The 461,373-nt window shown below is 44.5% G+C and carries 406 protein-coding genes, 10 tRNA genes, 3 rRNA genes, 4 pseudogenes and 1 riboswitch (1 of these 424 cut by a window edge); of the genes and pseudogenes, 250 read left to right on the plus strand and 173 right to left on the minus strand.

Going from position 1 to position 461,373, the window contains the following annotated elements:
* From dmpG to AC3IT7_RS01590, 3 genes are all read left to right on the plus strand, one after another.
* Positions 1-4: the final stretch of a 4-hydroxy-2-oxovalerate aldolase gene (gene dmpG, locus AC3IT7_RS01580; RefSeq protein ID WP_475653820.1), read on the plus strand. It extends 1,016 nt beyond the left edge of the window; the window shows 4 of its 1,020 coding nt (coding positions 1,017-1,020); its start codon lies beyond the left edge, outside the window; it ends in the stop codon at positions 2-4.
* 433 nt (positions 5-437) lie between these two features.
* Positions 438-1,700 carry an OprD family outer membrane porin gene (locus AC3IT7_RS01585; RefSeq protein WP_489249161.1) on the plus strand — a complete coding sequence of 421 codons (1,263 nt, stop codon included), beginning with the start codon at positions 438-440 and terminating at the stop codon, positions 1,698-1,700.
* A gap of 281 nt (positions 1,701-1,981) precedes the next feature.
* A complete protein-coding gene (locus AC3IT7_RS01590; protein WP_475653818.1) occupies positions 1,982-2,839 on the plus strand; it encodes an alpha/beta fold hydrolase in 858 nt (285 codons plus the stop codon).
* 390 nt (positions 2,840-3,229) lie between these two features.
* On the opposite strand, the gene hcaR is transcribed toward AC3IT7_RS01590, so the two are convergent.
* Positions 3,230-4,138: a DNA-binding transcriptional regulator HcaR gene (gene hcaR, locus AC3IT7_RS01595; RefSeq protein ID WP_489249162.1), complete on the minus strand. Its 909-nt coding sequence runs from the start codon at positions 4,136-4,138 to the stop codon at positions 3,230-3,232.
* Positions 4,139-4,419: 281 nt separating this feature from the next.
* On the opposite strand from hcaR, the gene hcaE reads away from it, so the two are divergent.
* The 8 genes from hcaE to AC3IT7_RS01635 all read left to right on the plus strand — a co-directional run bounded on the left by hcaE (position 4,420) and on the right by AC3IT7_RS01635 (position 12,574).
* Positions 4,420-5,787: a 3-phenylpropionate/cinnamic acid dioxygenase subunit alpha gene (gene hcaE, locus AC3IT7_RS01600; RefSeq protein WP_489249163.1), complete on the plus strand. Its 1,368-nt coding sequence runs from the start codon at positions 4,420-4,422 to the stop codon at positions 5,785-5,787.
* Positions 5,784-6,302, plus strand: coding sequence for a 3-phenylpropionate/cinnamic acid dioxygenase subunit beta (hcaF, locus tag AC3IT7_RS01605; RefSeq protein ID WP_475654413.1), 519 nt, complete (start codon positions 5,784-5,786; stop codon positions 6,300-6,302). Before hcaE ends, hcaF begins: the two co-directional genes overlap by 4 nt.
* A complete protein-coding gene (gene hcaC, locus AC3IT7_RS01610; protein ID WP_005095433.1) occupies positions 6,302-6,628 on the plus strand; it encodes a 3-phenylpropionate/cinnamic acid dioxygenase ferredoxin subunit in 327 nt (108 codons plus the stop codon). Before hcaF ends, hcaC begins: the two co-directional genes overlap by 1 nt.
* A 2-nt stretch (positions 6,629-6,630) precedes the next feature.
* On the plus strand, positions 6,631-7,446 hold the full coding sequence (gene hcaB / locus AC3IT7_RS01615) for a 3-phenylpropionate-dihydrodiol/cinnamic acid-dihydrodiol dehydrogenase (protein WP_489249164.1): 816 nt from the start codon (positions 6,631-6,633) through the stop codon (positions 7,444-7,446).
* A gap of 178 nt (positions 7,447-7,624) precedes the next feature.
* Positions 7,625-8,590: a 3-carboxyethylcatechol 2,3-dioxygenase gene (locus AC3IT7_RS01620; RefSeq protein WP_489249165.1), complete on the plus strand. Its 966-nt coding sequence runs from the start codon at positions 7,625-7,627 to the stop codon at positions 8,588-8,590.
* Between the two features lie 5 nt (positions 8,591-8,595).
* Positions 8,596-9,822, plus strand: coding sequence for a 3-phenylpropionate/cinnamic acid dioxygenase ferredoxin--NAD(+) reductase subunit (gene hcaD / locus AC3IT7_RS01625; protein WP_489249166.1), 1,227 nt, complete (start codon positions 8,596-8,598; stop codon positions 9,820-9,822).
* Between the two features lie 289 nt (positions 9,823-10,111).
* Entirely contained in the window at positions 10,112-11,020 is a 909-nt protein-coding gene (locus tag AC3IT7_RS01630) for a DMT family transporter (RefSeq protein WP_489249167.1), read from the plus strand.
* Between the two features lie 498 nt (positions 11,021-11,518).
* Positions 11,519-12,574 (plus strand): MBL fold metallo-hydrolase, encoded by a 1,056-nt coding sequence (locus AC3IT7_RS01635; protein ID WP_475654418.1) that lies wholly within the window; start codon positions 11,519-11,521, stop codon positions 12,572-12,574.
* Here AC3IT7_RS01635 and AC3IT7_RS01640 read toward each other — a convergent pair.
* The 3 genes from AC3IT7_RS01640 to AC3IT7_RS01650 all read right to left on the minus strand — a co-directional run bounded on the left by AC3IT7_RS01640 (position 12,564) and on the right by AC3IT7_RS01650 (position 15,022).
* Positions 12,564-12,980, minus strand: a complete 417-nt coding sequence (locus tag AC3IT7_RS01640) for a DoxX-like family protein (protein ID WP_489249168.1) — start codon at positions 12,978-12,980, stop codon at positions 12,564-12,566. The genes AC3IT7_RS01635 and AC3IT7_RS01640 overlap by 11 nt on opposite strands.
* Positions 12,961-13,404, minus strand: coding sequence for a thiol-disulfide oxidoreductase DCC family protein (locus AC3IT7_RS01645; protein ID WP_489249169.1), 444 nt, complete (start codon positions 13,402-13,404; stop codon positions 12,961-12,963). The genes AC3IT7_RS01640 and AC3IT7_RS01645 overlap by 20 nt, the downstream gene beginning before the upstream one ends.
* A 97-nt stretch (positions 13,405-13,501) precedes the next feature.
* The gene (locus AC3IT7_RS01650; RefSeq protein ID WP_489249170.1) at positions 13,502-15,022 is read right to left on the minus strand and encodes a catalase; all 1,521 of its coding nucleotides are present in this window, start codon (positions 15,020-15,022) and stop codon (positions 13,502-13,504) included.
* A gap of 638 nt (positions 15,023-15,660) precedes the next feature.
* Between AC3IT7_RS01650 and AC3IT7_RS01655 the strand changes: the two genes are divergently transcribed.
* The gene (locus tag AC3IT7_RS01655; RefSeq protein ID WP_475653892.1) at positions 15,661-15,840 is read left to right on the plus strand and encodes a DUF7230 family protein; all 180 of its coding nucleotides are present in this window, start codon (positions 15,661-15,663) and stop codon (positions 15,838-15,840) included.
* Here the strand turns inward: AC3IT7_RS01655 and AC3IT7_RS01660 are convergent.
* The 3 genes from AC3IT7_RS01660 to AC3IT7_RS01670 form a co-directional block, all read right to left on the minus strand.
* The gene (locus AC3IT7_RS01660; protein ID WP_475653893.1) at positions 15,837-16,337 is read right to left on the minus strand and encodes a hypothetical protein; all 501 of its coding nucleotides are present in this window, start codon (positions 16,335-16,337) and stop codon (positions 15,837-15,839) included. The two genes, AC3IT7_RS01655 and AC3IT7_RS01660, sit on opposite strands and share 4 nt — an antisense overlap.
* Positions 16,338-16,379: 42 nt before the next feature.
* Positions 16,380-18,677, minus strand: a complete 2,298-nt coding sequence (ptsP, locus tag AC3IT7_RS01665; protein ID WP_489249171.1) for a phosphoenolpyruvate--protein phosphotransferase — start codon at positions 18,675-18,677, stop codon at positions 16,380-16,382.
* 88 nt (positions 18,678-18,765) lie between these two features.
* Positions 18,766-19,248: an RNA pyrophosphohydrolase gene (locus AC3IT7_RS01670; RefSeq protein WP_475653895.1), complete on the minus strand. Its 483-nt coding sequence runs from the start codon at positions 19,246-19,248 to the stop codon at positions 18,766-18,768.
* Between the two features lie 182 nt (positions 19,249-19,430).
* On the opposite strand from AC3IT7_RS01670, the gene AC3IT7_RS01675 reads away from it, so the two are divergent.
* Positions 19,431-20,081: an HAD family hydrolase gene (locus AC3IT7_RS01675; protein WP_489249172.1), complete on the plus strand. Its 651-nt coding sequence runs from the start codon at positions 19,431-19,433 to the stop codon at positions 20,079-20,081.
* Between the two features lie 161 nt (positions 20,082-20,242).
* Positions 20,243-20,491: a DUF2789 family protein gene (locus AC3IT7_RS01680; RefSeq protein ID WP_475655200.1), complete on the plus strand. Its 249-nt coding sequence runs from the start codon at positions 20,243-20,245 to the stop codon at positions 20,489-20,491.
* Positions 20,492-20,534: 43 nt separating this feature from the next.
* On the opposite strand, the gene ovoA is transcribed toward AC3IT7_RS01680, so the two are convergent.
* From ovoA to AC3IT7_RS01695, 3 genes are all read right to left on the minus strand, one after another.
* The gene (ovoA, locus tag AC3IT7_RS01685; protein WP_489249173.1) at positions 20,535-22,709 is read right to left on the minus strand and encodes a 5-histidylcysteine sulfoxide synthase; all 2,175 of its coding nucleotides are present in this window, start codon (positions 22,707-22,709) and stop codon (positions 20,535-20,537) included.
* A gap of 150 nt (positions 22,710-22,859) precedes the next feature.
* Positions 22,860-23,735: a LysR family transcriptional regulator gene (locus AC3IT7_RS01690; RefSeq protein WP_489249174.1), complete on the minus strand. Its 876-nt coding sequence runs from the start codon at positions 23,733-23,735 to the stop codon at positions 22,860-22,862.
* 191 nt (positions 23,736-23,926) lie between these two features.
* Positions 23,927-24,163: a DUF2061 domain-containing protein gene (locus AC3IT7_RS01695; RefSeq protein ID WP_475654105.1), complete on the minus strand. Its 237-nt coding sequence runs from the start codon at positions 24,161-24,163 to the stop codon at positions 23,927-23,929.
* A 262-nt stretch (positions 24,164-24,425) separates the two neighbouring features.
* On the opposite strand from AC3IT7_RS01695, the gene leuC reads away from it, so the two are divergent.
* From leuC to leuB, 4 genes are all read left to right on the plus strand, one after another.
* Positions 24,426-25,859, plus strand: a complete 1,434-nt coding sequence (gene leuC / locus AC3IT7_RS01700; RefSeq protein ID WP_489249175.1) for a 3-isopropylmalate dehydratase large subunit — start codon at positions 24,426-24,428, stop codon at positions 25,857-25,859.
* Between the two features lie 114 nt (positions 25,860-25,973).
* Positions 25,974-26,624 carry a 3-isopropylmalate dehydratase small subunit gene (gene leuD, locus AC3IT7_RS01705; RefSeq protein WP_489249176.1) on the plus strand — a complete coding sequence of 217 codons (651 nt, stop codon included), beginning with the start codon at positions 25,974-25,976 and terminating at the stop codon, positions 26,622-26,624.
* An 87-nt stretch (positions 26,625-26,711) separates the two neighbouring features.
* Positions 26,712-27,275, plus strand: coding sequence for a hypothetical protein (locus AC3IT7_RS01710; RefSeq protein WP_475654108.1), 564 nt, complete (start codon positions 26,712-26,714; stop codon positions 27,273-27,275).
* A 42-nt stretch (positions 27,276-27,317) separates the two neighbouring features.
* Entirely contained in the window at positions 27,318-28,397 is a 1,080-nt protein-coding gene (gene leuB / locus AC3IT7_RS01715; RefSeq protein ID WP_489249177.1) for a 3-isopropylmalate dehydrogenase, read from the plus strand.
* Between the two features lie 85 nt (positions 28,398-28,482).
* Here the strand turns inward: leuB and AC3IT7_RS01720 are convergent, their stop codons facing one another.
* A complete protein-coding gene (locus AC3IT7_RS01720; protein WP_489249178.1) occupies positions 28,483-28,887 on the minus strand; it encodes a hypothetical protein in 405 nt (134 codons plus the stop codon).
* A gap of 655 nt (positions 28,888-29,542) precedes the next feature.
* On the minus strand, positions 29,543-29,764 hold the full coding sequence (infA, locus tag AC3IT7_RS01725; protein WP_001284370.1) for a translation initiation factor IF-1: 222 nt from the start codon (positions 29,762-29,764) through the stop codon (positions 29,543-29,545).
* 231 nt (positions 29,765-29,995) lie between these two features.
* Here infA and AC3IT7_RS01730 point away from each other — a divergent pair, with 231 nt between their 5' ends.
* Positions 29,996-31,003 (plus strand): AraC family transcriptional regulator, encoded by a 1,008-nt coding sequence (locus AC3IT7_RS01730; protein WP_475654111.1) that lies wholly within the window; start codon positions 29,996-29,998, stop codon positions 31,001-31,003.
* Between the two features lie 128 nt (positions 31,004-31,131).
* Here AC3IT7_RS01730 and truA read toward each other — a convergent pair whose 3' ends face one another.
* The 5 genes from truA to asd form a co-directional block, all read right to left on the minus strand.
* Positions 31,132-31,929, minus strand: a complete 798-nt coding sequence (truA, locus tag AC3IT7_RS01735) for a tRNA pseudouridine(38-40) synthase TruA (RefSeq protein WP_475654112.1) — start codon at positions 31,927-31,929, stop codon at positions 31,132-31,134.
* 15 nt (positions 31,930-31,944) lie between these two features.
* Positions 31,945-32,913 carry an asparaginase domain-containing protein gene (locus AC3IT7_RS01740; RefSeq protein WP_489249179.1) on the minus strand — a complete coding sequence of 323 codons (969 nt, stop codon included), beginning with the start codon at positions 32,911-32,913 and terminating at the stop codon, positions 31,945-31,947.
* A gap of 47 nt (positions 32,914-32,960) precedes the next feature.
* A complete protein-coding gene (locus AC3IT7_RS01745; RefSeq protein WP_489249180.1) occupies positions 32,961-34,280 on the minus strand; it encodes a fimbrial protein FimV in 1,320 nt (439 codons plus the stop codon).
* A gap of 68 nt (positions 34,281-34,348) precedes the next feature.
* Positions 34,349-35,956, minus strand: a complete 1,608-nt coding sequence (locus AC3IT7_RS01750) for a type IV pilus assembly protein FimV (protein WP_489249181.1) — start codon at positions 35,954-35,956, stop codon at positions 34,349-34,351.
* Between the two features lie 123 nt (positions 35,957-36,079).
* On the minus strand, positions 36,080-37,198 hold the full coding sequence (asd, locus tag AC3IT7_RS01755; protein WP_489249182.1) for an aspartate-semialdehyde dehydrogenase: 1,119 nt from the start codon (positions 37,196-37,198) through the stop codon (positions 36,080-36,082).
* A gap of 188 nt (positions 37,199-37,386) precedes the next feature.
* On the opposite strand from asd, the gene AC3IT7_RS01760 reads away from it, so the two are divergent.
* Positions 37,387-38,517 carry an endonuclease/exonuclease/phosphatase family protein gene (locus AC3IT7_RS01760; RefSeq protein WP_489249183.1) on the plus strand — a complete coding sequence of 377 codons (1,131 nt, stop codon included), beginning with the start codon at positions 37,387-37,389 and terminating at the stop codon, positions 38,515-38,517.
* 431 nt (positions 38,518-38,948) lie between these two features.
* Here AC3IT7_RS01760 and AC3IT7_RS01765 read toward each other — a convergent pair whose 3' ends face one another.
* Both AC3IT7_RS01765 and AC3IT7_RS01770 read right to left on the minus strand, forming a co-directional pair.
* Positions 38,949-39,884 carry an LpxL/LpxP family acyltransferase gene (locus tag AC3IT7_RS01765; protein WP_489249184.1) on the minus strand — a complete coding sequence of 312 codons (936 nt, stop codon included), beginning with the start codon at positions 39,882-39,884 and terminating at the stop codon, positions 38,949-38,951.
* Between the two features lie 107 nt (positions 39,885-39,991).
* A complete protein-coding gene (locus AC3IT7_RS01770; protein WP_489249185.1) occupies positions 39,992-41,896 on the minus strand; it encodes an ATP-binding cassette domain-containing protein in 1,905 nt (634 codons plus the stop codon).
* 33 nt (positions 41,897-41,929) lie between these two features.
* Here AC3IT7_RS01770 and AC3IT7_RS01775 point away from each other — a divergent pair, with 33 nt between their 5' ends.
* The 10 genes from AC3IT7_RS01775 to AC3IT7_RS01820 all read left to right on the plus strand — a co-directional run bounded on the left by AC3IT7_RS01775 (position 41,930) and on the right by AC3IT7_RS01820 (position 52,379).
* Positions 41,930-42,175: a SlyX family protein gene (locus AC3IT7_RS01775; protein WP_475653590.1), complete on the plus strand. Its 246-nt coding sequence runs from the start codon at positions 41,930-41,932 to the stop codon at positions 42,173-42,175.
* A 273-nt stretch (positions 42,176-42,448) separates the two neighbouring features.
* Positions 42,449-43,447: a hypothetical protein gene (locus AC3IT7_RS01780; RefSeq protein ID WP_489249186.1), complete on the plus strand. Its 999-nt coding sequence runs from the start codon at positions 42,449-42,451 to the stop codon at positions 43,445-43,447.
* A gap of 70 nt (positions 43,448-43,517) precedes the next feature.
* Positions 43,518-43,967, plus strand: coding sequence for an ammonium transporter (locus tag AC3IT7_RS01785; RefSeq protein WP_475653593.1), 450 nt, complete (start codon positions 43,518-43,520; stop codon positions 43,965-43,967).
* A gap of 30 nt (positions 43,968-43,997) precedes the next feature.
* Positions 43,998-46,640 (plus strand): type I DNA topoisomerase, encoded by a 2,643-nt coding sequence (gene topA, locus AC3IT7_RS01790; RefSeq protein ID WP_489249187.1) that lies wholly within the window; start codon positions 43,998-44,000, stop codon positions 46,638-46,640.
* Positions 46,641-46,739: 99 nt separating this feature from the next.
* Positions 46,740-47,495 (plus strand): hypothetical protein, encoded by a 756-nt coding sequence (locus tag AC3IT7_RS01795; protein ID WP_489249188.1) that lies wholly within the window; start codon positions 46,740-46,742, stop codon positions 47,493-47,495.
* 65 nt (positions 47,496-47,560) lie between these two features.
* Positions 47,561-48,706: a glycerate kinase family protein gene (locus AC3IT7_RS01800; RefSeq protein WP_489249189.1), complete on the plus strand. Its 1,146-nt coding sequence runs from the start codon at positions 47,561-47,563 to the stop codon at positions 48,704-48,706.
* 270 nt (positions 48,707-48,976) lie between these two features.
* Entirely contained in the window at positions 48,977-50,965 is a 1,989-nt protein-coding gene (locus AC3IT7_RS01805; RefSeq protein ID WP_489249190.1) for an ATP-dependent helicase, read from the plus strand.
* 83 nt (positions 50,966-51,048) lie between these two features.
* The gene (locus AC3IT7_RS01810) at positions 51,049-51,300 is read left to right on the plus strand and encodes an RNA recognition motif domain-containing protein (protein WP_489249191.1); all 252 of its coding nucleotides are present in this window, start codon (positions 51,049-51,051) and stop codon (positions 51,298-51,300) included.
* Positions 51,301-51,491: 191 nt separating this feature from the next.
* A complete protein-coding gene (locus AC3IT7_RS01815; RefSeq protein WP_475653598.1) occupies positions 51,492-51,995 on the plus strand; it encodes a DUF6586 family protein in 504 nt (167 codons plus the stop codon).
* Between the two features lie 105 nt (positions 51,996-52,100).
* Positions 52,101-52,379, plus strand: a complete 279-nt coding sequence (locus AC3IT7_RS01820) for a hypothetical protein (protein ID WP_004278462.1) — start codon at positions 52,101-52,103, stop codon at positions 52,377-52,379.
* 223 nt (positions 52,380-52,602) lie between these two features.
* On the opposite strand, the gene AC3IT7_RS01825 is transcribed toward AC3IT7_RS01820, so the two are convergent.
* From AC3IT7_RS01825 to AC3IT7_RS01840, 4 genes are all read right to left on the minus strand, one after another.
* Positions 52,603-54,318: a cation:proton antiporter gene (locus tag AC3IT7_RS01825; RefSeq protein WP_475653599.1), complete on the minus strand. Its 1,716-nt coding sequence runs from the start codon at positions 54,316-54,318 to the stop codon at positions 52,603-52,605.
* Positions 54,319-54,452: 134 nt separating this feature from the next.
* A complete protein-coding gene (rpmG, locus tag AC3IT7_RS01830) occupies positions 54,453-54,608 on the minus strand; it encodes a 50S ribosomal protein L33 (protein ID WP_001205031.1) in 156 nt (51 codons plus the stop codon).
* A gap of 12 nt (positions 54,609-54,620) precedes the next feature.
* Positions 54,621-54,857 (minus strand): 50S ribosomal protein L28, encoded by a 237-nt coding sequence (gene rpmB / locus AC3IT7_RS01835; protein ID WP_000048256.1) that lies wholly within the window; start codon positions 54,855-54,857, stop codon positions 54,621-54,623.
* Between the two features lie 165 nt (positions 54,858-55,022).
* The gene (locus AC3IT7_RS01840; RefSeq protein ID WP_489249192.1) at positions 55,023-56,471 is read right to left on the minus strand and encodes a coniferyl aldehyde dehydrogenase; all 1,449 of its coding nucleotides are present in this window, start codon (positions 56,469-56,471) and stop codon (positions 55,023-55,025) included.
* 114 nt (positions 56,472-56,585) lie between these two features.
* Between AC3IT7_RS01840 and AC3IT7_RS01845 the strand changes: the two genes are divergently transcribed.
* The 5 genes from AC3IT7_RS01845 to AC3IT7_RS01865 all read left to right on the plus strand — a co-directional run bounded on the left by AC3IT7_RS01845 (position 56,586) and on the right by AC3IT7_RS01865 (position 60,249).
* Positions 56,586-57,317: a TetR/AcrR family transcriptional regulator gene (locus AC3IT7_RS01845; protein WP_475653476.1), complete on the plus strand. Its 732-nt coding sequence runs from the start codon at positions 56,586-56,588 to the stop codon at positions 57,315-57,317.
* 48 nt (positions 57,318-57,365) lie between these two features.
* A complete protein-coding gene (purU, locus tag AC3IT7_RS01850) occupies positions 57,366-58,232 on the plus strand; it encodes a formyltetrahydrofolate deformylase (protein ID WP_489249193.1) in 867 nt (288 codons plus the stop codon).
* A gap of 193 nt (positions 58,233-58,425) precedes the next feature.
* The gene (locus tag AC3IT7_RS01855) at positions 58,426-59,196 is read left to right on the plus strand and encodes a TonB-dependent receptor (protein WP_489249194.1); all 771 of its coding nucleotides are present in this window, start codon (positions 58,426-58,428) and stop codon (positions 59,194-59,196) included.
* Between the two features lie 25 nt (positions 59,197-59,221).
* Positions 59,222-59,845, plus strand: coding sequence for a MotA/TolQ/ExbB proton channel family protein (locus AC3IT7_RS01860; protein ID WP_475653473.1), 624 nt, complete (start codon positions 59,222-59,224; stop codon positions 59,843-59,845).
* Entirely contained in the window at positions 59,845-60,249 is a 405-nt protein-coding gene (locus AC3IT7_RS01865) for an ExbD/TolR family protein (RefSeq protein ID WP_489249195.1), read from the plus strand. Before AC3IT7_RS01860 ends, AC3IT7_RS01865 begins: the two co-directional genes overlap by 1 nt.
* A gap of 79 nt (positions 60,250-60,328) precedes the next feature.
* On the opposite strand, the gene msrA is transcribed toward AC3IT7_RS01865, so the two are convergent.
* The 6 genes from msrA to AC3IT7_RS01895 form a co-directional block, all read right to left on the minus strand.
* Entirely contained in the window at positions 60,329-60,853 is a 525-nt protein-coding gene (gene msrA, locus AC3IT7_RS01870) for a peptide-methionine (S)-S-oxide reductase MsrA (RefSeq protein ID WP_489249196.1), read from the minus strand.
* 102 nt (positions 60,854-60,955) lie between these two features.
* On the minus strand, positions 60,956-61,420 hold the full coding sequence (locus AC3IT7_RS01875; protein ID WP_489249197.1) for an META domain-containing protein: 465 nt from the start codon (positions 61,418-61,420) through the stop codon (positions 60,956-60,958).
* A 101-nt stretch (positions 61,421-61,521) separates the two neighbouring features.
* Complete coding sequence (locus tag AC3IT7_RS01880) at positions 61,522-62,568, minus strand: Lnb N-terminal periplasmic domain-containing protein (protein WP_489249198.1); 1,047 nt, start codon at positions 62,566-62,568, stop codon at positions 61,522-61,524.
* Between the two features lie 26 nt (positions 62,569-62,594).
* On the minus strand, positions 62,595-63,107 hold the full coding sequence (locus AC3IT7_RS01885) for a dihydrofolate reductase (protein ID WP_489249199.1): 513 nt from the start codon (positions 63,105-63,107) through the stop codon (positions 62,595-62,597).
* A 198-nt stretch (positions 63,108-63,305) separates the two neighbouring features.
* On the minus strand, positions 63,306-64,148 hold the full coding sequence (thyA, locus tag AC3IT7_RS01890; protein WP_489249200.1) for a thymidylate synthase: 843 nt from the start codon (positions 64,146-64,148) through the stop codon (positions 63,306-63,308).
* A gap of 213 nt (positions 64,149-64,361) precedes the next feature.
* Positions 64,362-64,853, minus strand: a complete 492-nt coding sequence (locus AC3IT7_RS01895) for a lipocalin family protein (protein ID WP_489249201.1) — start codon at positions 64,851-64,853, stop codon at positions 64,362-64,364.
* Between the two features lie 409 nt (positions 64,854-65,262).
* Here AC3IT7_RS01895 and AC3IT7_RS01900 point away from each other — a divergent pair, with 409 nt between their 5' ends.
* Entirely contained in the window at positions 65,263-65,778 is a 516-nt protein-coding gene (locus AC3IT7_RS01900) for a CHAP domain-containing protein (RefSeq protein WP_489249202.1), read from the plus strand.
* A gap of 16 nt (positions 65,779-65,794) precedes the next feature.
* Here the strand turns inward: AC3IT7_RS01900 and AC3IT7_RS01905 are convergent, their stop codons facing one another.
* From AC3IT7_RS01905 to lgt, 3 genes are all read right to left on the minus strand, one after another.
* On the minus strand, positions 65,795-66,181 hold the full coding sequence (locus AC3IT7_RS01905) for a hypothetical protein (protein WP_489249203.1): 387 nt from the start codon (positions 66,179-66,181) through the stop codon (positions 65,795-65,797).
* Positions 66,174-66,566, minus strand: a complete 393-nt coding sequence (locus AC3IT7_RS01910; RefSeq protein WP_489249204.1) for a hypothetical protein — start codon at positions 66,564-66,566, stop codon at positions 66,174-66,176. Before AC3IT7_RS01910 ends, AC3IT7_RS01905 begins: the two co-directional genes overlap by 8 nt.
* Positions 66,567-66,656: 90 nt before the next feature.
* Complete coding sequence (gene lgt / locus AC3IT7_RS01915; protein WP_489249205.1) at positions 66,657-67,466, minus strand: prolipoprotein diacylglyceryl transferase; 810 nt, start codon at positions 67,464-67,466, stop codon at positions 66,657-66,659.
* A 93-nt stretch (positions 67,467-67,559) separates the two neighbouring features.
* On the opposite strand from lgt, the gene AC3IT7_RS01920 reads away from it, so the two are divergent.
* On the plus strand, positions 67,560-68,342 hold the full coding sequence (locus AC3IT7_RS01920) for an NRDE family protein (protein WP_489249206.1): 783 nt from the start codon (positions 67,560-67,562) through the stop codon (positions 68,340-68,342).
* A gap of 51 nt (positions 68,343-68,393) precedes the next feature.
* On the opposite strand, the gene AC3IT7_RS01925 is transcribed toward AC3IT7_RS01920, so the two are convergent.
* The 4 genes from AC3IT7_RS01925 to AC3IT7_RS01940 all read right to left on the minus strand — a co-directional run bounded on the left by AC3IT7_RS01925 (position 68,394) and on the right by AC3IT7_RS01940 (position 72,266).
* Positions 68,394-70,646: a PhoX family protein gene (locus AC3IT7_RS01925; RefSeq protein ID WP_489249207.1), complete on the minus strand. Its 2,253-nt coding sequence runs from the start codon at positions 70,644-70,646 to the stop codon at positions 68,394-68,396.
* Positions 70,647-70,842: 196 nt separating this feature from the next.
* On the minus strand, positions 70,843-71,619 hold the full coding sequence (gene tatC / locus AC3IT7_RS01930) for a twin-arginine translocase subunit TatC (RefSeq protein WP_475653461.1): 777 nt from the start codon (positions 71,617-71,619) through the stop codon (positions 70,843-70,845).
* On the minus strand, positions 71,616-72,038 hold the full coding sequence (tatB, locus tag AC3IT7_RS01935) for a Sec-independent protein translocase protein TatB (protein WP_489249208.1): 423 nt from the start codon (positions 72,036-72,038) through the stop codon (positions 71,616-71,618). Before tatB ends, tatC begins: the two co-directional genes overlap by 4 nt.
* Positions 72,039-72,047: 9 nt before the next feature.
* A complete protein-coding gene (locus AC3IT7_RS01940; RefSeq protein ID WP_159123604.1) occupies positions 72,048-72,266 on the minus strand; it encodes a Sec-independent protein translocase subunit TatA in 219 nt (72 codons plus the stop codon).
* A 186-nt stretch (positions 72,267-72,452) separates the two neighbouring features.
* Here AC3IT7_RS01940 and AC3IT7_RS01945 point away from each other — a divergent pair, with 186 nt between their 5' ends.
* On the plus strand, positions 72,453-73,334 hold the full coding sequence (locus AC3IT7_RS01945; protein ID WP_489249209.1) for an AEC family transporter: 882 nt from the start codon (positions 72,453-72,455) through the stop codon (positions 73,332-73,334).
* A 178-nt stretch (positions 73,335-73,512) separates the two neighbouring features.
* Here AC3IT7_RS01945 and rdgB read toward each other — a convergent pair whose 3' ends face one another.
* The 8 genes from rdgB to AC3IT7_RS01985 all read right to left on the minus strand — a co-directional run bounded on the left by rdgB (position 73,513) and on the right by AC3IT7_RS01985 (position 84,380).
* A complete protein-coding gene (gene rdgB, locus AC3IT7_RS01950) occupies positions 73,513-74,139 on the minus strand; it encodes an RdgB/HAM1 family non-canonical purine NTP pyrophosphatase (protein WP_489249210.1) in 627 nt (208 codons plus the stop codon).
* 103 nt (positions 74,140-74,242) lie between these two features.
* A complete protein-coding gene (locus tag AC3IT7_RS01955; RefSeq protein ID WP_005172763.1) occupies positions 74,243-74,833 on the minus strand; it encodes a tetratricopeptide repeat protein in 591 nt (196 codons plus the stop codon).
* The gene (gene metW / locus AC3IT7_RS01960) at positions 74,830-75,423 is read right to left on the minus strand and encodes a methionine biosynthesis protein MetW (RefSeq protein ID WP_005095565.1); all 594 of its coding nucleotides are present in this window, start codon (positions 75,421-75,423) and stop codon (positions 74,830-74,832) included. The genes AC3IT7_RS01955 and metW overlap by 4 nt, the downstream gene beginning before the upstream one ends.
* Positions 75,423-76,583, minus strand: a complete 1,161-nt coding sequence (gene metX, locus AC3IT7_RS01965; RefSeq protein ID WP_489249211.1) for a homoserine O-succinyltransferase MetX — start codon at positions 76,581-76,583, stop codon at positions 75,423-75,425. The genes metW and metX overlap by 1 nt, the downstream gene beginning before the upstream one ends.
* Before the next feature lie 112 nt (positions 76,584-76,695).
* Positions 76,696-78,393 (minus strand): 2-isopropylmalate synthase, encoded by a 1,698-nt coding sequence (gene leuA / locus AC3IT7_RS01970; RefSeq protein ID WP_475655086.1) that lies wholly within the window; start codon positions 78,391-78,393, stop codon positions 76,696-76,698.
* 430 nt (positions 78,394-78,823) lie between these two features.
* Entirely contained in the window at positions 78,824-79,507 is a 684-nt protein-coding gene (locus AC3IT7_RS01975) for a Fe2+-dependent dioxygenase (protein ID WP_489249212.1), read from the minus strand.
* Between the two features lie 79 nt (positions 79,508-79,586).
* The gene (locus AC3IT7_RS01980; protein WP_489249213.1) at positions 79,587-81,818 is read right to left on the minus strand and encodes a TonB-dependent receptor; all 2,232 of its coding nucleotides are present in this window, start codon (positions 81,816-81,818) and stop codon (positions 79,587-79,589) included.
* Positions 81,819-82,130: 312 nt separating this feature from the next.
* Complete coding sequence (locus AC3IT7_RS01985) at positions 82,131-84,380, minus strand: TonB-dependent receptor domain-containing protein (protein ID WP_489249214.1); 2,250 nt, start codon at positions 84,378-84,380, stop codon at positions 82,131-82,133.
* Positions 84,381-84,646: 266 nt separating this feature from the next.
* On the opposite strand from AC3IT7_RS01985, the gene tig reads away from it, so the two are divergent.
* From tig to AC3IT7_RS02005, 4 genes are all read left to right on the plus strand, one after another.
* The gene (tig, locus tag AC3IT7_RS01990; protein ID WP_489249215.1) at positions 84,647-85,978 is read left to right on the plus strand and encodes a trigger factor; all 1,332 of its coding nucleotides are present in this window, start codon (positions 84,647-84,649) and stop codon (positions 85,976-85,978) included.
* A 193-nt stretch (positions 85,979-86,171) separates the two neighbouring features.
* Positions 86,172-86,777 carry an ATP-dependent Clp endopeptidase proteolytic subunit ClpP gene (gene clpP / locus AC3IT7_RS01995; protein WP_004647427.1) on the plus strand — a complete coding sequence of 202 codons (606 nt, stop codon included), beginning with the start codon at positions 86,172-86,174 and terminating at the stop codon, positions 86,775-86,777.
* Positions 86,778-86,806: 29 nt separating this feature from the next.
* On the plus strand, positions 86,807-88,117 hold the full coding sequence (gene clpX / locus AC3IT7_RS02000; RefSeq protein WP_475655264.1) for an ATP-dependent protease ATP-binding subunit ClpX: 1,311 nt from the start codon (positions 86,807-86,809) through the stop codon (positions 88,115-88,117).
* 172 nt (positions 88,118-88,289) lie between these two features.
* The gene (locus tag AC3IT7_RS02005; RefSeq protein WP_489249216.1) at positions 88,290-89,006 is read left to right on the plus strand and encodes a DUF2846 domain-containing protein; all 717 of its coding nucleotides are present in this window, start codon (positions 88,290-88,292) and stop codon (positions 89,004-89,006) included.
* 70 nt (positions 89,007-89,076) lie between these two features.
* Here the strand turns inward: AC3IT7_RS02005 and AC3IT7_RS02010 are convergent, their stop codons facing one another.
* Positions 89,077-90,603, minus strand: a complete 1,527-nt coding sequence (locus AC3IT7_RS02010; protein WP_475655262.1) for a fumarate hydratase — start codon at positions 90,601-90,603, stop codon at positions 89,077-89,079.
* An 806-nt stretch (positions 90,604-91,409) separates the two neighbouring features.
* Here AC3IT7_RS02010 and AC3IT7_RS02015 point away from each other — a divergent pair.
* Positions 91,410-91,649, plus strand: a complete 240-nt coding sequence (locus AC3IT7_RS02015) for a DUF2171 domain-containing protein (protein WP_005107915.1) — start codon at positions 91,410-91,412, stop codon at positions 91,647-91,649.
* 265 nt (positions 91,650-91,914) lie between these two features.
* Here AC3IT7_RS02015 and pta read toward each other — a convergent pair whose 3' ends face one another.
* The 3 genes from pta to AC3IT7_RS02030 form a co-directional block, all read right to left on the minus strand.
* The gene (gene pta / locus AC3IT7_RS02020) at positions 91,915-94,053 is read right to left on the minus strand and encodes a phosphate acetyltransferase (protein ID WP_489249217.1); all 2,139 of its coding nucleotides are present in this window, start codon (positions 94,051-94,053) and stop codon (positions 91,915-91,917) included.
* Positions 94,054-94,107: 54 nt separating this feature from the next.
* On the minus strand, positions 94,108-95,328 hold the full coding sequence (locus AC3IT7_RS02025) for an acetate/propionate family kinase (RefSeq protein ID WP_489249218.1): 1,221 nt from the start codon (positions 95,326-95,328) through the stop codon (positions 94,108-94,110).
* A 443-nt stretch (positions 95,329-95,771) separates the two neighbouring features.
* A complete protein-coding gene (locus AC3IT7_RS02030; RefSeq protein ID WP_489249967.1) occupies positions 95,772-97,037 on the minus strand; it encodes a glutamate-5-semialdehyde dehydrogenase in 1,266 nt (421 codons plus the stop codon).
* Between the two features lie 322 nt (positions 97,038-97,359).
* Between AC3IT7_RS02030 and AC3IT7_RS02035 the strand changes: the two genes are divergently transcribed.
* A complete protein-coding gene (locus tag AC3IT7_RS02035) occupies positions 97,360-98,697 on the plus strand; it encodes an alpha/beta fold hydrolase (protein WP_489249219.1) in 1,338 nt (445 codons plus the stop codon).
* A gap of 25 nt (positions 98,698-98,722) precedes the next feature.
* Here the strand turns inward: AC3IT7_RS02035 and AC3IT7_RS02040 are convergent, their stop codons facing one another.
* Positions 98,723-99,589 carry a class I SAM-dependent methyltransferase gene (locus AC3IT7_RS02040; protein ID WP_489249220.1) on the minus strand — a complete coding sequence of 289 codons (867 nt, stop codon included), beginning with the start codon at positions 99,587-99,589 and terminating at the stop codon, positions 98,723-98,725.
* Between the two features lie 124 nt (positions 99,590-99,713).
* Complete coding sequence (gene nagZ / locus AC3IT7_RS02045; protein ID WP_489249221.1) at positions 99,714-100,736, minus strand: beta-N-acetylhexosaminidase; 1,023 nt, start codon at positions 100,734-100,736, stop codon at positions 99,714-99,716.
* A gap of 199 nt (positions 100,737-100,935) precedes the next feature.
* On the opposite strand from nagZ, the gene AC3IT7_RS02050 reads away from it, so the two are divergent.
* From AC3IT7_RS02050 to AC3IT7_RS02080, 7 genes are all read left to right on the plus strand, one after another.
* On the plus strand, positions 100,936-103,122 hold the full coding sequence (locus AC3IT7_RS02050; protein WP_489249222.1) for a carboxy terminal-processing peptidase: 2,187 nt from the start codon (positions 100,936-100,938) through the stop codon (positions 103,120-103,122).
* A gap of 433 nt (positions 103,123-103,555) precedes the next feature.
* The gene (locus AC3IT7_RS02055; RefSeq protein WP_489249223.1) at positions 103,556-105,181 is read left to right on the plus strand and encodes a putative bifunctional diguanylate cyclase/phosphodiesterase; all 1,626 of its coding nucleotides are present in this window, start codon (positions 103,556-103,558) and stop codon (positions 105,179-105,181) included.
* A 292-nt stretch (positions 105,182-105,473) separates the two neighbouring features.
* Positions 105,474-107,066, plus strand: coding sequence for a peptide chain release factor 3 (locus AC3IT7_RS02060; RefSeq protein WP_489249224.1), 1,593 nt, complete (start codon positions 105,474-105,476; stop codon positions 107,064-107,066).
* Positions 107,067-107,177: 111 nt separating this feature from the next.
* Entirely contained in the window at positions 107,178-108,002 is an 825-nt protein-coding gene (locus tag AC3IT7_RS02065; protein WP_489249225.1) for a hypothetical protein, read from the plus strand.
* A 49-nt stretch (positions 108,003-108,051) separates the two neighbouring features.
* Positions 108,052-109,017: an RsiV family protein gene (locus tag AC3IT7_RS02070; RefSeq protein ID WP_489249226.1), complete on the plus strand. Its 966-nt coding sequence runs from the start codon at positions 108,052-108,054 to the stop codon at positions 109,015-109,017.
* A complete protein-coding gene (locus tag AC3IT7_RS02075; RefSeq protein WP_489249227.1) occupies positions 109,014-109,838 on the plus strand; it encodes a TatD family hydrolase in 825 nt (274 codons plus the stop codon). Before AC3IT7_RS02070 ends, AC3IT7_RS02075 begins: the two co-directional genes overlap by 4 nt.
* 127 nt (positions 109,839-109,965) lie before the next feature.
* Positions 109,966-110,772: an enoyl-ACP reductase FabI gene (locus AC3IT7_RS02080; RefSeq protein WP_475653810.1), complete on the plus strand. Its 807-nt coding sequence runs from the start codon at positions 109,966-109,968 to the stop codon at positions 110,770-110,772.
* Between the two features lie 234 nt (positions 110,773-111,006).
* Here AC3IT7_RS02080 and secB read toward each other — a convergent pair whose 3' ends face one another.
* The 4 genes from secB to rsgA all read right to left on the minus strand — a co-directional run bounded on the left by secB (position 111,007) and on the right by rsgA (position 113,339).
* The gene (gene secB, locus AC3IT7_RS02085; protein ID WP_004647439.1) at positions 111,007-111,465 is read right to left on the minus strand and encodes a protein-export chaperone SecB; all 459 of its coding nucleotides are present in this window, start codon (positions 111,463-111,465) and stop codon (positions 111,007-111,009) included.
* A 38-nt stretch (positions 111,466-111,503) separates the two neighbouring features.
* Entirely contained in the window at positions 111,504-111,758 is a 255-nt protein-coding gene (grxC, locus tag AC3IT7_RS02090) for a glutaredoxin 3 (RefSeq protein WP_004278388.1), read from the minus strand.
* A 21-nt stretch (positions 111,759-111,779) separates the two neighbouring features.
* Positions 111,780-112,187 carry a rhodanese-like domain-containing protein gene (locus AC3IT7_RS02095; RefSeq protein ID WP_475653812.1) on the minus strand — a complete coding sequence of 136 codons (408 nt, stop codon included), beginning with the start codon at positions 112,185-112,187 and terminating at the stop codon, positions 111,780-111,782.
* 93 nt (positions 112,188-112,280) lie between these two features.
* Positions 112,281-113,339 (minus strand): ribosome small subunit-dependent GTPase A, encoded by a 1,059-nt coding sequence (gene rsgA, locus AC3IT7_RS02100; RefSeq protein WP_489249228.1) that lies wholly within the window; start codon positions 113,337-113,339, stop codon positions 112,281-112,283.
* Between the two features lie 125 nt (positions 113,340-113,464).
* Between rsgA and orn the strand changes: the two genes are divergently transcribed.
* Positions 113,465-114,022, plus strand: a complete 558-nt coding sequence (gene orn, locus AC3IT7_RS02105; RefSeq protein ID WP_004278381.1) for an oligoribonuclease — start codon at positions 113,465-113,467, stop codon at positions 114,020-114,022.
* 36 nt (positions 114,023-114,058) lie between these two features.
* On the opposite strand, the gene AC3IT7_RS02110 is transcribed toward orn, so the two are convergent.
* A complete protein-coding gene (locus AC3IT7_RS02110) occupies positions 114,059-114,307 on the minus strand; it encodes a hypothetical protein (RefSeq protein WP_489249229.1) in 249 nt (82 codons plus the stop codon).
* Between the two features lie 171 nt (positions 114,308-114,478).
* On the opposite strand from AC3IT7_RS02110, the gene AC3IT7_RS02115 reads away from it, so the two are divergent.
* Entirely contained in the window at positions 114,479-115,249 is a 771-nt protein-coding gene (locus tag AC3IT7_RS02115) for a tRNA threonylcarbamoyladenosine dehydratase (protein ID WP_489249230.1), read from the plus strand.
* A 98-nt stretch (positions 115,250-115,347) separates the two neighbouring features.
* On the plus strand, positions 115,348-117,183 hold the full coding sequence (locus AC3IT7_RS02120) for a tetratricopeptide repeat protein (protein ID WP_489249231.1): 1,836 nt from the start codon (positions 115,348-115,350) through the stop codon (positions 117,181-117,183).
* A gap of 69 nt (positions 117,184-117,252) precedes the next feature.
* Here AC3IT7_RS02120 and AC3IT7_RS02125 read toward each other — a convergent pair whose 3' ends face one another.
* From AC3IT7_RS02125 to AC3IT7_RS02135, 3 genes are read right to left on the minus strand one after another with little or no spacing between them, the layout of a single operon-like run.
* The gene (locus tag AC3IT7_RS02125; RefSeq protein WP_489249232.1) at positions 117,253-118,671 is read right to left on the minus strand and encodes an efflux transporter outer membrane subunit; all 1,419 of its coding nucleotides are present in this window, start codon (positions 118,669-118,671) and stop codon (positions 117,253-117,255) included.
* Positions 118,672-118,681: 10 nt separating this feature from the next.
* Positions 118,682-120,658: a MacB family efflux pump subunit gene (locus AC3IT7_RS02130; RefSeq protein ID WP_489249233.1), complete on the minus strand. Its 1,977-nt coding sequence runs from the start codon at positions 120,656-120,658 to the stop codon at positions 118,682-118,684.
* 2 nt (positions 120,659-120,660) lie between these two features.
* The gene (locus tag AC3IT7_RS02135; protein WP_489249234.1) at positions 120,661-122,025 is read right to left on the minus strand and encodes a MacA family efflux pump subunit; all 1,365 of its coding nucleotides are present in this window, start codon (positions 122,023-122,025) and stop codon (positions 120,661-120,663) included.
* A 603-nt stretch (positions 122,026-122,628) separates the two neighbouring features.
* Here AC3IT7_RS02135 and AC3IT7_RS02140 point away from each other — a divergent pair.
* Entirely contained in the window at positions 122,629-123,078 is a 450-nt protein-coding gene (locus AC3IT7_RS02140; protein ID WP_489249235.1) for a bacteriohemerythrin, read from the plus strand.
* Here AC3IT7_RS02140 and holA read toward each other — a convergent pair.
* The 4 genes from holA to AC3IT7_RS02160 all read right to left on the minus strand — a co-directional run bounded on the left by holA (position 123,075) and on the right by AC3IT7_RS02160 (position 128,024).
* Positions 123,075-124,073 (minus strand): DNA polymerase III subunit delta, encoded by a 999-nt coding sequence (holA, locus tag AC3IT7_RS02145; RefSeq protein WP_489249236.1) that lies wholly within the window; start codon positions 124,071-124,073, stop codon positions 123,075-123,077. The genes AC3IT7_RS02140 and holA overlap by 4 nt on opposite strands.
* Before the next feature lie 9 nt (positions 124,074-124,082).
* Positions 124,083-124,616, minus strand: a complete 534-nt coding sequence (locus tag AC3IT7_RS02150; protein ID WP_489249237.1) for an LPS-assembly lipoprotein LptE — start codon at positions 124,614-124,616, stop codon at positions 124,083-124,085.
* A gap of 313 nt (positions 124,617-124,929) precedes the next feature.
* Positions 124,930-127,551, minus strand: coding sequence for a leucine--tRNA ligase (gene leuS, locus AC3IT7_RS02155; protein ID WP_489249238.1), 2,622 nt, complete (start codon positions 127,549-127,551; stop codon positions 124,930-124,932).
* Positions 127,552-127,673: 122 nt separating this feature from the next.
* On the minus strand, positions 127,674-128,024 hold the full coding sequence (locus AC3IT7_RS02160) for a DUF4124 domain-containing protein (protein ID WP_489249239.1): 351 nt from the start codon (positions 128,022-128,024) through the stop codon (positions 127,674-127,676).
* Between the two features lie 687 nt (positions 128,025-128,711).
* Here AC3IT7_RS02160 and AC3IT7_RS02165 point away from each other — a divergent pair.
* The 20 genes from AC3IT7_RS02165 (at position 128,712) to AC3IT7_RS02260 (ending at position 150,203) form a co-directional block, all read left to right on the plus strand.
* Complete coding sequence (locus AC3IT7_RS02165; protein WP_489249240.1) at positions 128,712-130,439, plus strand: acetolactate synthase 3 large subunit; 1,728 nt, start codon at positions 128,712-128,714, stop codon at positions 130,437-130,439.
* On the plus strand, positions 130,436-130,927 hold the full coding sequence (gene ilvN, locus AC3IT7_RS02170) for an acetolactate synthase small subunit (protein ID WP_004813125.1): 492 nt from the start codon (positions 130,436-130,438) through the stop codon (positions 130,925-130,927). Before AC3IT7_RS02165 ends, ilvN begins: the two co-directional genes overlap by 4 nt.
* 107 nt (positions 130,928-131,034) lie before the next feature.
* The gene (gene ilvC / locus AC3IT7_RS02175; protein ID WP_180040569.1) at positions 131,035-132,051 is read left to right on the plus strand and encodes a ketol-acid reductoisomerase; all 1,017 of its coding nucleotides are present in this window, start codon (positions 131,035-131,037) and stop codon (positions 132,049-132,051) included.
* 1,455 nt (positions 132,052-133,506) lie between these two features.
* Positions 133,507-134,016, plus strand: a complete 510-nt coding sequence (locus AC3IT7_RS02180) for a hypothetical protein (protein ID WP_489249241.1) — start codon at positions 133,507-133,509, stop codon at positions 134,014-134,016.
* Between the two features lie 110 nt (positions 134,017-134,126).
* Complete coding sequence (locus tag AC3IT7_RS02185; protein ID WP_489249242.1) at positions 134,127-134,828, plus strand: fimbrial biogenesis chaperone; 702 nt, start codon at positions 134,127-134,129, stop codon at positions 134,826-134,828.
* 40 nt (positions 134,829-134,868) lie between these two features.
* Positions 134,869-137,199 (plus strand): fimbria/pilus outer membrane usher protein, encoded by a 2,331-nt coding sequence (locus AC3IT7_RS02190; protein ID WP_489249243.1) that lies wholly within the window; start codon positions 134,869-134,871, stop codon positions 137,197-137,199.
* Between the two features lie 8 nt (positions 137,200-137,207).
* Positions 137,208-137,618 (plus strand): hypothetical protein, encoded by a 411-nt coding sequence (locus AC3IT7_RS02195; RefSeq protein WP_489249968.1) that lies wholly within the window; start codon positions 137,208-137,210, stop codon positions 137,616-137,618.
* 261 nt (positions 137,619-137,879) lie between these two features.
* Positions 137,880-139,151: a glycosyltransferase family 4 protein gene (locus AC3IT7_RS02200; RefSeq protein WP_489249244.1), complete on the plus strand. Its 1,272-nt coding sequence runs from the start codon at positions 137,880-137,882 to the stop codon at positions 139,149-139,151.
* Positions 139,152-139,181: 30 nt separating this feature from the next.
* Entirely contained in the window at positions 139,182-139,733 is a 552-nt protein-coding gene (locus AC3IT7_RS02205; RefSeq protein WP_489249245.1) for a phosphatase PAP2 family protein, read from the plus strand.
* Between the two features lie 87 nt (positions 139,734-139,820).
* Entirely contained in the window at positions 139,821-140,021 is a 201-nt protein-coding gene (gene iscX / locus AC3IT7_RS02210) for a Fe-S cluster assembly protein IscX (RefSeq protein WP_005095666.1), read from the plus strand.
* Positions 140,022-140,131: 110 nt separating this feature from the next.
* The gene (gene ndk / locus AC3IT7_RS02215) at positions 140,132-140,563 is read left to right on the plus strand and encodes a nucleoside-diphosphate kinase (protein ID WP_004647460.1); all 432 of its coding nucleotides are present in this window, start codon (positions 140,132-140,134) and stop codon (positions 140,561-140,563) included.
* Positions 140,564-140,685: 122 nt separating this feature from the next.
* On the plus strand, positions 140,686-141,921 hold the full coding sequence (gene rlmN / locus AC3IT7_RS02220) for a dual-specificity RNA methyltransferase RlmN (protein WP_489249246.1): 1,236 nt from the start codon (positions 140,686-140,688) through the stop codon (positions 141,919-141,921).
* 14 nt (positions 141,922-141,935) lie between these two features.
* The gene (pilW, locus tag AC3IT7_RS02225; protein WP_475653990.1) at positions 141,936-142,736 is read left to right on the plus strand and encodes a type IV pilus biogenesis/stability protein PilW; all 801 of its coding nucleotides are present in this window, start codon (positions 141,936-141,938) and stop codon (positions 142,734-142,736) included.
* On the plus strand, positions 142,727-143,518 hold the full coding sequence (locus tag AC3IT7_RS02230; protein ID WP_475653989.1) for a helix-turn-helix domain-containing protein: 792 nt from the start codon (positions 142,727-142,729) through the stop codon (positions 143,516-143,518). The genes pilW and AC3IT7_RS02230 overlap by 10 nt, the downstream gene beginning before the upstream one ends.
* A gap of 23 nt (positions 143,519-143,541) precedes the next feature.
* Positions 143,542-144,663: a flavodoxin-dependent (E)-4-hydroxy-3-methylbut-2-enyl-diphosphate synthase gene (gene ispG / locus AC3IT7_RS02235; protein ID WP_475653988.1), complete on the plus strand. Its 1,122-nt coding sequence runs from the start codon at positions 143,542-143,544 to the stop codon at positions 144,661-144,663.
* Positions 144,664-144,666: 3 nt separating this feature from the next.
* Positions 144,667-145,962, plus strand: coding sequence for a histidine--tRNA ligase (gene hisS / locus AC3IT7_RS02240; protein WP_489249247.1), 1,296 nt, complete (start codon positions 144,667-144,669; stop codon positions 145,960-145,962).
* Positions 145,963-145,992: 30 nt separating this feature from the next.
* A complete protein-coding gene (locus AC3IT7_RS02245) occupies positions 145,993-146,688 on the plus strand; it encodes a YfgM family protein (protein WP_475653986.1) in 696 nt (231 codons plus the stop codon).
* Positions 146,685-147,833, plus strand: a complete 1,149-nt coding sequence (gene bamB / locus AC3IT7_RS02250) for an outer membrane protein assembly factor BamB (protein WP_489249248.1) — start codon at positions 146,685-146,687, stop codon at positions 147,831-147,833. The genes AC3IT7_RS02245 and bamB overlap by 4 nt, the downstream gene beginning before the upstream one ends.
* Before the next feature lie 168 nt (positions 147,834-148,001).
* Positions 148,002-149,411, plus strand: a complete 1,410-nt coding sequence (gene der, locus AC3IT7_RS02255) for a ribosome biogenesis GTPase Der (protein WP_475653984.1) — start codon at positions 148,002-148,004, stop codon at positions 149,409-149,411.
* Positions 149,412-149,555: 144 nt separating this feature from the next.
* On the plus strand, positions 149,556-150,203 hold the full coding sequence (locus AC3IT7_RS02260; RefSeq protein WP_489249249.1) for a 4'-phosphopantetheinyl transferase family protein: 648 nt from the start codon (positions 149,556-149,558) through the stop codon (positions 150,201-150,203).
* A 24-nt stretch (positions 150,204-150,227) separates the two neighbouring features.
* On the opposite strand, the gene AC3IT7_RS02265 is transcribed toward AC3IT7_RS02260, so the two are convergent.
* Positions 150,228-150,998 carry an SDR family oxidoreductase gene (locus AC3IT7_RS02265; protein WP_489249250.1) on the minus strand — a complete coding sequence of 257 codons (771 nt, stop codon included), beginning with the start codon at positions 150,996-150,998 and terminating at the stop codon, positions 150,228-150,230.
* 90 nt (positions 150,999-151,088) lie between these two features.
* On the opposite strand from AC3IT7_RS02265, the gene mazG reads away from it, so the two are divergent.
* The 12 genes from mazG (at position 151,089) to AC3IT7_RS02325 (ending at position 163,530) form a co-directional block, all read left to right on the plus strand.
* On the plus strand, positions 151,089-151,901 hold the full coding sequence (mazG, locus tag AC3IT7_RS02270) for a nucleoside triphosphate pyrophosphohydrolase (RefSeq protein ID WP_489249251.1): 813 nt from the start codon (positions 151,089-151,091) through the stop codon (positions 151,899-151,901).
* On the plus strand, positions 151,861-152,277 hold the full coding sequence (locus AC3IT7_RS02275) for a ComEA family DNA-binding protein (RefSeq protein ID WP_489249252.1): 417 nt from the start codon (positions 151,861-151,863) through the stop codon (positions 152,275-152,277). Before mazG ends, AC3IT7_RS02275 begins: the two co-directional genes overlap by 41 nt.
* Positions 152,278-152,413: 136 nt before the next feature.
* Positions 152,414-153,886 (plus strand): polynucleotide adenylyltransferase PcnB, encoded by a 1,473-nt coding sequence (gene pcnB, locus AC3IT7_RS02280; RefSeq protein WP_489249253.1) that lies wholly within the window; start codon positions 152,414-152,416, stop codon positions 153,884-153,886.
* The gene (gene folK / locus AC3IT7_RS02285) at positions 153,883-154,368 is read left to right on the plus strand and encodes a 2-amino-4-hydroxy-6-hydroxymethyldihydropteridine diphosphokinase (RefSeq protein WP_489249254.1); all 486 of its coding nucleotides are present in this window, start codon (positions 153,883-153,885) and stop codon (positions 154,366-154,368) included. The genes pcnB and folK overlap by 4 nt, the downstream gene beginning before the upstream one ends.
* 52 nt (positions 154,369-154,420) lie before the next feature.
* Positions 154,421-155,230, plus strand: a complete 810-nt coding sequence (panB, locus tag AC3IT7_RS02290) for a 3-methyl-2-oxobutanoate hydroxymethyltransferase (protein ID WP_253101008.1) — start codon at positions 154,421-154,423, stop codon at positions 155,228-155,230.
* A 1-nt stretch (position 155,231) separates the two neighbouring features.
* Positions 155,232-156,080 (plus strand): pantoate--beta-alanine ligase, encoded by an 849-nt coding sequence (panC, locus tag AC3IT7_RS02295; protein WP_489249255.1) that lies wholly within the window; start codon positions 155,232-155,234, stop codon positions 156,078-156,080.
* 19 nt (positions 156,081-156,099) lie between these two features.
* The gene (rapZ, locus tag AC3IT7_RS02300) at positions 156,100-156,951 is read left to right on the plus strand and encodes an RNase adapter RapZ (protein ID WP_475653981.1); all 852 of its coding nucleotides are present in this window, start codon (positions 156,100-156,102) and stop codon (positions 156,949-156,951) included.
* The gene (locus tag AC3IT7_RS02305) at positions 156,948-157,217 is read left to right on the plus strand and encodes an HPr family phosphocarrier protein (RefSeq protein ID WP_034438008.1); all 270 of its coding nucleotides are present in this window, start codon (positions 156,948-156,950) and stop codon (positions 157,215-157,217) included. Before rapZ ends, AC3IT7_RS02305 begins: the two co-directional genes overlap by 4 nt.
* Positions 157,218-157,219: 2 nt before the next feature.
* Positions 157,220-157,753: a ribosome biogenesis factor YjgA gene (yjgA, locus tag AC3IT7_RS02310; RefSeq protein WP_475653980.1), complete on the plus strand. Its 534-nt coding sequence runs from the start codon at positions 157,220-157,222 to the stop codon at positions 157,751-157,753.
* A 722-nt stretch (positions 157,754-158,475) separates the two neighbouring features.
* The gene (locus AC3IT7_RS02315) at positions 158,476-159,744 is read left to right on the plus strand and encodes a sensor histidine kinase (protein ID WP_489249256.1); all 1,269 of its coding nucleotides are present in this window, start codon (positions 158,476-158,478) and stop codon (positions 159,742-159,744) included.
* A gap of 84 nt (positions 159,745-159,828) precedes the next feature.
* Complete coding sequence (gene glnE, locus AC3IT7_RS02320) at positions 159,829-162,579, plus strand: bifunctional [glutamate--ammonia ligase]-adenylyl-L-tyrosine phosphorylase/[glutamate--ammonia-ligase] adenylyltransferase (protein WP_475653978.1); 2,751 nt, start codon at positions 159,829-159,831, stop codon at positions 162,577-162,579.
* A 24-nt stretch (positions 162,580-162,603) separates the two neighbouring features.
* Positions 162,604-163,530, plus strand: a complete 927-nt coding sequence (locus tag AC3IT7_RS02325) for a branched-chain amino acid transaminase (protein ID WP_475653977.1) — start codon at positions 162,604-162,606, stop codon at positions 163,528-163,530.
* Positions 163,531-163,577: 47 nt separating this feature from the next.
* On the opposite strand, the gene AC3IT7_RS02330 is transcribed toward AC3IT7_RS02325, so the two are convergent.
* Positions 163,578-164,747, minus strand: coding sequence for a nucleotide sugar dehydrogenase (locus tag AC3IT7_RS02330; protein ID WP_489249257.1), 1,170 nt, complete (start codon positions 164,745-164,747; stop codon positions 163,578-163,580).
* Positions 164,748-164,941: 194 nt separating this feature from the next.
* On the opposite strand from AC3IT7_RS02330, the gene AC3IT7_RS02335 reads away from it, so the two are divergent.
* The 5 genes from AC3IT7_RS02335 (at position 164,942) to AC3IT7_RS02355 (ending at position 169,434) form a co-directional block, all read left to right on the plus strand.
* The gene (locus AC3IT7_RS02335; protein WP_475653976.1) at positions 164,942-165,712 is read left to right on the plus strand and encodes a glycosyltransferase family protein; all 771 of its coding nucleotides are present in this window, start codon (positions 164,942-164,944) and stop codon (positions 165,710-165,712) included.
* A gap of 150 nt (positions 165,713-165,862) precedes the next feature.
* On the plus strand, positions 165,863-166,495 hold the full coding sequence (locus AC3IT7_RS02340) for a hypothetical protein (RefSeq protein ID WP_489249258.1): 633 nt from the start codon (positions 165,863-165,865) through the stop codon (positions 166,493-166,495).
* Positions 166,496-166,497: 2 nt separating this feature from the next.
* Positions 166,498-167,310 (plus strand): glycosyltransferase family 25 protein, encoded by an 813-nt coding sequence (locus AC3IT7_RS02345; RefSeq protein WP_475653974.1) that lies wholly within the window; start codon positions 166,498-166,500, stop codon positions 167,308-167,310.
* Between the two features lie 6 nt (positions 167,311-167,316).
* The gene (locus AC3IT7_RS02350) at positions 167,317-168,375 is read left to right on the plus strand and encodes a glycosyltransferase (protein ID WP_489249259.1); all 1,059 of its coding nucleotides are present in this window, start codon (positions 167,317-167,319) and stop codon (positions 168,373-168,375) included.
* Between the two features lie 21 nt (positions 168,376-168,396).
* Positions 168,397-169,434, plus strand: a complete 1,038-nt coding sequence (locus AC3IT7_RS02355) for a glycosyltransferase family 2 protein (protein ID WP_489249260.1) — start codon at positions 168,397-168,399, stop codon at positions 169,432-169,434.
* Positions 169,435-169,470: 36 nt separating this feature from the next.
* Here the strand turns inward: AC3IT7_RS02355 and AC3IT7_RS02360 are convergent, their stop codons facing one another.
* The 4 genes from AC3IT7_RS02360 to AC3IT7_RS02375 form a co-directional block, all read right to left on the minus strand.
* Positions 169,471-170,352, minus strand: coding sequence for a lysophospholipid acyltransferase family protein (locus AC3IT7_RS02360; protein ID WP_489249261.1), 882 nt, complete (start codon positions 170,350-170,352; stop codon positions 169,471-169,473).
* A gap of 18 nt (positions 170,353-170,370) precedes the next feature.
* On the minus strand, positions 170,371-170,592 hold the full coding sequence (locus tag AC3IT7_RS02365; protein ID WP_286380156.1) for a hypothetical protein: 222 nt from the start codon (positions 170,590-170,592) through the stop codon (positions 170,371-170,373).
* Positions 170,593-170,706: 114 nt separating this feature from the next.
* The gene (gene aspS, locus AC3IT7_RS02370) at positions 170,707-172,491 is read right to left on the minus strand and encodes an aspartate--tRNA ligase (RefSeq protein WP_475653425.1); all 1,785 of its coding nucleotides are present in this window, start codon (positions 172,489-172,491) and stop codon (positions 170,707-170,709) included.
* A 163-nt stretch (positions 172,492-172,654) separates the two neighbouring features.
* Positions 172,655-173,419: a DUF4184 family protein gene (locus AC3IT7_RS02375; RefSeq protein WP_489249262.1), complete on the minus strand. Its 765-nt coding sequence runs from the start codon at positions 173,417-173,419 to the stop codon at positions 172,655-172,657.
* Between the two features lie 135 nt (positions 173,420-173,554).
* Here AC3IT7_RS02375 and znuD point away from each other — a divergent pair, with 135 nt between their 5' ends.
* Both znuD and AC3IT7_RS02385 read left to right on the plus strand, forming a co-directional pair.
* Positions 173,555-175,684 (plus strand): zinc piracy TonB-dependent receptor ZnuD, encoded by a 2,130-nt coding sequence (gene znuD / locus AC3IT7_RS02380; protein WP_489249263.1) that lies wholly within the window; start codon positions 173,555-173,557, stop codon positions 175,682-175,684.
* A gap of 105 nt (positions 175,685-175,789) precedes the next feature.
* Positions 175,790-177,253, plus strand: a complete 1,464-nt coding sequence (locus tag AC3IT7_RS02385) for a phospholipase D-like domain-containing protein (protein ID WP_489249264.1) — start codon at positions 175,790-175,792, stop codon at positions 177,251-177,253.
* 81 nt (positions 177,254-177,334) lie between these two features.
* On the opposite strand, the gene AC3IT7_RS02390 is transcribed toward AC3IT7_RS02385, so the two are convergent.
* Positions 177,335-177,787, minus strand: coding sequence for a hypothetical protein (locus tag AC3IT7_RS02390; protein WP_489249265.1), 453 nt, complete (start codon positions 177,785-177,787; stop codon positions 177,335-177,337).
* A 180-nt stretch (positions 177,788-177,967) separates the two neighbouring features.
* On the opposite strand from AC3IT7_RS02390, the gene AC3IT7_RS02395 reads away from it, so the two are divergent.
* A complete protein-coding gene (locus AC3IT7_RS02395) occupies positions 177,968-178,420 on the plus strand; it encodes an RcnB family protein (protein WP_489249266.1) in 453 nt (150 codons plus the stop codon).
* A gap of 196 nt (positions 178,421-178,616) precedes the next feature.
* Here AC3IT7_RS02395 and AC3IT7_RS02400 read toward each other — a convergent pair whose 3' ends face one another.
* Positions 178,617-179,114, minus strand: coding sequence for a phosphate-starvation-inducible protein PsiE (locus AC3IT7_RS02400; RefSeq protein WP_489249267.1), 498 nt, complete (start codon positions 179,112-179,114; stop codon positions 178,617-178,619).
* 176 nt (positions 179,115-179,290) lie between these two features.
* On the opposite strand from AC3IT7_RS02400, the gene AC3IT7_RS02405 reads away from it, so the two are divergent.
* Positions 179,291-179,497 (plus strand): hypothetical protein, encoded by a 207-nt coding sequence (locus tag AC3IT7_RS02405; RefSeq protein WP_004278311.1) that lies wholly within the window; start codon positions 179,291-179,293, stop codon positions 179,495-179,497.
* 63 nt (positions 179,498-179,560) lie between these two features.
* On the opposite strand, the gene AC3IT7_RS02410 is transcribed toward AC3IT7_RS02405, so the two are convergent.
* The 3 genes from AC3IT7_RS02410 to AC3IT7_RS02420 form a co-directional block, all read right to left on the minus strand.
* Positions 179,561-181,342: an acyl-CoA dehydrogenase C-terminal domain-containing protein gene (locus AC3IT7_RS02410; protein WP_475655260.1), complete on the minus strand. Its 1,782-nt coding sequence runs from the start codon at positions 181,340-181,342 to the stop codon at positions 179,561-179,563.
* Positions 181,343-181,510: 168 nt separating this feature from the next.
* A complete protein-coding gene (locus tag AC3IT7_RS02415; RefSeq protein ID WP_489249268.1) occupies positions 181,511-183,313 on the minus strand; it encodes an acyl-CoA dehydrogenase C-terminal domain-containing protein in 1,803 nt (600 codons plus the stop codon).
* Positions 183,314-183,616: 303 nt separating this feature from the next.
* Positions 183,617-184,222: a hypothetical protein gene (locus tag AC3IT7_RS02420; RefSeq protein ID WP_489249269.1), complete on the minus strand. Its 606-nt coding sequence runs from the start codon at positions 184,220-184,222 to the stop codon at positions 183,617-183,619.
* 135 nt (positions 184,223-184,357) lie between these two features.
* Between AC3IT7_RS02420 and baeS the strand changes: the two genes are divergently transcribed.
* Positions 184,358-186,010: a sensor histidine kinase efflux regulator BaeS gene (gene baeS, locus AC3IT7_RS02425; protein WP_489249270.1), complete on the plus strand. Its 1,653-nt coding sequence runs from the start codon at positions 184,358-184,360 to the stop codon at positions 186,008-186,010.
* Between the two features lie 13 nt (positions 186,011-186,023).
* A complete protein-coding gene (locus tag AC3IT7_RS02430) occupies positions 186,024-186,710 on the plus strand; it encodes a response regulator (RefSeq protein ID WP_286412975.1) in 687 nt (228 codons plus the stop codon).
* A gap of 235 nt (positions 186,711-186,945) precedes the next feature.
* Here AC3IT7_RS02430 and AC3IT7_RS02435 read toward each other — a convergent pair whose 3' ends face one another.
* The 6 genes from AC3IT7_RS02435 to AC3IT7_RS02460 all read right to left on the minus strand — a co-directional run bounded on the left by AC3IT7_RS02435 (position 186,946) and on the right by AC3IT7_RS02460 (position 194,494).
* Complete coding sequence (locus AC3IT7_RS02435; protein WP_489249271.1) at positions 186,946-187,719, minus strand: sulfite exporter TauE/SafE family protein; 774 nt, start codon at positions 187,717-187,719, stop codon at positions 186,946-186,948.
* A gap of 238 nt (positions 187,720-187,957) precedes the next feature.
* On the minus strand, positions 187,958-189,403 hold the full coding sequence (locus tag AC3IT7_RS02440; RefSeq protein ID WP_489249272.1) for a protein adenylyltransferase SelO: 1,446 nt from the start codon (positions 189,401-189,403) through the stop codon (positions 187,958-187,960).
* A 133-nt stretch (positions 189,404-189,536) separates the two neighbouring features.
* Positions 189,537-190,703 (minus strand): acyl-CoA desaturase, encoded by a 1,167-nt coding sequence (locus AC3IT7_RS02445; RefSeq protein WP_489249273.1) that lies wholly within the window; start codon positions 190,701-190,703, stop codon positions 189,537-189,539.
* A 435-nt stretch (positions 190,704-191,138) separates the two neighbouring features.
* The gene (locus tag AC3IT7_RS02450; protein WP_489249274.1) at positions 191,139-191,852 is read right to left on the minus strand and encodes a glycerophosphodiester phosphodiesterase; all 714 of its coding nucleotides are present in this window, start codon (positions 191,850-191,852) and stop codon (positions 191,139-191,141) included.
* 142 nt (positions 191,853-191,994) lie between these two features.
* Entirely contained in the window at positions 191,995-192,579 is a 585-nt protein-coding gene (locus AC3IT7_RS02455; RefSeq protein WP_475654628.1) for a cob(I)yrinic acid a,c-diamide adenosyltransferase, read from the minus strand.
* Between the two features lie 91 nt (positions 192,580-192,670).
* Entirely contained in the window at positions 192,671-194,494 is a 1,824-nt protein-coding gene (locus AC3IT7_RS02460) for a TonB-dependent receptor plug domain-containing protein (RefSeq protein ID WP_489249275.1), read from the minus strand.
* Between the two features lie 37 nt (positions 194,495-194,531).
* Positions 194,532-194,741: riboswitch (cobalamin riboswitch) on the minus strand.
* A gap of 144 nt (positions 194,742-194,885) precedes the next feature.
* Here AC3IT7_RS02460 and AC3IT7_RS02465 point away from each other — a divergent pair.
* Together AC3IT7_RS02465 and trpB are read left to right on the plus strand one after the other, a co-directional pair.
* Positions 194,886-195,530 carry a phosphoribosylanthranilate isomerase gene (locus AC3IT7_RS02465; protein ID WP_489249276.1) on the plus strand — a complete coding sequence of 215 codons (645 nt, stop codon included), beginning with the start codon at positions 194,886-194,888 and terminating at the stop codon, positions 195,528-195,530.
* Positions 195,511-196,755, plus strand: a complete 1,245-nt coding sequence (gene trpB / locus AC3IT7_RS02470; RefSeq protein ID WP_489249277.1) for a tryptophan synthase subunit beta — start codon at positions 195,511-195,513, stop codon at positions 196,753-196,755. The genes AC3IT7_RS02465 and trpB overlap by 20 nt, the downstream gene beginning before the upstream one ends.
* 121 nt (positions 196,756-196,876) lie before the next feature.
* Here the strand turns inward: trpB and AC3IT7_RS02475 are convergent, their stop codons facing one another.
* A complete protein-coding gene (locus AC3IT7_RS02475) occupies positions 196,877-198,517 on the minus strand; it encodes an acyl-CoA synthetase (RefSeq protein ID WP_489249278.1) in 1,641 nt (546 codons plus the stop codon).
* A 233-nt stretch (positions 198,518-198,750) separates the two neighbouring features.
* Between AC3IT7_RS02475 and AC3IT7_RS02480 the strand changes: the two genes are divergently transcribed.
* The 4 genes from AC3IT7_RS02480 to infC all read left to right on the plus strand — a co-directional run bounded on the left by AC3IT7_RS02480 (position 198,751) and on the right by infC (position 203,923).
* Positions 198,751-200,037, plus strand: coding sequence for a D-arabinono-1,4-lactone oxidase (locus AC3IT7_RS02480; protein WP_489249279.1), 1,287 nt, complete (start codon positions 198,751-198,753; stop codon positions 200,035-200,037).
* Between the two features lie 10 nt (positions 200,038-200,047).
* A complete protein-coding gene (locus tag AC3IT7_RS02485) occupies positions 200,048-201,217 on the plus strand; it encodes an alanine racemase (protein ID WP_489249280.1) in 1,170 nt (389 codons plus the stop codon).
* 226 nt (positions 201,218-201,443) lie between these two features.
* Entirely contained in the window at positions 201,444-203,366 is a 1,923-nt protein-coding gene (gene thrS / locus AC3IT7_RS02490) for a threonine--tRNA ligase (RefSeq protein ID WP_489249281.1), read from the plus strand.
* Between the two features lie 5 nt (positions 203,367-203,371).
* Positions 203,372-203,923 carry a translation initiation factor IF-3 gene (gene infC, locus AC3IT7_RS02495; protein ID WP_475653891.1) on the plus strand — a complete coding sequence of 184 codons (552 nt, stop codon included), beginning with the start codon at positions 203,372-203,374 and terminating at the stop codon, positions 203,921-203,923.
* 116 nt (positions 203,924-204,039) lie between these two features.
* Here infC and AC3IT7_RS02500 read toward each other — a convergent pair whose 3' ends face one another.
* The gene (locus AC3IT7_RS02500) at positions 204,040-204,591 is read right to left on the minus strand and encodes a hypothetical protein (RefSeq protein ID WP_489249282.1); all 552 of its coding nucleotides are present in this window, start codon (positions 204,589-204,591) and stop codon (positions 204,040-204,042) included.
* A 103-nt stretch (positions 204,592-204,694) separates the two neighbouring features.
* Positions 204,695-205,150 (minus strand): Hsp20 family protein, encoded by a 456-nt coding sequence (locus AC3IT7_RS02505; RefSeq protein WP_489249283.1) that lies wholly within the window; start codon positions 205,148-205,150, stop codon positions 204,695-204,697.
* 274 nt (positions 205,151-205,424) lie between these two features.
* Between AC3IT7_RS02505 and AC3IT7_RS02510 the strand changes: the two genes are divergently transcribed.
* The 7 genes from AC3IT7_RS02510 to AC3IT7_RS02540 all read left to right on the plus strand — a co-directional run bounded on the left by AC3IT7_RS02510 (position 205,425) and on the right by AC3IT7_RS02540 (position 208,837).
* Positions 205,425-206,045: a glutathione S-transferase family protein gene (locus AC3IT7_RS02510; RefSeq protein WP_489249284.1), complete on the plus strand. Its 621-nt coding sequence runs from the start codon at positions 205,425-205,427 to the stop codon at positions 206,043-206,045.
* Positions 206,046-206,119: 74 nt separating this feature from the next.
* A complete protein-coding gene (locus AC3IT7_RS02515; RefSeq protein ID WP_489249285.1) occupies positions 206,120-206,410 on the plus strand; it encodes a hypothetical protein in 291 nt (96 codons plus the stop codon).
* A gap of 7 nt (positions 206,411-206,417) precedes the next feature.
* The gene (locus tag AC3IT7_RS02520; protein ID WP_489249286.1) at positions 206,418-206,840 is read left to right on the plus strand and encodes a YqaA family protein; all 423 of its coding nucleotides are present in this window, start codon (positions 206,418-206,420) and stop codon (positions 206,838-206,840) included.
* Positions 206,841-207,034: 194 nt separating this feature from the next.
* Positions 207,035-207,229 (plus strand): 50S ribosomal protein L35, encoded by a 195-nt coding sequence (gene rpmI / locus AC3IT7_RS02525; protein ID WP_004278281.1) that lies wholly within the window; start codon positions 207,035-207,037, stop codon positions 207,227-207,229.
* 11 nt (positions 207,230-207,240) lie between these two features.
* Positions 207,241-207,600 (plus strand): 50S ribosomal protein L20, encoded by a 360-nt coding sequence (gene rplT / locus AC3IT7_RS02530; protein WP_005095799.1) that lies wholly within the window; start codon positions 207,241-207,243, stop codon positions 207,598-207,600.
* 145 nt (positions 207,601-207,745) lie between these two features.
* A complete protein-coding gene (locus AC3IT7_RS02535) occupies positions 207,746-208,228 on the plus strand; it encodes a GNAT family N-acetyltransferase (RefSeq protein ID WP_489249287.1) in 483 nt (160 codons plus the stop codon).
* Positions 208,229-208,306: 78 nt separating this feature from the next.
* Complete coding sequence (locus tag AC3IT7_RS02540; protein ID WP_489249288.1) at positions 208,307-208,837, plus strand: P-loop NTPase family protein; 531 nt, start codon at positions 208,307-208,309, stop codon at positions 208,835-208,837.
* On the opposite strand, the gene AC3IT7_RS02545 is transcribed toward AC3IT7_RS02540, so the two are convergent.
* Positions 208,834-209,859: a hypothetical protein gene (locus tag AC3IT7_RS02545; protein ID WP_489249289.1), complete on the minus strand. Its 1,026-nt coding sequence runs from the start codon at positions 209,857-209,859 to the stop codon at positions 208,834-208,836. The genes AC3IT7_RS02540 and AC3IT7_RS02545 overlap by 4 nt on opposite strands.
* 159 nt (positions 209,860-210,018) lie before the next feature.
* Between AC3IT7_RS02545 and pheS the strand changes: the two genes are divergently transcribed.
* The 3 genes from pheS to AC3IT7_RS02560 all read left to right on the plus strand — a co-directional run bounded on the left by pheS (position 210,019) and on the right by AC3IT7_RS02560 (position 213,849).
* On the plus strand, positions 210,019-210,999 hold the full coding sequence (gene pheS / locus AC3IT7_RS02550; protein WP_475653879.1) for a phenylalanine--tRNA ligase subunit alpha: 981 nt from the start codon (positions 210,019-210,021) through the stop codon (positions 210,997-210,999).
* A 175-nt stretch (positions 211,000-211,174) separates the two neighbouring features.
* Positions 211,175-213,556, plus strand: coding sequence for a phenylalanine--tRNA ligase subunit beta (pheT, locus tag AC3IT7_RS02555; protein WP_489249290.1), 2,382 nt, complete (start codon positions 211,175-211,177; stop codon positions 213,554-213,556).
* The gene (locus tag AC3IT7_RS02560; protein WP_004278269.1) at positions 213,553-213,849 is read left to right on the plus strand and encodes an integration host factor subunit alpha; all 297 of its coding nucleotides are present in this window, start codon (positions 213,553-213,555) and stop codon (positions 213,847-213,849) included. The genes pheT and AC3IT7_RS02560 overlap by 4 nt, the downstream gene beginning before the upstream one ends.
* A gap of 100 nt (positions 213,850-213,949) precedes the next feature.
* Here the strand turns inward: AC3IT7_RS02560 and AC3IT7_RS02565 are convergent, their stop codons facing one another.
* From AC3IT7_RS02565 to trxA, 3 genes are all read right to left on the minus strand, one after another.
* Positions 213,950-214,237: a hypothetical protein gene (locus tag AC3IT7_RS02565; RefSeq protein ID WP_004647530.1), complete on the minus strand. Its 288-nt coding sequence runs from the start codon at positions 214,235-214,237 to the stop codon at positions 213,950-213,952.
* 402 nt (positions 214,238-214,639) lie between these two features.
* Positions 214,640-215,908, minus strand: a complete 1,269-nt coding sequence (rho, locus tag AC3IT7_RS02570; protein WP_475653877.1) for a transcription termination factor Rho — start codon at positions 215,906-215,908, stop codon at positions 214,640-214,642.
* 322 nt (positions 215,909-216,230) lie between these two features.
* Complete coding sequence (trxA, locus tag AC3IT7_RS02575; protein ID WP_004278266.1) at positions 216,231-216,557, minus strand: thioredoxin; 327 nt, start codon at positions 216,555-216,557, stop codon at positions 216,231-216,233.
* 261 nt (positions 216,558-216,818) lie between these two features.
* Between trxA and ppx the strand changes: the two genes are divergently transcribed.
* Genes ppx through AC3IT7_RS02600 form a run of 5 tightly spaced genes read left to right on the plus strand, consistent with a single transcriptional unit; the run spans position 216,819 to position 221,938 of the window.
* Positions 216,819-218,339, plus strand: a complete 1,521-nt coding sequence (gene ppx / locus AC3IT7_RS02580; RefSeq protein ID WP_489249291.1) for an exopolyphosphatase — start codon at positions 216,819-216,821, stop codon at positions 218,337-218,339.
* Positions 218,340-218,369: 30 nt separating this feature from the next.
* Entirely contained in the window at positions 218,370-219,194 is an 825-nt protein-coding gene (locus tag AC3IT7_RS02585) for an acetyl-CoA carboxylase carboxyltransferase subunit alpha (protein ID WP_475653875.1), read from the plus strand.
* The gene (tilS, locus tag AC3IT7_RS02590; protein WP_489249292.1) at positions 219,131-220,507 is read left to right on the plus strand and encodes a tRNA lysidine(34) synthetase TilS; all 1,377 of its coding nucleotides are present in this window, start codon (positions 219,131-219,133) and stop codon (positions 220,505-220,507) included. The genes AC3IT7_RS02585 and tilS overlap by 64 nt, the downstream gene beginning before the upstream one ends.
* 2 nt (positions 220,508-220,509) lie before the next feature.
* Positions 220,510-221,349, plus strand: a complete 840-nt coding sequence (proC, locus tag AC3IT7_RS02595; protein WP_475653873.1) for a pyrroline-5-carboxylate reductase — start codon at positions 220,510-220,512, stop codon at positions 221,347-221,349.
* A 19-nt stretch (positions 221,350-221,368) separates the two neighbouring features.
* Positions 221,369-221,938: a YggT family protein gene (locus tag AC3IT7_RS02600; RefSeq protein WP_005095820.1), complete on the plus strand. Its 570-nt coding sequence runs from the start codon at positions 221,369-221,371 to the stop codon at positions 221,936-221,938.
* 340 nt (positions 221,939-222,278) lie between these two features.
* Here AC3IT7_RS02600 and polA read toward each other — a convergent pair whose 3' ends face one another.
* Positions 222,279-225,041: a DNA polymerase I gene (polA, locus tag AC3IT7_RS02605; protein WP_489249293.1), complete on the minus strand. Its 2,763-nt coding sequence runs from the start codon at positions 225,039-225,041 to the stop codon at positions 222,279-222,281.
* Positions 225,042-225,202: 161 nt separating this feature from the next.
* On the opposite strand from polA, the gene AC3IT7_RS02610 reads away from it, so the two are divergent.
* Complete coding sequence (locus AC3IT7_RS02610) at positions 225,203-227,911, plus strand: DUF2339 domain-containing protein (protein WP_489249294.1); 2,709 nt, start codon at positions 225,203-225,205, stop codon at positions 227,909-227,911.
* 97 nt (positions 227,912-228,008) lie between these two features.
* On the opposite strand, the gene AC3IT7_RS02615 is transcribed toward AC3IT7_RS02610, so the two are convergent.
* Both AC3IT7_RS02615 and AC3IT7_RS02620 read right to left on the minus strand, forming a co-directional pair.
* Positions 228,009-228,932, minus strand: coding sequence for a mechanosensitive ion channel family protein (locus AC3IT7_RS02615; protein WP_489249295.1), 924 nt, complete (start codon positions 228,930-228,932; stop codon positions 228,009-228,011).
* 9 nt (positions 228,933-228,941) lie between these two features.
* The gene (locus tag AC3IT7_RS02620) at positions 228,942-229,721 is read right to left on the minus strand and encodes a DUF432 domain-containing protein (protein ID WP_262458235.1); all 780 of its coding nucleotides are present in this window, start codon (positions 229,719-229,721) and stop codon (positions 228,942-228,944) included.
* Between the two features lie 144 nt (positions 229,722-229,865).
* Between AC3IT7_RS02620 and gspE the strand changes: the two genes are divergently transcribed.
* Positions 229,866-231,353 (plus strand): type II secretion system ATPase GspE, encoded by a 1,488-nt coding sequence (gene gspE / locus AC3IT7_RS02625; RefSeq protein ID WP_489249296.1) that lies wholly within the window; start codon positions 229,866-229,868, stop codon positions 231,351-231,353.
* A 49-nt stretch (positions 231,354-231,402) separates the two neighbouring features.
* Here the strand turns inward: gspE and AC3IT7_RS02630 are convergent, their stop codons facing one another.
* From AC3IT7_RS02630 to AC3IT7_RS02655, 6 genes are all read right to left on the minus strand, one after another.
* Complete coding sequence (locus AC3IT7_RS02630) at positions 231,403-231,795, minus strand: DUF4951 domain-containing protein (RefSeq protein WP_489249297.1); 393 nt, start codon at positions 231,793-231,795, stop codon at positions 231,403-231,405.
* Between the two features lie 179 nt (positions 231,796-231,974).
* A complete protein-coding gene (locus AC3IT7_RS02635) occupies positions 231,975-232,400 on the minus strand; it encodes an organic hydroperoxide resistance protein (RefSeq protein ID WP_489249298.1) in 426 nt (141 codons plus the stop codon).
* Positions 232,401-232,502: 102 nt separating this feature from the next.
* Positions 232,503-233,330: a carbon-nitrogen hydrolase family protein gene (locus AC3IT7_RS02640; protein ID WP_489249299.1), complete on the minus strand. Its 828-nt coding sequence runs from the start codon at positions 233,328-233,330 to the stop codon at positions 232,503-232,505.
* A 20-nt stretch (positions 233,331-233,350) separates the two neighbouring features.
* Positions 233,351-233,869 carry an anti-anti-sigma factor GigB gene (gene gigB, locus AC3IT7_RS02645; RefSeq protein ID WP_475653618.1) on the minus strand — a complete coding sequence of 173 codons (519 nt, stop codon included), beginning with the start codon at positions 233,867-233,869 and terminating at the stop codon, positions 233,351-233,353.
* A gap of 112 nt (positions 233,870-233,981) precedes the next feature.
* Positions 233,982-234,950: an RsbU family protein phosphatase GigA gene (gene gigA, locus AC3IT7_RS02650; protein WP_475653619.1), complete on the minus strand. Its 969-nt coding sequence runs from the start codon at positions 234,948-234,950 to the stop codon at positions 233,982-233,984.
* Between the two features lie 102 nt (positions 234,951-235,052).
* On the minus strand, positions 235,053-235,943 hold the full coding sequence (locus AC3IT7_RS02655; protein WP_489249300.1) for an MlaA family lipoprotein: 891 nt from the start codon (positions 235,941-235,943) through the stop codon (positions 235,053-235,055).
* Positions 235,944-236,484: 541 nt separating this feature from the next.
* Between AC3IT7_RS02655 and AC3IT7_RS02660 the strand changes: the two genes are divergently transcribed.
* The 5 genes from AC3IT7_RS02660 (at position 236,485) to rrf (ending at position 241,829) form a co-directional block, all read left to right on the plus strand.
* A 16S ribosomal RNA gene (locus AC3IT7_RS02660) occupies positions 236,485-238,022 on the plus strand.
* Positions 238,023-238,082: 60 nt separating this feature from the next.
* A tRNA-Ile gene (locus tag AC3IT7_RS02665) sits at positions 238,083-238,159 on the plus strand.
* A gap of 46 nt (positions 238,160-238,205) precedes the next feature.
* A tRNA-Ala gene (locus tag AC3IT7_RS02670) sits at positions 238,206-238,281 on the plus strand.
* A gap of 346 nt (positions 238,282-238,627) precedes the next feature.
* Positions 238,628-241,524: ribosomal RNA gene (locus tag AC3IT7_RS02675) — 23S ribosomal RNA — on the plus strand.
* Positions 241,525-241,714: 190 nt separating this feature from the next.
* Positions 241,715-241,829, plus strand: a 5S ribosomal RNA gene (gene rrf / locus AC3IT7_RS02680).
* Together the 16S, 23S and 5S rRNA genes with 2 tRNA genes alongside form the textbook arrangement of a ribosomal RNA operon.
* Before the next feature lie 362 nt (positions 241,830-242,191).
* On the opposite strand, the gene AC3IT7_RS02685 is transcribed toward rrf, so the two are convergent.
* From AC3IT7_RS02685 to rplM, 5 genes are all read right to left on the minus strand, one after another.
* Positions 242,192-242,839, minus strand: coding sequence for a hypothetical protein (locus AC3IT7_RS02685; protein ID WP_475654099.1), 648 nt, complete (start codon positions 242,837-242,839; stop codon positions 242,192-242,194).
* A gap of 18 nt (positions 242,840-242,857) precedes the next feature.
* A complete protein-coding gene (locus AC3IT7_RS02690) occupies positions 242,858-243,286 on the minus strand; it encodes a ClpXP protease specificity-enhancing factor (protein WP_489249301.1) in 429 nt (142 codons plus the stop codon).
* 9 nt (positions 243,287-243,295) lie between these two features.
* The gene (locus tag AC3IT7_RS02695) at positions 243,296-243,949 is read right to left on the minus strand and encodes a glutathione S-transferase N-terminal domain-containing protein (protein ID WP_489249302.1); all 654 of its coding nucleotides are present in this window, start codon (positions 243,947-243,949) and stop codon (positions 243,296-243,298) included.
* Positions 243,950-244,285: 336 nt separating this feature from the next.
* Positions 244,286-244,672 (minus strand): 30S ribosomal protein S9, encoded by a 387-nt coding sequence (gene rpsI / locus AC3IT7_RS02700; protein WP_005007735.1) that lies wholly within the window; start codon positions 244,670-244,672, stop codon positions 244,286-244,288.
* 13 nt (positions 244,673-244,685) lie between these two features.
* A complete protein-coding gene (rplM, locus tag AC3IT7_RS02705; protein ID WP_004281682.1) occupies positions 244,686-245,114 on the minus strand; it encodes a 50S ribosomal protein L13 in 429 nt (142 codons plus the stop codon).
* Between the two features lie 305 nt (positions 245,115-245,419).
* Between rplM and pdxA the strand changes: the two genes are divergently transcribed.
* Genes pdxA through AC3IT7_RS02720 form a run of 3 tightly spaced genes read left to right on the plus strand, consistent with a single transcriptional unit; the run spans position 245,420 to position 248,086 of the window.
* Positions 245,420-246,388, plus strand: coding sequence for a 4-hydroxythreonine-4-phosphate dehydrogenase PdxA (gene pdxA / locus AC3IT7_RS02710; RefSeq protein WP_489249303.1), 969 nt, complete (start codon positions 245,420-245,422; stop codon positions 246,386-246,388).
* A gap of 33 nt (positions 246,389-246,421) precedes the next feature.
* A complete protein-coding gene (gene rsmA, locus AC3IT7_RS02715; RefSeq protein ID WP_475654102.1) occupies positions 246,422-247,234 on the plus strand; it encodes a 16S rRNA (adenine(1518)-N(6)/adenine(1519)-N(6))-dimethyltransferase RsmA in 813 nt (270 codons plus the stop codon).
* Between the two features lie 6 nt (positions 247,235-247,240).
* Complete coding sequence (locus AC3IT7_RS02720) at positions 247,241-248,086, plus strand: symmetrical bis(5'-nucleosyl)-tetraphosphatase (protein WP_489249304.1); 846 nt, start codon at positions 247,241-247,243, stop codon at positions 248,084-248,086.
* A gap of 57 nt (positions 248,087-248,143) precedes the next feature.
* On the opposite strand, the gene AC3IT7_RS02725 is transcribed toward AC3IT7_RS02720, so the two are convergent.
* From AC3IT7_RS02725 to AC3IT7_RS02760, 8 genes are all read right to left on the minus strand, one after another.
* Positions 248,144-248,590, minus strand: coding sequence for a DUF2147 domain-containing protein (locus AC3IT7_RS02725; RefSeq protein ID WP_475655392.1), 447 nt, complete (start codon positions 248,588-248,590; stop codon positions 248,144-248,146).
* A gap of 148 nt (positions 248,591-248,738) precedes the next feature.
* A complete protein-coding gene (locus tag AC3IT7_RS02730) occupies positions 248,739-249,188 on the minus strand; it encodes a DUF2147 domain-containing protein (RefSeq protein WP_489249305.1) in 450 nt (149 codons plus the stop codon).
* A 59-nt stretch (positions 249,189-249,247) separates the two neighbouring features.
* Complete coding sequence (locus tag AC3IT7_RS02735; protein WP_475655394.1) at positions 249,248-249,697, minus strand: DUF2147 domain-containing protein; 450 nt, start codon at positions 249,695-249,697, stop codon at positions 249,248-249,250.
* 198 nt (positions 249,698-249,895) lie between these two features.
* The gene (locus AC3IT7_RS02740; protein WP_489249306.1) at positions 249,896-250,342 is read right to left on the minus strand and encodes a DUF2147 domain-containing protein; all 447 of its coding nucleotides are present in this window, start codon (positions 250,340-250,342) and stop codon (positions 249,896-249,898) included.
* A gap of 86 nt (positions 250,343-250,428) precedes the next feature.
* Positions 250,429-251,103, minus strand: a complete 675-nt coding sequence (locus AC3IT7_RS02745; RefSeq protein ID WP_475655396.1) for an LrgB family protein — start codon at positions 251,101-251,103, stop codon at positions 250,429-250,431.
* A gap of 8 nt (positions 251,104-251,111) precedes the next feature.
* The gene (locus AC3IT7_RS02750) at positions 251,112-251,483 is read right to left on the minus strand and encodes a hypothetical protein (protein ID WP_074383504.1); all 372 of its coding nucleotides are present in this window, start codon (positions 251,481-251,483) and stop codon (positions 251,112-251,114) included.
* Between the two features lie 35 nt (positions 251,484-251,518).
* On the minus strand, positions 251,519-252,859 hold the full coding sequence (gene hflX, locus AC3IT7_RS02755) for a ribosome rescue GTPase HflX (RefSeq protein ID WP_489249307.1): 1,341 nt from the start codon (positions 252,857-252,859) through the stop codon (positions 251,519-251,521).
* A gap of 77 nt (positions 252,860-252,936) precedes the next feature.
* The gene (locus tag AC3IT7_RS02760) at positions 252,937-253,068 is read right to left on the minus strand and encodes a hypothetical protein (RefSeq protein ID WP_282549712.1); all 132 of its coding nucleotides are present in this window, start codon (positions 253,066-253,068) and stop codon (positions 252,937-252,939) included.
* A gap of 189 nt (positions 253,069-253,257) precedes the next feature.
* On the opposite strand from AC3IT7_RS02760, the gene AC3IT7_RS02765 reads away from it, so the two are divergent.
* The gene (locus AC3IT7_RS02765; protein ID WP_489249308.1) at positions 253,258-254,067 is read left to right on the plus strand and encodes a lysophospholipid acyltransferase family protein; all 810 of its coding nucleotides are present in this window, start codon (positions 253,258-253,260) and stop codon (positions 254,065-254,067) included.
* 303 nt (positions 254,068-254,370) lie between these two features.
* Here AC3IT7_RS02765 and AC3IT7_RS02770 read toward each other — a convergent pair whose 3' ends face one another.
* Positions 254,371-256,005, minus strand: coding sequence for a phospholipase D family protein (locus AC3IT7_RS02770; protein ID WP_489249309.1), 1,635 nt, complete (start codon positions 256,003-256,005; stop codon positions 254,371-254,373).
* Positions 256,006-256,106: 101 nt separating this feature from the next.
* On the opposite strand from AC3IT7_RS02770, the gene AC3IT7_RS02775 reads away from it, so the two are divergent.
* Positions 256,107-257,117, plus strand: coding sequence for a metallophosphoesterase (locus tag AC3IT7_RS02775; protein WP_489249310.1), 1,011 nt, complete (start codon positions 256,107-256,109; stop codon positions 257,115-257,117).
* Positions 257,118-257,140: 23 nt separating this feature from the next.
* Here AC3IT7_RS02775 and AC3IT7_RS02780 read toward each other — a convergent pair whose 3' ends face one another.
* From AC3IT7_RS02780 to trhA, 3 genes are all read right to left on the minus strand, one after another.
* A complete protein-coding gene (locus tag AC3IT7_RS02780; RefSeq protein ID WP_489249311.1) occupies positions 257,141-257,542 on the minus strand; it encodes a hypothetical protein in 402 nt (133 codons plus the stop codon).
* A gap of 132 nt (positions 257,543-257,674) precedes the next feature.
* Positions 257,675-258,982, minus strand: coding sequence for an MFS transporter (locus AC3IT7_RS02785; protein ID WP_475654637.1), 1,308 nt, complete (start codon positions 258,980-258,982; stop codon positions 257,675-257,677).
* Between the two features lie 142 nt (positions 258,983-259,124).
* Positions 259,125-259,769: a PAQR family membrane homeostasis protein TrhA gene (gene trhA, locus AC3IT7_RS02790; protein ID WP_489249312.1), complete on the minus strand. Its 645-nt coding sequence runs from the start codon at positions 259,767-259,769 to the stop codon at positions 259,125-259,127.
* A 103-nt stretch (positions 259,770-259,872) separates the two neighbouring features.
* Here trhA and AC3IT7_RS02795 point away from each other — a divergent pair, with 103 nt between their 5' ends.
* On the plus strand, positions 259,873-261,096 hold the full coding sequence (locus tag AC3IT7_RS02795; RefSeq protein ID WP_489249313.1) for a class I SAM-dependent methyltransferase: 1,224 nt from the start codon (positions 259,873-259,875) through the stop codon (positions 261,094-261,096).
* Positions 261,090-261,521, plus strand: coding sequence for a GNAT family N-acetyltransferase (locus AC3IT7_RS02800; protein WP_489249314.1), 432 nt, complete (start codon positions 261,090-261,092; stop codon positions 261,519-261,521). The genes AC3IT7_RS02795 and AC3IT7_RS02800 overlap by 7 nt, the downstream gene beginning before the upstream one ends.
* Before the next feature lie 76 nt (positions 261,522-261,597).
* Here AC3IT7_RS02800 and AC3IT7_RS02805 read toward each other — a convergent pair whose 3' ends face one another.
* The 4 genes from AC3IT7_RS02805 to AC3IT7_RS02820 form a co-directional block, all read right to left on the minus strand.
* On the minus strand, positions 261,598-261,945 hold the full coding sequence (locus tag AC3IT7_RS02805; RefSeq protein ID WP_489249315.1) for a hypothetical protein: 348 nt from the start codon (positions 261,943-261,945) through the stop codon (positions 261,598-261,600).
* A 158-nt stretch (positions 261,946-262,103) separates the two neighbouring features.
* Entirely contained in the window at positions 262,104-264,239 is a 2,136-nt protein-coding gene (locus tag AC3IT7_RS02810) for a 3-hydroxyacyl-CoA dehydrogenase NAD-binding domain-containing protein (protein WP_489249316.1), read from the minus strand.
* An 11-nt stretch (positions 264,240-264,250) separates the two neighbouring features.
* Positions 264,251-265,456: an acetyl-CoA C-acetyltransferase gene (locus tag AC3IT7_RS02815; protein WP_489249317.1), complete on the minus strand. Its 1,206-nt coding sequence runs from the start codon at positions 265,454-265,456 to the stop codon at positions 264,251-264,253.
* A gap of 168 nt (positions 265,457-265,624) precedes the next feature.
* The gene (locus AC3IT7_RS02820) at positions 265,625-266,635 is read right to left on the minus strand and encodes an AraC family transcriptional regulator (RefSeq protein ID WP_475654644.1); all 1,011 of its coding nucleotides are present in this window, start codon (positions 266,633-266,635) and stop codon (positions 265,625-265,627) included.
* 213 nt (positions 266,636-266,848) lie between these two features.
* On the opposite strand from AC3IT7_RS02820, the gene AC3IT7_RS02825 reads away from it, so the two are divergent.
* The 4 genes from AC3IT7_RS02825 to AC3IT7_RS02840 all read left to right on the plus strand — a co-directional run bounded on the left by AC3IT7_RS02825 (position 266,849) and on the right by AC3IT7_RS02840 (position 271,621).
* On the plus strand, positions 266,849-267,970 hold the full coding sequence (locus tag AC3IT7_RS02825) for a CaiB/BaiF CoA transferase family protein (RefSeq protein WP_489249318.1): 1,122 nt from the start codon (positions 266,849-266,851) through the stop codon (positions 267,968-267,970).
* Between the two features lie 255 nt (positions 267,971-268,225).
* Positions 268,226-269,869 (plus strand): nitrite/sulfite reductase, encoded by a 1,644-nt coding sequence (locus AC3IT7_RS02830; protein ID WP_475654646.1) that lies wholly within the window; start codon positions 268,226-268,228, stop codon positions 269,867-269,869.
* On the plus strand, positions 269,862-270,347 hold the full coding sequence (locus AC3IT7_RS02835) for a DUF934 domain-containing protein (RefSeq protein WP_489249319.1): 486 nt from the start codon (positions 269,862-269,864) through the stop codon (positions 270,345-270,347). The genes AC3IT7_RS02830 and AC3IT7_RS02835 overlap by 8 nt, the downstream gene beginning before the upstream one ends.
* A 287-nt stretch (positions 270,348-270,634) precedes the next feature.
* The gene (locus AC3IT7_RS02840) at positions 270,635-271,621 is read left to right on the plus strand and encodes a diaminopimelate dehydrogenase (RefSeq protein WP_489249320.1); all 987 of its coding nucleotides are present in this window, start codon (positions 270,635-270,637) and stop codon (positions 271,619-271,621) included.
* A 157-nt stretch (positions 271,622-271,778) separates the two neighbouring features.
* Here AC3IT7_RS02840 and AC3IT7_RS02845 read toward each other — a convergent pair whose 3' ends face one another.
* Both AC3IT7_RS02845 and AC3IT7_RS02850 read right to left on the minus strand, forming a co-directional pair.
* Entirely contained in the window at positions 271,779-272,954 is a 1,176-nt protein-coding gene (locus tag AC3IT7_RS02845) for a thiolase family protein (RefSeq protein ID WP_489249321.1), read from the minus strand.
* A 110-nt stretch (positions 272,955-273,064) separates the two neighbouring features.
* Positions 273,065-273,586 (minus strand): GspH/FimT family pseudopilin, encoded by a 522-nt coding sequence (locus AC3IT7_RS02850; RefSeq protein WP_489249322.1) that lies wholly within the window; start codon positions 273,584-273,586, stop codon positions 273,065-273,067.
* A gap of 375 nt (positions 273,587-273,961) precedes the next feature.
* Between AC3IT7_RS02850 and omp38 the strand changes: the two genes are divergently transcribed.
* Positions 273,962-275,029 (plus strand): outer membrane protein Omp38, encoded by a 1,068-nt coding sequence (gene omp38 / locus AC3IT7_RS02855; RefSeq protein ID WP_489249323.1) that lies wholly within the window; start codon positions 273,962-273,964, stop codon positions 275,027-275,029.
* A 103-nt stretch (positions 275,030-275,132) separates the two neighbouring features.
* A complete protein-coding gene (locus tag AC3IT7_RS02860; protein WP_489249324.1) occupies positions 275,133-275,666 on the plus strand; it encodes a peptidase C39 in 534 nt (177 codons plus the stop codon).
* 52 nt (positions 275,667-275,718) lie between these two features.
* Here AC3IT7_RS02860 and AC3IT7_RS02865 read toward each other — a convergent pair whose 3' ends face one another.
* From AC3IT7_RS02865 to AC3IT7_RS02875, 3 genes are all read right to left on the minus strand, one after another.
* The gene (locus AC3IT7_RS02865) at positions 275,719-277,182 is read right to left on the minus strand and encodes an amino acid permease (RefSeq protein WP_489249325.1); all 1,464 of its coding nucleotides are present in this window, start codon (positions 277,180-277,182) and stop codon (positions 275,719-275,721) included.
* On the minus strand, positions 277,182-278,216 hold the full coding sequence (locus tag AC3IT7_RS02870; RefSeq protein WP_489249326.1) for a methyltransferase: 1,035 nt from the start codon (positions 278,214-278,216) through the stop codon (positions 277,182-277,184). The genes AC3IT7_RS02865 and AC3IT7_RS02870 overlap by 1 nt, the downstream gene beginning before the upstream one ends.
* A 66-nt stretch (positions 278,217-278,282) precedes the next feature.
* Positions 278,283-279,653 carry a uracil-xanthine permease family protein gene (locus tag AC3IT7_RS02875; protein WP_489249327.1) on the minus strand — a complete coding sequence of 457 codons (1,371 nt, stop codon included), beginning with the start codon at positions 279,651-279,653 and terminating at the stop codon, positions 278,283-278,285.
* Between the two features lie 174 nt (positions 279,654-279,827).
* Here AC3IT7_RS02875 and typA point away from each other — a divergent pair, with 174 nt between their 5' ends.
* Positions 279,828-281,666 (plus strand): translational GTPase TypA, encoded by a 1,839-nt coding sequence (gene typA, locus AC3IT7_RS02880; RefSeq protein WP_489249328.1) that lies wholly within the window; start codon positions 279,828-279,830, stop codon positions 281,664-281,666.
* Between the two features lie 184 nt (positions 281,667-281,850).
* Positions 281,851-282,291, plus strand: coding sequence for a large conductance mechanosensitive channel protein MscL (gene mscL, locus AC3IT7_RS02885; RefSeq protein WP_489249329.1), 441 nt, complete (start codon positions 281,851-281,853; stop codon positions 282,289-282,291).
* A 140-nt stretch (positions 282,292-282,431) separates the two neighbouring features.
* On the opposite strand, the gene AC3IT7_RS02890 is transcribed toward mscL, so the two are convergent.
* Together AC3IT7_RS02890 and mutM are read right to left on the minus strand one after the other, a co-directional pair.
* Positions 282,432-282,716, minus strand: coding sequence for a peptidylprolyl isomerase (locus AC3IT7_RS02890; RefSeq protein WP_489249330.1), 285 nt, complete (start codon positions 282,714-282,716; stop codon positions 282,432-282,434).
* Positions 282,713-283,573 (minus strand): bifunctional DNA-formamidopyrimidine glycosylase/DNA-(apurinic or apyrimidinic site) lyase, encoded by an 861-nt coding sequence (gene mutM, locus AC3IT7_RS02895; protein ID WP_489249331.1) that lies wholly within the window; start codon positions 283,571-283,573, stop codon positions 282,713-282,715. Before mutM ends, AC3IT7_RS02890 begins: the two co-directional genes overlap by 4 nt.
* Positions 283,574-283,988: 415 nt before the next feature.
* On the opposite strand from mutM, the gene AC3IT7_RS02900 reads away from it, so the two are divergent.
* From AC3IT7_RS02900 to AC3IT7_RS02910, 3 genes are all read left to right on the plus strand, one after another.
* Positions 283,989-284,183 carry a carbohydrate porin gene (locus AC3IT7_RS02900; RefSeq protein WP_489249332.1) on the plus strand — a complete coding sequence of 65 codons (195 nt, stop codon included), beginning with the start codon at positions 283,989-283,991 and terminating at the stop codon, positions 284,181-284,183.
* Between the two features lie 92 nt (positions 284,184-284,275).
* Positions 284,276-285,385: an NADH:flavin oxidoreductase/NADH oxidase gene (locus tag AC3IT7_RS02905; RefSeq protein WP_489249333.1), complete on the plus strand. Its 1,110-nt coding sequence runs from the start codon at positions 284,276-284,278 to the stop codon at positions 285,383-285,385.
* 59 nt (positions 285,386-285,444) lie between these two features.
* Positions 285,445-286,371 (plus strand): AEC family transporter, encoded by a 927-nt coding sequence (locus AC3IT7_RS02910; protein ID WP_489249334.1) that lies wholly within the window; start codon positions 285,445-285,447, stop codon positions 286,369-286,371.
* Positions 286,372-286,451: 80 nt separating this feature from the next.
* Here the strand turns inward: AC3IT7_RS02910 and AC3IT7_RS02915 are convergent, their stop codons facing one another.
* Entirely contained in the window at positions 286,452-287,249 is a 798-nt protein-coding gene (locus AC3IT7_RS02915) for a tetratricopeptide repeat protein (protein ID WP_489249335.1), read from the minus strand.
* A 262-nt stretch (positions 287,250-287,511) separates the two neighbouring features.
* On the opposite strand from AC3IT7_RS02915, the gene AC3IT7_RS02920 reads away from it, so the two are divergent.
* Positions 287,512-287,763 (plus strand): hypothetical protein, encoded by a 252-nt coding sequence (locus AC3IT7_RS02920; RefSeq protein WP_489249336.1) that lies wholly within the window; start codon positions 287,512-287,514, stop codon positions 287,761-287,763.
* 50 nt (positions 287,764-287,813) lie between these two features.
* On the opposite strand, the gene AC3IT7_RS02925 is transcribed toward AC3IT7_RS02920, so the two are convergent.
* Entirely contained in the window at positions 287,814-289,250 is a 1,437-nt protein-coding gene (locus AC3IT7_RS02925; protein ID WP_489249337.1) for an NCS1 family nucleobase:cation symporter-1, read from the minus strand.
* A gap of 194 nt (positions 289,251-289,444) precedes the next feature.
* Between AC3IT7_RS02925 and AC3IT7_RS02930 the strand changes: the two genes are divergently transcribed.
* Positions 289,445-290,149 carry an aspartate/glutamate racemase family protein gene (locus AC3IT7_RS02930; RefSeq protein WP_489249338.1) on the plus strand — a complete coding sequence of 235 codons (705 nt, stop codon included), beginning with the start codon at positions 289,445-289,447 and terminating at the stop codon, positions 290,147-290,149.
* 59 nt (positions 290,150-290,208) lie between these two features.
* On the opposite strand, the gene ygfZ is transcribed toward AC3IT7_RS02930, so the two are convergent.
* Positions 290,209-290,934 carry a CAF17-like 4Fe-4S cluster assembly/insertion protein YgfZ gene (gene ygfZ / locus AC3IT7_RS02935; protein ID WP_489249339.1) on the minus strand — a complete coding sequence of 242 codons (726 nt, stop codon included), beginning with the start codon at positions 290,932-290,934 and terminating at the stop codon, positions 290,209-290,211.
* 128 nt (positions 290,935-291,062) lie between these two features.
* A complete protein-coding gene (locus AC3IT7_RS02940) occupies positions 291,063-293,180 on the minus strand; it encodes a multicopper oxidase family protein (RefSeq protein WP_489249340.1) in 2,118 nt (705 codons plus the stop codon).
* Positions 293,181-293,942: 762 nt separating this feature from the next.
* On the opposite strand from AC3IT7_RS02940, the gene acnD reads away from it, so the two are divergent.
* The 16 genes from acnD (at position 293,943) to AC3IT7_RS03020 (ending at position 309,950) form a co-directional block, all read left to right on the plus strand.
* On the plus strand, positions 293,943-296,561 hold the full coding sequence (gene acnD / locus AC3IT7_RS02945; protein ID WP_489249341.1) for a Fe/S-dependent 2-methylisocitrate dehydratase AcnD: 2,619 nt from the start codon (positions 293,943-293,945) through the stop codon (positions 296,559-296,561).
* A 119-nt stretch (positions 296,562-296,680) separates the two neighbouring features.
* Positions 296,681-298,180 (plus strand): P-loop ATPase, Sll1717 family, encoded by a 1,500-nt coding sequence (locus AC3IT7_RS02950; protein ID WP_489249342.1) that lies wholly within the window; start codon positions 296,681-296,683, stop codon positions 298,178-298,180.
* A 132-nt stretch (positions 298,181-298,312) separates the two neighbouring features.
* Positions 298,313-298,456, plus strand: coding sequence for a zinc ribbon-containing protein (locus AC3IT7_RS02955; protein ID WP_180001537.1), 144 nt, complete (start codon positions 298,313-298,315; stop codon positions 298,454-298,456).
* 165 nt (positions 298,457-298,621) lie between these two features.
* A complete protein-coding gene (locus AC3IT7_RS02960; RefSeq protein ID WP_489249343.1) occupies positions 298,622-298,843 on the plus strand; it encodes a hypothetical protein in 222 nt (73 codons plus the stop codon).
* Between the two features lie 113 nt (positions 298,844-298,956).
* Complete coding sequence (locus AC3IT7_RS02965) at positions 298,957-299,220, plus strand: hypothetical protein (RefSeq protein ID WP_489249344.1); 264 nt, start codon at positions 298,957-298,959, stop codon at positions 299,218-299,220.
* 527 nt (positions 299,221-299,747) lie between these two features.
* Positions 299,748-299,996, plus strand: coding sequence for a DUF6868 family protein (locus AC3IT7_RS02970; RefSeq protein ID WP_489249345.1), 249 nt, complete (start codon positions 299,748-299,750; stop codon positions 299,994-299,996).
* A 97-nt stretch (positions 299,997-300,093) separates the two neighbouring features.
* On the plus strand, positions 300,094-300,807 hold the full coding sequence (locus tag AC3IT7_RS02975; RefSeq protein ID WP_489249346.1) for an SIMPL domain-containing protein: 714 nt from the start codon (positions 300,094-300,096) through the stop codon (positions 300,805-300,807).
* An 80-nt stretch (positions 300,808-300,887) separates the two neighbouring features.
* Positions 300,888-301,553 (plus strand): pseudouridine synthase, encoded by a 666-nt coding sequence (locus AC3IT7_RS02980; protein WP_489249347.1) that lies wholly within the window; start codon positions 300,888-300,890, stop codon positions 301,551-301,553.
* 589 nt (positions 301,554-302,142) lie between these two features.
* Positions 302,143-303,075, plus strand: coding sequence for an SNIPE associated domain-containing protein (locus AC3IT7_RS02985; RefSeq protein ID WP_489249348.1), 933 nt, complete (start codon positions 302,143-302,145; stop codon positions 303,073-303,075).
* Between the two features lie 260 nt (positions 303,076-303,335).
* Positions 303,336-303,725: a ribonuclease E inhibitor RraB gene (locus tag AC3IT7_RS02990; protein ID WP_489249349.1), complete on the plus strand. Its 390-nt coding sequence runs from the start codon at positions 303,336-303,338 to the stop codon at positions 303,723-303,725.
* A 244-nt stretch (positions 303,726-303,969) separates the two neighbouring features.
* Positions 303,970-304,416, plus strand: coding sequence for an SRPBCC domain-containing protein (locus AC3IT7_RS02995; RefSeq protein WP_489249350.1), 447 nt, complete (start codon positions 303,970-303,972; stop codon positions 304,414-304,416).
* Positions 304,417-304,544: 128 nt separating this feature from the next.
* A complete protein-coding gene (locus AC3IT7_RS03000) occupies positions 304,545-304,883 on the plus strand; it encodes a zinc ribbon domain-containing protein YjdM (RefSeq protein ID WP_064097130.1) in 339 nt (112 codons plus the stop codon).
* Positions 304,884-305,005: 122 nt separating this feature from the next.
* Positions 305,006-305,371 carry a 5-carboxymethyl-2-hydroxymuconate Delta-isomerase gene (locus tag AC3IT7_RS03005; protein WP_489249351.1) on the plus strand — a complete coding sequence of 122 codons (366 nt, stop codon included), beginning with the start codon at positions 305,006-305,008 and terminating at the stop codon, positions 305,369-305,371.
* Positions 305,372-305,895: 524 nt separating this feature from the next.
* Positions 305,896-306,336, plus strand: a complete 441-nt coding sequence (locus tag AC3IT7_RS03010) for a YybH family protein (protein WP_489249352.1) — start codon at positions 305,896-305,898, stop codon at positions 306,334-306,336.
* 117 nt (positions 306,337-306,453) lie between these two features.
* Positions 306,454-308,895, plus strand: coding sequence for an AI-2E family transporter (locus AC3IT7_RS03015; RefSeq protein ID WP_489249353.1), 2,442 nt, complete (start codon positions 306,454-306,456; stop codon positions 308,893-308,895).
* The gene (locus AC3IT7_RS03020; RefSeq protein WP_489249354.1) at positions 308,895-309,950 is read left to right on the plus strand and encodes a DUF1176 domain-containing protein; all 1,056 of its coding nucleotides are present in this window, start codon (positions 308,895-308,897) and stop codon (positions 309,948-309,950) included. Before AC3IT7_RS03015 ends, AC3IT7_RS03020 begins: the two co-directional genes overlap by 1 nt.
* Positions 309,951-310,037: 87 nt before the next feature.
* Here the strand turns inward: AC3IT7_RS03020 and AC3IT7_RS03025 are convergent, their stop codons facing one another.
* Positions 310,038-310,805 carry a hydroxymethylpyrimidine/phosphomethylpyrimidine kinase gene (locus AC3IT7_RS03025; protein WP_489249355.1) on the minus strand — a complete coding sequence of 256 codons (768 nt, stop codon included), beginning with the start codon at positions 310,803-310,805 and terminating at the stop codon, positions 310,038-310,040.
* A gap of 98 nt (positions 310,806-310,903) precedes the next feature.
* On the opposite strand from AC3IT7_RS03025, the gene AC3IT7_RS03030 reads away from it, so the two are divergent.
* From AC3IT7_RS03030 to AC3IT7_RS03055, 6 genes and pseudogenes are all read left to right on the plus strand, one after another.
* Complete coding sequence (locus AC3IT7_RS03030) at positions 310,904-311,551, plus strand: HAD family hydrolase (RefSeq protein ID WP_489249356.1); 648 nt, start codon at positions 310,904-310,906, stop codon at positions 311,549-311,551.
* A gap of 519 nt (positions 311,552-312,070) precedes the next feature.
* Positions 312,071-312,427: pseudogene (locus AC3IT7_RS03035) on the plus strand (BapA/Bap/LapF family prefix-like domain-containing protein); the annotation flags it as partial.
* Positions 312,428-312,496: 69 nt separating this feature from the next.
* Positions 312,497-321,724, plus strand: a pseudogene (locus AC3IT7_RS03040) (Ig-like domain-containing protein); the annotation flags it as partial.
* Positions 321,725-322,103: 379 nt separating this feature from the next.
* Complete coding sequence (locus AC3IT7_RS03045) at positions 322,104-323,753, plus strand: poly alpha-glucosyltransferase (protein ID WP_489249357.1); 1,650 nt, start codon at positions 322,104-322,106, stop codon at positions 323,751-323,753.
* 1 nt (position 323,754) lies between these two features.
* Positions 323,755-325,260, plus strand: a complete 1,506-nt coding sequence (locus AC3IT7_RS03050; RefSeq protein WP_475655164.1) for a glycosyltransferase — start codon at positions 323,755-323,757, stop codon at positions 325,258-325,260.
* A gap of 137 nt (positions 325,261-325,397) precedes the next feature.
* Positions 325,398-326,315 (plus strand): annotated as a pseudogene (locus AC3IT7_RS03055) (IS5 family transposase).
* A 259-nt stretch (positions 326,316-326,574) separates the two neighbouring features.
* Here AC3IT7_RS03055 and AC3IT7_RS03060 read toward each other — a convergent pair.
* The gene (locus tag AC3IT7_RS03060) at positions 326,575-327,075 is read right to left on the minus strand and encodes a hypothetical protein (protein WP_253602704.1); all 501 of its coding nucleotides are present in this window, start codon (positions 327,073-327,075) and stop codon (positions 326,575-326,577) included.
* Between the two features lie 949 nt (positions 327,076-328,024).
* Between AC3IT7_RS03060 and AC3IT7_RS03065 the strand changes: the two genes are divergently transcribed.
* Both AC3IT7_RS03065 and AC3IT7_RS03070 read left to right on the plus strand, forming a co-directional pair.
* The gene (locus tag AC3IT7_RS03065) at positions 328,025-330,136 is read left to right on the plus strand and encodes a TonB-dependent receptor domain-containing protein (protein ID WP_489249358.1); all 2,112 of its coding nucleotides are present in this window, start codon (positions 328,025-328,027) and stop codon (positions 330,134-330,136) included.
* Positions 330,137-330,575: 439 nt separating this feature from the next.
* Positions 330,576-331,166 carry a DUF4142 domain-containing protein gene (locus AC3IT7_RS03070; protein ID WP_489249359.1) on the plus strand — a complete coding sequence of 197 codons (591 nt, stop codon included), beginning with the start codon at positions 330,576-330,578 and terminating at the stop codon, positions 331,164-331,166.
* 84 nt (positions 331,167-331,250) lie between these two features.
* Here AC3IT7_RS03070 and AC3IT7_RS03075 read toward each other — a convergent pair whose 3' ends face one another.
* From AC3IT7_RS03075 to AC3IT7_RS03090, 4 genes are all read right to left on the minus strand, one after another.
* Positions 331,251-332,534, minus strand: coding sequence for a ribonucleotide-diphosphate reductase subunit beta (locus AC3IT7_RS03075; RefSeq protein ID WP_489249360.1), 1,284 nt, complete (start codon positions 332,532-332,534; stop codon positions 331,251-331,253).
* Between the two features lie 112 nt (positions 332,535-332,646).
* Positions 332,647-332,883, minus strand: a complete 237-nt coding sequence (locus AC3IT7_RS03080; protein WP_489249361.1) for a CRISPR-associated protein Cas2 — start codon at positions 332,881-332,883, stop codon at positions 332,647-332,649.
* A gap of 327 nt (positions 332,884-333,210) precedes the next feature.
* Positions 333,211-333,339, minus strand: a complete 129-nt coding sequence (locus AC3IT7_RS03085; protein ID WP_489249362.1) for a hypothetical protein — start codon at positions 333,337-333,339, stop codon at positions 333,211-333,213.
* A 143-nt stretch (positions 333,340-333,482) separates the two neighbouring features.
* Positions 333,483-336,320 (minus strand): ribonucleoside-diphosphate reductase subunit alpha, encoded by a 2,838-nt coding sequence (locus tag AC3IT7_RS03090; RefSeq protein WP_489249363.1) that lies wholly within the window; start codon positions 336,318-336,320, stop codon positions 333,483-333,485.
* A 566-nt stretch (positions 336,321-336,886) separates the two neighbouring features.
* On the opposite strand from AC3IT7_RS03090, the gene bfmR reads away from it, so the two are divergent.
* On the plus strand, positions 336,887-337,603 hold the full coding sequence (gene bfmR / locus AC3IT7_RS03095; RefSeq protein ID WP_004280782.1) for a response regulator transcription factor BfmR: 717 nt from the start codon (positions 336,887-336,889) through the stop codon (positions 337,601-337,603).
* 41 nt (positions 337,604-337,644) lie between these two features.
* A complete protein-coding gene (gene bfmS, locus AC3IT7_RS03100) occupies positions 337,645-339,312 on the plus strand; it encodes a sensor histidine kinase BfmS (RefSeq protein ID WP_475653698.1) in 1,668 nt (555 codons plus the stop codon).
* A gap of 67 nt (positions 339,313-339,379) precedes the next feature.
* On the opposite strand, the gene AC3IT7_RS03105 is transcribed toward bfmS, so the two are convergent.
* A complete protein-coding gene (locus AC3IT7_RS03105) occupies positions 339,380-339,736 on the minus strand; it encodes a hypothetical protein (RefSeq protein ID WP_489249364.1) in 357 nt (118 codons plus the stop codon).
* A gap of 574 nt (positions 339,737-340,310) precedes the next feature.
* Here AC3IT7_RS03105 and ndhC point away from each other — a divergent pair.
* The 17 genes from ndhC to AC3IT7_RS03190 all read left to right on the plus strand — a co-directional run bounded on the left by ndhC (position 340,311) and on the right by AC3IT7_RS03190 (position 358,027).
* On the plus strand, positions 340,311-340,856 hold the full coding sequence (gene ndhC, locus AC3IT7_RS03110; RefSeq protein WP_005265979.1) for an NADH-quinone oxidoreductase subunit A: 546 nt from the start codon (positions 340,311-340,313) through the stop codon (positions 340,854-340,856).
* 6 nt (positions 340,857-340,862) lie between these two features.
* Positions 340,863-341,543, plus strand: coding sequence for a NuoB/complex I 20 kDa subunit family protein (locus tag AC3IT7_RS03115; protein WP_005265978.1), 681 nt, complete (start codon positions 340,863-340,865; stop codon positions 341,541-341,543).
* A gap of 90 nt (positions 341,544-341,633) precedes the next feature.
* Positions 341,634-343,421 carry an NADH-quinone oxidoreductase subunit C/D gene (nuoC, locus tag AC3IT7_RS03120; RefSeq protein ID WP_005265977.1) on the plus strand — a complete coding sequence of 596 codons (1,788 nt, stop codon included), beginning with the start codon at positions 341,634-341,636 and terminating at the stop codon, positions 343,419-343,421.
* A gap of 14 nt (positions 343,422-343,435) precedes the next feature.
* The gene (nuoE, locus tag AC3IT7_RS03125) at positions 343,436-343,945 is read left to right on the plus strand and encodes an NADH-quinone oxidoreductase subunit NuoE (protein ID WP_004280775.1); all 510 of its coding nucleotides are present in this window, start codon (positions 343,436-343,438) and stop codon (positions 343,943-343,945) included.
* On the plus strand, positions 343,942-345,273 hold the full coding sequence (nuoF, locus tag AC3IT7_RS03130; protein ID WP_489249365.1) for an NADH-quinone oxidoreductase subunit NuoF: 1,332 nt from the start codon (positions 343,942-343,944) through the stop codon (positions 345,271-345,273). Before nuoE ends, nuoF begins: the two co-directional genes overlap by 4 nt.
* 11 nt (positions 345,274-345,284) lie before the next feature.
* Positions 345,285-347,963, plus strand: a complete 2,679-nt coding sequence (nuoG, locus tag AC3IT7_RS03135) for an NADH-quinone oxidoreductase subunit NuoG (RefSeq protein WP_489249366.1) — start codon at positions 345,285-345,287, stop codon at positions 347,961-347,963.
* Between the two features lie 3 nt (positions 347,964-347,966).
* On the plus strand, positions 347,967-348,983 hold the full coding sequence (nuoH, locus tag AC3IT7_RS03140) for an NADH-quinone oxidoreductase subunit NuoH (protein WP_489249367.1): 1,017 nt from the start codon (positions 347,967-347,969) through the stop codon (positions 348,981-348,983).
* An 18-nt stretch (positions 348,984-349,001) separates the two neighbouring features.
* Positions 349,002-349,544: an NADH-quinone oxidoreductase subunit NuoI gene (nuoI, locus tag AC3IT7_RS03145; RefSeq protein WP_489249368.1), complete on the plus strand. Its 543-nt coding sequence runs from the start codon at positions 349,002-349,004 to the stop codon at positions 349,542-349,544.
* Positions 349,544-350,062 carry an NADH-quinone oxidoreductase subunit J gene (nuoJ, locus tag AC3IT7_RS03150; protein WP_489249969.1) on the plus strand — a complete coding sequence of 173 codons (519 nt, stop codon included), beginning with the start codon at positions 349,544-349,546 and terminating at the stop codon, positions 350,060-350,062. Before nuoI ends, nuoJ begins: the two co-directional genes overlap by 1 nt.
* Positions 350,062-350,370: an NADH-quinone oxidoreductase subunit NuoK gene (nuoK, locus tag AC3IT7_RS03155; RefSeq protein ID WP_004280769.1), complete on the plus strand. Its 309-nt coding sequence runs from the start codon at positions 350,062-350,064 to the stop codon at positions 350,368-350,370. The genes nuoJ and nuoK overlap by 1 nt, the downstream gene beginning before the upstream one ends.
* Positions 350,367-352,262, plus strand: a complete 1,896-nt coding sequence (nuoL, locus tag AC3IT7_RS03160; protein WP_489249369.1) for an NADH-quinone oxidoreductase subunit L — start codon at positions 350,367-350,369, stop codon at positions 352,260-352,262. Before nuoK ends, nuoL begins: the two co-directional genes overlap by 4 nt.
* 1 nt (position 352,263) lies before the next feature.
* Positions 352,264-353,877 (plus strand): NADH-quinone oxidoreductase subunit M, encoded by a 1,614-nt coding sequence (nuoM, locus tag AC3IT7_RS03165; RefSeq protein WP_489249370.1) that lies wholly within the window; start codon positions 352,264-352,266, stop codon positions 353,875-353,877.
* Between the two features lie 3 nt (positions 353,878-353,880).
* Complete coding sequence (gene nuoN, locus AC3IT7_RS03170) at positions 353,881-355,425, plus strand: NADH-quinone oxidoreductase subunit NuoN (RefSeq protein ID WP_489249371.1); 1,545 nt, start codon at positions 353,881-353,883, stop codon at positions 355,423-355,425.
* A gap of 123 nt (positions 355,426-355,548) precedes the next feature.
* Positions 355,549-356,184, plus strand: coding sequence for a uracil phosphoribosyltransferase (gene upp, locus AC3IT7_RS03175; RefSeq protein WP_475654863.1), 636 nt, complete (start codon positions 355,549-355,551; stop codon positions 356,182-356,184).
* An 85-nt stretch (positions 356,185-356,269) separates the two neighbouring features.
* On the plus strand, positions 356,270-356,563 hold the full coding sequence (locus tag AC3IT7_RS03180) for a cold shock domain-containing protein (protein ID WP_005097911.1): 294 nt from the start codon (positions 356,270-356,272) through the stop codon (positions 356,561-356,563).
* Between the two features lie 204 nt (positions 356,564-356,767).
* Positions 356,768-357,127, plus strand: coding sequence for a hypothetical protein (locus AC3IT7_RS03185; RefSeq protein ID WP_489249372.1), 360 nt, complete (start codon positions 356,768-356,770; stop codon positions 357,125-357,127).
* A 165-nt stretch (positions 357,128-357,292) separates the two neighbouring features.
* Complete coding sequence (locus AC3IT7_RS03190; RefSeq protein ID WP_489249373.1) at positions 357,293-358,027, plus strand: cold shock domain-containing protein; 735 nt, start codon at positions 357,293-357,295, stop codon at positions 358,025-358,027.
* Between the two features lie 41 nt (positions 358,028-358,068).
* Here the strand turns inward: AC3IT7_RS03190 and gigC are convergent, their stop codons facing one another.
* Positions 358,069-358,947 carry a LysR family transcriptional regulator GigC gene (gene gigC / locus AC3IT7_RS03195; protein ID WP_475655322.1) on the minus strand — a complete coding sequence of 293 codons (879 nt, stop codon included), beginning with the start codon at positions 358,945-358,947 and terminating at the stop codon, positions 358,069-358,071.
* An 85-nt stretch (positions 358,948-359,032) separates the two neighbouring features.
* Between gigC and AC3IT7_RS03200 the strand changes: the two genes are divergently transcribed.
* Complete coding sequence (locus tag AC3IT7_RS03200) at positions 359,033-359,794, plus strand: ferredoxin--NADP reductase (RefSeq protein WP_489249374.1); 762 nt, start codon at positions 359,033-359,035, stop codon at positions 359,792-359,794.
* Positions 359,795-359,870: 76 nt separating this feature from the next.
* Here AC3IT7_RS03200 and AC3IT7_RS03205 read toward each other — a convergent pair whose 3' ends face one another.
* From AC3IT7_RS03205 to AC3IT7_RS03225, 5 genes are all read right to left on the minus strand, one after another.
* Complete coding sequence (locus tag AC3IT7_RS03205; RefSeq protein WP_475655339.1) at positions 359,871-360,596, minus strand: amino acid ABC transporter ATP-binding protein; 726 nt, start codon at positions 360,594-360,596, stop codon at positions 359,871-359,873.
* Positions 360,597-360,610: 14 nt separating this feature from the next.
* Positions 360,611-361,294, minus strand: coding sequence for an ABC transporter permease subunit (locus AC3IT7_RS03210; RefSeq protein WP_489249375.1), 684 nt, complete (start codon positions 361,292-361,294; stop codon positions 360,611-360,613).
* On the minus strand, positions 361,294-362,037 hold the full coding sequence (locus tag AC3IT7_RS03215) for an amino acid ABC transporter permease (protein WP_489249376.1): 744 nt from the start codon (positions 362,035-362,037) through the stop codon (positions 361,294-361,296). The genes AC3IT7_RS03210 and AC3IT7_RS03215 overlap by 1 nt, the downstream gene beginning before the upstream one ends.
* Positions 362,038-362,099: 62 nt before the next feature.
* On the minus strand, positions 362,100-363,032 hold the full coding sequence (locus AC3IT7_RS03220; RefSeq protein WP_475655326.1) for a transporter substrate-binding domain-containing protein: 933 nt from the start codon (positions 363,030-363,032) through the stop codon (positions 362,100-362,102).
* 308 nt (positions 363,033-363,340) lie between these two features.
* Entirely contained in the window at positions 363,341-363,763 is a 423-nt protein-coding gene (locus tag AC3IT7_RS03225) for a hypothetical protein (protein WP_489249377.1), read from the minus strand.
* A 411-nt stretch (positions 363,764-364,174) separates the two neighbouring features.
* Between AC3IT7_RS03225 and AC3IT7_RS03230 the strand changes: the two genes are divergently transcribed.
* The 4 genes from AC3IT7_RS03230 to AC3IT7_RS03245 all read left to right on the plus strand — a co-directional run bounded on the left by AC3IT7_RS03230 (position 364,175) and on the right by AC3IT7_RS03245 (position 367,119).
* Positions 364,175-364,474: a hypothetical protein gene (locus tag AC3IT7_RS03230; RefSeq protein WP_489249378.1), complete on the plus strand. Its 300-nt coding sequence runs from the start codon at positions 364,175-364,177 to the stop codon at positions 364,472-364,474.
* 202 nt (positions 364,475-364,676) lie between these two features.
* A complete protein-coding gene (locus AC3IT7_RS03235; RefSeq protein WP_489249379.1) occupies positions 364,677-366,608 on the plus strand; it encodes a mechanosensitive ion channel in 1,932 nt (643 codons plus the stop codon).
* A gap of 68 nt (positions 366,609-366,676) precedes the next feature.
* Positions 366,677-366,844 (plus strand): hypothetical protein, encoded by a 168-nt coding sequence (locus tag AC3IT7_RS03240; RefSeq protein WP_475655329.1) that lies wholly within the window; start codon positions 366,677-366,679, stop codon positions 366,842-366,844.
* Positions 366,845-366,966: 122 nt separating this feature from the next.
* Positions 366,967-367,119 carry a hypothetical protein gene (locus AC3IT7_RS03245; protein WP_489249380.1) on the plus strand — a complete coding sequence of 51 codons (153 nt, stop codon included), beginning with the start codon at positions 366,967-366,969 and terminating at the stop codon, positions 367,117-367,119.
* Positions 367,120-367,147: 28 nt separating this feature from the next.
* On the opposite strand, the gene AC3IT7_RS03250 is transcribed toward AC3IT7_RS03245, so the two are convergent.
* The gene (locus AC3IT7_RS03250) at positions 367,148-368,347 is read right to left on the minus strand and encodes a BaiN/RdsA family NAD(P)/FAD-dependent oxidoreductase (protein ID WP_489249381.1); all 1,200 of its coding nucleotides are present in this window, start codon (positions 368,345-368,347) and stop codon (positions 367,148-367,150) included.
* A gap of 190 nt (positions 368,348-368,537) precedes the next feature.
* On the opposite strand from AC3IT7_RS03250, the gene AC3IT7_RS03255 reads away from it, so the two are divergent.
* Positions 368,538-368,861, plus strand: coding sequence for a DUF4870 family protein (locus AC3IT7_RS03255; RefSeq protein WP_475655332.1), 324 nt, complete (start codon positions 368,538-368,540; stop codon positions 368,859-368,861).
* On the opposite strand, the gene AC3IT7_RS03260 is transcribed toward AC3IT7_RS03255, so the two are convergent.
* Positions 368,858-369,739, minus strand: a complete 882-nt coding sequence (locus tag AC3IT7_RS03260) for a 1-aminocyclopropane-1-carboxylate deaminase/D-cysteine desulfhydrase (protein ID WP_489249382.1) — start codon at positions 369,737-369,739, stop codon at positions 368,858-368,860. The genes AC3IT7_RS03255 and AC3IT7_RS03260 overlap by 4 nt on opposite strands.
* 180 nt (positions 369,740-369,919) lie before the next feature.
* Here AC3IT7_RS03260 and AC3IT7_RS03265 point away from each other — a divergent pair, with 180 nt between their 5' ends.
* Positions 369,920-370,102 (plus strand): NF038215 family lipoprotein, encoded by a 183-nt coding sequence (locus AC3IT7_RS03265; protein ID WP_489249383.1) that lies wholly within the window; start codon positions 369,920-369,922, stop codon positions 370,100-370,102.
* A 103-nt stretch (positions 370,103-370,205) separates the two neighbouring features.
* Positions 370,206-370,829: a LysE family translocator gene (locus tag AC3IT7_RS03270; protein WP_475655335.1), complete on the plus strand. Its 624-nt coding sequence runs from the start codon at positions 370,206-370,208 to the stop codon at positions 370,827-370,829.
* Between the two features lie 68 nt (positions 370,830-370,897).
* On the opposite strand, the gene AC3IT7_RS03275 is transcribed toward AC3IT7_RS03270, so the two are convergent.
* Both AC3IT7_RS03275 and AC3IT7_RS03280 read right to left on the minus strand, forming a co-directional pair.
* Positions 370,898-372,085, minus strand: a complete 1,188-nt coding sequence (locus AC3IT7_RS03275) for an ammonium transporter (RefSeq protein ID WP_489249384.1) — start codon at positions 372,083-372,085, stop codon at positions 370,898-370,900.
* A gap of 448 nt (positions 372,086-372,533) precedes the next feature.
* Entirely contained in the window at positions 372,534-373,514 is a 981-nt protein-coding gene (locus AC3IT7_RS03280) for an MBL fold metallo-hydrolase (protein WP_489249385.1), read from the minus strand.
* A gap of 268 nt (positions 373,515-373,782) precedes the next feature.
* Between AC3IT7_RS03280 and AC3IT7_RS03285 the strand changes: the two genes are divergently transcribed.
* The gene (locus AC3IT7_RS03285) at positions 373,783-373,899 is read left to right on the plus strand and encodes a hypothetical protein (RefSeq protein ID WP_475655338.1); all 117 of its coding nucleotides are present in this window, start codon (positions 373,783-373,785) and stop codon (positions 373,897-373,899) included.
* A 433-nt stretch (positions 373,900-374,332) separates the two neighbouring features.
* On the opposite strand, the gene AC3IT7_RS03290 is transcribed toward AC3IT7_RS03285, so the two are convergent.
* Together AC3IT7_RS03290 and metG are read right to left on the minus strand one after the other, a co-directional pair.
* The gene (locus tag AC3IT7_RS03290) at positions 374,333-375,739 is read right to left on the minus strand and encodes a DUF2971 domain-containing protein (RefSeq protein ID WP_489249386.1); all 1,407 of its coding nucleotides are present in this window, start codon (positions 375,737-375,739) and stop codon (positions 374,333-374,335) included.
* Positions 375,740-375,963: 224 nt separating this feature from the next.
* The gene (gene metG / locus AC3IT7_RS03295) at positions 375,964-378,024 is read right to left on the minus strand and encodes a methionine--tRNA ligase (RefSeq protein WP_489249387.1); all 2,061 of its coding nucleotides are present in this window, start codon (positions 378,022-378,024) and stop codon (positions 375,964-375,966) included.
* 225 nt (positions 378,025-378,249) lie between these two features.
* Between metG and AC3IT7_RS03300 the strand changes: the two genes are divergently transcribed.
* The 9 genes from AC3IT7_RS03300 (at position 378,250) to AC3IT7_RS03340 (ending at position 390,010) form a co-directional block, all read left to right on the plus strand.
* On the plus strand, positions 378,250-379,059 hold the full coding sequence (locus AC3IT7_RS03300; protein WP_489249388.1) for a hypothetical protein: 810 nt from the start codon (positions 378,250-378,252) through the stop codon (positions 379,057-379,059).
* A 288-nt stretch (positions 379,060-379,347) separates the two neighbouring features.
* Complete coding sequence (locus AC3IT7_RS03305) at positions 379,348-380,178, plus strand: hypothetical protein (RefSeq protein ID WP_489249389.1); 831 nt, start codon at positions 379,348-379,350, stop codon at positions 380,176-380,178.
* Positions 380,179-380,497: 319 nt separating this feature from the next.
* Positions 380,498-381,763 carry an iron-sulfur cluster carrier protein ApbC gene (gene apbC / locus AC3IT7_RS03310; RefSeq protein WP_489249390.1) on the plus strand — a complete coding sequence of 422 codons (1,266 nt, stop codon included), beginning with the start codon at positions 380,498-380,500 and terminating at the stop codon, positions 381,761-381,763.
* 264 nt (positions 381,764-382,027) lie between these two features.
* Positions 382,028-382,621, plus strand: a complete 594-nt coding sequence (locus AC3IT7_RS03315; RefSeq protein WP_489249391.1) for a LysE family translocator — start codon at positions 382,028-382,030, stop codon at positions 382,619-382,621.
* 123 nt (positions 382,622-382,744) lie between these two features.
* Positions 382,745-383,314 (plus strand): dCTP deaminase, encoded by a 570-nt coding sequence (gene dcd / locus AC3IT7_RS03320; RefSeq protein ID WP_004280726.1) that lies wholly within the window; start codon positions 382,745-382,747, stop codon positions 383,312-383,314.
* A 237-nt stretch (positions 383,315-383,551) separates the two neighbouring features.
* The gene (locus AC3IT7_RS03325) at positions 383,552-385,639 is read left to right on the plus strand and encodes a hypothetical protein (RefSeq protein ID WP_489249392.1); all 2,088 of its coding nucleotides are present in this window, start codon (positions 383,552-383,554) and stop codon (positions 385,637-385,639) included.
* 12 nt (positions 385,640-385,651) lie between these two features.
* Positions 385,652-386,374, plus strand: a complete 723-nt coding sequence (locus AC3IT7_RS03330; protein WP_489249393.1) for a hypothetical protein — start codon at positions 385,652-385,654, stop codon at positions 386,372-386,374.
* Between the two features lie 33 nt (positions 386,375-386,407).
* Positions 386,408-388,693 (plus strand): DUF6160 family protein, encoded by a 2,286-nt coding sequence (locus AC3IT7_RS03335; RefSeq protein WP_489249394.1) that lies wholly within the window; start codon positions 386,408-386,410, stop codon positions 388,691-388,693.
* 21 nt (positions 388,694-388,714) lie between these two features.
* Positions 388,715-390,010: a hypothetical protein gene (locus AC3IT7_RS03340; protein WP_489249395.1), complete on the plus strand. Its 1,296-nt coding sequence runs from the start codon at positions 388,715-388,717 to the stop codon at positions 390,008-390,010.
* A 55-nt stretch (positions 390,011-390,065) separates the two neighbouring features.
* Here the strand turns inward: AC3IT7_RS03340 and AC3IT7_RS03345 are convergent, their stop codons facing one another.
* The 4 genes from AC3IT7_RS03345 to AC3IT7_RS03360 all read right to left on the minus strand — a co-directional run bounded on the left by AC3IT7_RS03345 (position 390,066) and on the right by AC3IT7_RS03360 (position 396,836).
* The gene (locus AC3IT7_RS03345; RefSeq protein ID WP_489249396.1) at positions 390,066-391,781 is read right to left on the minus strand and encodes a proline--tRNA ligase; all 1,716 of its coding nucleotides are present in this window, start codon (positions 391,779-391,781) and stop codon (positions 390,066-390,068) included.
* Between the two features lie 96 nt (positions 391,782-391,877).
* Positions 391,878-394,985: an efflux RND transporter permease subunit gene (locus tag AC3IT7_RS03350; protein ID WP_489249397.1), complete on the minus strand. Its 3,108-nt coding sequence runs from the start codon at positions 394,983-394,985 to the stop codon at positions 391,878-391,880.
* A gap of 24 nt (positions 394,986-395,009) precedes the next feature.
* Positions 395,010-396,137, minus strand: coding sequence for an efflux RND transporter periplasmic adaptor subunit (locus AC3IT7_RS03355; protein ID WP_489249398.1), 1,128 nt, complete (start codon positions 396,135-396,137; stop codon positions 395,010-395,012).
* A 51-nt stretch (positions 396,138-396,188) separates the two neighbouring features.
* Entirely contained in the window at positions 396,189-396,836 is a 648-nt protein-coding gene (locus tag AC3IT7_RS03360; RefSeq protein ID WP_489249399.1) for a hypothetical protein, read from the minus strand.
* Positions 396,837-397,122: 286 nt separating this feature from the next.
* Here AC3IT7_RS03360 and pilG point away from each other — a divergent pair, with 286 nt between their 5' ends.
* The 6 genes from pilG to AC3IT7_RS03390 all read left to right on the plus strand — a co-directional run bounded on the left by pilG (position 397,123) and on the right by AC3IT7_RS03390 (position 405,642).
* Complete coding sequence (gene pilG / locus AC3IT7_RS03365; protein ID WP_005097851.1) at positions 397,123-397,506, plus strand: twitching motility response regulator PilG; 384 nt, start codon at positions 397,123-397,125, stop codon at positions 397,504-397,506.
* Positions 397,507-397,531: 25 nt separating this feature from the next.
* Positions 397,532-397,900 (plus strand): response regulator, encoded by a 369-nt coding sequence (locus AC3IT7_RS03370; RefSeq protein WP_005097847.1) that lies wholly within the window; start codon positions 397,532-397,534, stop codon positions 397,898-397,900.
* A gap of 5 nt (positions 397,901-397,905) precedes the next feature.
* Positions 397,906-398,442 (plus strand): chemotaxis protein CheW, encoded by a 537-nt coding sequence (locus tag AC3IT7_RS03375; RefSeq protein WP_100534902.1) that lies wholly within the window; start codon positions 397,906-397,908, stop codon positions 398,440-398,442.
* 46 nt (positions 398,443-398,488) lie between these two features.
* Positions 398,489-400,561, plus strand: a complete 2,073-nt coding sequence (locus AC3IT7_RS03380; RefSeq protein WP_489249400.1) for a methyl-accepting chemotaxis protein — start codon at positions 398,489-398,491, stop codon at positions 400,559-400,561.
* Between the two features lie 167 nt (positions 400,562-400,728).
* Positions 400,729-405,180, plus strand: a complete 4,452-nt coding sequence (locus tag AC3IT7_RS03385; protein ID WP_489249401.1) for a hybrid sensor histidine kinase/response regulator — start codon at positions 400,729-400,731, stop codon at positions 405,178-405,180.
* A gap of 3 nt (positions 405,181-405,183) precedes the next feature.
* Positions 405,184-405,642, plus strand: a complete 459-nt coding sequence (locus AC3IT7_RS03390; protein ID WP_475653569.1) for a hypothetical protein — start codon at positions 405,184-405,186, stop codon at positions 405,640-405,642.
* A gap of 65 nt (positions 405,643-405,707) precedes the next feature.
* Here AC3IT7_RS03390 and dapE read toward each other — a convergent pair whose 3' ends face one another.
* The 3 genes from dapE to AC3IT7_RS03405 all read right to left on the minus strand — a co-directional run bounded on the left by dapE (position 405,708) and on the right by AC3IT7_RS03405 (position 408,108).
* The gene (gene dapE / locus AC3IT7_RS03395) at positions 405,708-406,844 is read right to left on the minus strand and encodes a succinyl-diaminopimelate desuccinylase (RefSeq protein ID WP_489249402.1); all 1,137 of its coding nucleotides are present in this window, start codon (positions 406,842-406,844) and stop codon (positions 405,708-405,710) included.
* A 123-nt stretch (positions 406,845-406,967) separates the two neighbouring features.
* Positions 406,968-407,120: an entericidin A/B family lipoprotein gene (locus tag AC3IT7_RS03400; RefSeq protein WP_475653571.1), complete on the minus strand. Its 153-nt coding sequence runs from the start codon at positions 407,118-407,120 to the stop codon at positions 406,968-406,970.
* A gap of 112 nt (positions 407,121-407,232) precedes the next feature.
* Positions 407,233-408,108: a DUF1853 family protein gene (locus AC3IT7_RS03405; RefSeq protein WP_489249403.1), complete on the minus strand. Its 876-nt coding sequence runs from the start codon at positions 408,106-408,108 to the stop codon at positions 407,233-407,235.
* Positions 408,109-408,195: 87 nt separating this feature from the next.
* On the opposite strand from AC3IT7_RS03405, the gene AC3IT7_RS03410 reads away from it, so the two are divergent.
* The 11 genes from AC3IT7_RS03410 (at position 408,196) to AC3IT7_RS03460 (ending at position 411,107) form a co-directional block, all read left to right on the plus strand.
* Positions 408,196-408,651, plus strand: coding sequence for a YbaN family protein (locus AC3IT7_RS03410; RefSeq protein ID WP_489249404.1), 456 nt, complete (start codon positions 408,196-408,198; stop codon positions 408,649-408,651).
* Positions 408,648-409,181 (plus strand): cell wall-recycling L,D-carboxypeptidase ElsL, encoded by a 534-nt coding sequence (elsL, locus tag AC3IT7_RS03415; protein ID WP_489249405.1) that lies wholly within the window; start codon positions 408,648-408,650, stop codon positions 409,179-409,181. Before AC3IT7_RS03410 ends, elsL begins: the two co-directional genes overlap by 4 nt.
* A gap of 494 nt (positions 409,182-409,675) precedes the next feature.
* Positions 409,676-409,751: transfer RNA gene (locus AC3IT7_RS03420), tRNA-Val, on the plus strand.
* Between the two features lie 28 nt (positions 409,752-409,779).
* Positions 409,780-409,856: transfer RNA gene (locus AC3IT7_RS03425), tRNA-Asp, on the plus strand.
* 48 nt (positions 409,857-409,904) lie between these two features.
* Positions 409,905-409,981, plus strand: a tRNA-Asp gene (locus AC3IT7_RS03430).
* Between the two features lie 21 nt (positions 409,982-410,002).
* Positions 410,003-410,078, plus strand: a tRNA-Val gene (locus tag AC3IT7_RS03435).
* 14 nt (positions 410,079-410,092) lie between these two features.
* Positions 410,093-410,169: transfer RNA gene (locus AC3IT7_RS03440), tRNA-Asp, on the plus strand.
* A 70-nt stretch (positions 410,170-410,239) separates the two neighbouring features.
* Positions 410,240-410,315, plus strand: a tRNA-Val gene (locus AC3IT7_RS03445).
* 12 nt (positions 410,316-410,327) lie between these two features.
* A tRNA-Asp gene (locus AC3IT7_RS03450) sits at positions 410,328-410,404 on the plus strand.
* Positions 410,405-410,501: 97 nt separating this feature from the next.
* Positions 410,502-410,577 (plus strand) — tRNA-Val (locus AC3IT7_RS03455).
* Positions 410,578-410,648: 71 nt separating this feature from the next.
* Positions 410,649-411,107, plus strand: a complete 459-nt coding sequence (locus tag AC3IT7_RS03460) for a DUF2750 domain-containing protein (RefSeq protein ID WP_489249406.1) — start codon at positions 410,649-410,651, stop codon at positions 411,105-411,107.
* Between the two features lie 10 nt (positions 411,108-411,117).
* On the opposite strand, the gene AC3IT7_RS03465 is transcribed toward AC3IT7_RS03460, so the two are convergent.
* The 4 genes from AC3IT7_RS03465 to yccS form a co-directional block, all read right to left on the minus strand.
* The gene (locus AC3IT7_RS03465) at positions 411,118-411,921 is read right to left on the minus strand and encodes a YdcF family protein (protein ID WP_489249407.1); all 804 of its coding nucleotides are present in this window, start codon (positions 411,919-411,921) and stop codon (positions 411,118-411,120) included.
* A gap of 99 nt (positions 411,922-412,020) precedes the next feature.
* Positions 412,021-414,600 (minus strand): PepSY domain-containing protein, encoded by a 2,580-nt coding sequence (locus AC3IT7_RS03470; protein ID WP_489249408.1) that lies wholly within the window; start codon positions 414,598-414,600, stop codon positions 412,021-412,023.
* A 169-nt stretch (positions 414,601-414,769) separates the two neighbouring features.
* Positions 414,770-415,330 carry a YcxB family protein gene (locus tag AC3IT7_RS03475; protein WP_005097830.1) on the minus strand — a complete coding sequence of 187 codons (561 nt, stop codon included), beginning with the start codon at positions 415,328-415,330 and terminating at the stop codon, positions 414,770-414,772.
* A gap of 85 nt (positions 415,331-415,415) precedes the next feature.
* Complete coding sequence (gene yccS, locus AC3IT7_RS03480; protein WP_489249409.1) at positions 415,416-417,590, minus strand: YccS family putative transporter; 2,175 nt, start codon at positions 417,588-417,590, stop codon at positions 415,416-415,418.
* A gap of 139 nt (positions 417,591-417,729) precedes the next feature.
* Between yccS and AC3IT7_RS03485 the strand changes: the two genes are divergently transcribed.
* Positions 417,730-418,947, plus strand: coding sequence for a multidrug effflux MFS transporter (locus tag AC3IT7_RS03485; RefSeq protein WP_489249410.1), 1,218 nt, complete (start codon positions 417,730-417,732; stop codon positions 418,945-418,947).
* A 67-nt stretch (positions 418,948-419,014) separates the two neighbouring features.
* On the opposite strand, the gene AC3IT7_RS03490 is transcribed toward AC3IT7_RS03485, so the two are convergent.
* Positions 419,015-419,722 carry a nitroreductase gene (locus AC3IT7_RS03490; RefSeq protein WP_489249411.1) on the minus strand — a complete coding sequence of 236 codons (708 nt, stop codon included), beginning with the start codon at positions 419,720-419,722 and terminating at the stop codon, positions 419,015-419,017.
* 814 nt (positions 419,723-420,536) lie between these two features.
* Here AC3IT7_RS03490 and gltS point away from each other — a divergent pair.
* Positions 420,537-421,775, plus strand: a complete 1,239-nt coding sequence (gene gltS / locus AC3IT7_RS03495; RefSeq protein ID WP_475653581.1) for a sodium/glutamate symporter — start codon at positions 420,537-420,539, stop codon at positions 421,773-421,775.
* Between the two features lie 44 nt (positions 421,776-421,819).
* The gene (locus AC3IT7_RS03500) at positions 421,820-423,295 is read left to right on the plus strand and encodes an alanine/glycine:cation symporter family protein (RefSeq protein ID WP_489249412.1); all 1,476 of its coding nucleotides are present in this window, start codon (positions 421,820-421,822) and stop codon (positions 423,293-423,295) included.
* Positions 423,296-423,348: 53 nt separating this feature from the next.
* Here AC3IT7_RS03500 and chrA read toward each other — a convergent pair whose 3' ends face one another.
* The gene (gene chrA / locus AC3IT7_RS03505; RefSeq protein ID WP_489249413.1) at positions 423,349-424,557 is read right to left on the minus strand and encodes a chromate efflux transporter; all 1,209 of its coding nucleotides are present in this window, start codon (positions 424,555-424,557) and stop codon (positions 423,349-423,351) included.
* A 123-nt stretch (positions 424,558-424,680) separates the two neighbouring features.
* Here chrA and AC3IT7_RS03510 point away from each other — a divergent pair, with 123 nt between their 5' ends.
* The 7 genes from AC3IT7_RS03510 (at position 424,681) to AC3IT7_RS03540 (ending at position 430,592) form a co-directional block, all read left to right on the plus strand.
* Positions 424,681-425,673, plus strand: coding sequence for a patatin-like phospholipase family protein (locus AC3IT7_RS03510; RefSeq protein WP_489249414.1), 993 nt, complete (start codon positions 424,681-424,683; stop codon positions 425,671-425,673).
* A 358-nt stretch (positions 425,674-426,031) separates the two neighbouring features.
* Positions 426,032-426,208 (plus strand): hypothetical protein, encoded by a 177-nt coding sequence (locus AC3IT7_RS03515; RefSeq protein WP_171304300.1) that lies wholly within the window; start codon positions 426,032-426,034, stop codon positions 426,206-426,208.
* Positions 426,209-426,490: 282 nt separating this feature from the next.
* Positions 426,491-427,012 carry an acyl-CoA thioesterase gene (locus AC3IT7_RS03520; protein ID WP_100329120.1) on the plus strand — a complete coding sequence of 174 codons (522 nt, stop codon included), beginning with the start codon at positions 426,491-426,493 and terminating at the stop codon, positions 427,010-427,012.
* A gap of 140 nt (positions 427,013-427,152) precedes the next feature.
* Positions 427,153-427,716 (plus strand): TetR/AcrR family transcriptional regulator, encoded by a 564-nt coding sequence (locus AC3IT7_RS03525; RefSeq protein ID WP_489249415.1) that lies wholly within the window; start codon positions 427,153-427,155, stop codon positions 427,714-427,716.
* Between the two features lie 31 nt (positions 427,717-427,747).
* A complete protein-coding gene (locus AC3IT7_RS03530; RefSeq protein WP_489249416.1) occupies positions 427,748-428,947 on the plus strand; it encodes an MFS transporter in 1,200 nt (399 codons plus the stop codon).
* A 2-nt stretch (positions 428,948-428,949) separates the two neighbouring features.
* The gene (locus tag AC3IT7_RS03535; RefSeq protein ID WP_475653586.1) at positions 428,950-429,843 is read left to right on the plus strand and encodes a LysR substrate-binding domain-containing protein; all 894 of its coding nucleotides are present in this window, start codon (positions 428,950-428,952) and stop codon (positions 429,841-429,843) included.
* A 131-nt stretch (positions 429,844-429,974) separates the two neighbouring features.
* Positions 429,975-430,592, plus strand: coding sequence for a glutathione S-transferase family protein (locus AC3IT7_RS03540; RefSeq protein ID WP_489249417.1), 618 nt, complete (start codon positions 429,975-429,977; stop codon positions 430,590-430,592).
* Between the two features lie 71 nt (positions 430,593-430,663).
* Here the strand turns inward: AC3IT7_RS03540 and AC3IT7_RS03545 are convergent, their stop codons facing one another.
* Positions 430,664-432,268: a bifunctional 3-(3-hydroxy-phenyl)propionate/3-hydroxycinnamic acid hydroxylase gene (locus tag AC3IT7_RS03545; protein WP_475653532.1), complete on the minus strand. Its 1,605-nt coding sequence runs from the start codon at positions 432,266-432,268 to the stop codon at positions 430,664-430,666.
* A gap of 349 nt (positions 432,269-432,617) precedes the next feature.
* Positions 432,618-432,839, minus strand: coding sequence for a hypothetical protein (locus tag AC3IT7_RS03550; protein WP_489249418.1), 222 nt, complete (start codon positions 432,837-432,839; stop codon positions 432,618-432,620).
* A 391-nt stretch (positions 432,840-433,230) separates the two neighbouring features.
* Between AC3IT7_RS03550 and AC3IT7_RS03555 the strand changes: the two genes are divergently transcribed.
* The 5 genes from AC3IT7_RS03555 to AC3IT7_RS03575 all read left to right on the plus strand — a co-directional run bounded on the left by AC3IT7_RS03555 (position 433,231) and on the right by AC3IT7_RS03575 (position 438,049).
* Positions 433,231-434,238, plus strand: a complete 1,008-nt coding sequence (locus AC3IT7_RS03555) for a CobW family GTP-binding protein (RefSeq protein WP_489249419.1) — start codon at positions 433,231-433,233, stop codon at positions 434,236-434,238.
* Positions 434,239-434,338: 100 nt separating this feature from the next.
* Entirely contained in the window at positions 434,339-434,869 is a 531-nt protein-coding gene (locus AC3IT7_RS03560) for a YaeQ family protein (protein WP_475653535.1), read from the plus strand.
* Between the two features lie 85 nt (positions 434,870-434,954).
* Complete coding sequence (locus AC3IT7_RS03565; protein ID WP_489249420.1) at positions 434,955-435,578, plus strand: MgtC/SapB family protein; 624 nt, start codon at positions 434,955-434,957, stop codon at positions 435,576-435,578.
* An 84-nt stretch (positions 435,579-435,662) separates the two neighbouring features.
* Positions 435,663-436,001: an FKBP-type peptidyl-prolyl cis-trans isomerase gene (locus AC3IT7_RS03570; protein WP_475653537.1), complete on the plus strand. Its 339-nt coding sequence runs from the start codon at positions 435,663-435,665 to the stop codon at positions 435,999-436,001.
* A 230-nt stretch (positions 436,002-436,231) separates the two neighbouring features.
* Positions 436,232-438,049, plus strand: a complete 1,818-nt coding sequence (locus AC3IT7_RS03575) for a sensor domain-containing diguanylate cyclase (protein ID WP_489249421.1) — start codon at positions 436,232-436,234, stop codon at positions 438,047-438,049.
* Here the strand turns inward: AC3IT7_RS03575 and AC3IT7_RS03580 are convergent.
* A complete protein-coding gene (locus AC3IT7_RS03580) occupies positions 438,031-438,498 on the minus strand; it encodes a GNAT family N-acetyltransferase (protein WP_489249970.1) in 468 nt (155 codons plus the stop codon). The two genes, AC3IT7_RS03575 and AC3IT7_RS03580, sit on opposite strands and share 19 nt — an antisense overlap.
* Positions 438,499-438,880: 382 nt before the next feature.
* Between AC3IT7_RS03580 and AC3IT7_RS03585 the strand changes: the two genes are divergently transcribed.
* Positions 438,881-439,366, plus strand: coding sequence for a hypothetical protein (locus AC3IT7_RS03585; protein ID WP_489249422.1), 486 nt, complete (start codon positions 438,881-438,883; stop codon positions 439,364-439,366).
* Positions 439,367-439,443: 77 nt separating this feature from the next.
* On the opposite strand, the gene AC3IT7_RS03590 is transcribed toward AC3IT7_RS03585, so the two are convergent.
* Positions 439,444-439,644 carry a hypothetical protein gene (locus AC3IT7_RS03590; protein ID WP_489249423.1) on the minus strand — a complete coding sequence of 67 codons (201 nt, stop codon included), beginning with the start codon at positions 439,642-439,644 and terminating at the stop codon, positions 439,444-439,446.
* Between the two features lie 166 nt (positions 439,645-439,810).
* On the opposite strand from AC3IT7_RS03590, the gene AC3IT7_RS03595 reads away from it, so the two are divergent.
* Both AC3IT7_RS03595 and AC3IT7_RS03600 read left to right on the plus strand, forming a co-directional pair.
* On the plus strand, positions 439,811-440,128 hold the full coding sequence (locus AC3IT7_RS03595; protein WP_489249424.1) for a hypothetical protein: 318 nt from the start codon (positions 439,811-439,813) through the stop codon (positions 440,126-440,128).
* A gap of 123 nt (positions 440,129-440,251) precedes the next feature.
* A complete protein-coding gene (locus tag AC3IT7_RS03600) occupies positions 440,252-440,749 on the plus strand; it encodes a DUF2505 family protein (RefSeq protein WP_489249425.1) in 498 nt (165 codons plus the stop codon).
* A 118-nt stretch (positions 440,750-440,867) separates the two neighbouring features.
* Here the strand turns inward: AC3IT7_RS03600 and AC3IT7_RS03605 are convergent, their stop codons facing one another.
* The 9 genes and pseudogenes from AC3IT7_RS03605 to sdsA all read right to left on the minus strand — a co-directional run bounded on the left by AC3IT7_RS03605 (position 440,868) and on the right by sdsA (position 452,428).
* On the minus strand, positions 440,868-441,542 hold the full coding sequence (locus AC3IT7_RS03605; RefSeq protein WP_489249426.1) for a DUF1345 domain-containing protein: 675 nt from the start codon (positions 441,540-441,542) through the stop codon (positions 440,868-440,870).
* Between the two features lie 209 nt (positions 441,543-441,751).
* Entirely contained in the window at positions 441,752-442,201 is a 450-nt protein-coding gene (locus AC3IT7_RS03610; protein WP_475654664.1) for a YbjQ family protein, read from the minus strand.
* A 3-nt stretch (positions 442,202-442,204) separates the two neighbouring features.
* The gene (locus AC3IT7_RS03615) at positions 442,205-442,561 is read right to left on the minus strand and encodes a YbjQ family protein (protein WP_489249427.1); all 357 of its coding nucleotides are present in this window, start codon (positions 442,559-442,561) and stop codon (positions 442,205-442,207) included.
* A gap of 107 nt (positions 442,562-442,668) precedes the next feature.
* The gene (gene adeK / locus AC3IT7_RS03620; RefSeq protein WP_489249428.1) at positions 442,669-444,141 is read right to left on the minus strand and encodes a multidrug efflux RND transporter AdeIJK outer membrane channel subunit AdeK; all 1,473 of its coding nucleotides are present in this window, start codon (positions 444,139-444,141) and stop codon (positions 442,669-442,671) included.
* Positions 444,141-447,317: an efflux RND transporter permease subunit gene (locus AC3IT7_RS03625; RefSeq protein ID WP_489249429.1), complete on the minus strand. Its 3,177-nt coding sequence runs from the start codon at positions 447,315-447,317 to the stop codon at positions 444,141-444,143. Before AC3IT7_RS03625 ends, adeK begins: the two co-directional genes overlap by 1 nt.
* Positions 447,318-447,330: 13 nt before the next feature.
* A complete protein-coding gene (locus AC3IT7_RS03630; RefSeq protein WP_489249430.1) occupies positions 447,331-448,596 on the minus strand; it encodes an efflux RND transporter periplasmic adaptor subunit in 1,266 nt (421 codons plus the stop codon).
* 35 nt (positions 448,597-448,631) lie between these two features.
* A pseudogene (locus AC3IT7_RS03635) lies at positions 448,632-449,233 on the minus strand (phosphatase PAP2 family protein).
* 159 nt (positions 449,234-449,392) lie between these two features.
* Entirely contained in the window at positions 449,393-451,435 is a 2,043-nt protein-coding gene (locus AC3IT7_RS03640) for a site-specific recombinase (protein ID WP_475654670.1), read from the minus strand.
* A 15-nt stretch (positions 451,436-451,450) separates the two neighbouring features.
* A complete protein-coding gene (sdsA, locus tag AC3IT7_RS03645; RefSeq protein ID WP_489249431.1) occupies positions 451,451-452,428 on the minus strand; it encodes an All-trans-nonaprenyl-diphosphate synthase in 978 nt (325 codons plus the stop codon).
* A 445-nt stretch (positions 452,429-452,873) separates the two neighbouring features.
* On the opposite strand from sdsA, the gene rplU reads away from it, so the two are divergent.
* The 8 genes from rplU (at position 452,874) to AC3IT7_RS03685 (ending at position 459,696) form a co-directional block, all read left to right on the plus strand.
* Positions 452,874-453,185: a 50S ribosomal protein L21 gene (gene rplU / locus AC3IT7_RS03650; RefSeq protein ID WP_005097776.1), complete on the plus strand. Its 312-nt coding sequence runs from the start codon at positions 452,874-452,876 to the stop codon at positions 453,183-453,185.
* Positions 453,186-453,204: 19 nt separating this feature from the next.
* Positions 453,205-453,459: a 50S ribosomal protein L27 gene (gene rpmA, locus AC3IT7_RS03655; RefSeq protein ID WP_005097774.1), complete on the plus strand. Its 255-nt coding sequence runs from the start codon at positions 453,205-453,207 to the stop codon at positions 453,457-453,459.
* A 250-nt stretch (positions 453,460-453,709) separates the two neighbouring features.
* Positions 453,710-454,405 carry an outer membrane lipoprotein periplasmic chaperone LolA gene (lolA, locus tag AC3IT7_RS03660; RefSeq protein ID WP_218209285.1) on the plus strand — a complete coding sequence of 232 codons (696 nt, stop codon included), beginning with the start codon at positions 453,710-453,712 and terminating at the stop codon, positions 454,403-454,405.
* 218 nt (positions 454,406-454,623) lie between these two features.
* Positions 454,624-455,337, plus strand: a complete 714-nt coding sequence (locus tag AC3IT7_RS03665; protein ID WP_489249432.1) for a DUF3298 domain-containing protein — start codon at positions 454,624-454,626, stop codon at positions 455,335-455,337.
* 100 nt (positions 455,338-455,437) lie between these two features.
* A complete protein-coding gene (gene serS / locus AC3IT7_RS03670) occupies positions 455,438-456,709 on the plus strand; it encodes a serine--tRNA ligase (protein ID WP_489249433.1) in 1,272 nt (423 codons plus the stop codon).
* A gap of 73 nt (positions 456,710-456,782) precedes the next feature.
* A complete protein-coding gene (gene cysG / locus AC3IT7_RS03675) occupies positions 456,783-458,165 on the plus strand; it encodes a siroheme synthase CysG (RefSeq protein ID WP_489249434.1) in 1,383 nt (460 codons plus the stop codon).
* A 519-nt stretch (positions 458,166-458,684) separates the two neighbouring features.
* Positions 458,685-459,161, plus strand: a complete 477-nt coding sequence (locus tag AC3IT7_RS03680; protein ID WP_489249435.1) for a tRNA (cytidine(34)-2'-O)-methyltransferase — start codon at positions 458,685-458,687, stop codon at positions 459,159-459,161.
* A gap of 139 nt (positions 459,162-459,300) precedes the next feature.
* Entirely contained in the window at positions 459,301-459,696 is a 396-nt protein-coding gene (locus AC3IT7_RS03685) for a hypothetical protein (protein WP_489249971.1), read from the plus strand.
* 69 nt (positions 459,697-459,765) lie between these two features.
* Here AC3IT7_RS03685 and AC3IT7_RS03690 read toward each other — a convergent pair whose 3' ends face one another.
* Positions 459,766-461,160 (minus strand): APC family permease, encoded by a 1,395-nt coding sequence (locus tag AC3IT7_RS03690; RefSeq protein WP_489249436.1) that lies wholly within the window; start codon positions 461,158-461,160, stop codon positions 459,766-459,768.
* Positions 461,161-461,373: the final 213 nt, after the last annotated feature.

Here is a 461,373-nt window from a genome sequence, read left to right on the forward strand (position 1 = left end):
TTAATCGTTTCATATGCTTGGTATTAAAATAAGTTTGATAAAAAAGCATCCAATCTGGATGCTTTTTTTATTTTAAATGGCGTTCATTGATATATTAAAACTCTGGAATGAGACGTTTTACTTATAGTGTGATACAGGGATTATTCTGACACTTTATTTTCATTAAACATAAAAACGATAAATAAAAAAAGCCCATTTAAAAATTTTATTTTTTTTTGGCTTATTAATAGAAGAAACAAAAGATTAGATTAAATATTTGGTCAATTTTTTATTTGAATTAATCGTTTTAAAATCTAAGCCATTTGCTGGACCAGCAGAGGTACGCAAGATAGAGCACCAAAAGCAAAAAAAGTTTAATACTGTGGTCGGATTTTTTATTTAAATCGACTTGCGCATGATGGCCGCATGGATTTTATCAGTTCAATAGGGAAATCATGATGCGTCGTCAAAATTTATGGATGGCAATATTTGCTGCGACAGCAACTTTAGGGACAACTGCAACCAATGCAGATTTCATTGATGACAGCAATGTGCAATTAAAATTTAAAAATTTCTATTTAGACCGCCAGTATCAAGATGACTATTCATCACGTAACTGGGGTTCTTGGTCACAGGCTGTGACCCTAGATGCTAAGTCCGGTTATCACGATATCGGGGCTGGTATTCAGGTGGGTGCCGACGTGCTTGTTCAGCATGCGGTCAAACTTAAAGGTCGTGATCAGAATCCGGATTGGGTTTTACCGCACGATGGCACAGAATCAAAAGACCATTATGGTAAGGTCGGTGCAACTTTAAAGGCCAAAGTATCTGAAACTGAACTGAAAGTGGGTGAATTATTGCCTATGTCACCTGTGTTGTTTTTCGATCCATCACGCCAGTTACTCACCACTTATAGTGGTGCCTGGTTAGAATCGAAGGATATTCTGGAAAATACTAAATTCACCGTGGCTTATATTGATCGGATTAACAATCGTTATGACAACCAGTTCCGTGATTTAACCAAATTTAATCCACCGCAATTTGATAATGGTGCTGAAGCAAACGGTATGTGGATTGCCGGTGTAGATCACCAGCTGAGCAAAGAACTGGGTGCAAGTTATTGGTACGCGGATGCTCGAGATATTTATCAGCAGCACTATCTGGGTTTGAGTTACAAAACCAGTTTAAGTGAAAAAACCCAGTTAGATAGCCATGTGCGTTATTTTGACAACTCGGAATCTGGCGATAAATTATATGGTGAAATTGATAACCAGGCCTTATCTGTAGGGGCCAAAGTAAAGCATGGTACACATACTGTAGGTCTGGGTTATCAGCAAATGTTTGGTGATTCTGCATTGCCTACATTGGGCGGGTGGGTGCCACAACCTTATTTGGTCAACTGGGGTGTAGCAACCTTCACTGCACCAGAAGAAAAATCATGGAATGTTTCTTATGGTTATGATTTTTCCGAGTTGGGCGCCAAAGGTTTGAGTGCAACAGCGGTGTATTTCAAGGGCTATGATCAGAAAGGAACTGGGGCATATCAAGGTCAGAACTTCAATACGGATGAAGTGAATGCCATCGTCAATTACACTGTGCCAGAGGGTAAATTAAAAGGTTTGGGTGTACAAGGCATGTATATCGATGTGAATTTTGCCAACCCAACCAAGCCAGATCTACAGGAATACCGCGTAGCAACAACTTATACCTATAAGTTTTAAAAGTGAATCCAGAGGGTGGATAGAGCAGTTGGTTGCAACTGCTCTCTTTTTGACTAAGGAAGAAACACAGAAAAAATGTAAGGGATTATTTTTATTTTACACATAAATATCAATAACTTAAATTATATATATTTTGTAGTGTGCAATCGTAATTTTGTATCAGTTTGCTGTCGTTGAACAGGTAATATAAGGGTGTAAAAAAGTCATTTTAATGAGTCAACTTGACGTCGAATTCTTGGAATAGAGGGACACGCAAGCTAAAGACTGTAAGAGGAAGTAATATGAGCACTGTTCAAATCCCTGACTATCAAACAGATCCATTCTTTGGCTTAGAAGACAAATGGATTGAAACTGCTGAAGGCGAGTTGACCCATTACCACGAAATTGGTGAAGGTACGCCAATCCTGTTTTTACATGGTTCAGGTACAGGCGTATCGGCTGCTGCCAACTGGTGGTTAAACCTGCCACAAATTGGTGAGCAAGCACGTTGTATCGCGATTGATACCATCGGTTATGGCCAGACTGTAGTAGCACCAAATACAGCTTATGGTATTCGTGCCTGGGTAGATCATGCAATTCGTACTCTTGATGCATTAGGCATCGAAAAAACCTGGTTGGTGGGTAACTCTTTAGGTGGCTGGTTGGCATTCCAGTTGGCACTGGATTATCCAGAGCGTGTATTGGGTATTGTTTCTATGGGTACTGGCGGTGCGAAGCAAACTGCTGCATTGAAAGCGCATGCAAACCCGGTATTAACAGAAGAAGGTATCAAAAAGACACTTTCTATGTTCGTTGTGAACAAAGACTTGATCACTGATGAATTGGTTAAAGTACGTTTTGCCTCTGCTGCAAATGACTATGCATCAAACCGTTTGATGGATGTTGTGGGCGCACGTGACCGTGACCGTTTCGAATTCCCACTCGACTTTGACAAAATGAAAGACATTACAGTTCCTGTATTGCTGATTCATGGCACACAAGACGTGGTAATTCCTGTTTCACGTACTTGGGATATTCTAAATGTAGTTCCAAATGCTGATGCACACATTTTTAGCCAGTGTGGTCACTGGTCACAAGTAGAAAGAGCAGACGAGTTCAACACTGTGATCAAAAACTACTTAGCGGTACACATGGCGTAAAATAATCGTCCTAACATCTTTAAAAAAAGGGATGGCTTAGACCATCCCTTTTTTATGGTGAAAAATATCTAGCTGATGTATTCAATTGAGGATGATTATCATTTGTTTGGGCTAATCTGAAAATCCTACTATTTTTAAATGCTTACTAAAATACGGACAAGAAAAAACCAACCTGAATTTTATTAGACTTAAGTTGTAAATAGCGGCTATTTTGGGTGGAAAACAAGCACTTTAGTTCAGTCCAGATTTAATGTTTCAACACTAAAACCCAATTCCTTATCAATAAATCTATTTTAAAAAGGATTACTTAGCAGAAAATGATAAAACAAAAAAAAGCACATGCCGATCAAAAGTTGAAGGGCATATGCTTAATCAGGGAATGCAACAGGATTAACTCTGTTCGGTGCGGTTAATATCCAGATAGAACACCCGGGTTAATAGCTCAAGGAATTTGCTGACCGCATAGGATTTGTTGTTTTTACTATAACTGGCATACAGGTCCAAATATGGCAATTCCACGTCCAGCGGACGAATGACGGTATTGTCCATGGTCAGTGGTGCAATATAGCCAGGTAAAATGGTACAGCCCAAACCTATGCCAATCGAGTTGATATTAAATAAAATATTGTCAGCCTTTTGTACAATATTAAATTCAATGCCATTGGTTTTGGCAAAATCCAGAATCGCATGATGCAGGGTAAAAGATTCTTCTGCTGATGGGATAATAAAATCTATACCATTCAATGCTTTAACTGGGATTCTTTCGTATTTGGCCAGTGGGTGATCTTTAGGCAGAATAAAGATCAAAGGCTCACGAATCACGAACTGGCTTTCGATTTCATCACTATGAAAATTATGGCGGGTAAAGGTTAGATCCAGATCGCCTTTTTTGAGCAGGCGCATTTGCTCATTATTGTTCAGGCTGAGCAGTTCAATTTTTAAATCCGGATTTTGCACGCGCAGATTCGGCAAAATATAGGGGAAAATTTTCATTTCTGCGACCGGTACAAAACCAATGCGCAGCATCTGCTGCTTGGCTTGTGAGACCTGACGTGCCATGGCGATGGCTTTGTCGGCCTGTGCCAGGGTCAGCCGGGCCTGTTCCAGAAATACCGCGCCTTCTTCAGTCAGCTCTACTTTACGTTTGGTACGGTTAAGCAACTTCACGCCGACATCTTCTTCCAAATCTTTGATTTGCTGACTGAGCGAGGGTTGTGCAGTAAAAAGTTTAAGCGCTGCCTTGCTGAAGTTAAGCTCTTCAGCAACAGTAATAAAGTAACGAAGATGTCGTAATTCCATATAACCAGCCTAATGAGTAATCCAAAAAATGTCTTACTATAATTTCACAGAAGTATAATCTATAAACAACTATGTCGTGAAGGTTATTTTGCTATTTAGAAAGTAAATGCGCTGGAGGTATGTATTAATGTTTTAATACAAAAAATAAGTGTCCAGAATAATTGTTTAAAGGTCTTAATTAAAACAAAAAAAATATTTCCCCAAAATCGTTCCAAAATCCATTATCCATTCGAATTGAGTCTATTTACTTTGTGCCTTGATGGGTCACAGGAGAGCTTTTCATGAGTGGAAAAATTGATGTGCGTGAAATCGACGCTTTAGTCGATGCACAAAATGGGCGTATCACTCCATCTATCTATACAGATCCAGATATTTACGAATTAGAACTTGAACGCGTTTTTGGCCGTACTTGGTTATTCCTTTGTCATGAAAGCCAGATTCCAAAAGCGGGTGACTTCTTCAACACCTATATGGGTGAAGATCCGATCATCGTGGCACGCCAAAAAGATGGCTCAATCAAAGCATTCTTAAACCAGTGCCGTCACCGTTCGATGCGTGTCAGTTTCGCAGACTGTGGTAATACCCGTGCGTTTACTTGCCCATACCACGGCTGGTCATACGGTATTGACGGTTCACTGAAAGACATCCCGCTTGAAGAGCGTGCTTTCCCGCAGGGTGCGTGTAAAGAGCAATGGGGTCTGGTTGAAGTTAACCGTGTTGAATCTTACAAAGGTTTAATCTTCGGATGCTGGGATGAAACAACACCAGATCTTAAAGAATACATGGGTGATATCGCCTGGTACCTAGATGGTGTTTTAGATCGTCGTCCAGGTGGTACAGAAATCATCGGTGGTGTACACAAGTGGGAAATCGAGTGTAACTGGAAATTTGCAGCTGAACAGTTCGCATCTGACCAATACCACGCGTTGTTCTCTCACGCTTCTGCAATTCAAGTGCTTGGCGCGAAACCAGACGATGAATCTTCGAAGAAATTAGGTGCTGCACAAACCGCGCGTCCGGTATGGGAAACTGCGAAAGATGCAATCCAATACGGTTCACGTGGTCACGGTTCAGGCTTCTTCTTCACAGAAAAACCAGATGCAAACGTATGGGTTGATGGTGAAGTTGCTAACTACTTCCGCGAAACTTACGAAGAAGTGAAAGAACGTCTGGGCGATATCCGTGCGTTACGTCTTGCCGGTCATAACACCATGTTCCCGACATTGTCCTGGTTGAATGGTACTGCAACACTTCGCGTATGGCACCCACGTGGTCCAAACAAAACTGAAGTGTGGGCATTCTGTATTGCGGATGCTGAAGCGTCGCAAGAAGTCAAAGAAGCATTTGAACGCTCTGCAACACGTGCCTTCGGTCCAGCCGGTTTCCTGGAGCAAGATGACTCTGAGAACTGGATTGAGATCCAAAAAGTTCTTCGTGGTTACAAAGCACGTAAAAATGCACTCATTATGGAAATGGGTAAAGGTAACGAGAAAGTACGTGAAGATGGTATCCCAGGGATCACCAACTACATCTTCTCTGAAACTGCAGCACGTGGTATGTACCGCCGTTGGGCAGATTTATTGATCCATGAAAAATGGGAAGACGTGGAAAAAGCGGCTGACGAATACGAGAAGGAGCTTATGAAATGAGTCAAGTGAGTTTAGAACTTCATCATCAAATTAGTCAGTTCCTGTATCGCGAAGCAAAATTGCTGGACGACTGGAAATTCCGCGATTGGTTAGATACGTTAAGCGAAGATATTTCTTATACGCTACGTACCACGCCAAACGCACAAACTCGTGACCGTCGTCGTTCGGTTGAACCACCAACGACTTGGGTGTTCAACGACACGAAAGATCTTTTAGAGCGTCGTGTTGCTCGTCTTGAAACTGGTATGGCCTGGGCTGAAGAGCCTCCATCACGTACCACTCACATGGTGAGCAACGTGATCGTAGAAGCAACTGAAGTTGAAGGCGAATACGACGTGTATGTAACTTACTTGTTATACCGTACGCAAAAAGAGAAAGACGTGGTGATTTACTGTGGTAAACGTCATGACAAGATCCGTAAAGTTGAAGGCGGCTTAGGCTTCCAGATCTTCAACCGTAAGATCACCCTTGATCAAGTGACCTATAGCTCACACAACCTGAGTGTATTCTTCTAATGAATAAGATTTTTGTTTGCCAAGTTGACGAATTAGACGAAGGCGAAGCGCTAAAAGTAGATTGCGGTGTCAATGGTATTGATGCGCTGGCCGTCTTCAACAACGGTGGCGAATTCTTCGCAATGAACGACCGTTGTTCACATGGTAATGCGTCTATGTCTGAAGGTTATCTTGAAGACGACGGTACCGTGGAATGCCCACTTCATGCTGCACGTTTCTGTTTGAAAACCGGCGAAGCACTTTGCTTGCCGGCAACTGATCCAATTCAAACATTCCCGGTAGTGGTTGAAGACGGCGCATTATATGTAGAGATGGCAGGAGAGTAATCATGGGTTGGCTACAAGGCGAAGTTGCACTGATCACTGGTGGTGGTTCAGGTTTAGGTTGGGCTTTGGTTGAGCGTTTCTTGGAAGAAGGTGCACAAGTTGCAGTTCTTCAGCGCTCACAAGAGAAAGTCGATGCTTTAAATGAACACTTCGGTGGCCGCGTGCTGGCAATCGCTGGTGATGTAGCCAGCTATGCAGATAACGTTCGTGCAGTGAATGCCACTGTAGAACGTTTCGGCAAACTTGACTGCTTCGTCGGCAATGCCGGGATCTGGGATCATTATGCTGATATCGTCAATACATCAGGTGAGCAGCTGGAAAAAGCCTTTGACGAGATTATGGCAATTAATACCAAATCTCTGATCCTCGGCGCGAAGGCTGCACTGGATGCATTGATCGCTTCTGAAGGTTCTATCATATTTACTTTGTCTAATTCAGCACTGTACTCTGCTGGTGGAGGCCCTGTATATACTGCCTCTAAGCATGCCGGTGTCGGGATTATGAAAGAATTGGCCTATGAGCTTGCGCCTAAAGTACGAGTGAATGCTGTTGCACCCTCAGGTATGAATGTGAATATCAAAGGCGCGGCGTCGCTCGGTCAGGAAAATCTTGGCCTGCTCGATGCACGTGATCCTGAGAAAATCGCACGTGGTATGCCACTGAACTTCTTGCCTGAACCGGAAGAAATGGCCGGTTCATACGTGCTGTTGGCATCTCGTCAAAATAACCGGCCTTTGACTGGTGTTCTGATCAATGCAGAATGTGGTCTGGGGATTCGCGGTTTACGTCAACCACGTGCCGGTTTCTTTGACGAATAAAATTCTTTGCTTTTGGTTTCTGAAAAATGATTCACATGCTGCAAACCGCTTTCCCTTGAGGAGCAGTGTTCCTTCTCTTGATACAACCGGAGAATCCTGACTTTAAGCAGGCAGGGCATAAAGGTTGAAGCAGCGTGTGAATATTTCCAGGATCGAACTTCCTTTCAAGGAGTCTCTCATGGCCGTTAAACTTATTTGTGCATCGCACAGTCCTTTAATGGAATTTGCTTCACCTCAGGAAAAGCGTAAAGAACAGGTGGTTCGTGATGCTTTTATCAAACTTGCGGCTGAAGTGGAAGCGTACGACCCGACCCTGATCATTACCTTTGGTCCTGACCATTTTAATGGTTTCTTCTATGACCTGATGCCAAGTTTCTGTGTCGGCATTCGTGCCAAAGCCGCCGGCGACTGGGATTATGGTAAAGACAATGACCACATTGATGTTCCTGAAGATAAAGCGCTAGCGCTGGTTCGACGTGTGCTGGATGAAGGTGTTGACGTTGCATATTCATATCGTATGCAGGCGGATCATGGGGTGACTCAGCCATTACATTTCTTATGTCATGGCAAGCTGGATCGTTATCCAACCATTCCGATTTTTATTAATGGCGCTGCAGCCCCAATGCCAACCACCAAGCGTACCGTTGCCTTGGGTCGTGCTGTCGGTCAGTACATCAAATCATTAAACCTTGAAAATGAGCGTGTGCTCATTCTCGGTACCGGTGGTCTGTCGCATGATCCACCAACACCACAAATGGGTGCCGTTCCTCCTGAAGTGGAAGAATTCCTGATTGCAGGTCGTAACCCGACGATTGAGGCACGTAATAACCGTCAGGCAAAAGTGATTGCTGTAGGTCAAAAATTGGCAGCAGGGGATACCTCGGTTGCAGTTCCGCTCAGTCCTGAGTGGGATCGCGCACTGCTTGAGACCTTCGCCAAAGCAGACTTTAAGAGCATTGAAGCCATGACTGAAGCTGAAATTCGTCGTGATGGCGGTCGTGGTGGTCAGGAAGTCCGTTCATGGATGGCGGCATTTGCAGCCTTGAGTGAAATGGGCGAATACGAGATGACAACACACTGCTATGAAGATATCAGTGAATGGATTGCCGGTTTCGGCATCGTATCTGCAGAGTTAAAAGGTTAATTTACATGAGCAACATCGAAACCATCGTGATTGTAGGTGCCGGTCAGGCAGGTGCAAGCGCGATTTTAGAACTTCGTGCAAACAAGTACGAAGGTAAAATCATTCTGATTGGTGATGAAACGCATCTTCCTTATGAGCGTCCACCCCTCTCCAAAGACGTGATTCTAAAACCTGAAGAAACCAAGATTGAAATTCTGTCCGAACAGAAACTGGCTGATCTTGGCGTGACAACGATTCGTGGCAATGGCGTGACTCAAATCAACGCGGCTGCGAAAACGGTCGAGCTTCAAAATGGTGACCTTGTTGCTTATGACAAATTACTGCTCGCAACAGGCGGTGCAGCGCGCCGTTTGCCAAATTTTGATGCATTGGGTAAACACGTTTATACCTTGCGTAATCTTGAAGATTCACAAGCGCTGGTTCCGGTCCTGCAAGCGGGTCAACGTATCCTGCTGATCGGTGGTGGCGTGATCGGTCTTGAACTGGCATCTTCTGCGCGTTACAAAGACTGTCAGGTAACTGTGATTGAGCAGGGGCCAATGGTGATGGGTCGTTGTTCACCACAGATCCTGAGTGAATTCCTGCTTGAGCAACACCGTCTGGCAGGCGTAGATGTTCGCTTGAATACCAAAATTACAGACTGCCGTCTGGACGCTGAAGAAGTTGTAGTGACTTTAGGCGATGGCGAAGAATTACGTGCTGATGCTGTGGTTTACGGGATCGGCATCGTACCCAATGCCCAGCTTGCAGTGGCAGCCGGTTTGGACACTGATCTTGCGATCAAGGTCAATGAAAACTGCCAGACATCAAATGCCGATATTTATGCGGCCGGTGATGTCGCTACCCAGCTTCGTGCCGATGGTGAATTCCGCCGGGTTGAAACTTGGGAAAATGCCAATCTTCAGGCGGGGATCTTTGCTCGTCATGTCATGGGTGTTGAACATCCGAAAGCCAATCCGGCCTGGTTCTGGACCGATCAGCTCAATATCAACTTCCAGTTCGTCGGTGATATGGCAGCAGCTCAATGGCTGGTTCGCGGTGACATGGATGCAGCCAAAGCTGCAGACAATTCATTCGTGATGTATGGCGTGACAGATGGTCAAATCGTTGGCGGAATTACCGTAAATGCTGCCAAAGAAATGCGTCATCTGAAAAAAATGATCAGTAAAAATACCGCTTTTGAGGCTGAAAAACATCTGGATCTGGCACAAGACTTACGCAAAATTGCTTAAGTTATATTGAGATATCTTGGAACAGGCCTATGTTTTGCATAGGTCTGTTTTTTTATGTCTTTGCCTTCATTGCCATGACCTCATGTGTCATTGTGATTTAATATATTTTCGTATAGGTGATTCTTACTTTTCAGAGATGAAAAGTAACAAAAATCTTCTGTGATGCTGAGGGGGTATCCTTATCCCCCAGCACCACAGGCGGCATCCATGCCGCCATCAGTGTTGTTGATTGCGGATTTGAACATAAATTTGGTTCGCTTCTTTTTGGTAAATTTTAATTGAGCAGTTTATGAGTTCAAATTCATCTTCCATGATGGTCACGGCAAGTATTTACGCTTTACTGGTGCTGATCTGGGCCGCCACGCCGCTTGCGATTGTCTGGAGCGTGGCCGAGATTCACCCGATGTGGGTGCTGATCATCCGTTATTTCGGTGCTTCAATAATTGCACTGTTCCTGCTGAAAATCATGCGTGATCCTTTGCCTTTTGACAGCACCTCAATGAAAAGCTATCTGGCAGGCAGTCTGAATTTAATCGGTGCACAGCTGTTTATTTACCTGGCGGCCAATTATCTGACCTCAGGCCTGATGGCACTGATTTTCGGTTTTTCACCGCTGATTGCGGGTTTGATCGGGCATGTCATTTTAAAAACCCATAAGCTGGTCGGATTGCAATGGCTCGGCATGGCTGTTGCTGTAGCGGGCCTATGTTTTGTCTTTGCCGATTCGACCAACACTAAGGTGAATCCTTGGGGTGTGGTGCTGATGCTGATCAGTATGGTGTCTTATATCAGTTCCATTTTCTGGGTCAAACAGATTAATGCATCTTTAAGCCCGATGTCACAAGCCACTGGTTCATTGCTGGTATCAGCCACTGGTTCACTCCTGTTGTTGCCGTTTATCTGGCAGCATATGCCGACCCAGTTGCCTGGCACACAGGCGCTGATCGGTTTTGTCTTTACCATGATCATGTCCTCAATTGTGGCCATGCTGTGTTACTTCTGGCTGATTCGCCGTTTAAATGCTTCCACGGTATCTTTGAGTAATGTCATGACCCCGGTCATTGCACTGCTACTCGGTGCAACTCTGAATAATGAAATCATCAGCAGTCATGCTTTTGCCGGAATTGCCGTCGTCATGTTCGGGATCGTGATGTATTTCTGGAAGGAATGGCGCCAGCAATACTTTTCCAGGTGCTAGATCCGTACAGAATCAAAAGGGCGAAAGCCCTTTTTTTATACTTTAAATTTTTTGGATGGATAAATCTTGCTGATATATCCGCTACCGAAATTTGAATCAGGCTGATTCAGAGGCATGGCTCAAGGCGACAAGGATTGAACTATGATTCGCTGCCTGAGTGATGGTGCAACTGTAGAAGCTCGGATCAAAACATGAGCTCATGAAGACCAAGGCTTTGGCCAGAATGCGGTAGCGTGAATCTGGCTATCGTTTTTGCTTTTGGACAGCAGCACAGGCTCAGGATTTTTCCAGACCATCCAAGGGTGCAGCAAGCCACAAGACAGATAAAATGTCATTTTTTTGCTAAAATAACAAAAACATACATGATTATCTGTAATGGATTTCATACTATACTCAAGTGTGCCTGTTTTAGTTTGTATGCTAATTAAAAGATGCATCGCCTGACCATTTCAAGCGGTTGCTGTCTTGCATATAGCGAATAATAAATAGTGGATATTTATGCAAGATCTTCTCAAAACTAAAAAATTCCAGTTAACCACGGAGTCCAGTTGGAAACATCTCTGGTCTAAACCAGTATTTGAGTATCTGCATTCAGATCATTTCGATGGACAACAGTTTCGTAATCTTGAGCATCCTGTTCAGGCACGCAGCCGCTTTGATTTATATAAATGGCTCATTACCCGTAAGTCCAAAACCTGGAATGTGAATCTTGACCAGGAACGTGCCGAGTTTTTTTCTCGTCCGCGCGCATTGCCGCAGCAGCGTCCAGATGCACCTCTGGATGACTGGCAAATCTGGTTTATTGGCCATGCGACAACGCTCATCCAGATTGGACCTTATAATTTCCTCACCGATCCGGTCTGGGCTGAATATGCCAGCCCTTCGGCTTCTACTGGCCCGCAGCGGGTGATTCCGGCCGGTATTGCCCTGGATGAGTTGCCTCATATTGATGCGGTTCTACTGAGCCATAATCACTATGATCATATGGATCTGGCCAGTCTGGAATGGTTGCATAGCACTTTTCAGATGCCAATTTATACCGGTCTGGGCAATGCCTGGTATTTGCCAGAGAACTATACCGTGCATGAAATGGACTGGTGGGAAAATGCATTTTTTGAAGAGATCCGCATTGTCTATACCCCGGCGCAGCATGCTTCAGGTCGTGGCATGCGGGATCAGAATTGTGCCTTGTGGGGCGGCTTTTCGCTCTTGTATGGCAAGGAACATTGTTTCTTTGCAGGAGATAGCGGTTATGCCTCGCATTTTAAAGAAGTTCGCAAACGTCTGGGTGCCCCGCGAATTGCCTTACTGCCGATCGGTGCCTATGAGCCGCGTGAACTGATGCGTGCGATTCATATGAATCCGGAAGATGCATTTCATGCGCATCAGGACTTGCAGGCCAAATGTTCACTGGCAATTCATTACCGGACCTTTCAGCTCACTGACGAAGACCGGGATGCACCGGAACATGAATTGCATGAAATTATCAAACATTCTTCCAAGCTGATTAATCCGTTTTACTGTGTACGTGAAGGCAAACGGATTATTGTCTAAGAATTTGCTGCTCCTGTTGAATCAGTTGTATAGCAAGCACAGAAAGCGTCAACATGGCGATATTCATCACCACAGGATTGAAGGCTGCGCCAAGTTGTAAGGGAGCAGTAATTGCAATCAATAGCAGTAATCCTGCAAGACCTGTGATATTCAAGCCATGCAGTAGCATTGATCTGTTCCATTTCAGAAAGCATAAACCAAACAGCATTTCAGCTATGCCAGAACATCCAACCAGGACTTTGGCCAGTGCCAGTTCAACGCCCAGGTTTTGCCAGATCAGGATCTCAGCAGGCGACTGAAACATTATTTTGGGAATCAGTCCTTGATAGAGCCAGAGCATTGCCAAGGTCAGTTGAATGGTACGAAGCACTTGAGTAAAGACCGGCTTAGGATTCACGAATAGCATGTTCCAGAAAATGCTGTTTATTTTCGCTGGATGGAATCAGACAATCATTGGTTTTACCAAACAGCTGATAGCGGTTTAACGCGACCCGACGATACAGAAAATCGCGGATCAAGCGCGGAATGCAATATCCGGCAGCCATTAAATTAAACGGAAAACCGAGATGCTGCAGCACCTGCAGTAATGCCGTCGATTCGGTATAAAGGGTGCCATCTTGAATGACCAGCATGCTGGTATAATATTCAGTGGACATCTGATAATGCTCGAGCAGGGCAACACCTAAAGGAGATTGGGCAGAGACCAGTTTAAACTGTATCTTTTTATCGTATTGAATCAAGAAACGTGCCCAGCCAGTACAGATCACACATACCGCATCAAATACAATGATATCGTGTTGTTGAATGATCTCTTTAATATCTTTGCCCATCGTTCTATTTTTTCTGGTGACATGTTATTGGTATATTGCTTGATGTCGCACTAAAAAACCACCCGAAGGTGGTTTTTTTATATCTCGTTCATGTAGCTTAAAGCAAGCTAGGCAAGCCTTTGGCCGGATCGGTTTCACGTGCCGCCTGAGCATCTGCTACCGTCATGCCGAGTGCCTGTGCTACACCTTCACCATAGGCTGGATCGCAGGCATAGCAGTTACGGATATGACGGTACTTGATGAAATCAAGTGCATCGCCCATCGCGCCCGCGGTGTTATTAAACAGCGCCTGTTTCTGCTGATCATTCATCAGGTTAAACAGGGCACGCGGCTGGCTAAAGTAATCATTGTCATCTTCACGATAATCCCAGAAATCGGCAGCCCCAGTGATTTTAAGCGGAGGCTCTCTGAATTCCGGCTGTTCCTGCCACTGGCTGAAACTGTTCGGTTCATAGTGCGGCAAGGCACCATAGTTGCCATCCATACGGCCCTGGCCATCACGGCGGTTCGAATGTACAGGACAACGTGCAGCATTGACCGGAACCTGTGAATGATTCACCCCGACACGGTAACGTGCTGCATCGGCATAGTTGACCAGACGGGCCTGTAGCATACGGTCTGGTGAATAGCTGATTCCCGGTACCAGATTGCTTGGTGCAAAGGCCGCCTGTTCTACATCCTGGAAGTAGTTTTCCGGATTGCGGTTCAGTTCAAATTCACCAACTTCAATCAGCGGATAATCTCCCTTCGGCCAGACTTTGGTCAGGTCAAACGGGTGATAAGGAACTGTTTCGGCTTCCAGTTCCGGCATGATCTGCACGTACATTTTCCATTTTGGATAGTCGCCACGTTCGATGGCATCAAACAGGTCGGTCTGGCTGCTTTCACGGTCTTTGGCAATCAGTGCTTCAGCTTCGGCATCGGTCAGGTTCTTGATGCCTTGCTGGGTACGCATATGGAATTTCACCCAGAAGCGTTGATTATTGGCATTGATAAAACTGAAAGTATGGCTGCCGAAGCCATGCATATGACGGTAACCATCTGGAATACCACGATCCGACATCACAATCGTCACCTGATGCAATGCTTCAGGCAGTAGCGTCCAGAAATCCCAGTTATTGGTGGCACTGCGTTTATTGGTTTTCGGGTCGCGTTTTACGGCTTTGTTCAGATCCGGAAACTTGCGCGCATCACGCAGGAAAAATACCGGAGTATTGTTGCCGACCAAATCCCAGTTACCTTCTTCGGTATAGAATTTCAGGGCAAAGCCACGAATATCGCGTTCTGCATCGGCAGCACCACGTTCACCGGCGACGGTCGAAAAACGGGCAAACATTTCGGTTTGCTTACCCACTTCCGAGAAAATCTTCGCACGGGTGTATTGGGTAATATCGTTGGTCACGGTAAAAGTACCGAAAGCACCTGAACCTTTGGCGTGCATACGACGCTCTGGAATCACTTCACGAACAAAATTGGCCAGTTTCTCATTTAGCCATAAATCCTGGGCAAGTAAAGGTCCACGGGCACCTGCCGTCATACTGTTCTGGTTGTCGACCACAGGCGCACCGGCCTCAGTGGTCAGGTGGGTGACAGGACATTTTTTAAAATCTTGGCTCATCTTTCCTCTCCAAGTTTTGAGTATCTTGTAACGTTATTTCAGGATTAAAAATTAATATCTTCAGCTACGGAAATAACGGTTAACCCCATTTTCAGTATCTCTGAATAAAGCGTGCTATAGCGCAGGGCCAGATTCATACAATAGACGTAATTTATGTAACCTATAAGAATATTTTAAAAGTTAATAAAGATAAGATAATGAAAATTAGTTGTTATATTTGAAAGTAGAGTATTTATCCGAATCTTACAATGTCAAATTATATATATCTGTTGAATTTTAAAAGCATGACATTGGCTGAAAAAAATGGAGCAAATTGCTGTGAAGTCCTCATTTTTAAAGCATAAAAACTGGGAATGATATTTAAATATTTAAGTTTAATTGATAAGTCTTTTATTTTTAATATTTTTTTAAATGGGAATGGTCTTAGATAAAAACATTAGTAACAGGGATCTAAGCAATAAAAACCTGTTTTCAATAGCATGAGAAGTTTGAAATAAAAAGCCCAGCATCAACATGGGATTTATTTATAAAAATGCACTGGCAGATGTGCTTGAAAATTGCACAAAAAACCCTATTATTACAGTACCTATTTATTCAGTAGGAACTCACTGCGATACATTGAAAAGGTGAAGAGCAAAATGGCCAAGAAAAAAGCAGTCGTTGATGTGGTGATCCATAATTTTGTGGCAAAACACATGCATGAAGTCAACAAAAGCCAGGTGTTTGTAGATCGGAAGAAAAATGCGAAACGTGGCTATAACAAGCACAGACAAGGGCGATATTCCATGGAAGATCGCCCTTTTTTAATGGCTGCTTAAGGCTTGAATGGTGGCTGCGGATGTCGAGAGGGCTGTTTGGGATTGGTTCGTAGCGGAGAAACCGGGGCAACAGGGCGGCTGCTACGATTTTGCGTATTGTGAGTGGAGCGCCGCGATGAGTTTGCTGGCTCATCTCGTATAAAATCATTGAATAATTTATTCAGTCTTCCCTGATTTGGCTGTCCATAATGTGCAGGTTGAGGTTCAGTTCTGGATTGCTGGAAACTGGCAAAGTGATCTTTTTGCTGACGATAGAGTTTGGCCGCAATCACAGAGGGATCATTCCTGCCCAAACGCCGTCGTTGTGATGCCGAGATTTCAATGCCCAATAGCGGGGACATCTTGGGACGATCAGTATGAGCAGTAGCCCGGCTGCTACTGGCGCGTGGGTGAGATGAGCCGGAATATGGTCTGTCTTTCCGGGCACGTAGGGCAGGTGCGATAATCACCACATAAAGCACCGCAACTATCATAAACAGGATAATCAGAAATTCCATAACCACCTCCACATTCGTCGAGGGACTGGAAAAAGTCCCGGATTAGGCACTCATCATACGTGTTGCTGATTTCACCATATCACCTAAACCATGAGTTCTGAAATAATATTCCAGCCAGCTTTTTACCATGAGCGGATTATCCATCTTTAACACATGTTCCAGCAGTTCCTGTGCATCGCTCATTGGCACATGACAAATGGTTTTGCGTACCCGTAAAATATTACTTGAACTCATCGACAGGGTATCGAAACCCATGGCCATGAGTAATACCGCAGACAGCGGATCACCGGCCATTTCACCGCAGATGCTGACCGGTTTCTGATTGCGATGACAATCCTGTACCAGACGGGTCAATGCGCGTAAAACTGCAGGATGTAAATGTGAATAGACATTGGCTACACGCGGGTTATTACGGTCCACCGCCAAAAGATACTGGGTCAGGTCATTCGAGCCGACCGAGAAGAAATCGACCAGTTCCGAAAATTCATCAACCTGATGCAGCACACTCGGTACTTCGACCATGATGCCGAGTTTCGGCTTGTTGATTTTGACCTGTTCTTCTTCCTGAATCGCGCCATGATCGCGCTCCAGCAAGTACAATGCTTCTTCTACTTCACTGACACTGGTCACCATCGGCAGTAAAATATGCAGGTTGTTCAGTCCAATACTGGCCTTGAGCATGGCCCGGATTTGTGCGGAGAAAATTTCCGGATGATCCAGGGTGAAACGAATACCGCGCCAGCCAAGTGCCGAATTTTCTTCTTCAATCGAGAAATATGGCAGGTCTTTGTCTGCACCGATATCCAGGGTGCGCATCACCACCGGTTTATTGGCAAAATGACTCAATTGCTGACGATAAATGGCACGTTGTTCCTCCTCCCCTGGAAAGCGGTCACGTAACATAAATGGAATTTCAGAGCGGTATAAGCCCACGCCTTTGGCACCGCGCTGTACCCCACGCACCACATCGATCATCAGGCCGGTATTTACAAACAGCGGCACGGCAATACCGTCCGGGGTCAGCGCATCCTTGGTTTCATACTGGCGCAGGTCTTTGGCAAGCAGTTCTTCTTCTTTCTGAATTTCTTTATAGCGACTGCGCAAACGGCGTGGCGGATTGATAAAGATCCGGCCCTGATGCGCATCAACGATCATTTCCACATCATCGAGGGTGTTGATAGGAAGTTCAGTCACACCGACCACGGTAGGAATGCCAAGAGCGCGCGCCACAATCACCATATGCGAGTTCATCGCACCTTCGGTGGTGACAATCGCGGCAATTTTATCGACTGGCAGTTCCACTAGGGCGGCAGTCGAAATTTCCTCCCCGATCAGAATGCTTTCATCGGTCAATTCACGGTGACTGGCATCAGCTTCCTGTAAGCGTGCCAGAATACGCCGGCCCAGATCTTTGAGGTCTGCAACCCGTTCACGTAAATAATCATCTTCCATCTGGGCAAACTGTGCCACATGATTGTCAATCACGATGCGCACCGCACCCTGCGCCCAGTGACCCTCACGAATAAAGGCCTTGATTTCTGCCGGCAGGGCATTTTCATCCAGCATGCGCAAGAACACGCTAAACAATGCGCGCTCCTCAGCCATCAGTGCATCCTGCATCTTGTCATCTAGTGACTGGATTTCCTCACGGACTGAATTGAGTGCGCTGTCTAATAACTGCAATTCTTCGCTGATATCATCCGCTTCCCGGTCAGGTACGGCGGCCAGATCTGCTGGCGGGTAGAGAATCACTGCACGGCCCAGAGCAATCCCTCCTGAACCGGATACTCCCTGAAAGGTTTTATAAGCGGGCAGGTTGCTCGGCTTACGGAAGACATCTATATTGCCCACCGCATGGGCATGGGCAATCACGCCAGAGAGCTGTGCACAGAGGGTTACCAGAAATGACTCGGCCGCTTCAGAAAAATCCTGGGATTCTTTATTCTGAACCACCAGCACTCCCATGACCTTGCGGCGGTACATCACCGGAACGCCCAGAAAAGAGTTATAAAGCTCTTCACCGGTTTCAGGCAGGAACAGGAAGCGTTCATGTTTCGGGGCATTGTCCAGATTGACAATTTCTTCACGCTGACCAACCAGTCCGACCAGACCTTCACCCGTCTGCAAGGAAACATGGCCTACCGACTCGGCATTCAGACCCTTTGACGCCATCAGCAGATAGCGCTGGTTACGTTCATCCAGGAGATAGATGGAGCAGACGTCGACATGCATGGCTTCCGCCACATGTTTGACCATGATGTCGAGCGATTCATGCAAACTGGTAGACGCATTGATCTCTTGAACAATACGTCTCAAAGTGTCCAGTTGCATATTCGACATAAGGTCTGCTCCGTCTATTTAGAATTTCAGTGATACGTTTATTTATAACAATAGCCGACCAAAAAATCTGCATAATTTATGCGATTTTTTAAGGTTTTTGCCGGGGAAGCTGCTGACACAATTCCACCAGGGCTTTACGGTAAACATCACGTTTGAAATTCACGACTTGACCTAATGGGTACCAGTAACTGACCCATTGCCATTGATCAAATTCCGGCGGATCAGACAGATTCAACTGAATATGCTGAACGGGGGCCGTGAGTTTGAGTAAAAACCACTTTTGTTTTTGACCGATACACACCGGATCAGAGTCCGGTCGTATGTATCGATGCGGCAAACGATAGCGCAACCAGCCTTTGGTTTGCGCGACTATCTGGACGTGTTCGGGCAATAAGCCAACTTCTTCTCTCAGCTCACGATAGAGTGCCTGCTCAGGGGTTTCTCCATATTGGATCCCGCCTTGTGGAAATTGCCATGCATTATGACCAATGCGTTTTGCCCATAAAACCTGTCCAGCATCGTTTGCCAAAATGATCCCGACATTCGGTCGGAAACCCTCAGAGTCGATCATTTGGCTACCTAAAAATTGTTTAATTTATGCCTTTGCCATCGGGGAGCATTATTTCTTTATCCAACTCGAAAAAAGCAAAGTTTAAAAATGTTAAAATTGCTATGATCTTAACGAATTTCTATCGACTAGCGGAGATAGATTTACAATTTTTTTCTTAAATTTCAGTTTTTACGAGTATTTTCATGAAATTGGCGCTATTTGATCTCGATCACACCTTGTTAAATACAGATTCGGATCATTCCTGGGGAGAGTTTTTGGTCAGTGAGGGCCTGGTCGATCCAGTTCAGCATCGCGCCATGAATGACAAGTTTTATGAGGATTATAAAAAAGGCCAGTTAGACCCCTATGCTTATAATGAATTTGTATTCCAGTTTCTGACCCAACATGACAATGCTTATTTAACCGAACTCCATCAGCTGTTTATGCAAAAGGTGATTCGCCCGCAAATGCGTCCCGAAGGTTTCAAGGCCATTGAGCGCCACCGTGAAGCGGGGCATGCCTTGGTGGGAATTACTGCAACTTCAGACTTTATTACCGCACCGATTTTTCGTGAATTTGGCATTACTGAAATTATTGCCACCAATGCCGAAGTGATTGATGGCAAATATACCGGTAAAGTCACCAACACCGCGTGCTATCAACAGGGCAAGCTGGTGCGTCTGGAACAATGGTTACAAGGTCGTGAGGTGAGCGAGTCCTGGGCCTATTCAGATTCGATCAATGACCGGTTCTTGCTGGAATATGCCGATCATGCCATTGCGGTCAATCCGGATGAGCGTCTGGCAGCTTTGGCCCAAGCACAGGGTTGGGAAATACAGGACTGGTCAATCTAAGGCGACATTTTTATTGATCTGACTAGTCCAGCACAACTCCGGTTGTGCTTTTTTATTGGTCTAAATTGAATATTAATGTTTTTTCACAGTCCGGCCGAATCAGACATGCTATGCTCGAAAAACAGGACATGATAACAATAGTAGATTCTGAGGTATGAGATATGACTCACGTTCGACCGCGTATGACACATCTGTTTCAGCAGCTTGGCTTGGATGCCACTCAGGAAGGCATTGAAAAGTTCATTCATGAACATCAACTGCATAAAGATCTGACCTTGCTCGATGCACCCTACTGGTCAGACGCCCAACGTCAATTTTTAACCGAAAAAATTGCATCTGATGGTTCATGGGCAATTGTGGTGGATCAACTCAATGAATCCCTGCATGAAGACTCAACCAGTGAGGGATAAAATAAAAGCCAATCGAAGGATTGGCTTTTTTAGTTCAAAAGCTTTAGTAGATCCGTCGCCAGATGGTGACTTGTGACAAGCTATGTTGATATTTTCTGGCGGTCTCACGAATCACAAAGGGCACATCCTGAGGTGCTGTCACTAGCTCAAAATGGATCTTTAATATTTCCGAAATTCCTTCTAGCGTAGTGACCTCTTTGTCTGCATGCTTGAACCCGCCCAGCCATTCATCACGCGCAGTATGTTCTTCCAGCCAGGTATAAGGCGAACTGAGCAGTAAAATTCCGCCCATATTTATCCGTTGATGGATCTGCGTCAAAAAGTCTTGGGGATGATGCAGCCGGTCAATCAGATTGGCCGCCAGAATAAAATCATAACCGCTAAAATGTGCTTTCAGATTGCAGGCATCGGCCTGAAAAAATGCCACTTTCGCAGCAAGCTGATCCAGGGCAAAATCCTCAAGCGAACAGATTTTCTCTTGGCTCAATTCACCTTCTACTGGTAGCTGATAACGGAGGCTGTGACCTTGTGCCAGAAAGACGGCTTGCTGGATAAAGCGTGCTGAAAAATCCAGTCCGGTAACCTGATCAAAATATCGTGCCAGTTCAAAACTGGCGCGGCCGGTGGCACAGCCAATATCCAGCGCACGCTGACAGGCGGTTTCCTGAAAATATGGCTTTGCCAGCTGCACCAGTGCGTGGGCAAAATTGGCAACACCGAAATATTCTGCGCCGTACTGAAACTCCAGATATTGTGACACCAGCTGGTCGCTTTCATACTGCGATGGAAATTGTTGCAATGCCTGATCAGAGGCAACATAGCGGAAGCCGGCATGCTGAAAGAAATGTCGCCTGAAAGCATAACGCGAGCTGTATAAGGCTTCATTGCCTGCCGAAATCCAGGAGCCACCTTTCATAATATTATGCCGTCCATCAAAGGTAGGCGCGCTGAAATCATCATACAGCGGATGTACCTGAAAACCCTGAAATGGATAGATCGGTGTTTCAGTCCATTGCCAGACATTGCCCTGAATATCATAGAAGTCGCCCTGCCGAAAATGATCGACCGGGCAGGAGCTGGTGCCGTATTTCAATTCGATATTGGCCTGTTCGGGACTGGGTAAATCTGGATTCAGGCCGGAAACCGCATACAGATGATACCATTCATCTTCAGTCGGCAGGCGGATAGTCTTGCCAAGCTGCTGCGATTTCCACTGACAAAAAGCCTTGGCTTCATGATAGTTCACTTCTACTGGCCAGTCCCAGGGCATGGGGACTTGTTCCAGCATCAGGCGCAATGACCAGCCGAGTTCAGTCTTATGCCAAAAACACGGATGAGTCGCTTGTGAAAATTGCAGCCAGCTCAAGCCTTCTTCATTCCAGTATTGTTCGCTCTGGTAGCCATGGGCTTCAACAAAACTTAAAAACTCCTGATTGGATACCAGATATCTGGATGCTGCAAAGGCTGCAACTTCGGCTTCATACTGGCCGTATTCATTGTCCCAACCATAAAATGGATTCGTGAAATCCTTCTGTAGATGTACCTTGCCTTCAGGCACCTTAATTAGACTATTTCCCGGGGCAATGCCGGTAATGATATTGGCACGCCACTGCGGGTGCTGATGTACATATTCCAAAGCATGCTGACGAATCAGTACCGATGAGGTTTCCAGATGAATTCGTTCATGCTCGATTCCCATAATCAGCGTCCACCACGGATTGTGCCAATCCAGTGGCAGATTAAGCGGCGCATGCTCAATCAGGTTTAAAACCAGAGCACGTACCTGATGGCGATAATCACGGACTTCCTGCACGCTGGGCCAGTCATAATGGATATCATTGAGATCATCCCAGCTCATCTCGTCTACACCGATGGCAAAGATGCTTTCAAAATGCGGATTCAGACGTTCGCTCAGCAGTTTGCTGAGCAGCAGTTTATTGACAAAGAACGTTGCGGTATGGCCAAAATAAAAAATCAGCGGGTGACGCAGGCTAATCGGCTTGATGAAAAAAGCCTCTTCATGCTTCAGGCATTCAAACAGTTGTTCGTAGGTATCAAAAGTATTTAGAAAATATTCACGCAGGCTATGGCGCGCTGTCTGTTCATCAGTGAAATCAAGTGCAGGCGTAGGCAGCAGCACCGGTTTGGCCGACAGCCATAGACTGCTGGTATCTGTTTTTTCTGTAGCGGGGGATTTGAGGGGAGAATCGAGCTGCATCCGTCAGGCTCCATCGAATAATTTTAACTATTGCTTTGCATTGCAAAAGAATAGATCTGTCTTAAAAATACTCGAAAGAAATCGCCAGATGGGGTGTATTTAGGTAACAAAATGCTGCACTACTTTGAATGCAGCAGATTTAAAAAACAATTAAACAGGCACAGAGGCACTTTGCATAAGCTGAACCAGCGCTTGCGCTGCTTTGGACTGGGTGCGGCCAGGATGCCAGACCATGCCCAGACGTCGGTTCATTTCCAGATTGATATCCAGCTGGTGCAAGTCATGATTGACCAGGGTCTTGGGCAGCACCGACCAGCCCAGACCAATCGATACCAGCATGCGGATTGATTCTAGCGGGTTGTTGCTCATGCTGACTTTCGGTTTAATGCCCTGTTTTTCAAATTCGGCCAGCGTAATCTGCGAAGTATAGGTTTGTGAAGAAGGCAGCAGGCTCGGATAATTCAGCAAATCTTCCAGACACAGGTTTTTTTGCTGCGCCAGTGGATGAAAGGGTGCAACCACAAAGACCAGAGGATCATTCCAGATGGTTACATAATTCAGACGCGCATCGCCCCGCGGTGGCAAGGTTAAAAATGCCAGTTCCAAATCACCGGCAATCACCTGCTCATGTGCCTGCTCGGAATCGACAAAATGTACATCCAGGGTTACTTCCGGATATTCCTGTACATAACGGCGTAAATGGCTCGGCAGATGATGCAGGCCAATATGGTGACTGGTTCCAACTTTCAATTTGCCCTGCACCTGACCCTGTTCATGGCTCAAGGTATAATGAATATCGCCGAGTTCATTCAGCCAGTTTTTCACTTTTGGCAACAGCGAATGCGCAGCATGCGTGGCCTGTACCCCACGTCCGGCCGATTCAAACAGTTTGACCCCAAAGTATTCTTCCAGACTGTGAATACGTTTGGTCACTGCTGGCTGGGTAATAAAAAGCTGATCTGCGGCCAGAGAAATCGAACCGGTTTCCATGACTTTCACGAAGGCTTCAAAGGCTGCCAGATTCATCTTAATCACCTATAAAGAATTTTTATGTGTAAACATATTATTGTTATATTTTAAGAATAAATCAAAGTATAATTGGTTTATCTCCAAGGCATTGTTGCATTACTAAACATTTTCAAAGTATTGCTATTCGCTAGCACAAAAAAAGACCATCTTTATCAGATGGTCTTGCATCAGGAACATCGACAGAAATCTTAGGCGCTAATGTCCTCACTCTGCTGTTCGCTATTGCGCTCCCAGATTTTTTCGTGGAAGAAGAACGCTACTGCCTGTACGGTGGGTTCCAATAAACTTAAGGCAATTGCCATGCTTAAGCTGCCAGTCACCAAATAACCCACAATCATTGCCACAGTAATGTGCATAATGTAATAACTGAAGGTCTTTTTAAACATACGCTGGTTATTGTCTACAAAACGCTGAATATGTGCCATGTCGAAGTTCCTTGAAAATATGAATTGCTGTCTATGCAGAAATAATAATAATTCTCATTTAATTTGTAAAAACGAATATTTTTAATGAAATGATCGGAAAATTAGATGTATCTAAATATAGCGCAGGCATGATTTCATTCAGCTTTTAAAAGATTCCAAAAAGTTTTTTAACTAATAAAAATGATAAATTAGATTTATGTGATTGCAGCGATATAATCAAAATTAGAGAAAGAATTTACCCAGTCCAGTGGAGTACATCGACATGGCAGGCGCAACCCAAACAGCAAAAACATTATATGACAAATTGTGGGATGACCATTTAGTAACGCAACGTGATGATGGTTCTGCCTTATTGTACATCGACCGACATTTATTACATGAAGTAACCTCGCCACAGGCATTTGAAGGCTTACAGCTTGCCGGGCGCAAGCCATGGCGTTTAAGCGCAAATATTGCTACACCGGATCATAACGTACCGACCTCGAAAAACGAGCGTGAGCAGGGCGTTGCCGGGATTGAAGATGAAACCTCGCGCATCCAGGTACAAACCTTGGATGACAACTGCAAGACCTTCAATATTGTTGAATTCGATATTAATGATATCCGTCAGGGCATTGCGCATGTGGTCGGGCCGGAACAAGGCTTGACCTTGCCGGGCATGACCGTGGTCTGTGGTGACTCGCATACTGCGACTCATGGTGCTTTCGGCTGTTTGGCGCATGGGATCGGTACTTCAGAAGTTGAACATGTATTGGCGACCCAATGCCTGGTTCAAAAGAAGATGAAGAACATGCTGGTTCGCGTTGACGGCAAATTAGGTCAGGGCGTGACACCGAAAGATGTGGTGTTAGCCATCATTGGTAAAATCGGTACTGCGGGCGGTACTGGTCATGCGATTGAATTTGGTGGTCAGGTGTTCCGTGACATGTCAATCGAAGGTCGTATGACCGTGTGTAATATGGCGATTGAAGCCGGTGCACGCGTGGGTATGGTTGCTGTTGATGACAAAACCATTGAATATGTCAAAGGCCGTCCTTATGCGCCGACTGCAGAACAGTGGGATCAAGCGGTTGCATATTGGAATAGCTTACATTCTGATACAGATGCACATTTCGATACCGTTGTTGTATTGCAAGGTGAAGAGATCGAGCCGCAAGTGTCTTGGGGAACTTCTCCTGAGATGGTGATTCCAGTATCTCAGGCAGTACCGACTTTGGAACAGGCCAAAGACGATGTACAACGCAATGACTGGAACCGTGCTTATCAATATATGGGCTTGAATGCCGGTCAGGCCTTGGCTGAAATCCAATTAGACCGTGTCTTTATCGGTTCATGCACCAACTCGCGTATTGAAGATATCCGTGCTGCGGCTGATGTGATCAAAGGTCGCAAAGTGGCGGCAAGCATCAAGCAGGCAATGGTGGTTCCGGGTTCTGGTCTGGTCAAGGCGCAGGCAGAAGCTGAAGGCCTGGATAAAGTTTTTGTAGAAGCCGGCTTTGAATGGCGTGAACCGGGTTGTTCAATGTGCCTGGCGATGAATGCCGACAAGTTACAACCGGGCGAGCATTGTGCATCGACGTCTAACCGTAACTTTGAAGGTCGTCAGGGCAATGGCGGTCGTACGCATTTGGTGAGTCCTGCAATGGCAGCCGCTGCGGCGATTGCCGGTCACTTTGTTGACGTACGTTCGTTCTAGTTTAAGTCCTCATCCCGACCTTCTGCCTGAGCCATGACATGGCGCAAGAGAAGGAGTTCCCTCTCCTTGTAGGAGAGGGTTAGGGAGAGGTTGCGGATTCAGTGAGAAATAAACATGAAAAAATATACCGTTGAACAAGGTATCGTTGCACCATTAGACCGTGCCAATGTCGATACCGATTTAATTATTCCAAAACAGTTTTTGAAATCGATCAAACGTACCGGTTTCGGCGAAAACCTGTTTGATGAATTGCGTTATTTGGATGAAGGCTATTTGGGTCAAGACAACTCAAAACGTCCTTTGAACAAAGATTTCGCATTAAATCAACCACGTTATCAAGGTGCGAGCATTTTGATTTCACGTGCCAACTTTGGTTGTGGTTCCAGCCGTGAACATGCGCCATGGGCCCTGGAAGAGTACGGTTTCCGTACCGTGATTGCACCAAGCTATGCCGACATTTTCTATAACAACAGCTTTAAGAATGGCATGTTGCCCGTGATCTTGCCTGAAGAGATTGTGGATCAGTTATTCAAAGAATGCTTTGCAACAGAAGGCTATCAATTAACTATTGATCTGCAAGCGCAAGAAGTACGTACACCAAATGGTGAAAGCTTTAAATTTGAAGTTGACCCATTCCGCAAGCATTGCCTATTAAATGGTCTGGATGATATTGGTTTAACTTTACAGGCGGCGGATGATATTCGTGCCTATGAAGAGAAAACCAAGGCCACTCGCCCGTGGGTATTTGCCGAAATCCAGGGCTAAATCAGCAAAAAATGTCATAGCATGACTGCGATGCCCTTGCTAATATCGGAAGATTATTGGGTTTTTTGATTGGGTAAGACAGACGCTATGGCAAATGATTGGAAACAGTGGCTTGCTTTAAGTACGGTATCGGTGCTGATGACTGCATGTCAAAGTGTCGATACCATGAAACTCAAACATGTCAAAGAAACTGCCGAGAGCAAAAACAATGCCCTGATTTACTGTACAGGGACACCAGATTGCCAGTTCGAGCGCTTGGACCAGAGTATCATTGTCAATGCTGACAATGGCCGTCTCAGTGATGAAGCGCGAAAACAGAAACTGGTACGTTTGCAGGCTAAAAATTTAAGTCAGGCCAATCCGATTTACTTATCGGTGCCGGCAGGACAGCATGAACTGGTGGTGCGCTTTTATCCGATCAGTAAGGATAAAGCAGAAACCTTGCATGTGTTTCACCGCTTTCAGGCCAATAAAACCTATACCTTAAAAATGTTCCGTGACCGTAGTGCGCGTAGCAGCAGTTTATTAAATGTTTCTGCACCTGATCCACTGTGTGTGGACCTGTTGCAAGAGCAAAAAACCATTCGTCGTTTTTGCAAACCCTATAATGTGGTCAATGGCATTGCAGAGTTTGTAGAAAAGAAAATTTAATCTTTGTCAGATTTGAATCTGGCGCTTTAAACGGAAAATCTCATGTCTAAACAAATTTTGATTTTAGCTGGTGATGGCATCGGTCCTGAAATTGTCAAAGCGGCAGAGCAGGTACTGGATCGTGTAAATGAAAAATTTAATCTCGATTTGACATGGGAACAGGGTTTACTTGGTGGTGCGGCAATTGATGCCCACGGTTCGCCATATCCTGAAGTGACCTCTGAACAGGCCAAAAAAGCCGATGCAATTTTACTGGGTGCAGTCGGCGGCCCAAAATGGGATACGATCGAGCGTGCCATCCGTCCTGAACGCGGTCTATTAAAATTACGTAGCGAACTGAACCTGTTTGCCAACTTGCGCCCAGCGATTCTGTATCCGCAACTGGCTGATGCATCAAGCTTGAAAGCTGAAATCGTGGCCGGTCTGGATATCCTGATCGTGCGCGAATTGACAGGTGGTATTTACTTCGGTCAGCCACGTGGTATCCGTGAACTGGAAAACGGTGAAAGACAGGGCTATAACACCGACGTTTATTCAGAATCTGAAATCAAGCGTATCGCGAAAGTGGCTTTTGAAATGGCGAACCTGCGCGGTGGTAAGGTCTGCTCAGTCGATAAAGCCAACGTACTTGAAGTAACTGAACTGTGGAAACAGACAGTGACTGCGTTGAAAGAAGAACAATATCCAGAAATTAACCTGTCACATATGTATGTCGACAATGCTGCAATGCAACTGGTGCGCGCGCCAAAACAGTTTGACGTGATTGTAACCTCGAACTTGTTCGGTGATATCCTGTCTGATGAAGCAGCAATGCTGACCGGTTCAATCGGCATGTTACCATCGGCTTCTCTGGATGAAAATGGTAAAGGCATGTATGAGCCTTGTCATGGTTCAGCACCAGATATCGCCGGTCAAAACCTGGCAAATCCATTGGCAACCATTCTTTCAGTGGCGATGATGTTGCGTTATACCTTCCGTGAAGAAGCTGCTGCCAAAGCAATTGAAGATGCAGTAGGCAATGTTCTGGATCAAGGCTTGCGTACAGCAGATATTATGTCTGAAGGCATGCAGAAAGTCGGTACAGTTGAAATGGGTCAAGCAGTTGTTGCTGCATTGAACTAAGTTTGTTTTAGTTAAAAAAACTGATTAAAAAACGCAGCCTTGGGCTGCGTTTTTTTTATGATAGATGTCTCTGATCCAGGTCTGGTTAACAGGTTCGACCTGTCGTACGCACTGCAGTGGCAATATTATCTTTGAGCAAGAAGGTGATTTTACATTGCAGATTGACGTCATAGCCACCAGAAGGACCCATAGGGACCGGGATGGGTACGGCACCTCCTGCCGCAGGGAACTGTGCTACCGGCAAGGGAATCGTAACAGGGCGCTGTACCACATAGCTTAACTGCTGGGCACTGAGTTCAGGTCCACTGACCTGCTGATAGCCCAGACGTTTTAAATCCAGAGTTTGATCAATCAGCTGGCTGCTTTGCCCAATGAATTGCTGCAAATAGGCTTCACGCTCACTTTGGCTGATGCTGGGGGAATGTGCACAGCCCGCGATTAAAATACTTGCCAAAATGCCCAGCGATAGTGGGAGATAGAAAAACTGCATCATTTCACTCCTGCACAGGAACGACTGATCAATAGTGTAGGCAGGAAGTGTGATTTGTATTGTTGTAATTTGACACGCGGTAAAACCTGGGAATAGGGCTGACACCCAGCCTCAATCCATCAGAAAACTGCATTACAGGGTGGTCGCTTGGCAGGCTCTGCTGCTATAGCGAATGGATTGGACAATGTTATTTTCTAGCTCAAACCGGATTTGGCATTTTATCTCGATGCTATAACCGCTATTTGAGGGCATGGGCATGGGTGCAGCAATCGAAATATGCTGAGTCATGTTGAATGTGGCCATCGGAAGATTGATATCCCGAAAAATAGTCTGGCTGCGAAATGCTGCTGTCTGAACGGGTTGCTGAGCGGTTTTAAATCCCATGGCACCCAGATCAAGCTGGTTACCAAGCTATACTGTATTTTGACCAGCAGATAGGAACTGACTCAGATGATGGTTGCCACCTCTGGTACAGACGATAAGGATGAAGCTGGGGAGTCAGGCCGGGCATTTGATATGCATTGTTTTTATAGATATTGTTTGAATTCAATGAATAGTCGTGAGGGTATAGTTCAGTGTCAAATCATTTTATTATTCAACTAAATGATCAAGTAATAAAAAAGCCACTAAAAGTGGCTTTTGCTTACGCTAAAACTTAGCGTGCACGATAGGTGATACGACCTTTGGTCAAATCATAAGGTGTCATTTCAACCTTCACACTGTCGCCAGTTAAAATACGGATATAGTGTTTACGCATTTTACCAGAGATGTGGGCAATCACTTCGTGACCGTTCTCTAAACGTACACGGAACATAGTATTAGGAAGCGTCTCGGTGACAACGCCTTCGAACTCGATGAGTTCCTCTTTATTGGCCATAGCCTACCTGAATGAATAAATTGGAAAGGCGCAAATTATAGTCAATTTTTTTGCAAAATACAAGGTGAAACGGGCGTTAGACTGATCATCTGTCAGTAAAATAAGCGAACAATCACGATAAACTTTTTAACTAAAAAAATGTCGGTTTCTGTTGTCAGTTTGGTCAATCGCAGTTAATCTAAAATTAATCTTTTTAAGTATAAATGAAGTACATACAAGGAAGGCGTTTGAGTGAGTCAGCTAACGGATGCATCAGTGGTATTGCGTTTAGGCTATCAGGCGATTCGTCGTGCGGGGTTGCCAACAGAAGAACTTTTGACCAAAGCGGGAGTTGCTTTAAATCAGGTCGAGGCCAATGACCGTACGCCGCTGAGTGCCCAGTATGCCTTTTGGGTGGCAGCCGAAGAAGTCAGTAAGGACCCGGATATTGGTTTGCATCTGGGCGAACATCTGCCCCTTTACCGTGGTCAGGTGATTGAACACCTGTTTGTTTCATCTGAAAATTTTGGTGAGGGACTGAAACGTGCCCTGGCCTATCAACGACTGATCAGTGATGCCTTTGCTGCCAAGTTAGTGGTAGAAGATGATCGCTGCTATTTAACCAATGGCGAGCAGCCTTTTGCTGAAAGTCTGGTCAACCGTCATTTTACTGAATGTGCCATGTCGGGTGTATTACGTTTCTTCAAATTTATTACCGAAGGACGTTTTGAGCCGATTTATATTGATTTTAATTTTTCCAAAGGTGCTCCGGACGATGAATACTTCCGGGTTTATGAGTGCCCGGTCAGTCTAGGCCAGAAAGAAACCCGACTGTATTTCGATCCAGGTATTCTGGAATATCCGCTGTGGCAGGCTGAGCCTGAACTGTTGCAATTGCATGAACAGCTGGCCATTGAGAAATTGCAGGAGCTGGCACGTTATGATCTGGTCGGGGAAGTACGTCGTGCGATTGGCTCTACTTTAGAAAGTGGCGAAACTACACTGGAAACTGTAGCAGCCCAGCTGAACATCACCCCACGCCGTTTAAGGACGCAGCTGAGTGAAGCACATACCAGTTTTCAGCAGATTCTTTCGGATTATCGTTGTCGTCTGGCCAAGCGTTTACTGGCCAGTACGAGTGAAAGTGTCGAACGAATTGTCTATCTGACCGGTTTTTCCGAACCAAGTACCTTCTATCGTGCCTTTAAACGCTGGACCAATGAAACGCCGGTGGAATACCGCAAGCGCAAGCAGCGTTAAACGACCTCCCTGAGTCCCTCCTAAAAGGAGGGATTTTTCATTATGGTATTTGCGTAGGTTGTCGTTCCTCCCTTTAGCCAAGGTGAGAAGCATTGCTTCGCAAGAGGAGGGATTCAAAAATCAAGCTTTTAATTCGGCATATTCAGCCAATGTGGCCCCAAAGGTAATTTAGGTAATTCAAACTGGGCCGGATAATCCGCATGAATAAAATACAGGCCATCTGCGGGAGCCGTCACGCCTGCAGCTTTGCGGTCTTCGGCAGCGAAAATAGTATCAATATGATCAGCAGCATACATGCCCTGACCAATTTCCAGGAGACAGCCCATAATATTGCGGACCATATGGTGCAGGAAGCCATCAGCCTGAATGTCCAGCACCAGATATTGACCATGCCGGATCAGACGGCAATGGCTGACATGGCGCACGGGTTGATTGGACTGGCAGGCTGCGGCACGGAAGCTTTCAAAATTATGCGTGCCTTCAAACTTTTTTGCGGCCCGCATCATCTGTTCGACATCGAGGGGGGCATAGACATGGGTGACCTGTTTATGCAGCAATGCCGGGCGTACCGGATGATTGTAGACCACATAGCGATAGCGGCGAGCCTGTGCCTTAAAGCGGGCATGGAAGCTGTGATCCATTTCCTTGATCCACTGGATCGAGATATCTTTGGGTAACTGGCTATTGCAGCCCATCAGCCAGCCACGTTCGGAACGGATGGCATCGGTATCAAAATGTGCCACCATATTGGTGGCATGTACCCCCGCATCGGTACGTCCGGCACCATGTAAGCTAATTGCTTGATCCGCAACTTTGCTCAGCACTTTTTCAATGGTTTCCTGCACACTTGCAACACCCGGCTGTTGAGTCTGCCATCCCCGATAATGCATCCCACAAAACTCAATTCCCACCGCAAAACGCTGCATAATGACCTCAAAACCTTATTGATCGTACCAATGACGATGCCACTGCTCTACAGTGTCGTATTGTAAATACATTTTCAGGGCTTTTGCATACAGATCCGCATGGCCATGACTTTCATTTAACAGAATTTTGCAGTGATTGACCCATTCTGCAATGGCATAGCGCTGATCTGTCGTACCAAAAGGCACTTGTGTGGTCAGCACAGAGATACAGCCTCGCTCATACAGCTGGTCAATAAGTTCAATCACGGCCTGATTGACTGCCAGATTACCGGTGCCAAAACCCTGTAGAAATAAAAAATGTGGGGGGCGGGCCAATATATTGTTCAGGTTATTGACTTGCTGGCTCAGATCAACCGGTTGCATCATGATACTCATGCAGTTAAATGCAGCGGCTTTACCAATGTCTTTGGCTTCAACTGTATAGCAGTGTTGACTGGTTTGTATATTGATATTGGCCTCAAGACCTGAAAACGCATTTAACTCGGTGGTATGCTGTTTCAGTGCAGTCTGGGCATGCAGCAGTTGCTGATGAAAAGCCAGATAGACCCCAGCGGAACAGAGGCTGATAGAATCCAGGGCGAATCTCAGATTATCCAGAGCATCACTAAATTCACGCTGTTCAGTGCCTTGAGCGTTCAATAGCGGATACTGGCTGCCAGTCAGCACCACATGTGCCGAGTTGCCAATAAAGTGTGCCAGTACCGCACTGGCATAACTCAGCGTATCTGTACCATGAATAATCACAAAATGTTTCAGCTGTTGCGATTGCAGTTCTTGAATAAACTGCACCAATTGCAGCCAGTCTGTGGCTGTACAGGCGCTACTGTCTTTAATGCTGGGTGCACGGTGGCATTCAACGAAATACTGGTCTGCGAGTAGCCGTTCCAGTTCTGGAATGAATAAATCCGCAGCCATGGGGGCAAGTGGATCTCCGACACAACCGAAGGTGCCCCCCATATAAATTAATGCAATATTTTTCATCATAAAAAAAGCAGCCAACCTTGGACTGCTTTAGTGTAAATCGAAATCTATTAAGATGCGATTTGATTCAGTAACTGCTCAGCCCGCTGCTGCTGCTCGGCCGTATATTCAGCTTCGCGCTCAGCAATGATTTCACGTGCAGCAGCATAGGCACCGAGCTGGATATATTGCTGGGCAAGATCCAGATTAAGGCTGGCCTCATTGGCATCCAGTAATTCCGGAAACGATTGTACCAGTGGATCATGCTGGTCTGTTGTGCTGTGAACCGGTGTCGCAGGAGTGTCGAAATTGACACCTGTCGCAGCAGGAGCTGTTTCTATATGATCTAATTTAAAGTCCAGATCTGAAGAAAGATTGGTAGATGCCGTCGATTCGGTAATAGGCGTAGCAGCAGAAAGGTTAGACAGATCAAACTCAATGGCTGGTTCTGGAGTTTTTTCAGCGACAGGCGCTGGTGTCTCTATCGAAAATGAGAAATCTAAAGGCTGGATTTCTTCACTAGCAGCAGGTGCTGTTTCTACTGGAGCAGCCTGCTCTAGATCCAGTTTGAAATCTAAAACCGGTGCTGTTTCGGTTGCTGCTGTAGGCGTAGTTTCAAGAACAGTCGATGAGGTCTCCTGAAATTCAAAATCTACAGAAGGCGCAGCAGCTGCCGGAGTTTCTTCGGCTTTTGGTGCAGCTACCGAAGTAGTTGTCGGTTCAAAATTAAATTCAAGCGGCTGAATATCAACTACAGGTTCCGCAGCCGCAACCGGTTTGCTGGGCTGAAAATCCTGCTGCAATTGTTCGAATGCCAATTCATTTGACGGGGCGGGAGCAACAAGGTCAGCAAAAGCATCTGCAGATGAAGCAGTTTCCTGTGCGGGAGCGGTTTTAGGCTGGGCACTTGGGAAATCAATGGTATCTTGAACAGCAGATAAAGATTTTTCGAATTCACGCTGTTTTGCTTCAGCTTTTTCCAGAATATCATCTAAATGTAAAGAACGGATATGGTTGAGCAGCTGTGAAATCGCAAATTCATCTTTTTGTAAGATATGAATATCCAGTAACAGCAGATAAAGTTCATGCTGGGAATTATCCCGATTCAGAGCCTGATTAATCTGTGCTTCGGCTGCAAAAAAATTACGTTCCTGAATCAGGCCTTCAATTTTTTTACGCGTTTCTGCTGACAGTGCAGTTGCAGCCTTTTTCTCGACAACGCTTGATTGAACCACCTTGGTTTTTTGTGGGGTAACTTTGACAGCTGAGCCTGGTTTTTTGGATTTGAGCGTTTTTGTTTTTGCTTTATCCGATTCTTGAGCATCTTGTCGTTTTTTGACCACCACCAAAACGATGATCAATATCACCAATGGAATCACATAAATCAGCATGTTATTACCCCTTGAGGATCGAGTGGGTTCAATGTTCACTCATCCTAAAAATCATCATATGTAACTTTTTAATTAACTGGCTTCTTATCTGCCTGTTGGGCTTTAAGCTGTTGTTGCAGCTGGGCCAGACGAGCATTTAATAATTGAATTCTGTGATCCTTATGATTGAGTGCCAGTTCTAGTTCGGTTACGTTTCTCTGTAATTTAACGGTTTTTTCTCGGGCTGTCATAACTTTTAATGACAATTCCTTCGAGGTTTGATTGTGTTCTGTGTTCTGGTTTGCAGAAAGCTGTCCGGAATCGTGCTGGTTCTCAGCAACCAGACTCATTTCAGCCTGATTCAGACGGTATTTGGTTTTGGCAGCAGGCTGAGAAGCGGTTTGTAGCTGTTTGGCCGCAGTGACCTTGACCGGTGTAGTTGCCGTACTTATCGCACCCAGATTCAGCGCTGCACCTTTACGTAAACGATTGGCATTTCCTCCAATAAAGGCGTGCGCATTGTCCTGCTTGATTTGCTGCATTACATCATTGATCGGACGCTGCTGTTCTGCGGCAATTCGTGAGGCAATTCCCCAGAGTGACTCATTGGACTGAACCACATAAGTCGGTTGAGCTTGAGTTGAGGCGCTTTTGGCTGGTGCCGCTTTTGTGCTGAGCGGAGCTGGAGTCTGCACTGGAGCAGTCGAGTCAGCCGCCAGTCGGGCCTGTTGCTCGGCAAACTTTTTCACCAGTGGATCACTCGAAACAGGTTGAGGTTCAGAACCCGTCTTAGCGGGTTGTTGTATCGGTGCCTTGTTTTTTTCTGAAGCCGTTTGTTCTGCGGGGATCCTGCTCGCTGGCGCATTTGCAGATACAGACTGTGCCGGCTCTGGCTTTACTGTAGCAGCAGGCGAGGATGGAACCAGTTGAGCAGTATAATGTGTTGCATCTGGAGTAGCCGATGTTGCATTTTTAACCGCAGCTTGAGTATTGCTGGTAGCGACAGGATCACTTTTAGCCACAGCAGCGCCAGATTGCACCTGAGCCGCCGGAGTTGATGTCGATATAGCCGGTGCAAGTGCCGCTTTGGGAATTGAACTGCCAGACAAGCTTGGAGGACTCACACGTTGCACGGCCAGTGGTTTTTCCACAACCGGCTGCTTGTTTAACGCTGCTGGAGAGCTGTTGTAATGTGTGCTCACTGGCAGGTTTAACGCAATATCTTTTTCACTGACCACGACCACTGGTGCAAGTGGACGTTCATTCTGCTTTAGACTGGCTTTCAATAAATCGGTTTTCGCTTGCAACGGTGTCCGGATATGTTGCAAGCGTGCAGCATTGCCTTCCTTGATTTTGACAATGATATTCAGTTCCCGATCAGTAATCGGGCGAGAAGAGGTAATGGTAATCACCCCGGTACCATTACTGCTACGACGGGTAAAAAAGTTCAGATGACCAGGCGGTTGATGTGATGCACCCATCGAGAGTAAATCTTCAGGTGAGGCCAGACTGACTTCAATCGGCAGATTCATATCAGATTGCCGAAAGGTCATTTCCGCATACAGTAATTCACCAGGCGCAGACTGGATCTGGACCGGATCTACATTAATCGCATGAATATTCTGTGAAGCAACAATGGCTAAAATGGCAAGTTTTAATTTGTTATATACAGTCATCTTAATCGTGAGCTCAGTCATTATCGCATAGCGAAAATTATAGATTAACGGGATGTTTGTTTTTTGTAAAATACTTACGCAATAGTTACATAAAAAAGCCGATCAATAAAGATCGGCTTCTGGTTTTAGCTCTATCTCGGGATATTAGACATTTTTATAGTCAATCAGGATGCGCAGCATACGGCGTAAGGGTTCAGCCGCACCCCAAAGCAACTGGTCACCTACAGTGAATGCACCCAGGTATTCTTTACCCATGTTGAGTTTGCGCAGACGACCGACAGGTACAGATAAAGTACCGGTAACCGCCACAGGCGTAAGATCAGTCATTGAGGCTTCACGGGTATTCGGAACCACTTTAGACCAGTCGTTGGCATTGCCGATAATGTCTTCGATTTCATCTAAAGGTACGTCTTTACGTAACTTCAAGGTCAATGCCTGAGAGTGGCAGCGCATTGCGCCAATACGGACACAGTGACCATCAATCGGGACGATCTGCTGGTTGCCCAGAATCTTGTTGGTTTCAACCTGACCTTTCCATTCTTCTTTCGACTGGCCGCTTTCCAGCTGCTTGTCGATATATGGAATCAGTGATCCTGCCAAAGGCACACCGAAGTTGCTCGACGGGAAGCCTTCACCACGTTGCAGTTCCGCAATTCTAGAATCGATGTCCAGAATTGGAGAGCGTGGATCATCTAGCAACTCTTTGGTATTGTTATATAAATAACCCATACCACTGATCAGTTCACGCATATTTTGCGCACCGGCACCAGAAGCAGCCTGATAAGTCATAGACGTTGCCCATTCCACCAGATTGTTCTGGAACAGACCGCCAAGACCCATTAACATCAAGGAAACTGTACAGTTACCACCGACAAAAGTTTTGGTGCCTTTGACCAAACTGTCTTTGATCACATGCATGTTCACCGGGTCAAGCACGATGATGGCTTCATCATCCATACGCAAGGTCGATGCAGCATCGATCCAGTAACCTTTCCAGCCTTCCGCTTTCAGTTTCGGAAAAACCTCAGAGGTATAGTCGCCACCTTGACAGGTAATAATGACATCCATCTGCTTCAGACTGTTAATGTCTGATGCATCCATAAGTGCTGGGGCAGTCTTACCGCCAAATGCTGGCGCTTCACCACCGGCATTACTGGTAGAAAAATAGAATGGCTCGAAATGAGCAAAATCATTCTCTTCAACCATACGTTGCATCAGGACGGAACCCACCATCCCGCGCCAACCGACCAGACCTACTTTCATGCCACTTTGCCTCGGTGCGTTAAAAATTCAAAAGGGATTCGAGTGTATCAAAAAGGGACTCAACTGCAAGAGCTACACAATCAAAACATCAATATTCTTGAGAGAAATATCTGCTTTATGATACATACAAAATTGATAACGTTATTTTTCTTTCAGAAAAAATAATAACTTAATGAAGAGCGCGCTTTATGATATGGGTGATCCAAATTGTGGCAATTATTGTCATTTGGTTAAGTTTCTGGTCACTGATCCCACGGGATGAATGGTGGATTAGAGGTGCGGATTTTCCACGCTTACAAATTCTGGTATTGGGGTTTATTGCCTTTGTACTGTTTCTGATTCTGGAACATCCCTGGACTTTCTTTAATCAGCTGATTTTCGTGGCTTTGCTGGCGGCTTTGGCCTATCAATTGAAAATGGTATTGCCTTATACATTTATCTGGAAAAAACAGGTCAAGCAGGTCAAACAGGATCAGCTGGATCCGCAGCGCCAAATTTCCTTGATTGTCTCGAACGTGCTGACCAGCAACAGCAAATACCATCTGCTCATTGAGCAGATCCAGACCCATCAGCCAGATCTGGTGCTCACCCTGGAAACCGATCAGACCTGGCAAAATGAACTGTCGGTGATTGAAAAAGATTATCCGTACCGTGTGCCTGTGCCGCTCGACAATCTGTATGGCATGCACCTGTATAGCAAGCTAGAACTTCGCAATACCCAGGTCAAGTTCATTTTAAGTGACGAGATTCCATCAATTCATACCACGGTGATATTGCGCTCGGGCCAGCCGGTGCAGCTTTACTGCCTGCACCCGAAACCGCCGAGCCCGACCGAGGCCAAAGATTCGACTTTACGTGATGCAGAACTGTTAATTGTCGGGGATCAAATCAAGGATCTAGATGAAAGCTGTATCGTCATGGGGGATCTGAATGACGTGGCCTGGTCTCGTACCACACGGTTGTTTCAGCGCATTAGCGGGCTGCTCGATCCGCGTGTCGGGCGTCATTATGTCAATACCTTTCATGCCGATTATCCTTTTTTCCGCTGGTCGCTCGATCACGTATTTCATAGCACCGATTTTGCCCTAGTTCATATGGAACGTCTGCCGCATGTAGGCTCTGATCATTTTCCGGTGTTTCTGGTTCTACAAACCGGTCGTGTATTCGAGCATATTCAGGAAGAGCTAGAGCAAACCGATCAGGATGAGCAGGAAGCCCAAGAGGCCATAGAAGAGGGGATTCAAAAAGCAGAGCAAGAGGAAAAAATGGTGACAGACGAGATTGCTGTGGCCTATAAAGAAGGCGGCAAAATCTCTTAACTTTTTAAAAGAAAAGTGTAAGAGATTGCTTACAACAGTTTGCGTTTCTTGCGGATGGTCAGCTGTCTGGAATTGACGTACTCTAGCCTTATCAGCACAGGGAGTCGAGAAAGGATATTCTCATAAGGAAGACGAAGCTGAATGAAAACATCATGGATATGATGCTGAAAGGGAAATCACAAAAATAGAACTAATTATAATAGATGAAAGCACAACCTCATTAACCCGGGCTTTACAGGATGTAGAGCCCGGGTTAAATTATTTCCAGTGTCTTTTTTTTAATAATATTTAATTGATTTTTAAAATAATTTTTGAATTTAAAACCGTATTTTAAAGTGCCAGGTTGAAGGATGATTGAGTCATGTATTGCCTGGATTGACGCTTGAGTCGAAGCTTGAACGGTCGCTCTTTCAATCCAGTGCTAAACAGTTTTAGTAAATCTCTTTATAACCTTCAGGACGTGTTTTAAAACGGCGGTGGAACCACATATATTGAGTGGGCGCAATGCGGAGCTGCTGTTCAATAATCAGATTGACGCGAGTGGCATCTTCAACTTCATCATCACTTGGAAAATTCTCGAGTGCGGGTTCAATCAGTACATGGTAGCGTGGATTTTTGATATCGCCATGACGATAGAAATATAACGGAATCGCAGCCGCCTTGGTCATTTTCAGTAAACGACGATGTGCTGTAACCGTCGCTGCTGGCACGCCAAAGAACGGAGCCATCACACCCTGTTTTAAACCATAATCCTGATCCGGACTGTACCAGATGGCATGACCATTTTTCAGATTGCGTACCAGGCCGCGCATATCATCATGATCAATCTGATGGGCATAAATCGTGGCGCGACAACGGTAAATCAGCATGTCCAGAAGCGGATTGTTTTGCGGGCGATAGACCACGTCCGGATCAAAATATTGTGCACACAGATAACCGCCAGCATCCAGCAAGGTCGAATGCGTGCCTAATAACAGCATGCCTTGGCCTGCGGCTTGTGCTTGCTGAATATATTCTAGTCCTTCAATACTGACGCGGCCCTGAAACCATTTCGGGCTATACCAGGCATTTAAAGTCTCAAAAACCCCCAGCATTTGATCGATAAACACCTGACGCGCATTCTCCTGTATCTGCTCGGCAGACCATTCCGGGAAACAGACCTCCAGATTGCGCAAAGTGGTTTCACGGCGCGATGGCAAGTATTTAAACGAAAGATTGCCCAGCAGGTGTGCCAGACGATACTGCACTGCCCAGGGTAAGATCGCCAGAATCATCAGAACAATAATGCCCAACCAGTTGCCCCAGTATCGAGGTAACAGGAATGACCACTGAAATTCACCGGGCTTATATTCTGGCTGAGTACTCATAGAAGGATAGGGGGATAAAAGATTAAGTGCAGTCTAACAGAGAAGATTATTGAAATAAAAAAGCATCTGTACGAATACAGATGCTGGAGTAAATACTTGTGGAATATTTAGCCGTTACTCATATTGTCCAGTTCTTCCCAGCGCTCTAGCTTTTCCAGTAACTGCTCGTCAATATCTGATAAACGCTTAGACAGTTGCATCGCTTTAGCATTGTCTGAAACAAACAGTGAACCATCGGCCAGTTGTGCATTGATTTCAGCCTGTTCTTTTTCCAGCGCTTCCATTTCAGCCGGAAGCTGCTCGAGTGCGCGCTGGTCTTTATAGCTCAGTTTGGCTTTCTTGACAGCCACTGGTGCGGCTTCAGCTTCTGCTTTGGCCATGGCTTTTTTCACGGCACTTTTTTGATCAACCACGGTTTGATCCGGACGCTGTTCAAGATAATCCTGATAGCCACCGACATATTCGTCGATATTGCCTTTACCATCAAAGACCCAGGTCGATGTCACCACGTTATCCATAAAGGCACGGTCATGTGAGATCAACAACAAAGTGCCTTTGTAGCCACCGAGCATTTCTTCCAGTAACTCCAGGGTCACCATATCCAGATCGTTGGTTGGCTCATCCATCACAATCAGGTTCGATGGTTTGAGTAACAGTTTCGCCAGCAAGATACGGTTACGTTCACCACCAGACAAGGCTTTGACCGGGGTGCGGGCACGTTCTGGCGAGAACAGGAAGTCCTGTAAATAGCTATAGATATGACGACGGTTGCCGTTGACATCGACGTGGTCAGAACCTTCAGAAACGTTATCTTTAACCGATTTTTCCAGATCCAGCGCATTACGTAACTGGTCGAAATAGGCCACTTCAAGCTGTGTACCGGTTTTCACTGTACCGCCATGCTCAAGCTCGCCCAGAATGGCTTTAATCAGTGTGGTTTTACCGACACCGTTATCACCGACCAGACCAATACGGTCGCCACGCAAGACCAGTGCCGAGAAATTGTTGATAATCGGTGCATTGTCACCGAATTTGACACTCAGGTTCTCAATCTCAAACACCAGTTTGCCAGAACGGTTGGCATCCTGGGTCGCCATCGCCACTTTACCTTGTTGCGAACGACGTGCCTTAGACTCTTCACGGAGTGCCTTCAGGGCGCGGACACGGCCTTCGTTACGGGTACGACGTGCTTTGATGCCCTGACGGATCCAGACTTCTTCTTCCGCCAGTTTTTTATCAAACAGCGCATTCTGCTTTTCTTCAGCTTCCATTTGCTGGGCTTTCAGATCCAGATAACGTGAATAGTTACCTTCATAACTGCGCAGTTGACCACGATCCAGTTCCACAATACGGGTAGCAATGCTATCGACAAAGGCACGGTCATGCGAAATGAACAGCAGGGTCAGGTTGTTTTGATCAAGCAGGAATTTTTCCAGCCATTCGATACTTTCAACATCCAGATGGTTAGTCGGTTCATCAAGTAATAAAACATCTGGCTGCGTCAGCAAGGCACGTGCCAGCAGCACACGACGCTTACGACCACCGGATAAATCGGCCAGATCCGCATCCGGGTCCAGACCCATTTTGCTTAAAATTGAGTTGACCTTGGTTTCCAGCGCCCAGCCATCCAGCTGGTCCATTTTGTGCTGCAGGTTGCCCATGCGATCACAGGCTTCCATGTCACCCAGTACACAGGCTTCACTGGCTGCATGATAGGCACGCAACACTTCCGAAGCTTCACCAGCACCATCGGCCACGATGTCAGCAACTTTGCCGGAATCCATCGGTACATCTTGGGCCAGCATCGAAATCGTGATGCCATTTTGTAATGAAACTTCACCGGAATCGGGTAGTAAACTTCCTTCGATCAGCTTAAGTAAGGTAGACTTACCCTCACCATTACGGCCAATCAAACACACTCGTTCGCCGCGCTCCAAGTTAAAATTCGCGCCGTTGAGCAGGGCGGGTCCACCAAACGCGAGTTGGACATCCCTAAGGGTAATATAGGCCATAATGTTTCCTGAAATCCCAAATGAGGACTTTAAATGACTAAACAACAAAATCTAAATGATCAGGCGTCATTTTCCGCACCCATTGAAGATTTGCAAGTACGAATTGCATTTTTAGACGATTTAGTTGAACAGTTGAATGATCAGGTGGCCAAACAAACCCTGGAAATTGCTGATCTTAAAAAGCAAATGATGCTGTTATATCAACGTGTTGAGTCTTCAGATCTGTCTGAAGGGGTTGCAGATTTTGATCCGGTTGCGGATCGTCCACCGCATTATTAATTTGCAAGCAATGATTTAAGAAAACCCTTACATAAGTTAAGGGTTTTTTATTGCCACAACTTTTTCAACGATAATTCGATGCCTGTAATCAGCTTTTAGCCGTAATGCTCACGATTTTTGACCAGCTTTTCGCAACAGCAAACAGGTGTGCTTCAGTCAGATTAAAACCGGTCACATCTGCCACAATCTGAATATTCATCAGGAAATTATTTGACCTTTCACTCACTTCCTACTCTAATACTTGCTTTCAGGTACATTTCAGAAGCTTGCCTCATGCATCCAAAAGTTGTTCTACTCGACCTCGAAAATAATTTTCCGACTGCCAAGTTACTGCGTGAAATTGTGGCGCATTATTCCAGCCTGTATCTGTTTAATTGTGCCGGAACATTTGAATTTTCATTAGAAGATTTAACCGAACTTGCCGGCTGGATTAGCAGTGGACAGATCATTATTCTGGATACACCTGAAGCGCCACAGAAAGAATATGAATATGCAGTGATCGTGGGGCAACTGATGGCGCTCCTGGAGCCGGGAACCGAAGTTGAACTGATCTCGGCAATGGACAGCAGCCACATGTTGCAACAGATGCTACAGGCTTCCGATATTGCATGTAGCCTGATTCAGATTCAGCCGGATGACGTCTCCGCTTCGGCAACCCAGGCTAAATTTCAGATTCCGAGTCTGGATGCAATTCGCAACAAACCGGCTTTGCAATTGGTGAAAAAATACTGTGATGCTTTAGGAAAAATGAATGGCAAGCCAAATACTCTTGAAAGCTTGAAAAACTCGGTAGCCAATATTCTGCAAGTGATGCCGGTGAAGGCTCAGCATCTGGTCGGCATGCTGATTAACCTGAAAATTGTCAAGCGTTATGACGAGCAGATCAGCTTCCGCAAAAAAGTCCTGAAGCAATGGCTGCAGCTCGATCTGGAGGAACAGGTCGCGGTGGAAAACCCGAAGCTGGATCAGGTCATTTCCCAGTTAAAGGTAGAAGAAGCGGCCGCCGAAACACCGCAATCTCCGATCCAGTCAGCCCAGCAAGACCTGTTTAAAAACTTTAACCGGATTGATCCGGTACAGCTGGAGGTGGCGCGTAAACTGCGTGAACTTCAGGGCGACAAACCCAAAGATATTTATGAATTACGTGATTTACTGGAACAGCTATTTCCAAAATCGGATATCCGGCTGTTGCTAAAAGAGCTGATCGAGAAAGGTTATATTTACTGGAATGGTCACGAAGTTTTATATAGTCATGAAATGTTCTTGAATTAATTTTATCGTGCAAACTTGCGTTTTATATTGTGCTTATGCAACTCTAATAATAGAACATAAAGGTTGAACTATGGAAAACACTGGAATTTGGGTGGCGGTGGTCATCATCATTTTCGTCCTGGGGTCGATTTTCGGCTTACGTGTCAGCCCGCGAGAAAAAGCACTGGGCATAATGCGTGACAAAGCCCGAAAAATGGGCCTGCATCCACGCTTGGTGGTGGCACCCGACTGGACCAAAATTCCCAAAGCCACTGAAAGTCGTGCCAGTATGGTTGCGTACTACAGTGTACTGATGCCAGAGGCACGTTTACCCTTGATGCGTGCCCGTGTTGTCGAGAATAAACTCGAAATTGTGCAGGGTGATGAGAAATTTAAAGATTTTCCCATTGCATTAAAGGGCATTTATGCTATTGATATGCAGGCCAACTGTGTCGGATTGTATTGGGATGAACATGCTGATTTAAGAGCAGCCCAACTCGACGATATCAAAGCACTATTACATGCTTTGGCTGAACTTTAATTTAGAAATAAACAGGATTAACGGTTAATTATGGCGAACGCTCCTCGGTCCACATCAAAAAGCAGCACAGCGAAGTCTCCCGACGCTGGAAGTAAGCGTGCCTTAGTGATTGTGGAGTCGCCTGCAAAAGCGAAAACAATCAATAAGTACCTTGGTCCAAACTACATCGTAAAATCATCAGTCGGTCATGTCCGTGACTTGCCCACAGGCGGCTCTGCCAAATCGACAGAGAAAAAGCCGGTAACACGCACCAAACTGACAGATGAACAGAAAGCTGAAAAATCGCAACTGGCGCTGATTAACCGCATGGGTGTCGATCCGGAACATGACTGGAAAGCCAAATACGAAGTGCTGCCCGGCAAAGAACATGTGGTTGCTGAACTGAAAAAACTGGCATCGCAAGTCGATGAAGTCTATCTGGCAACGGATATGGACAGGGAAGGGGAAGCGATTGCCTGGCATTTAAAAGAAGTGATTGGCGGCGATGAGTCACGTTATCAGCGTGTGGTCTTCAACGAAATTACCAAAAATGCCATTCAGGAAGCCTTTAAGCATCCTTCACGTCTGGACACCAATAAAGTCAATGCCCAGCAGGCACGCCGTTTCCTGGACCGCGTGGTCGGTTTCATGATCTCACCACTCTTGTGGGAAAAGATTGCCCGTGGTCTGTCCGCCGGTCGTGTACAGTCAGTTGCAGTGAAGCTGGTGGTTGAACGCGAACGTGAAATTCGGGCCTTTATTCCTGAAGAATACTGGCAGGTGTTTGCCGATACCAAATCGAAAAAAGATGACATCCGTCTGGAAGCGGTCAAGCAAAATGGCAAGACTTTAAAGCTTCGTAATAAAGACGAAACTGATGCACTTTTAAACCTGATTAAAGATGCGGATTATACCGTTTCTGCCCGTGAAGATAAGCCAACCAAGGTCAATCCAAGCGCACCATATATCACATCGACCTTGCAACAGGCGGCCAGTACCCGTCTCGGTTTTTCTGTGAAGAAAACCATGATGCTGGCACAGCGCCTGTATGAAGCCGGTTTCATTACCTATATGCGTACCGATTCGACCTTCTTGAGTGATGATGCGGTAAGCATGGTGCGTGGCCATATCGAATCAGAATTCGGTGAAAAGTATCTACCGGCCAAACCTAACCGTTATGGCAATAAAGCCGGCGCTCAAGAAGCACATGAGGCGATCCGTCCATCAACCGTGGGTCTCAAAGGTGACAGTCTGGTCGGTGTGGAACGTGATGCACAGCGTCTTTATGACCTGATCTGGCGCCAGTTTGTGGCCTGTCAGATGACACCGGCTGAATACCTGTCTTCAACGATTTTAGTCAATGCCAATGGCGTAGAACTGAAAGCCAAAGGCCGGACCCTGGTCTTTGATGGTTTTACCCGTGTACGTGGTGCCAACAAGGCCGATGACGATATCCTGTTGCCAGCAGTGAAAGTCGGTGAAATCCTGAAACTGGAGAAGCTTGACCCATCGCAACATTTCACCAAGCCCCCAGCTCGTTTTACCGAAGCCTCACTGGTCAAAGAACTTGAGAAAAAAGGCATTGGCCGTCCATCGACTTATGCTGCGATTATCTCGACCATTCAGGATCGTGGTTATGTGAAACTGGATAACCGTCGTCTCTTTGCCGAGAAGATGGGTGAAATTGTCACCGACCGTCTCGATGAAAACTTCAACAACCTGATGAATTACGCTTTTACCGCTGATCTGGAAGGACAGCTGGATAAGGTGGCAGATGGTGAACGCAACTGGAAAGAGCTGTTAGACAGCTTCTACGGCGATTTCAAGCAACGTTTGACTACAGCGCAAGGCGAGAACGGTATGCGCCGTAACCAGCCTGTGGAAGTGGATGCGGTACATTGTAAAGAATGTGAGCGTCCAATGCAGATTCGTACTGGAACCACAGGTGTATTCCTGGGCTGTTCTGGTTATAACCTGCCACCGAAAGAACGTTGTAAGGGAACCTTGAACCTGACTCCAGTCGAATCTCTGGCGGCACTGTCGGATGATGATGCGGCAGAAACCGCTGACCTGATGTCGAAAAAACGTTGTCCGGTATGTGAAACTGCCATGGACAGCTATGTCATTGATGGTGGTCGCAAGCTGCATATTTGTGGAAATAACCCGGACTGTAATGGTTTTGAACTTGAAGAAGGCGAGTTCAAGATCAAAGGCTATGACGGCCCAACCATTCCATGCGACAAATGTGATGGCGAAATGCAGCTCAAGACCGGACGTTTTGGTCCGTACTTTGCCTGCAACAGCTGTGACAATACCCGTAAAGTGTTAAAGAGCGGTCAGCCGGCACCTCCTCGTGTTGATCCGATCAAGATGGAACATCTGCGTTCGACCAAGCATGACGACTTCTTTGTGCTTCGTGATGGCGCGGCCGGCCTGTTCCTGGCGGCCAGCAAATTCCCGAAAGTGCGTGAAACACGGGCACCGAAAGTTGCCGAGATTCGTTCTGTAGCTGAACAGCTGGATCCGAAATATCAGTTTATTTTGCAAGCCCCTGATACGGATCCGGAAGGTAACCCGACTTTGGTGAAATTCAGCCGCAAGAACCAGTCGCAATATATTGGTTCGGAAAATGCGGAAGGTAAGCAAACCAAATGGTCTCTGGTTTACCAGGATGGAAAATGGGTTGAAGCCTAAATAACATTTAAGATTCAAAAAAAATGCTGACGAAAGTCGGCATTTTTTATTTATGATGTGTCGATATTTTAAAAATAATAAACAAGGTTGATTGGGGATATGTGGAAAAAAGTTCGGATTCTGATTTTATTAATCATCTTGTTGATCGTTGCAGTCAATGCCTATCGTGACCAAAACCAGGATTGGTCCAGACCGGTGATGGTGTTGTTGCATCCCATCAATGCAGATGGTTTACCGACCACACAGCAATATATCCAGCAACTGTCGATTCAGGATCTAGAAACTGCGAGAGACTTTTTGCAAAAATCAGCACAGCAATACCGGAATCAACCCACTTATTTTTATTTTTATTTGGGTCGTGAGTTAAAGGTGTTACCGCCTAAGGTTCCTGAGCAGGCCTCAATTCTTGATACTGTTTTATGGAGTTTGAAATTCCGCTTTTATGCCTGGAAACAGCAACAGGGTTCAGATCCTTCAGCCAGTCTGACTTTATTTTTAAATTATTATGACCCGGCACAGACCCGGCAATTAAAACACTCCACCGCCTTGCAAAAAGGCCGGATTGGTTCAGTGAATTTGTTTGCTTCTCAAAAACAGTCTGAACAAAATAAAATTGTTTTGGTGCATGAATTGCTGCATGCCTTCGGTGCCAGTGATAAATATGATCTGGCGACAGGTCAGCCGATTTATCCAGCAGGTTATGCATTTCCAGACCAGCAACCCTTGTTCCCACAAGCCAAGGCAGAGCTAATGGCCGGACATATTCCGCTGTCTGAAAGCACGAGTAAAATGCCCGGATCTCTGGATCAGACCCTGATTAATGAGATCACGGCAATTGAACTGGGCTGGAAATAAAAGCCTTGTAGATTCTGCCGGATTTAACCAGAATCCAGCCCTTATTTAGAGATAAAAATCATCCTATGCCACTTACTTTTGTGCTTGCCCCCGATTCCTTTAAAGAAAGTATGAGTGCTGCACAGGCCTGTCAGGCAATGCAGCGTGGCATACAGAAGGTATTGCCTGATGCTTTATGTATTCACGTGCCTATGGCCGATGGGGGCGAAGGTACGGTCGATGCGCTGATTTCAAGTTCCAAAGGACATTACATCCGCTGTGAAGTAATGGGACCATTAGCGGGTCAACGCATCCAGACGTATTTCGGTTTAATTGATGCAGGAAAAACCGCAATCATTGAAATGGCCAAAGCCAATGGCATAGAGCTGCTGGAACCTGCAAGGCGTAATCCTCTGCTGACCTCCACCTATGGCACAGGGGAAATGATCAGATCTGCACTCGATTTAGGGGTCAGTAAAATCATCATTGGGCTGGGAGGCAGTGTCACCAATGATGCCGGTGCGGGAATGGCACAGGCCTTAGGCGCCAGGTTTCTAGACAAGAATCATCAGCAGGTTGGCTTGGGTGGTGGACAGCTAAACCAAATTCAGAGCATTGAGCTGTCGGAGCTGGATCAGCGTCTAAAACAGGTAGAAATCTGGATTGCCAGTGATGTGAATAATCCGCTCTGCGGTGAGCATGGCGCTTCTTATGTATTTGGCCCACAAAAAGGTGCAACACCGGAAATGCTCAAGCAACTGGATCAGAACCTCAGTCATTTTGCCGATCTGGTTGCGCGGCAGATCGGCCGTGAGCATCGTCATATTGCGGGAGCAGGGGCAGCCGGCGGACTCGGTTTTGCCCTGATGGCATTCACAGCGGCTTCTATTCGATCAGGCGTAGAACTGATGATTGAGCAGCTTGAATTGGCTGAGAAAATAGCCCAAGCCGATTATGTCCTGACTGGTGAAGGTAAAATTGACCATCAGACTAAATTGGGTAAAACCCCGTTTGGGGTTGTGCAAGTGGCGCAGAGATTCAATAAACCGGTGCTTGCATTTGCTGGACTGGTGGGTGATGGGATTGAGTCACTATATGAGTCTGGATTTAGCCAAATTGTTGGGATTAATCCACCGGGTTGTGGTCTGGAAGAAGCCTTAAAAAATGCAGAAGTGAATCTGGAAAAAACAGTGTCCGAAACTATTAAAAATATGGGGGAACAGCGTATTTAGTTTTTTACAAGATCGTCATTGCTGCACAAGCTTTAGATCATCGCAGATAATAAGGTATAAGCAGATCTTATTTTCATAGATGAGAAGCACTGCTTCGCAAGATAACAAAAATCCTTTGCCAGATTGAGGATATCTCTCTATACCCCAATCCATGCCGTCAACCCTATAACAGCAAGCGATAAAATTTGGTGCTGTTTCAGGGCGGATGAAAAACCGTAATTATAAGAGCGATCTGTTAAACTACAACTGTCCACAAAACGATGAGTGAAAATGAGTTTAGCCAACCTGATTGATGAATTAAATCCCCAACAAAAGCAAGCAGCGACCACAGAGACAAAACATAGTCTGGTGCTGGCCGGGGCAGGTTGTGGCAAAACCAAGACCATCGTGGCGCGTGCAGCTTACCTGATTGAGCAGGGCGTACCTGCCAACCAGATTCAGATTCTGACCTTTACCCGCCGTGCAGCCAGTGAAATTGTGGCGCGGGTGGAATTGGCACTGGGTGAGCAGGCCAAAGGCCTGCGAGCCTCGACTTTTCATACTTTCTGCATGTACTTATTGCGCCGTATTCCAAAAGCCTTTGGTCTGGAGCAGTTCTCGATTATTGACCGCGATGATCAGCTGATGATGTTCAGGCTGATTCGTGGCCGTGATGACAAGAAAAATCCCAATCATCTGCCGAAACCACAGGAGCTCTGCGATTTATACTCCTTTGCACGCAATACCCGGCAGAAGCTGAGTCTGGCATTGGAAAAGCAGATGCCGGAATATCTGGCGCTGAAAGATCAAATTGCCGAGATCATGAAGGAATATGAAGCACGCAAACAGGCGCGCAGTTTTCTGGATTATGACGATATTCTGGCGGTAGTGGCGACAGCCTTGGCACAGTCCGAAGGTCTGGTCGATTATGTCGCTTCCATTTGCCGGCATATGCTGGTCGATGAAATGCAGGATACCAATCCACTGCAATGGGCCTTGCTGGAGCCGCTGAAAGACCGGATTAGCCTGTTTTGTGTCGGCGATGATGCCCAGTCGATTTATGGTTTCCGTGGTGCAGACTTTGAAAATATTCACCATTTCAAAGAACGGGTGCCAGATGCACAAATTTTCAAACTGGAAAAAAATTACCGTTCTACCCAGGAAATTCTGGACCTGTCCAACTGGCTGCTGGATCAGTCGGAAATCAAGTATGACAAACGTCTGGAAGCTTATCGTGGCGAAGGCGTCAAGCCGCGCATGCATGTTTTCCCGAACGAGTTTGATGAAGCCAAATGGATCGCGATTGATATTAAAGAGCGGCATTATTTGCAAGGCAGCAAATGGGGCGAGCATATGGTGCTGGTGCGTTCCAGTTTCGCCGCACGGCATATTGAGGCCGCCTGTATCGCAGCCAATGTACCGTATCGCTTTATTGGCGGCATGAAACTGCTGGAAACTGCCCATGTCAAAGATTTGCTCAGCATGCTGCGGGTGGTGGCCAATCCGCTGGATGATATTGCCTGGATGCGTTTCTTGACCTTGTGGAATGGCGTGGGTGATGTCGGTGCCAGCAAGCTGGCGCAACAAATTTTGCTGGAACCTGAAATGGAGCAGATTGCCAATAAACTGGAGCAGTTTGGCAAGATACCGCTCGAAACCATTCTGATCATGAAACAGATGAGTGTGCTAAAAGATGAGGTAAAAGCCTGTGTCAGTCTTGCGGTGCAGGCGATTGAGGAACAACTGGCAGAAAACTATAAAAAGGACTGGCCACGTCGCCAAAGTGATTTTGAACTGGTAAAACAACTGGCTTCCAAACATTCCCAGCTCAGTGAATTTTTAGAGGAATATGTGCTCGATCCGGTATCGATCTCGGAAATTGAACGTCAGTCAGATACGGATGTAGTGACCCTCATCACCATCCATTCGGCCAAAGGTACCGAACAGAATGTCTGTTATGTGGCCAATGTCACGCCGGGGAATTATCCGCATGCACGAGCGCAAGGTGACTTTGATGATGTCGAAGAAGAGCGCCGTGTGCTCTATGTGGCCCTGACCCGGGCCAAAAACGAGTTAATTCTGACCAAACAGAACCTGAATCACTGGGCGCGGGAAACCGTGGATGAGCAGGGGCGTAAAGTCGAAAGTTATTTCCTGAATGATCTCACCCGGCATTTATGTACCACGGAAACCCATTACAAAACCCGGCAGCAAACAGTGAAAAGTGCCTTAATTGAACGTCAATCGATTAATTTAGATTTTGGCATTGATCTCGATTAAACTATAGCAAAGTTGTTGCATACAAAAAGTAGAGTAGGCGCGTGCTTTTTGATATTTTTTGCCTATCTTCTTAAGGTTATCAGATGAAAATTTTAGTTCGTAATTTAGAACGTACCGTCACCGAAGCCGAGTTGCTGAAGTTGTTCCAGGAATATGGCACAGTGAATACCTGTAGCTTGGTACTTGATGCGGCAACCGGAAAATCAAAAGGCTTTGCCTTTGTGGAAATGCCGCATGCGCGTGAAGCCATCAAAGCCATCAAAGGCCTGAATACTTTACGCTTGCACGGACATGGAATCCGGGTAAAACAAGCAGAAGACAAGCCTGAGGCTTAAACTGTAAAAGGAGCACTTGATAGGCTCCTTTTTTATGGCTGTCATTTAGGATATTGCAATTTGCTCAGTGAGCTTTATGCTCTGAATCCGGATCCCGATCAATGCAGTCTCAACATCTTTTGATTGCGAAATGCAGACGAACCTTTTACTTTATAACAGCCAGAATTTGTTTTAAACCTTAGGAAATCTCGATGACCCGTGTTGCTCGCTATCATGCGGACCGTACCAATCAAAAACTGTATTTTGCCCGCCTTGCCTGTCAGCAGGCAGAGCAAACCGAGCATGTGCAACAGGCCCAGGCACAACGTGAGGCGACTGTGTTTCACCTGCATGGCGCTTTGTTAGCATTTTTGCAGGAGCTAGTGCGTTATTATCGTTTGAATGATTCCAATCCGACCTTAAAGTCGATTGAAGAACTGATGGCCGCCAAAGGTCAGGTATCACCTGAAGTGACTGTACTACAGCACCTCTCCCAGAATGGTTTCATTGCTGAACTGAAACGTGCCTACCGTCTGTGTCAATATGCACCAGAACCGAGTACACCGGAACCTGAAGACGAAACCTCCTCAAATCTCATCATTAAAGTCACACAGTCTCCACAAGCATGGTTACCTGACCCTGCTATATTAAGAGAGTGGCATCGTGACTTGACGCAATTAATTGATGGTTTTCGTAATGAGATGATTGAATTTTAATCGGATCGGCCGTACTTGAAATTATAATTTTTAACCCTATATCAATTACTCTAATGATGCAAAGTGCATTCGGCTCTTTGCCACCATGTTGAACATGGAGGATATATGTCTATAGAACAGTTGAAAGACTTATTTGGTAATCAAGACGCGATTTTAGAACTCGTTCAACTTGAAGGTGGCGCGTTGGCTTTACGCAATGCAGGTTCGCACAAACAGCCTTTGGTCATGATTCAGTTTAATGACGAGGTCAAGGCTCTACTCGGAGAGCAGACCCCTGTGATTGCGCAGCAGATGATTCAGGCAGCCCTGTATGGCTTGCTGGAACAGCAGGTCAATGAATGGCAGGCTGAAGTTGTGGATGAAGAGCCAAAGTATATGAGTTAATGATTAAAACTGATTTAAAAGCACACGACTCGTGTGCTTTTTTGTTTTTATGGGCTAAGCCGAGGATAAGTATTTATAAATATTTTTCTCCTGAAAAACAGCGAAGACTGAATTTTTTAAATGTGAATTTTGCATCGACCTCAACGCTTTAAAAGACATCGCTACAGGGGCATACAGATAAAAAAAGTTGCCACATTGGGCAACTTTTTTTTATCTGGAGAGCTTAATGAGAAGGCGTATGCTGATGCGCAATCTCGATCTGGTTTAAAATATGATTACTCATATTCTTGGCCATTTCTTCCTTGGCATAATATACCGCACCGACATTATCGCGACGAATGGCTTCAGCTTCTTCCTTGCTTTCTGCACAGACCAGTACCTGAATTTGTGGGTTCAGCATTTTGGCGATATCTACAATTTTATGAATATCAATAATATCCATGGGAGAAATCACCAGTAAGCGTGCATGCTGAATGTGGGCCTGAATCAGCACCCCGGCTTCAGTTGCAGCACCTGAAACAGCCGCAATGCCTTTTTCACGCAGATTTTCCACGATGTCACGGTTTTCCTCTGCAATCACTACCTTGATGTTTTCTTGCATCAATGAGCGAGTAATGCGGCGACCGACCTCACCATGACCAATAATCACCACCTGATCGCGTAAATAATCCTGTGAAACTTCATCGGGTAACATGGCCAGAGGGTCGCCACTGCGTTCCAGTAAGCGAGCCAGGGTCGAGCGCTCCCGAATCCATTTCTGTGCCGGTTCAATTGCGGAAAAGATAAAGGAGTTGAGGGTAATCGAAATCAGGGCACCAGCCAGAATCAGGTTCTGAGCTTCCAGTGACAGCAAATTCAATGAAACACCGAGTGCCGCCAAAATAAAGGAAAATTCACCGATCTGTGCCAGCGAAGCGCCAACAGTCAGGGCAGTATTGATTGGATAGCGGAAGAACAGCACCAGTGCCATGGCGGCAATGGTTTTACCAATCATGATAATCCCGACTACGGCCAGCACATGTAGCGGCTGTTCCAGTAGAATGCGCGGATCGAACAGCATACCGACTGCAACAAAGAACAGAATCGAGAAAATTTCCCGCAGCGGCAAGGTTTCCTGTTCGGCCCGATGACTGAAATCAGATTCTTTTACCACCATACCGGCAAAGAAGGCCCCCAATGCCATGGAAACCCCGAAAACTTTGTAAGCACCAAAGGCAATCGAGACTGCAGCGGCCACTACCGTTAGGGTAAACAGTTCACGCGAACCGAGACGTGCCACTACCTGTATGATCATTGGAACCAGACGTTTGCCAATGATCAGCATGAAGGCAATAAAGCCGGCCACTTTGAGCAGGGTAATGCCTAGGGTAGCCCAGATATTCTCATCACCTGCGCCTTCAAGTGCCTGTCCGCCTAAAAGTACTGCAGTCGCAGGCAATAATACCAAAGCCAGTACCATCACCAGATCTTCGACCAGCAGCCAGCCCACGGCAATCCGGCCATTAATTGAATCGAGCAGACCACGATCGCCGAGTGCTTTGAGTAGAACTACAGTACTGGCACAGGACAGACTTAAGCCAAACACCAGCGCTGAACCAAAGCTCCAGCCCCAGAGCATCGAGACACCAACCCCGAGCAGGGTCGCGACTGCAATCTGCAAGATCGCACCCGGTAATGCAATCCGGCGTACCTGCATCAGATCGTTGAGTGAAAAATGCATCCCGACACCAAACATCAGGAACATGACCCCCAGCTCTGCCAGCTGGTTGGCCAGATGAATGTCGCCGACCACGCCGGGCGTATTGGGACTAATCAGGATGCCAGCAATCAGATAGCCAATGAGTGGAGGGAGGCGCAGACGTGCAGCAATATAGCCAAAAACCAAAGCCAAACCAAAACCAACAGCCAGTAAGATAATGAGCTCTACATCATGTGGCACTAAATACTCCTTTAGCCAGGTTTATTGGGAAATAAGCACAAAAAGTGCCAAAACATGCAGAAAGTTTATCAAGCCGGATAAAAAAAGTGCAAAAAAAACGACCTGAAAAGGCCGTTTTTTTAAAGAAACCAAAATTATTTGATTTTAGCTTCTTTGAAGATTACGTGTTGACGGATTTTTGGATCAAATTTTTTGATTTCCATTTTTTCCGGCATAGTACGTTTGTTCTTAGTCGTGGTATAGAAATAACCTGTACCAGCTGAAGAAACTAAGCGAATTTTATCACGCATGGTTCAGACTCCTTAGATCTTTTGACCTTGAGCACGTAGGTCAGCAACAACCTTTTCAATGCCCAATTTGTCGATAATACGCATACCTTTAGTGGTTAAACGAAGACGTACAAAACGTTTTTCGCTTTCTAACCAGAAACGGTGGTGGTGCAGGTTCGGCTCGAACCGGCGCTTAGTTTTGTTGTTGGCGTGTGAGACGTTGTTACCAACGACTGGACGCTTGCCGGTAACTTGGCAAACCTTAGACATGGTGTAACTCCATTGATTTAGCCAACAGCAAATCTGTATGGCCAGTCAAAAATAAACGGATTGAAATCATTCAAGGGGCGTTTTATATCAAAAATGCGCTTAAAAGACAAGCGATTTTCGTCAAAACGCAGCACGAGCCATATCGATAGCTCATGCCTTGATCATTTAACGGAGCAGTGTCTTCGAAATCAGCTTGTGAATCGGCTTATTGAACGGTGGCAGAATGTATTTCAAGCTATACAGCTTTGGATTCGACATTACCGAGCGTTCATGCGACAAACTGAAGAAGCCTTCTGGTCCGTGATATTTCCCCATACCTGATGCACCGACACCCCCAAATGGTAGATCGTCTTGTGCAACATGGGTCAATACCGTATTTTGCCCAAAATGCCCTGAATGGGTACGCTGTGCGACATAATCGGCACGCGCCTGATCAAAGTCGAAGTAGTATAAAGCAAGTGGACGTGGACGGCTATTAATAAAGTCGATGACATCGTCAATTTGATCATATTCCATGATCGGTAGCAGTGGACCAAAGATCTCATGCTGCATGATCTGCATGTCTGGCGTGATATTGGTCAGGATGGTCGGTGCAATTTTGCGCAGGTCTGCCGGTGATTCATGACGCGGATTGATTTCAATGACATGCGCACCTTGTTCGCGTGCATCATCCAGATAACCTTGCAGACGATTGTACTGTTTATCATTCACAATCGAGGTGTAATCCTGATTATGGGTGATATCCGGGTACATGCTTTCTACGCAGGCTTTGAAATGATCAATAAATTCAGCAGTCTTGCCACGTGGCAGGAACATATAGTCCGGCGCAACACAGGTCTGACCGGCATTCCAGAGTTTACCCACCGCAATTCGCTGCGCCACATCACGTAGATCAATCGATGGATGTACCAGGACTGGAGACTTGCCCCCGAGTTCCAGAATTACCGGCACCAGATTTTCGGCTGCGGCTGCCATCACGGTTTTGCCCACAGCTGTTGAACCGGTAAAAATCATCTTGTCGAAAGGCAGGCGACAGAAGGCATCCGAGATCACACCGCCGCCATTGACTACCGCCACCAGTTCTTTGGGAAACGCTTCAGCCAGGGCTTTTTCCAGGACTTCCCCAAATGCCGCTGAGGCGCTGGAAATCTTGATCATGGCATGGTTACCCGCAGCCAGGGCACAGATCAGGGGGCCAACCGACAGCAACAGCGGGTAGTTCCAGGGTGCAATAATCCCAATCACGCCCAAAGGCTGGTATTGTACCCAGGCTTTAGCCGGCTGATGAATGATGCCGACATGACGCTTGGACGGTTTCATCCAGCGAGTCAGGTTTTTGCTATAATACTTGATGTGTTCCAGACAGGTGAGCAGTTCACCAATTTTGGTTTCCCCAATCGAGCGGTTACCATAATCCTGATTAATTGCCTCGGCAAATTGATCTTGATACTTAACTAAGATACGCTTAAGTCGAGCTAAACGGTCGATACGTTCCTTTGCTGTGGGCAAAGGATAGTTTAAATAAGCATGTTTTTGTTGCGCCAAGACTTCATTGAGGTATTGGCTATCAAAAAAATGTGGTGTCATTGATATTGTTTTTGTGTGACTGTTCATGCCGCACTACCATTATTCAAAATCGATTAATCAATTTTTAGAGCAAATACTCTAATTAGTCAAGTGACTTTGTGTGTTAGCCTGCTAATGCACGAACTGAATGGTTATTTTAGGATGTCCCAAACCAAAACCTTAAAAACTAAAGAGCGTATCTTGCAGCTCAGTTTGCAGCTGTTTAATGAACGTGGCGAACGCTCTGTGACCACCAATCATATTGCGGCCGAACTCGGGATGAGCCCTGGTAACCTGTATTATCATTTCCGCAATAAGAACGAAATTATTAAAGAACTGATGGAAGAGTACCAGCAGCAAACCCTGGACATGCTGGCGCTGCCAGATGATCGTGCCCTGGATGCCAATGACAAGATTCATTATTTTCAGGTGCTGAGCAGCCAGTTGTGGGCTTATCGCTTCCTGCATCGTGATGTCTATCATCTGGTCGAAAATAACGAAGATTTTCGCAAGATGTATCCACGCTTTGCTGGTCAGGTGATGCAGCAGGGCCAGAAAATCTATAAGGCCTTTGTCAATGCTGGCCTGATGGAAATGACTGATTCAGAAATCGAAGCACTGATCATTAACCTGTGGATTGTGCTGACCAACTGGACCAACTTCCTGTATATGTCGGGCCATCTGACCGATTCCAATACACTGGAAGAAAAATGGGTCTGGCAGGCATTGCGCCAAATGGTGTTCCTGGAAGGGGCCTATTTACGCGGTGAGAGTCGTCAGACTTATGAAGGTCTGTTGAATAGTCTGGGCTCTTCGGAACTTTTTGCCAGCCTGTCATCTGTAAAAACCACAGAAGTCGAGTCGCCTATTCAGAATAGTTCAGAAACGCGCTAGAATACCCGGCTTATTTTTTAATTTAACTAATTAGTGACTTAAACCAACATGAATATGACGACTGCTAACACCGCACGTTTATTGATTACTTGTGAAGACAAGCCGGGCATCGTGCAGGCTGTTTCGAGCTTCCTGTATCATCAAGGTGCCAATATTACTGCGCTTGACCAATATGCGACAGCAGCGCAGGGCGGACGTTACTTCATGCGCGTTGAATTTGAACTGGATCATCTGCAAAGCCGCAAAGAAAGTATTATCCAGACTTTTGCGGTAAATGTTGCCGAGCGTTATGGCATGCAATGGCGTTTGGCCCTGGTCAGCGATGTGAAAAAAGTCGGTATTCTGGTGTCTAAGGTCGATCATGCCTTGCTTGAGCTGTTATGGCGTCATGCACGTGGTGGCCTGCCATGCGAAATTACCAAGGTAGTGTCGAATCACGAGACGTTGCGCGAAGCGGTTGAAAACTTCGGGATTCCATTTGAAGTGGTGCCGGTGACCAAAGACAACAAGCCTGAAGCGTATGCAGAAATTGACCAGTTAATGCAGGGCAATGACCTGCTGGTACTGGCGCGTTATATGCAGATTCTGGATGAGGAGTTTGTCAGCAAGTGGGAAATGAAAGTGATCAACATTCACCATTCGTTCCTGCCAGCATTTGTCGGCGCCAATCCGTATAAGCAGGCCTATGAAAAAGGTGTCAAGCTGATTGGTGCGACTGCGCACTATGTAACTGCCGACCTGGATCAGGGTCCGATCATCGAGCAGGACGTAGAACGGGTTAACCATGATTTTACTGTTGAACAGTTACGTGAACTGGGTCAGGACGTAGAACGTAATGTACTGGCACGTGCGGTTAAATGGCATCTGGAAGACCGTATTATTGTCGATGGCAATAAAACCGTGGTTTTCCAATAATCCTTGCATCCCCATTTAAAAAGGCATACTTTTAGTGTGCCTTTTTTTGTTTTGATGCAAAAAAAGTCAGTGAAAGACCGGATTAGTAGTTGCAAATGAAAACACTTCTCATTTATTATTGGCGTACTTTAATTGTGCTAACCGATGAGCTTGATTGTTTGTTTCACATCATCTCCTCAAGGTAATAGATTTAATGAGTCAAGTTGCTGCTCCCATGACACCTCCACCGCCCAACAAGATGAAAAAGAAAGTCATCTCGATTTTGGCAGCTGTGTTCGTCGGACATGTGGGTTTATTGTGGGCCGTGAGCCAGATGCCAGCACCACAGCTCAAGCCTGTAGAAAAAGAACCGCTCAAAGTACGCTTTGTGAAACTGCAGGAAGCACCGAAACCGTTACCGCCAAAGCCGAAGGCCGAGCCACAAAAAGAGCCGCCTAAGCCCAAAGAAGTCAAAATTGTAGAGAAGCCGCTGCCACCGCCACCAAAAAAAGTTGAAAAAATAGAACAGGTGAAAAAGGCAGAGACTCCAAAAGTAGTACAAGCGCCCCCAGTTGAAGCCAAACCCACCCCAAGTCCGGTGGTCCCGACAGTTGTAACCGAAACTAAAGTAAAACCGGCACCGGCTCCAGTTGCGCCGCCTGCACCGGTCGCACCACCAGCACCTGCTGCGCCGCCATCCCCGAAAAGTGTCTCGATTGGCGGAGGTGTTTCTTGGCAGCGTTCACCGAAAGTTTCATTATCTTCGAGTGAATTAAAATCGGCCTGTTCGCTGGTGGTGGATGTGGCGGCAAATGAACAGGGTAAAGTGGTTTCTGCGACTGCACGTAATTCAGATTGCAGCCCGGCAGTGAATCGTAAAGTTGAAGCAGCGGTACGTCGCGCGCAACTGACCAAATATGTGGAAAATGGTGTGGCTTATCCAACCCGGGTTGAGCAACCTTTCGATTTTCAAATTACCAAATAACGGCTAACCCATTAGGAGTTCGAAGATGAACTTTTCAGTTTATTGGCAACACGCTGATGCAGTCAGTAAAACGCTGTATTTCGTGTTATTGGCAATGTCGATTACGACATGGACCATTTTTGTGCTGCGTTTAATGGGCACTCGCCAGCTTAAACAAGTTGCCTATGCCCAGTTATCCAAGGCCTTAGATCAATTGAAAACCAAACTGGCTCCTTTGGGCTTTGAACAGCGTAAGGCAGTGGCAGAGCAGGCGTTGTTGCGTCAAATCTCAGCCGAAAAAGCCAATGCTGAAAAAGGCGTATCCGTCCTGGGTACGATTGCTTCGATTTCGCCATTTATCGGTTTATTCGGTACGGTATGGGGTATTTTCCATGCGCTGGTAGCGGTCGGTAAAAGTGGTCAGGCTGGTCTGGCACAAGTGGCAACCCCTGTGGGCGAAGCCTTGATCATGACCGGTTTAGGCCTGGCAGTGGCAATTCCTGCGGTACTGGCCTATAACATCTGTGTACGTTTCAACCGCGGTTTGGCGCATGAGTTACAAGATCAGGCACATGGCCTGTTGATTGATACCATGTTGCAACAGGAATCTGCGCTTAAAAAGTCTGATGAAAAAGTAACACAACAGAGTTTAGTGGGAGGTCAGGCTTAATGGCTTTTCAACTGGGTGAAGACAACGATGTTGGCATGAATGAGATGAACCTCATTCCCCTCATCGACATTATGTTGGTATTGATGATCATCTTCCTGGTGACAGCGACCGTTGCGAACCCATCAATTCCATTAACCTTGCCACAAACTACTGCGGAAATTATTGATCTGCCACCTGAAAATGTCACCATCAGCATCAACGCACAGGGTGATATTGCCTGGAATGGTAATGTTTTGAGCCTGGATGAATTACAGAGCCGTTTTAATGAAGCAGGCCAGACTGAACGTCAGCCAACCATTGTGCTGAAAGCAGATAAAGAATCCCGTTATGACACGGTAGCGCAAGTCATGTCGCGTGCGAGTGGAGCCGGACTCAGCGATATTGCCTTTGCAACCGATAACTAGGATTCATATAGCTCAGATTCAGAGCGTAAAAAAAGCGACTGCTTGCAGTCGCTTTTTTTATGCCTATTGCTCACGAAACTTAATGGGTTTTTAACAGGGTCATGAATTTACTGCGTAACTTGTTCAGTTTTGGCGGAATGGCAAAATTGCAGTACCCCTGATTTGGGTTTTTCGCAAAGAAATTCTGGTGATATTCCTCGGCAGGGTAGAAGGTCGGCATCGGGCTAAGTTCAGTTACGATATTCAGACCTTCATTTTTTAAGGCCTCAATGGCGGCTTCAGCCTGGTTTTTCTGTTCATCATTCAGATAATAAATCACGGAACGATACTGGGTACCGACATCATTGCCCTGACGGTTTAGCGTGGTTGGATCGTGGGTCGCAAAAAACACCTCAAGTAACTGGGCATAGCTGATCTGGTTTTCATCGAAATCGATCAGAATGACTTCAGCATGGCCGGTTGCACCTCCACACACCTCGTCATAATTTGGGTCAGTTGTCTGTCCGCCGGCATAGCCACTCAGCACTTGGTGCACGCCCTGAATCTGTAAAAATACCGCTTCGGTACACCAAAAGCATCCACCACCGAAAAGTGCCTGTTGCATGGTTGATTCCTCATTCAGTTGAATTGGGCTGATGGTTGAATCCTGACCCATCAGTATGAAAGATAAAAAAGCCTGTCAGTACAGGCTTTTTGTAGGAAAGTATTAACGTGGCTGGACTGCACTTTCCAGTTGAATCAGCAGATTACCATGACGATCCAGCAGTTTTAAGGTTTTGCCAAATACCTGATAATGCGTCACTTTAGCTAAAGCTTCATTAAATTTCTGATCAAGCTGGTCATTATTCATGCAGGCCATGCGTGTGGTTGCCATCTGGCTTAAATTCAAAGTATCTTTGCCCGCCGTATAGCTGCCCATGACCCGGTTACAACCATCTGAACCGGAAACACGCTGGGTGCTGGCATCAAATTGCAGACTTGGAATATTGCGTGCAGTTTGCGCTGTCTTGATTTCAGTATTGCCAATCTGGGTTGCAATCCAGGTCCGGTTTTGCAAAAGTTGTAAATGAGTCGCGGTTTTTGTTGTGGCTGTATTGTCGGGAACGGTTTCACAACCCATCACAGTTAATACCGAGCCTAAAATAGCGATTGCAGTTAATTTTTTTAGCATAAGAGATACTCTTTTATTGACTAGCTATTTGTATATAAACAAAAAAATGATCTGGGTTCCAGTCAGTTTTGTATCCTTGTTTAACGTGGTGCTAGAGCAGTCTAATGCGTTTGCGGTGCAGGCAAGCCTTGACGCAGTCGCTGCGAATATTCCTGACTGGACAGGTTGGCAGGCTGTTTAACCCGGGGATTCACATGTGCCTGCTGGTACCAGGTCCGCATATTCCAGGATTGATCCAGTACTTTCAAGTCGTACAGGTAATTGGGCAAATAACCGGAAGCCAGCAGCCGGTAATCTGAAGGCAATTGTTGTTGCGATACAGCCTGAACCATATCGAAAACCAGCGTGGTGCAATTACTGGTCAGAGTGTTATACCACTTGGGTTCCCTGGCCAGCTCATCGGCCTGGGCCAGATATTCTTTGAACAAGGCTTTGGCCTGTGCTTGTGGCATATTTACCGGAAAGAAATAGACCTGCTCCCCGCGGATATTGCTACGTGTATACACAATATCTTTTTCGTCCGCTGCCACCAGACTCAGTTCATATTTACGGAAAAACCCACCAATTGCAGAAAACTCTTCATGTTTTTCTTTACGGATTTCAATTGAAAAAGTGAGAGGTTTTTGATTGGCAAAATCGAAACTGACCAGCGTATGGGCAATTTTTGGTCCCATCCAGTAGGAGGTGATGATATTCACTCCGCTAATCTGGTTCAGATCAAAACTGCGGCTTTCCCAGCGTTCGATATAACTACCATCGGCCTGCCAGTCAAAGTTACGGATATTGTGCAGGGTGACCTGATCGCCTTCCTGTTCATAATGCAGCAACTGAGCGACTTCAGGATTCCACTCCCGATCCTGACGTGCCTCCAGACTGAAATAGCCGAGCAGGCAAAACAGAAACACCAGAAGATACAGAATGCTATCGACTCTACGCGAAATCAGGTGCTTAGTGAAGTAGATCCCGAGTACGACTAGGGAAAACGTGAGCCAAAGACCAATCAGGATCAAGCTGCCAATTTTGCCGAGGGGTTGCTGCACCCAGAGCATCAGGCTGAGCCACAGGCTCGACAGAATGACAAAGAGGGTAAACAGGCTGCCCAGCAGCCACAGACTCCAGTGCTTCGAGATATATTCGCGTCCCTGCATGGTCACTTATTCATGAAAAATAGACTTTATTTTCTGTAGGTTGCGAACTCAAAAGCAATCCCGGTTTTGTCGTCGATATGTTGCTCGGTTGCGACTTTTTTAAATTCTGCCGGAATTTCAGGATAATAAGCATGACCTTGGACATCCAGTTCGACATGGGTCAGTTCCAGACGGTCAGCGATATTTAAGGTCTGTTTAAAGATCTCACCACCACCAATAATGAAGATAGACTGCGGTTTTTCTGAGCCTTGTACATCAGCGACGGCCTGACAAAGTGCATCTTCAATGCTATGAGCGACTTTCGTACCTTCAAATGACCAGTCCGGATCACGGCTAATGACCCAGTTTACGCGTTTAGGTAGCGCGCGACCCATCGATTCAAGGGTCTTGCGGCCCATCACAATCACACCGCCCTGGGTGATTTCCTTAAAATGTTTAAGGTCGGCTGAGATATGCCAAGGCAGGTCATTGTCCTTGCCGATACAGCGCTGCTGATCCATGGCGACAACGTGTACAACTTCTAAATCTTGAAATGACATGTATTGAATCCTTCTGGTCAAGCCCAAAGTACTTTGTGTAATTTTTCACTGCTACCAAGGAGAGCTTAACAATCTATGCTAATTTCCTTGCGCTTTAAGGCCGGGAATATATTTTGAAAGGGAGAGCCGATTTAGGTGTGCTAAAGGCCTCTCCCTGGCTCTCTCTTAAGAGGGGAGAGCCCTTTATAATAAAGAAAATTAAACAGCGACAGGGGCTTTAATTCCCGGATGTGATTCATAGCCGACAATTTCAATATCTTCAAATTTGAAGTCAAACAGGTCTTTGATTTCAGGATTCAGTTTGAGTTGACACAGACCTAATGGCTCACGGCTGAGCTGTAATTGTGCCTGTTCAAAGTGGTTGCTATACAGATGCGTATCACCACCTGTCCAGACAAAATCACCCACCTCCAGATCACAGACCTGCGCGATCATATGCGTTAACAGGGCATAGCTGGCAATATTAAACGGCACACCCAGAAAAACATCGGCGCTACGCTGATAGAGCTGACAAGACAGTTTGCCATTGTGGACAAAGAACTGGAACAGGGTATGGCAAGGTGGTAATGCAACCTGACCCGCTTCATTCGGGTTCCAGCCAGACACAATCAGACGGCGTGAATTCGGATTGGTTTTAATTTCATTGATCAACCATTTGAACTGGTCAAAACCGTCCTGATTATAGCTGTTATCGGCATTTTTGCTGGCACCAAAATTACGCCACTGGTGACCATAAACCGGACCCAGTTCGCCTTCAGGACGGCCAAAACGCGCAGTCTGTTCGGCGGTCGCCCATTCGTCCCAAATCGAAACTTTATGCTCTTTTAAATATTGCACATTGGTATCGCCTTTTAAGAACCACAACAATTCAATCACGATAGAACGGAAGTGAACTTTTTTGGTGGTCAGTAAAGGAAAACCCTGGGAAAGATCGAAGCGCATCTGATGACCAAATACCGAACGTGTACCTGTACCGGTACGGTCGCCTTTATCGCCGCCGTTGTCGAGGATATGTTGTAAAAGGTCAAGATATTGGCGCATAGGTTTCTCTTAAAAATTTGTTTAAATTACCCCTTTTTTTCAGCAGAAAAAATTTAGCTTGGATAAAGCCATTTTCTGTCGAGCTGGGCAAATTGAATTGCATGCATCATAACATTTTTTTCTAATATTTCTGATATTGCATCTTCTGGAAACAGAGCGGCAAGCACCCAATCAAAAAAAGCACCCAGGGCGGGTGCTTATTGCAGAAAAGACTTAAGCCGTTTTATGGCCCGTATGAACTGTATGAATCAGATTGGACAGATCATAACCTAAAGATTCGGCATAGCTTAAATACTCATGTTTGGTAGCTTCATCCAGACTGGTACCACGATGCAGAAGCCATAAATATTCCTTGCCAGGTTCGCCGACAAGGGCAGTCTGATAAGCCGGGTCAATTTTTAATACCCAGTAATCACCCTTGGTAAATGGAACCCAACGCAGGCCTTCGGGCAAAAAGCTGACTTCAAGTTTGGCCTGTTCTGCATCGACAATGGTCGCTTCACCAATGGCTTCATCCAGCTTGCCCTCGCCATCTAGACAGCGGTTCTGAACCCGAACCTTGCCATTTTCATTCAAGCTGTATACCGCAGAAATATCGGTGCTGTCTTCAGGCTGGTGCTTCATTGGCAAACGTGCAATTTCGTACCAGGTTCCTAAATATTGTTCTAAATTAAAATTCGAAACGGTGGCTAAATCCTGAGTCATTCTTTCTTCTCCGTTCATCTCAATATTAAAATACCGAATTAGTTTAATACGAGACTGGCGGCTAAAAATGATGTAGTCCTGTAGTGAAATGTTGTCTGAAAGTGGCCGCAGCACAACATGAGTACAGCTGTTTGAAGGAAAAAAACAAGGCCTCGTTTTATCTCTCATTCTGTGTGGAGAAGAATAGAAAAGCTTTTTAAGAGCTTCAAATGGGTGGCGGTTTACATTTTTTTTGCAGAGATGATATTTTTTGTAACTGTAAGAGAAAGAAAGGCTTAATTAGAATGCTGCGAAAATAGACAAATTCATTTACATTTTTAACGTGAAAGATAACATTTAAACGACTAGTATTCTCGGCTTGTTAACAATATGAAAGCCTAATTTACAGGCGAGGAGCGGTTGGTAAGGCATGATCTATGATCATCAGGTAAACATGAGCGAAGTACATGCTCCTGTCCAAGCGAATATCATGGTGCGTTCCCAATCGCAGCAAAGACCTAAAAAGTCATCACAGCCAGCCACTACCCGTAATGTTTCAGGCATCAGCAATGGCCATCGGATTAATATCGAGAAATTTACCAGTTATCTGCAAGGCATCACCCGAAATACCAGTACACAAAAATGTGCGCGCAGTATTCGTGTCGGCTTGCAATCCTCGGGTGCGAAAATTGTGAATCATCCGGTGGCAGCAGCCGATTGGGGAAATACCCTGATGCAGCTGGGCTATAAGAAAATTAATACTTCTTTTGATCGGCCGAAAAAAGGCGATATCTATATTATCGACCGGACGCAAGGACATAAATATGGCCATATCGCGGCCTATTCCGGTTCTGCCTGGGTTTCAGATTTCAAGCAAAAAGATCATGCAGTTTATCGTAATAAAAACGTGACTTATAGTTACTATCGTCTGGAAACATACTTCTAAAAACTGTGCGAAATGGTCATTCTTCAAAACGCTTCGCACGATTTTCATAGACTGATACGATAAACAATCCAATTGCAGCAAAGCCAAGACATTGCAGGCCCAAGGCAAATTTTGCCCATTGTTGATGTTGCTCAGGTAAATATCCAAACAGGGTGATCAGGGCAATGATGGGAATGACTCGGCTCAAGGCGCCAAAGCCATGTGCATAGGGATTGTCCTTGGAGATTTTCGAGCGGAAATGGTGCAGTAAATGCACGACAATTCCAATACCCAGACTTAGCCCGACCAACACCGGATCTAACTGGGCCACAGTCGATGCGGCATAAATTACAATACAGGTCGCGATAATCACCATCAGTTTAATTTGCCGGTGACAGCGTTCGGAATACCAAAATTCAAGCATGGGGTGGCTCTGCATCCTGAGAGTTCTGATTTAATAGCGACAGCGGTGAAAACAGGCAGATTGCCAGGGCCATAAAGGCAATACCCTGTGCGCCCGGAATCAGGATTTCGCCTTTCTGCATATTCATAAAAATTAAAGCAATTAATAGCGCAATTGGAATCCAGGTCAGCAGTCTATATAAAAAACCGCCCGGATTTTTTGCGGCAAAATGAATCTTGCAATAGCGGCAGATCAGAAAAATGACCCCTGTTCCGACAAACATCAAAATTGCATCCAGCGGTAGTGGCTGCATCCAGTACAACACGGCAGCCATCACAGCAATCACAATAAAGATCAGCAGTTTTTTCAGAACAGAGACCTGCGGATTAAACCAGAACTCAAGCATAGTGATGATGGAATAGAAGAGATAATCGGCACTTTAGCATATTTTCGGCATAAAAAAGCGAGGCCTCTGCCTCGCTAAATTGAGCTGTTTTTAGCTGTTTTTCTGTGGACCCCAGTCATAAATTTTCTTCTGGTAGGCATACCATATCATCCACAAACCAATCAGGATCATTGGCAGGCTCAGGAACTGACCCTTGCTCATCCAGCCAATAAACAGCTGACCATTGTCCGGTTCACGGAAGAACTCAACAATGAAACGTGCCAGACCATAACCGATCAGGAACAGGGCCGAAACGGCCATACGTGGACGTGGTTTGGAACTGAACCACCACAGTACAATAAACAGGATCAGTCCTTCACAGAGTGCCTGATACAGTTGTGATGGATGACGTACCAGTTGCAGCGGATCGGTCGGAAAAATCATGCCCCAGGCAAAGTTTGGATCGGTCACCTGACGGCCATACAGTTCACCGCCAATAAAGTTACCAATCCGGCCAAACATTAGCCCTGTCGGTACGCAAGGTGCGATAAAATCCAGGGTCTGGAACCAGGTCATCTGGTATTTCTTGCACCACCATAACATGGCCAGAATAACCCCGAGGAAACCGCCATGGAAGCTCATGCCGCCAGTCCAGATCTGGAACAGCCATAGAGGATCGGCCAGGAACTGGGAAAAACCGTAGAAGAAGACATAACCGACACGGCCACCGATGATCACACCGAGGGCACCGAAGAAAATCAGGTCAGAGACCATGTCCGGTGTCCAGCCGCGTTGTTTGGCGCGAAACGTCGCCAATCCCCAGGCAAATAAAAATGCCAGTAAATACATCAGTCCATACCAGTGGACTTGCAGGGGCCCGAGCGAAATCGCGACGGGATCAATATTGGGATAGGTGAGCATGCCTGTTCCTTGTGATTCTGTTTTGCACAGATTTTAGCTGAAAGCAAAGAAAAATGTTGTACATTCAATGTGTAAAGATCGAGAGCGTAAATTATGTGTATCGTGGCATTGGCGTGGCGGGTTCTGGAGCAGACTCCATTATGTCTGATTTCAAACCGGGATGAATTCTATCAGCGACCTACACAGGGGCTGCATGAATGGGAGAATAGTCCAATTATTGCCGGACAGGATCTACAGTCTGGCGGCACCTGGATGGGCATTACGGCCTCAGGTCGCTGGGCAGTGATTACCAATTTTCGGGATGGGCAGGATCGAAATGATTATCCGACCTCACGTGGGCATATTATTCAGGACTTTCTGGATTCTGACTTAACGCCTATTCGTTTTGCTCAAGACCTGGAACAGCGGCAGTGTGATTATGCCGGCTTTAACCTATTCGTTGGAGATCAGCAGCAGGCCGTGTATATGAGCAATCGCGGTGAGGCGCCGCAACTGCTGGCACAAGGTGTCTATGTGGTTTCAAATGGTCTGATGAGTGAAGACTGGTACAAGACCCGGCATCTGCGCAAACGCTTTACCCAGGAATTTCTACCAATGCTGCAACAACAGGCAGTTTCGGAAGCTGATCTATATCATGCGGTGTGGGATATTCTTGAAGATGAACGTAAAGTGATTCCTGAACTGCTACCAGAAACAGGAATTTCGGTTGAAATGGAACAGCTGTTGTCTTCGACTTTTATTCAAAGTCCAGCCTATGGCACCCGTTGCTCGAATTTTCTGAGAATGCAGCAACAACAATGGCACTGGATCGAGAAATCACAACAAGGTGCCACCACCGGGCAATTGATCCAGAAGATTATTGCACTACAAAAATAGTCACATATAAAAAATGCCGGCAGAAGCCGGCATTTTAATGAAACTTATTCTTTATGCGGTCGCTTGTTCCAAAGCCTCACCGGCAATCGCACCGCCATCTTTGCGGGTAATCACCACCGTCGCAGAACGAGGTACTTTACCTAAGCGGCTATAACGCTCGCTCTGGTTGGCTGGCCATGCGCCACCTGGATGCTGGACATTGACGAAAATCGCCTTGTAGTCCGGGGTAATGGTGACACCGGTAATTTCACAACCCGATGGACCTGTAAGAAAGCGGCGAACCCGGTCATTATCTAGTTTGGCGCCGACAATGGTTTCCTGACCTTCAGTCTTGGTACTTGCAGCAATCGCTTTAGCACCATCGCCGACTGTGCCTGGAAGAGCTGCCAGCATCATGCAGTTGGTTTCATCGGTGTACTGGCCATCATCCGTCTGGATCCACAAAATTCCACGCGGATCGAACCACATGCCGTCCGGGCTAGAGAAATCATTCAAATCATCCAGACCTGACAGGTTGATGTTGGACGCGGCACGTGCTTCTGCACCGAAGAGGAAAATATCCCAGGTGAATGTAGTGGCGTTGACCGTATTCTCGGCTTCACTAAAACGAATGATATGACCATTCATGTTGCCTGAATTGCTGGCATTTGAACCTTTGAAATCGACATAGCTACGCGGATTGGCTGCGTCAGTCGGGTAGGCACGTCCACGATTACCATTGTTGGTTAAGGTTACATACACTTCGCCATTTTCCGGATTGACCGCGACCCATTCCGGACGGTCCATTTTGGTTGCACCGACATGGTCAGCAGCAAGACGGGCATTGATCACGATGTCATCTTGGCCTGCAAATGGATAGATTTCATTGGCAGCAGTTAAACCATTTTTGCCATAGGTCAGTTCTAACCATTCACCCGTACCGTCATCATTGAATTTAGCGACATATAATGTGCCTTTATCCATGTATTTATCACCAGCGGTATAACCACCATTGACATCTTTCGGATCCCAGAGGGCTTCAGAAACAAATTTATAGATATATTCGCCTGTTGCATCATCACCCATATAGAACGCTAATGGCTGACCCGGAATAGGGTTGCTACAGCGGCAGTCTTCATGGGCAAAACGACCCAGTGCAGTACGTTTAACTGGACGAGTAGTCGCGCTAAATGGGTCAATCTCCACAATGAAGCCACAGGTATTCATGACATTACGATAATCTGCTAAAGCATTTGCGCCTTTAACTGAAATATCCCAACGATCATAAAGTCCTTTATCACCGGTTAATTCAGCAACAGGAGTATTCCAGCGGTATTGAGATGAATGAGCATCAGTACCACCACGACCATAACGTGATAATGAAATTTCTTCTTTTGCAATAGCGCGAGTGTCATTGGCTTGACGGGCGAAATAACCACTCCAGTTTTCTTCAGCGGTTAAGTAAGTTCCCCATGGCGTATAACCATTACCACAGTTGGCAAAGGTACCGCGAGTCAACGTCCCATCTGGTGAGAAAGCCGTTTTAACCAAGTCAGAACCACGCGCTGGTCCATTAATTTCCATCTCGGTTGCTGCAGTGATACGACGGTTAAAATTAGAATTCAAGTTGATTTTAACGTCTTGTGTATTCGCATCTTTGCTGATCTCAATTACGGACACACCATGCGCATTCACTTCACGGAGTACCTGATCTTCTGGGCGAATACCGTCGGTGGTAATTGTACCTTCAGGCATATGTAACTGAGATTGTTGCAGGTATTCGTGGTTTAGAACCAGTAAACCTTGTGTTGATTCTTTGGCAGCATAATTTTTGTTGGTTGGATGCATGCCGAAGAAGCTCATACCATCATGGTTGTCGCCTGAGCGGAACTGGTAAGACGCACCAGAAGGTAAATTCGCATCTGTCTTTTCTGGATATGCTGGGTTAATTGGATCACCGACCGCATATAGCACTTTAAGCTCATAACCTTTAGGCACGCTAAAGAAGTTTTGCGTATTTTTGCGAACCGGCTTAAAGGTCAATTTATTCGGGCGCGCTTTCAGGTCACTCCATGCATGTTGATCTGGGCTAGTAGTGTCCGGTGGGGTAGTCGGATTATTGTCAGGCGTACCAGAATCATTATCATCATCTGAACAACCACTTACTGTTGCGGCAAAGGCTAAGGCCATTGCCCCACTGGTGGTTTTTGCAATAAAGCTGCGGCGGCTAGTATATTGATCCAGAATGGTTTGAAAGTGGGTATTATTTGAATTATTACTGTCTTCAACCAGATCCTGGCAAGGTATCATGTCTTCGTTTTTCATTTTAAAGTCCCAATTAAAAAATAAGTGCTTGGTGGTGTAGAAGTTTTCAATACCTTAAGTGCGGGATATGACAGTAATCTTAAGAAAATATTACATTAAAGTTAAATAAATCAATATTTTATAAAATTAAGAAAATAAAAAGACAGCCAAGGCTGCCTGAATAAATAGATGTTTTTCTTGTTTTGGCTGGTTGTTTTTATTCTGTCTTTAAGCGCCGTTTTTCGATCAGTTTTCCGGCCAGTAGACCCATTTCGAACAGCAGCCACATCGGCACAGCCAGCATGATCATCGACAGTGCATCTGGAGGTGTCACAAACATCGCGACAAAGAAACAGCCGACAATAATAAAGCGCCGTTTTTCTACCAGAGTTTGTGTCGAAACTGCCCCAATCAGGATCAGAATTAAAGTGATAATGGGAATTTCAAAAGTAAAACCAAAGACCAGAAACAGTTTTAAACAGAAGCTGAGATAACTGTTAATGTCCGTCATCGGGGCCACAGTTTCAGGTGAGACACTGATGAAAAAATGCAGGATCGAGGGCAATGCCACAAAGTAGGCAAAACTAATCCCGATATAAAACAGCAGAATACTACCGAGCAAAAGTGGTAAAGCCAGACTCTTTTCTTTGGCATACAGGGCCGGTTTAACAAATGTCCAGAGCTGATACAGGATGAACGGCATCGCGATCATCAATGCCACAAAGAAATTCAGCTTAAATGGTGCCATGAATGTTGCTGTCACATCCGTGGCAATCATGGTCGAGCTGGCGGGTAGCTGTGCACGCAGCGGTTCAGACAACCACTGGTACGTCTGATTGGCAAAGGGCAATAAACAGAAAAACAGGCCAATCAGGACAGCAACCACTTTAAACAGATGCTTTCTTAAGACCACCAGATGCTGGGTAATTGGCATCTCTTCAAGATTTACCGCTGCTGCATCATTTGAGGCTGGTGTGGTCGGTAAAGAGCTCATACGGCCACCTTCATTTCTGTATAGCGTTGTTCCGGGATCACTGCTTGAGTTTTTGCGGGCTGAGGTAAATACACCGACGATACGGGTTCTAGCACCGGCTGATAGCGAAGCAAAGGCTGAGTGACCTGAGGCTTTTGTTTTAATTCATTAGCTGCAATCGGCTGCTGCAAATCTGCCATTTGTGCCTGCATCTTGGCTTCGAGTTGCTGGATTCGCTGCATTTCAGCCTGCATTTGTTCACGTAGCTCAGACAGCCGCAATTCACGATCCAGATCATTCTGAACATTGCTGACCATACGCTTGATCTTGCCGTACCATGTTCCGACAAAACGTACAGCTTCCGGAAGCTTATCTGGTCCCAAGACCAAAAGTGCAATAATCCCGAAAATCAGCAGCTCGGTCATTCCGATATTGAGCATAGCGGACTCTTAACTCTTGATCGAGGTTTCAGGGGTTTTGACTTGTGCCTCGATGATGCGTGGCTCTGCTAACTTGGCCTGTTCAGCTTCTTCATCTTTAACTGATTTTTTAAAGTCTTTAATTGCGCCGCCAACATCTTTACCCAGATTCTTCAGTTTCGATGTGCCAAACAATAAAATCACTACAATTGCAAAAATCAGCACATGCCAAATTGATAATCCTGCCATTATTTTATCCTCCATATTTCATGTACCTATCTCAGCAGGCTTGTATGACAATGCAGTGACGCTTTAATGACAGTTTGCCGACACAGCATCAGTGCGATGAATAGTTCATATCAAAAATTCTACGATTCGATCAAAACCAGGCTGTGCTAGCATATGGCTTGATATGGAAATCCCAGCAGTACTGTCATGGCTTTGATTCTTCCGCTCCTGTCTTTTCTGACCGGTTATTGGGGCGTGCAATATTTAAAACCGATTCGGCCTTTCTTGGCGGCTTTATTGGCCCGTGTCCTGATTCCGGTGTTGATTATTTACAACATGGTGTTCTACCGGGAAGGCAGTTTGTGGCTGATCAGCTTTAGCTTCTTTTGTTCCTGCCTGTTCTTTGCCGTATTTTATTGCATCCTTAAAAATAAACTGCGTGCCTTATGTCTGAGCTATTTAAATGGTGCGTGGCTGGGGATTCCTTTTGCCCTGGCCGTTTTTGGTCCACAAGCGACCAGTACCGTGGTGGCGCTGTACATTGGTGGTTCTTTGTTTGGCAATGTCTGTGCAGTCATGGCAGTCAGTGAAGCCAGACAAGACACGCGTTATATTTTAAAAAATGTGTTGCTCTCACCGCCAGTGGTGGCTTTGTCGATGGCAGCTTTATTGTCATTTTGGGATTTGAGTCACTGGCAACAAGTGGCTTGGGTAGAGATGCTGTATCAAGCCAATAAAGTGCTGGTGACTTTTAGCGGCATGTGTGTACTAGGAATGTGGCTAAGCAATGTACGGATCAGCCGCTTCGATTTAATGCGCAGTCTGCAACTGATTTTTTATCGTGGGCTATTTGCTTTTTTACTGTGTGGCACAGCTTATTTTTATTTGCCGATCCCGCAGCAAACCCTGACTTATGCAGTAATGCTGATGTTCTTTTTATTACCGCCCGCAGCCAATATTGTGGCGCTAGAAACCCATTATCAGGGAACCGGGCATTCAGCCAAATATATTGCTTCAGGAACCTTGGCCAGTGCGATCTTGATTGCTCTATATGGGATAGTGTTGCATGTATTGATGCCTACACTATAAAGTTTCCTTTCTTGGAGAGAAGGCTATAAAGAGTTGTAAAGTCCCCCTTTATAAAAGAGGGATTTAGGGGGATTCACTAATGTTTAAATCCCTTCTATTTTCCTAAGGGTCAGTGATATTTTTATAATTACCTCTCCCTAACCCTCTCCTAGAAGGAGAGGGGAAAAATATGGAAAACTTACTTCGCCAAACTTGCCTTAAACAGCTGCATCGCCTGACCACGGTGGCTGATTTTATTCTTTTCAGACTTGCTCATTTCTGCACTGGAAATACCCAGTTCCGGTAGCCAGAATAATGGGTCATAACCGAAACCATTTTCTCCGCGTGCCGCTTCCAGAATTTCACCTGTCCAGATGCCTTGGAAGATTTGTGGCAGTGGATCTTCAGCATGTTGAACCAGGGCCAGTACACAGATAAACATGCCTTCAATCGCTGCACCATTTTTACGCAGTGGTTTAAGGTCTGCTAGAAGCTTTTCGTTATTGGCGGCATCATTGCCATGTTCACCAGCATAACGTGCAGAATAAATGCCCGGGGCACCGCCCAGTGCGGGTACACAAATGCCTGAGTCATCGGCAATCGCAGGTTTTCCGGAAATTTTAGCCGCGTGACGCGCCTTGATAATGGCATTTTCAACAAAGCTCAAGCCGTCTTCGACCGCATCTTCGATATCCAGTTGACCTTGAGGAATCACATCTACCGGCAGTTGCAGTTCCGCAAACATTTTCTCAAACTCGGCAATTTTACCTTTGTTATTGCTTGCCAGTACCAAAGTGCCTTGGGATAACCAGTCAGTTGCAGCCATGTCAAAACTCAGTATTAGATGAAGAATGGCCGCTATTTTAGCAATGCTTCAGTCGCTTGCGGCAATAAAAAAGCACCCGAAGGTGCTATTTATTCAATTCAGCTTATTGTGCCTGAATCCATCTGTCTGCACGGTCACGTGCCTGACGAATCTGCTCCTGAGTCAAGTTCGCTGCCAGCGCAGTTTTCTTGCCTTCAGATAAGGTAATCACTTTATTGTCGAGCATGCCATCACGGGTCGACAGTTCATACCACTGATAAGCGCCCATGTAGTTTTTCTTTTTCTCTTCCATCATGGCCAGATTAAAGCTGGCACGGTTATCGCCACGGCTGGCGGCTTTTTCAAAATACTGACGCGCCAGCGCTTCATCTTTTCGGGTACCCATGCCATCTGCCAGCATACGGCCGACATTCAGCTGGGCAACGGCTAGACCCTGGTCTGCAGCAGCCTTGTACCAGGCAAAGGCCTGTCGTTCATCTTTCTGAATATCTTTACCATACTGGTATTTGGTGGCCAGATAAAACTGTGCACCTGCCTGACCCGCTTTGGCTGCTTTGGTCAGGCTGTTGATATCCATCACTGAATACTGAGCCGCTTGACTGGCAACAGAAGGACTTGGAGCAACATAGTCTGCATGGGCCTGCATGCCAAAAAGTCCAGCCAGTAGCGTCGTACTTAATAATAATTTTTTCATAGCGCGCTCACTCGATAAATTGCGACTTCACCAAATAGATTAGGGAGATGTTTACTGAGCAAACTATCTTCTTGATTCCCGTTCACAGCGAGTCGATTAATAATTTTGATGTTATTTTCCGCACAGAGTGCTTCAAAGTCACGGAATGTACATAAGTGGATATTCGGAGTGTTATACCACATATAAGGCAAGGCTTCAGAAACCGGCATTTTCCCTTTGATGGCCAAGAAAGAACGGGTCTTCCAGTGGGCAAAGTTCGGGAAGGTAATAATGGCCTGTTTCCCCACACGCACCATATCACGCAATAATACGTCAGGTGCATCTACAGCCTGCAAAGCTTGTGCCATGACTACATTGTCAAAAGACTGGTCAGCAAAGCGGCTTAAGCCGAGGTTTAAGTCCTGCTGGATGATATTTAACCCGCGACTGACGGCAATTGCAATCTTTTCCTGATCAATTTCTAACCCATATGCACGAATATCATGCTTTTTACTCATTTGTGCCAACAGTTCACCATCGCCACAACCAAGGTCGAGCACGCTAGAACCGGGCTTAATCCACTTTTCAGCCAGTTGTTGATCGATACGCATTATACGGCCTCCTTGGGTGTTGCTTTCAGGTGCTGTTCACCACCGAGGAATGCACGCAAAGATTTTACATACAGTGGAATAGGGAACAGGAAGGAGTCATGACCCTGTTCGGCATCAATATCCAGATAGCTGACCGGTTTGTGATTGGTGATTAAGGCATCGACAATTTCCTGCGAGCGGGCAGGGGTGAAACGCCAGTCGGTGGTAAATGACACCACCAGAAATTTACACTGGGTATTGGCCATGGCTTTGACCAGCGACTGCTCATATTCACGCGACGGATCAAAATAATCCAGTGCCTTGGTCATGATCAGATAGGTATTGGCATCGAAGTTACGGCTGAACTGCTCGCCCTGATAACGCAAATAGCTTTCGACCTGGAACTCGACATCGAAACCATACATGAATTTGCCAGATTTCAGGTCACGGCCAAACTTCTGCTTCATGGCTTCTTCGGACAGGTAGGTGATATGCCCGACCATCCGCGCCAGAATCAGGCCACGTTTTGGATAACTGTCATTTTCCAGATAACGGCCATTATGGAAATCCGGATCAGACAAAATCGACTGACGTGCTACCTCGTTAAAGGCAATATTCTGGGCCGAAAGTTTGGGAGTACTGGCAATAATCACGCATTTTCTTAAACGGTCGGGATAATCCACTGACCATTGCAAGGCCTGCATGCCACCCAGAGAACCGCCAATGATGGCATCCCAAGTATCAATTCCTAAACGATCAGAGAGCAGGGATTGGGTTTTGACCCAGTCACGCACGGTGACCAGTGGAAAATCCGGACCATAAGGACGGTTTTCATTTTCAGGATTGGGTGAAGTCGGGCCGGTAGAGCCGTTACAACCCCCAATATTATTTAAAGACACCACAAAGAATTTTGAGGTATCGATGGCTTTGCCGGGTCCGATACATGCATCCCACCAGCCAGCTTTTTTATCATCTTCATGATGATAACCTGCGGCATGGTGATGGCCAGAAAGGGCATGACAAATCAGGATGGCATTCGACTTATCGGCATTTAAACTGCCGTAAGTTTCAAGCATCAGTTCAAAACGTGGGAGGATGCGACCGCATTCAAGCTCTAACGGCTCTTCAAATTGGAACTTTTGTGGGACAACAATGCCCACTGAGTCAGCTGGAAAAGACACGGGGAGGATTCGCCTTAAATCTTTAGTATGAATAATAAAAGGATACCACTAGCGGATATCCTTCTAAAGTCATTTTAGTGCTATGAATTATTGCTAATTCTAATAGCGCTTTTTAGACTGCTGCAGCAATCACCTGATCTGTGCTCAAGACACCCTGATCAATCAGACGATTGGTACATGCAATAATCGCTTCAATTGAAGAAGTCACGATGTTGTCATGTACCCCTGCACCAAAGGCCGATTTACCGGTACCTTTGACTTGAAGCTCAATCAAGGCCAAGGCTTTGGCATGCGCGCCAGAACTGATGCTGCGCTCTTCATAGTTCACCACATCAATCGGTAACTGAAGTGCATCCAGGATTGCAGAAATTGGACCATTGCCTTCACCGCGAACACGACGGGACTGACCCTCAACTTCAAGATCCAGTTCAATCACCTGATTGCCATTGTCATCCGACAATTTGTAGTTTTTGGTCGAGTAATGGGCATGTTTAATATCGACATAGGTCTCTTTAAATAATTTCCAGATCTCGGTTGCAGAAATCTCAGTACCTTGTTCATCGGTACGTTTCTGTACAATTTGCGAGAATTCGATTTGTAAACGACGTGGTAAAGTCACGTTGTAATTTGATTCCAGCAAGTAGGCGATCCCGCCTTTACCTGACTGTGAGTTGACGCGAATCACGGCATCATAGTCACGACCCAAGTCTTTCGGATCGATTGGTAAATATGGCATATCCCACATTTCCTGGTCTTTCTGGAATTCGAAACCTTTTTTGATGGCATCCTGATGCGAACCCGAGAATGCAGTGAAGACCAAATCACCGGCATATGGATGACGTGGATGTACTGGCAAACCGGTACATTCTTCAACAGTCGCGATGATTTCGTTAATGTTGGAGAAATCCAGGTTTGGTGCAACACCCTGGGTATACATGTTCAATGCAATCGCCGCCACATCGACGTTACCGGTACGCTCACCATTTCCGAAGACACAGCCTTCCACACGGTCAGCACCAGCCATGATCGCCAATTCAGATGCCGCGATGCCACAACCACGGTCATTATGACAATGTACAGAAATGATTACGCCGTCGCGGCGCTGGATATTGCGGTGCATCCATTCAATCTGATCGGCATAGACGTGAGGACCTGACACTTCCACTGTTGCTGGCAAGTTCAAGATCACTTTATTGGTCGGTGATGCTTCCCAGATTTCAGTCACTGCATCACAGACATCTTTTGCGACTTCCAATTCAGTTGCAGTGAAACATTCCGGGCTGTACTGGAATACAAATTCGGTTTCAGGCTGTTTAGCTGCATATTCTTTCACTTTGGTGGCAGCATTGATGGCCAACTGTTTTGCACCTTCAACATCGACATTCAAGACTTTTTCGCGGAAAGTCGGCGAGTTGGAGTTGTAGATATGCACAATCGCGCGTTTCGCACCTTGTAAAGATTCAAAAGTACGTTGAATTAAGTGATCACGTGCCTGTACCAAAACTTCGATATAAACATCATCCGGAATATGATTTTCTTCGATCAATTTACGGGTGAAATCAAAGTCGATTTGCGATGCTGACGGGAAGCCGATTTCAATATGCTTGAAACCGATTTTCACCAACATCTGGAACATCTTGAATTTCTGCTCCATGTTCATTGGCTCGAAGATCGCTTGGTTACCATCACGCAGGTCGGTACTCATCCAGATTGGCGCTTTGTTGATTTCATTGTTCGGCCATTGACGGTCTGGTAAGTCCACACGTTGATACATGCGACGGTATTTTTTACTTGGATCAGCCAACATCATGAGAGAGCTCCTTGTGTAACCTGATAGCATCTGCGCTTGGTTGAAGCACTGGCAAAGGTTACCGAATAGATTGTGTCTATAATCGTCTACATACAGATTGGAACCAGCATTAAAACTAAAAAACTTTTGAAATACTTGGGATTTAGTTTTAACCACAAAACCTGCATGATGAATTTATGACTTTAAGTTTAATCCAGATAAACCGAAAAGTTTTTGCTTTTTTTATGGATTTTAGTCGTATCTCAATAAAGATTTTCTTATATGGTGTATAGATCGAGAAATATTTTCATTTATTTTGAATCTGGTGTTTTATCTTCTCTTTATTTGACTAAAAACTGTTATTTTTTACGTTCCAGAACCTTATATCGCAATATATTTTTATAGACAATAATTCCAGAGGTTTTAAATAATCTTTCAAGCATAAGCCCGATTAAAGCTCTGCCCATTTGCGCATGAGGTTGTGATACAGATTGGTCAGTTTCATCACTTCGGCATGCTGATCGCCTAGCTCAATTCTCAGGTTTTGAATGCTTTGATCCAGATTAAACAGCATATGTCGTTCAGCATCATTTCGGACCATGCTTTGTACCCAAAAAAATGAAGCGATCCGGCAACCTGAGGTAATTGGAATGACTTCGTGCAAGCTGGTTGATGGATAGAGAATCATATCGCCGGCAGGCAGCTTTACTTCGTGATAACCGTAGGTGTCTTCAACCACCAGTTCACCACCTGCATATTCTTCAGGTTCACTCAGGAAAACCGTACAGGATAAATCGGTTCTGAGACGCTCATTTGTCCCGCGAATCCGGCGAATCGAATTGTCGACATGAAAGCCGAAAGCTTCATTATTTTCATAACGGTTAAACAGCGGAGGAATGATATCCAGTGGAATCGCAGCTGATAAAAATAAAGCATGCTGTCCGAGTGCTTCAAGAATGATATTGCCGAGATGATGAGTCAACGGATGATCTTCAGGCAATTGCTGATTGTGTTTTACTGTTGCAGAGAGCGTACCTGCCGTGACTTTGCCATTGACCCATTCAATCTTATTCATTTCCTCACGGAAATATTGCACTTGTTCTTTGCTCAGTACGTTTGGAATATGATGCAGCACGAAGACTTCCCGAATATTTTAGTTTGAAAATAGCATAGCCTCAATTTAGAGACTATGCAGCGTTATTGCTTAAAGGTGATTAGTATTTAAAGTTGACTGCCAATACTGCGCTACGACCTTCTGCTTCAGTGGCATAGTGAGATGAATAGGCCTTGGTGAAGTAACGTTCATCTGACAGGTTGTTGATATTCAATTGCAAATCAACGTTTTTATTGACGTTATAACGTGCCATAGCATCATAACGCACATAACCTGGAACCCACTTGGTATTGGCTGCATCACCATAAACTTTATCCATTGCAGCTGCACCAGCACCCAAAGTTAAAGCAGGGGTGATAGCATAAGTGGTCCAAAGGGTTGCAGAGTTCTTAGGTACATTCTGCATTTGCTTACCCTTGGCAGGGTTGTCAGGTGTACATACCCCTTGACGGTTACAGGATGGGCCCGGGTTCACAGTTTCACTGTCCAGATAAGTATAACCAGCAGATACAGCCCATTTGTCCGTGATATTACCATTTATACCCAGCTCAAGGCCGTCTACTTGGGTTTCGCCGCCATTGGTATATGTAGCAGCATCCAGTTGAATCCGCGTATTTTGTTTTTCAGTACGGAACACGGCAGCGGTTAAATTCAGTCTTTCATTTAATACATCCCACTTTGTACCGATTTCAAAGGTACGGCTCTCTTCTGGATCTAAGTCCATATAGGCTTGACCAATCGCTTCTGAACCGTCCCCGCCATCTACACCGACCGGATTGGCGGAAGTTGCATAACTTGCATAGATAGAACCATTTTCAACAGGTTTAAAGATTAAACCTGCCTGATAGGTCAGGAAGTCAGTATTATTTTCAATAGAGTCGCCAGTCGCGTTTGTAGTTTGCTTGGTATCAAATTTATCCCAACGTAAGCCCAGATCTAATAACCATTGCGGGCTAAACTCGATATTATCTAAGAGATAGACAGATGTAGTCTCGGTCGTGGTTGTCGTGAGATTTTTGTTGGCTGCGGAAGAGCCCAGCCATTGATCACGTGAGTCTGGATTAGTTAATGATGTACACCATGCATCGTTGATAGCACAGTCGCTGTTGAAACCACCTGTGGTAGTACCTGGATAGCTAGGATAACTTGTTAAGTAGTTACCTTTGTCAGATTCTTGATCTGAGTACTCTGCACCTATATTAAAGCTATGCTTGAATGCACCTGTATTAAACTTACCTGTCAAAGCAAGTTGGTCGGTAAAGATGTTGGTATCTGTAATACGCGAGTTTATACGACGCCAGACTTTATCATTCAGCACGTTACCTTTGGAGTCATCTGGCTGGGTCCATAAGTAGTCATTTTTGGCAGTGCTATATACTGCTGTATTGCTCAGGGTCAGGTTATCCGTTAAATCGTGTTCTAATTTAATTGTTCCGATCTGATTTTCCTGTTTCTGAAAATCACGACTTAATAAACCATAATAAATGCCTTGTTTTACATCGACAGGTTTACCAACAGTGGCTTTTTTTGCCGCATCATACTTATAAGGAACACCTGAATCCGGTGTGTCATCCGATTTTAAGTAGTAATAGCTTAAAGTTGCGCGAGTAGGGCTGTCTAAACCGAAAGTGATACTTGGAGCAATACCGGCACGTTTATATTCGGCACCGTCCTTCTGACCCGCTTTTTCATTATGATGGCCCATCAGCGCAACACGTGCTGCAACACCATTGCCAAAATCTTTATTGCCATCTAGGGTAATACGTTGATAGTTATCGGTGCCGCCAGCAACAGAACCTTCTAGAAAGTCGCCCGCTTTAGCAACTTTAGAAATCATGTTGATACTGCCGCCAGTCGTTCCTGCACCGCCCATGGCCGATGCAGAACCTTTGGTGACTTCCACCTGTTCGACGGCAAACATTTCACGGTTTTGTGAAGTGGCGTTACGCACGCCATCTACATACATCGAACTTTCAGAATTATAACCACGAATAAATGGACGATCACCGTTTGGATTGCCACCTTCACCCGCGCCCAGAGTAATACCCGGTACAGTACGCAAAGCATCAGTTAAGGTGGTGACTTGGGTATCTGCAATTAACTGTTTTGAAATGACCGAAACTGACTTGGGTGTATCAAGTAAAGGTGCGACAAATTTGTTGTTGGCAGACTGATTTACTTTCAAGCTGGGTGATGGTTCGGCTTTGACTTCTTGATGAATGGTGTCGAGTCGAACGACATTATCTTCAGCAATTGCATGTGTTGCCACGATCGACAAAGAAGAAACAATTGCAGAGGAAACGATTTTTTTACGTGTTTTAATGAAGGTCATGTTAAACCTAAGAAATGAATATTAAAAATGTATGCGAATAATAATGATTCTTGTTATTGTTTTTATCTTTTGATGATGGGAATTCATGATCTTTAAGAAAATATTAAATGAGTTTTTAAATGTAATGATGTAACAATTTTAATTTAAGCTTATGTTTTTAATAAATATTGATAAATTAATCTGATTGTTAACTTTTTATTGAGAATAATGATGTTTATGGAAGGGCATATATTGGCAAGACTTTTGGGCATGCTGCTCTGAGGACAAGAAAAAACCCTGCCACAGGCAGGGTTTTGAGTTACGACGCGTGCATTAGAAGTCGTATGAAACAGATAACCAGTAGTTGCGATCTGGAATATAAGTACCCGCTAAACCACTTGTTGTTTTCGTGTATAAGAAAGCATTTTCAACTTCGTTATCACTATTAATAAATGATTTATAGTCGCCGAAGTCTTTATCTAATAAGTTATTTACACGACCTGAAACAGTTACTTGATTGTTTACTTTATAGGAAGCACCTAAATTAAATAACTCATAAGCTTTTAATTTATTACCTACAGCTCCAATTTCGCGACTTACGTTTACATCATTAAGATCAGGATTCGTGAAGCGAACACGATCAGACTTATATTCAGCTTCTAGCCACGTGGTGAACTTATCATTGACATACCAGGTTCCTGTAAAGTTCAAAGCATGACGCGGTGTATTTTCAATAGGATTCCCTTGGTTTTCACCTTCGGTAATTTCAGACTCTAACCATGTATAGTTTGCTTTTACATCAAAGTTTGGTGAGATATCATATTTTGCACTGAGCTCAACACCATAGCTTTCAGCTTTATCAGCATTGCCTTTAAAGCCGAAGTTTTGTTGATTATCGAAACTACCTACAGTCATACAGTTACTTGCAGGCGCTTGTCCTGCTGGACGACCTGCCCATAAACAGTTTTCAACCAGGCGTGCATCGCTGACAATAATGTCTTTAAATTCAGTAAAGAATGCTGTAGTGGTTAAAGAGAAATTAGATAAGTTGTCGTAAACGAACCCAAGCTCATAGTTTGTTGTTTCTTCAGGTTTTAGATCTGGATTACCCAAGGTCACGTTTCGACCTTGAGAACTAAATCCGTTAATACCGTTATGGAGATCATTGGCTGTTGGAACCTTATAACCTGTGCTCAAGCCACCTTTTAGTGTCCATTGATCATTGGTATTCCAAACCAAGTAGGCGCGAGGTGTGAAGTGACCACCAAAAGCACTATGATCTTCATAACGACCACCAAAAGTGAACGCAAGTGAGTCAGTTAGATTCCATTCATCTTCAGTAAATACAGACCAAGAATCTTGTTCGAAAGCAACGCCGTTACCTGCTGAGTTATCGATAGTTTCACCGTCTTTATATTCAATGCCCGCAGTAACTTTGTGATTGCCAAGTGTTGAAATAATACGAGAATCAACGGTTAAGTCTTTATTTTCTAAGACACGATCCTGCGTCCCATCAGAGTAGTAGTTATATTCAGGTACATTTCCTTTTGGAAGACGACGACCTTCCTGTTCAGAAGATACATAGCTTGCAAACGTTTTCCATTGACCGAAATTCAACTCGGTATCGACACCCGCAGAAATACGATCTCTTAAAAATTTGACTTCATCTTTATATGAGCCTGGTCCAGATGGTAAACCTGTCGCGCGATTGAATTCGTAAAGTTCGCCTAAGCGAGCATCACTATTGTCGAAACGCTGTTCAGCATGATCAAAGTCAATCCAGGTAGACACATTGTCATTAACATTTAGGGTAAGTTTTGTCCCTACAGCATAGTTGTTCGCTTCTACCATACGCGGGTCTCGACCTTGACTCCCCTGATCAATCGTTTTTACAGGTGTCACAAGTCGATCCGACTCATCACGGTGCAAAAACTCACCGCGTACTTGAATGCCAAGTTTGTCCTGGATCAATGGACCATTTACGACTGCACTAGTTTTCCAATTGTTGCCAATATCAGAGTTTTCTTGAATATTTTGTTCAACTGAGACATTACCATTCCACTCTGAAGAGACTTTTTTAGTAATGATGTTGATAATACCGCCCATGGCATCGGAGCCATAGAGGGTAGACATTGGGCCACGAATGACTTCAATACGCTCAATAGAAGCCAAAGGTGGCATGAAACTCGTTGAAAATTCGCCAAAACCGTTTGGACCAATTGAACCAGAGGTATTTTGACGCTGACCGTCGATTAAAATTAAGGTATAGCTTTGGTTTAAACCTCGCATTTGGATATTGAGGCCACCTGTTTTACCTTGCCCATTACGTACGTCAACACCAGGAACTTCAGTAAGTGCATCAGCAATATTGGTAATACCCTTTTTCTTTAAGTCTTCAGCAGTGACCACACTAATGGAAGCAGGGGCATTTTTAATATCTTGTTCAAAACCCGCTGCAGAAACCACAATGGTAGACAAGGTGGTAGTTGGAACGTTTGAAGTACTATTTGTCTCTGCAAAAACAGATGTTGTTGTAACCCCAAGAATTGCCAACGTAAGTGGACGAAGACTAAAACTATGCATAACCAAATTCCCGAACCGAAGAATAAATTAGTATTGTTGCTTAAATAAGAAACTGGATATTAATGATAGTACTTATCATTTGCAATAAAAATATACACTTTCTCCATTTAAACCGGGTTGACGGAATATCTGAAAAGATGCCGATTCAAATAAAAAAAGGGTTTAAAAACTGGAACTCGCGCGTATTTTTTGTATATCCTTAAATGTTGTCATATAATGTGGCACATTTTTATAAACCTGTTATAACCTAATATATAGAGGAAGCCATGCAAGTAACTTCTGAAGCGGTTTCGGGCGTTGCCCGTCGTTTAAATGTTTCTGTACCGACGAGCCGTATTAATGAGCAATTTGAAGCTCGTTTAAAACGCACTGCTAAAACTGCGAAGATCAACGGCTTCCGTCCAGGTAAAGTGCCTGTAAACGTAGTTCGTCGTGAATACGGCGCGGGTATCTACCAAGAAGTGGTAAACGATATTATTCGTGACACGGTATTCGAAGCGATCCAGCAAGAGAAAATCAATGCTGTAGGCATGCCAAACATCGAAAAAACTGAAATGAAAGACGACGCGCTGGTATATACAGCGACTGTTGAAGTTTATCCAGAAATCGATGTGAAATTCGAAGGTCTTGAAGTTGAACGTAAAGCAGCTGAAGTAAACGACAAAGACGTTGAGAAGATGATCGAAAATCTTCAAAAACAACGTGCTGCTTGGGCTGAAACCAAAGGCATGGCGAAAAAAGACATGCAGGTAACTTTCGATTTCGAAGGTACTGTTGATGGCGAGAAATTTGAAGGCGGCGCTGCCGAAGACTTCAAGCTTGTTCTAGGTTCTGGTCGTATGATCCCTGGCTTCGAAGACGGTATCGTTGGTATGAAGAAAGGCGAAGAGAAAGTAATCGACGTTACTTTCCCGGAAGATTACCAAGCTGAAAACCTGGCTGGTAAACAAGCTCAGTTCAAAATCACTGTGAAGCTTGTTGAAAAACAAAAACTTCCAGAAATCGATGCTGAATTCCTTAAAATCTTCGGTGTGACTGAAGAAGAAGGCGTTGAGAAGTTAAAAGCTGACGTTCGTAAAAACATGGAACGTGAAGTGAAAAATGGTCTGCGTAACCAGGTAAAAGGCGCGACTTTTGATGCACTTGTAGCTGCAAACGAAGTTGAACTTCCAGCTGCCATGCTTGCTCAGGAAATTGACCGTCAACGTCAACAAATGATCCAGCAGTTCACACAGCAGTTCGGTGCTCAAGGTGCGCAAGCATTTGATTCAAGCATGCTTCCAGACGAATTGTTCAAAGAACAAGCTGAAAAATCTGTAAAACTTGGCGTACTTGTAAGCCGTGTTTTAGCTGATGCGAAAATCGAAGTTGATGTTGCACGTGTTGAAGCATATATCGAAGACATGGCTTCTTCTTATGAAGATCCAAACGAAGTGATCGAATACTTCAAAAATGATGCGCAGCAACGTGCTCAGATTGAAGCAGTTGTTCTAGAAGACCAAGTTGTTGATTACATTCTAGCTTCTGCTAAAGTGACTGATGCAACTGTAAGCTATGAAGACTTATTGAAAGAGCAGCAAGCTCGTCAACAAGCTTAATTCTAGCTTTCAATAAAAAAGGCGCTTGATGCGCCTTTTTTTCATATTCAGGTCTAAAAAAGTATTTCTGCTTTTCACAAAACTAATGCAAAAAATATGATGGATTTGTTGGCGAATTTTTTGCAATTTCAGTGATTATCCCTCATATTGTGATTATGGGTTAGTCACAAAAAATTTAGGAATAAATAAACGTATGTATGTTCCAACGATTGAAAACGCTTTAGTGCCAATGGTGGTAGAACAATCCTCTCGTGGTGAGCGTTCTTTTGATATTTATTCACGCCTTTTGCGTGAACGTGTAATTTTTATGACGGGCGAAGTTGAAGACAATATGGCCAACCTGATCGTTGCGCAAATGTTGTTTTTAGAGGCGGAAAATCCAGATAAAGATATTCATTTATATATCAACTCACCAGGCGGTTCGGTGACTGCGGGTATGGCGATTTATGACACCATGCAGTTTATCAAACCGGATGTTGTGACTTACTGCATGGGTCAGGCCGCATCAATGGGTGCATTCCTGCTTAATGCTGGTACCAAAGGCAAGCGTTATTGTCTTGAAAATGCCCGCGTGATGATTCACCAGCCACTCGGTGGTTTTCGTGGTCAGGCATCAGATATTGAAATTCATGCACGTGAAATCCTGTTCATTAAAGAGCGTTTAAACCGTTTAATGGCTGAACATAGCGGTCAGGACTACGAAAAAGTGGCACGTGATACAGATCGTGACAACTTTATGACTGCGCAGCAAGCGAAAGAATACGGTCTTGTGGACGAAGTTTTAACTAAACGTCCATAAGTTTTAAAGATTGAGATAGTGGAGTAAATATGTCCGAACATCCTCAAGGACAAAAGCATTGTTCATTTTGCGGTAAAACGCAGTCTGAAGTCGGGAAGCTGATTGCAGGCGAGGACGCATACATTTGTAACGAATGTGTGGACGTATGCTTAGATTTGGTTCAAACCAGTCAGCAGGTGGAAACCAATGACTGGGCCAATCGTCCTTTGCCGAAACCGCATGAAATCCGTGCGGCCTTGGATCAATATGTGATTGGTCAGGACGTCGCGAAAAAAACCTTGTCAGTTGCGGTATACAACCATTACAAGCGCTTGAAAGTGCAAAATAATGGCAAGAAAGCTGACGACTCCGTCGAGCTTTCAAAAAGTAATATTATGCTGGTTGGTCCGACAGGATCGGGCAAAACCTTGCTGGCACAGACTCTTGCACGTCTTCTGGATGTTCCATTTGCCATGGCAGATGCAACGACACTGACCGAAGCCGGTTATGTGGGTGAAGATGTAGAAAACATCGTACAGAAGCTTTTGCAAAAAGCGGATTATGATGTTGAAAAAGCGCAAAAGGGAATTATCTATATCGACGAGATTGACAAGATTACCCGCAAGTCTGAAAACCCATCCATCACGCGTGATGTATCGGGTGAAGGCGTACAGCAAGCACTTTTGAAAATGATCGAAGGTACGGTTGCTTCTATTCCGCCACAAGGTGGACGTAAGCATCCGCAGCAGGAATTCATTCAGATTGATACCTCGAATATCCTGTTCATCTGTGGTGGTGCATTCTCCGGACTTGAGAAAATCGTGCAGCAGCGTCAGGAAAAAGGTGGCATCGGCTTTACTGCTGAAGTACGTAAAAAAGATGAAACCAAGAAGCTGTCCGACCTGTTCCGTCAAGTTGAAGCGACTGATCTGGTGAAATTTGGTTTGATTCCAGAATTCATTGGTCGTTTGCCCGTGATTGCCACTTTGGATGAACTGGACGAAGAAGCCTTGATGCAGATTCTGACTGAACCGAAGAACGCCTTGACCCGTCAGTATCAACATCTGTTTGATATGGAAGATGTGGATCTGGTCTTTGAAGAATCTGCGCTACGTGCAGTGGCGAAAAAAGCCGTTGAACGTAATACCGGTGCGCGTGGTCTACGTTCGATTCTGGAAAATTCATTGCTGGAAACCATGTATGACTTGCCAAGCCGTAGCGATGTCGGCACTGTCGTCATCAATGAGGCTGTGATTAAAGGTGAAGCAGAGCCGGAATACCGTGCCGAGCGTCAGCCGCATGAACAGCAAGAAATAGCAGCAAAAGTTGATTTAAAGGTGGTGAATAGCAAATCTGCTTAACTGCTATTCATCTGAAACGTGCGAAAACTCCGTGTTTTCGCACGTTTTTTATTTCCAAAAATAAAGCTGAATGTTAATCTGATTGACTAGGCGTGGATGCCTAAAACTTATAAAAAACAAACCGCAAAGCACTTGCACATACAGAAGAATAAAGACGCAGTGAGGGATAAGCATGCGTGGAGTCGCAATTGTACTCATCAGCAGTGTGGCATTGCTGGGGTGTCATGGTAAGAAAGCCGTGGTTGAGCCTACACAGCCACTCAGTACTTTAAAAACTATCGATCTTGAAAAAAAACCGGGCTTCGTCGAGCAGCATCGGATCGGCATGTTTAGCATTGGGGGCTGGGTCAATCAAAAGCAGGGCAACCAGTTTCAGACCGTAAAGCCACAGCATGAGGAAGCCGCTATTGTGTATTTATACCGGCCCGATTCCAGATGGAACCGGCAGGAGATCGTCGCTGCCAGCCTGTTTATCAATCAGCAACATATTCCAAGCTTGCTGCACAATCATTATTACTGGATTGAACTTCCTGCAGGAACCTATCGTTTGAGTACCAGCCGTCCTTTAGGCGCCTTACATTTTCAGAAGCCTAAATATCTGGATTTTAGTGTCGAAGCAGGCCAGTCCTATTTTATTAAATATGATGAAGAAAATATCAGCACACGTCGCAGCGTTTCCGGACCACTCATGCTGATGCCGGAAAATCTCGGATTAAATGAAATTGCATTTACTCAGCTTAAATCTCACAGTTTTAATTTTGTGGCACAAGATCAGCACACCGGCCAGATTCGTAAAAAAGCCCAAAAAATTGCCGCGACTGAATATGATCCCGCTGTAGATGTGCAACTGACCACCCCGTTTAAATTATGGGATCCACGTACCTGGTAATCAGGCATTTCCTTGAGTGAGTAGCAATAAAAAAGCACCCATGGTGGGTGCTTTTTTATGACAGAAAAAATTAGCCTGCAGCAGCATCTACTACTGGAATTTTACCAATTTTTGCTTGCCAGATTTTCGGTGCAGTCGCGTGAATAGAAGTACCATTCACATCAACTGCAACAGAAACCGGCATGTCTTTTACGACAAACTTGTAGATCGCTTCCATGCCCAGGTCAGCGAAGGCAACCACTTCAGCTTCACGGATTGCTTTCGATACCAGGTACGCAGCACCACCGACAGCCATCAGGTAAGTTGCTTTGTTGTCTTTGATTGCTTCAACAGCAGCAGGACCACGGTCTGCTTTACCGATCATACCGAACATGCCAGTCGCTTCAAGCACTTGACGTGTGAATTTATCCATACGTGTTGCAGTTGTTGGACCTGCAGGACCTACGACTTCGTCGCCCACTGGATCGACCGGACCAACGTAGTAGATGAATTTGCCTTTCAGATCAACAGGCAGTTCTTCACCGTTGTTCAGCATGTCTACCATACGTTTGTGCGCAGCGTCACGACCTGTATAGATAGTACCGTTCAGAAGCAATGTATCACCTGGTTTCCAGGCATTCATTTCTTCTTGTGTGATGTTGTCTAGGTCAACGCGTTTAGAGGTTGAAGAATCCCAGGTTACTTCAGGATAGTCTTCAAGTTTAGGTGCGATGATGTTGGCAACACCGGTACCATCAAGGGTGAAGTGTGCATGACGGGTTGCAGCACAGTTCGGGATCATACCAACTGGTTTACCTGCAGCATGACATGGATAATCTTTGATTTTGATATCAAGTACAGTAGTTAAACCGCCAAGACCTTGTGCGCCAATACCCAAAGCATTTACTTTTTCGAAGATTTCGATACGAAGCTCTTCCATTTTGCTTTGTGGACCACGACGAAGCAGTTCGTCCATGTTGATCTCTTCCATCAATGCTTCTTTGGCAAGCATCATGGCTTTTTCGGCAGTACCACCGATCCCGATCCCAAGCATACCCGGTGGACACCAGCCTGCACCCATGGTTGGAACAGTTTTCAGTACCCAGTCCACGATTGAGTCAGATGGGTTCAACATTGCCAGTTTAGATTTATTTTCTGAACCGCCACCTTTGGCTGCCACAGTGATATCGACTTTATTACCTGGTACAAGCTTGTGGTAAATCACGGCAGGGGTGTTGTCTTTGGTATTCTTACGACCAAAAGCAGGGTCAGCAAGTACCGATGCACGAAGCACGTTCGAGTTTTCTAAATAACCCTGACGTACACCTTCATTGATTGCATCGTCCAGGCTCATGGTTAAATCGAATTTAACATCCATGCCCACTTCAACAAATACGTTGACGATACCGGTATCTTGACAGATTGGGCGGTGACCTTCTGCACACATGCGTGAGTTAATTAAGATTTGCGCGATCGCATCTTTAGCAGCTTTGTTCTCTTCACGATCATACGCACGGCTCATCGCCTGGATGAAATCTTGTGGGTGATAGTAAGAAATAAACTGAAGCGCATCTTTTACCGATGTGATCAAGTCATCTTGCTTGATAATAGTAGTCATACAAATATCTCTTGAGCGGGCTGATAGCTAGCGGGCTAAATTATAAGACAAAAGAATCGGGTTGTGGGCATTTTGGGCATGCATTGGCCGAAAGTTTATAGTTTAAGCAATCTCATCCCGATTTAAGAGAGAAAAAAACCGTCCAGATGACAGGAATTTGTCATATTTACTGTCATATTTCAGATGAAAAAAATCTATAATTCTTATAATAAAATTTCAAGTATTTGAATTTTAATGATATTTATAATTTATTAAAAAACGCAATTGTCATATAACTGTCATAAAACTTTTACATAATGCAGCTATCGAAACGGGAGATACCAACGATGACAGTTACAAGTGTTTTATTAGTTATGGCTTTCTCAGCTTACATCGCAGCAACTTGGTTCTACGGTCAGCAAGAAGATCAAGCTTAAGCTTTATCTTCTTTTTTTTGCTTAAGCACTGATGCATTTATAAAAATAATATATTCTTCAATTCTTCAATTCTTCAATTCTTCAATTCTTCAATTCTTCAATTCTTCAATTCTTCAATTCTTCAATTCTTCAATTCTTCAATTCTTCAATTCTTCAATTCTTCAATTCTTCAATTCTTCAATTCTTCAATTCTTCAATTCTTCAATTCTTCACACCAGAAAAACACCAGAAAACCTAAGTTTGTAAAGCATGCTCCTGTCAGTTGAGTGCAGTGGTGCTGATCATTTACATTTTTAACCCAGAAAAACCCAAAGCCTGAAAACCCTTACACATGCGGGGTTTGTTATTGCTTAGACTGTTTCTCTCAACTTCTAGAAACAGGCAAGTAGAATGAACAATTTTAATGCAAGTGATATTAAAGAACATGCTTCAGTCATTGCTTCATGTGGTACTCAAGTCGGGAAAGTAGACCATTTAGAAGGTCAGGATTCAATTAAATTAACAAGAAGTGATGATGAAAATAATGAGCATCATCTGATTCCCTTAAGTTGGGTAAGTGAAATCAAAGACGATAGCGTGGTGCTGAATAAAACAGCAGAAGACGTACACAAAGAATGGACAACCTTATAAAGACCATTCTCTGTCTACTTCGAAAAATGACAGCCAAGGCTGAAGCATTTTGAAGTAACAGGTGTAATTGTTTGTCGTTACAGATGCCAGTCCAACAGACTGGCATTTATTATGCGCGATTGATTTTTCACTCAGCCTGGCTGTAGGGCCAGACATAGATTGGCAGCCGACATACTGTTTATACAAAGGCATCCTGCTAAGAACAAAAGGGCTAAAAAAACCACCCTATCTTGCGAGAGGATGGCGAGTGTGGAGCTGTTAAAGCTTATTGAGCCTGCTGCTCTGCCTGAATCGCAGTTAAGGCAATGGTAAATACGATGTCATCGACCAGGGCACCACGCGACAAGTCATTTACTGGCTTGTTCAAGCCCTGTAGCATTGGCCCTACGCTGACTACATTGGCAGCACGCTGCACCGCTTTATAGGTGGTATTGCCGGTATTCAAGTCAGGGAAAATAAAGACATTGGCTCGACCTGCCACTTGAGAATCCGGTGCTTTCTGACGACCAACGCTTTCAACTGATGCAGCATCATATTGTAAGGGTCCATCAATCAACAGGTCAGGGCGGCGCTGTTTGGCAATGCGGGTTGCCTCAGCCACTTTCTCGACATCTGCCCCCATGCCTGAAGTTCCGGTAGAGTAAGAAATCATGGCAATACGCGGATCAATACCAAAGGCTTTGGCCGAATCTGCCGATTGAATCGCAATCTCGGCCAGCTGCTCTGCATCAGGATCGGGGTTAATCGCACAGTCACCATATACATAGACTTCATCTGGTAACAGCATAAAGAAGACCGAAGATACCAGTGAATAATCCGGTGCCGTTTTAATCAGCTGAAAGGCAGGGCGTACGGTATTTGCCGTAGTATGTACCGCACCTGATACCAGTCCATCCACCTGATCCAGCGCCAGCATCATCGTGCCGAGAACTACGGTATCCTGAAGCTGTTCATGCGCCTGTAGCTCATTGAGTTTGCCTTTGCGCAGCTCGACCATCTTGTCGATATAGTTGTCACGAATCAGATCCGGATCAAGAATCTCCAGATCTTCCGGCAGTTCAATGCCACGGGCTTTGGCCACCTCTAATACAGACTCGGGTTTTGCCAGCAAAATACATTGTGCAATACCACGGGACTGACAGATGGCTGCAGCTTGTACGGTACGTGGTTCATCACCTTCCGGCAGTACAATCCGTTTTTTCGCCGCAATCGACTTCTGTACCAATTCATGACGGAACGCAGAAGGAGACAGGCGCGACTGGTAAGAACCATTGACTAAAGCAGTAATCCATTCCGCATCAATATGACTGGAAACAAAGCGTGTGACCTGATCTGCACGCTCAGTATCGTCTACTGGAATTTCATTGCCAAGATTTGCCAGTTTTTGTGCGGTTTCAAACGTGCTGAGCGGAGTATGTAAAATCGGTAAGCCTTGTTTGATGGCGGTCTGGCAAAATTCTAAGACATGATCCTTGGGCTGCTGCTGTTCAGTCAGTACCAGACCTGCTAATGGAATCCCATTGCTGCTGGCCAGACTGCTGGCCAATAACACATCAATCCGGTCCGATGCGCTGATGATCAGTTCACCAGCCACAAACTTATGTAATTCATGTTCAATATTGGCTGAAATCAGACTGCTGTGCTGGACACGGCGCTGCTTGGCCTCACCTTCATTAATCCAGTAAGCATGGATATGTGCCGCCAGATCAGAGATACGCGGCACACTTAAGGTTTTACTAAAAGGCACCAGTCCGATCACCGGTAATTTTGCCGAGCCAATATGCGGATGGGTTTGCTGGATGGCGTGAATAAATTGTGTGGTTTCTTCTGCAAGACGTAAGTCTGGATCAAGCGTTACAGGAATCTGTGCAGATTCTTCCGGCAGACCTTTGGTACGCATAAACAGAATGCCAGACAGGCGGGTCGAACTGGCGCCACCAAAGTTACGAATCTGGTTTTCAGCTTTATCGGCAGTCTGACTTGGCTGCTGGATATCGGCATTGCTGACTACAATCACTTTGGCATCCAGGGCCTGAGCCAAGCTGGCATTCAGGTCATCGGCAAAACTGTCCTGAGCATTGGGCAGCAGGCCTTCAACAATTATCAGCTCATGCTGTCTGGCAATTTGACGATGCAGACGCACGGCTTCTTCAAGCAATTCATCCTGTTCACCCAGACTAAGCTGCCGCAAGACAGTGTTATAACTGATTGGCTCAACAGTTTCACTCTGGGAAATATGACGATATAAAGCTGTGGTACGGTCTTCGGTCTGGTTCAGTTCCTGAGCAAAAGGTTTTAGAAAGCCGGCTTTAATGCCTTGACATTCCAGTGCATAAATCAGGCCTAAACATGCAGAAGTTAAGCCTACGCCTTCCCCGGTGGGAACCAATAAAATTGTTTTCATAAGTTATGTCAGTCGCACAAGAATAAAAATCAGTTAAAAAGTGGCCCAGCCCGCTTATGCAAGCGTTGCCTCAGCTTTAGGCTTTTTTGTCGGGTTTCGCTCCAGTTCAAGCTCTACCACACTCTGAACTTCCTGGGCGATGCGGCCTTCCTCATCGGTCGGTACGACCCAGATTTGTGGACCTGTACCTGAATCGATACGGCCTTCAGTGCCACGTTTCAGGGTATTGTTGGCATCTTTGTCCAGATTGAAACCGAAGTGTGGCAGGTAGGTCATGGTTTTTTCACGGATATAAGCCGAGTTTTCACCAATACCACCGGTAAAGAACAGGCCATCAAGACGTGGCAGACCACAGCTCAGTGCAGCCAGTGATTTGGCTAAACGGTAGCAGAATACTTCAATCGCCAGGTTGGCATCTTCATTGCCTTGTTCTGATGCTTCAATCAGGGTGCGCATGTCATTCGACAGATCGGACAGTCCTAACAGACCGCTCTGGCTATTTAGCATCTTGTCAATTTTATAGATGTCCCAACCGAGGTTTTTCGCCAGGAAGCTGTGCAGGCTCGGATCGACATCACCGCTGCGAGTGCCCATAACAATACCTTCAAGTGGGGTCAGGCCCATCGAGGTATCTACACTTTGACCATTCCATACCGCACAGGTCGAGCTGCCATTGCCCAGATGTGCAGTTAACCAGCCGCCTTGTTTCAGGCTGCCTGCCAGTTCAGAGCCACGTTCCGACACATAGGCATGGCTGGTGCCATGAAAACCATAGCGACGTACACCATGCGCGGTATATAGGAATTTTGGCAGGGCATAACGATAGGCATGCGCTGGCATGGACTGATGGAATGCAGTATCAAAGACGGCCACTTGCGGCAATTCCGGGAACAAGCGTTTGGTTGCTTCGATTCCAATCAGGTGTGCCGGATTGTGTAAAGGTGCCAGCGGCGTTGCTTGACGAATTTTTTCAATAATATCATCGGTGAGCAGTTCTGCCTTGGTCAGGCTGCCCCCATGTACCACACGGTGGCCAATGGCATCTGGGCGATAGTTGGCCAGACGCTCCAGACCGACTTCAAGGGCTTTCTTGTGATCGGCAAAAGGGATATGAATATCGACCGGTTCATTGCCGACAGTCACCCCTTTGATGCGAGCATTCTCTGTGCCTAAGTTCTCAGCTAAACCATGAATACGGAAGTTTTGCTCTTCAAGTAGTAATGCAAACTTGATTGAAGAAGAGCCACAATTAATAACTAATACTGATTTAGACACGATTGATTACCCAATTTTTAATTAAAATTCTCGTCCATTGATTTGATCGGGGAATAAGCAAAAAATGCTTTAACCTGGATCAATATTGATGTTTTAACATTTGTTTTTTTTCTGTCCTAGATAGACTTTAGCAGATTAGACTTAAGCATTATCGACCAGACTGATAATAATAACTAAAATTTATCATTTAATAGTTTTCATTTATAAATAAAATGATGCTGAAGTTTTGATCGAAAAACATACCAAATCTTTTTCATCTCTGGAACAGACGGATTTCAGTTTAGCGCCTGAAACAGCAAATGTTGTTTTTACATACAATTCTATAAAGATAATTATCTAGTGAGTAACTTAAAGGTTTTTCTGGCGCATTCTTATTTTAAACCGGCATAAAAAAATCAGCCCCATCAATGCGGCTGATTTTGGCACTGCTTATCTAAACGTAGTTATTGGCGAATCTGACCATCACCAAAGACGATCCATTTCTGTGAAGTCAGGCCTTCCAGACCGACCGGACCGCGGGCATGGATTTTATCGGTAGAAATGCCGATTTCTGCGCCTAAGCCATATTCAAAACCATCGGCGAAACGCGTCGATGCATTGATCATCACCGAGCTGGAGTCTACCCCGGCCAGAAAATCACGTGCCAGACTATAGTTTTCCGTAATGATCGAATCGGTATGATGCGAGCCATATTTATTGATGTGCTCAATGGCTTCTTCTATACCAGAAACCACTTTGATGGCCAGAACAGGGCCAAGATATTCGGTGTACCAGTCTTCTTCAGTAGCCGCAAGCACTGCATCCCCGAGAATGCGCTGAGTAGCCTTGCAACCACGTAACTCTACTTTTTTCTCTTGATAAAGCTCTGCAATGCGCGGCAAGAAATCTTCAGCGACTTTTTCATCGACCAGCAAAGTTTCCATGGCATTACACACGCCATAGCGATGGGTTTTGGCATTCAGGGCAATAGGCAGTGCTTTGAGTAAATCTGCTTGTGCTTCAACATAGACATGGCAATTACCATCTAAATGTTTGATCACTGGTACACGGGCTTCCTCGCTAATCCGCTCGATCAGGCTCTTGCCGCCACGGGGCACAATCACATCGACATATTCAGTCATGGTAATGAGCTGGCCAACTGCAGCACGATCAATGGTATTGATCACTTGTACCGCCGATTCTGGCAAGCCGGCAACCTTCAGACCGTGTTGAATCGCTGCCGCAATCGCCTGATTCGATTCCAGTGCTTCTGAACCGCCACGTAAAATAATCGCATTACCTGATTTCAGTGCCAGTGAAGCCGCCTCCAGAGTCACGTTGGGACGTGATTCATAAATCATGCCGACCACACCCAAAGGCACACGCATCTTGCCGAGTTGAATGCCGGATGGGCGATAAGCCATATCGCTAATTTCACCAATCGGATCTTTCAGGCCAATCACATCTTTCAGGCCTTGTAACATACCTTTAAAGCGTGCGGGGTTGAGTTCTAAGCGATCAAGCAGGGCACTGTCCAGATGGTTATTATGCGCTTTGCTCATATCTTTCTGGTTGGCCGCCAAAATCGCAGGCTGGCTATTTTCCAAAGCGGTATAAATAGCAGATAGTGCGTTGTTTTTGGTTTGGGTGGACGCGCGAGCCAAAATGCGAGAAGCCTGGCGTGCCTGCTGTCCTACCGTTTGCATATATTGTTCAATAGACTCTTGCATAGCGGTTTGATCACTTAGAAATTTCACTTCGATATTAACAGTCTGATGCTGCACAATGAAGCCCATCTATTAAAAATCATCCGTTTTCGCGGACTTCTAAACATTTTGAAATTGTTTTCTGTTTAAAAGCAGATAAGTGGTCGCTGAAGCGGTTGCTTGTGAAAAGCTCCTCTGTATAGAATGAAATAAGCGACATTGAAGTCATATATAACTATTAAAGAGCAGGATGCGTGTTCAGGCATATCGGAATGTGCCTGAAGCATAAGATCTGTTTAGCATGACTTGCACAATAAAAATAAGGCAAGGACGGAGGAAAAGGAAGATGAATTCCATTATCCACATGGATGCCCATGTATTGGACTCACATAGCCATTATGGTTTTTTCGATCTTTATGATAAGCACAGTTTTAAGCAGCCACCGCGTACCACCTGGATGGATGGCTGGAAAATTGAATATATGGCGATTGCACGTCCCGATACCTTGCATTTAAGGCCGATGGTGATTATTGGGGGAGCCTTCCAGAATTTTAATTCTTATAAATATTGTGTAGAACAACTCTTCGATGCCGGCCCGATTATTCTGATCGACTTGCCTTCTATGGGGGCCAACCAGCAGATTAGCAATGTTGATAGCGGCCTGTCTGCCGGAACACTGCAACTCGAAGATCTGGCAGCAATGCTGGGGCAGTGGCTGGAGCAGATGCAGCTTCCCAAAGTTTCAATTTTAGGCATGTCCTTGGGCTCAGTGGTGGCTTCCTGCCTGGCAGACCAGCGCCCTGAACTGGTAGATCGAATGATCCTGATGGGGGTAATGCAGAAAACCCGTAAAAGCTGGCGGATGCTACTGGAAGAATCCTTACACCTGATGAAAGAACAGCGCATGGACGAATTTGGTCAGGCGGTCATTTTATATCTGGTCAATCACGCCCGTCTTAAAGAAACCCGGATGTCACCGACTGCAAAGCGTTTATTCTTCAAACAGATGTCAGAATTCACTGCGACCGAACAAGAGCGTTATGATATTAATTGCAACCGTTTATTGCGTCTGACCCATGTACCAATTCCGCAGTGCAAGGTTCTGGTGGCTTGTGGTCAATATGACAGTTTTACCTTGCCGCATGAAAATGCCAATTTTGCCCTGCAATGTCCAGATATGCAGTATGTGCAAATTGCCGGTGCCGATCATGTGCCGCAATTGCAGCGCCGCAAAGAAACCATGCATCTGTTTGCCACTTTTTTGCGTGATGAACCGCTGGATCAGCTACCCGGTATCATTCCGTTTAGCCGTGAACAGATGCAGCAGATTGAACGGCGTGGTGAAGAGCGCATTTGTGTCCAAGATCCTCAAAGCTATTTGAGCCATCGCCATTCGGATCTGCTGTTAAATGCAGAAATTATCGATATGAATTTCTTCGGTGTGTTGCTGGAGCTCGATGCAGGACAGGCCGTACATGCAGCAACCTATCCACGTGACCTGGCTTTACATCTGCAAGATGAAAATGGGGAATTCAAGCTTGAGTGTCTGATCTTTGAACAGGCTGGGACGCACCTGCGAGCCCTGTTCAAACATGGCAGTTTTGAAGTCGCAGAACGTTTATTGGCTTTTGTGCAACACCAGAAAACCCTTCAGCAAGAAGACGCTTTTGATGCGGTGATTTGATCAGGGCCTGATAGGAAAAACAGCGTTAAATAACGCTGTTTTTTTTCACTGCATGAATCATCCAGACCAGATCACCAAGATGCTGATCCTGTGCCGGGATTGGATTTTGCTGAGACGGCCGGGCAAAATAACGCTGTGGTTGCTGTACCAGTACCTGATCAAATCCCGCTTCCTGAAAAAATTGCTGCAGTTGTTGTGGCGATTTGAAATGAAAGCTAAAAGCACTGCGTGACATGAATTTAAGCAGGCGGCTACAGCTCCAAATGAAATTCGCCAATCTGTTTTTGACGGGTTCAGGATAAATATCGCTGAGATAGTGCAAGGCCGGGAAATGTCGTGCATTGTCCGCAATACCTTGCAACAGAATCCCCAGCATGTTTTGATCAAAGTAATTAATCAGCCCCTCATTAATCACCACTAAAGGCTGCTCAGGATCAAATAGCCGAAAGATACCGTCCAGCTCTTCACTAAAAATATCGGCAGTGAGAACTTCAGGAGCATGCTGATCAATTTGCTGCAAGGCATGCGTCTTGATTTTGGCCATGTCAGGCAGGTCCAGTTCACGATAATTAATATCTGGAAATTTTTGTCTGAAATTCCAGCTACGTGGAGATAGGCCACAGGCAATTTCAAGGACCTGAAGTCGTGGATGTTGTTCGATGAGCTGGCAGAGATGTTCATCAATCATCTGATGGCGCTGCTTGAGGGTGGTACGCATACTGCCGCCTACATAGCGTTCTGCCCATAACTCAAGTGGATGCAGCATTTTGGCCAGCAGCTTGCCTTTAGTGGTGGCAAATACCGGATGTGAAATCCCCATTTGATACCAGATATAGCCGGTATAATGTGCTGTAAAAGAAATATGGCGATGCTGCGAAAGTGATTTTGTCATCTGGTTCTAACCTTATTGTTGTTTTAGTCTGATCAGGCGCTATACAGGCATAGCTTTTTGAACATCATAATAAAAAAGGAACACTTTGTCGTGTTCCTTTATCATATTGATTGGATTTAAAAAATTAGCTGCTCTGTTGCTTGAACAGCAGTATTTCATCTCGAATGACACGCCATTCTTCACCCAGATCCAGTTCAGTGCCAATTTGAATTGCCGGAATTTGACCGCGCATACGTTCCAAACGCTGTTGATTTGGCAACGGCAGATCCTGAATACCTTCGAGTGCAATACATTGTGCTGCGCGATCATTGCAGACCAGTCCCATATCACAACCGGCTTTCAGTGCGGCCTGAATTCGGGCATCGGCACCACCTGCCACACAGGCGGCCTGCATGCTCAAATCATCCGAGAACAGAACGCCGTCAAAGCCCAGCTCCTGACGTAAAATTTTCTGAATCCAGAATTCCGAGAATCCTGCCGGATTTGGATCGACCTGACTATAAATCACATGCGCTGGCATCAAGGCATCCAGCTGGGGTTGTAACTGGATAAAGCTTTGCATGTCTTTTTGCCGGATTTCTTCATAGCTGCGCATATCAATGGCTGCGGCAATGTGCGAATCGGCTTTGACCGAGCCATGACCCGGGAAATGTTTGCCGGTGGATGCCATACCGGCACGTTTCATTCCCTTCAGAAATGCACTGGCCAGTGGAATAATGTCCGGAATATTTTTGGCAAAGCTTCGGTCGCCAATCACATCACTAACGTCGTTTAAATCCAGCACCGGTGCAAAACTGAAATCAATTCCGACAGCCAGCACTTCAATTGCCATCAGCCAGCCGCATTTTTCTGCCAGTTCCAGCGCACGCTCAGGATCATGGCGATACAGTTCTCCAAATTTTCCCATGGCAGGCAGCAGGGTAAAGCCCTGTCTCAAGCGCTGCACACGTCCACCTTCCTGATCCACGGCAATCAGAATATCCGGACGCACCTGGCGCATGTGATCGGTTAAGGCACGGACCTGAGCCGGAGATTCGATATTTCGGCCAAATAAAATGACTCCACCGACTTGCGGCGCACTTAATAGTTCAATATCTTCTTGAGTCAGGGTTGTGCCTGCGATGTCGAGCATCAATGCGCCAATCATATGCGGAATCCGTTTTAGAATTTTTCCGGGAAACAATACCTGATTTCTGCAATGATTTGCTACACTTTCTCAGCACAGAATATGATAAAACTACACGACATAAACATATTAAGTTGTTTAAGATGCTGAATACTTTAAATTCTGGTCGAAAAGCAACACGGTCACATTGGTCTCTAGGCCAAGGAAGTACGAATTATTTATGAAATTTCAAACGATAGCTTGCGCTGTTGCGATTGCGACAGGTGGATTCTTTTTTACCCATGTCGTGAATGATGCGATTGCGGCCAATAGTGCAGAAGTGGTCATCAAAACGATTCAGCCATCTCAGGAACAGGCGCTGGTATCACGCCAACTGGCGACACTGGTCGATCGTCAGCACTATTTAAATATGCGTTTGGATGCCCAGACTTCGCAGCGCATTTTTGATTTTTATATCGATAGTCTTGATCCGGAACATAGCCTATTTCTGGCTCCAGAAGTTGAAAACTACAAGAAACGTTATGCTGCCAGTTTTGGTGCCAATCTGAAAGCTGGCAATCTGTCGGGCCCTTATGAAATCCATGCGCAATATCGTCAGCGCCTGACCCAGTTCTATACTTATATGCTGGATGAGCTGAAAAAACCGCAGAACCTGAATCAGCCAAATGTCTATATCGAAACGGATCGCGAAAAGGCGCCGTTCTTTAAAACGGAAGCCGAACAGCGTGCGCACTGGTCAAAAATGCTGGTATCCCAGCTGATCAATCTGACCATCAGCAAAGAAGAAGAACAGGCTAAGCAGAAAGCCCTGAAAGCCAATCCAGAACTGGCCAATGGACAGGATTTAACCGGTCCGGAGGATTTGACACCTGCGCAGACCCTGACCAAGCGTTATACCCGTCAGCTGGAACGTCTTAGCCGTATCAAGAGTGATGATGTACTCGACAAGACCCTGAACGCAATGATGCTGACTTATGATCCGCACAGCAATTATTTCCCGCCTGTGGATGCAATGGAGCTGAATCGTCAGACAACTTTGCAGCTCGAAGGGATCGGGGTGTCGATTCGTCCGGAACGTGGCAATGAAGATTATACCAAGATTGAAACCATCGTCGAAGGTGGACCGGCCAGTAAATCGGGTCAGGTCAAGTCGGGGGATCGCATCATTGGTGTGGCTCAGGACGGCGAACAGATGGTCGATGTGATTGGCTGGCCAAGCAATGAAATTGTCGGTCTGATTCGCGGTAAGCGTGGCACCAAAGTGACCTTACGTCTATTGGGTGCAGGTGCGACCATGGGGCAGGCACGTAACGTGACCATTACCCGCGATGTGATTCAGGAAGAAGATGCCGGAGTACGTACCCGTGTAGTCGAAATCCAACGTGACGGCAAGAAATATCAATATGGTGTGATCGAAATTCCATCGTTCTACCTGAATTATCGTGCACGTCGTGCCGGTACGGATTATCGTTCGGTCTCTGAAGATACCAATAAGGCTTTAAAAGAACTGGCTGGCAAAAATGTGGCCGGCATTATTGTCGATTTGCGTAATAACCCGGGCGGTTCGCTGGAAGAAGTGGCACGTATGTTGGGTCAAGTGATCAAATCTGGCCCAGTGGTGCAGATCCGTGATGGCAATGGCAATGTCAGTGTCTTTGAAGATGATGATGGCGGCGCACAAACTTATGCTGGCCCATTGGCAGTGATGATTAACCTGGCCTCTGCATCGGCCAGTGAAATTTACTCTGCCGCGATTCAGGATTATGAGCGCGGGATTGTGATCGGCAGTACCACCACCGGGAAAGGTACAGCGCAGGTGCAACTGGATAGCTTGGCGCATGGTCAGGCAACCCTGACACAGCGTAAATTCTACCGGGTGACCGGTGGCAGTACCCAGAACAAGGGTGTGGTTCCAGACATTAAACTGGTTGATATTTATAACGAAGAGTTTGGTGAGCGTAAGGCTAAAAATGCCTTGCAATGGGATACCATTCCAACCGCACCGTTTAAACGCGAAGGTGCAGTACAAAAATATGTACCAGAGTTGGCTAAACTTTCTCAGCAACGGGTTGCACTGGATTCTCAGTTCAAGTATCTGGAGCAGCGTAAGGCTGTAATGAAAAAAGCTGAAGATGAAAAGCGTCAGGTACTGGATTTACAGCAGCGTAAGGCAGAGCTGATTGCCATGGAGCAAAAAACTCTGGAAGCAGAAAATGCGCGTCGTATTGCCACAGGTCTCAAACCTTATCCGAACTGGGAAACCTATCAGGCGTCCATGGATGCACTGATTGAAACCCGTGCCAAAATGAAAGCCAAGGAACGTCCGGCTCTGCCTGAAGAAGAAGCTTTTGTAATTGAAGCAGCACATGTATTACTGGACTACGCCAAATTACAGGCCAAACAGTAAGTTCTAGCTAATGCCTCGCTTATAAAAAATAGCCTGTTTCGACAGGCTATTTTTTTATTCTCCAAACCTGTTTAAAAAACTGAATGGATTTTTTATTAAGTGCTATCTATATAAGTAAAAAGGAAAAATTTGTGACAGTGGTCGAATAAATAAACCGAAAAAACTGATTTAAATATTTGCTAAAACCTCAAACACTCCTAATATATAAGTCATGTTTGATTTATATATTGCATCTGATTTGAGGACAATTTTTCAACATGAGATGAAAGAAATATAAATTCTAAATTTGAGTTAAGAGCGGCTGCTGTGGACATGAATAGGCTTGCCTGAATGGTCAGTCTTATGCTTTTGATCAGTCCAGAATTGACCGGATGAAAATGGGAATACCTGTGCCGAGAACAATAAAAATGATCACCGATTGGGAACATTTTATATGATCCATATTCAGCATGATATCAGTCTGGTCATCGGGTCAATTCTCTTTGCTTTTGTTACTGGCTATTTTTTGCTGTCAATTCAAAAAATATGCCTGAGAGGTTTGAAGACTCAATTCGCTTTAATCATTCTACTGGTAACGGCGGCATTACTGGGTCTCTTGATCTGGTCGAAACATTTGATAAAGATTACCCAGAGCACGGCGTCCGCGCATGCGAGCTATGACCTGTTATTCATGCTCATCTTTATCAGCGGTCTGCTACTGATGGCTATTATCAGCGCAGTTGTTGCAGAATTGCGCCTGGCATCACGTAATCGTCAACTGATCTGGGCCAATACGGAACTCGACAATCAGAATATTCAGGACAATCTGACCAAATTACCCAATCGTTTATATCTGGCTGAATATGCGCAGGTATTGTTTTCCAATCCACAGCAGGAAATTGCCTTTTTATATATTGATCTGGACCGTTTTAAGGCAGTCAATGATGTGTTTGGTCATCAGGTAGGAGACCAGCTGCTGATTCAATTAACCGCACGTATTCACCAATTATTGGGTGAGCGTTCCAAGCTGCTCAGGATTGGCGGCGATGAATTCCTGATGGTGCTGGAAAATACGTCTATCATTGACGCTTCAAAAATGTCGGAGCAGATTCTGAATCTGATTCAGGACAGTTTTCTGATTGACGGCAAAATGATTAATATTTCTGGCAGTATCGGCATTGCCCTGTATCCGGAGCATGGGCAGAACCTGCAAGATTTACTGGTCAATGCCGATGCCGCAATGCTCAGTTCCAAGTATCAGGGTCGAAATACCTATTCAGTCTTCAGTTTTTCCTCGGAACAGCATGAATCCAAAAGTCAGAGCAAGCTGATTAACGACCTGTACAAGGCAGTTGAAGATCAGCAATTTGTACTGTTTTATCAGCCTAAATTTAGCAGTGAACGAAAAATTTGTGGGGTCGAGGCGTTGATACGCTGGCAACATCCGCGACATGGTTTGCTGGGTCCCAATATGTTTATTCATGGGGCCGAGAAAACCGGACTTATCATTCAGATGGGCTACTGGGCACTGGAGCAGGCTTGCAAACAGATCCAGTGCTGGGAAAAAAACAATACCGACTTTTTCCCGATTGCTGTGAATCTGTCGGCAGTGCAGTTTGAACATAAGCATCTATTGAGTAATCTGGAAAACCTGTTTAAACGCTATAAGATCAAGCCCCAGCATTTGATGATCGAAATTACTGAATCGACCGCCATGCATTATATTGATGCCAGTATTCGTACGCTTGAGCAACTGCGTCATATCGGTATCCAGCTGGCGATTGATGATTTTGGAACCGGACATTCCAGCTTTCTATATTTAAAAAATCTGCCTGTAGATGAACTGAAAATTGATAAAGAGTTTATTCAGGATCTCAGTCCTGGCTCTAAAGAAGAAATGATTCTGGAAAGTATTATCCGGCTGGCGAGCAAGCTGGGTCTGAAAGTGACGGCTGAAGGAGTAGAAACAGCTCTCCAGGCAGATATTCTGACTCGACTCGGTTGCCAGCAATTGCAAGGTTATCTACTGGCCAGACCGATGCCAGTCGAGTCCCTGGAAACACAGGATTTTCTGTCTTGATTTTTGAGGGTTGCAACAGTATTCAGTCGTCGGGTAAGCATATACTTAGTGCCATTCAGCAGAGCAGCTAAATGACGAAAATTCCGATATATACGCCCTGATAACAGTATGATTTCCGGCTAAATCCAGACGAAAAAATACAGTAATCGGCAGGCATGGATCTTATAAATACTGTGATTTCCCTCAACCGCAGACATACTTATTGGCTTTAGAAATCTGCTACAATATCGCCAATTTTTCATATTGATCGTTTTTGATCTTGAGCACTGCGCTTCTGCAGTAGGTATTTTCCATGAGTTTTAAAGATGAGTTAGCGGCGCAGGTCGCGCAGCGACGTACATTTGCCATTATTTCCCACCCCGATGCCGGTAAAACCACCATGACAGAAAAACTGCTGTTATGGGGTCAGGCGATTCAGGTTGCCGGTATGGTGAAAAGCCGTAAGTCAGATCGTGCAGCCACCTCGGACTGGATGGAAATGGAAAAAGAACGTGGCATCTCGATCACGACCTCGGTGATGCAGTTCCCGTTCAAAGACAAGATGATCAACCTGCTGGATACTCCGGGACATGAAGACTTCTCGGAAGATACCTATCGCACCTTAACTGCCGTAGACTCGGCATTAATGGTGATTGATGGGGCAAAAGGGGTAGAAGACCGGACCATTAAATTGATGGAAGTGTGTCGTATGCGCGATACGCCAATCATTTCATTCGTCAATAAAATGGACCGTGAAATCCGTGAGCCACTGGAGCTTCTGGATGAAATCGAAAACGTGCTGAAAATTAAATGTGTGCCGATCACCTGGCCACTGGGTACCGGTCGTGATTTTGCCGGTGTATTCAATTTAATCGAAGAAAAATTCTACGTTTACAAAACCGGTTTTGGTTCAACCATTCCTACCATCGAAATACGTGATGGTTATGACTATCCTGATCTTCGTGAGAAAGTTGGCGAGTTGGCGTGGGCGGCATTTGAAGAGTCGCTGGAACTGGTACAAATGGCTAATGAGCCTTTAGACCGTGAAGAATTTCTGGCAGGCCGTCAGACACCGGTCTTGTTCGGTACTGCCTTGGGTAACTTTGGGGTTGACCATGTGCTGGATGCCTTTAGTCAATATGCGCCGCCGCCAAAGGCCCACCCAACTCAGGCGCGTATTGTAGAAGCTGATGAAGAAGGCTTCACTGGTTTCGTGTTTAAAATTCAGGCCAATATGGACCCGAAACATCGTGACCGTATTGCATTCATGCGTATCTGTTCAGGTAAATATGAAAAAGGCCTGAAAATGAAGCATGTACGTCTGGATAAAGATGTACGGATTAGCGATGCCTTAACTTTCCTTGCTGGTGACCGTCAGCATCTGGAAGAAGCGTGGCCAGGCGACATTATTGGTCTGCACAACCACGGCACCATTCAGATTGGTGATACATTTACCTCGGGTGAAAAACTGCAGTTCACCGGTATTCCGCATTTTGCACCGGAAATGTTCCGCCGTGTACGTTTAAAAGATCCTTTAAAATCTAAGCAACTTCAAAAAGGCCTGAAAGAACTGTCTGAAGAAGGGGCCACACAGGTATTTATGCCACAGCATAACAATGACCTGATCGTAGGTGCAGTCGGTGTGTTGCAGTTTGAAGTAGTAGCCTACCGTCTGAAAGAAGAATACAAGGTGGATTGCGTTTACGAGCCTGTGAGCATCAATACTGTGCGCTGGGTGTCGTGTGATGACGAGAAAAAGTTTAACGAATTCAAGAAAAAAGCCCATGACCAGTTGTCCGTCGATGGTGGTGGTCATTTGACTTATCTTGCGCCAAGCCGGGTAAATTTACAGCTAATGCAAGAACGTTATCCAGACATTGTGTTCCATAATACCCGCGAACACTAAAGTTTCCTGCTTTAGACCTCAAGTTTAAAAATATCAAACAGCTTCTCCGGAAGCTGTTTTATTTTATGCTACATTTAAGCAACTAATAACTCGATAGATATATCAAAGAGAATGAAGTTCAGCAAGGAAGTCGTCTTCGGCACTGTGATGGGTTTAAGTCTTGTCCTGAGCGGCTGTGATAAAAGTGAAAAAGACCCCGCAGCCGGCCAGCCAGATCAACAGATCAGCGCAGTTCAGAAAAATGCCAATGTCTTGCCTTATCTGAATATTCAACAACAGCCGGCCAAGATCGCCTTGCCATTTTGTGAAACCAAAAACTGTATCAATATCGAGATTCAGACCCTGTCTACCGCTGATCCGTGGATGAATCAATGGATCGAGAAGCAGCAGGCCAAGGTGATTCAGGATCAGATCGGCTTAAAACAGGATATGAGCTTGCAACAGGCAATTAATGCCTATGTGAAAAAATCGGATGCCTGGCAGGCTCAACTCAAGCTCAATCAGGCTTATGAATTATCGCTATATAGCCGCATTCCCTATCAGCGCAATCAGTATGTCTTGCTACAGATTGGCCTAGACAGCAAACAGGAAAATATCAGTGTACATGAGCGCTATTATTTTTTTGTGGCCGACCGTAAGCAGCAAAAAATGCTGACTCCTTTGGATATCATCGATCCCAAACAGCAGTTAAGGATGGATCAGATTATTCAGAGCGCTTATGAAAAATGGCTCAAAGACAATAATCGCCAGGTTCAGCAGCAGGCACCGAAAAAACTTTATTGGGGACAGGCTGAGTGGTTCTTTGATCAGGAAGGCATTGGCCTGCATTATCGCAGTCATGACATTAGCAAAGATGCCAAACAACTGGATATTTATTTAACAAAAGAACAAACACAACAGGTCTTGAAAGCCGAAGTCTATCGGAATATGTTCTAAAGGTCATAATCCTGCAAGGATTAATTAAGTATTTATAAAAGGTTGATCAATGCCAAAATACAAGAATATCTTCGCTCTATCGATGCTGGCATCAGCGATTTTACTGAGTGCATGTCAGCCCAAGGGCAATGAACCGAAAGAGCCGGCTTCTCCCGAGGTGGTACAAACCGAACCTGAAGTCCTTAAACTCAGTGGTGATAGCGAAAGACTGAAGCTGCTGATTCCAGAATGTGAAGGTAAAAACTGTCCGGAAATCTCGATTGAACGACTCAATAGTAATCAGCGCTTTATTGATGAATGGGTCGATCAGCAGATTTTACAGCAGTTAAAAAGTATCCTGTCGGTCGATGCGATTGAACCGGCAAAAGTCACGGCTGCCAGTGAAGCCGAAGTTGCTGCTTCTGAACCACAAGCTGCCTTGTCGACAGTCATTACCCCAAAACAGCAGCTTGAGCAGCAGATCCAGCCCTTTATGCAGACCTTCCTGAATCTGGACAAAGAGCTCAAAGCACTCAGTGCCAGTCACAGCATTAGCCTGATGATTAAGCCCAAGATTCTACATTCGGGTGATCCTCTGGCGACAGTAGTGCTGAACAGTAGTCATTATCTGGGAGGCGCACACGGGGCATCGGCACAGCATTATTATAATTTTGATCTGGAGCAGCAAAAGCTGGTCAAGCTGGATGACATTATTGCCGACAAGCAAAAAGCCAAACTCGAAGCGCAGGCTTATGCGGCTTTTAAAACCTGGGTTATAGAGTCCAAGCTGGCCACGGATATTGCCGAATATGAACAGGCCTGGAAGTTCAGGCTCACCGATAACTTCTATCTGGGCAAAGATGGTTTGATATTGCAGTATGCCGAATATGAAATCGGGCCTTATGTGGTGGGTTTACCACGCTTGATGATCCCTTATGAACAGCTACAAGGTGTGCTAAAACCGCAATATTTACCGCAAACCGAAACGGCAGCAGCGTCTGAAGCACAGCCGGCATCTGCACCTAAAGCGCAATGAGCTTAAAGTTATTTGATACCCATACCCATTTTGATGTTCCCGATTTTGATCATGATCGGGAGCAACTGGCCTATGCGGCCAAAGCGGCAGGTGTGAAGCATTTAATCCTGATTGGTTTTTCGCAAAAGCGTTTTACAGATTTGTTAAGCACCCATCACTTCATCAATGATCTGGAAAATGCTCCGCAAAGCCATTTGGCACCTGGCTTGCATCCGTTTTATATTGAACAGCATCAGACTGAACATCTCTATGATCTGGAGCAGCTGCTCAAAACTGAACCCTGCATTGCCATTGGTGAAATCGGTCTCGACACCTTTTTAAAGCAGCATAAAGTGCCTGAAATTTTTCAAAAGCAGCAAGATTTTTTTGCTGCTCAGCTTGAACTGGCACAGCAGTTTGATAAGCCGGTATTGCTGCATATCCGTAAATCACATGCTGAGGTTTTAAAAATCTTAAAGCAGCATCAGTTCAAACAGGGCGGCATTGCGCATGCCTTTGGTGGCGGGATTGAGGAAGCCAAGGCCTTTATCAAGTTGGGGTTTAAGCTCGGAGTCACCGGTCAGATTACCAATCCGAATGCCAAAAAACTGCATCAGGTGGTACAGGCAGTGGGGCCAGAACATCTGGTGCTGGAAACCGATTGTCCGGATATGACGCCCTTATGTTGTCAAACTGCGACTGAGCAGAGAACCCGAAATACACCAGTAAATCTACCTTATGTTCTGCAAGGTCTGGCACAAAGCCTCGGGCGAGATCAAGCCGGATTGGCACAGCAGCTCTGGCAAAATACGCATCAGGTTCTAAATCTGGCCGAAGTGTAATTCCGGTTTCGATTTCTTATTGCTATCTGCTGTAATTTGGTTTCTATTAAAAAAAGATGCATTATGCAATTTCTAAAATGTCTCAGACTTGGCATCATGCATATATATTATTTTAGGTGAGATTCACATGGCACAAGGACTTTTGGCAGGTAAGCGCTTCTTGATCGCGGGCATTGCGAGTAAATTATCCATTGCTTTTGGTATTGCTCAGGCATTACATCGTGAAGGTGCGGAATTGGCTTTTACTTATCCAAATGAAAAGCTGAAAAAGCGGGTAGATGACTTTGCTGAACAGTTTGGTTCAAAACTGGTTTTTCCTTGTGATGTGGCGGTAGATGCTGAAATTGATAGCGCATTTGCTGAATTGGCGAAACACTGGGATGGTCTGGACGGTGTCGTGCATTCAATCGGTTTCGCACCAGCACATACGCTAGATGGTGACTTCACCGACATTACCGACCGTGAAGGTTTCAATATCGCACATGACATCAGTGCCTATAGCTTTATTGCCATGGCACGTGCGGCAAAGCCTTTGTTGCAAGTTCGTCAAGGCTGCCTGTTAACGCTAACTTATCAAGGTTCTGAGCGCGTTATGCCGAACTATAACGTGATGGGTATGGCCAAAGCATCCCTGGAAGCAGGTGTACGTTATCTGGCATCTAGCTTGGGTCAGGAAGGTATTCGTGTCAATGCGATCTCTGCGGGTCCAATCCGTACCTTGGCAGCTTCAGGCATTAAATCATTCCGTAAAATGCTGGATCTGAATGAAAAAGTTGCACCACTGAAACGTAATGTGACGATTGAAGATGTCGGCAATGCAGCATTATTCCTGTGCTCGCCATGGGCGAATGGTATTACGGGTGAAATCCTGTATGTTGATGCCGGTTTCAATACCGTGGGTATGAGCGCTGATTTAATGGCAGATGCGGAATAAATCTTATAAGTCCTCTCTCCCTTAGGGAGAGAGTTAGAGAGAGGGGATTTTTATTTACCTCTCCCTTACTAGTAGTGCTTCTCATCTCCTGAAAGGAGAGGAAGTTCCTCCCTTTTTAAAGGGAGGTTAGGAGGGATTAAGTTAAAAAATTAATCTCCCCAAACCCCTCTTTAAAAAGAGGGGCTCAAAAAAAAGACCGCATAAGCGGTCTTTTTTAGATCTGAATGTCAGCGATTAAGCTTGACCATCCACAGCAGCAGCTTGCGCACGTTGCATATTGGCTTCAAATTCAGCATCGAAGTTGATTGGAGTAAGTAACAACTGCGGGAAGCTGCCTTTAGTTACCATATCATTCACTGCTTCACGCAGGAACGGGAACAGGATGTTCGGGCAGTAGGCACCAAGGATATATGGCAGACGCTCTTCTTCAACGCCATCTACCAGGAAGATCCCGGCTTGGGTCACGTCTACAATAAACGCAGTATCACCTTCGTTAGTTGCTTGAACCACAACTTTCAATGCCACTTCAAAATGTGTCTCATCAATTTTTTCTGCAGAAGAAGAAAGATTGATGTTTAACTCAGGTTGCCATTGTTTGGTAAAAACTTGTGCCCCAGGAACCTCAAAAGAAATATCTTTGGTGTAAATACGCTCTAATGCCAATTGTGGTTGAGCTTGTTGTTCTTCACTCATTCTTTGATCCTTAATATGAAGTGATAATTTTAGTGGAGTTAAGCGAGTAATTCATCAAGTTTGCCTTCACGCTCTAAAGCATAAAGCTGGTCGAAACCACCAATGAATTGATCATTAATAAAAATTTGTGGCACGGTACGGTGATTGGTACGCTGCATCAGCTCAAGACGGACTTCAGGCGCTTCTTGAGACAGGTTAATTTCTTTGTATGCGACACCTTTACGTTCCAGCAGCTGTTTTGCACGCACGCAATACGGACATACAGTCGTCGAATAAATAGTAACTTCAGCCATGATCAATCTCCTGTTCGTGGATTATTTGCTTTTCACCAATGGTAAACCTTGAGCTTTCCAGTTGCTGATGCCGCCATCAAGACGGTATGCATCGGCATGACCAACCTGTTGTAATGCAGTGCCAGCCACCTGTCCAAGGTTACAAATGAACACCAAAGGGCGATCAGATGCTTTCAGCTCTTCAACATGCTTTGTAATCTGGCTATATGGAATATTACGGCTGCCGCTGATATGACCTTCACGGAAGTCTTTGGCATCACGTAAATCAACCAGCATGGCATTTTTTGCTTTGACTAAAATTCCCAGCGATTGCGGAGAAATTTTACGACCGTTACGTTGACCTTCGATAATGAAGAATAAAACCACTAATACCGCGAGTGTTCCAAATAAGAAGGGGTGATTCCCCATAAACTCGAACCAACGTTCCACAATTCACCTAATTACAATTTTAAAATTGCCAAGAGTATAGCTCATAAATATGGTGATCAAAATCACCGCTTCAAGGGTTGATGCACAAGAAAATTAATTTTTTTGCTGTGCTTCAGTGATTTCGTCGATTAAACGCAGATAGCTGTCCAGTCGGCGCGGTAAAATTTCACCTGCACTTGCGGCCTGGCGTAAAGCACATTGTTTCTCATGCTTATGGGTACAGTTACGGAACTGGCAATGCCCGAGCAGGTTTTCAATTTCAGGAAAACCGCTTTGTACTTTATCCAAAGTCAGATGCCACAGGCCAAATTCACGAATTCCGGGAGAGTCGATCAGGGCCGCGCCTTCACCAAAACCGATCAAACGCGTTGAGGTGGTGGTGTGCTGACCGAGTGCCGAGTTTTCCGAAATAATATTGGTTTTCTGCGCTGCATCCGGCACGATGGCATTAATCAGCGTACTTTTACCGACCCCCGATTGACCGACAAAGGCCACGGTTTCATTTTCCAGACGATTGGACAATGCAGTCAGATCACCATCGGACTGGGTCTGCATCACTTCATAACCGAGATCCTGATATTCTTGTAGCAGACTCAGAATTGGATCATTGTCTTTCAACAAATCGGCTTTGTTCATTACCAGTAATGCCGGAATGTCGGCATCGGCACAGGCCACCAGATAACGGTCGATCAGACCCGGCGCTGGCTCAGGCAGCGGCGCAAACACAATCACGATCAGTGAAATATTGGCGGCAACCGGTTTGACTTTGTGGTAGCGATCCGGGCGGGTCAATAACGATTTTCGAGGATGAATCGCGGTGATAATCCCCAAACCGGTATTCGGATCGGCTTGCCATTTGACCCGATCCCCGGTAACCAGTAAATCCAGGTTGGTTCGGGTATGACAGCGCCAGACACTGCCCAGTTCAATCTCTTTCCAGAAGGGTTCAGGCTCACCCTCGGCGACCACAGGTTTTTCAGGATGAATGTCAGGAATAGATAAAGCTTGCACTTCAAGTTGACGGCCATAGTGTTGCACCACTAAACCTTCGAGATCACTGGAAGTATCGAGATCTTCTTGACGTGTTTTCTGTTGTTTCTGAATGCGGCGCTGTTGTTGCTCTGTCAGACGACGCTTACGTATTAAGGCCATTCATATCCTAAAAAAACCGGGTAAATCAGATGGCAAAAATAGCATGAAGCAGCCCTAGAATGACACCCAAGATGTAATTAATTTGCTACTATAGTTGTTTTTAAACCCAATAAGATTGCACATTTATGAGCAGTACCGCTGATACCCGCCTGATTTGGATTGACCTTGAAATGACAGGTCTAGACACAGACAATGATCAAATTATTGAAATTGCAACGATTGTAACCGATGACAATTTGAATATTCTGGCAGAAGGTCCTGTGCTTGCGGTGCATCAGCCTGCACGTCTTTTAAATGCCATGGATGAGTGGAATACCCGTCAACATGGCCAATCCGGTCTGATTGAACGTGTGCGTCGCAGTAAATTGACCGCTCAGGATGCAGAGCAGCAAACCATTGAATTCCTGAAAAAATGGGTCAATCCAAAATCATCACCGATGTGTGGTAACTCGATCTGTCAGGATCGCCGTTTCTTGCACCGCCTGATGCCTGAGCTGGAACAATACTTCCATTACCGGAATCTGGATGTATCTTCAGTGAAAGAGCTGGCAAAACGCTGGCGTCCAGAAATCATGAGCGGTCTGAAGAAAAATGCTTCACATCTGGCGATGGATGATATTCGTGATTCGATTGCCGAACTGAAATACTATCGTCAATATTTCTTTATCATGAATAAAGACTAATTCCGGTAGATATAAAAGAGGCGAAAGCCTCTTTTTTTATGACATTGATGCTTTTTTCTTTTTATATAAACTCTCGATCAGTTCGAAGATAACCCACGCAGCCAGTACCAAAATCAAATGGGTCTGGGTTTCATAATGACCCAGGATCAAAATGCCAAACAGGGCTAAAATCAATAAACGAATAAAGATACTCAGCGCATAGCTTTTCGGTTTTTGGCTGCTGTAGATATATAAATGTAACGCAATCAGTATGAAATTAAGAGCCAAAAAAGCATTGATCAGCACAGGGTTTGACTCCCATATTCAAGATTTTATGGATGAATTTTATTCAATTATAGGTGTTTCTGAATTTATCTTTCTGATTTTGCTGATGGATTTTGTATCGAAATTTTAGAAGCAGTAAAAAAATGCTGACTTTGCTAAAATAAGCCGTGATTTAACAGCTATTGATGACTTATGACTGAACTGCTTCAAGACGATGAATATGATCGCCGCTTTGCCGGTGTTGCCAAAATTTATGGAGAAGACAGCTTCAGTCATTATGAAAAAAGTCATGTGATGGTGATTGGGATTGGCGGTGTCGGTTCTTGGGCAGTAGAAGCGCTGGCACGTAGCGGGGTCGGTGAGCTGACACTGGTCGACATGGATGTTGTCGCAGCATCGAATATTAACCGCCAGTTGCCTGCCATGAGCACGACCTTGGGCCATGAAAAAATTGCCGTGATGGCCGAACGTTGCCGTGCCATCAATCCACGCATTAAAATTAACCTGATTGATGATTATCTGACACCGGAAAATATCAAAGAAATTTTGGCAGGTGCCCCAGATTTAATTCTCGACTGTATTGATGATGTGAAGGCTAAATTTGCCCTGATGCTACATTGCCGCTTTAACAAGATTCCCTTGATTGTCTCCGGCGGCGCCGGCGGTAAACTGGATCCGTTGAAAATTCGGGTCGCCGATTTATCTAAAACCGAACAGGATCCGATGCTGGCCAAATTGCGTGCTCAGCTACGTGCCAAAGGCATCTGTAAAAAGCCCAAAGAAAAATTCGGCATTACCTGCGTCTATTCAATCGATAATCCATTCTCGAGTGCCGATGTCTGCGCCAGTGCCGGTTTGCGCTGTGGTGGCTATGGCTCGGCTGTGGTGGTGACGTCGAGCTTTGCCATGGTGGCTGTGGCGGAAGGCTTGAAAAAGCTGGATAGTAAAAGAGCAAAAGCCTGATTTACAAAATAAAAAGCACAAAATATGTGCTTTTTTTGTGCCGATGTTTAGAATGAAGGGATTCATTTGCCGAACAAAAATAATGTTTTGGAGCAGCTATGTGGTTCTTGCTGGTATTGATGCTGGGGATAGGAGCTTTGGGAATCTGGATGTGGAAACGTCCGGATCCGGTGAAACGTGATCAGGCCAAAGCCGTGCAACATGATCTGTGGATTGAGCAGCTCGATGCACAGCTCAGACATGCGGCGCGCTTGAGTTCAGATCCTGAACATCCGAATTATGCACGTGCCTATCAGATTTACCAGAATCTTGCCCAGCAACAGGAAATTCCTCAGGCTTATGTCGGCATGGGACTGATGCATTTACAGGGTCTTGGACACGAGCAAAATACTGAAACAGCCATCAGCTATCTGGATAAAGCCTTTCATCTGGGCAGTGATGAAGCGGCCTATCATCTGGGACAGATTCATGAGGATCAGCGCTATCAAATGGCTGACCCGGAAAAGGCACTGTACTGGTACCGACATGCGGTAGCTCGTGGCAATCTGGATGCGCAGTACCGTATTACCGAACTTTCCTCTACTGAAGAGAAAAATCCAGAAGATAAGAGTGCTGAACAGCAGCGCTTGGCCTTGCTGATTCAAAATGCCGGGCAGGGCCATGCCAATTCGCAGTATCAACTGGCGCAATATTATCTGGCAGATTCAGTAACCCAGGATTTGGTTCAGGGGATTCATTATCTGTTTCTGGCGGCACAGCAAGATCATCTGGCTGCCAATCAGCAGATTGCGCATGCTTATGCGCGCGGACAGATTCTACCGCAAGACCCGACCCAAGCCCTGCAATTTATTAAACGCTGTATCAGTCTTGGCGACCAGAAAGGTCTGTATGACTATTATGCTGGTGTACTGCAAGGCCGTATTGATACTGACCAGCGACAACGGGTGTTTCAGCACTTGATGCAGCAATCTAAAGAACATGCCGATACACAAGCCAAGACCTTAATTGGACAGGCTTATTTTCATGGCTGGTATGTCGATAAAAATGAGACCATGGCGTTTCGTTACTGGTCTGAAGCCGGCAATACTCAGCATCCGCGCGCTTTATGCACAATTGCTGCGCTGTATTTTGAACAGCATCTGGTCGCTAATGAACCGCAAAAGGCGTTTGAGTTATATCAGGTGGCATTGCAGCTCAGTCCCGATGATGCTTATGCGCAGATGGGTCTGGCACTGTGTTATTTAAATGGCATCGGTACTGCAAAAGACACCGCCAAAGCCACCCGCATGATTCAGGCGGTGGCACAGCAATACTGGCAGATTGATGCTCAGTCTGAGGCAGATCTCATTTATGCAGTGGGGCGTTTTTATAGTCTGGCCGAGTATCCATTGCCGACACGTGAGAAAGCGGTTCAATATCTGAATCAGGCGGTTGGCAAAGGCTCGAAGGAAGCAGCCTGGTTTTTGTATCAGGCTTTGTCAGGCATCTATCCGGTGTTTGTCAATAATGCAGAGCAGGCCAATCGTTATCTGCATCAGGCTGCACAATTGGGCCATGCCCAAGCGCAGGCAGAATTGGGCCTGATCTATCTGAACGGTCAACAATTGCAGCAGGATATGGCGTTGGGATTAAAATATCTCCAGCAAGCGGCTGCCCAGAAAAACAGTGTGGCACTGAATGCTTTAGGAGAAGCATTTGAAAATGGTAGAGGTACTGAGGCAAATATTGAACAGGCGGTGCAGTATTATCGCCAGGCAGCAGTACAGGTCAATGCGGATGCTTATAGTCATCTTGGACGTTTATATACCAAGGGAATTGGTGTGGAACGCGATATTGGAATCGCGCGGGAATGGCTGGAAAAAGGCAGTTTGCTCGGGCATGAGCGATCAGCTGAATTATTGAAAAATGTGAATGCCTATTTGCAAATGAAGTAATTTTTATTGAAATCGCGCCATAAAAAAAACCGCTGTCTGGTAGCGGTTTTTTTATGGATCAAGTTGTGTTTAAGGTAGCTGCTGGATTGGACTGCCACCCAGTGCCTGCATTAATGTCACATAAGCATTGTACTGGTTCTGTCGGGTTTGCACCAAAGACAGACGGGCATTGCGTGTGGTTTCCTGTGCATCCAGCAGGTTCTTTAAAGCCACTGCGCCGTTACGATAACGTACTTCAGTCAGACGTTCCGTTCTTTCTGCCAGTTCGACATTACGTTGCTGCAAGGCCACCTGCTTGCTGATTTCAGTACGGTTCGACAAGGCATTTTCTACATCGGCGAAGGCTTCATACATGGTCTGGCGATATTGCATAATCGCTTTCTCATATTCCAGTTCATTGACCTGCAGATCGCGTTTCATGTCATTCCATTGCAGAAATGGCAAGGTCAGACCGGCACCTAAAGTCGCCACCGGATTTTTTAGCGCATTCGACAGTGAAGTACTGCTGCCAATTCCCGTGGTCAGATTGCCGGTCAGGCTGATTGACGGGTAATAACTGGCTTTGTTGGCATCCTTATTGGCCAGTGCCTTACGCAAGCGCAGTTCAGTTGCCTGTAGATCAGGGCGACGGGACAATAAACTTGCAGGTAAGTCAGCCTGAATACTCGGCAATTGAATATTGGGTAAACGGCTTGGCTCTTGAATAGCCAGCTGTTGTACCGGCATATGTAGCAATACCGCGAGTCCGGTACGCGTTTCTACCCGTTGCTGCTCAATCTGGCTTAAGGTGGCCTGCTGGCTTTGAATGGCCTGTTCGGCCTGGGTTAAATCCAGACCGGATACCGCACCGGCACGATATTGCACCTGCACCAGATTATAGGTCTTTTGCGCCGTTGCCAGGTTCTGCTGTACCACGCTATAACGTTCATTCAGATAAGCCAATTGCCAATAGAGCTGTGCCGTGGTGCCAATCAGGCTCTGCGCCGTTGCCTGCAAATCCTGTTCAGAGGCCAAGGCTTCCCAGCGTGCTGCTTCGGTCTGATTGGCCAGTTTGCCAAACAGATCCAGTTCATAGCTTAAGCCCGGATAGCCCAGTGACAGACCAGTAGAAGAATTGCCGCCACCATCCAGATTAAAACGTTGCCCAGTCGAAATTCGAGCATCACCTACACGCACACCTTGCTGGCTTTGCGCCTGTCTGGCCTGAATACGCGCCTGCTGTAAACTGATGCCGGCTACGGCCAGATCAGTATTCTGTGCCAGCACCTGATCGACCAGACTGTTCAATTGCGGATCTTTAAATAAAGTCCACCACTGGTCTGCCAGAACGTCGGCATGGATCTGCTGACTGAGCACCTTATTATTTTGAAAGCTGCCCGGCATATTAAGCGCAGGCTGCTCATAGGGGGTTTTCACCACTGCGGCACAACCGGTCAGCGAAGCTCCCAGCAACAGGGCACTGGCAAGCTTGGTTAATTTTATTTGCATATCAGGTTCCTTATTCGCGAGAGAGCGCATCGACTGGATTCAGACGAGCAGCATTACGTGCCGGGATAAAGCCAAACACAATCCCGATCAGGCTTGAGCAGACAAAGGCAGCCACAATCGAAGTGGTTGAATAGGCCATCTGGAAGGTACCGCCGGCAAAATGGGTAATCAGCTGGCCAATTCCGAGGGACAGTAGTACCCCTAAAATACCGCCTAAAATACACACCAGTACCGCCTCAATCAGGAACTGCTGTAAAATATCACTTTGACGAGCACCCACCGCCATCCGTACCCCAATTTCCTGAGTACGTTCAGTCACGGATACCAGCATGATATTCATGACCCCGATCCCGCCAACCACCAGTGAAATCACGGCAATTGCCGAAATTAAAAGGGTCATGGTGGCTGTGGTCTGCTGAATGGTTTCGCGGATACTGTCGGCATTCTGGGTAAATACATCCTGCGCGCCATGGCGTTGTACCAGCAGGTTCAAAATTGCATTTTCCGCTGCGGCACTTGGATATTCATCCTTAATCCGCACAATGATACTACGCACATTGGATTGTCCCAGCATACGGCTCATCACGGTGGAATAGGGCAGGTAGACATTCAGACTGTCATTATTGCCCGTCATGCCTTTTTGCGCATCGATCACCCCGATAATCCGGCTGGGTACGCTGCCGAGTAAGATTACCTGACCGACCGGATCAGCCCCATCCTTAAAAAAGGTGTTTTTGGTGTTGGTGTCAATCACCACGTCTTGTGCCTGCTGCATGACGCTACTGCGGTCAAAAGGCTGACCGGACTGGAAGGTCATACCGCGCACGTAGAAGAAATCTTCACTGACGCCATTTACCGTGGTTGATGCTTCAATTTCTTTATAACGGCCGGTAACACTGCTATTGACCGACGGACTGACTCCATCGACATAAGGCTGTTCCGACAGTGCATCGGCATCGGCAGGAATCAGGGTTTTGGCTTGGGAAGATCTGGAATTGTCTCCGAAACCCCGACCCTGAAATACGGTAATTGTATTGGTGCCCAGACTGCTGATATTTTCCAGAATCTGTTTCTGCGAACCATTGCCCAGTGCCACCACCGAAACCACTGAGGCAATACCGATAATGATCCCGAGCATGGTCAGGAAAGTGCGCATGCGATGTGCATTCATGGCCAGCAAGGCCATGCGGAAGGCTTCACCGAGACGGTCAACTGCGGAACGCCATGAAGAAATCTTCTTTTGTTCGCTGCGAATCAGCTGCTGTTTTGCAAAGCCATCTTCAACTTCAGGCACGTTGGGAAGATCGGAAATGATATTCCCATCCGAGATCTCAATGATTCGCGTGGCATTTTTGGCCACATTATGGTCATGCGTGACCAGAATGATGGTATGACCTTTGGCATTCAGTTCGCGTAAAATCCGCATCACTTCAATACCGCTGTTCTTGTCCAGTGCACCGGTCGGTTCATCGGCCAGAATCACGTCACCGCCATTCATCAGCGCACGGGCAATCGACACACGTTGCTGCTGACCACCTGATAACTGACTTGGACGGTTCTGGGTTTTTTCACCCAGACCCAAATCGGTCAGAATCTTGACGGCGCGCTCATGCCGTTCTGATGAGTCTGCACCGGCATAAATCGCAGGGACTTCGACATTTCCTGCTGCGTTTAAATCGCCGAGCAGATGATAACGCTGAAAAATAAAGCCAAAGTATTCACGGCGTAACTGGGCCAGTTCATCGGCTTCCAGTTCACGAGTTTCGCGGCCTTTAACTTTGTAGCTGCCGGTGGTCGGTTTATCCAGACAGCCCAGAATGTTCATCAGGGTGGATTTACCTGAACCGGACTGGCCAACAATCGCCACCAGTTCACCCGGATAAATCTCCAGATTGACCCCTTTTAAAATCTGGACCGTACCTTCACCCGCAGGGAATTCACGTACCAGATTTTTCACCTCGAGGAGAGGCTGCTGTTGTGAATTCATACTTACATTCTCATTGGGCCACGGCTATTGCCACCGCGTTTTGCTGCATCATTGGAGGTGTCAGAACCATCAGCAATGACCACCTGATCACCACGTTTTAGACCTTTAATCACTTGTGCAGTGGCGCGGTTATTCAAGCCGATCAGTACAGGGGTTGGTTTTGCAGTACCATCAGCCTGCAAGACACGTACCATGGCGCGCTGGGCTTTGCCCTGTTCAATCAGTGCCAGCTCCGCTTCAGAAAGATTCAGGCGGGCAGGGCGTTCACTAGCAGGACGATTGCCTTGAGCAGATTCGGCTTCAGGACGTGATGCCGGATTAGCTTCGCCGCGAGAACTGTCACCGCGAGAACCTTCAGCCCGATTGGCACGTGGCGGACGGTTTGAGCCTTGAATCGCAGCGGCCGGGATCGTCAGCACGTTTTTAGCTTCATCCAGTACAATATAAACTTGCGCCGTCATATCAATACGCAGTTTGCCATCTTCATTCGGTACATCGAATAAAGCGTTGTAATACACCGCAGAACTTGAAGATGAGCCTGTTGCATTGGAATCGGTATTAATCGAATTTGGTGCAGGTTCAACCTGGCGCAGTTTGGCGTAAATCTTTTTCTCGTTATTGCCCAGTGTGGTGAAATAAACCGTTTGACCTTCTTCCACTTTCATCACATCTGCTTCAGAAATTTCAGCTTTAATGGTCATGGTGTCCAGCTTGGCCAGTTTCACAATGGTCGGTGCACTTTGATTGGCATTCACAGTTTGACCTTCTTCGGTCACAATTGCCACAATCGTGCCATCCATTGGAGCCACAATCTGGGTATAACCGAGGTCTTCTTTGGCCGTCGCCAAGGTCAGGCGCGACTGTTCAATCTGTGCATTAATCGCAGTGATATCAGCCTGAGCCGTTTTATAACTGGCAAATGCAGATTCCAGCTCTGAACGCGACGTCGCATCCTGCGCATACATGGCTTTCTGACGGTTATATTCGGCTTCAACTTTGGCCAGATTGGCCTGTCTCACTGCAAGTTGTGCCATCTGATTTTTAATGCTGGCTTCAGCAGTTTTTAAATCATTCTCCTGACGAACAGAATCAATTCGTGCAATCAGCTGACCTTCTTTAACCTGGTCACCGAGTTCCACATACATTTGTCTGACCTGACCAGAAACCTGAGCACCGACGCTGACCATTTTGGTGGCTTCTAAAATACCGGTGGCCAGTACAGAGCTTTCAATATCACCCTGAGTCACTTCAGCAGTAATATATTGCGGCGGCTGTTCTTTCGGTTTGAGGAAATACCACCCCGCAGCAATTAACACAATGGCAATCACCGCTGCCATAATCAATTTCGTCGGTTTTATTTTTGGCATATTGAATACGAGTTCGGTCGAAGATAAGGATTGATTATAAAAGCGAAATTGGGATAAATCGTGAATTTTTTAATTTATAATGAGAATTATTTTCTATTGGCTCGATTTTAAAAAATAGCGTCAATAGAAATCATTTTAAAATGATTAATCCACGATGTCTTTGAGATGCAAGACAGAGCCTTGCTTTTCCATAATGATCATCGCTCGCAATTAAAAGATCATCACGTGATTATTAGGCTAAATAATCATTGTTCCCAAGTGTATTTTTTGACCGAGATCCGCAAATGAAGGGCTGCAAAGATAAAATTATATCTAACCTAATAAAGGTATAAAACCCAACAATACCTAGGATCTGTGGTGTGATATTTGTTCGATAGCTGTTTCCGGCCCAATGCTTATCTTTATATTCCTGATAGCAAAACCAGTTGAAAATTAAACAGAAAAAAATTTAAAATCCCATGTTTTATATATGGATTTAAAGAAATAAAACTTGTAAGATTTAATTCCATAAAAAAATTATGGTTTTATCACTTAAGAAGAAGACGCACTTTAATTGTGCAGAAATAATACAACTTTGCTATCAAGATTGATGAGGGTTTAACGATGGAATGGAATGAAAGTTATAACATTGGAATTGACGTGATTGATAAGCAGCATCGTCAAATTTTAGACTATATTAATGCATTAGAAGAGATCAGAGGGACTGGTCAGCGTGATCGGATCAAGGAAGTTTTGAATGATTTAATTGATTATACCCAGTCCCATTTCAGCTTTGAAGAAAATCTGCTGGAACAGGTCAGTTATCAATATCTGCCTTCACATCGCGGTATACATGAATTATTTGTAAAACGACTCAATGATTACCGCCTCAAATTCGAGAACGGAGAATCCATCGAAAATGATTTATATCGCTTATTGTCCAAATGGCTGATCAATCATATTCAACATGATGATCAAGACTATGTCGATGCGGTGCGCGATAACATGTTGAGTTATCTACGTGCCCAGGAAAGCAAAAAAGGCAAAGGCTGGTTTGCACGTTTCTTCAGTTAGGCATTTGGCGCTAAAAATAAGCGTTGACCGCACATTTCAGCAATGGCTTGTAAAATGAGATGTTCAGGGTTCTCTTTGGACATCCCTTTAATAGCGGCATCAATACGGATTAACAGTTGTGGCCAGCTTAAAAAGCGTTGTGGGCTGAGACGGCGTAAAGCCTGCTGATATAGCCCCACTTTGGTTTTCCAGATTCCGATTTGCAAGGCATTTTGCGGCTGTTCAAACAGTTGCATCAACAGACGCATCTCTTTGCTCAGGCTCCATAATATCAGACTCATCGGCTCACCTGAAGCGACCAGATACTGGAAAATCTTGACCGATTGCGAGAGATTGCCTTGCAGTAGGGCATCACTCAAATCATAGGTGCTATAACGTGACTGATCTTGTAAACATGCATATAAATGCTCAACCTGAATCACATCGATTTCAGCAAAGGTATCGCTAACCCGCATCAGGCTGTTTTTGGCAGCCAGCAGGTTATGTTCATGATGCTGTTCCAGCCATTGCCAGGCATCATTGGCCAGTTTAATGCCCAGTTTCTCTGCTTCAATACCCAGAATTTGCTGCCGGTCTTTGGGATAATTGGCCACGAGCGAAACATTGACGCCATTGGCATCAATGACCTGAAAAAAGCTGGTTTTTAGACTACTCGCATCTTGCTTGGGCATCACCACTAATAGCAAATTATCGCTGTCTTGTTGTAAATAGCTTTTTAGCAGTTTAAGACTACTTGCATCTGGCTTGATATTGCCATGCACTTCAATCGCCAGCTGTGTTGAAAACAGCGACAGACTGTTCAGAGCATTAAAGACAGTTTTCCAGTCAGCGACCGAGCTAATGTCATAACGTTGACGTTCGATGTCCTGCCTTTGCCAGCTAGCACGAAAGGCATCAATAAGATTTTGTTCCAGTAAGGGTTCTTGACCATGCAATACCCAGGCACCACGAGCTTCATCGACACGTTTTAGGGCTTGCAGATAATCAAGTTTCATAAGGTAGTCTTATTGAGCCGGTTGCGCGGAAGTATTTTGTTTGACTAAAGGTAAGCGGTTGGAGGAAATCTGACGCGCAATCTGCTGCGCCACATCATCAATAATCACCTGATTGAGAAACTTTTGTTCCTGATCGTCAGTGTTGACTGTTTCAATGTCATATTGATAGGTACGCGTTGCCACCACAGTTCGTGGTTCAGTCACCGGATTGCCTTGCGCATCTTCAATGCGGAAAGTTACGTTTAAACGCAGCAAGGTTTCAACCAGCTTGCCGTTCAATTCTAAGCGGCGCGGTGTGTAATCGAGGACACGCAAAACATAAGCATTTGGTGCATTGCTTAATTGTACCCCTGCAGCACCTAAATAAACCGCCAGTTTTTCTTGTAATTCTTCAGTATTGGGTGGTAGAGAAAGATTCATAACCGAGTAGGCAACAGGTGCCGAGCTTGGGTTGGTGCCTTTTAAATGGAAGCCACAACCGACTAAGCCTGCACTTAGACCACAAGTTAAAACAATTGCTGCTAAACGTTTGCCTAAATGCATGAGTATCCTCTTTTTCCCTCAGGGAAATATTTGAAATCCTGAACTGGATTGTAAAGTCAAAGCCCGCTGGCTGGCAACGGGCTTTGTTTGGGAATTGTTTTTTAATCCCCCTAAATCCCCCTTTACAAAAGGGGGACTCTCTCGATCCATATTATAAAAAATGGATTCTCCTCCCTTTATTAAAGGGAGGTTGGGAGGGATTATTCCTTAAGTTCCCTCTCCTTTTAGGAGGTGAGAAACACTGTTTCGTAAGGGGAGAGGTTAACTACCCTCATCCCGACCTTCTCCCAGAGGGAGAAGGAGCTATAAGGAATTAAACAACCAAATTCACTAATTTATTTGGCACAACAATCTCTTTCTTGGTTGGACCGGTCAAGAATTGTTGAACTTCAGGCAAGGCTTTAGCCAGTGCTAAAATCTCATCTTTAGAAATATCGACCGACACTTCCAGTTTGCCACGCAGTTTACCGTTGACCTGAACCACGATGGTTTGGGTATTGCGGGTCAATGCAGATTCGTCTACAGCAGGGAACAGGGTTGAATTCAGTTCAATCCCAAACTCGGCCAATAAAGTCTGGCTTAAATGCGGTGCAAATGGTGCAAGCAACGTCAGAAGTGTGGTGATTGATTCACGGGCAACAGCGACGTCATTGTCATCTTTGGCTTCAAACTTGTTGTTGGCATTCAGCAATTCCATCAACGCAGCAATCGCGGTATTAAATGCATGACGACGTTCAATATCATCACCCACTTTCTGGATAGTTTCATGCGTTTTACGACGTAGGTCTTGTGCCGCAGTAGAAAGTGCTGCCTTGTCGATATTTGACGCGCTGTTACCTTGTTCAAGGAAACCAGTGGCCAAACGCCATACACGTTTCAGGAAGCGGTTTGCACCTTCAACACCGGCATCCGACCATTCAAGTGATTGATCAGGCGGCGCGGCAAACATCATGAACACACGTGCAGTATCTGCGCCGTATTGGTCAATAATGGATTGCGGGTCGATACCGTTGTTTTTCGATTTCGACATTTTTTCCTGACCGCCAACCACAACATCTTGACCATCGCCAGTGTATTTCGCAGACAAGACACGACCTTTTTCGTCTTTTTCAAGTTCGATATCAGCCGGGTTAAACCAGGTTTTCTTGCCAGAATCCGCTTCGCGGTAGAAAGTATCCGCAAGCACCATGCCTTGAGTGAGCAAGTTGGTAAATGGCTCGTTGCCTTGTACCACGCCTTCGTCACGCATCAATTTATGGAAGAAGCGTGCATATAACAAATGCAGAATTGCGTGTTCAACACCACCGATATACTGATTCACAGGCAGCCAGGTTTGACCAGCTTCAGGTTTTACCATGCCATCAGTAAAGTCTGGAGAGGCATAACGCGCATAGTACCAAGATGATTCTACAAAGGTGTCTAGCGTATCTGTTTCACGACGTGCATCGCCATTACAGCTTGGGCATTTTGTCTCATAGAATTCAGGCATCTTGTTCAACGGGTTACCTGAACCATCTGGCACTACGTCAGTCGGAAGCACAACAGGAAGCTGCTCTTCCGGCACTGGCACTTGACCACATGTCGGACAGTTGATCATTGGAATTGGACAACCCCAGTAACGCTGACGAGATACACCCCAGTCACGTAAACGGAATTGAACTTTAGAATTCGCAAGTTCAGCCGGTTCTAATTTTGCTAGGAAAGCATCATAGGCACCCTGGAAATCTAAACCGTCAAATTCGCCTGAATTGACCAGTTTACCTTCTTTGGAGCCGTACCATTCTTGCCACTCTGTCGCAGAAAAATCTGCATTGTCAGCGCCTTTGGCATCAATGACTTGCTTGATGTTTAAGCCATATTTGTTAGCAAATTCGAAGTCACGTTCGTCGTGTGCAGGCACAGCCATCACCGCACCTGAACCGTATGACATCAATACGTAGTTGGCAATCCAAACCGGAACTTCTTCACCAGTGACAGGGTGTTTGACAGAAAGACCGGTTGCCATGCCTTTTTTCTCGGCAGTGGCAAGATCTGCTTCTGCTACAGAACCCATACGGCATTCTTCAATGAATGCAGCCAATTCCGGATTTGTTTCAGCTGCTTTTAACGCCATTGGATGTTCTGCTGCAACCGCAACATAAGTCACACCCATCAAGGTGTCAGCACGCGTGGTAAATACTGTTAAACCATCTGCATAAACATCAGGATTTGCTGAAGGGAAGGTAATGTCCATCCCTTGTGAACGACCAATCCAGTTGCGTTGCATGGTCAAAACCTGTTGAGGCCAACCATCTTTCAGCGTATCTAAATCGTCAAGTAATTCTTGCGCATAGTCGGTAATGCGGAAGTAGTACATTGGAATATCACGTTTTTCAACCAATGCACCTGAACGCCAGCCACGACCATTTTCAACCTGTTCGTTGGCAAGAACAGTTTGGTCCACTGGATCCCAGTTCACGGTTGAAAGCTTACGGTAGATCAGACCTTTTTTATAAAGCTGAACAAATAACCATTGTTCCCAGCGATAGTATTCTGGGGTACAGGTCGCAAATTCGCGATCCCAATCGACAGCTAGACCAAGTTTTTTCAACTGGTCACGCATGTAGGCAATATTTTCAAAAGTCCATTTTGCCGGAGCCACCTGGTGGGCAATCGCTGCGTTTTCAGCAGGCAGACCAAACGCATCCCAACCCATCGGTTGCAGGACAGTTTCACCCTTTAAACGGTGGAAACGGCTGATCACGTCACCAATGGTATAGTTACGCACATGACCCATATGCAGCTTGCCACTTGGGTAGGGGAACATCGAGAGAATATAACGACGTGGACCTTCTACTTTGTCGGCAACTTTAAAGGCTTTGCGCGATTCCCAATCCTGTTGGACTTGAGGCTCAATCGCACTGGCTTGATATTCGGAATCAATGTGAGTAGTCATAAACGTATCAGTGAATTACGGTGAAAAAGTCTGTTGCACAGCATAGCGCAAAATGCAGTTAAAAGTGAATTTTGCGCAGGCATTTCCCTAAGAAAAAATGCCCGGTTCCGGATAAAAGGGTCTTATAAAGCCACTGCTCGATTTTTCGATTGTTGCAAGGCTTCATTTGCTTCACGTTGTTGCTGATCCTGATTCGCAGGAATTTGAGGCTGTTGCAGTGGTTCTTGAACGCTATTTTCGCTCTGCACTTCAGTTTCACTGCTTCTAGGCGGTGTTGGGGCCGAGTTTTTCCAGCCATAGGTATCGACAGTCGTGGCTTTCTTTGCCGTTTTAGGCGGTGGCATCTTGGTGTAGTGCGTGGTGCCCTTGGCGTCCACCCATTTATAATACTGGATTGCTGAGGCATTGCTGCTGTAGATGCCCAGAGAAATTGCGCAGCTCAGACTTAAGGCGCTTAAAAAAGATATTTTCATTGTTGTTGGGCCTCTGTTTTCTAGCCATAGAATAATACCTAACATTGTAGTGATTTTTAGAGTAGAAATAATGGATTTTTATTCATTCTATTGATGATCAAGGCTTGAATAGGTTCTGGATCGTGTTTGGCCGCTGATCAATAAATTTTAGCTCACAAAATTTATTGATAAACAACTTCACTTCATTTAATAAAAAATCATTCATTTTTTTTATATAAGACATACTAAAAATTTATAAAATTAAATATATAAGTTTATGAATTTTATTGAATTATAGATTAACAGGCTCAGGCTGTATTGCTGTGTGCTCTCTCAAACGCTGTTAAAAACAGCAAATCTGGTATAGATAAGTGGCTGTTGCCTGTTTTTTAAACTTGACTTTAAAGCCTGAAAACACAAGAATGCTGCAATAGTTTTATATGCCTTAGATCGATCACCCTTCGACTAAGTGTCATTTCATGCAGTGGACGATTTCTCTAGCCGAGAAATTGAACAAAGCTAAGCAAAATATGTTTATCCCAACATGTTTTAGGTCTTGTATTGCTCGAACAGCAAAGAGATCAGATTTTTTTCCTATTGCTATGAAAACTATGAAATTTTTGTGCTATAACAGTGCAGACAGTTAACAAATGAAACACTGCAAATGCCTCCCATTTCTGCGGTGTAATAATATTAGGGTGAATCACGTTGGAACTTCTATCTGGTGGTGAAATGCTTGTTCGCGCATTAGCGGACGAAGGCGTTGAACATGTTTTTGGATACCCAGGCGGCGCAGTTCTTCATATTTATGATGCGCTATTTCAACAAGACCGAATCAATCATTACCTCGTACGTCACGAACAAGCTGCTGGTCACATGGCGGATGCTTACTCACGCGTAACAGGTAAGACCGGTGTGGTACTGGTGACCTCAGGTCCAGGTGCAACCAACACGGTAACGCCAATCGCAACGGCCTATATGGACTCAATCCCGATGGTGATTTTGTCGGGTCAGGTTGCAAGTCATCTGATTGGTGAAGATGCATTCCAGGAAACCGATATGGTCGGTATTTCACGTCCCATCGTGAAACATAGTTTCCAGGTGCGTCATGCCAGCGAAATTCCTGCAATCATCAAAAAAGCATTCTATATCGCTTCATCTGGTCGTCCAGGCCCTGTCGTGATCGATATTCCAAAGGATGCCACCAATCCTGCAGAGAAATTTGCTTACGAATATCCTGAAAAAGTGAAGATGCGTTCTTACCAACCACCTTACCGTGGTCACTCAGGTCAAATTCGTAAAGCGATTGAAGAACTGATCAGTGCTAAACGCCCAGTGATTTACTCGGGTGGTGGTGTTGTTCAAGGTAATGCTTCAGCACAATTGACTGAAATCGCACATTTATTGGGTTATCCAGTAACCAATACCCTAATGGGTCTTGGCGCATTCCCAGGTGACGATGAACAGTTCCTCGGCATGTTGGGTATGCATGGTACTTACGAAGCCAATATGGCGATGCACAATGCAGACGTGATTTTCTGCGTAGGTGCACGTTTCGATGACCGTGTAACCAATAATCCGGCAAAATTCTGTCCAAATGCCAAAGTGATTCATATTGATATCGACCCAGCGACGATTTCAAAAACCATCATGGCGCATATTCCAATCGTTGGTGCAGTTGAACCTGTATTGAATGAAATGCTGAACCAGTTGAAGCAGCTCGATGTTTCCAAGCCAAATCCTGAAGTGATTGCGGCATGGTGGTCACAGATCAATGAATGGCGTCAAGTGCATGGTGGCCGTTTTGAAGCCGGTGTTGATGGCATCATGAAGCCACAACAAGTGGTTCAGGCATTGGACAAAGTGACCAATGGTGAAGCGATCATTACTTCGGATGTAGGCCAGCATCAAATGTTTGGTGCGATGTATTACAAATACAAACGTCCACGTCAATGGATCAACTCGGGTGGTCTAGGCACCATGGGTGTTGGCTTGCCATATGCAATGGCTGCGAAGTTGGCGTTCCCGGATCAACAGGTGGTGTGTATCACGGGTGAAGCATCGATTCAGATGTGTATCCAGGAGCTTTCGACCTGTAAACAATATGGCTTGAACGTAAAAATCTTGTGTCTGAATAACCGTGCCTTGGGTATGGTGAAACAATGGCAGGATATGAATTACGAAGGCCGTCATTCTAGCTCTTATGTAGAGTCACTGCCTGACTTTGCCAAGTTGATGGAAGCCTATGGTCACGTCGGCATTCAGATTGACCATGCCGATGAGCTTGAATCGAAACTTGCAGAAGCGATGGCGATCAATGACAAGTGCGTATTTATTAACGTAATGGTTGATCGTACTGAACACGTTTATCCGATGTTGATTGCAGGCCAGTCGATGCAAGATATGTGGTTAGCAAAAGGGGAGCGCACAGCATGAGACATATCATCTCTGTACTTGTTGAAAACGAAGCAGGCGCGCTTTCCCGTTTAGTGGGTTTGTTCTCACAGCGTGGCTACAACATCGAAACATTGAATGTAGCTCCGACTGAAGATCCAACACTTTCTCGTTTGACATTGACCACCTATGGCGATGATCACAAGATTGAGCAAATCACGAAGCAACTCAACAAACTGGTTGAAGTGGTTAAAGTGGTTGATCTTTCCGAAGGTGCGCACATTGAACGTGAATTGATGTTGATTAAGGTGAAGGCACTCGGTTCATCTCGTGACGAAATTAAGCGTACTGCGGATATTTTCCGTGGTCAGATTGTCGATGTCACACCGACCACCTATACCATTCAAATTGCGGGTACGACTGAAAAAGTGGATGCGTTTATCGATGCACTAGCAGAACACACCATTTTAGAAGTTGTGCGTTCAGGGGTTTCTGGTATCGCACGCGGTGAAAAAGTACTCACCATCTAAATTTTAAAGTATTTCCTCATCCTAATAAGAAGGGGGTATCAGGCAGTGTAAATACAAAGTTCACTGCCTGATTTAAACAGACAAACAAGCATTAAGCGGAGACAGCAATGCAAATTTTTTACGATAAAGACTGCGACTTATCTATCATCCAATCGAAGAAAGTAGCGATCATTGGTTACGGTTCACAAGGTCACGCACATGCGCTTAACCTTAAAGATTCTGGTGTTGACGTAACTGTTGGTCTACGTGCGAACTCTACTTCTTGGAAAAAAGCTGAGAATTCTGGTCTTAAAGTTGCTGAAGTTGCTGCTGCTGTAGCGCAAGCTGACGTAGTTATGATCTTGACCCCTGATGAATTCCAATCTCAACTTTACCGTGACGAGATTGAGCCAAACATCAAGCAAGGCGCGACTCTAGCATTTGCTCATGGCTTCTCTGTTCTTTATAACCAAGTTGTTCCACGTGCTGACCTTGATGTCATCATGGTTGCTCCAAAAGCGCCTGGTCACACTGTACGTTCAGAATACCAACGTGGTTCAGGTGTTCCTGATCTTATCGCGATTCACCAAGATGCTTCTGGTAATGCGCGTAACGTTGCGCTTTCTTACGCTTCAGGCGTGGGTGGTGGTCGTACTGGTATCATCGAAACTTCATTCCGTGAAGAAACTGAAACTGACCTATTCGGTGAGCAAGCAGTTCTTTGTGGTGGTGCAGTTGAACTGGTTAAAATGGGCTTCGAAACTCTGGTTGAAGCTGGTTATGCTCCAGAAATGGCATACTTCGAATGTCTACACGAACTTAAATTGATCGTTGACTTGATGTTCGAAGGCGGTATCGCGGACATGAACTACTCAGTATCGAACAACGCTGAATACGGCGAATATGTAACTGGTACTGAAGTAATTAACGAACAGTCTCGTGAAGCAATGCGTAATGCACTGAAACGTATTCAATCTGGCGAATACGCGAAGATGTTCATTCAAGAAGGTGCATTGAACTATCCTTCTATGACTGCTCGTCGTCGTCAAAACGCTGCTCACGGCATCGAAGTAACAGGTAACAAACTTCGTTCTATGATGCCTTGGATTCAAGCGAACAAAATCGTTGATAAAGAGAAAAACTAATTTCTCGAATCAATTGATTTGAATGCGAAAACCCACTCAATTTGAGTGGGTTTTTTAATAGGTCATAATTAAAGTTGCATGCCTCAAAATATAGCAAAGCAGTGCTTTCACTTCTTGCATTTCATTTAAAGCAGTGCTTTCGCTTCTTGCGTTTCATTCAAAGCAGTGCTTGCCTCCTTGCACTTCGTACAAAACAGTGTTTTGTACTCGTTCATACCTTGGATTCAAGCGAACAAGATTGTAGACAAAGAAAAGAACTAAGTTACGTTCCTCAAGAATATTAAAGCAGTGCTTTCACTTCTTGCGCTTCATTCAAAGCAGTGCTTTCACTTCTTGCGCTTCATTCAAAGCAGTGCTTTCACTTCTTGCGCTTCATTCAAAGCAGTGCTTTCACTTCTTGCACTTCGTACAAAACAGTGTTTTGTACTCGTTCATACCTTGGATTCAAGAGAACAAAATCATTGATGAAGAAAAGAACTGAGATTACTTAGGTCACTGAAAAAGAGCAAAGCAATGCTTTCCTCTTTTTTATTGCTTAGATTTCAGTGAATCAGATTATAAATAAGCTAAAGAATTAATATATTAAATCATACGATTTGGTGTTTAAAATTCATTTAAATTAAGCAGATTTTTCACGATTTCTGACCAGGGTTTAAGTTTGTGACGTCATGTAAGTATAATATTTATAGTTTTAGAAGGTGAAAATTAAATATTTAAATTTCTATGGCTTAGAGAGTTTTTAGAAACTCAGAACGTAAATAAAAATACAAAGTAATGAGTAATGCCCATAATATAGCCTGAATCAGGCACTCATCTATATCTCGCTATATGGTCAATATGTTAATTAAATTTTTATATGAAATAAAATATAACAATTTACTGGATAAATTGTATATATAATCTTAATGGTTTTATGAATATTGCAAATAATATAAATTTTTAGAGGGGTGGGATTTAATAATCTTTTTAAAAAATACCAAATATTAATTTTTTAAATTTCTGCAATATATGAAAAATAACGGAAAAATAAAGATAAAGCCGCATTTTTTTTCAATTCCTCTCATAAATTGTAAGACTTTGTAAAACTATATTTGTGGAAAAGGTGGTTTATTGTTTTTTTTAAAAAAATAAATTAAATATCAATATCCTGGGTTGTGGCTATTTTTTTGTAATGATGTTTGTATAGGTCTTTGAAATAGGGATTAAGTAAATATTATGGTTTTTTATCTTGGCTTATTTACATAACTATTTATAAAATTTAGAAATATACTCGAAATCGTGAATAATAAGATTTAAAAAATATATAGTGAATATTATAGTTTATATATTATTTCTAAATAAAACTAATAAGATGATTCTACGCTTAAACCACTTTACTCATAATAAAAACGGGTTCCAGAGGGTAGGCGTCATTCAAAATAAATATATTCTTTTTTAAAAGGAATGGAGAACATCATGAATAAAATGACTCAAGCAGCATTAGCAGCATTAGTAATCAGCTTTGGTTTTGGTTCAACAGTTGTTTATGCAGCGGATACAGCAGGACGCCCAGGGCAACAGAAACCACATAAACCAGGTAAACATGGATGCGGTGATAAATGTGATGGAAAAATTGATGTAGTTTTAGAGGTGGCAAGACATTGTGATCTGGATGTATTGAATCCAACATTAACACTTGCCGCAGGTGCGGATGGTAACTGGGCAGCTGCTGGTGCTTTTAATGTCCGTACAAATGCTCCTTATCGTCTGAATATTGCTCCACTTACACAGTTACGAAATGGTGCAACTAGTGTACCGGTTACTGTTGCTACTACACGTGGTGGTAATGCGTATAGCGGAACTCAATCAAGCACTGCAGGTCTTGATCATACTTGGGATGTAAATGCATCCGTATTAAGTAGTGTAGTTAATGCAGCCGATGCCGGTACTTACCGTGGTGTATATAATGTAGAAGTACGGTTCTAAAAACAAGAAAAAATTTTATAAAATCATTGAGGGATAGGAGATGTAATCATCATCTCCTATTTTAACATTTTTTCATTCAATAATAATGATATAAATATTTGGAGAAAAAAATGCATAAAAAAATAACGGGGTTTTTTTTGCTATTGCTATGGAGTTTAACAGTCTCTGCAGGAATAAAATTTAGCCCAATCCAGATTTATATTCAAGACTTTAAAAAACAAAAAAGTACGACGGTAAATATTGAAAGTACCGGTTTAAATGTTTCAAAAATATATGAAATTTCTGCATTTAAATGGCAGCAAGACCAGAATGGAGAAGACCTTTTAGTAGAGGATAACACCTTGCTTTTTAATCCAAAAACTTTTGAATTAAAGCCAGAAAGCAAGCAAATTGTACGTATTGGATTTAGTCAACCTCCAGAGAACTTGGAAAAACAGAAGTCTTGGAGAATCGTTTTTAAAGAAGTAACCCCGGTAGATGATGCATCTACTATTAATTTTTTATTTAATTTCTCGTTACCATTTTTTGCCGGAAAACAGTTGCCTCCCCAGCTAAATGTCAATTTAGAGAAGATAAATAATCTGGCTTATTTGAATGTAAATAATCTGGCTAAATCACATGCCAAGATTGTTGAAGTTATTTTGTTAGATAGTAAAAACAAGGAAGTATTAAGAAAAGATTTTACGCAGTATGTATTAAGCGGGAATAAAATTAAATTTGAACTGGGTGAGGTTAAGGCAACTGGGGATCTAAAACTAAAAATAAAAGTAGAAGAGCATGGGGAATATCTTGAATATCCAATAAAAGGATAAAAAAGGATGGATAGAAGAATAATAGTAAAAGGATAATGCTATGAAAGCCACTAAAATTTTCGTAATGATAGTATGTGGTCTTAGTTTAACAAATGTAAAGGCAAATACTGATTTGGAGGGAGGTCAGAAAAAAGGTACAGAAATGTTAATTGTAAATATATGGATTAATGGTCTGGATTATCAAACTGAAGCCATTACATTTACTGACGATAATAAGAAGTTTATTGAATGTGAGCCTTTACAGAATATTGGGGTGAGAATTGAAAAACTACAGCGTCATTTTAATAAAAAAGATTTTTGTTTAATAAGTCAACCAGAGCTTAAGGTTGAAGATGATTACAGTCTTCAGGCAATAAAAATTCATTTACCAGTCAGTTATTTTAACGATACACATTATGATCTGGATGTAATTCCGCCGGAAAAAGCAGATCTTGGCGGCTTTGTTAACTACAGTTTATTTTATAGTAAAGATGATGTGGAGCAAGAGTTTAATACTTTTTCAGAGTTTGGAATATTTAAAGACTACTGGTTACTAAAAAATGCCTTTTTATACCGTAATGAACCTGAAGAAAACGAACAAAATTTACTGCGGGTGAATACCACCTTAGATATTGAGTTTCCAAAAAACTTTTTAAGACTTACTTTGGGAGACACTACCAGTCCTTATAATACGTTAAATAACTCTTTTCGCTTTGGCGGCTTAAGTTTTGGTACAAATTATACAGATCGACCTGATTTTGTATATTGGAATATTCCAAATCTGAATGGTAGCGCCAGCTTGCCTTCAACTATTGATCTTTATGTAAATGGGGTGCGTTTATATAGAGATTCAGTCACACCCGGTAATTACGATCTGCCTGCGGGAGCAATCGTCAATCAAGCTGGTGATGCTCAAATTGTTGTAGAAGATATTTTGGGAAATAGAACAGTTCAAAGTTTTCCTATCTATATTAATAACCGTTTACTAAAACCAAAATTAAATGAATATAACATTTCCTTAGGGAAACTAAGATATGACTATGATTATGTAGATGATGATTATCGAGAATTCTTTAGCAAGCTCTTCTTTCGAAGAGGGATAACATCTTCGACTACTTTGGGATTCGATTTAATCTATAGCGAAGATGTCAGTAATCTGGATATATTGTGGACCCAGGGTGTGAATAAGTATTTTCTCTTGGATACTGCATTTTCAGTCAGTGAAGCGAGTGTAGATGAAGAACAGGGCTATGCTGTTTCTGCATCTATAACTCGTGATTTTAAGAAATGGTCATTTGGATTAAATAGTCGATACTATACTGAAAAATATCAATATCTAAGTAGTGATACTTATAACTCAAATATTAAGACTTCGAATATTTTATATTTTAATTTTTTTGATTTAAAATTTATTGATAGTTTAAATCTAAGTTATATTCAACAGGATAACTATTTAACGGAAGATTTTATCAGTGATGACCGTAAGATTTTTGATATTAGAGCCACGAAGAATTTAACAAATAATTTATATACAAGTTTTGGCTTCTTTAAAGATTTTGGGGATGAGGATGATCATGGGTTTAATATTGCTTTTGCCTATGACTGGGGTGAAAACAAACGTGTTTATCTTGACCATGATACTGAAAATAATGAAACAAGTTTAAGCTTCAGCAAAAGAACCATGACCCAGAATGGTTTTGATTATGTTCTGGGGGTAAATCAAAGAGAAGATGAAATAAATTATAATGCTTATGTGTTATGGAAAACCAGTGTTGGGAATTTACAGCTTTCTCATGATGAATATGAGGATCGTCGTAATTCACAAGTGGTCTTTGATGGTGCCTTGGTCTGGTTGGGTAATAAAGTAGCCTTTACTAAATATGCAGATAATGCTTTTGCACTGGTCAATGTAGATAAGCATTCGAACTTAGATATTTATCGTTCTGCGACTTTAGCCGGAAGTACCAATAAAAACGGCTATATGTTTATACACAATATTATTCCTTATATTAATTACGATATTGCTTTTGATCATAATCAATTGGCAATGGAAGAAACTTTTGAGCATTCTTCTAAGAAAATAGTTGGTCTGGATCAACGAGGATATAAGCTGGATTTTCCTATTTATAAAACAAAGCGTATTGCTTTAAAAATAAAAGACATCAAGCGAAATAATTTAATAGCTGGATCGGAGGTGATTGTTGATGGTGTCAGCACCGATTCATCTTTTGTGGATAGTCAGGGCATTGTCTATCTGTATCTGATTAAACCTGGTCAATACACGCTTAAAGTAAAAACACAAGGTGGGCAGCAATGTCAGGCTCAATTGGTGATTAGTCAAAATCAATTCCAGAATTCAGCAAATCAAATTCTGGAAACTATATGTCGATAGGTGTAGAAATGAAAAATCTCTTTTTATTTATTCTTGCTATGAGTGCTTTTGGGGGAGCGAATGCCCAGCATTGCTCGATTGATGGTTTTACTAATCCTGAATTGCGTCTGGCAAGTTATCAACGCAGTCAGTCGGCAACTTCATTCAATATTTCATGTGATACAGCATATTCAATTTTATTTAATAGCCAGAATTTAGTGAGTTCAAACGGTATGAGCTACGTTTCAAATGGTCCTTATAAGCTGCGTACTAAATTAAATTTAACCGGAGCAAATAATAATTTATGGGGGGTAAGACTCAATCAGGGAGCGGCTCAACGACAAAAATATATTGTTTCTGTTCAACTTGAAGACAATCCTTTCAATGGCGTTCCAGCAGGCAGATATAGTGACCGGGTTTCGATAGATATTTCTTTTTAATTTTAACATTTTGTTTTTTTAGAAATAATTAACCCGCACAATTGCTCTGATAGGTGTATCAGACTGAAATGAAAGATTGATGTATGAACTTATATAGAAAGTGGATCCCTGTTTCGATTGATATCAATTGCATGGGGGTCACTGATTTTTCAGCTTAATAAGTTATAAATAACCAGCTATTTCTTTTTTCTCATCATTCATCAGTCGGTCATATATTCTGCTTATATTGTGTTGAAAGTATATAAGTAAGATAGGTGCGACATGAATCAGCCCTACAATCCAGTCTTAACAAAACAACAAGCATTTCTGGAAGGCTTCCAATTTGACCTAAAGCAGCAACGCCTAGAAAATATTCGGCAACAGTCTGAACTTGCCGACTTGGTACGTCCTCGTCTCAAAATAGCAATTGTGACCGAAACATGGCCACCTGAAATTAATGGGGTAGCGCATTCATTGTTACAGCTGTGCAAAGGCCTGAAAAAACAGGGGCATAAAATTTTATTGATTCGCCCCGAGCAAAAAGGCATCTGTGCTGAATTTCAACCCTATCGGGAATGTTTGGTCAAAGCCCAGCGTATTCCCAAGTATTCAGGTTTGCAGTTTGGTTGGCCACAGTTTCTAAAAGTTCGTCAGGCTATGGAAGTTTTTGAGCCTGATGTGGTGCATATCGTAACAGAAGGTCCATTAGGGCTTGCTGCGCAGCAAACTGCAAGATCCCTTGAAATCCCTGTGTCGAGCGGCTTTCACTCCTCGTTTCAGGAATTTAGTCGCTTCTTTGATCTGGCATTTTTGCTTAAATCCATTCAGCACTATCTGAAATGGTTCCACAATCATAGCGAAATTACTTGTGTGCCGAGTCGTGAAACTGCCGAAGCACTGCGCAAGTTTGGGGTTACGGGGCCGTTGGTGGTGGTGGGGCGAGGAGTGGATACACAAGCTTTTTCCCCAAAATGGCGTTCTGATTCACTACGCCAAAGTTGGGGCGCGTCCAAAGAAACCCGTGTGATGTTATATGTCGGGCGTTTATCGCCGGAAAAAGAAATACCTGTAGTGATTCAGGCATATTTCACATTGCGTCAGATGCATTGTCAGGACGTGCGTCTGGTGGTGGTTGGCGATGGCCCGGACCGACAGCGTTTAGAGCGGTTGAATCATGATGGTTCAATTATTTTTACGGGAAGTTTGCGGGGTCAGCAACTGGCCGAAGCATATGCGAGTGCTGATATTTTTTGCTTTGCAAGTCAGGTTGAAACTTTTGGCAATGTGGTGCTGGAAGCCATGGCAAGTGGTTTACCTGTTATTGCTTATGATTATGCTTGTGCGCACCTGCATATACAGCATGACCGCACCGGTTGGCTCAGTTTGCTTGGCCAAGAGCATGATTTGACAGCCAATATTCTGAAGTTACCAGATTATCACACACTTAGGAAAATGGGTGTGTATGCTTCACAATGTGCGGAAAAGGTTGGATGGCAACATCCTGTAGCGCAGTTTGAACAGGTTCTGTACTCGATCACAAGGCAAAATAAATGACCTAATTAAAACAAGAGCCGGAGCAACACGATGAAAATCCACAATGCCAAACTCAAATTTTTAGAAATCGATTTAAAAGGCTGTGTCTACTTCAATCATATCTCCCATTCGGATCGAATTGCTACTTTTTTTAAAATCATTAGTCGTTTGGGTGACGGTGTCTTTTGGTATGTGATGTGTTTTGCTGCATGGGGAATTCGTGGCTTGGAGTATGGGCTGCAGATGCTCTATATTATTCTGGGTAGTACACTGGGTACGCTGATTTATAAAGTTCTCAAAATAAAAACCGTACGTCCACGACCTTATCAGGTGCATCAGGTGATTCGACTGGGCGAGCGGCCGCTCGATCATTTTAGTTTTCCTTCGGGGCATACCCTGCATGCAGTGATGGCAACGGCTGTTTTAGGTTATGTGGTGCCACAATTACTGCTGTTGATGCTGCCATTTACCCTGCTGGTGGCATTGTCGCGCATGATTTTAGGCTTGCATTATCCAAGCGATGTGGCGGTTGGCGCAATCATTGGTGGCATGATGGCGGTTGCAATTGTTGTCAGTGCTCCTTATTTCGATATTGTATTGTAAAAATCAGTGAAAGCCGGGGCAAAAGTTCGCAGATTTTTATAAATTTGCTAAAGTACTGCATCGAAGCAAATAGCCTTAGGAATAGTTATGGGTTTACGTTGGACAGATACTCTTGATATCGCGATTGAACTCTACGAAACGCATCCCGATGTGGACCCGCAGTGGATTCGGTTTACTGATTTACATGCCTGGGTATGTGCCTTGCCTGAATTTGAAGATGACCCAAGTAAATCGACTGAAGGTCTGCTTGAAGCGATTCAAATGGCATGGATTGATGAAGCACGTTAAGTGCCCAATTGAAAAAAGCATATTTTTACAGTGTAAAAGCAGAAAAATGCGCATTATCTCGGTATAATGCGCCAAATTTTCATGTCAACAATTGACTTAAGGAGCCTATCATGGCTATCGAACGTACTTTATCTATCGTTAAACCAGACGCAGTTGCTAAAAACCACATCGGCGACATCTTTGCTCGTTTCGAGAAAGCTGGTCTGCAAATTGTTGCAACTAAAATGAAACATTTGACTCAAGCTGAAGCTGAAGGCTTCTACGCTGAGCACAAAGAACGTGGTTTCTTTGCTGACCTGGTTGCATTCATGACTTCTGGTCCAGTTGTTGTTTCAGTTCTTGAAGGCGAAAACGCTGTTCTTGCTCACCGTGACATCCTTGGCGCGACAAACCCTAAAGAAGCTGCTCCTGGTACAATCCGTGCAGATTTCGCTGTAAGCATCGACGAAAACGCTGCTCACGGTTCTGACTCTGTAGCATCAGCTGACCGTGAAGTTAACTACTTCTTCGCGCAAACTGAGATTGCTCCACGTACTCGTTAATTCGCAGTATTCAAGCCAGATAAGTGTTATTATACTTATCTGGTTTTTTTATTCTCTGAATAAGTCTTTGCTCACATATTGAGCTTCTCCTTTCATCTTTAGACATAGTTTAGGTAATACACATGAGTACTGAAGTCGTCGCTGTCTCTGCAGTTTCCGCTGCGCAGCAACCATCTCCGTCCACTCCGGCACAGCAGAATGCTGTGGAAAAAGTGAACCTACTCGGCATGTCTCGTCCGCAAATGGAGAAATTCTTTGAGGATATGGGTGAGAAGAAGTTTCGTGCCGGGCAGGTAATGAAATGGATTCACCAGTTCTTTGTGACTGATTTTGCCGAAATGACCAATATTTCAGGCAAATTGCGTGAAAAACTGGAAAAGATTTGTGAAATTAAAGCGCCTGAAGTGGTGCATAAAAACTATTCTAAAGATGGTACCCGTAAATGGGTATTTCGTGTGGGCGATGGTGATGGTTCACTGGTCGAAACCGTACTGATTCCTGCTGAGCATCGCAGTGGTCTACGTCGTACCTTGTGTATTTCTTCACAAGTCGGTTGTGCACTCGATTGTTCCTTCTGTTCAACCGGTAAACAGGGTTTCCAGCGTGATTTGACTCAGGCCGAAATCATTGGTCAGTTGTGGATGGCAAACTATTCCTATATGGAAGATGTGCCGGTGGCAGATCGTGAACGTTCAGTCACAAACGTGGTGATGATGGGCATGGGCGAACCACTCCTCAACTACGATGCCGTACTCAATTCAATGCGTATCATGCTGGATGACTTTGCCTATGGGATGTCAAAGCGCCGTGTGACTTTGTCGACATCGGGTGTAGTACCCAAGATTGATCAAATGGTCAAAGATATTGATGTGGCCCTAGCGATTTCACTGCATGCGCCAAACGATGAGCTACGTAATGAACTGGTACCAATCAACAAAAAATATCCGCTAGAACAACTAATTGCAGCTTGTCAGCGCTATATTGCCAAAGATGGTAATGAAAGTTCACGTAAACATGTCACGATTGAGTATGTGATGCTGGATGGCGTCAATGATCATCCGGAACATGCACAGCAAATGATTAAGCTGCTGAAAAACTTGCCAAGCAAGATTAATCTGATTCCATTCAATCCTTTCCCGCATGCGCCTTATGGTCGTTCAAGCCGTAACCGCATTATTTCTTTCCAAAAAACTTTGTCTGATGCCGGTTTTGTGTGTACGATTCGTCAGACACGCGGTGATGACATTGATGCGGCGTGTGGACAGCTTGTAGGTCAAGTGGCTGACCGTACCCGTCGTGCGGAACAGTGGAAAAAGAAAATTGCGCAGTCAAATGAGATTATGCGTTCACAAGGATAATAAGAGGTCGCCAGTTGAGAAATCTAACATCTAAGTTTGCTTTGATTTCAACAGTATGTGTATCTTTGGGGTTGGTCGCGTGTCAAACGCCGGATCTGGGTCAGAAAGATCCTGAAAAAGCCACTAAAGTCCGTACCCAATTGGCAGCAGAATATTTAAGAACAGGTGATCTGGATGCAGCCAAACGTGCGCTGGATCAGGCACTTGAAACGACTCCGCGTGACTCGCAAGCGAATATGATGATGGGTGTGCTGCTGCAGCAGGAAGGTAGTGCACTCAATCTTGAGAAAGCAGATGCTTATTTCAAGCGTGCGATTTCGGCAGATCCGAAAAATGCACAGGCACGTAACAACTATGGCACCTATTTATATCAGCTTGAGCGCTATAATGATGCGATCGAGCAGTTTAAAATTGCCGGTGCAACCTTGGGTTATGATCAGCGCTTTCGTGCACTGGAAAATATGGGGCGTATTTACCTGAAACTGGGCGATGTAGCGAATGCTGAAAAATCGTTCAAACAGGCGCTTCAGGCGAATCGCGATTCATATATATCAATGTTAGAGTTGTCAGAAATTTTTTATTTGAACCAGCAGTTCCCGGCGGCGACCCAACTGTATCAGCAGTTTGCGCGCGGTGTGGGACAGAAAAACCAGGGTGCCCGTGCGCTCTGGATTGGCATTCGCACTGCGCGTGCCAGTGGTGATCAGTTAGGCATGCAGGTATTGGTTAACCAGTTACGTGCATTGTTCCCTGAAAGCCAGGAATACCAACGTTATTTGCAATTACAGTACAGTACTGAGGCCGTATGGAAGTAAATCCTAATTCACCTTCGAATCATTCGAGCGTAGCTCCAAATGCGTTAGGAAATATTCAACGTCCGGGCGAGTACTTGCGCCAGATTCGTATCAATCAGCAACGTGATCTGGAAGAGGTTGCCAAAGAGCTGAATATTCCGGTCAAGACCCTGACTGCACTGGAGCAGGATGAATACAAGTCTCTGCCTGAAGCGACCTTTATCAAAGGTTATTACCGCACCTATGCCAAATTTTTGGGCGTGGATGCTTCGAGTATTATCCAGCGTTTTGATGAAATTTATACCAATGATACGGGCTTGTTGCCGAATCATGCCCTGAATAATTCCCCGATTAAAATTATGGGAAAATTACCGGGTTCCAAACGTGACCGTAATCGTAAGTGGTTGAAGCGCATTTTTATTACGCTGGTATTGTTGCTGATTTTAGGCGCACTATTTGCCATGGTTCAGAACTGGTCGAGCAGTAATTCGCAAAATAGCAGTGAAGTCTCCGGAGTGGGCGCTTCCAATGTCGAGATCCTGAATCTGGATACGGGCGCTGCACTGTCTGGCGATCAGTTGAAGCTTGATTTTAATCGTCCGACCTCTGTGCATATTGTCGATTCAGCAGGTAATGTCCTGGCAACGGGCCGTCAGGCATCCAGCTTGCAACTCAATGGTGAAGCGCCATTCCAGATTCGTCTGGATGATGCGACAGCTGTATCGCTGAGCTTGAATAATGAAAATATCTCATTGTCACCTTATACCGTAAACGGAAAAGCAGAATTCCGTTTGTCACCTTAACAGATCAAGAGTAGAGCAAAACCATGATCGTAAATCCAATTAAACGTCGTCCAACACGTAAAATTCGTGTCGGTTCAGTTTATGTGGGTGGTGATGCACCAATCAGTATCCAGTCCATGACCAATACTGAAACCTGTGATGTGGCAGCCACGGTTGCCCAGATCCAGCGCTGTGTCGATGCTGGTGCAGATATCATGCGGGTTTCAGTACCAACCATGGAAGCGGCAGCAGCATTTGGTGAAATTCGTAAGCAGGTCAATGTGCCATTAGTGGCTGATATTCACTTCGATTATAAAATTGCTTTGGCAGTGGCGGATTTCGGTGCGGACTGTTTGCGGATTAATCCGGGCAATATCGGTTCAGAAGCCAAGATTCGTGAAGTGGTGGCAGCGGCTAAACATCACGATATTTCGATGCGAATCGGGGTCAATGCCGGTTCACTGGAAAAAGATATTCAAAAGAAATATGGCGAACCAACGGGTCAGGCGCTGCTTGAATCTGCGATGCGCCACATCGACATTTTAGACCGTCTGGATTTTCAGGAATTTAAGATTTCCGTCAAAGCCTCCAATGTGTTTCTAACTATGGATGCGTATCGTTTGCTGTCTCAGCAAATTGATAATCCATTACATTTGGGCGTAACGGAAGCCGGTATTTACCGCACCGGTTCAGTCAAATCTGCGATTGCCTTGGGTGGTCTGCTCATGGAAGGCATTGGTGACACCATGCGTATTTCATTGGCAGCAGAGCCTGAAGAAGAAATTAAAATCGGTTTTGATATTTTGAAATCGCTGAGCCTGCGTTCCAACGGCATTAACTTCATTGCCTGCCCGAGCTGTTCACGTCAGGAATTTAACGTGATTTCAGTGATGCAACAACTGGAAGAGCGTCTGGAAGATATCCGTACCCCGATGGATGTCTCGGTGATTGGCTGTAAAGTGAATGGGCCGGGCGAGGCCAAAGAGGCCGATATTGGTGTGGTAGGTGCAGCGCCACGTTCACTGGTGTATCGTAATGGTGAAAAGAGCCATCTAATTGATACCAATCAACTGGTTGATGAAATCGAAAATATGGTTCGTCAACGTGTTACCGAGCTTGAAGAAGCTAAATCTAAAGAAATTATTCGTACAAGTTTTTCTGAGTAGATCATGAGTTCAATCGTCGCAATCAAAGGTTTTAATGACATTCTCCCAACGCAAACCCCCGCTTGGAGACGTCTTGAACAGCATCTGTCGGGTTTGATGGATGCTTATGGCTATCAACAGATTCGTTTACCTATCGTTGAACAGACCAATTTGTTCAAACGTTCGATCGGTGATGCTACCGATATCGTTGAAAAAGAAATGTATACCTTTCTGGATAAAGGTAATCCGCCGGAGTCTTTGACGCTACGTCCTGAAGGCACCGCAGGCTGTGTACGTGCCATGCTGGAGCATAACCTGCTGCGTGGTGCGACACCTCGCGTATGGTATGTCGGGCCGATGTTCCGTTATGAAAAGCCGCAAAAAGGCCGTTATCGTCAATTCCACCAGTTTGGTGTGGAAACCTTTGGTGTGGCGACGCCAGATATGGATGCCGAACTGATTCTGATGACAGCACGTCTGTGGAAACGTATGGGCGTGGCAGACAAGGTTCAGTTGGAGCTGAATACTTTGGGCGAGTCTGATGAACGTGCAGCCTATCGTGCAGCCTTGGTTGAATTCCTGGAATCACATAAAGCCGATCTAGACGAAGATTCTCAGCGCCGTTTAACCACCAATCCGCTACGAATTCTGGATTCTAAAGATGCCAAGACTCAAAGCATTTTAGCAAATGCACCAAAACTGCATGACTTTATGGGTGAAGAAACTCTGGCGCATTTTGCTCAGTTACAACAGTATCTGACCGATGCAGGGGTGAGCTTTGTCATCAACCAGAAACTGGTACGCGGTCTGGATTATTACAACAAAACTGTCTTTGAGTGGACCACAACGCATTTGGGGTCACAGGGAACAGTTTGTGCCGGCGGCCGTTATGATGGTCTGGTGGGACAGTTGAAAGGCAAGCCTGATCAGTCTGTGCCGGCAGTTGGTTTTGCTATGGGCATCGAGCGCTTATTGCTATTACTTGAACAGGTTGAAGACAATACGCCTGCGCGTGATTGTGATGTTTTTCTGGTGGCTGAACCGGCTTCTCAAGGTCAGGCACTGGTCATTGCCGAGCAGATCCGTGATCAGCTGGAAGCGGCGGGTAGTCAGGTGCGCTTGAAAGTCGGCTCTCAGGGTTCAATGAAGTCGCAAATGAAGAAGGCCGATCAGGCCGGTGCTTTATTTGCTGCGATTCTGGGTGAGCGTGAACTGCAAGCTCAGTCTTTCACGGTAAAAGAGCTGGCCACCGCAGAGCAATCGAATGTACCATTTACGGACTTCGTTGCATTTTTCAATACTAAAATTTCTTCAAAATAATCGATAAAACATTAGCAAAAGGGTAGTCTCATGAGCGCAGTGGGTGATGAACAGTTTGAAAGCTTAAAATCCTTTACCAAGAAGTATGGTTCTTCAATCATTACCGGGATTTTAATTGCGCTGATTGCCTTTTTCGGATGGGAATATTGGCAGAAGAAAAACCTGGCAGAGTCGCAAATGCACACTGCCAAGGTTCAGCAGTTGATGGATGATGCACAGGCGACACAGGGCGATGCCTTTGCCAAGCTGTCTGAGACTGCGGACAAAATTGTCAAGGAAGCGCCAGATTCAGCTCAGGCGATTCAGACTCAGCTGGTCATGGCAAAACTGGCCTATGACAAAGAAGATTATGCTGCGGCCGAGAAAGCATTACAGAAAGTTGAAAACTCGAAACTGGATGATAAAGGTCTGGTTCAGGTGGTTAAACTTCGTCTGGCTTATGCGCAACTGGCACAGAAAAAATATGATGCGGCATTGAAAACTTTAGAAGCAGTCACTGAACCTGCATTTAAAGCCACTGCCGATGAAGCGCGTGGTGATATCTATGTTGCCAAAAATGATATTGAAAATGCCAAAAAAGTATATCAAAGTGCATGGGATGCCTTGATTGAACGTAAAGAAGAACGTCAGATTTTACAAATTAAGCTCGAAAGCGTAGGCGTATTGGTCGATGATCCGGAAATCGAACGCCCAATTATAGAAACACAAGCGGAAGAAGCTGCATGAATAGAAAATACAAAATTACCTGTGCCTTGACTGTTTTAACGCTTGCACTGGCTGGCTGTGCAGGTAAAACAAATAAAGTTCCAGAAGTAAAACCGAACCCACTTCCAAAACTGACTCAAGCCAAAACACTGGTTCCTGTATTTTCCACCAGTGTGGCTGCGACAGAAGCTGCAGATCCATTACGTCTCCGTCTGGATGCAGACAATGGCGTGGTTTTTGCGATTGACCCTAAAGGTGAAGTGTCTGCCTTTAAGGGTAAACAGCGTCTCTGGCAGAAAAAAGTCAGCAAAGATAACCTAAGTTCTGGTGTTGAAGCGGCTGATGGTCTGGTTGTTGTCGGTAACCAGAAAGGTCAACTGTTTGCACTGGACCAGCAGACTGGTGAACAGCGATGGACTGCGCAATTGACCGGTGCTTTACTGGCGCCTTCATTGATTCATGCTGGCCGTGTGATCAGTGTAAGCAATGACGGTACGGTATATGCGCATGAAGTTGCCAGCGGAACCCAGGTTTGGACTTATAACCTGCCTAATGTACAATTCAGCCTGCGTGGTATGGCGGCGCCTGTACCATTGGATGCGCGTAATGTGTTAATTGCCTCTTCCAATGCCTATATCTATGCACTGGATGCCTTAAGTGGTGTGCCAAAATTACAGCGCCGTGTTGCTGTATCTGACGGCCGTTCTGATATTCAGCGTCTGGTCGATATTGACGGTGAGCCGGTCGTTGCAGGCCAGTTCGTTGTGACTACCAGTTATCAGGGGCAGGTGACTGTACTGGACCTGGCTTCACAGCAAGTGATCTGGAGTGAAGATGCCAGCAGTATCCAGCGTCCGGAAGTAATTGGCAATGGCGTATTCGTTGCGCAAACTGATGGTAAAATCAAAGCTTTTGAGATCACCTCGGGTCAACTTCTTTGGGAAAATGACCAGCTGTTGAATCGTCAGCTCAGTAATCCGGTCATCTTGGGCACAGATTTGGTGGTCGGTGATCTGGATGGGGTATTACACCTAATTGACCCGCGTACGGGACAGATTACTGGTCGTTCGAAAACCTCGGGTGAGGTGCGTAACTTACGCGTGATCGACAACCAGCTTTATGTATCTACACGCAAGGGCGCATTAAGCATTTGGCAGAACCGTTAATTTTAACGAGCCTTATGCTAAACTAGCCGCAACCGTATTTTTGTGAACGCGGGGTGATTGAAAAATCAATGCCCCGTGTTTTTATTTAGGGTATTTCCCCTTTACATCTTCCTATACTTTCTGATGTTCAGGCCACTTTGACGCCTGATATTGAATAAAGGTTACTCTATGAAACCCGTAATTGCGCTCATTGGTCGTCCGAACGTCGGAAAATCAACGCTGTTCAACCAGATTACCAAGAGCCGTGACGCATTGGTGGCAGACTTTGCAGGTCTGACACGCGACCGTAAATATGGCGATGCGACCTATCAAAATAAATCCTTCATTGTGGTCGATACTGGCGGTATTGGTGAAAATGAAGGTGGAATTGACTCGTACATGGCAGAGCAATCCAAGACTGCCATCCACGAAGCCGATATCATCATTTTTGTGGTCGATGCACGTGCCGGACTGTTGGCTTCCGATGAACAGATTGCGCGTGAACTGCGTACTCTAGGCAAAAAAGTATTCCTGGCTGCCAATAAAGTGGATGGCGTACATGCTGAAGCTGCCTTGGTCGAATTCTACAAACTGGGTATGGGCGAGCCATTACAAGTTGCTGCCAGCCATGGTCGTGGTGTTCAGCAAATGCTGGAAGACGTGCTTGCTGACGTACCTGAAGATGAAAATCCAGAAGAGCATGACAAAAATACTGGTCTGCGTTTAGCAATTATTGGTCGTCCAAACGTGGGTAAATCCACGCTGGTAAACCGCTTGCTCGGTGAAGATCGTGTAGTGGCATTTGACCAGCCGGGTACAACCCGTGACTCGATTTATATTCCATTCGAACGTGATGGCCGTCAGTACACCCTGATTGATACTGCAGGGGTGCGTCGTAAAGGTAAAGTTGATGAAATGATCGAGAAATTCTCGATTGTTAAAACCTTGCAGGCGATGAAAGATGCCAACGTGATCGTGGTTGTGGTCGATGCCCGTGATGGTATTGTTGAGCAGGACTTGCACCTGATTGGCTATGCGCTTGAAGCAGGCCGTGCCATGGTAATTGCGGTCAACAAATGGGATAACATGACTGAATATGATCGCAAGCAATGTAAGCTCGATGTAGAGCGTCGCTTCGATTTCATTCCATGGGCAAAAGTGCATTTGATTTCTGCATTGCATGGAACGGGTGTGGGTGAGCTTTATCCATCAATTCACCGTGCCTATGACTCATCTCGTTTGAAAGTATCTCCGGCAAAAATCACCCAGATTCTAAATGATGCCACAGATGCCCATCAGCCGCCGATGGTTCAGGGTCGTCGTATTAAAATGCGTTATGCGCATATGGGCGGACAGAATCCACCAACCATCGTGATCCATGGTAACAAGGTGGATAAAACCCCTGCAGATTACCGTCGTTATCTGGAAAATGTATTCCGTAAAGTGTACAAACTGGAAGGTACGCCAATTAAAATCGAGTTCAAAACCTCTGAAAACCCATTTGAAGGGCGTAAGACGGTCATGGATGAGCGTATTGCAGCGCGTAAACGTCGTTATGTACAAAAGTTCAAGAAAGCCGAGAAGAAGTTTAAGCGTTAATAGCGCATTTTAAGTTTTCGATCAAAAGCCTGCTGATGCAGGCTTTTTTATGTTTTACTGGCAAATACTGTGCAGTTCTCATGGTCAACTGTGGATGAACTCTTTTAGAATAGATTGAAAGCAAATATAGATTGAAAGGCCATTGTGACGTCACTTATTCAAATTGATCTGCATCAACTGTCTGACTCGAGTCAAAGGAGCCAAATTCCGGATCGAAAGGCACAGCTTGCAGCGCGTAAGCTGGCGATAGCAGCCTTAAGAAATCGGCTTTTATCCCGTCATTTGCAAGTCGCTATTCTTGATCAGGATGTTGTGCGCAGTGCATTTGGCAAACCCTATCTATTCAACTATCCCGGTTTCAGTTTTAACCATAGCCATAGTCAAAATTTCTACGCACTCGCAACCAGTCACCAGGTTCAGAACTTAGGGGTGGATATTGAGGAACTGGGACGCAAGGTACGCTTTGAGGCTTTGGCCCAACATGCCTTTCACCCTGAAGAGCTCAAACAGTGGCAGGAACTGGACTATGATCCTGAATACTGGTTTAAGGTCTGGACCACCAAAGAAGCCGTGTTGAAGGCCTCAGGATTGGGCATCCGGATCAGCCTGAAGGAGTTGAATACCCGAATCCATCCTGATCAGAATGGCGGACGCTGCGAGCATCCAGAAATCGGCGTTTATGCCTATCAAAATTATAATTTGGCTGGCTGTATGCTCACCGTAGCCTGGCAAAGTGAGCATTCTTGTAAGGGTTTTAGATTTCCAGTAATTCAGATCCAGCAATCTGTCTAAAACCAGAATTGATTGAAAGAGGTTTTATTTTCTGGCAATCAGGAGATTGCTGATGCGGTTTACAAACTGTGGACTCATACGCGATAAATGAAATAAAAACTTACTTTTTAACCCCACCGGATGATGCGTGGCTTGCCAGATTGAATCTTTCATTTGCGCCAATTTAAAAATATCCTGTGCCACATCCTCGGCATTCAGATGTACGCCCATTTTTTTGATACTTTCTGCCTGCATGTCTTTGACCATCGCCGTACTTACAAAAAGTGGCATGACATCAACGACCCGAATTCCATAGCTTTGCCATTCAATATCCAGGCTTTCAGTCAGACCGCGCACGGCAAATTTGCTGCTGGAATAACTGCTTAAATCGGCCTGTCCATAAATCGCTGAAGCTGAAGATAGATTGATAATGCGAGCAAAAGAGGCTTGCTTCAAATAAGGTAAAGCGGCATGGCAACCGTTCATGACTCCTTTAACATTAATATCCAGAGTGCGGTGATGCGCTGTAATTGCAGTATTTTCAAAAGGACCAGAATATAAAACCCCGGCATTATTGACCAGAATATTGATTTCACCGGCCCAGACCGAAAATTCAGCCAAGGCTGTTTCCCAGGATGCATAGTCTGCCACATCCAGAAAGCCGGCTTTGGCATGTTCGCCCAGTTGCTGGGCCAGCTGTTCGGCCTGTACCACATTGATATCATAAATACCGACTTTATAACCCTGCTGGTAGAATAGGGCGGCGGTTGCAGCGCCAATTCCTTGTGCTGCCCCACTAATCAATATACTGTGCATGTGCTTGATCTCCTTATTGTCTTTTTTTCTTGAGCATAGCAAGAAACAGGCAGATTGACGCGACTATTTAGTAAAGAAGAGGTTTTAAACGTGGAACAATTGCTTAGTATCATGCGTGAATTACGTGAAAAATGCCCATGGGATCAGCAGCAGACTCCCGAATCTCTGACCCAATATGCGATTGAAGAAGCCTATGAAGTAGAAGCTGCGGTACGCTCTGCTAAAGTGGAAGATGTGCGCGATGAACTGGGCGATCTGCTGTTACAGGTGGTGTTTCAGGCGCAAATGTACAGCGAGCAGGGTGCTTTTAATTTTCAGGATGTGGTGCAGGCCATTAGTGACAAGCTCATCCGCCGACATCCACATGTGTTTCAGGCGGAACAGGTTGCAAAATTAAGCCCGGAAGATGTCTCTCAGCTCTGGCAAGATATCAAGCAAAAAGAAAAACAAGGCCAGCCGCGCTCACGTTTAGATGAGGTCAAGCATGCACCTGCTCTGCGACAAGCCGAAGCGATTCAGAAAAATGTCGCGAAAATTGGTTTTGATTTTGCTGATGTCGCAGGGGCCTATGGCAAATTAGAAGAAGAACTGGCCGAGCTTAAACAAGCGGTTGCCGGACAAAATTCCGATGAAATACAGGATGAATTTGGCGACTGCTTATTTTCTCTGGTCAATGTTGGCCGTAAACTTGGGGTCTCGAGCGAAATAGCATTATTGGGCACGATCCATAAATTTCGGACTCGCTTTGCCTTGATGGAACATCAGGCAGAAAAATTACAGCTGAATATCGAAAGCCTGTCATTGGCTGAGTTGGATCAGCTCTGGGAACAGGCTAAATTAGAATTAAAACAAAGAGCGGCGCATGAATACACATCAATATCAAACAGGTCCGACGTGGATTAAGTTTTTTCTGCTCAGCTTTTGGCTGGGTTTTGTGTCAATCGGGACGGCACATGCAACCGCGACCGATTATATGCAATGGAAGACCAGACAGCAGCAACATGATGCGCGGCTCAAACAGCAAATGGCAGTGGCCACAACAGACCACTATCTGGCAAAACCGGGACTTTCGGTGCAAGCTGCAGGCGATAAAATCAGCCTGAATAGTGCAAATATTGAGCAATTGCAACAGTTGCATGGCGTGGGGCTAAAGAAAGCCCAAGCCATTGTCGAGTACCGGCAGAAGAACGGTAAATTCAAAAGCATTGAAGACATTCAGCTGGTCAAGGGCATTGGACCAGCATTATTTGCCAAAAATAAAGCCAGACTGGCTTTGTAAATAGCGCGAATTAACTCTACATCCTTGATCAATCCGAAGTGCAGGATTGACATAATCAAATTGCCCTTTAGCCGTGTAAGCGATATGATTAGCGTCATCTTAGAATTTTACGTTCAGACGTAGGAGACAGCGTCTTTTGCAAACTTTGCGCGCGTCAAAATGTGGTTTATCAACCGCTCAATTACCTTCTTATATTCTCGATGTGATTGATGCCTTAAACAAGGCAGGCTATGAAGCTTATATCGTGGGTGGTGGTGTTCGGGATCTTATGTTAGGTTTGAATCCTAAAGATTTCGATGCAGTCACCAATGCCACTCCGGCTCAGGTCAAGGAAGTTTTCGGACGACGTTGTCGAATTATCGGACGGCGTTTCGAACTGGCGCATGTCTATTCAGGGCGGGAACTGGTTGAAGTCGCGACCTTCCGTGCGCCACCTAAAAAAGCAGTCACCTCGGCAGCGGGGATGATTCTGCGTGATAATAACTGGGGTAGTATCGAACAGGATTTTGCCCGTCGCGATTTCTCGATCAATGCGATGTATTACCAGCCACGTAAAGCGATTGTGCTGGATTTCTGCAATGCCGTAGACGATATTCATAGCAAGACTTTACGCCTGCTGGGCGATCCGGCCTTAAGATTTGAAGAAGATCCGGTGCGGATGTTGCGTACCTTGCGTTTTGCTGCCAAATTGAATTTCAATATTGATGAAGCAATTCTGGATATCTTTACTCCGGAAATGACCCAGTTACTGCGTGATGTTTCTCCGCACCGACTCTATGATGAGTCGCAGAAATTATTCACCATGGGACATCTGAATCGTGTGCTGCCCATGCTGATCGATTTCGGCATCTGGCCTCAGCTCTTTGCCGATATCAAACCTGAGATCACGCCGTTTATGGAGCGTGCTGCGAAAAATACCGATCAGCGTATTTCGATTGGCAAGACCATCAACCCCGCGTTTTTCTATGCGGTACTGTTGTGGCAGCCATTCCTGGAACGTTGTGAGTTTTATCTGAATAAAGGTGTGGTGGCAGCAGAAGCGCGTGCTCAGGCAGGTCTGGATGTATTAAAACGTCAGGCCACGCGTACCATTATTCCACGCTTTGCCGAGACTTTTATTCGTGAAGTCTGGGAAATGCAAACCCGATTGCTGAATCCAAAACCGCAGCAGATTGAAGCCTTATCCAGCCATGCGCGTTTCCGTGCCGGCTTTGACTTTTTACTGTTGCGTGAAAAATCAGGTGATGCGACTGCGCAAGGCATGGGCAGCTGGTGGGATGCCTACCAGCAAATGAGCGGTGACGAGAAAGAACGGGCGATTAGCCAGTACAATCGTCAACGTGCCAAGAGCCGTCGCAAGGCCAGCCAAGAAGAGCATCTGGAACAGAAACTGACCCAACAGCAGGATCTCACCGAGATCGAACCGTTGGTAAATGAACCTGAACCACGCAGTCGCCGTCCACGCAAAGCCAAGTTTGAAGACAAGGCCAAAACCCTGTCGCATGTGGCAGCCAGTGCCAGTGGTGAAATTGGTGCTGACCATCCGATTATGAAACGTAAGCGGGTGAAACGTGATTTAACTCAAGTGGTGTTTGGGCCAACGCAATGATCGTGACGTATATTGGCCTGGGCAGTAACCTGGGCGATTCACGCCAGATTCTGGCACAAGCCGTGCAGAAGCTTGCCACATTGGGTCAGGTGAAAACTTCAGATTTGTACCAAAGTCCACCGATGGGACCACAGGATCAGCCGAATTACCTGAATGCTGTGGTTCAGTTGTGTACCACGCTGGCACCGCTGGAATTACTTGATCGTTTGCAAGCCTTCGAGCAGGAAGCCGGTCGGGTGCGTTTGCGTCATTGGGGTGAACGTACGCTGGATCTGGACTTGCTGATTTACGGTGAAGAGCAGATTCAGAATCAACGTCTGACGGTACCGCATGTTGGCGTATTAGAGCGTGATTTTGTCTTGATCCCGCTTCTGGATATTGAGCCTGAAATGCAAATTAAAGCAACTTCCCTAAAAGATCTGGACATCGTCAAACAATCGAAGCTTAAGGTACTCGATGATGGCAACTGGGCAAATATTTAGGTTTAAGTTATTGGTATGTTCGTGAGAACTTCAATCATAGAGGAACATCTTGATGGTCAGTCTGAGTGATTTAAGACGCTTCAAAGCAGAGGGACGCAAATTTTCATGCCTGACTTGCTATGATGCCAGTATGGCCAAAGCAATGGAAATTGCCGAAGTAGACAGTATTCTGATTGGCGATTCCTTGGGAATGTCAATTCAGGGCCGTGATTCGACTTTGCCCGTGACTGTCGCAGATATGGCCTATCATACTGCTGCGGTACGCCGTGGTAACCAGCATGCCTTTATCATGACTGACTTGCCATTTATGAGCTATGCCACCCTGAATGATGCCTTGCAAAGTTCAAAAACTGTAATGCAGGCCGGCGCGCAAATGGTGAAAATGGAAGGGGGTGCTTGGCTGGCAGAAACCGTGCAGGTGCTGACTCGCAATGGTATTCCGGTGTGTGTACATCTGGGTTTAACCCCGCAGTCGGTACATGTCTTTGGCGGTTATAAACTGCAAGCCCGTACCCGTGAGGCAGCGGATCAGCTGATTGCAGATTGTAAAGCTGTGGTTGAGGCAGGCGCTGCGCTGTTGCTTTTGGAATGCGTACCGGCACAACTGGGCCAGGAAATTACTGAACTGTTCCCACAGATTCCGGTGATTGGTATTGGCGCAGGGGCGGCCACTGATGGTCAGGTACTGGTGGTACAGGATATGCTTGGCTTGACCTTTGGCCATACCGCAAAATTTGTCCGTAATTTTATGCAGGAACAATCCGGTGCTACTGCCATTTTAGATGCCTTTAAGGCCTACCATGCTGCAGTCCTCGATGGCTCGTTCCCGGCACCAGAACAAACTTTTCAGGTTGAACTATAAGATGAAAACAGAAACCACCATTCAGGGACTTGCGGCCTCACTTAATCCGGCACGTGCCAACCGCAAGATCATTGGTTTTGTACCGACCATGGGCAATCTGCATCAGGGACATTTAAATCTGGTGCGCGAAGCACGTAAATTGTGTGATGTGGTGGTGGTCAGTATCTTTGTCAATCCGATCCAGTTTGGGCCCAACGAAGACTTTGACAACTATCCGCGTACGCTTGAGCAGGATCAGCAGCTTCTGGCAGAGGTGGGTTGTGATATCGTCTTCGCACCGACGGTGGAGCAAATGTATGGCAAAAAACCACGTCTGACCAATATTAGTGTCTCTGAGATCACCAATGATCTGTGCGGTTTACAGCGTCCGGGCCATTTTGATGGGGTTGCGGTGGTGGTGACTAAATTGTTTAACATTGTTCAGCCAAACTATGCATTCTTTGGGCAAAAAGATTATCAGCAGTTGGCGGTGATTCGTCAGTTCGTCCAAGACCTGAATATTCCGCTAGAAGTGATTGGTGTGCCAATTGCACGTGCAGAAGACGGTCTGGCCTTAAGTTCCCGAAACGGTTACCTGAGCAAAGAGCATCGTGAAACAGCACCTGTGATTTATCAAAGCTTAAAAAAGGCTGAACAGCAGTTACAGGCAGGCATAGAGCTGGATCTGGTATTGGCAGAAATTCGCCAGACTTTAAGCAATGCTGGCTTCGTTATAGATTATGTTGAAGCCCGAACTCCAGAATTACAAAAAATTCATACGTTTAATCAAGATGTTGTGTTATTTGTAGCTGCAAAGATAGGTAATACACGCCTGATCGATAACCTGCAGGTCAAATACACCGGCGGATAGAATCAAAGGATGGGTATGCATGAAGCGCATATTAATTGTGACGGGACAATCCGGTTCGGGTAAATCATCTGCATTGCAGGTGCTTGAAGATCTAGGTTATTACTGTATTGATAATTTGCCTTTGGCCTTACTTCCAGAAATTGTGGCGAAACTCGACAGTGAAAACAATCTGGAGCAATTGGCGCTGGGAGTGGATGTACGCAGTACCCGTGCCGATTTGCAGGAATTTGATCATGTCTTTGAACAGCTGCAACAGCATGGCTCGGTTGATATTATTTATCTGACCACGCAGGATCAGGGACTGATCGCCCGCTTTAGTGCCTCGCGTCGACCACATCCGCTGGCTTCGCGTTTTAAAAGCCTGAACGAGTGCATCCAGGAAGAAAAAATCCTGCTGATGCCCATTCAGCTGCGTTCTACCGTACACATTGATACCACCGATAAAAGTGTGCACGACCTGAAACATACCTTATTGACCAAGTTGGGACAGACCGATAACCTGATCCTGATTTTACAGTCTTTTGGTTATAAGCATGGAATTCCGCTGGATGCCGATTATGTCTTTGACGTGCGGCATTTACCCAATCCGCATTGGGAGCTGGAATTGCGCAAGTTTTCAGGACTCGATCAACCGGTGCAGGAATTTTTGCAAAAAAGTGATCAGGTCGAGGATATGTTTAATGATATTTATCATTTCCTGGACAAGTGGCTGCCCACCTTTTCCGAAGGACATCGCCATTATATGACTGTGTCGATTGGCTGTACCGGTGGTCAGCATCGTTCTGTTTATATTGTGGATAGACTAAAAAAAGCCCTTGAGGCAAAATGGTCTATTCAAGTCCTCCATCGAGAAATGAAGCACTGGTCATGATTGATACCACTGTTGACGTAATTAATAAACTGGGTTTACATGCACGCGCATCTGGTAAACTTATAGAAGTGACTACCAAATTTCGCTCCAGTATCCAGATTGGCAAAGCGGATAAGCTGGTAGATGCAAAAAATATCATGTCCTTGCTGATGCTCGGTGCGGGCAAAGGAACAACTTTACGCTTGGTGATTGAAGGAGCGGATGAGGACAAAGCCTTATCCGAAATTCAGGCACTATTTGCAGCAAAATTTTATGAGGCAGATTAATCGTGGCACGTCGACCGAACAGTTTAACTGAAGAAGATTTTGATTCTTTAGAGGGACGCGCAAGTAAAACCGAACAGAAAAAAGCAGTCCAGCGTATGGCTGCTTTGGGTGCACAGCTTGCTGAGCTGAGTGCCAAACAAATCAAGAATTTGCCTGTTGAAGAGCGTTTGATTGAAGCATTGCTAGATGTACAGGAAATTAGCTCACATGAAGCCCGTCGTCGCCAGTTTTCACGGATTGGCAAATTACTGCGCAATGAAAATGAAACAGTAATTTTGTCTTATTTAACACCGAAACAAGGTCTTAAAAAGACAGCCCAATTACAACGTTGGGTGGATCGGATTGTTAAAGATGGTGATCCGGCCATCAATGAATTTACCAAAACCTATAATGCGACAGAGCGTCATACCTTGCGCCAGCATTATCTGCGTGTACATCGTGATTTAAAAAATCAGGCACCAGAAGCAGAAGTGAATGCTTCTAAATTAAAGCTGTTTAACTATGTGCAGCAAGTGGCTCTGATTTCAGACAATTAATCGTCTCATCCTGAAAAAAGCGGTCATTGTGGCTGCTTTTTTTTTTATTCTTGAATTTTAAGTTCAGGTAGGAATACTAAAAAATGACTGTGGGGGCATGCATGCTTGTTAAAAAAGCAACTTTTCCAGTATTGATGTAATGCAAGTGATAAAAAGTCACAAAAAAACGGCCATTAATTTGTTAATACATGTAAATTTTTTACAATTCTCAGCCGGGTATTATGCTCTTTTTCTGCACAATACCGACAAAGTTAAAGAACAGAAAAAAGATAATTGTTTAGATATTTTTAAAAATTAAGCGTTAATTCTGAGTTTTATTAGATAGATGAAGCCTTTAATTTTTTATTTTTTTACCAAGATTTAAATTTATATGTTTGAAAACCCGTTAACTTTTATTCAAACAGTGGAAAAGTCAATTTTGAGTATTTTTTGGGCAATACTGTGTTAAAGTAACTTCAAGTAAATATGCTGATGTTCGGCGAGATAGATTAATTTCAAATACTTATATAGAATTTTTTGAGTTATAAATTTTCAAGTTATTCTTAATTAATTAAATATCAGTATATTGCAGTTAGACGTAGATCTGGATCAAAACAGGTTAACAAATCTTTTAAGCTATAGGTGAGTTTTCATCGTCGAGTAACTATAGAATCTTTGTTATTGATTGTATAAATTTGGTCGGCAGTGTTTTCTATATTCCATAAATATTTAGAGAGGCAGACATGGAACTAAAACTGCTAGAGGTCGGTCAGAATACGGAGCTGTTAAGCTCGTGCCGTATATCTCTCATTTTAGGTGTCTATACCTCCAACAACTTATTAGACACCTTCTGTAAGGTCGCCCGTAAAGTTCTGGCTGTTAAAACCAGCATTATTGGATTCCATACGGAACCCTATATCTGGTACAGCTGTCCGCAAGGTTTTCGGGCCTTGCATGCACCCCAGGAGATTGAGCTGCCTGGCTACCTGCAACAGGCAGATGTGGTAGATCAGACTCATCCGCTTTATACAGAACTGTCAAATCACGTGAAAAGTCTTGGTGTAGCGCATCAGAGACTGGTCGCCTTTAATTTGAAAGCCAGTGATGGGCAGTCCTTGGGACAGGTAGTTTTCTTTGATGATCAGACCGAAATGTTTGATCAGGATGATATTTTGACTGTGAAGCAATTTGCTGAAAGTCTTGTTGTTCGCATCAAGCTCAATGAAGAGCATACTGAACTGAAAGAATTGTACGAACAGCAATGTGCGCAAAACTTCAGTACTACCAAATTTTTCCAGATTATTGCCCATGATCTGCGTGCACCATTTCATGGCCTGCTGGGCTTTTCCGAAGTGCTGGCACAGGAACGTGATACCCTAGATGAATCCAGTATTCAGAGTATCGCGGATTATTTGTATGATAATGCGCAATCCACCTATAACCTGCTGGAAAGCCTGCTGACCTGGGCCATGGCTGAAGGTGGGCGTTTTGTTTATCATCCGATTAATTATGAGCTCAAGCAGTCTAGCAAGATTGTCTGTAGCGTCTTACATAGTCTGGCTTTAAACAAGAAGATTGAATTAATCGACAATATTCCTGAGGACATTAAAGTCCATGCGGATATCAACATGATTACTTCAGTGTTGCAGAACCTGGTATCCAATGCGCTAAAATTCACCCCGGTCGATCAAGGCGGCAAGGTGATTCTGGATGCAGAGATGGACGGTGAGCAGGTCAAGATTACCATTCAGGATACGGGTCTGGGCATGACCGAAGAGCAGATGCAGAATCTGTTCAAGCCGACTTTAAAGGTTAGTGTGCGCGGTACGGCGGAAGAAAAAGGTGCCGGTCTCGGTCTGGTGCTGTGCAAGCGCTTTATTGACTTGAACCATGGTCAAATTGGGGTAGATTCTAAAGAAGGTCGAGGCACGACCTTTACCGTGCATTTGCCGATGGTCACCAATGATCATCAGGCGCTGGTGCTGGAAGATCTGCAGGCGGAAAAATCTTAATAGATAAATTTCAAACTAAACCTTCCCCCTGAAACAAAACTCCTGCTATAACTAGGCAGAACGTTTCAGGGGAAGAGTTGAGTGATGAATGCAGCACAATTGCAGAAAACCTTAAGAGCAAGCCAATATGCCGAACAGGTGTTGGCCAATCACCAGAGTCTTCTGGAACAGGATTATGCAATTGACCAGTTTCAGGGTTCGCTGAGTCGCGACTATATTGATCAGCTGGTGCAGCACTGCATCCTGAATATCACAGATGAAGCTGCCTGGATGCGCGCAATGCGTATTCTGCGGGCGCGCCTCATGTTCCGCTGGATCTGGCAGGATGCCAATCAACTCACCGATGTCATCACCCTGACCCGGGAACTCTCCGATTTTGCCGATGCCACGATTTGTGCCGCGAAAGATTTTGCCCGTATTCCGATTGCTGCCAAGTATGGCCAGCCGATTGGCTATAACGGTAAAGTCCAGGAACTTATTGTGATTGCCATGGGGAAATTGGGTGCACAAGAACTGAATCTTTCCAGTGATATTGACCTGATTTTTGCCTTCGGTGAGCAAGGTGAAACAGATGGGCGAAAATGCATTGACGTACAACAGTTCTGTATCCTGTGGGGACAAAAACTGATTCATTTGCTGGATCAGATTACTGCCGATGGTTTTGTGTTCCGGGTCGATATGCGCTTGCGGCCTTGGGGTGATGGTTCGGCACTGGCGATCAGCCATGCCGCTTTAGAAAAATACTTAAGCCAGCATGGACGTGAATGGGAACGCTATGCCTGGATCAAGGCACGTATTGTCAATCCGAGTCCGGAAGGCGATGACCTGCTGGACATGACCCGTCCATTTGTGTTCCGTAAATACGTCGATTACAGCGCTTTTGAAGCCATGCGTGAAATGAAAACCATGATCGAGCGTGAAGTACAACGCCGTAATATTGAGGATGATATTAAACTCGGTGCTGGTGGGATTCGCGAAGTCGAGTTTATTGTGCAGGTGTTTCAGCTGATTTATGGTGGGGCCAAGCTTGAATTGCAGGATCGCCAGTGTCTGGTCAATCTCAATCATCTGGACGATGCTGAACTATTAGATGAACAGGCGGTACAGGATCTGGAAGATGCTTATCTGTTCCTGCGTCGGGTAGAGCATGCGATTCAGGCCCTGCACGACCAGCAAACCCAGTGCCTGCCTACCGAGCCGGATTTGCGCCAGCGCATCGTTGAGACGCTGGGCTTTGATGATTGGGCGCACTTTATGGCTGTGCTGGATCAGAAACGCGCCAAAGTGATCTACCAGTTTGAACATCTGATTAAGGAAAATGAACCGGAAGCTCAAGTCGAAAGTTTTGTCCAGCTGGAAAACAAGCTCAATGCAGTACTGGACGATAATGCCAAGAATCTGGTGCATGAGTTCTGGCATGGTCATACCCTGAAAAAACTGCCAGCCAAAGCCATCCAGCGTTTAAAAACTTTCTGGCCTTATCTGATTGAAGCGATTCTGGAATCTGCCCAACCGCAAATGGCCTTGATGCGTCTGATGCCACTGGTGGAATCCGTGATGCGTCGTACCGTCTATTTGGTGATGCTGATCGAGAGTAAAGGGGCTTTGCAGCGTCTGGTAAAAATGGCAACGGTCAGTCCGTGGATTTGTGAAGAGCTGACCCATTATCCGGTACTGCTGGACGAATTCCTGTCAATGGACTTCGAATTACCACAGCGCAAGGATCTGGAAGATTCTCTACGACAGCAACTCTTGCGCATTGAGATTGATCAGGTCGAAGACCAGATGCGGGTGTTGCGCCTGTTTAAAAAATCCAATGTCCTGGCCGTCGCTGCCAGTGATGTACTGGCCGAAAGTCCACTCATGAAAGTTTCTGATGCCTTGACCGATATTGCCGAAGTGTCGGTCAATGCAGCCCTGCATCTGGCCTATCAGATTGTCGCGAAAAAGCACGGTTTTCCACTGGATGCTGAGGGCAAGCGCTGCTCAATCGAACATACCGCTTTTGCCGTGATTGGTTATGGCAAAGTGGGGGGCATCGAGCTGGGTTATGGCTCGGATCTGGACTTAGTGTTTATTCACTTTATGGGTGAACAGGCCGATACCGATGGACTCAAGCCGATTAGCGGCTTTGAATTTGCCATGCGCGTGGCACAGAAATTCATGTCTCTGATGACCACGCAAACCCTGGATGGCCGTGTCTATGAAGTGGATACCCGTTTGCGTCCTTCTGGTGAGGCAGGTCTTTTGGTGACCAGTCTAAAAGCCTTTGAGCAATACCAGTTCAAGAGTGCCTGGTTATGGGAGCATCAAGCGCTGGTACGTGCCCGTCCGATTGCTGGCGAAATGTGCCTGCGACAAAAGTTTGAAGTGTTGCGCCGTGATATTCTGATCCAGCCCCGGGATGAAAATTATGTGCGGGCAGAAGTACTGAAAATGCGTCAAAAAATGAAGGATCATCTGGGCTCTTCCAAAGCACAAAAAAAAGATGGAATTTTTCATTTAAAACAAGATACAGGTGGTATCGTAGACATCGAATTTATGGCACAGTATGCGGTGTTGGCCTGGAGTGGGACGAATAAAGATCTCGCCCATTTCTCCGACAATGTACGAATTCTTGAGGATGCCGCAAAATCAGGTTGCTTATCCAGCGACGATGCGACTGCTCTGATTCAAGCTTATCTCCGTGAACGCGCCGAGAGCCACCGCTTAGCCCTTGCAAATCAATCCATGCAAGTGTCTGCAAGCGACTGGCACGATACCCGAATGACCGTTTGCAAGTTATGGCAAAGACTAATTGATCCGAGTGCAGACTTTGCACTGGATAGTGAATAATTGTGAAAAATTGGAGTTTGTGGCATGAATTTGGCTGATCGTGATGGTTTCATTTGGCAAGATGGACAACTAGTTGACTGGCGTGAGGCGAAAACTCACGTATTAACGCATACTTTGCATTACAGCATGGGTGTGTTTGAAGGCGTCCGAGCTTATGAAACTCCGAATGGCACGGCTATTTTCCGTCTAAAAGAACATACCAAGCGTTTGTTGAATTCTGCAAAAATTTATCAAATGAAAGTTCCATTTGATCAAGCGACTTTGGAACAAGCTCAAATTGATGTGGTACGTGAAAATAAACTGGCATCTTGCTATTTACGTCCGATCATTTTTATCGGTTCTGAGAAACTGGGAATTGCTGCAACAGACAATACCATTCATGCAGTGGTTGCTGCCTGGAGCTGGGGCACTTATCTGGGTGAAGAAGCGATGGCGAAGGGTATTCGTGTAAAAACTTCTTCATTCACGCATCATCATCCGAACGTGACCATGTGTAAAGCCAAAGCCTCAGGTAACTACACCCTGTCTATCCTTGCACATCAGGAAGTGGCCCAGTCTGGTTATGACGAAGCAATGCTGCTTGATCCACAAGGTTATGTATGCCAAGGTTCAGGCGAAAATGTCTTCCTGGTACGTGATGGCGTGATTCATACCCCTGATGTGGCAGGTGGGGCACTGGACGGTATTACTCGTCAAACCATCATTACCATTGCCAAAGACCTTGGTTATGATGTGGTTGAGCGCCGTATTACCCGTGATGAATTCTACATTGCCGATGAAGCATTCTTTACCGGTACCGCTGCAGAAGTGACGCCAATCCGTGAATATGACGACCGTCAAATTGGTGAAGGTGTTCGTGGTCCAATCACCACGCAAATCCAGAAGGCATACTTCGATGCTGTTCAGGGGAAAGACCCTAAATATGCACACTGGTTAACTTATGTAAAATAAGCCAATTGCTGAATCAAAAAGGACTCATTGGAGTCCTTTTTTTATCTCTACTCATCAATCCCGAACACATCCCGGGTATAGATTTTGTCTTGTACGTCATTGAGCAAATGGCATTTACGGTTACAGACAATCAGATCAGCGCGCTGTTTAAATTCCGCCAGGTTCTGAATTACCTTGGAGTTTAAAAACTTCTTTTGCTCTAAACCCGGCTCGTAAATAATCACTTTCATGCCATGGGCTTTCAGATATTGCATGACTCCTTGAATGGCTGAGACTCGAAAATTATCTGAGCCACTTTTCATGCTAAGGCGATAAATACCCACCACTTTGGGTCGGCGCTTTAAAATAGATTCTGCGATAAATTCCTGCCGGGTCTGATTGGCATCGACCACTGCTTTAATTAAGTTACTCGGCACCTGGACATAATTGGCAAGCAGCTGTTTGGTGTCTTTGGGCAGGCAATAGCCGCCATAACCAAAGGAAGGATTATTATAAAACTTGCCAATTCTTGGATCTGAACAGACACCCTCAATTATTTGCCGGGTATCCAGCTGATAAATCTGGGCATAGGTATCTAGCTCATTGAAATAGGCCACACGCATGGCTAAAAAAGTATTGGCGAATAACTTGATTGCTTCTGCTTCGGTCGAGTGGGTAAGCAATACCGGACAATCTTTTCGAATTGCACCTTGTAACAGCATTTCGGCAAACTGCTGCGCCCGGGCAGATTTTTCCCCGACAATAATCCGGGACGGATAGAGATTATCGTATAAGGCTTTGCCTTCGCGTAAAAACTCAGGCGAGAAAATAAGATTCTCGGTGCGATATTTTTGTTTAATCTGCTGCGTGAAACCCACAGGAACAGTAGATTTTATAATCATGGTGGCCAACGGATTAATCGCCAGTACATCTTGAATCACTGCTTCAACACTTTGGGTATTAAAATAATTGGTTTCTGGGTCGTAATCCGTAGGTGTGGCAATAATCACATAATCGGCATGTTGATAAGCATCAGCTTTGCAATGTGTAGCCTGAAAACGCAGTTCGGATTGGCTTAAAAATGCAGAAATTTCAGGATCCTGAATAGGTGAGATTCTTTGATTCAACAGTTGAATTTTCTCAGCCTGAATATCGTAGGCAATCACATCGTGATGCTGGGCAAAAATCATTGCATTGGATAAACCCACATAACCTGTGCCTGCAATCGTAATTTTCATCATTATTTATCATTTTAGTATGTATTTTATCTGCTTCTAATCTGTTGAAAAAATATTCAAGTCTAGTGACAGTTCAATGAAGATTATATTTCTACCGCAGATTTGCGTTAAACTGTGCGGAAATGAAAAGCAATAATCTCAGTTATACGATCTAATGGTATGATATTGATATTGCATGGGTGGATGATGGATGCATGAACGCAAATCAAAATGACCTTAAGACTCAGGGTGAACAGTCATCTGAGCAAAATATTGTGATCTGTATGAAATGGGGCACAAAATATGGGTCTGAATACGTCAATCGTCTTTACAATATGGTGAAGCGACACACTACCGTTGATTTTCAAATGGTATGTCTGACAGATCGTACTGACGGTATTGACCCGAATGTAAAATGCTTCCCAATTCCACCTTTGGCCTTACCTGAAGGTGCGCCTGAGCGTGGCTGGAACAAGCTGTCTACTTTTGAGCCTGATTTGTATGGTTTAAAAGGCAATGCTTTGTTTTTAGACCTGGATGTGGTGATTGTCGATAACATCGATGAATTTTTTACTTACCCGGGTGAGTTTCTGATTATCCATGACTGGAAACGTCCTTGGCGCATTACAGGCAACAGCTCGGTATATCGTTTTAAACTCGGGGCTTTCCCTGGTTTATTGCCGTATTTCCGTGAAAATTTTGATGAAATTCGTCAAAAATTCCGTAATGAGCAAGCTTATTTGTCTTGGTATGTCGATAAGGAAGGCAAGCAGACGTATTGGCCAGACAGCTGGTGCAAGAGCTATAAATATCACTGCTTGCAAAAAATTCCAATGGCTTACTTCAAGCCGCCAGTCAAGCCGGAAGGTGCCAAAATTATTGTATTCCATGGTGAAATTAATCCACCTGATGCAGTCAATGGTGGTGGTGGAAAATGGTACCGTTATGTGTTGCCATCGCAGTGGATTAAGGATGCTTGGCAGTAAGCTGAATCAATGCGAAATTGAAAAGAGATTTAATTTCAAATGCCTGTAAGAAAGAAAAGTAAGTTTGAACAATGGTTTTCATTTAGTCGCCACCAGCGTCGATTTGGGGCAGATCAGGTTTATGCTCAATTTAATGATTTAGATCTTAAGATGCTTAAAAAGCAGATCATTAAGGGTATAGAGACTCGCTATACTCATGGTTCTGCTAAAGATTTAAATGAACATATTGAACAGCTTGAACAGGAATTTGTCGGTCAGTCCGCACTGAATCATTATCATGCCAGTTTAATTGTTCTGATTCGTCGCGAAATTGATGTTCAGAATAATTATGCAAAATTCAAAGCATTATGGATGACTGAGCGTGACTATTTACTAATCTCATTAAATACGCGCTGGTTAATTTCCGCCTGTGATACTTTTATTGATTTAGAAGAAGATCCGCTCTTACAAGCCATTCTGATGAATGCTGTGGTATTGATCAACACGATTAAGCTTCAAGAAACTGAGCGTTTCTTGTGTGATCAATCACTTGAAGTCAATGCACAGCATCAGGACTTATTACAGCAACAACGCTATGCTTTATTTGATGGCACTTCTGCATTTACTGTAGGAACGGATGATACCTTGCGTAATATGCGCTGGCGTCTAGAGCAAATATGTGAGACCCATGAGCTTGGACAAATTGTCATGGAGATTTTTGACAGATTGCAGCTTGATCAGAATAATAATGTGTATTCACGTTTTAAACAGCGTCACACTCGTGAAAAAACGAGATGGTGGTAACTGTGAATATTTTGATTATTAATTTAAAAACCTCGAAAGACCGGTTAGAGTTTCAAAAAAAACAATTTGAAAAATTAGGATTGCATTTTGATGTCTTAGAAGCATTTTCAGTGGCAGACTTGAGTGAAGAACAATATCAAGAACTAGGGTTTGGCTGGCAAAGGCCTTTGCGTAAAGTTGAAGTGGCCTGCTTTCTGAGTCATCAAAAAGCTTGGGAAGAGGTTTTAAAAAGCAATCAATCTTGTCTGATTCTTGAAGATGATGCTGTATTAGCCTCAAATACAAAAGAAATTTTAACTGAAATTGAAAAGCACCACATTCAAGATGTAGATTTAATTAACCTTGAAGTCAGAAGTCGTAAAAAAATTATTAGCCGGACACCTGTATTCACTTTAGATGAGGTTCAGCTTAAATTATATAGTTTGTATCAGGATCGTACTGGAGCAGCAGGCTATATTCTTTATCCAAGTGGTGCGCAAAAATTATTAGACCGTTTGGCGCGGACAGCACCAGCGATTGCAGATGGGTTTATATTTTCTGCGTATGAATTACAATGTTTACAAGCTGAACCCGCAGCGATTATTCAAGAAGATCAGCTTGCTGCTTATGGTCTGATTGCTCAAGTAAGTTTTGATTCAACCATTGGACGCTCTGAACACTTTAAGTCTGAATTTAACTCGATTAATGAAAAAATTAAATTTAAAAAAAGACGGTTGGTGGGGCAGATTGCGATGGCGATGCGCTATTTGCAGGTCATGGGAAAAGCAGAAAAAAGATTGATTAACCTAGATCAAGCAAGATTTATTCAGGATTAGTGCTTCATGAAAAAAACAATCGTATTAGCCATTTTTACTTTACAGGGAAATGGCGCTGAACGTTTTGCTTTAACTTTGGCAAAAGGTTTAATTGATGCGGGTCATGAAGCACACATTGTTTATTTTAAAAATATTATTGATCTACCGATTCCTGAGGGGGTAAAACTCCACTTTTTTGATTATCAGAAATATCGTGCGATTCCAAAATTAATGCGGGCCATTTTTGCAGCAAAAGCATTTGATAATTTTGTATTAAAAAATATTGGGACTCCTGATCTTGTCCTATCAAACTTGTTTCCTGTTGATTTTGTATTATCAAAAAGTCGGTTACCGAATGTTCATTTAGTCATTCATAACACGACGAGTCTGGAATATGGCGAAAGATTAGAGGGAATGAGAAAACAGCTGGAAAAAATTTATTTAGCCAAGCCTTGTGTCGCTGTGAGTAAGGGTGTTGAATCAGACTTTATTGAAATATTTGGTTCAAAAAGTCGTATTACTACAATCTATAATCCGATTGATGTTGAACAAGTAGTCTCAACAGCAAATGAATATATTCCTGATATTGCAAAACCGTATATTGTAAATGTTGGAAAATTTAAGCAGCAGAAGCGACATGATATTTTAATTAAAGCTTATGCAAAAGCCGATGTTCAAGAAAAACTGGTTTTGGTCGGGACTGGTGAGTTATTAGAAGCTTCTAAAAAACTGGTTAAAGATTTGGGTATTGAAGATAAGGTGATTTTTACTGGCTTTCAAAAAAATCCCTATCCATATATTAAACATGCAAAGTTGATGGTTGTATCATCTGACTTTGAGGGTTTTAGTATTGCGATTTTAGAAGCCTTGGCTTTAGGTACGCCTATTATTAGCACTGATTGTCCTTCTGGGCCAAGTGAGGTGCTTCCCTTGCATCATTTGGTCCAAATACGTGATACTCAAAATTTGGCGCTCAAGTTGAATAAATTTTTACAAAGCCCTGATCAATTTTTAGTACATCTTGATGAAAAATTTTCTATCTCTACAGCAGTGAAGCTTTATTTAGATTTAAAAAAGCAAGATTAGCATCTTATTTGGTAGATATTTATGATAGTAGCTCAATCAGGTAGTAGCATTCGTCCATTACTCAGTATTCTTATTCCTGTTTATAATGTTGCTCCTTATTTAGCAGATTGTTTGCATTCAATTTTACCTCAACTTTCTTCAAATATTGAAGTATTGCTTTTAGATGATGCATCGACTGATGAAAGTGCAGATATTTTAAGAGATATACACCATTGCTATCCACATTTAAAAGTTTTCTATCAGAAAGAAAATAGGGGAGTATCTGTTATAAGAAATACCCTTAAGCAATATGCGCAGGGTGAGTATATTTGGTTTATTGATTCTGATGATATTGTCCGTCCAAATGTTTGTCAAATGGTATTAGATGCAATAAAGAATTTCCATGGGGTCGATGTCATTATTGGCGATTACTATCTATGGGAGCCGGCTAAAAATGATGAAATGAGATTGGAAAAAACTTTTTTAGGGAAGATACATCAGCAATTTGAAAATCGTCAAAACCAATTTTTATTTAATTTAAATAAATTAAGAAAGAACTATATTTGGTGTCATATTTATAAATATGACTTGGTGCAGCAAGTCGACTTTCAATTAAGAGCACGCTTTGAGGATATTTTCTTCATTACGGAATTGTCTTTGAAATGTCATTCTTATGTTTATTTGGCTGAACCTTTTATCAATTATCGTTCACGTCCAAATTCGAGTACAACTTCTAAAAAATGTCGTAGTTATCTTAATGACTTTCTAACGGCATTTATTGATCGTCATGAAAAGATACAAAGTATAAATATGCCAATATCCAAAAAAGCTTATATGTACTATAAACTTTATAATAACTATGTGAGTGCTTTAAAAAATATTAAAAATGATAAAACTCTTAAGCATGATGAAAAAATGGAATTGATGAAATATATACAAGCTAATTTTCAATCATCATATGAAGAAATATATCATGATTGTAAATATAATATTGATTTTATTAGAAAGATGCTTTTACAGAAGAAACATCGTCAAGCGATAGCATATTATTCGAAATACCTAGACGCTGTACAAAGTTAATCGTGGACTATTGATATAATAAAAATAAATCTTAAATCATGATAATATTGAGGATGATTTATAGAGATTTATCGCACCCTCTATATTTCTAAACCTTTTATATCCCCACAAATACTGTTCTGGAGCGATATTAATTATGCGCTCCATTTCTTTATTTAAAGTATCGACAGAAAGCTGTAAGTCTTTAGACAAAATATCATCTGATAACGTGGTGACATGAATATCATAACCGGATAAATCTTCACGTCTTAAACAACTCAGCCCAATTACAGAGCATTGAGTTTTAGCTGCTAGTTTGGAAAGAAGCGTAGAAGACAGCGCGTTTTGACCATAAAAATAAGAATAGATTCCACCAGACTCTTTCGGGACATGGTCCGGCAAAATCGCAGAAAAACCACCCTGTTTAAGATGCTTGAATAAAGCACGGACACCGGAATCATCGGTTGGAACCAGTGTCGCATTCAGACGTTGCCGAGCCTCAAGCATGAAACGATCGATGTCTTCATTCTTGCTCGGTTTATACATGATTACAGGGGAGGTGTGTTGATTCACCCAGACATTCAATAGCTCCCACGTGCCAAAATGAGGCACCACGGCCAGACAGCCATGCGGGTTTTTTAAGGCTTGAATGAATAGATCCGAACCATGCACATCACGAATTAAGGACAGCGCATAGTCTGGTGATGAACCCCAAATCTTGACCGATTCTGCATAGGTCATGCACTGGCTTTTCAGACTGCGTTTGCTTAAATCAGCCCGTTCAGCTTCAGACAGTTCAGGATAGGCAGAGGCCAGATTAATCTCGGTGACTCGGCGTGCGGAAGAATGGCTAAGATACAAAAGAGATCCAGCCAGTCGCGCAAGATTCTGAATCAATCTTAATGGAAGTTTGGAGAAGTTTTTCAGTAAGGTGTACATGCTATCCAGATGATCAGATTATACTTCTTTGTCCGGATTGCCCTTCAGCACCATATAAATCAAACCTACAAAAATTAGCAGGGCACCTAAAATACTGCTCAGGCAAAAATACACAATACGTTCATTGGTATCCAGATTGAACAGGTTGTTGGCAAGGATATAGCGCATGAACAGCCATTGAACCACTGAAAATACAATAAGCATAATGCTGCGATTACGAACTGCAGGACGCATAGCCATTGCTAATTACCTTAGATTAAAAACTGTGGCTATTATGCCACTGTTCCAGAGACGACTCAATCACACAAAAAAGCCCCGCACAAGGCAGGGCTTTTTCACTTAAACCTTCAAGAATTACTCTTGAGATTCAGCTTTTGGTTTTTCACGTAAACGAATACCAAGGTCACGCAGTTGGTTTGATTCAACTGGTGCCGGTGCTTGCGTCAATGGACATTCAGCAGTCTTGGTTTTCGGGAATGCAATCACGTCACGAATCGAAGATGCACCAGTCATCAACATCACCAGACGGTCAAGACCGAATGCCAAACCACCATGCGGAGGCGCGCCATAACGTAAAGCGTTCAACAGGAAGCTGAATTTCTCTTCTGCTTCTTCTTCACCAATACCTAAAGCTTCAAAAATTGCTTTTTGCATTTCAAGGTTATGAATACGCAGTGAACCACCACCAACTTCAGTACCGTTCAATACCATGTCATAAGCAACTGAAAGCGCAGCACCCGGGTTGTTCTTCACGTCTTCAACGCTCGATTTAGGCAGCGTGAATGGGTGATGCACAGAGGTCCATTTGCCATCATCAGTTTCTTCGAACATCGGGAAGTCAACCACCCAAAGCGGCGCCCACTCGCAAGTTGCAAGTTTCATGTCATGACCGACTTTGATACGTAAAGCACCCATTGCATCATTGACGATTTTGGCTTTGTCCGCACCGAAGAATACGATATCGCCATTTTCAGCGCCCACACGTTTCAACAGGTCCAGCACGATTGGCTCGATGAATTTTACGATTGGAGACTGAAGACCTTCGATACCTTTTTCAAGTTCGTTGACTTTGATATAAGCCAAGCCTTTCGCGCCATAAATGCCTACAAATTTGGTGTATTCATCAATCTGGCTACGTGGAAGTGAACCTGCACCCGGTACGCGAAGCGCAACGATACGGCCTTTCGGATCTTTGGCAGGACCTGCGAATACTTTGAACTCAACGTCTTGCATCATGTCTGCAACGTCAACCAGTTTCAAAGGAATACGCATATCCGGTTTATCAGATGCATAGTCACGCATTGCATCGGCATAAGTCATACGCGGGAATTTGTCGAATTCAACGTTCAGAAGTTCTTTGAACATCTTGATCGTCAAGGTTTCCATCAAATCCATAATGTCATCGTCACTCATGAACGATGTTTCAACGTCGATCTGGGTGAATTCTGGCTGACGGTCGGCACGCAAGTCTTCATCACGGAAACATTTTGCGATTTGGTAGTAACGATCAATACCACCCACCATCAACAACTGTTTGAACAGCTGTGGTGACTGTGGCAGTGCGTAGAAGCTACCATTTGATACACGGCTTGGCACTAAGTAGTCACGTGCACCTTCAGGTGTAGCACGGGTCAGGATCGGCGTTTCAACATCCAAGAAACCATTGTCTTCGAAGTAGTTACGAATCAGGTTGGTCAGCTTAGAACGGAAACGTAGGCGATCCAGCATTTCTGGACGACGGATGTCCAGGAAGCGGTATTTCAAACGAATTTCTTCAGAAATATTGGTGTTTTCGTCATTCAGCGGGAATGGCGGAGTTTCTGACTGAGCAAGAACTTCAATCTCTTTACCCAAGACTTCAATCTGACCGCTCACCATATTGGCATTTTCTGTGCCTTCATAACGGCGACGCACACGGCCTGTAATTTTTAATACGAATTCTGAACGTACTTTGTCCGCAGTTGCGAATGCTTCAGGTGTATCTGGGTCAATAACCACTTGAACAAGACCATCACGGTCACGCATGTCCAGGAAGATGACACCACCGTGGTCACGGCGACGGTGTACCCAACCGCACAATGTTACGGTTTGGTCAATTTGAGCTTCGGTTAAAGAACCGCAGTAATGAGTTCGCATCATAGCGTTAGAAATCCAACTATATGGGTTAAGGTCAGCGAATACGTAAACAGCGTACCGCTTTTAAGTAAAGGTAGGATTATGCCTCTTTGGGCATGTTGTCACAAGAACTTGGCCCAAAAACAATATCATTTTAAAGTGAATGGGATAAAAGCCAGCTGTTTGATTAACCCATGCGACGGTCGCGATCTAAAAATAAAAACAGCACACATCCCAGAGTGAAAGTCATCAGAAAACCCTGACTGAATTCATTGATGGAACGGCCGGTAAAATAGTACAGATCGGATTGCCAGACCTCTGTCGAGATATAGCGTGCATAATCCCAGACTGAAAACAGGCCGGTAAATATAGAAAGCAGCAATACACCCCAGGTGAATACCTTGATTCTTAGACTAACTGCGAGATATTGCCGATGTTTTTTATAGTAATGCACACTCATCCACAACATAAAAGGTAAAGCTAGAACAGAGGTGCCGATTTGTAAAATCCGGTGCAGCGGATAGGTCTGGCCGAAAATCTGAAATTGTTGTGCTAAAAAGTCATGGAAGGCAAAAGTCCGAAAATCGACATGGGTCAAACCATCCCAGATTAAATGCGTGGCTGTGCCAATCATCACAGCCAGACAAACTGCCAGGAAAAACCTGCATGCTGAAGCAATACTGTGAATCTTCAGCTCATGCTGAATCCCGATAAAGCGGTAAATGACCGGACGATATAAAGCATACCAGATCGCACAAAAGCCCAACCCGATCCACAGGTCCGGGTGAACCAGCGAGGACCATAAATGGGTAATATTTGAAGTGCTCGAGCTAAATAGCCGGTGTAAATCGGGCACCATACAGCCAATCGCCAGCGCAGCAATCGGAAGCCGGTTTCCGCTTAAACGTGAAAGAGGCGGCGCAAGTACAGCATGGGACAGGGTAAAGGGCATAAACGTACTTTGAGCATGAAAAAATTGAGACGACACATTCTAATAAAATATGCAGTGGATTATCGTAAAGGATTGCAAAAATAATGAAATGTTATATTATAACACTAACCAAAATACTGAATTTGAGTCTGGGTCATGTCCTTTCATAAGAACTTAATAACATTGTCAATTTTTTCTGTTATCGCGCCGAGCGTTTTTGCAGAACAACAAACGTCTGCAGTGGCTGTGCAGACTTTGCAAACCATTCAGGTTCAGGCTCATCCACTGGTACAAACTGCAGCTGACTTCGCAGTGGCGGATCAGGTGGTGGACCAGAAAGCCTTGTCCGAGCGCGCAACGACTATTGGCGATGCACTGGCCGATGAGCTGGGGGTATATTCCAATCAATTCGGTAGCGGAGCAAGCCGTCCGGTGATTCGTGGTCAAGATGGGCCGCGTGTCAAAGTCTTGCAACATGCTTCAGAAACGGCTGATGTCTCTACGCTATCTCCAGACCATGCTGTAACAGTTGATCCAATTTTAGCGAAACAGGTGGAAGTGATTCGTGGTCCATCTACTTTGCTCTATGGTGCAGGAACAGTAGGTGGTCTGGTCAATGTCACCGATCAAAAAATTCCAACGCAAATGCCTGAAGATGGTCTGGAAGGTACAGCAGGTCTACGCTATAACACGGGCAGTGATGAAAAACTGGCAAGTGCGGGTATCACTGCAGGAATTGGTGAGAACTTCGCCTTACGTGTAGAGGGGTCAAAGCGTAAGGTCAATGATTATATTGCCCCGGATTATTGGGTTGAGCATCATGATGATGAATTAGAGAAAGCCCGCCGTGTAGACAATACCTTTGCTGAAGGACAAACGGTGAATATTGGCGGTTCATGGATTCATGACCGTGGTTTTGTTGGTTTGTCTTATAGCAATCGTCAGGATCAGTATGGCTTGCCCGGCCATAGCCATGAATATCATGGCTGTGAAATTCATGGTGACCATTTTCACTGTCCAAAACCGGGCGAAGATGAACACGATCATGAAGAAACCGCAGGTCCGTGGGTAGATTTAAAGTCTGAGCGTTATGATGTCCGTACCGAACTTGAACAGCCTTTTGCCGGTTTTGACAAATTGCGTGCGCATGCCAGCTTTACCGATTATGAACATGATGAGCTGGAAGAAAATGCAGTCATCAGTAACTTTAAAAGCAAGGGCTATGATGCACGTCTAGAACTGGTGCATGTTCCTGTTGTAGGTTGGGAAGGGGTGATTGGAACCCAGCTTTCACAACAGAAAATTAATTTATCCGCTCCAGAAGCCCATGGTCATGCAGAACACGATCATGAAGGACATGAGCATGATCATGGTGAGCACGCGGATCATAATCATGATGTGCTGATGGCAGATACCAAAACCCAGAAATATAGCCTTTTTGCCTTAGAGCATAAGCAGATCGGTGATGTACATGTGGAACTTGGAGCTCGTGTTGATCATCAAAAAGTAAAAGTAGACTCGGAGCAGAAAGATTATTCCGGTACGGGTGTGTCTGCATCTGCGGCTGCGAATTGGGAATTTGCACCGAATTACAAACTGTCTGTAGTCGGATCACATCAACAGCGTTTGCCTCTCGCCCAAGAGCTGTATGCGGATGGTCTGCATTTTGCGACCAATACCTATGAATTGGGGAATCCTGATCTTGATAAAGAAACCTCAAATAATCTTGAGTTAGGTCTGCATTATGAAGGCGATAAGTTAGATTATCATGTGCATGTCTATCACAACTGGTTTGATGACTATATTTATGGCGAAACGATAGCGCGGAAAGGCAATTTACGTGGCGTGCAATATACCCAGGATAAAGCCAGATTTTATGGCACTGAAGCTCAAGCCAGTTATCAGCTCAATGATATGTATAAAGTCAGCATCTTTGGCGATTATGTCCGTGGCAAGATCGAAGCCGAGAATGCACCGCGTATCCCTGCAGGTCGCCTAGGCAGCAAAGTGGAAGCAGAATTTGCCGATGGCTGGTCAGGTCTGGCTGAGTATTATCATGTCTTCAATCAGGACAAAATTGCCAGTTATGAAGAAGAAACCCAAGGCTACAACATGGTCAATCTGGGTTTAAGCTATGCCAATACCCTTGCAGACAACAATGCTTACCGGGTGTATTTCAAAGCCAATAACCTGCTCGATGATCAGGTTTATTCACATACCTCGTTCCTGTCCAATATTCCGCAGGTCGGTCGTAACTTCACTGTCGGCGTACAGTATGATTTCTAAAGCAGGGATCAGATAACAGCGCAAATCAAGTCGAGATCACTGAAATCTACTTGAAAAATCATCGGATAAAACCTAGCCTGAGCATATTGGGTTAGGTTTTTTCTTATGCGTATCTTTCAACGAATTCACAATAAACTGAACTGGTCGAATCGCCGTTATGTGGCCTTAATCATCAGTCTGCTGGCGCTCAGTTATCTGACATCTGCCATTTATCATACTTATAAGCCTTTGCCGGAAGGTCTGAATTACACTGGCAAGCTGCGGCATGCCGAAGTCAAGTTTCTGGCCGATCAGACGTATCTGGACGCTGAGGGAAAACAGCATTTAGACCAGCGTATTTTTAAAGAAATGCTGCAAATGATTGCAGAGGCCAAATCACTGATTGTGCTGGATCTGTTCTTGTTTAATCAGCAAACCGGGGCCTCGACACAGGAGCATCAGGCGCTGAGCAAACAGCTGAGTGATGCTTTAATCAGTAAACGTCTGTTGCAGCCGGAGGTCGAAATTAAATTTATTACCGATCCGATCAATTCGGTTTATGGCGGAATTCAGTCTGAGCTGTATCGTGAGCTGCGTCAGCACGGAGTTGATGTGATTGAAACCAATCTGATTCCTTTACGCGCGTCCAATCCGAGCTGGTCTGGCTTCTGGTATTTATGTTGCCAGGGTATTGGTAATAATCCGGAAAAAGGCTGGTTGCCGAATCCGTTTGGACCAGAAAAAATTACCTTGCGCAGTTATTTTGATTTATTTAATTTTAAAGCCAATCATCGTAAATCTGTGGTGGTGGATACCGATCAGGGCTGGAAAGCGCTAGTCACCTCCATGAACCCGCATGATGGCAGCTCACGGCATTCCAATATCGGCTTGCTGGTCTGGGGGACTACAGCAGTAGATATTCTGAAAACGGAACAGTCTGTTGGCATGATGTCACAGGCCAATATGCCAGCCATTATTGCTGGCGATTTTCAGGCAAAATCTACCCAGCCACAGGTGCAGGTACTGACAGAAAAAGCTATTTATGATGCGGTTTTAAATCTGGTTCAGACGGCAAAAGCCAACGAAAAGATTGATCTGGCGATGTTTTATCTGTCTGAACGCAAGATTATTAAGAGCCTGATTGCGGCGCATGAGCGCGGGGTTAAAGTTCGGGTTTTACTTGACCCAAATAAAGATGCCTTCGGCCGTGAGAAAAACGGGATTCCAAACCGGCAGGTGGCTTCGGAACTACATAAAGCGGGTATAAATGTGCGCTGGTGTCATACTCAAGGCGAGCAATGTCATAGCAAAATGCTGATAAAACGCAATGCTCAACAAGCTGAAATGATTTTGGGCTCGGCCAATTTCACCGCACGTAATCTGAAAAACTATAATCTGGAAACCAATATGCGCCTGCTGGGTCAGCCTCAGGCCGAAGTATTTAAAGATGCGCAGCAGTATTTTGATGGTGCATGGTCAAATCTGAATGGCCGTTCCATGAGTGTGGACTATGCACAATATGCAGAAAACTCGTTCTTTAAATATTGGCTATACCGTTTTATGGAATGGAGCGGCTGGTCGACGTTTTAATACCCTCATCCCGACCTTCTCCCAGAGGGAGAAGGAGTTTCCCTCTCCTTGTAGGAGAGGGTTAGGGAGAGGTTTTAGAAATTAAGGCTGTGGATTCGGTGGAACCAGCTGATCCAGCTCTTTATCCGTCAATTGATCCAATTCAGCAAGATCGGTTTTAATTTTCCATTGTGCTTCATCATCCACCGGGTTAGGTAAACGCGCTTCTAGCCAGTCACATACCACATCGGGCGGGAAATCGGCATGATTACACTGGATCACCCAGCACAGGAAATCTTTAGCGATACCATTCATATACGGTGGTGGCGATACTGGCAGGAACTGAGTTGGAAGACGTTCATTTTTAGAAATATAATTCAGGACATGTCCCAGTTCTTGCACAGTCTGCCAGGCCAGCGGATGATCAACATTGATCTGAAATTTAAACCACCATGCCTGCTTGCCATCTGAACCATAGCTATCAATCCGTTCTTTCTGAACACTCGGCACTTTAGAAAAATATTCATGTAAACGATCGAAATTTAAATCAGACACAGTATTCAACTCGAAACATTAAAAAAAGTGATTTTAGCATAAAGCAGCAGGATGCCGATGAGCCCGCTAGATTGAAAATAGGCAGGCGCATTACAAAAAATTGCAGGCTCAGCAGCCTTATCCATATTTTCTGCATCTATTTTGTTTAAAATATAGACAAGGTGTTAACAGGAAGCGCAGATGAAAATAGTATTCTTGGGTGCAATATTGACTTCATTGCTATTTGGAGTTTCTGCACAGACCATGGCCGGCAATGCCTGGGGCGGCTATACAGGTGTTGAGCGCTCCAAACCAAATTACCGCGCTGCACCGCGAGCTTATGATCCACCACGGCACGCTTATCCGTCACGTCCGGTGCCACCCCGACCACATTATCCACAAAGACCAACCCATTGGGGCTATCCGCCTGCACAAAGCCAGAGTGGGCTCAATATCCAGTATCAGGCACCGACCACGATTTATCAAAATTCCAATAGTTATAGCTGGGTAAATGGTGATCCGAATGTGGCACGAATTGAAAGTTCAAGATATAGCGTTATTACTGATTGGCAACGTCTGGGTTTGCCTGCACCCCCGCGTGGCAGCTACTGGATCTATGAAAACGGACGCTATGTACTGGTGCCGAATCGTTAAATTGCTTTAAATTCTGAACGGATAATTCAGTAATAAGCTTAAATAACTCAAAAAGACCAAAATAGTTCCCTCTCCTGTGAGGAGATGAGTAGTACTACTACGCAAGGGAGAGGTTGGTTGAGATAAATAGTTTTAAACCCTAAAAGAGGCTTAAGTATTGCTTTAAGCTGAAGTGCAAAAAATAGGGCTTAAAAGACTATGCCAATTCATCATCTTCCGGGCGTGGGGTTTTACCTTGTGGAAGGGGCTTTTCACTATGTTTGTCACGAATCACCGATGGGTAGGTCCATGACGCATAGCGCACCACTAAAATGGCAAATGCCAGAATCAGAATCGAACCGGTAATAATGACCAGATCCATGCTGGCTTTGTGGGTGTGTTGAATATCTGCTATGAGCAAGCGGGTCAGTGCGGTAATCGCAATATAAATCAGGAAGCGTACCGGCATATGATTGGTCTTGAAATAAATGCCGACCATGGCTCCAAGTTCCAGATAGATAAACAGCAACAGAATATCGTCGATGGTGGCGAACTGTTTGACAGTCAGAATGTCGATGACGGTATGGCCGGCAGACCAGATCACCATGCAGCCGATCACGAACAGTGCAATATAATGAAAACTTTCTACAGCAAGATTGCCAAAACGGTCGAGGAGGGCTTCAAGTTTTTCAATTCTTGGACTGGATTTAGACATATTATCCTCCTGATTTTTCATGTGATATAAATGATAGTTACAGAATAGCGTGCAAAGATCATGCACAGAATGATTGAATGAAAAATAAAGATTAAATTATTTTAACTTTTGCGCTTTTTTTAGACTAAATTGCTATATTGTATGGGTGGTACATTGAATAAATAGGAGAAAAAAAAGTGTTAGATAAAATTCAAACAAAAATTAGCCAATTAGAAGCCGGAAAAAAATTAATCCTCGGCGTAGGCATTAAGGCTGAAGATATGCAAAAAGTGGTGGAACTTTGCGAGTCTTTAGAGTCAGAGGGGAATATCAAAATTGTGAATAAACATCTGAATCCAAAAAGCAATAATCAACCGGATACCTTGCTGATTCAAAAAGTTTAAATTGTGAATGATCATAAAAAAACGCCTGCATGTGCAGGCGTTTTTTATTGCAGCAGTTTTAGCTTAAGCCTGGGTCGTGAAGTAATCTTCAGAGAAATTCATGATCACATCAGCACCTGATTTTATTTTGCTAATACGTAATGCCAGTTCAGGCAAAATACGTTGTACAAAATAACGTGCCAAAGCCAGTTTATTCTGATAGAAGTCACCCTCTTTATTTTTTGCAGCATGGGCAATGCGCGCAAACATATAAGAGAAGCTGAGCAGGCCCACGGCATGCAGATAGTCAACCGCAGTGGCGTTCGGGAAGTCATGACTTTCTCTTGCGGCTTCCAGAATGAACTGAGTGACCGACTCCACTTCGGTTGCTGCATCTAAAGTAGCATCCTTGATAAAGTTCAGGTCTGCATCCAGACTATTGGCAAAATCACGGATTTCCGAGATATATTCCGAAATATATTCACCGCCACACTTGATGGTTTTACGCCCGATCAAATCTTGTGACTGTACGCCGTTGGTGCCTTCATAGATCTGGGAAATACGCAGGTCACGGATACATTGTTCCAAGCCCCATTCACGGATATAGCCATGACCACCAAATACCATTTGCGCATCCAGCGTGGCCTGGAATGCGGTATCGGTCAAATAGGCTTTCGCAATTGGGGTGAGGAGTGCGACACGGTCATTGGCTTTTTTGACCGCTTCCGGATCGGTAGAGAACTTGGTGATATCCAGCTGCTGGCCAACATAGACAGCGAACGCGCGTGAAGCTTCATTATTGGCACGTACATTCAGCAGCATACGGCGTACATCACCATGTACCAGAATGCTGTCAGCCGGTTTGCTTGGCGATTGCACACCAGCCGCGCTGCGACCTTGCAGACGATCTGTGGCATATTGCGCTGCATTTTGATAGGCAAATTCAGAAGCACCCAAGCCCTGAATTCCCATCGACAGACGTTCGTAGTTCATCATCACGAACATGGCCGCCAGACCTTCATTTTCCTTGCCAACCAGATAGCCTTTAGCCCCGTCAAAGTTCATGACACAGGTAGCAGAAGCCTTGATACCCATCTTGTGCTCGATCGAACCTGGGCTCACCGGGTTGCGTTCGCCCACAGAACCGTCTTCATTTACCAGGAACTTCGGTACGATGAACAGGGAAATACCGCGTGAACCCGCAGGTGCATCGGGTGTTTTGGCCAGAACCAGGTGAATGATGTTTTCCGCCAGATCATGATCACCGCCAGTGATGAAAATCTTGGTGCCGGTGATGCTATAGGTGCCATCTGCATTACGTTCAGCTTTGGTCTTGATAATGCCCAGATCGGTGCCGGCATGTGGTTCGGTGAGGCACATGGTGCCTGACCATTCACCCGAATAAATTTTAGGTAAATAGGTTTCTTTTTGGGCTTGGGATGCATAGCTGTTCAGCGCCATGCCTGCACCAACAGAAAGCAGTGGATACAGCATGAAAGACGGGTTGGTGGCAAACAGCATTTCATCAGAAAGTACCGTCAGCATTTTCGGCATTTCCTGGCCGCCCCATTCCATATCTGCGCCCAGACCAATCCAGCCGCCTTCGGCATATTGTTTAAAAGCTTCTTTAAAGCCAGCAGGTGTGGTCACATTGCCATTTTCATATTTTGCGCCTTCTTCGTCACCTGTGCGGTTAATTGGCAGAGTAACGTTTTGCGCAAATTTTGCCATTTCTTCAAGAATGGCTTCTGCTGTTGCAGCATCCAGGTGCGCTAAATTTTCATTGGCTTGCCAGAATTGTTCGGCATTGAAGACATCGTTCAGGATGAATTTCATATCGGCAAGTGGCGCGTTATAAATTGGCATAGTGGGTCACCTGTTTATTGTTGGATTGAATTGGTTTTACTTAGTCTAAATGACTCAAAATCTGAATGTTAGACGACTAAAGGTTAATTCTGTAAGGCTTTATAAAGAAAAAGGACTGCCTGTTCATTGACCGTCCTTTTTCTGTGATGCCGTTAGTCTGAGCCTAACTTAGAATGCAAAATGTTCTGCATCCAGGTTCATCAGTGGCTCTACACCTGTCGCGATCACTTCAACGTGTGAACGAACGCGTGGCAGGATTTTCTTGAAGTAGAAACGTGCAGTAGTCACTTTGGCATTGTAGAAGTCAACTTCTGTGGTGCCGGCCGCCAGTTGCTCTTGAGCAACCAATGCCATGCGCGCCCAGAGGTAAGCCAGCGTGACATAACCAGAGAAGTACAGGTAATCGACCGCTGCCGCACCCACCTCTTCAGGGTTTTGCATCGCACGCATACCAATTTGCATGGTCAGGTCGCCCCATTCCTTGTTCAAGGCTGCCAATGGCTCAACGAATTCTTTCATTGCCGCATTGTCTTTGTGCGCTTCAGCAAATTTGTGGATGATCTTGGTGAAGTCTTTCAACATTGCACCTTGAGTACCCAATACTTTACGGCCTAACAAATCCAGTGCCTGAATTTCGGTAGTACCCTCGTACAAACAGGCGATACGTGTATCACGTACAATCTGCTCCATGCCATGCTCAGAAATAAAGCCATGACCACCGAATATCTGTACACCATGTTTCGCAGCTTCAGAACCGGTTTCAGTCAGGAATGCTTTCGCGATTGGTGTCAGCAATGACAGGATGTTGTCTGCAAATTTACGATCGGCTTCTTCTGTAGCATGTTCAACCACGTCAGCATATTGCGCCAACATGTAAACCAGGGCACGACCCGCTTCAGCATATGCTTTCTGGGTTAGCAGCATGTTACGTACAGCTGGGTGCACAATGATTGGATCTGCTTCCTTGTCCGGGCTCTTAGGACCAGACAGTGAACGCATCGCCAAACGGTCTTTGGCATAAGCCAGCGCACCCTGGAACGATCCTTCAGATGCTGCCAGACCTTGTACTGCCGTACCGATACGTGCGGTGTTCATGAACGTGAACATGCAGTTCAGACCACGGTTTTCAGGGCCAATCAGGAAGCCTTTTGCGTTATCAAAGTTGATGACACAGGTCGCATTGCCATGAATACCCATTTTGTGTTCGATTGAACCACAACGTACACCGTTACGTTCGCCAACCGAGCCGTCAGCATTCAGGTTGAATTTCGGCACGATGAATAATGAAATGCCTTTGGTGCCTTTCGGTGCGCCCGGTAAACGTGCCAGTACGATATGGATGATGTTTTCAGCCATGTCGTGTTCACCAGCAGAGATAAAGATTTTCTCGCCAGAAATAGCATAGCTACCGTCCGCTTGAGGCTCGGCTTTGGTACGGATGATACCCAGGTCAGAACCGGCATGCGATTCAGTCAGGCACATGGTACCGGTCCATTCACCTGAAACCAGTTTAGGCAGGTAAGCATCTTTTTGTTCAGCTGAACCGTGGTGTTCCAAAGTACGAACCGCACCATGAGACAGGCCAGGGTACATGCCCCATGCCCAGTTCGCAGTACCGACCATTTCAGAAATCGTGATACCTAAAGAGTTCGGCAAGCCTTGACCGCCATACTGTTCTTCAGCAGAAAGTGAAGGGAAGCCCAGTTCGATATATTTTTGATAAGCTTCTTTGAAGCCTGTTGGCGTGGTAACAACGCCGTCGTTCCAGGTACAACCTTCACGGTCGCCGACCTGGTTAATTGGAGATAATTCGTTTTCACAGAAGTCAGCCGCAGCCTCTAAGTACTGATCTACCAGCTCACGGCTTACGTTTTCTTGGAATGCAGGGAGATTTGCATAGTGTTGTTCAGCATTTAATAATTCATGCAACACAAATTGCATATCACGTAAAGGCGCTTTGTATTGTGGCATATCGGTTTCCTCAATACTGGTTTAACCAGCGTTATAATCTTAGATGAACTAAAAACGTATCTTCACTGACACGGTTTGGAATGATTCTAATCCTGCAGCATCTTCCCCTGCGGTACAAGCTTTTCAGGGCGATTTCTTGGTGACTGTAAAGTCAAAGATTAATATATATGACGTATTAAACACATTAAGTATAAAGACTTTAGGTGTATTTTTTATGATACGAATAGTCAACTATCGAGGCCAAATAGCCCGCAATAAAAAAGCACCCGAAGGTGCTGATTGTGACGCATTGATTCCTATGCATTAATAGGCAGATGCTTTAGGCTGGAAACGAACCAGACATTTACCATTGACCGTCTGTTCGCCTACCTTGATCTGTGCAGCAGTGCCATTTTTCTTGCCCTGGCATGCTTGCAGCATTGCCTGTTGTTGTGCCTGACGCTGAGCCAGACGTTGGTCAAACTGTTTGGTCAGTTCCGCACGTTTTACATCAGTTAAGGGTTCACCACGCATTATACCGCCACGGACATCGGCACGCATCGGGCGATGTTCGCCTTTCATACTACGGTGTTCGCCGCGTTTGCCTTGCATGTCTTTACGATCGGCTTTAAAGACCATATTGCAGCTACCCGCAATGGTTTTATCGCCTGCCTTGATTTGAACCGCTGAACCAGCAGCCTTGTTGTCGCAGGCTTGTTGTACCTGTTTGGCAAACTGCATACGTTCCGCATGTTTCGCCTTAAACTGCTCACGCTGTTCCGCTGTAAGATGCTGTTTTTTACCTTCATGATGTTTCATCATCGATGAATGATCATTGCTTGGGACATTGCTGGTAGATTGACAGGCAGTCAAAGCTCCCATAGAGAGAACACCTGCGCTGATTAAGGCTATTTTTGTCATGGTCTGCATTGTATTTATTCCCGTCAAGAACCTGATTTTATGTCAGGTAAAGATTAAACAATAAAGATGTAGAAACAATGAAGAGTTTTTTGAGGCCATGTTCGCTACAATAATGAATATAGAAGAAAAATTGAGATTTCTGTTTTGAACATTCGCCGTATTCCGATTGCATTACGTCTGTTTCTGACCGTACTGTTGACCACACTGGTCATTACCACAGTGAGTCTGGGTGTACTGCATCTGAACATGCAGCGTAATTTTGCCCGTTATGTTGCCGATGTGGAAATGCAGAAGCTGGATTATGTGATTGAAAATCTGGCCGATGTCTATGCGGTATATCATGACTGGGGCAATGCGATTCAGGCCCAGATCCTGCAAATGGAAGGGGAGGCCGCCCCGGACGATTATGACCGTTTATCACGCTGGTGGTTGCGCCGTCAGTATGATATTGCCTTGCAGCAACGTTATTTTCAGGAACAGACCCTGGCTCAGGTAGCACCGAGTATGGTCGATCCGGCTTTGCCAGCGCGTCAGGTCAATGAAGAAGAGTTACGTGTACTGGCTTCCAATTTGCCCTCCCAGTTTCAGCCCTTTGAAGGCCTCAAATTCCCGCTCAGTTCCAACCAGAATCTGTTTAGAACCGACCGTAAAAATGGTGAGCAGGCGGCACAGCAGCCGACTGGCAAGAAGCAGTTTATTCAGATGCCGGACCGTCTCGGTCTCAGTTCACGCCTGTCCCTGTATGATGCCAAGCGTCGTTTTGTGGTGGGCGAGGCTTCAGATGAGCAGATTTCCTATCGCCCGATTATGGTCAAAGAACAGGTTGTCGGCTATTTGGGTTTAAAGCCAGTGCTGGATCAGGATGATGCCCTCAGTATTAATTTCTTCAGTAACCAGAAGCGTTATTTATTTCTGGTGTATGCCTTAAGCATTTTGGCCAGTCTGATCGCCTCCTTGTTATTGGCGACTTATTTCAAAAAGCCGATTCAACGTCTGCTGAATGGAACCCGGGCCCTGACCCAGGGAAATTATCAGTATCAGGTCAAAGTAAACCGCAATGATGAACTGGGTGATTTATCCAATGAATTAAATGCCTTGGCTGTGATTCTGGATCAGCATGAAACCTCACGCCGTCAATGGGTAGCAGATACCTCGCACGAGTTAAAAACTCCGCTTGCAGTATTACAGGCGCAGATTGAAGCGATGCAGGACGGGATTCGTAAACCGACCCCTGAACATTTTGCTTCCATGCTGGCGCAAGTCACCAGTCTGAAAAAACTGACCCAGGATCTGGCTGCGCTGGCACAGGCCGATGCCCAGCAATTACAATTCTATTTCTCGACGGTGAATCCGTGGGAAGTGGTACAGCAGGAGCTGATCAACTTCCAGCCGAAATTTGATCAGGCTGAACTGACAGTGAGTGTGGATGGTGAGGGCACTGAATTAAACCTGGATCTGGACCGTTTTAAACAGATTGTGGCGAACTTGCTCAGTAACAGTATTCGCTATACTGAAGCAGGTGGGCAGGTACATATTCACACCACGCAGGATGAGAAAGAATGGAGCTTATATGTCGATGACAGTCCATTTGGCCTGACCGATGAGCAATTGGCGCGCATTGGCGAGCGTTTCTATCGTGTCGATGATTCACGAACCCGGGCCACTGGCGGAACCGGCCTCGGTTTGGCATTATCATGTAAAATTACTCAGGCGCTGGGTGGCAGCTTAAGCTTTGCACATTCACCACTCGGTGGTTTACGATGCAAACTGAGCTTTCCTAAACAAATGAAACCATAAAGGAAATATATTGATGAAACATGTCATGCTGGTTGAAGATGAAATCGAACTTGCACAGTTGGTGCGAGACTATCTGGAAGCTGCTGGTTTTGAGGTCAGTATGTTTCATGATGGACAGGAAGCATATAACAGTTTTACCCAGCGTAAACCGAGTCTGATGATTTTGGACCTGATGGTGCCACGTATGGACGGTCTGACCATTTGCCGTAAAGTGCGTGAACAGTCAGACTTGCCAATCATTATGGTGACCGCGCGTACTGAAGAGATTGACCGTGTTTTGGGTCTGAATATGGGAGCAGATGATTATATCTGTAAGCCGTTTAGTCCGAAGGAACTGGTGGCACGGGTACAGGCTGTGTTACGTCGTCTGGACCGTAAATCAGAACCGGAAAGTAATGACCTGTTCCGTATGGATAAATCCCAACAGCGGATCTGGTATCAACAAAAGGCCTTGAACCTGACCCCGACTGAATTCCGTTTACTGGAATTATTCCTGGAGCATGTCGGACAGGTTTATTCACGTGCGCAATTGCTGGATCATATCAATCCGGACAGTTTTGATGTCGCAGACCGGGTCATTGACAGTCATATCAAAAACCTGCGCCGCAAGATTTCCGATGCTGCGGAAACTGGCAACCGTCATGAGTGGATTCAGGCGGTGTATGGGGTTGGTTACCGTTTTGAATATCCTGAAGATTGATTGAGTATTACAATGAAAAAGCGAACCGAGTGGTTCGCTTTTTTTATACTTTGAAATTAATTTTAGCTAGACAAACTCGTGGAACATTGCTTAATCAGTGAAGGTGAACCGGTGAAAATCACGAATAAACCTCATTAATGGTAAGAGTGTCTTAAAGTTGCAGTTAAGATTCTGAATTATATTAATAAAAATATATGATTGCGTATGATGTGCATTGCGTTAATTTTAGAAATATTTAATGAGGAAAGAAGATAGACATTCCCATACGACCAATTAAAAAGACTAGTAGGATAAGAAAAAATACTCTAATAAAGCTGCTTCCATAGCGCAGAGCTAACATCGTCCCCACAAGAGAGCCTGTAATATTACAAACTGCAAGAACCACTCCTATCAGCCATAAAACATTTCCAGACGGAACAAAAAATAGGAGTGATGCGCTGATAGTACCTAAATTTACCAGTTTCGCCGATGCTGAAGCGTTTAAGAAATCAAAAGCAAAAATCTTAACAAACAAAAAAATTAAAAAGCTACCCGTTCCTGGTCCAAATATTCCGTCATAGAAACCAATCAATCCACCAAATAATATGCCTAATAAAATCTCTTTTTTACCGCACTGTATGGTGGTATGGATCTTGCCAAAATCCTTTTTCATGAATGTATAAAGCGCGATAACAATCAATAAAATAAAGACAATATACTGCATTAACTCTTTAGGAATATAAGCAACGGACATTGCTCCAACAAAAGCAAAAATAAATGCTGAAACCATCGTTGGTAGCATCAGTATCCAAACAATTTTTATTTTTTTTACATAGGTAAAAATAGATGAAAATGTTCCAGCCAATGCAGCAACTTTATTTGTTCCGAAGACAGTTGCGAGACTATATTGTGGTAAAGCATGCAATAGGGCAGGTAATTGGACTAACCCACCTCCACCTACAGCAGCATCAATTAGACCACCACAAAAGGCAAAAAAGCCTAATGTGATTAGAATCGTCTCTAATTCCATTTTTAATCACAATACATAATTTATGAGAATGCATATTTTAGGCTTTTATAATTTTTAATAATAATTAATAAAAGTTTTCTCTCTTATAAACATGAAGTTTCCATTAAATTTTTATCTATTTAATATAATGGGTGTTAGGCAAAACACTCAAAATTATGATGCATTTAGAAGGTAATGTATTTTTAGACTGTGGATAATGGCTAAATTATCCACAGTTTTTATTCGTGATGTGAATAAATTAAGAAGAACAGCTCACCATCACTTCCGGGACATCAGTTGGCAATGGTGCTAAATCTTCAGCACGTTCAAGCTCAGGTTGCTTAGTAAATGGCGTACTTAATAACTTAAACAAACGATCCACTTCGGAAAAGTCATCCCGCTCTGCCAGTTCAATCGCTTTCTGTGCCATGTGATTACGCAGAATATAATGCGGATTGGCCAAATGCATGGCGGCATCCCGTTCTTCTATATCCTGGTGTTCACGAATGGTTTCATATTGCGCCAGAAAGGCTTCAAACTGACGGCGATCCAGACAATCATCTTTGATTGTTTCATATTCTTTATTTTGCAGACGGATAAAACTCTGGGTGTAATCCAGTTGCTCGCTTTGCAGAATACGTAAAAAAGCCGTGGCGCAATCAAAACTATCTTTATGAAAACTTGGCAATCCCATTTTCTGGTTTAAACCATGTTTATAGTGCTCCAAAAAGGTCGGCTCATAATGTTCCAGACAGCCGGCTAAATCCTGTTTCCATTGTTCCTTATCATAGTCTGCAGGGCAGAGGGGAACCAGATTATTCAGCCACATCCACAGGTTCCAGTGAGCAATACTTGGCTGTTGCTGATAGGTATAACGTCCCTGATAGTCGGAATGGTTGTTGATCCAGTTAGGGCGGAAGCGTTCCATAAAGCCATAAGGGCCGAAATCCAGCGTTGAACCGCTAATGTTCAGGTTGTCGGTATTCATCACGCCATGAGCAAAACCAGTCAGTTGCCATTTGGCAATCATTACCGCAGTACGCTGAATCACCTGTGCCGCAAAACTGAGAATAGGCTGTTTGGTTTGCAGACATTCTGGATAATGCCATTCCATACATTTCTGGGTGAATTCCGCCAACAGATCTGGCTGGTATTGGTTGATCCATTCAAAATGCCCGAGACGGATGTGGCAGTCTGAAGTGCGTAGCATCATCGCACCAGGCTCAAGCTTTTCACGCTGGATACCTTGGGTTGATGAGGTAAAGCCGACTGCATTACTCGAAGCAACACCCAGAGCATTTAAAGCATGACCGGCCAGATATTCACGAATTACCGAACGCAACACAGCGCGGCCATCGCCCATGCGTGAATAAGGCGTGGCACCGGCACCTTTTAAATGCAGGTCGATGGTCTGATTATCCTGATCCAGAATCTGTGCAATTAACAGACCACGTCCATCACCGAGCTGCCCGGCCCATTGACCAAACTGATGGCCGGCATAGACCATGGCCAAGGGTTCAAACTCAGCAAAGATTTTCTGGCCACTACAAATCTCGACCCATTGTGCCTTGTCTTCATCTGACCATTGCAATTGTTCTGCCAAAGCAGCATTAAAATGCCCGGCTTTTGCGCCTGTTAAGGGACGCGGAACTTGATGATGATAAAGGGCAGCAGGAAGCGTTTGATAACGAGAGTTAAAATACATGGCACTCAGTACAGGCTTGGAATAGATTGACTATAGCAAAGATGCATGTGTAAAACTGTTGTATAAACGAGAATTCAAGTTATCTTTCAGACATAAAAAAGCCCCTGATCGGGGCTTTAATATCGAATGGATTTTACTGGGAAACTGTAGATTTTTTCAAATTACGAACCAGTAAATTCAGGGTTTGACGATGATGGGACAGGCGCTGTTCAACCAGCTGAAATTCAACTTTCAGTTTGTCATCCATCTGGTGAATTTTTTCTGCCATAGAGGCTTTTTTCACCTGAATTTCCTGTTCTTTCAACTTCGCCCAGTCATTTAAAGTTTGGGTAAAGGCATCATATTCCTGGGCAATCTTGGTTTTCACCGTTGAAATATCTTCAGAAACGTCATGGCCATATACTGCAAGATCCTGTTCAGCATATTTAAACTTCATGGCCAGTTCCGCTTTTTTGATATTAAAGCTTGGAATACGGCGCAAGTTTTTTGCCAGACCAAGTTTAGAGCAGGTCCAGATCAGCCATTTGGTTGGGTCATATTGCCACCATTTCACGCCATTACGGTAATCGTACTGGAAAATGTGGTGGTAGTTATGATAACCCTCACCCCAGGTTGCAATCGCAAGCACAAAGTTGTCACGTGCAGTATTTTCGTCGGTATAAGGACGATGGCCCCACATATGACACAGTGAGTTGATAAAGAAGGTTACATGATGGCTCAGGATTAAACGCATTAATCCACCCAGCAGCAATACGCCCCAGACATCACCTACAGCCCAGCCGATTGGAAGCAAAATTGCAGCATGCACGGCGATTACTAAAGGAATGTAGTATTTATCCTGAAACATTACCACCTTGTCTTTTAACAGATCTGGCGCATTTTTATAGTTCGCTGTACCGGATGGATAGTCACGTAACATCCAGCCGATATGTGCATACCAGAAACCTTTATTAATCGAGTACGGGTCTTGATCAACATCATCGACATGACGGTGATGGGTACGATGGCCAGATGCCCAGAACAAAATACTGTTCTGTACAGCAAATGTACCCATAAGCATTAAGATGATTTTTAATGGTAAAGTGGCTTCATAAGCACGGTGTGCCCACAAGCGATGGTATCCTGCTGTAATGCCGAGGCTGCTTACGCCCAGTAAAACAAACATGCTGATCCAGGCGGCAGCGCTAAAATCATGGTGATACGCATACAATGGAATTGCAATCAGCGCCACAATCGGTAAAAAAACCAATGCGAATACAGCAATCCAGTTGATGGGGGCTTTGGGTAAGGGAGCATTCATCTCCAACAGCACTCCTAGAACCTCGGAAGGTATAACAAAAAGTAGAAACTACTGTTCGTTTTAACAGCAGGCTATCTTGTTCATATTAGCATGTGCCCTAGGGCATCACTAGCTTTATTGTACGGTTGTATTGTACTTGTCAGTAACAGAATAAGTAGGGCAAGAACTACCATTTTATCAGCCAGACCAGCGCTGATTTCCGGCTAAGTCACTGAGGATTATCAGGCTTTTAAAATATTGAATATAGCTAAACTGTGGGGGTTTAAATGTTCATAATTTCTACAATATTGTCAGGAAATTTGCAGAATATATCTCTTGGAAAATTAATTTAACATTCAAGTTGAATCCATTTAAAACTGGCACACGACTTCAAGGTCGTGCTAACAGAACTGGATTGTCCTGAAAATAGTCGAATTGATTCAGCATGAAAGATTTTTAGAGTTGTTGTAGCATCAGTTTTGGATAATCGGTAATCAGCCCCTGAATTCCCCAGTCGCGCAGCTGTTTGGCCCGGGTCACATCATTTACGGTCCAGACACTGATATTCAGTTCAGCAGCGTGAGTGGCCTGAATCAGATCTTTGCTGGCCAGTTCATTCATCCAGCCAATATGACAGCAACCCAGTTCCAGTGCCTGATCAATGGCCTGATATTTCACATCAGTTTCAATCAATAAGCCGCGTTTCAGTCGGGAGTTGTGTTGTTTGAAGGCCTGCAGGATTTTGGCATCAAAACTGGTAATGATGGCAGCCTGTTCATAGCCTTGTAGTTGTTGTTCTACTTCCAGGGCAATTTTTTCGGCTGCTGCTTCAGAATCGACACTTTTAATTTCAACTTCAATATGGTCAAAATCTCGAACGACATTTAAGGTTTGATTTAAGAGGGGAGTGGCTTCAACTTTATTCCAGTCTGACCAGCTTACTGCATGGTTATATTGCGCCAGATCCTGACAATTACATTCATATAAGGGTTTTTGCAGGCCTGTGGTTCGGACAAAGTCATCATCATGCATGATGATTAATGCATTGTCTTTGAGCTGACGGACATCAAACTCGACTGCACGAATCCCAATCTCTTGAATATATTGAAAGCCGCCAAGCGTGTTTTCAGGAGCTTCGCCACGTGCACCACGATGACCAATTATGCGCATATCGTGCCCATAAATTGAGAATATGATTTCATTGTATGCAGGCTATGTGACAAAAAGATGATAAGGCTTATTGTCGTCAGATGTACTGTAAAATCAAGATACATCTGACGCGTATTTTCAGATCTTAAACTGAAATATAATTTTACTTTTCGATGCTGTCATTGATATTTTTTTGCCACAGCACTTCGGAACCGCCTTCAGCACGTTGCAAAGTACGCGAGGCCACAAATAGCCAGTCGGATAATCGGTTCAGGAGTTGTAGGGATGCCGCCTGAATATTCTGGTCACGAGAGTGGACGGACATCACGCTGCGTTCGGCACGGCGACACACCGCACGTGCCTGATGGGCAAAACTGCAGACCAGTGTGCCTGCCGGCAGAATAAAATCTTTGAGCATTGGCAAGGCTTCATTCATCCGGTCGATCTCCTTTTCCAGGAAATCAACTGATAGGGGCTGTACCAGATTAAAACCAGGAATGCAGACTTCGCCGCCTAAATCGAATAACCAGTGCTGAATCAGGCTTAAAGATTTGTCCCATGACGCTTTATCTTGAATATTGCTGGCAGAAATCTGTGCACGCAGTATCCCGAGCACCGCATTCAGTTCATCGACATCACCGAGTGCATCAATACGTAAATCATCTTTGGCAACACGTGAACCATCCCCCAGACCTGTGGTGCCTGAATCGCCTGTGCGGGTATATATTTTACTTAAACGGTGACCCATGTGAGTTCCTTGAAATTTCTAAATGCTGAATCTAAAAAGAATCATGCCATAGCCATGACATGATCCCAACAGTATGTCTAAAAGGCTGAACTTAGTATCTGAAGGTGACACCGGCAGAAGCGAGACGGCCGCTATCAATGAAGTAACTGCCAGAACCATAAGCGGCTTTATAATTTACGTCACCCACATTTTGAATATTGGCAAATATCCGCGCAAAAGGCAGGACTTGATAATATGCATGTAGATCTGCTGTTAAATATCCAGGAAGACGTATGTCATCATAAGCACTGTTATCAGCATGGCTTACGGCTGTTAATGTAGCTGAAGCGCCGTATTGCTGATTTTCCCAGCCTGTAGTCCATGAAGCTTTATGCTGCGGGCGGCGGCTTAACATTTCTTGTGTAGTTTTATTTTCAGCTTTAACATAATTATAAGAAAGCTGACTATACAGTGCGTCTTGCTGCCATTTTAAATAGAATTCAGCCCCATTAAAATCTGCTTCATCGATATTTTGAAATGCATAACCTGTTCTATCTGTTGAGTCGATCAGGTCTTTTACAGTCGTTTGATAAAGGGATAAGCCTGTACTTAAACCATAATTTAATTTTTGATCGAGCCCTATTTCATAAGAGCTACTTTTTTCAGGGGCTAAGTCCGGATTGCCGCCCCAGCCATACAGCTCATTTAAATTTGGTGCCCTGAAGGCTGTGCCAATATTGGTATAGATGCTCGTAAGCGGAAGTAGCTGATAACGTAAACCTGCTTGGACAACAGTATTGGTGCCATATTTTTGATTGTCTTCAATACGTAGGCCAACTTGGCTATTTATTCCTTCAGATTGGTATTGGTGCTGCACAAAGTAGCCTGTTGACGCGACAGATTCATCATAAGGCGTTCCATAAGATAAAATATCACCTTCGGTTTTCTGATGTTGAACCCCTAAAATTAAATTCTGAGCAGGGCTAAATTGCCATTTTGTGTGCAGTTCAGCTTGTTTGGTTTTGTTATGAATGAAATCGGCAGATTGGTTTTGATCGAGGTCTTCATTGAATTGAGATAAACGCGCCTTGATTTCAATCTCGTCATTGAGCTGCAAAGAGCCTTTTAAGTTAATGATTTCATTTTTGAAATCTTGACTGGTAAGTGTTCCGGAGTTGTCATATTCAGAGGTGCCTTGATTTTGGCTATAGTCGAGAGACGCTGTGTATTTTTCTTTTTCAATACCAAATTTAGTGCTGACTCCTTTTTGTTGAGAACTGGCATCTTTTGCATTAAGCGCATCTTTTATGGGAGTACCGTCGGTTTCTAAGCTCTGTCCGCGAACTTGTGCATAGATTCCATTTTCAAAAAGATCAGCACCGACAATGGCTTTATAAGTATTGTTTTCGCCATATTCGCCGGTAACAAAAGCTTGATTTTTTTTGGGTGTTTTAGAAATTAATTGAATTACACCGCCAATGGCATCGGTGCCATAGAGTAAAGATGCAGGGCCTTTTAAAACTTCAATTTGCTGAATGTCTGTAGTGTCTAGAAAAGCCAGCGGCGCAGCGCCGGAAGACGCGCCATTTAAACGCACACCATCACGTAATAATAAGGTTTGGGTTGAATTCGACCCGCGTAAAAAAATAGAAGATTGTTGTCCATAGCCGCCAGATTGTACAACGTTTGCCGCAGCTTCACGTTTTAATAAGTCTGGTAATGTCGCAATAGGAGATTGATCGATGACCGCTTCATCAATCACCGTAATCCGTGCAGGGACTTGATCAATGCGTTGATCATATAAAGACGCCGTCACCACAATGGTATCCAAAGATGCCTGAGGAATATTTTGTTCAGCGGCACGCACAGATGAAGTAAAACCCAACGCAAGCGCGATTGCACCTACCAAGGCAGTAGGTTGAAATTGAATAGACATGAAATGCTCCATACATTCACTTCCCCGTGAATGATTGAGTGATAGAACACAACAAGCAGGTATCCGGACTTAAATGTGCAAACTCAATGATTTGCTGTATATCCACCTTCCCACATCAAGATGCAGTGGTGTAAACCGAAGAGATTCATTTGATATACGTTTCATTTTTTACCGTTGCGGGGGCAGTGCTGGATTTACACCAGCTTCCCTAAAGCAGGAGGCTTTGGCTTGTTGCAAGGTGAGCGCAGTATAAAGTTTGTGTGTCTTGGACACAATCTGCATCGAGAATAATCCGGATGAACTTTACGCAAGCCGGAAAAATTGCATTACAATGATTTGCCCCAATCTTATAGATTGTTCAATACATTATTAGGTGTAGAGCCAGAAGAATATGCGAACCCGTGCCAAAATTTGTGGAATCACCCGAGTTGAAGATGTTCATGCTGTGGTGAACGCAGGTGCAGACGCGATCGGATTCGTGTTTTATCCGCCGAGTCCCCGGTCTGTCACAGCAGAACACGCCGCCCAGTTGGTTCCAGCTATTCCACCGTATGTGCAAGTGGTCGGACTTTTTGTGAATCATTCAGCTGATGCTATTCAGGATATTTTACAAACGGTTCCTGTTGAGGTTCTGCAGTTTCATGGTGATGAAACGCCGGAACAATGTCAGGCTATTGCTCAACAGGTCGGACGCCGTTGGTACAAGGCCATTCAGGTCAAGCCTGATCTGGATGTGGTCGCGGAAATTCAGCGTTATCAAGTTGCAGGTGCTAGTGCAGTGCTGCTAGATGCCTGGCATCCTGAGCTGAAAGGCGGTACGGGGCATAGTTTTGACTGGAAGACATTTCCAAAACTCAATATTCCCTTGATCTTGGCAGGCGGTTTAAATCCTGACAATATCGAACAGGCAATTCTCACCACACAGGCCTATGCCGTGGATGTGAGTGGCGGTGTCGAGTCCGCCAAAGGTATTAAAGACCAACAACTCATAGAACGCTTTATGCAAGGAGTCCATCGTGGATCAGCAAAGTACTAGCCAGAACAGTCAGGCAGTTGACTATACCCAATTCCCGGATGAACGCGGGCATTTCGGTATTCATGGCGGTCGTTTTGTGTCAGAAACACTTATGGCGGCTTTAGAAGACTTGGAAAAGCTCTATTTCCGTATGAAAGATGATGAGCAGTTTCTGGCAGAATTTGACCGTGACATGGCATTTTATGTCGGTCGTCCGAGTCCTTTATATCATGCTGAACGATGGTCGAAAGAGTTGGGTGGTGCGCAGATTTATTTAAAACGTGAAGACCTGAATCATACCGGTTCGCACAAAATCAACAACACGATTGGTCAGGCCTTACTGGCGAAGCTTTCCGGTAAAAAACGGATTATTGCTGAAACGGGTGCCGGTCAGCATGGTGTGGCGACTGCTACCATCGCAGCACGTTTAGGGCTTGAATGTGTAGTATTCATGGGCGCAGACGATGTGAAACGTCAGGCGATGAACGTCTACCGTATGCGTTTGTTAGGCGCGACAGTGGTGCCGGTAGAAAGTGGCTCTAAAACCTTAAAAGATGCCATGAACGAAGCGATGCGTGACTGGGTCACCAATGTCGATTCAACTTATTATGTGATTGGTACGGTGGCAGGTCCACATCCATATCCGCAACTGGTTCGTGATTTCCAGTCGATTATTGGCCGTGAAGCACGTCGCCAGATTCAGGAGCAGGCAGGCCGCCTTCCTGATGCATTAGTTGCCTGTGTGGGTGGTGGCTCCAATGCAATGGGCCTGTTCTATCCATTCCTGAACGATCAGGACGTGAAAATGTACGGTGTCGAAGCTGCCGGTTTAGGTATTGAAACGGGTAAGCACTCTGCACCACTCAATGCGGGACATGTGGGTGTATTACACGGCAACCGGACTTACCTGATGTCGGATAAAGAAGGGCAGATTATTGAAACCCATTCGATTTCTGCCGGTCTGGACTATCCGGGTGTGGGACCGGAGCATAGCTTCCTGAAAGATATGGATCGCGTGACATATGCACCGATCAATGACCAGGAAGCATTACAAGGCTTCCGTGACTTGACCAAGATTGAAGGGATTATTCCTGCACTGGAAAGCGCACACGCGATGGCCTATGTGTCTAAACTTGCACCGACCATGGACAAGGATCAAATTATTATTGCGACGGTTTCAGGTCGTGGTGATAAGGACTTGATGACTGTAGCGCGTATTGATGGCGTGGAAATGGTTGAGATGTAACTTTTTCTATAAGCCTCTCCCTATGGGAGAGGTTTGGAGAGGGGGAGTAAAAAAATCGTGCTAAGTTTTCTTAGCACGATTTTTTATTAAATAGATTTTGAAAAAACAGACTGTTACGCAATTAAGAAACCTCACTTTGCGCGCGTTCCTTGGCCCATTCACGTAAAACGAATTTCTGCAATTTACCAGTCGAAGTTTTTGGAATTTCGCTAATTACGACATCTTTAGGGACTTTAAAACGCGCCAGATGCTGTTTGCAGAATTCTATAATCTCTTCTGCTGTTGCAGTTTGTCCTGCTTTGAGTTCAAGAAAGGCACATGGTACTTCCTGCCAGCGTGGATCCGGTTTGGCTACAACAGCCGCCGTTAAAACGGCCGGATGCTGATACAGCACTTCTTCTACCTCCAGTGAGGAAATATTTTCCCCGCCGGAAATGATCACGTCTTTAGAGCGGTCAGTAATCTTGGCATAGCCATCCGGTTGGCACACGGCCAGATCACCGGTATGGAACCAGCCACCGGCAAAGGCTTCTGCGGTTGCTTCAGGATTTTTCAGATAGCCTTTCATCACAATATTGCCTCGGAACATGATCTCGCCCATGCTCTGGCCATCGTGGGGAACTTCCTGCATGGTTTCCGGATCAAGCACTTTCATGCCATCCTGGAGCGGATATGGTACGCCCTGCCGGGAATGCAGCTGCGCCTGTTCCTGAATAGACAGATCACTCCAGCCGGCTTGTGACGCGCACAGGGCAGAAGGACCGTAGGTTTCAGTCAAGCCATACACATGCGTCACATTAATGCCAATATTGCGCATGCCTTCAATAATTGCAGCCGGTGGTGCAGCACCGGCTACCATTACTTCGACCCGATGGTCAATTACAGTCTTTTTATCTTCAGGGGTATTGATCAGCATCGACAGCACAATCGGTGCACCACAGAAATAATCGACTTTATGTTCAGCAATCAGTTTGAAGATCAGTTCAGCATCGACTTTACGCAAGCAGACGTTGGTTCCGCCGTTGGCCGCCATGGTCCAGGCGAAGCACCAGCCATTACAGTGGAACAGCGGCAGCGTCCATAGATAGGTGGCTCGCGGTGTCATGCCACAGGCAATGATATTACTGGCTGCGTTAATGTAGGCACCACGGTGATGGTAAACTACACCTTTGGGATTGCCGGTGGTTCCAGAGGTGTAACTTAAGCTGATGGCATCCCATTCATCTTGAGGCAGATGCCATTCAAAGTTGGCATCGCCCTGGGCAATCCAGTCTTCATATTCAATTTGGCCAATACGCTGGTCTTCACCCTCAAACTCTGTATCAGCCACATCAATCACATAAATTTCTTGTGATAGCAGTGCCAGTGCTTCTGTGGCAAGTGCAGCAAATTCAGGATCGACCAGTAAGACTTTGCTTTCAGCATGCTCCAGCATAAAGGCAAGGGTTTTGGCATCCAGACGGGTATTTAAGGTATTCAGGACCGCGCCTGCCATCGGTACAGCAAAATGTGCTTCAATCATGGCAGGGACGTTTGGCAGCAAGACAGACACGGTATCATTTTTACCGATGCCTAATTTTTGTAGCTGGTTGGCAAACTGACGGCAGCGATTGTATTTCTCACGCCAGGTAATACGGCGCTGACCGTGGATGATCGCATTTTGATTTGGATAGATATAAGCGGCACGGTCAAGATAGCGTAAAGGTGATAATGCTACAAAATTTGCGGGGGTATGCGGTAATTCATCGTATGCGCTAACCATGGTTAAACTCCGTTCTATCGTTATTTTAATATCCTGTTGAAAAGATATGCATTTATTGGAAATCTTGCATTTATGCTTTAGTCGAGTACATTGATATAAATTTTAAATTATTGAATATTAAGGAAAATATTTAAAAGTATTGAAATGGTTTGAACGCATGGGTTCCCATATTTGATTTTTTAGCTATTTTACTCTAGTTGAGTTATTAAAATAATATGCAGCAGAAAATAATAATGAAAATACTACAAGCGCAGGGGAGCTGGCGAAACTGGTCCGGCAGTCAGTACAGTTCTCCTCAGATTTTTCAACCTGGTCAGATTAGTGAATTACAACATCTGGTCAAGAGCCATAACCACATTCGTGTAGTCGGTGCAGGGCATTCCTTTAGTGCCTTGGCGAAAACCGATGAGGTATTGCTTCATCTCGATCATTTAAAAGCTAGGCTGGTCTTTGATCGAGAAAAAACTCAATGCACTGTACAGGCCGGTACACGTTTATATGAACTAAGCCAATATCTGGCTCCGATCAATCAGGCTTTAATCAATCAGGGCGATATCGACCAGCAAAGTCTGGCAGGGTCGATTTCCACTGGAACACATGGTACGGGAATTGGTTTGCCCTGTTTGTCCGCTTTTGTGCAAGGTTTTGAATTACTGACTGCGGATGGCGAACTGTTGCAATGTAATCAGCAACAGAATACCGAGATATTTCAGGCCGGACGTGTGGCGCTGGGCAGTCTGGGAATATTGACCCAAATTACCCTGCAAAATCGACCACGCTACAAATTAAAAGAACAGATTCGGTTGTGTTCATTAAAAGATGTGTTTTCCAATATCGAGCAATGGAAAGACCAGCACCAGCATATCGAATTTTGGGCTTTTGTATATGCCGATCAGGTGATGTTAAAAACTCTGGATGAAACGGATGATCAGATTCAGCCGAGGCAAGAGGGCTGGCCTTCGGAGGATACTTTATTAACGTTATGTTCTGAATTGACGCGGCTATTTCCCAAGACAAATCCCTATCTGCAAAAACTGCTTGGCCTCTTTGTCAAATCGAGCTGCTCTGTAGACTGGTCATCCCGGATTTTTCCGACTCCGCGCAACACCAGGTTTAATGAAATGGAATATCAGCTGCCGGTCGATGCAGGCTTGCAGTGTCTGGACGAAGTGCTACATACCTTACGCAAACATCAGGTGCCGATGTTCTTTCCAATCGAATTTCGTTATGTCAAAGGCGATGAGATTTGGCTAAGTCCTTTTTATCAGCGTGATTCAGTTTCGATTTCGATTCACCAGTTTTATAAACAGGATTACCGGGTTATCTTCGAGCTGGTTGAGCCGATTTTACAGAAATATCAGGGACGGCCGCATTGGGGGAAATTGCACTGCATGACCACTGCCTCGCTACGTGACCTTTACCCGAAATGGGATGATTTTATGAGATTGCGCCAGCAGCTGGACCCACAGCAAAAATGGCTGAATCCGTATCTAAAACAATTATTTTTATCTGGAAACTGAGGCTCGGGTGATGCAATCAAAGTATTTTCAGCAACTGACATGCGACTTAAAACAGCAGGGAACTGGCACACCGCAACTGATTCTGGATCTGACCCAATATCAACACAATCTGGAGATTGTTCAGGCAAAAATTCCGGCCCGGTTGCAGCCACGTCTGGTGGTAAAATCCTTGGCCAGTTCACAGTTGCTGCAACTGGCCAGTGAAAAACTGCATACCCAGCGCTTTATGCTGTTTCATCTGCCGCATATTGTGGAAATAATGAGGTTATTTCCGCAAGCCGATATTTTGCTGGGTAAACCGATGCCGGTTCATGCGCTGCAGCGCTTTTATCAAAACTTACCTGAACACAATGCTTTGAATGGTCAAGCCAAGATTCAATGGCTGATTGATGATCTGGAACGGCTAAAGCAATATCTGAAACTCGCGCAAAGCTTGAATCTCTGCCTGAACGTAAATATTGAAATTGATGTCGGATTGCATCGCGGTGGGGTGAGTAGCCAGCAACAATTGATCGCGTTACTCAAATTTATTCGGCAACATCCCGACGCTCTCAGATTTTCTGGACTGATGGGCTATGATGCGCATGTGGCAAAATTGCCGAAAATACTGAAAAGTCCCGCAAAAAGCTATCAGCAATCGCAGCAGACTTATCAACAATACCAGACTATTCTCCAGCAGCACTTCCCCGACTTATGGCATGAGGAGCTGTGCTTTAACGGCGGTGGCAGTCCAAGTTTTATGCAGCATTGCCAGCAAAGTGTCTGTAATGATCTGGCTTTTGGCTCGCTGCTGCTCAAACCCAGTGATTTTGATCTGGACAATTTATCCGCTTTAAAATGTGCGCTCTGGATTGCCACACCGATTTTAAAAGTATTGCCTTATAGCCAGCTTCCGGGTCTGGAACTGCTCAAGCATCTGCCACACCGGCATAAAGCGCTGTTTATCTACGGTGGCTATTGGCAGGCAGATTATGTCTATCCGGAACAAAGCCGGCCACATCTGTTATATGGCCGCAGTAGCAATCAGGAAATGCTACAGGTGCCTGCACAGTGTGATATTCAGGTCGATGATTATGTGTTTTTAAGGCCGACACAGAGTGAAGCCATCATTCCGCAATTTGCCCGGCTCTATGTGTATTACCAAGGAACATTGAATGAGTGGCAGACTTTCAGGGAATAACAAAATCCTGATCTAAAAAATGAGCTGAAGCTTTTCTAAAATCAGCTACGCTTTTGCTTATAAATCTTATTTTTATTGGGGAAAAGGTTTAATCATGCGGCCAAGCCGTGTAAAATTCGAATCGATTTTATTTATCCACCGTTTTTATCTTTTGAGGCTGTGCCTCGATCATAATCTCGCGGTGATATGCTCCATGGTACGGGGCATCACTCCTTAAGGATTTCTTATGCCAATTATCACTTTGCCAAATGGCGATCAAAAACAGTTTGATCAAGCCGTATCTGTGATGGACGTTGCTCTGAGCATTGGTCCTGGTCTTGCAAAAAATACCGTTGCGGGTCGTGTTAACGATCGTTTAGTGGATGCGTCTGATCTCATCACTGAAGATGCAACCTTACAAATTATTACGCCGAAAGACGAGGCCGGTGTCGAAATTATTCGTCACTCTTGTGCGCATCTGGTTGGCCATGCGGTCAAGCAACTGTTCCCAGAAGCAAAGATGGTCATTGGTCCGGTCATTGAAGAAGGTTTCTACTATGACATCTGGATGCCGCGTCCATTTACATTAGACGACATGGCAGCCATCGAAGAGCGTATGAAAAAGCTCATCGATCAGGACTATGATGTTGTGAAAAAAATGACTCCGCGTGATGAAGTGATTGCAGAATTCACAGCGCGTGGCGAAGAATACAAATTACGCCTGATTGCAGACATGCCTGAAGAAACGCAAATGGGCTTGTACTACCATCAGGACTATCTGGATATGTGCCGTGGTCCGCACGTTCCAAATACCAAATTCCTGAAATCGTTCAAACTGACTAAAATCTCTGGTGCTTACTGGCGCGGTGATGCGAAGAATGAACAGTTACAACGTATTTATGGTACAGCCTGGGCTGACAAGAAACAGCTTACGGCGTATGTAAAACGTATTGAAGAAGCAGAAAAACGCGATCACCGTAAAATTGGTAAAGCACTTGATCTGTTCCATATGCAAGAAGAAGCACCAGGTATGGTGTTCTGGCATCCGAACGGCTGGACGATTTACCAGGTACTTGAACAATACATGCGTAAAGTTCAGCAAGACAACGGTTATGAAGAAATCCGTACCCCGCAAGTGGTCGATTTTACGCTGTGGGAAAAATCAGGACATGCTGCCAACTATGCAGACAACATGTTCACCACGCATTCTGAAAACCGTAACTATGCCGTTAAACCAATGAACTGCCCTTGTCACGTACAAGTGTTCAATCAGGGTTTAAAATCTTACCGTGATCTTCCGGTACGTCTGGCAGAATTCGGTTCATGTCACCGTAACGAACCATCAGGTTCTTTACACGGCATTATGCGTGTACGTGGCTTTACCCAAGATGATGCGCATATCTTCTGTACTAAAGAGCAGATCGGGCCTGAAGTTGCAGACTTTATCGAATTGACACTGGATGTATACAAAGATTTTGGCTTCGAAGAAGTACAAATGAAACTGTCAACGCGTCCTGAAAAACGTGTCGGTGATGACAAGCTTTGGGACATGGCAGAGAAATCTCTGGCCGATGCTTTAGATGCTGCGGGTCTTGATTGGGAACTTCAGCCGGGCGAAGGTGCTTTCTATGGTCCGAAGATTGAATTCTCTCTGAAAGACTGCCTGGGCCGTGTTTGGCAGTGTGGTACTATTCAGTGTGACTTTAACTTGCCGGAACGTTTAGATGCGTCTTATGTAACGGAAGATAACGACCGTGATCAGCCCGTAATGTTACATCGTGCAATTCTTGGCAGTTTCGAGCGTTTTATTGGTATACTGATTGAGCACTATGCAGGGTTTATGCCACCTTGGTTGGCACCAACACAAGCATGTGTGATGAATATTACCGACTCTCAGGCGGAAGCATGTGAGTCAGTCGTCGCAAAACTTAAAGAAAACGGTATCCGTGCAATTTCTGACTTGAGAAATGAGAAAATCGGCTTTAAGATTCGTGAACGTACATTAGAGCGTATTCCTTACTTACTGGTACTTGGGGACCGTGAAGTCGAGGAAGGTACAGTCAACGTACGTACCCGCTCAGGAAAAAATTTGGGTACTATGTCAATCGATGCTTTCGTTGACCTAGTAAAAGCAGCCGTTGCCGAACGCGGCCGGTACATTGTGGAGTAACAGCGATTAAACAGCCTGACCGTAATCAACAGGGCGGTAACAAATCAAACCGTCCTGCCTTGAATGATGAAATTCGTGCGAAAGAAGTCCGTCTTGTAGACGAAAATGGTGAGCAAAAAGGGATTGTAAGCTTAGCTGAAGCCCTACGCGCAGCAGAAAGTGTTGAGCTTGATCTGGTTGAGATCGTAGCCAATGCCGAGCCACCAGTATGTAAGATCATGGACTTCAACAAGCATTTGTTTGATCTTAAACAAAAGCAGAAAGAAGCGAAGAAAAAACAACATCAAGTCCAGGTGAAAGAAATCAAGCTACGCCCGGGTACTGATGTTGGTGATTACAACGTAAAATTACGTGCAATCATCAAGTTCCTTGAAGAAGGTAACAAGGTGAAAATCACCCTTCGTTTCCGTGGTCGCGAAATGGCGCACCAGCAGCTGGGTCTAGCTCAATTGCAAAAAATTGAAGCTGACGTGACTGAATTCGGTACTGTAGAACAGATGCCGAAAATGGAAGGTCGTCAAATGGGTATGCTGCTTGGTCCTAAAAAGAAAAAGTAAGCACTCATTCATCAAAAAAGCCCTGCAATCGCAGGGCTTTTTTGTCTTTCATGTTTGATCAGCTTGATCAAAAACATTGTTCTGAGAGCAAATTTATCAGCTGAGTCAGGCAATAGTTAGGGTCTGAAATTCCACGAGCTTTGTATCGCCTGCATAATCTGCTGTGCCTGTTGCCGGGAAAACATCGACAGTTGAATCCGGAAAAAACCCAGGTATATTTTATTGATGAGATGGGGCTGGCATAAGCTAAAATCCAGAGTGCCATCGCGTTGACTGATGACATGCGCTGGCATGTTATAGAGCCAGCGTTTGAGGTGTGCTTTGAGAGAAGCATAGCGCGGATTCAGAAAACTATATTGCACCGTATGTCGTTTTAAGCACATGCTGATGCGGAAACCGGCCAAAGTATAATAAATGGCGTGTGAGGTGATTTTCAGTTTGGTTCCCAGCATCAGCAGCGAAAGACCAACAAAGCCACCTATATAAACATAAAAGCCAGGAGACTCTTGCCATAAAAATAACAGACCTTGAATAAAGCTGGAATTGCTACGCGCACTGCTGAAATAAAAAATACTGAATATTCCAGCCGGATAACAAAACAGTATATATCCCATAGCGCGCATGATGGGGCTAGCTTGATGAAATAGGATGTTTTCTGGCGCATTCATGGTTTATTTTTATGATCAGAAAGCGTATTGCCTGAATGAGCTTAGGTAATCTGGAGCCAAAAAGAAAGGCCCTTTCGGGCCTCTCTTTGTGCTTTAACCTGAATTATTCCACTGATTTTTCACTATTTTCAATGAGCAGTTTATTGCCAATCGGAATTTGACGCGGCAATTTCTCCTCTGGAATAATGCGTTGCAAGTCAATGATCAATAGACCATTTTCGTAGTCTGCCTGTTGTACCTCAATATACTCATCCAGACGCAAAGACAATTTAAATGCACGTCGTGCAATGCCTTTGTGCAGGAATTCGATACTCTCATTGCTCTGATTTTCAGGCTTGCCTAGGATGGTCAATAACTTATTTTCCAGACGAATGTCGAGTTCTTCCTGACGGAAGCCCGCAGTTGCGACCACGATGCGATAATTATTCTCGCCATGCTTTTCGATATTATAAGGAGGATAATTCGGCGCATCGCTTTGCATGGCATAATCAATAAAGTCATTCAGGCGGTCAAAACCGATGCTGCGACGAAATAATGGATGAAGATTTAAGTTACTCATGATTAGAACCTTCTCGATTAAGCAAAGTTATAAAAACAAGATCTGTCATGTCAGACATCGACAGTACATAAGATTGAGGCAATCCTTATGCAAAAATAAATATGTGTCTGCTGTGAAAATTTTCAAGATAAAAAATAAAAAAATATTTAGATTTATGTTAAGTTAATGATATTTATATAAAAATAATTTATAGCGATGGGCTTGTTGTTTCTTGCTGAATCCTCTATGTTGAATACATCATCGCACAGCCTGCAGTGCAGGGAGTATTAAAAAAATGATCGATTTATATTATTGGGGCACTCCCAATGGCCATAAAATTAGCATTGCCTTGGAAGAAATGGGGCTGAAATATCAGATTTTCCCGATTAATATTCTGGAAAATGACCAGTTCCAGTCTGACTTTCTGGCTATTTCTCCGAACAATAAAATCCCGGCAATTGTCGATCAGGATGGGCCGAATGGCCAGCCGATTTCAATCTTTGAGTCGGGCGCAATTTTGCAGTATCTGGGCCGTAAAACCGGCATGTTCTATCCAGCGGATGAGCTAAAACGGATTGAAGTAGAACAATGGTTGATGTGGCAAATGGGCGGTTTGGGGCCAATGCTTGGACAGAATCATCACTTTAGCCGTTTTGCACCGGAGCGGATTGCCTATGCCACAGAGCGCTATGTTAATGAAAGCAAACGTCTGTATGGGGTTTTAAACAAGCAGCTGGTCGGGCAGGATTATGTCGCTGGCGAATATTCGATTGCCGATATGGCCATATTTCCGTGGTTATTGCGACATGACTGGCAGCAGATCAATCTGGAAGATTATCCGGAAGTGGCCAAATATATCGAACGCCTGAATGCGCGTCCTGCGGTGCAGAAAGCACTGGCGATACAGGTCAGTTAAGCGTCTGCCTTTATGCTAAAATAGCATTAAGCAAATAAAGCCACCCTTAAGGTGGTTTTTTATTGGATGGATATATGAACGATTTTCTGCTGAACTTTACCAAGATTGTTGAAAGCAATACCCGAATTTACTGGAGTATTCTTTTTGGAATTGCTGCATGTCTAGTGCTTTATATTGCCGAAATTGTGCATATCGATCAGGTAATTGCCGCTCTGAATACTAAAGATCAGCAGATTTTGCGTGCGGCGATTGAACCGATTACCCAGCAGTATAAATGGGGCCGGATCGTTGCAATGGTGGCAGCGGTGCTTTGGTCAAGCTTGGAATATAGCAAAGCCAAGAAAAAGCTGGGTCTGGGCCGTTAATCACTGTATGAGTCTGTTACTGTTATTTATATCGGCTTTTGGTGCAGCAACATTGTTACCTTTACAGTCTGAAGCTGTGCTGCTTGGTCTGTTGCTGAAAGGGAATTACAGTGCAGCCCTGTTAATTGCGATAGCCAGTCTGGGGAATATTCTGGGTTCCTGCCTAAACTGGTATCTGGGCTTTAAACTTGAGCATTATAAAAATAAAAAGTGGTTTCCGGTGTCGGAAGACAAGATGCTTAAGGCCCAAGCGACGTATCAGAAATATGGCTATTGGTCTTTATTATTGAGCTGGGTGCCAATTATTGGTGATCCCATTACCTTAATTGCCGGACTGTTAAAAGAAAATTTTCTCCGTTTCTTGCTCATTGTCAGCGTGGCAAAAATTGGACGTTATCTGTTTGTCTATGCCGCCTTTGCCATGTTCTAAAGCTAAAAATATTTTCCTGATCCGGTTATTCCGGATGTTTTGATCATTAAATTATAAAATCATTCTTTAAATCTGCTTATTGGATGAAGATGCTTTTGTTTTAAACAAAGATGCTTTAGAATACTCGCTCCCTTACCTGCAGGTCGTTTTGTAATGGTGCAAACGAGCCGAACAGGTGTTCAAAAGAGGTTGTTATGCCTAAGATGAAAACTCGCCGTGGTGCAGCTAAACGCTTTAAAGCGACTGCTAACGGTTTTAAGCGTAAACAAGCGTTCAAACGCCACATTTTGACCAAAAAATCTGCTAAGCGTATTCGTCAATTACGCGGCTGTGTAATGGTTCACGTAAGTGACGTTGCTTCAGTTCGCCGTATGTGCCCGTACATCTAAGGAGATTATAAATGGCTCGTGTAAAACGTGGTGTACAGGCTCATCGCCGTCACAAAAAAATTCTTGCTCGCGCTAAAGGTTACTATGGTGCTCGTTCACGCGTTTACCGCGTAGCGTTCCAGGCAGTAATCAAAGCTGGTCAATATGCTTACCGTGACCGTCGTCAGAAGAAACGTCAATTCCGCGCTTTGTGGATTGCACGTATCAATGCTGGTGCACGTCAAAACGGTTTGTCATACAGCCGCATGATTTCTGGCTTGAAAAAAGCTCAAGTAATCATCGACCGTCGCGTTCTTGCTGACATCGCTATGCATGACGCAGTTGCGTTTGCTGCGATTGCTCAAAAAGCAAAAGATGCGTTGGCTGCATAAGTCTTTATGACTTAGAAAAAAAGACCACTTTTAGTGGTCTTTTTTTTGCTTCAATAAAAGCCTTCATTTTAAAAATCAGTATTGTAAATCTTGTATTTTTTAGTCATGGTGAAATTGCATAATCAAAAAACAAGGCTTAAAAATAATGATTCGACTTGCCACCCAACAGGATGTTCTGCCGATTGCCCAAGTGCATGTACAAAGCTGGTGTGAAAGCTATAAAAACACCATCAAACCAGAAATTTTAGATGGATTGTGTGTAGAAAAAAGAGCCGCTTTATGGCTTTCTGTGCTTGAACAGGAAAATCGACGGGTATTTGTCTATGAAGAAAATGCTCAAGTTTTGGGTTTTGCTGCTTTTAATTTTCCGGTAGATGCAAAAATCAGTGAATTGAGAGCACTTTATTTGCTTCAGAATATTCAAGGTCGCAGCATTGGGCGTGATTTGGTTCAATTAGGTCTGGGCTTAAGTCGAGAAAAATCCTATCAACATATGCAATGCAGCGTATTGAACCTGAATTCCAGTCGTTATTTTTATGAAAAGACCGGCGCCTATTTTGTCAGTGAAGAAGATGCCAGAGATCTGGGTGAAAGTCTTAAAGAGTTATGTTATCAATGGAATTTATAGCTTTTAATCCATCTTGATCATGAAAAATAATTGAGTGCTCGCGTTAATATGAGCGATCAAAATAGAGGGCAGAGGCTCATGCGAAGAATCAATGTCGTCGGTACTTCTGCATCAGGCAAATCGACTTTTGCACGTGCTTTGGCAGCAAAATTGGATCTGGGTTATATCGAGCTGGATGATTTGTTCTGGCTGGATGACTGGCAGGAAAGTCCAGATGCAGAGTTCTTTGCGAAAATCCGGACTGCGATTGATCAGGCAGGGGCGGGTTATGTGATTGATGGTAACTATACCCGCAGCATTCCGGTCAAATGGGCCAAAATTGATACGGTCATCTGGCTGGATTTACCTTTTCATCTCAATCTGTATCGTTCAGTCAAAAGAGCCTTGCATCGGGCAATCAGCAAACTAGCGCTGTGGCCGCAGTCAAATAATACTGAAAGTTTCAGGCAGATGCTTGGCCGGGATTCGATTATCTGGTGGATGATGAAAACTCACCAGAAGAATCGGCAACATTATTTAAGACTGATGTCGGTGCCTGAATATCAACATATCCAGTGGATTCGACTGAGATCCGCCCGGGAAATTCAAACTTTTCTAGCAAGGCTTTAAAGGCCGAAATAGTAACCAATCAGGCAGATAATTACGGTAATCACAATCAAGGTCAGTACATTTGCCGAAGAACTGGATTTACCCGGATCTTGCAGTTTTTCTGCTTTAGAAATTTTTGGTGAACGATCTTCGGTGCTCATGCCAACAAATGGATCAGGCGCAACTTTAGGGGTGAGCTGTGCGGTCTTATAATGGTTGGCGACTTTAGTGATGAATTTGGCACTGAGATCATCAATTTTTTGTGAAAAATGGCGCAGATTCAGCTGCTGATCCGGACTTAATGCTTCGCCATCTGCACGATATGGATGCTGGATTTTAGTCTGAATAAAATCATCTAAGGCATCCAGGCGGTATAAAGTCTGATGCGCATAATCAGATGAATAGTCAGTCGGAATCAGGGCCAGATGACTTTCTGTATCGGTCTGAAGAGTCGGCAGAGTCCCGTAATAAGGCAGATTGCTATAAGCCGGTTCTACAAAGTCCTGAGCAAGACTGCTTTCAAACAGTTCATGATCGGTATAGGCCTGAATATCGTCCCAGTTCGGTGCTTCCAGATCTAGATCAATGCGCTTGGCCAGTTTGGGATTCAGCTCATAACACCAGAATATTTCATGACGTAAAGGGGACTGCTGCGCTTGAGGTGCCTCATAGTCATTGTCTGCGCTGTACCATTCAGCTAATTCTTTACCAATAATCCAGGCAGTTTTGGCCTTGGCCCCATGGCTGACGATAAAGTGCGCCAGAGGCAGTAGCTCGACATTGGCATTCGGATTTTTTTCATCAATCAGTAAATCCGAGCGATGCAAGCTCAGTCGGCGCACCCCCTGTTTTTTCAGGCCTTCCAGCCAGATCTGGAAATGCTGTGCCAACAGATGTTGCGACATCAGGTCACGAAAGGCGAACTGGTGCTGATTAAAAATGGAATGTTGAATCCAACGATTGAAACTCAGGTCCTGAGCCAGATACTCATTGCCATAAGTGACCAAGGTCAGTTGCTGTTTCCAAATTTGATCGAGTGCCATAGTGATTTGATCTGATTGATATTGTGTTTATCTTATACTTTTTATATTTAATCATGCCAATCTAATTTTCCTTAAAACGTATCTTCATCAAAGTGTCTAAAAACTGTTAGAATGTGGGGTTTTTAAAATATTTTTTAACCTGTTGCTTTGAGAGTTACTATGTCACTGGAAGCCCTGACCACTGAAGCGCTCGCTGCGATTGCAGCAGCTCAAGACCTTGCTGCACTTGATCAAGTACGAGTGCAATTTACGGGGAAAAAAAGCCAGCTCGCGGAACAATCTAAGTCGCTTGGTAAAATGGATCCTGAACAGCGCAAAGCGTTCGGCGCACAAATCCATGCTGTGCGTGAATCGATTACAGCTGCATTGACATCGCGTCAGGCAGAACTGCATAAAGCCGCACTCGAACAAAAACTGGCAAGCGAAACCATTGATATTACCTTGCCGGGTCGTGGCCAACAGGTGGGCAGTATCCACCCGGTGACCCAGGTACAAGAACGTATTTGCCAGTTCTTTACCAAGGCTGGTTTTACGATTGCAACAGGTCCGGAAGTTGAAGATGATTATCACAACTTTGAAGCACTGAATATCCCGGGCCATCACCCGGCACGTGCCATGCATGACACCTTCTATTTCGATGTCAACCATTTGTTGCGTACGCATACCTCTGGTGTGCAGATTCGTACCATGGAAACCCAGCAGCCACCTATCCAGATCGTGTGTCCAGGCCGCGTTTACCGTTGTGACTCGGATCAAACCCATTCACCGATGTTCCATCAGATCGAAGGTTTGTACGTAGCTGAAAATACCAGTTTCGCAGAACTGAAAGGTTTGCTGATTAACCTGCTGAATGAATTCTTTGAAAAAGATTTGAAAGTACGTTTCCGTCCATCTTATTTCCCGTTCACTGAGCCAAGTGCAGAAGTAGATATCATGGATGAGCGCGGTCGCTGGCTGGAAGTTCTGGGCTGCGGTATGGTGCATCCAAATGTGCTACAAGCTGCCGGCATTGATCCGGAAAAATACAAAGGCTTTGCATTTGGTCTAGGCGTTGAACGTTTTGCGATGCTGCGTTATGGCATTAACGACCTGCGTATGTTCTACCAAAACGATGTGCGTTTCTTGCGCCAGTTTGCTTAAAACAAATTTATACCTCTCCCCGTAATTAGGTGAGGGAAAAATAGATTATTTTTTAGATTTTAAAAATCCCCCTAAATCCCCCTTTAAAAAAGGGGGACTTGCATGAAACAAATAAAAGTGTGGGTATTCCCCTCTTTATTAAAGAGGGGTTAGGGGAGATTGAGGAAATGAATGTATGAAAATTAGCGAAAATTGGCTACGCACATGGGTTAACCCAGCCATCGACAGCGACAAACTTTCTGATCAATTGACCATGTTGGGTCTGGAAGTCGATGAACTTGCACCTGCAGCAAAAGCATTTACAGGTGTTGTGGTAGGTGAAGTTCTGACCGTAGAACAGCATCCGGATGCAGACCGTTTACGTGTAACGACAGTCAACATCGGTTCAGGTGAGCCATTACAAATCGTCTGTGGCGCGCCAAACGTACGTGCTGGTATGAAAGCACCGGTTGCAACGATCGGTGCAGTATTGCCGGGCGACTTTAAAATCAAGAAAGGCAAACTACGCGGTATTGAATCACAAGGCATGCTATGTGGTGCTTCTGAAATCGATTTAGAAGACAAAATTGATGGTCTTTTAGAACTACCTGATGATGCACCAGTCGGTGTCAATATTCGTGAATACCTAGAGCTCGATGACAACGTGATTGACATCAGCATCACGCCAAACCGTGGTGACTGTTTCAGCATTCGCGGGATCGCACGTGAAATTGGGGTGATTAACCAGCTTCCTGTAATTGCACCTGAAATTAAAGAAGTGGCTGCAAGCATTGCTGATGAAAAGCAGGTTGTGGTGACCACCGAAGGTTGTCCACGGTACTTGGGTCGTGTGATCAAAAACGTCAATACCAAGGCTGCGACTCCGCTATGGATGGAACGCGCACTGGCACGTTCAGGCATCCGTCAGCACAGTATTCTGGTCGACATTACCAACTATGTCCTGATGGAACTGGGTCAACCGCTACATGCATTTGATGGTGGCAAGGTTCAGGGTGCTGTGCATGTTCGTCAGGCGACTGCTGGCGAAAAACTTGTGCTTTTGAACGAGCAGGAAGTTGAGTTGCAAGACAATGTTATGGTAATCGCAGATGACGAAAAAGCCTTGGCGATTGCCGGCATTATGGGCGGTTTGTCTTCAGCAGTATCGGATACCACCACTGAAATCTTCCTGGAATCAGCTTTCTTTGCACCGTTGCATATTGCTGGTCGTGCCCGTAGCTTTGGTCTGCATACCGATGCGTCTCAGCGTTATGAACGTGGTGTCGATTTTGAATTGCCATTGATTGCGATGCACCGTGCTTCTCAGTTGATTGCTGAACTTGCGGGTGGGGAATTCGGTCCAATTACTGTGGCAGAAAAAGCTGAGCTTTTACCAAAACGTGATGCGATTGCATTAAACCAGGCCCAAGTCGATCAGTTGTTGGGATATAGCGTCGAATCTGATTTCATTACCGATGCCTTAACGCGCTTAGGTTGTGATGTGACAGTGAAAGCTGCAGGCGAATGGTCAGTGGTTCCGCCATCACATCGTTATGATATGGCGATTTATCAGGACTTGATTGAAGAAGTTGTCCGCATTCACGGTTATGACAATATTCAAATCAGCTTGCCTGTGCTCGATGTGAAACTGGCAAAGTATCAGGATCAGTTTGAATTGGGTCAATTACGTCAAACTGCAGTGACTTTGGGTTACCAAGAGGCGATCAGCTTCAGTTTCGCAGACCTGAAACTTGAAAAGCAACTTAATTCTGGTGTGAATCCATTGGCATTGGCGAATCCAATTTCAAGTGATTTGGCGGTGATGCGTTCAACCTTGCTGTCTAGCCTGATTCCTTGTGTTCAGTACAATATTAACCGTCAGCAAAGCCGAGTCCGCTTCTTTGAGCTGGGGCTGCGTTTTGACTATCAGGAAGCGAACAGCATCCATGATTTAAAACAGATTCCAACCTTTGCCCTGATTGCAACCGGTTCACGTACTAACGAATCTTGGCATGGCAAGGCACAGCCAATGGACTTCTTTGACTTTAAGGGTGATGTGGAAGAAATTCTGGCTGCCGGTCGTGTCAAAGTGGAATATGTACGTTCAGAACGTAGCTGGTTACACCCAGGCCAGTCCGCAGAAATTCTCGTGAATGGTCAATCAATTGGTTATTTGGGACGCCTTCATCCTTCTCTGGAAGACGAGCTAGACCTGGCCACTACTTGGGTGGCTGAATTGGACCAACTGGCTGTTTTGCAAACTTATGTATCTAATTTTACAGAATTATCACGTTTTCCATCGGTTCGACGTGATATTGCGCTTTTAATTAGTGATAAGATTAATGTTAGCGAAATTCAGGGACTTATCGAAAAAACGGGTGGAGAGCTTTTAGACTCAACGTGGTTGTTCGATGTGTACACTGGACAAGGAGTAGAAGAAGGGAAACGCTCACTGGCATTTGCACTTCTCTGGCAGCATCCAAGCCGTACACTGGAAGATGCTGAAATTAAATCAGGTATGGATAATATCCTTCAAGTGTTGGAAAACACGTACCAAGCGACATTGAGGGCTTCATGACAGCACTAACTAAAGCAGAAATGGCTGATCATTTAAGTGAGCTCACGAGTTTAAACCGTCGTGAAGCAAAACAAATGGTTGAGTTGTTTTTCGATGAGATCAGCCAGGCGCTGATCTCAGGCGAACAGGTAAAACTTTCGGGTTTTGGTAACTTCGAGTTGCGTGACAAGCGTCAACGTCCAGGCCGTAATCCTAAAACGGGTGAAGAAATTCCGATTTCTGCACGCCGTGTGGTCACCTTCCGTGCGGGACAGAAGTTCCGTCAACGTGTGGGGAATGAGCAGGTCAACTGATCTGCTTTATTTTAAAAGCTGATATTTTAAAATTTCAGTTATTAAAATAAAAAAAGAGAGCCAATGGCTCTCTTTTTTTATACTGAATAATCTTAGAAGATTATTGAGCAGCAGCTTCAGAAGCAGCAGTAGCGTCAGCAGCAGCGTCAACAGCAACAGCAGCAGCAGCGTCAGCTTCAGCAACAGCAGCAGTTTCAGAAGCAGCAACTTCAGAAGTAGCTTCTACAGCAGCAGCGTCAGCAGCAGCTTCAGCTTCAGAAGCAGCTTCTACAGCTTCAGATGCAGCTTGGTTAGCGTCAGCAGCAGCGTCGTCAGCTTTTTTAGCACAACCAACGAAAGCTAGAGTAGTAGCAACTGCAGCAGCAATAGCGATTTTTTTGAATAACATGGCATCACTCTCTAAAAATTGAGATTAAAAAAAACCAGAGTTAGTCTGTTAAGTGCTTTTATTGTTCCTAATTGTGTCAGGGACTAACAACGCAGGAGCAGTCTAACTGGTCTGCAAATATGCTATCACTGCGCATTTTTAATTGCTACTAGCAACCATCAAAAAAGTACTGAAAAACGCTAAAAATTAAGAAGTTTTTAACAGAAAATAACAATGGAATGAAAGATTTAGATTGGAGAAAGGCTTGGTAAGTTTTTAAAAGTTATAGATTTTTTTATTCGATTATTTTATTAATCAAAAACTTAAAAATAAGTTTACATAAATAAGGCTCTATTGTTTCATTGTGTAATATATGTCAACCTAAAAAAAGGCCACCGCTTGGGTGACCTTTCATTTGAAATTTTAATTTGATGCTTTGCGTTTCATCTGATCAAAGAAATCATCATTGGTCTTGGTTTCTTTCATGCGATCAAGCAGGAATTCCATTGCGGCCAATTCATCCTGGGTATGAAGCAGCTTACGCAGAATCCAGACTTTACGTAAATTGTCTTCAGACATAAGACGCTCTTCGCGACGTGTACCTGACTTTTTGATGTTCATTGCAGGGAATACGCGTTTTTCAGCAATACGGCGATCAAGGGTGATTTCCTGGTTACCTGTACCTTTGAATTCTTCGTAGATCACTTCATCCATCTTGCTGCCTGTGTCAATCAGGGCAGTAGAGATAATGGTCAATGAACCACCTTCTTCAATATTACGTGCAGCACCGAAGAAACGTTTAGGGCGTTCTAAGGCATGCGCATCGACACCACCGGTTAATACCTTGCCTGATGACGGGATAACCGTGTTATAAGCACGTGCCAGACGGGTAATCGAATCCAGCAGAATCACCACATCTTTTTTGTGTTCAACCAGACGTTTTGCTTTTTCAATCACCATTTCAGCGACTTGAACATGGCGTGCAGGTGATTCATCAAAGGTAGAAGCGACCACTTCACCGCGAACCGTACGTTCCATCTCGGTCACTTCTTCTGGACGTTCATCAATCAACAGAACGATCAGAATGGCTTCGGGATTATTACGAACAATCGATTGCGCGATACTTTGCAGCAACATGGTTTTACCCGCTTTTGGCGGTGCCACGATAATTGAACGCTGGCCTTTACCAATCGGCGCCACCAAGTCGATCACACGCGTAGTCAAGTCTTCAGTCGTACCGTTACCCAGTTCCATTACCAGCTGTTCAGTCGGGAATAAAGGGGTTAAGTTTTCGAACAGAATCTTGTTGCGTGAGTTTTCAGGGGTGTCGTAGTTAATCTGATTCACTTTCAACAAGGCAAAATAACGTTCGCCTTCTTTGGGTGGACGGATAGTGCCAGTAATGGTATCGCCAGTGCGTAGGTTAAAACGACGAATTTGAGAAGGGCTGACATAGATATCGTCAGGGCCTGCTAAATAAGAACCTGCGGCTGAGCGTAAGAAGCCAAAACCATCTGATAAAATTTCTAGAACGCCATCACCAAAAATCTCTTCGCCATTCATTGCATGACGTTTTAAGATGGCAAAAATAATGTCTTGCTTACGGTTACGGGCCATACCTTCAAGGCCCATAAACTCGGCAATCTTGATGAGTTCGCCAATCGGTTTTTTCTTGAGTTCGGTTAAATTCATAGGTGGTCAGATAGAATCAAAGTTCTGAGGTACAGGTTAGAAAGGGAGTAACATTCGGCCGCATACAAGCATTCAAACGAAAGCAATTGAATTTGCAAAAGAACAATTCAGAGATCTGTTTGAGTGTTTCAAAGAAAAATGTGAAAAACAATTTCTATTGCCGAGCGGCATCTTATGTAATGTGTCTTGTAAGAAATTGGCAGGATTTAGGATCCTTTATCTCTTGAATAGCGAATATAAGAGAAAATGTCAGCTTTGTCAATTTATAGCCGAAAAAAATACGCGAGTCGAGCTCGCGTATTTTTGATGAAATACTTTGTGCTTAGATATTGTCATCAATAAATGCAGTCAGTTTAGATTTTGGTGCAGCACCGACTTGAGTTGCTACCACTTCACCATTTTTGAACATGAGCAAAGCAGGGATGTTACGGATATTGAAGTTCACAGCAGTCTGCTCGCAAGAAGTTACGTCAACTTTCACGATTTTTACTTTACCTTGATATTCATCTGCAAGCACTTCAAGCACAGGTGCAATTGCTTTACATGGCGCACACCAGCCAGCCCAGAAGTCGACTAATACAGGGACGTCAGATTGAAGAACGTCTGCTTCGAAGTTTGCGTCAGTAGTGTTTACGATGTTGCCAGACATGGAAGGTGCTCCAGATTAAATATTTTAAAGATAACTAATTATTAGTATTACATAGCCATCTTTAACAATGTAGGGGAATCTGTAAATTTTCAATGCTTAATGTTATTTTGTCTAATGGATGATCACGATAGTCATGATCGTGTCTCGCTATTGTTACCGATAGAAAAAATAATAAGCACTTAAATTGTCGCTACAAATGGCTTTTAAATTGCATGCATGTGAATTACTCTAAGCACAATTCGTTAAAGGTTTATTTCTGGAATGTCTGACTTTTTGATTGATGAAGAATTACTTGCAGCCATCGATATGGGATCAAACAGCTTTCATTTGGCTATCGCCCGTGTCGATCATGGTGAAGTCAAAAAAGTGGCATCAATGTCAGAAAAGGTTCAGCTTGCAGCTGGACTGGATGAAAATAAAAATTTAACGGAGGCCGCACAGCAGCGTGGTTTGGCTTGTCTGGCACGTTTTGTCGGACGTCTGGGGTCAGTGCAGCCGAATCGTTTGCGTATCGTTGCCACCAATGCGCTGCGTCAGGCCAAAAATGGCCATGAATTTATTCAGAGAGCTGCAGAAATTTTACCTAAACCTATCGAAATTATTGCTGGCCGTGAAGAAGCGCGCCTGATTTATCTCGGGGTTTCGCATACCATGGCCAATAGTGGCCGTCGTCTGGTGATTGATATTGGTGGTGGTTCGACCGAACTGATTATCGGGGAAGAATTCGAACCGATTCATACCGAATCGGTACAAATGGGCTGTGTGGCATTTACCAAAGCTTACTTTGCCGATGGAGAAATCAGTGCCAAAGCCTTTGATAAAGCGGTTACTGCGGCACGTAAGGAAATTTCCGGTATTGCCAATACTTATAAATCTGCCGGTTGGGATGCCGTGGTTGGCTCCAGTGGTACCATTAAAGCCTGTCGCCAGATCTGCATCAATATGGGTTGGAGCAATGATCGTGAACAGTTGACGCGTGAAGGCCTGGAAAAACTTAAAGACAAACTGCTCAAATATAAATATGTTTCGGACATGGAGTTCGAGGGTCTGAAAGAAGACCGCCGCGCGGTATTACCCGCCGGGATTGCGATTCTGTATGCCGTGTTTGATGTACTCGGCATTGATTATCTGGTTTATTCGGATGGTGCGCTGCGTGAAGGCGTGATGTATGACTTGCTGGGCCGCTTCAAGCATGAAGATATCCGTGATCGTTCGGTACATGCCCTAATTGGTCGTTATAATGCCGATGCCAAACAAGCTGAACGTGTGGTACAGACCGCACAAAAACTGTTTAATGATGTGGAAAAAGAACTGGGTTTGACGATTGAAGACAGTGACCTGTTACGTCGTGCTGCCTATCTGCATGAGATTGGACTGGCGATCAGTCATAGTGGTTATCATCGTCATGGTGCCTATTTATTGCAGCATTCCGATATTGCCGGTTTCTCACAAGTCGACCAAAATCATTTGTCACATTTGGTCGCGCACCACCGTCGCAAATTGCGCGTTGATGCCAAGCATGATGTGATGAAAGTGGGTGGATCGAAACTTTTATGGTTATGTTTGCTGCTTCGTCTGTCGGTTTTGGTCAATCACAGTCGTAGCGATGAGATGCTTCCTGCCATTGAACTCAAGGTTGAAAATGCGCAACAATGGCAACTCAGCGTGTCTGGTGATGCCCGACAATGGCCATTACTGGTTGCTGAACTGCACGATGAACAGCAACAGTTTAAAAATTGGGAGATTGAACTCTCGATTCAATCCGAACAATTTGTTAATTAATACCTTTATAGGGATGAAAACGGTTAACCTATGAAAAATAAAGCGACTCCATCAAAAGCATGGGCGACAGTGCAGATTGCACGTCATCCGGAACGTCCACAATTCCTGGACTATGTGGGTGAAATATTCACTGAATTTGATGCTTTACATGGTGACCGCCTATATGGTGATGATGGTGCGATGATCGGTGGTCTGGCTCGTTTTGATGGTCAACCAGTGATGATCGTGGGTCAGCATCGTGGTCGTAGTACCCGTGAAAAATTACAGCATAATTTTGGCATGAGTAACCCGGAAGGTTATCGTAAGGCACAGCGTCTGCTAGACATGGCTGAGCGTTTTAACCTGCCTGTGTTTACCTTCATTGATACCATGGGTGCTTATCCGGGTGTTGGTGCAGAAGAACGTGGTCAGGCTGAAGCGATTGCCACCAGTCTGGCGCAGCTTTCCAATCTGAAAGTGCCGGTCATTGCAACCGTACTTGGTGAAGGCGGTTCAGGTGGTGCACTTGGTATTGGCGTGGCAGACCGTGTGGTCATGCTGTCTCACAGTATCTATTCAGTGATCTCACCGGAAGGCTGTGCATCGATTCTGTGGAAAACTGCGGAAAAAGCCGAACAGGCCAGTGAAGCCTTGGCATTAACTGCAGAAAAATTGCAGAAAATGGGTATTGTAGAATATGTGGTGGATGAAGGTGAGGGTGCTCATGTCAATCCGGATCATGTCATGAACAGCTTGAAAGCAGTATTGAAAGAAGCTTTGAATGAACTGCAACCAATGGAAGCGCAAGCACGATGCGAAGCACGTTACCAACGTTTGATGAAGTTTGGCAGCGACAATTTAGGTCTGGTTTCTTAAAACAGCTGCAGGACTTTCCTGCAGAGACAAAATTTCTCATCGGATGCAGTGGCGGCGTAGATTCTATGCTGTTACTGCATCTGATGTTTTTTTTATGCCCGGAAAAAGTTCGGGCAATTTATGTCGATCACCAGTTACAAGCTCCGAGTGCCGATTGGGGCAGGTTCGTGGCAGATCAATGCCAGCAACTGAATATTCCCTGCATCATTCAGCCGGTTCAGGTCGCAAATGGCAATCTGGAACAGCAGGCACGTCATTCCCGCTATCAAGCCTATCTGCAACATTTACAGGTCGATGAAATTCTGGTGCTGGCCCATCATCAGCAAGATCAGGCTGAAACTTTAATGCTACGTTTATTGTCTGGTGCGGGTATTGACGGTCTAGCTGCGATGAAACAGCTGGATAGACGTACAGATTTCACCATTTGGCGACCATTGCTGGACATTTCCCGTGAGCAGATTTGCCAATGGGCAAAAGACTTGAATATTCAGAATATTGAAGATCCGAGCAATGCCGATCCGCATTATGACCGGGCCTGGGCACGGCAAACCCTTTGGCCAGTATTAAACGCACGTTATCCGAAAATGCAGTCTGCGCTGGTGCGTACCAGTGAGCTGATGCAGGATGCCCAGCAAATTTTACAAGAAGTATTACAACAAGATTTGCAGGGGTGTGGAACCGATACACAACTTGAGCTGTCTAAATTTCTTCAACTTTCAAATGCCAGACAACGCCAATTACTCTCCGCCTGGATGAAAGGCACAGGACAGTATCGTCCATCCTTAGATATGGTCGAGCGCTTACGACGCGAAGTGATTCATGCCAAACAAGATGCTCAGGCGGCATTGCATTGGCAAGACTTCTATTATGTACGCTATCAGCAGCACTTATATCGTCTGAGCGCAGCGGTGTATTTAGCCGGACAGCAACCGCTTCAAAATGGCCTAAACAGCTTGAAAGTTGCCTTAAAAGATCGTGTACAGGTCTTGTCTGGACAATATGTCATTGAAACTGCAAAGGTGGGGCTATCTGCGACATTATTGCAGCAGCCCCTCTACTTACAACAGCGTCAAGGTGGCGAAAAGATTCATCTCTATGGCCGTGTTGGTGCCTGGCCGCTGAAAAAAGCGGTTCAGGAAGCGCAAATATTTCCCTGGGCTCGGCATACTATTCAAATATTAAGCACAGATAATGTTATGCTAGGCGTGTTTACCCCTAAAGGATTTTGGTTGGCCCAATCTGCATATTGTGAAGCAGGGGGGTGGCTGCCGATTTCGGTTTCTTCAACTTTAGAACTCAACGACGAGCATTAAACATGAGTGCAGCTTTAAATTGTAATATCAGTTTTATTGGTGGCGGTAATATGGCCCAAGCCTTAATTGGTGGCCTGATTTCGCGTGGTATGCCAACAACACGTATTACAGTTTCTGATCCGGTCGAACAAGTCCGTGCCTTACTGGCGGAAAAAGAAATCAATGTGACCGATGATAATATCGCTGCAATCAAAAATGCGGATATCGTGGTGTTTGCGGTAAAACCTCAAGTTTTGGCACAAGTATTACAGCCTTTAAAAGGTCTGGTCAGTGATAAGCTGATTATTTCCATTGTTGCCGGTGCAGAAATTGCAACTTTGGCAAGTTTATTGGGGACGGAGCGTATTGTACGGGTCATGCCGAATACGCCAGCCTTGGTACAGACTGGGGCGCATGGTCTATATGCTCACGAATATGTGGCAAGTAGTGACCGTGATTTGGCCAGTCAGGTTTTGGCCTCTACAGGTTTGACCATTTGGGTCAATTCAGAAGCACAAATTGATGCGGTCACTGCGGTATCGGGTTCGGGGCCGGCTTACTTTTTCTATATGATGGAAAGTATGATTCGTGCGGGCAAAAATTTAGGTCTGGATGAAAAAGTGGCAACTGCACTGACCTTGCAAACGGCTTTGGGTGCAGCGCAAATGGCGATCACCAGTTCTAATACACCGGCCGAGTTGCGTAAAAATGTGACTTCTCCAAATGGAACCACGCAGGCAGCACTTGAAGTCTTCGATCGCGCCCAGATTTCTCAAAATATTCAGGCGGCACTTGCCGCTGCACAAAAACGCAGTCAAGAACTGGCACAAGAGCTCAGTGAAAGCAGCAAATCTTCAGTTTAATTTTTAGGAACGTTCAAGTATGGGTGCAAATTCTGCGCTAATTTTTGGCATTATCATTAACGTCGCGATTTTGCTCGTATTCTTCCGATTTTTAATGCAATTGGCTGCTGTCAGCCCCTACAATCCCGTGGTTCTTTCGACTGTGAAAGCCACCAAGATTGTAGATGTATTTGGTCGAATTTTCCCAACTTTGGCCAAAGGTCGTGTCAATACTGCCGCGCTGGCATTATTGGTGGTGCTGTATCTGCTGAAAATTTTTGGCATGATGTACCTTTCTGGTGGCATGCCGAACGGGCCGGTGCATTTACTGATTTTGACCTTTGTCACCATGATGCAGGATTTGATCCGTTTCTGTCGTTATTTGATTTTCGCTACGATTATCTTAAGCTGGGTGGTGATGTTTACTCAATCCCGTTCACCTTATATTGAAGTGGTACAGGAATTGGCTGAACCCTTGCTGGCGCCTTTCCGTAAAATTATGCCAAATATGGGGATGATTGATCTTTCTCCAATCTTTGCGATTTTAACCCTGATCATTATTGAAATGATTATGAACCAGGTGGCGATTGTGTTGCTCACTGGTCTTTAATCTGGACGCAAAGAAAAGGACGCCGAGGCGTCCTTTTTTTATGTGCTCCTCCCTTTAGAAAAGGGAGGTTGTGAGGGATTTAAACCTCCCCAAGCTCTATTTTCGAAAGAGGGGCTTTGCCGTATACCTTCTAGTTCAAAATTATGGATTTCAAGGAAGGTATAGGGAATAAATAGATGAAAGTTCCTCTCCCGCTGGGATGAGAAGCATTGCTTCGCAAGAGGAGAGGGATTTAAAATTCACCTCTCCCTAACCCTCTCCTGGAAGGAGAGGGAATACGTTTAAAATAATATGCATTTTCACTCCCTCTGCTATTAGAAGAGGGAACTACATGTGATGATTAATGCGCTTCATCCCAGTTTTTGCCTTTACCGACTTCCACCACCAACGGTACAGAAATTTGCAATACGGATTGCATCACTTCTGCCAGTTTTGGTGCCAGTTCATCGGCAATGTCTTCATCGACTTCAAATACCAGTTCATCGTGGACTTGCAGTAACATTTTGGCCTGATCTTTTGGCAACATCTTGTCGACTTCAATCATCGCCATTTTAATGATATCCGCGGCCGAACCTTGTAGCGGGGCATTAATTGCCGCACGTTCTGCCGCTTTACGCACCATCATGTTACGTGCATCAATATCTGGGGTATATAAACGGCGACCGAGCAGGGTTTCTACAAAGCCTTGTTCTAATGCCACCTGACGGGTACGTTGCATATAGTCATAAATACCCGGATAACGATGGAAATACTGCTTGATATAATCCTGTGATTCCTGACGGGTAAAGCCCAACTGACGGATCAGACCAAATTCAGACATGCCATATAACAGACCGAAGTTAACCGCTTTGGCCTGACGGCGCTGGTCATTGGTGACATCTTCCAGCGCAATGCCCAAAACCTCTGCCGCAGTACGGCGATGTACATCCTGACCATGAATAAAGGCATCTAAAAGTGCTTCATCCTGAGAGAGATGTGCCATCAGTCTTAACTCAATTTGTGAGTAATCGGCTGCCAGCAAAACACGGCCTTCCGGTGCCACAAAAGCCTTGCGGATTTGACGGCCAATTTCGGCACGGATCGGAATATTTTGTAAGTTTGGATCGGTCGAGGATAAGCGACCAGTTGCAGTCAGGGCCTGATGATAACTGGTATGTACCCGATGTGAGTCAGTATTGGCCTGTTTGCACAGTCCATCGGTATAGGTACTTTTCAGTTTGGACAAACCACGATATTCCAGAATGAGCTGGGCAATCGGATGTTCAATTTTTTCCAGGACACTTTCACTGGTACTGTATTGTCCAGTTGTGGTTTTTTTGCCGCCTTTTAAGCCGAGCTTTTCAAACAGCACTTCACCGACCTGTTTTGGTGAGCTGACATTGAAACTTTCACCGGCAATTTCCATAATCTGGTTTTCCAGATTCTGCATGGTAGTGGCAAACTCACCGCCAAGTTGATCCAGAAAAGCCAGATTCAGCTCGATGCCATTTTCTTCCATTTCGGTCAGCACACGTGCGACGGGCACTTCAATATTATGCAGAATATTCACCAGTTCAGGGTGTGCCTGTAATTTCTTGCTTAAAACTTCATACAGACGATAGGTGACATGCGCATCTTCTGCGGCATAATGCGCTGCAGTTTCAAGCGGAATCTGGTTGAAGGTTTTCTGTTTGGCACCTTTACCGGCCACCTGCTCATAAGTGGTGGTCAGATGACTTAAGTACAGACGTGCGACATCATCCATGCCATGACGGGTCGCGACAGAATTCAGCACATAGGATGCCAGCATGGTGTCAAAATACCAGCCTGCCAGATGAATGCCATGATTTTCCAGCACATGCGCATCATATTTCAGGTGATGGCCAATTTTCTTTACAGTTTCATCTTCCAGAATTGCTTTGATCTGCGCCAGAATCATTTCACGATTCAGCTGTTCTGGTGCATCTTCATAATCATGTGCCAAAGGAACATAGTAGGCATCCTGCGCATCGAAGGCGACCGAAAAACCGACAATCTGCGCAACGCGATAATCCAGACTGGTGGTTTCGGTATCAAAGGCAAAGCGTTTTTCGGAACTTAAGCGCGCAAACAGTGTATCCCAGTCCTGCTGGCTGAGCACGGTATGATAAGTCGCTTGACCGAGCTGATCATCACTGCTGGTTACAGAAGCATGATCTTCTGTGCTTTCTGGCAAGGTTGCCGGTTTGGCGGTAATGGATTTTGCTGCCTGTTTATAAGCTGAATTATTCGGGTTGTTGGGATGATCTAAAGACTGGAGCTGATTACGGAATTCCAGCTCGGTATACAAATGACGTAAAGTCTCGACATTTGGATCACCCAGCTTTAAATCGTCATAACCAAAGTTAAGATCCAGATCGATGACGATACTGGCCAGCTGATGATCCAGAGTAATACCATCGACATGTTCTTTAATATTCTGGCCAACTTTGCCTTTAATCTTGTCGACATTTTCTAAAATGCCGCCAATCGAACCGTATTCGTTCAGCAGTTTAGCCGCAGTTTTGGCACCGACACCGGGCACGCCCATGATGCCGTCTGAGGCATCGCCCATCAGGGTCAGATAATCAATAATCTGATTTGGCCAGACACCGAACTTTTCAAAAACCCCATCGACATCCAGCGGTTTTTCTTTAAAGCTGTCTTCCAGGGTGACTTTTTCGGTCACCAGTTGTGCCATATCTTTATCGCCGGTCGAGATCAGCACCTGATGTCCCATGGCTTCGGCACGTTTGGCCAATGTACCGATAATGTCATCGGCTTCGGCACCCGGCAAGGTATGCAGGGGAATGCCCAAGGCACGGATCAAGGCATGCAGATAAGGAATCTGTTCAGCTAATTCCGTTGGCATGCTCGGACGGTCACCTTTATAAATCGGTGAAAGCTCATGCCGGAAGGTGGGTTCTGGTGTATCGAAAATCACCGCCATATGGGTCGGTTGGGTCCGGCGCATCAGTTTTTGAATAGCAGAAATCGCACCACGAATTGCATTGGTATGTAAACCGGTTGACGTGGTTAATGGTGGCAGTGCGTGAAAGGCACGAAATAAAAAGTAGGAGCCATCGACCAAGACAAATGGTGGCATGTAATCAATTCCTTATTCAAAATACAGCGCTATTGTACGTGATTTTTACTACGCTCGCTGAGACGAGTCTGAGTTTACAGCTTAGCGAATATCGGCTGAAGATGAAATAAGCAGCACAAGCTGTTGTATGATGGAACGATTCAGAACAGAGAAATATAAGAATGGCTGCAGGACAGAATGAGTTACGTATGATCTGGTTGATTAGCCTGCTGATTGTCGGGGTCAGTGCCTGGTATCTGGATTATCAGATTGTGACTTATTTGTGTGGCGTAGGTTTTATCTTCAGCGTGATGCAATATGTCAGCGCGGTCGAGGCTCCGCTACAGCAACTGGCGGCACAGCAGCAAATGTCCTTGCAACACAATTCTAAAGTTCCATTATATATTTCCTCAATCACTGCCATTGTCGGCGGACTGGCTGAACTGGATTGGCTGATGGGAATCGGGATTACTGCCTGGGTGTTCTTTTTACTCCGGTGGCTGCAGCGTCTGGAAGGGCGTTTGATACAGTTGCAATCGCACGCTCATTCTGCGGATTCGCAGTCCTTGATACCGCCGGCCTGGTCTGATGCTGTACCTGTAACTTCTCAACAAGCTTCAAATTCTCAGTCTGCGCCTAATCTCATCGATCAAGTACAGCGCTGGATTTTTCAGGGTAATCCGGTATTAAAAGTCGCCATTGGTATTTTGGTAATCGGGATTATTTTACTGCTGCGTTTTGCTACCGAGCACTGGCAGCTGAGTCTGGCTGCAAAGTTGGGCCTGGTGGCATTGGCGAGTGGCTGTGTGACAGTACTGGGCTATTACCTGATGTACAAGAACCGCAGTTTTGCTCTGGCCTTGGAAGGCTTGGGCTTAGGAAGCCTGTTCCTGACTTTATTCTTTGCCTATTACAATCTGGTGATTCCAACGCTACCTGTAGCGGCTTTGCTATTCATCATTATTTTGGCAATAACACTGTATTTAAGCCTGAAACAGGAAAGTATCGAGCTGGCCTTGATGGCCTTGCTGATCGCTTATCTGGCGCCATTTACCTTGCCGGTCCGTGACGCTTCTGCTGTTGAACTGATCAGCTATTATCTGCTGATCAATATTGGGGTGGCCGTGCTGAGCAGTTTTCGCCCTTGGAAAGTTCTCAACCAGATTGCTTTTCTGGTTACGACGATTGTCGGCGGAATCTATAGCCTGATTCATGGTGATACCCATGAGCGTTATGCCATGACTGCACTGATTCTGGCGCATAGTGCGCTGTTTATCTGGTTGGGTTTCCGCTTTAGCCAGTTGCTGGCACGTCAGGATCTGTCAGGATTTCAGCTAAAACCGGTACTCGACTTGGCACTGATTTTTGCTGCCCCTATTACCGCTTATATCTTTTTGTATCTGATTCATTTTAATCAGCCAAATCAAAAACTCTGGCAAGCCGGATTAAGCCTGTTCTTTGCACTGGTCTTTGCCGCTTGCTGGACACTGCTGCGCCGAAAACAAACGATTCAGCTTATTTCACAAAGTTATCTCAGTCTGATGCTGATTTTTCTGGCGCTGGTACCACCGATCTTATTGACAGAGCAATGGAGTGTGGTCGGCTGGGCAGTGGAAGGGGTGCTGATTTATCTATGGGCCTTGGAAAAAAATATTCGGGTAGCGCATTATCTCAGCATGGGCTTATTGCTGATGGCCGGACTCAGCAGCCTGTATTATCTGGTCGAGATCAATCCAACGCCGCGCTTGATTTTCTGGATTCTGAGCCTGTGTTATGTCGCAGTCGTGGTCATCAGTCAGCTTAAAGAAAAATACCAAGAGCAATTGAATGTTCTGAGTGTCAGCTTTCTCAGTAGTTTAACTGTTGCGGCCAGTTTGATGCTCTTTGCCTTGCTGGAAGATGAATTTTCAAGTCAGCATGCCTATGTATTGAGTTTATTTAGCATTGTCCTGGGCTATATGCTATTGAATGAAATCATTCTGCGCAAACATCAGCAATGGTTCTGGTTGTTGCCGAAGTGGAGCGGCATTTCACCTTTGATGGTCATCGCCGTGATTCTGGTTTTGGATCGTAGTCAAAATGCGGTAATTGTTTGGAATAGTGCTCTGGAGCGTGGTTTTTTTGCTTTTTCGATGCTATTGCTGGCCATGCTGTGGCTCAGGCCGCTGGCTGGATTACAACTTTCCAAAGAGTGGATAAGTTTGGGTATTTTCTCCAGTTTGGCTTTGGCAAGCCTGTGTCTGATCCCGGGCATGCCTTATCTGAGCATGGCGATTTTACCTCTATTGTTGTGTTTGTGGTGTTATCGACAGGATTCGCAATCTGGCTGGCAGCAGCTTTGGCAAAGCAAGAGTTGTCTGTTACTGATGGGAGTCTGGCTGATATGTTCACAACTGTTCAGTCAACAGGTATTCCAGTATTACTGGCTGCCACTGCTTAATCCCTTTGATCTGGTCAGTATCGCCATGTTGGCCAGTTTTATCTGGATGCTGTTGCAACAGATTCAGGCTGGCCGTGATAAGGGCATGATGGCTGTGTTGATGGTGCTGAGTCTGCTCTGGCTTTCCAGTTATATCGTTCTACGAGCTTTACATGTGTACTTGCAGACGCCGTTTAATGAGTTGGCCTTATGGAGTAATGCCACGGTTCAGCTTAGCCTCACCATACTCTGGGTATTGCTGGCCTGGATCACCATGTGGACGGCGACCTTAAAAAATCTGAAACCAATGTGGATTCTGGGCGGCAGTATTTTGGTGATTGTGACCTTAAAACTGGTGCTGTTTGACCTGTCACATATTGGCACCCTGACCCGAGTGATTTCATTTTTACTGGCGGGTGGCGTGATGCTGCTGATAGCTTATATTGCACCGATGCCGGAGAAAACGGATTGATGGAATCCTCTTCCTAACCCTCTCCTTTAAAAAGGAGAGGGAGCATTCTTCGCTGATGCAGGTTTTGGTTTCGCTGTTACTCTCACCTAAAGTCAATTTATTTTAAATCCGGCTCTCTTTTGAGGGCTTTTTCATTGGCATATTGATCGATCTCTTCATTTTGCAAAGGGCGGGAAAGTGGATGATCGACAAAGCCCATTTTCGGTACCGGAATTTCAATCTGGTTGTCGACAAAGCCATTACGAATGCGTTCCTGCATTTCATCCCGAACCTTGAGGTAGTTTTCCTGCTGGCACCACACTGCAAATAGCAGTTCAATCGAGGATTCACGAAATGCGGTGACGGTCACTGCCGGTTTTGGATCGGCCAGAACCAGCGGGTATTTATTGGCAACATCCAGCAGTACTTCACGTACTTTAATAATATCTTCGTGGAAATTGATCGCCAGGGTAATCGGAATGCGCCGTATCGGAAATTTCGACAGGTTCTGCACCGGTGCCCGGATCAGCTGTTCATTCGGCAACCGCACATAGATATTATCCTGCGTGAGTAGCTTGACTGAAAGCAGGTCAATTGAAATTACTTCACCTTCAATGGTATGTCCACGAATCAAGGTGATTTGAATGGTATCACCGACTTCGAAAGAACCTTCACCAATCAGGAACAGACCGCTGATCAGGTTAGATGCCGAGGTTTGCGAAGCAAAACCCAGCGCGACGGTTAGAATCCCGGCAGCCCCAAGGAAGACGCTGAGTTTAAAACCGGCTTCTTTCAGGCTAGCCATCACAAATAGCAGGAAGATGAAATAGAAAATGCCGCGGCGCCAGACCAGTTTCTGATGGGCATTAAAACGTACCCCAATGGTACGAATAAAGGTATTGGAAATGAAGCGTGCGATCAGGAAACCAATAAAACACAACACCACCGCGACCAGTACTTCGGTCAAGCGATCGGTATTGATACTGGTAAATACTCCCTTCAGGCTGTTGGTGACTTCGGTCGGAATATTTGAACTTGGCATCAGACGCCCTTAGAAAAATGAATCAAACATATTAAATAAAGCCCCCGCAGGATCACGCGGTGGATGCAGATAGGCCACTTCGCCGGCATTTGGCGGTGTACGGTTTTCGACCCGAATCCGCGGTGGCCGATCTGAACTTTCATGCAGGACCCGGATTTGCGAAGTCCATAAACGGCCGGTACTTTCACTATAAAACAGTGGCAGGGCCGGGACCGGGACGTTCATCCGGTCAAAGCGCAATTGCTGGTTACTGGTATTGTGAAACTCGATCGGGGTTACGGCACGAAAAGCGCGTGGGTTGAGCTGTTTCAGTTCAGTTCTGCCATCGACTGCGGTGGCATAACAGATTTCGCCCGAGCGGTGATTCGGCCCAAACCAGGTATCCTTCGGCAAGATTACCGGCAGGTCAAAAATCGGTTCACGCTGGCCTTCGACAAAACCGGCAATCCATAAGGGCGTGCTGATATAAAGCGTACCGCGTTGTCCGGCTGGAATATAAATGGGATCGACCGGCTTGATCACCACCGACCGGTTGGCCAAACGTGGCATCAACTGCAATTTGTTCTGGGTGGATTTAAACATATAGCGTTCAATCTTGACCGGCGGTGGAAAGGCAAAATTCGGATCATCAATCTGATGCCATTGCTGCTCATAATCGTATTGCACCACAGGACGATAGTATTCCAGTCGCCACTCCTGAATGCCCCGGGTCAGACGAAACAGCAGAGAGCCAAACTGCCATGCTTTGGACTGATTAATTTCAAAATTCTGTTCTCCCCACCAGCGCATTTTCGCTGTATTCGGGCTTGATTCATCTTTATCTTGCGGCAATGTTGGCACCCTTTCTTGCTAAATCTTTGAAAACATACTTCACGCTGTCATATGCTTAGAGTACACTCAATTTAAATTTTTTCATCATTATTATAATCCGCGATGCAAGTACTTAAACAATTACAAATCCCATATAGCTTCGCCAAGCGCCATGGTGTGCTGTTGCGTTATGAGGGAAATCAGGCCTTTATTTTGCGTCGTGACAATACCTCGATGCTTGCATTGCAGGAAGCGCGCCGTCTGCTCGGTTATCCGGCGCATTTTCAACTGTGTAGCGAACAGGAATTTAACCAGTTGCTCAGCTCCAGTTTTGCCGGAGATAGCGGGGAATCCCAGCAGGTTGCTGCCGGTCTGGAAGATCATCCGGATTTACTCAGTCTGGCCGATTCTGTACCTGAAGCTGAAGACCTGATGGATCAGGAAGATGATGCGCCGATTGTGCGTCTGATCAATGCATTATTATCTGAAGCGATTCGTGTCGGGGCTTCCGATATTCATATTGAATCTTTTGAAAAAAAACTGTCAGTACGTTTGCGGGTCGATGGCCAGCTCCGTGAAATTGTCCAGCCACGCCGTGAACTGGCTCCGCTACTGGTTTCACGTATCAAGGTCATGGCCAAACTGGATATTGCAGAAAAGCGTATTCCACAAGATGGCCGTATTTCCCTGCGTCTGGCGGGGCGTGAAGTCGATGTCCGGGTATCCACCTTGCCATCTTCTTATGGCGAACGTGTGGTGATGCGTCTGCTGGACAAGCAGGCCGGCCGTTTGAACATGACCCACTTGGGTCTGATGAATAATGACTATGATCGGCTCAAGATCTTGGTACATCGTCCACACGGGATCATTCTGGTCACCGGGCCGACCGGTTCAGGTAAAACCACAACGTTATATGCAGCACTGTCTGACCTGAATGATGGTTCCAAAAATATTCTGACCGCTGAAGATCCGATTGAATACCAGCTCGAAGGGATCGGTCAGACGCAGGTCAATACCAAAGTGGATATGACCTTTGCGCGTGCCTTAAAAGCCATGCTGCGCCAGGACCCGGATGTGGTGATGGTCGGCGAGATTCGTGATCTGGAAACTGCAGAAATTGCGGTACAGGCATCATTGACGGGGCATCTGGTACTCTCAACCCTGCATACCAATACCGCGATTGGCGCAGTTACGCGTCTGAAAGATATGGGAATTGAACCTTTCCTGCTATCCAGTTCCCTGATTGGGGTAATTGCCCAGCGTCTGGTCAGAACGCTATGTCCACATTGCGCAACCTGGCATGAAGCAGATGCTTTCGAAACCAATCTGTTTGAAAACATTGAGCATCCGCAGGATTTAAGACTACCGCAACCGCAAGGCTGTGAACGTTGTGGCAATACCGGCTTTAGCGGACGTACTGCGATTTATGAAATTGTACCCGTCGATGATCACATGCGCCGTCTGGTTCATGGCAATGCGGCTGAATATGAAATAGAAAGTTATGCGCGGCAGCAGTCCGGTTCAATTCGGGATGATGGCCTGCGCAAGGTATTGGCGGGTAAAACCACCATTGAAGAAGTATTGCGAGTCACCAACGAAGCAGCAGAGTAATTGTCTAATCTGCTGCTTTTAAAGACTGATCGTCAGGATTTGTGGATATTTACCAGAGGCTGACGATTTTTTTCATCAGTTGTGCCCGAAAAGCTGCAGTTGGATTGCCCGGATTACGCTGAGTTTCATTTTCATAGAAGGTCTGCCAGGCCTGCGCCATGTCTAAAGTCACCCTATCCTGTTTCATTTTTTCGACATCGACTTTGTTGACACTTTGCAAACGCGCTTCAGCATCTTTGGGGCCAGCTCCCCAGCCAATAATTCCTTTGCCAAATTCTGGCAGAATCATATTGTCAGGTGTTGCAGGAATGGGGAGGCGTTCAATCCCGGCATTAATTACAGATTTTAGCTGCGGACGAATTTCTTCTGAAATTTGCAGTTCTGCAAAAGCGGCAGTGCTAATGCTGAGCAGCAAAGAACTAAAAATAAAGGATTTGAACATAAGACGCTTTAAGGTAAATTATTGCAAATAAGAATCATTATATATAAGTATTTGTTGTTTTACTTTTGTTTTGAAAATAGAACTGGCTTTTCAGGAAAAAGGAGGCGAGTCAAATTTGAAATTGATCATAAGAGTCCAGCTATCCTGAAACATATTCCAGAATAGCTGTCGAGGCAAAATTAAGTAATCACGTTTAAGTTCACATCAATATTATTGCGGGTCGCATTTGAATATGGACAAACAATATGTGCCGCATCAACCAGTTTTTGCGCCTCTGCCTGCTCCATGCCTTCCAGGTGGATATTTAAAGTCACTTCGATCCCAAACCCGGTTGGAATTGGACCGATTCCGACATCACCTTCAATATAGGCATCTTTACTGATATTCAGCTTGTCACGATTGGCGACAAACTTCATTGCACCCAAGAAACAGGCCGAATAACCTGCGGCAAAGAGCTGTTCAGGATTGGTTCCACCGCCAGGTCCTCCCATTTCTTTGGGTACGGCCAATTGTACATCTAAAATCTGGTCGTCAGAGGTGGCGCGGCCATCACGACCCCCTGTAGCTTTGGCATGTGCGGTATAGACGGCTTTTTCTAATGACATGAGCTTTATCCCTATTTATTTTTCATGAAGCTTCTATGCTCGGCGATTTTGCCTGAAGAATAAGCAGGGGTTTTGTTATTTTATGCAAGTAAATGACACGATTCAGGAAAGTTGCAAAAGTCTGCGGTGTTGCATTAAAGGCATGGACTCACGGATTTTTTCCTGCTCGGCTAAATCAAAGTCCACCGTAATCAGATGGGCACCTTCGGCATGGATCATATTGAGAAGCTGGCCACGACTGTTCGTTGCAGCTGCATGCCCCCAAGTCTGGCGTTTTGAACCATGCCAGCCTTGTTGAGCTGCGCCAAGTACGGAACACTGGCTATCCATGGCGCGGCTTTGCAGTAATAACTGCCAGTGCATTTCACCGGTGGTATAGGTAAAGGCAGAAGGCGCAGTAAGCAGGTTCGCACCTTTGGCACGCAAGCTTAAAGCTAGCTCTGGAAAACGCAGGTCATAACAGACCATCAGGCCGATATTGCCAAAAGGAGTCTTGGCTACGACCACATCTGTGCCGGGCTCAAAGAACTTGGATTCCTGATAACCACCGACCTCATCGCCAACTTGGACATCAAACAGGTGAATTTTGTCATAACGCGCTTCAGTTCGTTCCGGACTGATACACAGACTGACAGTACGTACCCGGCCATCTGTAATGATCGAACCATCCGGACGATAAGGGCAGGGTAATGTGCCAGCGACAATCCAGGTTTCATATTGATGGGCAAGCTGTTCGAGACGTTGCTGAATGGCTTCAAACTGCGCAGCAGTTTCGCGCTGTTTGCCTGCTGCGAAACAGACAAAATTTTCCGGAAAAACAATCAGCTCAGCACCATTGGCTTTACTTTGTTGGATTAAAGACTCAATCTCCACGAAATTGGCATCAATTTCATTTTGAGAATTCATTTGTACAACAGAAAGTAAAGTCATGTGGTCCTCTTATAAACGGGTTATACCTTTTGTTCGGAAATTTTATCTAAATTGTCTTGCTCTTTCTGTAGTTGTTTGACTAAAGGTTCAAACATGTTCTGATTGCTTTGATTCAGCTTCATCAGGGTTTTGTGTGCATCCAGAACAGTGTTGAGCATATTTTGATGAGTCACATGTTCTTCCATCAGCGCACGGGTACAGACATGGGGGTCGCCACAATAGTTCAGGATTACAAATACCTGACTCAGCCCCATGCTGTTGGCCAAAGTGGTGATGTCAGAATTGGTAGAAAGCATGACAGCCTGAATATTATGTACTTGCTTGAGTTTCAGTCCTAGTTTCGCTAAAACACCCAGTACGGTACTGTCAATAAAGCTGGTTTCGGTTAAGTCAACGATTGCGCCAACCACATTGTCTTGCTGTTCAATTCGGTTCAGTAATTTGTCTAGACTAATACAAGACTGGGCACGCACTTCGCCGATAAGCTTAAAAATATGCGTTCCATTCAGACTTGCATATTCAACATGACCTGTTGACATATAAATGCCATTTGCAGAGAAGGATATTAAATTATCCCATAGGGTCTAGGGATACTCAAGTGGCTGAAAGTGGTAATCAAATTAAGTGCTTATAAAGTCTGTAAATATACTGTTAATTCACTCTTATAAAACTTAAAAAGGCAATATCGTCGGCCACATGTTCCGGAGCCTGAAAAGACTGATTCTGCAAGTGGTGTAATAATTGCGAGAATTGTTCATTTAAGCCACCATCAAAGGGTTCCAGGGCACCATCTGAGCAGATAATAAAACGGGCATTGCGGCTTAGTACCCATTCATGTTCTTCAACCTGAATTTCTTCAGTCAGGCCTAAAGGAAAGCTACTGGTCGAAAAAATCTTGGGTTCCTGATTCGGTTCAAATATGATCGGCGGAGGATAATGTCCGGCACTGGACCATTTTAATACATGAGTTTCCAGGTTAAGAACCCCAGCAATCATGGTGATGTGCTTTTCAATATTTTCCTGCATCAGCATGCCGTTGAGCTTCTTGATCAGCTCACGCGGGGTTTTGGAACGACCATGAAAAGCCGCCATCCAGGAAGTCAATAAACTGCTGGTCACACCATGCCCAGAAACATCGGCCAAATAGAAAATGACCTCTTTATCGCTAATTTTCCAGTAATCATACCAATCTCCTGACAGATAGGCGGAAGGCTGAAAATAGGTTTCGACCTCATAATTGGTCAGTTCAATCGGGTTGGGTAACAGTCTTTTTTGTAATTCGGCTGCAGAAGGAAGGTCGCGACTATCCTGATTACGCTTATATTGCGCATCAATTTTTTGTAGCGCCAGATCTGGATTCTCAGGCAGCTGGTTCCAGATCCAGCCGGCCAGCGCCCCTTGTTCCCAAGCCTGAGCCAAAGCACTGCCTTCATTTTCTAGAGCCAGTACAATCGTGGGTAGATTCCACTTGAAAGTCAGATAGTCATGTACATCTGCAATCGCAATAATCGTAGAATCATACAGTTCATGATCATCCAGATAGATCATCTGAACATGCGGAAGCGCATCAAGTACCTGATCTAAATAAGGAATATCACGAGTCGGTTGAATGAAATACATAAAAAAGTGATTCGATCCCAGGATGGACTATAAGATGTACTATAACAAGTAAAGCATTGCTAGCGAACAGATTTCACTAGCAATGATACATGAAGTATGAACTTAAAGAGCTTTATCTGAAGATTCAATATCGTTTTCATTCAAAGGAACATCATCAGAAATATCGTCTTCGAAGTCATCTTCCAGGAAAAGGGTGTCTTGCTCTGTACCTTTCTTTTCAGCAATGGCGTAGTTGGTGCGTTGCAGATAAATATCGCGAATCTGGGCATAACGGTCACCGGTTAGTACCCCTTCAACATCGAGTATTTCAGAGCGGTTATCAATCGCACGCCAGAACTGATCGGTCCAGTAAAGCCCATCTTCATCTTCCAGAATATATTTTTGTGGACGTGTCTGGCTATCTACTGCGGTCCCAATCACACCACGTACCGAACTTGGGCCTAAAAATGGCAACATGATATAAGGACCAGAAGGCACGCCATAATAGCCTAAAGTGGTTGCAAATTTTTCATTTTCATAGTCTAAACCAAGACGACGTGCCGGATCGGCCAGACCTAAGGTGGTCAAGGTATTAATGGTAAAACGGCCCAGAGATTTTGCTGCACGGGCTGGACGGCCTTGAATCAGCTGATTGACCACATTCCAGGGTTCACCCAGATTACTACGAAAATTGGTATAACTGCCGCGGACGTCCTGCGGAACTTTTTCAACATACTGAACGGCTATAGGGCGCACCACAGTACGGTCAATTGCATCATTAAACTGATAAATCTTTCTATTTAAAGGTTGGAACGGATCTTTAACCTCTTCAGCCTGGGCCGCACTGGCATCAACGTTCAGTTGGGTCTGTAATTGCTGTGCTTTGGCCGATATCTTGGCTCTGAGAGGAGTTTTTGCAGATTCGTTTTCCGCCTCCGTGTTTATCTCTGCCAAGGCGGGTACGCTTGAGGCTAAAGAAAATAAGCATATAGATAAGTAAATAGAACGATGCATAAGGGAACCTGAGGCCTTTTCTGAGTAAGGAGCACTACTTATTAGTATAAAAATAATAAACGTTATATTCACGAATAAACATCATTTAAGCAAATTTGTATAAAAAATGAATGAAAATACACAAAAAGATTAAAAATTGTACATGCGAAATAATTTTATTGAAAAAGGTATTGCAACGCATCTGAAATGCTGTAGAATGCACATCCAACGGCGGTGATGTTGATTAAAACTTGTTGAGAAACAAGGATTTAGCTCAAAGGGTTTAAATCTGGAAGTCTTGAAGAAGTTTAAAAATAATCGACTGAACCTGTTGACTCTTTCGAAATAAAGAGTAATATAGCCGACCTAGCTTGCTGCTGACGAAGTAGCAAGAAGATCATTAAGAGATTATGAAGAACAACTTGTGTGGATTTTTACTGGTTGATCGATCGAAATTATTTTCATTGATTGATGGTAGAAATTACTCGAAGTTTATTTGAGAAATATTTGTCAGAAAATTGATGAGCCAAGATTGGTGCCCTTTAAAGGTACTACTGATTTTAAACTGAAGAGTTTGATCATGGCTCAGATTGAACGCTGGCGGCAGGCTTAACACATGCAAGTCGAGCGGATGAAAGTAGCTTGCTACTGGATTTAGCGGCGGACGGGTGAGTAATGCTTAGGAATCTGCCTATTAGTGGGGGACAACATCTCGAAAGGGATGCTAATACCGCATACGTCCTACGGGAGAAAGCAGGGGATCTTCGGACCTTGCGCTAATAGATGAGCCTAAGTCGGATTAGCTAGTTGGTGGGGTAAAGGCCTACCAAGGCGACGATCTGTAGCGGGTCTGAGAGGATGATCCGCCACACTGGGACTGAGACACGGCCCAGACTCCTACGGGAGGCAGCAGTGGGGAATATTGGACAATGGGGGGAACCCTGATCCAGCCATGCCGCGTGTGTGAAGAAGGCCTTTTGGTTGTAAAGCACTTTAAGCGAGGAGGAGGAGCTCTTGGTTAATACCCAAGATGCTTGGACGTTACTCGCAGAATAAGCACCGGCTAACTCTGTGCCAGCAGCCGCGGTAATACAGAGGGTGCAAGCGTTAATCGGATTTACTGGGCGTAAAGCGCGCGTAGGTGGCCAATTAAGTCAAATGTGAAATCCCCGAGCTTAACTTGGGAATTGCATTCGATACTGGTTGGCTAGAGTATGGGAGAGGATGGTAGAATTCCAGGTGTAGCGGTGAAATGCGTAGAGATCTGGAGGAATACCGATGGCGAAGGCAGCCATCTGGCCTAATACTGACACTGAGGTGCGAAAGCATGGGGAGCAAACAGGATTAGATACCCTGGTAGTCCATGCCGTAAACGATGTCTACTAGCCGTTGGGGCCTTTGAGGCTTTAGTGGCGCAGCTAACGCGATAAGTAGACCGCCTGGGGAGTACGGTCGCAAGACTAAAACTCAAATGAATTGACGGGGGCCCGCACAAGCGGTGGAGCATGTGGTTTAATTCGATGCAACGCGAAGAACCTTACCTGGTCTTGACATAGTAAGAACTTTCCAGAGATGGATTGGTGCCTTCGGGAACTTACATACAGGTGCTGCATGGCTGTCGTCAGCTCGTGTCGTGAGATGTTGGGTTAAGTCCCGCAACGAGCGCAACCCTTTTCCTTATTTGCCAGCGGGTTAAGCCGGGAACTTTAAGGATACTGCCAGTGACAAACTGGAGGAAGGCGGGGACGACGTCAAGTCATCATGGCCCTTACGACCAGGGCTACACACGTGCTACAATGGTCGGTACAAAGGGTTGCTACCTAGCGATAGGATGCTAATCTCAAAAAGCCGATCGTAGTCCGGATTGGAGTCTGCAACTCGACTCCATGAAGTCGGAATCGCTAGTAATCGCGGATCAGAATGCCGCGGTGAATACGTTCCCGGGCCTTGTACACACCGCCCGTCACACCATGGGAGTTTGTTGCACCAGAAGTAGGTAGTCTAACCGCAAGGAGGACGCTTACCACGGTGTGGCAGATGACTGGGGTGAAGTCGTAACAAGGTAGCCGTAGGGGAACCTGCGGCTGGATCACCTCCTTAACGAAAGATTGACGATTGGTAAGAATCCACAACAAGTTGTTCTTCATACGATGTATCTGAGGGTCTGTAGCTCAGTTGGTTAGAGCACACGCTTGATAAGCGTGGGGTCACAAGTTCAAGTCTTGTCAGACCCACCACTCTGCAAACTTACAGAAATCAGAAACATTGACTTATTGATAAGCTGGGGACTTAGCTTAGTTGGTAGAGCGCCTGCTTTGCACGCAGGAGGTCAGGAGTTCGACTCTCCTAGTCTCCACCATCATTTAAGACTAAGTTGCTAGATTATAGAATTTAGTAAGTTTAAGCTTATTAACTTCTGTGATTTATCACAGCGTCTAGACCTGACGAAGGCTAGATCAATCATTAACAGAATATATTTGAGTTGAAATAAATTGTTTAAGGCTCAGAACTAAATTGATATTTAAGTATGACACGCAAGTGACATAGTTGAATGGAGATGAAGAACTGAGAAACTAGCGATTAACTGAATCAAGCGTTTTGGTATATGAATCTAATTGAAGCTGTACAGTGATTAAGTTCACGAGACACTAAACTGAATGTTGGTTGATCTACTTGTAGGATCAAGCGACTGTTTGGGGTTGTATAGTCAAGTAATTAAGTGCATGTGGTGGATGCCTTGGCAGTCAGAGGCGATGAAAGACGTGATAGCCTGCGAAAAGCTCCGGGGAGGCGGCAAATATCCTGTGATCCGGAGATGTCTGAATGGGGAAACCCACTTACCATAAGGTAGGTATTGCAACATGAATACATAGTGTTGCAAGGCGAACGAGGGGAAGTGAAACATCTCAGTACCCTTAGGAAAAGAAATCAATTGAGATTCCCTCAGTAGCGGCGAGCGAAAGGGGAAGAGCCCATTAAGTCATATAAGTTCTAGTGGAACGCTCTGGGAAGTGCGACCGTAGACGGTGATAGTCCTGTACACGAAAGGGCTTATATGATGATGTCGAGTAGGGCGAGGCACGTGAAACCTTGTCTGAATATGGGGGGACCATCCTCCAAGGCTAAATACTCCTGACTGACCGATAGTGAACCAGTACCGTGAGGGAAAGGCGAAAAGAACCCCTGTGAGGGGAGTGAAATAGATCCTGAAACCGCATGCATACAAGCAGTGGGAGCCGGCATTGTGTCCGGTGACTGCGTACCTTTTGTATAATGGGTCAGCGACTTATATTCAGTAGCGAGGTTAACCGAATAGGGGAGCCGTAGGGAAACCGAGTCTTAATAGGGCGTTTAGTTGCTGGGTATAGACCCGAAACCAGGTGATCTATCCATGAGCAGGTTGAAGGTTGGGTAACACTAACTGGAGGACCGAACCCACTGTCGTTGAAAAGCCAGGGGATGACTTGTGGATAGGGGTGAAAGGCTAATCAAACTTGGTGATAGCTGGTTCTCCCCGAAAGCTATTTAGGTAGCGCCTCGGACGAATACCATTGGGGGTAGAGCACTGTTTCGGCTAGGGGGTCATCCCGACTTACCAAACCGATGCAAACTCCGAATACCAATGAGTACTATCCGGGAGACAGACTGCGGGTGCTAACGTCCGTAGTCAAGAGGAAAACAATCCAGACCGCCAGCTAAGGCCCCAAAATTATAGTTAAGTGGGAAACGATGTGGGAAGGCATAGACAGCTAGGAGGTTGGCTTAGAAGCAGCCACCCTTTAAAGAAAGCGTAATAGCTCACTAGTCGAGTCGGCCTGCGCGGAAGATGTAACGGGGCTAAAACTATATGCCGAAGCTGCGGATGCATAATTTATTATGCGTGGTAGGGGAGCGTTCTGTAAGCCGATGAAGGTGGATTGAGAAGTCTGCTGGAGGTATCAGAAGTGCGAATGCTGACGTGAGTAACGACAAAGCGAGTGAAAAACTCGCTCGCTGAAAGACCAAGGGTTCCAGTCCAACGTTAATCGGGGCTGGGTGAGTCGACCCCTAAGGCGAGGCCGAGAGGCGTAGTCGATGGGAAATTGGTTAATATTCCAATACTTCTGTGTAATGCGATGAGAGGACGGAGAAGGTTAAGTCAGCCTGGCGTTGGTTGTCCAGGTGGAAGGTTGTAGGCATGCATCTTAGGCAAATCCGGGGTGCTCTATGCTGAGAACTGATAGCAAGCTGTACTTGTACAGTGAAGTGGCTGATACCATGCTTCCAGGAAAAGTCTCTAAGCTTCAGTTACACAGGAATCGTACCCGAAACCGACACAGGTGGTCAGGTCGAGTAGACCAAAGCGCTTGAGAGAACTCTGCTGAAGGAACTAGGCAAAATGGTACCGTAACTTCGGGAGAAGGTACGCTGCTTTTGGTGATGGAACTTGCTTCCTGAGCTGAGAGCAGCCACAGAAACCAGGCCCCTGCAACTGTTTATTAAAAACATAGCACTCTGCAAACACGAAAGTGGACGTATAGGGTGTGATGCCTGCCCGGTGCTGGAAGGTTAATTGATGGGGTTAGCGTAAGCGAAGCTCTTGATCGAAGCCCCAGTAAACGGCGGCCGTAACTATAACGGTCCTAAGGTAGCGAAATTCCTTGTCGGGTAAGTTCCGACCTGCACGAATGGCATAATGATGGGGGCGCTGTCTCCAGCAGAGACTCAGTGAAATCGAATTCGCCGTGAAGATGCGGTGTACCCGCGGCTAGACGGAAAGACCCCGTGAACCTTTACTGCAGCTTGACATTGAACTTTGATCTTACTTGTGTAGGATAGGTGGGAGGCTTTGAAACCAGGACGCTAGTTCTGGTGGAGCCAATCTTGAAATACCACCCTGGTAATATTGAGGTTCTAACTCTGCTCCATAATCTGGAGCGAGGACCATGTCTGGTGGGTAGTTTGACTGGGGCGGTCTCCTCCTAAAGAGTAACGGAGGAGTACGAAGGTGCGCTCAGCGTGGTCGGAAATCACGCGTAGAGTATAAAGGCAAAAGCGCGCTTAACTGCGAGACCCACAAGTCGAGCAGGTACGAAAGTAGGTCTTAGTGATCCGGTGGTTCTGTATGGAAGGGCCATCGCTCAACGGATAAAAGGTACTCTGGGGATAACAGGCTGATACCGCCCAAGAGTTCATATCGACGGCGGTGTTTGGCACCTCGATGTCGGCTCATCTCATCCTGGGGCTGAAGCAGGTCCCAAGGGTATGGCTGTTCGCCATTTAAAGAGGTACGCGAGCTGGGTTTAGAACGTCGTGAGACAGTTCGGTCCCTATCTACCGTGGGCGTTGGAAATTTGAGAGGATCTGCTCCTAGTACGAGAGGACCAGAGTGGACGAACCTCTGGTGTACCGGTTGTGACGCCAGTCGCATCGCCGGGTAGCTATGTTCGGAAGGGATAACCGCTGAAAGCATCTAAGCGGGAAGCCTACCTCAAGATAAGATTTCCCTAGGACTTTATGTCCTCTAAAGAGCCGTTGAAGACTACGACGTTGATAGGTTGGATGTGGAAGTGCAGTGATGCATGAAGCTGACCAATACTAATTGCTCGTGAGGCTTGACTATACAACACCCAAACAGTTGTTGTATAAAGCATCAATTGATTCGATATTCAGCAAAACGACTTGATTCAGTATCTCGTTAGTAAGACAATGTTCAACTCAGATGTACCTGTTAATAACTCATTTGGAAAAAGCATTGGCATACACTGAAAAGTGACTAGATAAGACCAAAGCAAGTATCCATAAACAGTTGTGCTGGCGACAATAGCAAGAGTGAACCACCTGATCCCTTCCCGAACTCAGAAGTGAAACCTCTTAGCGCTGATGGTAGTGTGGGGTTACCCATGTGAGAGTAAGTCATCGCCAGCTCATTATTCGAAACACCCCCTGCATCAGCAGGGGGTGTTTTTTTATGGGGATAAAATAAGAGGGAAAAAGAAAAAGAGCGGAAATTAAAATTATCCTTTTTTTGATTAGGATAGAATTTTCATAAAACAATAATTGAGATAGCCTTAGATATGACTTTAAGCGATGTGCAATGTCGATCTGTACAGGTCTTTTCCATAGCTCTTGGTACAGCTCTCTTGCGTGTTACTGGCATGATTTAGATCTTAGATAGAGGAGTGAGCGAAGACTTGCTTTGGATCAGAGAAAATAGCCTAAAAATTCAGTTCATAAATCTGTAAAAATAAAAAGACCAGCATAGTGCTGGTCTTTTTATGGCAGATCATTTAAGCAAAAACACGCATGACGGCTGCGATTAATACCCATAGAATCGCAATGGCGACGATTGGTTCAGCAATCTTAGCCCATGTTGGGGTGCTGACAAGAACGACTTCTTCAGCATCGGGATGCTGGTGATTCTGGCTGACCATCTGATTAAACTCCTTCATTGATGCTTCTAATGATAGCTCTTCTTGCAGCATTGGTTTAGAGCCTTTGAGTTCTGTTAGGTTGTTTGTTGTCCAAACCCAATCATCTGCTTGACCGGATAAATGTTCAATCTGGCCGGTAAGCAATTCCTGAATACTGTTGAGATTATGATTGCCGGTATCATGCAGCTGTTTTAATTCTGTGAGCTGTAAATGGAAAATTTCCGAAGTGCTTTGCTCCAGTTGCGTTCGATCCAGAGCTGACTGGTTTTCTGAATGGGTGGCCAGGTGACGCACCACTTCCAGTATATATAACTCGTCAGGGTGGTTAATTTCGTTATAAATTTTTTGTGGGTTATTGCGCCACTCTGTAATCAGTTTGCCTAAGGTTAAGGCATTAATTTCAGATATATATTTTCGTCTTTCTTCTTTCGTATGGTCTTTTAGAAGCTCAGGCTTTTGAGTTTCTATCTGTTCAACAAAATATTGTACTAAATCAAAAGCCATTCACTTGCTCCATTATTTTTAATCTAATAACCTTAAAGTTGGTTTTTTCTTTGGCTGTTCAGGTTTTTCTTCAGTGCTTAATTTTAAAGCATCTGCACCAGTTTGTGTATGCTCATATTCACTTGGATCAAAGAATAAACCTTGACCATTTTCACGTGCGTAAATACCAAGCACGGCTGCCATAGGGACATAGATGTCACGAGAGACTCCGCCAAAGCGGGCAGAGAAGCTAATCGCATCATTGCTCATATGCAGCGCATGTACCGCATGAGGCACAATATTCAGGACAATCTGCCCATCTTTAATAAACTGCTCAGGAACCATGGTATTTGGACGTGTTGCATCGACCAGCAAGTAGGGTGTCATATTGTTATCGCAAACCCACTCATAGATTGCGCGTGCCATATAGGGACGAGTCGGGCTAAGGTTGAATTCTTGTTCGGACATGATGTTTCTCTACGGGTTCTTGATTTGTACTGAATAACGGTTTTTTTCCTGCAATGTCATGGATTTTACAAAGGCAGGACGACTGAAAACTCGCTGGCAATATAAATAAAACGGGCGGCATTGCTGCTTAGGTAATTCTATGCCCATCTGCTTCAGGCGGATAAAGATCGGCGCCAACATACAGTCCAGGATACTGAATTGTTCCGACATAAAATAGGGAAAATGCTGGAATAAGGGCATCAGTGAAATCAGGATATCTTGTAACTGTTTCTGTGCCTGGCTTCTGGCTTTCTTGTCCAGGGTATCTGGGTGGCGTAACATAAGATCGGCCAGTTTGAGCCAGTCATTTTCAAAGCGCCAGATGTATTGACGTTGTTCTGCGCGTGGCATCGGTGCATCGGCATACAGTTTGTTCTGACGATAACGGTCATCTACATATTCAGAAATAATCGAAGTATTAAATAATTTGAGTTCATTTTCGATCAGCATCGGCAGTTGATTATAAGGGTTGAGACTGGCCAGATCCTCATCATCTGCATCTACCAGAATCAGGTTATATTTTATTTGCTTCTCGGCAAGCACATAGCGAATCCAATGGGAACGGAAGTCATCGGCATGACTATATAAGGTAATTCCTTGAAGAGGCGCGCTTTCGACTGACATAAATCCTGATGAAGTTCCAATGAATAGACTAGGATACTAAAATTCAACCTAAAAAGCACGAAGCATAAAGGACGAATCCGGCCAAGCCGCGGTAGATTAGAAGAAAAATAACCGGAGAAAAGAGCATGCTTATTAAACTGCTGATCGTCTTGCTATTTATATTGATTGGTGTGGCAAATTATTATCTGAGCAAGTCGTTCTGGTGTCACGAAGGCGTGTGGGGCAAGGATGTACATGAACAATAACAGTAACAATATCCTTCAATACTGAAAATTAACACTTATAAAAAAAGCCTTGGAATAATCCAAGGCTTTTTTGTCCGGTTCGGTAAACGAATTAACGTTTAGAGAACTGAGGACGTTTACGAGCTTTACGTAAACCAAGTTTCTTACGTTCAACTTCACGAGCATCACGAGTAACGAAACCAGCTTGACGAAGAGCAGGTTTTAAAGTTTCGTCAGAAGCGATCAATGCACGAGTAATACCGTGACGGATTGCGCCTGCTTGACCACCGATACCACCACCAGCAACAGTGATGTAAAGGTCATATTTCTCAGTTGCTTCAAGCAGCTCAAGAGGTTGGTTAACAACCATACGAGCAGTTTCACGACCGAAATACTGTTCAAGAGTACGGTTGTTAATTACGAGTTTACCAGTACCAGCTGATAGGAAAACACGTGCAGTTGCGGTCTTACGGCGACCTGTACCATAATTAGTAGCCATGTGCTGTTATCCCTTAGATGTCCAAAACTTGTGGCTGTTGAGCAGCGTGTGGATGCTCAGTACCTGCATACACTTTCATTTTCTTGATCATTGCATAACCAAGAGGACCTTTAGGTAACATACCTTTAACAGCTTTTTCTAGAACTGCTTCTGGTTTGTGAGCGATTAACTTTTCAAAGTTAGTCTCACGGATACCACCAGGGAAACCAGTGTGGCGATAGTATTTCTTATCTTGTGACTTTTTACCAGTCACAGTGATTTCTTCAGCATTGATTACAACGATGTAGTCGCCAGTGTCAACGTGAGGAGTATAAGAAGTTTTGTGCTTACCGCGTAAACGACGAGCGATTTCAGTCGCAAGGCGACCTAAAGTTTTGCCAGAAGCATCAACAACGTACCAGTCGTGTTGAACCTCAGCTGGCTTAGCGCTGAGAGTTTTCATTAAACCACTACCTATTATAGTTGGTTTGGACTATGGAATCTGTCCAAACTAAAGGAGACGCGATTCTAAACGAATACGTGAAGAATCACAAATGAAAATTAAAATTTCAAGCGCTGTATTTTATCTAAGCTGCTGCAATAAAGAAAGGGACAACCCGCAATCTGATTGAAAAATCCCCATTATATTTGTAACTATAATTGTGGCTGTATCAAAATATTGATTTATAAGGACACTTTGCAATGATCGCTGCAGCGTATAGATGATCGGGTTATAATATTTTTTAGCTTTGCCAAATTGAGAAGATGATGCTGCCTTTATATGTCACCAGTGGGGAACCTGCCGGAATTGGTCCTGATATTTGCCTGAGCCTGGCAGATCGTATTGATGAGCGCCCGATTGTGGTTTTGGCTGATAAGGAGATGCTGCAGCAACGTGCTCAGATACTCAAATTAGCGGTTGAACTGATTGACTATACAGGACAGGATACTTCTTCAGACAAAGGTCAGCTTTTTGTAGAACACGTGCCTTTACAGCAGTCTATTATTTTAGGTCAGCTTAATCCGCAAAATGCAGCCTATGTTTTAGAGCAACTGCGTCGCTCTGCTGATTATGCCATGTCGGGTAAAAGTGTTGGCGTGGCGACTGCACCAGTGCAAAAATCCGTCATTAATGAAGCCGGCATCCATTTTAGTGGTCATACCGAGTACTACCAGGAATTTGCCGGTGTAGCGCGGGTGGTGATGATGCTGGCCACCAGGACTTTACGTGTCGCTTTGGCAACCACGCATCTTCCGTTACGGGCAGTTGCCGATGCGATTACTGCTGAACGTTTACATCAGGTAATTGATATTCTGATTCACGACCTGAAATCCAAATTCAAGATTGTGCATCCTCATATTCTGGTCTGTGGTTTAAATCCGCATGCCGGTGAGGGCGGTTATTTGGGCATGGAAGAGATTGAGGTAATCAATCCGGTACTGGAAAGTTATCGTGCTCAAGGCATCAACATGAGTTTAAGTTTACCTGCCGATACTTTATTTACTCCGGAAAACCTAAAAGATGCCGATGCAGTTTTGGCGATGTATCACGATCAGGGTTTACCTGTGTTAAAATCACAGGGCTTTGGTGAAGCCATCAATATTACTTTGGGCTTACCTTTTATTCGAACTTCTGTTGATCATGGCACAGCACTCTCCCTTGCGGGTACCGGACTTGCGAAAAGTTCCAGCCTGCACGTTGCTGTCGATTTAGCCCTTGATCTGGCGCGCCACTGATTATTGTTCATCACTCACGTTGGAAATGTTTTTATGTATCAAATTAATGCCTTAAACCCAAAAGAAGAAGGGCATCAGGCTCGAAAACGATTTGGTCAAAACTTCTTACATGACCAACGTGTCATTGCCAAAATTGTACGCTCAGTCAACCCGCGTCCAGGCCAGAACATTCTGGAAATTGGCCCGGGTCTGGCTGCATTGACCTCGCCTTTAATCGGTGAATGTGATGCTTTAACCGTGCTGGAACTGGATCGTGACCTGGCAGCAGGCTTACCCGGTCGTGTACCGCATCCTGAACGTTTAACCATTATTGAGGCGGATGCGTTGAGATATGATTATTCTCAATTGTTTCAGGAAGATCGCCCATTACGTGTCGTGGGTAATTTGCCATACAATATTTCGACGCCACTGTTATTTCATCTTTTGGAATTTGGTGACAAAGTGCAGGACATGCACTTCATGTTGCAAAAAGAAGTGGTCGATCGCATTACTGCATCACCAAACACCAAAGAATATGGCCGTTTGTCAGTCATGATCCAGTATTTCTGCAAGCCGACTTTCCTGTTTGAAGTACCGCCCGGTTCTTTCAATCCGCCACCGAAAGTCACTTCAGCCGTCTTTCGTTTAGAGCCTTATGCGACCAAGCCGATTGTAGCCAAAAATGAAAAAGCTCTGGCACGTCTGGTATCGCATGTCTTTACCCAGCGTCGTAAAACCCTGCGTAACAGCTTGAAAGGTATGCTGGTGGAAGATGGTTTTGAAAATGCAGGGGTCGATCCAATGGCGCGTCCTGAAACATTGACACTTGAACAGTTTGTAGCACTTTCAGATCAAATGGTGGCTTAAATAACGATGAACCGCATTGCTCGATATAATTATGTAATTGGTGATGTTCAAGGCTGTTTTGAGGCCTTGAAAGCGTTGCTTAAAGAAATCAAGTTTGATGCAGATCAGGATTTTATCTGGTTCGCTGGAGATTTGGTGGCACGTGGTGAAAACTCGCTTGGTGCACTGCGGTTTATCAAAAAACTGGCCGAACAGGGATCGGCTGCGACTGTACTGGGCAATCATGATTTGACCTTGCTGGCTTATGCCCGCGGCATCAAGACAGTGAAAGAAAAAGACAATGTCCGTGATGTGATTGATGCCATTGACAGTGACGACCTGATTGACTGGTTGCGTAAACAGCCATTATGTTTATTTCCAAATGAACAGACTATTCTGACACATGCAGGGATTCCAAATATCTGGAATGCAGCAAAAACTGCACAACTGGCACAAGAAGTTGAAGCCATAATATCTAACGCGGATTTTGATGTGCTAGATGATTTCCTCAAGGAGATGTTTGGCAAACAACCAGCACTTTGGTCAGATCAGTTACAGGGTCATGAGCGTATGCGCTGCATTGTGAATTATCTGACCCGGATGCGTCTTACTGATGCTGAAGGGCGTCTGGAATACAGCTTTAAAGAGGCACTGGATGATCCGATGCCAGAAGGTTTTAAACCCTGGTTCGAGTTTGAGTCACAAGCCGCACAAACCCATCAGATCCTGTTTGGTCATTGGGCCGCTTTAAATGGCAAAACCATTTCTGACCGAATTCAAAATGTCGATGGTGGCTGTGTCTGGGGCAATCAACTGATGGCATTTCGCCTGGAAGATCAACAGATGTTCGCGGTTGATAATCCGGTGATCTAAGTGTATCCAATAAAAAGCCACGTGATCACGTGGCTTTTTTAATTCTTATATTCTTGATTAGTCTGCACGAATCCAGGTCTGGTTACGGCCCAGAACTGAAACGCCTAAACTTGCGCGCAAAGTTAAACGTTTACCAGTATTGTTCAAACGCACTTTTGCATCATAAATTTTGCCTGCCAGAGGATCAATCACTTTGCCTTTTTCATAGTGGTTACTGCCTTCGACCTGTTTTAAGCCCTTGATAATGGTCATCCCTAAAATAGGCTGGTTGGTATAAGGGGCAGGGCAGTTATTACATTTTTCGCGTGGTGTATAACCTGGACGAGGGGTAATTTTTACAATTTTAGCAGAGTAAGTATTGTTCGGCTCCTGGCTAATCGAGATGATCGCTTTCGCAGCTCCGGTTTTATCATCAATTTGTTGCCAGGTTCCGGTAATATCTTGAGCACAAAGGCTCATCGTAAATCCTGTGGTCAATGCGGCAAGTAATATTTTTCTTAACATAGAGAATCATTCCAGAGAGTGTTTTGTCATCGCGTTCTCATGTTAGGAATTATGATTAAATAGTCAATAAATATCTGAATACTATAGAGTTAATGCACTAAAAAAAGCTGCCGGGTTGGCAGCTTTTCTAAATATTGAGAATTGGGTACTAGTCCTGACGGATCCAGGTCTGGCTGCGGCCTAAAGCAGATACACCGACATAACCACGCAAGGTTAAACGTTTACCATTGGCATTCAGACGCACCCGGGCATCGTAGATTTTACCTGCTAGCGGATCTATGACGCGGCCTTTTTCATAGTTATTGGTGCCTTCTACATGTTGTAAACCTGTCAATACATCCATGCCCAGAATAGGCTGGTTGGTATAAGGAGCAGGACATTTATTACAGGTCTTTTGCGGGGTATAGCCTGGACGCGGAGTGACTTTGATAATTTTTCCTGCAAAAGTCCCATTATCATTTTGGCGAATTTCAATAATTGCTTTTGGTGAGCCAGTTTTGTCATCAATTTGCTGCCAGATCCCGGTTAAATCTTGTGCATAGGCAGTGCCTGCCATCATGGCCGCGATGAACATGAATCCCAGTTTAGAGTGTTTCATTATATTTATCCTATTTTATAGATGAAATAAAATATCCCCAACACAAAAGTGCCGCTTTATTAATCCTGGCGAATCCAGGTTTGTGTACGACCGATGGCAGATATCCCGACATATCCACGTAAAGTCAGTCGTTTCCCATTGGCAGAAATCCGCCCTTTCAAGTCATAAATTTTGCCGGTTAACGGATCAAGCACCCGGCCATGCGCATAGTTATTATTGTTGATAAATTTCAGACCTTTAATAACCTCTAAGCCCAAAATCGGTTTGTCTGTATAAGGGGGTGGACATTTGATGCATTTTTCCCGTGGCGTATAGCCGGGACGCGGTGTGACTTTGCTAATGATGCCGGTATAGGAGCCGTCTGCCTGAGTTTTCATTTCAATCAAGGCTTTCGGTGAGCCGGTTTTGTCATCGATCTGTTGCCATAAACCAGATAGATCCTGGGCAAATGTCATGCAGCAAGTGAATAAAGACGCTGTGAATACACCTAGAATTGCTATTTTTTGCATAATATATCCTTATTTTTTTATAAACGTTCACTTGATTCCATCTGGTGCACGCCGATGCAAACTATATTAATACACTTTTACAACTGATATTACATGAAAAGAGCATATGTTTAATATTCATACAACTTAATGTATAAAAATGCAAGCTTCTATCCACCAAAGCATAAGCCAGTCACATTCTTTTAAATAAAGCAGGCATTAATCTTGCTTAATCCAGGTCTGGCTGCGGCCCAGTGCTGAAACGCCTACATAGCCACGCAGGGTCAGACGTTTACCATTACTGCTTAATTTTGCCTTGGTGTTATAAATATTGCCCGATAATGGATCCAGCAGCTTGCCTTGGGCAAAACTGTTGTTGCCGACATGCTTCAAACCGGTCAGGACATCCAGGCCAAGAATCGGTTTATTGGTATAAGGTGTAGGACAGGACACACAATTTTCTTTCGGGGTATAACCCGGGCGCGGCGTGATTTTAGTAATTTTAGCTGCATAGGTGTCTGTTGCTGTCTCGCGAATTTCCAGGAATGCTTTAGGCGAACCGGTTTTGTCGTCGATATTTCTCCAGGTTCCCGAAAGGTCCGAAGCCAAGGCCAGATGGCTGAAAGAGGTTAAAAGTAAAACCGAAAATAAGTGAACCTTTTTCATGGATCTGTTCCTTGAATGAAATTGTTTTCTAGCTGTATATTAAGAACGATTACATCACAAAACAAATGATTAAAATGATTCACTAGTCACATTTTTTGCAAATAAAGTATGAACGTCGGCAACCAGATGGCAGTGAACACCGCATTGACAGCCATGCCGAAAGCAGCATAACGTCCTGCAACGCTCCCTCTTTGCCAGGCCTGGGCGGTACCAATGGCATGTGCTGCCAGTCCCAAGGCCAGTCCGGAAGCGCGTTCATCATTAATATGTCGCAGGATAAATGGCGAAAAGGCTGCGCCAATCACTCCGGAAAGAATCACAATCAGAATCACCATACTGATCGGAGCATCCAGCAAGGTGGCTATATTAATTGCAATAGGTGTGGTAACTGCCCGAGTGGCGAAAGCCATAATATCTGCGGAAGACATATGCAGCAGATAAGCCAGTCCCATCGGCAGGGCGACGGCACTGATGCTGGCAAAGACCAAAATCCCGATAATGGCTTTCAGTGGCAAATCGTCATAGCGCATCGCCGCCAGCGGAATGGCCAGTGCCACGGTCACATAGCCGAGTAAATGGTTGAAGAGCGGATTAACCTGCGCCATGTAATTTTCATAGGGAATGCCGAGCACAAATAAAATCACCAGCACCAAGAACATGCTAAATACGATGACAGGGATTTGCGGGATGATCCGGTTACAGGGTTTGGCAATCAGATAGGCCAGCAGCGTGACCGCAAAGCCATATAAAATGGATAACATGGGGTCTCCTATAACCAGCGCTTGGCCATTTTGGCATAAACCCATAAAGGGATCAGGGTGCTGAAAAACATGATGAATAAAAAGGCGGGGATTTTCTGGCCCATATGCACCAGCATCATCAAGGCACCGGCACTGACAGGCAGGAACGCAAAGGCACTTTCCTTCATGAGCTTGTTATTGGTATCGACCAGGCGAGCAGGAAGCTTGCCAAAATAGCGCCAGGTAAAAAGGGCAATCAACAAGCTGAGCAATCCCACCAGATTGCCCAGCTCAGGATGATCCAGCTGGGTCATGAGCCAAACGGAGGCTTCCCGAAATACAATGATGAGTAACAGGGTGCCGATCCATGCTGGCCAGTCTATTCGTTTTATCCAGTTCATTCGTATGATCAATTAATAAGTTTACTTATCAAGTTTTACTCGATCTTTGTCCGGATTTCAAACGCTTCCAGTGGACGCTGAAATTGCTGTGCCTGTTTTCCCAGGATTTCATCTAAGGGTAAATGCGCCTGTTTAATTAACTGTTCCAGTTTTTGTGGTGCAATCCGTATATGCAAATGCAGCTGACCTTCATCATCATAATGTTCTGACTGGATCACATTCAAACTATAAAGCTGGTTGCGCAGCTTGCCATAGGCCGGTTTTAGCGTCAGTTCAAAGGATTGCAGTTGTCCCATCAGGGCTTCATGTACTGCTTTACGCAGCAGGTCGATCCCTTCGCCACTATGTGCTGAAACATAGACACGTTCTGGCTCACCCGGACGTCGATAAATAATTTTGGCCTCGTCACCGCTACAGTCAATTTTATTGTAAACCTGCAGGATCGGAACATCGGCACCAATTTCTTTCAGGACTTTTTCAACCGCTTCAATTTGTTCCAGCATTTCTGGACTACTTGAATCGATGACATGCAGCAACAAGGTCGCTTCTACAGTTTCTTCCAGGGTCGCCTTAAAGGATTCGACCAGAGAGTGGGAAAGATTACGGACAAAACCCACCGTATCTGCCAGTACCAGATTGCCGATGCCATCCCATTCCAGACGTCGTAATGTGGGGTCTAGGGTGGCAAACAGCTGATCGGCTGCATAGACATCGCTATTGGCCAGTAAATTAAACAGGGTTGACTTGCCGGCATTGGTATAACCGACCAAGGACACCGTCGGGACAGCCGCTTTTTGCCGGGCCACACGTCCTTGCATCCGGGTCTGACGGACTTTATCAATACGTGCCTTGAGTTGTCCCATGCGGATACGCAGCAAGCGGCGATCTGTTTCCAGCAGGGTTTCACCCGGGCCACGCAAGCCGATGCCGCCTTTTTGGCTGTCGAGATTGCCACGACTACGAATCAAGCGCGAGGATAAATGTTGCAGCTGGGCCAGTTCGACCTGCAGCTTGCCTTCATAGGTACGGGCGCGCTGGGCAAAAATATCTAAAATCAGTTCGGTACGATCGACCACACGGCATTTGATGACCTGTTCCAGATTACGGGCCTGGGCCGGTGTCAGGGCATGATCAACAATGACCAGATTGGCATCTAGTTCTTCGACCCGCTCGGCAATTTCTTCTGCCTTACCTGAACCGATAAAAAATTTGGCATCCGGTTTGACGCGTTGAGCATGAATATGTTCCAGAATTTCGGCATCTGCAGATTGGGCCAGCAGATTAAACTCTTCAGCATCAAGGTCATCCAACATTTGTACGCTGACACTCACCAGAATGACGCGTTCTTTCCCTCGATGTTGTTCTAAATATTCCACTCAGGCCAATCTCCACTTGAAAACTTTAGTGTAGTTGAAAAAAGGCCAGGCAGATACTGAATTAGCGCGGCTTTGGTTTAAAGTGCAATGACAAACAGTTGTGCAAGTGTTACCAGTACTACGGCATAGATCAAGGTACCCCCTAAAATATATCTGAGGGCTTGTAAAGGCTGAAGCGTTTCATTCGCAGGCTGGGTTTGATCTGGCATGACAGCGATCCTTATTAATCTAACATTCCGATGTTTTGATTCTAAGCGATTCATTAATTCAATTAAAATTGAAGATATAGATCTTATTGGTCGGTTTTTATTATCAATGCATGTTAGCAATGAACAGTATAGAATGAGTTTAATTCGTGGATATTCCCTGTATCTGGCTTAGGATTTAGTGACGTTTTTATGAACTCAACTGTACAAGAACAAACATCTGACCGACATGGCTGGGCAAAATCCTGGCTTTATACGCGAAAAATAACAGCTTCACTGGCTGTTATCAGTGAAGGGTTCTATCTGGTTTTTCGTCACGGTTTATACAAAAATCCGAACAATCCCTGCAATACCCGTTATGTGCAATATTTTTGCCGTCAGTTATGCAAAGTCTTCAATATCGAAGTCCAGGTGCATGGCGAGATTCCACGTGAACCCGCTTTATGGGTGAGTAACCATGTGTCCTGGCTGGATATTGCGGTATTGGGTTCAGGTGCGCGAGTATTCTTTTTGGCCAAAGCCGAAATTGAAAACTGGCCAATTCTGGGCAAACTGGCCAAAGGTGGCGGCACTTTATTTATCAAACGGGGTTCTGGTGATTCGGTGCGAATCCGTGAGCAGATTACCGGATTTTTAAAACAGAATATCCCGGTATTATTTTTTCCTGAAGCGACTACTTCTGATGGTCGCGCCATTAAAAAAGTGCATGGCCGGATTTTAGGCGCTGCAATTGAAGCACAGCGTCCGGTACAAATTTGCCTGATTTGTTATGTGAATCAGCACGGCGAACTGGATACTGTGGCGCCGTTTATTAATGACATCAGTTTTGCAGCGCATGTTAAAAAAGTCCTGGAGATGCCGCAAGTGATTGCACATTTGGTTGCTTTGCCTGCAATTGAAACTGAGGGGCATAGCGTGGAAAGCCTGACCCGTGTGGTACAGCAAACCATGCAGGCCGGTTTGAAAAATCTGCATGCTCGGGTACTAAAAAAGTCACTCTAAGAATAAGGCTGAGCAGTTCAGGAATTTAGAAAGAGACTCCTTTAACTTTTTACGACACAGCTTTAATTTTTAAATCAAATATTTAAATCATCGGTTCATTGGCTTTCGTTCAGATGAGCAGTGAAACTTTGCACGGAAACCATCTTGCGCTGCAATACACCTCAGATCTCAGACAGTTGCGGATAATTTTTCTAACCATCAAATAGAATCGTAAATTTAAAAAAAGAAATACCAGTCAATCGCTTGATTGACTGGTCTTAGCTATTTGGGGGCTTGTTTAGCTCAAACCAAGCGATTTTTTGCTTACATAAACCCTTCGATCGGCAACCAGGACACCAGTTTGAGTCCGGCTTTCTGATACCATTTTATTCCGGGTTCCTTGCTAAAGGTTTTAACCTCACCATTGGCTTTCTTGATCTTCCAGTTAATATTCTGCTGGGCATCCAGTACCAGTTTGTAGGCATATTTACTCAAGTTCTGGTCCATGGTCTCGTGCACTGCACGTGCCAAAGATGGACTGTTCAGTAGCACGCCAATTTCGGTATTCAGATAGGCCGAGCGTGGATCAAAATTAAATGAACCAATAAAGACCTGTTTCTGATCTACCGCCATCAGCTTGGCATGCAGACTGGAACGACTCAGACCTTTTAGACTGACTTTGGCTTTTTTGGAAATCTCTTCAGTATTGGCATTCAGGTTGTCGCTATCCGGTGCTGCCAGAAACTCATAGAGCTGTACATCATTTTCGAGTAGATCCTGACGATATTTGCCATAAAAGGCGTGTACCAGCGAAACGTCATTGGCTTTAAACGAATTGGTTAATACTCGAACCTTAATATTTTCATCAGCCAGTTTTTTTAAGCGGTCGGCCCCGATTTTTTCCGGAACGAAATAGGCAGAAACAATGTCGACACTGTGTTCGGGTTTTTCCAGATGTTGTAAGAGCTGAAAATTGAGATGTTCTTCAGTTCTGGCTTTGGCCTTGATTTTGCTCGGCGGATCTTTGACTACTTCAGCTTCAACCCAATCCAGCTGAATATTCTGTTCCAGCCATTCATCGAATGCTCTTGAACGATTTGCCAGATTCAGATAGTCCTGGGTAGCCGGGTTCTGGCTATGTGCTGCCAGTTGCTGTTTCAGGCTGGGAAAACGCAAGCCATGATGACGTGGATTGACAATTTCTTGCACCGGATAGGCATAATCATCATTCCAGTATTCATCGAAGGAGTGGATAATCTCATCTGAGGCGGCACCGACCAGCATCACATCGACATCAGAGAACTGATAACTTTCACTGACATTATAATACTGGTTGCTCATATTACGCCCGCCAATCAGTGCAATCTGGTTGTCGGCAATGAAGCTTTTATTATGCATGCGGCGGTTAATGCGTTTTAAATCCAGCAGCATGTCCATGGCGCGGTATTTACGAAAACGGTAGGGATTGTACAGTTTGACGTCGATATTCTGGTGCTGGTTTAAGGCCAGATAAATGCCTTCCATTTTCTTGGCATTATTGTCATCCATCAACAAACGCACTTTCACACCACGATCTGCCGCCTGAATAATGGCATGCAGGGCCAGGGCGCCAATCCGGTCATTATCCCAAATATAATATTGCAGATCCAGACTACGTTCTGCCTTGTTAATCAGCTGGATACGCGCAGCCAGTGCTTCGAGCGGATCATAGAGCACCCGATAACCGGTCAGACCGATATTCTGTGCACGTAAAGGCTCAACAATCTGTGCCAGACTGGTTTGTGAGGTATCGGTTTCAAATGCCATCTGGCTGGGCTGCTCGTTTTGTTTGGGTAGGGTACTACACGCAGGAATACCCAGTACCAGACTACAGCTCAGTAAAATGCCAGCTTTATAGCCATAACCTGAGGAAAAGCCGGCAGATTTCGTATGAGCTTGAGCGTGAGGAGCGTTGACCATAAACATCTAAGACTGAAAAATTTGAATTGAGTATAATGGCCAGCTATGAAAAGATAAATATAAAGCCAGTAATCAGCTCTTCGACTCGACAAGGCAAATTTATGTGGGATACCAGTTCCGTACTTTTTTATTTTTATCTCGGCATGGCCATTCTCGCCATCTGGGCTGTGTATCAGGCATGGTCAAGTCAGTCACGGACCGAGACCATTCATCCATTTAAAGCATTCTGCCATTTGCTGGCTTTTTACCTTTCCTATTTATTAGTCCCGTTGGTGTTCTTTAGTATTTATGCCGGATGGAGCGGTTATTATTCCTTGCATGAAGCCGTTTTTGTGTTTCTGATCAGTGCCGTGTTGAGTTATGCACGCTTTATTGAGCCACATTTAATTCAAGTGAAAACGACACAATATCAGATCAATGTGGATAAACGGTTACAGCAACCGGTCAAAATTGCCCTGATTGCAGATTTACATATCGGTCTGTTTTCTGGTCATGAACGGCAGTTAAGACAAATCGTACATAAATTAAATCATGTTCAACCGGATTTGGTGGTAGTTGCCGGAGACTGGACTTATGAGCCGGAAAATAAACTGGCACAAGAACTGGCCGTTCTAAAAGAGATTCATGCACCGGTCTACTCAGTCAATGGCAATCATGATGAGCAATATCCGGGGCCACCGATTCAGGCCTTGTTGCAGTATGCGCTGAAGGTCAATCAGGTTATGGATATTGAGGGGCAAATTGTCGAGTTTGATGAATTCCGGCTCTTGGGAGTAGGCGATCTCTGGGCTGGCAAAGCCGATATGCGCAGTTTGCCAGACTTGCCGCAGGACAAACCCTGGGTCATTTTGTCGCATAATCCGGATACGGTGGACATGATTCCCAAATTGCCGACGCGTCCTCTGATGCTGTCGGGACATACTCATGGCGGACAGGTGGAGCTGCCTTGGCTGACTGATTACGTGATGAAAAAAGTGTCAATCTTGGGACACAAGAAGGGCATGTACCGTCATCAACATGCAGATGTGTTTGTCACTGTCGGCACCGGGCTGGTCGGTGTGCCGTTCCGTTTTCGAGTACCGCCCACCATCGATATTATTGAACTGATCTAAATGGATGTTTGCCCGGTTCAGCTTTAACTGAGGATCCAGACCAGAATCAGCAGCAGCACTGCAATGGCAGCCAGCATCCAGATTTTCTTTTCGATTTTTCGTGTCGGAACTTCTTCGCGTAATTGCCGAGCTGTGACTTCAGCTTCGGTCGGGGTATTCAGGCTTGGATGGGCCGGAACCTCAAGCGGGGGTGTCACCAGATCAATTTCACCGGCATCATCACTAAAGCGCGGGCCTGTGCTCTCGGTTTTCATGACCACATCGTGCTCACGGACAATTTCCTCAATCACTTGCAGCGCTTGAATTTCATTCAATGTGGTCTGCTCGGTGATATAGCGAACGGCCTCTATTTTCTTATCATCTTCCAGCAAAATGATGATATTGACTAGCTGTTCCTGGCTCAGCGATTGAATCAGCTCCTGCATGATCTTGCCTCATTTTTTTAAATAGAGTCCATTTGATTGTTGAGCAACTTTCGCGAGATAAGTAGCAGAGTTTTGTTGTGAAATCATAAAAAAGCCAGCATCGAGTGCTGGCTTTTCCATCAAGCTAAAATCTTAGATTTGATTGTTAACATCATCATGCTTAGTTTCACGGATCAGCAGGAATGCGATCAGTGACAGGATAGATGCTGCGGTCAGATAATAGCCTACTGCTGACAAACCGTAAGCGGTTGCCAGTTTGGTTGCAATCAGCGGTGCAAAGGATGCCCCGAAGATGCCTGCCAGGTTAAAGGTCAATGCAGAACCGGTATAACGTACTGAAGTCGGAAAGATTTCAGACAATACCGTGCCGATTGGCCCATAAGTCAAGCCCATGATCGCCAGACCAATACACAAGAACAGGAACACCACCAAGGTGCTACCAGACTCTAGCATATCGGCAAAGAAGATCCCGAAAATGGCAGAGATAACACATACTGCTATCGAGGTGGTCTTGCGACCAAACTTCTCGGCCAATACTGCTGAAAGCGGGATAAAGGCCGCGAAACAGAGTGTTGCAACCAGCTGCAATTGCAGGAATTCTTCACGAGAATAACCGAGTTGTTTGGTGCCCCATTGCAATGCAAAGACTGTAGTGAGGTAGAACACCACGAAGGTACAGATTGCAGCGATGGTGCCCAGCACCAGCATGCGAGAATGCTTTTTAAAGACCTGAACAAACGGAATATTTACTTCTTTTTGTTTATCCAGCACCTTTTGGAAGGCTGGTGTTTCATGCAGTTTTAAACGAATCCATAGACCGACGATTACCAGCAAGGCGCTTGAAATAAACGGAATACGCCAGCCCCAAGCCATAAACTCTGCTTCAGACATCAATGCGCCAAGGGTCAAGAAGGAACCTGTCGCCAGAATAAAACCGATGGGAGCGCCTAGCTGCGGGAACATGCCATACCAGGCACGTTTACCTTCAGGCGCATTTTCGGTGGCAAGCAGAACCGCACCCGACCATTCACCGCCCAGACCCAAGCCCTGACCCAGACGGCACAGCGCCAACAATAAGGGCGCAGCAATACCAATCTGTGCATAAGTAGGCAGCAAGCCAATTGCAACGGTGGAAATCCCCATGGTCAGCAAGGCTGCAACCAATGTGGCCTTTCGTCCGATCCGGTCACCTAAATGACCAAAGAGTGCTGCACCAATCGGACGGGCAATAAAAGCAATGGCGAAAGTGGCCAGTGACTGAATTGTTGCCGTCATTGGGTCTGTGCTTGCAGGGAAGAACAGATATGGAAAAATAATAACAGCAGCAGTGGCATAAATATAAAAATCGAAGAACTCGATTGTAGTACCGACCAAGCTCGCAGTTAAAACGCGAAATTTTGAATTTTGTGCTGGCTGAGCAGCAGAATTAGACGACGCCATGAAGAACCTTACACTTACTAAAAATAAAAAAGCTTAGTTTTAAAAGCGTAATCTTTTTAAAAAAGGCGTAATTTTTTAAAAAAACAACTGCAATCTTCTCGCTTTTACTCGCTCAGGGTCACTGAAATGAAAAAGGAAATGATTAAATCACGTAAAGATAGATAGACAGAAAATGTGATCCTGCGCCTATCAATACAAATATGTGCCAGATAGCGTGAGTATATCTTACTCTTTTTAAAGCGTAAAACAATGCACCTACAGTGTATGCTAAACCACCAATAATCAGAAAGGTTAAAGATTGAGCACTGAGATATTGCTGCATATCATCCATGACCAGCAGGGCCAGCCAGCCCATCACCAGATAAGCCACTAAAGAAATTTTCTGGAAACGATGAATGAATACGAACTTGAAAAGTGTTCCAATAATGGCAATGATCCACAGCGCGATCAGTAAATACTGGGCTTTGGCGGTGGGAATGGCAATCGAGAGAAACGGCGTATAGGTTCCGGCGATTAAATAATAAATTGCGGTATGATCCACTTTTTTGTAAAAATAGCGACGATCTGCCGAGGTTGCCATGTGATAGAGCATGGATGCAGAGAACAGCACAATCATGCTCAGCGCATAGACCCAGAGTCCGATCCATTGTCCAGTACTGAGATAAGATCCTTTAACAATCAATAGAATGCCAGCGATTACCGATAGCCCGGCACCTATAGCATGGCTGATATAATTAATCCGTTCCTCATTGTGATCATAATCTGGAATCAGTGGAGCATTCTGCATGATTGTCATTCTTCTTTAAAATATACACTTGTATAGTAATTCAATTTTGCTTTTAGGTTAAGAAGATTTAAACTTGATCTGCAATTCATTTCAGGTTTTATCTATGTCAACGTTGGCAACTCTCTCGGATCAGGAACAGCAGTTCTTAGCTACATTTCAACAAGCTGTTGAAAGTGATCAATTTGATCGTCTGATCTTAAGCCAGTATAAAGGTGAACTGCAGGATTTAGAGAAAATGACCTTGCGAGTCATTTCATTAAATGAACAGAAAATATTGAGCTGCCTGTATCGTTACAAGACTCAGGATGTCACCAAAAACTATCCTTTAGCCGATGCGTTGTCGCAGGTCACCGGGTTGCTCGCAGCGTGCAAGCAAGCCAATTTGCTGACGCTAGACGAAGAATTACAGCTCAAGAAAAACAAGAAAAAAGTCATGCTGACCCGTACTAAAAACAAACACCCGGCGCTTCAGGCCAAGCCTGCGGAGCAGGGCCATGACCGGATCAAACAGCGTTTTGTGGATCAGGACAGCATCTTTTTACAGCATCTCGGCATTAGCGATCAAAAAGCACAGATCATTCCCAGCATGGCGCGTAAATGGAAACAGATTAACAAGTTTGTCGAGATCTTTTCTGGTGCCCTGGCACAAATCAAGCCACAAGCCGAAGGCCTGCGTGTGGTCGATTTCGGTTCCGGTAAAGGCTATCTGACCTGTGCTTTATATGACTATATGCAAAAACAGGGTCAGACGCCGTGGGTGACCGGAGTCGAGCTGAATCCGAAAATGGTCGAATTCTGCCAAAATGTTGCAGATCAGTCAGGCTTTCAGCAGCTCGACTTTTTTCAGGGTGATGTGCGTACCTATGCACCCGAACGCCTGGATGTGATGATTGCTTTGCATGCCTGTGATGCCGCCACTGATTTTGCGATTCATAGCGGTATACGCCTGAATGCACAGATGATCATGTGTGCGCCATGTTGTCATAAAGAACTGCGTCCACAGTTACAGGCGCCAAAAGTATTGAGTCCGATGTTGCAATTTGGCATTCATGCCGGGCAGCAGGCCGAAATGCTGACCGATAGCATTCGCGCTTTATTGCTCAAAGCCTATGGTTATGAAACCAAGGTTTTTGAATTTGTGGCATTAGAACATACCAGTAAAAATAAAATGATTCTGGCGACAAAACGCCGGGATTATCAACAGCCTGATCAGGAGGTCTTGGCACAGATTCAGGCCTTGAAAGAAATGTATGGTATTCAGAAACACTCACTGGAATTGTTATTAAATAATCAGTGGGATCAGCAGGGGATTGGTTCTAAATGCTAAACCATTCGGAGCTAAAAATTGTTGCCGGGAGCTGGGACGAATTACAGCAGCATGCCAAGGCCATCCGTGAAGCCGTATTTATTCAAGAACAGAATATCGCTGCTGAAGATGAATGGGATGAGCTAGATGCTCTTTCCATCCATTTTGTGGTCCATGCACAGGATCAGGCAGTAGCAACTGCAAGGCTGCTGGCAAATAACAGTGTAGGTCGCGTTGCAGTTTTAAAGTCATATCGTGGTTTGAAGATCGGACAGCAATTAATGCAGGCGATTATCAATTATGCTCATGCAGATCATCGGGAAAATTTAAAACTGTCGTCGCAAGTACATGCCATCGGTTTCTATCAGGCACTGGGTTTCGAAGTTCAAGGCGAAGAATATCTGGACTGTGGCATTCCGCATATTGATATGTATTTAAAGCTTTAAGTGTTTTCTTTATTGATTTAGATATAAAAAAAGCGAGGCATTGACCTCGCTTTTTTATGCATAGACTGAATCTGAATTAGTGGCCATGTGCAGCATTGGAACTGTGCTCGGTATTGTCCATATTGGCATGTTCTTCAGCCGGCATATTGTGCTGATTGTCCGCAGCATTGGGCTGGGTCATCGTGGCAGCTTCACGTGCTTCACGATCGGCCTGAGCTTTTGCAATCGCTTCCGGAGACATGGTTGGTGCATTCTTAAAAGCATGCTGCTGGGTGTTCTGCTTGTTTTGCTGGCTTGGCATATAATCCGGTTCATTGCTCACCGCAAGCCAAAATAACAACATGAATAATCCACCTAAAATACAGAAGATAATAAGTGCTTTCCAACCCCAAGGAGATTTTTCAGGTGAACTGTGATCAGTCATTGCATTAACCATGTAAATATCAAACTTATGTAACTTTATAACATACATAGATCAAAAAATGGATCAAAATCTGTGTTCGGGTTGCTGTATAAAAACTTAAGCCTGAGAGCAAAAATAACAAAAGAGGAGTACAACTCCTCTTTTCTAGAATCTATAAATTATTGAATCGGCTGGGCGTGTGCTGCGCAATCTTTGAGGAGTTGTGGAGCTTTAAAACGTTCGCCATACTTGGTTTCCAGCACCTTGGCCCGGGTTAGTGCCTTGGCCAGACCATACTGATTCAGAAATTGCACTGCACCGCCCGTCCAGGCCGCAAAGCCAATGCCAAAAATGGAACCGACATTGGCATCCACGACAGATTCCAGTACACCTTCTTCCAGACAGCGCACGGTATCCAGTGCTTGCACAAACAGGAAACGATCCATCATTTCCTGTTCAGAAATATCGTTGTCTTGTTTCCAGTGGCTGAGGCCTGCCCAGAGCTGCTTTTTGGCATCGGCTGGATAGTCATAAAAACCTGCACCGGCAGCCTTACCTTTACGGTTAAACTCATGAATCATGCAATGAATCACGTCATCAGCGGGTGATTTAGTGATGGTCTGACCTTGTGCCTGCAAAGCCTGATATCTTTCATTGGCTACATGTTCAGATAAGGTTAAGGACACTTCATCCTGAATCGCCAATGGGCCCACTGGCATGCCGGCTTTGAGTGCAGCCATTTCGATTCGCGCCGGATGTACACCTTCTGCCAGCAGACGTAAGCCTTCCTGCACAAAGGTACCAAAGACACGACTGGTAAAGAATCCCCGACTGTCATTCACTACAATCGGCAGTTTGCCAATCTGCTGGACGAAATCAAAAGCTTTGGCCAATGTTTCTGCTGAAGTATTTTGACCTTTGATAATTTCGACCAGTTGCATCTTATCGACCGGACTGAAGAAATGCAGACCGATAAAGTTCTGAGCATTTTTTGAAGCCTGGGCCAAATCAGTAATAGGCAGGGTCGAGGTATTGGATGCCATGACGCCGTTGCTGGCAAGATATGGTTCAGCCTCTTGCGTCACTTGTGCCTTGAGTTGCTGATTTTCAAATACCGCTTCAATGATCAGGTCACAACCGGCCAGATCTTCATTGGATGCTGTCGCTTGAATCAGACCTAAAAGCTGTTCTCGTTTTTCGGCTGATAAGCGTCCTTGAGCAACTTTTTTATCCAGCAGTTTCTGGCTATAAGCTTTACCTTTTTCAGCTGCTTCAAGTGAAATATCTTTCAGAACCACTGGAATGCCTTTGCTGGCAGTAGCATAGGCGATCCCTGCACCCATCATGCCTGCACCCAAAATCCCCACTTTGCTTGCTTTCCATTTTGCAATGTCTTGAGGACGGCTGGCACCGGACTTGATGGCATTCAGGCCATGCCAGAAGGTACCAATCATGTTTTTAGAAATTTGACCGGTGGCCAGATAAGTAAAGTAACGTGATTCAATGGTCAGCGCGGTATCGACATCAACCTGTGCACCTTCGACTGCGGCTGACATGATTGCTTCAGGCGCGGGATAACAGCCTTTGGTTTTATCACGTAGCATCGCCGGAGCAATTGCCAGCATTTGTGCAACCGCCGGTGTGAATGGACTGCCCCCCGGAATTTTATAGCCTTTTAGATCAAATGGTTGTTGTGACTTTGGATTGGCTTTAATCCAGGCAATGGCTTTGTCTAAAAGTTCATCTGCACTTTCTGCGACATCATGAATCAGTCCTAAAGATTTGGCTTTATCGACGCCAAACTGTTTGCCTTCCATCAATAAAGGAAAGGCATTTTGCAGGCCAAGCAGGCGGACCATGCGGACAATACCACCACCACCGGGTAATAATCCGAGTGTGACTTCAGGCAGGCCAAACTTGCTTTTAGGGTCATTCAGTGCAATACGATGATGGGCACACAGGGCAATTTCCCAGCCACCGCCAAGCGCCGTACCATTCAAGGCAGCCACAACCGGAATACCACGAGTTTCGATATAGCGCATTTGTGCTTTCATCTCTTCAATCATGTTGAAGAATTCAGTCGCATGTTCAGGTGTGGCTTGAATCAGTTCATCCAGATCGCCGCCAGCAAAAAAGGTTTTTTTCGCAGACCGGAAAATGATACCGCTAATGTTTTCATCGGCTTTAAGTTTTTCTACAGTTTCAGCCAAGGCAGCACGAAAATCTGCATTCATGGTATTGGCAGACTGGTTTGGAGAATCAAAAGTTAAAATAACAATATTGTCGGCATTTTTTTCAAACTGAATTGCGCTCATTGTTCTTCTCCTTATACCAGTTCAATAATGGTGGCGATGCCCATGCCGCCGCCGACACAAAGTGTAGCCAGGCCGCGTTTTTTGCCCTGACGTTCTAACTCATCTAAAAGTGTGCCTAAAATCATGGCACCAGTTGCTCCTAAAGGATGACCCATGGCAATGGCACCGCCATTGACATTTACTTTGGCAGGATCGACCTTCATTTCATTGATAAAACGCATCACTACAGCCGCAAAAGCTTCATTGACTTCAAACAGGTCAATATCCTCAATCGTGAGTCCGGCTTTAGCCAGAGCTTTACGTGCAGCCGGGGCAGGGCCGGTCAGCATAATGGTTGGATCGGCTCCGACCAGCGCCGTGGCCAGTACTTTGGCACGTGGTTTTAGTCCTTGTTCTTTGACCGCCTGTTCTGATGCAATCAAGACCACGGCAGCACCATCGACGATTCCGGAAGAATTCCCGGCATGATGCACATGGTTGACAGTACCGACTTCAGGATATTTTTGCAGGGCGATGGCATCAAAGCCCATCTGTCCCATGGTGGCAAAGCTTAGATTGAGTTTGCCCAGACCTTCCGCGGTGGTGGTTGGTTTGATAAATTCATCTTGATCTAGAATGACGACACCAGCTTTGTCTTTGACCGGCACGATTGAATTTTTAAAATAGCCATTGGCTTGTGCGGTCGCGGCTTTCTTCTGGGATTGTTCGGCAAAAGTATCGACATCTGTACGGCTATAACCATCAATCGTTGCAATCAGGTCAGCACCGATCCCTTGCGGAATAAAGTCACAGGCCATATTGGTTTCCGGGTCAAGCGCCCAGGGGCCGCCATCGGAACCCATCGGCACGCGGGACATGGATTCGACGCCGCCTGCAACGACCAGATCTTCCCAGCCGGAACGGACTTTTTGTGCGGCCAGATTGACCGCTTCCAGGCCAGAAGCACAGAAGCGGTTGATCTGCACGCCAGCGACATTATTGTCCCAGCCTGCTGCAATTGCTGCAGTTTTGGCAATATTCGCTCCCTGATCCCCAATCGGAGTGACACAGCCCAGCACGATATCATCGACTTTTGAGGTGTCCAGCCCATGACGGTCTTTCAGTTCATTGAGTAAGGTGGTGAGCAATGTAATCGGCTTGACTTCATGCAGTGAACCATCTTTTTTGCCTTTTCCGCGTGGCGTGCGAATGGCGTCAATAATATATGCCTCGCTCATAGCATGTCCCTTTTATTGATTTAATGAAAATTATTCTAATGATTCGAGTGTAATACTTAATTTTTGAAGTGCAATGACGAAAACGGGCCAGATCATTTGACGATTTTCGCCAATAAAAAAAGCCCAAGTAGAAACTTGGGCTGGAGAAGCGGATATCTTGCAACTTAATTAATGATAACCATGCAACTGACGATACAGACCTGGTGTCACACCGGTCCATTTTTTGAAAGCGCGATGGAAGGTGCTGGTTTCACTGAAACCGACTTGCTGCGCGACATCTTCCAAGGTCAGCTCTGGATTCAGGAGCAAGTGAATTGCAGCATCACGGCGCAGGGCATCTTTTACACCCTGATAGCTTTTGCCTTCGGCGGCCAGACGGCGACGCAAAGTTTGTGGCGATAAGTACAGCATCGAAGCAACATCATTCAATGTCGGCATTTCTTCACCAATCTGGCTTTTCAGTACATCACGGATACGTGAAGTCAGCGAGTTGGTGTTTTTGAATTTCACTAGCAATTGTGCCGGCGCAGCTTTTAAAAACTCTTCTAAGGTTTCTTCATTCTGGCGGATTGGCAGGTCCAGATAATCCGCAGCGAAGGTAATTTCGGTACGTGGCGTATCAAACTGCATCACAGGTGCGAAGAACAATGCATCATATTCATCTGCATGTGCAGGACGGGGATAACTAAAGTGGACACGTTCCAATGGTAAACGGCGTTCAATCAGCCAGGATGCCAGACCATGCCAGATCATCAGCATGCTTTCAGTAATGAAATGATCCGGATCCATTGCATTTGGAATGAGTGGTACCAGACGTGCTTCGTGTTTGTCGCGTTCCAGTGTTACCGACCAGTCATCACCAAAGAGCTTATAAAACTGTGAAGACAGTTCCAGTGCATCACCCAGGGTTTTGGCATGAATGACCAGCTGGCACATGATGGCAAAAGTTCCCAGACGACGCGGTTGCTTGTCAAAGCCGACATGCTCGTCCTGGGTCACCATCCATAACATTTTAATAAAACGGGTATATTGTTCAGGTGAAATACGGGCTTTGGGTTGATGCAGTAATTCTGCTTCAATTCCGACGTGAGACAATAAAGTATCGACATCCATGCCTAGGCGCTTCACGCCAGATAAGGCTGCATTGACGAAATGGATACTGATCGTATCACGACTCATGTTTAATCCTTCAGTCTCTTTAATGTTCACTAATATTTGACCTAAATGACGAAAAATAATAAAGCAATGGCAATTTACAAGAATACCTTTGCCATTTTCTTACATATTAGATTGCCGAAACTATCAAGGTAAATGGCTGAACATGACATTGTTTTTATGCATTTATGTTTCTATGATGCTAAAAAAAGTAATATAAGTAGAGCAAATACTCCAATGTCATATAGCTTAAAAGGATTGAAAATCCTCGACTTTTCTACACTTCTACCTGGTCCGTTTGCGACATTATATCTGGCTGATCTCGGTGCTGAGGTTGTGCATATTGAATCACCGAGCCGTCCCGACCTGTTGCGTTTAATGCCACCCTTTGCCAATGGACAGGCCACTTCACAGAGTTATCTGAACCGAAACAAGCAATCGGTGGCGCTGGATTTAAAAGATCCAGCCAATATCGAACTGGTCAAATCCAGAATTGCAAATTATGACATTGTGATTGAGCAATTCCGCCCCGGCGTGATGCAACGTCTTGGACTGGACTATGAAACTTTAACTGAAATTAACCCGAAACTGATTTACTGCTCCATTACCGGCTATGGCCAAACGGGGAGCTACAAAGCTAAAGCAGGGCACGACATCAATTATCTGGCCCTGTCGGGAATTGCCGGACACAGTGGCCGGATTAAAAGTGGCCCTCCAGCATTGGGCATTCAGGTCGCCGATGTGGCAGGTGGTTCCATGCATGCCGTGATTGCAATTCTGGCTGCTGTCATTGAACGTCAGCAAAGCGGTCAAGGCCAGTATATTGATATTTCGATGACCGATTGTGTGGTGACGATGAATACTCTGGCCGCATCCGCCAGTCTGGCTGGCAATCAGCATCAATCGCCAGAATCTGGTTATCTGAATGGTGGAACTTTCTATGATTATTATGAAACCCAGGATGGACGTTATCTGTCAATTGGCAGTCTGGAACCACAGTTTATGCAGGGACTGGCACAGGCTTTAGAGTTGCCGATTATTCTGGAAAAAGGCAATTCTTTTGCTCCAGAAGATCGTGCTGCAGTGAAGCAGGCGATTCAAAATAGAATAAAGTCGAAACCCTTAACCGAATGGCAAGCGTTATTTGCAGTACTGGACGTCTGTGTCGAACCGGTTCTTAGTCTTGAAGAAGCTTTGCATTCTGATCTGGCCGAACAGCGAGGCTGGGTGGCGCAGGTACCATTAAAACTGAATAGTCAGCAGACTGAAGCACAACTGGCCTGTCCGATTAAATTTTCACGCTCCAAGATACGCTATGATTTTGTCGGACAACTTTTAGGAGAATCTCAAAATTGGTAATATTTTTAGTGGATTAATGGCTATGTTAAGGGTAGAAGATAGCAATGTCTCTTTATGAAAATAAATGCTAAGAATCTCAAAATTAAATCATTATTAGCTGAAAAGGAAAGTATCTGCGCTAAATACTGAGATCAATGAAACTTTGGCAGGCTTATCAATAAAACCGCTATGAAATATGTATAAAAAGCATTTTATTGATAGGTTTAATCTCGCTATCCTTGCGCTCGATATAATAGAAACTACTAGCTGTACGCCATGTATTTATATACTGATTTTGATCAGCAACTGATTAATGAACGTGTTGCGCAGTTCCGTGACCAAACGGAACGTTATTTAGCCGGAAAACTCACTGAAGATGAGTATCGTCCGCTTCGTCTGCAAAATGGTTTGTACGTACAGCGTTATGCGCCAATGTTACGTATTGCCGTGCCTTATGGTTTGATGAACTCAAAACAACTGCGTAAAGTGGCTGATTTGGCAAAAGAATATGACCGTGGCTACGCGCATATTTCGACCCGTCAAAATATCCAGTTTAACTGGCCTGCGCTGGAAAATGTGCCGGATATGCTGGCTGAACTGGCGACTGTGCAAATGCACGCGATTCAGACTTCAGGTAACTGTATCCGTAATACCACGACTGACCAGTATGCAGGTGTGGTAGCTGGTGAAATTGCTGATCCGCGTCCGACCTGTGAATTGATCCGTCAATGGTCAACTTTCCATCCGGAATTCGCCTTCTTGCCACGTAAGTTCAAGATTGCAGTGTCTGCCCTTGAAGAAACCGATCGCGCCGCAACGGCTTTCCACGATATTGGTGTATATATCGTGAAAAATGAAGCTGGCGAAATGGGTTACAAGATCAAGGTTGGTGGTGGTCTGGGCCGTACTCCGGTAATTGGCAGCTTTATTCGTGAGTTCTTGCCACGTGAAGACCTGATTGCTTATCTTGAAGCAGTACTGCGTGTCTATAACCTGCATGGCCGTCGCGACAATAAATATAAAGCGCGTATCAAGATTCTGGTCAAAGCTTTAACGCCAGCGGTATTTGCAGAAAAAGTTGAAGCTGAATTTGCGCATACTGTTAAGACCTTGAAAATCGATGCTGCAACTCTGGCAAAAATGGATGAGAACTTCACACCATTTGACTACCAGGATTATGCAGATGAAGATTTCACTGAACTGTTTGCGCAATATCCAAAATTCAAACAATGGTTCAACATCAATACCAATGCCCATAAAGTGAAAGGTTATCGTATTGTCACGATTTCACTGAAACGTGCCGGCATTGCACCAGGGGATGTGACCACTGAAGAAATGAACCTGATCGCCGACCTTGCCGATCAGTACACGTTTGGTGAGCTGCGTACCACACATGAACAAAACATCTCGCTGGTCGATGTGCCGCAAAAAGATTTGTTCGCGGTATGGCAGACCCTTGAGCAAAACAACCTGGCACGTGCGCATATCGGTTTCTTGACCGACATCATTTGCTGCCCGGGCGGTGACTTCTGTTCATTGGCGAATGCGAAATCGATTCCAATTTCTGAAGCAATTTCACGCCGTTTTGATGATCTGGATACCATTTATAACTTAGGTAAACTGGATCTGAATATTTCAGGCTGTATGAATGCCTGTGGTCATCACCATGTCGGTAATATCGGGATTTTGGGTGTTGATAAAAAAGGTGCCGAGTTCTACCAGATTACGCTTGGTGGTAATGCAGACCATGACGCATCAATCGGTGACATCTTAGGCCCATCATTTGCAGCAGACCTGGTGCCGGATATCGTAGAAGAAATTCTGAATACCTATCTTGACTTGCGTCAGGACGGTGAAGAGTTTATCGATACCTATCGCCGTGTTGGCATCCAACCATTCAAGGAGCGTGCATATGCTTAATACCGCACTCGCAGTGCTCTCTAAAGATGGCACAGTGACAGAAAATACATACCAGCTCATCGGTGAAGACGGTGTATTACCGCAAGGTGATGTAGTTCTAACGGTTGAACAGTTAGATCAAATTGCGAATGTTTCAGGTAAAAAAGCATTGTACTTGACCGTTGATGCTTCACCTGAAACTAATGAATTTCCGCTTGACGAGCTAGATGCAATTTTCATTGAATTTGCAGGCTTTAATGATGGTCGTGGTTATTCATTTGCTGCATTATTACGTCGCCAAGGTTTCCAAGGCGAACTTCGTGCCACAGGTGATGTATTCAAAGACGTGTTGAACTACATGAAGCGTTCTGGCTTCGATACCTTTGTGATTAAAGAAGGTAAAGATGTTCAGGAAGCTGCTGCCGGTTTAAATGATTTTAAAAATCCGTACCAGGCATCAACTGCAGTGAATCAAGCGAATTATCAAACAGGTGCTTAAAGTCATCCTTGAGCGTCTTATCAAAAAATAAGTATGCACTTATTTACAAACAAAAAGCCTGCGTAGCAGGCTTTTTGTTTGCGTTGACTCTTTAGATATGATTTTTAACCAAGCTAAAAATGCTTTAATTTGGTGCGAAATCATGTAGCGTAAGTACGCTTCTGCTGGTAGTAATGCGAGCAGAGCGCCAATTTTTAAAGCATGCAAAATCAATCAAGAAGGCGATTTCAATGCGATCGTCATCTGATTTTTTTTTTAATTTTTTCATGACGAAGTGACTTGTCTTTATGCAAAATTCGATCCGTATTGGTATTGCTGGTTATGGCAACTTGGGGCGTGGCGTTGAAACTGCCATTCAAAAAAATCCTGATTTACAACTTGTGGGTATTTTTACCCGTCGTGCGCCTGAAACGGTATCTCCTTGCTTCGCTGCAACCCAAGTGTTCCATATGGACTCACTTGCAGATTTTCAAGATAAAATTGATGTCCTGATTTTATGTGGCGGTTCAAAAGACGATTTACCGCAACAAGGGCCTATCTTAGCCAGCCAGTTTAATATTGTGGACAGTTTTGATACTCATGCCCGTATTCCTGAATATTATGCAGCAGTAGATGCACCTGCCACAGCCAACAAAAAAACTGCGATGATTTCGATTGGCTGGGATCCAGGCATGTTTTCAATCAACCGTTTATTTGGTGAAGCCTTACTACCAGATGGCGAAACTTATACCTTCTGGGGCAAGGGTTTAAGCCAAGGTCACTCAGATGCAATTCGCCGTGTTGAGAGTGTTAAAGCGGGTGTGCAATACACGATTCCATCAACTGATGCGATGGATAAAGTGCGTAGTGGTGCGCGCCCAGTCTTGAGTACCAAAGAAAAACATACACGTGAGTGCTATGTGGTACTTGAAGAAGGTGCAGATGCAAAGGCGGTTGAACAGGCGATCGTGACCATGCCGGATTACTTCGCTGACTATGACACGACTGTAAATTTCATTGATGAAGCAACTTTAGCACAAGATCATCAACGTATGCCGCATGGTGGTTTTGTAATTCGCAGTGGAAATACCAGTGATGCACATAAACAAGTGCTTGAGTTTTCATTAAAACTGGAAAGTAATCCAGAGTTTACAGCCAGTGTTCTGGTCGCCTATGCACGTGCCACTTATCGCTTGAATCAGATGCAGCAGTATGGTGCCAAGACGGCATTTGACGTGGCACCGGGCCTGTTATCAATGAAATCGCCTGAGCAGCTTCGTAAAGAAATTCTTTAAGCCTTATTGTTAAAAGTACTACTTTTAATTTGAATGATAAAAAGCCTCCGAGTGGAGGCTTTTTATTGCAACTTTAAATCCTCTCTCCCTTTGGGATAGAGTTAGAGAGAGGGAGGCGACCTCTCCCTAGCCCTCTCCTAGAAGGAGAGATAATTTATTAGATCAACTCAATCGCCACAGCAGTCGCTTCACCACCACCAATACACAGTGCTGCAATACCGCGTTTACCACCAGTACGTTTTAATGCATGAATCAAGGTCAGGATAATACGTGAACCGGTTGAACCGACCGGATGACCGAGTGCACAGGCACCGCCATTAATGTTGACTTTTTCAGGATCGAGTTTGAACTCATCCATTGGACACATGGTGACCATGGCAAAGGCTTCATTGATTTCCCAAAGATCGACATCCTGAGCATTCCAACCTGCTTTATCGAGAACCTTTTGAATTGCACCGACTGGTGCTATGGTAAATTCGGAAGGATGCTGCGAGTTAGATGCATAGGCAATAACTTTTGCCAGAGGATTTAAACCTTTTGCTGCTGCATGATCTGCTGAGCTAATGACTAAAGCTGATGCGCCATCAGAAATCGAGCTGGCGTTGGCTGCGGTAATGGTGCCATCTTTGGCAAATGCCGGACGCAGGGTTGGAATTTTGTCGATATTGGCATTGAAGGGTTGTTCATCTTTATCAACAACCACATCACCTTTGCGTGTTTTTACCGTCACAGCTACGATTTCATCAGAAAAATAGCCTTCATTTACAGCAGTTTGTGCACGTTTTAATGAGCGAATGGCGAAATCATCCATTTGTTCACGGGTATAGCCTTTGGTATTGGCCATATCCTGGGCAAATGAACCCATCAAACGACCAGTTTCGGCATCTTCAAGACCATCAAGGAACATATGGTCTTTGATTTCACCATGCCCCATACGGAACCCGCCACGTGCCTTAGGCAGCACATAAGGTGCATTGGTCATTGATTCCATACCCCCGGCCACCACAATATGTGCAGAGCCGGCTTTAATCATATCGGCTGCTTGCATCACTGCTTTCATGCCAGAACCACATAGCTTATTAATGGTTACAGCCCCAGTCGAATCCGGCAGACCTGCCTGACGCATTGCTTGACGTGCAGGCCCCTGTTTTAAACCTGCAGGAAGAACACAACCCATAATGACTTCTTCAATATCTGCGGGTTGTAAACCTGCACGAGCAATTGCTTCTTTAATTGAAGCGGCACCAAGTTCAGGAGCAGTTACACTGGCAAGGCTGCCTTGAAAGCCACCCATGGCTGTACGTGCACCATTGACAATCACGATGTCGGTCATTGTTATATCTCCGTATAAGTTTTAATCAATTTTTCAAACATAAGCAGTATATTGAAAAAAACCCAGGATTGAAGGGTTAATCGCAGTCAATCTTAAACTGCATAGTTCTGTTAGCATGAGGAGAGGCTTTCTACCCGGATATGCCCCATTTTACTCAGCACGATGCGCTGTTGGCTCGAAAGCTGAGTAGAACAATAATAGAAACTGCCATTTGAACCAATCGGAAGGGCCGTATGCGCCTGATAAGTGACACTCGGCGAGCTTAAAGCACCCCGCCAGCTCAGGTTGCCATATTTAAGATTTAGTGCATCAATGTGTAAAATTTGTTCGCCTGCATCGACTTGCCGGTTTTTATTTTTATCAATAAAGACCAGTATATTTTTATTCCATTGATTGGGGTGACAGCTGAGTGAATCCTGACTGGGACAGATCACAATATTCTGGTGAAACACGGCAGCCTGACTACGTGCATAACGGTTAACCGCAGATAATTTGATAGGAATCTGTTTGGCTTCCTGTCTGGACTGATATTCATGAAAGTAAGGCAGGGCAATACTGGTCAAAATTGCAAGCACTGCAACACAGATAATTAATTCAACAATAGTGAACGCTCTTGTTATTTTTCTATACATAGAGTTACCTGATTTATATATTATTTTTATAGGAAACATGTTATTAATTATGCGTTTTTTATGCTTTGTTGAGCGTGTAATTTAGCTGTTACTCAAAATTCAAGAAAGCTATTAAAAAATAATTGGCAATCACAATAGGTCATTCAGAATAAAAAATTGAGTAAAAAATTACTGAATTACAACGGAAATTGTAAGTAATTTTGTCAATAATTTACTTGATTAAATTAATCAAGCACTTGGAAAAATAATAAAGTGTTTGTATGATGCCATGTGAATAGCTTAAGAATAAAACTGGGGTAATAAAAAGCCTATCTCAGGATGGCCTATTACGGGCTTGAGCTTGAACAACAATTGTTATCTCTGGAGGATAAATCCATGAAAATGAGTCGTATTGCTTTAGCTATGCTTGTAGCTGCACCTTTTGCTGCTGCAAATGCAGGCGTAACTGTTACTCCGTTGATGTTAGGTTATACATTCCAAGACACTCAGCACAACAATGGCGGTAACGATGGTGAGTTAACAACTTCTGGTCAAATGGAAGATGATTTATTTGTAGGTGCTGCTATTGGTGTAGAACTTACTCCTTGGTTAGGTTTTGAAGCTGAATATAGCCAAGTAAAAGGCGATATGACAGATCTACCTGGTGCTGAATACAAAGGTCAGAATATTGCAGGTAACTTCTATGCAACTTCTGATGTATTCACTGGTAACTATGACAGCAAAGTAAAGCCATACATGCTGTTGGGTGCGGGTCACTACAAATATGAATTTGATGGTGCTACTGAAGCTCAATTAGGTCGTGTTGGTCGTGGTTTTGAAGAAGAAGGTACGCTAGGTAACGCGGGTATCGGTGCATTCTGGCACATCAACGATGCATTGGCACTACGTACTGAAGCTCGTGGTACTTACCACTTTGACGAAAAATTCTGGAACTATACAGCACTTGCTGGTCTTAACGTAGTTCTAGGTGGCCGTCTGAAACCAGCTGCTCCAGTAGTAGAAGTTGCTCCAGTTGAGCCTGTAACTCCGGTTGCTCCAGCTCCACAAGAGTTGACTGAAGATCTGAACATGGAACTTCGTGTGTTCTTTGATACCAACAAATCAAACATCAAAGATCAATACAAACCAGAAATCGCGAAAGTTGCTGAGAAGCTAGTTGAATATCCAAACGCTACTGCTCGCATCGAAGGTCACACTGATAACACTGGTCCACGTGCACTAAACGAACGTTTATCTCTGGCTCGTGCTAACTCTGTTAAATCTTCACTTGTGAATGAATACAACGTAGATGCATCTCGCTTGTCTACTCAAGGTTTCGCTTGGGATCAACCGATTGCTGACAACAACACTAAAGAAGGTCGTGCTATGAACCGTCGTGTATTCGCGACAATCACTGGTAGCCGTACTGTACTTGTTGAAGGTCAAGAACAACAAGCTCAATAATTAATTATTGAATTGTTAAAAAAGCGGCTCATATGAGCCGCTTTTTTTATCTCTGAATTTTAACTACACTACCTAAGCACTGAAAATCTAGTTGAGTAAAAGCGTGAGTATAGAAATTCCGGAAGATTTGCAAAATCTGGAAGCCAATAGCGGAATTTTTTCGATTTGGATGATTTTTCATCATTATGGGATTGATCTGCATATTCCGGACTTGGTTCAGCTCTGTCGCCATGATCCCGAGATGGGAACTTCAACTATTGCCCTTGCGGTTGCTTTGCGGACCTTAGGACTGGATGTCACTTTTTTTAGTGAATATGATGCAGACAAACAGCCGGTCGAGCTTGAGTTTTATCAACAAGCTGAGAAACTTAAAATACCTGTGGAACAGCGTGTGATCTCTTATGCAGAGATTCGGCAGCAGGTTGAAGCGGGCTGCTTCGTGATAGTGTTCTACGACACCTTAGACGGGGTAGGCAATCATTCATTGATCTATACAATCGATGAGCACGAAATCAGTTTCTTTGACAGTTTTGATACTATGTCAGCCCAGGTATTTGAGCAGCAGCGTCAAGCAGAAGGAATCTGTCAGCAAGTGATTGTGATTGATGACCGTAATTTCGTGATGCGGCATAATTAAAATGAATACATAAAAAAAGCAGTCCTGAGACTGCTTTTTGGTATCGAGGATATTATTCCTGATCCAGCTTCATTGGCTGTACATCCATTTCCTGATAAGACACCAGCTTGGATTTTTTCTTCCATTTGTATCCGAACCAGATCGCCAGGAACAATGGAATACTGATATAGGTTGAAAGTACACCCAGCCATTGGCCTGCCAGAACATCCTGATAGTTCTGACCGAGAACCACAATCGCACAGAGAATAAAAGCAAACCAAGGGGCAAAGGGAAAGAACTTGGCACGATAAGCCAGATCTTCCAGTTTATAACCTTGTGCCAGATAACCTTTACGGAAGCGATAGTGTGAAATTGCAATACCAAGCCAGACAATAAAACCACACATTCCGGACATGTTAAGTAGCCAGTTAAAGACTTCCTGCTCACCAAAGAATGTGGTCAGGAAGCAAAGTGCCGCGATTGCAGTGGTGGCATACAGCGCATTCATCGGTACACCACGTGGGTCCAGACGACCAAACAGTTTTGGTGCGCTGCCTTTGCGCGCCATATCAAATAGCATACGGGTCGATGAATACATACCCGAGTTACCCGCAGAGAGAATCGCAGTCAGAATCACAGCATTCATGATACTGGCAGCAAAAGCAAAACCGGCTTTTTCATAGAGCAGGGTAAACGGAGAAAGCGCAATATTGTCGGTCGCAGCCGCCTGTAATAAACGTGGATCATTGTAGGCGATCAGTGTGCCGATAATGAAAATACACACAATATAAAACAACAGGATACGCCAGAAAATCTGTTTGATGGCGACCGGAATGGTTTTCTTCGGATCTTTCGATTCGCCCGCAGCGACGCCGACCATTTCGGTGCCCTGGAAGGAGAATCCGGCAATCATCGCCACACCAATCAAGGCCTGGAAACCACCGACAAAGGGTGCATCACCAATGCTCCAGTTGGCAAATGCTTCGGCACCCGGAGTCAGCATGATTTTCACAATCATCCAGATTCCGATGATGATAAAGGCAATGATTGCGACAACTTTTACCAGCGAGAAGAAAAACTCAGATTCGCCAAAGCCTTTCACGGTCAGGGCATTAATTCCGAAAATAATGGCCAGGAAAATGGCGCTCCAGTATACGCCGGGAATATCGGGAAACCAGAACTTCATGATGAACTGCACCGCAACCAGTTCAAAAGCCACGGTAATGGCCCAGTTATACCAGTAGTTCCAGCCTAAGGCGAAACCAAAGCCACCCTCGACATATTTGGTACCGTAAGTAAAGAAGGCACCAGAGGTCGGATTGTGTGTGGCTAGCTCACCCAAACTGGTCATCAAGAAATAAATCATGACACCAATCAGTGCATAAGCAAGTAATGCCCCGCCTGGCCCGGCATTGGCGATGGTTGCACCCGAGGCCAGAAATAAACCTGTACCGATGGACCCGCCAATCGCGATCATGTTCAGATGACGCGCACCCAGCTTACGCTGCAGTTGCATCGTATTTTGCGTTTCGCTCATCATGATTCCTTTGTATTTTTTTGTGTACTGGCGAAGAGTACTTTAAAGCCCTGCTGATCTGCTTTCACTGTACAGCGGCCAAAGTTTTGTTCAATCAGTGTCGGATAATTCAAGAAACGGTTGGCCACGATCCACAGTTCACCGCCTGATTTTAAATGACGGCGTGAGGTTTTACACAAGGTTTCACTGGCCGTGTAATCGGTCTCGATGCCCAGATGAAATGGAGGATTGCTGACAATGGCATGCAAGAATAACGGTGCATCCTCAATGCCTGTGACTGCTTTGATTTCAATCTGTTCAGGGGTGAGCTGGTTTTCTTCAAAGGTCATTTGCGTAGAAGCCAGCGCAAAGGCATCGACATCCATCGCAAAAATACGATTTTTCGGATTTAGTTTTGCCAGATAGGCACTAATGACACCGGCACCACAACCAAAATCGGCAATTTTACCGGAAGTCACTTGTGACAGATAAGGTAGCAGTGTGGCAGTACCAATATCTAAACGGTTCTGACTAAACACGCCGGGAAGTGCACAGATATTCAGATCACCATTTGGAGTAGATACAGTATAACGCTGCGCCCAGTCCGCGAGTGCTTTTTTCTCGACTGTGCGATCTAGAACCAGTTGCCAGAGCTGGCAATGACGGGCACTATCCAGTTTCAGGGTTTTACCATAAGGTTGCAGCTGTTTTGCCGCACGCTCTATGCCGCCTTTCTTTTCGCCCACTAAAAAGACACTGCTGCCCGGTTTAAGCTGTGCTGCGACACTGTGCAATAAATAATTTAACAGTTCTTTAGATTTGGGTACGAAAATAACCGCCTGATCAAATTCAGCTTCAGGCATTTCGGCACCAAAGTGGACATCTGCCTGTTGCGACTGGAAATAGTGAAAATCATTAAAATTCCATGTCCAAACAGCCGGATTGATAGAGGCATCGAATTCAGCGAGCAGATCATCTGTTGGGGCATTAATCAGCAGGATGCGACCCGACAAAAAATCATATTGTCTTAATAAAACTTCGCTTTTAGGATCCATGGGTATCTCTCCAATATAAAGAACACTGCCTAAGTCTGACCTAGACAGTGTTCTCTGGACATGAAATTACTTCTTTGTTTCAGGAAGTACAATATTCAGAATAAGGGCAGCGATACCGCCAGTGGCAACGCCTGAGCTAAAGATATTACGGAATAACTCAGGAAGATGCTCAAGAATTTGTGGAACTTGTGCAACACCTAAACCCAGTGCCAGTGAAATCGCAATGATCAGCAGGGCACGACGGTCCAGATGGACGCCAGACAGAATGTTAATACCAGAAGCTGCCACTGCGCCAAACATGACCATTACTGCACCGCCGAGTACCGCTTGCGGAACCGCCTGGATAATACCGGAAACTGCAGGCAGTAGTCCCAGAATCACCAGCAAAACGGCAATCCAGATGCCGACATAGCGACTCGCAACACCGGTCAATTGAATGACGCCATTGTTTTGTGCAAATACCGAACTCGGGAAAGTATTGAAAATACCGGCTAGAAACGAGTTGGCACCATTGACCAGTACGCCGCCTTTAATACGCTGCATCCATTTTGGACCATCAACCGGTTGATTCGACAATTTTGAGGTCGCCGTAATATCACCAATGGCTTCCAAAGAGGTCACCAGGTAAATAAATGCCATCGGAATGAACAGACTCCAGGAGAAGCTTAGGCCGAAATGCATCGGAGTGGGAATCTGTACCAGCGGTGTATCTTTTAGACCTGAAAAATCCAGATGACCCATAAAGCCGGCCAGAATGTAACCACAAACCAATGCAATCAAAATTGCAGAACTCTTTACCCAGGTAATCCGGATTCGGTTCAGGATAATGATCAGGGCCAGTACCGTACAGGACATGATCAGGTTATCGGCATTGGCAAACGTATTGTCGCTCATGGCCTGATAACCACCGCCCATGCTGATCAGACCTTCTTTGATCAAGGTCAAACCAATCAGGAGCACCACAATTCCCGTGACTAGTGGGGTAATCAGTTTTTTGATCCATGGCAGAATTTGTGACACCCCCATTTCAATGAATGCACCAGCAATCACCACACCAAAAATTGCGGCCATGACCGATTCAACGGGTGTACCCGCAGCAACCATGGCAGAACCAATACCAATAATTGGCCCAATAAAGTTAAAGCTGGTTCCCTGAACAATCAGCAGGCCGGCCCCAAACGGACCGACTTTCTTGGACTGTAGAAATGTCGCGATTCCTGAGATCACCAGGGACATGGACAAAATCATGTTGGTGTCTTCTTTAGACACCCCGAGTGCCAGACAAATTAGTAGGCCAGGGGTTACAATCGGGACAATAATCGCCAATAAATGCTGAAATGCAGCTAAAAAAGCGATAAATGGTTTGGGACGATCATCGAGACCATATACCAGGTCAAGTTGATCTTTAGGGGGAGGAGATTGATTAAAATCAGACATGTGTCAATGCAAATTAAGGCAGGATGGCGCTATTCTAATCGACTTACACGTCTTTACAAAATCAAAAAAAGCCCATCTCTTTAAAAAAAATTGAGGAGTGTGGTAACAGTGACTATAAAAGTTTTGTATTTTTCTGTATAATTTGCCCTCAAATTACATACGCATTGAATTTACATGTCAGATATTAAAACTCTCCGTAACATCGCCATTATTGCGCACGTCGATCATGGTAAAACCACTCTTGTAGACAAACTTTTGCAACAATCAGGTGCTCTCGGTGATCGCGCGGGTGAGATTGAGCGTGTCATGGATTCTGGCGCTATTGAAAGTGAACGTGGTATTACCATTCTTGCAAAAAACACTGCAATTAAATGGACAGATGCACGTACCAATACTGAATACCGTATTAACATCGTGGACACCCCGGGACACGCCGACTTCGGTGGTGAAGTTGAACGTGTAATGTCGATGGTTGACTGCGTACTTCTTCTTGTCGATTCTCAAGAAGGCCCGATGCCACAAACTCGTTTCGTAACGCAAAAAGCGTTCGCACGTGGTTTGAAACCAATCGTAATTATCAACAAAGTTGACAAGCCAAGCGCGCGTCCAGACTGGGTAATTGACCAAGTATTCGATTTGTTCGATAACTTAGGCGGTACTGACGAACAGTTAGACTTCCCGGTTGTATATGCTTCTGGTCTTCGTGGTGTTGCTGGTCCTTCTCCAGAAGAACTTGCTGACGACATGACGCCATTGTTCCAAACAATCGTAGACATCGTTGAACCGCCAGCAGTTGACGTTGATGGTCCATTCCAGATGCAAGTGTCTTCACTTGACTATAACAGCTTCGTAGGTGTTATCGGTGTAGGTCGTATTCAACGTGGTTCAGTAAAATTGAACACACAAGTGACTGTAATCGATAAAGAAGGCAAAACACGTAACGGTCGTATCCTGAAAATCATGGGTTACCACGGTTTAGAGCGTGTTGACATCGAAGAAGCAAATGCAGGCGATATCGTTTGTGTAACAGGTATTGATGCACTCAACATTTCTGACACGATTTGTGATCCGAAAGCTGTTGAAGCACTTCCTGCACTTTCTGTTGATGAACCGACTGTTACAATGACATTCCAGGTAAACAACTCACCGTTTGCTGGTAAAGAAGGTAAATTCGTAACTTCACGTAACATCCGTGAACGTCTTGATCGCGAATTGATTCACAACGTTGCATTACGTGTTGAAGATACTGACAGTCCAGACCGTTTCAAAGTATCTGGTCGTGGTGAACTTCACCTTTCAGTTCTGATCGAAAACATGCGTCGTGAAGGTTTCGAAATGGGCGTATCTCGTCCACAAGTAATCTTGAAAGAAGTTGACGGTGTAAAACAAGAACCGTATGAAAACGTGACTTTTGACGTTGAAGAACAGCATCAAGGTTCTGTAATGGAACAAATGGGTCACCGTAAAGGCGAAATGACCAATATGGAAGTTGACGGTAAAGGCCGTATCCGTATTGAAGCAACTGTTCCTTCACGTGGCTTGATTGGTTTCCGTTCAGAATTCCTGACCATGACTTCTGGTACAGGGATCATGACGTCGAGCTTCTCGCATTACGGTCCAATGAAACAAGGTACTGTTGCGAAACGTCAAAACGGTGTGTTGATTTCTATGGTTCAAGGTACTTGCCTGGGCTATGCATTGTTCACACTGCAAGACCGTGGTCGTCTATTCGCTAAACCTCAGTTAGAAGTTTACGAAGGTATGATTATTGGTATTAACTCTCGTTCTGATGACATGACAGTTAACCCGACTAAAGCGAAACAGTTAACTAACGTACGTGCATCAGGTACTGACGAAGCGTTAACACTGGTTCCTGCAATTGAATATACGCTTGAACAAGCGCTTGAATTCATTGAAGATGACGAACTGGTTGAAGTAACACCAAAATCAATCCGTATCCGTAAGCGTTTCTTGACTGAAAACGAACGTAAACGTAACCGTTCAGGTAAATAATCTGTAGATTATTATCCAGGTTTGAAGAACCGCAATCTTTTCAAAGGTTGCGGTTTTTTTTGTATTAAAATTCTAACCAATCTTGGAAAATTTCGAAAAGCGGGTAAATTATAAGAAAATGTAACTGCATACGAATAATGTATAATCCATCGCAGACTTTAAAATGAATTATTTGGAGAGAAAAATGAGTATTATTCAAGAATTTAAGGAGTTTGCTGTCAAAGGCAACGTGATGGACCTCGCCGTGGGTGTCATCATCGGTGGGGCATTTGGTAAAATCATCGATTCCTTCGTCAAAGATATTATCATGCCGCTGGTCAGCTGGATTTTAGGCGGCGATGTGGATTATTCCAACTGGTTTGTGGTACTCGGCGATAATCCAAATAATGTCACCACCTTGGCTGCGGCACAGGCAGAAGGGCTAAACATCTTTGCCTATGGTAGTTTTCTGACCATTCTGATTAATTTCCTGTTATTGGCATGGGTCGTGTTCTGGTTAGTGAAAATGATGAATAAACTGCGCCGTAAACAGGCCGAAGAACCTGCTGCACCAGCAGCCACCCCAGAAGATATTGCATTGTTACGTGAAATTCGTGATGAATTGAAAAAGCGTCCAGAAGCTTAAGCTGGCTTGGAAATAAAAAAACGGCGCAAGATGCGCTGTTTTTTTAACTTCTCTTTATGGGAGAGGACTGGGGTGAGGGTAATTGGATTTTTTTACCTCTCCCTAACCCTCTCCTGAGAGGAGAGGGAAGCTTAAAGGAATTAAAAATCCATCCGGAACTTAATTTCCACTAAGTGAAAACCGAACTGGCTTTTGACCGGGCCATGCAATACCCGTTCAGCAGCAGTAAAGACCAGTTTATCAATCACTGGAACCAGCTGGCCTTTTTTCACTTCGCCCAGTTCACCGCCACGTTTGGCAGAATTACAGGTTGAATATTGTTTGGCGACTTTATTGAAATCGGCACCACTCAAAATCTTCTGTTTAAGCTGCTCGGCAGTGTCTTTGTCCTTGACCAGAATATGACGCACAATCGCTGTTTTCATGACTTTTTCCCTCTTACAGTGGCCACTTTTTTCACAGGGCGTGCGATCTTTTTCAAAGGTTGGCATTCTGGACAGAAAACTGAAGCACGTTGTCCCAATTTGATATTTTCAAGTGTGGTTTCGCAATTCACGCACATTTCCCCAGCTCGGCCATAAGCCAGCAGGGTCTGCTGGAAATAGCCATTTTCGCCCATGGCATTGGTGTAGTCTCTCAAGGTCGAGCCGCCCAGATCAATCGCCTGTTTTAATATGCGCTTGATCTCCAGCACCAACTTTTCGATCTGTGCCAAGCTTAAGGTCGAGGCAGGTTGTGCCGGATGAATGCCCATATTGAACAGGCTTTCAGTGGCATAAATATTGCCAACGCCCACCACGACATGGTTATCCATAATAGCAACTTTAGTGCCAACGTTTTTATTCTTCAGTTTTTCAAATAAATACTGCGCATTAAAATTTTCACTGAGGGGTTCCGGTCCGAGTGTGTCAATCAGTTTGCTTTGTGATTGGTCATCGAGCCAAAGAATGCAGCCGAAACGGCGCGGATCGTGATAACGCAGTTCAATGTCATCAAACTGGATAATCAAGTGATCATGTTTACGTAATTCTTCATTGTGATCACATAGACGAAAACTACCCGACATGCCTAAATGCCAGAGCATGGTGTCGTGTTCAAACTCTGCCAGAATATATTTGGAACGGCGCGTGAGCTGCAGTAATTTCTGTCCTACCAGTTTTTCTATATTTGTCGGGATGGGCCAGCGCAAACTGGACTGACGGACTTCAACGCGTTTTACCCGCTGTTCCAATAAAGGCAATAAACTGGTTTTGGTGGTTTCAACTTCTGGTAATTCAGGCATAACACATCAAAGGCGAGGGAGATGCAGCTAATATTGGGTGAATATGCTGTGATTGCAAGCCTTAATCAGCATCAACCCCTGAGAAAATACCGGAGTAGCTTAACTTGATATTACTTATACTGATCTCAGGAACATACCGATTTTCAAGACAGGCTAATTATTTTTATGAAAAGTCTTTTAAATCAAAAGAATTAGGTTTGCAGCCAGTCTGTTCACTGAGCTTGCCGATCTGGCAGACGTTATTGGTAATGAGGCGTATATCCCTCCTCACCAATGATCAATGTATAAGGGAGTTTACCCGAATAGCAGAGTTGCCTGAGTGAACTCTCTCCTGCACAAAAGCTCGGAGTGAAATATAGGGCTGCGCTAGATTGTTAGGTCATCATATTCTGGGCTTGGCTGTTACCCTAGACATGTGAATTATCGCCTAGCAACTTCACATCTGACCTTCAATATAGATGCAAAATACAATATCGAACTCAACTCTAGCCATAATCCAACAAAATGGCTGAGCTTAGGGCCAAGCCTGCAATATATGGTCAATCCAGAGTCTAGCAACAAGCCAGATAATGCATTCACACTTGGTTTAACCCGTCTTGTCATCTTCTAAAAAGTGACGGTTCACGTTATAACTAAACAGGCTTTTTAGAGCCTGTTTTTATTGCCCGATCATACTTCACATGAATAAAGAGGGAATGCCACGTGACATTATTATTTCAACCGCTAAAGTTCGGTTCATTATCACTCAGCAATAAAATTATTATTGCGCCGATGTGTCAATATTCGGCCACAGATCAGGGTGAAATTACATATTGGCATGAGCAGCAATGGGCGAGTTATGCTCTTTCTGGCGCTGGCCTATGTATTGTGGAAGCGACTGCAGTACAACCCGAAGGCCGTATTAGTTATGCCGATCTGGGCTTATGGAATGATCAGCAAGCTGCCAAAATCAAAGCATTATTGGCCAAGGTCAAATCTATATCACCAATGCCATTTGCGATCCAGCTGGCACACGCGGGGCGCAAGGCTTCTACCGATAAACCCTGGTCAGGCAAGGGTCAGATTGCCCCGGATCAGCCGAATGGCTGGCAAACTGTCTCTGCGAGTAACTTGCCTTTTCAGCCAGATGAACATCCGCCAAAAGCTTTAAGCCAGTCGGAAATTGATCAGGTCATTGCAGATTTTGCCGAAAGCGCCAAACGTGCCGTTGAGGCCGGTTTTGATCTGGTCGAGCTGCATGCAGCACATGGCTATCTGTTACATCAGTTTATGTCACCCCTTTCAAATAAACGCGATGATCAATATGGCGGTTCACTGGAAAACCGGATTCGCCTGACGCTGGAAGTATTTAAAGCCATGCAGGCAGCGGTTCCGGAAGGTTATCCAATCGGGGTTCGTATTTCAGCAAGTGACTGGATGGAGCATGAGGAGAGCTGGAATATTGATTCTTCGGTTGAACTGTCTAAAGCACTTGAAGCGGTGGGTGCAGCTTATATTCATATTTCCAGTGCCGGCCTGCATGTCAAACAGAATATTGATGTGAAGCCGAACTACCAGGTGCCTTTTGCAGATACCATCAAGAAAGCGGTGAATATTCCGGTGATCGCTGTGGGTTTAATTACTGAAGCCGAACAGGCAGAAAATATTCTGCAACAAGGTCAGGCGGATGCCATCGCTATCGCGCGGGCGATTCTTTACGATCCACACTGGCCTTGGCATGCGGCAGCGACGCTTGAAGAAAAACTGAAAATTTCACCGCAATATTTACGCAGTGCACCGCATGGTTTGAATCATCTGTTTGAGTCTTTTTAACACTGTTTTAGATTAGAACGTCTTATAATGGCTCATCACTGGCAAGCGGACGCTGCATTATGATTTTTGCGGTCATTATGCCCATTTTTTTATTATTGGCACTGGGTTATCTGACTGTAAAAAGTCAAGTGTTGAACAAAGAGCAAGTGGCGACGGTCGGTGCTTTTGTGATTAAAGTGGCCTTGCCATTGCTGTTTTTCCAGTCCCTTGCCTCGAAAGATCTGCATGAAATCTGGTATTTCGAATACTTCGCCGTGTATAGCAGCGTAACCTTGCTGCTGTATGGCAGCGGGTTCTGGATCATGCGCCGTCATTTTCAGAACAGTCATTCACAGAGTGCAGTTTTGTCGCTAGGTGGTGCGATGTCGAATACCGGACTGATTGGTACTGCGGTGCTCAGTCTGCTCATCGGGCAGCAGGCCATGACTTATACTTCTCTGGTAGTCATCATCGAGAGTGTATTGCTGATTCCTCTGGTGCTGGTCGTGGCGGCGCTGGGCACGCAGCATCAGGCCAATCTGGCGGCTATTCTAAAAAATGTCATCCTGACCTTGCTTAAGAACCCCTTGTTCATGGGGGTCATGCTGGGTATAGCCTGTGCGGTTTTCCAGATTAAAATTCCACTGTATATCGATCAGGTCTTTGCCTTGATTGGACAGACCGCATCACCCTTGGCCCTGTTTGCGATTGGTGGCGGTATTGTGGGAATGAGTCTGAAATATGTCAATCTGCAAAGTTTTTATCTGGTATTTTCCTGCAATATCATGATGCCACTGCTGATGTATCTCGGGCTCAGTCAATTGACCGATTTAAGTCAGGAAATGGTCTATGCCGGCACCCTGATTGCGGCCTTGCCGATGCCAACCATCTTTGGCATGCTGGGGCAGGCCTATGGCTTAAATGACCGGGCCTTAACCCCATTGTTGATGAGCACCATCGTTGGCTTTATCGTGACCAGTGGCCTTATTGCCTTATGGTGGGGATAAGATTTCAGAATAATTTTAATATAATGAAAAAGCCCCAGATTGTAATGGGGCTTTTTTGGTCTGAATTTTAGCAGTCCAGATTAACTCTTTTTGGCAGGTGCTTTTTTCTGCTCCAGCATCATTTTGTCGACTGCGGCCAGAGATTCTTTGGCCTGTGGAATATTTTGCTGGGCCAGTGCAGCAAAGATCTTTTTCGCTTCTGGCAGGTTTTGCGGCACGATGCTGCCATTGGCGAACATATTGCCGACTGCCATCAGGGCAGGGATATAGCCTTTTTTTGCCAGATCCTGAATACTGCTTAAACCTTGCTGAATCGGTTTTTCATCTTTGTTTTTAAAGCCCATACTGATGTCATATAAGGCTTTGGCATGAATCGCCTGCATATTGCCTTTGGTGATTAAGGGTTGCAGCTTTTGCAGTCCGCTCTTGTTTGCAGCAGGTGTACCTTCCGCAAATAACAGGATGGCCAGATCGATACTGGCATCATCAAACTGAGCAGCCGAGGCACGTTCCAGATACTGTTTGGCTTTGGTTAAATCCTGTTTTAGTCCCAATGTGCCAGCAGCATAGTTTTTACCCAGTACATAATTGGCCACAGGATAGCCTTTAGCAGCTGACTGTTCATAGAGTTGAATGGCTTTTTTCTCGTCTTTGGCAGTACCTTGGCCCGTCTGGGTTAAATAGCCTAGGTTGTATATGGCTTGTGCATTGCCCTGGCTGGCTAATCTGTTTAAGGCCTCATAGGCATCTTTAAAGTTATTGGCTTTGACCATTGCTTCGATTTTTGCGAATTGCGGATCAAGCTGTTCTTTTGCTGTATTTGCCAGAGCGAATTGTGCAGACATGGCAACAACGACAGCGAGTACTAATTTTTTCATGGTTCCTATAACCTTATTATTGCTGACACCTAATTCCATGGTGTGGTTTTAATCGTTTTCATTTACATCATAAAAGGATTTTTCACTTTGTAAATATGCAAAGCATGATTAGATACAAATCACCGAGTCCTGTTTAGACGCGCAATTCATCTTCATTTTTGACAGATTCAAGATAAATCAGGCAGATATTCACAAGATGACTTTGCTTCGGTGGGCTTCTCTGTTTAAATCTCGGTTTGAGCCAGCTTTGCGGAATTGAACCATGTTTGTCAAAACTATTAGACGTCACTATGACAGAGTCAATGCAGATGAATCGATTGCTGATGAAGACAAGATTGATGCATTACTGATGAAGCTCGGTGCTAGTTTTTTGGTGAGCTGTGAAGATCGGGTGTATATTTTTGAGCATGAAGGACATAGCGCAAGATTTGATGCAAAACATGCGCGGGCCTTTCATTTTAAAGAGTATGTGGTAAAAGACATGAATAAGCTGTTTCACCACTTTAACGTATAACTGGGTAAAGCCTCCGCATTCGGAGGCTTCAGGATTTCTTGGCTGGGAATTTAAAGAACTTCTTTGACAGTAGACTTCAGTTTTACTGCAGATTCGCGTGCCAAGAAATAATAGAAACTTGCCCCCAGGAAAGCGCCAATAAACCAGTTAAACGCGGCCAGATACTGTAATTTGGGTACCAGAGTAAAGACCAGCCCAATCATGACTGCGGGCATAAGAGCACCGATGGCTTTGGGATTAAATCCACCTTTATACCAATATGCACCGTCTTTCTGATCTTTAAATAAATCTTCAACAATGACCTTTTGCTTTTTAACAAAATAAAAGTCTGCAATCAAAATACCAAACAATGGGCCAATGAATGCAGCCAGTACATCTAGGGTATAGTGGATGAGTTCTGGTGAATTAAACAGGTTCCATGGGGTAATTAATACCGAACCGACTGCTGCAATCATGCCACCACTACGAAAGCTCAGTTTTTGTGGTGAGATATTGGAAAAATCGAAACCTGCCGAAACAAAGTTCGCCACAATGTTAATACCAATCGTGGCAGTGAGAACCGTCAATAAACCCAGTACAACTGCAAATGTATTGTCAATCATAACCACTGTTTCAAGCGGGTCGGTGACCATTTTTCCAAAAAGGCTGTAGGTGCCCGAAACCGTAATCACGGTAATCAGCGAGAAAAAGATAAAGTTAAATGGTAATCCCCAAAAGTTGCCTTTTTTCACCTGCTGCATGGATTTTCCATAACGTGAAAAGTCGCCAAAATTGAGCAATGGTCCGGAAAAATAAGACACCACCAAGGCAATCGCAACCATGGTTTGCATGACCTGCTCAGACAAGGTCAGTGACTGACTGCCCAGATTAAATGAAATATTGCTCCATCCGACCTGAAGCACAAGCCAGGCTGCGAGTGCGAGCATGACGACATAAACCAGAGGTCCTGCCCAATCAATAAATACCTTGATGGTATTCATGCCTTTCCAGAACACCAGTGCCTGTAATACCCACATAATGCCAAAGCAAATCCAGCCAATTGTAGACAGGCCGGCAAAGCCTGTTTCGGTCAATGGGCTTAAACCTGGATAGAATTTTAATAAAATCAGCATTAATGCATTCGAGGCCAGCCATGTTTGAATGCCGTACCATGCCACCGCAATAAAACCACGGATCAAAGCTGGAATATTGGCGCCAAAGACTCCAAATGACTGCCGTGCAATGACAGCATAAGGCACACCTGCAACTTGGCTCGGTTTCGCCACAAGATTGGCGGCGAGCTGCACAATTAAAATACCGACAATTAAGGCAACAAATACCTGCCAGCTAGCAAGTCCGAGAGCAAACAGGCTGGCTGCCACCAGATAGCCCCCCATGCTGTGAACATCTGACATCCAGAAAGAAAAAATGTTATACCAAGTCCAATTTTGTTTTGCAGGCATCAAATCCTCATTACTGAGTTTTGGGCTGAATTTTGTCTTATCCATACCGATCCATTAGCGATTCATTTTGCTGAATTGAGCAGAATGTATGCCAAGTACCGGCTCTAATTTTTTAAGTAATTGAAAGTAATATATTTATTGATTTGTATGGTTTGATTCTTGCATGTGCTTATGCCTTGTTGAAACAGCAATGACTGTTTTAACCCTCTTCTATAGATTTAAGCACAGTGAAATCACGTATGAATGTAAAGATTCAGGTCATTAATCCCAATACCTGCCTTGAAATGACGCAGGCCATTGGCAGAGCTGCACAGAAAGTTGCTTTGCCAACCACAAGCATTTTTGCCGTTTCGCCTCAACATGGGGTTGCTTCCATCGAAGGCCATTATGATGAAGCTGTCTCTGCCATCGGCATACTGGAGCTGGTAAAACAGGGGCGACAGCAGCAGGTAGATGGGCATGTGATTGCCTGTTTTGGTGATCCTGCACTGCATGCAGCGCGAGAGATTGCGGAAGCGCCTGTGATTGGTATTGCAGAAGCTGCCTTTCATATGGCGACCCTTGTTGCGACCAAATTTTCCATTGTGACCACCTTGCCGCGTACCAAAATCATTGCTGAACATTTATTGCAGCAATATGGTTTTAAACAACACTGCGCCAAAATTCGCTGTATCGATTTACCAGTATTGGCTCTGGAAAATGACAAAGAACATGCTTATCAGACTTTGCTTGAAACCTGTCGTCAATCGAAACAACAAGATGATATCGGTGCAATTGTCTTGGGCTGTGGCGGCATGGCAGAAATGGCAGAGCAGGTTGCTCAAGAGCTTGATATACCGGTGATTGATGGTGTAAGTGCCGCAGTCAAACTGCTTGAGGCTTTAAAGGGAATGGGCCTGAAAACCAGCAAGTGGGGCGATTATGATTTTCCAAATGCCAAATAGCCGGCCTTAAAATACAAAAGGCTTCTGTTAAAGAAGCCTTTTTCGATCCGGGTCTAATCTTATTGCGGGCGTGCCACATCACCACTTAAGGCTTCAGGTAAATCCAGAACCTCCAGGTCTAACTCAGACAATGCTTCAGGTTTGGCGACCACCAGGGCTTTATAAGCGTCATTCACGCTGATGCTATTCACCACTTCAACATTGTTGTTGAGCTGAGTGCCGGCGTCAGGTGCGGGACCTGTGCCTTGAATCAGATGCAGCCAATGTTTCGGTTTGGCTTTAAACCATAAACGTGCAATGACTTCCTGACCCAGATAGCAGCCCTTGTCATAGTGAATGCCTTCACGTTGATGCAAACGTAATTCTTGTGGTTGAAACAGGGTTGCAGTTGTGGCCTGAATCCAGGCCTGACCTGATTCAATCGCTTGCTGTGCCCATGCTGCAACATCGGTTTCAGTCTGGACAAAGTCAGTCTGGATATCATTGATCACAGGATAAACCGCACCCAGCAACTCCAGTTTCATTTTTGAAAAGGCACCAAATTTTTTAATATGATTGGCCAGTTCAGTGGCCTGATCTGCAGTGCTGACAATTTCAAAGCTTTCCGGACTGATTTTTTTAAGCCATAAGCCAAATTGGATTCGTCCTTTCAGACTACAGATTGCGGTATAACGGGTCTGGTTTTCAACCAATGTTTCAGTATTCAAAGTCACCTGACCTTGAAGGAATTTTTGCGCATCTACACCATTCAGACTAAACAATGTAAAAGCAGGAGACGTTGCCATGATAAGCCTCAGTTTGAATACTATAAATCAATAAGACTATTGTGCAGCAAGCACTATCCAGAGGCAAATAAAAAAGCCCACAATATCAATTGCAGGCTTTTGCATATTAAAACAAGCGTGTTAATACTCTAGTGATGATGTGTTCCCGGTAAAGGGGCATTACAGTCAAACTTACCGCCACAAATCCGCACATATTCCATCATGCCCTGATCTTCATGATCGAGAATATGGCAATGCTGCACGAAATCACCTTCAAATTTCTTGTAATGGCTGCGGACAATCACCTGATATCCCTGTTTCACAAAGATGGTATCTTTAAACTGTCCTTTTAAGCCACGGTATTGAATATCTTCCAGATTCGGGTTCGGATCGATGGCCAGTGGAATATCGCTGACATCCTTACCTGTCGGATCCAGCACTTTGACGATCTGGAACGGATTCACATGAATGTGATAGGGATGATTCAGGTTATTACTGCTCAGAACCCATTCATCAATTTGTCCGAGTTCCAGTTTGCGTACATATCTATCTTCTACTGCACCCGGGCCGCTAAACAGATCACCAAAACTATAGATTCCTTCTATATTACTGTAACGGTAGCCAAATTTGGCATTTGGCCCAAAGCTGGCATCGAAGGCTGAAAGCTGGGGTGGACGGTTCTTTAAGCGTTGATCAATTTCAGTACTCATCAGTGATGCATGATCAACAAAGGCCGAAAGTTTTAACTGTGAAAGCTGGCTTTGAATCTCTTTGCTCAAGCCAATTTTCTGTGCCTGAGCCTGTAAAAACTGCGCCGGTGTCTGAGTTTTCAACTTGCTCGCCTTGACATTGACCCATCCCAGAAGCTGTGCATTCAGGGTGTTGGCGGGGGCGAGTTGTGGGGTGATTTGTCCCGAGGTCGGAATGGTATTGATTTCATCATCAATGTTCAGGTTGGTATCGAAAATACAGTATTTGTTCCGGGTCGGAAAAGCCAGCATCGCATCATGCCGGTATCCTGGCTGGAATATCGAGATTCTGCGTGTTTGTACATGGTCCATGGTCAGACCATCTTGGGCAATGGTGTACATTGGCAAGCTGCTGAGCTGATCGAAATCTGCTTTTTTACTTTCTTCCTGAAATTCTGAACAGGCTTGAATGGTTTGTGCAGCGCTAAATTTTTCTGATTTTGGCAGTTCCTTAATGATCAGGCCAAGCGTATCACGCACACCGCCATGAATCATACGCCAGCGGTTAAACTGGTTCTGTTCGACCTGAATTTCACCATGAACTTTGCCATTAATTGAAGTGTAATAATGATTGGCTCCCCATGAGTTGAACGCATTCAAACCCTGATAATCTTCCAGCATGCCAATATCATTGGCCTGACAGTTATTGATATTTAACGGGTCTTGCGAGTTCATGCAGCGATACTGGATTTGCTGGAATAAAAGAATTTTTTCATCGGCATCATTTTTCTTGGCCTTGTCGGCAAACAGAATGTCGAGATCACCGCTTTCAGAGAGTTTGCCATTTTTATATTTGGGTATTCTTGAGCCTTCAACAATGAGAGGGCCGGCCATGCCGCTAGAGACCTGAATGGCAGTTGAACCATGCAGATGGGCATGATACCAATAGGTGCCAGCAGGATGGTTCTTTTCAATCTTGTATTGGTAGTCAAATTTTTCTTTGGGCGCAAATTTAAGAAAGACATTATCGCTATTGCCTTGCGGGCTGACCCAAAGACCATGGGTATGTAAATTGGTGGTATTAAAGCAGTGCGGGTCATTGGCATCGAGAATATATTCCGGACAGGTGGCTGTCGATTCGGTGGGCAACTGATTACTCAGCTGTACCGAAAAGGTTTCTCCCTGTTTGATCCGAATCTGTGGTCCGACCAGCTGGTCTTCAACATATTCTCCCGCTTTTTTCTTGGCAAATAAACTAGGTTTGGTGACATAGCCTCGCAGTACCAGCTGATCCCAGCTGCCATTTCTCGGGTTATAAAGTTTATCGGTTTTGTAGGCCACGATCAGGTCATATTTGCCCTTGGCATTTTTGGCTAACAAGGGCGGATTACTGATCAGGGATTCTGATGCAGTTGGAGCAGGTAAAGGATGAGTCGGGTGGGTTGGAGGGTTTGGATTTGACGGATTGCCGGGGTGGGGTGGGTTTGATGGATGAGGAGGGTTTTTACCTCCATTCCAGTTCGATGCCAGTAGGGCGAAAACCGCGACTATGGCACCAATAATGGCGAGCTGTAACATCGTAATCACCTTGATTTGCTTTTGTGATGAGTGTTGTTGTTGTGAAGTAATTACGGTTTAGATTTACTTAAATCGGCGCAGAACTGTTATCACCAAATTAGGGGGTAGGGAGATAAACGGTAGGCTAAAAGTATTTTTCTGATGGGTTTAAGGTGCTAATGTGTCTGTAGATCTTTCATTATTCGATGGTATTTAAAAATATTAAAATAATAAGAAAATTTGTAAGAAAGTCTTACTAATTTTAAGGAATTAAGGTGAGAAGCGGCTTTGACCTGTTTTCGAGCTTAGAAATTGCATAATTTAACGGATTTTCTCCGATGATATTTTGTAGATCTGCTGAACAGTTGGCAGATATCAATTGCCAGTCTGATAGGGAATCCGGCATTTGAACTGAGAAATCTAGGTGATTAGATGGAGCCGAAGTGCCATGTCGGGCTTAAAAATAAAACTCCTGAAATATGAATAAACACACCTGTTGATTGCATCTATATTCGGGTTATTTTTTATACTATCGGCAGGGTCTTATACTAAAGAATGAGGGAGATTTTCTGCAAATTTTTCCAAAAAATAGAGGTTTAGCGGCAAAATTCTAGGGCTTAGCTAGCAAATTTATTTAAATAAGCTAATACTAATATTCAAGTTGTTGAAAATTATAAGATTTGGGAAATGGACTTTCGGCATCGTACAATGCCTTGATTAAAAAACAAGTCATCAACAAATTTTGATGTACAAAAAACAGTAATAAACGAGGGCAGGTAAGCTATGAACAACAATTATCGTAAACCGCTGCAATCCACCCAGCTGGAATATTATGACGTGCGTCAGGCCGTGGAAGATATTCAGCCAGGCGCCTATGCCAAACTTCCTTATACCTCCAAAGTCCTTGCCGAGCAGCTGGTTCGTCGTTGTGATCCTGCCCTATTAGAACAGTCCTTACGCCAGCTGATTGAGCGTAAACAGGAGCATGATTTCCCGTGGTATCCGGCCCGTGTAGTCTGTCATGACATTTTGGGTCAAACCGCACTTGTCGATTTAGCCGGTTTGCGTGATGCGATTGCTGAACAGGGCGGGGACCCTTCTAAAGTCAATCCGGTGGTACCGACCCAGCTGATTGTCGATCATTCACTGGCCGTAGAATTTGGTGGTTTTGATCCGGATGCCTTTGAGAAAAACCGTGCCATTGAAGACCGCCGTAATGAAGACCGTTTCCATTTTATTGAATGGACCAAAACTGCTTTTGAAAATGTCGATGTGATTCCAGCCGGTAATGGCATCATGCATCAGATCAATCTGGAGAAAATGTCTCCGGTGATTCAAAATCGTGATGGCATTGCTTTTCCGGATACCTGTGTCGGTACAGATTCACATACCCCACATACCGATGCCTTGGGTGTGATTTCGATTGGTGTCGGAGGGTTAGAGGCTGAAAACGTGATGCTGGGTCGTGCGTCCTGGATGCGTCTGCCGGATATTATTGGGGTCGAGTTAGTTGGCCAGCGTCAACCGGGCATTACCGCAACCGATATTGTGCTCGCACTGACAGAATTCCTGCGTAAAGAACGTGTGGTTGGGGCTTATCTGGAGTTCTTTGGCGAAGGTGCCGACAGCATGTCGGTCGGGGATCGTGCTACGATTTCCAACATGACTCCGGAATACGGCGCAACCGCTGCGATGTTCTATATCGACCAGAATACCCTTGATTATCTGACTTTGACTGGTCGTGAGCCTGAACAAGTCAAGCTGGTTGAAACTTATGCCAAGGAAATTGGGCTATGGGCATCGGATATGACCCAGGCAGAATATCCACGTGTGCTGCGCTTCGACCTTTCAACAGTAACCCGCAATATTGCTGGCCCGTCCAATCCGCATGCACGTGTATCAACCTCTGATCTGAAAGAAAAAGGTATTGCAGGCAATCTGGATGCTGCCCGCGCACAAGAAGCGGAAGGTTTAATGCCGGATGGTGCGGTGATTATCGCGGCGATTACCTCTTGTACCAATACTTCAAACCCACGTAATACTGTGGCAGCCGGTTTACTTGCACGTAAAGCCAATGAACTCGGTTTAGTGCGTAAACCTTGGGTGAAATCATCTTTTGCACCGGGTTCTAAAGCCGCGGCGTTATATCTTGAAGAAGCTGGCGTACTGAAAGACCTGGAAAAACTCGGCTTCGGCATTGTGGCCTATGCATGTACTACCTGTAATGGCATGTCCGGTGCGCTGGATCCTAAAATCCAGCAGGAAATTATTGATCGTGACCTGTATGCCACAGCGGTGCTTTCGGGCAACCGTAACTTTGATGGTCGTATTCATCCTTATGCGAAGCAGGCTTTCCTGGCCTCTCCGCCGCTGGTGGTGGCATATGCAATTGCCGGAACGATTCGTTTTGATATCGAAACCGATTCGCTTGGTAATGACAAAGATGGCAACCCGATTTATCTAAAAGACATCTGGCCGTCGGATGAAGAAATTGATGCCTTGGTGAAACAAGCCGTGAAACCGGAACAGTTCCGCCAGATTTATATTCCAATGTTTGATTTGGGTGTCAATGAAAAGGCGACAAGTCCACTATATAACTGGCGTCCGCAAAGTACTTATATTCGCCGTCCACCGTATTGGGAAGGTGCTCTGGCTGCACCGCGTACCTTAGCCAACATGCGCCCGCTGGCGATCTTGGGCGATAACATCACCACCGATCATTTATCTCCATCGAATGCGATTGTGCTGGATAGTGCCTCTGGTGAATACCTGAAAAAAATGGGTGTGCCTGAGGAAGACTTTAACTCCTATGCAACGCATCGCGGTGATCACCTGACCACGCAACGTGCGACTTTTGCCAACCCGAAACTGTTCAATGAAATGGTGGTGCGTTCTGATGGCACCATCAAGCAGGGTTCGAAAGCGCGTGTCGAGCCTGAAGGCGAAGTGATGCGGATGTGGGAAGCGATTGAAATTTACATGAACCGTAAACAGCCGTTGATCATTATTGCCGGTAAGGATTATGGTCAGGGGTCAAGCCGTGACTGGGCAGCGAAAGGTGTGCGTCTGGCTGGTGTGGAAGCGATTGTGGCAGAAGGTTTTGAGCGTATTCACCGTACCAATCTGGTCGGTATGGGCGTATTGCCGCTTGAGTTTAAGTCGGGTACGGATCGTAAGACATTGAAGTTGGATGGTACGGAGCTGTATAGCGTAATTGGTAATATCGCGCCACGTTCGACTTTAACTTTAGTAATTGAGCGTTCAACCGATGATGGTAAGAACCAGATTATTGAAGTGCCTGTGACTTGCCGTTTAGACACTGAAGAAGAAGTACATGTGTATGAAGCGGGTGGGGTATTGCAACGCTTTGCACAGGATTTCTTGGAAGGGAATGTGGCTTGATCTAAAGTAAATAGCCTGATTTATATTTATAATTAAATCAGGCTATTTAATATATTTTTATGTTTGAATAATGAGTTAAAATAAACTAACTTGCTTATTATTTATAAAAAATTAAAAACATGCTAAACGTTCAAATTAATTTAAAAGATAAAGACTTATTCGGAAATGATGCAGCTGATCAAGAAAAGGATGATGTTTTTAAAAGTTATGCTATGGAGAGAGCGGAGCTAGGCGATTTCCTGAATTACTCTGAAACAATTCAAATTGCTAGGGCATATAAGGGGGAAGGAAAATCAGCTATTCTTAGAATGGTGAAAGAAAAATTAGAACAAAATAATAAGTTAATTGTTATTAATTCAACAGGAGTAGCTTTATCACCTGATTTAGAATCAGATGATTCAGATACTTGGACTAGAGCTTGGAAGAAAAAAATTCTAGGTATCATAGCTAATGAAATTGGGGCTAAAATTGGTTTTGCTTTCAATGATGATGCAACTAGTTTGGTTGAACAAGCCGAAATGAATGGTTTTAAATCTCGATCTTTTATTTCTCATATAGTTGATAGACTAAAAATTAATGGTATTCCCGAGAACCATAGGCAAGGTGTTAAGGACGTAGAAAGCATTCTAGCGCGATGGACAGACGGTGGAGGAATATGGTTAATAGTTGATGACATAGACCAAAATTTTCAAAACACGTCAAAAAATAAGTTAAAAGTTGCAACTTACTTTACAGCTATTAGACAAATTGTTAATGCATTGCCTGAAATAAGAATTAGAACAAGCGTTAGACCAAATGTATGGAAGATAATAAAAAGAGAATACGAAGCACTGTCTCATATCGAACAATATATGGTCGATATACGTTGGGTGCATCAAGATATTGAAACGTTATTAGCTAAACGTATACAAGGTTATTTAGAGAGAACAGGTCAGTGGAATAGTTTCAGCAATGGACTTTCTAATGATATAAGTAAAAAAAATATTCAATTAATCTCATTAATTTTTGAAGAAAATATGAAGTGGGGAACAAATAATCGTACTAGACCTACTTCTATTGTTTTAGCAACCCTATCGAGATATAGACCCAGATGGCTTGTTGAATTATGTAAAGAATCAGCAAAATCTTTGAATAATAATGGAGATAGAATAAGTTTCTCCACGATTGATAATCAACTTGAAGATTTTGGGAAAAGGAGAATTGACGATACTATCGCCGAATTTGTATCACAATGTCCTCAGATTGAAGAACTTATAGTTGCTTTTTCAAAACAAAATGAAAGATATAAGACTGCTGAATTATTAACTCTTATTGATAATAGAATCTTAAATCATATTAACTTAAAAATTTTTGGAGTACTTGGAACGCCTAATAATCGAGAAGTTGCGCATTTTCTTTTTCAAATAGCTTTTATTACAGCACGCCAAGATAATGAAGATGGTAGTTATGACCATATTTCATTTGAGAAAAATCCGTCACTCTTAAAAAGTAGAACAAACGTAGATGATGGTATGTTATGGGAAATACATCCAGTTTTTCGTCAGGCACTACATCTAAAAAATGTGGAAACTAAGCAGGCGCAGGAAGCAAAGCAAAAAAGACAGCGCAGAAGAAACTAAAAGGAGTATTAACACAACGTCAAATTAGGTTCTTCGCCCAAACGCCCACATCACTCGTCGAAATGGACAATAGACATTCATCATAAGAGGGTTATACTAGATCTACCATTTCTAAAACTATGGAGAACAAAGATGGTTACTGCTGGCGAAAAACCCGGAACAGGCTTCTATTTTTGTATTCAATGCGGACACCGCACCTACTTAGAAATTGGTACTGATCGTTTACCACCGTGTACCAAATGCCAAGGCAATCAATTTAACAATAAGAATGCCTAAGCAGGACAATTCAAACAGTTACCCTCTGTTTTGAACAAAAGCCCTATTACTCCATAGGGCTTTTTGTTATCTGCATATCCTCATTGATAACTTAAATTTCGATTGAAAATTAACCAAATTATCCCCATATAAAATCCTAGATTCACCGTATTTAGGGCTGCTCAATTGCAACATTATCTTGATCTTAATCACGACTCAGGTGTGGCCAATTATGAGATTGGTAATAAGTTTATTCGTGTGCAATTTAAGAAAACCTCGAAAGTCTATACTTACAGCTATAGTAGTGCCGGTTATCAGCATGTCGAGAACATGAAACAGCTTGCCCGATATGGCGATGGGCTAAATGCCTATATTAACCAGCATACCCGTCAGCTCTTTGTACACTAAAACTGGTCTGCTTCTTGCTTCAATCCAAGTCCGAGTCGGCAAATATTTAATCACAGCTAAATATTTGCCTTGAAATAGTGCATGTGCACATATTGGAAAGAGGGCAAGCGCATATGGAAATCAGAGACTACGCACCAGAATCAGGCAAATTAAGCAAAAAAGCCCATTTTTATTCTGCATGGCCATTAATTCTGATCCTGTTTGGGGGCGCAATTGGCTTGCTCTACGGCGTGATGGCCTATTTACTGAATCTGAAAATCTATAATTCTGAACTGACGAGACTCAATAAGGTTCTGGCCAATCTGCTCTGCGGGATGTCGGCGATCAGTATCTGGTGGTTTAGCGCACAATGGATTCAGGCTGCTTTGTTTCAATAAATAGTCATCATGTCTTGAAGATAAATTGCAATAAAGTCCATTTTTATCGAAGAAAAAAGCGTAAAAATTGAAGGATGGGTTTTATTTCCCTTAAATTAGATTAATAATGAAATAAATTTTCAAAAATTCTAAAAATTAAAAAAACATAGGAAATTAATCCCGTCCATCTTTGCCTAATATAGCTCTCAAGGGTGTGATGGGATCGGAAAGAGTAGCATGCTGCGAGCGGCGCAAAACGCGAGTGCAGTACGAACCCAAAAGGTCTCGATCCGGCTTAGGACGCTATAGACCACAAGTTTATAGGCTATAAGATCAAGTCTTACAAAGATTGATAGTTGAAGTAAACCATGAAACGTTTTCCCAACACCCTAAAAAATTTTCCAGTAAGGCAATATAAGAAATCATTAAAATAATAATAAATCAAAAACTTAAGAAAATATTCATTCAAGCAAGATACAAATCAGTTCTCATTTTCCCAGATCAAAACTGTTATTTTTAAAGCATCAGCTGCCCGGTGGGGAATCGTGATGAATCTCGATATTTGGTGTCGTTTTTTGCTATTTTCCTTGCTCATCAATTACGTCATTCTTATGCTCTGGTTCACGGTTTTTGTATTTGCCCGCAACTGGATGAAACAAGTGCACGGAAAATGGTTCCGGCTGTCTGAAGCCAGTTTCGATGTGATTCATTATTCGGGTATGGCGCTGTATAAAATTGGAATTTTGCTGTTTAACCTGGCGCCTTTAATTGCAATCTATTTGATGAAACAAAGTTAAGCGCGATCCTGAACGGAATCTTTCAATGACAAAAAATAGATTGGGATTAGTCCAGTTAAATAACAATTAAAACAGGATTTCAAAGGAGTGGATGCAGATGAATCAAGTCAAACCGGCACTGATTTTGGGTGCCTTGATTGCTTTAGGGATGATGCTTGCTGGCTGGATTCTAGGCAATAGTGCCCTGAAAATTAAACAGTATGAACGTATTGTTTCGGTCAAAGGCTTGTCAGAGCGTGAAGTCAAGGCTGATGTAGCAGTGTGGCCGATCCGCTTTAACGCTGGTAGTCAGGATCTGGCCGAGTTGTATGACACCATGCAAAGCAATACCCAGGAAATTCAGACTTTTCTAAAAAATGAAGGTTTTAGTGCCGAAGAGATCACCAGTGCCTCACCGAGTATTACCGATAAATATGCACAGCAATATGGCGGTGATGCCAATGTCGCATTGCGCTATACCGCTAGCCAGACCATTACCGTCTACACCCACAACATCGATGCAGTCCGCAAGGCGCAAAGCCGTCTGGTGGCTTTGGGCAGAAAAGGCATTGCCTTTGCTGGAGATGATTCTGGACAAAGAACCGAATATCTATTTACCAAGCTGAATGACATCAAGCCGGCGATGATTGAACAAGCCACCGAAAATGCCCGCAGTGTGGCAGAAAAATTTGCTGCCGATTCAAAAAGCAGTCTGGGTAAAATCAAATCCGCCAATCAGGGCCTGTTTAGTATTGAAGATCGTGACAGCAATACGCCCTATTTAAAGAAAGTCCGCGTGGTCTCGACGGTCGATTATTATCTGGCAGATTAATTTATCTGGCTCTGCGCAGTGATTGACAGGCTAAATCCAGCTTGTTATTTTGCGCGCATTGTCCCAGATGCTATATCCACATGCCGATTAACCCCGACTTTATTTATTGCCCGCCGCAAGAGCCATTGCAGATTGTTTATGAAGATGACGATCTGCTGGTAATTGAAAAGCCGGCCGGATTATTGTCGGTGCCAGGACGTTTACCTGAACATCATGACAGCGCTTATTTACGGGTTTTAGAGCAATATCCGCAGGCTAAAATTACCCATCGTCTGGACATGGCCACCTCGGGTATCTTGATGTTTGCCAAACACCGCGATGCAGAAGTGGCGGTGAGTAAAATGTTTCAGGCGCGCAGCGTGCATAAAAATTATGTCGCGCTGGTACAAGGCAAACTTGAAGGACAGGGCAGCGTCGAAGTGCCTTTGATAACTGACTGGGAAAACCGTCCGCGTCAAATGGTGCATTATGAACTGGGCAAAGCCGCCAAAACCTTATATCAGGCAATAGAGTATTTGCCGCAGCAAGATATTAGCCGGGTTTTACTCACGCCGATTACCGGGCGTTCGCATCAGTTGCGGGTACACATGCTGCATCTGGGTCATCCCATTACTGGCGACAAAATCTATCATCCAGAACCACAGCGCAGTCCTTTAAAACGTATGGCCTTGCATGCCAGTTATCTGGCTTTTACCCAGCCGCTGAGTGGTGTGCTGGTTGCGATTGAAGTCGCAGTACCGTTCTGATTGAATCCAGTTTAATAGTCAGATCCAACGAAGTGCATACTTGTTATGAAATATAAATATGATGCGGATCAGAGTCTTAAATCAAGCTGTTCCAGTGAAAGTGTGAGAATTTATTTCAACCTATACGCTGAATGTTAATGATTTTTCAATAGTTTTTGGTTGAATCCGCATGCTTATACATGGCCTGATCCACTGCCGCGGTAGAACATGAATTTTAATATTCATTGCCTGTCTGAATAATCCGCTTAAATAATCTTTATTGTTTTTATCTCTTCTTCTAAGCTTAATATCTTTATTTTTAATGATTTTTTAATTTCTATTTGACTGGGTTGAAACTGTCAAATTATATCCTTTGATATAAAAACAAGATGATCACCTGTTTCGGAATAGATTGGATTGGAAGTAGAAATCACTCGGTCATTAGTGGCATGTACAGAAAAAATTCACAGAAAAATAAAATGAATGAATGGCTTGGTAGCGATCAATGACTTTGATTCGCTAGTCAAAATGATGCAAAATCAACCATTACTTGATAATAAATTTTTAATTTTATTTTTTAGGGCAATGCCCGGGGTTAAAGGAAAGAACGATGCTTAGTATGGCTCTCTTCGTTCTCGCGAGTATCTTATTCTGTGCATTGCTCTGGAGCTTGAAGGTACAGGCTTCATTACGCCACAATATCCGGTCTTTACAGGAAAACCTGGATCATTCGCGCGGCAAATTGGCAGATTATGAAACTCAGGTCGATGAATTGAATTATGACATGACCCAATTGCGAGTACAGCATGGCGGTTTAACTATTGCACTGAATAAATTTAAAAAATATCAGGATATCTGTGATATCGAGCAATATATTATCAACCGGACCTTGCAGGTCGAAAACTTTGTTGAAGTAACCAAGCTGGATGCTTCGATCATGATTGATGATCTCAAGGCTTATATTAAAAGCGTGAAAGATTATATCGCTCAGTTTCAGGCAAAAGCCTTGGTCGAAGTTGAACAGCAGGCCAGAAAAACTTTGCAGGGTTATTATGAACAGGCCAGGCAACAGCATCGTTTGCAGGAGGTGCTGACGGCTTTAGAACATAAAATACACACCAGGCACTACGGGATGCATCTTCCTGTGCCGCAATTATTAGACCAGCTGATAGCAGGCTATAGCGAAACAGATGCCGCTCGGCATTTGCTGGATGTCCGTGAAAAAATTCAGCAGGCTATAGCAACACAACAGATCGCCAGTTGTAATTATATTGACGACAGGCGCCGTAGAAGTACCATCGACATGCTCAGTCTGGCTTTTAACAGTAAGGCAGATTTATATCTTGCTCAATTAAACAGAGAAAATCTTGGTCAGATGCTACAAGCTTTAAGAGATGAGTATGTCCTGCTCAATCATACCGGGCAACAATTGAGTCAGGCCATGATTCATGAATCCTATCTCAATCTACGCTTGCAGGAATTCAAGTTTGCTGCACTGGTGTTGCAAATCAGGCAGCAACAGCCGCAGTCAGTGCGCGCCTGATGTTTCTATGGAGTAATAAAGCTCTGCCTAGACCGTCTATGCTGGCTCAGCATGGCTGCATATCAAGCCTGCTATACCCAGATTGTTTAGATCGGAAAGAGATGAAATGCAGGGGTTCTATAGCCGATTCTTATATTTATAAAAATCATATGTTTAATTATGGTTAAAAGATAATATTTTTTGTCCGGATCTCGATAATTGTACAAAAATCGGCTAATCTTAAAAGCAGAATAAAACGGCATCATAATAAGGATACTCCTATGTCACGTGATTACAATCAATTCCCTGACGATGAAAATGGCAATGTACTGTGGCAAATGCATCAGGATGGCGACGACCTGCAAGAAGCACATGAAATTGAATTCTCGATTGTGTTTAGTGATGAAGAGCAGGCGGATCGTTGTGCCTTGCATCTATTAAAAGAAGAACAGAAAATCAGTCTGTTTCAGGATGAAGAAAGTGCGAACCTGGAATGGATCATCACGGTTTATGTGTATATGGAACCGGCCTATGAGGACATTGTCGATCTGGAACAATGGTTTGGCATCATCGCTGCACAGTTTCAGGGCGAATATGATGGCTGGGGCTGTATGGCCTATGTCTATGATGACGAGCTGGATGAAGAAGAAAACAGTCTGCGTAACAGCTGATTCTGTCTGTATTTCAATGAAAAACCCGGTGCTGCCGGGTTTTTTTATGCTTTATCCTGAATTTTGCGCGCTGCATCGGTGTCTGGCTACAGATACATAGTCATTATATATACTGGATTCACGATTGCGTAAAATCAGCTCTGTTGGTGTCCAGCTGAGTCAGTTCAGTCTGTAGATCTATAGCAGAGAAGGGAGCAATAGCCCTCAGTAAAAAATACATAATAAGAATAAAGGACAAGGCAAAATGAGTTACACCCTGAAAATGCATCGAGTGTTTAGTGCACCTCCGGAGCGGGTGTATCGTGCTTTTGTTGATCCGGATGCACTGGCAAAATGGCTGGCACCGCATGGTTTTATAGCTAGGGTAGAACATGCCGAAGTCAAACCGGGGGGCAGTTATAGAACCACCTTTACCAATTTTTCTACCGGTACCCAGCATCATTTCTATGGGGTTTATCATGAGGTAATTCCCAACCAGTTACTGCGTTATACCGACCAGTTTTCGACGCCAGATCTGCAAGGCGAGATAGAAGTCACTATCATCTTTGAAAAGGTTTCAGTCGGTACCGGCCTGCATATTATTCAGGTCGGCTATCCGGATGTGGTGCCACCGGCGGTATGTCATTTAAGCTGGCAGGAATCACTGCAGTTGCTTTCCCTGCTGGTGAATCCCTATATCCCGGATAATTAATAGCGTCTTATACGATTCAGTATTGATTTTAATCGAAGTTCCAGTCAGGCAGCGTAGCGCTGTAAAGATGCTATACTGTGCGCTTATTTGTTTAATTTATTTAATTTTTCTCTTTTTTCGAGGTTCTTATGGGTCTGCCTAACTGTCCAAAATGCCAATCTGAATATACCTATGCAGATGGCGATCTGCTGATCTGCCCTGAATGTGCACATGAGTGGAAAGAAGGCGAAATCACTGAAGAACAAGTGATCATTAAGGATGCCAATGGCAATGTGCTGGCAGATGGCGATAGCGTCACCGTCATTAAAGATCTGAAAATCAAGGGCTCATCTTCAGTGGTTAAAGTAGGTACTAAAGTAAAAAGTATCCGTTTATTGCCGGATGCTGCCGATGGTCATGATATCGATTGTAAAATTGAAGGAATTGGCCCGATGAAGCTGAAATCGGAATATGTAAAAAAAGCTTGAAGCTGATATTCGACTAGAATTTTAACTGCGGAATGATACGCTGGACCAATCGTCTCATTCCTGAAATTCACGACTTGTTGATAGCGTCGTGATCATGATGCTTTTTATCCGAGATAAGCGCTATGCCACATATACATCTGGAATATTCTGACAATCTTCAACACATTATTGAAACCAAGCCTCTCATGCTGGCCATTCATCAGGCACTGTTCAAAACAGGTCATATCAAGACGCCGAATGATTTAAAAAGTCGTGCGATTATGCAGCAGGATTATGTGGTTGGACTGGGTACGCTGCAAGATCAGGCTTATGTACATGCCAAAGTTTCGCTGTTGAGCGGGCGCAGTGTAGAAGTCCGGCAGGAGATTGCCGGATTGGTACTTGAGGTGATGCAGCAGCATGTTTCTCCACAGCCGGAATTAAATATCCAGCTCTGCGTCGAAATCCTTGAAATGCAAAAGCAGATCTATAGCAAAGTGATTATTTAACTCCTGCCTGGGATGTTATTGCCTCAGGGTAGTTGAATGGTTTTATGGACAAAATCTGCTCTTGTTGAGTCTAGAATAAATGAAATAAACAAGAGCAGAGGCTGTTTTTGACTTATTTGATTTTAGTGATCTATCAGCATATTTATATTTTTAAATGATATTTTCGGTCATTTACAATGTCAGGGCAGAAGCCTTAAATTGGCTTTCGAAAGCAAGCAGTTCCTGAATCTGCCTGATTTAAAAAAATATTAATACCTGATTTAAAAACAATAAAGCCGTATATAGCTGTGCTGCGAGATTTATATTCGGATTACAAGATAGCAAGTTTTGAGCCTGAGTATGGGCTGCCATCAAATAATTTTGACATGATATTCAGCTGAGCTGTAGCGAATCAGGCCAAGCAGATAGCCGGGCGGGCAGCATGCTTGCGCACAATCACAACAAGAAAAGTAAAAGATCAGAAATCCGGTCGGATTGTTAAATTCCGGTTTCAGGTCAGAATCACCTGATAAAGGGAAGAAGTTATGCAGATTTTTGGGGATGAACAACTGGGACAAGAGGTCGTGGCATTTCTTCAGGCATGGGACAATGCCATATGCCGGCTTGAGATCCAGGATATTATTCAATTATGCAGGCCGGACATCCGTCTGGTCGATGTCAGCACCGAAATAACAGGCACAGCAGCCTATCAGACACTTTGGCAGCAATATCGGCCCTTGATACCTGAAGGAATCCTGATAGAGCGTCAAGAACTCAATATTCACGTCAGTAGCGATCTGGCCTTGATTGATGCTTATGTGCGGGTCAGTTATGCGGTGATTGAACCGATTTTCCAGTTGGGGTGGTGCCGGGTCAGTATGTGTCTTAGCAAACAGCAGGACCGGTGGCAATTGCTGCATCAACATACCTCAGTACCGGTGCAGCTGGAAACCCGTAAAATGCGCAGGATCAAGAGTGTCAGTTAATGCATAACTCAATAATTAAGTGAAATATCTTTGCAAATGATTACAGGAATACCTTTGTAACAAAAATACAGAAAGTCCTAAATTAGGGTAAAGCAAGAATAATTCAGGACTTTTCAAGTGGATAATAACAAGAACAGTCAAGCTCAACCTTTACAGGCCAATCTGCAACAGCAGACCGAAGTGCTTATGCCGAACCAGTCGGAGCGGCAACGAACCCAGCATGCCCTCAGGATGATGGCCGGCTTTGTCATTGCCGCTGTGGTGATGATGGCATTGTATTTTGGCCGTGATATTTTTATTCCGCTGGCATTGGCCATTCTGCTGGCTTTTTTACTGTCGCCACTGGTTTCCCGCCTAAAGCGCCGGGGCTGTCCGCAATGGGCTGCAATTGGTCTGGTCATGTGCCTGACTTTATCCCTGTTGGGCGGTGCAGCCACTTATCTGGGGATGCAACTAGGCAAGCTGAGTCAGGAATTACCGCAATATCAGGATACCATCCAGCAAAAACTGAATATGCTCAAAGACTATCGTCAGGGGCCGAGTATGTGGGACGGCGCGATTCAGACCTTTGATACGGTAGAAAGTTCGATAGATAGCCCGGAGCAAGAGGCTGAAGATCCGAATGTACAGAATGTCAAAGTGGTGGGCCTGGAACCTTCGAGTGAAGAAGCTGCACTGGACTGGCTCAATAAGATTCTGAATCCGCTGGCGGTGATCGGGATCGTGTTTCTGTTCATGGTGCTGATTTTGCTGAATGGCAAGGATCTGCACGACCGCTTTTTAAAGCTACTGGGGGGAAATCTGAATATCGGCACCGATGCACTGGATGATGCCGCCAAAAGTATCGGAACCTATTTGCGCATGCAGCTGCTGGTCAATGTCACCTATGGTATTCCCATGGCGATAGGGTTGTTGCTGATTGGGGTGCCGGCAGCCATTATGTGGGGACTGGTCGCAGTAGTGATGCGTTTTGTACCGTATGTTGGCCCGATCGTTTCGGCTATTTTCCCGATTACACTGGCCTTCGCTGTCGACCCCGGCTGGGACATGGTGCTGTGGACCGTGGCCCTGATCGTGGTTCTGGAGCTGATCAGCAATAATGTGATTGAACCCTGGCTGTATGGTGAGAGTACCGGCCTGTCTACCTTGGCAATTATTCTGGCAGCCACTTTCTGGACCACGCTGTGGGGGCCAGTGGGCCTGATCTTGTCGACCCCTTTAACCGCCTGTCTGCTGGTCTTGTCCAATTATGTGCCTGCCTTGGGTTTTGTCAAAACCTTGCTCGGCAGTACCCCAGTCTTGTCACCCTCTGAGCGCTTTTATCAGCGTCTGGTGGCCGATGAAGTCAATGATGCGATGCAGGTTGCCAATGATTATATCTGCGCACAATTGCCGAAAAAGCCCAGTGCGGAAGTGGTAGCGCGAAAGATACAGAAATTCTATGCCGAGGTGGCGATTCCGGCGATTCGAATTTTCTCGCAAGGACATGATACCGATGTCACTGCCGAACATCGCTTGCGCCTTTATCAGGGTTTGCAGCTTTTCAATCATGCTTTTCAAAAAGCCTATCCGAGTCCCATGCGTGCCGAGCAGCCGGAAATTTATTGTGTGGGCGCCCGTTGGGAAATTGATACCCAGATTTCTGCCATGTTGGCACATGTCCTGAATTTAAAGCAGATGGCTGCCCGCAATGATCCGGATTTATTGATCCAATCGGGGGAGTCTGAGCAGGGGATTGTCTTGCCTGCTTCGATCAAGATTTTATGCGTTTCTATTTTTCATCATGCGCCCGCTGCACAGATTCGGTTGCTAAAATATAAACTGGCACAGCAATACCCTGAGCTGAAAGTCATTTTTGCGACCTGGGGCGTCATGCAGCTCGAGACGCTGGATGAACTGCAACAACGTTTTCAATTAGATGCACTGGTCAATAATTTTGATGACCTGATTCTGACCATCGAAACTGCGACCTTAAATGAAGGGGAGAGCTGGTTTGAAAATCTGGAGATCCACAATCAACAGGAACGGCAGCAAATCCTGACTGACCTGGCATTGCTGGATCCTAGTCATCAGCCGCTGTATAAACAGTATATTGAAGAAGCCCGCCAGGCTTTTGATGTGGATTATGCGCAAATCTCCTGGCTCGATCAGCAGCAAATGCATATTCCAGTCAGTCCTTTTACTCAGGAGCCTGTTGCAATACAGCAACTGTGCAAGGATTCGGTCTGCACCCATCTGCTCTATCAAAATGAGCCCTTGGTCATTGAAGATTTACAGCGCGATCCGCGTTTTCCGCATTTATCGGAATTACGGCAGCAGCATATTCGCTTCTATGCCGGAGTGCCGTTAAGGGATAAAAATGGCATCGCGCTCGGCAGTTTCTGTCTGCTAGATAAACAGCCGAGACAGATGCAGGCCGAAGATATGATTCTGCTCAATGCCCTGGCACAGGACTTAATGGCCACCTTAAGCAATGAGCGCAAGAAAAAAGATAAGCAGAAGCAGATAGAGCAGATGCAGCCCGCTACTTCGGCGGGCATTTCCACAAGGAATAAATGATGAAATTGAAAGGGCTATACCGCATCAAAACCATCAGTATCATATCCGTCCTGGCCAGTTTCAGCTCATTCAGTCTGGCTGCCATTCAGGGGCTGCATTTTTCACACAAAGACTGGGAAATTGCCTGTGATAATACCGGAACCTGTCGGGCTGCCGGTTATCAGGCCGACCAGAATTTTGATCAGCCAGTGTCGGTGTTGTTAGAGCGTGTGGCTGGGGCAAACACTGCAGTCACAGGCAAAGTCCAGATTTTAGCTTCAGCGACGACCAAACCGATCCGGCAGCTGCAAATGCAAATTGCCAGTAAGTCCTATAGCGTGATTGCTCTGGATCCGCAGGGGATCGGTCAGCTGAATAGCACTCAAATCCGTGTCTTGCTGAAAGCTGTGCAGGGAAGCAGTCCGGTTGTATTTAAGCATGCACAGGTACGCTGGAGTGTATCGACAGCGGGAGCCAGTGCAGTTTTATTAAAAATGGATGAGTTCCAGCAACGGATTGCTACGCCATCTGCCTTGATCAAGCCGGGCAACAAATCCAGTCAAACAGTGCTCAAGGCCGCAGCGATACCGCAAATCCTCATACCTAAAAATCAACCAGCCAAAATATTCCGAGCGAGACTGAATACAGCAGCAAGTCAGCAGATGCTTCGAACATTGCAGGTGACCACTGATGAGGAGCAATGCGATTTACTGTTTAGCCAGCATTTCCTGCGTGATGAGATCATGACTATTTATCCCCTCAATCCGCAAAATCAGTTGATTCAGATTCCATGCTGGCGCGGGGCTTATAATATGGGTAGTGGTTTCTGGCTGATGGATCAAAACAGGCAACTAAAACAGCTAGTGACCACTTCCGGAGAAACCTTTAGCCAAGGCCAGATATTTTCCGCGCATAAAGTCCGTGGTTTGGGTGATTGTCTGAGTCAGGAACAATGGGCCTGGAATGGCAAAAAGTTTGTCAAAAGTTTCAGTAGTCTGACGGTGCAATGTAAGGGTTTCGCCGGTGGTGCCTGGAATCTGCCGATTCATCTCAGCACAGTCAGTCAAGCCAAATAGACGATATTCCGCAGCATAAAATAGACGCGATAAAAAAGCCTGAATGATGCAGGCTTTTTTTAACTTTGAGTTTGCGAATATTGATTTTTAAAAACGTTTTGGAATTCTCTGGCCATTTGGGACAGGGGTGTCGGCATTTTTTAATACACCAAATAACCAGGTTTCTGCATGTTGTACCGCAATTTTTAACTGATCACCCATGGCGAGACGTCCAGCGATGAAGCTGGCCAGAGAACAGCCCGAACCATGATATTCACCTTCCAGACGCGGACAGCGGGTTTCATTGACCAGTTCACCCGCAATATACAGGCTGTTCTGAATATACTCCGGGGTATCTTCATGTCCGCCTTTCACCAAAACGGCCTGTGCACCCATTTCAAATAATTTTTGGGTGGCCAGTTGCAGGTCTTCTTCACCTGTCAAGGCACGTAGTTCCACCGTATTGGGAGTCAAAATGCTCGCCAGGGGAATGAGCTGGGTAAATGCTTTGACCAGTGTCGCCTGATTACCGAGTGAGCCACCACTATTTGCTACCAGAACCGGATCCAGCACATATAGATAGTCTGGATGTGCAGTTAAAAACTCTGCCAGTGCTGCAATATTATCGGTAGTGCCTAACATGCCCGATTTTACGCAACGAATAGGCAGATCATTGACGATCGCATTTGCCTGAGCCAGCAGCAATTGTTTTGAGGTAGCTTGAAAACCAAACACTTCCTGTGAGTTTTGAATGGTGAGGGCTGTACAGGCAATTGCCGCATGTGCACCGCTTTGACCAATGGCTTCAATATCTGCCTGAAGACCGGCTCCACCAGAAGGGTCTAAACCGGAAAAGCAAAGTACGGTAGGGCGCAAAATGATGTCCTTCATTCACTAAAATTACATTAGTATAGGCAAATTTGAATGAACACTCGATATTAATTTATATCGGTGCTGAACAGAGGGGATGGACTGTGATTAAGAATATTTTGATTGATTTGGATGGGACATTAACCGACCCCAAAGAGGGGATTACTACGTCTGCACGCTATGGCCTGGAAAAGATTGGTCACCCAATTAGCGATGCGGTCAATATTGACTGGATTATTGGACCACCACTTAAAGCATCTTTGGCAAAAATATTGAATGTCGATGCCGATCATATTCTAGCTGAGCAGGCATTAATGGCATATCGCGAGCGTTTTGCAGTTAAGGGCCTGTATGAAAATCATGTGTTTGAGGGTGTAGCAGAAACACTGGCAGAACTGAAACGCCGTGGTTATCAACTATTTGTTGCAACAGCGAAGCCTACTATTTATGCCCGACAGATTCTGGAGCATTTTGATCTGGCTCAGTACTTTACTGAAATTTATGGCAGTGAACTCAATGGTGACCGAACCAATAAAGGCGACCTGATTCAGTATATTTTAGAGCAGCAACAGTTAAAGGCTGAAGATTGCGTGATGGTCGGTGACCGAGAGTACGATATTTTTGGCGCACGCCGTAATGGAATAGAATCTATTGCAGTCAAATATGGTTATGGGAGTGCAGAGGAATTAGGGATGGCACAGCCGAAATATATAATAGAAAAATTTGATCATTTAGTAGATTATTTAAAGTAAATATTAATTTTCCCAAGTTAACTTATTTTTAATATCTCAAAAAATAAGTTTTTAAAAGGTTTTTTAATAAAGTTTTTTTATAAATATACGGAAATTAATAATATTTTTTATTTAAATATAAAAGTATATATTAATTTTAAATAAAGTTTAATTATTTAATTTATTCCTATAATTTCAATATTTGGTTACATATATATTATTTTTTTTACAAAACTAATACTAAGTTTTTAATCAAAAAAATATTCCGATAATAATCATGTAATTAAGAAATAAAGTGTGATTAATATCACATTTTATTTCTTAATATTTTTAAGGGATTTTTAAGGGATTTTTAATATTAAATTGTTATAATACAGTTGCTTATTTTAATTAATGAAAATATAAAATTAGTGATTTATATACTTAAAAATCCAAAATAAATTCAGGTAATTTTTTGCAATTATCAACTACTCAATTTAATGCTATGTAATTTCAGTTGTTTTTAGAAATTACTTTCTTAATAAGAGTAGGAAATACAATATGATAAATATTGAAATAATATCTTCGGAAAGCGGTGGGGTGATTCAAAGCACTAATAATAGTGTTGTGAGTCTTAATCAAAGTTCTATTGTTAAGATAAATCTGAATGTAGATGAAGTTGCAAGTATTACTCGTCAAGGTAATGCAGCAGTTATCACCCTTAAAAATGGTGAAACCATAACACTAGAAAATTATTTTGATTATCCAATTGAAACCAGCCAAATTCTTTTTGAAAATGAAGGAGAATTGATCTGGGCACAATTTACGGATGCTACAGGTGCTGTTTTAGACAGTGTAAATTATATTCCTTTAAGTAATATCGCTCCCTTAGCAGGTGAGACAGTAGCTGGTGCTGCTATTTCACCTTGGTTAATTGGCGCGGGACTTGCAGCAGGCCTAGGAGTAGCAATTGCGGCAGTACAAGATGACTCTGGTAGTAAAAATACTAAAGATACAACAGCACCAGATGCGGCAATTATTAATCCGATCAATGCGACTGATCCAATTACAGGCAAGGCTGAGCCAGGTGCGAAGGTTGAAGTGACGTTCCCGGATGGCTCGAAAACAGAAGTTGAAGTTGGTGTAGATGGTAACTGGTCAGTAGACAATCCCGGTCTGGAAGATGGTGATGAAGTTAAAGTCATCGTAACTGATCCTGCAGGAAATGTTTCTAAAGAAGCCGTTGCTGTGGTAGATGGTAAAGCACCAAATCTCCCGGTGATTGATCCAGTGAATGCGACCGATCCAATCACAGGAACAGCTGAGCCGGGCTCGAAAGTTTCTGTTACATTCCCGGACGGAACAACTGCTGAAACCACTGCAGGTCCTGATGGTAAATGGTCAGTAGCGAATCCGGGCCTTAAAGATGGTGATGAAGTTAAAGTCATCGCAACAGATGCAGCAGGTAACCCATCTGCTGAATCAACCTCTCGTGTAGATGGTCAAGCACCAAATCTCCCGGTAATTGATCCAGTGAATGCGACTGATCCAATCACAGGGACAGCTGAGCCAGGCTCTAAAGTTTCTGTTACATTCCCGGATGGAACAACTGCTGAAACTACTGCAGGTCCTGATGGTAAATGGTCAGTAGCGAATCCAGGTCTTAAAGATGGTGATGAAGTTAAAGTCATCGTAACTGATCCTGCAGGAAATGTTTCTGAAGAAGCCGTTGCTGTGGTAGACGGAGTCGCACCAAATGTGCCAGAAGTCACTGGCTTTGATGGTGAAACTGTCGTAGGTCAAGCAGAACCGAACTCAACAGTAGAAGTGAAAGATGCAGCTGGCAATATCCTTGGTACAGCTAAAGCTGATGCGGAAGGGAATTTCTCTGTTGCATTAGATAGTCCAGTTGCGGATGGCACTGAAGTCAAAGTAACAGCGACCGATGCCGCGGGTAATGAATCTGAGCCAGCGACAGCAGTTGCAGATCTAGCGACAGATACCACTGCACCAGAAGCACCAACAGATGTTGTTGTAAGCCAAGATGGTACAAAGGTGACAGGACAAGCGGAACCTGGCGCGACAGTGACCGTTACAGATGCCAATGGCCAAGTGATTGGTGAAGCTACAGCAGGTGAAAATGGTGAGTTCAGTGTAGAGCTTGATGAACCATTGACTAATGGTGAAGAGCTTAAAGTTACTGCAACCGATGCTGCGGGCAATAAATCTGATGTAACTACAGTTAATGCACCAGACACTACTGCACCAAATGTGCCAGAAGTCACTGGCTTTGATGGTGAAACTGTCGTAGGTCAAGCAGAACCGAACTCAACAGTAGAAGTGAAAGATGCAGCTGGCAATATCCTTGGTACAGCTAAAGCTGATGCGGAAGGGAATTTCTCTGTTGCATTAGATAGTCCAGTTGCGGATGGCACTGAAGTCAAAGTAACAGCGACCGATGCCGCGGGTAACGAATCTGAGCCAGCGACAGCAGTTGCAGATCTAGCAACAGATACCACTGCACCAGAAGCACCAACAGATGTTGTTGTAAGCCAAGATGGTACAAAGGTAACAGGACAAGCAGAACCTGGCGCGACAGTGACCGTTACAGATGCCAATGGCCAAGTGATTGGTGAAGCTACAGCAGGTGAAAATGGTGAGTTCAGTGTAGAGCTTGATGAACCATTGACTAATGGTGAAGAGCTTAAAGTTACTGCAACCGATGCTGCGGGCAATAAATCTGATGTAACTACAGTTAATGCACCAGACACTACTGCACCAGATGCACCAATAAATATTGCTATAAGTCAAAATGGACTAGAGGTTACAGGTCAAGCAGAACCAGGCTCAAAAATCACTATTACTGATGAAGATGGTAACGAAATTGGTAATACCCAAACTGATATCAACGGTAATTTCAAAGTCACTTTAGTAACACCATTAGCTAATGGTGATGATATTGAGGTGATAGCTACTGATGCCACTGGTAACAAATCAGACTCTACAAATTATATTGTAGATTTGGACGATTCAGACTCAGACAGCGATAGCGACTCTGATAGCGATTCAGACTCAGACAGCGATAGCGACTCTGACAGCGACTCGGATTCGGACAGCGATAGCGACTCTGACAGCGACTCGGATTCAGACAGCGATAGCGACTCTGACAGCGACTCGGATTCAGACAGCGATAGCGACTCTGACAGCGACTCGGATTCAGATAGCGACAGCGACTCTGACAGCGACTCGGATTCAGACAGCGATAGCGACTCTGACAGTGACTCGGATTCGGACAGCGATAGCGACTCTGACAGCGACTCGGATTCAGACAGCGATAGCGACTCTGACAGCGACTCGGATTCGGACAGCGATAGCGACTCTGACAGCGACTCGGATTCAGACAGCGATAGCGACTCTGACAGTGACTCGGATTCGGACAGCGATAGCGACTCTGACAGCGACTCGGATTCAGACAGCGATAGCGACTCTGACAGCGACTCGGATTCGGACAGCGATAGCGACTCTGACAGCGACTCGGATTCAGACAGCGATAGCGACTCTGATAGCGATTCAGACTCAGACAGCGATAGCGACTCTGACAGCGATTCAGACTCAGACAGCGATAGCGACTCTGACAGCGACTCGGATTCAGACAGCGATAGCGACTCTGACAGCGACTCGGATTCAGACAGCGATAGCGACTCTGATAGCGATTCAGACTCAGACAGCGATAGCGACTCTGACAGCGACTCGGATTTAGATAGCGACTCGGATTCAGACAGCGATAGCGACTCTGACAGCGACTCGGATTCAGACAGCGATAGTGACTCTGACAGCGACTCGGATTCAGACAGCGATAGCGACTCTGATAGCGATTCAGACTCAGACAGCGATAGCGACTCTGACAGCGATTCAGACTCAGACAGCGATAGCGACTCTGACAGCGACTCGGATTCAGACAGCGATAGCGACTCTGACAGCGACTCGGATTCAGACAGCGATAGCGACTCTGACAGCGACTCGGATTCAGACAGCGATAGCGACTCTGACAGCGACTCGGATTCGGACAGCGATAGCGACTCTGACAGCGACTCGGATTCAGACAGCGATAGCGACTCTGACAGCGATTCAGACTCAGACAGCGATAGCGACTCTGACAGCGACTCGGATTCAGACAGCGATTCGGATTCGGACAGTGATACGGATATTGATGAATTCATTGTTGAAGCAAACAGTGATGGTTCAGCAACAGTTACTCTAAAAGTTAATAATCCGAATGCAACCGTTACTGTGGTAGACCCTAATGGTAACCCTGTGGTCTTAACGCAAAACCCAGATGGCAGTTACAGTGCAACAGTTCCAGCCCCTGCGGTTGAAGGTGACTATGAGGTTACCGCAACAGATGGTACGAATAGTTCAAGTGACACAGCGACCTTGACGGATAATGTTGCTCCGGAAATTGAAGATGCTGTCATTAACCCGAACAGCGATGGTTCAGCAACCATCACGGTGACAGTGGATGATCCAAATGCAACGGTGAGCGTGACTGGTCCAGATGGTTTGGACATTCCACTGATCAACAATGGCGATGGTACGCACAGCGCTACAGTTCCAGCCCCTGCGGTTGAAGGTGACTATGAGGTTACCGCAACAGATGGTACGAATAGTTCAAGTGACACAGCGACCTTGACGGATAATGTTGCTCCGGAAATTGAAGATGCTGTCATTAACCCGAACAGCGATGGTTCAGCAACCATCACGGTGACAGTGGATGATCCAAATGCAACGGTGAGCGTGACTGGTCCAGATGGTTTGGACATTCCACTGATCAACAATGGCGATGGTACGCACAGCGCTACAGTTCCAGCCCCTGCGGTTGAAGGTGACTATGAGGTTACCGCAACAGATGGTACGAATAGTTCAAGTGACACAGCGACCTTGACGGATAATGTTGCTCCGGAAATTGAAGATGCTGTCATTAACCCGAACAGCGATGGCAGTGCAACCATTACAGTGACTGTGGATGATCCAGAGGCGGTTGTTACGGTGACACTTCCAGATAATACGGTGATTACATTAGCCAACAATGGTGACGGTACGCACAGCGCTACAGTTCCAGCCCCTGCGGTTGAAGGTGACTATGAGGTTACCGCAACAGATGGTACGAATAGTTCAAGTGACACAGCGACCTTGACGGATAATGTTGCTCCGGAAATTGAAGATGCTGTCATTAACCCGAACAGCGATGGCAGTGCAACCATTACAGTGACTGTGGATGATCCAGAGGCGGTTGTTACGGTGACACTTCCAGATAATACAGTGATTACATTAGCCAACAATGGTGACGGTACGCACAGCGCTACAGTTCCAGCCCCTGCGGTTGAAGGTGACTATGAGGTTACCGCAACAGATGGTACGAATAGTTCAAGTGACACAGCGACCTTGACGGATAATGTTGCTCCGGAAATTGAAGATGCTGTCATTAACCCGAACAGCGATGGCAGTGCAACCATTACAGTGACTGTGGATGATCCAGAGGCGGTTGTTACGGTGACACTTCCAGATAATACAGTGATTACATTAGCCAACAATGGTGACGGTACGCACAGCGCTACAGTTCCAGCCCCTGCGGTTGAAGGTGACTATGAGGTTACCGCAACAGATGGTACGAATAGTTCAAGTGACACAGCGACCTTGACGGATAATGTTGCTCCGGAAATTGAAGATGCTGTCATTAACCCGAACAGCGATGGCAGTGCAACCATTACAGTGACTGTGGATGATCCAGAGGCGGTTGTTACGGTGACACTTCCAGATAATACAGTGATTACATTAGCCAACAATGGTGACGGTACGCACAGCGCTACAGTTCCAGCCCCTGCGGTTGAAGGTGACTATGAGGTTACCGCAACAGATGGTACGAATAGTTCAAGTGACACAGCGACCTTGACGGATAATGTTGCTCCGGAAATTGAAGATGCTGTCATTAACACGAACAGCGATGGCAGTGCAACCATTACAGTGACTGTGGATGATCCAGAGGCGGTTGTTACGGTGACACTTCCAGATAATACAGTGATTACATTAGCCAACAATGGTGACGGTACGCACAGCGCTACAGTTCCAGCCCCTGCGGTTGAAGGTGACTATGAGGTTACCGCAACAGATGGTACGAATAGTTCAAGTGACACAGCGACCTTGACGGATAATGTTGCTCCGGAAATTGAAGATGCTGTCATTAACCCGAACAGCGATGGCAGTGCAACCATTACAGTGACTGTGGATGATCCAGAGGCGGTTGTTACGGTGACACTTCCAGATAATACAGTGATTACATTAGCCAACAATGGTGACGGTACGCACAGCGCTACAGTTCCAGCCCCTGCGGTTGAAGGTGACTATGAGGTTACCGCAACAGATGGTACGAATAGTTCAAGTGACACAGCGACCTTGACGGATAATGTTGCTCCGGAAATTGAAGATGCTGTCATTAACCCGAACAGCGATGGCAGTGCAACCATTACAGTGACTGTGGATGATCCAGAGGCGGTTGTTACGGTGACACTTCCAGATAATACAGTGATTACATTAGCCAACAATGGTGACGGTACGCACAGCGCTACAGTTCCAGCCCCTGCGGTTGAAGGTGACTATGAGGTTACCGCAACAGATGGTACGAATAGTTCAAGTGACACAGCGACCTTGACGGATAATGTTGCTCCGGAAATTGAAGATGCTGTCATTAACCCGAACAGCGATGGCAGTGCAACCATTACAGTGACTGTGGATGATCCAGAGGCGGTTGTTACGGTGACACTTCCAGATAATACAGTGATTACATTAGCCAACAATGGTGACGGTACGCACAGCGCTACAGTTCCAGCCCCTGCGGTTGAAGGTGACTATGAGGTTACCGCAACAGATGGTACGAATAGTTCAAGTGACACAGCGACCTTGACGGATAATGTTGCTCCGGAAATTGAAGATGCTGTCATTAACCCGAACAGCGATGGCAGTGCAACCATTACAGTGACTGTGGATGATCCAGAGGCGGTTGTTACGGTGACACTTCCAGATAATACGGTGATTACATTAGCCAACAATGGTGACGGTACGCACAGCGCTACAGTTCCAGCCCCTGCGGTTGAAGGTGACTATGAGGTTACCGCAACAGATGGTACGAATAGTTCAAGTGACACAGCGACCTTGACGGATAATGTTGCTCCGGAAATTGAAGATGCTGTCATTAACCCGAACAGCGATGGCAGTGCAACCATTACAGTGACTGTGGATGATCCAGAGGCGGTTGTTACGGTGACACTTCCAGATAATACGGTGATTACATTAGCCAACAATGGTGACGGTACGCACAGCGCTACAGTTCCAGCCCCTGCGGTTGAAGGTGACTATGAGGTTACCGCAACAGATGGTACGAATAGTTCAAGTGACACAGCGACCTTGACGGATAATGTTGCTCCGGAAATTCTTGATTTCATTGTCGATGCGAATAGTGATGGTACTGCGACAGTTACTGTTACAGTGAATGATCCAAATGCAAATGTTACAGTAACAGGACCAGATAACACGCCTATTCAGTTAACGAATAATGGTGGTGGTACATTTACTGGCATAGTTTCAGCACCAGCCTCTGTTGGTAACTATACTGCTGTAGCAACGGACCAAGCTCAAACAACAAACTCAAATACTCAAACGGTAAATTTAGCGTTGGTGGCTTATCCAGATAATGTCGATCTTGATTTAGAAGGTTTAACTGAAACAACTGTTCAACCAGAAAATACGCAAGCAGGACTACAAGTTCTTGGTTTATTCGAAGGTTCAGATATACCAACATTTGCCCAAGCTCAAGCAAATGGTAAGAAGGTCACCATTGATCCAAACACCTTGGGTAGTCTCGATATTCAAGTTGACCAAGTTTCACTGTTATCTATTGCCCAGGCTGTTCAAGTCTATGTATTTGATCAAGATGGAAATATTGTTCATAGAGCGATGACATCTGATAATCCAGTGTTGGGTGATCTGGTGGGTATTCCTCTGCTTGGCTTGACGGATGATGGTGGTTTAAGTACGACAGTCAGTGCGCTTGAGTCAGGTGATTACTATGTGTTGGTCGTGAATGATGAAAGTACATTGAGTCAAATTGTGGGTGACTTGACGCTTGCCGATCTTGGTCAAGATGGTGTGATTCTGGGTGCCGATAACCAACAACTAGTTTTAGATACAGTAACAGGAGCATTAGGTAGTCCATTAGATGCTATTGTCTCACCACTGTTGAGCCCAGTATTAAGCTTATTGAATGGCCTAGGTGTAGATCAAATTGTTCAGCCATTGGTGTCAATCTTAAATAGTGTTGGTGCAGTCGATTTGGTCGACGATGTACTAGATGCTTTAACAGAGGCTCTAGTTAACAATACGTTAACTTTACTAAAAGCTACAGATATCACCACACAGATCACGGAATTTAATTTCGTTAACGACAGTGTCAATGGAAATGTGATTGCCGATGACCAACCTATCACAGGAAGCCAAATAACTGATGTGACAGGTGCTGGTTCATCATTTGTTGATCCTGGTACAGGTGTGATTACCGTGAATGGTGAGTATGGCACTTTAGTGATGCAACAAAATGGTACGTATACTTATACGGTTAATCTGGATGCTGATATCTTGGGTCAATCTGAAGAATTCACTTACACCGTGACCAATAATGGCATAAGTGAATCCACTACACTGACCATTAATATCAATGATTTTGAGGCAGATACACTGACTCTAGACTTGTTTAATGATACCGAGATCTCGGATGATGGTATTACCACAGACGGTACATTTGTACTCACAGGTGTTGAGATTGGTGCAGTGTGGGAATACAGCACTGATGGCGGTACAACATGGTTACGTGGTACGGGTGATCGTTTCACTGTTTCCGAAGGTGTGTATGCAGAAGGTGATATTCAAGTTCGTCAAACCAACTGGGCAGGTGTAGTTGGACCAGTAACAGAGTCTGATTTTGAAGTCACTGTTGATCAAACCTTAGAGTTCAGTGTATACGGAGCGCTTGATAATGTTGGGCTAACCCAAGGTCATATTTATAACGGTGCAGTAACTGATGACGAGACACCAACTTTGTATGGTACTGCAGAGCAAGGCACGAAGATTGAGATTAGTGGTGGTGGTGTTGAGGAAATTCTTACTGTTGGTGCAAGTGGTCAATGGCAATATATCCCTACTACAGTAACGACAGGACAAAATGACTGGGTGATTAAAGCCACAGATGTGGCAGGTAACACTCGTTCTGAAGATTTTAGTTTGTTTATAAACAGTCCAAATACTGAACCAGATGCGGTTGCTAGTAATGGTGGATTATTAGGATTACTTGGTGGCAATATAGCGGGGCTTATTGATTTATCACAGCAACAATTTGTGGTAGCGGATGTCAATGATGATCTTCAGAAAGTAGAGATTACCTTAGCTATTTCAGCAGGTGTAGGAACTTCTATTCCAACTTGGCTTTTCTCGCAAACTCTGGCAAACGAGTTTGGTTACAATGTTAGCGTAACACCGGATTGGAGACAGATTACTATACCGGGAGTAATATCTACTTATAGCGGAAATGTTAAGATCACTATTGACGCACCAGATCCCCAGAATTCATCGCAATTCTTATATTTAGATAATCAGCAGATCACAGAATTCCTTGGTACAGTAAATTCTAGTATTTCTTTATTAGGACTTAACCTGGGTCAAACTTTGAGTATAACTGCAACTGATAGTACTGGAACCCCTAAAACTATTGATGTTGCTAGTCTACTTAATTTAGATTTACTAGCAGGGTTACTTGGTGGCTCTGGGCCTGATTACCTTAAAGAAGGAACGGATCAAGGAGACCTTCTGGATCATTCAGCAGCAACATCAGGTGTTCGTATCTATGGTTATGAAGGTAATGACACCTTAAAAGGTGGTAGTGCCAATGACATCTTACGAGGTGGAGAGGGTAACGATATCTTAGATGGAGGTGCTGGTAATGATTACCTCAATGGTGGTGCTGGTAATGACATCATCACTGGTGGTATAGGTGCAGACACAGTGGTCTTTGACTTACTTAATAACACAGATGCGACTGGCGGTAATGGTCTCGATACTTGGACAGACTTCAGTTTAGTACAAGGCGATGTGATCGATGTGTCTAAGCTATTGGGTGATGAGGTGACAGGTTATAATTTAGGTCAGTACATTGCACTTGTTTATGATGATGTTGCATCGACTGTTACTGTGAAAATTGATCGTGATGGTAGTAATGCTGCATTCAGTTCAACTGATCTATTGATTCTGACCAATCAGCGTCAAGAAATTACATTGGATGATTTGTTAAAAAATCAACAAATTCTCTTCTAATGATTTAATTGAATATTCATTGATTTAAAAAGAGGCTCTTCGGAGCCTCTTTTTATTTAAACCATTGCTAAATATACAAAAAAAAACAAATGATACATAAAATAACATTGCCACTTAATATCTTTCAAGTATCCTGATTTTAATGAAAAATTTTATATAAAATAGTTATATATGAGCTGTTATGATTAATACGCAAACTAAATATTTCGAGTTTAAACATAAGTTAACAGAATGGTTAAATAAAGAATTAGGTCATGAGCATCGAAAGATTTATGTGATTTTTATTTCTTATGGTGATCCAGGCAAGCGTTGTAAGGTATGGAGCTCTGCTGCACCCAATACAAAAACAGCTATAAGTAGAACACTAAAATTTTTAGAAAAGCTATATGAAAAAAACCGAAGTTTACCTGAATTTTTAAAGTTTGATATTGCTGTGAATATTGAGAAAAAATCATGGCAGGATGTTAAAAAAAACCTAAATACCCAATTACATAATAATCATTTTAGAAAGAGTGTAAGTTTTGATTCAAAATTTGATATTTGCTTTTTAGAGCAAGAGTTATATGGTAAAGCCTTAATCCGAGGCATTGTTTATAATGAACCAACGTTTTGGGATCAAGACAATGTTAACCGCGCTATTCGTTCAAAATATCCAACCATCACTAAAACTTTCGAACTGGATAAGCTCGAATATATTTGGGTATTTGATACAGTTTCAGCCCTTTATGAAAATGAAACTATATTGACGTTACAAACATTAGGACCTGTTAATGGGGTACGTGAGCTAACTTCGGATTTAAAAGATCATGTTCGTTGTATGGTTGAAAAGAATGCAGCGTTTTTACATGGTGAAATCCAGGATGATGGGAAATTTATCTATGGATATTTCCCAGCCTATAATCGTGAAATAAAAAGTTATAATACTGTACGTCATTGCACAGCAGTGTATGCCTTACTTGAAACGTTAGAAGTCGATTATAAAAAAGAATATTTAAGCAAAATTAAATTAGCGATCGAATATGCCATCAAAACCTTTTATAAAGAAGTAAAAGGGCATGGTTTTATGACTGATGGTGAAAATGATAACGAAATTAAACTCGGTTCAAATGCTGCCACTATTTTTATGTTGGCTAAATATCAGGAAATTACCTCAGATAATCAATATCAAGCTGCTGCCGAAAAATTAGCTGAAGGTATTTTGTATATGGTCGATGATCAGGGGGAGACCACCCATGTACTTGATTATCCGAGTTTAGAAATTAAAGAAAAATTTCGTATCGTTTACTATGATGGAGAGGCTGCTTTAGGCTTGCTGAGATTATATCAAATTAATCAGGATCCAAAGCTATTGCAGACCGTTAAATTAATGTTTGAGCATTTTATAGAAAAAAAATACGATAAATATCATGACTGGTTAAGTTACTGTACCAATGAACTCACGAAGATTTGTCCTGAAGAAAGATATTTCGAGTTTGGTTTAAATAATTACTTAAAGCATATGAAGTTTATTGCTGAGCGTAAAACAGCCTATGCCACTTTTTTAGAAATGATGATGTCGGCCTATAAAATGGTTGTGCGTATGCGTGAACAGGGCTTTGAAGAGCTATATAAAAAGTCAAAATTTGAAGAGCTTAAACAGCTGATTGAGCAACGCGTCGAATTTCAAAGAAGTACCGGTTATTTCTATCCTGAAGTTGCGATGTACATGGCAAAACCTGAAAAAATCTTAAATGCATTCTATGTACGTCATGATCGTTTTAGAACACGTATAGATGATCAAGAGCATAATTTGTCTGGGTATGTGGCCTACCTCTTACATTTTGAGAACTGATATGAAACCTGAATATTTTTTCTTTAATATCGATTTTGGGCAAAAACTGACTGGAATTGAGAGATCATCTTTTAAAAGAGCAATCTTATTTTCTGAATATTTAAATATTATTCCGATATTTGTAACAGCAAAGCTAAATTTAAATTTGAGAAAAAATTGGAAACATTATCAGAGTATTGGGTGGGTGCCAAAAGAAAGTAAGCTACTTAATGTTTACGAAGATATTATGCATATAGAAGAAGGACAGAATTTGAAGCCTGCTCAAGTTGCATATGATCAATATACAGTAAAAGATGTTTCAGCCACTCATCAACGTTTTTATAAAAAGAATAATAGTTTTAATATGTATGTAGTTTGGAGAGATGAAGAAAAAACAAAAATAGATTATATTAATTATATATGCTCAGGTTTTAAAATAAGACGGGATAAATTTAATATATATGGCCAACTGGCTATTACACAAATATTGGACACTAATGGTAAAATATTAAGAGAAGATTTTTTTACACCTCAAGGTAATCTTTGTTTAATAAAAAAATATAAACCTGATTATAATTTAGATGAAATTTATTTGATATCTCAGAATGGGATTTTATTAGAAATTTTTTCTAAAGAAGAGGATCTTTTCTATTATTGGTGTAAGAAAAATATTAAAGAAGAATCAATTTGTATCATAGATAAAAATAGAGTATGGATAAATCCTCTAGGAAGTTTAAGAAAAGAAAGAGATTTTAAGCTAGTTTCAGCCGTTCATAGTGTACATATTTCAGCACCATATGAAGACATTTATTCTAATAAACTAAATAGTAATTATAAAGATTTCTTGTCAGGACGTGTTTGTATTGATGCTTGTGTGGTTTTGACACCACAACAGACGAATGATATTGAAGCGAAGTTTAATCCAAAATATAAAATTTTGAATATCCCGCATGCAAATGATAATTTAATAAAAAAAATTGAATTTTCTAAGAGAGTTAAAAATAAAATAATTTCACTTGCTCGCTTTGATGATCTGAAGCAAATTGATCATATGATTGAAATTATGAGTTACGTTATTAAAGAAAATAGTGATATTCAATTATATGTTTATGGTGAAGGAAAATTAAGAGAGGATTTGGAAAGGTTGATTGAAGAAAAAAATTTAGGGAATAATGTATTTTTACCCGGATATATAGAAGATATTGCAAAAGAATTGAATGAATCAGTATTATATTTATCCACAAGTAAGGTTGAAGGTTTCCCTCTTGCCTTTCTAGAAAGTATGAGCTATGGAGTTCCTATTGTTTCTTATGATATAAAATATGGACCAAAAGCAATTATTAAGGATGGATTGAATGGTTTAATTGTTGAAAAAAATAATAAAAAATTAATGGCTGAAAAAATTATTAAATTAATAGGAAACTTAGATTCACTGGAGACTTTATCGAATAATGCATACCTTACAGCTTTGGACTATAATATGCCATCTGTAGCAGAAATATGGAAGAAAGAATTAATGAGGCTGTAAATTGTAAATAAAAAATATGAATTTATGATAAAAAACTGTTGTCAAAATATTAATATTGCAACTTTAATCTTTACAATATTAACGGCTTTGTTACACAAACTTAGCATAGAGGGTTTATTCAGCCATATAATTTAAAAATGAATAAACCTGCTCCTAAAATCTATTGCACAACCAATTGGTCTTTCTATAATCGGGCCCTAATTAACCGAGGTAATATTTCCATTTGGTTTGATCCAAAGACTCAGTGGTATGCACAATCATAAGCTAAGAGTCGAAATCAAATTTACTCCAACATAGCTATCCAGTGCTGTTTAAAGATCAAATCTTTATTTCGACTCTCTTTATGCATAGTCACAGGTTTTGTTCAAAGTCTAATTAAACTTTGCGGATTAAATTGAACAGCGCCAGATTACACCACGCTTTGTAGAAGACAAAAGCATATTGATATTGCAATGAGCTACCAAAAAAGTAGCAAGGGGCTGCATCTACTCGTGGACTCTACTGGCTTGAAGTTTCTAGGTGAAGGTGAATGGAAACACAAGCAACATAGACCTGAATATCGTCGCCAATGGCATAAACTCCATATTGCTATAGATGCTGAAACCCTTCAAATACGTACAGTACAACTCACCACAAATAATCTCAGTGATTCACAAATACTCGAAGATTTACTTTCTCAAGTTTCCTTGGATGAACTAATTGATTCAGTCTATACTGATGGTGCTTATGACACAAAGCACTGCCGACAAGTCATTTTAGATCGAGATGCACATGCGATCATTCCACCAAGGAAGAATGCAAAGCCTTGAAAAGACCAGAAAATAAGGTCTATAGAGTGAAATGAGTTATTGAAGACAGTCAAACGGCTAGGAAGATCGCTTTGGAAAAAGTGGTCTGGTTATCATCGTCGAAGTTTGCTGGAAACCAAGATGTATTGCATTAAATTATTAGGCGATAAATTAACAGCAAGGAGTTTTCCTAGCCAGGTGAATGAGATTCATGCACGTGTAGCCATCTTGAACAAATTCACAGAATTGGGGTACGCTCACACCTAAGTTGTCACTTGAATTTGGCTCAATTAGGATCGCTCTATCTTTCAAACCTTTGTGCAACAAAGCCAATATGAACTTAAAGTAGTTTACCAATATTATTATTTATTTTTATCCTATGAAACAATAGGTTGGATACAGACTGACTGCTATGCGGGGCGCCATCTGTTTAAGGCGTCATTAAAGGTCAAAACAAAAATAAGATGTACCTATGTTTTGCTATAGATTCTTTTAGGATTTAGAAATTTGAGAGTCTAAGTATTATTTAAAGCGTCAAAAACCAGGTCGATGCAATTACCACCATAATAATGATCACCAGTAAAATTTTAATAATGGTCGTTCGATGTTGTGGCGGAAGTTTGGCCTTGGTCAGGGCATTGCCTGCATGGTCAAACAGAATGACATTCTGCACACTACTTTCATAACCAAGTTCTAGCAAAGCTCGTTTTTCAAGTTCAGTCAAGCCATCTTCAGGCAAATCCATGATTTGCAGCAACGCAATAGAGCTAAATAATTTTTGCATCATAGAGGTCGGCAAAAGCTGCTTCAGAGTCACCGCAGCTGCATCAAAGTCCGCAATGATACTCCGTGGATGGGCATAAGGCACCTCGGGCAGTAACGTATGCGTAATCGTGCCATCGACATTCATCAACTGCATTTTGTCCTTATAGATTTGCACCCATAGGGCATCGGGAAATTTTACTAATTGATCTTGCAGCATGGAAATGTTCTTATCTTGCTGATATTTACCCATTAAATAAGCCATAAACCAGGCCTGCATCAAGACCGGATTTGTAAGACTTGGTTATTTGGCTGTAGCAATATATTTATTATTTTCTTGTCAGGTTTCAGTCGCTTGGCATCTGCATCTTTACAAGAATGCGCATGAGGGTAAATACCAGCATTTGCCATCAGCTACAACGTTCTGCCTTATACAAGCGATGAATGCCAACGCTCAGATTTGGGACAAGAATGACCGCATGGAATAGCTTGTTCACGCATCATTTCATCGCTCAAATTGTCTTAATCGCCCCGATTCCTACTACTTAAATTACATAAAATAGCATCAACAGCCAAAATTCTTTACGCCATATATGGCCTGAAAAATTTGCATAATCCTTGTTTGGATATTTTTACAAGCAGCTAAGACTGCTGTCACACTCTTCACCCTGATCTCGACTGGAGTGTCTACTCATCTAAATGGAAATTAAATCCCAGAGCAAAAAAGTGACTTAAGGCTTGATACATTTTCAGTAACTTTAGAATAAAAGTACTTTAATCTTTGTGTGAAAGTGAATGTTTTTTATCTGCATGATTTTAGCTTTGAACAAAAAGTCTTTAACACTTTACAATAAGCTCTGATGCATCATTTTTGATGATGGATACTGCTTCAGAAAATACAGCAGTTAAGCTTGTGTAGAAATGATGTTAATTTGTTTTATGAGCTTATACGTGGCCGGATAACCCTATAAAATATTAAACAAATAATTAAGGGGCATAATATTGAATAACTCAAGGAAAGATTTTTATAAATTGCTGTGTTGAATCAACTCACTCGATCAAAAGGTTTAAAAAACATTTATCTCTGTATTTTGATAACTAGAACCAGAGTTTGTAGATCATTGAAGATCAAGCCGGCTTATAGAATAAATAATCTAGTGCGCTCCGTTCGTTAGGGCTTTGTCTGGCTCAGGTAGAAACAGGAACTAAAAATTATGCAGCAACGACTTCAATATTTTCCTATAAAGATCACATTGTCCTGTTTCATCGGCTATCTGAGCCAGACACTGTATGCTGAAAATTCGGCAACAGCAGTACAAAAACTCGCACCGATTATTGTGCAGGCGACCCGTACTGATCGGGAGCGCTTAAGTACACCTGCTTCGGTGTATTATCTCAAGCAGCAACAACCGAACAGCCTGAATGTGAATCTTTCGGAAACCTTAAAGGGCGTTCCAGGCTTGCAGCTGAATAATCGTGAAAACTATGCACAAGACCTGCAAATTTCGATGCGTGGCTTTGGTGCGCGTTCCAGCTTCGGGGTGCGTGGCGTGCGTTTATATGTTGATGGAATTCCGGCGACCATGCCGGATGGACAGGGGCAAACCTCAAATATTGATTTAAACAGTCTGGATCGTATTGAGGTTTTAGGTGGTGGATTTTCATCACTGTATGGCAATTCTTCGGGCGGAACAATTTTGACCACCACACGGGAAGGGCAAGGTGCCGACTCGATTGAACTCGGCTATTCTGCCGGCAGTCAAAGTAAAAGACAGAGCAGACTGGTCTTGCAAGGTGGTTCAGAAAGTACCGCTGAGCCGAGCTATATCATCAGTTCGTCCTATTTCGATACTGATGGTTTTCGGGAGCATAGCGGTGCGCATAAAGTCCTGAATAATGCCAAGCTCACCCGGGAGCTGGACGATGGTTCCAAAATTAACTGGATTAATAATTACCTTAAAATTGCTGCGGATGATCCGGGTGGTCTAACTCGTGAACAGTGGCAGGCCAATCCGCAACAGGTTGCCTCAAATGTTCTGCTCTATAATGCACGTAAGGACATCGAACAGCTGCAAACCGGCATCACCTGGAATAAACCGATCGGTAATCAGCAGGAACTTTACGGCATGGCCTATTGGGGACAGCGCGCAGTCACCCAGTACCAGTCGATTCCCCGTACAGCACAAGCTGGAATCAATCATCCGGGCGGTGTGATTGATTTTGATCGTCATTTTTACGGCGCTGACCTGCGCTGGACCGGCAAAGCTCTTCTTCCCGATATTCAGATGATTGCAGGTGTCGCAATAGATGCTATGAGCGAAGAACGTAAAGGCTATCAAAACTTTGCCGGTGATATTTTAGGTGTGAAAGGTCAGCTTCGCCGAAATGAAGACAATCACTTGTGGAATCTTGATCCTTATTTGCAAGCCTCCTATGCATTCTTGCCGAACTGGACATTCGATGCCGGCCTGCGTTATAGCAATGTCCATTTTAAGTCGGAAGACAAGTTTCTGGATAATGGCGATAACTCGGGGCAAACCGATTATCAAAAATTATTGCCATCCTTGGCTTTAAGCTGGCATATTTTACCTGAGCTGATGGCGTATGCCAGTTATGCACAAGGCTTTGAAACCCCAACTTTTACCGAAATGTCCTATCCTGCAAATACTGCTGAAAACCGCAGCTTTAATTTGAAAGCAGCAGAAAGTGAAAGCTATGAAATCGGTTTAAAATCAGCCAATATTTGGGGAGACTTCACGTTCGCAGCCTTTCAGACCAGAACCCAAAATGACATCGTTTCTGCGGGCAATGACGGTGGACGCGCCACCTTTCGCAATGCAGACCAAACCTTTAGAGAAGGGGTGGAGCTGGCCTGGAACAAAGATGTGTGGCGTGATCTGGCAGTTCAAGCCAGCTATAGCTATATTGATGCCACCTTTGATGCCGATATTCCGGCTATTGGTACGGTTGCTGCGATTGCAGAAGGAAACTATATTCCGGGGATTGCCAGAAATCAGGCATTTTTAAGTCTGGGCTGGAAGCCTGAATATGGTCTGCAGGCAGGACTTGAGCTGCGTTATAGTGACAAAATTTATGTGAATGATCTCAACTATGAAACTGCACCCAGCTACATGGTCGCTGGCATCAATGTGGCTTATCAATGGCAAATACAGGATTGGTCGGTGAACACTTTTGCACGTATCGATAATCTGCTGGACAAAGACTATTCCGGTTCAGTCATCGTCAATGAAAGTAATGGCCGCTTCTATGAGCCGGCAGAAGGGCGCAATTGGGGCGCAGGTTTGAGTGTGACCAAAGCATTTTAATCAAACAAATGAAAACTCAGTTCACTTTTGTTGAAGCTAGACAGTCAAACATCTCAACGTATAAGCGGGATATTTTGACTTCCTGATCAAACCAGAAATGACTGCATATAAATTCATGTAGTAAAGTTCTCTTATCAATCACTTTAAAGAAAACTTCCTCATCCTTTTGCCAAGCAGTGCTTTTTATCTTAAAGAGAGAAGGGACTTTTAATATGGCTTTAAATAATGAATAGAAAAATCATGGATCGATTTATACAACAGATCTGGGCCTCTGGTTGATGCGAGTCTTAAATAAACTAATCAGCAACAGTCTTTGCTTAACTTAATAAACGCTTTATATATTGCTTAAAAAAACAACTCAACTATTACACTGCCTCCAATCTAATTCACCTATTTTAGAAGGACAAGTTTAATCAATCCAAACTTAAAGGGTGCCGTTATGAAAGCTATTCCAATGAAGAAGATGATTAACTGTATTGCAGTCAGTGGTGCATTAATTTTTGCTACAGGCCAGACCATGGCAATGAACCAGCAATCGACACACGATGCTAAACAGGATTCGAAAATATCGAATGAGAGTCGTGTAAATTTAACTGATAGTCAGGTGATTAAGGTATTAAGCACCGCGAATAACGGTGAGATTAAGCAGGCAAAAACAGCCTTGCCCAAACTGAAAATGGATGAAGTCCGCAAGTATGCCCAAATGATGATTAATGATCATTCAGCCAATGAGAAAAAAGGTCAGGCCTTGGCAAATCGCTTAAACCTAACCCCCCAGACCAGTAATATCAGTACCGCATTGCAAAATGATAGCGATAAGGTCGTGGCCAAGCTGACTCGATCAGCTACTCCGGACAAAGACTATATGATGAATCAGGTTGAAGTTCATCGTAAAGTGGTGAAGATGCTAGACCAGCAATTGATTCCAAATGCTAAAAATGTGGAATTAAAAAATATGCTGACGCAAACCCGTACTGCGGTTGCTGCACATTTGAAGAAAGCTGAACAAATTGTTGAAAAGATGAAATAACTTAAAATTTATCTAATAAAAAAAACCGCCATTAATGGCGGTTTTTTTACTCATAATACTTTATGTATCATGTGATATTTCTAATTACCAGCTTAACGCTCCGCCAGTCTGATAATCTGTCACGCGCGTCTCGAAGAAATTCTTCTCTTTACGCAGGTCCATCATCTCTGACATCCACTGGAACGGGTTATTCACACCAGCGAACTGTTCAGGCAAGCCCAACTGCGCCAGACGACGGTTGGCAATAAACTTCAGATATTCTTCCATCATTGCTGCGTTCATACCCAATACACCGCGTGGCATGGTGTCACGTGCATATTCGATTTCCAGCATGGTACCTTCAAGAATCATCTGGATGATTTCTTCCTGGAACTCAGTCGTCCATAAAGCCGGGTTCTCGATCTTGATCTGGTTGATCATATCGATACCGAAGTTCAGATGCATTGACTCATCACGCAGGATGTACTGGAATTGCTCGGCAACACCATTCATCTTGTTACGACGGCCCATCGACAGGATCTGGCTGAAACCGCAGTAGAAGAAGATACCTTCAAGTACACAGTAGAATGCAATCAGGTTACGCAGCAGGATCTGGTCGTTTTCTGGTGTACCAGTTTTGAAAGTAGGATCACTCAAAGACTGGGTATATTTCAGGCCCCACGCAGCTTTACGCGCTACTGATGGAACTTCACGGTACATGTTGAAGACTTCGCCTTCATCCATACCCAGTGATTCGATACAGTACTGGTAAGCGTGTGTATGAATCGCTTCTTCAAATGCCTGACGCAAGATGTACTGGCGGCATTCAGGGTTGGTAATGTGACGGTAAATCGCCAATACCAGGTTGTTAGCTACCAGTGAATCCGCAGTCGAGAAGAAACCGAGTGAACGCATCACGATGGTACGTTCATCTTCAGTCAAGCCATTTTCAGACTTCCACAACGCAATGTCGTGGTTCATATTGACTTCTTGCGGCATCCAGTGGTTTGCACAACCGTCCAGATACTTCTGCCAAGCCCATTCGTATTTGAATGGAACAAGCTGGTTCAAGTCGGCACGACAGTTGATCATTGCCTTGTCGTCAACCTGTACACGCTGCGCACCCATTTCAAGCTCTTCCAAGCCTGGAGCAACATCAAGTTGCTCTAGGGAAGCAGATGCTCTTGCCAGCGAATCGGTTGGATTTGATCCTCGGTTTTGAGTGGCTCTAAGGGGTTGTGCAGCTGCCACATCCGGCGATGCGTTGCCTGCATCAGATACCATCTGTGAATTAGACGTTTTTTGCGGCTCGACGGGCGCAGGCTGCTGTTCAGGTGCAGCCGGTTTTTGCGAATCATCTTCGAAATCGTCCCAACTTAGGATAGACATGGGATTCTCCTTAAGTATAAAAAGGTGAACCCCATTTGAAATAGAAACAAAATTATAAACCTGTCTCTATTTCAAAACCATTTAATACGAATACTAAATTGGTTGGGGTTCTCTATTCCTTTAAAATGTTTAACAAATTTTGGTCAATCGGAAAGACAACAAGATGGTCATTCAGATCAACACAATGCCTAAAATCTTGCATGATTTCATCAGGCGATTTAGCTGTATTTAATAGCCACATCGACTTTTGTAATCGTTCATGCTCATACTTTCCAAGTGTTTGATAAATCTTTGAATAGTTTGAGCGTGGTTTATGGTGTAGATCGTAACTTAGACACATGTAGTGCATAGAAAGCTCCTTTTACTTTGGTTGAATCAAGCTGTAAATTGCTAAACATTTTTAAAACTCCTAAAAACAATGTTTTAGATTAAATGTAAGAATTAACGGTTGACTCAAAACTCAAAGTAAACGAAGATTTCGTTACTTTCTTTGCTGAAAGTCTTCAGTCGACCGTATTCTCGGTTATCTGAGTTTGATGGAGGGGATATTGCAGTATCCCCAACATTTTTCTCAAATTTTTTCTAAATCTCTAATTACTTTCTATCTTTCGTAATTTTCAATCTAGATTTGATCTTGTATTGCTACATAATCAAAAGAAGTAATTCGTCTCAAAAACTACTTATTTTGCTTACGCTGCTGGCGAACTTTGAACCAGAAATAAGCAATCGGTGCGTAAAAGGTAATACCAAAGGAAATCAGCAATGCCGCAAGTCCTAACATGTAGTTGTGGGTCATATGGGACATTGAGGTTTCCTTATTTGTATTAAATTCTAAATCCTCCCCAAGCCCCTCCTTTAATAAAGGAGGGGCTTCCATCCACCTATTTTGATTTCTGGAAGTCCCCCTTTGGAAAAGGGGGATTTAGGGGGATTCTAGAAACTCGCCAATTATTGACAAGCCTCACAATCTGGATTGTCAATTGAACATGCCATTGGCACTGGAGCCGCTTGCGCAAAACCTTCTTCCTCTGCAGGAACTTCAGGTTTTTTCGCTTCAACCACCGGAGCGGCTGCTGCAACAGGTGCTGCGGTTGCAGTCGCTTTAACAGCATTTAGTGCGCCAGTATTAATGGTCGATTTCTCAGCAGAAGTCGCACCCAATGCACGTAGGTAATAAGTTGTCTTAAGACCACGTAACCAGGCCATCTTGTAGGTGATGTCCAGTTTCTTACCGTTTGCACCAGCGATATAAAGGTTTAGAGACTGAGCCTGATCGATCCATTTTTGACGACGTGATGCAGCATCTACGATCCAGCGTGTTTCAACTTCAAACGCAGTCGCGAAGATGGCTTTAAGCTCTTCCGGAATACGGGAAATCTTCTGTACAGAACCTTCGAAGTGTTTTAGGTCATTGACCATCACTGCATCCCAAAGACCACGTTCTTTTAACGCACGTACCAGGTACGGGTTAATCACGGTGAATTCGCCAGACAGGTTCGATTTCACATATAAGTTCTGGAATGTCGGCTCGATTGACTGAGACACGCCACAAATGTTTGAAATCGTAGCAGTCGGAGCAATCGCCATCACGTTCGAGTTACGCATACCGTCTTTTTGAACTTTGGCACGTAACGTGTCCCAGTCCAGACGTTGGGTACGGTCTACTTCAAACATGCGCTCTGGACGAGTTTTCGCAACCAGGTCAAGTGAGTCGATTGGCAGAATACCTTGATCCCACAATGAACCTTTGAATGTTTCGTATGTACCACGTTCAACAGCCAAATCGCTTGATGTTGCAATCGCGTAGTAAGAAATCACTTCCATCGATTCATCAGCAAACTCAACCGCAGCATCAGAACCATAGGCCAGGTTCATTTCGTATAAAGCATCCTGGAAGCCCATGATACCCATACCAACTGGACGGTGTTTCAGGTTCGAGTTACGTGCTTGCGGAACCGCGTAGTAGTTGATGTCAATCACGTTGTCCAGCATGCGAACCGCAGTTTTAACTGTACGTGCCAGTTTTTCGCGATCAAGAACACCGCCTTGAACGTGTTGTACCAGGTTGATCGAACCCAGGTTACATACCGCGATTTCTTCTTTGCTGGTGTTCAAAGTAATTTCTGTACACAAGTTAGAAGAGTGAACCACACCTACGTGTTGCTGTGGTGAACGCAAGTTACATACGTCTTTGAATGTGATCCACGGGTGACCTGTTTCAAACAGCATCGACAGCATTTTGCGCCACAAATCTTTTGCACGGATTTTTTTGTGCAACATGTTTGTTTCTTTGGCAATTGCTTCGTAGTGCGTATAACGCTCAGCGAATTCTGCACCAGTCAAATCATGTAGATCTGGGGTTTCAGAAGGGGTGAACAATGTCCATTCCGCATCTTCGAATACACGTTGCATGAACAGGTCAGGAACCCAGTTTGCCGTGTTCATGTCGTGGGTACGACGACGGTCATCACCGGTATTCTTACGCAGTTCCAGGAATTCTTCGATGTCCAGGTGCCAGGTTTCAAGGTACGCACAGACTGCACCTTTACGCTTACCACCCTGGTTCACCGCAACAGCAGTATCGTTCGCCACTTTAAGGAATGGAACCACACCTTGAGACTTACCGTTAGTCCCTTTGATATATGAGTTCAAGGCACGAACTGGTGTCCAGTCATTACCCAAACCGCCTGCCCATTTAGACAGCATGGCGTTATCACGCATTGCGCCATAAATGTCATACAGGTCATCATCAATGGTGGTCAAGTAGCAGCTTGATAACTGTGGACGAAGCGTACCTGAGTTAAACAAGGTCGGCGTCGACGCCATGTAGTCAAAGCTAGACAATAAGTTATAGAACTCGATGGCACGCTCTTCACGGTTTTCTTCATTGAGCGATAAGCCCATCGAAACACGCATAAAGAACAATTGCGGAAGTTCAAAACGTACGCCATCTGAATGGATGAAATAACGGTCAAATAATGTTTGAAGACCGAGGTAAGTAAACTGGTTTGAGCGTTCCGGTTGAATCGCAGCAGCCAGTTTAGCCAGGTCAAAATTCAGCAATTCTGGAGAAATCAGCTCAAGCTCGATCCCTTTTTTCAGGAAAGTTTCAAGCGCATCGCCTTCATTGGTCTCTGTAGACAAGCCGAGGAACTTTAAACCAGTCGCTACAAGGTCATCACGCAATAAACGTGCAGTGACATAAGTATAGTTAGGCTCTTGTTCGATACGGGTACGGGTCGCCATCATCATCGTAGTTGAGATGTCCGACTCTTTGACGCCGTTGTACAAGTTTTTCACGGTCTCATCGACAATGGCCTGTACATCAATACCTTCCAGTCCTTCTGCTGCTTTATTCACTTGCGCAGTCAAGGCACTTAAATCAAGTGGCTTAAGTTTGCCTTCGGCATCGGTAACTTGCAGCGTCGGATGATGATGTGCACCCAGCTGTTTACGTGCTTCAGAACGTTGTTCACGGTAAATGACATAAGAGCGCGCAACTTTCTGTTCGCCCGTACGCATTAGCGCAAGTTCAACTTGGTCTTGAATTTCTTCAATATGAATCGTTCCGCCAGATGGTAAACGACGTTTAAAGGTATTTAATACCATTTCCGTCAGTTGTTCGATACGATCATGGATCCGGCTCGAGTCAGCGCTTTGTTGGCCTTCAACCGCCAAAAACGCTTTACCAATTGCGACAGAAATTTTTTCTGCATCAAAAGCGGCAACATCACCGGTGCGTTTAATCACCTGAAGTTGACCAGGAGTTGAAGTGATTACGCTCATTTAGCATAGCTCCATTGTCATCTATTTTTATGTTTATGGACCGTTTGAACTGGGCAAATTTTATGCCACAGTATTTGAGGAATAAACACAAGACCTAGTGGTTTTAAAATTAATTGAACACAAGATACGGGAAAATTTAGGGTAGATCAATATTGACATTTAGCTAAATATTTTTCTTAAGTTCTGCTTTAATCCTTGTAAAAATATCGCTATTTTTATTGATTTTTGTATAAGCCTTATCAGGCAAGGCATAGCATAACAAAGTCCAAAGAAACTGCTTATAGATAACACTGTGGATAACTAAAAACTGCTGAATCAAGCAGTCATATTTTGTCCATGTGAGAGTTGTGTAAAGTGCAAATCAGATCCAAACCCCTGTTTCAAGCAAGACTGGACAAAAAGTGCCCGATAAAATATTACAAAATGCTATTTTGATGTATCAGTTTGGTGAACGCTATCTTGTTTACAATGTAAACGTGTGTATATTGCAAGCATATTAAAAACGTATCTATTGGATTTCAAAAGGATACGCCTATAGCGTAGATCCACCAAATAAGGGGCAATACATGAGCCAAGAAGAAAAGTTACCCAAGATTTTAATTGTTGAAGATGACGAGCGTCTTGCTCGTTTAACGCAAGAGTACCTCATTCGTAACGGACTTGAGGTCGGGGTAGAACCGGATGGTAATCGTGCCATTCGTCGGATTATTGCCGAGCAACCAGATATGGTGGTTCTGGATGTAATGTTGCCTGGTGCTGATGGCTTGACTATTTGTCGTGAAGTGCGCCCACATTATCATCAACCGATTTTGATGCTGACTGCACGTACCGAAGACATGGATCAGGTTCTGGGTCTGGAAATGGGTGCAGATGATTATGTTGCTAAACCGGTACAGCCACGTGTATTGCTGGCGCGTATCCGTGCCTTGCTGCGTCGTACTGACAAGGTGCCTGAAGATGAAGTTGCGCAGCGTATCGAGTTTGATGATCTGGTGATTGATAATGGTGGCCGTTCGGTGACCTTAAATGGGGATCTGGTTGATTTTACCAGTGCAGAATATGACCTGCTGTGGTTATTGGCTTCAAATGCCGGCCGTATTCTTTCTCGTGAAGATATTTTCGAGCGTTTACGTGGCATCGAATATGACGGACAAGACCGTTCAATCGATGTGCGTATTTCGCGTATCCGTCCAAAAATTGGTGACGATCCAGAAAATCCGAAACGTATTAAGACAGTACGTAGTAAAGGTTATCTCTTCGTTAAAGAAACCAATGGTCTTTAAGCAGATGTAGTTTTTGCTTGAACAAACAGGATAAATTATAGGTGTTTAAGCACAGTATATTTTTGCGTATATACGCCGGACTCGTCATCCTTGTGGTATTGGTGGCGGTGTTCGGCTACCTGTTGGTACAGATTATCAACTATCAGCGTGCGCAAGAATATCGCGAATCCCTGACTGATGGTATGGCGTATATCATCAGTGAAGGGGTGGCGCGCCAGCCCAATCTCCAGCAAAAAATGGACTGGGTTTCTGATGCTTCCGATTTGCTGGAACTGCCCATCCATTATGTAGAAGCCAGCAAGGTCGATATCACCAGGGCTGAAGGACGCCGCATCGCCAATCGTAAGGCTGTGGTGCGCTGGGATGCCGAATCTGGTATTGCCTATATTGTGGTCGGGCTGCGTGATGACCCGAATCATTATCTTTATATTAAAGCCGACAGTATTACTGAACGGCAGATGAAAGCCTTGCCGGTGTTTATTCTGGACTATCTGGTCTATTATCCAGGTCAGGAAAAAGAATATCTTGCCCGTATTCAGGATCATTTCTCCTATCCGGTTTCTATCGAAAATGTCCAGAACCTGCCTTTGGACTCCGAGCAGATCGGGCGGCTGCGTCTGGATCACAGCATTATTTTATACCGTGACAGTGCCTCGATTCGCGGTACCACGATTTCAATTATTTCTCCGATTCCAGGTTCCACTTCGCAAGTATTGGTGATGGGGCCAGTGCCACTGTTTAACTGGATGCCATTCCAGTTGGCGACCGGTATTACCTTGTTAAGCCTGTTTGTACTGAGTCTCGGGGTTTATGGCCTGCTGGTGCCGATGCAACGCAAGTTGCGTGAAGTCAGCTATGCCTTGAATAAAATGAAAACCGGTAATATGTCATTGCGTCTTCCTGTAGAGGGGAGTGACGAGATGGCAACGCTGGCATCCAGCTTTAACAACATGTCAGATCATATCCAGCGCCTGATTGAAGCGCAGCGCGAGCTGATGCGCGCCGTTTCGCATGAATTGCGTACGCCGGTGGCGCGGATTCGCTTTGGCGTAGAAATGATGGCTGATGAAGATGACTACGATTATCGTCTGCAACAGGTCGAACAGATTGATAAAGATATTGAAGCGCTGAATACCTTGATTGACGAGATCATGACCTATGCCAAACTGGAACAGGGCATGCCGTCGATCGAGTTTGAAAAGGTCAATCTGTTTGAAGTGCTAAATCAGGTCGCCCTGGAAACCGAAGCGCTGAAAACCCAGAAAATCATTGAGCTGCAACCGATGTCTGAAGTAGTGGCAGAAGCGGAGCGCCGTTATCTGCATCGTGTGATTCAGAATCTGGTCGGCAATGCGGTACGTTATTGTGATAACAAGGTATTGCTCAGTGGCGGTCTGGATCAGAATGGCCAGGCTTATGTATGTGTCGAAGATGACGGGCCGGGAATTCCGGAAGTGGATCGTGCCCGGATCTTTGAAGCCTTTGCCCGTCTGGATGACAGTCGTACCCGTGCTTCGGGTGGTTATGGTTTGGGTCTATCCATTGTGAGCCGGATTGCATACTGGTTTGGTGGCAAGATTTATGTAGATCAGAGTCCGACCTTGGGTGGTGCGCGTTTTATTATGAGCTGGCCTGCACAGCGTTATGTGAAGAAGAGCAAGCGTAAATCGATAGAAAAGGCTGAGGAAACCAGTGATCATTCAGTCTAGGCTGGTGTGATGACTTTTAGTTATAAAAAAAACGATGCATTGGCATCGTTTTTTTCTGGGAAAAATTTTATTCCTGAATGGTAGCGTCTGGTTCAATCAGGGGTTTACCTTCTTTTAAGCTATGCAGGGCTTCAGGGTTGAAGTCAATCAGCAGCTTGGTATTTTTTGCATCGATGCTATAGCGCTGGATCAGTTTCTGGTCACCGGATAAAGTTTCTACTTTATATTCATCGGCAATATTCATAATGCCGTCCAGGTTAATGCTGGAAGAGGCATGATCTTCTTGAAACAGCGCATGAATATCACGTAAATCAAAAGCCGCCTGACTTGTATCCGGGTGTTTCTGCACATGAGTTTGTATGTGTCGAACAAGCAGTTGAGCAAATAAAAAATAATTCGGCTTATGGGAAAAACGTAGAGACATGCAAGGACTCCTTATTGTTACTTTATTAATGTCATTATGTGGCTTAGAAATACAAATAACATATTCTGAATCAGTCTGTTGAGTGTGTTGCAAAAAGACACAATTGATTGTCTGAAATTAAACTGGGATTAAAGTGCATGAGATGGTAACTAAATATAAAAACTCATGCTGGATATCCAATCAAATCAAAAGCTTTATGCCTAAAAACTGTCGCTAGAACAGGCTTTTGTCTGATTTGGCTTTGATTTGCGGACGAAAGCGTCTATATCTGAACAGTAAGCTACAGAAAATAATGCTCAGAGATGGGTGTGCAGACTGGGAGGGCTGTTTATAGAAAAATTAATAGAAAATTAAAATGTAATTCAATAAAACGATCAAATCGGATTTTGCGAGATTAAAATTAAATTAAATGCTGATATGCCTAAAAAATCATCCCAAAGACTAAGGCTTATAAACTAGCAAGTGAAATCAGAAATCAGGTACAATTGGCGGGATTAATTTTGTGTTTGGTGTATTTGAAGGCCAATACATACATTCTTTGTTAACAAATAGGCCTGCCAGGAGTTATCCCCGCATGAGTGCTATTACTCCATACGAATGGGCAATTATTGCCTTCGTGATCGGCGTTACATTTTTATGCGTCTTTATGCTGACCGTCCCGTTACTCCTTGGGGGTAAATCATGGGGCCGTGCCAAGCAGGAGCAGTTTGAGTCAGGTGTTGTTGGTGCAGGTGGTGCTCGTATCCGCTTGTCTGCAAAATTCTATTTAGTTGCAATTTTCTTCGTGGTGTTTGATTTAGAAGCACTTTATCTATATGCATGGGCGGTTTCTGTTCGTGAAGTAGGTTGGATTGGTTTTGCAGCTGCAGCTATCTTTATTTTAGTTTTACTTGTTGGTTTGGTTTACGAATTATCCACAGGCGCACTCAATTGGGCACCTTCAGACAGACGTAAGGCCGCAGGAATTAAAGCTAAGATTGGTTCGCCAAATATGGATCTAGCAGAAATTACGCGCTTTAACTCAATTGAAGAATTGGTAATCGACCCTACAGGTCAAATCCCAGCTCAATCCTCTGGTCGTGTGAAAAGCTCACCGGCTAAATCATCTGATAAGGAGTAAGACGGGATGAAATATACATTAACCCGTGCGAATCCGGATGCTGATCAATATCCACTTCAAGAACGTATCCTTGTAGAAGATCCGTTGCTAGAAGAAGAAGTGAATAAAAATGTATTCATGACTCGTTTAGAGGATGTGGTACATACAGCAGTCAACTGGGGTCGTAAAAACTCAGTTTGGCCGTTTAACTTCGGTACATCATGTTGTTATGTGGAATATGCGACGACCTTAACCGGCGTGCATGACTTGTCGCGTTTTGGTGCCGAGGTTATTCGTGCTTCACCGCGTCAGGCAGATTTAATGATTGTGGCGGGTACCTGCTTTGTAAAAATGGCACCAGTAATTCAACGTTTGTATGAACAGATGCTTGAACCGAAATGGGTCATTTCCATGGGTGCATGTGCCAACTCAGGTGGTATGTACGACATTTATTCAGTGGTACAGGGTGTGGATAAAATCATTCCTGTCGATGTGTATATTCCAGGCTGTCCACCACGTCCTGAAGCTTTGATTCAGGCATTAATGCTGTTGCAAGACCAGATTCAACTCGAGCGTCGTCCGCTTTCTGCGGTGATCGGTGATGATCTTAAGCCAGTGTATAAGCCAAAGATGATGCCGGAACGTGACCGTAAGAAAGATCAGCGTGTTGCTGTGAAGAACTTGCGCTCGATGGATGAAATTAAATAATTTAAACGACTGGTCTTTTTTGCTGCACCCGCTATGGGTGTAATTGTCGTTTAGGTTGACTGAATTTGTATTAAATAGGAAGCCAAGCCAATGGCTGAAACTGACATTGCTATGCCAGAATCAACTCCAGTTGATTCACGCCCAGCATTTGCGATCATTGAAGAACTCAAAACCAAATTTGGTGAGAACTTCTATGTGCAAACGACTTTCGAGGATTTCCCGACAGTCTGGGTTGAGCGCGCACGTGTACAAGACGTTTTAATGTTCTTGCGTACAGTGTCACGTCCTTACGTGATGTTGTTCGACCTGTCTGCGGTAGATGAGCGTCTACGTACCCACCGCGACGGTTTACCTGCGTCTGACTTCACAGTGTTCTATCACTTGTTGTCGCTCGAGCGTAATACTGACATTCGTATTAAAGTTGCTTTAGCTGAAAGTGATCTGAATCTTCCGACGGCAACCAACATCTGGCCAAATGCCAACTGGTACGAACGTGAAGCTTACGATATGTTCGGGATCAATTTCGAAGGGCATCCAATGCTCCGTCGTATCTTGTTACCGACCTATTGGGAAGGTCATCCGCTGCGTAAAGAATATTCTGCACGTGCGACCGAATATACACCGTATTTGCAAGACAAGGCCAAGCAGGACTACGAACAGGAACATCTTCGTTTCGTGCCTGAAGATTGGGGTATGAAGCGCGGTAATGCCGATGAAGACTTCATGTTCCTGAACTTGGGTCCTAACCATCCATCTGCGCACGGTGCATTCCGTGTGATCTTGCAGCTGGACGGTGAAGAAGTGAAAGACTGTGTGCCTGATATCGGCTATCACCACCGTGGTGTGGAAAAGATGGCTGAACGTCAGACCTGGCATTCATTCATTCCGTATACCGACCGTGTCGACTACTTGGGTGGTTGTGCGCAAAACATGCCTTATGTGATGGGCGTGGAGCAAATGGCTGGTATTACTGTGCCGGACCGTGCGCAATGTATCCGTGTGATGATGTCGGAACTGTTCCGGATCAATAACCACTTGCTGTTTATCGGTACTGCAATTCAGGATGCCGGTGGTATGACGCCTGTATTCTATATGTTCGCTGACCGTCAAAAAATCTATGACGCGATCGAAGCGATCACCGGTTACCGTATGCACCCGGCTTGGTTCCGTATCGGTGGTACAGCGCATGACCTGCCAAACAACTGGCAGCACCTGATTCGCGAAATCCTTGAATGGATGCCGAAACGTATGAATGAATACTACACGGCTGCTTTACGCAACTCGGTATTCATGGGTCGTACTCAAGGTGTCGCGCAATATGATGCGAAATCTGCATTGGCATGGGGTGTGACAGGTACAGGTCTGCGTGCAACAGGTATTGATTTTGACGTACGTAAATATCGTCCGTACAGCGGTTATGAAAACTACGACTTCGAAGTTCCTTTAGAGTACGAAGGCGATGCTTATGCACGTGTCATGGTGCATTTCCGTGAAATCGAAGAATCACTGAAAATTGTCAAGCAGTGTCTAGACAACATGCCGTCTGGTGCCTATAAAGCAGACCATCCACTGGCTGTTCCACCACCAAAAGACAAGACATTACAAGATATTGAAACCTTAATTACGCACTTCCTGAGCGTATCTTGGGGTCCTGTAATGCCGGCGGGTGAAGCATCTGTGATGGCGGAAGTGGTGAAAGGTGCATCGAACTACTACTTGACTTCAGACAAGTCGACCATGAGTTACCGTACCCGTATTCGTACACCAACCTTCACGCATTTACAGCAAATGCCTTCTGTGATTAACGGCAGCTTAATGTCGGATTTAATCATTTATTTAGCGACCATTGACGTCGTAATGGCTGACGTGGATCGCTAAGGGGTAAACGCATTATGATGATTTTGACTGATAAAAAGCCACGTGTGAATGTTGAAGGAATTTTGACTGCGGACGAAATTCACGATATCGAACATCACATGGGTCATTATCCGTACCCACGTGCAGCGTGTCTGGATGCGCTGAAGTGTGTACAACGCCGTAATGGCTGGGTAGATGATGCGCAAATGAATGCCATCGCACAAATGCTGAGCATGAGTGTTGCAGACCTGGAAGGCGTTGCAACCTTCTATAACCGTATTTATCGTCAGCCGGTCGGTCGTCACGTGATTTTGTTATGTGATTCGATTGCCTGCTTCCTGATGGGTGCGGAAACTCTGGCAGAAGCATTCCAGCGTGAATTGGGCATTCAGTTTGGTCAAACGACTGCAGATGGTCGTTTTACCTTGCTGCCAATTTGCTGCCTGGGCAACTGTGACAAAGGTCCAACCTTAATGATTGATGAAGACACGCACGGTCTGGTTGAAGTGACTTCGGTGAAACAGCTGTTGGAGAAGTATGTATGAATACTGAACCAAAACCAATTTATGGCGACGGTAACCCGGAAACGCATCCATTGACTTGGCGTTTAAGCAAGCAGGCCAATGTTCGTAATGCAGATGATTACGAAGCGCTGGAAGGCTATGCAGGCTTTAAAAAAGCCTTGTCGATGTCGCCTAAAGATGTATTGGACGTGGTTAAGGCAGCGACTGTAAAAGGTCGTGGTGGTGCAGGCTTCCCGGCAGGCATCAAGTGGTCGCTTATGGCGCCAAATGACAACTCAGGTCCACGTTACCTGATTTGTAATGCCGATGAGATGGAACCAGGTACGTTCAAAGACCGTCTGTTGATGGAAGACCTTCCGCATCAGTTGATCGAAGGCATGCTGATTGCAGGCTATACGCTGGAAGCAACCCATGGTTATATCTTTATCCGTGGCGAGTACATCGAAGCTGCAAAATACCTCAATGAAGCGCTTGAGCAAGTTCGTGCCAAAGGCTACCTGGGTGACAACATCCTGGGTACCGGCTGGAACTTCGAGTTGCACGTGCATACCGGTGCGGGCCGTTATATCTGTGGTGAAGAAACTGCATTGATTAACTCGCTTGAAGGTCGCCGTGCCAACCCACGTACCAAACCGCCATTCCCGCAGGTTGCAGGTGCTTGGGGTCGTCCTACCATTGTCAACAACGTAGAGACCTACAATAACTTGCCAGCAATCATGCTGCGTGGCCCTGAATGGTATATCGGCTTATCTGCGGGTAAATCGAAAGATCCAGGCACCAAAATTTATGGTGCTTCAGGCAAGGTGAAATTCCCGGGTCTTTGGGAGCTTCCATTCGGTACCACAGCGCGTGAAGTGATTGAAGAACATGCGGGTGGTATGCGTGACGGCTTGAAACTGAAAGCTTGGTTACCGGGTGGTGCATCAACTGACTTCCTGGCGGCTGAACATATCGATCTTCCGATGGATGCGGAAAGCATCATGAAAGCAGGTTCTCGTCTAGGGACTTGTTTATTGATGGTGGTTGATGAAACTCAATGTATGGTTTCAGCAACGCGTAACCTTGAAGAATTCTTTGCACGCGAATCATGTGGTTTCTGTACACCTTGCCGTGATGGCTTGCCTTGGGCTGTGAAAGCGTTAAAAGCGCTGGAAAATGGCACAGGTAAACAGGAAGATATCGATCACTTACAAGAACTGACGCGTAAGCTTTGGATCGGTAAGACTTTCTGTGCCCACGCACCGGGTGCAATGGAACCGTTAATGGGCGCACTCAAACATTTCCGTGGCGAATTTGAAGCGAAGGTAGTCAATGCCGCAGCTCAAGTTAGCTCCGTAGAACAAGCTTAAGGAATTCGACTATGGCTACAATTCATGTCGATGGCAAATCGTATGAAGTCAACGGCTCGGAAAACTTGCTACAAGCATGTTTGAGTCTTGGCATTGATATCCCATACTTTTGTTGGCATCCGTCCTTAGGTTCTGTCGGTTCTTGCCGTCAATGTGCCGTGACTCAATACGCGAATCCGGAAGATACCCGTGGTCGTTTGGTCATGTCATGTATGACGCCTGCTGCTGACAATACCTACATCTCGATTGAAGACAAAGAAGCAAAAGATTTCCGTGCTTCGATTGTTGAATTCTTGATGACCAACCACCCGCACGACTGTCCAGTCTGTGAAGAAGGTGGTCACTGTCATTTACAAGATATGACGGTGATGACGCAGCATGACCGTCGTCGTTACCGTTTCACCAAACGTACCCATTACAACCAGGAGCTAGGCTCATTCATTTCCCACGAAATGAACCGTTGTATCGCGTGTTACCGTTGTGTGCGTTATTACAAAGACTACGCAGGTGGTACGGACTTCGGCGTGTATGCCAACGCATCACGTGTCTATTTCGGTCGTCCTGAATCAGGCACTCTAGAATCTGAATTCTCGGGTAACCTGACTGAAGTATGTCCAACAGGCGTATTCACCGATAAAACCCATTCGGCACGTTATAACCGTAAGTGGGACATGCAGTATGCGCCAAGCGTATGCCAAGGCTGTTCTTCAGGTTGTAACATCTCTCCGGGTGAGCGTTATGGCGAACTTCGCCGCGTAGAAAACCGTTTTAATGGTGAAGTGAACCAATACTTCCTGTGCGACAAAGGCCGTTTCGGTACGGGTTATGTCAACCGTGAAGACCGTCCGCGTCAACCACAATTCCGTAAAGGTGCAACTGTTGAAACTGTTTCAGTGGATACAGCGCTTGATACGGTGATTGCAAATATCCAGGACAAAAAAGTTTTGGGTATCGGTTCACCGCGTGCATCACTTGAATCTAACTTCGCGCTTCGTGAGCTGGTTGGTCAAGAGAACTTCTCAACCGGTCTGTCTCAAAAAGAGCAAAACCTGGTTGAACTTGCAGCTTCAATCATGCAAACCGAGGGTGTTTACAACCCGAACATGCGTGAAATTGAAAGCTATGATGCAGTTCTGATCTTAGGTGAAGACTTAACCCAAACTGCGCCTCGTATGGCTTTATCTGTTCGCCAAGCTGCGAAAAATAAAGGCAAAGAGATGGCAGCGGAACGTCGTACCCAGGAATGGCTGGCTGAGCCGGTGCAACGTATTGCACAAGATGCGAAATCTCCGATTTACATCCTGGCTGCAACACAAACCCGTCTGTCTGATGTTGCCGAAGGCGAAGTGGTTGCTTCTCCAAACGACATCGCACGTTTAGGTTTCGCTGTTGCTGCGGGCGTGAAGGGCGAAGCAATTCTTGGTCTGGATGACGATGCGAAAGCATTTGCACAAACCATTGCCGACACTTTAAAAGCTGCGAAAAAACCACTCATCATCTCGGGTACCAGCTTACAAGATGCATCAATCATGGAAGCTGCTGCACAAGTTGCACAGAATCTGGGTAATGCCGGCCTGACCTTGACTGTTCCTGAAGTGAACTCGATGGGTATGGCGATCTTTGGTGGTCAAAGTTTAGAGCAAGCTTTTGCACAGGATTATGATGCAGTGATCGTGGTTGAAAATGATCTGTATCGTCGTCTACCTGCTGCACAGGTCGATGCTGCACTGGCAGGCAAAGATGTGATCGTACTGGATCACTCTGAAACTGAAACAGTGAAAAAAGCCGACATCGTGCTTTCTGCTGCATCATTTGCTGAAGGTGATGGTACGGTGGTATCGCAAGAAGGCCGTGCACAACGTTTCTACCAAGTGTATGACCCTAGCTACTACAATCCTGAATTGGCGATCAAAGAATCTTGGCGCTGGTTGCACGCTCTGGAAACAGGCGTAAAAGGCAAAGCGATTTCTTGGACATTGCTGGATGATGTAATCGAGTCAGTTGCGAAAAATGTACCTGCACTTGAAGGCATTCTGGATGTTGCACCTGATGCGGGCTTCCGTGTCCATGGCTTGAAAGTGGCACGTGAACCACGTCGTTACTCAGGTCGTACTTCGATGCGTGCGCCATTGTCTGTACATGAGCCAAAACAGCCCGTGGACAAAGACTCTGCATTGACCTTCTCGATGGAAGGTTATGTCGGAAATCAAACACCTTCAGCCCTGGTACCATTTGCATGGTCTGCAGGCTGGAACTCGCCACAGGCCTGGAACAAATTCCAGGACAATGTCGGCGGTTCATTGAAAGGTGGTGATTCAGGCGTACGTTTATTTGACCGTTTGGCAAAACGTCCAGCACGTAGCTTCGTTGCACCGGCACCTGTTCTGGTCAATTCTGAAAGCTTCCGTCTGGTACCAATGCACCATATCTTCGGTTCAGGTGAATTCACTGTCAAAACTCCGGCAATGGAAACACGTATTCCTGAAGCAGTCTTTGCACTGGGTGAACAGGATGCGGCTCGCTTGAATGTTCAAGATGGTCAAACAATGACAGTAAAAGCAGGCGAGACCTCTATCGTTCTTCCTGTACAAGTTATTGAATACTTACCGACAGGTTATATTGGCTACCCAATCGGTCTTGCACCGACGGTATCTCTGGCAGAGCCTGTTTCAGTCGCGGTTGGAGTGTAATTCATGGAACAAGAATTAATCCGTCAAACGCCGTTGTGGGCTGAAAACTGGCCAATCGCCTATTCAGTCATTCAAGCGATCGTGATCTTACTGGTTGTGGTATTGATCGCTGCGTTGATGTCTTTTATTGAACGTCGTTTACTCGGCTTGTGGCAAGACCGTTACGGTCCGAACCGTGTCGGTCCGGGCGGTATGTTCCAGATTGTTGCCGACATGCTGAAAATCATGTTCAAGGAAGACTGGACACCAAAGTTTGCTGACAAACTGACTTTCCGTATGGCACCAGCAGTTGCGATGGCAACTGCTGTGCTGTCGTTCATGGTCATTCCTGTTTCACCTTATCTAGGTGTGGCAGACATGAATATCGGCCTGTTGTTCTTTATGGCAATGGCAGGTATTGCAGTCTACGCAGTCCTGTTCGGTGGCTGGTCATCAAACAACAAATACGCCTTACTCGGCGGTTTACGTTCTGCAGCTCAAACCATTTCTTATGAAGTGTTCCTGGGGATCTCGCTCATGGGTGTGGTGGCAATTGCCGGCTCATTCAACATGCGTGAAATCGTTGAAGCGCAACGTGATGTCTGGTTTGTGATTCCTCAGTTCCTCGGCTTCCTGATTTTTGTGGTTGCGGGTGTTGCGGTGACGCATCGTCATCCATTTGACCAACCAGAAGCAGAGCAAGAACTGGCAGAAGGCTACCATGTCGAATACGGCGGTATGAAGTGGGGGATGTTCTTCGTTGCGGAATACGTCAACGTGGTACTGATCTCTGCATTGATCGTGACTTTATTCTTCGGTGGCTGGCTTGCGCCATTCAACCTTGATATTCCGTTCCTTCCAGCAGCATTCTGGTTCATTATCAAAACAGCATTCTTTGTAATGATGTTTGTACTGGCGCGTGGTTCACTCATGCGTCCACGTTATGACCAGGTGATGAACTTTGGTTGGAAAATTTGCTTGCCATTGGCGTTGGTTAACCTTTTGGTGACTGGTGCTGTGATTCTGATGAATCAGGCCTAAGACAGCAGGGAGAACAAAATGTTTAAATTTCTAGCTGGATTCGGGTCAATCGTGCGTTCGTTGTGGATGGTGTTCAGCCACGCAACACGTAAACGTGACACCATTTTATATCCGGAAGTGCCGGCCGAAGAAATCGTGCCACCACGTTTCCGTGGTCGTATCGTGTTGACGCGTGACCCTGATGGCGAAGAGCGTTGTGTGGCATGTAACCTGTGTGCGGTTGCCTGTCCGGTAGGCTGTATTTCATTACAAAAAGCAGAACGTGAAGATGGTCGCTGGTATCCGGAGTTTTTCCGTATCAACTTCTCGCGTTGTATTTTCTGCGGTATGTGTGAAGAAGCATGTCCAACGACAGCAATTCAAATGACCCCGGATTTCGAACTTGGTGAATATGTTCGTCAAGACCTGGTCTATGAAAAAGAACACCTGCTGATTTCTGGTCCTGGTAAATACCCTGACTATAACTTCTACCGTATAACCGGTATGGCAGTTGCAGGCAAGGACAAAGGTCAAGCACAGCGTGAAAGTGCACCTGTTGATGTACGGAGTCTATTACCATGATGTGGCCATTTTATTTAATGGCCCTTGTGGCCATTGTCTCTACGGTACGCGTGGTGACTAACGCGAACCCGGTACATGCTTTATTAAGCCTGATCGTATCCTTGCTTGCAGTGGCAGGTATGTTCCTGATCGTGGGTGCGCCATTTGCGGGTGCGCTGGAAGTGATTGTTTATGCTGGCGCGATCATGGTGTTATTCGTGTTCGTGGTGATGATGCTGAACCTGGGTGAGCATACGGTTGAACAGGAACGTAAATGGTTGACTTCATCGGCATGGGCTTACCCGGCGCTGATGAGCTTCCTGATCGGTCTGGTGCTGGTATGGGTATTAAACTCGGATTACACACAGCCTTCACTGGTGATGGGTACAGAAATGGTGGGCCCGAAAGCAGTGGGTCAAGCACTCTTTACGCAATACTTGTTGTTGGTTGAAGTTGCCGCGATGTTATTGCTTGCTGCCTTGGTAGCTGCATTTCATTTGGGTAAACGTGAACCAGATGCAGAAGAGGAAAAAGAATAATGGGCAACATCCCTTTAGAGCATGGTTTGATCGTTGCATCTATTCTCTTTGCACTGGGTTTTTACGGTGTAATGGTGCGACGCAACCTACTATTTATTTTAATGAGCCTTGAAATCATGATGAATGCTGCTGCTTTGGCATTCGTCCTGGCGGGCAGTGCATGGGCACAGCCAGATGGTCAGATCATGTTTATCCTGATTTTGACACTTGCTGCGGCAGAGGCTTGTATTGGTCTTGCGATCGTCCTTCAGTTCTATCATCGCTTCCATCACCTGGATGTGGATGCTGCTAGTGAGATGCGCGGATGAGTTATTTATATCTAACAATTTTATTTCCGCTCATTGGTTTTGTCCTGTTAGCGGCGGGGCGCAACAAGCTGCCTGAGTCAGTTGCAGCCATTATTGGTGTCGGTGCAGTGGGTCTATCTGCACTGTTTGCACTGATTGCAGGCCTGGACTTTGTGAATAATGGCTCACAAGCCACTGTTCAACATCTCTGGACCTGGTTCAGTGTTGGCGGTTTTGCACCGGGTATCAGCTTGCAGCTTGATGGTTTGTCTTTACTGATGCTGGGCATGGTCACAGGCGTGGGTTTCTTGATTCACATCTTTGCCTCATGGTACATGCGCGGTGAAGAAGACTTTGCACGTTTCTTCTCTTACTTCAACCTGTTCGTTGCAAGCATGTTGCTTCTCGTTCTGGGTGACAACCTGGCGTTGTTATTCTTGGGTTGGGAAGGTGTAGGTCTGTGTTCATACCTGCTGATCGGTTATTACTACCAGAACCCTGCAAATGGTCTGGCAGCAATCAAGGCATTTACCGTTACCCGTATTGGTGACGTATTCCTGCTGATTGCCATGTTCCTGATCTTCCAGCAATTCGGTACCTTGAACATTCAGTACATCGTTGAAAATGCAGCGACTGTAATGACACAAAGTTCTTCATTGACCATCTGGACAGCATTGCTCCTGTTCTTGGGTGCGGCAGGTAAATCTGCACAGATCCCATTACAAACATGGTTGGCCGATGCGATGGCAGGTCCAACACCTGTTTCTGCATTGATCCACGCTGCGACCATGGTAACCGCGGGTGTTTACCTGTGCTGCCGTCTGTTCGCAGTCTTTGAACTTGCACCAGAAGTGATGGTATTCATTTCAATCACAGGTGCGGTGACCTTGCTTGTTGCTGGTTTTGCAGCACTGGTTCAAACCGACATCAAACGTATTCTAGCTTACTCAACCATGAGTCAGCTCGGTTATATGTTTATGGCAGTTGGTGCTGAAGCATACCAGGCCGGTCTGTTCCACATGCTGACTCACGCATTCTTCAAGGCGCTCTTGTTCTTGTCGTCTGGTGCGGTAATTCTGGCTTACCATCATGAACAGAATATCTTCAAGATGGGCGGTTTGTTCTACAAGAACAAATTCCTGTTTGCATGTTTCGCGATTGGTGGCGGTGCCTTGGCAGCGATTCCATTCCTGACCATTGGTTTCTTCTCAAAAGATGCAATTCTTGCTGCAGTCTGGACGCAAAGTCATATTGCTGGTTTACCAGTGTATAACACGCTGTACTGGGTCGGTGTTGCAGGTGCTTTCTTAACTTCGATTTATACATTCCGTTTAATCTGGGTGGTATTCTTCGGCAAGGAAAACACGCCTTATCATGAAATCAAAGGTGCAACTTACTGGGGCCCATTAGCGATTCTTGCAGTCCTTTCAACAGGTCTGGCAATCGTACTGAAAGCACCAGTGATGAGCATTCTGGATGCAGCCCAAATTCCAGCCTTCATTATTCCTGAAGCGCTTGAAGCGGGTGCACATGGTGCTGAATACATCGCCATTGCTGTTGCATTGACGGGTCTTGTGGTTGGTGTAGTGCTGTTCGCTTTTGCTTACAATGCAGTCAAACGTTTTGCTGCCACTTCTGTGGGTGCTGGTCTGGTCAATATCTGCCGGAATGCATTAGGTTTCGACAAGCTATACGACCTTATTTTCGTGAAGCCATATTTGCTGTTCGCTAAACTGTTCGGTCGTGATCCAATTGATGGTCTATGGCTGGTACTTCCTGCACTGGTCAAAAGTGGTCACAGCTTTACAAGTTCACGTCAAACCGGTTCATTGCGTGAATATGCATCTAGTATGGGGCTCGGTGTCGTTGTCCTACTGATGATCTTGATCGTGATTCAGGTCGTGGGGAAATAAAATGGAAGCTCCAAACAATATTATTTTGCCGGCTCTGATCCTCATTCCGTTCATTGCAGGTTTCATATGCTGGTTGGTCGATAAACTCGACCAACACTTGCCGCGTTATATCGCGCTGATCGGTATGCTGGTGACTTTGGTTTTGACCATCGTCCTTTGGCAGACTGGTACCTATAACTATGAATTGGGCGCTGCGACACCTTCGTGGGCTGCCGAATTCAAACTGCCTTGGATTCAAACCCTGGGCATTAACATTCACCTTGCCGTGGATGGTTTATCTCTGCTTATGGTTGGCTTGACTGCACTCCTTGGTGTGCTGGCAGTAGGCTGTTCATGGGGCGAGATTCAAAAGAACGTTGGTTTCTTCCACCTCAACCTTTTATGGTCTCTGGGTGGTGTCATCGGTGTATTCCTGGCGATTGACCTGTTCCTGTTCTTCTTCTTCTGGGAGATGATGCTGGTGCCGATCTACTTCCTGATTGCTCTTTGGGGTCATAAAGGGGCAGAAGGCAAGTCACGTGTTTATGCAGCAAACAAGTTCTTCATTTACACGCAGGTTGCTGGTCTGGTGATGCTGATTGGTATCTTGGGTCTGGTGACTGTTGGCTATAGCATGACCGGCGAAATCCGTTTCGACTACAACTATTTATTAGGTGTGGCGAATACGCTTGACGCTCAGGCTCCAGCGGTTGCTTATGCATTCATGATCTGTTTATTCATCGGTTTTGCGGTAAAACTTCCAGTTTTCCCATTACACGGCTGGTTACCAGATGCACATGCGCAAGCACCAACGGCGGGTTCTGTTGACCTTGCAGGTATCTTGATCAAGACTGCGGCGTACGGTTTATTGCGTTTTGTGATTCCGTTTTTTCCGGCAGCATCTGCGCAGTTTGCAGATATCGCGATCATTCTTGGTCTAATCGGTATCTTCTACGGTGCTTGGTGTGCTTTCCAGCAAACCGACATGAAACGCTTACTTGCGTACACATCTATTTCCCACATGGGCTTTGTTCTACTTGCGATTTACGCAGGTAACATTCTGACCTTCCAGGGTCTGATGATCATGATGCTGGCACATGGTATTTCATCTGCTGCACTGTTCATTATGTGTGGTCAGGTATATGAGCGTGTACATACACGTGACATGCGTTTGATGGGTGGTATGCGTGGTCAGTTCCCGTATCTTGCATTCTTCCTGATGTTCTTTGTTGCGGCGCTTGTAGGTATTCCGGGTCTGGGTAACTTCATTGGTGAGTTCCTGATCCTGATGGGTGCTTATGCACAATTCCCGGCGTTTACCATTCTTGCGGCAATCAGTCTGGTCTTTGCAGGTCTGTACGGTCTGATCCTGATTCACAAAGCCCTGTTTGGTGTGCCAAATGAAGCGCAACAGCAGCACTATACAAATCCGTTAAAAGATCTGAATGCACGTGAAATCGCATTATTGTTGATCTGTGCGTTTGGTCTACTTTGGCTTGGTCTATACCCACAAAGCTTCCTTGATGTGTCTAACTCAAGCATGGCGTGGTTAGCGAATAGCTACATTCCAGTTCAAGAAGTAGTTGAAGTTGCTGATCAAGTAACGACTCAACTTGAAAATGTGGAGATCCGATAAGCCATGAACTTCACAATGTCTTTTTCTGAGCTTATGCCGCTCGCACCTGTGATGATCGTGTCGTTAACTGCGATCGTGGTGATGTTGCTGACTGCAATCAAGCGTAACCATAATCTTGTTGCGACGACGACTGTTATTGGTCTGAACTTAGCAGCGTTCTATATCATTTTCGTACTGTTGGCGGGCGTATTTGCACCTGCCAATGTGATGAATCTGTTCATCGTAGATCCATTTACGATGCTGTACCAGTTTGTGATCCTGATTGCTGCACTTGCTTGTAGCACCTTGTCACATGCCTATATCGAAACTTATAAAGATAACCGTGAAGAGCTGTACATCTTGATGTTGATATCCGTTGCGGGTGCAATGTTAATGGTGGCAAGCTCGCACTATGCGTCATTCTTTATTAGCCTTGAGTTGATGTCGATTCCTGTATACGGCCTGTTGGCATATACACATCAGCGCTCTCAATCGCTTGAAGCGGGTGTAAAGTACCTGGTTCTTTCAGCAACGGCATCTGCCATGCTGCTGATGGGTATGGCCTATATTTATGCCTACACCGGTACTTTAAGTTTCGTTGCAGAACCGGGCAAACTGTTTACTGTATTCAGTCAACCGGCTGTGGTGATTGGTCTGGCGTTAATCGTATTTGCTGTGGCATTTAAATTATCGCTGGCACCATTCCACAAATGGACACCAGATGTTTACGCAGGTGCACCAGCACCAATCGCGACTTTCCTTGCGACAGTAGCGAAAGTGGCGATGATTGGTCTGTTTGTTCGTTATGCCTTGTCTTCAGGCCTAATCCTGGCAGACAGCTTCGTAACGATCATTTCGATTATTGCAGTTCTGTCGATTATTGCAGGTAACTTGCTGGCGGTTCGTCAGGTCAACCTGAAACGTATCCTGGCATACTCTTCAATTGCACACTTTGGTTATTTGCTGGTGGCGATCGTTAGTGCACGTAATACTGATTTCTTACAGGTTCAAGGTTTCGCGACTTTTGAAAGTGTAAACGTCTACGTGATTACTTATGTATTAACCACGATCGGTGCATTCGGTGTGGTGACGCTGATGTCGAGTCCGTATAACAATACCGATGAGGCAGGTAGTCTGGCTGAGTACCGTGGTCTGTTCTGGCGCCGTCCAGTCCTGACTGCTGTATTGACTGTGATGATGCTGTCTCTGGCAGGTATTCCTTTAACTGCTGGCTTTATCGGTAAGTTCCTGGTGATTAAAACTGCAGTGGCAGGCGAAGCCTGGTTCCTGACTGCAATGGTGATCCTGGGTTCAGGTATTGGTTTGTACTACTACCTGCGTGTGATGGTTGTGTTATACATGACACCGCCTGAAACACCACGCCTGGATGCGGTTAATCACTGGGGTCAAAAAGTGGGTGGTATCATGGTGCTTCTTGCTGCACTTGCGGTACTGGTGATTGGTGTCTATCCAGATCCAGTGATTGCGGTGTCTAAATATGCATTCTTTGCCATGTCACCTGAATTACAGCAATTCATTTTCACTTTGGTGCAAAGTGGTTTTAACTAATATCTGCATAGATTGATGTTATTACAAAAAAGCCTCCATGATTGGGGGCTTTTTTATTTATACAAATCAATAAAAGCCTTTATAATAGCGGAGATTTATTTTTAACCTTTTAGGTGTTCTCCCGTGGCAATCCATGAAATTCGTCATCCGCTCATCCGACATAAGCTCGGTTTACTCCGCCGTGCAGATATCAGTACCAAGAACTTTCGTGAGTTAGCACAAGAAGTCACCATGCTGCTGACTTATGAAGCCACTAAAGACCTGCCAATGGTCGAGCATGATATTGATGGCTGGAATGGTGCGGTAAAGGTTGACCGTATTGCGGGTAAAAAAATCACGGTTGTACCGATTCTGCGTGCCGGTATTGGCATGCTGGACGGTTTCCTGAATCTGATTCCAAGTGCCAAAGTATCTGTCCTTGGTTTAGAGCGTGATGAAGAAACCCTGGAAGCACGTACATATTATAAAAAGCTGGTTCCAGACGTACAGAACCGTATTGCAATGATCATTGATCCAATGCTGGCGACCGGTTCTTCTCTGGTGGCTGCGATTGATGTACTCAAAGCCAGTGGTTGTAAAGATATTCGGGTCATGGTGCTGGTGGCTGCGCCGGAAGGCATTAAGCGCGTAGAAGCAGCACATCCTGACGTGATCATGTTCACGGCGTCAATCGACGACGGTTTAAATGAACATGGTTATATCGTTCCGGGTCTGGGCGATGCGGGCGATAAAATCTTTGGTTCGGTTCAAAAAGACTAATTTTTTGAACAGGACGAAAAAAGGGGCTACTACAGCCTCTTTTTTATATAATGTAGATCGGGCATTTTCAGCATAGGACAACAGCATGAAAGATGAATTATATCAGGGCAAAATCAAACAGTATGACCCTGCCAAAGGTTTCGGTTTTATTGGTTCAGCTGAGGGAGATGTCTTTTTCCATATTTCAGACTTTCCAGCGGCAGAAGGTGAGCCAAAACGCAATGAACGCGTGAAATTTAATGTTGTTGAAAATGGCGATAAATACAAAGCCATTAAGATTGAACGTGTTGAGGATACCTCGAAGAAAGCTAAAAAATCCAAGGTCGCTGCACATAACCAGTCAATCACTTCTGCATTACTATCCAATCTTAAACGTTAATCAGGCATGACGCTTGCTAAAAAGAGAGGCCTTCGTGGCCTCTTTATGAATAGGAAAAGTGGTCGGGGTGTTGATCTGGAGCAAGCTTTGTAACCTAAAGTGTGTGCTCCGTTACGCAAACAATAAAACTTCCACCAAAGCCCTACAATATTCTCTATTTGTTCTCATTTAAACTACATTTATTGATTTATAGAGATAAATGTCATGTTTAGGGATGGAAAAATTAAGACTTATGATTCCGAACGTGGTACAGGCACCATTGAGCTCGGAGAGGAAGCGCAGGAGCTAGATTTTAAGCTGCAGGATTTACCTTCACCTGAAATTGAACCTCAAGTTGGAGAACTGCTTAAACTTAGGATTATTCCTCATCAGGGCACAATAAAATGGGACAATCTGGTGCGTCTGGATGTCAAAGTTCAGGATGAGTTTGTAGCAGAAGTCGTGGCATTGCCATCCTTGGCACCGACAATATCTGTACCGGTACAGCGTTCTATACTTTTTAGCCCCACGCTATGGTTGGCATTGGTATCAGCAGTTGGCTTTATGATTTTTGGCGAAGTATAAAATTTAAAAAAGAGAGATTTTAGTTTCTACTTTCAATCCAGCCTTTATCTCATTTTTAATTATAAACAGCACCTCTAGGTGCTTTTTTTTGCTCAGTATGAAAATAATCCAGAAAGCTTTTTGATTTGTTTTTCATGACAATCATTAAAAATATCAAAGATAAGAGTGAATTATGTTTCAAGAGGGGGAATCAAAACCTATAACGAAGATCGTGGTTTTGGTTTTATTCAGGTCGAAGGGGAATCTCAAGATTTATTTTTTCATATCAAGGACATTCCTAATAAGAATATTCCGCCAAAAATTGGGGAAAATTTAAAGTTTTTGGTGGTTGAGGATAAGGCTAAGTTTAAGGCACAGCATATTGTTCGGCTGGATATTCAATCAAAGCTCACTATTAAAGAGAATCATGACCGAGATCAAGCATCTGAAATACATGCTGCTCCACGTTATGAAAAAACAAAATCATCAACTCGATTAAAACTCATCACAATATCGGGATTAATTATTATTACGTTCCTTATTGGACTTATTTATCAAAAATACCAAACTTATCAAGCACAAAAACAGCAGAAGCTTGAACAACTGATGCTAGAGCAGCAACGGATTGTCACTGAGCAGCGAGCAGCACAAGGTGATTTATCTATGCAGGGATTATCTGAGCAGGGGCTTAAGAATCTAGAAAATCGTGGCACTGAGTTACCAAGTCAAAGTTATATGATTAATCCGGAAACTTCAAAGACGACTTCGCAACCGACCTCTCAATTCAAATGCGATGGCCGGGAACATTGTAGTCAAATGGGTTCTTATGAGGAGGCATTATTCTTTATCCGGAACTGTCCAAATACTAAAATGGATGGTGATAACGATGGTGAGCCTTGTGAGAATGATTCACGATGGTAATAAAAAAGCACCTTAAGGTGCTTTTTTATTGAAAAATAAATCTAGGCTTCACAGAAATTCATAAAGGCTCTCAGACCCGGCCCCTGATATTTCTGACGATGTACCAGCATATATAATGGACGGGTCAGCGACCAGAATGGTGTGTCAAGAATCACCAGCTGACCTTTTTCACGTAAAGGCTCAATCGCCAGCTTGGAAATACAGGACATGCCGATTCCGCCTGCCACGATTTTCAAGATCGCTTCATTGTGACCGAGGGTCAGACGGATATTGGCATCTGGCACATCTTTTAAAATGGCATTGTCAAATACTTCGCGTGTACCGGAACCTTCTTCACGCAAGATCCATTCAACAGATTTGAAATCTTCAGCGGTCAGTTCACGTTTCAATTGCGCCAGAGGATGATCCGGTGCACAGCACACTGCCAGCTCATCATCACGCCAATGGATACATTGCAGTTGTGGCAAATGACAAGAACCTTCAATGAGCGCTAAATCTAACTGGAACTGATTCACTGCTTCAATCATTTGACGGGTATTGCCGACCTGAAGCTGTAAATGGGCCTGCGGCTGAATCTTCAGGAAATCGGCCATCAGGTCAGGAATCAGGTAATCTGAAATGGTCAGGGTTGCACCTAAACGTAAATCGATACTTTGAAGCTCACCTTTAGCGACCTGTTCAAAAGATTCACAGCGACCCAGAATTTCCAGCGCTTGCGGGAGAAGAAAGCGCCCCAGGTCATTGAGCTGTAAACGCTTGCCTAGACGGTCAAATAGGGGAGCACCGAGACCATCTTCCAGATCTGCCAAAGCCATACTCGCCGCACTTTGAGTAAGTTTGACGGCATCGCTAGCCTTCGTTACGGTACCCTCTTGTGCCACTGCTACAAAAACAGCCAATTGGCGTAAAGTCATGCGCATGAGTAGAGCCTTAACATTTAAAAAATATTAATAAATTATATTGCCATGCTACCATGAGCACAGTCTTTCATGCCACGTTGAAATCATGTCAATTGAAAAATTTAGCCTAGAAAAAGTTTTATCTGTACATCGTTGGACCAATACATTATTTAGTTTCACCATGACACGCCCGGCACATTTTAAATTCACTGCGGGGCAATTTGCGCGTATTGGCCTGCAAGTGGGAGATGAACTGGTGGTTCGCGCCTATTCGGTGGTGTCATCTCCTTTTGATGAAACTCTGGAGTTTTTTTCGATTGTGGTGCCAGAAGGTAAATTTACTTCCAACTTACAGCACCTGAAAGTAGGCGATGAGCTGTATTTGGAAAAAATTCCCTATGGTTATCTGACCTTGGCACGTTATCAGTTACCTTTACCTAAAGACTTGTGGTTGCTGGGTACGGGTACAGGGCTGGCGCCGTTTCTGTGCATGTTGCAAGACTTTGAAACCTGGAGCAAATACGAGAAAATCAATCTGGTATATAGCGTGCGTACCCGAGCGGAATTGGCGTATGTAGAACGGATTCAAGAGATTGCCGAAACTTTTGGTGAAGGGCATAGCGGCTTTAAATTTATCCCGATTATTACCCGTGAACCCGATGCACCTTTACATGACCGGCTACCGATACTGATTGGCAATGGTGAACTGGAAAAAGCAGCCGGTATGCAGCTCAATCCGGAAACCACCCATGTCATGCTCTGTGGTAATCCGGAAATGGTAGATGATACCAAAGAAGCGCTAAAAGCTCGTGGCCTGACCATGAACCGTCGGGGTGAAGGCAATATTGCAGTGGAAAATTACTGGTAAAATGAAGTGCTGATTGGCAAAAGCTCATCCTTGGATGAGCTTTTTTTATGAGCAGACCTATTGAATTCAGGATATTTCAGTGCAGAATCTTGTTCAGGAATTGCTGGGCACGTTCCCCGCGCGGGGTATTAAAGAAATCATCTTTACTACAATCTTCTACAATTTTTCCCTGATCCATAAAGATGATCCGATTGGCCACCTGCCGGGCAAAGCCCATTTCATGGGTGACACACATCATGGTCATGCCTTCTTTGGCTAGTCCTACCATTACGTCCAATACTTCATTGATCATTTCCGGATCAAGTGCGGAGGTGGGTTCATCAAAAAGCATCGCAATCGGATCCATGCTCAGTGCACGGGCAATTGCAACCCGTTGCTGTTGTCCACCCGACAGTTGTGCCGGAAATTTATTGGCCTGCGCACTTAAGCCGACCCGATCCAGATAGGCGAGACCTTTCTTCTTGGCTTCGGCTTCAGAGCGTCCCAAGACTTTGATCTGGGCAATGCTCAGGTTTTCAGTAATGCTGAGATGCGGGAACAATTCAAAATGCTGGAACACCATGCCGACACGGCTTCTTAACTTATTTAAATTGGTTTTAGGATCATTGATTTTGATGCCATCTACCAAAATCGTGCCTTGCTGAACGGGTTCCAGGCCATTGACGGTTTTAATTAGCGTGGATTTTCCTGAACCAGAGGGCCCACACACCACAACCACTTCACCTTGACAAATCTGTGTGGTGCAGTCGGTGAGCACCTGAAAATCTTTATACCATTTACTAATATGCTGGAGGTCAATCATGACTTTAGGTTCGCTCATATACTTAACCTCTGTTGTAATTTTTTTACGGTATAGGTGGCAATCATGCTGATGGTGAAATACACCAGACCAGCAAAAAGAATATATTGGGTGAGTAATGACATCATGTCACCCCGGACATAATTGGTCCGGAAAAAGTCCAACAGGCCAATCGCATAGACCATGGTGGAATCCTGAAATAAAATAATGGTCTGTTGCAATAACAGCGGAGTCATTTTGCGAAAGGCCTGAGGCAGTACAATCAAGCGCATGGATTGGCTATAACTCATGCCCAGTGCATAAGCCGCATCGGTTTGTCCCTTGGAAATAGACTGGATACCGGCCCGCACAATTTCGGAAAAATAGGCTGCCTCAAACAGCATAAAGGCCACAATACTGGACACCAGCGCTGTATCCATGTTCAGGTATTTCCCGGTCACCCCGGTATAGATAAAGGGTACGGCAAAGTAGAACCACATCAGTACCAGCAGTAAGGGAATGGAACGGAACAGGTTGACATAGCCTTTGGCAATCCAGTTCAGCACCCTGATTGAAGACAGCCGCATCAAGGCGAGTAAGGTGCCAATAAAGACCCCGCCCACGGTAGCGAAACACAAGACTTTTAACGTGATGCTCAGACCATGCCACAGTGCTGGCGCCGATAGTTGTAAATCCTGAAAAAATGCAGTGAACCATTCCATTATTTCGCTCCCGCAATCAGACCAGGCACCTGGAAGCGTTTTTCCAGAAAGTTCATCAAGCCAATCAGGCAGATATTGATCAGGATGAAAATCAGCGTGACATAGGTATAAATCTCGATGGTATTTTGCGTATATTCACTGATGGTCTTCATCTGGGAAATGATTTCCGCGACCCCGACCAGCGAGGCCACTGAGGTATTCTTGACGCAGTTGGTCAGTTCTGAACTGAGTGGCGGTAAGATCATGCGGAATGACTGCGGTAAAATCACATAACGATATAACTGTGCCGTGCTGAATCCCATTGCATAGCCGGCATTGACCTGGCCCGGCGGGATAGCCTCAATTCCGGTACGCACCTGCTCACAAACGCGTGCTGCGGTAAAGAGTCCCAAACCAATACTGGCAGAAATCAGCGCCGTGGTATTGGCTCCCAAATCATTGATCCACCAGTTTTGGATGCTGCCCGGCAGAAAATTAGGTACCACATAAAACCAGATAAATAACTGGATCAGTAACGGCACATTCCGGAAAATAGTGACATAAGCAGTACCAATCGCTCGGGCAGTCGGGCTGGGCAAGGTTCGCATGATGCCCAACAGGCTGCCCAAGAGCATGGCAATCGACCAGGCCACAACCGCAATCACGGCTAACCAGCCGATGCCGGTCATGATCCAGTTCAGATAGGTGGTATCACCAATCCCGGTCGGTTGTAATAAAACACCCCAGTTCCAGCTGTAATTCATTGCAACTCCAACAATATACTTAAGCAGCTTGTGCCTTAAGCAAGACAGATAAGATTTAGAACCTATTGATCACGGTCATGCGGGTTGCTCACCAAGCCTTTCAGTGCGTCAGACATGGCAAAATTCAGATTGATATTTTTGGGTGGAATTGGTGACTGGAACCATTTCTGGTACATGCTGTTGATTTCACCAGAGCTATATGTGGCTTTAATTGCATCATCGACCACCTGCTTGAATTCAGTATCGCCTTTACGCAGCATACAGCCATAAATTTCATGGATCGGAGCAGTACCAACAATTTGCCACTGTTCAGGATTTTTGGCTTTGGATTTTTCTCCGGCCAGGAGAATGTCATCCATCATGAAAGCTGCTGCACGGCCACTTTGCAACATTAAGAACGATTCTGCATGGTCTTTGGCAGAAATGATTTCCCCAATGCCCAGTTCTTTTTCATGTTGACGAATATAGCGTTCAGAAGTAGTACCGGCGGTAGTCACCAGCTTTTTACCTTTCAGATCACTAAAGTCTTTGATACCAGAATTGGTGGCAGTCAACAGGCGAGAACCAACCTCAAAGAAACCGACTGAAAAATCAACCTGTTGCTGACGTTCCTTGTTGTTGGTGGTTGAACCACATTCCAGGTCAACGGTGCCGTTGGAAACCAGCGGAATCCGGTTCTGACTGGTCACCAGGTTATAACGGATTTTCAGATCGGGAAGATTCAGCTTTTGCTTGACCGCTTCTACCACTTTCAGCTGCAGGTCATGTGCGTAACCAACCGGTTGACTCGGGTTGTCTGCAATATAGGAGAATGGAATCGAGGAGTCACGATAACCCAAAACAATCGTGCCAGACTGTTTGATTTTATTCAGTGTACCCGACGTATTCTCGTTGCCCTGTTGATTGCTTGGTGCCTGATTGTCACTACAGGCACTCAGTCCCAAGGTCAGGGCACTGGCACACAGCAGCGTAGCGAACTTATAGTTTGATTTCATCCTAAAACTCCATTTTCCATTTTTCGTTTATTATGATTGAGCCAGTTTTTAGACTGTACTGAGACTGTATCTTGATTATTGCTATAAAGTCTAAGTGCTCGTTTATACTCATCTTAGGTGAAACCTCTAACATGACTCAAGCTGAATTTATTGCTGAAATGTTACTGAATTAGAAAAGGAAATCTGCCGGACAACAGATTTGATGCCAAAAATACAAAAAGCTGGAATGGCCAAAATAAAAATGTACCGGGCAGGCAATAAAAAAACCTCCATTTTCGGAGGTTTTTTACAATTTAATCGTATTGATCTTAATGAACAAACATGTCCATCGATTCACGGATTTCCTGAATAGCCGTTTCGACATCCGAGCTGAGCCAGGTCGGTTCAAAGAAGCCAGCGTAGTGCTCAAGACGGTCAGCAGGCACTACTAAGCGCACCGGACAGTCTTCTTCCAGCAAGCGCCACGGAATAATCGGCACTTCATTGTCCAGCCATGCCGTGATATCCCGGATATCGATAATCATCGCATTAACACAGTCGGGGAAGGGCATCACGGAAAACTCTTCGGTGCGACGACGGAAGTATTCCAGGTCTTGCCAGCGCAGGGCAAAACTCGGTTTACTAAACTCGATAATCCCTATCAGATGCTGATCGCGGGTGTGATGCAAAGTGCATTGGTGTGTGACGTCAGTGTCAAGATCCAGCGATACACTTTGTTGACGATACGCCATAGAGCTCGATGAAATAAAAAAATGAGGGACACATTATAGCTCATTTTATACAAACTGAGCAGTGCTATTGTCCGGCACAAATTTGAATGCTGAGCTTGAATGAAAAAACTGGACGGAAGCTCTTCACGCTAGAGCAACCGAATTTGATACAGAGCGACTCAACACCTTTATATTGCATAAAAATTACTAGAAAAATAAATGAAATAATCATGCCGAGCCAGACGTGTTCAAGATCAACCCATATCCAGAATGCAGGCAAAACCAATTCTATGGATTGGTGATTATTCTAAATATTATTCATACATATAACTTACATCCCGTCACCATCTCACCATGTTTTGTCACAGAAGCAGTTTTGACTGCTTGTTATGCTAAAAATCTACTTATGAATAACAAAGAGTGAGGATGATTATGGTCGATGATTTCAATAAAAAACCACCTTTAAATCATCAGGCAGATGTAACGCAAAAAAAGCGTATTCCTGTTTATATCTTGATTTTGGTAGGTATCTTTTTACTGGCATTACTGTTCTATATGTTTGCTGACATGAATCCAGATGCAAGTGATGCACCTGCTGGACATCCTAACCCTAATGTACAACCGGCTACACCAAACAATAGCACTCCAGTCGGTGAGCCTACAGAAGCGACGGCCACAGTAGGTGATGCAACAGAAGCAACTGCGACAGATGATGCACAGGCGGCTCGATAACTCGGGAATATCTCAAAAGCTCTAGTGAAACCACTGGGGCTTTTTTGCAATGGATTGTGGTGTTTAAGGTAATTACCGCTACCTGGCTTAAGTCTGAAACATCAAATCTTAATCCGAATCCGAAAGAAGAAGGGGCTGAACGTTTCAAGGATAGGCTCCCAATTTCAGATAAATAGCTTAATAACAAAGAGGGTAAAACAACATGAATGATTATATGAGAAGTCCGCGTGGCGGCTTCGACGCCATGTATTATTGGGATCAGTTTCATCCCATTCTGAGTGCAATTGCCATATTAGTCATTGGTTGGATCATAGCATTGCTTGTTTCGGCCGGGGTGAAAAAACTCTTGCAAAAACTTGGAACCAATACGCACTTAAATACTGCCACAGGTCATCGCTCTAATATCGAGGGGATTCTGGCCCGGGTGGTGTTCTGGATTATTCTGATTATTGCCGTGATTGGTTCACTGAATGTACTCAACCTGACCAGTGTGAGTGGTCCTTTCAGTAATATGATTCAGCAATTCCTGTTATTTATCCCGCAGTTACTAGGTGCAATTGCAGTCGGATTCATAGGATGGATTGTCGCCAACTTGGTGAAAATAGGGCTACAAAAGTTACTTGATCGAACGCAACTGGATGAGAAACTCAGTGCAGAAGTCGGTGTCAGTCCGATTAGCCAGAACATCAGTGAAATTGCTTACTGGTTAATTTTATTGCTGTTCTTGCCAATTGTACTGTCTATTCTAGGTCTTAACGGTTTGTTATTACCTGTTCAGAATATGCTGACTGATGTCGTAAGTTATTTACCAAACATCTTCATTGCTGCAGTGATCATTTTTGTTGGTTATATCCTGGCAAAAATTGTTCGCGGTATTGTTGAAGGGCTATTAAACAGTCTGAATGTACAACAGCAAGCTGAAAAAGTAGGTATTTTCAAAAACTCCAATGTGGCTCAGGTGATTGGTTCATTCATCTTCGCCGTTGTGATCATTACTGCATTGATCATTGCTTTTGAAGCATTGGGTATTGAAGCGATTTCTCAGCCTGCCACAGCAATGCTGTACGAAATCATGAATGCCATTCCGAATATTATCGCTGCTGCGTTAATCCTGATTCTGGCTTATGTGGTCTCTAAACTGGTGGCACGTCTGGTGGTTGAAGTTGTCGCCGGTACAGGTGTCGATGAAATTCCAGCCAAACTGGATATCCAGCGCTTTTTAGGCACTACTAAACTTTCAAGTGTAGTCGGTTCCCTGATCGTGTTGTTCACCATGCTCTTTGCAGTGTCTGAAGCAGCAAACCGTCTTGGCTTTGAACAGATCAGCGGCCTGATCGCAATGTTTATCTACTTCGGTGCCAACATCCTGCTCGGCGCAGTGATTCTGGTGATCGGTTTCTGGCTGGCCAATATCGTTGCGAATATCGTACAACGTGGTGAATATAACAGCTCGCGCTGGTTAGCAAATCTGGTTCGTGTTCTGATTATGGGTCTGGTCGTGGCCATGGGTCTGCGTGCCATGGGTATTGCCGATTCAATCGTGAACCTGGCTTTCGGTCTAACTTTGGGTGCTGTAGCAGTGGCATTTGCTCTGGCCTTTGGTCTGGGTGGTCGTCAACCTGCGGAGCGCGTTTTGACCGATCTGATTGATAAAGCAAAACGTGAAGGCAAAGAGCCGAATACAGTCAAAGACCAGGCTGAAAACAGTATATTTTCAGGTTTAGGTGCCAAGACTGGTACTTCTGGTACAAGTACAACAGATATGGCAGGCACTACCGGTGCAGCGATGGGTATGGGTTCTACAGAAACATCGATGGGACAATACTCAGACCGTGCACAAAACATGACGGATACTGCTGATTCTTCAATTAGCTCTCCGGGAACAGGTCTGGTGCCAGATCAGGATTCAGATGCAACTAATGCAATGAATACTGACTTGTCCAATACCACCCCGGCAATTCTTACGACTGCACCGCAGGATGAGAACAGTTTAGATCCGGATCAGATCGTACCTGATTCAGTAGAGGTCGATCCTAAACATCCGCCAGTCAACAATCCATTTGGTTCAACTGGAGAAGAAGAGCCTGAAGTAGATATTAATCGTTCTACTCAGAAAAAAGATGACCTGAAATAACCTGTCATTTTTAAGCAAAATCGACCACGCTGATGTGGTCGATTTTGTTCAATCCTAAGGAAAAATCAATGAATAGCAAGAAACCCAACACAGTCCTGGCACCTTTAGTCATTGCGGGAATTACCATTGGCTTTTTTACCGCTGCCTATAAATTTATTTTTGCTAAGAGCAAACAGGTTAAGCAGTCTGAGCAAGCACTAGAAAAGAAAATACCCGACACAGAGGAATTCAATTAAAAAACTGTCCACTAAGGCAAATAGAATTCTTTCTTTAAAAAATATAGAATATTTAATTGAATACTAAAATGATTTTGGTATTTTTATTGCATTAAAAATATAAAGACAAGGAGATAAACAATATGTGGAAAGCAGTACGCCATAACTTTATTGTATCTACAACAGATCAAGCACCGCTATATCTGCGAGAAGCGACCCGAAAAATGCAGCTGACGATTGACCGTTTAGAAAATACGGCCAATCTCAACCTGTTTAAGACAGATTATCTTGAATGAGTCAAATCTTGACCAGATGCTCTGTTCATTAAATATATTCCGATGCGGCATGTGCAGATGACCATGCCCATTGGAAATTATAGCCACCCAGATGTCCGGTAACATCCAGCACCTCACCAATAAAATACAGGCCTTTCTGCTTTTTACTTTCCATGGTTTTTGAAGAGACTTCGCTGGTATCTACACCACCCAAAGTGACTTCTGCCGTCCGGTAGCCTTCTGTTCCTGAAGGTTTTACTTCAAAACCATGCAGACGTGTTGCAATCTGCTCCAGTTTATCATCACTGATATTACCAATTACGGTTTCTGCGACCTCAGCCCAGATCAGGCTCTGTAATTCAGCCACGACACTTTTTGGTAAAAATTCATTGACTAAGGTGCGTAATAACACTTTGGGCTGGCTTTGTTTTTTGCTTTTAAAGAAATCCAGTAAATCTGCACTTGGTAAGAAATCGACCTTAAAACTCTGACCAACATTCCAGTAATTGGACAATTGCAGCGAGCTTGGGCCACTTAAACCGCGATGGGTAAATAGCAGCGCTTCGGTAAAACTGTTGAGCTCATTGGAAAGTGTCGCTTCTACAGCATTCCCGCTTAAACGAGTGGTCACTTCCTTAAATCCATCAGAGAAAGTGAAGGGCACTAAACCGGCACGGGTCGGATAAACATGATGTCCAAACTGTTTTGCGATTTCATAGCCAATGCCCGAACCACCCAGAGTCGGAATGGACAAGCCGCCGGATGCCACTACTACAGATTCAACTTCAAAATATCCCAGTGATGTGGCGACTTGAAAGCCTTGCTCATCGACCGAATTGACTGCCTTTACTTCGCAGCTGGTTTTAATATCGACCAGACCTGTTTTGTCACACTCTGCTAGCAGCATCGACAGAATATCTTTTGCACCATTTAGGGTAAACAGTTGTCCATGTTTGCGTTCTTCATATTCGATGCCATATTCACAGACCAGACCAATAAAGTCCCAGTTGCTATAACGCGTTAATGCTGAAATCACAAAATGCGGATTATGCGAAATATAATGGCTCGGTTCGACATCCATATTGGTAAAGTTACATTTACCGCCGCCCGACATCAGGATTTTTTTGCCCACTTTATTGGCTTTTTCCACCACCACGACTTTACGCCCACGTTGTGCAGCCATATACGCCGTCATTAAACCTGAAGCACCGGCACCTATGACAAGAACATCGTATTGCTTGGAAGACATGAAACACTCGAGGGAGAACAAAAGGAAAGCATTATAGACAATTTTATTTCAGCTTTCTCTATTCCTGAACAATCCGCAGGCCAATTGCAGATTCACAGCGGATTTTAAACATAAAATATTTGTAAGTCGGTTGCAAATCATGCATAGTTTTTGTGCAAACTCATCAGAATCACAAGAATAAGGCAGGCTTATGGCAACGTCAGAGGATCTAAAACAATATAACCTGATCAGTTATATTCTTTATATTCTGGGATTTTTTCTTGGTATAACACCATTTATCGCCATTATCATGAATTATCTTAAACGTGATGCAGTGCGCGGTACCTGGCTGGAAAGTCATGTGGACTGGCAGATAAAAACCTTCTGGATCAGCTTGCTCGGTTATATTGTCGGTGGTCTATTGAGCGTCATATTGGTCGGCTTTCTGATCATATTTGTGGTCTTTATCTGGCATATCTACCGTCTGGTCAAAGGAATGACTGCGCTCAATAATAATCAAGCGGTTCAGGCTTAAGCGACAGTACAAGCCGTATCCAGATGACGACCTTGCAGTCCGCCACTATGAATGACCAGTAGTTGAGACCCTGCTGCAAAATAGTCTTTCTCAATCAGATCAAAGATACCCATCAACATTTTAGCGGTATAGACCTGCTCTAAAGGAATCAAGAACAGGCTTTCAAAATCCCGAATAAACTGCAGGAGAGCAGTGCTGGTTTTGGCATAACCGCCACAGCAATAATCATCGAGAATGTTCCAGTTGGTTTTATTGGTCATTTGGGCAACTTCATTTTTTAAAAATGAACCTTTTAGTGCTGAAAATCCCAAAACCTGCTGATGCGCCTGACTGGCTTCGATCAGACCGGTGATGGTTCCGCCAGTGCCGACTGCACAGCAAATCATATCAAACTGAGTATCTGACGGAGTTAAAATCTCCCGACAGCCCTGAATTGCCAAAGTATTGGTACCACCTTCAGGAATGACATAATGCTCAGGAAACTGTTGTGCAAGTTCAGCTAGATATTCCGGCTGTTGCTTGCAACGATAATGTTCACGACTGACAAAATGTAGCTGCATCCCCAACTGTTGTGCGGTGGCTAAAGTTGAGTTGAGTGGTCGATGCGCCAGTTCCTCACCACGAATGATTCCGACACTCTGAAAACCAAACTGCTGTGCGGCAAATGCAGTGGCAGCAATATGATTGGAATATGCACCGCCAAAACTCAAAATATGCCGATAACCCTGTTTTTGTGCTTCCAGAAAATTGTATTTCAGTTTAAAAAACTTGTTCCCGGAAATCTGTGGATGAACCAGATCCAGACGACGTATGGTTAGCGCAATATCTTTAATAAGAATCTGTTGATCAGGAATATTTTGGGCAATCTCTGCAAACATAAAAATTAGCACAGTCAGTTATTTGGCCATTATAGCCAAAGCAGTAAATATCGGGGATTGAGAATAAGTTATTTTCAGTCGTGAGATAAAAATCTTGAAGCAGAATGTCACAAATATCCTGCTGATTATTTAAGCAAAAATGCTAATCTAAATACAGGAAACCCTGAGGAGGGTAGAATAATGAAAATATTATCCTATGCTGTTTTGGCCGGCCTGCTATTTGCCCTATCAGGCTGTGATGATGCCATGAATAAGCCTAAAACAGAGACCCGTACCATGATCATTGGTGGTGTACCGGTACATGATCAGGATTATCAACTGCTAGACAAACAGTTTAATGCTCAGGATCAGCTTAAACACTAAGCAGTTGCAGCAGCTAAAATTCCGGCCAAATACCGAAATTTTTAAAGCAAATGATCCGGTTTTTGCTTAAACTAGCCTTTCAAATTTTAAGTCAGGTTATCTCGTGGAATCATTCTGGATTTTAGGCTCGATTGCTGTTGCCCTGATGTTGGGTGCAATGAGTCCTGGGCCGACTTCTATTTATGTGGCTAAAAATTCAATTGCAATTTCACGTCGCCATGGTTTACTGACTGCACTGGGAACTGGTTTAGGCGCTGCAGTTTTTGGTTTGCTGGCAGTACTAGGCTTGCAGGCATTTTTACTGGCTGTGCCTTCAGCTTATCTGGTGTTAAAAATTTGTGGTGGTTTATATCTGCTTTGGCTGGCTTTTAAAATTATCAAGCATGCCAAAGATCCGATTGAAGCAGATACCAGCATAAGCAAGCAAATGTCTTTACGTCGCGCTTTTACCACAGGTTTAATCACACAGTTGTCGAATCCAAAAATTGCAATTGTGCTGGCCAGTATTTTTACTGCATTGTTGCCAAAAGAAATTCCGACTTATTTTTATTTTGTTTTGCCCCTTTTATGTTTCTTTATTGATGCTGGCTGGTGCTCACTGGTGGCCGTTGCGCTTTCTGCGGAAAAGCCGCGTCGTGTTTATTTGAAGTTTAAAGCCTTGTTTGACCGCGCAGCAGGTGCAGTGATGACGGTGCTTGGTTTAAAACTGATCTTTGGTATGAAGTAATTATTTCGTATAGATGCGCTGCTTATAAATAAAAAAAGCCCCTAGTCGTAGAGGCTTTTTTGTATCAATTAAAAAGTATTTTCTTCCGAATTAGCAGAAATACGATGAATCGACAAGTCTGCACCGTTGAACTCTTCTTCCTCAGTCAGGCGAATACCCATAAAAACCTTAAGCAGGCCATACACCAAAAAACCACCCGCCAAAGCAATGACAATCGCCAGCACTGTACCTATGAGTTGTGAAATTAAAGAAACTCCTCCCATTCCTCCAAGCCATTGCTGACCGAAAATACCCACAGCTAATCCGCCAAAAGCACCACAAACGCCATGTAAAGGCCAGACTCCCAGTACATCATCCACTCTGAGTTTATTTTGGGTATAGGTAAAGAGTTTCACAAAAATAATACCGGCGCTGATCCCGATAAAAAAAGCACCCAACGGATGAACGACGTCTGATCCGGCACAAATCGCCACCAGACCTGCTAAAGGACCGTTATGCAGGAAGCCGGGGTCATCTTTCCCCGCAACTTTGGCTGCTATTGTTCCACCGACCATGGCCATCAAAGAGTTAATGGCGACCAGTCCAGAAATGGCATCCAGCCGCTGCGCGCTCATGACATTGAAGCCAAACCAGCCAACAATCAGAATCCAGGAACCCAAAGCCAAAAAAGGAATCGATGAAGGAGGATGCGCGGTGATTCGGCCATCTTTTTTGTAACGGCCATGACGCGCACCAAGTAGGATTATTGCGGCAAGTGCCATCCAGCCGCCCATTGCATGAACGACAACTGAGCCGGCAAAATCATGAAAACTGGCACCAAATGTATGGGCCAGCCAATCCTGAAAACCAAGGTTGCCATTCCAGATCATACCTTCAAAAAAAGGATAGATCAGCGCAACCAGGAATAGGGTGGCTAAAGCCTGTGAACGCATTTTGGCACGCTCTGCAATCCCTCCAGAGATAATCGCTGGAATTGCTGCAGCAAAGGTCAACAGGAAAAAACAGTGCATCAGATTGTAGCCATGATCGGCAGACAAGGTTGCAGCATCATGGAAAAAGTGCTGACCGTAGGCAATATAGTAGCCCACTAAAAAATAGGCGATCGCAGAAATAGCAAAGTCGGTTAGAATTTTACTTAAGGCATTGACCTGGTTTTTATGTCGAACTGTTCCAAGCTCTAAAAAAGCAAATCCAGCATGCATGGCAAGCACTAGAACTGCACCGAGAAGAAGAAATAATAAGTCTATATTTTGCATGGTGCGTTCCAATTTAGTGCGCGGGATCACAAAAGAAAATCAGTATATAGAGGCAAATTGATTGTAAAAGAGGGCTAAGCAAGGGAAATTTTGATGAAGAATTTCTTAAAATTGATAAGACTCGATATAAAGCACGTTGCTATTTTTTTGCACTAAACTAAGACACAGCAAGAGTTCATGAAATTCAAATTTATATTATATTTTTAGGTGTTTATATTTATCGTAAGAAAAACGGTGCTAAAAAAGCATGCTAAAGGTGCACATGAAAAGTGAAAGATTTTTAAGAAAAAATTTAAAAATAAACGAAATCATTGCTTTTAAATTTCAAAGCGTCATTCAAATTTTAAATTTACCAAGTCATAGGGAATCTGGCTGAAAGATATTTAAAATAAATAAAACCCTAAAAAATTAGGGTTTCATGCTTAGATAAAATTATTGAAATATTTAATTAATCTTTAAAATGTACCGGAATCCACTGATAGCTCTTGTTATCTTTAGAATAAATATGCCCAATGCCCGGGAATGGTAAATGTGGTGCAGCCACTGTCTGGCCATTTTTGGCATAGTCAGCAAAATGCTTTAAGCGGGTTTCAACCGCTTTTTTGGGATCGACATCAAAATCCACAGCGGTCTGTGGACGGTCAAACTGAATGGTATGGGAATGCACAATATCTCCAATAAATATCATCTCCTGTCCCTTGGATTTTAAACTGAATCCAAAATGTCCCGGCGTATGTCCTGCCGAACTGATGACATCAAAACCATGAATCTGATCGCCAACTTTAAAGGTCTTTAACTGGTTTTTGGCCTGATAAGGCGCGATAGCTTTCTTGATTTTATCGACCGTGGCCAAAAAGCCGGCTTGCTTGGCTTTTGGTAATTTCTCTACACTTTTAGGATTCATCCAGAAATCCAGTTCGGTTTGAGATATGTACACTGTTGCATGAGGGAAGTTGGCAACTCCATTATTGCTGATCCCGCAAACGTGATCTGGATGTAAATGCGTTAATAAGATTGTATTGACTTGCTCAGGCTTTTGCCCCGATGCCTGCAAGTTGGAATAGATCGAACCAAAGTTCGGCCCATTACAGCTTGAAGCACCACTATCTACCAAGACCAGCTCCTTAGCTGTATTGACCAAGAAAGCATTCACAGAGGTCTGGATGCCCTTGCTATGATCGACATAATATTTTTTTAAAATCTGGTTCACTTCTGCTTCAGGAATATTTTTAAACAAAGCTTTGGATAAATAATTGGTGCCATCCAGCAGTGCCGTAATCTGGTAATCCCCGAAGCCATACTGATAATGGCCGGGAACCTGTTTTTGTTGTTGGGTGCTAGAAACGGTTTGTGCATGGGTTTGAGAGATACCCGCCATTGAACCTAAAGTAAGCAGCGAGATGACGAGAGATGGTTTGAAATATTTCATGGCTATTCTTGTGTAATTAAAGTCAACTCTATGTATTAACATGGATATTGATAAAAAAGAATATGAATATATTTACCATTTTTTAAAATAGAAGTGACGATTTGGCATCTGTACTAAAAATTCAGTGTGAATCTGTATATTGATTTTTTGAAATTAAATCAGCTGTTTTTTGTAAAAATATTATTATAAATAAAATGCTTAGATATATTTCACTTTTTATTAAAAGCTCGTTAACATAGGGTATTACAAACAAGCTTTGGGTGTCGCTATGAGTTTTTGGAACAGAAAAAACAATGCAAGCTTTGTGTTTTTCATCATTACCTTATATGCGCTAATTGGTTTTGGACTAGGCTATGTAATTTGGGAATTTTTGCTGCAAGGCTAAGTGACCCAGCGATATAGGGCCTCTAGAGATAGGGGCTTTTTTTGATCGTATGAAAGTTTCATTATTAGATTTTCTAGAAAAAGCATTAATAACCATCAAAGTATATTTCCTATTTCCTATTTCCTATTTCCTATTTCCTATTTCCTATTTCCTATTTCCTTATGATCTTTCTAACGTAAAGTACAAATTTAAAAAACCTCTCCCTAACCCTCTCCTAAAAGGAGAGGGAATATCCCGAAATCTATTTAGTAATGAAAGCTCCCTCTCTTGCACCATATATGGGTCGGGGGGAGGATATCTTAGTATTTGGGAAATTTAGCCTTACTTTTGCAGGATCAAAAGTAACAAAAATCCTTTGTTCGTTAGAGGGCACGTCCGTGTGCCCCTAACGAACGGGCGACATCCATGTCGCAGATCATTACTAGGCATACTTCTAAAATCTAAACTTAATCAGGCTTAATGGCATATGTTTTATCGATTGTGTGCTATGGCAAAAGTACGCTTGATAGAAGTTAAATTTCGCTCTTTTATGTTCATAACATTTTTGTTTAATGATTTCGATAATTTCGATTTTTTTTGCTTGAGGAGTATTGATACCAAAAACTAGTCCATCTAAGTCTGAAAATTGGTATTTAAATTTTCTAAAGCTTTTCTCTGAACAATCATGGAGCATTGAAGAGTAGATAAGTCGATATTCATTTTCGTACTTCCAGTCCTTTGATTTTCGGGTAATATTACTTAAAAAGTTTTTATGATATTCATCTCGCCAAGACTCAATATTTGAATATATCGAGTTGTAGAGATTACTTAATTTTCCGTCAGCACTTCTAAGCCAATTATTTACTAGTTGTGGCGTTGGTAGTTGTCCTAGCGAAGTAAAAAAGTTAATTGGTGAGGGGAATCTTGTATAGTCTATAGAGTAAAATTTAGATGATTGAAGTCCATAATTAATACCATTCTTTGAATCTAATGAATTAGGTTGATTTAAAGTTAGGTAGTAGTTTTCTTCTCTAGCATCCGCTTTGAAAACAAGACAAATACCAGTGTGATTTGACCCATATGATCCCCAAACGGAGGATGACTGACTAGATTCTTCATTCATAAAGCAGGCTGTATACCAGTCTCTGTGCATAAGTTGTTTTAGTTTTCTTTGAAAGAAATAAGAAAACTCTTGTATTAAGAAAGTTTTTTCAGAAGTTAGATTTTCTACAGTTAAATGATGAGCTAAATCTATTTCCTCATTTAGTAAATTGAATAATTGAAATAATAGAGGACGTTGTTCATCGGTTAATTGATCGAGTAAGGAATAATATTCATCATTCAGTTGAGTAGGATACTTTAAATCACTTGGTAACGACTTAAATAATGGTACATCAGTTTGACTATAAATTTCATTTACACTAGAAAGTGCATTTAGATGAATAGACCTCAAATAAAATGTAATATCTTGCCACGAAAATTTCCTTTGATTTTTTCCAAGATTAAATATTAATTTTTGTATGTGATCTAATGATAAAAAGCTATCAAAAATATTATTTAAGTGAGATTGTAATTGAGGGGAAAAATGATCCCCGACATAAAATAGCCCTAAATGTTCTGGCACTTGATAAACTTTTTCTGCCTTTCTTAAAAGAATATCTTGAGCGACTTCATTAAGTAAAATTAAATAGTTTTTGAAAAAGTTAGTCCAAACAATTTCATCCCCTTGAAAATAAATTTCATGATAACCCTCCATAGGATCATTTTGTTCACTTGGTGATGCAAAATAAATTTCCTGATTTTCTAATTCTTTATATTTTCCTAATAAATTATCTAATGATCTAAATCGATAGAATTTCATATTTTATTCATAACAAAAAGCCCTACTAGGAATATAGCAGGGCTTTATTTAAGTGTCTAAAACTACCTCTCCCTAACCCTCTCCTAAAAGGAGAGGGAATATCCCGAAATTTATTTAGTAATGAAAGCTCCCTCTCCCTATGGGAGAGGGTCGGGGTGAGGGAAATCCCAAAAACAAAAAAGCCCCTACAAGGTAGAGGCTTTTTCAAATCTTAACTTTAAAAATTAAGACACTTTATCACCCGGTTTAGCACCAGATTCAGGTGAAATCACCCAAACGCCGTCGCCATTACCCGCAGCTAAAACCATACCGTTGGAAATACCAAAACGCATCTTACGTGGTGCAAGGTTTGCCACCATCACCACCAATTTGCCTTTCAGGTCTTCAGGTTGGTAGAACTCACGAATACCGCTAAATACATTACGTGGCTCAGCTTCACCAACATTCAAAGTCAACTGAAGCAGCTTGTCAGAACCTTCCACCGTTGCAGCTTCCAATACTTCCGCTACACGCAGGTCAACTTTCATAAAGTCATCAATATTAATGATTTCAGCTTCGCCGACCTTAGCTTCAGGCTTTTTCTCAGCTTTCTTCTCTTTTTTCTTTTCCGCTTTTGCTGGTTCAGCAGCAGGTGCAGCTAGAGAGTCTTTAGATGCATCCACCATGGCAGCTACCGCTTTTGGATCTACACGTTGCATCAACGGCTGGAACAATGCAATTTCGTGACCGACCAGAATCGTTTCACGAGAAGCGAAATCGAAGCTTTCAAGTTGCAAGAAGTCTTGAACTTGTTTCGCCAAAGTCGGTAATACAGGTGCAAGGTAAACTGCCAATTGACGGAACAGGTTAATCCCGACAGAACATACGTCATGAACCTGTTGCTCTTGGCCTTCAATTTTCGCTAAAGCCCAAGGCTTTTTCTCATCGATATATTGATTGGCTTTGTCAGCAAGCGCCATAATTTCACGAATCGCAGCTGAGAATTCACGTGACTCATATTGCGCAGCGATTGAAGTACCTGCATCAATAAAGCTTTGTACCAGTTCAGGTTCTGCACAGGTTGCACTTAGCTTGTTATCAAACTTGGTGTTGATGAATTTCGCACAACGGCTGGCAATGTTCACCACTTTACCCACAAGGTCAGAGTTTACCTTTTGCACGAAATCATCAAGATTCAAGTCAGAATCTTCAACTTTGTCAGAAAGCTTAGACGCGAAGTAATAACGTAAATATTCAGGGTTTAAATGCTGTAAATAGGTTTCCGCTTTAATGAAGGTACCACGAGATTTCGACATTTTCTGACCATTGACAGTCAAGAAGCCGTTTACGAATAAACCTGATGGCGTACGGTAGTTGGCACCTTCCAGCATTGCCGGCCAGAACAATGCGTGGAAGTAAACGATATCTTTACCAATGAAGTGATACACCTCATTTTGAGAATCTTTTTTCCAGTAATCGTCAAAGCTGAGTTCAGGACGTTTGGTCTTGATGTAGTTTTCAAAACTCGACATATAGCCGATTGGCGCATCGACCCAAACGTAGAAATATTTGTTTGGTGCATCCGGAATTTCAAAACCGAAATATGGCGCATCACGTGAAATATCCCAGTCATTTAGGCCATTTTCAAACCATTCATCCAGTTTGTTGGCAATCGACACCGGTAAACGACCTTGGTCACGTGTCCACTTTTGCAGGTATTCACCAAAATTCGGCAATTTAAAGAAGTAATGGTCAGATGATTTTTCGACAGGTGTTGCACCGCTTAAAGTCGAGTGCGGGTTCAACAGTTCGGTTGCATTATAAGTTGCACCGCAAACTTCGCATGAGTCGCCATATTGATCTTCCGCCTTACATTTCGGGCAGGTGCCTTTAATGAAGCGGTCGGACAGGAACATGCCTTTTTCAGGATCGAACAGCTGGGTGACAGGACGAACTGCAATATTGCCGGCATCACGGTTTTTGATATAGATTTCTGACGCACGGGCGCGGTTGGTATCGCTATGGGTAGAGTCATAATGATCGAAGTGCACCCCAAAACCGTCAAAATCGCGGATATGTTCTTTTTGTACGTTGGCAATTTGAGCTTCTGGTGAAATCCCGTTGGCTTCGGCACGTAACATGATGGCTGTGCCATGAGCATCGTCCGCGCAGACATAAGTCACATCATGACCCATTGCACGCATCGCACGTACCCAAATATCAGCTTGGATATAACCGAGTAGGTGACCCATATGAATCGGGCCATTGGCGTATGGAAGGGCGTTAGTGACTAGGATATTACGCACGGATATGACTCTCTCATTCGTATATTATGCAAGGTGGATGATTTTACCTGATGCAGGTCCGAATACAAAGCAATCCTTTAAGCGAATCAATTCCATTTCAACGCTAATTCGTGTCTAAATGTCTTTGTATTTGCAGAATGTCTTGGAAATGTAGATTTCTCTATATTGCGTTGCCAATAATAGTGATAATAGGCTATTGATGTAAAAGCTTTGAGCCAGAAAACCATGATTGACGAAGATGATTTTGATTTTGATTTTGACCAGCCTGTCACGCGTATTAAACGAAATGCAGCCAGTCAAAAACAGTTGGGCAGTCAGATTTTAAAAGATGCAGAAGCTTATCTTGAAAACATCTCGGCAGATGAACATACACTTTTAATCAAAACCTTATCGGATTTAGCTGCGCAAGATGCTTATTTCCAGGTCCTGGCAAATCAGCTTGATCAACCGATTGGTGCAAAGTTTGCCAATGATGCTTTAAACCTGATGCATTTTTGGCCGCAAATTCATCAATTTGAAAATATCGAACAATTCAATTTGCTTGATCTTATCGATAGCAAGTATTTCCAGACTGAGCTGCTGAAAGCCTTCGATGCGCTAGAGATTGATGAAGAGATGAAAGCCAAGCGCCGTCTGCTATTACTTGAAAGCTTGAAAATGTACAAGCTGGGTTTCTATAGCGGCTGCATTCCAAATGTTTATGCGCAGCTTGAAGGGATTTTGACAGATATCCTGATCAAAGCAGGCTTCCTCAAGCAAAATGGCACCAAGTTTGTCGATGTCTATAAAATTGTACCGGGTTTAAAAGGCAATGAGATTAAAAGCCTGTGGCATAAGTCCAAAATTGCCATTGAACTGAATCCGTATTTTGCTGAACTTGCTGCCTATAAAATGGATTCGAGTTCGAATGTGAGCATGACCCGTCACAACATGTTACATGGAACAGATGTCGAGAACTTCAACCAAGCACGCAGCTTCATTCTGTTTGTCTGGTTGTTCTCTGCAGTCAGCTTTATGAGTACCTTGCGTGTTTAAACTGAAACCTCTTGATACATACTTTCTTATAAACATCTGATGGGGATAGGCAACAAGTACGCTTAAGCTGTGAAAATTGCCATCTATGATGGCAATTAAACTGGCAAGCGACAGAAAATCTGATTATTGGAAGACATAGCAATATTTAGCCTCATGCTACAGACTGCAAACAATAGCAACAACATGTACAGGCTTTGTTGCAGTTTGCTTACTTCACCCGCTTCGCTCGAGACTTTGTGCTAAAAAAACGTTTGATTGTTTATATGACATGCCTAAGGAGGGTAGCTCATGACTCAGCATAACCAAAGCAATAGCTCGAAGCAAAATCAAGACAAACAACAAGATGAGAAACAGTTGAATCAGCAGGCCAAAGAAGAGCAAAAGCAGAATCTGAATGATCAGAAACATAATCAGTCACATGATACTCAAAACACCAAGCCACATCAGACTGATGAAAATTCTGAAAATAAACAGCACACTAAAGATTCAGACACTGACTCGGAATCCAAGGATAAAGCCTCTAATGAGCAGCAGTCTGATCAAAAAAATGATTCAAAAGACGGGCAGTCAGACAACAAAACCGAAAGCTTCAAGATGGATGACTTAAAAGCCAAAGCCATTGCGATTGGTGAGGAGTTATTACAAAAAGGCGAAAAGCTTCTGAATGAATTGAAACATGGCAAATCTGATAGCCAGCAAAATGCTGATCAATCAGGTCAGGCGAAAAAGTCCAACACCGATCAGACCTCAGCAGATAAGTCATCTAATCAATCAGCTAAACAAGATTCTAAAGATGGGCAGTCCGATCAGCAGGTAAGTATGGCCAATTTAAAGGATGAAGCCCTACATAAGTTTGAAGATACAAAACAGAAACTGACTGAGCTGGTCAATGAGGCTTCGCTGAAACTGGGTGAGCTGAAACAGGTAGCAACTGATACCATGAATAAGATGAAAGAAAGTCAAAATCAGGACAATGATTCTGATCAGCCAAAAGATGCTAAAGATCAAGATTCAGCATCGAAATCAGATCAGTCGGGCAAAGATGAATCTAAGCAAGATCAGGATAAAAACGGAAAAAATCAGCAGGACAAGTCTGAAAACAATAAAAATCATAAATAGACTGTGATTGCAGAGCCACTTTAATCAAGCAGGGAGAGATTGAAGTGGCTTCATTTGCGCATAAGCGCTACTACACCATGTTATTTACAGGCGTGTAAAAACTATTCCTGAATCAGGCATAATTGATGTGCTTTTCTTTTTTTGATTCCTTCTTATTATTTCTATTTGCCAAGATTTTATAAAATATTTCATAAAACCAAGTAAAAGGGTTGGAAATACAAGATATCTCCCTCATCTTCCCGGCAGAGTGCTTAACCTTAAGCTAAAACCCCGTTAAACTATGTCATTCAGATATCTATCTATAGTTTTGGAGTAACCTATGTCGTGGCTTTCTTCGCTCAAATCGGTCTTTGCACCTTCGCAGGAGGTGAATGAAGAAGCTGTGCAAAGAGTATTGCAAAACTATCTGCTGCCAAATTCCAATGAGCCACTCAAAGCGCGTATTACTCAGGTCAATGTACAGGGCGAAATTCTACAAATCAGCTTAAATACCTATCCTGAAGAAAAACAACAGCTGCAACAGATTCATGACGAACTGGCAGAAGCACTGGAAAAATGCGGTATCAAAGAACTGAATATGCATGTCATCCAGCAAAAAACCGGGCCTAAAAGTAACAAGTCGGGTGGCTGTGGGCATAATCATGCCGAAGGTGAAAGCTGTTCAAGCCAGCCTCAAGCGGCAGCAAAACCAAATCTTCCTCCTGTCGTGGATGCATCGGCTCAGCCTGCAAAAGCAGAACAAGCTGATCCAAATAATCCACCGATTCAGAAAGCTGCGCCTCAGCAACGTGACGTGCCAAAACATCCACGCATTCAAAATGTGATTCTGGTGTCATCAGGCAAGGGCGGTGTAGGTAAATCGACCACTACCGTGAATCTGGCACTTGCCCTGCAAAAACTGGGCTTAAAGGTCGGTGTGTTAGATGCGGATATTTATGGTCCAAGTATTCCGACCATGCTCGGCAATGCCGGCAAAACCCCGATGATTGAAGCAGAACAGTTTGTTCCTATCGAGGCTTATGGAATGGCGGTCTTGTCGATTGGCCATTTAACTGGTGATCACAATACCCCAGTCGCCTGGCGTGGTCCCAAAGCCACCGGCGCACTGATGCAGCTATTTAACCAGACCCTATGGCCCGATCTAGATGTGCTGGTGATTGATATGCCACCTGGTACAGGCGATATCCAGTTAACCTTGGCACAGCGTATTCCGGTAACCGGCGCGGTGATTGTCACCACACCACAAAATGTAGCCTTGCTGGATGCAACCAAAGGTATTGAACTGTTTAACCGGGTGCAAATTCCGATCATGGGCGTGATTGAAAATATGTCGACCCATATCTGTTCAAATTGCGGTTTTGAAGAACAGATTTTTGGTACAGGTGGGGGCGATAAACTGTCTGAGCAATATCAGATTCCATTGTTGGGTCGCTTACCTTTAGATGCCAAGATTCGTGAAAATGCTGATGCCGGCACACCTTCAGTGATCGCTGGAGATGAGGCAGCCGAAAGCTATATGCTGATTGCAGAAAAAATTGCAGCACAGTTGCCAAAAGCAGAAAAAGATCAGAGCCGGATTTTCTAATTGATAAATTAAATAGATATTTCAAATATTTAAGCCTTAGTTAGACTAGGGCTTTTTTATTGATCATGTATGGGAATAAAGCGCATCAAATTCAGGAAATTGACTGAAATGACTGTTGCGTATTGATCCTTTATATATTTTTAAGCATTTGAATTAAATAGATTTAGTTTAATATGAGTTTTGATTATAAGTTCTCTTACAATTATTTTTTTGCAGCATTGACCGAACTATTCTATGCTACGCGGATTAGAGCGAGGTCAAACTATGATTTCATGGTTTTTTATTGGTTTAGTGGCAACCATTCTTTTAACACCAGGCCCAACCAATACCTTATTGGCATCTTCAGGCATACAGGTCGGATTTAAAAAAACTTTTCGTTTAATTCCGGCGGAAGCCTTTGGTTATCTGATTGCCATTAGCTTCTGGGGCATTCTGATTGGAAAAATTTCCGTTCATCTTCCACTTTTACCAACCATTCTCAAACTTTTTAGTGCCGGCTATATTCTGTTTCTGGCTGTGAAATTATGGCGCACGGCAGAACTCAGTGAAAATTTTGAAAATATCTCGATTCGTGCCCGAGAATTGTTTCTGGCAACCTTGCTGAATCCTAAAGCACTTTTATTTGCTTCAGCGATCTTTCCGGTCATTGTCTGGAAAAGCAGTTCACACTATGTGGCTCATATGCTTGTGTTCTTGCTGCTGCTGATTCCGATTGCGTTCTTCTGGACTTTTCTGGGCTCAATTTTGGCCAGAAAAAACAGTCGCTGGCTCAATCAGAAAAACCTGCAGAAAACCGCATCATTGGTGTTAATGAGCTTTTCGATTCCTTTAAGCTATTCCGCACTCTTAAGTTTATAAGCGGATACCAATCAGCAAATTTTTATCAACTTTGGCTGTAAGCGCTTCACTTATTTTCATTGGGGGCAATTTCAGTTAAAGTACGTCGCAATAACTTGTTTTTAAGATTTTTGGATTATATCAATGGCAATTAAGTCTGATCGTTGGATTCGCGAAATGAGCGAAAAACACGGCATGATTGAACCGTATGCAGAAAACCAGGTACGTTTGGATGAAAATGGTCAAAAGCTGATTTCTTATGGCGTATCGAGCTATGGTTATGACGTGCGTTGTGCACGTGAATTTAAAGTATTCACCAATGTGCATTCAGCAATTGTCGATCCGAAGAACTTTGATGAACGCAGCTTTATTGATATCGAGTCGGATGTTTGTATTATTCCGCCGAACTCATTTGCTTTGGCGCGTACCATTGAGTATTTCCGCATCCCGCGTAATGTGTTGACGGTTTGTTTAGGCAAGTCTACTTATGCGCGTTGTGGCATTATTGTCAATGTCACGCCGCTTGAGCCAGAGTGGGAAGGTCATGTGACTTTGGAATTCTCAAATACCACCAATCTTCCTGCGCGTATTTATGCCGGTGAGGGTGTAGCGCAAATGCTGTTTTTTGAATCTGATGAAGTGTGTGAAACTTCTTATAAAGACCGTGGTGGTAAATACCAAGGTCAGACCGGCGTTACTCTGCCGAAGACCTAAGCAATTTAAGATATTGAATAACGGGGCTATATGTCCCGTTTATTTTTTTTTGCAATTTTCATTCATCGGAAACTCTTATTTTTCGCCTGATTGGCTTTGGCATCTGTATTAAAAATCAGCATAATAGATTTCGCATAACCATAAAAAAGATGCAAGGCATCATAAAAAAATTGAAGCTTGGCGGCTGGGAAGCTGAAGCATAAGGTGCGGAGCATCGAATAAAAAGGAAAGAGCGGGATGACTCAGATAAAAAACATATTTAAATTTCGCAAAAGTTATTTGGCAATGACCATCAGTTTAAGCCTGTTGTCTTCTGCACATGCGATGCAGGAATTATCGGATTCTTCTCTTTCTGACACCACTGGTGAAGGTGTGGCGCTCGTCCTTGATGATTTTAAAATGGTATTTCAAGGTCCCAAGGATCTTTCTGCTGGCTCCAGTTATGCACGTGGTATTGTAGATCCGGGACAGGCAGATACTGGTTTTATCCGGATTATTCCAACGGGTGAAAACTATGAGCAGCTAGGTGAGCGTACCTATAATAAAGTTTATAAAAGCTCGTATGATAATAATGTTCTGCAAGGCAAAATAGATAAAGGATATAACACGCTATATACCTCTACCTACAGTTCAATTTACGATACGAATTACACAAGCCTATACAGCACCTATACCCAGCCTATTCCTGCAAAATTGCAGGCTGAACGTACCAAGCTAAACGATGAAATTCCGCAACAGTATTTTGAGTCAAATACGATTATTAGAAATTATTATACCCAGCGTTTAGCTTATTATCGTGCAGGAACTAATAATGGGTTAGATGAGGATGGTAATGTAGTTCGTGATGGTACGACTGTATACACTATGCGGCCAGTTGATCATTGGTTTCTTCCTGGACAAGAGGAAGATGCAGTCAAATATGCAAAGAACAACACTTTAGAAATGATTCAGTTGCTGTTTGGTAATCGGGCAAATGAAGTCAATAATAATTTAACAAGTTCTGCTTTTTATCGAAGTTTAGGTAACTTTACTCGTACCAATGCTATTGGGCCAGAAATTACTACTTTAGTGCAACGATTAAGTGATGCCTCATATGCGGCAGCAGATATTCGTGCAAAATTTGAAGCAGGTCAAATTGCAGAAGCAGAAGCGAAAAGACAAACAGAGGCGCTTTATGCCAGCATTCTGAGTGATGCGGAAACTGCGGCTTTGTTAGAGGCGAAAAACACGCCAGTCAGTTCTTTAAGAACCAAAGCAGATGTATTTATTTATGGTCTGGCATTATCGAAAAGTGATGACTCGCTGAGTACACGATATAGCAATCAGGGCTTTAGCTGGGGATCGGCAGATAATCCCTGGTTATTCCGGGCGGGTACTGAGAATGTCAAACAGTTTAAGGACGTTGCTAAAGACGTAGGCTATATCGCTTTAGAAGCTCCATTAAGCCCGATTACTGGGGTCGAGAGTGATAATAATATTAAGCTGGGCTTCTGGAGTGATATTTTTGCGCGCGCGCTTAACTCCTCCAATGTCGTCAATCCCATAACAGGTGGGCCAACCTCAGGGCTTGATATGGATTACCGGCTAAGAACCCAATTTGTTGCCAATGGTCTGAGTTTTAATGGTTCGCAAGTTCGTTTGTTTCAAACCTTAGAATCTGACAATAAGGATTACGACCAAACATTAGGCATGGCAAGTCTAATTCGACTAAATACCAATGACCAGCCAGAAAATTTAAGCAGTAGTGATACTAATCTCAATAGTAAAGGTATTCGTCTCAGTACTGCAGCAAGAACGAATGCACTTGATGGTGATGGTCCAACCCCGGCCTTGAACGGGAGTGTTGCTCCCATATTTCATGATTCTGAGGGTTTATATTTATACAGCCCAAATATTAACCTGGTACTCGGGAATATGTACCAGCCTTTCGTAGTTGGTTCAGAAGGTAATAATATTATTTTAGAAGTTACCCGTATTCCCGATATTCCTGCTATTTATAATCAAATCTATCAGAATTATGGAGGCGGACTGGGAACAACAGATTTAAACGGTTCAACCTGTAATGTCTATAGTTGTGGTACACCGATTAAAAATAATGCTTCAGATACTGCCGCACTTTATCAAGGGCGTAATGCGACTCATAGCAGCATTTCAATAGGGACTACAGAGCGTATTCCAGGAACAAATTTGCTGCGCGCTAAGGATGGTGTCAACTCAACCGGAGTAGTATTTAAAAGTGTTGATGGTTCAAGTAAAAACTTTGGTTCGGCAGTCATTGATGGTGTGCTGATTCAGCATCTAAAAATAAAAACCACAGGTCTATAAGGGAGTACAAATATGTCCAAATTGTTTACCCTCTGCACGCTACTCTGTACTTCGATGTCTATTTATGCCGGATTGGAGGTTTTGGATCAGCAAGCGTTAACTGATACCGTAGGGCAGGGTGGAGCAGACCTTAACTGGACTTTATCCTTAAACCATATTTACGCTACAGATTTAACGAAGGATACAATTTCTCGCCTTGATGCAAATGCTAATCCTGTAGAAGTATTTTATGTTCTAGATCCGGAAACATGCGGTGCAACAAAACAGTTTTGCCGCTTGGCAATAGCCCCAAATAATCATGTGGATGCTAATGAAAACAAAAAATGGTTAGTATTTAAAGGTATTCAGGGCACGATTCAGATTGACAAGTTTTCTATCGATGGAACAACTATCATTAATCATCGTAATGAACCGCAAACAGCGATGAAAGTTAGCTTTTATGATGATAAGCCTTTGAAAATCAGAAACCTAGGTTTTAATACAGTATCAGTTGAAACAGGTACAGGAACTGGTGCACTAGAAGGCTATGCCAATACAGGTGTTTATGACACTTATACAGCGCGCACTTATGATACCGAAGGAAATTTTACTACTTCGACGCAAGATGTACCTTTATTTGATAAGGGCGCTGAAAAAGGTTTTATGGGGCTGAATATCCATGGAAATCTGCATATGTCAGGTAATTTGAAAATATTTGGTTATAACTGTACAGGTGGGGCACAAAGTCGTTGTTAATCGCAGCGTCAAGTACAGCATAAGGATATAAAAATGGAAAAAACAACAATAAAATTGAAGCTGCTGACAGTGTGTATGTGTCTCGCACAACAAGGCTATTCACTCGATTTAATCGAAGAGCAGGCATTAAGCGAGGTGACTGGTCAAGATGGTCTGGTCATTAGACATGAAATCTCTAGAGCCAGTATTGATCAAGTCAACTGGTATGATCCAAATCCAGTTACTCATACTAAAATGGGTTTAGGGCTACATAATGTTGAAATTACTGGTGTAGATAATAATCCTATTCTTAGTCAACTTGAAATAGATGTAGGTGCAACCCCACAAGGAGCTGGACTCCGGCTTGCTGCAAGTGTTGCACCATTTCAAGCCACTGCAGATTTAAACTTGGTAAAGATTGCCTGTACCACCACTCCCTGTAGCCAGGCTGCGAATAGTATTCGAACTGCCGGTGTACAATCAGGTCAAAGTCTAGGTACATTAGGGATGAGTACCTCCACACCGCTTAGCGTTCTATTACAGACCAGCGCCGGTTTATTTAATAAAGACTCGATTGCCAGTATTGAGTTTCAACTGAAAAATGCCACGATTAGTCATAAATTAGGTGAAAATAGTCTGATTTTAAATGACTTTAATTTTAATTTTGCAGGTTTGGGGTATATGTATATTGACCCTGATGAGGGTGTTGTATTAACAACACGAAATGGCAATCAAGACCATTACGTGGATCTAAAGCGTGCTGAAGATACGACTGATATTGCTAGTGGCCGGGTTAATCCGACTAATCCCGGTGTCAATATTGACCTGCGTTATCACACGCCGAATAATGAGCGTAAAAATATTATGCGTTTAGGGGCTTCGGGTGCAGTTACTAACGCAAGATTATCCATGAGTGCTGATCAGACTCAAATTGGTACCTTTGATGTAAGTAACAAGATAAATGGAGTTTCAGAGCGCCAGGACAAAACTGCAGCAGGATATAGCGATTTGGTGGGAGAGGGTGGTTTGCATTTAGGCTTATCTGCAGATTTTACTGGCGTTACTGCTAATGGTCGTCCGGACACCATGGCACCTACCGTATTTGAAATTGGACATACTGGTAATGGAAGCTATGCAGTCCAATTTTCTAATATTAGACCTCTAACAACACGGAATGCGGATGGAGCTTTACACGGTAAAAATGCCTACATCGATTTTGGTGATATTTATATAAATACCATCACTGCTAAAAGTCTCGATTTTATCATCAATGAAAATATGCGAAAGACCTTGGGATACAGTAGTGAAGTACTGAAACAGACACTAAGTACAACAGTGGATGGAGAGGATTTTGCTTTTATAGCAGTAAGAGGCATGGATTTTCAGTCTATTGCTGCGAAAGCACGTTTCATATCAGATAACTCTTTGGCGGAAATTGGTGGCGATGGTGGTTCATGGGGAATCGGTATTCCTATTTATAATTTAAATGCCAATGTCGCGTTGTCTGGAACAACTTATGGTACAGAGAATAAGCAAGCAATTGCTTATAACATCATGGCCTCTACTGAAGGCTACGGAATTGACAAGAAAACCGGTTTACCAAGTACAACCTCGATTATATTGATTGATGGTAAAAATGGTGATCATGGTGAGGCAGTTAACTATTATGCTGGTTTTAGAAATATCGATGCTTTGATCAAGTCCGAAGGGATTATAGGCTATGAAGATGAAGGTATTTATATTCGCGCTGATAAACTGCTGATCGGAGCAAAAGCAGAGCTTGCGATTGGTCAATTACCCGGTTCTAAATATAATTGTACTAATGCATCGGTTACTAAATGCGGGAGCTATGTGCCTCATGATAATTTTTCCAAACGTGATGATGTCCTGACTAATATCGCTTTTAAACTTGATGGTAGTGGTGAGTTGCTGATTATCCCCGGCGTGGATCCAACCATTGCTGAACCAGATACTAACTTTTTATCATTTGATGCAAACTTTAAATTTAGACCTTTAACTGCTGAAGAAAGTGCCAATAACGAAAATCTAGGTAGCTATTTTAGTATCGCCAATGAAGATATTGATTCAACCGGGGTATTAAGGACTTCATCAATCAACTTTAACCGGATGGAAGGACATTTAGGGGTAAAAGGAAAGGTGCGTGTCAGTGCCGATACCGTGACCTTGGATAATCAGGTCAAACTCAATTATGAGAATAATATTGCGACACCATTTAAAACCAATTTTGCCATGGCGACCAATGGCAATATGCAAAACATGGCCAGTATTGCACTGACTGGTGGAACCATTCGTAGCACAATGGGTATTACGCCACGCTAATAAGAATATAAGGACATTAAAATGAAAAAAACAATTTTGAATAGTCTGGTTGTGGCAGTGTGCGCGATTACACAACAAAATTTTGCAATGACCATCTTAAATGATGAAGAGTTGTCTACTGTAGATGGTCAGGCACTACTTTCGATGGAAGTACAGAAAGGTTATAACCAGGCGGATAATCTTGGTAATAACTATGATCAGTCCAATATTTCATTTTATAAATTGGGCCTTGAAGCCGAGATAGAAATCAATACCAATATTAAAAAGCTACAACTTGGTTGTGGAGGCCTCAATGGTGCTACGGGCTGTGATATTGATATTGATCATATTGCTCTAAGTGGCCTGCCTGCAAATTCGAACTATACTTCCGAGGATCGTGCAAATAGTTCAGCACTGATTACTAACCCTTTCCTCCAATTTGCGATTAAAAATCCAAATCAGGCATCTACTCGTGAAGTCTTGGGCTTTCGTCTCAGTGCTGAAAAAATTCAAGGTCTTTTGACTTTAGGTACTGAAAATAGCAATACACCTAATGGTATAAATAGTTTTAGTGGTTACATGAAGACTAAAGCTGCGTCGGGTGTGGCAAACACGGCTTCTCGTATTATGGATTATGAAGCTACAGGTCAATTTATTGAAGGTACTGTAAGAGGGAAATTAGGCAGTTTAACTTTGCCTCTAGATTTACATTATAAATCAGATGGTTACAGTTTCACCTTGCAGGAATCAACAGCACCTTTTGCTATCCCTGCTACTATTGTTTCAGGTACGCGTATGAAGGAGATCGTGTTAAAAGGCACAGGAACAGTTGATCGAATCGACTTTAACGGTCCGTTAGAAGCACAGCTTTTGGGCGGGCTATTAAATCTTAATAAGGACGTTACAGGATATTTAACAGGTCTAAAAACAGATATTACGGTAAATCAAAACCTGGGTCTAATTCATGCCTTGTATTTGAATAACCCTGCATCATTATCATTGCAGTCACAAGAGATTTTATGGCCAGGTGCTGCAGTTGCTGCTAATCAAGGCTGGTGGCTGGCAATGGAAGATGAGGTAGATTTAGGTAGTATTTCTCCAACAGATAAAGTGCAAATTACCAATGATGTATTAAAACAAACCATCGCCGGGATTAATTATGACTTAACAAATAATATCCGTAGTTGTGGTGGTATTATTAGTGGATGTATTGCAGGTGGTTCTCTAGATGTAAGTGAAATCAAAAACCCTACCTTGATTGATTTTCCATTGAATAATTTAAAACTGGCAGGCCAGAACTTTAAACCGAACTGCTTCGGCGGGCATAAATTCTGTTAAGTTAAAAGAATAAAAAATCCCGCATTACGCGGGATTTTTCTATACAAAAGAGAAATTATTTAGCAATCTTTGCCAGCAATTCTTCTTTTGAAATATTGACCGATTCAGCATCACGGCGGCCTTTATATTCAAAAGTGCCTGCATCAAGACCTTTTTCGCCAATCACAATACGATGTGGAATACCCGTTAACTCTAAGTCAGAGAATTTCACGCCTGGACGTTCGTTACGATCATCTAGAATCACGTCATAACCCGCAGCATTAAGTTCAGCATAAAGTGCTTCGGCTGCTTCTACTGTGCGAGGCGATTTATGTGCATTCATCGGTACGATTGCCACTTCAAACGGTGCAATCGCTGTCGGCCAGATAATGCCTTTCTCATCAAAGTTTTGTTCAATCGCAGATGCTACTACACGGGTTACACCAATACCGTAACAACCCATCGTCACAGTAAACGGTTTGCCATCTTCACCGAGAACTTTACAGCCCAAAGCTTCAGAGTATTTCTGACCCAACTGGAAGATATGACCGACTTCGATACCACGTTTGATTTGCAATGTGCCTTTGCCATCAGGAGATGGATCACCTTCAACCACATTACGCAGGTCATAGACTTCAGAATACTTCGCATCACGTTCCCAGTTTACACCCGTTGCGTGCTTGTCAGCTTCATTAGCACCTGCAACAAAGTCTGAAAGAACAGAGGCTGCACGGTCAACAATCACAGTGACCCCTTTTTCTACCAGACCCTGTGGACCAACAAAACCAGTAGTCAGGCCAAGTGCTGCTATTTGCTCTTCGGTTGCAAAGGTGAGTGGTGCTGCGATTTGTGCATGCTTTTCGGCTTTGATTTCATTCAGCTCATGATCACCACGAAGGAATAAAGCAACCACAGGAACAGAACCATCTTCTTTGGCAATGCCTTGAACAAGCAATGCTTTTACTGAATGTGCTGGATTCGTGCCCAAGAACGCAGATACATCCGCAATAGTTTTTTGATTTGGTGTATCTACCAGTTTAAGTTCTTGCGCTGGTGCAGCACGTTCGCCAACCAGTACGGCTTCAGCCATTTCAATGTTGGCTGCATAGTCTGACTCGGTTGAGAATGCGATATCATCCTCACCGCTTGAAGCCAAGACATGGAATTCGTGTGAACCCGAACCACCAATTGAACCTGTATCCGCTTGAACTGGACGGAAATCCAGACCAAGACGGGTAAAGATTTTGCAGTAAGCTGCATACATGTCATCGTAGGTTTGTTGCAGTGATTCCTGATTGGCATGGAAAGAATAAGCATCTTTCATGATGAATTCACGTGAACGCATTACCCCAAAACGTGGACGGATTTCATCACGGAATTTGGTTTGTACCTGGTAGAAGTTCGCTGGTAATTGCTTGTAACTTTTCAGTTCATTACGTGCAAGGTCCGTAATCACTTCTTCATGTGTCGGACCCAGTACAAACGGGTTGCCATGGCGGTCATTGAAACGTAACAGCTCAGGGCCGTATTGCACATAACGACCTGATTCTTCCCATAAAGACGCCGGTTGAGTCACAGGCATATAGACCTGAAGTGAGCCGACTTTGTCCATTTCTTCGCGAACGATCGCTTCAACTTTATTTAATACGCGAACGCCCATCGGCAACCAGGTATATAGACCTGAAGCCAACTTACGAATCATACCGGCACGAAGCATTAGCTGATGGGAAATAACCTCAGCATCGTTCGGGGTTTCTCTTAACGTTGCAAATAAAAAGCGACTCGCGCGCATGGAAACTGTCCTAAAAAATTAAGCGTTAAAGCAGGGATTATACAATAAAAAATGAGGTGAGCATTTGGCAATGTCACCTCATTGTGTTGGATTAAATTATGCCATGATTTTACGCATCTGACGCAGCATAAAATTCTTAAAGTCATCCAGGTAGGTAAAGATCACGGGAACGACCACCAGGGTCAGCAGGGTAGAGGTAATTACCCCACCAATTACTGCATGAGCCATCGGTGCACTTTGTTCACCACCTTCACCGAGGCCTAAGGATAAGGGCACCATACCCATCACCATCGCGCTGGTGGTCATCAAAATTGGGCGCAGACGGGTTTTACCCGCGGCAATAATCGCATCATAACGATCTTCACCGCGATCCATGGCTTTCTTGATAAAGTCGATCAGCAGAATGGCATTCTTGGTCACCAGCCCCATCAGCATGATAATCCCGATAATCGAAAACAAGTTCATGGTCGAGTTAAACAGGAATAGGGCCAGGAATACGCCAATCAAGGATAATGGCAAGGAGGCCATAATCGCCGCAGGGTGAATAAAGCTGTTGAACTGAGAACCCAGTACAATATAAATAAACACAATCGACAGGGTGATGGCTGTCAAGGCATAACCTGCAGATTCGGCCATATCGGCATTTGAGCCTTGGGTGTCGAAGCTATAACCTGCAGGCATATCAAATTCAGCTTGCAATTTACTGATATCTGAACCAATGTCCCCTGCAGGGCGTCCCGCGGTATTGGCTTCTATCAAGACTTCGCGCGCCAGGTCGCGACGGTTAATTTGCGAGGCTCCCAGTTTTTCTTCAAACCTGGCGACACTTGAAAGAGGAATCAGAATCGGCTGATTATTGACATCGGTTTTGCTGGAAGTGATATACATGTTCTGTAAATCACGTGGCAAGCTGCGCTGGTCTTCAGTCAGGCGCAAATTTACATCATAGGTTTCACCTTTTTCATCTTGCCAGGTGGTGACATCATCACCGGCAATCAGCGGGCGAACTACATTGGCAATCTGATTGACCGACAATCCCAGATCACTGGCCAAGACACGATTGATCTGTACGCCGAGTGTTGGTTTCGGTTCTTTGAGTGAGGTTTCCAAATCGACAATGCCATCAATTTGGGCAATCTGTGTCATAAAGCGATCGGAAATTTTTTGCAGTTCATCCAGATCCGGTCCTTTGATTGAGATCATAATCGGCTTTTGACCACCCGAAACTGTTTCATCGGCAGATGCAACAGAGGTAATACTGATCCCGGCAACCGATTGCAAGCGTTGACGGAACTCATTATTCAGCTCAGTCAGGCTTTTTTCGCGTTCGATCCGTGGTGTCACGGTTACCCTTAAACTGACATGGTTCTTGCCGCGGTCCGTCACACCATTAATCACGCCGTAGGTTGCTTTCACGTCAGGGTGCTGTCGGATAATCTGATCGACCTGCTGCAGTTTGGCTTGTGAATATTCAAGCGATGAATCTACCGGTGTTTCAAACTTAATGCGGATTTCGCCTTTGTCGGGAACCGGTACAAATTCAGTCCCAATCAGTTTAGATAACCCCAAGGCACCAAATAGAGAAGCCACCGCAATCAGCAAGGTGATGAATCTGAAGCGTAGCGCCAGTTTAAGCAACTTTTCATAGACATGGCTTAAGTTGTCCAGCTTGCCAGAGATCCAGGCGAAGAAACGTTTCACCCGTCCAGGTTTTTTGTTTGGATCTTTTTTCTTTTCGGCCCAGTGTGCAGAGAGCATCGGATCCAGGGTAAAACTGACAAACATCGAAATCAGCACAGCCACACTGACCGTGACCCCGAACTGATAAAAGAAGCGGCCAATAATCCCGCCCATAAAGGCCACAGGCAGGAACACCGCAACGATGGTCAGGGTAGTTGCCAGCACAGCTAAACCAATTTCTTTGGTGCCATCCAGTGCAGCAGTCACATGATCTTTGCCCATGTCGGCATGCCGCACAATATTTTCACGGACCACAATCGCATCATCAATTAACAGGCCGATACTTAAAGACAGCGCCAGCAAGGTCATCATGTTGATGCTAAAGCCAAAGGCCCAGATAAAGGTCAGGGTACCCAATAGCGCAATCGGCAGGGTTAAACCGGTAATTACGGTGGAGCGAAATGAACCGAGGAACAACAGCACAATCAGAACGGCAAGTACTGCACCCTCAATAATGGTGCGGGCTACATCGCCAATGGTACCCCGGATACTTTTTGAAGAATCCACCACCACTTGCAAGGTGGTACCTTGCGGAAGCTGTGCCTTAATACTTTCTAAAGTTTTATAAGTTCGATCGACCACCTCGATCACGTTCGAGTCCGAGCTACGCAGGATATCAATCGCAACTGCGGTTTTGCCATTCAAAAAGGCAGCAGATTCTAGCTCTGCCTGACTATCCTGAATATCTGCGACTTGTCTGAGGAAAATCGGTACGCCGTTTTTATTGGCGATGATGAGATCGCCGAAGGCCAGGGGATGCAGCACTTTGGAATTGATTTCGATAACCAGTTCGGAGTTGCCAGATTTGAGTGTGCCGCCTGGAACTTCGATATTTTCAGCTTTTAAAGTGTTGATGACGCTGTCTACACCAATACCAAAAGCCTGCAGTTTTTGCGGCTCAACCTGAATCCGGATTTGACGCTGCGCATCGCCGAGCAAATTTACCGTTCCCACGCCGGCAACGGTGCGCAGTTGCGGGACAATGCGCTGGTCCAGATAGGAACTCAGCGCTTTGAGATCCATATTGTCGGATTCAAATACGATCGACATGACCGCATTTGCGGTTGGATCATAACGTTCGACAATCGGATCCTGAATTTCGTCACGAAATTCGGCAGTGACCGAGGCGATTTTATCCCGTACATCCTGAGCGGCGGTGGTTGAAGGTACATCCAGATTGAACTCGGTGGTGATCATCGACAGGCCTTCACTGGACTGCGAAATTACCTGCTTTAAACCGGAAATGGTATTGATCTGGTCTTCGAGCTTTTTGGTGATTTCTGACTCAACCGTTTCCGGAGAGGCACCCGGATAGTTGGTATACACCACTACGAAAGGGAAATCGACATCGGGAAACTCTTCTACGCCCATTCGCTGCCACGACGCCAGTCCCAGTACCATCAGACAAAACATCATCATGATGGTGAAAACCGGATACTTCACACTAATTCGGGTAAACCACATATCGATGATCCTGTGTGACGCGCTTTAGTTGGAGCGAAGAGTGACAGTTTTTTGCAGATCGGCTTCGCTAAACTTAATCCGGCTAACCTGATCGGTATTTTCCAGTTCTTTAACTACCGCAATATTATCGTTATAGCGTTGCTCCAGCACCTGAATATTGACCTTGATGATTTTATTCTGGCGAATTACCCAGACATGGGGACTGTTCTGGATGTCCTGAACGGTATCTAGTGGAATAATTTGCCCGCTGATTTGGCGTGAACTGAGAATATTGCCTTCAACAAAGGCGCCAATACTGAGAGAGGGAATCGTTTCATTTGGGGTAGCAAAAAATTCAATCTGACGGCTGGCCTGATCTGCGATTGGAGAAATCCGGCTAATCACCGCAGTGAGTCGATCTGGATTCCCTTGAATGCTGTATTCGACTTGACTGCCCAGCCTTAAACCTGATTGCAGATCACCAGGTACGCGCGCCTGAATTTCCAGCCGCTCAGGATCCACAATTTCAAACAGGGTCTGTCCGATTGCAACAGTCTGGCCAGGTTCGACCTGACGCTGGGTGATGACGCCACTGATGGGACTGGTCATGGTGCCATCACGATCTGCTTTCTGGGCAATATCGACATTGGCCTGTTGGGCGCGGACATTTTCCATCTGTGCCTGATAATCGACCTGACTTTGCTCATATTCTACTTGTGAAATAAAACCCTGATCGAGCAGGCGCTTTTTTCGCTGCATCATGTTGCGTGCCTGATTGGCTTGTGCTTGGGTAGACGCCAGATTGGCACGTGCCTGAGCCAGACGTGCGGCATTGTCCTGATTGTTCAGACGTACCAGCACCTGACCTTTGGAAACGCTTTGACCGACCTGTGCATTGACACTGGTGGCGGTGGCAGAAACCTGCGCCTGGATGCTGCTTTGATTGACGGCCCGAATCGTGCCGGTAAATGCAGTTTTTTGTACGGAATGACCGGACTTTACCGCAACTAAATCTTGAGGAATCACTTCAATGGACTTGGGTGTTTCGGCTTGGGGGCTAGCTTCATTGTTATTACAGGCCACTAACAGCATGTTTAAGCAAAGTGCACTCATGATCAGTACAGCGCGTGAAGAGGATATATGGAAAGCATAAGCATGCGGTGCAGTTTGCATAATAGTCCTTTTAGCCTGCTGTGGATTAAAGTCAAAACAAGCTATTTGTATTTATTCGAGTGCTTTTAAACGGGCGATAATTTTGTCGTATTCTGCTTCCAGATTTCGATAGCGAGTTTGTAAAGATTGAATATTTTCTTTTTGCGAAACGAGATTTTTCTGATTGTTGTCGAGGGTGGTTTTCAGCTGTGCCGGTGGTGCTTTACCTTTACGTAAATATTCACGTTCTTGGCGTACAAACATCACCCGATCTTTTTGCAATTGTTTCATTTGTTCTTGCTGAAAATCAATCTGTTTTTTTAGCTGCAACAAGCTTTCATTTTTTTTCTGCAAAGCGGTCTGACTATTATTATAGGCGCGCTTGAGTCGATGATCTTCAGCGATCCGTTGAGCCTGTTGAGCACGTTGGGGAGCCTGTTTGATATCGGCTTCGGCATTGTAGGGGCGAGCACGTTTAATGACCTGCATATTCTGGTCAAGTGCCTCATAACCATAACGGATATGATTGGGGGTCACATTGGTGCTGATATTGGCCACGCCTTTACTGTCATAATAGCGATACCAGGTGGCTTTTTGCTGGAGCTGGCTGCTATTGGCACAAGTCAAGGTCATTTGTAAGAGTAAAAGCACAGCAACAATGAATTGACCAGTCATTTTCTTTTTATCAATGACAGCAAGTTTTTCTGAAAACTGACTCATCATTGGCTCCCCGAATTTAAAGTTGACTAAATTACTTATTTTAAAGTAATAATCTTGTTATATTAGACTTAAATTTACCAATTAAAAACTACCGTTAGTCAAAAAAAAAACATCGGTACAAATAAAATGTGAAGCTGTTATTAAAAATAATTGATTTTGCCTACTTGTGTAGAAAATGTTCATTGATAATACAAGTGACTTTATGTTAAAAATGTTTATCGATCGTAATAAAATAATCCTATGAGCCTTATGGCATATAGTTTCTAAAATGGGAAGGGTTAAACAAATGGACGATAAATTCCAAAATCTAAAAGTGATGGTGATTGATGACTCAAAGACCATTCGTCGTACCGCTGAAACTCTTCTTCAACGCGAAGGTTATGAAGTCATTACTGCGGTAGATGGTTTTGAAGCTTTATCAAAAATTGCTGAAGCAAATCCAGATATCGTGTTTGTAGATATCATGATGCCGCGTCTAGATGGCTACCAGACCTGTGCGTTAATTAAAAATTCTCAGAATTACCAGAATATTCCTGTGATTATGCTGTCTAGTAAAGATGGCTTGTTTGATCAGGCCAAAGGTCGTGTCGTGGGTTCAGATGAATACCTGACCAAACCTTTTAGTAAAGATGAATTGCTGAATGCAATCCGTAACCATATTAGTGCTTAACATTTGATTTTTTTGGGGAATTGGCATGGCACGTATCCTAATTGTGGATGACTCACCGACAGAAACTTTTCGCTTTAGAGAAATTCTTTCTAAACACGGCTTTGAGGTGATTGAAGCAGCCAATGGGGCAGATGGCGTCACCATGGCACAGGCTGAATTGCCGGATCTGGTCCTGATGGACGTCGTGATGCCGGGTGTGAATGGCTTTCAGGCAACCCGCCAGATTGCGCGTGGGGCAACCACCAAACACATTCCAATTGTGATTGTCAGTACCAAGGATCAGGCCACTGACCGCGTATGGGGCAAACGTCAGGGTGCAGCAGATTATTTAACCAAGCCAGTAGATGAAAAACAATTAATAGAAGTAATTAAGCAACACCTCAATGCAGGATAAGCTCTATGGCAGCAAATGGATTTATCGAATTACTTCGCATTGCGAAACGGGGAAATAAAAACTACGTTTCGAATGACAATGAAGTGAACCGATGGTCAGGCATTGCTTTTGAGATGATGGGGCAATATTTTGTTGCCCCGCTGGGGGAAGTATCAGAAGTGATTTATCCCCCAAAATATACGCCGGTACCCAAGACACAAGCATGGGTGTTGGGTCTGGCGAATATCCGGGGAAGACTGTTATCAGTTTCTGATCTGACTCAATACGTATCAGGGCATAGCAGTCAGTTTTCACCGACTCAAAAAGTATTGTGCATCAACCATAATGACCAGTATGTCGGTTTGGTCGTAGATCAAGTTTTGGGTATACAACATTTCAATAAGAAGAGTTTCTTTTCGAAGAAATCTGAACTGGATAAAAACTTACAAGAATACTGTCAAGGATTTTTCCATCAGCACAACCAGCAGTGGCATGTGTTCTTATTCAGTCGTCTGTTGCAAAATCCAAACTTTATGAACGCATCTATAAAATTTATAAATTAAATGTCGCGCACGAAAGTGATCAAGGCGTCAATCGGGGAGAGGCTGCATGGGCTTTAAACTTAAAAAGAAAAATACAGGGGAAAGCACCAGCCGTAAAGGCGGTAATGCTTTTTTCGCCAAGATTCAATCACAAATAGATCAGTTATCACGTGTATTTGGTGATAGTGAAAAGTCAAAACCGCTGATTTATGGGGCAGCAGGCTGTCTGTTGGCCGCGCTGATCACTTTATTGTATCTTTTCTATAGTGTGCCACGTGCCAACGAACTCACTCAGAGCCTGGGTGATTTGCGTCTCCTCTCGCAAACGATTTCGCGCCAAGCAACTGAAGCCACGGCTTCGGGTACACCAGAGTCAATGAAAAACCTGACTGACTCGCAAAAATCCTTTGCGGAGAACCTGGAAACCGTTAAAAGTATCCATTCAGATAATGAGGCACTTCAGGCTGTAGATAAGCAGTGGACAGAAGTTTCTAGCGGTATTGACCTGATTGCTTCACAACAGAAAATCATTAACCAGTTATATGACACCAACATTGCAATTGGTGAAGCCATTCCGGGGATTCAGGCAGAATATAACCTGATGGTCGACCAGATGGCGCGTCAAGATATGCCATCGAACCAGGTGGTGATTGCCAAAAACCAGGTATTTATCGCAGAACGTATTTTACGTTCCATCAGTCTGGTACTGACCGGTAGTGATGGTTCTCGTGAATCGGCAGATGACTTTAGTGCCGATACCGAAACTTTCGGTGCTTATTTAAATGCACAATTGAATGGTTCTGCTGAACTGGGTGTACAGCGTATTACTGATCCGGCCATGCGTGAATCTCTAGAAGGCATCAAGGCTGAATATGATGATGTACTGGAATCAGCATCTGCGATTATTCTGAAAAACTCCACTGACATTGTAAAAGTTCGTCAGGCGGCTGCATCTATTTTTGCTCAATCTGATGTGCTGTTAGATAACCTGAACAAATTGTCAGGTAACTCGGGTCTTAAAACTATTATTCCAGCAGTATTGCTGATTGCACTATTAGTAGGGTTCCTGCTTTGTGTATTCAGACTGCTGTCACTACGTGGCGTTTCCGATAAACAGCGTGTAGGCCGTTTACAAGAAGAATATGACCGTAACCAGAACGCGATTTTACGTTTACTTGACGAGATTGCCGATCTTGCAGATGGTGACTTGCGTTCATACGCAACTGTATCGGAAGACTTCACCGGTGCGATTGCCGACTCGATTAACTTCGCAATTGACCAGTTACGAGACCTGGTATCGCGTATTACTGAAACTTCACAGGAAGTTGCACAATATACCGCGACCACACAGAGCATTACCAACCAGTTAGCTGAAGCTTCTGAACATCAGGCGCAGGAAATTGCCGGTGCTTCTGCGGCAATTAACGAAATGGCGATGTCGATTGACCAGGTATCTGCCAACGCTGATGAATCCGCTGTGGTAGCAGACCGTTCAGTACAAATTGCTGCAAACGGTGCTGATGTTGTACAACGCTCGATTGAGGGTATGGACACGATTCGTGAACAGATTCAGGAAACCTCAAAACGTATTAAACGTCTGGGTGAATCTTCTCAGGAAATTGGTAACATTGTTGCCCTGATTAACGATATTGCCGACCAGACCAACATCCTGGCATTGAATGCAGCGATTCAGGCATCGATGGCCGGTGAAGCAGGTCGTGGTTTCGCGGTCGTAGCCGATGAAGTACAGCGTCTTGCAGAACGTTCTGCATCTGCAACCAAGCAGATTGAAGGACTGGTTAAAACCATTCAGACAGATACCAACGAAGCCGTTATTTCGATGGAACAAACCACAGCCGAGGTTGTGCGTGGTGCGAACTTGTCTAAAGATGCCGGTGTGGCACTCGACGAGATTCAAACCGTATCGAATAACCTGGCGAAACTGATTGCGAACATTTCCGATGCAGCGAAACTGCAGTCTGCATCTGCAGGTCATATTGCAACCACGATGAATGTCGTACAGGAAATTACCTCGCAAACCACCAGTGCAACCTTCGATACAGCACGTTCGGTATCTGAACTGGCAAACATGGCCGATGCATTACGTGAATCTGTAGCCGACTTTAAACTACCAGAATAAAGTTAGAGATGATGGGAGAATGTGTCTTGATTACGATTGAGGCACATTCAAAAATACAGATAAAGCCTCGACAAGATATACTTAACTTCATAACGTTAGGTATCGCGTGACGGTCACAATTAAGTTTGAGCGCCCTTCTTGGCGGCATAACGTAAGAAGCATTAGCTATGAAAGAAATATTAAAAAATTTAGTTGAAACGACAACGCTTCCTGAAGATAGTTATCTTGATCAAGATGCAGAAATTCTTGAAATTTTTGTTGAGGAAATTGAAGAAATCTTCGTTGAGTTAAATGCTTTATTTCCAGAATGGTTGTTACAGCCAGATCATCCGGAACATCTGAAGACTATTCGCCGCCATTTTCATACCCTGAAAGGTTCAGGCCGTATGGTTGGTGCAAAATCGGCCGGGGAAATGGCCTGGGCGGTTGAAGATACCCTGAATCGGGTGCTGTCCGGTTCCATTCAGCTGACAGCGACCGTGCAGAAATTTGCCCAGGCGGTACTGAATGTCTATCAATATGCGCTCTATCCAAAATTCAAACATGTGCAGCAAATCGATCTTGACCTGCGCCCAATGGTGCTGTTAGGACAACAATTACAACAACAAATTTCACCTGAGCCTGCGCTGGAAGAGTTATTAGGCCTGGCCGAATCCTTGACAGCCGAAGGTCAAATGACCGGGCTGGAAATTGCAGATCATGATCCGGCCGAATCTGTGTCGATACCAGAGACAGTAGGTGTGCCTGTTCGTAGTGATATCGAAGAGACTGTGGCCATCTTTATTGAAGAAGCCGAAGAGCATCTGGAAACGATTGCAACCTTCCTTCGGACACAAGACGAAAGATCCCAGGATTATAATGCCCTGATTCGTGCCATTCATACCTTGCGGGGTAGCTCGTCAATGGCGCAGATTGAGCAGATTTTTGAGGCCAGTTCCAAGGTTGAACAGTTATTTAAAACCTTGCTGCAAGATGAAATTGTCTCAACCTCAAAAGAAATTGCTTTACTGATTCAATATGCCGAATTTGTCAGTGATTATCTGCATTTATTGCGTCAGGGCGATACTGAAAAACTCGATACGGTGTATGCGACCTTTGAGCATGTCTGGCAGGATTATGGCTTTGCAGTCACTGAAACAGAGGCAGTTCAGACACAAGGTCTGGTATCGAAACTGGTTGAGCTGGATATTGACCTGTTGCTGGATGCCGAGTTTGAATTTGATAAACGTGCACAAGTCGATTATCCGGAATATATCCAGGCACTCAGCCAGCAGGCTGCAGAATTGCTGGCGCATACAGATAGCCGTGCGGCCAAGGGTATTCATGAATTCACGGCCGATCTGAAATCGGCCTATGATGCACTGCTTAAAAAACCGGTGCTATTAAACAGCGACTATGCTTATGAGCTGTTTGCACAGGCACATCAGGAATTTATCCATTTATTTGATACCCTGGCCGCAGGACAGCGTGTCATTCTAAATGATGAGATTCAAAAAACCTTAAGTGAGCTGTCGGCCTTTGTACAACAGGATCTTGAGATCTTTGCTGAAGATGCAGCAACTCCAGGTGTGGAGAGCAGTGCAGATGCCACACCAGCTGCTGAAACGCTTAGTTCCGGCAGTGTGGATTTTGCTGTCCTGAGCCAGCGGATTGCTACCGATCGTCAACAGCGGGAAAGTGCTGCAACCAATCGTGATTTCGATGAAGAATTGTTAAGTATCTTCCTGGAAGAAGCGGATGAATTGCTGGCAGGCATTGATGAAGATCTGAATACCTGGAGCAAAAAACAGGATGATACGACTTCACTGAACAATCTGATGCGTCATTTGCATACCTTAAAAGGTGGTGCAAACATGATTGCAGCTTCGCATATCGGTTTGATTGCGCATGAGCTGGAAAGCATTTATGAACGGGTAATCCGTCAGCAGATTGCGGTGACACCTGCTTTTATCCAGATTATCCGTCTGGTGCAGGACAACATTTCCGACCGTATTCAGTCCATTCGAGATGATGGCATTGATTATCCGGCGACTGAAGCGATTGCAATTCTGCAAAATATTCAGGCACTGGTTTCAGGCCAGTCTGTTGCTGTTGATGGTACTACGGCTGCAAATGAAGTGACAGAGGTTGAAACTACAGTAACGTCTGAACCGGAACTTGCAGCGTCAGCAAGCACTGAACTGCCTGCAACTGAGCTGACTGACCCAGAAGAACAGGTTGAAAGCACCGGAATAGAGTCTACTGAAGCTGTTGAAACTGAAGTTGAACGCTCTGAAGAAGATGAACTGAAATCCATTGTTGAAGAAACTTTCCTGGAAGAGTCCGAAGAAATTCTGGCCAATGCCGAGAAACTGCTCAATCAATGGTTTGATCAGCGTAGTGACCGTAGCCTGTTGCTGCAATTACAACGTGCTGCCCACAGTATCAAAGGTGGCGCACGTATGATTGAAGTGGAAGAAGTGGCCAGCATCGCCTATGAGCTGGAAAGCACTTTCGAGCAGTTTGCGGTCTATCAATTTAACTCGAATGCCTATGATGGCTTGTTGCAGAAAACACTGGCGTGGTTAAAACAGGCGATTTTCCAGCGCGATTATAGCAATTTTGAACAGATTCAAAGCAGTCTGAAAAAGATCGCCTATGTCGATGTCACTGCGCAATTACCGGAGCGTCTGGCAAAAACAGAACATCTGGTGGTCAGCACCGACTTTGGTTTTGTTGAAGGCGATGGTACTGAACCACCACAAATGATGGGTGAGTGGGCGAATACCGGCACTAGCGACAGCAATAACGAAATGATCCGTATCTCTGCGGATCTGGTCGAGAAGATGATTGACCTGTCTGGTGAGAACTCGATTAACCGTTCGCGTATCGAGATGGATCTGGGGCAGCTGGGCAATACCTTGAACGAGATGGAACTGGCGATCAAACGTCTGGCCGATCAGTTACGCCGCATGGAAGGCGAGCTGGAATCACAGATTATTGCCAAACACGGTTCAGAAAATTCGCGCTATGCCGACTTCGATCCGCTGGAAATGGACCAGTATTCCTCCTTGAACCAGTTGTCCAAATCTCTGGCAGAATCCGCATCGGATCTGGTCGACTTCAAGAGCACTCTGGCTGACAAGATTCGCGAAACGGAAGGTTTGTTACTACAACAATCACGTATTCAGGCCGAGATTCAGGAAAGTCTGATGCGTACCCGTCTGGTACCGTTTGACCGGATGTTGCCGCGTTTACAACGTATTGTGCGTCAAACTTCGACCACCTTGAACCGCCCTGCAGAACTGATCGTGCAGAATACCGAAGGTGAACTGGACCGTAACATTCTGGAACGTCTGGTCACCCCATTTGAGCACATGTTGCGTAATGCGATTGACCATGGTCTGGAAGATACCGCAGATCGTCTGGCCTTGAACAAGCCGGAAGTGGGTTCAATTATATTGAATATCAGCCGTCAAGGAACCGATGTGATTGTGTCGTTCAGTGATGATGGCAAGGGCATTGATGCGGAAAAAATTCGTGAAAAAGCCCTGAGTCTGGATCTGATCAAAGCTGAGCAGTCGATTGATCAGGATGAAATGCTGCAATATATTTTCCATCCTGGTTTCAGTACTGCAAAAGCAGTCACCCAGATTTCTGGTCGTGGCGTAGGTCTGGATGTGGTACAAAGCGAAATCAAACTGCTCGGTGGTCATGTATCGGTAAGTTCGGAGCTGGGCAAGGGCACGGTCTTCACAATTCGCGTACCGACCACGGTTGCGGTCAGTGATGCGCTGATGGTAAAAGTGGGCGATCAGCAATATGCGATTTCTCTGGCACAGATTGACCGTATTGTGCGGATTGCGCCAACTACACTGGAATCCTATTTCAGCAGCAAAGATGATTACTTCAAGATTGATGGTGACAACTACAAGCTGCGTTATCTGTCCGAATTTGTCGGCAACCAGCCTATTCCACGTCTGAATAATGTCGGCCATTCATTGCCGGTACTGCTGATTAAAGGCAACAGTGGCCAAACCATTGCCTTGCTGGTCGATCAGCTGGTAGGCTCTCGTGCACAGATTGTGGTGAAACCGATTGGGCAGCAGTTTGCCAATATCGGGGTAGTGGCCGGTGCCACGATTCTGGGTGATGGTCAGGTCTGTCTGATTCTGGATGGCCAGAATATTGCGCGTCAAATCCAGGCGACACAGCGTGTTAAACAGATCAATGAGCAGCGTGATGGTTCACGTTCTTCCAATGCACGCCGTCTGGTGATGATTGTCGATGACTCGGTGACAGTACGTAAGGTAACTTCGCGTCTGCTTGAACGTCAGGGCTATGATATTGTCACCGCCAAAGATGGTGTGGATGCAATCGAGCAGCTGGAAAATGTCAGACCGGATCTGATGTTGCTGGATATTGAAATGCCGCGTATGGATGGTTTTGAAGTGACCAATCTGGTTCGCCATCACGATATTCACCGTGATTTGCCGATTATCATGATTACCTCACGTACTGGCGAGAAGCATCGTGAACGGGCATTCAGTCTGGGCGTAACCCACTATATGGGTAAACCGTTCCAGGAAGCTGAACTGCTGGCCAATATTCAACAATTAATCGCTGAAAAACAGGGGTAATCGATGAGTCAGAGCAATTCGACAAGCAAAATGGCAGATCAGATTAGCCAGCAGGAACTTCAGCATCTGATTACGGTGTCTACCGGATTTATCGATGCCTATATCATTGACTGTCATGGCAAAGATCCGATGCTGTTGCCACAAAATATTGTCCTGTCGGCGCTGGACAGCAATACACAGGTCAAGACCGTAGAATGGCATGAAGCACAATTGCCAGTCTATGCTGTCAATGAACCTTCACGTCATAATGGTGTGGCACTGGTCATTGAAGGGGATGAAATTAGCCAGCGTTTTGCCTTGATGTGCAATGAAATGCCAAAAACTATCCGGATCCGTATTTCTGAAGTGGTCGATGTCGATCAGCCAGTCAATGATCCCGCCATCTTTCAATATGTACGCATGGATGAAAAGCTGTTCCATATCCCGAATATGAGCCATATTCAGGCTTCAATCGGACTTTAAGTAAAAAACCGAGCAATAAAAAAGGAACTCTAGAGAGTTCCTTTTTTATTCTGTAATCAGCAGACTTAGTCCGCAAGCAAATTCACCAGAATCTGTTCATAAATTTCAGCCAGTGGCTCCAGGTCGGCAATATCAACATGCTCATTGATCTGGTGGATGGTGGCATTTAACACTCCAAGTTCTAGAACCTGTGCACCTGTCGGCGCAATAAAGCGGCCATCTGAGGTTCCGCCTGAGGTAGAAAGTTCGGTTTCAGTGCCTGTGACATTTAAAATGGCGCTCTTTGCAGCATTGACCAGCTCACCGGCCGGGGTCAGGAAAGGTAAGCCAGACAGGGTCCAGGAAATATCATAGTCCACGCCGTGACGATCCAGGATTTCCAAAGTACGTGCTTTAAGTTCTTCGGCAGTCACTTCAGTTGAATAACGGAAGTTAAACAGCAGGTTCGCAGTACCAGGAATAACGTTGGTCGCGCCCGTACCTGAGTTGATGTTAGAAATCTGGAATGTGGTTGCCGGGAAATATTCATTGCCATGGTCCCAGACAGTGTCACACAGCTCGGCAATGGCTTTCGAGGCCATATGAATTGGGTTTACTGCCAGATGCGGATAAGCCACATGCCCTTGTTTACCCTTTACAGTCAGCTTGGCATTTAAAGAGCCACGACGGCCATTTTTAACAATATCACCGAGTTTGTGGGTACTTGAAGGTTCACCGACCAGACACCAGGTAATTTTCTCATTACGTGCTTCAAGGGTCTCAATGACTTTCACTGTGCCATTAATTGACGGGCCTTCCTCATCTGAAGTAATCAGGTAGCTAATTGAACCTTTATGGTTTGGGTATTTTTCTACAAAACGTTCCGTAGCCACCACCATGGCAGCCAAGGCAGTTTTCATGTCGGCACTGCCACGACCATAAAGTTTGCCTTCACGGATTTCTGGCAGGAAAGGATCCGAGTTCCAGGCATCCAGGTTACCCGTTGGCACCACATCGGTATGGCCAGCAAAACAGAATACCGGATCTTTGGTGCCTTTACGTGCCCAGATATTATCTACATCGTCAAAACGCATGGATTCAATATTGAAACCAATTTTCTTTAAACGTTCTGCCATAATATTCTGGCAGTCATGATCAATAGGTGTGACAGAAGGCTGACGTAATAGTTGCAGGCTTAAATCGAGGGTAGCGGAAGAGCTCATGCGGGGGGTTCAACAGTCGATAATTTTCTCGGCTCTATAATAGGCGAATATAGCTTTGAATGTGAACGATGGATATAAAAAAACCCTATCTGAGATAGGGTTCTATGAGCATTCCAGAAAAAACTAGTTTTTACGGATTTCGTCAGAAGTTTTTTCAGCAGTATTGGTTACTGCATCGCCCGCTTTAGACACATCTTTACCCATGCCTTTTACAGTGTTACAGCCAGTTAGTACAAAAGCCATCATTAATGAAGCAGCAAGAATTTTTTTCATCATCATCTCCGTATAATCAATAATAAAATTATTATGATGTGGAACTTAGAGTAGAAAATATACGCACTAAAAAATATGTGGTTTTCATAGTGCTTCGGTTAATAAATGTAATGCTTTATAGGGGCTTATGTGATGGATGCTGGATCAGCACCGGTTTGCGATACATATAAAAGTCATTGGTATCCGGTTTTTTATACAGACCATCAGTCCACCAGGCCGCAGCCAAACTGCTCGGCTGTGCTTGCGGATAAATCCATTCATGCCGTTGCAGGCGATAGAAACCGTGCTGTGCAGCAGGAATATGCTGCCCCCATAAACCCAGTCGACGCTCGGTATTGATCCAGTTGGGAATGGGCTGATCGGCAAGCGGGACAGGAAGGTATAACTGTCCTTTAAGAATGCAAAAACGTTTTTGAATCGGATGTGCCAAGGCCTCATCAAACTGGAACTGTTTTTGTGTGAAATGGTTCATTTTTCTGATCAGGGTGTCGGTGCGGTTCAGACCATACCAATGCGGCAGACTAAAATCTGCTTCAGCCAGATAATATTTCAGTGCAACTTCCCAATGTTCAATCTGGCCAGTATTAGTATTGCGAAGCAAGAAATCCAGTTCACCCAAGGTTTTTGCACCCGCAATTTTTTGAATGCTGTGACCGAGCAACTGATAGGGATGATAAGCTTCATCGAGTAGCCAGAACCAGACCAGCATTTCAAAACGCAGCCCCAAACGCGTGCTTTTCAGTTGCCGGACAAACTCGATCAGTTCTTCTGGATGCTGATCGAGGAATTCGAGCCGAGGCTGATAATGGCTGAGATGTTGCCGCCAGGTCTGGCTGTCATGCAGTTCAAAAGCATGAATGACTTCAAATTGATCCGGCACACGAGACAGGATATTTGGGCTGCCAACCGCAAATGCCAGTTGACGCACCAGAGGATGTTGATAACGTTGCCATGCTTCTACAAGATTCTGATTCAAACTGGAAAAGGGCATGGTACAACCTGTGATAAGTGCAGAAATACAACGGACAGTATGCAAAAACACTTTATACTACCTGAATTCCGCGGCTAGGGTAGATTTATGAAAGTGTTGTTTTGGCGAAGTCTGGTGGTGCTGTTTGTGATCCTGGGCTTTATCGGTGCAATCTTGCCGGGTATGCCAACAACGGTCTTTTTAATTCTTGCTGCCTGGGCGGCCTCCAAAGGCTGGCCGCAAATGGATGACTGGTTATTGAATCACCCCAAATACGGCCCGACCCTAAGGGACTGGCGCGCGCACGGGACTGTACCGCGCAAGGCAAAATGGCTTGCCAGTATCATGATGCTGATTAGCGCGACTATCATGCTGTTTACCACGGCACCATTGGCAGTAAAAGCTTTCACCAATATTACCATGCTGATTGTGGCGATCTGGTTATGGCGACGTCCTGAACCGGATCAGGTTGTTCCTCATCAAGAAATTATTCATACTGAAAAGACAGAAATAAAGTCGAATACAGAGTTAAACAAAGTCGAGTCAGAGAAAAACAAGTCATGAGTATCTTGCAACTGGATCAGGCAGATATCCTGATTGATCTTGCCAACCAAAAACTATATCTGCCACATTTAAACAAAGAATATCTGATTTCCAGTGGCAAAAATGGCATTGGTGAAACTGAAAATAGTGGCAAGACTCCACGCGGCTGGCACAAGATCGCTGAAAAAATTGGTCAGAATGCAGCTTTAAACAGCGTATTTGTGGCGCGTCAGGCAACGGGTGAAATTTATAATGCCGAATTGGCCGCAGCATTTCCGCAACGTGACTGGATCCTGACCCGTATTTTGTGGCTGAGTGGTTTAGAAGCCGGATTTAACCAGGGTGAGGGCTGCGATACCTATCAGCGTTATATTTATATTCATGGCACACCAGATACTGAAGCAATGGGGGAGCCCCTGTCGCATGGTTGTATCCGTATGCGTAATCCGGAGATCGCTGAACTGTTTGACCTGGTTGCTGAGAATGCCTTGGTATATATCTCGGAACAGGCATTGGATATGGATATGCTGAAAATCTCATATGTCAGATAAAAGGACATAGCCTCAAGTTATGTGAAAAATCTTTTATTTTTGCTGACTGACTTGAATAAATAGATCTATTTTAAAAGCTGGCCAAGGCTGATCTAAAGTATATTTTTATGGCGTGCGAATAGAGTAATTACAATCCAGAAATCAGTCCAACCCTGATTTCCAGTATTAAAACCAGCTCATGTGGCGTGATTACATCAACACAACGTCGAGTATTTTAAAGCTTTGTATAATCCTTGAGCAGAGTTCAAGCATGTTGCGTGGGGAGCCTGAAATCTCGCAAGGCAAGATAGGAAATTTTGCTGTAGTTTTCATTATGAAGATTAAAAAATTTCGGTAGAGACTTAAAAAATAAACAAAAAGTGTTGTTTTTTTTAACAAATAACCTATTTTTTAATCACTCACACCTAAAAAGTAGAAAACATTCCGAAAAGCGTTTGACAGGCTGTGCAGATTCTCTATAATGCACCCATCAAACGATGATAGACGTTTAGAAAGGGCGCTTAGCTCAGTTGGTAGAGCGTCTGCCTTACAAGCAGAATGTCGGCGGTTCGATCCCGTCAGCGCCCACCAAGCTCTTTCATGTTGAGACCTTATAGTTGCAGCGGTAGTTCAGTTGGTTAGAATACCGGCCTGTCACGCCGGGGGTCGCGGGTTCGAGCCCCGTCCGCTGCGCCACTTTAAGATCTTGATTTTCGTTTGCCACAATAGCGACATTGTGTAAATGCAGCGGTAGTTCAGTTGGTTAGAATATCGGCCTGTCACGCCGAGGGTCGCGGGTTCGAGTCCCGTCCGCTGCGCCATTTACATGATAGACCTTTTGAGGGCGCTTAGCTCAGTTGGTAGAGCGTCTGCCTTACAAGCAGAATGTCGGCGGTTCGATCCCGTCAGCGCCCACCATAATCTTTTGCGATGCAGCGGTAGTTCAGTTGGTTAGAATACCGGCCTGTCACGCCGGGGGTCGCGGGTTCGAGCCCCGTCCGCTGCGCCATTCCAAAAGAAATTAAATTTAGGTCCCTGAGCTTAAATTTGATTAAACTAAAGATTGACACTCTTTATCAGGGCGCTTAGCTCAGTTGGTAGAGCGTCTGCCTTACAAGCAGAATGTCGGCGGTTCGATCCCGTCAGCGCCCACCAGATTCTTACGATGCAGCGGTAGTTCAGTTGGTTAGAATACCGGCCTGTCACGCCGGGGGTCGCGGGTTCGAGCCCCGTCCGCTGCGCCATCCTAAGATGAGAGGCTTAAATTCCTGAGATTTAAGTTTTCAAGATACCAAGACACCTTGTCTTGCGTCATAAAAAACAACCCTGTTGTTTTTCTCAGGGCGCTTAGCTCAGTTGGTAGAGCGTCTGCCTTACAAGCAGAATGTCGGCGGTTCGATCCCGTCAGCGCCCACCATATCTTTCTTGCCTAAATCCTGAATATTTCATAGAATTTGAAGTCTATAATAATTTGAAGATTTCATGACGATGAGAAATCCATATCAGCGCAAGGCAGCGACCAGATCCCAGACTGCATACGATCCTCAACACCTCTATAAACAGTATATTGAAGCTATTGTCGCGAATGCCGGCATTTTTGCGTTATATCAGGATGGCTGGGCCTTATGTGCGACTCCGACCGGACAACGTGCATTTGCCTGCTGGCACAGTAAAAGTCTGGCCAGACTGCTGATTAAAGACAATTGGGTAAATTATGCTATTCAGGAGATTAGTCTCAAGGATTTTGTTGAGAAAGTGATTCCCTTTTTACGTCAGGAAAGCACCATTGTCTCGCTTGATCTGACCCCAGAAGGACAAAATATTCTGGTGGCACCAGAAAAATTATTACTGGATATTAAAAATTATCTGTATCAGATTTATGTGCAAAAGCCGGAACTGTTTAAAAATCCGGATATGCCTTTACCGCGGCAGATCCGCTTACATTAATTTTTGATTTTTAATCAGGTGATTTGCAGAATGAATATTCATGCAATAGCCAACCCTTAATCAAAGCAAAATATTCGCGCAACCATGAATTGTAACGAGCCTGCGGAGGCGTGTTGGCACTCAGGCTGATCACGTGCTGATAGCCTTGATGTCTGGCAATCGCGCGGGCACGCGGGCTATGAAAATCATTGGTCACAATCACAATGGGCTCATTGCGGCCAATATTCTGCTGTTTCAAGATTGCCTGGGAATATTGCAGGTTTTGTTGGGTACTTCTGCTCTGATCTTCCAGGCGAATGGGATTTTTGAGCTGCGGATAGTGGCTATAAATATAATTTTGCATGACTTCAGCTTCGCTCTGTTTTTCCCGAAAATTTCGTCCCCCTGTCATAATCATCAAGGTATCTGGATATTGTTGTGCATACTTTGCTGCTGTATCCAGACGACTTTTTAAGCTGGGTGATGGCTGGCCCTGATTAATACCACTCCCTAGGACCAAAATCGCTGCAGCAGGTTGTGCTGGAAGATTTGAGTTGATCGACATCTGGATATAAGCGAAAAACATCGCGACACTGATTATCCAGAGTAAAAATCCGCTCCAGAGACTGTTCCACAGCAAGGTTCTAAAGCGAGAATTCTGTTTCCAGCGCTGAATAGAAGAAAAAAGCACAGCATACAGAATCAGTCCTGTACCCATCAGGAGAGACAGATTGATGGCAAAATGCCTTTGACCTTGGCTCAGTAACCACATGCTATGGATGCAGAGGATCAAGCCAAAGATCAGACTGAGACTACGTTTCAGGAGAGTGAGCATCCAGGTTTCCTTTTTTCTTATTTATATTCTTATTATTGCGTTTAGATCTTCAATAAAAAACCGGGCTATTGCGCCCGGTTTTTAGCATATCAGATTATCTTAATAGACATCACGACGATAACGTCCTTCTTGACGTAATTGATCGAGTGCTGTTTCCCCAAGAATGTCATTCAGGGCCTGATCGACATCACTGGCCATACCATTGATACTGCCGCAAACATAGATCACCGCACCCTGAGCAATCCAGGCTTTTAGTTCTTCGGCCTGCTCACGCAATTTGTGGTGCACGTAGACTTTTTCCTGCTGATCACGAGAGAAGGCCAGATCGAGACGTTTCAGGGTTCCCATTTGCAGCCAGGCCTGAATGGTTTCTTCAAAAAAGAAATCATGTTCACGCTGACGTTCACCAAAGATCAGCCAGTTCTGGTTATAGTCCTGACGGTTACGTGAACTGAGCAGACTTAGCAAACCTGCAATACCGGTACCATTACCAATACAAATAATTGGACGGTTGTCATCAATCAGATGGAAAGATTCATTGCTGCGAATACGCAGGGCAACCGGTGCATTCAGGGCTGCATGCTGGGTGAGCCAGCCTGAACCCAGGCCTAACTGGCCTTGGGCATCGGCCTGCTGACGTACCACCAGACGTAAAACCTGCTGGCTTGGAATACTGGCAATCGAGTATTCACGTGTTGCCAGCGTCGGTAACTGCTGAAGCAGCTGATCCAGAGAATCAAAAGGTTTAAGCTGAGTCAGATCCCGATCCCAAAGCGCGCGTTCAATACTTTGCTGCAGGGAAGGTACCTGTGTCCCGGCAGCAATATTGTTTTGTTGCATAAATGCCTGAATACGTTCCGGACTATTACCCGGCTGAATTTCGGCAATATCACCAGCCTGCCAGATGGCTTCATGCTCAGGAACCAGTTCGATATTAAAGGCAGGGGCACCCAGACTGCCCGGATTGAGGACTTCACGTTTAGTCAATGTCCACTGGTCAAAAATCTTATCAATGCCCATTGCCTGCAGTTCCAGTCGGGTCACTTGTGCCAGTGCCGTATTCCATTGCTGAATGTGCTGGTTATTGGCATTGTCCACTTCAATGGTGCTGAATAGCTGCTGGGCACCATTTTGTTGTAACCACTGATCAATACGATGACCAAAACTGCAATAACTGTCCGGATATTCCTGAGAGCCCAAGGCCAATACTGCATAATTTAAATGCCGCAGATCGGCTTTGGCAGACAGGATCTTTTTCTCAAAAGAAGCGGCCAGATCTGGTGCTTCACCCGTACCATAAGTACTGGCAACAAATAATAGCTGTTCGGTTTGCTGTAAATCGGCAAGTGTCAGTTGTTGTACCGGTTTCACGCTTGCCGGCTGGCGTGCTTCCTGCAAAGCAGTTGCTGTACGCCAGGCCAGTTGTTCCGCGACACCCGTTTGCGATGCATAAGCAATCAACCACGGTTTGGCATTTTCATCCAGGTCCACTGCAGTGGCACCCTGACGGGCTGCCAAAGTGAGACGCTTCTGTTTACGACGTTTCAGATACAGCATCCAGCCTGTCACAAAGAACAATGGCATTAACAAGGCTGCGACCATTGCAAAGAACTGGTAGAACGGGCCGAAGAAGCTGCCACGATGCACGGGTAACATGCTGCTCATGATTTTTTCATTCAGCTTTTTATCTTCATACAGCTCAACTTCGCTAAATTCTGCTGTCTGGTAATTATAAGTGGCACTATTGCGCGCACGTTCATGCTGAGCTACCGGATCGACAAAGCTAAGCTGCATGTTGCCGTCCGGTTTTTTCGGAAGATTAAAGGTTACCGTCGAATATTTGTCTGAAAATTCAGTACTAAACCCGATCCAGCTCTGATCCAGGGCACGAACAATACCTTCTGGAGTGATCGCTGCTTCCCGTCCTTCACCCCGCGAGCCGCGTTCGCCACCTTGACGGCCCTCACCGCGATGATTGCCGGGATTGGCCTGCATGGCAGGCTGTGGACGTTCCACCCCCAGCACCTTGAACATCCCGCTACGCCACCAGTCATAGGACCAGTACAGACCGGTGCAGGCTAAAAGCAGATAGAAAATCACCACCCAGGTGCCGACGACGGCATGCAGATCCCAGATAAAATTACGGCCTTTCAGCTGTGGTTTGACAAACAACCATTGCTTGATTGAATGACGTTTTGGCCAGCGCAGGTAAAGACCGGACAAGACAAAAAAGATCAGCATCAGGGTACAGGCACCGGTAATCTGTTTGCCGACCGGGCCAACCGTCAGGTTACGATGCAATTGCTGAATAAACTGGAAAAATTCCCGACCCTTAATTTCAGGCAAGACTTCGGCCGTATAGGGGTTGATCAGGATGTTCTGACCGCGCCGTGCTCCTTCTTTGACAATATTTACGGTACTCGAAGCACTTGGATCTTGTGCCACGGTAATACTGTTGATCTGCATCTCAGGGGCAGTCCTGTGAAAATGCTGATACAGCTGGGCCGGCGTAAGCTTGTCACCTTGCTGAACCTGAACCGTGTAACTGTCGGTATTTATCCATTTTAAGATTTGTTGTTCGTATGAATAAATTGCGCCAGTGACCCCCATTAACGAGAGGATTAAACCTGCTGTAATCCCCAGAAACCAGTGGATTTGGAAAAATGTCTTTTTAAACATGGGCGTCAGATCAAGGGTGCGATTGATAAAAGTGGGCAAATTATAACTGAACTTTAATACTGAATTATAGATGTTGAGGATAATATTTATTCTCATTATCATTTATCTTTTTATGATGAAAAAAAACCTCCATGCCGGGGCAGGAGGTTTTTATTGAAACGGGTACGGTTTAGATTTGTTTGGCTGCGCCAACTTCTGCTTCTAGATGCTTACGGATCGTATTGAAAGAAAAGTTTTTGCTGTCCAGACGTTTAGGCAGGATATAAGCACCTTGCTGGCCTTTTACTTTAAAATTGACCAACATGAATTCTGGTGTGTTGTACCATTCATAAATGTCTTTCCAGCTGATCGCGCCCACACCTTCTTGCAGGCCCATTTTCTGGCGCATTATGATGCCGTGCGGTTGAACGCCCAGACGAACACCTTTGATTTCCTGTACCGGAAATTCGTTCATCTTGCGTTTAACATACCATTCCAGACCAAAGGTACGGATCAGGTAATACAACACCACACAGGCAATCGCCACCCAGCAGAACACGGTTGAATAGTTCTTAAGAAGCAGAAGGCCCAGAATAGAAAGTGCAACAACAGCACCCATGATCAGCCAGGCTTTCATGCCTATTTTATTGGTACTACGCCAGATCACCAGCTGAGCATGACGCTGCTCGGCTTCGGAAATTTCATAGTTCACAGGCTGTAAGGTATAAGCGTATAAATTTTTCGCGGTCATAGTGAAACTAGCAGATTTAAAACTGTAAAAAGTTTAGCACTAATTGTACCAATTCAGTGAGTATATTGTTCCAAAATCATCCAAATTATAATGAACCGAGTTCGGTCGCCTGTTCATCACGCTCATGACTCAAACTTTGTTTCAACTGGCTTAACTGATTTAAAATACTGAACATTAAAGATAGCTGCTGCAAAATGATCAGAGATTTCTGATCCTGTTCCTGATCATGAGACAGGCGCTGTCGAATACTGACAATCAGATTTTGTGCGCTTAAATCGGGCATTTCATCTCGCAGTAATGCACCACGAATGTTCTCCAACGATTGATCGAGTAAATTCAGGATGTCCTGATCCTCAATTTTTTCCCGGTGTGCGCCCAGCGCTGCGATATAACTGATAAAGGTATGGTTCAGACACAGGAACTCAAAGGCCAGCGATTTTTGCACCGGATCAATATCCGGTTCAGTGGCCAGGGTTGAAATCAGCGAGGCCACCTCGGCATCGGTATTGTGTGCAGCACGACGTACAATCCGATATTTCAGACCATTATTGCGCCCTGATTTATATTGCTCGATGACTTCACTTAAATAATCCGCCTCGGCCTGCAAGCTGCGTGTAATACTGCGCGGCAAACGTCGGAATTTCCAGTCTGGAAAAATAAAGCTGACCCCGAACCAGGCAATCGCACAGCCAATCAGGGTGTCAATCATGCGCGGGACGGCCGCAGCAAAGCCCATGCCGTCTAAATTAAAGTTGATCAGCGCCAGAATGGTAATAAAGGCAGTGGCCTGGGCATACTGTTTACTGCGCAATTCAAAGAACAGGATTCCACTCAAGACCAGAATTAATAATTGCCCCTCGACAGAAGGCACAAAATACAGAATGGCATAACCGAGAATAATCCCCACCAGTGTACCGACAATACGCAGACGTAAACGCCGTTTGGTGGCGTTAAAGTTTGGCTGGCTGACAAACAGGGCCGTCAATAAAATCCAGTAACCATATTCAATATTACTGACCTGTACGAAGATATAGCTGATCAGCAACACAATGGACAGGCGGATGGCATGCCGGAACAGCACCGACTCGGGAGTAAGGTGCTGTTTAATTCGAACCTTGATATCCTCCCAGCCTTTAAGGTCATCATCCCTGAGCTGGTTTTCGATATGTTTAAAACGCTCGGATTTGATACTTTGCTCGGTTTCCAGGTTGCGTAACTGGGCATCAATCGATTTCAGGTTCTGAAAGAGTGAAAATAACGCATTAATCCAGACCTGATCATAATGCTGATCCTGACGTAATTTATCCAGAGACAGGCGGAGGTTGTCAAAAGCATGCTTGAAACGTTTGTTATGCACATAAGGCTTGCGCTGCAACAGACTTTCACTCAGATCCTTACAGGCTTTGCCCTGAATGGACATGATGCGCTGAAAGCGGAATAGGATATCGCTATGCTGGAAAATCTTGGCCAGTTTCTGATAATCGATATGCGCTGAATCGGCACGTTCATGAATATCCTGCGCCACAAAATAATAATGCAGACTGCGACGGGTATCTTTTTGCCCACGGTCACCTTTGAGGCGGGTCAGCAGGGCGGTTTTCATTTCATTAAAAATCGCAATCAGTTTGCCATTTTCAAGAGAAAGCTCAATCATGCTCTGCTGATAACTGGTTGGTGTCATGTCCACATCAAACAGATTGGACTTGGCATATAAAAAATCACCCAGCGAGGAATAGGAGGTGGCAAGCTTGTCTTGCGCCAGCCGGGTAGGAAATACCAAAAAGCTGAGGGTCGACAGAATGCCATACCACATCGCGCCGATAACCAGTAAGCCGGCCTGCTTATACCATTCATCAAACAGCTCAACGCCGAGCATGGCATAGACTGAAACCACCAGACAGCCATAGGAAATCGTGGCATAGCGCCTGCCCAGTGAGCCGAGCAGAATCAGGCCAATACAGGAAACAATCAAAGCCAGGGCGAACAGCGGCGGATAAGGATAGAGCAGATAAACGCCAACCGCAGTAATAAAGAAACCCATGTAGGTATATAGCAGATTGAGAATACGCACCGAAAAGCGGTCATCAATATCGCTTAAACCGGCTGCGACCACGCCTAAAGTCAGGGGAATCGTCATCAATTGTTGCCCCATAAAATAGGGAACAAAGGCGGTACCTGCAAATGCCGTCATCATTCGCAGGTTATACATCAAGGTCGTATTATAGGTGGTTTGCTTGAGACGAGTGAGCCAAGATTTCAAAGGTCGTCCTTTATACTGCAGTCTTACAGGTGAATCTGAATATGCCAATGAAAAATAGTAGGTTTATAAAATTTCATTTCAAGTTAAATCATACTATGCACTGTGTTAACTTGTCTGCATATTAGCGCTTTAAATCTTCATGCTTATGCCATCGAATAAAATCGTACAACCACCTTATGCCATGTCCTGGATTGTTTTGCTAGCGGCACTGAGTGCGCTCGGACCTTTATCCATTGATATGTATCTTTCTGCCTTGCCGGCGATGGCTGCAGATTTTGGCGTCAGTACCCAAATGGTCTCGAATAGCTTGCCGGCTTACTTCTTCGGTCTGGCTGTGGGGCAACTGATTTATGGGCCGATCAGTGACCGGATTGGGCGTAAACCACCGCTGTATTTTGGGCTGTGTTTATACATTGTGGCAAGTCTGCTGTGTGTGTTTGCCCAGAATGAATGGAGTCTGATTGCTGCACGGATTCTGCAAGCCCTGGGTGGTTGTGTCGGTGTGGTCATAGCGCGGGCTGCAATTCGTGATCGTCTGGATATGCATTCGGCCGCTCAGGCTTTTGCCAGCATGATGATCGTGACCGCGATCGCGCCAATCATTGCCCCAAGTCTGGGGGCCTGGGTACTGATGTTTTATGAATGGAATGTGATCTTTCTGGTATTGATGGGCTGCGGTCTGCTGAGTCTGGCCTGTGTCCATTTTCTTTTTAAAGAAACCCTGGCGCCAGAACGCCGTCTCAAGCTGAACTTTCGACAGGTATTGAACTTGTACCGTAGCATTTTTCAGGATCAAAGTTTTCGGCATCCGCTCTATGCCGGCTGCTTTTCCGGTGCGGTGATGTTCTGTTATATCAGTGCCTCTTCGGGGATTCTGATGGACCGTTATCAACTTAGCGAGCAACAGTTTGCCTATGCCTTTGGTGCGAATGCTTTCGGAATCATGCTGTTTTCGACCCTGAATAAACGTCTGGCTGGACGTTTCTCTATCTTGCAGCGCCTGAAAATCGGAACGTGTCTACAGCTCACCGGTGTTTCGACCTTGGTACTGCTGGGTTATCTGGATGTGGATTTTCTTCCAGTGGTCTTGCTGGGCATGTTTATCGTGGTGGCATCGATCGGGTTTACTGGCCCGAATGCTATGGCATTGGCCATGGCAGAACAGGGGGCGCGTGCAGGAACCGCCAGTGCAATTATGGGCAGTATGCAGTTTGTCTGTGGTTTATTGGGCGGGATTTTGCTGAATTTTCTGCTCTGGAATGCCTTGTTGAATATGGCATTGATCATGCTGGTTTTTGTCTGTATTGCTGCTTGGGCAATTTTTCAACTTAAACTGCCCGTGCTGAAAAATGCATAGCTGCTGAGCTTGCTCAAGTTGGATGAATAAACAGAGGGCGAAGTCAATTGACTTCGCCCTCATGACATCACTCATCTATAAACACGGCAAACTCTTCTACCGGAACACGCGGGGTAATAAAGCGGTTAATGATCTGCTCTGGATCGGCGTAGCCCAATGCCATGCCGCAAACAAGCTCTTCATCTTCAGGTGCACCTACCAAGTCAAGCACGATTGGATGGAAATGATTCCAGGCCGCCTGCGGACAAGTGTCCAGACCACGGGCTTTTGCCGCAATCATGACATTCTGGATCATCATGGAAACATCCATTTTGGAACCAATCGCCAAGGAACGATGCACGGTAAAGAACAGGCCGACAGGGGCATCAAATAATTCAAAATTACGCAGTTGCTGACGGGCCATTTTTTCTTTTTCGCCTTTTTGAATATTCAGCAAACCGTATAAACCCCAACCATTTTCACGACGACGTTCAATAAACGGTGAGATCCATTGCTCAGGATAATAGGCAAAAGTTTCCTTGTACTGTCCAGCCAGCTCGGGATTGGCATAGATTTGCATTTGTGCCTGACAGACGCGCTCTACAATTTCATCGCGTTTTTTTCCAGTGACCACATAGACTTTCCAGGGTTGGGTATTGGTTCCAGAAGGTGCACGACTGGCCACGGCGAGAATCTCTTTTAAGGTGTCGTTACTGACGGGTGTATTTAAAAAAGCGCGCACCGAATGGCGAGAGGTGATGGTTTGATCTACAGCATGAACGAGTTTTTGATCCATTTTGATGTCCAGTCGAATATCCATATGAAGTTTTAAATGACTATAAACTAAACAAACAGTCGGGTGGCCAGAAAAATTTAATCTTAGGCCCGTATAAAACCAGAATAAAAAATGATGGGGTGGGGCAACTGCATCTAAACATCTGCCTTGATACATTAAATAGCCTAAGTCAAATAGCGATACTGTTGCTTAAAAAGCTTTATTGAAATAAAAATAGCTTAAAATTCGAATGATTAAAGCGGCTTAGAATAACAATTGCATACAGAGAAGACGTTTATTTCGAGAGAAAATCCAGCTAATTTAACTAAAAAATTGTGGTTGGATGCTGTTATGCGCAACAAGTTCATCTTATTAGGTCTTATACAGGCAGTCTGAGCCTTGTCTAAATACCTAGACTAATAATTATTTTTTATAGGATTGCTAACTATTGTTAATAAAAAGAAATAAAAATTAATACAAAGAAACAGCATAATATGCGACTTTTCATCTTAATTCATGCACTTTGAGAAAATTCAGGGTTTGCATATACAGGATTTACATTAAGTAACGCTATTTCAGCGGACTTAAATGAAGCCTTTAGCTTGAAAACATTCACCATAGACATGGTGTTGCTTTTATAAATCTCTCATTTGTTGAATATGATCATGATGATGATATTCATAAGTTTGAAAGAGATGATACAGGTTTTATTTTCTAAAGATTTTAGATTAAATCCGGAGATTACCGGATGCAGATCTAATGAGAGCTAGACCTATAGTCCACTCTACGTCTTTTAGAAGAATAAAAAATTCAAAATCATCTTGGGCCAAAAATTATGGATTTTACTTTTAATGCATTTTATACCCTGATTGCCGCAGTAATTGTTTTGTTACTCGGTCGATTCTTGGTCAATAAAATCGATTTTTTAAAGCGCTACAATATTCCTGAGCCGGTTGCAGGCGGTTTGGTCGCTGCGATCATTTCGTTACTGGTGCATTCAGTGTGGGGCTATAGCATTACCACCAGTGCACAGTTACAAACCAGCTTTATGCTGATTTTCTTTGCCTCGATCGGTTTGAGCGCCAACTTCTCCAAGTTGCGTGAAGGCGGGATTGGTCTGGTGATTTTCCTGTTGGCTGTTTCGACTTTCATTATTTTGCAAAATGCGGTCGGTATGAGTCTGGCGACATTACTCGGTATTGACCCATTGATTGGCCTGATTGCAGGCTCTATTACCCTAACCGGTGGTCATGGTACTGCAGGTGCATGGGGTGAAATTCTAGAAGTCGAACATGGGATTCAGGGTGCTTTGGCACTGGGTATGGCCAGTGCGACTTTCGGTCTGATTATCGGAGGTATTATTGGTGGGCCTTTGGCAAAATTGCTGATTAACCGCCATAATCTGGCCATTGCACGTACTGATCAGCAGATCGAAAACCGTGACAATACTCCGATGGATAGTACTTCAGATGAGTATGTACAATTCGAACATCCGCATCGTGTCCGACTGATCACTGCCGATAATGCCATTACGACCTTGGGTCTGTTTGCAGGCTGTCTGGCCTTTGCAGAGTTTATGACAGGTTTCAGTAAAGGTACTGCGTTTGAACTGCCAACATTTGTGTGGGCATTGGCCGGTGGTGTAATCCTGCGTAATGTACTGGAAGGTATGTTTAAAGTTCAGATCTTTGATCGTGCGATTGATGTTTTCGGTAATGCTTCATTGTCGTTATATCTGGCGATGGCATTGTTGTCATTGAAATTGTGGCAATTGGCTGATCTTGCAGGACCACTCATGGTGATTCTGGGTGCACAGACCATTACCATGGCTTTATATGCAGCTTTCGTGACTTTCCGCCTGATGGGTAAAAACTACGATGCTGCGGTACTTGCAGCAGGTCATTGTGGTTTTGGTATGGGAGCAACGCCAACCGCAGTAGCAAATATGCAGGCGATTACCAATATGTATGGTGCTTCACATAAGGCCTTCCTGATCGTCCCATTATGTGGTGCATTCTTTGTTGACTTAATCAATGCCACTGTTATTCAGATGATCCTGAAGTTCTTTGCATAATTGTAGGCCTGACAGCATGAGTCATAGGCTCATAAGGATATGACATGAATGATCAGTTAAATGAAACCTTGCTTGGCTGGATTAATGCCCTGAATGGTCCTTTATGGGACTTTCTGGTGGTGTTTCTGGTTGCCGTCGGTATCTTTTATACGGTAGCGACGGGTGCAGTACAAATTCGTTTGTTCTGGCACAGCATGAAAGTGATGAAAGGCAGCCGGAACAAGGTTAAAGATGCACATGGGATTACTCCATTCCAGGCCTTTGTAACCGGACTGGCCAGCCGGGTTGGCGTCGGTAATGTCGCGGGTGTTGCGATTGCCATTGCAATTGGCGGTCCCGGAGCCGTGTTCTGGATGTGGTTTACTGCCTTTTTAGGCATGAGTTCTGCATTTGTCGAATCTTCTCTGGCGCAGCTGTTTAAAGTGCGGGATAGCCAGAACCAGCAATTCCGTGGTGGGCCTGCGTACTATATTACTCAAGGCCTGAAGCAGAAATGGTTAGGGATTAGCTTTGCGATTGCACTCATCACCACTTATGGTTTCGTATTCAATGCGGTTCAGGCCAATGCGATTAGCGGGGCAACCTCTCATGCCTGGGGCTGGGATCAGGCGAACCTGATGCTGCCATTGGGTGGACTGGATATTGAAATTTCCTGGGTTGGCCTGTTTTTGGTGGTCATTACCGCAATGATCATTTTTGGCGGGATTAAACGGATTGCAAAAGTCGCTGAAAGTTTTGTGCCCTTTATGGCAGTGCTGTATCTGGCAGTTGCCTTGTATATTGCCGTAATCAACTACGATGTCTTGCCCTCTATTTTCCAGCTCATTTTCAGTAAAGCTTTCGAGTTTGAAGCGGCCGCAGGTGGTTTCTTCGGTGCAATGATCTCGATGGCCATGATGATGGGGATCAAGCGCGGTCTGTTCTCGAACGAAGCCGGTATGGGTTCTGCGCCGAATGCTGCAGCAGCCTCGGATGTGAAACATCCGGTCGATCAGGGGCTGGTACAAATGCTCGGGGTCTTTGTGGATACCTTTGTGGTGTGTTCATGTACCGCGATTATTATTCTGGTTTCTGGTCTGTATGAAAATGCAGGCTTTGAAGGCGTGACCCTGACACAAATGGCACTGGAAAGCCAGATTGGTGCCTGGGGGGATGACTTCCTGGCCCTGATCCTGTTCCTGTTTGCCTATTCTTCGATTATTGGTAACTATGCCTATGCCGAAGGAAACGTGCAGTTCATCAATAACAATCGCCGGGTGATGTTGATCTTCCGGATTTTTGTTTTGATCATGGTGTATTTCGGTTCTATCGCCAGTGTGCCACTGATCTGGAATATGGCAGATCTGTTTATGGGTATCATGGCCAGTATTAACCTGATCGCGATCCTGTTGCTGATGCCATTCCTGCTGATGTTGCTCAAAGACTATACCGGTCAGTTAAAGCGTGGTGTGAAAGAGCCTGAATTTAAGCTGGATAATCATCCTAAATTTAAAGATAAGGTCAAATCCGATATCTGGTAAGACTTGAACTGAAAAGCCCCGATTCTTCGGGGCTTTTTTATGGTCGGCATATTTTAAAAGAAATTTAAATAACTTTGATACAGCACAAAACCCAAAATCAGGCTGAACCAGACCGGTAATTTTGAACGCAGTAGCACAATCATCACTGCGACAAATAGCAGGTCAGAGACATGGTTAAAATAACGTTGTGACAGATCCAGCAGCAAATACAGTAAAAGGCCGACCACCGCTGCATTGATACCCATCACCGCCTGATGAATACGCTTTTGCCGCATGAGCCATGACCAGTAGGGCAAAGTGGCAAAAATCAGGAAAAATGAAGGTAGAAAAATCGCACAGGTCGCCAAAAGCGTATTTAGCCAGAAATAAGGTGTCCACGGCAGTAAAGTGCCGACATAACTGGCAAAACTGAATAAAGGCCCGGGCATGAGCTGGGCAAATGCATAGCCGAGATCAAAAGCTTGTGCATTGACCAGACCTGTCGCCACAAAATCCTGATGCAGGAGTGGCAGAATCACATGACCGCCACCAAAGACCAGCGAGCCGGTCTGGTAAAAATCATTCAGGAATTGCAGGCCTGAGCCATTCGATAATGTGCTGACCAGCGGCAACAATAAAAATGGCAAGATAAATGCCAGCAGCCAATACGGTGCTGCAGCCGGTCGCAAATAAGGCGAGTGGATTTCCGTAGTATCCGTTTCTTTGAGCTGCACCGGATTTAATCTGGAAAAATGCCCCATGAGCAGTCCACAGATTGCACCGAGCAGGATGACGAGAATCTGGTTATAACTTACCGAAACTACTGTCAGTAATACGACCGACAGCAGCAAAACTATATATTGCCAGGCGGTTTTGCAGAAGCTTTGCAGCATTTGCCAGAAGGCCCAGGCGATTACAGAAAATACAATGAGCTGGATGGTATGAAAGCTGTTTGAGTTTAGAATATGAAAATAACTTTGGCCAAGTAGGGCGACAACCGTCATCAATATGACCGAAGGCAGGGTAAAGCCCAGCCATGCAATCGCTGCCCCTGTATAGCCGCGTTGCAGATAACCGATTGACAAGCCCACCTGACTGCTGCTCGGACCCGGTAAAAGCTGCGCCAAAGCCACCAGTTGACTGTATTGGCTATCATTAAGCCATTGTAATTGGGTCACAAATTTGCGGTGAAAAAACACCAGATGTGCTGCTGGCCCGCCAAATGAAACGCAGCCCAGTTGCAGAAAAATCAGAAAAATCCGGCAGAGTGAAATTGATGGCATGGCGCGACTGGAAAAATGAAGACAAATTACCCGAACTGTATGACAATTTTACGAAATTCTACAGATTATTTATGCATGTGTTTATACACTATGCTGCTTTAGATCAATGAGGACATTCTCTGCATGCAGAAATATGTGTTGAGTATTGTGGCATTGGGCGTATTCGGCTTAACTGGTTGTCAAACCACCCCAATGACAGTCCAGTCGGCTACCAGCCATCTGCAACCTGCTGCACAAGGTGGAGACGCTCAGGCACGTCCGAATCAAATTGATTTTAAAAAGATCAAGCAAACTGAACACCGTCCAGTAATTGCCTTGGTGCTAGGCAGTGGCGGAGCGCGTGGCTATGCACATATCGGTGCACTGGAAGTGCTGGAGCAGGCAGGTATCCGGCCGGATTTTATCGTTGGAACCAGTGCAGGCAGTATTGTCGGATCAATCTATGCCAGTGGCAAACCGGCGGTTGAACTGCGCAATATTGCATTGAGCATGCGACCTACGGATGTCCGTGATATCAAACTGGCGCGAAAAGGCTTTTTTGATGGTAAAAAAGTTGAGGATTATGTCAATTTACAAGTGGATCAAACCCCGCTTGAGGCCATGAAGATTCCAATGTTTGTGGTAGCAACCGCACTCAAAGAAGGTAAAAAAGTCGTTTTTAACTATGGCAATACCGGACAGGCGGTACGTGCTTCAGTCTCGATCCCGAGTATGTTCATTCCAACCATAATTGAAGAAAAAGAATATGTCGATGGTGGACTGGTCAGCCCGGTCCCGGTCAATGTCGCACGTGAGCTGGGCGCAGATATTGTGATTGCGGTCGATATTCTGGCACAGCCGATTCATACTGAAACCAGCAATGTCTGGGGACTGTTTAACCAGAACATCAATATTATGCAGCAACACCTGGCACATGAAGAATTAAAGCATGCAGATGTGGTGATCCAACCGGACTTGCGTGAGAAAGGCCATATTTTTGATGTGCGTGGTAGGGAGTTGACCATGCAGGCCGGTATTGATGCAGCTCAGTTAAAGCTGATGGAAATTTCACAAGTTTATCAAAAATATGATTATGCCCAAGGTCATCGAATTCCACAATTTGTGGCTCAGGAATAGCAGAAACCTTTAATGCACTGTCGCTTGAAATTTTCTGCTCATATTTGATATTGGGGTAGGGATGCAGGGCTATTTCATCTAGATGCTCTAGTGAGATGGCAATCCCAAGACGAGCTAAGCGTTATAAAAGATTGAATTATTGTTTTTGCCTATAAAACGGCCGGAATTTTAATGGGTAATTATCTTGATAATAAATATAAGTAATTGAATGGTAAATAAATTATTTTAATTAACATGTGTTGTTTGTAATAGGTTGAAATTCAAATCTTGTTATTCCTATACTTAAGTTGATCAAATACTTAAATATCGTTCATGACAGAATGTGCTCTGAAAAAATCATGATATAGATGTAAGTACAATGAATGATATTAAAGTCGGACATCAGGTTCAGCTGGCACAATTTGAACATTATATTTTTACAGTCACAGCGATCCATCAGGATGGTTCTTTCACGGTTACCACTACACTGGATGGCCAGCAAGTGTTGAGCTATGAAAATGTGGCACAGGAAATGTTAAAACCGCTGCTGCCTTAAATCATCAATAATTTATAGGATATCTTGATTTTTACTGAAACCCGCTAAGATTAAAACAATCTAGCAGGCAAAAATCAGCGCTAGATAAATAAGTATTTATTTGTTTAGGACTTAGCTTATAACTTAGGGTTTTAAACTGTTAAATATATTTTTTTCTGTATGACTGCAACTTCTTTATCAATAATTATGATGCTGCATTTGCCGAATTGAACATTTTATTTATGTTAAAAACGCTATAATAATAAGCGATAACCTTGTCATTCAAAGAGTTCAAAGAAAACGATGGCCCCTTTAGATCAAATTGCAGCAGTGTCGGATGACCAGTCAGAGTTAACCATGTCAGTTCTCATGACGCCAGATATGGCAAATTTTTCAGGAAATGTTCATGGTGGGACTATTCTGAAACTATTGGATCAGGTGGCGTATGCATGTGCAAGTCGCTATTCGGGCAGTTATGTCGTGACCTTATCGGTGGACAAGGTGAACTTTAAAGAGCCGATTCATGTTGGTGAACTGGTGACCTTTCTGGCCAGTGTCAACCATGTAGGCCGTACCTCAATGGAAATCGGCATTCGTGTAGAAGCACAGAATATTCAGAAAAGAACGGTACGTCATACCAACAGCTGTTATTTCACTATGGTAGCCGTAGATGAAAATGGTAAGCCAAAACAGATTCCTGCTTTGAACCTGGACAATGACTGGAAACGTTGCCGTTTTGAAGCAGCAGAACAGCGTAAAGTCGCACGTTTGCAAGAAAATCATCATCCTTCATGCAGCATTTATAAAAAGACTGCACAGAATTAAGCGATGATTCAAAAAAGGCCTTCATGAGAAGGCCTTTTTTTTTGCACAAAAATTAAGTATTGAGCTTTTTAATGTTTTCACCTAATATAAAACGATACGTATCGTATCGTTTTTATGTAAAGAGGGCTTAAATCAAAGACATGAGTATTGAAGAAAAAAGCTCTCGACGACAGCAATGCATCTTGCAGGCGGTGGCTGAGGCACTGGCAGAATGTGAATATCATCAACTTACCATTGAAGATGTAGCGGCACGTGCTGGCGTTGGCAAGTCCACGATTTATCGCTGGTGGAAGCATAAATCGGAACTGGTTCTAGATACCTTCAAACAGCATACCGCGCCTGTATTTGAGCTGGATGCATCCAAAAGTCTGAAAAGCAATCTGGTACAACAGCTGGGCATTTTATCCCAAGCCCTGAATCATCCAGTGGGGCGGGCTTTGCTGGTGGTCATTGCCAATCACCGTGAACTTGCAGGTGAGTTCTTTCAGCAATATTTATTACCCCGCCGTCAACAGATGCATGTCCTGATTCAGAAAGCCATTCAGCGCGGAGAGATTCGTGCGGATTATCCTTTCGATCTGATGCTAGACAGTCTGTATGGGCCAATCCATTACCAGATTATCTTTTTTAACCGGATTCCGGATGAGCACTATATGCAGAATCTGGTCGAGTTGGCCCTGCATCCTGTGATGATTCAAGCCTAAGTTTGCTCAATTTTCCTAAAAGTTGGTTTTTATGTCCGTAGCCACCGAGCGTCTCTGGAATCGCTCATTTATTTTATGTTTATTTAATAATTTCTTCCTGTTCGTTTATTACTTTGCCTTACTGACCATCTTGCCGATTTATATTATGAATGAATTGGGCGGGTCAGTAAAAGAAGCCGGTCTGGCGTTGACCCTGTTTCTGGCCTCTTCGATTGCCATTCGGCCATTCTCCGGCATGATCATCGAAAAGTTTGGCAAGAAAGTTTCGATGCGCGGCGCAGGGGTCATTTTTGCCCTGTTTGCTTTTAGCTATCTGCTGGTAGATAGCATGTGGTCACTGTTGCTGGTACGATTTTTACATGGGATCTGGTTCAGTATCCTGACGACCGTTGCGGTGCCTGTGGCCAACGAATTTATTCCTGAGCATCGTAAAGGTGAGGGCATGGGTTATTTTGTCATGTCGACCAATTTGGGTGTGGTTTTTGGCCCATTACTGGCCCTGACCGTGATTCAGTTTACCAGCTTTCAGGTGTTATTTGGGATTCTGGCGGTGACTATTTCCCTCGGGCTTATTTTTTGCTGGATGCTGAAGATTACTGAACTGCCTAAACGCCAGATCGAAAGCACGGAAAAAGCAAAGCTCAGTCTGCGCGATATTCTGGAAGTTAAAGTGCTGGCAGTCAGTTTTGTGGCTTTACTCACCGCCTTTGCCTATTCAGGTATCATGAGCTTTATCACTGCATTTAGTGAGACCAAACAGCTTCTGGCCTATACCAGTGTGTTCTTTATCGTCTTTGCTGCTTCCATGTTATTGGTCAGACCTTGGGTCGGGAAAATCTATGATCTGAAAGGTCCAAGTGCAGTGATTTATCCTTCTTTCATTTTCTTTGCGATTGGTCTGGTCATTGTGAGCCTGATTTCCAATCAGTGGGTCTTGTGGTTAGCCGCAGTCTTTATCGGTATCGGTTATGGTTCACTGTTCCCTTGCTTGCAAACACTGGCGATTCAGTCGGTGGACAAGCAGCGTATGGGGCATGCAATTTCAACTTTCTTCACCCTGTTTGATATTGGTCTGGCGGCGGGATCTGTGCTTATGGGTCTATTAATTGCTGCTTGGGGTTTTGAAATGATGTATGTGTCCAGTGCAGCACTCGTTATATTGACCATATGGGTTTATTATCAATACGTCGCCAAGAAACGCAGCCGCCGCCCGGCAAATCTGGAGCTTTAAAAATGGAATTAAGACATTTACGCTATTTCGTGACGGTGGCACAGGAACTGAATTTTACCCGTGCTGCAGAAAAGTTGAATACGGTACAACCATCACTGAGCCAGCAAATCAAGGATCTGGAACGTGAAGTGGGCGTGCAGTTACTGGAACGCAATAATCGCAAGGTCGGGCTGACCGAAGCAGGGCAGGCATTTTTAGACGAAGCTTTGCTCAGTCTTGAACATGCAGAGCGTGCAATACAGGCGGCCAGACAGATTGCCAATGCACATCAGGACCAGCTCAATATCGGATTTGTACCGGTGGCGGAAATGAAAATATTTCCTTATATCATGCCCAATATCCGTGCGCATTTTCCTGAACTGAAAGCGCAGTTTCATAGTCTGACCGATGCCGAGCAATTTAGTGCTCTAAGACAGGGACAGATTGATATTGCTTTTACCCGTTATCCGGCCCAGTCAGGCGAATTTGATTCGATCCGGATTTTTGATGAGCCTTTGACCCTGATTGTGCCTAAAGATTCGCCGGTCGCGGCCTTGCAGCATGTCAGTATCAAAAGCTTTGAAAATCAGGATTTTGTCATTAGTGATGAGCTGGCTTCACCACAATTGCATAAGCTGATACAGGAATTCTTCAAACAGTCCAAGTTGAAAGTGAATGTGGTGCAGTATTCCACCAATATTCTGCTCAATGTCAATCTGGTCGGCATGGGCGTAGGCTGGAGTCTGGTGCCAGCCTATGTCATTCCACTGCTTGGCGATAACATTGTGGTGAAAAAGACCCTGGAACCGTTGCCGATGATAGGGCTGTATGCCAATTATCGCAAGGATCAAAAACATGTGGTAATTGATCTGATTTTAAAAGTATTAAAAGAAAAATTTTGTGTAGACCTTTTTTAAGCACTAAACCTTCGCTATTCCCCCACCAAACAAGGATGTGTGACAGAAATGATCTGTAGCACATCCTTTTAAATCAGCACAGAAAACCGCTTTATACTGACATTCTAAAAATAAAAACCGGTTGAAGCAGAATGATCAAGCTCTATAACAACCCTCAATCACGGGGGCTGACCCTGTTACCTTTGCTGCAAGAACTGCAGATCGAATGCCAGATCGAGCAGATAGAGGTGTCCTATGAACACATGCATCAGGCTGAGTATCTAAAGATTAACCCGATGGGCAAAGTTCCCTGTTTGGTCGATCAGGATGTGGTTATTTCCGAAATGGCAGCCATCATTGTGTATCTGGCAGATAAATATTCTGATAAAGGCTTGGCACCTGGCTGGAATGACCCGATGCGGGGTGCATATTTAAAATGGATCTTTTTCTGTCACGGCCCCTTGACCGAATATATTGACATAAAAAATTTGCAGGTCTCAGCAGAAAATATTGAAAAAAACCGCAACAGTTTAAGCTTTGGCAATGAAGCTGCAGTATTTGATTTTCTGAAACAGGGCATCAGTCAGGCCAAGCCCTATTTATTAGGTGAGAAGATTTCGGCAGCAGATGTGTATGTGGCTTATTGTCTGGTCTTTGCCATCTCTGCGCAGATTTTACCTAAATTTGACGAGTTTATTCCTTTTCTAAAGCAGATGGCCGCGCGTGATTCCTTAAAAGATATAGCCTGGTTTCAGGAATACAGTGTGTAATCCAGACTGATGCAGATTTTCATTTAGCATAAAAAAACCACGCCGAAGCGTGGTTAAAGTGACTCTATGTCTTATTTCAGATGCAGCTTTTTGAACAGTTGCTGGCTGGTGCTTTCCATTGATTGTGGAATTGCCAGTGCAGCCACAAAGCGGTCTGGACGTAGCACTACAACCGAGTCATTGGTTTGACCAAACCAAGAACGAATCTCCGTGCCGATATCACCAATGGTGATAACATCTTCAAACTGTTTACGCTGGGTATTTTGTAACTGTACCGCAGGAATCACCTGAATGAATTTTACGCCCAGTTTTTTCCACTGTTGCAATGTCTCAGGGCTCAGACCCCATTTTGGATCTACACCCCAGGCAATAATCGCAAAGTCATTACCAATCACTTCATCCAGTAAAACAGTTTCACCTGATGCAAGCTGTACTTGAGGCTGGATAAACATCTTGCCGACTGGAGAGTTTTTAGCGCCATTTGTCAAAAGTGCACCATCATGGTATTTCGGCATTGGCTTGAAACGCATTTCCAGCAAGTATTGTTTGATCGGCTTGATGTAGTTCAGCGCATAGGCAATACCATCACGGACAAAACCTTGCCATTTTTTCGGTGGTGCCAGAACATGGCCAGCCATCACTGAAAGATCAATCATTGCCTTGGCGTGGTCTTTACGTTCAATCTGGTAGGAATCCAGAAGCTCTGGGCCAGTTTTGCCTTGAACAACCAGTGCTACTTTCCATGCCAGGTTAAAGGCATCACGCATACCGCTGTTATAACCTTGACCTTGCCAAACCGGCATGATGTGAGCAGCATCACCTGCCAGTAAAATGCGGTCTATCCGGAATTTGTCCGCAATACGGGCATTATGGGTATAAACACGCTGACGAATGACTTCGATGCCATCTGTCGTTGGAAGTACTTTGGCAAGTAATTTGGCAATATTTTCCGGTTTGCTGAGTTCTTCCTGAGTTTCACCCGGCATAACCATAAATTCAAAGCGGCGAATTCCATGCGGCAATGCAGCTGATACATAAGGACGCACCGGATCACAGCAAAGATAAATATGCGGAGTTGCCAGTGGATCATTTTCGATATCGATAACGATCCATTGATTCGGCGCAGTTTCACCTTCAAACGGGATTCCTAGATTACGGCGTACATAAGAGTTACCGCCATCACAGGCAATCAGGTATTGAGCACGGACTGCTTCCGTATCGCCTTTTTTAGTTTGCAGGTTGAGCGTTACGCCTTCTGCATCCTGGCTAAAATGGGTAAGTTGGCGTGAAAACAGCACCTGAGTATTTTTATATTGTTTTAAGCCCTGAAGCAGCACATTATCGACTTGTGGCTGAATGAAGGCATTACGGCGCGAGAAGCCAAATTCACGGGTTAAAGGCTGAATATCTGCAAAACAGCGACCTTTAGGTGTCAAGAAGCGCATCGCATGATTTGGTGTCGTATGCGGTAAAACCTGATCGACTAAACCTAAAGACTGAATGGTACGCAAAGATTCATCATCGATGCCAATTGCACGTGGATAATCAATCAGACTATCCAACTGCTCGACAATCGTGACACCTACGCCTTGTTTGCTTAGATAGTTGGCAATGGTTAAGCCTACAGGGCCTGCGCCTAGTATTGCTACATCAGTGGTGTAATTAGTATTGCTCATAGCGAATGTCCATTCAATCGACTTGCATTTGAGACTATTAAGACGCAATGACGCGACAGAAACAAGTTAGGCGATAGTAGCTTGGGTATATAGGGGATATTGTAATAAAATACATGTTAAATAATTAAATATTTGAATTTTAATATTTAATTAATAAAAATTTGATAGCCAGTATTAATTCTATGATCAGTTTTGACTATGGTGGTACGCAGGTTTTTCGCAATAAAAATGCTGAACCAGCACAAAGCATGATTCAGCATCGAGGTATATCGGACAGTACAGGGCTTAGCCTACTGGAGAAATACTGCCCTGATATTTGCTCTCATCATTTAACGAGTCGTTAAATTACTTAGCGTGCAGCAGGTTGTGCTGGTGCGGTGTTTTCTTCTGCAGCGGCTTCAGATGCTGCAGGCTGATCAGCAGTTGCACCTGCGGCCGGATTATTCGCCTCAGGTAATTCCTGCGTACTCACAACCACTTTTTCTTCTTCAGTGGTCGTTGTCGTAGCAGCAAAACTGGTTGCTGCAGCAGCAGTTAAAGTCGTAGCAAGTAAAATTTGTGCATATTTCATTGTTGGCATCCTTTTATTCATTTCAAGTAATCTGCCGAGCTGACCATCACATCAATTCGACAGATGCCCATCCTAAGCACTGAAATTTTACTGAGCAAATCAATTAACAAAAGCGACACCGAATGAATAACTGAGTAGATACAAAACTGGGAAAGTTGTTTTATTACTGTTAATTATGCGCAGTTTTATTTAATAAAAATGTGTATAAATATTTCAAAAAGTGGTTTTGGAATAGAAAATTAACACAGGAACTTGAGGGTGTGTAGCACTCTAGCGCTTTGTGGTCCTGCTATTTTAAGGGCTGATTGAAGGAGAGGAATCGTTTTAAACCGGCCCTGTGCTTTATAATAAAAAGCTTATCTCTGTCTATTCAGTCTTTTGAGAACCGATTTTGAAAATTCTGTCAGCACCACAACCGATTCCTGTACATATTATTTCCGGATTTTTGGGGGCGGGTAAAACCACACTACTTAAACATTTATTAGCGCAGAAGCCTGAACAGGAAATCTGGGCTGTACTGATGAATGAATTTGGCCAGATCGGGGTGGATCAGCAGTTATTGCCACAAGATCAGGGCTATGCAGTCAAAGAACTGCTAGGCGGTTGCCTGTGTTGTAGTAGCCAGTTGCCGATGCAGATTGCTTTGTCACGCCTATTGTCAGAGGTGAAACCGGATCGGCTGTTTATCGAGCCCACCGGATTGGGGCATCCCGGGCAACTCCTGGAACAGTTGACCGAACCGCATTGGCATAGCCATTTAAACATGCAGGCCTTGGTCACGGTGGTCGATGGTTCACGTTTGCATGACCGGGACTGGACTCAGCAAAACCTGTATGCAGACCAGCTTAAGGCTGCGCATATTATGGTGATTTCCCATAATGATTTGATGACGGCCGCAGACCAGGCTGCGCTCACGCAACTCCAGGCTGAATATCAAGCCTATGCTCAAAAATGGCTATTGGCCGAACACGGCCAGCTTGAGATTGAACAGATTAAACAGGACTATCAAGGATCTGCTCGTCAGATCCAGCCTTTATTAAAGCAGCAACAGAGCATGCTGTCAGCGGACATTCCTGTAGTGATTCAACAGCTGCCTTATCATTATGTCGAAAGTGCGCAGGGTTATCAGGTCGCAGGCTGGAAATTGCCAAAACGCTGGCAGTTTAATTTTTATGATCTGCTGGATTTACTCTGTGAGCAAAAAGACTGGCTGAGAATCAAGGGGATTTTTCACACAGATCAGGGCTGGAAAAGTTTTAATTTCAATCCGGAACAGTTTAATTATCAGTCGGTAGAAGAGGGGATCGATAACCGGGTCGAAGTGATTTATCAACAGTCACGCGATTGGCTGGCGTTTGAAACTGCCTTGATGCAGTGTCGTATGGATCCGGAAAAATAAGGCTCCACTGCTCAACTGCTGAATCAGTTGTTGAGCTAAATCTGTTCAGCAAAATACTGCCAAATCTTATATGCTAGGCGCCAAATTTGAGGATTGTATTATGGCGTTAAAAGCGACGATTTATAAGGTTGATTTGAATATTGCAGATATGGATACGCATCGTTATGCAGACTATCAGCTGACCATGGCGCTGCATCCTTCTGAAACCATTGAACGCCTGATGGTACGTATTCTGGCTTATGCACGCTTTGCCGATGAAGCACTGGAATTTACCAAGGATCTGTTTGAAACCGATGAACCGGCACTTTGGGAAAAGGATCTGACCGGTCAACTGGTCAAATGGATTGAAGTCGGCAGCCCGGATGAAGATAAAGTCAAAAAGGCCAGTGCGCGTTGCAAGCAGGTCGCAGTTGTCACCTATGGTTCTGCAGTAGATGAATGGTATAAACGCAGCAGCAAATTAAAAACTTTAAAAAATGTGGAAGTGTGGAAATTATCGACCGCAACCACCGATGCATTGCCACAGTTATGTGCACGTACCATGCAGTTACAACTCAATGTCATGGATGGTGAATGGACCTTGATTGGCGATCAGGGACAGGTGCTGGTCGCCTGGGAACAGTTACAATAAGAGTCCATAAGGATGCACGTCTGGGCTTGTATCCTGCTGCTTGAATTGCGTATATCTAAAGGATAAAAATACGCAGGGCGGTATAATGGAGCATGAACTTTATGATTTACTGCTGGCTGTTGCGATTGGCGCGATTATTGGTGCAGAGCGTGAATATCACAGTAAATCTGCCGGACTGCGAACTATGATCATGGTCAGTCTGAGTTCCTGCCTGTTTACCATCATTTCCCTGAAAATAGGTGTGGAAAATCCTGACCGTCTGGCAGCCAATGTCCTGACGGGACTGGGTTTCTTAGGTGCAGGGGTGATTCTGAAAGATGATAACCGTATTTCCGGCATTACCACTGCCACCACCATCTGGATGACCGCCGCACTGGGCATGGCCGCCGGGGCAGGTTATGAAATCCTGAGTATCTGGGCCACTTTTATTGTGATGCTGGTACTGGTTTTACTGATGTATGTACAGCAGTGGATCGAGTCACTGAATCAGGAACGCAGTTATGAAATAGTCTGTCCTTTCGAGAAGCATGAACTGGATCATTATCAATCACTATTCAAACAATATAAGCTGAAAGTCATGCATTCTTCACAGCAAAAGGTCGAGCAGCGTATTAGCGGAAGGTGGGTCTTGATGGGATCGGCCAGGAATCATCAGCAATTAACCCAGCATTTACTCAATGATAATAATATTCAGGAACTCAGCTTTTAACCCATCAATGGCCAAGAGCTAAAAAAAATGATCAATCCGGTTTATACTGGGTTTTGAATTTATACCCGGCTTAGGTAAATTACCATGATCAACGAACTTGAAATTATTGATTTAAAAGTAGGTGAAGGCAAAGAAGCGGTAAAAGGCGCGCTGATTACCACCCATTATACCGGCTGGCTGGAAGATGGAACCAAGTTTGATTCATCTGTGGATCGCGGCAACTATTTTGAGACCGTGATTGGAACAGGCCGTGTCATCAAAGGTTGGGATCAGGGTATTCTGGGGATGAAAGTTGGCGGCAAGCGTAAACTGCTGGTGCCTGCACATTTAGCTTATGGCGAGCGTAAAATGGGCAAAGTAATTCCAGCCAATTCAAACCTGATTTTTGAAATTGAATTATTTGATGTAAAAACACGTGATTAATTTGCTGAAATAATGCGCATTAACTGTTGTAAATGAATCCGAATCAGAAGAAGTTTCAGTACCAGAAGCTTCTTTTGACAATATACAAAAAAAAGTTTGAACTCCCTGATATTCCAAGTAGATTATAAGAAGAATAAAGCTCTTTTTTCAGGGAAATACAGTCTTTGCAGAACGTGATAAGGAATGTCTATTTTGTAGTATTTGTCTGGAGCATGAGCTGGGTTTTCTTGATGACCCATTCCGTTTTTGCCCAGGTCCCTGCCACTTCCTCCGCTGTGCAGCAGCAGTTCCGCGATTATATCTCTGAAGTTCATTTTACCGAAGAGAGCAGCAGCCCCCTGCAGGGGAAATGGTTGTTTTATCCGCGCCAGTTTATTGTCCAGCCCAGTCCGGTACTGTTATCCAAAACAGTGGAACTGCCTGCTTCCTTTAAAATCTTGACCGGTTCCAATATCGGGTATGGCACTTTCATTGGCCATTATAAAATTCCCAAAGAATTTATCGGACGCCGGATTGCCATTCGGATTCCTGCCCAGTATGGTGCTTATCGGGTCTATGTAAATGGAAACTTTATTATTCGACTGGGGCAAATCAGCAAGACCTCTGGACAACAGCTGACTGAAAAAGCGCCTCGGATTGGCTATTTTGTGGCAGACAGTGAATACATGACTTTGAGTATTCAGGCCTCAAATTATACCCATTTGCATGGTGGGTTAGAACGGCCAATCGAGATTGGGCTTGGAGGTACAATCAATCGTCAATTCCAGCTGTTAATGATGAGTATTGCCATGACCTGTGGTGCAGTGCTCGGGGTTGGAATTTTCAATATCCTGTTTTCGGTATTTCGTGGATCGAAAGAGCGTAATAGCGAAAGTATTTTTGTTTTTGGCTGGTTTATCATTTTTCTGGCATTGCATAATATGTTTTCGGCACCTTATGCCTATTCGATATTTATCAATATCGACTGGCTCTGGGGAACGCGTTTAGAGTATCTGTTTGCATTTCTGGCCATACTGTTTTTCCTCACTTATATGCATCTGTTTAATCGGCGCTATTTAAACCCGCTGATTTATTATGTTGCTGTTGGCTTGCTGATCATTAATGTCGGGGTGACGCTATTTTCTCCTCCAGAATCATTTGAACGTCTGGCCTTATATAGTGCGATTTATGCGCTGGTCATCATTGGCAATTTTATGTATGGGTTCTATCAGACCCTGCAGCACAAGGAATCTTATTCAGCGCTGAATCTGTTTGCCATTATTTTCTTGTGTGCGACATTTCTAAATGACTATTTATTGCTGATTAATGTGATTAAAACCACGCATCTCTCTTTTATTTCAACCAGTTTATATGCCTTGCTGATTATGGTTCAGCAGTCCAAGAACTATGCACATCAAACCTATCAGACTGAACAGCTGAATCTGAGCCTGATCGAGCTGAACAGCTCGCTGGATCAAAAAGTCAAAGACCGTACCCGGCAACTGCATGAACTGAATGCCAAACTTGAACATCAGATGAAGATTGATGCGCTCACCGGTGCTTTTAACCGGCATGCTTTAAATATTGAAATCCAGCAGCGGTTTTCAAAGAGCCGACAACATTCCTATAGCACCCTGGTTTTTGCGATGCTGGATGTCGATTATTTTAAAAATTATAATGACCATTATGGCCATTTGAAGGGTGATGAGATTCTTCAAAATCTGGTCAAGGTCATTCAAGCCAGCTTGCCTGAATCAGGTTATCTGGCACGTTATGGAGGGGAGGAGTTTGCAATTCTGCTCACCGATATGCCCGTTCGGGCCGCCGTGCAGTATCTGGAAACTCTCGTCAAGCAGATTCGGGAACAGCACTTTGAACATCTGAACCGGCCGGATGACACACCCTGGATTACGGTCAGTATTGGTGCAGCCTGGGTAGAACAGAAACAGCGCTATGCAGATATACATGAATTGATGAAAGCTGCAGATGTACAGCTTTATGCCGCCAAACAGGCAGGGCGAGATCAGTTTAAAATCGAGAAAGAGAGCGATCAAAAAACGTATTTATAAAGATAAAGCGCGCTGTCTTCAGAGTCTACAGATTGTGGATAGAAACCACAGCGCTGATAATAGCTTAAGGCGGTTTGGGTCGACCGTATATGAATCTGATGAATTTTTTTCTTTAACAAGGAGATATAGATTTGATCAAATAACTGTGTACCAAAGCCGAGCCTCTGGCAACTTGCCCTCACATAATGCATCAGGATTTCTCCCGTATCACTGACCAGTAAAAAACCGACCACCTTGTCGTGCAGGATATAAACCCAACAATCATTGTAGAGCATATCCACAATCAGGCTGGCATGATTAAAATGTTCTAGCCAGGTTTGAATCTTGCTGGCTTCACGTTGATGATCCAGTACACAAGACTGAATGCTGTCATGAATGACCTGAATAATTTGAGGTATATCTTCAACCTTCCCTTCACGAATCATAATGTTATTCATTTTCTCGAATATTTACCGCGAGGTTGTATTGGATGAAAAACCAAGGGGTAAAAAACAGGTCAATATTGTAGTTTTTTGAGAACATTTGCTGCTATCTACCGGGATGAAGAGCGGTTGTGTTACTGATTTGTTCTGTTTATTTATCTAAATCGTTTAAGTTCAGGATTGAAGTGAAGATAAAGGCTTCGGGTATTTTATTGTTGGCTAGGTGTCGCTAGATGACGTGCCAGACAGGTCATGCAAATAATTTCCTGAACAATAAAATAAGCCTTCGGTTTGCACTGTATAAAAAATAGTCGTATTCTAAATCAGAAGACGATATTTCCATCGCTATCTAAATCACTATTGAGCCTTGCACGATAAAAATAAAATCAGCCACACGAGATGACCAATCATGTTTAAATTACTGCTCTTGTTGTGTATTTTTTTGATCTTGAATGCCGTCTGGATCGTGGGCAGAAAAATTTATAAAACCCAGCGTTATCTGGCTCGCCAGCATCCGGTAAAACCTGTACAGGTGTCCAGTATTACAGCGCAGGATTCAAGCCAGCAAGCCGAGCAGGTGCATGTGGTAGATGCCTATGAACTGGAACTGTTTGATGATGTGGCTCAGTTATTCTTTCAGCGACAGGTGCTTGTCCAGAATCGGGCACAGGCCGAACAGTTACAGCAGGACGTATTACAAAAAATGCCGCTGCAGAGCAGCACCCAGATTCGCCAGATGGATTTAGGCGAGTGGTCAATTTTCTGGAATTTTTATGATCAATCACTGGAATATTATGTTGGCCGCTATGGCGTATTTTATGCTCATGTTGACCGTTTTGGAGTAGAGCATCGTCAGGAAATCCGTACAGATGTTTTACAGTCAGATTGTGCTTAGAAATTTGCTTCCCGCTCATACTGTTCTGTTGAATAGCCAGGCCGCATACTTAAGCCGGTGTAGTTCGGAAAAAGTATTCAAAGCTTCATCCCAGATTTTTCTGCTTCCTGACGGAAATATCCCGTATGACCAATGGCTTTCAAGCCATAATCTTGAGCGTTGATATCTATATAATACAATTTTGCCTGACAAGAATGTTGCATAAAAGTATATCTAGAATCTGCTTCTGTCCGAAACTGTATATTTTCTATCTGTATTTTTTCCTGAACGATGAGCATGTTCTTTGCTGGATTAGATGAGATCTGGTTTTTTTTTATGAGCTATATGAGGTTTAATTGAAGATTGGGTCAGATGTCAAAACTCGGCAGCCGCATAGGCAAAGCACAGTTTAAAAATAGCTAAACACTGCGGTGGTAGCATCAGAGCTGAAAAGGGCAGAACGATATGATTATTAATTTTCAGCAAGCACAGCGGCAGAAGTTTATAACGCTGGCCATGAAGATCGAAGCTCAGCCTCAACTATATTTGCAGTTTGATTCGGTTTCGGACTTTTATAAAGCGGACTGGTGGCAGGATGTTCCTCATGGAGTTGAATGTTATGTCTCTGGTCTGGATGATGGCGCCGATGCATTTTATGCAGTGATAGCCTATGGCGAAGTGCAGCTACAGATCAGTTGTGGCGATCGGCAGGCATCTGCCAGACTACATTTCAACACTGAGCAGGGAATCAACATTGACCAGATTGACGCTACTTCCCGATAAAAGAATAATGACATGCACCCTACAGTTGATATAAATTGTAGAATCATCTCTGTGTTTGGCTTTTATTTGTAGCAGCTGGAATGACCCAAGCCAATCAGGCAATAAAAATAAGGAAAAAATAGCATGGCACATCAGTTTACCGTGAAAGCAATTATCAATGGCGTGTCTATTGATGAGTTTAAGCGCTTGGCCAATGATATCCGTTTGCACGAGGCAGTCTGTCATCGAATTCCTGCCCAAAATCTAGAAATTCTGGTTTCAGAAAAGCAGGGACATATGTATACCCTGAAACGTGCTTATAATCTGGACGTCAATATTCCAGATATGGCAAAAAAATTACTCAAAGATGCATTCCGTTTGCAACGTACCGATGTTAGCGATCTGGATGCAATGACCTCAACCGTGCAACTCGGTGCGAACTTGCCAATCGAGGCGATCTGTCAGCGTGCAGTCACCGGAGATGAAGCGCAGATTCAGTTTCAGCTTCACTGGACGGTTAAAGTCAAAGTGCCTTTGCTCGGCGGTATGCTGGAAAAGCATGCAGAAGGCGAGATTCGTAAATTTAGTGAAATTGAACTGGGCATTGTTGAAGATGAATTACGCAAGAATCTTAGCGCTTAAATCCATAAAGCAGTCCTGTCAACCCGCGTTTTAAGTGGGCTGTATTGTATCTAGACGGCGGTGATCCATTGGGCCATATATCATCTTCAAATTGCTGCTGTGATTTTAGAAAGGCAACTCAGCTACTAATGAAATTTGCCGTGACATTAATACTGATGGCCAGAATCGTGGTATTAAAGCCATATGCCAGCAGTAAATGCAGGGTATTTAAAACCCGCATGGATTGGCCGCAAATCGAGACATCTGCAGTTTGGGCTGACGTGCCAATAATATAGCTAAAGTATAGAAAGTCCGGATAAGTTGGTCTTGGAGTCGCGGGAAAATCCAGTCCTCCGTGTTGCTGTTTGTCGAGTGCCAAATAAAAGTCATGGGCATAATGAATGGCAAATATCGTATGCATCAAGAACCAGGCCGAAATAATGGTCAGCACTGACAAAATTAAATGCCCGGTCCGGATGCTGGCGTCTTGGGGTAAATGATTAATTTCAATGATTATTGCAATAAAACACATGATTAAGGCAAAAATCACCAGCAACAGAATGATCCATTTGCTGGCATCTTGCTGCATGGCACGTTGCAATATATGAGCATGATCAATCGGCCAGAGTTTTTTGATGGTAAAGCCTAAATACGCATAAATGGCGATATTCCAGCTGATTAACAGGCAGCTGGACCAGCTCAACGGGCTGGTGGTCTGTAAAATCAGATAAAACAGTAGTATGGCAGGAAAAATAATAAAGAAATACAGACGGGATTGAAGCGCCGTCTTGATAGACTGAAGAAGCTGCATCATGTCATTTATAGTTATTCTGCTGACGTCTCAAGATCCTAGCACAGAACGATTTGGAATAAACCATCTTGTGCCGGCTTAAATAGTAAGCTTAATCACGCTCTTTATGAAATATCCTGCCAAGTTGGTGAGTTGATCCACGCCCGGCAATTTTCCTGCAGGCATTCTGCAACAGGAAATCCCGCCTAAATGAAATTTTTCTAGAATGGTTTTCAGGTTAATGAAGCAGGGTGCTGGATCGCAGTGCCATAAGCAAACACTTCGACCATACCGCCTTGCATACCGAGTTCCGTGGTACTGAGCCGAATGCCCATAATCTGGGTGGCTCCGATTTTTTCGGCTTCGAGTTTTAAGCGTACTATCGCTTCACGTCGTGCCCGTTCGACCACACTTTCATAGCTGGTTAAACGTCCGCCGAGCATATTCTGCACATTGGCAAGCGCATATTTAAAATAATCATGGGAAATCACTACATTGCTGCTAATCATCTGTCCGGAATATTCGGACACCATAAAGCGGCTACTGTTGACCCGAATATAAGCCAGACGTTGTTCCTGTTCATTTAAATAAAGCAGGTGCTTGCGTTCATTATAACGGCCAAAGCCAAAACCGACGCTAAACAGAATAGCAAAAATGATGATCTGAAGAATTAAACCATCCATGATCTAATCTGCCTGCGGAAAAGGGTCGGGTAATTTTGGCGTGACTGGATCAACAATGACTGCCGTGCCATAGACAAACAGTTCAGATGCACCCTGGGCAATATTGGATGTCGAGAAACGGATACCGACAATGGCATTGGCCCCCATGCTGTGGGCTTTTTCAATCATCCGGTTCATGGCTTCCTGACGGGATTCTTCCAGCAGTTCGGTATAGGCGGTGAGTTCACCCCCGACAATATTTTTCAGACCAGCGAGTAAGTCACGCCCGACATGCTTGCTGCGTACCGTACTGCCATACACCACATCAATTTGCTGGCGAATAGTGTGTCCCGGTACAGATTCCAGATTGCTAAGTAACATGCGTATGTTTTCTAAATAGATTGCTGGTCTATGACAATAGGAAAACTGCCTTGAAAATGCAATAAAAAAAGCCCACCGAAGTGAGCTTTTCTTTTTCTATTTCAAATCTATTTTGCCTGCTGTTCTGCTGCGCGGCGCTGTTCAGTCACAGACGGCGGATTCGGCAGGGTATCTGTGGTATTGACTTTCAAGCCGCCACCCAGCGTCTTGTAGACTTCAACCTGATTGTTCAGATTGGCCTGTTCCAGCAAAAGCAAGCCCTGTTCTGCGGCATAAGAGGCACGCTGTGCATCCAGTACGGTCAGATAGCTATCAATCCCGGCGCGGAAACGTGCCTGCGACAGGCGATAGGTGGTATTGGTGGCTTCTACCAGACGGCGCTGTGCCGCTAGACGATCACCAATATTCTGACGTACCGCCAAAGCATCATTCACTTCACGGAAAGCCGTTTGAATCGACTTTTCGTAATCTGATAAGGCAATTTGCTGATCGGTTTCAGAAATGCGGATATTGGCCTGACGGGTACCCCAGTCAAAAATCGGGATGTCCAGACTTGGGCCAAAAGACCAGGCAAAACTGCCCGACTTAAACAGATCGCCTAAATCAGTTGAGGCATAACCTGCCGAACCGGTCAGGCTGATGGTCGGGAACAGACGCGCACGTGCTGCGGCAATATTGGCACCCGCCGCAGACAGACGATACTCTGCTGCACGGACATCTGGACGGTTAATCAGCAGGTCACTTGGCAAGCCCGAACCCAGTGCGGTATTGGCAGTGATACGGGTAATGCGTTGTGCCGGTAACAAATTCGCCGGTACCTGCTGGCCAACCAGCAGGTTTAACAGGTTTTGTGCCTGTGCTACCTGAGTGCGGTAATTCGCCACATCATTACGCGCGGTTTCAACCGAGATCTGTGCCTGACGTACTGGCAGTTCACTGTCGATACCGACATCAAAACGTTTTTTGTTCAGATTGAAAGATTCAAGCTGCGCTTTCAGGGTCTGCTCTGCCAGATTCAGGTTGGCATTGGCAAAGGAATAGCTGAGCCAGGCCTGAGACACCTGACCAATCAAGGCAATTTGTGTTGCATCCCGGGCACTCTGGGTCGCCAGGAAGTTATCCAGCGCATTGTCACGCAAGCTACGGACACGTCCCCAGAAATCCAGTTCATACGCAGTTACGCCCAGACCTACATTATAAGTAGTTACGGCACCGCGGCTTTGAGGATTATTACTGCCAATATCCTGACGTAAAACACTACCGCTAGCACCAATCGTCGGTAACTGGTTATTTTCAGTAATCTGATATTGTTGCTGAGCTCGCTGAATATTGAGAGCAGCAGTGCGCAAATCACGGTTATTGTTTAGTGCCAGATCCAGCACCTGTAACAGGCGCTGATCGGCAAAAAAGTTTTTATAACCCTGTTCTGCTACAGAAGTACCAGACGCATTGGTATAGCTGCTCGGGATATTTGCCTGTGCAACCGGCTCTGGACTACGCATGCTTTGACAGGCAGTCAAAGCAAGCGCAAGGGCAGATACCGCAATGCTACGACCTGTAATAGACCATACATTTTGCATTACGACTTATACTCCTGATTTTGTTGTTTTGGTTTGTATTTAAAGATACTTCGAATCCAGACATAGAATACCGGAATAAAGAAGATACCTAACAAGGTCGAGCTGATTACACCACCGAGTACACCATAACCGACCGAGTGCTGGCTACCTGCACCTGCGCCTGAAGCCAGGGCAAGCGGTAATACACCAAAACCAAAGGCCAATGTGGTCATGATAATTGGACGTAAACGCATTTTTGCCGCATGCAAGGTCGCATCGAATAAATCTTCACCCTGTTCCTGCAGCTCTTTCGCAAACTCGACAATCAAGATCGCGTTTTTCGCTGACAGACCAATGACGGCAATAATCGCCACCTGGAAGTAAATGTTATTCGACAGGTTCGGATTTTGCAGCAGCACCATTCCACCATAGGTGAGTAATAATGCACCGACAATACCCAATGGTACGACCAGCAGCACCGAGAATGGAATCGACCAGCTTTCATACAGGGCTGCCAGACACAGGAACACAATCAGGAGTGACAGGGCATACAGGAACGGAGCCTGTGCACCAGATTCACGTTCTTCTAAAGACAGACCTGTCCATTCGAAGTCAAAGCCTGTCAAGCCCATTTCTGGTAACTTGGCTGCAATTTCTTCCATGGCCACCATTGCATCACCAGAGCTGATGCCCGGAGCAGGTGTACCCTGAATGTTCATCGACGATACGCCATTATAACGTTCCAGACGTGGTGAACCATAGGTCCATTCGCCTGTTGCAAATGCCGAGAATGGTACCATTTCACCGCGATTATTACGCACATACCATTGGTCCAGATCTGCCGGCATCATCCGCGAGTCAGCTTCACCCTGAACATAGACTTTCTTGACACGACCACGATCAATGAAGTCATTGATATATGAACCGCCCCAGGCAATACCCATGGTGCTGTTAATTTCGGCAACGCTAACACCCAGTGCACCTGCTTGCGCATGATCCACAATCACACGGTACTGAGGAGTATCTTCCTGACCGTTTGGACGTACACCTGCCAGACGCGAATCTTGTGCTGCCATGCCCAGGATTGCATTACGTGCTGCCAGAAGCTGGTCATGACTTTGACCACTTGCAGCCTTGAGCTGTAAGTTGAAGCCAGCCGACACACCCAGTTCAGGCATAGCAGGAAGCTGCAATGGCATGATATAAGAGGCATCTTTGACGATCATGTTCAGCGCCATACCACGTTGAATAATGGCACCGACCTGAGATTCCGGACTGTTACGTTCAGACCAGTCTTTCAGTTTAATGAAGGCCAGACCTGCGTTTTGTCCCACACCGGTAAAGGAGAAACCTGCCACACTAAACACCGACTCGACATGATCTTTCTCGTTTTCCAAGAAATAGTTGGTCATGGTGTTGACCACTTTGTCGGTACGTTCCAGGGTAGCATTTGGCGGTAGCTGAACCAGCGCCATAACCACACCCTGATCTTCATCCGGCAGGAATGAAGACGGCAGTTTCTGGAACAGCAGCACGATAACACCCAGCACTACTGCATAGACAATACCTGAGAAAATCTTGCTGTGGGTCATGCGATTTACGCCGCCCTGATATTTCACCGCCACATTGTCAAAGCTGCGGTTAAACCAGCGGAAGAAGCGGGCAAAGATACCGTTACTTTGCGGCTTGTTCGGATCATGCTGTTTCAGCAAGGTCGCACACAGGGCAGGGGTAAAGGTTAATGCCACTATCAGCGACAAGACCATTGCTGTAACCAGCGTAATCGAGAACTGACGATAAATAACCCCGGTGGTTCCACCGAAGAATGCCATAGGAACGAATACTGCTGACAGCACCGAGGTAATACCAATCAGTGCGCCAGAAATCTGTTTCATCGACTTTTCAGTCGCAGAAACCGGATCCAGATGCTCTTCCACCATGACCCGTTCTACGTTCTCGACCACAACAATGGCATCATCGACCAGAAGACCGATCGCCAGCACCATGGCAAACATGGTCAGGGTATTAATCGAGAAGCCGAAGACGTTAATCACGGCAAAGGTACCCAAGACCACGACTGGAACGGCCATGGTCGGAATGATCGTGGCACGCCAGTTCTGCAAGAACAGGAACATGACCAGGAACACCAGAATAATCGCTTCGATCAGCGTTTTGACCACGCTCTTGATCGACAGTTCAATAAATGGTGTGGTGTCAAAAGCCACCTGATCGACCATGCCTTGCGGATAGTTGGGACGTAATTCTTTTAAGCGTTCTTCAACAGCCTGTGCTGTATCGAGCGCATTCGCGCCAGTCGCGAGTTTAATTGCGACACCACCAGCAGGCTTGCCGTTGAACTTGGAATCAAACTGATAATTATCTGCACCGAGTTCAACCCGTGCTACATCTCCGAGGCGAACTTGTGCACCTGAAGTGGTATTCTTCAGGAAGATATTACTGAACTGTTCCGGAGTCTGCAGCAGGCTTTGCGCAGTTACAGTTGCATTCAGCACTTGTCCTGCAACAGCAGGCGCACCACCGAGCTGACCCACCGCGACCTGAGCATTCTGGGTACGGATTGCGGTTGCAATATCGCTTGGCGTAACTTGCAGACTTGCCATTTTGGCTGGATCCAGCCAGATCCGCATGGCATAAGAACCACCAAAGACCTGAACTTCACCAACCCCGGCCACACGGCTTAAAGGTTCGGAAATGTTCGAGTTTACATAGTCTTTGATGTCATCGGCGGTCAGGCTGCCATCAGGCGAATAGAATGCCAGTACCTGCAGGAAGCTGGCGCCTGATTTGGTAACCCGTACACCCTGACGCTGTACATCTTCAGGAAGTAGTGCAGTCGCAGACTGTAATTTGTTTTGAACCTGAACCTGTGCGATATCTGGATCAACACCCTGTTCAAAGTTCAAGGAAATAGAAGATGAGCCGTTACCCGCACTGTTAGACGAGATATAACGTAAACCATCCATACCGTTCATCTGCTGCTCGATGATCTGGGTCACTGTGTTTTCAACAGTTTCAGCAGATGCACCTGGATAAGTCGCAGAAATGGTGACGGTCGGTGGAGCAATCGTTGGATATTGTGCAATCGGCATTTTGCTGATGGTTAAAATACCGGCCAGCATAATGACCAAGGCAATCACCCACGCGAAAATCGGGCGATGAATAAAGAATTGAGCCATGAACCATTACTCCTTATGCATTTGCAGCAGGTTTTTGTTCAGGTTGTTCTTTCTTTGCATCATCTGCCTTTTTCTCGCTTGCTGTAGGCTGTTGCGGTGCAGCACCCTGTGGGGCAGCAGCTTGAGGTTGATAAGGTTTAGCCACCACCTGCTGTTCAGGTTTGACTTTTGCAATACCATCCACAATCACTTTATCGCCTGGGTTCAGACCTTCAGTCACAATCCAGTTGCTGCCTTGAGAGCCAACCGTAGTGACTGGACGTGGTGCCACTTTACCATCCGCACCGACCAGCATTGCCATGGCCTGACCTGTAGGGGTACGGGTCAAAGCGACTTGCGGAATCAGGAAGGCATTCGGAACTTCACCCTGTACGATTTGCGCAGTGGCAAACATACCTGGCAGGAGTAAATGGTTTTTGTTCGGGAACACGGCACGTAAAGTCACGGTACCTGTTTCCGGGTTCACGCTGGCATCGGAAAATGCCAGACGGCCTTCAACCGGATAGATGCTGCCATCTTCCAGTTTTAACTTGACCTTGGTGTTGTTTGAGCTGTTCAAGTCGCCTTTGCTGAGCTGCTGGCGTAAACGCAAAAGCTCGGCACTCGACTGGTTGATATCCACATAAATCGGATCTAGGCGCTGAATGGTGACCAGGGGGTCTGGCTGGTTGGCCGTCACTAAGGCACCCGCAGTCACAGACGAACGGTTGGTCTGGCCAGAAATCGGTGCACGTACAGTCGAATAGCCCAAGTTGATTTCTGCATTACGCAAGGTTGCGCGGTTTGCATTTAAATCAGCTTCAGCGAGCTTGACCTGTGCCACGATGTCATCGTATTCCTGTTTGGAAATGGCATTGGTACCGACCAGTTGACGATAACGGCCTTCCTTGACACGTAATACACCGAGATTGGCTTCAGCACGGGCAATCGCTGCACGGGCATTATCCACGGTAGCACGGTTAGTGCTTGAGTCAATTTCGTACAATGCCTGACCTTCACGGACATAACTGCCTTCAGTGAACAAGCGTTTAAGCACCACACCACTGGCTTGTGGACGTACTTCTGAAATCTCAAATGCTGTTGTACGACCTGAGAGCTCTACAGACTGCTCCACACTTTGCGGTTGTGCAACAAGAACACCGACTTCAGTCGGTGGCATTTGTTGTTGAGCACCAGCTTGCTGGCCCTCTTTAGGATCTTTGCTACAACCAACAAGTGCAAGACTTGTTGCTAATGCGCAAGCAGTCAGGGCAGGTGCCCAAAGCTTTGCAGACATCATTGTTCCACCTCTATTAGATCTTTATCTAAATTTTCTTATTTGTGAGCCGCGCAATATCTGATCCAGACCATATACCACAACGAAATCCAAATAAAACTGATACTCCAGCCGGATATGACATCTGAAGGAAAATGTACGCCTAGATAAACTCTTGAAATCCCCATTATCAGCATCCATAACCCTGCACCCATCAGGATGATGGTAGAACAGGAATGTTGCCGATACATGTAAATTGCCAGACATGCCAGACAGGCCGCATACAGACTATGGGCACTTGGAAAGGAACTTCCAAAACTTTCAACCAGATGCAAGGATGCTGGGGGCCGGGGTCGGGCAATTGCAAACTTTAACAGCCAAGCTAGGAGTATTCCTCCGATAATTCCGATACATATAAAAATTACGCTTGTATGCTTTTTATACCACAGCAAGGCCATACACCATAGTGTGGATAAAAATAATACAAATGGCATGCCACCTATTACGGATAAGGACTGGGTAATTTGATTCCAAAACTCGGTGCGATACAGACTCATCCATTCTACCAGCTGCAAGTCGAGCTTGCTTAAAGCAGGAATATTCAGGATGAACACACTGAAAATTAAAAAAAAATACCGACAAAAAGTAACAAGTAATGCATGCCAAAAAATCCTTGTCCTTTTAACCGTTCGCAAATCGGCCTATTGTCTGAAGTGAAGTGTACTTGTCAGTACACTTTTTTTCAAGTGTGCGTATTTTATGCTAATTCCATTTTTTAAATAAGGAATTTGTTGTTAAATATACTGTAATTATCTCAGTTTTAAGATTTTGTCGATGTATGATTTTCGTCAATTTCAATGTTTTGCTTGGGTGGCCAGAAGAAATCACTAGGACGGGTCAGGAAGTGAGTCATGACCAGTTTTGCCAGGGGTTTCCACTGTTCGAAACGTACCCGTCGCGCACGCAAGGCCACGATAATGGTCAGGCTGAAACTGACAAACAGGTTGGTCAGGCCAATCAGCAGTACCCCCAGGAAGGACACCACAATCAAGCCGATGTCGGGGCCATTAATATTGATCAGACCTTGAATAAAGTTGGCGGAGGCAAAGGCAATATGACGGATATCCAGTGGCAAGCCCAGAATAAAACCAATGGTGCCCATACTGCCGAGCATGACCCCGAAAATAAAATTACCTGCCAGCGCCCCCAGATTACGCTCGATATAGTCTGCAAAACGGTACAGGCGTTCCTGTCCCATCAATTGCGACAAACGTACATGCGCTTTCAGGCGAGGGCCGACCTTGCGATATACTGCCATATTGTCAAAATAACCGGCCAATAAGCCGGACAGGAACAGGCAGACTCCGGCAATTGCCGCATGGGGAATCGCCAGAGAAGTAAATGGATTCAGGTCATGCAGGGTTTTGGCCGCCTTGGCATGATTCATTAAAGGCTCATGCAGTGCAACATCCCAGAGCAAGGTAATCAATGCAGCCACCGGAATCGCAATGGAAATATTGCCCAGAATGGCGACAAACTGGGTGCGGATGATATTCACAATCAGCGCGGCCAGCTCGGCAATCTGGGCCATTTTTGAGCCTTTGCGTTGCTGGACTGTGGCTGCCAGTGCTGCTGCTGTCATCGCTGGCTGTTTGGTCGCAACGGTAAAATGCAGTACATGGATCAGCATAAAGCCCAGCGAATAGTTCATGCTGTAGCTAAAGGCCTGCATGAGAGGTGCCATGCTAAAGCGTGTCATCAGGATTTTCAGGGTGGCCATCGTTGCGATGATGGCACCTGCACCGGCGGCCGACTGGTACATGGCCAGGAAGCCTTTTTTATCGGTACTTACATAGTGCTCGCCAGTTTTGCTGGCATTTTCAGTGACCTGTAAGGCCAGGAGTTCACTATTGGTCGCCAGCAGGGCCCGGACACTACGTTCGCTATAAATGGCTTCAGTGATATCCGCAATAAACAGTCCGATGGACTGATAGCGCAGATCATCCTCGTCCATGACCATATTCAGCAGAATTTCTACCCGTTCCAGACACTGTTCCAGCAGCGCCAGCATATAAGTCAAACTTACGCTGACCCCAATCCGTTTGGTGGAACGACGAATTTTTGCTACCACATCATGACACTGTTCCAGCATTACCAGCGCTTGTGATGCATCGGGTGGGGTGATCGAATCGACCAGCATGACCGTGTTATAGCGTTTTTTGTATTCCTGAATAAATTCGTTAATCTCACGGTTCTGTACCAGAAAAGGAGATTCATATTCCATCAGTTCCGGCTGTGCATTAATAAATTCAGGATGCAGACCAATACCACTGATACGGTAAGACAAAATGGTCAGGGCCTTGATGATCTGATCTTTAATCCGGGTCTTTTCAGGTTGATTGGAGTGTCCCTGATTCAAAACTGAAAATAACCGTTGCCAGTCATCTTCATCAAAATAGTCGAGCCAGTATTTATCGTTAGGCTGATAAAAAACCTTGCGAAACAATTCCTGTAATTGCTGATGGTCTGGAATGATCGGCAGGACATGCGCACCAATACGCTGATTGAGCTGATTCCAGAAACCATCCAGAGACAAAATGCCGGTATCGGAAAACAGGCTGGTCTGCTTATAACGGTTAATGATCCGCAGGGTAAAGGTCTGTAGTGCTGACACTGCATTTGGCGTCAGTAACAAAGCCTGGATAAATGCATTGAATTTTGCTTCGATTTCTTCGGTATTTCTGCTGTCTTCTGGTCTGATTCTTTCTATCAGTTCAATCAGAAGATTTTCATCCAGCACCGCCTGAGGTTGTTCAAGCTGATGCTGCATGTTTTGGAAAAGATCAAGAAAATTAATATGCATAGGCGGGCTTAAACTTTACTGTATACGGTGAAGGGCCAGTTTGGCCAGATTAATCAGAGCCTGACGATATTCCGAGTCAGGTAATGTCTGCAGGGCATGAATTGCCGTTTCAGTTTCTTCAGTCGCGCGTTGACGACAATAATCCAGTGCACCAGATTGATGGACAATTTGAATGACTTGTTCCAGATGTTCAGTCCCGCCAGTGGCAATGCTGCGGCGGATGATTTCATGCTGCTCGCCAGAGGTATTTTTGAGTGCCGCAATCAATGGCAGGGTCGGTTTGCCTTCCATCAGGTCATCGCCGATATTTTTGCCTAGGGTTTCAGCATCGGAAGTGTAATCTAGAATGTCATCAATAATCTGGAAAGCATTGCCGAAATGACCGGCAAAGGTTTTTAAAGGTGCACGGAATTCGTCTTTACCCGACAGAATCGCAGCGCCTTCGGTTGCCAGTTCAAACAGGCGCGAGGTTTTGCCATGAATGATATTCAGATAGGTTGCTTCGCTGGTTTCTGGCTGGTGCTGGGATTGCAACTGTAGCACTTCACCTTCAGCAATCTCGCAGGTACCGGTCGAGAAATCTTTCAGCAAGACCATATTGTTCAGATCGACCAGCAGATCAAAAGCACGAGAAATCAGAAAATCACCGACCAGAACAGCAGTCTGGTTGTTCCATGTTGCATTGGCAGTCGGGCGGCCACGACGCAAACCGGATTCATCCACCACGTCATCATGTACCAGGGTCGCTGTATGCAGCATTTCAATAATTGCGGCCAGCTTGCGATGTGCTGCTAAATCTTCAGCACCACAGGCCTTGGCAGCCAACAGGCACATAATCGGACGCATGCGTTTGCCACCGGCTTCCACCACGTGTTTGCTCACGGCCATCACCAGGGCGACTTTTGAAGTAATTCCTTCATTAATGAATGTATCCATCGCAGCAAAGTCGTTAGCAACAGGAGCGAGAATGTCTTGCTTAAAGTCGATGGTCATGTGAAAGAAAACCTCTAGTCTGGTAAATCGCAGGTCGTAGTTTAACAATTTATAACATGAGTGAAACCTAAGAAATGCATAAACTCCACTAAAAATCAGCTTTTTATAGATCTTATTCAGATTCGAACTATATTGGCTGCCCTAAGAAATCAGGAATGCTCAGCAAAGTGACGGTATTTCTCCGGCTGAGTATCTTAATCAAACTGGTCGAATTGCTGCTGTATTATTTTGTTGCTGAATATATCTTGAGTGTTTGATTTGATGGAAATTATTTAAGTGTTAAACAATTAGCACATACCTGCCATTATTATTTCGGTAAAATGGCTTGTTGTTTTTTTGAATATCCCTTAAAATCCTCGCCCTTAGATATCCCCCAGTGGCGTACGTCTTAAGATCGATATCTTCCTTTATCGGCACGACGACACGGGCTTGTTTGGAGTACATTATGTACGCAGTAATCCAAAGCGGTGGTAAACAACACCGTGTAATCGAGGGTGAAACCCTTAAAGTAGAATTATTGAAAGCTGAAACTGGCTCAACTATTACGTTTGATGACGTATTGATGCTTGTAAACGGTGAAAGCATTCAAATCGGTGCACCAGTTGTTGCTGGCGCTACTGTAACTGCTGAAGTAGTTAGCCATGGTCGTCACGACAAAATCCGCATCATCAAAATGCGTCGTCGTAAACACTACCGTAAACAACAAGGTCACCGTCAATGGTTCACTGAGTTGAAAATTACAGCTATTTCAGGCTAATTACGAGGAGTAAATAGACATGGCAACTAAAAAAGCCGGTGGTTCGACTAAAAACGGTCGTGATTCGAATCCTAAAATGTTAGGTGTTAAAATGTACGGTGGTCAATCTGTGACTGCTGGTAACATTATCGTTCGTCAACGTGGTACTGAATTCCACGCTGGTCAAAACGTAGGTATGGGCCGTGACCATACTTTGTTTGCGACTGCTGACGGCGTAATCAAATTCGAAGTGAAAGGCCAGTTCGGTCGTCGCTACGTATCTGTTGAAGCGTAATTCGCTGAAATAGAAATAGAAGCCCACAGTTGCTGTGGGCTTTTTTTATGTCTGAAAATTGACCGGCAGATTAAGCGATATTCAATCATGTAAAAATTGCGTCCGAATCTTCATCATGATGAACAAAAAAATGGATTTCGAATTAATAATAATACAAAAGTTCTTATTTTCTATCATTTTAGCTTTTAATTTTGGTTTAAGATGAGACATCAAATAAATTGCGATCACGCAAAAATATAAAGGTGAAATTATGAATATGCTTCGTAAAACCGTCTGTGCTATGGCTCTGGGTGCAGTGACTTTAGCACCGGTGATGAGTACAACCGTGTTTGCTGCACCTGTGGCAGCGTCGGAGCAACAGGCCACTGCCAGTCTGGTGAAACAGCTGAATTATGTACGTAGCATGACGGCAAATTTTGAACAAAGCACCAAGATAACCAATCCGAGAGCGACCCAGAAAAAAGGCTTGAGCGCACAACATATGAATCAGACCTTTAAAGGGGTGATGAAGGTTGAGCGTCCGGGTAAATTCTATTGGGAAACCACTGCACCATCGAAGCAAACCATTACCACGACTGGTACAACAGTATGGATTTATGATCCGGATTTGCAGCAAGCAGTTCGTCAAAACCTGGATGAGCAAGTTGCCAATACACCGGCTTTGCTTCTGTCAGGAAATACCAGCCAGATTATGCAGTCTTACCGGGTGACCCAGCCGAATAAGGGAAAAACCTATTACACGCTGTATCCTAAAAATACCGATGGCATCTTTGAGAGCCTGACCATCAGTTTTGGTGCAAACAAGGCACCTAGCTTGATGATCCTGCAGGATTCCTTGGGACAAACTACCCAGATCAAATTCAGTAATGTAAAAGTGAATAGCAGTATTCCGGCTTCTACCTTTAACTTTACTCCGCCAAAAGGTACGGACATTATTGATCAATAATGAGACGTAGCAAGTAAAACAAAAAAGCAGCCGATTCAGGTTGCTTTTTTTATTGCCGCTGATCAGGCAGAGTAGGGACAGACTACAAGTTTCAGCTACTTCCGGGCAGTGGAGAGTATTAGTATAAATATACGCGAGTCAGTGAAATTGCAAAATTTTAGGAGCTCAGAATGAAGGTGAAGCGGTTTGCTTTTTTAAAGATCTGTCCGGTCTTATTCATGAGTCTGGCTGTGCTCGGCTGCCAGCCGCCAGCCAATTCAGTTGCAACGCTCGCGCAAACAGATCAGCTGATGACGATTGAAGCCAAGACTGTGCCGGTCAAAGGGGCAGCCCAAGTGGTGTGTGAAAAAGAAGGCTGTGTCCGTTTTGACTTGCATACCCTGGACACCAATCTTGACTGGATTGATGACTATTTTATAGCGCGTATTCGGGATACCGAGCCGGTTGCATTCACCAGAGTCACCCAGAAAAATCCTAAAAAAGCCGATGAGCCCCATTATCTGGATCAGCGTTTGATCAAGGTCGAGTTTATTGCTCAGCGTGATCATCTGGCGACTTTTGCCTTGAAGAGTTCCAATCTGGCGCGGAACAAGGCGGCGTCATGGCAACATGTGGAATATATCAATTTTGATCTGAAGCAGAAAAAGCGTCTGGCCTTGCATCAATTAATGTCAGGTGGTGCCGAGCAGAAGCTGCTTAAGGCCTTATATCGGGCCAATGCGCGCTGGCTGGATCAGCAGGGAATTAATCTGCAGCAGTTCAAGCTGAGTGATAATTATTATTTTGATCAGCAGGGTCTGGTGATGGTTTATCCGTCAGGTGAATTGAGTTCGGCAACAACCGCGATGTCTGAATTAAATCTGTCCTATGCCGATTTAAATGAAGTGATCCGGCCTGAATATTTAGCCATTTTACAGTCCAGAACGTCTTAAATATTGTGCTAATAGGGCACAGCTGTGGTGGTAGTCACTGTATTTTTTGGCGTTAAGAGCTTACACTATAGCCAGTTTTTTTCTTCTCCAAAGATTGATTATGATCGACCCGAAATTACTCAGAAACAATATTGAGGCTGTAAACTTAGCCTTGGCAAAACGTGGTGTTCAACTCAATGTTGAAGAATGGGCATCCCTGGAAGCGCGCCGTAAAGAAATTCAGTCCAAGACAGAAACATTACAAGCTGAACGTAATGCGGGTGCAAAACAAGTTGGTCAAATCAAGAAAGCGGGCGGCGATGCTTCTGAAATTATGACACGCATGTCTGCGATTGGTGATGAAATCAAAGCCGCTGAAGCAGCACTGGCTGAGCTGCAAGCGGAGCTTGAAGAAAAGTCATTGTCTATTCCAAACTTGCCAGACGAATCTGTACCGGAAGGCAAAGATGAAAGTGATAACGTGGAAATCCTGAAATGGGGTACACCACGTCAATTTGATTTCGAGATCAAAGACCATACCGATCTTGGTGAAATGATGGGTGGGCTGGAGTTTGAAACTGCGACCAAATTGACCGGTTCACGTTTTAGCGTATTGAAGGGCCCATTGGCACGTTTACAACGTGCACTTACCCAGTTCATGCTGAATACCCATACCGACCAAAATGGTTATACCGAAGCCTATGTACCGTATTTAGTGAATGCCGATTCGCTCCGTGGTACAGGCCAATTGCCAAAATTTGAAGAAGACCTGTTTAAACTTCAAGGCGAAAAAGAATTCTATTTAATTCCGACTGCTGAAGTGCCAGTGACGAACTTCGTGCGTGATGAAATCATTGATGCAGATCGTCTGCCACTGAAATATGCAGCACATACCCCATGTTTCCGTAGTGAAGCGGGTTCTTATGGCCGTGATACCCGTGGTTTGATCCGTCAGCATCAGTTCGACAAAGTAGAAATGGTTCAGATTGTTAAACCTGAAACGTCTATGCAGGCACTGGAAGAATTAACCGGTCATGCAGAAGGGATCTTGCAGGCATTGGGTCTGCCATACCGTAAAATCATCCTTTGTGGTGGTGATATGGGCTTTGGCGCAGTAAAAACCTATGACCTGGAAGTTTGGGTGCCAAGCCAGAATACTTATCGTGAAATTTCATCATGCTCAAATATGGGTGATTTCCAGGCGCGTCGTATGAAAGCGCGTTATCGTGCTGACCAGAAAAAAACTGAATTTGTCCATACCTTGAATGGTTCAGGTCTGGCAGTGGGCCGTACCTTGCTTGCAGTGATGGAAAACTATCAGCGCGCAGACGGTTCGATTGAGATTCCTGAAGTATTGCGTCCATATATGGGTGGTGCGACCTCTATCGACTAATCGTTGATATTGGCATCGCTAAATGTGCATGAAAATTGCATAGACAGTCAGATTCAAAATTTTGAGGTAGTTCGTGGATATTTTTCCAATCTCGTTAAAGTTGCAACAGCAACCTTGTCTGATTGTCGGTGGTGGACATATTGCTTACCGCAAGGCGGTTCTTCTACAAAAAGCAGGCGCGGTCATTGATGTGATCGCACCTGAAATTGAAGAAGGTCTACTGCATATTGTGAAAGGTAGCCAGGGACAATATGTCCAGGCGGCGTTCAGTCCCGAGATAGCACTCCGCCCATATCGTCTGGTAATTGCCGCGACGGATGATGCAGATACCAATCGGCAGGTTTTTGAGCTGTGTGAAGCAGAGAATGTGCTGGTCAATAGTGTCGATGACATTCCGCATTGCCGTTTTATGGTGCCCGCGATTATTGACCGTTCACCATTGGTCATTTCGGTGGCATCCAATGGCACCTCGCCAGTGTTGTCACGTCAGATCCGTACTCAGCTTGAAACGACGATTCCACATGGTATGGGGAAACTGGCCGAGTTTTCAGGGAATTGGCGAAGTCGCGTAAAAGCTAAAATTGTCAATCCGGATCAGCGCCGTATTTTCTGGGAAGAGCTGTACGCCAGTCCGCTGAAAGAGCAGGTATTTAACGATAATATTGCTGAAGCAGATCGTCTGATTGAGCAAGCACTACAAGAATGGCAACAGCCGAAGGGTGAAGTCTATCTGGTGGGTGCTGGCCCTGGTGATCCTGAGCTGTTAACGCTGAAAGCTTTACGTCTCATGCAGCAAGCCGATGTGGTGATTTATGATCGCCTGGTGTCTGAGCCGATTATGGATTTGTGTCGCCGTGATGCGGAAAAGATCTATGTGGGTAAGGCGCGCTCCAATCATGCAGTTCCGCAAGAAGGTATTAATGCCTTACTGGTCAAATATGCCAGCGAAGGCAAGCGGGTGTGTCGCCTGAAAGGCGGTGATCCATTCATCTTCGGGCGTGGTGGCGAAGAAATTGAGGAACTGTTTGCGGCAGGCATCACTTTCCAGGTGGTGCCGGGAATTACCGCAGCCTCAGGTTGTTCTGCTTATGCCGGTATTCCATTAACCCATCGTGATTATGCACAGAGTGTGCGTTTTCTGACCGGGCACTTAAAAGAAGGTTCGCCAGAACTGCCGTGGCCTGAGCTGGTTTATGAAAACCAGACGCTGGTACTATATATGGGACTGGTGGGACTGGAAAAAATCTGTGCGCAGTTAATTGCCCATGGACAACGCCCCGATATGCCGGTAGCGCTGATTTCTAAAGGCACTACGCCTGAGCAGAAAGTTGTGGTGGGAACCCTTGCAGACATTGCCTCCAAGGTATCTGAACATCAGATTCAAGCACCGACCCTCACCATTATTGGTGAGGTGGTTCGCTTGCGTGAACAACTGCAATGGCATGAGCGAGGATAAGCAAAGCACTGCTTTGCCCGAGCGCAAGACGAAGGCTGCGCCCGAGTAAAAGGATAAGCACAAGTTCGCTTTTTGACTGCAAGACGAAGGCTGCGCCTGAGTAAGAGGATCAGCACAAGTTCACTTTGTTTGACTGCAAGACAAAGGCTATGCCTGAGTAAGAGGATCAGCACAAGTTCGCTTTGTTTGACTGCAAGACGAAGGCTGTGCCTGAGTAAGAGGATAAGCAAAGCACTGATTTGCCCGAGCGCAAGACGAAGGCTGCGCCTGAGTAAGAGGATAAGCACAAGTTCGCTTTGTTTGACTGCAAGACAAAGGCTGCGCCTGAGTAAGAGGATAAGCACAAGTTCACTTTGTTTGACTGCAAGACGAAGGCTGTGCCTGAGTAAGAGGATATGAGGATTGATCTTATAGTCCGAATGCAGGCACAAGTTGTAGTTGAAAAAGATCGTGCGGATTCGCTATTTGATCTAAAAGTCGCAGGTTGTATCTAAATGAAATGTATAAAGTGAGAAATAAGTGATCCACGTTGTTTTATATGAGCCCGAAATTCCTGCAAATACAGGCAATATTATTCGTCTGTGTGCCAATACGGGAGCACAGTTGCATCTGGTCAAGCCGCTAGGTTTTGAACTGGATGATAAAAAACTGAGACGTGCCGGTCTGGATTATCACGAATATGCACGTATGCAGATTTGGGACACGATCGAAGATTGTCTGGCCGATCTTGCAAGCAAAGGCATTGCTCTAGATGCGGTCTATCCACTGACCACCAAAGGCACTGAAACGCCACATACCTCGGACTTAAACCGTCCTGTAGCATTGCTGATGGGGCCAGAAACGCGCGGTCTGCCTGAACATGTTCGGATGATGTTTCCGCAACAGCACTGGATTCGTTTGCCGATGGCAGAGAATTCCCGCAGTCTCAACCTGTCCAATGCCACGGCCGTGATTGTGTATGAAGCCTGGCGTCAGCAGGGTTTTAAAACACTCTAAGCTTAAATTTACAATAATTTAAAAAGCTGCCTTTGGGTGGCTTTTTTATTTGCTAGGATAGAGAAAGACAATTGATTGGAATAAGAAGGATATACGCGTGAAGCCGATATTAAAATTTGCCTTGGCCTGTTGTATTGGAATGACTGCTTTACATCTCGGTGCGCAAGAAGCAAGTGATGTAATGGGGGGAACGCAACAAGTTCAGCCGATTACGCAAGCCGAAATACGGCAGGGCTTGACTGACATGCAGCAACGCTTAGATACGCGGATCGACAACTGGGGACAGACTCTGACTGCAGACGATTTTGAATGGACCTGGCGTGGACGTAAGTTGAAGCAGGCAAAACGTCAGGAAGTTTGTGATATTTTTCAGGGCGTCGTAAATGAAATGTATCAGCTGGCGCTCAAGAATAAAGCCAGACTAAATCCGGAAGAGCAAAAATTATTGTCCAATAGAAGTCTGTTTATTGAAAAACTTGGTTATGAAAATAATCGGGTCAACACCCAGATGGGTTTTGATTGTCGATTATTTTAACTAAAAGCAACAAGTGAAAAACATAAAAAAGGCGCTTAAAGCGCCTTTTTTATTTGAACTGGAACGATATTATTTATCGTCAAATTCGTTGTGCTGAGGTGCAGGATGCTTGAAGCCCTTGGTCTTATAACCCAGGTACAAGATACCGCCAAATGCCCAGATCAGACCATACTTCAATGAGGTTTGATCAACTTCGAGCCATAAGGCAAATACTGCAATGAAACCTGCCAGTGGTACCACCACAAAGTTCAGAATTTCTTTTGCAGTTTTGGTACGACCATCACGTAAAGCATAGCGTGAAATGACAGACAAGTTCACAAAACTGAATGCTGTTAATGCACCGAAACTGATCAGTGAGATCACAAAATCCAGGTCCATGAAGCCAGCCGTTAAAGCTACAGCACCGACAATCATAATGTTATAAGACGGTGTGTAGTTTTTTGGGCTGATATGACCAAAGATCTTCTTGTTGATCACGCCATCACGACCCATCACGTACATCAAGCGAGATACACCTGCATGTGCAGAGATCCCAGATGCCATTACGGTAATGATTGCAAAACCAAGTACATAGGCCTGGAATAATGAACCACCGACCAGCATCAAGATTTCCGGCTGAGTTTCAGCAATATTCTGGAAATATGAACCCGGATTATTCGGGAAGTAAATCTGCATGAAGTAAGTACTGATAATGAAAATAATACCGGCGATTAAAGCGGTCAAGAAAATCGCTTTAGGCAAGGTTTTTTCAGTATCTTTGGTTTCTTCAGCCAGCGAGCTTAAAGAGTCAAAACCGGTAAAGGAGAAGCACAATAAAGTAGCACCGGTAATTAATGCACCGACTGAGGTAAGTTCATTCCAGAACGGTTCCAGGCTCCAGAGCTGGTAGCGTTGCTCGGCCGTGATCGGGCCATCGGCATTAAAGCCGGCTTGGAGCTTGCTGTAGACCATCCAAGTAAATACCGCAATGACAATCAGCTGTACGAAGACGATCATACTGTTGAAGTTTGCTACAAAGCGCGCCCCACGTAAGTTAACTCCGGTCATAAATGCGGTTAGTACCACCACCCAGACCCAGTGATTCACATCGGGGAACAGGGCTTCCAGGTAAATTACCGCAAGAATGATATTGACCATTGGCGACAATAAATAATCGAGCCAAGATGACCACCCCACCATGAAACCCACATTCGGGTGAATGGATTTTTGCGCATAGGTATAGGCCGAACCCGAAGAAGGGTAGCGGCGAATCATATGACCATAGCTCAAGGAGGTTAACAAGATTGCAATCAGTGCAAAAATGTAAGAGGTAGGGACGTGGAAGTTACTTTCTTCAGATACCAGACCGAATGTATCAAACAGGGTCATGGGTTGAATATAAGCTAAACCAATAATAATGATGTGCCAGAGTCCCAGCGTTTTTTGCAGTTTAGCTGCCGATTGAGTCCCAGAGATATTAGTCAACGGCGTTATCCTCTTAATCGTTGATCAAGGATCAGTCATATTTATAAGGATCGTTTGAGACGAACGATCCCCCCTACAGTTTTCTATAAAAGTCCGCCAATCTACTTGAAAAGAAGGGCTTTTACTAGCAATTTTTTTGACTTCTGAGGTGCATAAAGTGTGCCATTCAGTACAACAGAATGATTTTCTTCTGCAAGATAAAAGCCCGATGTC

This window comes from Acinetobacter sp. KH_038, from assembly GCF_057839405.1.

Excerpts from the sequence above, each read along its gene's own strand:
- AC3IT7_RS02795 (WP_489249313.1), top strand. The coding sequence starts at position 259,873 with ATGTCAACGTTGGCAACTCTCTCGGATCAGGAACAGCAGTTCTTAGCT.
- panC (WP_489249255.1), top strand. The coding sequence starts at position 155,232 with ATGAAAACAGAAACCACCATTCAGGGACTTGCGGCCTCACTTAATCCG.
- serS (WP_489249433.1), top strand. The coding sequence starts at position 455,438 with ATGATCGACCCGAAATTACTCAGAAACAATATTGAGGCTGTAAACTTA.
- rlmN (WP_489249246.1), top strand. The coding sequence starts at position 140,686 with ATGAGTACTGAAGTCGTCGCTGTCTCTGCAGTTTCCGCTGCGCAGCAA.
- AC3IT7_RS02850 (WP_489249322.1), bottom strand. The coding sequence starts at position 273,586 with ATGTATAGAAAAATAACAAGAGCGTTCACTATTGTTGAATTAATTATC.
- AC3IT7_RS01640 (WP_489249168.1), bottom strand. The coding sequence starts at position 12,980 with ATGCTATTCGTGAATCCTAAGCCGGTCTTTACTCAAGTGCTTCGTACC.
- trhA (WP_489249312.1), bottom strand. The coding sequence starts at position 259,769 with ATGCAGAATGCTCCACTGATTCCAGATTATGATCACAATGAGGAACGG.
- AC3IT7_RS02265 (WP_489249250.1), bottom strand. The coding sequence starts at position 150,998 with ATGCACAGTATATTGATTAGTGGGGCAGCACAAGGAATTGGCGCTGCA.
- AC3IT7_RS02920 (WP_489249336.1), top strand. The coding sequence starts at position 287,512 with ATGTTTGTCAAAACTATTAGACGTCACTATGACAGAGTCAATGCAGAT.
- AC3IT7_RS03075 (WP_489249360.1), bottom strand. The coding sequence starts at position 332,534 with ATGTCTATCCTAAGTTGGGACGATTTCGAAGATGATTCGCAAAAACCG.
- nuoK (WP_004280769.1), top strand. The coding sequence starts at position 350,062 with ATGGGCAACATCCCTTTAGAGCATGGTTTGATCGTTGCATCTATTCTC.
- gigA (WP_475653619.1), bottom strand. The coding sequence starts at position 234,950 with ATGTATTTCATTCAACCGACTCGTGATATTCCTTATTTAGATCAGGTA.
- ndk (WP_004647460.1), top strand. The coding sequence starts at position 140,132 with ATGGCTATCGAACGTACTTTATCTATCGTTAAACCAGACGCAGTTGCT.
- mutM (WP_489249331.1), bottom strand. The coding sequence starts at position 283,573 with ATGCCTGAATTACCAGAAGTTGAAACCACCAAAACCAGTTTATTGCCT.
- AC3IT7_RS02965 (WP_489249344.1), top strand. The coding sequence starts at position 298,957 with ATGGAAATCAGAGACTACGCACCAGAATCAGGCAAATTAAGCAAAAAA.
- AC3IT7_RS02815 (WP_489249317.1), bottom strand. The coding sequence starts at position 265,456 with ATGAGCGAGGCATATATTATTGACGCCATTCGCACGCCACGCGGAAAA.
- AC3IT7_RS02520 (WP_489249286.1), top strand. The coding sequence starts at position 206,418 with ATGAGTCTGTTACTGTTATTTATATCGGCTTTTGGTGCAGCAACATTG.
- AC3IT7_RS02800 (WP_489249314.1), top strand. The coding sequence starts at position 261,090 with ATGCTAAACCATTCGGAGCTAAAAATTGTTGCCGGGAGCTGGGACGAA.
- AC3IT7_RS03570 (WP_475653537.1), top strand. The coding sequence starts at position 435,663 with ATGATCAACGAACTTGAAATTATTGATTTAAAAGTAGGTGAAGGCAAA.
- AC3IT7_RS02475 (WP_489249278.1), bottom strand. The coding sequence starts at position 198,517 with ATGGTTAGCGCATACGATGAATTACCGCATACCCCCGCAAATTTTGTA.
- AC3IT7_RS03335 (WP_489249394.1), top strand. The coding sequence starts at position 386,408 with ATGGAAAAAACAACAATAAAATTGAAGCTGCTGACAGTGTGTATGTGT.
- nuoF (WP_489249365.1), top strand. The coding sequence starts at position 343,942 with ATGAATACTGAACCAAAACCAATTTATGGCGACGGTAACCCGGAAACG.
- AC3IT7_RS03200 (WP_489249374.1), top strand. The coding sequence starts at position 359,033 with ATGTCAATTGAAAAATTTAGCCTAGAAAAAGTTTTATCTGTACATCGT.
- AC3IT7_RS03180 (WP_005097911.1), top strand. The coding sequence starts at position 356,270 with ATGAAAGATGAATTATATCAGGGCAAAATCAAACAGTATGACCCTGCC.
- AC3IT7_RS01865 (WP_489249195.1), top strand. The coding sequence starts at position 59,845 with ATGGCTTTTCAACTGGGTGAAGACAACGATGTTGGCATGAATGAGATG.
- AC3IT7_RS02500 (WP_489249282.1), bottom strand. The coding sequence starts at position 204,591 with ATGAATGCGCCAGAAAACATCCTATTTCATCAAGCTAGCCCCATCATG.
- AC3IT7_RS01895 (WP_489249201.1), bottom strand. The coding sequence starts at position 64,853 with ATGACTCAGGATTTAGCCACCGTTTCGAATTTTAATTTAGAACAATAT.
- AC3IT7_RS03325 (WP_489249392.1), top strand. The coding sequence starts at position 383,552 with ATGACTCAGATAAAAAACATATTTAAATTTCGCAAAAGTTATTTGGCA.
- nuoM (WP_489249370.1), top strand. The coding sequence starts at position 352,264 with ATGGAAGCTCCAAACAATATTATTTTGCCGGCTCTGATCCTCATTCCG.
- nuoI (WP_489249368.1), top strand. The coding sequence starts at position 349,002 with ATGTTTAAATTTCTAGCTGGATTCGGGTCAATCGTGCGTTCGTTGTGG.
- AC3IT7_RS01765 (WP_489249184.1), bottom strand. The coding sequence starts at position 39,884 with ATGAGTACTCAGCCAGAATATAAGCCCGGTGAATTTCAGTGGTCATTC.
- AC3IT7_RS02620 (WP_262458235.1), bottom strand. The coding sequence starts at position 229,721 with ATGCGCTGGTGGGGAGAACAGAATTTTGAAATTAATCAGTCCAAAGCA.
- AC3IT7_RS03605 (WP_489249426.1), bottom strand. The coding sequence starts at position 441,542 with ATGATGCAGCTTCTTCAGTCTATCAAGACGGCGCTTCAATCCCGTCTG.
- leuD (WP_489249176.1), top strand. The coding sequence starts at position 25,974 with ATGAAAAAATATACCGTTGAACAAGGTATCGTTGCACCATTAGACCGT.
- AC3IT7_RS02720 (WP_489249304.1), top strand. The coding sequence starts at position 247,241 with ATGAACCGCATTGCTCGATATAATTATGTAATTGGTGATGTTCAAGGC.
- AC3IT7_RS03240 (WP_475655329.1), top strand. The coding sequence starts at position 366,677 with ATGAATAGCAAGAAACCCAACACAGTCCTGGCACCTTTAGTCATTGCG.
- bfmR (WP_004280782.1), top strand. The coding sequence starts at position 336,887 with ATGAGCCAAGAAGAAAAGTTACCCAAGATTTTAATTGTTGAAGATGAC.
- AC3IT7_RS02400 (WP_489249267.1), bottom strand. The coding sequence starts at position 179,114 with ATGTCTAAATCCAGTCCAAGAATTGAAAAACTTGAAGCCCTCCTCGAC.
- AC3IT7_RS02075 (WP_489249227.1), top strand. The coding sequence starts at position 109,014 with ATGAGCTTAAAGTTATTTGATACCCATACCCATTTTGATGTTCCCGAT.
- AC3IT7_RS01750 (WP_489249181.1), bottom strand. The coding sequence starts at position 35,956 with ATGACTGAGCTCACGATTAAGATGACTGTATATAACAAATTAAAACTT.
- AC3IT7_RS02485 (WP_489249280.1), top strand. The coding sequence starts at position 200,048 with ATGCAATCAAAGTATTTTCAGCAACTGACATGCGACTTAAAACAGCAG.
- AC3IT7_RS02375 (WP_489249262.1), bottom strand. The coding sequence starts at position 173,419 with ATGCCCTTTACCCTGTCCCATGCTGTACTTGCGCCGCCTCTTTCACGT.
- AC3IT7_RS03085 (WP_489249362.1), bottom strand. The coding sequence starts at position 333,339 with ATGTCCCATATGACCCACAACTACATGTTAGGACTTGCGGCATTGCTG.
- AC3IT7_RS02545 (WP_489249289.1), bottom strand. The coding sequence starts at position 209,859 with ATGGCACTCGATCAAATTTGGAAACAGCAACTGACCTTGGTCACTTAT.
- mscL (WP_489249329.1), top strand. The coding sequence starts at position 281,851 with ATGAGTATTATTCAAGAATTTAAGGAGTTTGCTGTCAAAGGCAACGTG.
- pta (WP_489249217.1), bottom strand. The coding sequence starts at position 94,053 with ATGAAAACAATTTTATTGGTTCCCACCGGGGAAGGCGTAGGCTTAACT.
- AC3IT7_RS02985 (WP_489249348.1), top strand. The coding sequence starts at position 302,143 with ATGCTTAGTATGGCTCTCTTCGTTCTCGCGAGTATCTTATTCTGTGCA.
- AC3IT7_RS03305 (WP_489249389.1), top strand. The coding sequence starts at position 379,348 with ATGACTCAGCATAACCAAAGCAATAGCTCGAAGCAAAATCAAGACAAA.
- AC3IT7_RS03315 (WP_489249391.1), top strand. The coding sequence starts at position 382,028 with ATGATTTCATGGTTTTTTATTGGTTTAGTGGCAACCATTCTTTTAACA.
- AC3IT7_RS02070 (WP_489249226.1), top strand. The coding sequence starts at position 108,052 with ATGCCAAAATACAAGAATATCTTCGCTCTATCGATGCTGGCATCAGCG.
- AC3IT7_RS03625 (WP_489249429.1), bottom strand. The coding sequence starts at position 447,317 with ATGGCTCAATTCTTTATTCATCGCCCGATTTTCGCGTGGGTGATTGCC.
- AC3IT7_RS02205 (WP_489249245.1), top strand. The coding sequence starts at position 139,182 with ATGAAAATCCACAATGCCAAACTCAAATTTTTAGAAATCGATTTAAAA.
- AC3IT7_RS03220 (WP_475655326.1), bottom strand. The coding sequence starts at position 363,032 with ATGAAATCAAACTATAAGTTCGCTACGCTGCTGTGTGCCAGTGCCCTG.
- AC3IT7_RS01590 (WP_475653818.1), top strand. The coding sequence starts at position 1,982 with ATGAGCACTGTTCAAATCCCTGACTATCAAACAGATCCATTCTTTGGC.
- nuoL (WP_489249369.1), top strand. The coding sequence starts at position 350,367 with ATGAGTTATTTATATCTAACAATTTTATTTCCGCTCATTGGTTTTGTC.
- AC3IT7_RS01905 (WP_489249203.1), bottom strand. The coding sequence starts at position 66,181 with ATGCTTGAATTTTGGTATTCCGAACGCTGTCACCGGCAAATTAAACTG.
- msrA (WP_489249196.1), bottom strand. The coding sequence starts at position 60,853 with ATGCAACAGGCACTTTTCGGTGGTGGATGCTTTTGGTGTACCGAAGCG.
- AC3IT7_RS03235 (WP_489249379.1), top strand. The coding sequence starts at position 364,677 with ATGAATGATTATATGAGAAGTCCGCGTGGCGGCTTCGACGCCATGTAT.
- AC3IT7_RS02385 (WP_489249264.1), top strand. The coding sequence starts at position 175,790 with ATGCGTATCTTTCAACGAATTCACAATAAACTGAACTGGTCGAATCGC.
- nuoJ (WP_489249969.1), top strand. The coding sequence starts at position 349,544 with ATGTGGCCATTTTATTTAATGGCCCTTGTGGCCATTGTCTCTACGGTA.
- nuoN (WP_489249371.1), top strand. The coding sequence starts at position 353,881 with ATGAACTTCACAATGTCTTTTTCTGAGCTTATGCCGCTCGCACCTGTG.
- AC3IT7_RS03665 (WP_489249432.1), top strand. The coding sequence starts at position 454,624 with ATGAGTCTGGCTGTGCTCGGCTGCCAGCCGCCAGCCAATTCAGTTGCA.
- AC3IT7_RS01780 (WP_489249186.1), top strand. The coding sequence starts at position 42,449 with ATGCATCCAAAAGTTGTTCTACTCGACCTCGAAAATAATTTTCCGACT.
- AC3IT7_RS02835 (WP_489249319.1), top strand. The coding sequence starts at position 269,862 with ATGCTTAATACCGCACTCGCAGTGCTCTCTAAAGATGGCACAGTGACA.
- thrS (WP_489249281.1), top strand. The coding sequence starts at position 201,444 with ATGCCAATTATCACTTTGCCAAATGGCGATCAAAAACAGTTTGATCAA.
- AC3IT7_RS01670 (WP_475653895.1), bottom strand. The coding sequence starts at position 19,248 with ATGATCGACTCTGAGGGTTTCCGACCGAATGTCGGGATCATTTTGGCA.
- AC3IT7_RS01745 (WP_489249180.1), bottom strand. The coding sequence starts at position 34,280 with ATGCTGATTTATGTGATTCCATTGGTGATATTGATCATCGTTTTGGTG.
- AC3IT7_RS02190 (WP_489249243.1), top strand. The coding sequence starts at position 134,869 with ATGAAAGCCACTAAAATTTTCGTAATGATAGTATGTGGTCTTAGTTTA.
- AC3IT7_RS01795 (WP_489249188.1), top strand. The coding sequence starts at position 46,740 with ATGTGGAAAAAAGTTCGGATTCTGATTTTATTAATCATCTTGTTGATC.
- clpX (WP_475655264.1), top strand. The coding sequence starts at position 86,807 with ATGTCCGAACATCCTCAAGGACAAAAGCATTGTTCATTTTGCGGTAAA.
- ispG (WP_475653988.1), top strand. The coding sequence starts at position 143,542 with ATGATCGTAAATCCAATTAAACGTCGTCCAACACGTAAAATTCGTGTC.
- AC3IT7_RS03470 (WP_489249408.1), bottom strand. The coding sequence starts at position 414,600 with ATGTTTAAAAAGACATTTTTCCAAATCCACTGGTTTCTGGGGATTACA.
- AC3IT7_RS02915 (WP_489249335.1), bottom strand. The coding sequence starts at position 287,249 with ATGAAAAAATTAGTACTCGCTGTCGTTGTTGCCATGTCTGCACAATTC.
- AC3IT7_RS03065 (WP_489249358.1), top strand. The coding sequence starts at position 328,025 with ATGCAGCAACGACTTCAATATTTTCCTATAAAGATCACATTGTCCTGT.
- AC3IT7_RS01760 (WP_489249183.1), top strand. The coding sequence starts at position 37,387 with ATGATATGGGTGATCCAAATTGTGGCAATTATTGTCATTTGGTTAAGT.
- AC3IT7_RS02055 (WP_489249223.1), top strand. The coding sequence starts at position 103,556 with ATGATCCATATTCAGCATGATATCAGTCTGGTCATCGGGTCAATTCTC.
- AC3IT7_RS01785 (WP_475653593.1), top strand. The coding sequence starts at position 43,518 with ATGGAAAACACTGGAATTTGGGTGGCGGTGGTCATCATCATTTTCGTC.
- AC3IT7_RS03390 (WP_475653569.1), top strand. The coding sequence starts at position 405,184 with ATGAGTCAGAGCAATTCGACAAGCAAAATGGCAGATCAGATTAGCCAG.
- ptsP (WP_489249171.1), bottom strand. The coding sequence starts at position 18,677 with ATGTCGAATATGCAACTGGACACTTTGAGACGTATTGTTCAAGAGATC.
- AC3IT7_RS02480 (WP_489249279.1), top strand. The coding sequence starts at position 198,751 with ATGAAAATACTACAAGCGCAGGGGAGCTGGCGAAACTGGTCCGGCAGT.
- rpmI (WP_004278281.1), top strand. The coding sequence starts at position 207,035 with ATGCCTAAGATGAAAACTCGCCGTGGTGCAGCTAAACGCTTTAAAGCG.
- AC3IT7_RS03360 (WP_489249399.1), bottom strand. The coding sequence starts at position 396,836 with ATGAGTCAGTTTTCAGAAAAACTTGCTGTCATTGATAAAAAGAAAATG.
- AC3IT7_RS02840 (WP_489249320.1), top strand. The coding sequence starts at position 270,635 with ATGCAAAATTCGATCCGTATTGGTATTGCTGGTTATGGCAACTTGGGG.
- AC3IT7_RS03205 (WP_475655339.1), bottom strand. The coding sequence starts at position 360,596 with ATGATTGACCTCCAGCATATTAGTAAATGGTATAAAGATTTTCAGGTG.
- infA (WP_001284370.1), bottom strand. The coding sequence starts at position 29,764 with ATGGCCAATAAAGAGGAACTCATCGAGTTCGAAGGCGTTGTCACCGAG.
- AC3IT7_RS02890 (WP_489249330.1), bottom strand. The coding sequence starts at position 282,716 with ATGAAAACAGCGATTGTGCGTCATATTCTGGTCAAGGACAAAGACACT.
- AC3IT7_RS01955 (WP_005172763.1), bottom strand. The coding sequence starts at position 74,833 with ATGAAAAAATTATTATTAAGTACGACGCTACTGGCTGGACTTTTTGGC.
- rpsI (WP_005007735.1), bottom strand. The coding sequence starts at position 244,672 with ATGGCTACTAATTATGGTACAGGTCGCCGTAAGACCGCAACTGCACGT.
- AC3IT7_RS02655 (WP_489249300.1), bottom strand. The coding sequence starts at position 235,943 with ATGCATCGTTCTATTTACTTATCTATATGCTTATTTTCTTTAGCCTCA.
- AC3IT7_RS02140 (WP_489249235.1), top strand. The coding sequence starts at position 122,629 with ATGGAATGGAATGAAAGTTATAACATTGGAATTGACGTGATTGATAAG.
- trxA (WP_004278266.1), bottom strand. The coding sequence starts at position 216,557 with ATGTCTGGCAACATCGTAAACACTACTGACGCAAACTTCGAAGCAGAC.
- AC3IT7_RS02765 (WP_489249308.1), top strand. The coding sequence starts at position 253,258 with ATGAACTCAACTGTACAAGAACAAACATCTGACCGACATGGCTGGGCA.
- AC3IT7_RS02745 (WP_475655396.1), bottom strand. The coding sequence starts at position 251,103 with ATGTTATCCATTTTATATGGCTTTGCGGTCACGCTGCTGGCCTATCTG.
- AC3IT7_RS01910 (WP_489249204.1), bottom strand. The coding sequence starts at position 66,566 with ATGCTTGAGTTCTGGTTTAATCCGCAGGTCTCTGTTCTGAAAAAACTG.
- AC3IT7_RS02135 (WP_489249234.1), bottom strand. The coding sequence starts at position 122,025 with ATGCCAAAAATAAAACCGACGAAATTGATTATGGCAGCGGTGATTGCC.
- AC3IT7_RS03400 (WP_475653571.1), bottom strand. The coding sequence starts at position 407,120 with ATGATGAAAAAAATTCTTGCTGCTTCATTAATGATGGCTTTTGTACTA.
- AC3IT7_RS01920 (WP_489249206.1), top strand. The coding sequence starts at position 67,560 with ATGTGTATCGTGGCATTGGCGTGGCGGGTTCTGGAGCAGACTCCATTA.
- AC3IT7_RS02415 (WP_489249268.1), bottom strand. The coding sequence starts at position 183,313 with ATGCCACAATACAAAGCGCCTTTACGTGATATGCAATTTGTGTTGCAT.
- AC3IT7_RS01680 (WP_475655200.1), top strand. The coding sequence starts at position 20,243 with ATGACTCACGTTCGACCGCGTATGACACATCTGTTTCAGCAGCTTGGC.
- ovoA (WP_489249173.1), bottom strand. The coding sequence starts at position 22,709 with ATGCAGCTCGATTCTCCCCTCAAATCCCCCGCTACAGAAAAAACAGAT.
- AC3IT7_RS02510 (WP_489249284.1), top strand. The coding sequence starts at position 205,425 with ATGATCGATTTATATTATTGGGGCACTCCCAATGGCCATAAAATTAGC.
- pilG (WP_005097851.1), top strand. The coding sequence starts at position 397,123 with ATGGACGATAAATTCCAAAATCTAAAAGTGATGGTGATTGATGACTCA.
- AC3IT7_RS01860 (WP_475653473.1), top strand. The coding sequence starts at position 59,222 with ATGAACTTTTCAGTTTATTGGCAACACGCTGATGCAGTCAGTAAAACG.
- gltS (WP_475653581.1), top strand. The coding sequence starts at position 420,537 with ATGGATTTTACTTTTAATGCATTTTATACCCTGATTGCCGCAGTAATT.
- rpmB (WP_000048256.1), bottom strand. The coding sequence starts at position 54,857 with ATGTCTAAGGTTTGCCAAGTTACCGGCAAGCGTCCAGTCGTTGGTAAC.
- AC3IT7_RS03540 (WP_489249417.1), top strand. The coding sequence starts at position 429,975 with ATGATCAAGCTCTATAACAACCCTCAATCACGGGGGCTGACCCTGTTA.
- AC3IT7_RS02760 (WP_282549712.1), bottom strand. The coding sequence starts at position 253,068 with ATGCCAGATCAAACCCAGCCTGCGAATGAAACGCTTCAGCCTTTACAA.
- AC3IT7_RS02540 (WP_489249288.1), top strand. The coding sequence starts at position 208,307 with ATGCGAAGAATCAATGTCGTCGGTACTTCTGCATCAGGCAAATCGACT.
- AC3IT7_RS02750 (WP_074383504.1), bottom strand. The coding sequence starts at position 251,483 with ATGAACTGGATAAAACGAATAGACTGGCCAGCATGGATCGGCACCCTG.
- AC3IT7_RS03105 (WP_489249364.1), bottom strand. The coding sequence starts at position 339,736 with ATGTCTCTACGTTTTTCCCATAAGCCGAATTATTTTTTATTTGCTCAA.
- AC3IT7_RS01985 (WP_489249214.1), bottom strand. The coding sequence starts at position 84,380 with ATGCATAGTTTTAGTCTTCGTCCACTTACGTTGGCAATTCTTGGGGTT.
- acnD (WP_489249341.1), top strand. The coding sequence starts at position 293,943 with ATGAACAACAATTATCGTAAACCGCTGCAATCCACCCAGCTGGAATAT.
- AC3IT7_RS01675 (WP_489249172.1), top strand. The coding sequence starts at position 19,431 with ATGAAATTGGCGCTATTTGATCTCGATCACACCTTGTTAAATACAGAT.
- AC3IT7_RS01650 (WP_489249170.1), bottom strand. The coding sequence starts at position 15,022 with ATGAGCCAAGATTTTAAAAAATGTCCTGTCACCCACCTGACCACTGAG.
- AC3IT7_RS03000 (WP_064097130.1), top strand. The coding sequence starts at position 304,545 with ATGGGTCTGCCTAACTGTCCAAAATGCCAATCTGAATATACCTATGCA.
- AC3IT7_RS01655 (WP_475653892.1), top strand. The coding sequence starts at position 15,661 with ATGGCCAAGAAAAAAGCAGTCGTTGATGTGGTGATCCATAATTTTGTG.
- AC3IT7_RS02695 (WP_489249302.1), bottom strand. The coding sequence starts at position 243,949 with ATGTCAGTCGAAAGCGCGCCTCTTCAAGGAATTACCTTATATAGTCAT.
- grxC (WP_004278388.1), bottom strand. The coding sequence starts at position 111,758 with ATGGCTGAAGTTACTATTTATTCGACGACTGTATGTCCGTATTGCGTG.
- chrA (WP_489249413.1), bottom strand. The coding sequence starts at position 424,557 with ATGCCATCAATTTCACTCTGCCGGATTTTTCTGATTTTTCTGCAACTG.
- pdxA (WP_489249303.1), top strand. The coding sequence starts at position 245,420 with ATGCTGCCTTTATATGTCACCAGTGGGGAACCTGCCGGAATTGGTCCT.
- AC3IT7_RS03250 (WP_489249381.1), bottom strand. The coding sequence starts at position 368,347 with ATGTCTTCCAAGCAATACGATGTTCTTGTCATAGGTGCCGGTGCTTCA.
- AC3IT7_RS02195 (WP_489249968.1), top strand. The coding sequence starts at position 137,208 with ATGAAAAATCTCTTTTTATTTATTCTTGCTATGAGTGCTTTTGGGGGA.
- AC3IT7_RS02515 (WP_489249285.1), top strand. The coding sequence starts at position 206,120 with ATGAACGATTTTCTGCTGAACTTTACCAAGATTGTTGAAAGCAATACC.
- AC3IT7_RS01945 (WP_489249209.1), top strand. The coding sequence starts at position 72,453 with ATGGCTTTGATTCTTCCGCTCCTGTCTTTTCTGACCGGTTATTGGGGC.
- gigC (WP_475655322.1), bottom strand. The coding sequence starts at position 358,947 with ATGCGCATGACTTTACGCCAATTGGCTGTTTTTGTAGCAGTGGCACAA.
- AC3IT7_RS01940 (WP_159123604.1), bottom strand. The coding sequence starts at position 72,266 with ATGGCAGGATTATCAATTTGGCATGTGCTGATTTTTGCAATTGTAGTG.
- AC3IT7_RS03185 (WP_489249372.1), top strand. The coding sequence starts at position 356,768 with ATGTTTAGGGATGGAAAAATTAAGACTTATGATTCCGAACGTGGTACA.
- leuB (WP_489249177.1), top strand. The coding sequence starts at position 27,318 with ATGTCTAAACAAATTTTGATTTTAGCTGGTGATGGCATCGGTCCTGAA.
- omp38 (WP_489249323.1), top strand. The coding sequence starts at position 273,962 with ATGAAAATGAGTCGTATTGCTTTAGCTATGCTTGTAGCTGCACCTTTT.
- gspE (WP_489249296.1), top strand. The coding sequence starts at position 229,866 with ATGCAAGTACTTAAACAATTACAAATCCCATATAGCTTCGCCAAGCGC.
- AC3IT7_RS02690 (WP_489249301.1), bottom strand. The coding sequence starts at position 243,286 with ATGTCCGAACAAGAATTCAACCTTAGCCCGACTCGTCCCTATATGGCA.
- truA (WP_475654112.1), bottom strand. The coding sequence starts at position 31,929 with ATGCAGCGTTTTGCGGTGGGAATTGAGTTTTGTGGGATGCATTATCGG.
- metW (WP_005095565.1), bottom strand. The coding sequence starts at position 75,423 with ATGCGTATCGATCAACAACTGGCTGAAAAGTGGATTAAGCCCGGTTCT.
- AC3IT7_RS01635 (WP_475654418.1), top strand. The coding sequence starts at position 11,519 with ATGCAAGATCTTCTCAAAACTAAAAAATTCCAGTTAACCACGGAGTCC.
- AC3IT7_RS02465 (WP_489249276.1), top strand. The coding sequence starts at position 194,886 with ATGCGAACCCGTGCCAAAATTTGTGGAATCACCCGAGTTGAAGATGTT.
- orn (WP_004278381.1), top strand. The coding sequence starts at position 113,465 with ATGAGCAGTACCGCTGATACCCGCCTGATTTGGATTGACCTTGAAATG.
- AC3IT7_RS01585 (WP_489249161.1), top strand. The coding sequence starts at position 438 with ATGCGTCGTCAAAATTTATGGATGGCAATATTTGCTGCGACAGCAACT.
- ndhC (WP_005265979.1), top strand. The coding sequence starts at position 340,311 with ATGAGTGCTATTACTCCATACGAATGGGCAATTATTGCCTTCGTGATC.
- AC3IT7_RS02995 (WP_489249350.1), top strand. The coding sequence starts at position 303,970 with ATGAGTTACACCCTGAAAATGCATCGAGTGTTTAGTGCACCTCCGGAG.
- proC (WP_475653873.1), top strand. The coding sequence starts at position 220,510 with ATGAGTGCAGCTTTAAATTGTAATATCAGTTTTATTGGTGGCGGTAAT.
- AC3IT7_RS01690 (WP_489249174.1), bottom strand. The coding sequence starts at position 23,735 with ATGAATCTGGCAGCCTTTGAAGCCTTCGTGAAAGTCATGGAAACCGGT.
- AC3IT7_RS03260 (WP_489249382.1), bottom strand. The coding sequence starts at position 369,739 with ATGTTTGCAGAGATTGCCCAAAATATTCCTGATCAACAGATTCTTATT.
- AC3IT7_RS03265 (WP_489249383.1), top strand. The coding sequence starts at position 369,920 with ATGAAAATATTATCCTATGCTGTTTTGGCCGGCCTGCTATTTGCCCTA.
- tatB (WP_489249208.1), bottom strand. The coding sequence starts at position 72,038 with ATGCTCAATATCGGAATGACCGAGCTGCTGATTTTCGGGATTATTGCA.
- AC3IT7_RS01845 (WP_475653476.1), top strand. The coding sequence starts at position 56,586 with ATGTCCCAAACCAAAACCTTAAAAACTAAAGAGCGTATCTTGCAGCTC.
- AC3IT7_RS02685 (WP_475654099.1), bottom strand. The coding sequence starts at position 242,839 with ATGGCTTTTGATTTAGTACAATATTTTGTTGAACAGATAGAAACTCAA.
- AC3IT7_RS02825 (WP_489249318.1), top strand. The coding sequence starts at position 266,849 with ATGTCATATAGCTTAAAAGGATTGAAAATCCTCGACTTTTCTACACTT.
- AC3IT7_RS01815 (WP_475653598.1), top strand. The coding sequence starts at position 51,492 with ATGACCCGTGTTGCTCGCTATCATGCGGACCGTACCAATCAAAAACTG.
- AC3IT7_RS01925 (WP_489249207.1), bottom strand. The coding sequence starts at position 70,646 with ATGAAAAACGAAGACATGATACCTTGCCAGGATCTGGTTGAAGACAGT.
- AC3IT7_RS02910 (WP_489249334.1), top strand. The coding sequence starts at position 285,445 with ATGATTTTTGCGGTCATTATGCCCATTTTTTTATTATTGGCACTGGGT.
- AC3IT7_RS03255 (WP_475655332.1), top strand. The coding sequence starts at position 368,538 with ATGGCAACGTCAGAGGATCTAAAACAATATAACCTGATCAGTTATATT.
- AC3IT7_RS02875 (WP_489249327.1), bottom strand. The coding sequence starts at position 279,653 with ATGTCTGATTTTAATCAATCTCCTCCCCCTAAAGATCAACTTGACCTG.
- AC3IT7_RS01660 (WP_475653893.1), bottom strand. The coding sequence starts at position 16,337 with ATGGAATTTCTGATTATCCTGTTTATGATAGTTGCGGTGCTTTATGTG.
- hisS (WP_489249247.1), top strand. The coding sequence starts at position 144,667 with ATGAGTTCAATCGTCGCAATCAAAGGTTTTAATGACATTCTCCCAACG.
- AC3IT7_RS02460 (WP_489249275.1), bottom strand. The coding sequence starts at position 194,494 with ATGTCTATTCAATTTCAACCTACTGCCTTGGTAGGTGCAATCGCGCTT.
- AC3IT7_RS02150 (WP_489249237.1), bottom strand. The coding sequence starts at position 124,616 with ATGCATTTAGGCAAACGTTTAGCAGCAATTGTTTTAACTTGTGGTCTA.
- aspS (WP_475653425.1), bottom strand. The coding sequence starts at position 172,491 with ATGATGCGAACTCATTACTGCGGTTCTTTAACCGAAGCTCAAATTGAC.
- AC3IT7_RS02455 (WP_475654628.1), bottom strand. The coding sequence starts at position 192,579 with ATGGGTCACCGTTTAAGTAAAATATATACCCGCACAGGCGATTCAGGC.
- nuoE (WP_004280775.1), top strand. The coding sequence starts at position 343,436 with ATGATGATTTTGACTGATAAAAAGCCACGTGTGAATGTTGAAGGAATT.
- rsgA (WP_489249228.1), bottom strand. The coding sequence starts at position 113,339 with ATGGCCTTAATACGTAAGCGTCGTCTGACAGAGCAACAACAGCGCCGC.
- AC3IT7_RS03595 (WP_489249424.1), top strand. The coding sequence starts at position 439,811 with ATGATTATTAATTTTCAGCAAGCACAGCGGCAGAAGTTTATAACGCTG.
- AC3IT7_RS03210 (WP_489249375.1), bottom strand. The coding sequence starts at position 361,294 with ATGGAATGGTTCACTGCATTTTTTCAGGATTTACAACTATCGGCGCCA.
- ppx (WP_489249291.1), top strand. The coding sequence starts at position 216,819 with ATGTCTGACTTTTTGATTGATGAAGAATTACTTGCAGCCATCGATATG.
- tatC (WP_475653461.1), bottom strand. The coding sequence starts at position 71,619 with ATGAGCTCTTTACCGACCACACCAGCCTCAAATGATGCAGCAGCGGTA.
- typA (WP_489249328.1), top strand. The coding sequence starts at position 279,828 with ATGTCAGATATTAAAACTCTCCGTAACATCGCCATTATTGCGCACGTC.
- AC3IT7_RS01840 (WP_489249192.1), bottom strand. The coding sequence starts at position 56,471 with ATGAACAGTCACACAAAAACAATATCAATGACACCACATTTTTTTGAT.
- AC3IT7_RS01980 (WP_489249213.1), bottom strand. The coding sequence starts at position 81,818 with ATGACCTTCATTAAAACACGTAAAAAAATCGTTTCCTCTGCAATTGTT.
- AC3IT7_RS02120 (WP_489249231.1), top strand. The coding sequence starts at position 115,348 with ATGTGGTTCTTGCTGGTATTGATGCTGGGGATAGGAGCTTTGGGAATC.
- AC3IT7_RS03585 (WP_489249422.1), top strand. The coding sequence starts at position 438,881 with ATGTTTAAATTACTGCTCTTGTTGTGTATTTTTTTGATCTTGAATGCC.
- AC3IT7_RS02230 (WP_475653989.1), top strand. The coding sequence starts at position 142,727 with ATGGAAGTAAATCCTAATTCACCTTCGAATCATTCGAGCGTAGCTCCA.
- asd (WP_489249182.1), bottom strand. The coding sequence starts at position 37,198 with ATGAAAGTAGGTCTGGTCGGTTGGCGCGGGATGGTGGGTTCCGTCCTG.
- AC3IT7_RS01805 (WP_489249190.1), top strand. The coding sequence starts at position 48,977 with ATGAGTTTAGCCAACCTGATTGATGAATTAAATCCCCAACAAAAGCAA.
- AC3IT7_RS02030 (WP_489249967.1), bottom strand. The coding sequence starts at position 97,037 with ATGCAAGAGTCTATTGAACAATATATGCAAACGGTAGGACAGCAGGCA.
- AC3IT7_RS03630 (WP_489249430.1), bottom strand. The coding sequence starts at position 448,596 with ATGATGTCTGCAAAGCTTTGGGCACCTGCCCTGACTGCTTGCGCATTA.
- AC3IT7_RS02940 (WP_489249340.1), bottom strand. The coding sequence starts at position 293,180 with ATGTTACAGCTCGCCATTATTGGTGCCATAGTCGCGGTTTTCGCCCTA.
- AC3IT7_RS02410 (WP_475655260.1), bottom strand. The coding sequence starts at position 181,342 with ATGCCAATTTATAACGCGCCACTTGCCGATATGAAATTCATCCTGAAC.
- AC3IT7_RS02325 (WP_475653977.1), top strand. The coding sequence starts at position 162,604 with ATGAATTTGGCTGATCGTGATGGTTTCATTTGGCAAGATGGACAACTA.
- ilvN (WP_004813125.1), top strand. The coding sequence starts at position 130,436 with ATGAGACATATCATCTCTGTACTTGTTGAAAACGAAGCAGGCGCGCTT.
- leuA (WP_475655086.1), bottom strand. The coding sequence starts at position 78,393 with ATGATGTTGGCTGATCCAAGTAAAAAATACCGTCGCATGTATCAACGT.
- rplM (WP_004281682.1), bottom strand. The coding sequence starts at position 245,114 with ATGAAAACTCTCAGCGCTAAGCCAGCTGAGGTTCAACACGACTGGTAC.
- iscX (WP_005095666.1), top strand. The coding sequence starts at position 139,821 with ATGGGTTTACGTTGGACAGATACTCTTGATATCGCGATTGAACTCTAC.
- pheT (WP_489249290.1), top strand. The coding sequence starts at position 211,175 with ATGAAAATTAGCGAAAATTGGCTACGCACATGGGTTAACCCAGCCATC.
- AC3IT7_RS03225 (WP_489249377.1), bottom strand. The coding sequence starts at position 363,763 with ATGGCGTATCGTCAACAAAGTGTATCGCTGGATCTTGACACTGACGTC.
- AC3IT7_RS03410 (WP_489249404.1), top strand. The coding sequence starts at position 408,196 with ATGAAAGTGTTGTTTTGGCGAAGTCTGGTGGTGCTGTTTGTGATCCTG.
- AC3IT7_RS03230 (WP_489249378.1), top strand. The coding sequence starts at position 364,175 with ATGGTCGATGATTTCAATAAAAAACCACCTTTAAATCATCAGGCAGAT.
- AC3IT7_RS02845 (WP_489249321.1), bottom strand. The coding sequence starts at position 272,954 with ATGACCGACATCGTGATTGTCAATGGTGCACGTACAGCCATGGGTGGC.
- AC3IT7_RS03375 (WP_100534902.1), top strand. The coding sequence starts at position 397,906 with ATGGCAGCAAATGGATTTATCGAATTACTTCGCATTGCGAAACGGGGA.
- AC3IT7_RS01810 (WP_489249191.1), top strand. The coding sequence starts at position 51,049 with ATGAAAATTTTAGTTCGTAATTTAGAACGTACCGTCACCGAAGCCGAG.
- AC3IT7_RS01800 (WP_489249189.1), top strand. The coding sequence starts at position 47,561 with ATGCCACTTACTTTTGTGCTTGCCCCCGATTCCTTTAAAGAAAGTATG.
- AC3IT7_RS02315 (WP_489249256.1), top strand. The coding sequence starts at position 158,476 with ATGGAACTAAAACTGCTAGAGGTCGGTCAGAATACGGAGCTGTTAAGC.
- AC3IT7_RS03215 (WP_489249376.1), bottom strand. The coding sequence starts at position 362,037 with ATGAATTACAGCTGGAACTGGGGTGTTTTATTACAACCGACCGGGATT.
- AC3IT7_RS02805 (WP_489249315.1), bottom strand. The coding sequence starts at position 261,945 with ATGACTGATCACAGTTCACCTGAAAAATCTCCTTGGGGTTGGAAAGCA.
- dcd (WP_004280726.1), top strand. The coding sequence starts at position 382,745 with ATGGCAATTAAGTCTGATCGTTGGATTCGCGAAATGAGCGAAAAACAC.
- secB (WP_004647439.1), bottom strand. The coding sequence starts at position 111,465 with ATGAGTGAAGAACAACAAGCTCAACCACAATTGGCATTAGAGCGTATT.
- AC3IT7_RS03550 (WP_489249418.1), bottom strand. The coding sequence starts at position 432,839 with ATGAAATATGCACAAATTTTACTTGCTACGACTTTAACTGCTGCTGCA.
- AC3IT7_RS02010 (WP_475655262.1), bottom strand. The coding sequence starts at position 90,603 with ATGACTACTATTATCAAGCAAGATGACTTGATCACATCGGTAAAAGAT.
- AC3IT7_RS02040 (WP_489249220.1), bottom strand. The coding sequence starts at position 99,589 with ATGACAAAATCACTTTCGCAGCATCGCCATATTTCTTTTACAGCACAT.
- AC3IT7_RS03355 (WP_489249398.1), bottom strand. The coding sequence starts at position 396,137 with ATGCAAACTGCACCGCATGCTTATGCTTTCCATATATCCTCTTCACGC.
- AC3IT7_RS03370 (WP_005097847.1), top strand. The coding sequence starts at position 397,532 with ATGGCACGTATCCTAATTGTGGATGACTCACCGACAGAAACTTTTCGC.
- AC3IT7_RS02245 (WP_475653986.1), top strand. The coding sequence starts at position 145,993 with ATGAGCGCAGTGGGTGATGAACAGTTTGAAAGCTTAAAATCCTTTACC.
- hcaF (WP_475654413.1), top strand. The coding sequence starts at position 5,784 with ATGAGTCAAGTGAGTTTAGAACTTCATCATCAAATTAGTCAGTTCCTG.
- AC3IT7_RS01720 (WP_489249178.1), bottom strand. The coding sequence starts at position 28,887 with ATGCAGTTTTTCTATCTCCCACTATCGCTGGGCATTTTGGCAAGTATT.
- AC3IT7_RS01770 (WP_489249185.1), bottom strand. The coding sequence starts at position 41,896 with ATGGCCTATATTACCCTTAGGGATGTCCAACTCGCGTTTGGTGGACCC.
- AC3IT7_RS02770 (WP_489249309.1), bottom strand. The coding sequence starts at position 256,005 with ATGGTCAACGCTCCTCACGCTCAAGCTCATACGAAATCTGCCGGCTTT.
- AC3IT7_RS02635 (WP_489249298.1), bottom strand. The coding sequence starts at position 232,400 with ATGTCATTAGAAAAAGCCGTCTATACCGCACATGCCAAAGCTACAGGG.
- AC3IT7_RS02065 (WP_489249225.1), top strand. The coding sequence starts at position 107,178 with ATGAAGTTCAGCAAGGAAGTCGTCTTCGGCACTGTGATGGGTTTAAGT.
- AC3IT7_RS02725 (WP_475655392.1), bottom strand. The coding sequence starts at position 248,590 with ATGTTAAGAAAAATATTACTTGCCGCATTGACCACAGGATTTACGATG.
- AC3IT7_RS02615 (WP_489249295.1), bottom strand. The coding sequence starts at position 228,932 with ATGCCAAGTTCAAATATTCCGACCGAAGTCACCAACAGCCTGAAGGGA.
- lolA (WP_218209285.1), top strand. The coding sequence starts at position 453,710 with ATGAATATGCTTCGTAAAACCGTCTGTGCTATGGCTCTGGGTGCAGTG.
- AC3IT7_RS02950 (WP_489249342.1), top strand. The coding sequence starts at position 296,681 with ATGCTAAACGTTCAAATTAATTTAAAAGATAAAGACTTATTCGGAAAT.
- pheS (WP_475653879.1), top strand. The coding sequence starts at position 210,019 with ATGTCACTGGAAGCCCTGACCACTGAAGCGCTCGCTGCGATTGCAGCA.
- nagZ (WP_489249221.1), bottom strand. The coding sequence starts at position 100,736 with ATGATTGGCGCATTGATGCTCGACATCGCAGGCACAACCCTGACTCAA.
- AC3IT7_RS03685 (WP_489249971.1), top strand. The coding sequence starts at position 459,301 with ATGACTGCTTTACATCTCGGTGCGCAAGAAGCAAGTGATGTAATGGGG.
- AC3IT7_RS02640 (WP_489249299.1), bottom strand. The coding sequence starts at position 233,330 with ATGACTTTACTTTCTGTTGTACAAATGAATTCTCAAAATGAAATTGAT.
- AC3IT7_RS02565 (WP_004647530.1), bottom strand. The coding sequence starts at position 214,237 with ATGTTATTCAAAAAAATCGCTATTGCTGCTGCAGTTGCTACTACTCTA.
- hcaR (WP_489249162.1), bottom strand. The coding sequence starts at position 4,138 with ATGGAATTACGACATCTTCGTTACTTTATTACTGTTGCTGAAGAGCTT.
- AC3IT7_RS01695 (WP_475654105.1), bottom strand. The coding sequence starts at position 24,163 with ATGGCACATATTCAGCGTTTTGTAGACAATAACCAGCGTATGTTTAAA.
- AC3IT7_RS03545 (WP_475653532.1), bottom strand. The coding sequence starts at position 432,268 with ATGAGCAATACTAATTACACCACTGATGTAGCAATACTAGGCGCAGGC.
- AC3IT7_RS03290 (WP_489249386.1), bottom strand. The coding sequence starts at position 375,739 with ATGAAATTCTATCGATTTAGATCATTAGATAATTTATTAGGAAAATAT.
- polA (WP_489249293.1), bottom strand. The coding sequence starts at position 225,041 with ATGCCACCATTTGTCTTGGTCGATGGCTCCTACTTTTTATTTCGTGCC.
- dapE (WP_489249402.1), bottom strand. The coding sequence starts at position 406,844 with ATGAGCTCTTCCGCTACCCTCGATTTAAGCCTGCAACTATTACGTCAG.
- sdsA (WP_489249431.1), bottom strand. The coding sequence starts at position 452,428 with ATGACCATCGACTTTAAGCAAGACATTCTCGCTCCTGTTGCTAACGAC.
- rpmG (WP_001205031.1), bottom strand. The coding sequence starts at position 54,608 with ATGCGTGATAAAATTCGCTTAGTTTCTTCAGCTGGTACAGGTTATTTC.
- AC3IT7_RS02870 (WP_489249326.1), bottom strand. The coding sequence starts at position 278,216 with ATGGATCCTAAAAGCGAAGTTTTATTAAGACAATATGATTTTTTGTCG.
- AC3IT7_RS02975 (WP_489249346.1), top strand. The coding sequence starts at position 300,094 with ATGAATCAAGTCAAACCGGCACTGATTTTGGGTGCCTTGATTGCTTTA.
- bamB (WP_489249248.1), top strand. The coding sequence starts at position 146,685 with ATGAATAGAAAATACAAAATTACCTGTGCCTTGACTGTTTTAACGCTT.
- AC3IT7_RS02930 (WP_489249338.1), top strand. The coding sequence starts at position 289,445 with ATGAATGTAAAGATTCAGGTCATTAATCCCAATACCTGCCTTGAAATG.
- hcaC (WP_005095433.1), top strand. The coding sequence starts at position 6,302 with ATGAATAAGATTTTTGTTTGCCAAGTTGACGAATTAGACGAAGGCGAA.
- AC3IT7_RS03345 (WP_489249396.1), bottom strand. The coding sequence starts at position 391,781 with ATGCGCGCGAGTCGCTTTTTATTTGCAACGTTAAGAGAAACCCCGAAC.
- AC3IT7_RS02780 (WP_489249311.1), bottom strand. The coding sequence starts at position 257,542 with ATGCAGGAGCTGATTCAATCGCTGAGCCAGGAACAGCTAGTCAATATC.
- AC3IT7_RS02060 (WP_489249224.1), top strand. The coding sequence starts at position 105,474 with ATGAGTTTTAAAGATGAGTTAGCGGCGCAGGTCGCGCAGCGACGTACA.
- AC3IT7_RS02735 (WP_475655394.1), bottom strand. The coding sequence starts at position 249,697 with ATGCAAAAAATAGCAATTCTAGGTGTATTCACAGCGTCTTTATTCACT.
- AC3IT7_RS03060 (WP_253602704.1), bottom strand. The coding sequence starts at position 327,075 with ATGGCTTATTTAATGGGTAAATATCAGCAAGATAAGAACATTTCCATG.
- AC3IT7_RS03490 (WP_489249411.1), bottom strand. The coding sequence starts at position 419,722 with ATGGATCAAAAACTCGTTCATGCTGTAGATCAAACCATCACCTCTCGC.
- AC3IT7_RS02925 (WP_489249337.1), bottom strand. The coding sequence starts at position 289,250 with ATGGATAAGACAAAATTCAGCCCAAAACTCAGTAATGAGGATTTGATG.
- AC3IT7_RS01645 (WP_489249169.1), bottom strand. The coding sequence starts at position 13,404 with ATGGGCAAAGATATTAAAGAGATCATTCAACAACACGATATCATTGTA.
- AC3IT7_RS03275 (WP_489249384.1), bottom strand. The coding sequence starts at position 372,085 with ATGCAAAATATAGACTTATTATTTCTTCTTCTCGGTGCAGTTCTAGTG.
- AC3IT7_RS03565 (WP_489249420.1), top strand. The coding sequence starts at position 434,955 with ATGGAGCATGAACTTTATGATTTACTGCTGGCTGTTGCGATTGGCGCG.
- AC3IT7_RS03080 (WP_489249361.1), bottom strand. The coding sequence starts at position 332,883 with ATGCACTACATGTGTCTAAGTTACGATCTACACCATAAACCACGCTCA.
- AC3IT7_RS03090 (WP_489249363.1), bottom strand. The coding sequence starts at position 336,320 with ATGAGCGTAATCACTTCAACTCCTGGTCAACTTCAGGTGATTAAACGC.
- tig (WP_489249215.1), top strand. The coding sequence starts at position 84,647 with ATGCAAGTAACTTCTGAAGCGGTTTCGGGCGTTGCCCGTCGTTTAAAT.
- AC3IT7_RS03520 (WP_100329120.1), top strand. The coding sequence starts at position 426,491 with ATGGCCCCTTTAGATCAAATTGCAGCAGTGTCGGATGACCAGTCAGAG.
- AC3IT7_RS03600 (WP_489249425.1), top strand. The coding sequence starts at position 440,252 with ATGGCACATCAGTTTACCGTGAAAGCAATTATCAATGGCGTGTCTATT.
- hcaB (WP_489249164.1), top strand. The coding sequence starts at position 6,631 with ATGGGTTGGCTACAAGGCGAAGTTGCACTGATCACTGGTGGTGGTTCA.
- AC3IT7_RS03500 (WP_489249412.1), top strand. The coding sequence starts at position 421,820 with ATGAATGATCAGTTAAATGAAACCTTGCTTGGCTGGATTAATGCCCTG.
- AC3IT7_RS02450 (WP_489249274.1), bottom strand. The coding sequence starts at position 191,852 with ATGCGCATAATTGGTCATCGTGGTGCACGTGGCGAAGCTCCTGAAAAC.
- AC3IT7_RS03300 (WP_489249388.1), top strand. The coding sequence starts at position 378,250 with ATGATTGACGAAGATGATTTTGATTTTGATTTTGACCAGCCTGTCACG.
- AC3IT7_RS02430 (WP_286412975.1), top strand. The coding sequence starts at position 186,024 with ATGAAACATGTCATGCTGGTTGAAGATGAAATCGAACTTGCACAGTTG.
- AC3IT7_RS02125 (WP_489249232.1), bottom strand. The coding sequence starts at position 118,671 with ATGCAAATAAAATTAACCAAGCTTGCCAGTGCCCTGTTGCTGGGAGCT.
- AC3IT7_RS02955 (WP_180001537.1), top strand. The coding sequence starts at position 298,313 with ATGGTTACTGCTGGCGAAAAACCCGGAACAGGCTTCTATTTTTGTATT.
- AC3IT7_RS03045 (WP_489249357.1), top strand. The coding sequence starts at position 322,104 with ATGATTAATACGCAAACTAAATATTTCGAGTTTAAACATAAGTTAACA.
- AC3IT7_RS02160 (WP_489249239.1), bottom strand. The coding sequence starts at position 128,024 with ATGAAAATATCTTTTTTAAGCGCCTTAAGTCTGAGCTGCGCAATTTCT.
- AC3IT7_RS02730 (WP_489249305.1), bottom strand. The coding sequence starts at position 249,188 with ATGAAACACTCTAAACTGGGATTCATGTTCATCGCGGCCATGATGGCA.
- AC3IT7_RS03485 (WP_489249410.1), top strand. The coding sequence starts at position 417,730 with ATGCTTATGCCATCGAATAAAATCGTACAACCACCTTATGCCATGTCC.
- lgt (WP_489249205.1), bottom strand. The coding sequence starts at position 67,466 with ATGCTCACCTATCCCAATATTGATCCCGTCGCGATTTCGCTCGGGCCC.
- AC3IT7_RS02115 (WP_489249230.1), top strand. The coding sequence starts at position 114,479 with ATGACTGAACTGCTTCAAGACGATGAATATGATCGCCGCTTTGCCGGT.
- AC3IT7_RS03590 (WP_489249423.1), bottom strand. The coding sequence starts at position 439,644 with ATGCTCATCGTTCAGGAAAAAATACAGATAGAAAATATACAGTTTCGG.
- AC3IT7_RS02600 (WP_005095820.1), top strand. The coding sequence starts at position 221,369 with ATGGGTGCAAATTCTGCGCTAATTTTTGGCATTATCATTAACGTCGCG.
- AC3IT7_RS01880 (WP_489249198.1), bottom strand. The coding sequence starts at position 62,568 with ATGCAGGGACGCGAATATATCTCGAAGCACTGGAGTCTGTGGCTGCTG.
- AC3IT7_RS02830 (WP_475654646.1), top strand. The coding sequence starts at position 268,226 with ATGTATTTATATACTGATTTTGATCAGCAACTGATTAATGAACGTGTT.
- leuC (WP_489249175.1), top strand. The coding sequence starts at position 24,426 with ATGGCAGGCGCAACCCAAACAGCAAAAACATTATATGACAAATTGTGG.
- AC3IT7_RS02330 (WP_489249257.1), bottom strand. The coding sequence starts at position 164,747 with ATGAAAATTACGATTGCAGGCACAGGTTATGTGGGTTTATCCAATGCA.
- AC3IT7_RS02560 (WP_004278269.1), top strand. The coding sequence starts at position 213,553 with ATGACAGCACTAACTAAAGCAGAAATGGCTGATCATTTAAGTGAGCTC.
- ygfZ (WP_489249339.1), bottom strand. The coding sequence starts at position 290,934 with ATGGCAACGTCTCCTGCTTTTACATTGTTTAGTCTGAATGGTGTAGAT.
- clpP (WP_004647427.1), top strand. The coding sequence starts at position 86,172 with ATGTATGTTCCAACGATTGAAAACGCTTTAGTGCCAATGGTGGTAGAA.
- AC3IT7_RS02305 (WP_034438008.1), top strand. The coding sequence starts at position 156,948 with ATGATTGATACCACTGTTGACGTAATTAATAAACTGGGTTTACATGCA.
- rho (WP_475653877.1), bottom strand. The coding sequence starts at position 215,908 with ATGAATTTAACCGAACTCAAGAAAAAACCGATTGGCGAACTCATCAAG.
- panB (WP_253101008.1), top strand. The coding sequence starts at position 154,421 with ATGGTCAGTCTGAGTGATTTAAGACGCTTCAAAGCAGAGGGACGCAAA.
- AC3IT7_RS03330 (WP_489249393.1), top strand. The coding sequence starts at position 385,652 with ATGTCCAAATTGTTTACCCTCTGCACGCTACTCTGTACTTCGATGTCT.
- AC3IT7_RS01710 (WP_475654108.1), top strand. The coding sequence starts at position 26,712 with ATGGCAAATGATTGGAAACAGTGGCTTGCTTTAAGTACGGTATCGGTG.
- AC3IT7_RS03615 (WP_489249427.1), bottom strand. The coding sequence starts at position 442,561 with ATGTTACTTAGCAATCTGGAATCTGTACCGGGACACACTATTCGCCAG.
- AC3IT7_RS02785 (WP_475654637.1), bottom strand. The coding sequence starts at position 258,982 with ATGGCGTCGTCTAATTCTGCTGCTCAGCCAGCACAAAATTCAAAATTT.
- AC3IT7_RS03510 (WP_489249414.1), top strand. The coding sequence starts at position 424,681 with ATGCAGAAATATGTGTTGAGTATTGTGGCATTGGGCGTATTCGGCTTA.
- rpmA (WP_005097774.1), top strand. The coding sequence starts at position 453,205 with ATGGCAACTAAAAAAGCCGGTGGTTCGACTAAAAACGGTCGTGATTCG.
- AC3IT7_RS01620 (WP_489249165.1), top strand. The coding sequence starts at position 7,625 with ATGGCCGTTAAACTTATTTGTGCATCGCACAGTCCTTTAATGGAATTT.
- nuoG (WP_489249366.1), top strand. The coding sequence starts at position 345,285 with ATGGCTACAATTCATGTCGATGGCAAATCGTATGAAGTCAACGGCTCG.
- rplT (WP_005095799.1), top strand. The coding sequence starts at position 207,241 with ATGGCTCGTGTAAAACGTGGTGTACAGGCTCATCGCCGTCACAAAAAA.
- AC3IT7_RS02005 (WP_489249216.1), top strand. The coding sequence starts at position 88,290 with ATGCGTGGAGTCGCAATTGTACTCATCAGCAGTGTGGCATTGCTGGGG.
- AC3IT7_RS01855 (WP_489249194.1), top strand. The coding sequence starts at position 58,426 with ATGAGTCAAGTTGCTGCTCCCATGACACCTCCACCGCCCAACAAGATG.
- AC3IT7_RS01775 (WP_475653590.1), top strand. The coding sequence starts at position 41,930 with ATGACTAAACAACAAAATCTAAATGATCAGGCGTCATTTTCCGCACCC.
- AC3IT7_RS03515 (WP_171304300.1), top strand. The coding sequence starts at position 426,032 with ATGAATGATATTAAAGTCGGACATCAGGTTCAGCTGGCACAATTTGAA.
- purU (WP_489249193.1), top strand. The coding sequence starts at position 57,366 with ATGAATATGACGACTGCTAACACCGCACGTTTATTGATTACTTGTGAA.
- AC3IT7_RS03010 (WP_489249352.1), top strand. The coding sequence starts at position 305,896 with ATGCAGATTTTTGGGGATGAACAACTGGGACAAGAGGTCGTGGCATTT.
- AC3IT7_RS03340 (WP_489249395.1), top strand. The coding sequence starts at position 388,715 with ATGAAAAAAACAATTTTGAATAGTCTGGTTGTGGCAGTGTGCGCGATT.
- nuoH (WP_489249367.1), top strand. The coding sequence starts at position 347,967 with ATGGAACAAGAATTAATCCGTCAAACGCCGTTGTGGGCTGAAAACTGG.
- AC3IT7_RS02970 (WP_489249345.1), top strand. The coding sequence starts at position 299,748 with ATGAATCTCGATATTTGGTGTCGTTTTTTGCTATTTTCCTTGCTCATC.
- AC3IT7_RS02535 (WP_489249287.1), top strand. The coding sequence starts at position 207,746 with ATGATTCGACTTGCCACCCAACAGGATGTTCTGCCGATTGCCCAAGTG.
- glnE (WP_475653978.1), top strand. The coding sequence starts at position 159,829 with ATGAATGCAGCACAATTGCAGAAAACCTTAAGAGCAAGCCAATATGCC.
- AC3IT7_RS02820 (WP_475654644.1), bottom strand. The coding sequence starts at position 266,635 with ATGAGTCGTGATACGATCAGTATCCATTTCGTCAATGCAGCCTTATCT.
- AC3IT7_RS02810 (WP_489249316.1), bottom strand. The coding sequence starts at position 264,239 with ATGAGCGCAATTCAGTTTGAAAAAAATGCCGACAATATTGTTATTTTA.
- AC3IT7_RS02395 (WP_489249266.1), top strand. The coding sequence starts at position 177,968 with ATGAAAATAGTATTCTTGGGTGCAATATTGACTTCATTGCTATTTGGA.
- AC3IT7_RS03525 (WP_489249415.1), top strand. The coding sequence starts at position 427,153 with ATGAGTATTGAAGAAAAAAGCTCTCGACGACAGCAATGCATCTTGCAG.
- AC3IT7_RS02445 (WP_489249273.1), bottom strand. The coding sequence starts at position 190,703 with ATGAATGCTCCCTTACCCAAAGCCCCCATCAACTGGATTGCTGTATTC.
- AC3IT7_RS02340 (WP_489249258.1), top strand. The coding sequence starts at position 165,863 with ATGCTTAAAAAGCAGATCATTAAGGGTATAGAGACTCGCTATACTCAT.
- AC3IT7_RS01820 (WP_004278462.1), top strand. The coding sequence starts at position 52,101 with ATGTCTATAGAACAGTTGAAAGACTTATTTGGTAATCAAGACGCGATT.
- AC3IT7_RS03050 (WP_475655164.1), top strand. The coding sequence starts at position 323,755 with ATGAAACCTGAATATTTTTTCTTTAATATCGATTTTGGGCAAAAACTG.
- AC3IT7_RS03465 (WP_489249407.1), bottom strand. The coding sequence starts at position 411,921 with ATGCTCACTCTCCTGAAACGTAGTCTCAGTCTGATCTTTGGCTTGATC.
- AC3IT7_RS02185 (WP_489249242.1), top strand. The coding sequence starts at position 134,127 with ATGCATAAAAAAATAACGGGGTTTTTTTTGCTATTGCTATGGAGTTTA.
- AC3IT7_RS02435 (WP_489249271.1), bottom strand. The coding sequence starts at position 187,719 with ATGGAATTAGAGACGATTCTAATCACATTAGGCTTTTTTGCCTTTTGT.
- AC3IT7_RS03610 (WP_475654664.1), bottom strand. The coding sequence starts at position 442,201 with ATGGATGGTTTAATTCTTCAGATCATCATTTTTGCTATTCTGTTTAGC.
- hcaE (WP_489249163.1), top strand. The coding sequence starts at position 4,420 with ATGAGTGGAAAAATTGATGTGCGTGAAATCGACGCTTTAGTCGATGCA.
- AC3IT7_RS02050 (WP_489249222.1), top strand. The coding sequence starts at position 100,936 with ATGAAATTTCAAACGATAGCTTGCGCTGTTGCGATTGCGACAGGTGGA.
- ilvC (WP_180040569.1), top strand. The coding sequence starts at position 131,035 with ATGCAAATTTTTTACGATAAAGACTGCGACTTATCTATCATCCAATCG.
- AC3IT7_RS02365 (WP_286380156.1), bottom strand. The coding sequence starts at position 170,592 with ATGGCTATGCGTCCTGCAGTTCGTAATCGCAGCATTATGCTTATTGTA.
- AC3IT7_RS03115 (WP_005265978.1), top strand. The coding sequence starts at position 340,863 with ATGAAATATACATTAACCCGTGCGAATCCGGATGCTGATCAATATCCA.
- AC3IT7_RS01900 (WP_489249202.1), top strand. The coding sequence starts at position 65,263 with ATGATCTATGATCATCAGGTAAACATGAGCGAAGTACATGCTCCTGTC.
- folK (WP_489249254.1), top strand. The coding sequence starts at position 153,883 with ATGATCGTGACGTATATTGGCCTGGGCAGTAACCTGGGCGATTCACGC.
- AC3IT7_RS03005 (WP_489249351.1), top strand. The coding sequence starts at position 305,006 with ATGCCACATATACATCTGGAATATTCTGACAATCTTCAACACATTATT.
- AC3IT7_RS03575 (WP_489249421.1), top strand. The coding sequence starts at position 436,232 with ATGACCCATTCCGTTTTTGCCCAGGTCCCTGCCACTTCCTCCGCTGTG.
- AC3IT7_RS02200 (WP_489249244.1), top strand. The coding sequence starts at position 137,880 with ATGAATCAGCCCTACAATCCAGTCTTAACAAAACAACAAGCATTTCTG.
- AC3IT7_RS02505 (WP_489249283.1), bottom strand. The coding sequence starts at position 205,150 with ATGAGTAACTTAAATCTTCATCCATTATTTCGTCGCAGCATCGGTTTT.
- der (WP_475653984.1), top strand. The coding sequence starts at position 148,002 with ATGAAACCCGTAATTGCGCTCATTGGTCGTCCGAACGTCGGAAAATCA.
- AC3IT7_RS03070 (WP_489249359.1), top strand. The coding sequence starts at position 330,576 with ATGAAAGCTATTCCAATGAAGAAGATGATTAACTGTATTGCAGTCAGT.
- AC3IT7_RS03380 (WP_489249400.1), top strand. The coding sequence starts at position 398,489 with ATGGGCTTTAAACTTAAAAAGAAAAATACAGGGGAAAGCACCAGCCGT.
- AC3IT7_RS03350 (WP_489249397.1), bottom strand. The coding sequence starts at position 394,985 with ATGTGGTTTACCCGAATTAGTGTGAAGTATCCGGTTTTCACCATCATG.
- AC3IT7_RS01885 (WP_489249199.1), bottom strand. The coding sequence starts at position 63,107 with ATGTCATTTCAAGATTTAGAAGTTGTACACGTTGTCGCCATGGATCAG.
- AC3IT7_RS03535 (WP_475653586.1), top strand. The coding sequence starts at position 428,950 with ATGGAATTAAGACATTTACGCTATTTCGTGACGGTGGCACAGGAACTG.
- AC3IT7_RS02865 (WP_489249325.1), bottom strand. The coding sequence starts at position 277,182 with ATGAGCGAAACGCAAAATACGATGCAACTGCAGCGTAAGCTGGGTGCG.
- AC3IT7_RS02630 (WP_489249297.1), bottom strand. The coding sequence starts at position 231,795 with ATGTTCAAATCCTTTATTTTTAGTTCTTTGCTGCTCAGCATTAGCACT.
- AC3IT7_RS02360 (WP_489249261.1), bottom strand. The coding sequence starts at position 170,352 with ATGTACACCTTACTGAAAAACTTCTCCAAACTTCCATTAAGATTGATT.
- AC3IT7_RS03385 (WP_489249401.1), top strand. The coding sequence starts at position 400,729 with ATGAAAGAAATATTAAAAAATTTAGTTGAAACGACAACGCTTCCTGAA.
- AC3IT7_RS02775 (WP_489249310.1), top strand. The coding sequence starts at position 256,107 with ATGTGGGATACCAGTTCCGTACTTTTTTATTTTTATCTCGGCATGGCC.
- gigB (WP_475653618.1), bottom strand. The coding sequence starts at position 233,869 with ATGTCAACAGGTCATGTTGAATATGCAAGTCTGAATGGAACGCATATT.
- AC3IT7_RS02130 (WP_489249233.1), bottom strand. The coding sequence starts at position 120,658 with ATGAATTCACAACAGCAGCCTCTCCTCGAGGTGAAAAATCTGGTACGT.
- AC3IT7_RS01740 (WP_489249179.1), bottom strand. The coding sequence starts at position 32,913 with ATGATGAAAAATATTGCATTAATTTATATGGGGGGCACCTTCGGTTGT.
- AC3IT7_RS03530 (WP_489249416.1), top strand. The coding sequence starts at position 427,748 with ATGTCCGTAGCCACCGAGCGTCTCTGGAATCGCTCATTTATTTTATGT.
- leuS (WP_489249238.1), bottom strand. The coding sequence starts at position 127,551 with ATGACTACTCACATTGATTCCGAATATCAAGCCAGTGCGATTGAGCCT.
- AC3IT7_RS02080 (WP_475653810.1), top strand. The coding sequence starts at position 109,966 with ATGGCACAAGGACTTTTGGCAGGTAAGCGCTTCTTGATCGCGGGCATT.
- AC3IT7_RS02610 (WP_489249294.1), top strand. The coding sequence starts at position 225,203 with ATGGCTGCAGGACAGAATGAGTTACGTATGATCTGGTTGATTAGCCTG.
- rapZ (WP_475653981.1), top strand. The coding sequence starts at position 156,100 with ATGAAGCGCATATTAATTGTGACGGGACAATCCGGTTCGGGTAAATCA.
- AC3IT7_RS02585 (WP_475653875.1), top strand. The coding sequence starts at position 218,370 with ATGAAAAATAAAGCGACTCCATCAAAAGCATGGGCGACAGTGCAGATT.
- AC3IT7_RS02980 (WP_489249347.1), top strand. The coding sequence starts at position 300,888 with ATGCCGATTAACCCCGACTTTATTTATTGCCCGCCGCAAGAGCCATTG.
- AC3IT7_RS03280 (WP_489249385.1), bottom strand. The coding sequence starts at position 373,514 with ATGAAATATTTCAAACCATCTCTCGTCATCTCGCTGCTTACTTTAGGT.
- AC3IT7_RS02990 (WP_489249349.1), top strand. The coding sequence starts at position 303,336 with ATGTCACGTGATTACAATCAATTCCCTGACGATGAAAATGGCAATGTA.
- AC3IT7_RS03475 (WP_005097830.1), bottom strand. The coding sequence starts at position 415,330 with ATGACCGCGAAAAATTTATACGCTTATACCTTACAGCCTGTGAACTAT.
- adeK (WP_489249428.1), bottom strand. The coding sequence starts at position 444,141 with ATGCAAAATGTATGGTCTATTACAGGTCGTAGCATTGCGGTATCTGCC.
- AC3IT7_RS03560 (WP_475653535.1), top strand. The coding sequence starts at position 434,339 with ATGGCGTTAAAAGCGACGATTTATAAGGTTGATTTGAATATTGCAGAT.
- AC3IT7_RS03020 (WP_489249354.1), top strand. The coding sequence starts at position 308,895 with ATGAAATTGAAAGGGCTATACCGCATCAAAACCATCAGTATCATATCC.
- AC3IT7_RS01630 (WP_489249167.1), top strand. The coding sequence starts at position 10,112 with ATGAGTTCAAATTCATCTTCCATGATGGTCACGGCAAGTATTTACGCT.
- holA (WP_489249236.1), bottom strand. The coding sequence starts at position 124,073 with ATGAAACTTGATTATCTGCAAGCCCTAAAACGTGTCGATGAAGCTCGT.
- AC3IT7_RS02180 (WP_489249241.1), top strand. The coding sequence starts at position 133,507 with ATGAATAAAATGACTCAAGCAGCATTAGCAGCATTAGTAATCAGCTTT.
- nuoC (WP_005265977.1), top strand. The coding sequence starts at position 341,634 with ATGGCTGAAACTGACATTGCTATGCCAGAATCAACTCCAGTTGATTCA.
- AC3IT7_RS03405 (WP_489249403.1), bottom strand. The coding sequence starts at position 408,108 with ATGCCCTTTTCCAGTTTGAATCAGAATCTTGTAGAAGCATGGCAACGT.
- AC3IT7_RS03640 (WP_475654670.1), bottom strand. The coding sequence starts at position 451,435 with ATGCATATTAATTTTCTTGATCTTTTCCAAAACATGCAGCATCAGCTT.
- hcaD (WP_489249166.1), top strand. The coding sequence starts at position 8,596 with ATGAGCAACATCGAAACCATCGTGATTGTAGGTGCCGGTCAGGCAGGT.
- AC3IT7_RS03245 (WP_489249380.1), top strand. The coding sequence starts at position 366,967 with ATGTGGAAAGCAGTACGCCATAACTTTATTGTATCTACAACAGATCAA.
- AC3IT7_RS02350 (WP_489249259.1), top strand. The coding sequence starts at position 167,317 with ATGAAAAAAACAATCGTATTAGCCATTTTTACTTTACAGGGAAATGGC.
- AC3IT7_RS02335 (WP_475653976.1), top strand. The coding sequence starts at position 164,942 with ATGAACGCAAATCAAAATGACCTTAAGACTCAGGGTGAACAGTCATCT.
- thyA (WP_489249200.1), bottom strand. The coding sequence starts at position 64,148 with ATGCGCCAATATCTTGACCTTTTACAACATATCCTCGACAACGGCGGC.
- AC3IT7_RS01875 (WP_489249197.1), bottom strand. The coding sequence starts at position 61,420 with ATGCTAAAAAAATTAACTGCAATCGCTATTTTAGGCTCGGTATTAACT.
- apbC (WP_489249390.1), top strand. The coding sequence starts at position 380,498 with ATGTCGTGGCTTTCTTCGCTCAAATCGGTCTTTGCACCTTCGCAGGAG.
- tilS (WP_489249292.1), top strand. The coding sequence starts at position 219,131 with ATGCGAAGCACGTTACCAACGTTTGATGAAGTTTGGCAGCGACAATTT.
- znuD (WP_489249263.1), top strand. The coding sequence starts at position 173,555 with ATGTCCTTTCATAAGAACTTAATAACATTGTCAATTTTTTCTGTTATC.
- AC3IT7_RS03460 (WP_489249406.1), top strand. The coding sequence starts at position 410,649 with ATGAGAAATCCATATCAGCGCAAGGCAGCGACCAGATCCCAGACTGCA.
- AC3IT7_RS02015 (WP_005107915.1), top strand. The coding sequence starts at position 91,410 with ATGAACAATTTTAATGCAAGTGATATTAAAGAACATGCTTCAGTCATT.
- rdgB (WP_489249210.1), bottom strand. The coding sequence starts at position 74,139 with ATGGCTGCAACTGACTGGTTATCCCAAGGCACTTTGGTACTGGCAAGC.
- AC3IT7_RS02355 (WP_489249260.1), top strand. The coding sequence starts at position 168,397 with ATGATAGTAGCTCAATCAGGTAGTAGCATTCGTCCATTACTCAGTATT.
- AC3IT7_RS02420 (WP_489249269.1), bottom strand. The coding sequence starts at position 184,222 with ATGCAGACCATGACAAAAATAGCCTTAATCAGCGCAGGTGTTCTCTCT.
- rsmA (WP_475654102.1), top strand. The coding sequence starts at position 246,422 with ATGTATCAAATTAATGCCTTAAACCCAAAAGAAGAAGGGCATCAGGCT.
- topA (WP_489249187.1), top strand. The coding sequence starts at position 43,998 with ATGGCGAACGCTCCTCGGTCCACATCAAAAAGCAGCACAGCGAAGTCT.
- AC3IT7_RS03285 (WP_475655338.1), top strand. The coding sequence starts at position 373,783 with ATGAGTTTTTGGAACAGAAAAAACAATGCAAGCTTTGTGTTTTTCATC.
- AC3IT7_RS02740 (WP_489249306.1), bottom strand. The coding sequence starts at position 250,342 with ATGAAAAAGGTTCACTTATTTTCGGTTTTACTTTTAACCTCTTTCAGC.
- AC3IT7_RS02275 (WP_489249252.1), top strand. The coding sequence starts at position 151,861 with ATGAATACACATCAATATCAAACAGGTCCGACGTGGATTAAGTTTTTT.
- rplU (WP_005097776.1), top strand. The coding sequence starts at position 452,874 with ATGTACGCAGTAATCCAAAGCGGTGGTAAACAACACCGTGTAATCGAG.
- elsL (WP_489249405.1), top strand. The coding sequence starts at position 408,648 with ATGAGTATCTTGCAACTGGATCAGGCAGATATCCTGATTGATCTTGCC.
- AC3IT7_RS02440 (WP_489249272.1), bottom strand. The coding sequence starts at position 189,403 with ATGTATTTTAACTCTCGTTATCAAACGCTTCCTGCTGCCCTTTATCAT.
- AC3IT7_RS02035 (WP_489249219.1), top strand. The coding sequence starts at position 97,360 with ATGAATTCCATTATCCACATGGATGCCCATGTATTGGACTCACATAGC.